The sequence below is a fragment of the Mesorhizobium newzealandense genome (assembly GCF_042682145.1).
GTDB lineage: Bacteria > Pseudomonadota > Alphaproteobacteria > Rhizobiales > Rhizobiaceae > Mesorhizobium > Mesorhizobium newzealandense.
Genome location: NZ_JBHUGZ010000017.1, coordinates 56,556 through 517,928 on the forward strand (window position 1 = coordinate 56,556; position 461,373 = coordinate 517,928).

At 62.6% G+C, this 461,373-nt stretch carries 405 protein-coding genes, 3 tRNA genes and 10 pseudogenes (2 of these 418 running past the window's edge); 216 read left to right on the forward strand and 202 right to left on the reverse strand.

Translation table 11 applies throughout. The annotated features are described in order from the left end of the window. The 6 genes from ACFSOZ_RS24685 to ACFSOZ_RS24710 all read left to right on the forward strand — a co-directional run. Positions 1-381, forward strand: the 3' portion of a protein-coding gene (locus tag ACFSOZ_RS24685; protein WP_379102142.1) for a GNAT family N-acetyltransferase. Its footprint begins 156 nt before the window's first position; 381 of the gene's 537 nt are visible here — the last part of the coding sequence; its start codon lies beyond the left edge, outside the window; the stop codon is at positions 379-381. 61 nt (positions 382-442) lie between these two features. After that, entirely contained in the window at positions 443-1,204 is a 762-nt protein-coding gene (locus ACFSOZ_RS24690; protein WP_379102143.1) for a 3-hydroxyacyl-CoA dehydrogenase, read from the forward strand. A gap of 6 nt (positions 1,205-1,210) precedes the next feature. Further along, a complete protein-coding gene (locus ACFSOZ_RS24695; RefSeq protein ID WP_379102145.1) occupies positions 1,211-2,386 on the forward strand; it encodes a CaiB/BaiF CoA transferase family protein in 1,176 nt (391 codons plus the stop codon). Between the two features lie 35 nt (positions 2,387-2,421). Beyond that, positions 2,422-3,198 (forward strand): HugZ family pyridoxamine 5'-phosphate oxidase, encoded by a 777-nt coding sequence (locus ACFSOZ_RS24700; protein ID WP_379102146.1) that lies wholly within the window; start codon positions 2,422-2,424, stop codon positions 3,196-3,198. 155 nt (positions 3,199-3,353) lie between these two features. Further along, complete coding sequence (locus ACFSOZ_RS24705) at positions 3,354-3,698, forward strand: ArsR/SmtB family transcription factor (RefSeq protein ID WP_379102148.1); 345 nt, start codon at positions 3,354-3,356, stop codon at positions 3,696-3,698. A 167-nt stretch (positions 3,699-3,865) separates the two neighbouring features. Then, positions 3,866-4,669 carry a TrmH family RNA methyltransferase gene (locus ACFSOZ_RS24710; RefSeq protein ID WP_379102150.1) on the forward strand — a complete coding sequence of 268 codons (804 nt, stop codon included), beginning with the start codon at positions 3,866-3,868 and terminating at the stop codon, positions 4,667-4,669. Between the two features lie 2 nt (positions 4,670-4,671). Here ACFSOZ_RS24710 and ACFSOZ_RS24715 read toward each other — a convergent pair whose 3' ends face one another. Further along, a complete protein-coding gene (locus tag ACFSOZ_RS24715; RefSeq protein WP_379102152.1) occupies positions 4,672-5,808 on the reverse strand; it encodes a coiled-coil domain-containing protein in 1,137 nt (378 codons plus the stop codon). Between the two features lie 108 nt (positions 5,809-5,916). Continuing rightward, the gene (locus tag ACFSOZ_RS24720; protein WP_379103241.1) at positions 5,917-6,453 is read right to left on the reverse strand and encodes a DUF1134 domain-containing protein; all 537 of its coding nucleotides are present in this window, start codon (positions 6,451-6,453) and stop codon (positions 5,917-5,919) included. 428 nt (positions 6,454-6,881) lie between these two features. Here ACFSOZ_RS24720 and chpT point away from each other — a divergent pair, with 428 nt between their 5' ends. Together chpT and ACFSOZ_RS24730 are read left to right on the forward strand one after the other, a co-directional pair. Further along, positions 6,882-7,511, forward strand: a complete 630-nt coding sequence (chpT, locus tag ACFSOZ_RS24725; RefSeq protein WP_379102154.1) for a histidine phosphotransferase ChpT — start codon at positions 6,882-6,884, stop codon at positions 7,509-7,511. A 246-nt stretch (positions 7,512-7,757) separates the two neighbouring features. Next, the gene (locus tag ACFSOZ_RS24730) at positions 7,758-8,126 is read left to right on the forward strand and encodes a response regulator (RefSeq protein WP_379102155.1); all 369 of its coding nucleotides are present in this window, start codon (positions 7,758-7,760) and stop codon (positions 8,124-8,126) included. Between the two features lie 175 nt (positions 8,127-8,301). On the opposite strand, the gene ctrA is transcribed toward ACFSOZ_RS24730, so the two are convergent. Beyond that, positions 8,302-8,997, reverse strand: coding sequence for a response regulator transcription factor CtrA (gene ctrA / locus ACFSOZ_RS24735; protein WP_006203583.1), 696 nt, complete (start codon positions 8,995-8,997; stop codon positions 8,302-8,304). A gap of 451 nt (positions 8,998-9,448) precedes the next feature. On the opposite strand from ctrA, the gene ACFSOZ_RS24740 reads away from it, so the two are divergent. After that, the gene (locus ACFSOZ_RS24740) at positions 9,449-9,826 is read left to right on the forward strand and encodes a flagellar export protein FliJ (protein WP_111542795.1); all 378 of its coding nucleotides are present in this window, start codon (positions 9,449-9,451) and stop codon (positions 9,824-9,826) included. Positions 9,827-9,938: 112 nt separating this feature from the next. Here the strand turns inward: ACFSOZ_RS24740 and ACFSOZ_RS24745 are convergent, their stop codons facing one another. Next, positions 9,939-10,337: a winged helix-turn-helix transcriptional regulator gene (locus tag ACFSOZ_RS24745; protein ID WP_379102157.1), complete on the reverse strand. Its 399-nt coding sequence runs from the start codon at positions 10,335-10,337 to the stop codon at positions 9,939-9,941. An 89-nt stretch (positions 10,338-10,426) separates the two neighbouring features. On the opposite strand from ACFSOZ_RS24745, the gene ACFSOZ_RS24750 reads away from it, so the two are divergent. Further along, entirely contained in the window at positions 10,427-11,353 is a 927-nt protein-coding gene (locus ACFSOZ_RS24750) for an NADP-dependent oxidoreductase (protein ID WP_379102159.1), read from the forward strand. Positions 11,354-11,479: 126 nt separating this feature from the next. Here ACFSOZ_RS24750 and sciP read toward each other — a convergent pair whose 3' ends face one another. Next, positions 11,480-11,755 carry a CtrA inhibitor SciP gene (sciP, locus tag ACFSOZ_RS24755; protein WP_013529904.1) on the reverse strand — a complete coding sequence of 92 codons (276 nt, stop codon included), beginning with the start codon at positions 11,753-11,755 and terminating at the stop codon, positions 11,480-11,482. 290 nt (positions 11,756-12,045) lie between these two features. Here sciP and mnmA point away from each other — a divergent pair, with 290 nt between their 5' ends. Beyond that, entirely contained in the window at positions 12,046-13,236 is a 1,191-nt protein-coding gene (mnmA, locus tag ACFSOZ_RS24760; RefSeq protein WP_379102161.1) for a tRNA 2-thiouridine(34) synthase MnmA, read from the forward strand. 157 nt (positions 13,237-13,393) lie between these two features. Here the strand turns inward: mnmA and ACFSOZ_RS24765 are convergent, their stop codons facing one another. Then, entirely contained in the window at positions 13,394-14,359 is a 966-nt protein-coding gene (locus tag ACFSOZ_RS24765; RefSeq protein ID WP_379102162.1) for a Gfo/Idh/MocA family protein, read from the reverse strand. A gap of 240 nt (positions 14,360-14,599) precedes the next feature. Between ACFSOZ_RS24765 and ACFSOZ_RS24770 the strand changes: the two genes are divergently transcribed. Then, a tRNA-Met gene (locus tag ACFSOZ_RS24770) sits at positions 14,600-14,676 on the forward strand. A 326-nt stretch (positions 14,677-15,002) separates the two neighbouring features. Here the strand turns inward: ACFSOZ_RS24770 and ACFSOZ_RS24775 are convergent. The 5 genes from ACFSOZ_RS24775 to ACFSOZ_RS24795 all read right to left on the reverse strand — a co-directional run bounded on the left by ACFSOZ_RS24775 (position 15,003) and on the right by ACFSOZ_RS24795 (position 24,763). Beyond that, positions 15,003-17,171, reverse strand: coding sequence for an adenylate/guanylate cyclase domain-containing protein (locus tag ACFSOZ_RS24775; protein WP_379102164.1), 2,169 nt, complete (start codon positions 17,169-17,171; stop codon positions 15,003-15,005). 817 nt (positions 17,172-17,988) lie between these two features. After that, positions 17,989-18,333, reverse strand: coding sequence for a hypothetical protein (locus ACFSOZ_RS24780; protein ID WP_379102166.1), 345 nt, complete (start codon positions 18,331-18,333; stop codon positions 17,989-17,991). Between the two features lie 344 nt (positions 18,334-18,677). Further along, positions 18,678-20,204, reverse strand: a complete 1,527-nt coding sequence (locus tag ACFSOZ_RS24785) for a winged helix-turn-helix domain-containing tetratricopeptide repeat protein (RefSeq protein WP_379102168.1) — start codon at positions 20,202-20,204, stop codon at positions 18,678-18,680. Positions 20,205-20,787: 583 nt separating this feature from the next. Then, complete coding sequence (locus ACFSOZ_RS24790) at positions 20,788-21,762, reverse strand: ABC transporter substrate-binding protein (protein WP_379102170.1); 975 nt, start codon at positions 21,760-21,762, stop codon at positions 20,788-20,790. Between the two features lie 130 nt (positions 21,763-21,892). Next, complete coding sequence (locus tag ACFSOZ_RS24795; protein WP_379102172.1) at positions 21,893-24,763, reverse strand: MFS transporter; 2,871 nt, start codon at positions 24,761-24,763, stop codon at positions 21,893-21,895. 343 nt (positions 24,764-25,106) lie between these two features. On the opposite strand from ACFSOZ_RS24795, the gene ACFSOZ_RS24800 reads away from it, so the two are divergent. Together ACFSOZ_RS24800 and ACFSOZ_RS24805 are read left to right on the forward strand one after the other, a co-directional pair. After that, on the forward strand, positions 25,107-26,006 hold the full coding sequence (locus ACFSOZ_RS24800) for an adenylate/guanylate cyclase domain-containing protein (RefSeq protein WP_379102174.1): 900 nt from the start codon (positions 25,107-25,109) through the stop codon (positions 26,004-26,006). 29 nt (positions 26,007-26,035) lie between these two features. Further along, positions 26,036-27,283, forward strand: a complete 1,248-nt coding sequence (locus ACFSOZ_RS24805; RefSeq protein ID WP_379102176.1) for a tetratricopeptide repeat protein — start codon at positions 26,036-26,038, stop codon at positions 27,281-27,283. A 151-nt stretch (positions 27,284-27,434) separates the two neighbouring features. Here ACFSOZ_RS24805 and ACFSOZ_RS24810 read toward each other — a convergent pair whose 3' ends face one another. Genes ACFSOZ_RS24810 through ACFSOZ_RS24820 form a run of 3 tightly spaced genes read right to left on the reverse strand, consistent with a single transcriptional unit; the run spans position 27,435 to position 29,634 of the window. Further along, positions 27,435-27,860: a hypothetical protein gene (locus ACFSOZ_RS24810; RefSeq protein WP_379102178.1), complete on the reverse strand. Its 426-nt coding sequence runs from the start codon at positions 27,858-27,860 to the stop codon at positions 27,435-27,437. Further along, complete coding sequence (locus ACFSOZ_RS24815; RefSeq protein WP_379102179.1) at positions 27,860-29,191, reverse strand: recombinase family protein; 1,332 nt, start codon at positions 29,189-29,191, stop codon at positions 27,860-27,862. Before ACFSOZ_RS24815 ends, ACFSOZ_RS24810 begins: the two co-directional genes overlap by 1 nt. Next, complete coding sequence (locus ACFSOZ_RS24820) at positions 29,188-29,634, reverse strand: DUF2924 domain-containing protein (protein WP_379102181.1); 447 nt, start codon at positions 29,632-29,634, stop codon at positions 29,188-29,190. Before ACFSOZ_RS24820 ends, ACFSOZ_RS24815 begins: the two co-directional genes overlap by 4 nt. A gap of 369 nt (positions 29,635-30,003) precedes the next feature. Between ACFSOZ_RS24820 and ACFSOZ_RS24825 the strand changes: the two genes are divergently transcribed. The 5 genes from ACFSOZ_RS24825 (at position 30,004) to ACFSOZ_RS24845 (ending at position 32,842) form a co-directional block, all read left to right on the forward strand. Next, positions 30,004-30,786: a hypothetical protein gene (locus ACFSOZ_RS24825; RefSeq protein WP_379102183.1), complete on the forward strand. Its 783-nt coding sequence runs from the start codon at positions 30,004-30,006 to the stop codon at positions 30,784-30,786. Positions 30,787-30,880: 94 nt separating this feature from the next. Beyond that, on the forward strand, positions 30,881-31,087 hold the full coding sequence (locus ACFSOZ_RS24830) for a helix-turn-helix transcriptional regulator (RefSeq protein ID WP_379102185.1): 207 nt from the start codon (positions 30,881-30,883) through the stop codon (positions 31,085-31,087). Beyond that, positions 31,088-31,285, forward strand: coding sequence for a hypothetical protein (locus tag ACFSOZ_RS24835; RefSeq protein ID WP_379102187.1), 198 nt, complete (start codon positions 31,088-31,090; stop codon positions 31,283-31,285). Positions 31,286-31,316: 31 nt separating this feature from the next. After that, positions 31,317-31,841, forward strand: a complete 525-nt coding sequence (locus ACFSOZ_RS24840; protein ID WP_379102188.1) for a hypothetical protein — start codon at positions 31,317-31,319, stop codon at positions 31,839-31,841. Then, the gene (locus ACFSOZ_RS24845) at positions 31,838-32,842 is read left to right on the forward strand and encodes an AAA family ATPase (protein ID WP_379102190.1); all 1,005 of its coding nucleotides are present in this window, start codon (positions 31,838-31,840) and stop codon (positions 32,840-32,842) included. Before ACFSOZ_RS24840 ends, ACFSOZ_RS24845 begins: the two co-directional genes overlap by 4 nt. Positions 32,843-32,922: 80 nt before the next feature. Here the strand turns inward: ACFSOZ_RS24845 and ACFSOZ_RS24850 are convergent, their stop codons facing one another. From ACFSOZ_RS24850 to ACFSOZ_RS24865, 4 genes are all read right to left on the reverse strand, one after another. Continuing rightward, positions 32,923-33,543, reverse strand: a complete 621-nt coding sequence (locus tag ACFSOZ_RS24850) for a cupin (protein ID WP_379102193.1) — start codon at positions 33,541-33,543, stop codon at positions 32,923-32,925. A 160-nt stretch (positions 33,544-33,703) separates the two neighbouring features. Continuing rightward, complete coding sequence (locus ACFSOZ_RS24855) at positions 33,704-34,276, reverse strand: EF-hand domain-containing protein (protein WP_379102196.1); 573 nt, start codon at positions 34,274-34,276, stop codon at positions 33,704-33,706. 290 nt (positions 34,277-34,566) lie between these two features. Further along, positions 34,567-34,776 carry a hypothetical protein gene (locus ACFSOZ_RS24860; RefSeq protein ID WP_379102198.1) on the reverse strand — a complete coding sequence of 70 codons (210 nt, stop codon included), beginning with the start codon at positions 34,774-34,776 and terminating at the stop codon, positions 34,567-34,569. 175 nt (positions 34,777-34,951) lie between these two features. Continuing rightward, positions 34,952-36,880, reverse strand: coding sequence for an adenylate/guanylate cyclase domain-containing protein (locus tag ACFSOZ_RS24865; RefSeq protein ID WP_379102200.1), 1,929 nt, complete (start codon positions 36,878-36,880; stop codon positions 34,952-34,954). Between the two features lie 962 nt (positions 36,881-37,842). Here ACFSOZ_RS24865 and ACFSOZ_RS24870 point away from each other — a divergent pair. The 10 genes and pseudogenes from ACFSOZ_RS24870 to ACFSOZ_RS24915 all read left to right on the forward strand — a co-directional run. Further along, entirely contained in the window at positions 37,843-39,105 is a 1,263-nt protein-coding gene (locus tag ACFSOZ_RS24870) for a site-specific DNA-methyltransferase (protein ID WP_379102202.1), read from the forward strand. 36 nt (positions 39,106-39,141) lie between these two features. Then, complete coding sequence (locus tag ACFSOZ_RS24875; protein ID WP_379102204.1) at positions 39,142-39,705, forward strand: hypothetical protein; 564 nt, start codon at positions 39,142-39,144, stop codon at positions 39,703-39,705. Then, on the forward strand, positions 39,683-40,882 hold the full coding sequence (locus tag ACFSOZ_RS24880) for a phage terminase large subunit family protein (RefSeq protein WP_379102206.1): 1,200 nt from the start codon (positions 39,683-39,685) through the stop codon (positions 40,880-40,882). The genes ACFSOZ_RS24875 and ACFSOZ_RS24880 overlap by 23 nt, the downstream gene beginning before the upstream one ends. Next, a complete protein-coding gene (locus tag ACFSOZ_RS24885) occupies positions 40,791-41,705 on the forward strand; it encodes a terminase gpA endonuclease subunit (protein ID WP_379102208.1) in 915 nt (304 codons plus the stop codon). The genes ACFSOZ_RS24880 and ACFSOZ_RS24885 overlap by 92 nt, the downstream gene beginning before the upstream one ends. Positions 41,706-41,901: 196 nt before the next feature. Next, on the forward strand, positions 41,902-43,557 hold the full coding sequence (locus ACFSOZ_RS24890; protein WP_379102211.1) for a hypothetical protein: 1,656 nt from the start codon (positions 41,902-41,904) through the stop codon (positions 43,555-43,557). Further along, a complete protein-coding gene (locus ACFSOZ_RS24895) occupies positions 43,541-44,764 on the forward strand; it encodes a PAN domain-containing protein (protein ID WP_379102213.1) in 1,224 nt (407 codons plus the stop codon). The genes ACFSOZ_RS24890 and ACFSOZ_RS24895 overlap by 17 nt, the downstream gene beginning before the upstream one ends. A gap of 48 nt (positions 44,765-44,812) precedes the next feature. Further along, complete coding sequence (locus ACFSOZ_RS24900) at positions 44,813-45,388, forward strand: thermonuclease family protein (protein WP_379102215.1); 576 nt, start codon at positions 44,813-44,815, stop codon at positions 45,386-45,388. 97 nt (positions 45,389-45,485) lie between these two features. Continuing rightward, the gene (locus ACFSOZ_RS24905; RefSeq protein ID WP_379102217.1) at positions 45,486-45,620 is read left to right on the forward strand and encodes a YHYH domain-containing protein; all 135 of its coding nucleotides are present in this window, start codon (positions 45,486-45,488) and stop codon (positions 45,618-45,620) included. Between the two features lie 13 nt (positions 45,621-45,633). Then, positions 45,634-45,948: a DUF6804 family protein gene (locus tag ACFSOZ_RS24910; RefSeq protein ID WP_379103242.1), complete on the forward strand. Its 315-nt coding sequence runs from the start codon at positions 45,634-45,636 to the stop codon at positions 45,946-45,948. Positions 45,949-46,509: 561 nt separating this feature from the next. After that, a pseudogene (locus ACFSOZ_RS24915) lies at positions 46,510-46,950 on the forward strand (Ros/MucR family transcriptional regulator); the annotation flags it as partial. A 452-nt stretch (positions 46,951-47,402) separates the two neighbouring features. Here ACFSOZ_RS24915 and ACFSOZ_RS24920 read toward each other — a convergent pair. Together ACFSOZ_RS24920 and ACFSOZ_RS24925 are read right to left on the reverse strand one after the other, a co-directional pair. Next, positions 47,403-47,696, reverse strand: coding sequence for a hypothetical protein (locus ACFSOZ_RS24920; RefSeq protein WP_379102219.1), 294 nt, complete (start codon positions 47,694-47,696; stop codon positions 47,403-47,405). 165 nt (positions 47,697-47,861) lie between these two features. Continuing rightward, positions 47,862-48,718, reverse strand: a pseudogene (locus ACFSOZ_RS24925) (ATP-dependent DNA ligase). Positions 48,719-48,802: 84 nt separating this feature from the next. Here ACFSOZ_RS24925 and ACFSOZ_RS24930 point away from each other — a divergent pair. Next, positions 48,803-48,988: a hypothetical protein gene (locus ACFSOZ_RS24930; protein ID WP_379102221.1), complete on the forward strand. Its 186-nt coding sequence runs from the start codon at positions 48,803-48,805 to the stop codon at positions 48,986-48,988. Between the two features lie 69 nt (positions 48,989-49,057). After that, on the forward strand, positions 49,058-49,273 hold the full coding sequence (locus ACFSOZ_RS24935) for a hypothetical protein (protein WP_379102223.1): 216 nt from the start codon (positions 49,058-49,060) through the stop codon (positions 49,271-49,273). A gap of 374 nt (positions 49,274-49,647) precedes the next feature. Here ACFSOZ_RS24935 and ACFSOZ_RS24940 read toward each other — a convergent pair whose 3' ends face one another. Beyond that, the gene (locus ACFSOZ_RS24940; RefSeq protein ID WP_379102225.1) at positions 49,648-50,289 is read right to left on the reverse strand and encodes a thermonuclease family protein; all 642 of its coding nucleotides are present in this window, start codon (positions 50,287-50,289) and stop codon (positions 49,648-49,650) included. A 68-nt stretch (positions 50,290-50,357) separates the two neighbouring features. After that, a complete protein-coding gene (locus ACFSOZ_RS24945) occupies positions 50,358-50,948 on the reverse strand; it encodes a GDSL-type esterase/lipase family protein (protein WP_379103244.1) in 591 nt (196 codons plus the stop codon). Positions 50,949-51,420: 472 nt separating this feature from the next. Between ACFSOZ_RS24945 and ACFSOZ_RS24950 the strand changes: the two genes are divergently transcribed. From ACFSOZ_RS24950 to ACFSOZ_RS24990, 9 genes are all read left to right on the forward strand, one after another. After that, a complete protein-coding gene (locus ACFSOZ_RS24950) occupies positions 51,421-53,808 on the forward strand; it encodes a PAS domain-containing sensor histidine kinase (protein ID WP_379102227.1) in 2,388 nt (795 codons plus the stop codon). Further along, positions 53,805-54,200 carry a response regulator gene (locus ACFSOZ_RS24955; RefSeq protein ID WP_379102229.1) on the forward strand — a complete coding sequence of 132 codons (396 nt, stop codon included), beginning with the start codon at positions 53,805-53,807 and terminating at the stop codon, positions 54,198-54,200. Before ACFSOZ_RS24950 ends, ACFSOZ_RS24955 begins: the two co-directional genes overlap by 4 nt. A 229-nt stretch (positions 54,201-54,429) precedes the next feature. Beyond that, positions 54,430-55,056 (forward strand): VOC family protein, encoded by a 627-nt coding sequence (locus tag ACFSOZ_RS24960; protein ID WP_379102231.1) that lies wholly within the window; start codon positions 54,430-54,432, stop codon positions 55,054-55,056. 29 nt (positions 55,057-55,085) lie between these two features. After that, positions 55,086-55,223: a hypothetical protein gene (locus ACFSOZ_RS24965; RefSeq protein ID WP_379102232.1), complete on the forward strand. Its 138-nt coding sequence runs from the start codon at positions 55,086-55,088 to the stop codon at positions 55,221-55,223. A gap of 238 nt (positions 55,224-55,461) precedes the next feature. After that, on the forward strand, positions 55,462-56,787 hold the full coding sequence (locus ACFSOZ_RS24970; protein WP_379102233.1) for an epoxide hydrolase family protein: 1,326 nt from the start codon (positions 55,462-55,464) through the stop codon (positions 56,785-56,787). 78 nt (positions 56,788-56,865) lie between these two features. After that, on the forward strand, positions 56,866-57,276 hold the full coding sequence (locus ACFSOZ_RS24975) for a cupin domain-containing protein (protein ID WP_379102234.1): 411 nt from the start codon (positions 56,866-56,868) through the stop codon (positions 57,274-57,276). Positions 57,277-57,327: 51 nt separating this feature from the next. After that, positions 57,328-58,440 carry a redoxin domain-containing protein gene (locus ACFSOZ_RS24980; protein WP_379102235.1) on the forward strand — a complete coding sequence of 371 codons (1,113 nt, stop codon included), beginning with the start codon at positions 57,328-57,330 and terminating at the stop codon, positions 58,438-58,440. 130 nt (positions 58,441-58,570) lie between these two features. Next, positions 58,571-59,596, forward strand: coding sequence for a nitrilase-related carbon-nitrogen hydrolase (locus ACFSOZ_RS24985; protein ID WP_379102236.1), 1,026 nt, complete (start codon positions 58,571-58,573; stop codon positions 59,594-59,596). 68 nt (positions 59,597-59,664) lie between these two features. Next, positions 59,665-60,168 carry a DUF302 domain-containing protein gene (locus ACFSOZ_RS24990; protein ID WP_379102237.1) on the forward strand — a complete coding sequence of 168 codons (504 nt, stop codon included), beginning with the start codon at positions 59,665-59,667 and terminating at the stop codon, positions 60,166-60,168. A gap of 81 nt (positions 60,169-60,249) precedes the next feature. Here the strand turns inward: ACFSOZ_RS24990 and ACFSOZ_RS24995 are convergent, their stop codons facing one another. Beyond that, positions 60,250-61,308 carry an alpha/beta fold hydrolase gene (locus ACFSOZ_RS24995; protein ID WP_379102238.1) on the reverse strand — a complete coding sequence of 353 codons (1,059 nt, stop codon included), beginning with the start codon at positions 61,306-61,308 and terminating at the stop codon, positions 60,250-60,252. A gap of 904 nt (positions 61,309-62,212) precedes the next feature. Between ACFSOZ_RS24995 and ACFSOZ_RS25000 the strand changes: the two genes are divergently transcribed. The 3 genes from ACFSOZ_RS25000 (at position 62,213) to ACFSOZ_RS25010 (ending at position 64,655) form a co-directional block, all read left to right on the forward strand. Then, the gene (locus tag ACFSOZ_RS25000) at positions 62,213-62,587 is read left to right on the forward strand and encodes a response regulator (RefSeq protein ID WP_379102239.1); all 375 of its coding nucleotides are present in this window, start codon (positions 62,213-62,215) and stop codon (positions 62,585-62,587) included. A gap of 463 nt (positions 62,588-63,050) precedes the next feature. Continuing rightward, positions 63,051-63,728, forward strand: a complete 678-nt coding sequence (locus tag ACFSOZ_RS25005; RefSeq protein ID WP_379102240.1) for a type 1 glutamine amidotransferase domain-containing protein — start codon at positions 63,051-63,053, stop codon at positions 63,726-63,728. A gap of 258 nt (positions 63,729-63,986) precedes the next feature. Continuing rightward, a complete protein-coding gene (locus ACFSOZ_RS25010) occupies positions 63,987-64,655 on the forward strand; it encodes a response regulator transcription factor (RefSeq protein ID WP_379102241.1) in 669 nt (222 codons plus the stop codon). A gap of 724 nt (positions 64,656-65,379) precedes the next feature. Here the strand turns inward: ACFSOZ_RS25010 and ACFSOZ_RS25015 are convergent. Beyond that, complete coding sequence (locus ACFSOZ_RS25015) at positions 65,380-67,137, reverse strand: adenylate/guanylate cyclase domain-containing protein (protein ID WP_379102242.1); 1,758 nt, start codon at positions 67,135-67,137, stop codon at positions 65,380-65,382. A 599-nt stretch (positions 67,138-67,736) separates the two neighbouring features. On the opposite strand from ACFSOZ_RS25015, the gene ACFSOZ_RS25020 reads away from it, so the two are divergent. After that, a complete protein-coding gene (locus ACFSOZ_RS25020; RefSeq protein ID WP_379102243.1) occupies positions 67,737-69,572 on the forward strand; it encodes a patatin-like phospholipase family protein in 1,836 nt (611 codons plus the stop codon). A 160-nt stretch (positions 69,573-69,732) separates the two neighbouring features. On the opposite strand, the gene ACFSOZ_RS25025 is transcribed toward ACFSOZ_RS25020, so the two are convergent. The 3 genes and pseudogenes from ACFSOZ_RS25025 to ACFSOZ_RS25035 all read right to left on the reverse strand — a co-directional run bounded on the left by ACFSOZ_RS25025 (position 69,733) and on the right by ACFSOZ_RS25035 (position 72,275). Further along, positions 69,733-69,972, reverse strand: coding sequence for an AMP-binding enzyme (locus tag ACFSOZ_RS25025; RefSeq protein ID WP_379102244.1), 240 nt, complete (start codon positions 69,970-69,972; stop codon positions 69,733-69,735). A 195-nt stretch (positions 69,973-70,167) separates the two neighbouring features. Then, positions 70,168-71,135, reverse strand: a pseudogene (locus ACFSOZ_RS25030) (glycine reductase). Positions 71,136-71,429: 294 nt separating this feature from the next. Continuing rightward, positions 71,430-72,275: a class I SAM-dependent methyltransferase gene (locus ACFSOZ_RS25035; protein ID WP_379102245.1), complete on the reverse strand. Its 846-nt coding sequence runs from the start codon at positions 72,273-72,275 to the stop codon at positions 71,430-71,432. 481 nt (positions 72,276-72,756) lie between these two features. On the opposite strand from ACFSOZ_RS25035, the gene ACFSOZ_RS25040 reads away from it, so the two are divergent. Continuing rightward, positions 72,757-73,218, forward strand: coding sequence for a phasin (locus tag ACFSOZ_RS25040; protein ID WP_379102248.1), 462 nt, complete (start codon positions 72,757-72,759; stop codon positions 73,216-73,218). Between the two features lie 1,790 nt (positions 73,219-75,008). On the opposite strand, the gene ACFSOZ_RS25045 is transcribed toward ACFSOZ_RS25040, so the two are convergent. Continuing rightward, positions 75,009-75,959, reverse strand: a complete 951-nt coding sequence (locus ACFSOZ_RS25045; RefSeq protein ID WP_379103246.1) for a GNAT family N-acetyltransferase — start codon at positions 75,957-75,959, stop codon at positions 75,009-75,011. Positions 75,960-76,158: 199 nt separating this feature from the next. Here ACFSOZ_RS25045 and argE point away from each other — a divergent pair, with 199 nt between their 5' ends. From argE to ACFSOZ_RS25075, 6 genes are all read left to right on the forward strand, one after another. Then, entirely contained in the window at positions 76,159-77,283 is a 1,125-nt protein-coding gene (gene argE / locus ACFSOZ_RS25050) for an acetylornithine deacetylase (RefSeq protein WP_379102250.1), read from the forward strand. Between the two features lie 119 nt (positions 77,284-77,402). Next, positions 77,403-78,326 (forward strand): 2-hydroxyacid dehydrogenase, encoded by a 924-nt coding sequence (locus ACFSOZ_RS25055; protein ID WP_379102252.1) that lies wholly within the window; start codon positions 77,403-77,405, stop codon positions 78,324-78,326. Between the two features lie 23 nt (positions 78,327-78,349). Then, complete coding sequence (locus tag ACFSOZ_RS25060) at positions 78,350-78,706, forward strand: cupin domain-containing protein (RefSeq protein ID WP_379102255.1); 357 nt, start codon at positions 78,350-78,352, stop codon at positions 78,704-78,706. A gap of 169 nt (positions 78,707-78,875) precedes the next feature. Further along, positions 78,876-80,339 (forward strand): aldehyde dehydrogenase family protein, encoded by a 1,464-nt coding sequence (locus tag ACFSOZ_RS25065; RefSeq protein WP_379102257.1) that lies wholly within the window; start codon positions 78,876-78,878, stop codon positions 80,337-80,339. 16 nt (positions 80,340-80,355) lie between these two features. Then, complete coding sequence (locus ACFSOZ_RS25070) at positions 80,356-81,399, forward strand: tartrate dehydrogenase (RefSeq protein WP_379102258.1); 1,044 nt, start codon at positions 80,356-80,358, stop codon at positions 81,397-81,399. A 16-nt stretch (positions 81,400-81,415) separates the two neighbouring features. Beyond that, complete coding sequence (locus ACFSOZ_RS25075; RefSeq protein ID WP_379102260.1) at positions 81,416-82,873, forward strand: NAD-dependent succinate-semialdehyde dehydrogenase; 1,458 nt, start codon at positions 81,416-81,418, stop codon at positions 82,871-82,873. 25 nt (positions 82,874-82,898) lie between these two features. Here ACFSOZ_RS25075 and ACFSOZ_RS25080 read toward each other — a convergent pair whose 3' ends face one another. Both ACFSOZ_RS25080 and ACFSOZ_RS25085 read right to left on the reverse strand, forming a co-directional pair. After that, entirely contained in the window at positions 82,899-84,176 is a 1,278-nt protein-coding gene (locus ACFSOZ_RS25080) for an NAD(P)/FAD-dependent oxidoreductase (RefSeq protein WP_379102261.1), read from the reverse strand. A 12-nt stretch (positions 84,177-84,188) separates the two neighbouring features. After that, the gene (locus tag ACFSOZ_RS25085) at positions 84,189-84,857 is read right to left on the reverse strand and encodes a haloacid dehalogenase type II (RefSeq protein ID WP_379102263.1); all 669 of its coding nucleotides are present in this window, start codon (positions 84,855-84,857) and stop codon (positions 84,189-84,191) included. 344 nt (positions 84,858-85,201) lie between these two features. Between ACFSOZ_RS25085 and ACFSOZ_RS25090 the strand changes: the two genes are divergently transcribed. Then, entirely contained in the window at positions 85,202-86,041 is an 840-nt protein-coding gene (locus ACFSOZ_RS25090) for a GNAT family N-acetyltransferase (RefSeq protein ID WP_379102264.1), read from the forward strand. A gap of 14 nt (positions 86,042-86,055) precedes the next feature. Continuing rightward, positions 86,056-87,429 (forward strand): aspartate aminotransferase family protein, encoded by a 1,374-nt coding sequence (locus ACFSOZ_RS25095; protein WP_379102266.1) that lies wholly within the window; start codon positions 86,056-86,058, stop codon positions 87,427-87,429. A 16-nt stretch (positions 87,430-87,445) separates the two neighbouring features. On the opposite strand, the gene ACFSOZ_RS25100 is transcribed toward ACFSOZ_RS25095, so the two are convergent. Then, the gene (locus tag ACFSOZ_RS25100) at positions 87,446-87,922 is read right to left on the reverse strand and encodes an Lrp/AsnC family transcriptional regulator (protein WP_111548027.1); all 477 of its coding nucleotides are present in this window, start codon (positions 87,920-87,922) and stop codon (positions 87,446-87,448) included. Between the two features lie 335 nt (positions 87,923-88,257). On the opposite strand from ACFSOZ_RS25100, the gene ACFSOZ_RS25105 reads away from it, so the two are divergent. Continuing rightward, complete coding sequence (locus ACFSOZ_RS25105; RefSeq protein ID WP_379102267.1) at positions 88,258-89,583, forward strand: NAD(P)/FAD-dependent oxidoreductase; 1,326 nt, start codon at positions 88,258-88,260, stop codon at positions 89,581-89,583. Positions 89,584-89,700: 117 nt separating this feature from the next. Here ACFSOZ_RS25105 and ACFSOZ_RS25110 read toward each other — a convergent pair whose 3' ends face one another. The 6 genes and pseudogenes from ACFSOZ_RS25110 to ACFSOZ_RS25135 form a co-directional block, all read right to left on the reverse strand. Beyond that, on the reverse strand, positions 89,701-91,527 hold the full coding sequence (locus ACFSOZ_RS25110) for an ABC transporter ATP-binding protein (RefSeq protein WP_379102269.1): 1,827 nt from the start codon (positions 91,525-91,527) through the stop codon (positions 89,701-89,703). Then, positions 91,524-92,282 (reverse strand): annotated as a pseudogene (locus tag ACFSOZ_RS25115) (ABC transporter permease); the annotation flags it as partial. The gene ACFSOZ_RS25110 and the pseudogene ACFSOZ_RS25115, both read right to left, overlap by 4 nt. Positions 92,283-92,300: 18 nt before the next feature. Then, complete coding sequence (locus ACFSOZ_RS25120) at positions 92,301-93,248, reverse strand: ABC transporter permease (protein ID WP_379102270.1); 948 nt, start codon at positions 93,246-93,248, stop codon at positions 92,301-92,303. Between the two features lie 67 nt (positions 93,249-93,315). Then, complete coding sequence (locus ACFSOZ_RS25125; protein ID WP_379102272.1) at positions 93,316-94,929, reverse strand: ABC transporter substrate-binding protein; 1,614 nt, start codon at positions 94,927-94,929, stop codon at positions 93,316-93,318. A 210-nt stretch (positions 94,930-95,139) separates the two neighbouring features. Then, entirely contained in the window at positions 95,140-95,862 is a 723-nt protein-coding gene (locus tag ACFSOZ_RS25130; protein WP_379102274.1) for an HAD-IA family hydrolase, read from the reverse strand. Between the two features lie 293 nt (positions 95,863-96,155). Continuing rightward, the gene (locus ACFSOZ_RS25135; protein WP_379102277.1) at positions 96,156-98,213 is read right to left on the reverse strand and encodes an oxidoreductase; all 2,058 of its coding nucleotides are present in this window, start codon (positions 98,211-98,213) and stop codon (positions 96,156-96,158) included. Positions 98,214-98,594: 381 nt separating this feature from the next. Between ACFSOZ_RS25135 and ACFSOZ_RS25140 the strand changes: the two genes are divergently transcribed. After that, positions 98,595-99,548, forward strand: coding sequence for a LysR substrate-binding domain-containing protein (locus ACFSOZ_RS25140; protein WP_379102279.1), 954 nt, complete (start codon positions 98,595-98,597; stop codon positions 99,546-99,548). Between the two features lie 53 nt (positions 99,549-99,601). Here the strand turns inward: ACFSOZ_RS25140 and ACFSOZ_RS25145 are convergent, their stop codons facing one another. From ACFSOZ_RS25145 to ACFSOZ_RS25160, 4 genes are read right to left on the reverse strand one after another with little or no spacing between them, the layout of a single operon-like run. Continuing rightward, a complete protein-coding gene (locus ACFSOZ_RS25145; protein WP_379102282.1) occupies positions 99,602-100,642 on the reverse strand; it encodes a membrane dipeptidase in 1,041 nt (346 codons plus the stop codon). Between the two features lie 22 nt (positions 100,643-100,664). Further along, positions 100,665-101,816, reverse strand: coding sequence for an NAD(P)/FAD-dependent oxidoreductase (locus ACFSOZ_RS25150; protein WP_379102285.1), 1,152 nt, complete (start codon positions 101,814-101,816; stop codon positions 100,665-100,667). Beyond that, positions 101,813-103,198 carry an FAD/NAD(P)-dependent oxidoreductase gene (locus ACFSOZ_RS25155; protein WP_379102287.1) on the reverse strand — a complete coding sequence of 462 codons (1,386 nt, stop codon included), beginning with the start codon at positions 103,196-103,198 and terminating at the stop codon, positions 101,813-101,815. Before ACFSOZ_RS25155 ends, ACFSOZ_RS25150 begins: the two co-directional genes overlap by 4 nt. Beyond that, positions 103,180-103,500 (reverse strand): (2Fe-2S)-binding protein, encoded by a 321-nt coding sequence (locus tag ACFSOZ_RS25160; protein ID WP_379102289.1) that lies wholly within the window; start codon positions 103,498-103,500, stop codon positions 103,180-103,182. The genes ACFSOZ_RS25155 and ACFSOZ_RS25160 overlap by 19 nt, the downstream gene beginning before the upstream one ends. Positions 103,501-103,609: 109 nt before the next feature. On the opposite strand from ACFSOZ_RS25160, the gene ACFSOZ_RS25165 reads away from it, so the two are divergent. Together ACFSOZ_RS25165 and ACFSOZ_RS25170 are read left to right on the forward strand one after the other, a co-directional pair. Continuing rightward, positions 103,610-104,515 carry a LysR family transcriptional regulator gene (locus ACFSOZ_RS25165; protein ID WP_379102292.1) on the forward strand — a complete coding sequence of 302 codons (906 nt, stop codon included), beginning with the start codon at positions 103,610-103,612 and terminating at the stop codon, positions 104,513-104,515. A gap of 462 nt (positions 104,516-104,977) precedes the next feature. Beyond that, positions 104,978-106,360, forward strand: coding sequence for an aminomethyl transferase family protein (locus ACFSOZ_RS25170; protein WP_379102294.1), 1,383 nt, complete (start codon positions 104,978-104,980; stop codon positions 106,358-106,360). Positions 106,361-106,616: 256 nt separating this feature from the next. Here ACFSOZ_RS25170 and ACFSOZ_RS25175 read toward each other — a convergent pair whose 3' ends face one another. Beyond that, complete coding sequence (locus tag ACFSOZ_RS25175; RefSeq protein ID WP_379102296.1) at positions 106,617-107,543, reverse strand: ABC transporter substrate-binding protein; 927 nt, start codon at positions 107,541-107,543, stop codon at positions 106,617-106,619. A 274-nt stretch (positions 107,544-107,817) separates the two neighbouring features. Here ACFSOZ_RS25175 and ACFSOZ_RS25180 point away from each other — a divergent pair, with 274 nt between their 5' ends. Beyond that, positions 107,818-108,681, forward strand: coding sequence for a hypothetical protein (locus ACFSOZ_RS25180; RefSeq protein WP_379102297.1), 864 nt, complete (start codon positions 107,818-107,820; stop codon positions 108,679-108,681). A gap of 43 nt (positions 108,682-108,724) precedes the next feature. Further along, positions 108,725-109,312: a YceI family protein gene (locus ACFSOZ_RS25185; RefSeq protein WP_379102299.1), complete on the forward strand. Its 588-nt coding sequence runs from the start codon at positions 108,725-108,727 to the stop codon at positions 109,310-109,312. A gap of 152 nt (positions 109,313-109,464) precedes the next feature. On the opposite strand, the gene ACFSOZ_RS25190 is transcribed toward ACFSOZ_RS25185, so the two are convergent. The 12 genes from ACFSOZ_RS25190 to ACFSOZ_RS25245 all read right to left on the reverse strand — a co-directional run bounded on the left by ACFSOZ_RS25190 (position 109,465) and on the right by ACFSOZ_RS25245 (position 121,239). Next, positions 109,465-110,193, reverse strand: a complete 729-nt coding sequence (locus ACFSOZ_RS25190; protein ID WP_379102301.1) for an FCD domain-containing protein — start codon at positions 110,191-110,193, stop codon at positions 109,465-109,467. A gap of 120 nt (positions 110,194-110,313) precedes the next feature. Next, positions 110,314-111,168: an S-formylglutathione hydrolase gene (gene fghA, locus ACFSOZ_RS25195; protein WP_379102303.1), complete on the reverse strand. Its 855-nt coding sequence runs from the start codon at positions 111,166-111,168 to the stop codon at positions 110,314-110,316. Positions 111,169-111,320: 152 nt separating this feature from the next. Continuing rightward, positions 111,321-112,448 (reverse strand): S-(hydroxymethyl)glutathione dehydrogenase/class III alcohol dehydrogenase, encoded by a 1,128-nt coding sequence (locus ACFSOZ_RS25200; protein ID WP_379102305.1) that lies wholly within the window; start codon positions 112,446-112,448, stop codon positions 111,321-111,323. A 64-nt stretch (positions 112,449-112,512) separates the two neighbouring features. Further along, on the reverse strand, positions 112,513-113,511 hold the full coding sequence (locus tag ACFSOZ_RS25205) for an SRPBCC family protein (protein ID WP_379102307.1): 999 nt from the start codon (positions 113,509-113,511) through the stop codon (positions 112,513-112,515). A 50-nt stretch (positions 113,512-113,561) separates the two neighbouring features. After that, on the reverse strand, positions 113,562-114,290 hold the full coding sequence (locus ACFSOZ_RS25210; protein ID WP_379102309.1) for an ABC transporter ATP-binding protein: 729 nt from the start codon (positions 114,288-114,290) through the stop codon (positions 113,562-113,564). Further along, positions 114,283-115,014, reverse strand: a complete 732-nt coding sequence (locus ACFSOZ_RS25215; protein ID WP_379102311.1) for an ABC transporter ATP-binding protein — start codon at positions 115,012-115,014, stop codon at positions 114,283-114,285. Before ACFSOZ_RS25215 ends, ACFSOZ_RS25210 begins: the two co-directional genes overlap by 8 nt. Beyond that, positions 115,011-115,982, reverse strand: coding sequence for a branched-chain amino acid ABC transporter permease (locus ACFSOZ_RS25220; RefSeq protein WP_379102313.1), 972 nt, complete (start codon positions 115,980-115,982; stop codon positions 115,011-115,013). Before ACFSOZ_RS25220 ends, ACFSOZ_RS25215 begins: the two co-directional genes overlap by 4 nt. Next, entirely contained in the window at positions 115,979-116,845 is an 867-nt protein-coding gene (locus ACFSOZ_RS25225; protein ID WP_379102315.1) for a branched-chain amino acid ABC transporter permease, read from the reverse strand. Before ACFSOZ_RS25225 ends, ACFSOZ_RS25220 begins: the two co-directional genes overlap by 4 nt. Positions 116,846-116,905: 60 nt before the next feature. Then, on the reverse strand, positions 116,906-118,114 hold the full coding sequence (locus ACFSOZ_RS25230) for an amino acid ABC transporter substrate-binding protein (RefSeq protein ID WP_379102317.1): 1,209 nt from the start codon (positions 118,112-118,114) through the stop codon (positions 116,906-116,908). Between the two features lie 336 nt (positions 118,115-118,450). After that, entirely contained in the window at positions 118,451-119,713 is a 1,263-nt protein-coding gene (locus tag ACFSOZ_RS25235; RefSeq protein ID WP_379102319.1) for an NAD(P)/FAD-dependent oxidoreductase, read from the reverse strand. Positions 119,714-119,728: 15 nt separating this feature from the next. Continuing rightward, positions 119,729-120,046 (reverse strand): 2Fe-2S iron-sulfur cluster-binding protein, encoded by a 318-nt coding sequence (locus ACFSOZ_RS25240; protein WP_379102321.1) that lies wholly within the window; start codon positions 120,044-120,046, stop codon positions 119,729-119,731. 11 nt (positions 120,047-120,057) lie between these two features. Then, a complete protein-coding gene (locus tag ACFSOZ_RS25245; protein WP_379102323.1) occupies positions 120,058-121,239 on the reverse strand; it encodes a cytochrome P450 in 1,182 nt (393 codons plus the stop codon). Positions 121,240-121,341: 102 nt separating this feature from the next. Here ACFSOZ_RS25245 and ACFSOZ_RS25250 point away from each other — a divergent pair, with 102 nt between their 5' ends. Then, a complete protein-coding gene (locus tag ACFSOZ_RS25250; protein WP_379102325.1) occupies positions 121,342-122,277 on the forward strand; it encodes a LysR family transcriptional regulator in 936 nt (311 codons plus the stop codon). Positions 122,278-122,402: 125 nt separating this feature from the next. Here ACFSOZ_RS25250 and ACFSOZ_RS25255 read toward each other — a convergent pair whose 3' ends face one another. The 4 genes from ACFSOZ_RS25255 to ACFSOZ_RS25270 form a co-directional block, all read right to left on the reverse strand. Next, positions 122,403-122,945 (reverse strand): cupin domain-containing protein, encoded by a 543-nt coding sequence (locus tag ACFSOZ_RS25255; protein ID WP_379102328.1) that lies wholly within the window; start codon positions 122,943-122,945, stop codon positions 122,403-122,405. Positions 122,946-123,008: 63 nt separating this feature from the next. Beyond that, positions 123,009-124,130 (reverse strand): alcohol dehydrogenase catalytic domain-containing protein, encoded by a 1,122-nt coding sequence (locus ACFSOZ_RS25260; RefSeq protein WP_379102330.1) that lies wholly within the window; start codon positions 124,128-124,130, stop codon positions 123,009-123,011. Between the two features lie 112 nt (positions 124,131-124,242). Then, positions 124,243-124,992 carry an FCD domain-containing protein gene (locus tag ACFSOZ_RS25265; RefSeq protein WP_379102332.1) on the reverse strand — a complete coding sequence of 250 codons (750 nt, stop codon included), beginning with the start codon at positions 124,990-124,992 and terminating at the stop codon, positions 124,243-124,245. A 16-nt stretch (positions 124,993-125,008) separates the two neighbouring features. Next, a complete protein-coding gene (locus tag ACFSOZ_RS25270) occupies positions 125,009-125,206 on the reverse strand; it encodes a hypothetical protein (RefSeq protein WP_379102334.1) in 198 nt (65 codons plus the stop codon). 118 nt (positions 125,207-125,324) lie between these two features. On the opposite strand from ACFSOZ_RS25270, the gene ACFSOZ_RS25275 reads away from it, so the two are divergent. The 5 genes from ACFSOZ_RS25275 to ACFSOZ_RS25295 all read left to right on the forward strand — a co-directional run bounded on the left by ACFSOZ_RS25275 (position 125,325) and on the right by ACFSOZ_RS25295 (position 130,843). Beyond that, the gene (locus ACFSOZ_RS25275) at positions 125,325-126,170 is read left to right on the forward strand and encodes a fumarylacetoacetate hydrolase family protein (protein ID WP_379102336.1); all 846 of its coding nucleotides are present in this window, start codon (positions 125,325-125,327) and stop codon (positions 126,168-126,170) included. A gap of 94 nt (positions 126,171-126,264) precedes the next feature. Further along, positions 126,265-127,164 (forward strand): VOC family protein, encoded by a 900-nt coding sequence (locus ACFSOZ_RS25280; protein WP_379102338.1) that lies wholly within the window; start codon positions 126,265-126,267, stop codon positions 127,162-127,164. A 100-nt stretch (positions 127,165-127,264) separates the two neighbouring features. After that, positions 127,265-128,146, forward strand: coding sequence for an alpha/beta hydrolase (locus ACFSOZ_RS25285; protein ID WP_379102340.1), 882 nt, complete (start codon positions 127,265-127,267; stop codon positions 128,144-128,146). 27 nt (positions 128,147-128,173) lie between these two features. Next, the gene (locus tag ACFSOZ_RS25290) at positions 128,174-129,211 is read left to right on the forward strand and encodes an Ldh family oxidoreductase (protein WP_379102342.1); all 1,038 of its coding nucleotides are present in this window, start codon (positions 128,174-128,176) and stop codon (positions 129,209-129,211) included. 63 nt (positions 129,212-129,274) lie between these two features. Further along, positions 129,275-130,843 carry a bifunctional 3-(3-hydroxy-phenyl)propionate/3-hydroxycinnamic acid hydroxylase gene (locus ACFSOZ_RS25295; RefSeq protein WP_379102344.1) on the forward strand — a complete coding sequence of 523 codons (1,569 nt, stop codon included), beginning with the start codon at positions 129,275-129,277 and terminating at the stop codon, positions 130,841-130,843. A 79-nt stretch (positions 130,844-130,922) separates the two neighbouring features. On the opposite strand, the gene ACFSOZ_RS25300 is transcribed toward ACFSOZ_RS25295, so the two are convergent. Together ACFSOZ_RS25300 and ACFSOZ_RS25305 are read right to left on the reverse strand one after the other, a co-directional pair. Continuing rightward, positions 130,923-131,543 carry a TetR/AcrR family transcriptional regulator gene (locus ACFSOZ_RS25300; RefSeq protein ID WP_379102345.1) on the reverse strand — a complete coding sequence of 207 codons (621 nt, stop codon included), beginning with the start codon at positions 131,541-131,543 and terminating at the stop codon, positions 130,923-130,925. Positions 131,544-131,599: 56 nt separating this feature from the next. Beyond that, complete coding sequence (locus tag ACFSOZ_RS25305) at positions 131,600-132,001, reverse strand: DoxX family protein (RefSeq protein ID WP_379102347.1); 402 nt, start codon at positions 131,999-132,001, stop codon at positions 131,600-131,602. 237 nt (positions 132,002-132,238) lie between these two features. Here ACFSOZ_RS25305 and ACFSOZ_RS25310 point away from each other — a divergent pair, with 237 nt between their 5' ends. The 3 genes from ACFSOZ_RS25310 (at position 132,239) to ACFSOZ_RS25320 (ending at position 135,179) form a co-directional block, all read left to right on the forward strand. Beyond that, on the forward strand, positions 132,239-133,348 hold the full coding sequence (locus ACFSOZ_RS25310) for an alcohol dehydrogenase catalytic domain-containing protein (protein ID WP_379102350.1): 1,110 nt from the start codon (positions 132,239-132,241) through the stop codon (positions 133,346-133,348). 71 nt (positions 133,349-133,419) lie between these two features. Further along, a complete protein-coding gene (locus ACFSOZ_RS25315; RefSeq protein WP_379102352.1) occupies positions 133,420-134,442 on the forward strand; it encodes an amidohydrolase family protein in 1,023 nt (340 codons plus the stop codon). Between the two features lie 65 nt (positions 134,443-134,507). Further along, complete coding sequence (locus ACFSOZ_RS25320) at positions 134,508-135,179, forward strand: 4-carboxy-4-hydroxy-2-oxoadipate aldolase/oxaloacetate decarboxylase (protein ID WP_379102354.1); 672 nt, start codon at positions 134,508-134,510, stop codon at positions 135,177-135,179. A 283-nt stretch (positions 135,180-135,462) separates the two neighbouring features. Here ACFSOZ_RS25320 and ACFSOZ_RS25325 read toward each other — a convergent pair whose 3' ends face one another. Continuing rightward, entirely contained in the window at positions 135,463-136,923 is a 1,461-nt protein-coding gene (locus tag ACFSOZ_RS25325) for an MFS transporter (protein ID WP_379102356.1), read from the reverse strand. Positions 136,924-137,015: 92 nt separating this feature from the next. Between ACFSOZ_RS25325 and ACFSOZ_RS25330 the strand changes: the two genes are divergently transcribed. After that, positions 137,016-137,552: a MarR family winged helix-turn-helix transcriptional regulator gene (locus ACFSOZ_RS25330; RefSeq protein ID WP_379102358.1), complete on the forward strand. Its 537-nt coding sequence runs from the start codon at positions 137,016-137,018 to the stop codon at positions 137,550-137,552. 124 nt (positions 137,553-137,676) lie between these two features. Here ACFSOZ_RS25330 and ACFSOZ_RS25335 read toward each other — a convergent pair whose 3' ends face one another. From ACFSOZ_RS25335 to ACFSOZ_RS25370, 8 genes are all read right to left on the reverse strand, one after another. After that, positions 137,677-139,008 (reverse strand): efflux RND transporter periplasmic adaptor subunit, encoded by a 1,332-nt coding sequence (locus ACFSOZ_RS25335; protein ID WP_379102360.1) that lies wholly within the window; start codon positions 139,006-139,008, stop codon positions 137,677-137,679. 13 nt (positions 139,009-139,021) lie between these two features. Beyond that, positions 139,022-142,183 carry an efflux RND transporter permease subunit gene (locus ACFSOZ_RS25340; RefSeq protein WP_379102362.1) on the reverse strand — a complete coding sequence of 1,054 codons (3,162 nt, stop codon included), beginning with the start codon at positions 142,181-142,183 and terminating at the stop codon, positions 139,022-139,024. Then, positions 142,180-142,719, reverse strand: coding sequence for an MFS transporter (locus tag ACFSOZ_RS25345; RefSeq protein ID WP_379102364.1), 540 nt, complete (start codon positions 142,717-142,719; stop codon positions 142,180-142,182). The genes ACFSOZ_RS25340 and ACFSOZ_RS25345 overlap by 4 nt, the downstream gene beginning before the upstream one ends. Positions 142,720-143,143: 424 nt before the next feature. Next, positions 143,144-143,530: a RidA family protein gene (locus tag ACFSOZ_RS25350; RefSeq protein WP_379102366.1), complete on the reverse strand. Its 387-nt coding sequence runs from the start codon at positions 143,528-143,530 to the stop codon at positions 143,144-143,146. A gap of 102 nt (positions 143,531-143,632) precedes the next feature. Beyond that, positions 143,633-144,949 carry an MFS transporter gene (locus tag ACFSOZ_RS25355; RefSeq protein WP_379102368.1) on the reverse strand — a complete coding sequence of 439 codons (1,317 nt, stop codon included), beginning with the start codon at positions 144,947-144,949 and terminating at the stop codon, positions 143,633-143,635. 37 nt (positions 144,950-144,986) lie between these two features. Then, on the reverse strand, positions 144,987-145,775 hold the full coding sequence (locus ACFSOZ_RS25360) for an SDR family oxidoreductase (RefSeq protein WP_379102370.1): 789 nt from the start codon (positions 145,773-145,775) through the stop codon (positions 144,987-144,989). 1 nt (position 145,776) lies between these two features. Further along, positions 145,777-146,763 (reverse strand): D-2-hydroxyacid dehydrogenase family protein, encoded by a 987-nt coding sequence (locus tag ACFSOZ_RS25365; RefSeq protein WP_379102372.1) that lies wholly within the window; start codon positions 146,761-146,763, stop codon positions 145,777-145,779. A gap of 16 nt (positions 146,764-146,779) precedes the next feature. Next, positions 146,780-147,526, reverse strand: coding sequence for an RraA family protein (locus tag ACFSOZ_RS25370; RefSeq protein WP_379102373.1), 747 nt, complete (start codon positions 147,524-147,526; stop codon positions 146,780-146,782). A gap of 158 nt (positions 147,527-147,684) precedes the next feature. Between ACFSOZ_RS25370 and ACFSOZ_RS25375 the strand changes: the two genes are divergently transcribed. Next, positions 147,685-148,632, forward strand: coding sequence for a LysR family transcriptional regulator (locus tag ACFSOZ_RS25375; protein ID WP_379102375.1), 948 nt, complete (start codon positions 147,685-147,687; stop codon positions 148,630-148,632). Positions 148,633-148,718: 86 nt separating this feature from the next. Here ACFSOZ_RS25375 and ACFSOZ_RS25380 read toward each other — a convergent pair whose 3' ends face one another. Together ACFSOZ_RS25380 and eglC are read right to left on the reverse strand one after the other, a co-directional pair. Next, positions 148,719-149,732, reverse strand: a complete 1,014-nt coding sequence (locus ACFSOZ_RS25380; RefSeq protein WP_379102377.1) for an MBL fold metallo-hydrolase — start codon at positions 149,730-149,732, stop codon at positions 148,719-148,721. A gap of 387 nt (positions 149,733-150,119) precedes the next feature. Then, positions 150,120-151,511: an endo-1,3-1,4-beta-glycanase EglC gene (eglC, locus tag ACFSOZ_RS25385; protein ID WP_379102379.1), complete on the reverse strand. Its 1,392-nt coding sequence runs from the start codon at positions 151,509-151,511 to the stop codon at positions 150,120-150,122. A 398-nt stretch (positions 151,512-151,909) separates the two neighbouring features. Between eglC and ACFSOZ_RS25390 the strand changes: the two genes are divergently transcribed. The 4 genes from ACFSOZ_RS25390 (at position 151,910) to ACFSOZ_RS25405 (ending at position 161,764) form a co-directional block, all read left to right on the forward strand. Continuing rightward, on the forward strand, positions 151,910-152,548 hold the full coding sequence (locus tag ACFSOZ_RS25390; RefSeq protein ID WP_379102381.1) for a response regulator transcription factor: 639 nt from the start codon (positions 151,910-151,912) through the stop codon (positions 152,546-152,548). Between the two features lie 429 nt (positions 152,549-152,977). Further along, a complete protein-coding gene (locus ACFSOZ_RS25395) occupies positions 152,978-158,545 on the forward strand; it encodes a beta strand repeat-containing protein (RefSeq protein ID WP_379102383.1) in 5,568 nt (1,855 codons plus the stop codon). 157 nt (positions 158,546-158,702) lie between these two features. After that, positions 158,703-160,415, forward strand: coding sequence for a type I secretion system permease/ATPase (locus ACFSOZ_RS25400; RefSeq protein ID WP_379102385.1), 1,713 nt, complete (start codon positions 158,703-158,705; stop codon positions 160,413-160,415). Then, complete coding sequence (locus ACFSOZ_RS25405) at positions 160,412-161,764, forward strand: HlyD family type I secretion periplasmic adaptor subunit (RefSeq protein WP_379102387.1); 1,353 nt, start codon at positions 160,412-160,414, stop codon at positions 161,762-161,764. The genes ACFSOZ_RS25400 and ACFSOZ_RS25405 overlap by 4 nt, the downstream gene beginning before the upstream one ends. A 22-nt stretch (positions 161,765-161,786) precedes the next feature. Here ACFSOZ_RS25405 and ACFSOZ_RS25410 read toward each other — a convergent pair whose 3' ends face one another. The 6 genes from ACFSOZ_RS25410 to ACFSOZ_RS25435 all read right to left on the reverse strand — a co-directional run bounded on the left by ACFSOZ_RS25410 (position 161,787) and on the right by ACFSOZ_RS25435 (position 176,999). Further along, positions 161,787-162,539 (reverse strand): GGDEF domain-containing protein, encoded by a 753-nt coding sequence (locus ACFSOZ_RS25410; RefSeq protein ID WP_379102388.1) that lies wholly within the window; start codon positions 162,537-162,539, stop codon positions 161,787-161,789. A gap of 250 nt (positions 162,540-162,789) precedes the next feature. After that, positions 162,790-163,458 (reverse strand): thermonuclease family protein, encoded by a 669-nt coding sequence (locus ACFSOZ_RS25415; RefSeq protein ID WP_379103248.1) that lies wholly within the window; start codon positions 163,456-163,458, stop codon positions 162,790-162,792. Between the two features lie 100 nt (positions 163,459-163,558). Beyond that, the gene (locus ACFSOZ_RS25420; protein WP_379102390.1) at positions 163,559-164,758 is read right to left on the reverse strand and encodes an ABC transporter substrate-binding protein; all 1,200 of its coding nucleotides are present in this window, start codon (positions 164,756-164,758) and stop codon (positions 163,559-163,561) included. Between the two features lie 92 nt (positions 164,759-164,850). Beyond that, positions 164,851-165,603, reverse strand: a complete 753-nt coding sequence (locus tag ACFSOZ_RS25425) for a lytic transglycosylase domain-containing protein (protein WP_379103249.1) — start codon at positions 165,601-165,603, stop codon at positions 164,851-164,853. Positions 165,604-165,635: 32 nt separating this feature from the next. Next, the gene (locus ACFSOZ_RS25430; RefSeq protein WP_379102391.1) at positions 165,636-166,007 is read right to left on the reverse strand and encodes a hypothetical protein; all 372 of its coding nucleotides are present in this window, start codon (positions 166,005-166,007) and stop codon (positions 165,636-165,638) included. A 60-nt stretch (positions 166,008-166,067) separates the two neighbouring features. Then, entirely contained in the window at positions 166,068-176,999 is a 10,932-nt protein-coding gene (locus ACFSOZ_RS25435; RefSeq protein WP_379102393.1) for a beta strand repeat-containing protein, read from the reverse strand. A 323-nt stretch (positions 177,000-177,322) separates the two neighbouring features. Here ACFSOZ_RS25435 and ACFSOZ_RS25440 point away from each other — a divergent pair, with 323 nt between their 5' ends. Next, positions 177,323-178,276: a transglutaminase-like cysteine peptidase gene (locus tag ACFSOZ_RS25440; protein WP_379102395.1), complete on the forward strand. Its 954-nt coding sequence runs from the start codon at positions 177,323-177,325 to the stop codon at positions 178,274-178,276. 112 nt (positions 178,277-178,388) lie between these two features. Here ACFSOZ_RS25440 and ACFSOZ_RS25445 read toward each other — a convergent pair whose 3' ends face one another. From ACFSOZ_RS25445 to ACFSOZ_RS25490, 10 genes and pseudogenes are all read right to left on the reverse strand, one after another. Beyond that, complete coding sequence (locus tag ACFSOZ_RS25445) at positions 178,389-179,024, reverse strand: ribbon-helix-helix domain-containing protein (RefSeq protein ID WP_379102397.1); 636 nt, start codon at positions 179,022-179,024, stop codon at positions 178,389-178,391. Beyond that, positions 179,014-180,303: an HlyD family type I secretion periplasmic adaptor subunit gene (locus tag ACFSOZ_RS25450; RefSeq protein WP_379102399.1), complete on the reverse strand. Its 1,290-nt coding sequence runs from the start codon at positions 180,301-180,303 to the stop codon at positions 179,014-179,016. Before ACFSOZ_RS25450 ends, ACFSOZ_RS25445 begins: the two co-directional genes overlap by 11 nt. Before the next feature lie 41 nt (positions 180,304-180,344). Further along, complete coding sequence (locus ACFSOZ_RS25455; protein WP_379102401.1) at positions 180,345-182,477, reverse strand: type I secretion system permease/ATPase; 2,133 nt, start codon at positions 182,475-182,477, stop codon at positions 180,345-180,347. 39 nt (positions 182,478-182,516) lie between these two features. Continuing rightward, positions 182,517-183,966, reverse strand: a pseudogene (locus ACFSOZ_RS25460) (TolC family protein). Between the two features lie 443 nt (positions 183,967-184,409). Beyond that, positions 184,410-184,889, reverse strand: a complete 480-nt coding sequence (locus tag ACFSOZ_RS25465; protein WP_379102403.1) for a DUF4189 domain-containing protein — start codon at positions 184,887-184,889, stop codon at positions 184,410-184,412. A 45-nt stretch (positions 184,890-184,934) separates the two neighbouring features. Beyond that, positions 184,935-185,603 carry a hypothetical protein gene (locus tag ACFSOZ_RS25470; RefSeq protein WP_379102405.1) on the reverse strand — a complete coding sequence of 223 codons (669 nt, stop codon included), beginning with the start codon at positions 185,601-185,603 and terminating at the stop codon, positions 184,935-184,937. A gap of 13 nt (positions 185,604-185,616) precedes the next feature. Next, positions 185,617-186,192, reverse strand: coding sequence for an invasion associated locus B family protein (locus ACFSOZ_RS25475; RefSeq protein ID WP_379102407.1), 576 nt, complete (start codon positions 186,190-186,192; stop codon positions 185,617-185,619). A gap of 7 nt (positions 186,193-186,199) precedes the next feature. Continuing rightward, positions 186,200-190,579, reverse strand: coding sequence for a YadA-like family protein (locus tag ACFSOZ_RS25480; protein WP_379102409.1), 4,380 nt, complete (start codon positions 190,577-190,579; stop codon positions 186,200-186,202). A gap of 516 nt (positions 190,580-191,095) precedes the next feature. After that, positions 191,096-191,515 carry a helix-turn-helix transcriptional regulator gene (locus tag ACFSOZ_RS25485; RefSeq protein WP_379102411.1) on the reverse strand — a complete coding sequence of 140 codons (420 nt, stop codon included), beginning with the start codon at positions 191,513-191,515 and terminating at the stop codon, positions 191,096-191,098. 785 nt (positions 191,516-192,300) lie between these two features. Then, complete coding sequence (locus ACFSOZ_RS25490) at positions 192,301-192,498, reverse strand: hypothetical protein (RefSeq protein ID WP_379102413.1); 198 nt, start codon at positions 192,496-192,498, stop codon at positions 192,301-192,303. Here ACFSOZ_RS25490 and ACFSOZ_RS25495 point away from each other — a divergent pair. The 9 genes from ACFSOZ_RS25495 to ACFSOZ_RS25535 all read left to right on the forward strand — a co-directional run bounded on the left by ACFSOZ_RS25495 (position 192,485) and on the right by ACFSOZ_RS25535 (position 205,600). Further along, positions 192,485-193,000 carry an alpha/beta fold hydrolase gene (locus ACFSOZ_RS25495; RefSeq protein WP_379102415.1) on the forward strand — a complete coding sequence of 172 codons (516 nt, stop codon included), beginning with the start codon at positions 192,485-192,487 and terminating at the stop codon, positions 192,998-193,000. The genes ACFSOZ_RS25490 and ACFSOZ_RS25495 overlap by 14 nt on opposite strands. A gap of 219 nt (positions 193,001-193,219) precedes the next feature. Then, a complete protein-coding gene (locus tag ACFSOZ_RS25500; RefSeq protein WP_379102417.1) occupies positions 193,220-194,683 on the forward strand; it encodes a phospholipase D-like domain-containing protein in 1,464 nt (487 codons plus the stop codon). Between the two features lie 111 nt (positions 194,684-194,794). Next, positions 194,795-195,595 carry an endonuclease/exonuclease/phosphatase family protein gene (locus tag ACFSOZ_RS25505; RefSeq protein ID WP_379102420.1) on the forward strand — a complete coding sequence of 267 codons (801 nt, stop codon included), beginning with the start codon at positions 194,795-194,797 and terminating at the stop codon, positions 195,593-195,595. A gap of 115 nt (positions 195,596-195,710) precedes the next feature. Continuing rightward, complete coding sequence (locus ACFSOZ_RS25510; protein WP_379102422.1) at positions 195,711-196,127, forward strand: hypothetical protein; 417 nt, start codon at positions 195,711-195,713, stop codon at positions 196,125-196,127. 180 nt (positions 196,128-196,307) lie between these two features. Beyond that, positions 196,308-197,066, forward strand: a complete 759-nt coding sequence (locus tag ACFSOZ_RS25515; RefSeq protein WP_379102424.1) for an SDR family NAD(P)-dependent oxidoreductase — start codon at positions 196,308-196,310, stop codon at positions 197,064-197,066. A gap of 138 nt (positions 197,067-197,204) precedes the next feature. Further along, positions 197,205-198,566 (forward strand): efflux RND transporter periplasmic adaptor subunit, encoded by a 1,362-nt coding sequence (locus tag ACFSOZ_RS25520; protein ID WP_379102425.1) that lies wholly within the window; start codon positions 197,205-197,207, stop codon positions 198,564-198,566. Continuing rightward, positions 198,563-201,679, forward strand: coding sequence for an MdtB/MuxB family multidrug efflux RND transporter permease subunit (locus tag ACFSOZ_RS25525; RefSeq protein ID WP_379102427.1), 3,117 nt, complete (start codon positions 198,563-198,565; stop codon positions 201,677-201,679). The genes ACFSOZ_RS25520 and ACFSOZ_RS25525 overlap by 4 nt, the downstream gene beginning before the upstream one ends. Beyond that, positions 201,676-204,957: an efflux RND transporter permease subunit gene (locus tag ACFSOZ_RS25530; RefSeq protein WP_379102429.1), complete on the forward strand. Its 3,282-nt coding sequence runs from the start codon at positions 201,676-201,678 to the stop codon at positions 204,955-204,957. The genes ACFSOZ_RS25525 and ACFSOZ_RS25530 overlap by 4 nt, the downstream gene beginning before the upstream one ends. Positions 204,958-205,330: 373 nt before the next feature. After that, complete coding sequence (locus ACFSOZ_RS25535; protein ID WP_379102431.1) at positions 205,331-205,600, forward strand: hypothetical protein; 270 nt, start codon at positions 205,331-205,333, stop codon at positions 205,598-205,600. Here ACFSOZ_RS25535 and ACFSOZ_RS25540 read toward each other — a convergent pair. Next, positions 205,585-205,914: a hypothetical protein gene (locus ACFSOZ_RS25540; protein ID WP_379102434.1), complete on the reverse strand. Its 330-nt coding sequence runs from the start codon at positions 205,912-205,914 to the stop codon at positions 205,585-205,587. The genes ACFSOZ_RS25535 and ACFSOZ_RS25540 overlap by 16 nt on opposite strands. On the opposite strand from ACFSOZ_RS25540, the gene ACFSOZ_RS25545 reads away from it, so the two are divergent. Both ACFSOZ_RS25545 and ACFSOZ_RS25550 read left to right on the forward strand, forming a co-directional pair. Then, positions 205,885-206,745: a hypothetical protein gene (locus ACFSOZ_RS25545; protein ID WP_379102437.1), complete on the forward strand. Its 861-nt coding sequence runs from the start codon at positions 205,885-205,887 to the stop codon at positions 206,743-206,745. The two genes, ACFSOZ_RS25540 and ACFSOZ_RS25545, sit on opposite strands and share 30 nt — an antisense overlap. Before the next feature lie 265 nt (positions 206,746-207,010). Beyond that, a pseudogene (locus ACFSOZ_RS25550) lies at positions 207,011-207,878 on the forward strand (hypothetical protein). Between the two features lie 46 nt (positions 207,879-207,924). On the opposite strand, the gene amaB reads toward ACFSOZ_RS25550, so the two are convergent. From amaB to ACFSOZ_RS25590, 8 genes are all read right to left on the reverse strand, one after another. Then, complete coding sequence (amaB, locus tag ACFSOZ_RS25555; protein ID WP_379102439.1) at positions 207,925-209,439, reverse strand: L-piperidine-6-carboxylate dehydrogenase; 1,515 nt, start codon at positions 209,437-209,439, stop codon at positions 207,925-207,927. Positions 209,440-209,615: 176 nt separating this feature from the next. Beyond that, on the reverse strand, positions 209,616-210,890 hold the full coding sequence (locus tag ACFSOZ_RS25560) for an RNA polymerase sigma factor (RefSeq protein ID WP_379102441.1): 1,275 nt from the start codon (positions 210,888-210,890) through the stop codon (positions 209,616-209,618). Further along, positions 210,887-211,261 carry a YciI family protein gene (locus tag ACFSOZ_RS25565; RefSeq protein ID WP_379102443.1) on the reverse strand — a complete coding sequence of 125 codons (375 nt, stop codon included), beginning with the start codon at positions 211,259-211,261 and terminating at the stop codon, positions 210,887-210,889. The genes ACFSOZ_RS25560 and ACFSOZ_RS25565 overlap by 4 nt, the downstream gene beginning before the upstream one ends. A gap of 108 nt (positions 211,262-211,369) precedes the next feature. After that, a complete protein-coding gene (locus tag ACFSOZ_RS25570; protein ID WP_379102445.1) occupies positions 211,370-212,476 on the reverse strand; it encodes a DNA topoisomerase IB in 1,107 nt (368 codons plus the stop codon). Between the two features lie 99 nt (positions 212,477-212,575). Further along, positions 212,576-213,460, reverse strand: coding sequence for a transglutaminase family protein (locus ACFSOZ_RS25575; RefSeq protein ID WP_379102447.1), 885 nt, complete (start codon positions 213,458-213,460; stop codon positions 212,576-212,578). Positions 213,461-213,527: 67 nt separating this feature from the next. Continuing rightward, the gene (locus tag ACFSOZ_RS25580) at positions 213,528-215,939 is read right to left on the reverse strand and encodes a circularly permuted type 2 ATP-grasp protein (RefSeq protein ID WP_379102449.1); all 2,412 of its coding nucleotides are present in this window, start codon (positions 215,937-215,939) and stop codon (positions 213,528-213,530) included. Positions 215,940-215,945: 6 nt separating this feature from the next. Beyond that, a complete protein-coding gene (locus tag ACFSOZ_RS25585) occupies positions 215,946-219,305 on the reverse strand; it encodes a transglutaminase family protein (protein ID WP_379102452.1) in 3,360 nt (1,119 codons plus the stop codon). A 111-nt stretch (positions 219,306-219,416) separates the two neighbouring features. After that, positions 219,417-220,613 carry an acyl-CoA dehydrogenase gene (locus ACFSOZ_RS25590; RefSeq protein WP_379102454.1) on the reverse strand — a complete coding sequence of 399 codons (1,197 nt, stop codon included), beginning with the start codon at positions 220,611-220,613 and terminating at the stop codon, positions 219,417-219,419. Between the two features lie 154 nt (positions 220,614-220,767). On the opposite strand from ACFSOZ_RS25590, the gene ACFSOZ_RS25595 reads away from it, so the two are divergent. Beyond that, positions 220,768-221,655 (forward strand): LysR family transcriptional regulator, encoded by an 888-nt coding sequence (locus ACFSOZ_RS25595; protein ID WP_379102455.1) that lies wholly within the window; start codon positions 220,768-220,770, stop codon positions 221,653-221,655. Here ACFSOZ_RS25595 and ACFSOZ_RS25600 read toward each other — a convergent pair. From ACFSOZ_RS25600 to ACFSOZ_RS25645, 10 genes and pseudogenes are all read right to left on the reverse strand, one after another. Next, positions 221,653-221,805, reverse strand: a pseudogene (locus ACFSOZ_RS25600) (IS5/IS1182 family transposase); the annotation flags it as partial. The gene ACFSOZ_RS25595 and the pseudogene ACFSOZ_RS25600 sit on opposite strands and share 3 nt — an antisense overlap. A 6-nt stretch (positions 221,806-221,811) precedes the next feature. After that, a complete protein-coding gene (locus ACFSOZ_RS25605) occupies positions 221,812-222,291 on the reverse strand; it encodes an SMI1/KNR4 family protein (protein WP_379102457.1) in 480 nt (159 codons plus the stop codon). 150 nt (positions 222,292-222,441) lie between these two features. Continuing rightward, the gene (locus ACFSOZ_RS25610; RefSeq protein WP_379102459.1) at positions 222,442-224,766 is read right to left on the reverse strand and encodes a Tex family protein; all 2,325 of its coding nucleotides are present in this window, start codon (positions 224,764-224,766) and stop codon (positions 222,442-222,444) included. A gap of 128 nt (positions 224,767-224,894) precedes the next feature. Further along, on the reverse strand, positions 224,895-226,076 hold the full coding sequence (locus ACFSOZ_RS25615) for a serine hydrolase domain-containing protein (protein WP_379102461.1): 1,182 nt from the start codon (positions 226,074-226,076) through the stop codon (positions 224,895-224,897). A gap of 33 nt (positions 226,077-226,109) precedes the next feature. Continuing rightward, a complete protein-coding gene (locus ACFSOZ_RS25620; protein WP_379102462.1) occupies positions 226,110-227,306 on the reverse strand; it encodes a serine hydrolase domain-containing protein in 1,197 nt (398 codons plus the stop codon). Between the two features lie 68 nt (positions 227,307-227,374). Further along, entirely contained in the window at positions 227,375-228,409 is a 1,035-nt protein-coding gene (locus ACFSOZ_RS25625) for an extracellular solute-binding protein (protein ID WP_379102464.1), read from the reverse strand. Positions 228,410-228,433: 24 nt separating this feature from the next. Continuing rightward, positions 228,434-229,234, reverse strand: coding sequence for an ABC transporter permease (locus tag ACFSOZ_RS25630; RefSeq protein WP_379102465.1), 801 nt, complete (start codon positions 229,232-229,234; stop codon positions 228,434-228,436). Then, a complete protein-coding gene (locus ACFSOZ_RS25635) occupies positions 229,227-230,147 on the reverse strand; it encodes an ABC transporter permease (RefSeq protein ID WP_379102467.1) in 921 nt (306 codons plus the stop codon). The genes ACFSOZ_RS25630 and ACFSOZ_RS25635 overlap by 8 nt, the downstream gene beginning before the upstream one ends. Positions 230,148-230,149: 2 nt before the next feature. After that, positions 230,150-231,250 carry an ABC transporter ATP-binding protein gene (locus ACFSOZ_RS25640; RefSeq protein ID WP_379102469.1) on the reverse strand — a complete coding sequence of 367 codons (1,101 nt, stop codon included), beginning with the start codon at positions 231,248-231,250 and terminating at the stop codon, positions 230,150-230,152. Between the two features lie 140 nt (positions 231,251-231,390). Beyond that, positions 231,391-233,070 (reverse strand): amidohydrolase, encoded by a 1,680-nt coding sequence (locus ACFSOZ_RS25645; RefSeq protein ID WP_379102471.1) that lies wholly within the window; start codon positions 233,068-233,070, stop codon positions 231,391-231,393. A gap of 258 nt (positions 233,071-233,328) precedes the next feature. Between ACFSOZ_RS25645 and ACFSOZ_RS25650 the strand changes: the two genes are divergently transcribed. Together ACFSOZ_RS25650 and ACFSOZ_RS25655 are read left to right on the forward strand one after the other, a co-directional pair. Beyond that, complete coding sequence (locus ACFSOZ_RS25650) at positions 233,329-233,982, forward strand: TetR/AcrR family transcriptional regulator (protein ID WP_379102473.1); 654 nt, start codon at positions 233,329-233,331, stop codon at positions 233,980-233,982. Positions 233,983-234,005: 23 nt separating this feature from the next. After that, positions 234,006-235,037 (forward strand): histone deacetylase family protein, encoded by a 1,032-nt coding sequence (locus ACFSOZ_RS25655; protein WP_379102475.1) that lies wholly within the window; start codon positions 234,006-234,008, stop codon positions 235,035-235,037. A gap of 96 nt (positions 235,038-235,133) precedes the next feature. On the opposite strand, the gene ACFSOZ_RS25660 is transcribed toward ACFSOZ_RS25655, so the two are convergent. Continuing rightward, positions 235,134-236,321: a TMEM43 family protein gene (locus ACFSOZ_RS25660; RefSeq protein WP_379102477.1), complete on the reverse strand. Its 1,188-nt coding sequence runs from the start codon at positions 236,319-236,321 to the stop codon at positions 235,134-235,136. A gap of 63 nt (positions 236,322-236,384) precedes the next feature. Then, entirely contained in the window at positions 236,385-239,312 is a 2,928-nt protein-coding gene (locus tag ACFSOZ_RS25665) for a M16 family metallopeptidase (RefSeq protein ID WP_379102479.1), read from the reverse strand. Positions 239,313-239,788: 476 nt separating this feature from the next. Between ACFSOZ_RS25665 and ACFSOZ_RS25670 the strand changes: the two genes are divergently transcribed. Next, positions 239,789-240,499, forward strand: a complete 711-nt coding sequence (locus ACFSOZ_RS25670; RefSeq protein ID WP_379102481.1) for a helix-turn-helix transcriptional regulator — start codon at positions 239,789-239,791, stop codon at positions 240,497-240,499. Further along, complete coding sequence (locus ACFSOZ_RS25675; RefSeq protein ID WP_379102483.1) at positions 240,496-241,266, forward strand: helix-turn-helix transcriptional regulator; 771 nt, start codon at positions 240,496-240,498, stop codon at positions 241,264-241,266. The genes ACFSOZ_RS25670 and ACFSOZ_RS25675 overlap by 4 nt, the downstream gene beginning before the upstream one ends. A 97-nt stretch (positions 241,267-241,363) precedes the next feature. On the opposite strand, the gene ACFSOZ_RS25680 is transcribed toward ACFSOZ_RS25675, so the two are convergent. From ACFSOZ_RS25680 to motA, 6 genes are read right to left on the reverse strand one after another with little or no spacing between them, the layout of a single operon-like run. Beyond that, complete coding sequence (locus ACFSOZ_RS25680; RefSeq protein ID WP_379102485.1) at positions 241,364-241,801, reverse strand: hypothetical protein; 438 nt, start codon at positions 241,799-241,801, stop codon at positions 241,364-241,366. Then, a complete protein-coding gene (gene flhB, locus ACFSOZ_RS25685) occupies positions 241,798-242,880 on the reverse strand; it encodes a flagellar biosynthesis protein FlhB (protein ID WP_379102487.1) in 1,083 nt (360 codons plus the stop codon). Before flhB ends, ACFSOZ_RS25680 begins: the two co-directional genes overlap by 4 nt. Before the next feature lie 9 nt (positions 242,881-242,889). Beyond that, the gene (locus tag ACFSOZ_RS25690) at positions 242,890-243,900 is read right to left on the reverse strand and encodes a flagellar motor switch protein FliG (protein ID WP_379102489.1); all 1,011 of its coding nucleotides are present in this window, start codon (positions 243,898-243,900) and stop codon (positions 242,890-242,892) included. 43 nt (positions 243,901-243,943) lie between these two features. After that, on the reverse strand, positions 243,944-244,330 hold the full coding sequence (fliN, locus tag ACFSOZ_RS25695) for a flagellar motor switch protein FliN (protein WP_379102491.1): 387 nt from the start codon (positions 244,328-244,330) through the stop codon (positions 243,944-243,946). Positions 244,331-244,347: 17 nt separating this feature from the next. Continuing rightward, the gene (locus ACFSOZ_RS25700) at positions 244,348-245,295 is read right to left on the reverse strand and encodes a FliM/FliN family flagellar motor switch protein (protein ID WP_379102493.1); all 948 of its coding nucleotides are present in this window, start codon (positions 245,293-245,295) and stop codon (positions 244,348-244,350) included. Positions 245,296-245,327: 32 nt separating this feature from the next. Further along, positions 245,328-246,203 (reverse strand): flagellar motor stator protein MotA, encoded by an 876-nt coding sequence (gene motA, locus ACFSOZ_RS25705; RefSeq protein WP_379102494.1) that lies wholly within the window; start codon positions 246,201-246,203, stop codon positions 245,328-245,330. A gap of 148 nt (positions 246,204-246,351) precedes the next feature. Here motA and ACFSOZ_RS25710 point away from each other — a divergent pair, with 148 nt between their 5' ends. The 32 genes from ACFSOZ_RS25710 (at position 246,352) to ACFSOZ_RS25865 (ending at position 275,849) form a co-directional block, all read left to right on the forward strand. Then, the gene (locus ACFSOZ_RS25710) at positions 246,352-247,473 is read left to right on the forward strand and encodes a DUF1217 domain-containing protein (protein WP_379102496.1); all 1,122 of its coding nucleotides are present in this window, start codon (positions 246,352-246,354) and stop codon (positions 247,471-247,473) included. Between the two features lie 7 nt (positions 247,474-247,480). Next, the gene (gene flgF / locus ACFSOZ_RS25715) at positions 247,481-248,203 is read left to right on the forward strand and encodes a flagellar basal-body rod protein FlgF (protein WP_379102498.1); all 723 of its coding nucleotides are present in this window, start codon (positions 247,481-247,483) and stop codon (positions 248,201-248,203) included. A gap of 3 nt (positions 248,204-248,206) precedes the next feature. Next, positions 248,207-249,625, forward strand: coding sequence for a flagellar protein export ATPase FliI (fliI, locus tag ACFSOZ_RS25720; RefSeq protein WP_379102500.1), 1,419 nt, complete (start codon positions 248,207-248,209; stop codon positions 249,623-249,625). Next, positions 249,606-250,475: a hypothetical protein gene (locus tag ACFSOZ_RS25725; protein WP_379102502.1), complete on the forward strand. Its 870-nt coding sequence runs from the start codon at positions 249,606-249,608 to the stop codon at positions 250,473-250,475. The genes fliI and ACFSOZ_RS25725 overlap by 20 nt, the downstream gene beginning before the upstream one ends. 85 nt (positions 250,476-250,560) lie before the next feature. Next, entirely contained in the window at positions 250,561-250,941 is a 381-nt protein-coding gene (flgB, locus tag ACFSOZ_RS25730; protein WP_379102504.1) for a flagellar basal body rod protein FlgB, read from the forward strand. 2 nt (positions 250,942-250,943) lie between these two features. Then, the gene (gene flgC, locus ACFSOZ_RS25735; RefSeq protein WP_111547815.1) at positions 250,944-251,360 is read left to right on the forward strand and encodes a flagellar basal body rod protein FlgC; all 417 of its coding nucleotides are present in this window, start codon (positions 250,944-250,946) and stop codon (positions 251,358-251,360) included. Continuing rightward, positions 251,360-251,686 (forward strand): flagellar hook-basal body complex protein FliE, encoded by a 327-nt coding sequence (fliE, locus tag ACFSOZ_RS25740; protein ID WP_379102506.1) that lies wholly within the window; start codon positions 251,360-251,362, stop codon positions 251,684-251,686. Before flgC ends, fliE begins: the two co-directional genes overlap by 1 nt. Before the next feature lie 11 nt (positions 251,687-251,697). Beyond that, a complete protein-coding gene (flgG, locus tag ACFSOZ_RS25745; protein ID WP_379102508.1) occupies positions 251,698-252,486 on the forward strand; it encodes a flagellar basal-body rod protein FlgG in 789 nt (262 codons plus the stop codon). 5 nt (positions 252,487-252,491) lie between these two features. After that, positions 252,492-253,040 (forward strand): flagellar basal body P-ring formation chaperone FlgA, encoded by a 549-nt coding sequence (gene flgA / locus ACFSOZ_RS25750; RefSeq protein ID WP_379102510.1) that lies wholly within the window; start codon positions 252,492-252,494, stop codon positions 253,038-253,040. Continuing rightward, positions 253,037-254,278: a flagellar basal body P-ring protein FlgI gene (locus ACFSOZ_RS25755; RefSeq protein ID WP_379102512.1), complete on the forward strand. Its 1,242-nt coding sequence runs from the start codon at positions 253,037-253,039 to the stop codon at positions 254,276-254,278. Before flgA ends, ACFSOZ_RS25755 begins: the two co-directional genes overlap by 4 nt. 3 nt (positions 254,279-254,281) lie before the next feature. After that, complete coding sequence (locus tag ACFSOZ_RS25760) at positions 254,282-254,863, forward strand: MotE family protein (protein WP_379102514.1); 582 nt, start codon at positions 254,282-254,284, stop codon at positions 254,861-254,863. Beyond that, on the forward strand, positions 254,860-255,567 hold the full coding sequence (gene flgH / locus ACFSOZ_RS25765) for a flagellar basal body L-ring protein FlgH (protein ID WP_379102516.1): 708 nt from the start codon (positions 254,860-254,862) through the stop codon (positions 255,565-255,567). Before ACFSOZ_RS25760 ends, flgH begins: the two co-directional genes overlap by 4 nt. Positions 255,568-255,586: 19 nt before the next feature. Beyond that, positions 255,587-256,081 (forward strand): flagellar basal body-associated FliL family protein, encoded by a 495-nt coding sequence (locus ACFSOZ_RS25770; protein WP_379102518.1) that lies wholly within the window; start codon positions 255,587-255,589, stop codon positions 256,079-256,081. Next, the gene (gene fliP / locus ACFSOZ_RS25775; RefSeq protein ID WP_379102520.1) at positions 256,078-256,809 is read left to right on the forward strand and encodes a flagellar type III secretion system pore protein FliP; all 732 of its coding nucleotides are present in this window, start codon (positions 256,078-256,080) and stop codon (positions 256,807-256,809) included. The genes ACFSOZ_RS25770 and fliP overlap by 4 nt, the downstream gene beginning before the upstream one ends. Positions 256,810-257,043: 234 nt before the next feature. After that, positions 257,044-258,030 (forward strand): flagellin N-terminal helical domain-containing protein, encoded by a 987-nt coding sequence (locus ACFSOZ_RS25780; protein WP_379102522.1) that lies wholly within the window; start codon positions 257,044-257,046, stop codon positions 258,028-258,030. Between the two features lie 296 nt (positions 258,031-258,326). Then, complete coding sequence (locus tag ACFSOZ_RS25785) at positions 258,327-259,391, forward strand: flagellin N-terminal helical domain-containing protein (protein ID WP_379102523.1); 1,065 nt, start codon at positions 258,327-258,329, stop codon at positions 259,389-259,391. Positions 259,392-259,526: 135 nt separating this feature from the next. Beyond that, positions 259,527-261,173: a flagellar basal-body MS-ring/collar protein FliF gene (gene fliF, locus ACFSOZ_RS25790; RefSeq protein ID WP_379102525.1), complete on the forward strand. Its 1,647-nt coding sequence runs from the start codon at positions 259,527-259,529 to the stop codon at positions 261,171-261,173. Between the two features lie 3 nt (positions 261,174-261,176). Beyond that, the gene (locus ACFSOZ_RS25795; RefSeq protein ID WP_379102527.1) at positions 261,177-261,803 is read left to right on the forward strand and encodes a hypothetical protein; all 627 of its coding nucleotides are present in this window, start codon (positions 261,177-261,179) and stop codon (positions 261,801-261,803) included. Next, positions 261,800-263,176, forward strand: a complete 1,377-nt coding sequence (locus tag ACFSOZ_RS25800) for a MotB family protein (RefSeq protein WP_379102529.1) — start codon at positions 261,800-261,802, stop codon at positions 263,174-263,176. The genes ACFSOZ_RS25795 and ACFSOZ_RS25800 overlap by 4 nt, the downstream gene beginning before the upstream one ends. After that, positions 263,173-264,555 carry a chemotaxis protein MotC gene (locus tag ACFSOZ_RS25805; protein WP_379102530.1) on the forward strand — a complete coding sequence of 461 codons (1,383 nt, stop codon included), beginning with the start codon at positions 263,173-263,175 and terminating at the stop codon, positions 264,553-264,555. Before ACFSOZ_RS25800 ends, ACFSOZ_RS25805 begins: the two co-directional genes overlap by 4 nt. A 101-nt stretch (positions 264,556-264,656) precedes the next feature. Then, a complete protein-coding gene (fliK, locus tag ACFSOZ_RS25810; RefSeq protein ID WP_379102532.1) occupies positions 264,657-265,958 on the forward strand; it encodes a flagellar hook-length control protein FliK in 1,302 nt (433 codons plus the stop codon). Then, positions 265,885-266,475, forward strand: coding sequence for a transglycosylase SLT domain-containing protein (locus ACFSOZ_RS25815; RefSeq protein WP_379102534.1), 591 nt, complete (start codon positions 265,885-265,887; stop codon positions 266,473-266,475). The genes fliK and ACFSOZ_RS25815 overlap by 74 nt, the downstream gene beginning before the upstream one ends. Positions 266,476-266,696: 221 nt before the next feature. After that, complete coding sequence (locus ACFSOZ_RS25820; protein WP_111547800.1) at positions 266,697-267,365, forward strand: response regulator transcription factor; 669 nt, start codon at positions 266,697-266,699, stop codon at positions 267,363-267,365. 79 nt (positions 267,366-267,444) lie between these two features. Then, positions 267,445-268,701, forward strand: a complete 1,257-nt coding sequence (locus ACFSOZ_RS25825) for a flagellar hook protein FlgE (RefSeq protein ID WP_379102536.1) — start codon at positions 267,445-267,447, stop codon at positions 268,699-268,701. A 27-nt stretch (positions 268,702-268,728) separates the two neighbouring features. Next, positions 268,729-270,183, forward strand: a complete 1,455-nt coding sequence (gene flgK, locus ACFSOZ_RS25830; protein ID WP_379102537.1) for a flagellar hook-associated protein FlgK — start codon at positions 268,729-268,731, stop codon at positions 270,181-270,183. 3 nt (positions 270,184-270,186) lie between these two features. Beyond that, positions 270,187-271,230 carry a flagellar hook-associated family protein gene (locus ACFSOZ_RS25835; RefSeq protein ID WP_379102539.1) on the forward strand — a complete coding sequence of 348 codons (1,044 nt, stop codon included), beginning with the start codon at positions 270,187-270,189 and terminating at the stop codon, positions 271,228-271,230. 31 nt (positions 271,231-271,261) lie between these two features. Further along, positions 271,262-271,609, forward strand: coding sequence for a flagellar biosynthesis regulator FlaF (gene flaF, locus ACFSOZ_RS25840; protein WP_379102541.1), 348 nt, complete (start codon positions 271,262-271,264; stop codon positions 271,607-271,609). Beyond that, on the forward strand, positions 271,606-272,049 hold the full coding sequence (flbT, locus tag ACFSOZ_RS25845; RefSeq protein ID WP_379102543.1) for a flagellar biosynthesis repressor FlbT: 444 nt from the start codon (positions 271,606-271,608) through the stop codon (positions 272,047-272,049). Before flaF ends, flbT begins: the two co-directional genes overlap by 4 nt. Further along, positions 272,049-272,456, forward strand: coding sequence for a flagellar hook assembly protein FlgD (gene flgD / locus ACFSOZ_RS25850; protein WP_379102545.1), 408 nt, complete (start codon positions 272,049-272,051; stop codon positions 272,454-272,456). Before flbT ends, flgD begins: the two co-directional genes overlap by 1 nt. A gap of 22 nt (positions 272,457-272,478) precedes the next feature. After that, positions 272,479-272,745: a flagellar biosynthesis protein FliQ gene (gene fliQ / locus ACFSOZ_RS25855; protein WP_023761707.1), complete on the forward strand. Its 267-nt coding sequence runs from the start codon at positions 272,479-272,481 to the stop codon at positions 272,743-272,745. Positions 272,746-272,970: 225 nt separating this feature from the next. Then, complete coding sequence (locus ACFSOZ_RS25860; RefSeq protein WP_379102547.1) at positions 272,971-274,614, forward strand: MFS transporter; 1,644 nt, start codon at positions 272,971-272,973, stop codon at positions 274,612-274,614. Positions 274,615-274,868: 254 nt separating this feature from the next. After that, positions 274,869-275,849 (forward strand): diguanylate cyclase domain-containing protein, encoded by a 981-nt coding sequence (locus ACFSOZ_RS25865; RefSeq protein ID WP_379102549.1) that lies wholly within the window; start codon positions 274,869-274,871, stop codon positions 275,847-275,849. 131 nt (positions 275,850-275,980) lie between these two features. Here the strand turns inward: ACFSOZ_RS25865 and ACFSOZ_RS25870 are convergent, their stop codons facing one another. Next, positions 275,981-277,762 carry a chloride channel protein gene (locus tag ACFSOZ_RS25870; RefSeq protein WP_379102551.1) on the reverse strand — a complete coding sequence of 594 codons (1,782 nt, stop codon included), beginning with the start codon at positions 277,760-277,762 and terminating at the stop codon, positions 275,981-275,983. A gap of 192 nt (positions 277,763-277,954) precedes the next feature. Then, positions 277,955-278,254 carry a putative quinol monooxygenase gene (locus ACFSOZ_RS25875; RefSeq protein WP_379102553.1) on the reverse strand — a complete coding sequence of 100 codons (300 nt, stop codon included), beginning with the start codon at positions 278,252-278,254 and terminating at the stop codon, positions 277,955-277,957. A 123-nt stretch (positions 278,255-278,377) separates the two neighbouring features. On the opposite strand from ACFSOZ_RS25875, the gene flhA reads away from it, so the two are divergent. The 3 genes from flhA to ACFSOZ_RS25890 are packed head-to-tail and all read left to right on the forward strand — an operon-like array spanning position 278,378 to position 281,600. Further along, positions 278,378-280,465: a flagellar biosynthesis protein FlhA gene (flhA, locus tag ACFSOZ_RS25880; protein WP_111548630.1), complete on the forward strand. Its 2,088-nt coding sequence runs from the start codon at positions 278,378-278,380 to the stop codon at positions 280,463-280,465. Next, complete coding sequence (fliR, locus tag ACFSOZ_RS25885) at positions 280,462-281,214, forward strand: flagellar biosynthetic protein FliR (RefSeq protein WP_379102555.1); 753 nt, start codon at positions 280,462-280,464, stop codon at positions 281,212-281,214. The genes flhA and fliR overlap by 4 nt, the downstream gene beginning before the upstream one ends. A 2-nt stretch (positions 281,215-281,216) precedes the next feature. After that, entirely contained in the window at positions 281,217-281,600 is a 384-nt protein-coding gene (locus ACFSOZ_RS25890) for a hypothetical protein (protein ID WP_379102557.1), read from the forward strand. A 104-nt stretch (positions 281,601-281,704) separates the two neighbouring features. Here the strand turns inward: ACFSOZ_RS25890 and ACFSOZ_RS25895 are convergent, their stop codons facing one another. Both ACFSOZ_RS25895 and ACFSOZ_RS25900 read right to left on the reverse strand, forming a co-directional pair. Further along, positions 281,705-283,330 carry a DUF1963 domain-containing protein gene (locus ACFSOZ_RS25895; protein WP_379102559.1) on the reverse strand — a complete coding sequence of 542 codons (1,626 nt, stop codon included), beginning with the start codon at positions 283,328-283,330 and terminating at the stop codon, positions 281,705-281,707. A 326-nt stretch (positions 283,331-283,656) separates the two neighbouring features. Further along, on the reverse strand, positions 283,657-285,531 hold the full coding sequence (locus tag ACFSOZ_RS25900; protein ID WP_379102561.1) for a TPR end-of-group domain-containing protein: 1,875 nt from the start codon (positions 285,529-285,531) through the stop codon (positions 283,657-283,659). 289 nt (positions 285,532-285,820) lie between these two features. On the opposite strand from ACFSOZ_RS25900, the gene ACFSOZ_RS25905 reads away from it, so the two are divergent. From ACFSOZ_RS25905 to ACFSOZ_RS25940, 8 genes are all read left to right on the forward strand, one after another. Beyond that, positions 285,821-286,486 carry a DUF3450 domain-containing protein gene (locus ACFSOZ_RS25905; RefSeq protein ID WP_379102563.1) on the forward strand — a complete coding sequence of 222 codons (666 nt, stop codon included), beginning with the start codon at positions 285,821-285,823 and terminating at the stop codon, positions 286,484-286,486. 7 nt (positions 286,487-286,493) lie between these two features. Continuing rightward, the gene (locus ACFSOZ_RS25910) at positions 286,494-289,559 is read left to right on the forward strand and encodes an OmpA family protein (protein ID WP_379102565.1); all 3,066 of its coding nucleotides are present in this window, start codon (positions 286,494-286,496) and stop codon (positions 289,557-289,559) included. A 13-nt stretch (positions 289,560-289,572) separates the two neighbouring features. After that, the gene (locus ACFSOZ_RS25915; protein WP_379102567.1) at positions 289,573-290,067 is read left to right on the forward strand and encodes a Rab family GTPase; all 495 of its coding nucleotides are present in this window, start codon (positions 289,573-289,575) and stop codon (positions 290,065-290,067) included. 3 nt (positions 290,068-290,070) lie between these two features. Then, a complete protein-coding gene (locus ACFSOZ_RS25920) occupies positions 290,071-291,141 on the forward strand; it encodes an adenylate/guanylate cyclase domain-containing protein (RefSeq protein WP_379102569.1) in 1,071 nt (356 codons plus the stop codon). A 169-nt stretch (positions 291,142-291,310) separates the two neighbouring features. After that, positions 291,311-291,922 (forward strand): rod-binding protein, encoded by a 612-nt coding sequence (locus tag ACFSOZ_RS25925; RefSeq protein WP_379102571.1) that lies wholly within the window; start codon positions 291,311-291,313, stop codon positions 291,920-291,922. A gap of 96 nt (positions 291,923-292,018) precedes the next feature. Beyond that, complete coding sequence (locus ACFSOZ_RS25930; protein WP_379102573.1) at positions 292,019-292,444, forward strand: hypothetical protein; 426 nt, start codon at positions 292,019-292,021, stop codon at positions 292,442-292,444. A 67-nt stretch (positions 292,445-292,511) separates the two neighbouring features. After that, positions 292,512-293,027, forward strand: a complete 516-nt coding sequence (locus ACFSOZ_RS25935) for a hypothetical protein (protein ID WP_379102575.1) — start codon at positions 292,512-292,514, stop codon at positions 293,025-293,027. 199 nt (positions 293,028-293,226) lie between these two features. Then, positions 293,227-293,511, forward strand: a complete 285-nt coding sequence (locus tag ACFSOZ_RS25940) for an SCP2 sterol-binding domain-containing protein (protein WP_379102577.1) — start codon at positions 293,227-293,229, stop codon at positions 293,509-293,511. Positions 293,512-293,667: 156 nt separating this feature from the next. Here the strand turns inward: ACFSOZ_RS25940 and ACFSOZ_RS25945 are convergent, their stop codons facing one another. Continuing rightward, positions 293,668-293,865, reverse strand: coding sequence for a hypothetical protein (locus ACFSOZ_RS25945; RefSeq protein WP_379102579.1), 198 nt, complete (start codon positions 293,863-293,865; stop codon positions 293,668-293,670). 937 nt (positions 293,866-294,802) lie between these two features. Here ACFSOZ_RS25945 and ACFSOZ_RS25955 point away from each other — a divergent pair. Further along, positions 294,803-295,069: a hypothetical protein gene (locus tag ACFSOZ_RS25955; RefSeq protein ID WP_379102582.1), complete on the forward strand. Its 267-nt coding sequence runs from the start codon at positions 294,803-294,805 to the stop codon at positions 295,067-295,069. Positions 295,070-295,135: 66 nt separating this feature from the next. Here ACFSOZ_RS25955 and ACFSOZ_RS25960 read toward each other — a convergent pair whose 3' ends face one another. From ACFSOZ_RS25960 to ACFSOZ_RS25980, 5 genes are read right to left on the reverse strand one after another with little or no spacing between them, the layout of a single operon-like run. Beyond that, on the reverse strand, positions 295,136-295,771 hold the full coding sequence (locus tag ACFSOZ_RS25960; protein ID WP_379102585.1) for a hypothetical protein: 636 nt from the start codon (positions 295,769-295,771) through the stop codon (positions 295,136-295,138). After that, on the reverse strand, positions 295,768-297,384 hold the full coding sequence (locus tag ACFSOZ_RS25965) for a DUF2793 domain-containing protein (protein ID WP_379102587.1): 1,617 nt from the start codon (positions 297,382-297,384) through the stop codon (positions 295,768-295,770). The genes ACFSOZ_RS25960 and ACFSOZ_RS25965 overlap by 4 nt, the downstream gene beginning before the upstream one ends. After that, on the reverse strand, positions 297,381-297,560 hold the full coding sequence (locus tag ACFSOZ_RS25970) for a hypothetical protein (RefSeq protein ID WP_379102589.1): 180 nt from the start codon (positions 297,558-297,560) through the stop codon (positions 297,381-297,383). The genes ACFSOZ_RS25965 and ACFSOZ_RS25970 overlap by 4 nt, the downstream gene beginning before the upstream one ends. A 60-nt stretch (positions 297,561-297,620) precedes the next feature. Further along, a complete protein-coding gene (locus tag ACFSOZ_RS25975) occupies positions 297,621-300,497 on the reverse strand; it encodes a tape measure protein (RefSeq protein WP_379102591.1) in 2,877 nt (958 codons plus the stop codon). After that, positions 300,497-300,700 carry a hypothetical protein gene (locus ACFSOZ_RS25980; RefSeq protein ID WP_379102592.1) on the reverse strand — a complete coding sequence of 68 codons (204 nt, stop codon included), beginning with the start codon at positions 300,698-300,700 and terminating at the stop codon, positions 300,497-300,499. The genes ACFSOZ_RS25975 and ACFSOZ_RS25980 overlap by 1 nt, the downstream gene beginning before the upstream one ends. Before the next feature lie 133 nt (positions 300,701-300,833). On the opposite strand from ACFSOZ_RS25980, the gene ACFSOZ_RS25985 reads away from it, so the two are divergent. Further along, entirely contained in the window at positions 300,834-301,538 is a 705-nt protein-coding gene (locus ACFSOZ_RS25985; RefSeq protein WP_379102594.1) for a phosphatidylserine/phosphatidylglycerophosphate/cardiolipin synthase family protein, read from the forward strand. A 323-nt stretch (positions 301,539-301,861) separates the two neighbouring features. On the opposite strand, the gene ACFSOZ_RS25990 is transcribed toward ACFSOZ_RS25985, so the two are convergent. From ACFSOZ_RS25990 to odc2, 13 genes are all read right to left on the reverse strand, one after another. Then, positions 301,862-302,638 (reverse strand): HK97 family phage prohead protease, encoded by a 777-nt coding sequence (locus tag ACFSOZ_RS25990; protein WP_379102595.1) that lies wholly within the window; start codon positions 302,636-302,638, stop codon positions 301,862-301,864. After that, positions 302,635-303,243 (reverse strand): hypothetical protein, encoded by a 609-nt coding sequence (locus ACFSOZ_RS25995; RefSeq protein ID WP_379102597.1) that lies wholly within the window; start codon positions 303,241-303,243, stop codon positions 302,635-302,637. The genes ACFSOZ_RS25990 and ACFSOZ_RS25995 overlap by 4 nt, the downstream gene beginning before the upstream one ends. Positions 303,244-303,252: 9 nt before the next feature. Then, positions 303,253-303,636 (reverse strand): hypothetical protein, encoded by a 384-nt coding sequence (locus ACFSOZ_RS26000; RefSeq protein ID WP_379102599.1) that lies wholly within the window; start codon positions 303,634-303,636, stop codon positions 303,253-303,255. A gap of 418 nt (positions 303,637-304,054) precedes the next feature. Next, on the reverse strand, positions 304,055-305,176 hold the full coding sequence (locus ACFSOZ_RS26005) for a hypothetical protein (protein ID WP_379102601.1): 1,122 nt from the start codon (positions 305,174-305,176) through the stop codon (positions 304,055-304,057). An 80-nt stretch (positions 305,177-305,256) separates the two neighbouring features. Continuing rightward, positions 305,257-305,595 (reverse strand): hypothetical protein, encoded by a 339-nt coding sequence (locus ACFSOZ_RS26010; protein WP_379102603.1) that lies wholly within the window; start codon positions 305,593-305,595, stop codon positions 305,257-305,259. Further along, positions 305,596-305,937 (reverse strand): P27 family phage terminase small subunit, encoded by a 342-nt coding sequence (locus ACFSOZ_RS26015; protein ID WP_379102606.1) that lies wholly within the window; start codon positions 305,935-305,937, stop codon positions 305,596-305,598. It abuts the gene before it with no gap. 498 nt (positions 305,938-306,435) lie between these two features. Then, positions 306,436-306,639 (reverse strand): hypothetical protein, encoded by a 204-nt coding sequence (locus ACFSOZ_RS26020; protein WP_379102607.1) that lies wholly within the window; start codon positions 306,637-306,639, stop codon positions 306,436-306,438. Between the two features lie 162 nt (positions 306,640-306,801). Beyond that, positions 306,802-308,052: an AAA family ATPase gene (locus ACFSOZ_RS26025; protein WP_379102609.1), complete on the reverse strand. Its 1,251-nt coding sequence runs from the start codon at positions 308,050-308,052 to the stop codon at positions 306,802-306,804. Then, positions 308,033-308,287, reverse strand: a complete 255-nt coding sequence (locus ACFSOZ_RS26030; protein WP_379102611.1) for a hypothetical protein — start codon at positions 308,285-308,287, stop codon at positions 308,033-308,035. Before ACFSOZ_RS26030 ends, ACFSOZ_RS26025 begins: the two co-directional genes overlap by 20 nt. A 148-nt stretch (positions 308,288-308,435) precedes the next feature. Next, positions 308,436-308,639 (reverse strand): helix-turn-helix transcriptional regulator, encoded by a 204-nt coding sequence (locus ACFSOZ_RS26035; RefSeq protein ID WP_379102613.1) that lies wholly within the window; start codon positions 308,637-308,639, stop codon positions 308,436-308,438. 227 nt (positions 308,640-308,866) lie between these two features. Beyond that, a complete protein-coding gene (locus ACFSOZ_RS26040; RefSeq protein ID WP_379102615.1) occupies positions 308,867-310,033 on the reverse strand; it encodes a tyrosine-type recombinase/integrase in 1,167 nt (388 codons plus the stop codon). A 173-nt stretch (positions 310,034-310,206) separates the two neighbouring features. Further along, positions 310,207-310,842, reverse strand: coding sequence for a GNAT family N-acetyltransferase (locus tag ACFSOZ_RS26045; protein WP_379102617.1), 636 nt, complete (start codon positions 310,840-310,842; stop codon positions 310,207-310,209). Between the two features lie 97 nt (positions 310,843-310,939). Continuing rightward, positions 310,940-312,073, reverse strand: coding sequence for an ornithine/lysine decarboxylase (gene odc2 / locus ACFSOZ_RS26050; RefSeq protein WP_379102618.1), 1,134 nt, complete (start codon positions 312,071-312,073; stop codon positions 310,940-310,942). A 540-nt stretch (positions 312,074-312,613) separates the two neighbouring features. On the opposite strand from odc2, the gene ACFSOZ_RS26055 reads away from it, so the two are divergent. From ACFSOZ_RS26055 to ACFSOZ_RS26070, 4 genes are all read left to right on the forward strand, one after another. After that, positions 312,614-313,810: an amidase gene (locus ACFSOZ_RS26055; protein WP_379102620.1), complete on the forward strand. Its 1,197-nt coding sequence runs from the start codon at positions 312,614-312,616 to the stop codon at positions 313,808-313,810. A 2-nt stretch (positions 313,811-313,812) separates the two neighbouring features. After that, positions 313,813-314,712 carry a LysR family transcriptional regulator gene (locus ACFSOZ_RS26060; protein WP_379102622.1) on the forward strand — a complete coding sequence of 300 codons (900 nt, stop codon included), beginning with the start codon at positions 313,813-313,815 and terminating at the stop codon, positions 314,710-314,712. A 201-nt stretch (positions 314,713-314,913) separates the two neighbouring features. Then, positions 314,914-315,582, forward strand: coding sequence for a DUF1007 family protein (locus tag ACFSOZ_RS26065; protein ID WP_379102624.1), 669 nt, complete (start codon positions 314,914-314,916; stop codon positions 315,580-315,582). Further along, entirely contained in the window at positions 315,579-316,808 is a 1,230-nt protein-coding gene (locus ACFSOZ_RS26070; protein WP_379102626.1) for a nickel/cobalt transporter, read from the forward strand. Before ACFSOZ_RS26065 ends, ACFSOZ_RS26070 begins: the two co-directional genes overlap by 4 nt. A 28-nt stretch (positions 316,809-316,836) precedes the next feature. On the opposite strand, the gene denD is transcribed toward ACFSOZ_RS26070, so the two are convergent. The 4 genes from denD to ACFSOZ_RS26090 form a co-directional block, all read right to left on the reverse strand. After that, a complete protein-coding gene (gene denD, locus ACFSOZ_RS26075) occupies positions 316,837-317,814 on the reverse strand; it encodes a D-erythronate dehydrogenase (protein ID WP_379102628.1) in 978 nt (325 codons plus the stop codon). 11 nt (positions 317,815-317,825) lie between these two features. Beyond that, on the reverse strand, positions 317,826-318,038 hold the full coding sequence (locus tag ACFSOZ_RS26080; RefSeq protein ID WP_379102630.1) for a hypothetical protein: 213 nt from the start codon (positions 318,036-318,038) through the stop codon (positions 317,826-317,828). Positions 318,039-318,121: 83 nt separating this feature from the next. Next, positions 318,122-319,102, reverse strand: coding sequence for a cation diffusion facilitator family transporter (locus ACFSOZ_RS26085; protein ID WP_379102632.1), 981 nt, complete (start codon positions 319,100-319,102; stop codon positions 318,122-318,124). Positions 319,103-319,133: 31 nt separating this feature from the next. Then, complete coding sequence (locus ACFSOZ_RS26090) at positions 319,134-319,820, reverse strand: GNAT family N-acetyltransferase (protein WP_379102634.1); 687 nt, start codon at positions 319,818-319,820, stop codon at positions 319,134-319,136. An 83-nt stretch (positions 319,821-319,903) separates the two neighbouring features. On the opposite strand from ACFSOZ_RS26090, the gene ACFSOZ_RS26095 reads away from it, so the two are divergent. After that, on the forward strand, positions 319,904-321,088 hold the full coding sequence (locus ACFSOZ_RS26095; protein WP_379102636.1) for a pyridoxal phosphate-dependent aminotransferase: 1,185 nt from the start codon (positions 319,904-319,906) through the stop codon (positions 321,086-321,088). A 3-nt stretch (positions 321,089-321,091) separates the two neighbouring features. On the opposite strand, the gene ACFSOZ_RS26100 is transcribed toward ACFSOZ_RS26095, so the two are convergent. From ACFSOZ_RS26100 to ACFSOZ_RS26110, 3 genes are read right to left on the reverse strand one after another with little or no spacing between them, the layout of a single operon-like run. Then, on the reverse strand, positions 321,092-321,835 hold the full coding sequence (locus tag ACFSOZ_RS26100; protein ID WP_379102638.1) for an MBL fold metallo-hydrolase: 744 nt from the start codon (positions 321,833-321,835) through the stop codon (positions 321,092-321,094). Next, positions 321,835-322,512 carry an amino acid ABC transporter permease gene (locus tag ACFSOZ_RS26105; protein ID WP_379102640.1) on the reverse strand — a complete coding sequence of 226 codons (678 nt, stop codon included), beginning with the start codon at positions 322,510-322,512 and terminating at the stop codon, positions 321,835-321,837. Before ACFSOZ_RS26105 ends, ACFSOZ_RS26100 begins: the two co-directional genes overlap by 1 nt. A gap of 13 nt (positions 322,513-322,525) precedes the next feature. Next, positions 322,526-323,365 carry a transporter substrate-binding domain-containing protein gene (locus ACFSOZ_RS26110; protein ID WP_379102642.1) on the reverse strand — a complete coding sequence of 280 codons (840 nt, stop codon included), beginning with the start codon at positions 323,363-323,365 and terminating at the stop codon, positions 322,526-322,528. A 134-nt stretch (positions 323,366-323,499) separates the two neighbouring features. Between ACFSOZ_RS26110 and ACFSOZ_RS26115 the strand changes: the two genes are divergently transcribed. Together ACFSOZ_RS26115 and ACFSOZ_RS26120 are read left to right on the forward strand one after the other, a co-directional pair. Then, the gene (locus ACFSOZ_RS26115) at positions 323,500-324,396 is read left to right on the forward strand and encodes a LysR substrate-binding domain-containing protein (protein WP_379102644.1); all 897 of its coding nucleotides are present in this window, start codon (positions 323,500-323,502) and stop codon (positions 324,394-324,396) included. Between the two features lie 62 nt (positions 324,397-324,458). Continuing rightward, entirely contained in the window at positions 324,459-324,833 is a 375-nt protein-coding gene (locus ACFSOZ_RS26120; RefSeq protein ID WP_379102646.1) for a YciI family protein, read from the forward strand. Here the strand turns inward: ACFSOZ_RS26120 and ACFSOZ_RS26125 are convergent, their stop codons facing one another. From ACFSOZ_RS26125 to trhO, 3 genes and pseudogenes are all read right to left on the reverse strand, one after another. Beyond that, positions 324,834-325,589, reverse strand: a complete 756-nt coding sequence (locus ACFSOZ_RS26125; RefSeq protein ID WP_379102648.1) for an SDR family oxidoreductase — start codon at positions 325,587-325,589, stop codon at positions 324,834-324,836. It abuts the gene before it with no gap. A 302-nt stretch (positions 325,590-325,891) separates the two neighbouring features. After that, a pseudogene (locus tag ACFSOZ_RS26130) lies at positions 325,892-326,630 on the reverse strand (tellurite resistance TerB family protein). 129 nt (positions 326,631-326,759) lie between these two features. Then, complete coding sequence (gene trhO, locus ACFSOZ_RS26135) at positions 326,760-327,689, reverse strand: oxygen-dependent tRNA uridine(34) hydroxylase TrhO (protein ID WP_379102650.1); 930 nt, start codon at positions 327,687-327,689, stop codon at positions 326,760-326,762. Positions 327,690-327,981: 292 nt separating this feature from the next. On the opposite strand from trhO, the gene ACFSOZ_RS26140 reads away from it, so the two are divergent. Further along, positions 327,982-328,620, forward strand: coding sequence for a 2-dehydro-3-deoxy-phosphogluconate aldolase (locus ACFSOZ_RS26140; protein WP_379102652.1), 639 nt, complete (start codon positions 327,982-327,984; stop codon positions 328,618-328,620). 91 nt (positions 328,621-328,711) lie between these two features. Here ACFSOZ_RS26140 and ACFSOZ_RS26145 read toward each other — a convergent pair whose 3' ends face one another. The 3 genes from ACFSOZ_RS26145 to ACFSOZ_RS26155 form a co-directional block, all read right to left on the reverse strand. Continuing rightward, a complete protein-coding gene (locus ACFSOZ_RS26145) occupies positions 328,712-328,888 on the reverse strand; it encodes a hypothetical protein (protein ID WP_379102654.1) in 177 nt (58 codons plus the stop codon). Positions 328,889-329,167: 279 nt separating this feature from the next. After that, a complete protein-coding gene (locus ACFSOZ_RS26150; protein ID WP_379102656.1) occupies positions 329,168-331,015 on the reverse strand; it encodes a peptidoglycan L,D-endopeptidase MepK in 1,848 nt (615 codons plus the stop codon). A 470-nt stretch (positions 331,016-331,485) separates the two neighbouring features. Further along, positions 331,486-333,027, reverse strand: coding sequence for a sigma-54-dependent transcriptional regulator (locus ACFSOZ_RS26155; protein WP_379102658.1), 1,542 nt, complete (start codon positions 333,025-333,027; stop codon positions 331,486-331,488). Between the two features lie 175 nt (positions 333,028-333,202). Here ACFSOZ_RS26155 and ACFSOZ_RS26160 point away from each other — a divergent pair, with 175 nt between their 5' ends. From ACFSOZ_RS26160 to ACFSOZ_RS26220, 13 genes and pseudogenes are all read left to right on the forward strand, one after another. Next, on the forward strand, positions 333,203-335,035 hold the full coding sequence (locus tag ACFSOZ_RS26160; protein ID WP_379102660.1) for a M3 family oligoendopeptidase: 1,833 nt from the start codon (positions 333,203-333,205) through the stop codon (positions 335,033-335,035). Between the two features lie 373 nt (positions 335,036-335,408). Beyond that, positions 335,409-336,149, forward strand: coding sequence for a proton-conducting membrane transporter (locus ACFSOZ_RS26165; RefSeq protein WP_379102662.1), 741 nt, complete (start codon positions 335,409-335,411; stop codon positions 336,147-336,149). Positions 336,150-336,348: 199 nt separating this feature from the next. Then, complete coding sequence (locus ACFSOZ_RS26170; protein WP_379102664.1) at positions 336,349-337,494, forward strand: aminodeoxychorismate synthase component I; 1,146 nt, start codon at positions 336,349-336,351, stop codon at positions 337,492-337,494. Then, on the forward strand, positions 337,443-338,105 hold the full coding sequence (locus tag ACFSOZ_RS26175) for an aminotransferase class IV family protein (protein ID WP_379102666.1): 663 nt from the start codon (positions 337,443-337,445) through the stop codon (positions 338,103-338,105). The genes ACFSOZ_RS26170 and ACFSOZ_RS26175 overlap by 52 nt, the downstream gene beginning before the upstream one ends. Before the next feature lie 12 nt (positions 338,106-338,117). Next, positions 338,118-338,405 (forward strand): YciI family protein, encoded by a 288-nt coding sequence (locus tag ACFSOZ_RS26180; protein WP_379102667.1) that lies wholly within the window; start codon positions 338,118-338,120, stop codon positions 338,403-338,405. Beyond that, a pseudogene (locus ACFSOZ_RS26185) lies at positions 338,402-339,340 on the forward strand (heme-dependent oxidative N-demethylase family protein). Before ACFSOZ_RS26180 ends, ACFSOZ_RS26185 begins: the two are co-directional and overlap by 4 nt. A 129-nt stretch (positions 339,341-339,469) precedes the next feature. Beyond that, positions 339,470-340,915 (forward strand): homospermidine synthase, encoded by a 1,446-nt coding sequence (locus tag ACFSOZ_RS26190; protein WP_379102669.1) that lies wholly within the window; start codon positions 339,470-339,472, stop codon positions 340,913-340,915. An 86-nt stretch (positions 340,916-341,001) separates the two neighbouring features. Beyond that, positions 341,002-341,379: an outer membrane lipoprotein Omp10 gene (gene omp10, locus ACFSOZ_RS26195; RefSeq protein ID WP_379102671.1), complete on the forward strand. Its 378-nt coding sequence runs from the start codon at positions 341,002-341,004 to the stop codon at positions 341,377-341,379. Positions 341,380-341,566: 187 nt separating this feature from the next. Beyond that, complete coding sequence (locus tag ACFSOZ_RS26200; protein ID WP_379102673.1) at positions 341,567-343,624, forward strand: 5'-nucleotidase C-terminal domain-containing protein; 2,058 nt, start codon at positions 341,567-341,569, stop codon at positions 343,622-343,624. Between the two features lie 136 nt (positions 343,625-343,760). Further along, entirely contained in the window at positions 343,761-344,825 is a 1,065-nt protein-coding gene (gene hemH, locus ACFSOZ_RS26205) for a ferrochelatase (RefSeq protein WP_379102675.1), read from the forward strand. Positions 344,826-344,877: 52 nt separating this feature from the next. After that, on the forward strand, positions 344,878-346,110 hold the full coding sequence (locus ACFSOZ_RS26210; protein WP_379102677.1) for an NAD(P)/FAD-dependent oxidoreductase: 1,233 nt from the start codon (positions 344,878-344,880) through the stop codon (positions 346,108-346,110). Positions 346,111-346,231: 121 nt separating this feature from the next. Next, complete coding sequence (locus ACFSOZ_RS26215; RefSeq protein ID WP_379102679.1) at positions 346,232-347,182, forward strand: SPFH domain-containing protein; 951 nt, start codon at positions 346,232-346,234, stop codon at positions 347,180-347,182. 14 nt (positions 347,183-347,196) lie between these two features. After that, positions 347,197-347,661, forward strand: a complete 465-nt coding sequence (locus tag ACFSOZ_RS26220) for an NfeD family protein (RefSeq protein ID WP_379102681.1) — start codon at positions 347,197-347,199, stop codon at positions 347,659-347,661. A gap of 4 nt (positions 347,662-347,665) precedes the next feature. On the opposite strand, the gene ACFSOZ_RS26225 is transcribed toward ACFSOZ_RS26220, so the two are convergent. Next, a complete protein-coding gene (locus ACFSOZ_RS26225; protein ID WP_379102683.1) occupies positions 347,666-348,667 on the reverse strand; it encodes a KpsF/GutQ family sugar-phosphate isomerase in 1,002 nt (333 codons plus the stop codon). A 253-nt stretch (positions 348,668-348,920) separates the two neighbouring features. Here ACFSOZ_RS26225 and ACFSOZ_RS26230 point away from each other — a divergent pair, with 253 nt between their 5' ends. Further along, positions 348,921-350,717, forward strand: a complete 1,797-nt coding sequence (locus ACFSOZ_RS26230) for an outer membrane beta-barrel protein (RefSeq protein ID WP_379102685.1) — start codon at positions 348,921-348,923, stop codon at positions 350,715-350,717. 164 nt (positions 350,718-350,881) lie between these two features. Here ACFSOZ_RS26230 and galU read toward each other — a convergent pair whose 3' ends face one another. Beyond that, on the reverse strand, positions 350,882-351,787 hold the full coding sequence (gene galU / locus ACFSOZ_RS26235; RefSeq protein ID WP_379102687.1) for a UTP--glucose-1-phosphate uridylyltransferase GalU: 906 nt from the start codon (positions 351,785-351,787) through the stop codon (positions 350,882-350,884). Positions 351,788-351,996: 209 nt separating this feature from the next. Between galU and ACFSOZ_RS26240 the strand changes: the two genes are divergently transcribed. Together ACFSOZ_RS26240 and ACFSOZ_RS26245 are read left to right on the forward strand one after the other, a co-directional pair. After that, positions 351,997-353,220 (forward strand): lytic murein transglycosylase, encoded by a 1,224-nt coding sequence (locus tag ACFSOZ_RS26240; RefSeq protein WP_379102689.1) that lies wholly within the window; start codon positions 351,997-351,999, stop codon positions 353,218-353,220. 130 nt (positions 353,221-353,350) lie between these two features. Continuing rightward, positions 353,351-354,577, forward strand: coding sequence for an SGNH/GDSL hydrolase family protein (locus ACFSOZ_RS26245; protein ID WP_379102691.1), 1,227 nt, complete (start codon positions 353,351-353,353; stop codon positions 354,575-354,577). Here ACFSOZ_RS26245 and ACFSOZ_RS26250 read toward each other — a convergent pair. Then, positions 354,574-356,028 carry a glutamate synthase subunit beta gene (locus tag ACFSOZ_RS26250; RefSeq protein ID WP_379102693.1) on the reverse strand — a complete coding sequence of 485 codons (1,455 nt, stop codon included), beginning with the start codon at positions 356,026-356,028 and terminating at the stop codon, positions 354,574-354,576. The genes ACFSOZ_RS26245 and ACFSOZ_RS26250 overlap by 4 nt on opposite strands. A 141-nt stretch (positions 356,029-356,169) precedes the next feature. Next, entirely contained in the window at positions 356,170-360,891 is a 4,722-nt protein-coding gene (gltB, locus tag ACFSOZ_RS26255) for a glutamate synthase large subunit (protein ID WP_379102695.1), read from the reverse strand. 489 nt (positions 360,892-361,380) lie between these two features. On the opposite strand from gltB, the gene ACFSOZ_RS26260 reads away from it, so the two are divergent. Further along, a complete protein-coding gene (locus ACFSOZ_RS26260) occupies positions 361,381-362,433 on the forward strand; it encodes a threonine aldolase family protein (RefSeq protein WP_379102697.1) in 1,053 nt (350 codons plus the stop codon). 66 nt (positions 362,434-362,499) lie between these two features. Here the strand turns inward: ACFSOZ_RS26260 and ACFSOZ_RS26265 are convergent, their stop codons facing one another. Then, positions 362,500-362,967, reverse strand: a complete 468-nt coding sequence (locus ACFSOZ_RS26265) for an Hsp20 family protein (RefSeq protein ID WP_109659260.1) — start codon at positions 362,965-362,967, stop codon at positions 362,500-362,502. A 528-nt stretch (positions 362,968-363,495) separates the two neighbouring features. Between ACFSOZ_RS26265 and ACFSOZ_RS26270 the strand changes: the two genes are divergently transcribed. After that, a complete protein-coding gene (locus ACFSOZ_RS26270; RefSeq protein ID WP_379102699.1) occupies positions 363,496-364,473 on the forward strand; it encodes an alpha/beta fold hydrolase in 978 nt (325 codons plus the stop codon). A gap of 18 nt (positions 364,474-364,491) precedes the next feature. On the opposite strand, the gene ACFSOZ_RS26275 is transcribed toward ACFSOZ_RS26270, so the two are convergent. Then, positions 364,492-365,004: a DUF1579 family protein gene (locus ACFSOZ_RS26275; protein ID WP_379102701.1), complete on the reverse strand. Its 513-nt coding sequence runs from the start codon at positions 365,002-365,004 to the stop codon at positions 364,492-364,494. A gap of 176 nt (positions 365,005-365,180) precedes the next feature. On the opposite strand from ACFSOZ_RS26275, the gene ACFSOZ_RS26280 reads away from it, so the two are divergent. From ACFSOZ_RS26280 to ACFSOZ_RS26290, 3 genes are all read left to right on the forward strand, one after another. Next, complete coding sequence (locus ACFSOZ_RS26280; RefSeq protein ID WP_167392101.1) at positions 365,181-365,336, forward strand: hypothetical protein; 156 nt, start codon at positions 365,181-365,183, stop codon at positions 365,334-365,336. Positions 365,337-365,339: 3 nt separating this feature from the next. After that, positions 365,340-365,603: a DUF1127 domain-containing protein gene (locus ACFSOZ_RS26285; protein ID WP_379102703.1), complete on the forward strand. Its 264-nt coding sequence runs from the start codon at positions 365,340-365,342 to the stop codon at positions 365,601-365,603. A gap of 208 nt (positions 365,604-365,811) precedes the next feature. Beyond that, positions 365,812-366,642 (forward strand): helix-turn-helix transcriptional regulator, encoded by an 831-nt coding sequence (locus tag ACFSOZ_RS26290; protein ID WP_379102705.1) that lies wholly within the window; start codon positions 365,812-365,814, stop codon positions 366,640-366,642. A 12-nt stretch (positions 366,643-366,654) separates the two neighbouring features. Here ACFSOZ_RS26290 and hisN read toward each other — a convergent pair. Further along, positions 366,655-367,429 (reverse strand): annotated as a pseudogene (gene hisN, locus ACFSOZ_RS26295) (histidinol-phosphatase). Between the two features lie 315 nt (positions 367,430-367,744). Continuing rightward, positions 367,745-368,686: an N-formylglutamate amidohydrolase gene (locus ACFSOZ_RS26300; RefSeq protein ID WP_379102706.1), complete on the reverse strand. Its 942-nt coding sequence runs from the start codon at positions 368,684-368,686 to the stop codon at positions 367,745-367,747. A gap of 163 nt (positions 368,687-368,849) precedes the next feature. Between ACFSOZ_RS26300 and cpdR the strand changes: the two genes are divergently transcribed. Both cpdR and ACFSOZ_RS26310 read left to right on the forward strand, forming a co-directional pair. Beyond that, positions 368,850-369,212 (forward strand): cell cycle two-component system response regulator CpdR, encoded by a 363-nt coding sequence (gene cpdR / locus ACFSOZ_RS26305; protein ID WP_010911372.1) that lies wholly within the window; start codon positions 368,850-368,852, stop codon positions 369,210-369,212. Between the two features lie 196 nt (positions 369,213-369,408). Next, a tRNA-Val gene (locus ACFSOZ_RS26310) sits at positions 369,409-369,483 on the forward strand. A gap of 221 nt (positions 369,484-369,704) precedes the next feature. Here ACFSOZ_RS26310 and ACFSOZ_RS26315 read toward each other — a convergent pair. Further along, positions 369,705-369,908 carry a hypothetical protein gene (locus ACFSOZ_RS26315; RefSeq protein ID WP_379102708.1) on the reverse strand — a complete coding sequence of 68 codons (204 nt, stop codon included), beginning with the start codon at positions 369,906-369,908 and terminating at the stop codon, positions 369,705-369,707. A 1,854-nt stretch (positions 369,909-371,762) separates the two neighbouring features. Between ACFSOZ_RS26315 and ACFSOZ_RS26320 the strand changes: the two genes are divergently transcribed. Together ACFSOZ_RS26320 and ACFSOZ_RS26325 are read left to right on the forward strand one after the other, a co-directional pair. Next, complete coding sequence (locus tag ACFSOZ_RS26320) at positions 371,763-371,969, forward strand: hypothetical protein (protein ID WP_379102710.1); 207 nt, start codon at positions 371,763-371,765, stop codon at positions 371,967-371,969. A 69-nt stretch (positions 371,970-372,038) separates the two neighbouring features. Beyond that, positions 372,039-372,239, forward strand: a complete 201-nt coding sequence (locus ACFSOZ_RS26325; protein WP_379102712.1) for a hypothetical protein — start codon at positions 372,039-372,041, stop codon at positions 372,237-372,239. 150 nt (positions 372,240-372,389) lie between these two features. Here ACFSOZ_RS26325 and ACFSOZ_RS26330 read toward each other — a convergent pair whose 3' ends face one another. The 3 genes from ACFSOZ_RS26330 to ACFSOZ_RS26340 form a co-directional block, all read right to left on the reverse strand. Beyond that, positions 372,390-372,578 (reverse strand): hypothetical protein, encoded by a 189-nt coding sequence (locus ACFSOZ_RS26330; RefSeq protein WP_379102715.1) that lies wholly within the window; start codon positions 372,576-372,578, stop codon positions 372,390-372,392. A 69-nt stretch (positions 372,579-372,647) separates the two neighbouring features. After that, complete coding sequence (locus tag ACFSOZ_RS26335; protein ID WP_379102716.1) at positions 372,648-373,418, reverse strand: M15 family metallopeptidase; 771 nt, start codon at positions 373,416-373,418, stop codon at positions 372,648-372,650. A 59-nt stretch (positions 373,419-373,477) separates the two neighbouring features. Next, the gene (locus ACFSOZ_RS26340) at positions 373,478-374,638 is read right to left on the reverse strand and encodes a dihydrodipicolinate synthase family protein (RefSeq protein ID WP_379102719.1); all 1,161 of its coding nucleotides are present in this window, start codon (positions 374,636-374,638) and stop codon (positions 373,478-373,480) included. A gap of 241 nt (positions 374,639-374,879) precedes the next feature. Here ACFSOZ_RS26340 and ACFSOZ_RS26345 point away from each other — a divergent pair, with 241 nt between their 5' ends. The 14 genes from ACFSOZ_RS26345 to ACFSOZ_RS26410 all read left to right on the forward strand — a co-directional run bounded on the left by ACFSOZ_RS26345 (position 374,880) and on the right by ACFSOZ_RS26410 (position 390,827). Continuing rightward, positions 374,880-375,938 (forward strand): LacI family DNA-binding transcriptional regulator, encoded by a 1,059-nt coding sequence (locus ACFSOZ_RS26345; RefSeq protein WP_379102720.1) that lies wholly within the window; start codon positions 374,880-374,882, stop codon positions 375,936-375,938. Further along, complete coding sequence (locus ACFSOZ_RS26350; RefSeq protein ID WP_379102722.1) at positions 375,935-376,951, forward strand: Gfo/Idh/MocA family protein; 1,017 nt, start codon at positions 375,935-375,937, stop codon at positions 376,949-376,951. The genes ACFSOZ_RS26345 and ACFSOZ_RS26350 overlap by 4 nt, the downstream gene beginning before the upstream one ends. Continuing rightward, positions 376,948-378,549 carry an acyl CoA:acetate/3-ketoacid CoA transferase gene (locus ACFSOZ_RS26355; RefSeq protein ID WP_379102725.1) on the forward strand — a complete coding sequence of 534 codons (1,602 nt, stop codon included), beginning with the start codon at positions 376,948-376,950 and terminating at the stop codon, positions 378,547-378,549. The genes ACFSOZ_RS26350 and ACFSOZ_RS26355 overlap by 4 nt, the downstream gene beginning before the upstream one ends. Then, positions 378,542-379,318: an enoyl-CoA hydratase/isomerase family protein gene (locus tag ACFSOZ_RS26360; RefSeq protein WP_379102728.1), complete on the forward strand. Its 777-nt coding sequence runs from the start codon at positions 378,542-378,544 to the stop codon at positions 379,316-379,318. Before ACFSOZ_RS26355 ends, ACFSOZ_RS26360 begins: the two co-directional genes overlap by 8 nt. Positions 379,319-379,333: 15 nt before the next feature. Next, positions 379,334-380,845 carry an aldehyde dehydrogenase family protein gene (locus ACFSOZ_RS26365; RefSeq protein ID WP_379102730.1) on the forward strand — a complete coding sequence of 504 codons (1,512 nt, stop codon included), beginning with the start codon at positions 379,334-379,336 and terminating at the stop codon, positions 380,843-380,845. A 59-nt stretch (positions 380,846-380,904) separates the two neighbouring features. Beyond that, positions 380,905-382,158 (forward strand): ABC transporter substrate-binding protein, encoded by a 1,254-nt coding sequence (locus ACFSOZ_RS26370; RefSeq protein ID WP_379102732.1) that lies wholly within the window; start codon positions 380,905-380,907, stop codon positions 382,156-382,158. Between the two features lie 90 nt (positions 382,159-382,248). Then, on the forward strand, positions 382,249-383,205 hold the full coding sequence (locus ACFSOZ_RS26375) for a carbohydrate ABC transporter permease (protein ID WP_379102734.1): 957 nt from the start codon (positions 382,249-382,251) through the stop codon (positions 383,203-383,205). Continuing rightward, positions 383,202-384,146 carry a carbohydrate ABC transporter permease gene (locus ACFSOZ_RS26380; RefSeq protein WP_379102736.1) on the forward strand — a complete coding sequence of 315 codons (945 nt, stop codon included), beginning with the start codon at positions 383,202-383,204 and terminating at the stop codon, positions 384,144-384,146. The genes ACFSOZ_RS26375 and ACFSOZ_RS26380 overlap by 4 nt, the downstream gene beginning before the upstream one ends. 4 nt (positions 384,147-384,150) lie before the next feature. After that, entirely contained in the window at positions 384,151-385,266 is a 1,116-nt protein-coding gene (locus ACFSOZ_RS26385) for an ABC transporter ATP-binding protein (protein ID WP_379102738.1), read from the forward strand. A gap of 5 nt (positions 385,267-385,271) precedes the next feature. Continuing rightward, the gene (locus ACFSOZ_RS26390) at positions 385,272-386,789 is read left to right on the forward strand and encodes a GMC oxidoreductase (RefSeq protein ID WP_379102741.1); all 1,518 of its coding nucleotides are present in this window, start codon (positions 385,272-385,274) and stop codon (positions 386,787-386,789) included. Beyond that, positions 386,786-387,547, forward strand: a complete 762-nt coding sequence (locus ACFSOZ_RS26395) for a 3-ketoacyl-ACP reductase (protein WP_379102743.1) — start codon at positions 386,786-386,788, stop codon at positions 387,545-387,547. Before ACFSOZ_RS26390 ends, ACFSOZ_RS26395 begins: the two co-directional genes overlap by 4 nt. A 12-nt stretch (positions 387,548-387,559) precedes the next feature. Next, positions 387,560-389,188, forward strand: coding sequence for a GMC family oxidoreductase (locus tag ACFSOZ_RS26400; protein WP_379102745.1), 1,629 nt, complete (start codon positions 387,560-387,562; stop codon positions 389,186-389,188). Positions 389,189-389,201: 13 nt separating this feature from the next. Continuing rightward, positions 389,202-389,519, forward strand: a complete 318-nt coding sequence (locus ACFSOZ_RS26405) for a Dabb family protein (RefSeq protein WP_379102747.1) — start codon at positions 389,202-389,204, stop codon at positions 389,517-389,519. 72 nt (positions 389,520-389,591) lie between these two features. Continuing rightward, positions 389,592-390,827: an MFS transporter gene (locus ACFSOZ_RS26410; protein ID WP_379102749.1), complete on the forward strand. Its 1,236-nt coding sequence runs from the start codon at positions 389,592-389,594 to the stop codon at positions 390,825-390,827. Between the two features lie 64 nt (positions 390,828-390,891). Here ACFSOZ_RS26410 and ACFSOZ_RS26415 read toward each other — a convergent pair whose 3' ends face one another. The 3 genes from ACFSOZ_RS26415 to ACFSOZ_RS26425 form a co-directional block, all read right to left on the reverse strand. After that, positions 390,892-391,737, reverse strand: coding sequence for an EamA family transporter (locus tag ACFSOZ_RS26415; RefSeq protein WP_379102751.1), 846 nt, complete (start codon positions 391,735-391,737; stop codon positions 390,892-390,894). A gap of 7 nt (positions 391,738-391,744) precedes the next feature. Next, positions 391,745-392,656 carry an endonuclease/exonuclease/phosphatase family protein gene (locus tag ACFSOZ_RS26420; RefSeq protein ID WP_379102752.1) on the reverse strand — a complete coding sequence of 304 codons (912 nt, stop codon included), beginning with the start codon at positions 392,654-392,656 and terminating at the stop codon, positions 391,745-391,747. 89 nt (positions 392,657-392,745) lie between these two features. Beyond that, positions 392,746-394,296: a cation:proton antiporter gene (locus tag ACFSOZ_RS26425; RefSeq protein WP_379102754.1), complete on the reverse strand. Its 1,551-nt coding sequence runs from the start codon at positions 394,294-394,296 to the stop codon at positions 392,746-392,748. Positions 394,297-394,420: 124 nt separating this feature from the next. On the opposite strand from ACFSOZ_RS26425, the gene ACFSOZ_RS26430 reads away from it, so the two are divergent. Beyond that, on the forward strand, positions 394,421-395,047 hold the full coding sequence (locus ACFSOZ_RS26430; RefSeq protein ID WP_379102756.1) for a glutathione S-transferase family protein: 627 nt from the start codon (positions 394,421-394,423) through the stop codon (positions 395,045-395,047). A 160-nt stretch (positions 395,048-395,207) separates the two neighbouring features. Here ACFSOZ_RS26430 and ACFSOZ_RS26435 read toward each other — a convergent pair whose 3' ends face one another. The 9 genes from ACFSOZ_RS26435 to ACFSOZ_RS26475 all read right to left on the reverse strand — a co-directional run bounded on the left by ACFSOZ_RS26435 (position 395,208) and on the right by ACFSOZ_RS26475 (position 406,043). Then, on the reverse strand, positions 395,208-396,272 hold the full coding sequence (locus ACFSOZ_RS26435; protein WP_379102759.1) for an ABC transporter ATP-binding protein: 1,065 nt from the start codon (positions 396,270-396,272) through the stop codon (positions 395,208-395,210). Positions 396,273-396,302: 30 nt separating this feature from the next. After that, entirely contained in the window at positions 396,303-397,094 is a 792-nt protein-coding gene (locus ACFSOZ_RS26440; RefSeq protein WP_379102762.1) for an ABC transporter permease, read from the reverse strand. Beyond that, complete coding sequence (locus tag ACFSOZ_RS26445; RefSeq protein WP_379102764.1) at positions 397,091-398,005, reverse strand: ABC transporter permease; 915 nt, start codon at positions 398,003-398,005, stop codon at positions 397,091-397,093. Before ACFSOZ_RS26445 ends, ACFSOZ_RS26440 begins: the two co-directional genes overlap by 4 nt. Positions 398,006-398,069: 64 nt before the next feature. Continuing rightward, positions 398,070-399,176, reverse strand: a complete 1,107-nt coding sequence (locus ACFSOZ_RS26450; protein ID WP_379102766.1) for an ABC transporter substrate-binding protein — start codon at positions 399,174-399,176, stop codon at positions 398,070-398,072. Positions 399,177-399,418: 242 nt separating this feature from the next. Continuing rightward, the gene (locus ACFSOZ_RS26455; protein ID WP_379102767.1) at positions 399,419-400,591 is read right to left on the reverse strand and encodes an iron-containing alcohol dehydrogenase; all 1,173 of its coding nucleotides are present in this window, start codon (positions 400,589-400,591) and stop codon (positions 399,419-399,421) included. Positions 400,592-400,608: 17 nt separating this feature from the next. Beyond that, positions 400,609-401,997 carry an aldehyde dehydrogenase family protein gene (locus tag ACFSOZ_RS26460; RefSeq protein ID WP_379102769.1) on the reverse strand — a complete coding sequence of 463 codons (1,389 nt, stop codon included), beginning with the start codon at positions 401,995-401,997 and terminating at the stop codon, positions 400,609-400,611. 184 nt (positions 401,998-402,181) lie between these two features. Then, positions 402,182-403,552: a glutamine synthetase family protein gene (locus tag ACFSOZ_RS26465; protein WP_128303146.1), complete on the reverse strand. Its 1,371-nt coding sequence runs from the start codon at positions 403,550-403,552 to the stop codon at positions 402,182-402,184. Between the two features lie 95 nt (positions 403,553-403,647). Beyond that, positions 403,648-405,204, reverse strand: coding sequence for an amino acid permease (locus ACFSOZ_RS26470; protein WP_379102771.1), 1,557 nt, complete (start codon positions 405,202-405,204; stop codon positions 403,648-403,650). Between the two features lie 20 nt (positions 405,205-405,224). Further along, complete coding sequence (locus ACFSOZ_RS26475; protein ID WP_379102774.1) at positions 405,225-406,043, reverse strand: N-formylglutamate amidohydrolase; 819 nt, start codon at positions 406,041-406,043, stop codon at positions 405,225-405,227. A gap of 143 nt (positions 406,044-406,186) precedes the next feature. Between ACFSOZ_RS26475 and ACFSOZ_RS26480 the strand changes: the two genes are divergently transcribed. From ACFSOZ_RS26480 to ACFSOZ_RS26490, 3 genes are all read left to right on the forward strand, one after another. Next, on the forward strand, positions 406,187-407,014 hold the full coding sequence (locus ACFSOZ_RS26480; RefSeq protein WP_379102777.1) for a MurR/RpiR family transcriptional regulator: 828 nt from the start codon (positions 406,187-406,189) through the stop codon (positions 407,012-407,014). Positions 407,015-407,171: 157 nt separating this feature from the next. Further along, entirely contained in the window at positions 407,172-408,335 is a 1,164-nt protein-coding gene (locus ACFSOZ_RS26485; protein WP_379102780.1) for an efflux RND transporter periplasmic adaptor subunit, read from the forward strand. Beyond that, complete coding sequence (locus tag ACFSOZ_RS26490) at positions 408,332-411,463, forward strand: efflux RND transporter permease subunit (RefSeq protein WP_379102783.1); 3,132 nt, start codon at positions 408,332-408,334, stop codon at positions 411,461-411,463. The genes ACFSOZ_RS26485 and ACFSOZ_RS26490 overlap by 4 nt, the downstream gene beginning before the upstream one ends. Positions 411,464-411,526: 63 nt before the next feature. Here ACFSOZ_RS26490 and ACFSOZ_RS26495 read toward each other — a convergent pair whose 3' ends face one another. The 6 genes from ACFSOZ_RS26495 to ACFSOZ_RS26520 form a co-directional block, all read right to left on the reverse strand. Next, the gene (locus ACFSOZ_RS26495) at positions 411,527-411,937 is read right to left on the reverse strand and encodes a GtrA family protein (RefSeq protein WP_379102785.1); all 411 of its coding nucleotides are present in this window, start codon (positions 411,935-411,937) and stop codon (positions 411,527-411,529) included. Continuing rightward, a complete protein-coding gene (locus ACFSOZ_RS26500; protein ID WP_379102786.1) occupies positions 411,934-412,755 on the reverse strand; it encodes a ChbG/HpnK family deacetylase in 822 nt (273 codons plus the stop codon). Before ACFSOZ_RS26500 ends, ACFSOZ_RS26495 begins: the two co-directional genes overlap by 4 nt. Continuing rightward, positions 412,752-413,741: a glycosyltransferase family 2 protein gene (locus ACFSOZ_RS26505; RefSeq protein WP_379102789.1), complete on the reverse strand. Its 990-nt coding sequence runs from the start codon at positions 413,739-413,741 to the stop codon at positions 412,752-412,754. Before ACFSOZ_RS26505 ends, ACFSOZ_RS26500 begins: the two co-directional genes overlap by 4 nt. Next, the gene (locus ACFSOZ_RS26510) at positions 413,734-414,897 is read right to left on the reverse strand and encodes a glycosyltransferase family 87 protein (RefSeq protein ID WP_379102791.1); all 1,164 of its coding nucleotides are present in this window, start codon (positions 414,895-414,897) and stop codon (positions 413,734-413,736) included. The genes ACFSOZ_RS26505 and ACFSOZ_RS26510 overlap by 8 nt, the downstream gene beginning before the upstream one ends. A 205-nt stretch (positions 414,898-415,102) precedes the next feature. Then, entirely contained in the window at positions 415,103-416,140 is a 1,038-nt protein-coding gene (locus tag ACFSOZ_RS26515; protein WP_379102793.1) for a zinc-binding dehydrogenase, read from the reverse strand. Positions 416,141-416,194: 54 nt separating this feature from the next. Further along, a complete protein-coding gene (locus ACFSOZ_RS26520) occupies positions 416,195-417,436 on the reverse strand; it encodes an acyl-CoA dehydrogenase family protein (RefSeq protein ID WP_379102795.1) in 1,242 nt (413 codons plus the stop codon). A 121-nt stretch (positions 417,437-417,557) separates the two neighbouring features. Between ACFSOZ_RS26520 and ACFSOZ_RS26525 the strand changes: the two genes are divergently transcribed. The 6 genes from ACFSOZ_RS26525 (at position 417,558) to ACFSOZ_RS26550 (ending at position 421,900) form a co-directional block, all read left to right on the forward strand. Further along, positions 417,558-418,373: an SDR family oxidoreductase gene (locus ACFSOZ_RS26525; protein WP_379102798.1), complete on the forward strand. Its 816-nt coding sequence runs from the start codon at positions 417,558-417,560 to the stop codon at positions 418,371-418,373. A gap of 36 nt (positions 418,374-418,409) precedes the next feature. Then, positions 418,410-418,895: a MaoC family dehydratase gene (locus ACFSOZ_RS26530; RefSeq protein WP_379103251.1), complete on the forward strand. Its 486-nt coding sequence runs from the start codon at positions 418,410-418,412 to the stop codon at positions 418,893-418,895. Beyond that, positions 418,892-419,926 carry a phosphotransferase family protein gene (locus ACFSOZ_RS26535; protein ID WP_379102801.1) on the forward strand — a complete coding sequence of 345 codons (1,035 nt, stop codon included), beginning with the start codon at positions 418,892-418,894 and terminating at the stop codon, positions 419,924-419,926. The genes ACFSOZ_RS26530 and ACFSOZ_RS26535 overlap by 4 nt, the downstream gene beginning before the upstream one ends. Next, entirely contained in the window at positions 419,926-420,702 is a 777-nt protein-coding gene (locus ACFSOZ_RS26540; protein ID WP_379102803.1) for an SDR family NAD(P)-dependent oxidoreductase, read from the forward strand. Before ACFSOZ_RS26535 ends, ACFSOZ_RS26540 begins: the two co-directional genes overlap by 1 nt. 92 nt (positions 420,703-420,794) lie before the next feature. After that, on the forward strand, positions 420,795-421,439 hold the full coding sequence (locus tag ACFSOZ_RS26545) for a TetR/AcrR family transcriptional regulator (RefSeq protein WP_379102805.1): 645 nt from the start codon (positions 420,795-420,797) through the stop codon (positions 421,437-421,439). A gap of 212 nt (positions 421,440-421,651) precedes the next feature. After that, positions 421,652-421,900, forward strand: coding sequence for a DUF680 domain-containing protein (locus tag ACFSOZ_RS26550; RefSeq protein WP_379102807.1), 249 nt, complete (start codon positions 421,652-421,654; stop codon positions 421,898-421,900). Between the two features lie 89 nt (positions 421,901-421,989). On the opposite strand, the gene ACFSOZ_RS26555 is transcribed toward ACFSOZ_RS26550, so the two are convergent. The 8 genes from ACFSOZ_RS26555 to ACFSOZ_RS26590 all read right to left on the reverse strand — a co-directional run bounded on the left by ACFSOZ_RS26555 (position 421,990) and on the right by ACFSOZ_RS26590 (position 429,797). Continuing rightward, on the reverse strand, positions 421,990-423,069 hold the full coding sequence (locus ACFSOZ_RS26555; RefSeq protein WP_379102808.1) for a Gfo/Idh/MocA family protein: 1,080 nt from the start codon (positions 423,067-423,069) through the stop codon (positions 421,990-421,992). A gap of 19 nt (positions 423,070-423,088) precedes the next feature. Next, the gene (locus ACFSOZ_RS26560; RefSeq protein WP_379102810.1) at positions 423,089-423,868 is read right to left on the reverse strand and encodes a ThuA domain-containing protein; all 780 of its coding nucleotides are present in this window, start codon (positions 423,866-423,868) and stop codon (positions 423,089-423,091) included. 76 nt (positions 423,869-423,944) lie between these two features. Continuing rightward, positions 423,945-424,175: a hypothetical protein gene (locus ACFSOZ_RS26565; RefSeq protein WP_379102813.1), complete on the reverse strand. Its 231-nt coding sequence runs from the start codon at positions 424,173-424,175 to the stop codon at positions 423,945-423,947. Positions 424,176-424,234: 59 nt separating this feature from the next. Continuing rightward, positions 424,235-424,816, reverse strand: coding sequence for a sarcosine oxidase subunit gamma (locus tag ACFSOZ_RS26570; protein ID WP_379102816.1), 582 nt, complete (start codon positions 424,814-424,816; stop codon positions 424,235-424,237). Further along, positions 424,809-427,802 (reverse strand): sarcosine oxidase subunit alpha, encoded by a 2,994-nt coding sequence (locus tag ACFSOZ_RS26575; protein ID WP_379102818.1) that lies wholly within the window; start codon positions 427,800-427,802, stop codon positions 424,809-424,811. Before ACFSOZ_RS26575 ends, ACFSOZ_RS26570 begins: the two co-directional genes overlap by 8 nt. Next, positions 427,799-428,110 carry a sarcosine oxidase subunit delta gene (locus ACFSOZ_RS26580; RefSeq protein WP_379102820.1) on the reverse strand — a complete coding sequence of 104 codons (312 nt, stop codon included), beginning with the start codon at positions 428,108-428,110 and terminating at the stop codon, positions 427,799-427,801. Before ACFSOZ_RS26580 ends, ACFSOZ_RS26575 begins: the two co-directional genes overlap by 4 nt. An 11-nt stretch (positions 428,111-428,121) precedes the next feature. Continuing rightward, the gene (locus ACFSOZ_RS26585; RefSeq protein ID WP_379102823.1) at positions 428,122-428,544 is read right to left on the reverse strand and encodes a hypothetical protein; all 423 of its coding nucleotides are present in this window, start codon (positions 428,542-428,544) and stop codon (positions 428,122-428,124) included. Next, a complete protein-coding gene (locus ACFSOZ_RS26590) occupies positions 428,544-429,797 on the reverse strand; it encodes a sarcosine oxidase subunit beta (protein ID WP_379102824.1) in 1,254 nt (417 codons plus the stop codon). The genes ACFSOZ_RS26585 and ACFSOZ_RS26590 overlap by 1 nt, the downstream gene beginning before the upstream one ends. Positions 429,798-429,999: 202 nt before the next feature. Between ACFSOZ_RS26590 and ACFSOZ_RS26595 the strand changes: the two genes are divergently transcribed. From ACFSOZ_RS26595 to ACFSOZ_RS26630, 8 genes are all read left to right on the forward strand, one after another. Then, positions 430,000-430,368, forward strand: coding sequence for a YrdB family protein (locus ACFSOZ_RS26595; RefSeq protein WP_379102826.1), 369 nt, complete (start codon positions 430,000-430,002; stop codon positions 430,366-430,368). A gap of 172 nt (positions 430,369-430,540) precedes the next feature. Continuing rightward, positions 430,541-431,299, forward strand: a complete 759-nt coding sequence (locus tag ACFSOZ_RS26600; protein WP_379102828.1) for an SDR family oxidoreductase — start codon at positions 430,541-430,543, stop codon at positions 431,297-431,299. Positions 431,300-431,427: 128 nt separating this feature from the next. After that, positions 431,428-431,814 carry an SET domain-containing protein gene (locus tag ACFSOZ_RS26605; RefSeq protein WP_379102831.1) on the forward strand — a complete coding sequence of 129 codons (387 nt, stop codon included), beginning with the start codon at positions 431,428-431,430 and terminating at the stop codon, positions 431,812-431,814. 178 nt (positions 431,815-431,992) lie between these two features. Further along, positions 431,993-432,271, forward strand: a complete 279-nt coding sequence (gene rpsU / locus ACFSOZ_RS26610; protein ID WP_023810129.1) for a 30S ribosomal protein S21 — start codon at positions 431,993-431,995, stop codon at positions 432,269-432,271. 192 nt (positions 432,272-432,463) lie between these two features. Next, on the forward strand, positions 432,464-433,315 hold the full coding sequence (locus ACFSOZ_RS26615; protein ID WP_379102834.1) for a tetratricopeptide repeat protein: 852 nt from the start codon (positions 432,464-432,466) through the stop codon (positions 433,313-433,315). Positions 433,316-433,601: 286 nt separating this feature from the next. Next, complete coding sequence (locus ACFSOZ_RS26620) at positions 433,602-434,078, forward strand: DUF992 domain-containing protein (RefSeq protein WP_379102835.1); 477 nt, start codon at positions 433,602-433,604, stop codon at positions 434,076-434,078. A 211-nt stretch (positions 434,079-434,289) separates the two neighbouring features. Continuing rightward, positions 434,290-434,772, forward strand: coding sequence for a DUF992 domain-containing protein (locus ACFSOZ_RS26625; RefSeq protein ID WP_379102837.1), 483 nt, complete (start codon positions 434,290-434,292; stop codon positions 434,770-434,772). A 200-nt stretch (positions 434,773-434,972) separates the two neighbouring features. Then, entirely contained in the window at positions 434,973-436,409 is a 1,437-nt protein-coding gene (locus tag ACFSOZ_RS26630) for an MFS transporter (protein ID WP_379102839.1), read from the forward strand. 4 nt (positions 436,410-436,413) lie between these two features. Here the strand turns inward: ACFSOZ_RS26630 and ACFSOZ_RS26635 are convergent, their stop codons facing one another. The 6 genes from ACFSOZ_RS26635 to kdpF all read right to left on the reverse strand — a co-directional run bounded on the left by ACFSOZ_RS26635 (position 436,414) and on the right by kdpF (position 444,622). Then, positions 436,414-437,124: a response regulator transcription factor gene (locus ACFSOZ_RS26635; RefSeq protein WP_379102841.1), complete on the reverse strand. Its 711-nt coding sequence runs from the start codon at positions 437,122-437,124 to the stop codon at positions 436,414-436,416. Continuing rightward, the gene (locus tag ACFSOZ_RS26640) at positions 437,121-439,853 is read right to left on the reverse strand and encodes a DUF4118 domain-containing protein (protein ID WP_379102843.1); all 2,733 of its coding nucleotides are present in this window, start codon (positions 439,851-439,853) and stop codon (positions 437,121-437,123) included. The genes ACFSOZ_RS26635 and ACFSOZ_RS26640 overlap by 4 nt, the downstream gene beginning before the upstream one ends. A 57-nt stretch (positions 439,854-439,910) precedes the next feature. Beyond that, entirely contained in the window at positions 439,911-440,474 is a 564-nt protein-coding gene (kdpC, locus tag ACFSOZ_RS26645) for a potassium-transporting ATPase subunit KdpC (protein ID WP_379102846.1), read from the reverse strand. A gap of 11 nt (positions 440,475-440,485) precedes the next feature. Continuing rightward, positions 440,486-442,579: a potassium-transporting ATPase subunit KdpB gene (kdpB, locus tag ACFSOZ_RS26650; protein ID WP_379102847.1), complete on the reverse strand. Its 2,094-nt coding sequence runs from the start codon at positions 442,577-442,579 to the stop codon at positions 440,486-440,488. Between the two features lie 229 nt (positions 442,580-442,808). Continuing rightward, positions 442,809-444,512: a potassium-transporting ATPase subunit KdpA gene (gene kdpA / locus ACFSOZ_RS26655; RefSeq protein WP_379102849.1), complete on the reverse strand. Its 1,704-nt coding sequence runs from the start codon at positions 444,510-444,512 to the stop codon at positions 442,809-442,811. 20 nt (positions 444,513-444,532) lie between these two features. Then, on the reverse strand, positions 444,533-444,622 hold the full coding sequence (kdpF, locus tag ACFSOZ_RS26660) for a K(+)-transporting ATPase subunit F (RefSeq protein ID WP_081609884.1): 90 nt from the start codon (positions 444,620-444,622) through the stop codon (positions 444,533-444,535). A gap of 443 nt (positions 444,623-445,065) precedes the next feature. Between kdpF and ACFSOZ_RS26665 the strand changes: the two genes are divergently transcribed. Beyond that, positions 445,066-445,563, forward strand: coding sequence for a YciE/YciF ferroxidase family protein (locus ACFSOZ_RS26665; RefSeq protein ID WP_379102851.1), 498 nt, complete (start codon positions 445,066-445,068; stop codon positions 445,561-445,563). Positions 445,564-445,790: 227 nt separating this feature from the next. On the opposite strand, the gene ACFSOZ_RS26670 is transcribed toward ACFSOZ_RS26665, so the two are convergent. The 3 genes from ACFSOZ_RS26670 to ACFSOZ_RS26680 form a co-directional block, all read right to left on the reverse strand. Then, complete coding sequence (locus ACFSOZ_RS26670; RefSeq protein WP_379102853.1) at positions 445,791-446,093, reverse strand: DUF982 domain-containing protein; 303 nt, start codon at positions 446,091-446,093, stop codon at positions 445,791-445,793. Between the two features lie 389 nt (positions 446,094-446,482). After that, a complete protein-coding gene (locus ACFSOZ_RS26675) occupies positions 446,483-446,665 on the reverse strand; it encodes a hypothetical protein (RefSeq protein ID WP_379103253.1) in 183 nt (60 codons plus the stop codon). Between the two features lie 21 nt (positions 446,666-446,686). After that, positions 446,687-446,953 (reverse strand): hypothetical protein, encoded by a 267-nt coding sequence (locus ACFSOZ_RS26680; RefSeq protein ID WP_379102855.1) that lies wholly within the window; start codon positions 446,951-446,953, stop codon positions 446,687-446,689. 656 nt (positions 446,954-447,609) lie between these two features. Here ACFSOZ_RS26680 and ACFSOZ_RS26685 point away from each other — a divergent pair. From ACFSOZ_RS26685 to ACFSOZ_RS26700, 4 genes are all read left to right on the forward strand, one after another. Further along, positions 447,610-448,008 carry a hypothetical protein gene (locus ACFSOZ_RS26685; RefSeq protein ID WP_379102857.1) on the forward strand — a complete coding sequence of 133 codons (399 nt, stop codon included), beginning with the start codon at positions 447,610-447,612 and terminating at the stop codon, positions 448,006-448,008. Between the two features lie 207 nt (positions 448,009-448,215). Further along, on the forward strand, positions 448,216-448,437 hold the full coding sequence (locus ACFSOZ_RS26690) for a hypothetical protein (protein WP_379102860.1): 222 nt from the start codon (positions 448,216-448,218) through the stop codon (positions 448,435-448,437). Between the two features lie 164 nt (positions 448,438-448,601). Beyond that, entirely contained in the window at positions 448,602-448,958 is a 357-nt protein-coding gene (locus tag ACFSOZ_RS26695) for a hypothetical protein (RefSeq protein WP_379102862.1), read from the forward strand. 365 nt (positions 448,959-449,323) lie between these two features. Beyond that, complete coding sequence (locus tag ACFSOZ_RS26700) at positions 449,324-449,797, forward strand: YidB family protein (protein WP_379102864.1); 474 nt, start codon at positions 449,324-449,326, stop codon at positions 449,795-449,797. A 389-nt stretch (positions 449,798-450,186) separates the two neighbouring features. Here ACFSOZ_RS26700 and ACFSOZ_RS26705 read toward each other — a convergent pair whose 3' ends face one another. Beyond that, entirely contained in the window at positions 450,187-450,897 is a 711-nt protein-coding gene (locus tag ACFSOZ_RS26705; protein WP_111544953.1) for a pentapeptide repeat-containing protein, read from the reverse strand. Positions 450,898-451,238: 341 nt separating this feature from the next. Between ACFSOZ_RS26705 and ACFSOZ_RS26710 the strand changes: the two genes are divergently transcribed. Both ACFSOZ_RS26710 and ACFSOZ_RS26715 read left to right on the forward strand, forming a co-directional pair. After that, positions 451,239-451,493, forward strand: coding sequence for a hypothetical protein (locus tag ACFSOZ_RS26710; protein WP_379102866.1), 255 nt, complete (start codon positions 451,239-451,241; stop codon positions 451,491-451,493). A gap of 237 nt (positions 451,494-451,730) precedes the next feature. Further along, positions 451,731-452,375, forward strand: a complete 645-nt coding sequence (locus ACFSOZ_RS26715; protein WP_379102868.1) for a hypothetical protein — start codon at positions 451,731-451,733, stop codon at positions 452,373-452,375. Between the two features lie 543 nt (positions 452,376-452,918). On the opposite strand, the gene ACFSOZ_RS26720 is transcribed toward ACFSOZ_RS26715, so the two are convergent. Further along, positions 452,919-453,314: a hypothetical protein gene (locus tag ACFSOZ_RS26720; protein WP_379102870.1), complete on the reverse strand. Its 396-nt coding sequence runs from the start codon at positions 453,312-453,314 to the stop codon at positions 452,919-452,921. Positions 453,315-453,789: 475 nt separating this feature from the next. Here ACFSOZ_RS26720 and ACFSOZ_RS26725 point away from each other — a divergent pair, with 475 nt between their 5' ends. After that, complete coding sequence (locus ACFSOZ_RS26725) at positions 453,790-454,614, forward strand: IS5 family transposase (protein ID WP_379092658.1); 825 nt, start codon at positions 453,790-453,792, stop codon at positions 454,612-454,614. A gap of 46 nt (positions 454,615-454,660) precedes the next feature. Continuing rightward, entirely contained in the window at positions 454,661-455,053 is a 393-nt protein-coding gene (locus ACFSOZ_RS26730) for a hypothetical protein (protein ID WP_379102872.1), read from the forward strand. 100 nt (positions 455,054-455,153) lie between these two features. Here the strand turns inward: ACFSOZ_RS26730 and ACFSOZ_RS26735 are convergent. Then, positions 455,154-455,243: transfer RNA gene (locus ACFSOZ_RS26735), tRNA-Ser, on the reverse strand. A 364-nt stretch (positions 455,244-455,607) separates the two neighbouring features. On the opposite strand from ACFSOZ_RS26735, the gene ACFSOZ_RS26740 reads away from it, so the two are divergent. From ACFSOZ_RS26740 to ACFSOZ_RS26760, 5 genes are all read left to right on the forward strand, one after another. Then, positions 455,608-456,312 carry a hypothetical protein gene (locus ACFSOZ_RS26740; RefSeq protein WP_379102874.1) on the forward strand — a complete coding sequence of 235 codons (705 nt, stop codon included), beginning with the start codon at positions 455,608-455,610 and terminating at the stop codon, positions 456,310-456,312. 311 nt (positions 456,313-456,623) lie between these two features. After that, positions 456,624-456,947, forward strand: coding sequence for a hypothetical protein (locus ACFSOZ_RS26745; protein ID WP_379102875.1), 324 nt, complete (start codon positions 456,624-456,626; stop codon positions 456,945-456,947). A gap of 107 nt (positions 456,948-457,054) precedes the next feature. Further along, entirely contained in the window at positions 457,055-457,717 is a 663-nt protein-coding gene (gene msrA, locus ACFSOZ_RS26750; RefSeq protein ID WP_379102877.1) for a peptide-methionine (S)-S-oxide reductase MsrA, read from the forward strand. Positions 457,718-457,928: 211 nt separating this feature from the next. After that, complete coding sequence (locus ACFSOZ_RS26755; RefSeq protein ID WP_352654871.1) at positions 457,929-458,918, forward strand: BMP family lipoprotein; 990 nt, start codon at positions 457,929-457,931, stop codon at positions 458,916-458,918. A 119-nt stretch (positions 458,919-459,037) separates the two neighbouring features. Beyond that, the gene (locus tag ACFSOZ_RS26760) at positions 459,038-459,499 is read left to right on the forward strand and encodes a GNAT family N-acetyltransferase (protein ID WP_379102879.1); all 462 of its coding nucleotides are present in this window, start codon (positions 459,038-459,040) and stop codon (positions 459,497-459,499) included. On the opposite strand, the gene ACFSOZ_RS26765 is transcribed toward ACFSOZ_RS26760, so the two are convergent. Together ACFSOZ_RS26765 and ACFSOZ_RS26770 are read right to left on the reverse strand one after the other, a co-directional pair. After that, positions 459,494-459,892 carry a hypothetical protein gene (locus ACFSOZ_RS26765; protein WP_379102881.1) on the reverse strand — a complete coding sequence of 133 codons (399 nt, stop codon included), beginning with the start codon at positions 459,890-459,892 and terminating at the stop codon, positions 459,494-459,496. The two genes, ACFSOZ_RS26760 and ACFSOZ_RS26765, sit on opposite strands and share 6 nt — an antisense overlap. A 24-nt stretch (positions 459,893-459,916) precedes the next feature. After that, on the reverse strand, positions 459,917-460,123 hold the full coding sequence (locus ACFSOZ_RS26770) for a SlyX family protein (protein WP_123151274.1): 207 nt from the start codon (positions 460,121-460,123) through the stop codon (positions 459,917-459,919). Positions 460,124-460,340: 217 nt separating this feature from the next. Here ACFSOZ_RS26770 and ACFSOZ_RS26775 point away from each other — a divergent pair, with 217 nt between their 5' ends. Continuing rightward, positions 460,341-461,373, forward strand: the 5' portion of a protein-coding gene (locus ACFSOZ_RS26775; RefSeq protein ID WP_379102883.1) for an ABC transporter ATP-binding protein. It continues 500 nt past the right edge of the window; 1,033 of the gene's 1,533 nt are visible here — the first part of the coding sequence; the start codon lies at positions 460,341-460,343; its stop codon lies off the right edge, out of view.

Sequence of the window (461,373 nt, forward strand, 5' to 3'; positions counted from 1 at the left end):
GCCGTCGATGGCGACCTCGTCGTCGCCTCGGTGCGCATGACCCGCGTCGCCGCCGGTGCCGGCCGCGCATTGATGCTCGGGCCGCTTGCTGTGCGGCCTGCCTTCAAGAACCTCGGCATCGGCCGCCGACTGGTGGCGATCGCGCTGGAGGCGGCCGCCAAGGCCGGCGCGCCGGCCGTGATGCTGGTCGGTGACGAGCCCTATTACGGACCGCTCGGCTTCAAGCGGATCCCGCGCGGCCAGATTTCGATGCCGCGCCCTGTCGATCTCGACCGGTTGCTGTCACATGAGATCGCACCGGGCGCGGTCGCCAGGCTCTCGGGCGAGGTCTGCCACGCCGATCAGGCCAGGATTGCCGACCCTATCGCCGCAATGGCTTGACCTTCGCCGCCGATCTGGCGCCTGATCGGTCCCACTGTCCCAGAGATCAAAGGATGCCGGCATGAACCCGAATGGCCAGATCGCGATCGTTACCGGCGGCGGCTCCGGTCTTGGCGAGGCAACGGCGCGCGCGCTGGCCGCCAAGGGCGCCCGCGTCGCCATCTTCGATGTCGGTATTGACCGCGCGGTGAAGGTCGCGGCCGAGATCGGCGGTATTGCCGTCCAATGCGACGTCAGCAGCGCCGACAGTGGAACCGCCGCTCTCGCCGAGGTCGCGGCCAAGCTTGGCGAGCCGCGTATCCTGGTCAATTGCGCCGGCATCGCCATCGGCGTGAAGACGATTGGCAAGGACGGCCCGCATCCGCTCGATCAATACCGCAAGGTGATCGAGGTCAATCTGATCGGCACGTTCAACATGATCCGCCTCGTCGCCGAGCGCGCGTCAAAGCTCGAGCCGCTCCAGGGCGGCGAGCGTGGCGTCATCGTCAACACCGCGTCGGTCGCTGCCTATGACGGCCAGATCGGTCAAGCCGCCTATGCAGCCTCCAAGGGCGGCGTCGTGGGGATGACGCTGCCGGTGGCGCGCGATCTCGCCCGTTCCGGCATCCGCGTCTGCACCATAGCGCCCGGCATCTTCAAGACACCGATGATGGCCGGCATGCCGCAGGAGGTGCAGGATTCGCTGGGCGCCGCCGTGCCCTTCCCGTCGCGCCTCGGCGAGCCATCCGAATATGCGGCACTTGCGCTGCACATCATCGAAAACCAGATGTTGAACGGTGAGACCATCCGCCTCGACGGCGCCATTCGCATGGCGCCGAAATAGCCGGCCATGAGCGCCGGCCTGTCCGCTGCCGGGAAGACCGGTCCGCTTGCCGGACTGAAGGTGATCGAGATGGCCGGGCTTGGCCCGGTGCCGCTGGCCGGCCTGATGCTGTCGGAGATGGGCGCCGAAGTCCTGCTCGTCGAGCGGGCAGGATCGAACCGGGCTCTCCCGTCGCTGCCGGATGAGTACAACATCGACCGCCACGGCCGATCCATCCTGCGCCTCGACCTGAAGCGCCGGGAAAGCATCGATCTGGTGCTGCGCCTTGCCGAAAAGGCGGACATGCTGCTCGAAGGGTTTCGCCCCGGGGCCATGGAGCGGCTGGCGCTCGGCCCGGAAGCTGTGCTGGCCCGCAATCCGGCGCTGATCTACGGCCGCATGACCGGTTTCGGCCAGGATGGACCGCTCGCGGGCCACGCCGGCCACGACATCACCTATCTCGCCTATTCCGGCCTGCTGCATTCGATTGGTCATGCCGACGGCCGCCCCGTCCCGCCGCTCAACCTCGTCGCCGACTATGGTGGCGGCGCCATGATGCTGGTTGCCGGCGTGCTGGCCGCCCTGTTCCAACGCTCGCGCACGGGCAAGGGCGAGGTAATCGACGCCGCGATGGTCGAAGGCGCCGCGATGCTGGCCGCCCCCGTGCATGCCCTCATGGCGGCCGGGTTGTGGAGCGACAGGCGCGGCGCGAACCTGCTCGATTCCGGTGCTCCCTTCTACGACACCTATGAGACATCAGACGGACGCCATGTCGCCATCGGTTGCCTCGAGCCGCAATTCTTCGCCGAATTCGCCAGTCTGCTGCCGCTCGACGAGCGCTTTGCACGCGGCCAGTACGACAAGGCCCTGTGGCCGTCGATGCGTGCAGCCATTGCCGATCGGGTCCGGCAGAAATCGCGCGACGACTGGGACCGGCTGTTTGCCGAAACCGATGCCTGCGTTGCCCCCGTCCTGTCGCTGCACGAGGCAAAGCAGCACCCACACAATCGGGCGCGCAACGCCTTTGTGATGGCGAGCGGACTTGAGCGCCCGGCCCCGGCGCCGCGTTTCTCCGGCTCGCGGCCGACACTGGCGGCCAGGCCCGCCGACAACGATCTTGTCCCGTCGATAGTGCTGGCGCGTTTCGGGTTCTCGAAAAACGAGATTGACGGCCTTGTCAAATCCGGTTTGTTTGACAGATAAGCGGAGAAGGTAAATCAACTTATTGCGGTGGTGCCTTGGACGAACCGAAGAAGGACGTGACCCGCGAGACCGACGCCGAGGCGATCCGACTGGCCAAGACGCTTCTGCGTAACGCCCGCTTTGGCGCGCTGGCCGTGATCGAGCTGCAAACAGGTTCGCCGCTGGCCAGCAGGGTCGGCGTGGCCACCGACATCGATGGCGCGCCGCTGATCCTGGTGTCGATGCTCTCGGCGCATACAGGCGCCTTGCTCGCCGATGCACGCTGTTCCCTGCTGCTTGGCGAACCCGGCAAGGGCGACCCGCTGGCGTACCCGCGCGTGACATTGGTCTGCCAGGCAGCACGGCTTGAGCGCGGATCGAGCGAACACACCCGCGCCGAGCGCCGTTATCTCAACCACAATCCCAAGGCGAAACTCTACGCCGGTCTCGGCGACTTTTCGATCTTCCGCCTCGAGCCAAATCGCGCCAGCCTCAACGGCGGCTTCGGCAGGGCCTATCAGCTCGATCGATCCGATCTGCTCACCAGTGGACCGATCGTCGAGGACCTGGCGGCGAGCGAACAATCCGCCATCGACCATATGAATGCCGACCACCTCGATGCGATCGCCGTTTATGCACAGCATTTCGCGAAAGTGTCCGGCAACGGCTGGATCATTGCCGGATTCGACGCCGATGGCATGGATCTGGTGTCGGGTGACGATGTTTGCCGGGTCTTCTTCCCGCAATCCTTGGCGGCGGCACGCGAATTGCGTCCCATTCTGGTCGAAATGGCCAGGCCGGACGGGCCGCGGCCGACGCCAAAATTGAACTAAATCATGCTGAATAAAAAGCAACACTTGAGATTTGAAGGAAATGTTCTACCTTTTAGCGGTGACGCTGAATCGCAGCGCCCATTCACAACTGAGGTTATGGAATCAGATGCCATTGCCCCCATGGCGTCAGGATGAACAAGAAGCATGGGGGATCGATGGTCTCGACTAAGCTAATCGCCAATGCCGGATCGGCCGCCGAATTTCTCATGCTGATGGGCAATGAGAAACGGCTGTTGATCATGAGCTATCTGATCGACGGTGAAATGTCGGTCGGCGCCATCGCCGAGAAGGTGATGCTCAGCCAATCCGCCCTGTCGCAGCATTTGGCCAAGTTGCGGGCGCTCGACCTAGTCGACACCCGCCGCGACCGGCAGATGATCTACTATTCCTGCAAATCCGATGCCGTGCACGAACTGCTCGGCATGCTGGACGGCATTTTCGGCAGCGGCAAGGAGGACCTCTCCCAGATGGCGCACCGTTTGCGCCGCGCCGGAACCTGACCGCCCTGTAGCCACCTGCCTCGCGACGCTTTCAGGGCGATGTGCATCCAACCGGGCGCACAGAGGTAGCTGATCATCATGAATTGTCGCATCGTGCTTTCCGAACCAAAGTGAGCCTCGGCAATCGGCCCGGATTTTCGGGCCGCTGCGGTGACCGCGAGGAACGCATGGATCCCATTCGCATCGACGACCCGCAAGACCCGCGCGTTGCCGCCTATCTCGATATCCGCGAGCGTGACCTCGCTGGCCGGCAAGGCCGCTTCGTCGCCGAAGGCAAGGTGGTGCTCGACCTGCTTCTCTCGACCGGGCGCTTTGGCGCCGAATCGGTGCTGGTCCTGGAAAACCGGCTGGCCGGCCTTGAGGGCATCCTGCGCAAGGCCCCGGCGGACCTCCCGGTCTATGTCGCCACCGGCGCGGTGATGGATGCAATCGCGGGGTTTCATATGCATCGCGGCATCCTGGCCATAGGCCGCAAGGGGACGCCGCATCCGGCCGAGGCGCTGCTCGATGCCTTGCCGGCCCGGGCGCTGGTCGTGGTGCTCGTCGGCATCGCCAACCATGACAATATGGGTTCGATCTTCCGCAACGCCGCCGCCTTTGGCGCCGATGCGGTGCTCATGGATGCGACCTGCTGCGATCCGCTCTACCGCAAGGCGATCCGCGTTTCAGTCGGCGCCGCGCTCAAGATACCTTTCTCGGCGTTCACCGACGCCGACGGCTTCACGGCAATGCTCGCCCAACGGGGCTTCGAACAATTCGCGCTGTCGCCACGCGGGCAGACCGACATACGCGATGCGCAGCCGAGCGAGCGCCTGGCGCTCTATCTCGGCACCGAGGGCGAAGGCTTGCCGGACAGCCTGCTTGCACGCCTGCACACCGTGCGGATCTCCATGTCGGAAGGCTTCGATAGCTTGAACGTCGCCGCGGCGTCAGCCATCGCGCTGCATCATTTCTCGGCGGACAGGAACTGAGTTCAGCTTGTTGCGTCAGCCTTCTGCAGCGCCCGCACCCGGTCTGCAAGACTGCGGTCACCGTTGCCGGAGCGTGCATCCGACGGTGCCGCCAATGCCTTGGCGATCGGCGAATCAGGCCCCTCGAGCTTGGCCGTCAGATGGACGACCTCCGCTGCCAGTTCGTTCATCTGCTCGCGCAAGGCGGAGCTGCCATCCGCGGGATTGGATCCGGCCAGCGCGGTGAGATCCGCCTTCAGCCGCTTGTTCTCGAGCGCCAGCGCCGTCAGCCTCGCCTCGAGCCGTTCACGGTCGCTGTCGAGCTTGGCGATTGCCTTGTCGACCTCATCGCTCGTTGCGACGTCGCTGCCCTTGCCGACCAGCCGCAAAGCCGGCGTGCCATCCTCGGCTTTCGACTTTTCGCGCAGCCGCGCCAGTTCCTTTTCACGACGGTCGAGCTTGTCCTCGCGATCGGCCAGCGTTGCCAGCAGCCGTTCGACCTTCTTGTCGAGCTCGGCGGTCCTTCTTTTCTCGGCTTTCAGGGCGTCGCGCGCGGCCTTGCTTTCGGCCGCAATTTCCTGGCCGCGCCGGTCCGCTTCCTTGCGCTGGCCGCGCAGCAGCGCAATGTCACTGGCGAGCATCTGCATCTCGGATTCGCGCGCCACGAGTTCGATCTGCCGGCTGCTGGAGGAGAAGCTGGCGTCGTCATACATGCGCCCCAGCTTTTCGAGCTCGAGCGCGCGCTTCTCCAGCTTGCGTTCGGTTTCCTTGAGCCGGTCCGACAGGCGGTGCAACTCCTCCTCGCGCTGCCGCAACATTTCGCTCTTGGCGCCTAGTTCGCTCAGTGCCTGGTTCTTGTCCATGCGCTCTATCGCCAGGCCCTTCATCGCCTCGTGGCCGCGACTGATCTCGACGAGCTGTTCTGCCGCCTTCTCGCGCAACGCCTTGACGGTGATTTCGAGGCGGCGCGTCGACATGGCGTATTCGGCGCGGACGCGATCCTTGTCCGCCAGGATCTCGGTTTGCGTCAGAGGTATCGAGGCTTCGATGCGTTTGCGCGTCAGGGCGACGGCACGGCGCCATATCGCCGGAGCAACCATAAGCGCCAGAAAGCCGGCGCAGAGAAAGCCGAGGACGAAGAACAGGACCGACTGAACCAAGTGACTACCCGTTTGTGGACGGCAACCGCTGATGCTGGATTGTGCCACGTTGGCATGGCGGAAATCCAGCGTTGCGGCAAGCGTTTGCCGCAACGGAACGGGTTTAGCTCAGAACGGATTCCACGTCGCGCGTTCGGTAAGCTTCAGATAGCCGAGATTGACGCCGAGCCGGGCACCGACGCCGGTGCGTATCGGCACCAAAATCACATTGTTGTTCTTCAACACGTTGAAGCCGACGCCCGCCACCACATAGGCCGAACCGGCGACGCCGCCATAGCGGTTGTAGAGGTTGCCCACATCGTCGAGATTGTAGACCAGCATCATCACCCGCGACCCCTCGCCGCCGAAATCCCAGCCGAGTGACGGGCCTTGCCAGAACACTTTGTGATCGCCGGCATTCTTGGTGTAGAGCGTGCCTTCGCCATAGGTCAGGCCGCCGATCAGCGCGCCCGAGCCCTCTTCGCCCAGCAGATAGCCATTGGGCAGGCCGTAGGAAGCAAAAATCTTCTCGACGACCGTGGCGAGCCCGCCGGATGTCGCGCCGAAGAACTTGTGACCGGAATCGACAATCTCTTGAGCGGTGTATTCCTGGGCCCGCAGGGCCGAAGTCGAGAAGACGAGAACGCCCATGAGCGCGATCGCCATTGAGACGACACGGACAAAAGTCCGGTCTGGGATGACACGGAAAAAAGTCCGGTCGTAGAATCGGGAAAACATGCTTCCAATCTCCGTCAGGGAGCACTTTCGCCGACGCCTCGCACCCCGTACGGCTCTTTTAGCCGGCCGTTAAGGGTAACTGTTACGGGCAAACTATGCCGTAATCCTTTTTCAACCATTAAGCTCCCACATGAACATGGCGGTTCAAAGGCTGTCGGGATCGTTCAAACGGGGCAAATGGGTGTCCGCAGGCCTCGTGAACACGCCATTTGTCACAACCACAATTTTGGATTTGTTGCCGCACGCACGGGCGCTGTGTATTCAGAAAGCCCAAGGAGAGAGTGCGTGATTCGTGTGGGCAGGCGACGATCGATCGCGCGGCCATGAGTTAAGAAATTTTGCAGGGATTTTCGCCGATGGCCGATCTGTTCACCCTTTCCGCACCCGATTTGGCAGCGCTGTTGTGCAGCCGGGTCTGCCACGACATCATCTCGCCGGTCGGCGCGATCAACAATGGACTCGAACTGCTCGACGAAGGCGGCGCCGACGAGGACGCCATGAAGCTGATCCGCCAGAGCGCCCGCAACGCTTCGGCCCGCCTGCAGTTCGCCCGCATCGCTTTCGGCGCCGCCGGATCGGCCGGCATGTTGATCGATACCGGCGATGCCGAAGCGGTCGCCATCGCCTTCCTCAAGAACGAAAAGCCGGAACTGAGCTGGAACGGGACCCGTGCGCTGCTGCCCAAGAACAAGGTCAAGCTGCTGCTCAATCTGATTCTCGTCGCCAACGCCGCCATTCCGCGCGGCGGCAAGCTTTCCGTGACGCTGGAAAACCTCGAAACCGAGCCGCGTTTCTCGCTTGCGGCGAGCGGCCCGATGCTGCGCGTGCCGCCGAAATTCCTCGAACTGCATTCCGGCAACAAGCCGGAGGAACCGATCGACGCTCATTCCGTGCAGCCCTATTACACGCTGCTTCTGGCGCGCGAAGCCAACATGACGATCTCGATCCACGCGACGCCGGAAGAAATCGTGCTTTCAGCGGCCTGAAATTGGCGCCAATTCCTCAAGGATGCAAAGTATTTCAATCCGCAATACCTGCGGCGGCGCCTGGATCGAGGCGAGATGAGCTTCACCGGTCTGGTTGAGCCGAAGCATTGCGAAGAACAGTCCGTGCACGGCATCTTTGCAAAAATTTTACCTAAACGCTTTTCGGCTTCTTTACCAGATCGGTCTATGGTGCACTTCGGATGCCCCGACGCTACCGGATTGCCACGAGGCAAAAGGACCCGGAAAATGAAACGCTGCATGTTCGTCGACGATTCAAGCGTCATCAGGAAGGTTGCAAAACGCATCCTGGGCGGTTCCGACATGGTTGTCATCGAGGCAGCCAGCGGACTTGACGCGCTGGAGATGTGCGCTGCCGACATGCCCGACATCATCGTCGTCGACGGCGCCTTGCCGGACGTGGCGGCGGTCGATCTCATCCGTCGCGTGCGTGCCATGGAGAGCCCGGTAAGGCCGCAGATCCTGATTTCGCTGGTCGAGCTCGATATCGCTTCGATCATGCGGGCCAAGCGCGCCGGCGCCCAGGGCTATCTCTTGAAGCCGTTCAACCGGCCGCAACTGCTCGAGCGTTTTCGCGCCTTGAAGATCGCCGCCTGATCCGGCAGGCTTGGAGCCATTCCAGGAAAAGCGTGTAACGGTTTTCCTGGGAAAGGCGCGTAGCGCTTTCCCTCAGGGAACTGCGTAAGGACAAATAGTTATCAGCCCATCACGCAAAAACCCGGCCGGAGCCGGGTTTTTGTCGTCGAAGAAAAGTTCGGACGGTGTTCGCCGCTCAGGCGCTGACGCGGATGTCTTCCGGTTCGCGCAGCACATAGCCGCGACCCCAGACCGTCTCGATGTAATTCTGGCCGCCCGATGCCGCGTCAAGCTTCTTGCGCAGCTTGCAGATGAAGACGTCGATGATCTTCAGCTCGGGCTCGTCCATGCCGCCATAGAGATGGTTGAGGAACATTTCCTTGGTCAGCGTGGTGCCCTTGCGCAGCGAGAGCAGCTCCAGCATCTGATATTCCTTGCCGGTGAGGTGCACGCGCTGGCCGCCGACTTCAACTGTCTTGGCATCGAGGTTGACCACTAGGTCGCCCGTGGTGATGACCGACTGAGCATGGCCCTTGGAGCGCCGCACGATGGCATGGATGCGGGCGACCAGCTCATCCTTGTGGAACGGCTTGGTCATGTAGTCGTCGGCGCCGAAGCCGAGGCCGCGTACCTTGTCCTCGATACCGGCCATGCCGGAGAGGATGAGGATCGGCGTCTTCACCTTGGACAGGCGAAGCGTTCTCAGGACTTCATAACCCGACATGTCGGGCAGGTTGAGGTCGAGAAGGATGATGTCGTAATCGTAGAGCTTGCCTAGATCGACACCCTCTTCACCGAGATCGGTCGTGTAGACATTGAAACTTTCCGATTTCAGCATCAGTTCGATGCTTTGTGCGGTTGCACTGTCATCTTCTATCAGCAGAACACGCATTTCATTCCCCTTTTCTGCTGCCGGACCATTTCACGACCCGTCCAGGCCCGGAGCAGTGGTTGCCTTGTGCAGAGGCTGCCATCAAATGGTTAACAAAACCTAATTTCCCGTCCATCACGGTACCAGATTTTTTAACCTCTTTCTACACCCTCTTGAATCTAATAACGAATCCAGACCCAAATTCCTAATGCAACACATTAACAACCTGGACTAAGTGACTCCAGGGACTCATTGACGCGGCTCCCGCATCGGCGGCTGGAATTTTTACCCGGCCTTAAGTCCTGACCCGTATGATTAACAATGCCCGTAAACGAATGGTTACCGCCGGCAAAAAACTTTAGGGTTTTGTTTCCCATAGTTCGGGGAAAGCCGGTGGACACGGGTGACGCTTGGGCCTTTCCAAGAGGTTTGGACGATATGTGCGGGTGTGCGTTTCCGGGAGTACCGAATCATGAAGTCACGTGAAAACCTCGTTCGGCTGAAACAGTTTCAGGTGAATGAGAAGCGGCGGCAGCTGCTGCAACTCGACATGATGATCGCCGAGTTCGAGCGCATGGCCGTCGAACTGGAGCTTCAGATCACCGCCGAAGAAAAGAAAGCCGGCATCACCGACATCAACCATTTTGCCTACCCGACCTTTGCCAAGGCAGCGCGCTTGCGTCGCGACAACCTCAGAAATTCGCAAAGTGACCTCGCCCAGCAGCGAAGCACTGCCGAATCATTACTCGGCGAAGCTGAAGCGGAGCTTTCCAAGGCTGAAATGCTCGAATCACGCGACACCAAGATTCGCGAATCCGAGGTCGGCGGCCGCAGCGCCATGATCGGCTGAAGTCCGGCCTGTCGGTGAAGTCGGCGCTTGCCCCTGGGGCGGGCGAGGCGTCCCGGTTTCCAGTCGGCCCTGACGGCCGTGAGAATTTTGATCGATTGCAGCTGAGACCCGCTTAAGCGGCCAAACCGCCTTCATTTTCGGCAGCCGCCCGCGCCCTCGCCTCCTTGATGTCCGGCGCGTGCTGTTCCGACCACGACCTGATCTGGTTGAGCAGTCCCGCCAGGTTCTGGCCAAGCTCGGTCAATTCATATTCGACACGCGGCGGAATGACCGGGAAGATTTCGCGCCGCACCAGGCCGTCGCGCTCAAGCACGCGCAATGTCTGCGTCAGCATCTTCGGCGTGATGCCTTCAAGCTTGCGGGCAAGCTCGCCATTGCGCAGCCGGCCTTTGCGCAGCGCACAAACCACCAGATACACCCATTTGCTGGCCAGCATCTCGAGCACCGTGTGCGAAGGACATGTTCGCCGGTACGCGTCATAACCGAAAGGGGAATCGTCTTCACTATCCATGAGGTGCCTATATATCAGAAAGGTACATACTGGACAAGGGAATATTACTATCCAAATGATAGTGGCACCAACCAAGCAGGAGACATCCCATGCGTGCCGTTATCCAGAATTCCGTCGGCGGACCCGACGTCCTTGTCATTGCCAACCAGGCCGATCCGACGCCAAAGGCCGGCGAGGTGCTGGTCCGTGTCAAGGCTGCAGGCATCAATCCGGTCGATGGCGCCGTCCGCGCCGGCTATTTTGCCCTGCTCGGCGAACCGCCCTTCATCCTGGGCTGGGATATCTCGGGAACTGTCGAGGCGCTGGGCGCCGGCGTCTCTGGCTTCAAGGTCGGCGACGAGGTCTTCGGCATGCCGCGCTTCCCCAAGCAGGCGGCTGCTTACGCCGAGCTGGCGACGGTGCCTGCCGATGAAATCGCGCTGAAGCCGAAGGGCGCCGACCACATCCAGGCCGGCGCATTGCCGCTGGCCGGTCTCACCGCCTGGCAAGGTCTGGTCCGCCATGGGGGACTGAAATCAGGTCAGCGCGTGCTGATCCACGCCGCTGGCGGCGGCGTTGGCCATCTGGCGGTGCAGATCGCCAAGGCGCGCGGCGCTTACGTCATCACCACCGCCAGCCCTCAGAAGCTCGATTTCGCCCGCTCGCTCGGCGCCGACGAGGTTCTCGACTACACCAAGGGTGATTTCGCCGACAAGGTTCGCGACATCGATCTCGTGCTGGAGCCTGTCGGCGGCGACCATGCTGAACACTCGCTGAAGGTGCTCAAGCGCGGCGGCGTGCTGGTGTCATTGCTCAATGTCAGCGACGCGGCGAAGGCGCAGGCCAGCGCGCAGGGCATCCGGGTCGAGCGCATGTCCGTCGTGCCAGACCGTGAAGGACTGCTGGAACTCGCCCGGTTGATCGATGCGAAAAAGCTCACCGTCCATGTGGCGAAAAGCTTCCCGCTCGAGCAGGCGGGTGCTGCTCACGCCTTTCTCGCCACCAGGCCGATCGGCAAAGTGGCGCTGACGGCCTGAGCGCCAAGAGGATCGCTTTGAAAACAAAAGGGCGCGGAGTGCCGCGCCCTTTTGGTCTTATTCGGACCGGCTCTATTTCAGCATGATCTTTTCCGAAAACCGGATACCACTTTTCGGGATCATGCTCTAGTGCCGGTATTGCTGGATGCGCGTGGTGCGCAGCCCGGCAAGGCCATACTCGTCGATCGACGCCTGCCAGGACAGGAATTCCTCGGTGGTGAGCTTGTAGCGCTGGCATGCCTCATCAAGGCTCAAGAGCCCGCCGCGCACCGCAGCAACCACTTCCGCCTTGCGCCGGATAACCCAGCGACGTGTATTTGTCGGCGGCAGATCGGCAATCGTAAGAGGGCTGCCGTCAGGCCCGATAACATACTTGACTCTCGGTCTAACCAGATCGGTCATCGTACTCTCTACAAAAAACTCAAAGACCCAATCCCCGCCACGTTACCGCCACAGCTTTAAAAATTGCCTAAGCAGACCCTAATGACTAGGTAAGGATCATGAACGCCGCGTTAGTCTTTTCGCCGGCATTTGAAACATCCCTCCGGAAGCGCCGGCGCCGCGCGGAAAAAATCTCTCCATTTGCCGGACCGGTCGCCGCTCGTCGATCGGCCCTGCAAGCTGGCGTAGCCGGAAAGCTTGACCTATATTCCCGTCATTGGCATTCAGGCGCCGCGCAGAACGAAAGAACCATGAACAGCCTCGATCTTCCCGGACGTCCCGAAAACACCCGCATCGTCGTCGCCATGTCGGGCGGCGTCGACTCGTCAGTCGTCGCCGGCCTGTTGAAGCGCGAGGGCTATAATGTCGTCGGCGTCACCTTGCAGCTCTACGACCATGGCGCGGCGACGCACCGCGCCGGCTCATGCTGCGCCGGGCAGGACATCAACGATGCCCGCCGCGTCTCCGAGACGCTCGGCATTCCCCATTATGTGCTCGACTACGAGGAACGCTTCCGCAAGGCGGTCATCGATCCCTTCGCCGAAAGCTACGTCGCCGGCGAGACGCCGATCCCCTGCGTTTCCTGCAACCAGACAGTCAAGTTCGCCGATCTTCTGGCCACCGCCAAGGAGCTTGGCGCCGACGCTTTGGCCACCGGTCACTATATCCGCTCCGGCGCCAATGGCGCCCACCGCGCGCTCTACCGGCCGGTCGACGCCGACCGCGACCAGAGCTATTTCCTGTTCGCCACCACGCAGGCGCAGATCGACTATCTGCGCTTCCCGCTCGGCGGCCTGTCGAAGCCGCAGGTTCGCGCCATTGCCGAGGAGATGGGGCTGACGGTCGCAGCCAAGCAGGACAGCCAGGACATCTGCTTCGTGCCGCAGGGCAAGTATTCCGACATCATCGCCAAGCTGAAGCCGACGGCGGCCAACCCGGGCGACATCGTCCACATCGACGGCCGCGTGCTCGGCCGCCATGAGGGCATCGTGCGTTACACGATCGGCCAGCGCCGCGGCATCGGGATCGCTTCCGGCGAGCCGCTTTACGTCGTCCATCTCGACGCCGACCGCGCCCGCGTCGTGGTCGGCCCGCGCGAGGCGCTGGAGACGCACAAGATCTATCTGCGCAACATGAACTGGCTGGGCGACGGCCCGCTGGCCGATGTCCCCGCCGGTGGCCTGGAGCTGTTCGCCAAGGTGCGCTCGACGCGCCCGCCGCGCCCGGCCGTGCTGCATCACAGCAATGGCGCCACCTGGGTGGAACTGGTCGACGGCGAATCCGGCATCGCACCCGGCCAGGCCTGCGTGCTCTATTCCGATGATGGCAACGAGGCGCGCGTGTTCGGCGGCGGCTTCATCGAGCGTTCGGAGCGTGGCGCCGAGGCCGAGGCCATGCTGACCCGGCTTGCCGCCAGGCCTGCGCAGATCCCCGCCGAATAAACCGCTACCCTCTCAGAGACTGTTTCGAAATTCGCTCTGGCGAGTCATGTGATGGTGGTTTCGAGAACCGGAGCGCAGCGGACACTTGGTCCGTGAGCAACGGAAGCGCAGAAAACGCCATCAGATGGCCGCCGAAGTAGAGTTTCCAAACGAGCTCTCAGGAATTGGACGTGGTGTGCGTAACCGTACCCGCGGTCAGGATACGCAACACCCTGATCGCTTCCTCACCGCTGGTGCGCGGCTCGGCCCGCGTCTCGATGCACTGGATGAAATGCTCCAGCTCACGCGTCAGCGGCATGCCTTGGGCAACCGCGACATAGGACGGCTCATTGGTGGTGAACGCCCATTGGCCGCTGTCCTGCCACACAGCGTGGCGGTAGACGGCAAGCTTGCGTTCCCATGGTTCGACGTCATCGAACACCGCCATCGCCTTGGTGCCGACCACGGTCAGCCGCCGCTCACGATAGGGATTGAGCCGCGAGGTGAAGAGATGGCTGCGCAGGCCGTTGGGAAAACGCATGTGCAGATGCGCGAAGTCGCTGAGATTGTCGAGCAGGGCAGCGCCCTCGCCGCGCACCTCGATCGGCTCGGTGCCGGTGATCGCCAGGATCATCGACAGATCGTGCGGCGCCAGGTCCCACAGCGCGTCGTTCTCGGTGTGGAACTTGCCGAGGCCGAGCCGGTGCGAATGGATGTAGCGGACTTCGCCGAGCTCGCCCTTGTCGATCAGCCCTTTCAGCGTCTCGAAGGCGGGATGGAACCGCAAGACATGGCCGACCATGAAGACGCGGCCATTGTCCTTGGCTGCCTGCACCGCGCGCTCGGCGTCCTCCACCGTCAGTGCGATCGGCTTTTCCACCAGCACGTCCTTGCCGCCTTCGACGGCGCGCACGGCAAGGTCGGCATGGAATTGCGGCGGCAACGCCATGACGATGGCGTCGATATCGTCACGGACGAACAGCTGGTCGGGCTCGATCGCCAGGCAGTCCTGCTCGCTGGCGAAGCCTTCGGCGCGAGCCGGGTTGACGTCGGAGACCGCGTGCAGCGCGCCGAGCGCCTTGAGGGTGCGGATGTGGTTGCTGCCCCAGTATCCGCAACCGAGGACTGCAATGCGCGGTTTCATCTGTTTCAAACTCTAAAAACTCGTGGCCGAGACATAGCGACGTGCCCCCGCGAACTCAACCCCGGCGGCAGCAACCAAATGTCTGCGTGGCAAAGCTTTTCGACAATGACAATAAGCCGGCGAGCCGGCTGCTTCGAAGCTTGACAGGCTCACCCTCCCAACCTTATATCCGCGCGACCTTGGCGAACGCCCCCGACATGCCTTTCGATTTGAGGCGGATTTCGGGCCTTTCGCCGCCCTGGCGGGGTAGCTCAGTTGGTTAGAGCACGGGAATCATAATCCTGGGGTCGGGGGTTCAAGTCCCTCTCCCGCTACCACCTTCAAAGTCCAAACAATTCTCTGCTTCGCTGGCCGGCGCTCTGAAGCCCAGCGTTTGCAGGGTGTGTGGCCAAAGCTGGGGAGTGCCGCAGCGCCCAGAGCGTGCAAATTGCTCTCTGAATGCTGATCATTCTCCGAAGCTGGGGAGTAGCCCCAAAAATCCCCAGGTTTTGACCACAGCAATATCAATGCCTTAGCGTCAGCCTTGCTCCGGGCAGTTTTGCAGTTCGCTCGCCTGTCAAAAAGGACCACAACTAAGTTGTCGCTCGCTAGGTCCGGCTTGCGCCAACTAACTTTTCCAAGGAGTGCGACTTCTCAAATGGTCTCATTTGATGGTCGAAAACTCAAAACGATCGAAACGAAAGACTGCCGCATACTCGTTGCGTCTCTCCGGCTTCCCGGCAGGATTGCGGAAGATCGCGCCGCAGGTTGTCTGAATTTTCGGAATGGCGTCACACAGGAAGTTCTGCTGCACCCAACTGGTTCCTTTGTCTATCCATGCGCCTCCCCCGTTCAGGTCATGACCGAGGATGAGCGACCTGATCTCCGAACCGGTAAGCCGGTCCTTCGCATCCAAATCGAGATGTTCCGGCAACTCCGGCACACCGGCCTTGTCCAGGCCGTCCAGCAGACGCCCGATGTCAGCCGGGTTCTTGAACACAAAATACCTCTGCGTGACCAGTTGATTTGCGCCTCCATCCTTTCGTTCCAACATGACGTTCCTTAGTCTGTCACTATAGGCCGCGACCTGGTCGCTTCGCCCCAGATGTGCGTAGGCTGAAACCAACACCTGCAGGCCGTAGAATTTCGGCCATGGATCGGGCGATTGGAGATCGATCCTTTCAAGGTGGTCGACAGCTTCCTCGAAACGACCCTGGCCAAATTCAGCCAGCCCAGCCAGGTAGTGCCGATGGTCATTGCCGCCTGGGTCGACACGGTTGGCCGCGACGAGATAGTCGCTGGCCTCGTTCGGCCTGCCATTGAAATTCAGGGCTTCAGCCAGCCCGACATAGTTCAGGGGATCGCTCGGGTCGAGCGCCACTGCCTTGAACATAACCGCGACTGCCTCATCGGAGCGGTGCTCGCGAACCAGCAGACTGGCGACGAGCTGATAGTAGGAGGGCGAAGGATGCTTGGTCGCCTGGTCCAGGTACCTGTAAACGTAGTAAAGCGCGATAGTGTCCGAGACTGCCAAAGCCTTGACCCGCGGCCCGTCCATCTCCCAATAGGCCCATGCGAGCGATGCTGCCGCCGCGCCGAAATTCGGATCGAGTTCCAGCGCCTGCTGGAATAACCTCACCGCCTGCGCAAACTCCTCTGGAGTATTGCGACGATTATAGATTTCCATACCCTGGAGGTAAGCTTCGTAGGCTTCAGGATTGCGCGTGCCGCCCGCGACATCTGCCTTGCCTTGGGCGCTGACGAGACGGAGCTTGAGCGCGCCTGCGATGCTGACGACGACCTTGTCCTGCAGCGCAAACACATCCGTCCACTGGCCGTCGAAACGTTCTGCCCAGAGATGACCGGTGGTCGAGCCGTCGATCAATTGCGCGTTGATACGCATGTCGTCGCCGACCCGACGTATCGAGCCCTCCAGTATGTACCGGACACCAAGCGCTGCGGCGACCTCAGCAGCTTTAGTCTCCTTGCCCTTGTAGGTGGAAGCCGCGTTTCGCGATACGACGAACAGGCCGGGCACGCGTGCAAGTTCTGTGGTCAGGTCCTCGGTGAAACCGTCAGCCAGATAACCTTGCGCCTTGTCGTCGCTGAGATTGTCAAATGGAAGCACGACGAGGGATGGCCGGGCATCGGCTTTCGCGTTGGCCTCCAAAGCGGCGGGCAGAATCGGCGGCTCCCACGGTCGCCACCAGGCTGCTGCAAGGCCGACTGCGACAACAAAGACCCCAACAGAGACGGCCAGATTGCGCCAGAAGCGTGGGTGTCGATTGATATCATCCTTAAGCTTTCCCGCCACCGCAGGATCGAGCAGGACCCGGTACGCCTGCACCGGTTCGGCGATGTTCTTCAGCTTCTGTTGGCCCATCGGCTCAAAGCCGAAAGCCAACTTCTTCTCAACCTCTTTTGCGACCTTTGCCGAGACACAGATGCCACCAGGTTCCGCTAGTTGTTGGAGCCTGGCAGCGACGTTGACGCCCTCGCCATATAGGTCCTCGCCCTCGACAATCACCTCGCCGAGATTGATCCCGATCCTGACGCGAATCCGATGATCCTCGGAAACGGCGGCGTTGCGTTCCGCCAGGGCGTGCTGCAACGACACGGCACATTCGACCGCGTCCACGACGCTGCCGAATTCGGCCAGCAGTCCATCGCCCATCAGCTTGAAGATGTGGCCGTGGTGGCGGGCAATCTCTGGCTCGAACAGGTCCATGCGTCGAGCACGAAGGCGCTCGAACGTGCCGGCCTCGTCGCGTTCCATCTGGGCGGAATAGCCCACAACATCGGCGGCGAGAATGGCGGAAAGCTTGCGGTCCATCGATCTGGCCCATCCCCGATGGATTATAGAACTGGTTGCGCTGAAATGAAACGACTGACGTCACCGGCGTGCGCCGTGGGCCGGATCCAGCAAAGGCCGTCGATGAAACTCGCGGAAGGAGTCTGCAGATACGGCCGCATCAGCGGCACCAATCTTGTCGTCAAGGACAACGGAACTGTCGCTTTGATGCAGCGCGCCAAGCAATGCTCACCTCCCGCACTCCGGGCAGCGATACCGAAAGAACCGCCTAGGACTGCGGGGGGTGGAGCAGTGCGTTGGCCTCACCTTGACAGTCATGCGACCTGGCTACCCGCAATAAGAATGGCGAGTTGGTCCGCCCAGACTGCTCTCCGAATGTCCATCATTCTCCGAAGCTGGGGAGTAGTTCCAAAAATCCCCAGGTTTTGACAACAGCAATATCAATGCTTTAGCACCGGCCTTGCTGCGGAGGGTTTTGCGGTTCGTTCGCCTGTCAAAAAGGACCACAACTAACCTATCGCTCGCTAGGTCCGGCTTGCGCCAACTAAGGACGTCGCCAAGCCACTACTCGGACGTCGCGTTTTGGCCGACTGCGGACCGGCAGCTTCTAGGCTGCAGACGCTAGCAGGCCGACATTCCGGGCTCCGCGAAATGCTCGGCCTGCGACCTCCCAAACTGTAGGTGTAGTCGGCACTTCGGGCCGGCGCGAGACAACCACATCAGCAAAGCGTCCGAGCGTGGCGGGCATGTAGCGAACGCCGAAATCCCCCCTGGCCTAGCCAGCGGACTTCCCGATGCCTTCCGCTGGCGCCATAGGATGCGTCCGATGCCTCGCAAATCAAAATCCGTCGGGAGGAGCAAAGAAGCAGTTTGCGTGATCTTCGGTTGGGTGCAAGCATATGTGAAAATGGCTGTCTCCGGACGGAATGGTGTCGCCATACGGAATTCGGAAAAAGTGTTGCCTTGTGACGAGGTGATGGTCGCCCGGATTGAGCAGCACTCTGAAACCATCAGGGCCGGTGCTCACACTAGTATTCGGAATTTCCTGGCAATCGCCTCTCTCTTGGTCGCTTCGGCAGCAAGCGGGCGGATAGGTCCATCCCGATTCGGTGTCGTGGGCGCCAGCGCCGTTCCAGCAAGACAGCATCGCTAGGGTAGCTGAGAAACACCAAGCGCGATTCATCTGTCGTGTTCCGGCGGACAGCAGGTGGCAAATGCGCCGGCAAGTGTGAGCGAAGTCCTGCCGGATGTAACGAAAGGACTCCGATCAAAGGGCGATATTTCCCCGATCGGCATCTTCGCAGGGCTCGGAACTCAGGTTAACAGAATGGCACTGAAAGGCCCCGCGCGTAGCCCAAGCGAAGGAGAGGCTCCCTCTCGGAAAGCGTTTCCGATGCGCGTCATGCGAGTCGTCGCCTTGCCGCGTTCGACCCCACGTCGCAATAAGAACGCACCGAGGAGGCTGGGAGAGGACCGGCGGCTTGTGACAGCGCTGCACCTGCGCGCGGTTCGGTCCGCGCTGCTGGCTCATTCAGGAAGCCCTGCCGTTCGCAAGGCTGTTGCCAGCGCGTCCATCAAGTACGGCCGAAACAGGTTAGTTCGCACGTAGCCGCCGACCGAGAAATTCGGCGCCACCTCGATCAGTCGTCGTGCCGCAGAGTGCGCTGCTTCGACATTGCCAAGGCCGACGTGGCTGGCCGCCAGATAGGCGTACGGGATGCTGAAGCCGGGATTGGCCCGGACCGCCAGAGCGGCGTATCTGGCCGCGTCGGCAAAGGCTTCGGCAAAGAGGTGGGTCAGGGCTAGTGCGCAGTAGGGATGGTAGCTCAGCGGATCGTCGAGCGGGCTCAGCCGCAGCGCCTTGTGCGCATGTTCCACCGACCGCTGGTGTCGCTCGCTGTGGGCACTGACCAAAGCGCTGAAGCCAAAGGCTAAGGCCGAATTGTGGTTCAATGCGAGGGCCCGGTCGAGCACCTCGAGGGCGGTGTCGTAGTCCTGCGTGAGGTTCGCGCGGACGAACGCGCCGATGCTCATCGCCTGCGGGTCGTCGCTGTTGATGCCTAACGCAATGTCGGCGTGGTTGAGTGCGGCCGCCTTGTCTGCGGGATCCAACCCGTTGCGGAGGTAGCGCTGCTCGTAACACCATGCGGCGTAGCCATGCGCAGCGACATAGTCCGGCTGAAGCTCGATCGAGCGCGCCAGCAGTTGCAGGGCCTTGTCCGTCTCAACGGGCGTGTTCGCATGCGCGTGCGGCAGGGCCCGAAGGTAGAGATCGTACGCGTCCAGACTTTCGGGCCGCTTGCGGCGCGCGCGCTCGATCTCCGCACGACGGACACTCGGTTCGATCGAGCCCACGATCTGCTCGGTCAACCGATCCTGGAGTTCGAACACGTCCGTTACCGCGCCCTCGAACCTGTCGGCCCAGACATGAGTGGCCGATGCACCGTCGACAAGCTGGGCATTCATCCTAAGTCTCCCCCCGGACTGCCGCAAGCTGCCCTGCAGCAGGTAGCGAACGCGTAGTTCAGCGGCGATTGTGCGCGGATCGGCTTTCTCGCCCCTGAAGCCGAAGGAGGAATTACGTGCGATGACGAACAGGCCCGGGATCTTCGAGAGGTTGGTGATGATGTCCTCGACCAGGCCATCGGCGAAGTAGTCATGGGGCTCGTCGCCGCTCATGGTGGCGAACGGCAGCACGGCGATCGAAGGGCCGCCGAGCGCTCTCTCGTCGCCACCCTCCAGCGACAGGCGGTAGCCCCGCCGGGAGACGGTGGCCAAGACCGCATGCCGTTGGTCGCCGAGCGCTCGCCGGATCTCGTGGATGCATTGAACGAGACTGTCGTCGGTAACGGCGGCGCCTCCCCAGACGGCTTCAAGCAACTCGGCCTTGCTGACTAGCCTGTTCGCGTTCTGGACGAGGTGGCGAAGGACCGCAAAGGCCTGCGGCCTGAGGGCGATTGCGTCGCCGTTGCCAAGACGGAGCGTCTCGCCTTCCAGGTCAACGACAACCTTGTCGTTTAGGACAAGGGTGGCAGTTGCTGGCGAACCGACCATGACGATCCCCACGTGTGACGGATTCCGTCGCCTAGCATACACTAGGACTTCGCGGACGGCTCTCCATCCTTTCAGGACTCTGGCCGGCGCAATTTCGGCAAACGATCGGAACTCGCCCGTTACTCGGACGAGGGTCGTCGCATCGAAGCACGACCGCGCAGGAGGGGATAAACGATGTCTGCCACCCGTTCTTGTCCGGTCGCTCCGCGATCGCTGCGTGACGCTGCTGGTAGCCGCCATTTGCGGTTTGGTGCTTCCCGCGTCGACCGCGACGGGTGAGTGTGATTTTTATGGAATGAGGGCCCCGTTTTGGAGTGCGCCCCTGAAACCCTCGATAAGACCGCCTCTCGCCCCAGTCGCTAGCAAGAATCATTTGGCACGGCAGCTTTGGAGAAGTTTCAATGGCGCACTGAATGACCGATATGCGGCGCATTGCTGCCCGGCAGCATTTGGGCCGACAGCAGCCTGGCAGCTTCAAGGTGCGAATCCTCAAAAGCCGACATTCGGGTAAAACGTGGGCAACGTCATCACTGGACCAGATGTGGGCGTTCCACCTCGTCGTGCTATTCGTCTGCCCTTTAGGTCAGTTGTTCACCGCCTCGGCCACTTGGAGGAAAGCGAACGGCGGATAGCGGCCCAGCTTCTTGGCTACCTCCATGTTCACGACATAGGCGAAGTCCGTTGCCCGCGCGATCGGAAGGTCACCGGGGGTCGCGCCGTCGCGCAGGATCTTGAGCGACTGTTCCGCGGCGAGATGGCCGACATCTTCCAGCCGCGCCGCAATGGAGAGCATCGCGTGGTGCTCGCGCACCAGCGGCTCGTACGGGCTCACAACGGCGATGCCGTTCTCGACCGCCGTCGTCGTGAACAACTCGCCATTGGTGTTCAGGAACGAGCTCGAGCCGACGTAAAGCCAGCGAACTCCCTGCTCGCGCAACTCGGCCATGCGCTCGGCAATGCGGGCGACGTCTGGAACGCCGTCGTTGCCGGGGTCGATTTCGAGTGCGACAAGCTCGACGCCAAGCGCAGGCGCTATCTTCTTTAGCTCCGCCGCCTTGATCGCCGAGTTCCGCTCGTTCGAGTTGTAAAGCAGGCCGAGCTTGTGGAACTTGGGATCGTACTGGCGGATGATCTCGATATTGACCTCCTCCGGCACCCGGTTGAAGGTGCCGGCGACATTGGCGCGTCCGCTGCCTTCGAAGCTCTTGGCGATGCGCGTGCCGAAGGGGTCGGCAACGATCGTGAAGACGACGGGAATCTCGGTGAGATATGCAGGATTTCCCACGTCGTCCAGTGTACCGATGACCCCGAGTGTACCGCTCGTACCGTAGGTGAGCACCAGATCGGCCGGCATCTGCCGGGCTTTGGCAACTGCCGCGGGAATGAGGGACTTGTCCTGAGCCAAGTCGACGATTGTGATATCCGCGGCGAAGCCGCTCTCTTTGATCCCCGCCTTGAATCCTTCGCAAATGTTTTCGCACCCTTGGTAGAATATGCCCAATATCTGCTTTCTGTCCGTCGCATGAGCTAGGGTAGTCACCACGGCGAATACGGCCAATGTGAGCAGTCCGCACGCAATCGATCTCACGACGATCCTCCCGTGTGCGCTCAGAGGCGCGAGCCGCCAACCTACGCCGCCAGGTCCCGACCGGCAAACCAATTCACCGAGACAGCCAAATTACTGCTCACTAAATCTCTGCGCCGGCTGCCGGGCCCTGCGCCGCTCGATTGCCCAACACCGACAGCCCAAACAACATGGCTCCGCCAAGGGCCAGCGCCGCCACGGTGGCCGTCGCCATGGCGTAGCCATAGTGGCCCGCGACAGCGGCGACCAACAAGAGGCCGGCGATGCTGGCGAAGCGCTCGATCGTTCGCAATGCTCCCAGAACCGGATCGGCTCCCAGATGCTTCAGCTGTGTTTCCGCGATCGACATCGAGAGCGAGACTTGCGCTCCGCGCACCATGCCGCTGCCGATTCCTGAGCCCAGCACCGCAAGGAAGATGGTGATCTGGCTTGGCCAGACGGCGGCCGCCAGGAGCGAGATGCCGCAGAGAATTCCCCCCGAGAAGGCCACGACCGTTACCGGAATCCCCCGCTCCGCCGCGCGCCCCGCAAGCGGGCCGACCAGGGCGATCGCGAGGAAATTGACCATCAGCGTGCGTCCGATGTCTGCCGGCGAAGCACCAAGGGAATCGAGCGTCAAAGCCACGAGATAGCAAATGAAGGCCTGCAGACAGACGTTGCCAGGGATGGCGATGCCGAACACCAGGGCGGCGAAATGCCTGTTGCGCAAAGAGGCAAGCAGCGGCGGACGAGACGCCTTGGCACGCGGCCCGTCTCTGCGGCTCGCAGTATCGGCGACCAGCGAGAAAATCAGAAGCGCCGAAATCAGGACAAAGGTGGCGCTGAGCAGAAACACGTTGGCCTTGCCGAGCCTGTCTGCCAGTACCCCGCCCAGCGCCGTGCCGCAGAATATTCCCCCGAACAATACCGTCGAGAACATTCCGAGCGATCGGTCTCGCTCGTCGCGCGGCGTGTTGTCGATGACGTAGTCCTGGCAGGCGAGCGTCACGAAAGCATAGCCCACCCCAAGGATGCTACGGGACGCCACGATCTCGGGCACGCTGGTGGCCCAATAGAGCCAAAGATGGGCGGCAATTGTCGGTGCCGCTGCCAGGATCAGCAGTCTGCGCGGTCCGAGCCAGTGGGCAAGCGGCCGTGCAAACGGGGAAACCAGCACGATTGCGAGCAGGTATCCGGCGAGCGGTAGACTGATCAGCACGCTCTCGGACAGCCAAGGAAAGGGATTGTGTGCCGCCCTCGTGTAAAGCGGCATGAAGGAAAGCGGCAGTTCGTCAGCGGCCGCGAACAGAAACAGCGCCAGCCGCAGATCGGTGAAATAGGAAAAGCGCAGGGTCGTTGGCCCATTCAGCGAAAGACCGTAGCGCGCCTGCAATGCTGCGAGCCTGGCTCCCCTCGCTTCAGAACCATCGAGGCCTTGCCATGCCGCAGCGAACTGCGCGCTGAGGCTTTCGGTGCGCCCGACCAGGATCTGGGCGGCGCGATCAATGGCGATGTGGCCGCCCACGACCACCCGCTTGGAGAAGTCACCGGCCGCCTGCATGGCCGCCAGTCGCTGCAACCGAACGAGAGCGGCAGTCAGTGAGCGACTGGTCATCAGCACCATGATCTCGAAGGCCATCAAGACAGCGACCACCACGACGACGCCCATGTCGAGAAAGACGTCGAGGAATTTCTTGGAAATGAAGGCAGGGTCGACATCGATGACCACGTAGGCGATTTCCTTGCCATCGTGCATGATCGGGTGGCTGCGTACGCCTTTGCGCTCACGCGGCGGAGCAAGATAAGGGTCGATCGGTTTGCCAACCTCCAGCACCACCCGACCCGTGGCCACCGCGACATATGCGATCTCGGGCAATTGCTTGAGCATTTCGCCAAAATAGCTCTCGGCGTTGACGAGACCATCCAGCGGCACGCCCGTCGCCAGTGCACGCTGGACGTCTTCGCCAACAACCGTAGCAATCAGGTTTGTGCGGGCCGACAGCTCAGGTTCAATGGAGCGATTGACATTGCCCAGGGTGATGACGCCCAAAATCAGGGCGGAACTCACCATCAGCACCGCCGCCAGCGGAGCCAGGCGCGATGCGATCTGCCGGGCGAGCGAGCGCAAGGGGTTGGACGCAATCTCGGTCTCAGGAGCCGGGTTGGCCGCGACGGCCGTGTCGTCGCCCTCGGGGCGCCCGTCCGCTGCGACCGGTGATGCAAAGGCGCCGAGTTCCCGGGTGGCCTCATCATACTGCCGTCTCGCGTCTGAAAGGTTTGCGCCGAGTTGCCGGATCTGGGGGCCGAAGAGATCGCGCCAGAACCCACCGGGGCCACTCGTCTGCGGATTGCCATCGGTGCCGGTCTCCGCATCGGGTTCGCCGCGGGCAATGCCGTCCAGGTGGGCAAGCCGGCGCTGAGGGGTTCCCAGAAGCAGCCTGAGCAGAAGGTAGGATAGCGCCGAGAAGGCGGCCCAGATCAGCAGGGCGGTGCGGACGACCTTGGCCACCATGGTCTGTGACGCCGCTTCGAGCCGGTCCTTCGGGTAAGCGACAACCACGGCGCCGCTTGTGGCGCCATCACGGCCAACCACGTTGAACCCGCTGTAGATTTGCTCGGCTGTCTCAGTGCTCCATTTGATGCTCTTCGACAACTGCATCGCTTGCAGCACCTCGTGCGGAATCACCTTTGGCCGTAACGCATCGGTGGTGTAGACGATGATCCCCGACGGGTTGAGCGCGTGGACCGCCTTGACCTGGTCGTCGATCTCCAGCGCCCGCGCGACGATGGCGTTACCGTTGCGGATCATGGAGAGCGGCAGGCCAAGGTCGATGATCGGTTTGAACGACGTTGCGGTCGTCTGGGCAATGACGGAAATTCGCTGCCTTAGAAGGTCGGAAAGCACTGCATTGTGCTGGAGAACCGAAAGCAGCCCCACGACGGCTTGCAGCAGGGCGATGACCGCCGAGAAGGTTATCCAGCTTCGAAGAAGCATTGCGGCCCCCTCCCCAAAAGCGGCGCGCGGCAACATTACGTTGAGCGGGCAGGCTTCGCCAGTGGGCCACCCGGGATCGAGGTCGATTTCAGGGACGGGTGCGAGAGATGCGCCGCAATGTCTGCCGAGGCTCTGCAAGCTACTACGGGCGGCACCGACCACCAGGGTCCGCTTCTGGGCCGGAAGCAGTAGGTCCGCTTGTGGTGGAGGGAACAACGATAGCGGACGTTTGAACTTCCAATGTCCGATGTCGTGAGTTGACCCGAAGCCGACCTGAGCAGCCCTAGGCTCAAGCAAAACTCGCCTAACATGACAGCGAGCGTGCCCCACGTCTGGAGCTGGCATGCAGCGCAAGCTTGCAGCGATTCTTGCCACCGACGTCGTTGGCTACAGCCGCCTTATGGAGGCGGATGAAGCCGATACATTGGCGCGCCTGAAGAGCACGCGCGAGAACCTGATCGATCCGAAAATCGCAGCCTACAATGGGCGAATCGTCAAGCTCATGGGTGATGGTGCGCTGGTAGAGTTCCCGAGCGTTGTTGATGCAGTCACCTGCGCCTTCGAAATCCAGCGCACCATGGCAGAGTGCAATGCCGAACTGCCGAAAGAAAAACAGCTCGAATTCCGCATTGGCATCAACCTTGGCGACGTCATCATCGAAGGGGCGGACATCTACGGTGATGGGGTGAATGTGGCGGCGAGGCTCGAAGGGTTGGCGCCGCCGGGAGGCGTGTTGATTTCGGGAACTGCATTTGATCAGGTCGAGAGGAAGCTGGACTATGGGTTCGAGTTTTTGGGCGAACAGCGGGTCAAGAACATCGAGAAGCCCGTTCGCCTCTACCGAGTGGGCCCGCGCACCCCGGTTATCTCAGGAAGTCGCAAACCTGACGGCACGCGGCGCTGGATCGCAGTCGCGGCCACAGTATTGATTCTGATCGTCGCGGGGCTGGCGCTTTGGCAGCGCTTTGGTGACGATCTCGTTCGACCCAGTGACGTGGCCTCGCAATCGAAGATGGCGTTGCCGCTGCCCGATAAGCCGTCAGTCGCCGTGCTCCCGTTCACCAACATGTCCGACGAGGCGGGGCAAGAGACCTTTACTGACGGCATGACCGATGACTTGATCACCGACCTTTCCAAGGTTTCCGGCCTCTTCGTGATCGCGCGAAACTCGACATTCGTTTACCGCGGCAAGCCGGTAAAGATCAGCCAGGTCGCCGAAGAACTTGGCGTCGTTACGTTCTAGAGGGGAGCGTACGGCGAGCCGGCGAGCAGGTGCGAGTCAACGCCCAACTCATCGATGCCCTCACCGGCGGGCATGTGTGGGCAGACAGGTTCGATGGAAATGTCGCCGATATTTTTGCGGTCCAGGACGTTGTTGTCGCAAAGATCGTCGAAGCGTTGAAGGTCAATCTCACCACCACCGAAAAAACGGAAATTGCCCGCGCCAAGCCGGACAACATTGCAGCCAAGGAAGCTTTCGAAGAGGGTTGGAGCCTTTATCTCCGTTACAACGCAAAGGACACAGCTGCCGCCATCACTTCCTTGAAAAAAGCAACTGAACTTGATCCCGAATATGGGCGCGCTTATGCCGCCCTGGCGCTGGCTTATTTCCGCGTCGTTGAGTCACTCTGGGGTAAAGAACTCGGTAGGGACGAACCATATTTCTGGTGGGGAGCTCACGATTACGCAGAGCTGGCCAAGAAATATCCAACGTCACTGTCTTATACGGTCGAGGCATTGCGAGACGCATATGAAGGTCGAACCGAAGACGCACGCAGGAATGCCGGTCGAGCGATTGCATTGGATCCCAACGACCCTGAGGCACACATCGCAACGGCTTGGGCGCTGACGATCTCAGGCGAACCTGCCGAGGCGCTGAATTTCGTCGCGACCGCCATGCGGCTCAACCCGAACTATCCAAGCCACTACGTTCTCGCTCGTGGATTGGCGCTTTTTGCAATGCGCGATCTGAAACAAGCGGCTGAGGTGTTCGGAGAAGGGGTCAGGCGAAACCCCGATGCAACTGCGCTCTTTCTACCTCTCAGTTCCGTGCTGGCGCAGCTCGGTCGCCGGGAAGAAGCGAGGCAAATGCTGGAGAAGTTCCGGCCCGGCATAGGCCAGAAAGGCCTCGAAAACATTCCCGACACCTTACACCTCTCGTTCAAATCGGATTATGAACACGCAAGCGTCCGGGAGCGCCTGAATGACGGTGTCCGTATCGCTGCGCTGCCGCTGGACGTCACCGTTGCGAGCCTGGAAGCAGAGCTTGAGACCGGCAATCTCTTTTCCCAGCTATACGCAACGAGGCGACTGGGCTGGTTTGGACCAGCGGCAGCACAAGCCGTTCCGGCTCTGGTTGAGGCGCTCAAGGTTGAGCATCTCCGCCGGGAGGCCATCGAGGCGCTGGGAAAGATCGGGCCTCCGGCACGAGCTGCGATACCTGCGCTCGTGGCACTCCAGAATGAAGCTCTGGTTGGCATTTACGCAAAGGACGCGCTGTCCAGAATCAGAGGCAATTGATAGGCCCGGGACGCGCGCCAGGGATTTCCGCTTGTGGCCCAACCGCGACCTCCAGTGTGGTCGCCGCTAACGTCCGCTTTCAGGCGGTGGCAAAAGGCATCCTCAACGGCCTATATGCGGCGCATTGCTGCCGCAACGCGGACAGTGAAGATCACCGTTGGGTTAAAACCAGACCTTCGCGGGTATTGCGCCGTTGGCGCTCCCACTCTACGGGAAACCCGCGCACCAGCGGCTGCAATTGCATCGTCGGAGGCTGTCGCCCGTCGAGGATTGCCTCGACCAGGTCCGGCGCCAAGAGCGTCAGTCGAAGCATATGGGAGACGAACGACCGGTCGAGTTTCTCAGCCGCAGCGAGTTCGCTGATCGTCGCGTGTTTTCCCGATTCCAGCTCATGCTGCCAGTGGAATGCCTGGACAAGGGCTCTCAGCAGCGTGTTGTCGATGCGCGGTCGCGACGGTGCCCAAGGCTCTGCTCCAGCCGGCGAGACGATTAGTTTGCGGCCACCGCGCTTGCGGATGGCCATAGCCATGGTCACGGTGAGCGCGGTGCCGTCCCTACTGATTTCGTGGTTAGCCATCAGGCTGCCCTATCCAGGTTTGGCCGTTGCCGAAGCTCAGTGATGACACTGGCTATCCCCTCGGTGCGAAGGCGGATGGTGATGCCGTCTACATCGACGTTTATGCGCTCGACCAGCAGCTGGATGATGCGCGCCTGCTCGGCGGGAAAGAGTTCCTCCCAAAGACTATCGAACTGAACCAGTGCGTCGCGCACCTCGGTCTCGCTGATCTCGTCGCTGTCCTTGCGGGCGGCCGCCCACGTCTTCACAATCATCTCTGGCGAGCGCAGCAGGACGCGAACCTGATCGATGACTGCAGCCTCAATCTCGCCGGCAGGCAAGCGCCGTACCGAGCATGTCTCCGGGCCGAGCTTCTGGACACTGGTGGTGACATAGTAGCGATACAGACGGCCTTTTTTCCTCGTGTGTGCCGGCGTCATGGCATAGCCGCTGGGAGCAAAGATCAGCCCCTTGAGCAAGGCTGGCGTCTGCCTGCGGCTCTGTCCGGCCCGCTTGCTCGGGCTTTCCGCTACGATCGAGCGGACGTTGTCCCAGAGATCTTGTGAGACGATCGGCTGGTGCTCGCCGGGATAGCTTGTGCCCTTGTGGACAGCCTCGCCGATGTACACCCGGTTGCTGAGGAGCTTGTACAGAAGGCCTTTGTCGAAGGCCTTCCCGTTCTTGCGCCTGAGGCCCTCCGCATTCAGGGTTCGCGCCAGGATGGTCGCCGAACCTATCCGCAGGAATCGCTCAAATATCGAGCGGACAATGGCAGCCTCCTCATCTTGAATGAGCAGCTTCCGATTCTCGACCCGGTAGCCGAATGGCACGTTGCCACCCATCCACATGCCCTTCCTGCGGGATGCAGCGAACTTGTCCCTGATGCGCTCTCCGATCACCTCACGTTCGAACTGGGCGAAGGACAGCAGGATGTTCAGCGTCAGTCTGCCCATGGAGGTCGTCGTGTTAAAGCTCTGGGTAATGGATACGAAGGTGACGCTGTTCGCCTCGAACAGCTCGACCAGCCGGGAAAAGTCGGTGAGCGACCGCGAGAGCCGGTCGATTTTGTAGACGACAACAACATCGACCAAACCCGCTTCGACATCGCGTAGCAGCCGCTTCAGGCCGGGCCGTTCCAGCGTGGCACCGGAGATGCCGCCATCGTCGTAGCGGTCAGGCACCAGCACCCATCCCTCTGACCGCTGGCTGGCCACATAGGACTCGCAAGCCTCGCGCTGGGCGTCGAGGGAGTTGAACTCCATGTCGAGCCCTTCCTCCGACGACTTTCGCGTATAGACGGCGCAGCGCAGCTTTCGGACCACCGGCTTGTTCTCGGGTGAATGCGTGTTCACTGGCCCCTCCCCCTCTGGCTCTTCAGACCGAAGAAGATCAGGCCGTTCCAGCGTGTGCCGGTGATCGCCCGGGCGATTGCCGAGAGCGATTTATAGGGCCTGCCATCATATTCGTAGCTGTCGGCCAGGACCGTCGCGCAATGCTCGACGCCCTGCCAATCGCGCATCAGCCTGGTGCCGGCGATAGGTCGGTTATCAGAGCGAATTCCGCGCCCACCCGAGCGGGGTTCCAGATCTTCGGCCAGTGCAGCCAGCCGCTTCAGGGTCTCCGGCTTCAGACCGCCATAGGCAAGTTCCTGAATACGATAGGCGAGCCGGCTCTCCAGGAACTTCCTGTTGTATGGTGGCGGCTCAGCGGCGAAGAGGTCGCGCCACGTGGACTTGAGCGTGACGATATCCATCGTCTTCAACTCAGCCAGGCGGCCCAGCACGTTGTCGGTCATAAGGCATTCTCCGTCGCGAAGGGTTCGACGGCACCACCGCTCTGGTTGGCGGTGAAGTCCACGCAACTATTCTCCGACACCGCAGATAGTCTTCTTGACTGTCGCGCCCGAAGACGCATGAGGCCGACCGCCAGGGTTTCCGCCGCCTCGCCGAGACGTTCCGAAGCATTCATCAGAGCAGGCGAGAGAGGGTTGGGACTGCTCGACATCGTTCGAATCCGGTTGTTCTTGGTGACCAAGATTTAACCGTCAAAACGCACCCCTCCAGCACCCAGCGAAATACGATGGAATGCCGCGAAAAGAATTGTGATCGTGGGTAATTCAGCAAAGAACAGCGTGGCTGTGCCGGCAAGCCGCCTGGAAGCACAGATGACGGATCAGGCAAGTTCCAATGAGTTCCCTGCGACCGCCCTCATGTTAGAGGAGGCTCTCCGGAATTTCGTACCGTCGGAACTATGGCAGGCTTATGAGCAAGCTGCGAAGGCCCGCCGGGACCTACCCAGAAGGAGCGTCTGGCACTCCGCGTACCTCAACGAACCGCGAAGCGTCGCGGGAAACAGGACGGCGGCTCAGATCAAGACTGCCGAGGCGGCGATGAAACGCGCTTGGCAGCAGATAATGGGTGAGTTCAGGGCGCAGTTGCTGGCAGGCAAGTTGACGGCTTATGCGCGAGAGATATTTCCTTTTGGCTCAGTAAAGGCGATTCCGCCCGATGCCTGGAACAGCCTCCGGATCACCAAGATTCGCTCCGGGCGCGTGAGAGGCCCGGGGGTCGAGTTGACCGGCCTTTGCGTTTCGTTGGGCCCGCAAAGCAGCCCCACAGAGGAAAGACCCGAAGCTGAGTCGTCACCGGCTGAAGATGGCGACCAGGCCTGCGAAACCATGTTCACCGCGAACAAGGACTACAGCGTCGTCCGCATTGGCAAGGCCGAATTTCATCTTGGGCCCATGGCGGCTGCAGTTATTCGGGAACTCCATAGCGCAAGTCTCACCGCAGAGCCATGGTGTAGCGGGAAGGAGCTTCTCTATAAGGCCCGCTCGAAGAGCAACAACGTCGGCGATCTCTTCCGACGTCACATTCATCCGAGTTGGCGGCTTCTCATCGAGTATCGTCACCACGGGAAGTACCGGCTGGCCGTAGCGCCCAAATAGTTAGCGTCCGACCTGCGTCCGATCCGCGTCAGGGGACACTGACGGGGTGCACAGGCACGTTCTCCAGCGAACGACATCGCAACCGGAGAATATCATGTCCCCCCATCTCACACAGATTGAACTGGCCGATCGCTGGCGCATGAGCGAGCGCACATTGGAAAGATGGAGGTGGCGCAAGACAGGTCCAAGCTACATCAAAATTGGCGGCAAGGTTGTCTATGCAATTACCGATGTGGAGGCTTATGAACGCCGGCGCCGCGCCGAGACCCATTCGTCGATCATCGGCTCGTGGGAGGGATAGATGGATCTCGACACAAGAAACCTGGGAGCGCTTGCACGCGCTTACCGGGCTAGTGTCACGATGCCGGTGAGCAAAGATGACGGTGAAACCAATAGGACAAACCTGCAAGTTGGCCGGCTTGTGGGCCGCTACATGTTGTCGGTGCAGCTCGCCATCGTCATCGCCGAACTCGCCTTCTCTTCCGGGAGGGCCAGTTGAAAGCTGCTCAGGCTTGTCCGCGGAGGGTAGCATGATGGCCTCCCGCGCAATCATCGTCCCAGAACATCTCGGCGAACAAGAACTGGATTGGCTGCTAAGCGTCGGAGTGTCAGTGCCGACAATCGTGCGGCCGAGCATGATCAAGATGGCAACCGGAACCAAGGCTCCTGACGGGCTGTTCGAGCCGACGCCGGCCGGCGACCGCTGGTTTGTGGTGGAGACCGAGGAGGATCTGGTCTTCTGGAACCCCCGCACGAACATTTTCGCCACCGACGTCGCTCACGCCTTTGCCCTCGGCGAGGAGATAATCAGTGCCGCTGCCACATACAGCTTCGACAGCACCCTGAACATCTTCGCCCATCCCTTGGACTGGCTGCATAGGAAGCGAGATGGGATCGTCGTGTTGCCCGACCAGTGGCATCGGGCGTTCGACCGGCTGCGAGATGCACCGCGAGTAGCTCTCGCCGAGAGCCTGCTGCCGCATTATCGGCGACACATGCGGCCGGCCCGCGTGCCGGAGCTGTTTGTCATGACTGCACAAAGGCGTGCGCAATGAGCGACCCAGTGCCAATCCCGATTGCGGAGTACGAGCGCGGTAGCAAGAAGACTACGCGCTTCATCCGCACCAACACCACCACTATCATGGCGACCGTGTTCCCGCCGATCCGGTGGGTTGTCCCCGGCTATGTCCCCGAGGGTCTCGCCATTCTTGCGGGCAGGCAAAAGCTCGGCAAGACGTGGCTGGCGATCGACTGGGCCCTCGCCGTCGCCTGCGGCGGCATTGCCATGGGTGCGGTGGAATGCGAGCAGGGCGACGTACTCTACATCGACCTGGAGAATGGCCATCGCCGAATCCAGCGGCGGATCGAAACCCTGTTTCCCGACATGCGCCATCGCCCCGACCTGTCCCGACTGGAATGGGTGGGGGAGGCACCGTTACTCAACAACGGCTTCCTCGACGCCCTCGACGACTGGCGGCTGTCGGTCGCCAAGCCCCGGCTGGTGGTGATCGATGTCCTCCAGCGCGTCAAGCCACCCGGGAACGCCAATCAGAATGCCTACGAAAGCGACTATGCGACATTGGCCGGGTTGCAACGCTGGGCCACCGAGCACGGTATCGCCGTCGTGGCGCTGCACCACACCAAGAAGGGTGGCGCCGAGGACCCTCTGGAGGCACTGAGTGGGTCCAACGGCATGTCGGCCTGTGCCGACACGACCCTCGTGCTCGACCGTGACCAGAACGGTGTGACGCTCTATGTCCGCGGTCGCGACGTCGAGGAGAAGGAGACGGCGCTAAAGTTCGTCGGCGGGAACTGGACTTTGACCGGCGAGGCGGCCGACGTGCGCCGCTCGGGCGAACGCGGTAACATCCTGGTAACATTGGAAGAGGCCGGAGAGCCGATGTCGCCAAGTGATCTCTCACATGTTACCGGCATGAAGAACGGTAACATTCGCAGGCTGCTTCATGCGATGACAAAGGCGGGAGAAGTCCAGAAAACCGGGCGCGGCCAGTACATCCACCCCGAAAAAGCTGTCGAAAAACGCTCTTCTGCCTAACCCGGTAACATCGGTAACAAGGTAACTTTGAGCCAAGACCGCACCAAAGCGCATCGGCCGTTGTTACGTTGTTACCGATGTTACCGGGGTGTCGGGAGAGCTGCCTTTTCCCACGCGACTAGCAGCGGACCTTTGCTCCCATAGGCGGGATCCTTGCGCGGACGGCCAACCTTTAGGATCGTCGTGAGCGCGCCGTCATGCTGTTCGGCCTTCGTGCATTCGTCATAGGTCCCAAAGGGAGGATATGCGCCAACGACCAGAAAGTCGCCGGATGCAGAAAGGCACTGGTGCCCGGTGCCGGCCGGGAGAACCGCGACGTCGCCGGCCTTCAGGGAGAGCGTTCGTCCCTTCCTGCCTCCAAACTGAACTTTGGCAGCCCCTTGCGCGACGCCGAGCACTTCGTGTATCTGCGAATGGTAGTGAACGTAGTCGTATATGCCGTTCCGCCAGCTATTCCCCCATCCATTAGCGTTGAAAAGCTCCTCCACAACGGCTGCGGGATCGAATTCTTCGGGCAGTTTCACGGCGCCGCGGTAGACGACAAGCGGCCAAAACGGATGGTTGGGCACCAGGCCATCATCATTGAACCGAAACTCATTCGATTTTCGCCGCCTTACAAGATCGGCGATCTCCCGCCTGCCTGGCCTTGCGATACCGGTGACCTGCTCTGCAGCTTTCTTCATACTCTGCAGAATGCTCATGACTTAGCCTTCCATTGGAGGTAGGCGGAATTCAACTGGGCGCATGTCGGTCGGTTCCGCTTCGCCTGTTCCGGCAATGCATGCCGATCTTTGCGGCCGTATGATCCTGACCGCGGGATTCAACGTGTATTCGGCCCGGCTGGCGTGAGCCCTCCCCAGTCTACTCCGCCTCCTTGTTGCCGGCTGAATGGAAGAAGGATCGGATCTCGTCCATGTCGACGCTGTCATCGCCGTTCTCGTCAACGGCATTGAATATCCGTCCGATGAAATCCTGGACCTCGGTCTGCGAAAGCGCGCCATCGCCGTCGGCGTCCACTATTGCAAACATTATTCGCATCTTAGCGCCATGCATCATCTTGGCTCCCATACCGCCGTGACCTCCCATCATCCGCCGCCCTTCAGGGGGGCCCATTCTGTAGTCTCGATGCCAGCGGTCGCCACCGCGCCGTTCCGATCGGGGGCCGTGATGCTCCTGCATTCTTTCCACCATCATCTCACCCATCATCTCACCCATCATCTGGCGCATCATTTCACGCATAGAGTCTTGGGTTTGTCCGGTCCCTTCGGGCGACTGATCGGTGTCCTGATCCTGGGCCTTCACTGCGGGCACAGGTGTTCCGCTCGACTCGGCCAGCGCGGGCGAGCCCAACATGATCAACACAGCGGCAACTGCCGCGGTTTTGCTCGGAAGGGTCATGGTGTTCTCCTGTGGGTGAATGGCTACGCCGATCATGTCGGCATCCAAGCAAACCCGCAGCTTACCTCCTGGTTCCTGCCGAGTTTCGCTGATGATCCTCGCTGACGGTCTCGATGGAGCGCAAACATGCTAATTTATTCGCGCAAACATGAAGAAGAGCCTCGAAACGATGACTGCGCTCCTGGATCAGGAGCGCATCACGGAAAGCGACGTTGATATCGTCATTTGTACCAATGAAATTTTCTACCACAACCTTTAAGCGGCTCGGGAGCTTGAGGCAAATGAGAGCGGAGAGGCTTTCGAACGCGCAATCCGCAAGGTGCTGCCTACCTCGTCTTCGCCCACTGATTGACGGCGGCATCAAGCGCATCAGTGGTCGTTGCTTCGGCAGTTTCGCGCAAGAACCGCACCCAACGATCCGTGTTGCGCTCGCTGTAGTGGCGGTAAAAGTGCTTGTTCCTGTCGCTAAGCGTCAGCCCAAAATAATCTGGATTTGATTGGCCCTGATCTGTCATTGCCGCCAGTGATCCGCGCATTGGCCTGCTCTGCTTTTGACGATCAACCTGTCGCGCCCATTCCCATGCAACAAAGTCGGCAGAATGGAAGACGCCTTCAATCTGGTTCTTTGGGGCAGTTGTGAGTTTGGATAGAGAATACTTTTCCAGTACGTACTCGTATTGTGGATTCGCCTCCCTTTGCGACCGAGCTGTTCTATGGCTGCCCGAGAGGCTGCGCCTGCCCTGCCTCGCATGCCGGCAGCCTCACTGGTTTGGCGAGCTTTGCCAGCGCCTCGGGCTTGGCGCAAGCCGGAAAGCCGGCGAGCGGCATTGTTTCAATAAACCGGCTGCGCTCTTTAGTGCTCAAGCCGACTTCATTAATCATGCTCTCGACGGTCATGTCCGGGTGCTGCTTGAGAGTTTCCCTAACCGAAGCATTCGCCTCATCCATTCGACCCAGAGCCGCAAGGGAGCTGCTAAGCACCACCCACTTCCACTTGTCGTAGTTGTTAGGCGTCATGCGCTCCAGCATCTTCAACGCGTCCTCATACCGGCCGGCCATAAAATAGGCAGGGGCGAAGAAGTTGGACGTCCACATCGGGTAGTTCGGGTCGAGCCGCATTACCTGGTCGACCATTTGAGCGCCGCGTTCGGGTTCACCGAAGCGTGCCGCATAGCCGGTATAGAATGTCAGGATTTCGGACGAACCGGGAGCAAGACGAAGGGCCGTGTCCAGCTCAGCCTTGGCGCGGGCGTTGTCGCCCTTGTGGCTGAGGCTCATACCAAACACGGCGTGTGCCTCAGCGTCGCTTGGATCGAGCCGCACCGCGCGTTCGGCCACATCGGCAGCCGCCTTGATCTCGCTCTCGGGATTGATACCGAAGCCAGCCAATATAACATGCGCATGATAAAGTTCGACCCAGGCGCGGGCCAGCCCTGGGTCCAGCTCAACGGCGCGGTTGAGAAGCGCGATGGCCTCCTCCTCATCCGCTATGGTGATCTTTTCAATCTTCTCGGTCCCGAGCAGATAATAATCATAAGCATTCAGGTTTTCAGGTCGCTTACGTTTGGCCGCGGCCCGCCCGGCCGTCTGAATCAACCCTACGCCGCCGCCCAGACGGTTGGTGACTTGCTCTGCGATCTCGGTCTGGACGGCGAAAACGTCCTCAGCGGGCCGGTCCCAACGATCCGACCAAAGATGGTTACCGGTTTGTGCATCGATCAACTGCGCGGTGACCCGCACCCGCCCATTTTGCCGCTGGATAGAGCCTTCCAGTACGAAGCCGACATGGAGCGCACTTGCGACCTGGCGGGCATCCACCGGCTTGCCTTTGTAAACTTCCGTCGAATTCCGGGCCACGACCTCAAGTTCGGGAAACCGCGCGAGGTCGGTTATGATATCCTCAGTCAAGCCATCGGCCAAACGCCCGGTGGCCTCGTCGCCGCCATAATTATTGAAGGGCAGCACCGCGACCGACGGCTTGGTCCCCAGCGGCACGGGCTGAAAGAACCACCAGGTCCCTCCACCCGCCAGAGCCAGCGCCACGATCGCCGCCGCAGCCGTCCTGGTCCAGCGCGGCATCATTCCGAGAAGCGGGCGGCGCGCCCGTTTGCCGTCGAGTCTCAGCCGATACATCCGCACTGGGCGGCTGATGTTCTTGACCTGCTGCTCGCCGGCGAAATCGAGCGGCCAGTCGAGTTTGCCCTGGAGATGATCGTAGGCCGTACCCGACACCATCACGCCGGCCGGCTCGGCCAACTGCTCCAGCCGAGCGGCGACATTCACGCCATCACCATAGACATCGCCATCCACCAATGCCACATCGCCTAGATTGATCCCGATGCGGAATACGATGCGCTCAGGCTCCGGTAGGCCGGCGTTGCGCGCCGCCACGGTATTCTGAATCTCCGCAGCGCAGCCAACCGCATCAACCACGCTGTCGAAGGCGACGAGCGCGCCGTCGCCCATCAGCTTGACGATCCGGCCATGGTGCCGGGCGATGGTCGGATCGGTCAGTTCTGCACGGATGGTTCTGAGCCGCGCGATGGTGCCGCCCTCGTCGGCCTCCATCGCCTTCGAATAGCCGACCATGTCTGCCGCCAAGATAGCCAGCAGCTTCCGATTGAGAGGGGGAACCGCCATATGCGCCTCTTTATGGCACAACCCTACACCCATGGAAGCACCGGAGCCAGAACGCGCCGTTGACCGCGCGGTGAATGACCGCTCGTTAGCCGTTCCTGACTTTCGACCGGTGCGGATGAACGTCTTCAACGGGTCACGGCCTGCCATCGAACCGCCGCAGGGGAAGGTCCGCAACGAGTCGAACTCGGTCGTTCGGAGTGATTGGGTTTTGACCGAAAGGACGTGAAGGCGGAATATTGATGAGTTCCGGCGCGCCCTTCCAACGGTCTTCCAGCGGTCTGCCAACTATCCGTTCCAACGGCGTTCCAACGCCCTTCCAGCGGTCTTCCAACGGGGGTGCTTCCTATCCCATTTCTAAAGATATGGCCGCTGGAGGCCGGCCAATCAGATATTGGTCCCGTTCCCGGCAAGGCAGCGAGCGCCCGCACACGGTATGCGTGGCCTTCTTGGGATCGACTGCGCGGTCCAGGGTGTTGGCCGCTGCGAAGCGCTCGGGCCACGCCGTCTTCCTCGGAACCGGCCGAATCGCCGAATGCATCGGACGGCTCGATCAGCACTGTTTTCGCCTTCCTGAATTGCGAGCGAAAACCTGCGCAAACAAAGGAACTAGCGCGAAACAATGTCATGATTCCAGCGGGTTGGCGTCTCTGATAGACTCTCTTGCGTAACTAGAGCGTGAGCACACCTGAGGGACGCAATGGGTCCTTCCGGGGCGGTGAAGCTATGCCGGAGGGCGCAGCGCTGAGGGTCGCCAGCGTCAGGCATATTTTTTTGGGAAGCCACTCGGAGTCCAAATCCAGAGCCAGGACCGCGTAAGCCTTTGATCAAGCGTGCAGAGTTGAAAGTGCCGTTGGACCCCTGTTGGACCCGGAGTCCAGTTCGGATCCAGATGGTCCACCGACAGATCCACCGCCGAGTCCAGCAGCAGAGTCCGGAAGCCACATCCTCTTCGAGGAGAGAGCATGCCTGTCCAGTTCGCACCGGAAGCCATCGAGCACTGGCCGATCGAGCGGCTGAAGCCGTATGCCCGGAACGCCAAGACGCATGCGCCGGACCAGGTGGCGAAGATCGCGGCCAGCATGGCCGAGTTCGGCTGGACGGTACCGGTGCTGGTGTCTGCCGAGGGCGAGGTGATCGCCGGTCATGGCCGTATCCTGGCTGCCGGGGAACTGGGCCTGCCGGAGGTGCCGGTAATCATCCTCGATCATCTCAGCGAAGCGCAGCGGCGTGCCTACCGCATTGCCGACAACAAGCTGACGGAGTTGGGCGGGTGGGATGACGCCCTGCTCGCACGCGAGCTTCATGCGCTGAACGGCGACGGCTTCGACCTGAGCCTCACTGGACTCGACGAGGCGGAACTCGACCGGCTGATGGGCGAGCTTCGCGACGAAACCGAAGGTGCCGCGGGTGAGGATGAGATTCCCGAGCCGCCGGTCGATGCAGTCACCCGCCCCGGCGACCTGTGGGTGCTTGGAAGGCACAGACTGCTGTGCGGCGATGCTACGGTCGCGGAAGATGTCGGACGGCTGCTTTCGGGTGCGGTACCGCATCTCATGATCACCGATCCGCCGTTTGGGGTGAACTACGATCCCTCCTGGAGGAAAGAGGCTGGAGTCTCGACCACTCGCCGAACCGGCAAGGTCGCCAATGACGATCGCGCCGACTGGCGCGAGGCGTGGGCGCTGTTTCCCGGTGATGTGGCCTATGTCTGGCATGCCGGCGTCCATGCCTCGACGGTGGCCGACAGCCTGGTTGCTTCTGGCTTCGGCATCCGCTCCCAGATCATCTGGGCCAAGCCCCGCCTGGTGCTCAGCCGTGGCCACTACCATTGGCAGCATGAGCCCTGCTGGTATGCGGTCAGGGAGGGAGCGACCGGGCACTGGCAGGGAGCGCGCGACCAGACCACCATCTGGATGATCGGCAATGCCGATCAGGGTGAGGACGACGCCACGGTCCACGGGACGCAAAAGCCGGTCGAATGCATGCGGAGGCCACTGCTGAACAACGGCGCCACTGGCTCGTCGGTCTACGAGCCCTTCTCCGGCAGTGGCACCACCATCATTGCCGCCGAGAGCACTGGCCGCACCTGCTTCGCCATGGAGCTCAATCCGCGTTACTGCGATGTCGCGGTGGATCGGTGGCAGAACTTCACAGGGCGCCAAGCAGTTCTGGGGGCCAGTGGTCTCGATGTCGCCAATGTCCATTCCAGCCGATCCGCAGCCTGACCTTCGTTTGATCGGGCACAAGCGAGAGAGGCCACCATGCAGGGGATGAGCGAGCGCCAGTATGCCGCCCATGCCGGGGTCTCCCGCGGCGCCATACAGAAGGCCAGGATTGCCGGACGGCTAGTACTGTTTGAGGATCGCTCAATTGATGGGCCAGGATCCGACGCGCGCCGGGCAGCTCTGACCGATCCTTCAAAGCAGAGGCGCTCCCCACCACGGCCCAAACTGAAGGCCGTACCAGAGGAGGCGCTGTCGGCCGTTGGCGAGTCGTTGCGCGAACAGGGGCTATCGGCGCCCGTCGTCGGAGGCTCGACCACTTTCCTGCAGGCAAAGACGGCCAATGAGGTGCTGAAGGCGCAGGAGCGCCGGTTGAAGCTTCAGAAGATGAAGGGCGAGCTTGTCTCGCTCGATCGCGCCAAGACCCTGCTGTTCCGGCTGGCGCGGGAGGAACGTGACGCCTGGGTGAACTGGCCCGGACGCGTCGCGGCGATCCTGGCGGCCGAACTAGGGGTCGATACCGCCATCATGCACCAGCTTCTCGAGAGCCAGGTGAGAGCCCACCTGGGGGAGTTGGCCGATGTCCGCACTGACTTCCGATGAGGTTCTGGAAGAAGGCCTGTTCCGCTTCGAAGGCGTCGATGAACTAAAGTCGTCCTGGCGCGAGGGCCTGCGCCCCGACCCGTTCATGACGGTATCGGGATGGGCCGACCGGCACCGCATGCTGGCGGCAAGAGCTTCGGCCGAGCCCGGCCGCTACCGAACAAGCCGCACGCCCTACATGCGCGAGATTATGGATGCCTTGTCTCCTGGCTCTCCTGTGCAGCGGGTCGTGTTCATGAAGGCCGCACAGGTCGGCGCAACGGAGGCCGGCAACAACTGGATCGGCTTCATCATCCATCAGGCGCCGGGACCGATGCTGGCCGTGCAGCCGACCGTCGAGCTTGCCAAGCGCAACTCGCGTCATCGCATCGATCCGCTGATCGAGGAGAGCCCTGCACTGCGCGACCGGGTGAAGCCAGCCCGCTCGCGCGATGCCGGCAACACGATGCTGTCGAAGGAGTTCAATGGCGGCATCCTGATCATGACCGGTGCGAACTCGGCTGTCGGTCTGCGCTCGACACCGGCGCGCTATATCTTCCTCGACGAGGTCGACGCCTATCCCGCCTCCGCCGATGACGAGGGCGATCCGGTCACCCTTGCAGAGGCACGCTCGCTGACCTTCTCGCATCGCAGGAAGGTGTTTTTGGCCTCGACGCCCACCATTCGCGGACTGTCGCGGATCGAGCGGGAGTATGAGGCGTCCGACCAGCGCCGCTATCATGTCCCCTGCCCCGAATGCGGCGTCATGCAGTGGCTGAAGTTCGAGCGGCTGCGCTGGGAGAAGGGCAGGCCCGAAACGGCCCGTTATCACTGCGAGGCTTGTGAGGCCCCAATCGGCGAGCACAGCAAGACAGCCATGCTGCAGGAGGGGGAATGGCGTGCGAGTGCAACAGCTTCAGATCCTGCCACGGCAGGCTTCCACCTTTCCGCTCTCTACTCGCCTGCTGGGTGGCTCTCATGGCAGGCAATCGCTCGCGCTTTTGAGACGGCTCAGGGGTCGGACGAGTCGCTCAAAGCCTTTCGCAACACCGTTCTCGCCGAGACTTGGGTCGAGACCGGTGAGGCACCGGACTGGCAGCGCCTGCATGACCGGCGCGAACAATGGCAAGCGGGCAGCGTTCCTGCCGGTGGCCTGTTCCTCACCGCCGGCGCCGACAATCCAGAAGGACCGCATTGAGGTTGACGTCTGGGCATGGGGCCGCGGCCTGGAAAGCTGGCTGGTCGAGCACGTCGTGCTGGACGGCGGCCCGGGAGACGAAGCCTGCTGGAAGGCGCTCGATCAGGTGCTCGGCCGCAGCTGGTCGAGTGTCTGCGGCAAGGCTATGCGGATCTTGCGGCTGGCGATTGACACCGGCTACGAGGCACCCGCCGTCTATACCTGGGCGCGCAGGGCGGGATCGGCCCATGTCGCTCCGGTCAAGGGTGTCGAAAACTTCAACCGGGCAAGCCCGGTCACTGGTCCCACCTTTGTTGATGCGACCTCACACGGCAAGCGCCTCAGGCGCGGTGCGAAACTCTGGACCGTCGCAGGCTCGACCTTCAAGGCGGAGACCTATCGCTTCCTTCGCCTGCCGAGACCAACGGACGAGGAGCTGGAGGCCGGTGCCAGACACCCGGCCGGAACTGTCCATCTTCCATCCTGGATAGACAGCGAGTGGTGCAAGCAGTTCGTCGCTGAGCAGTTGGTCACGGTGCGCACCAGGCGCGGCTTCTCGCGCCTGGAATGGCAGAAACTCCGCGAACGCAATGAAGCCCTCGACTGCCGCGTGTATGCCCGCGCCGCCGCCTGGATCGTCGGTGCCGACCGCTGGCCGGAATCGACCTGGCGCGACCTCGAGGCGCAGTTCGGCACGAAAACCACTGCCCTAGAACTGGCGATGACTGTCGCAGCCAAGGCGCCACCGTTGACCTCAGCTTCGAATATTCAAATGCCGCGCTCCCAAGGCCGGCAAGCCACGCGGAGGACAAGGCGGATTCGTCTGAGCCGCTGGATGGAGTAACGAAGCGCATGCCGCGATAGGGCGCCATCTCAAATAAATCAATCCAGCAGACACAACAAAGTCTTTGTCACCGGCTCGCCGGCTATTCACCTTGTTCCAAGTTACGCTGTATCTACCGGCAAATTTTGCTGCAATCTCCAGCGTTGCATGTCAAGATGGGCTGGGAAAAGGGTGGGGATTACATATGCACACGGCAATGAGCCAGAAGCTGGCGAGCTATGGCCAGTGGACGTATCGCGGTGCGTGGGCACTTGAAATCGTTGCGGCAATCATCGGTCTAACAACCGGTGTCGCTCTGAGTTACCGCGGCTTTGTTGCCAATGAAGCAGCGGACTCAATGGACCTTGTCCTTGCGAGTGCACCGTTCTTCATGATCGCGATTGCTGAGCTGACAAAAATCCCAATCGCCACACTTCTGTTCGGCGCCTCGTGGTTTTGGAAACCTGTTATCCTGGCGTTTCTACTCGTATTGGCCGGCATTACTTTTGAGACAGTCCTTCTCGGATTGGAGCGAGCCAGCACAATGCGCGAGGTGCAGTACGCCAACTTCGCCAACCAAAGTAAGGGACTCCAGCAGGAACTCGAGAATCTCAAGGCGGCAGCCGAAAGCTTGCGAAACTCTGACGACGAGGCAAAGGCTCGAAGTGATCTGGAGCAGCTCGGTGGATTGGCCGACACCGAGCGCGACAAACTGCGTGCACGGATAACAGAGGTTGACGAAGAGCTGCAGGCCGCAACCACCCTGTCGCCAGCGGCAGCGCGAGCCAAAGAGTTTCTTGAGGAGAAGCAAGCAGCGCTAAGCGCGCTGGTGGAACGGCGCGATCGAGAGATCAAGGATGCCGTGGAGCAGTTCGAGGGACAGCGGGACAGCTACGTTGATCGTATAAAGAGCGCGCGAGAAACAGGCGATCTTACGTCAGTGCAGCGCAACGAAGAAGGGCTGAACAAGTTAGCCAATCCGCGGCTGAAAAAAGAGGCCGAATTCGCGCCGAAATTGGCCGAATTGGAGCCCGCAGTCGCCGCGGCCCGCGCGGAATATGAGAGGCTGCGAAAAGATAGTCCTCCGATGACTCTCCAAGACAAACAGCGCCTCGAGGCTAGGCGCAACGATCTGGAGAAGCTCTACGACGGCACCGCGGCCGATTGGGATCGTAAGCTCGACGAGGCACGTACTGCGCTAGCCGCCGCTCAGGTAGCCGCAACTCGCAAGTCCGAGACGCTCGCCAAGAACCAGCAGCGGCAAGAGGCCATTGCGACGGAACTCAGCCGCCTGGAAACAGAGCGCCTCCCAGTCGCTCGCAACGATCAGATCCGTAGGCTGGCAGCTCGCTGGTACGGGCTGAAGCCAGAAGACGTTACAGACGCTCAGGCTGGCACGGTATCGACAATCTGGTTCGCCTCGCTTGCATTCATCGCCGCATTAGCGGGGCCGATCACGGCGATGGTCGCGCTGGCCCTACAACGTATCGGCGCACAACCAGAAGTTCAGCGTGACAGCAAACTCTCGCGTTTGCTACGCCGAATGTTGCTACGCTGGCGTTGGCGCCGTGTCCGGAAGGTACCCGTGCACGTGCCGGTCGACAGAGAAGTCGAAAGGCGCGTCGAAGTTCCTGTCGAAGTCGAGAAGGTCGTCAAAGAGATCCTCTATGTACCCATCCTTACTGACGACCCGGAAGCGTTGCGCCGGGCATTGGATCGGGAACTGCCCCCCGAAGTAGTCGATCTGGTGAGGGTTTCTGCAAAAGGGCAATACGACCGCATAGAGAAAGCCCTGGAAGGTGACCTGCAATTAGATTTTGACGAGCCGGCAACGGTGGCGAAACGGGGTAGTAGACGTGCTCGTACGCCATAACACCAAGCTTCTCGAACAAGCGATCGATCTGCAGATCAAACGGTCGGCAATTCCAACCTTGCAGGCAGAAGCAGCTGCGCACGACAAGATCGCTCGTGCCAACGCATTTCGGCGAATGGCTAGCGGCGCTGCCATCGCCATCGCCGCTGTCGGGATCGGTGTGGGTGTATGGCTGGTCTTTGATCGCGACCCAACGGTGAAGCAACCGGAGCCGCCGGTCGCCCAAAACCAGCCGTCAAACCCGAACGAGAACCAGCCAAAAGAGACGAAGAAATCAGAAGACAGAATTCCGGATGAAGAGACAATCGCCGAGGAGGGAAAGACAGACAAGCCGAAGTCGCCGTCAATCGAGCAGCCGACGCCAACGACCGCAGGCCCAGCCAATCCAGATACGTTCGATTTCGTAAAGTTCGCCAATCGCAAAGTGACTTACGCTGGCAGCACCTGGCAACTCGAGTCCGGTCATCATTTTGAGAGTGAGAAAAATCCAACCTGGGACACAGCTTGGTGCTACACGCGGAGGCTGGCAAACACCGGGGTCGAGGTTCAGGTAAGCCTTGTCAACCGACCCTCACCTACATCGACGCCGCAGGCACCGGTGTCGTCGAGCGAGACACTCGCATCGGTGGGCCTTGACGACAATTCGGCACGAGAACTCGCCAGCCGTTGTCTATGGCTCGACGAGGCCAGTTTCGCGCCAGGCGATTTCGATATGGACCATGAGCGGAAAGAAGCAGCGGCTGCGGCCGAAGAACTCTCCGTGCAGGACGGATGGGACGCGATCGGAAACGATCTGCCGGGTATGCCTGCTTGGAATGTCTCGCTTGAACAGTGTCAGGCCCAATGCGAAGCAGATCGCCGCTGCTTAGCACTCACCTACGATAAGAAGCACGCCGCCTGTTTCATGAAAGATAATGGGTCGATTCTGGTTAGGAGTCCTGATGCAGTGATGGCAGCGAAGGGAGCCATCAAGGCGAGTCTTCAGTACTCGAGCCTCGTTTTCGCCAAGGACACAGTAGTCATTGGGGGCGCTTACGCGAATGTGCGGAGCGGCTACGCCGACTGCGTATTGGCCTGCGCCGCTGATCAGAGATGTTTAGGCTTCAATTTTGACGGTCCGAACAAGATGTGTGCCATGCTCGACACCGTGACATCATCGTCTCCCTTCAAGGGCGTGACGTCGGGCGTAAAAGCCACCCGCAGCTGAATTGGCACCGGCCCGAAAACTGCGCAGAGAACGGAGCCATGACCGACAGTGACTCGAACATCCGTCACCGAAGAGCTTGAAAGCGCCGCCAATCGCATTGCGAACATGCCGCGGGTGGACCTACAGATTATCCTTCGACACGCGGCATTGATGCTCTTGTCCGCCGCCCTACTCGTTGTCGCCCAGCCAGCCACGGCTAAACCGATGGTTGGCGTTCCGTCTGTCGTTGACGGCGACACGATCGAAATCCATGGGCAGCGAATTCGTCTCAATGGTATCGACGCGCCCGAGAGTGCTCAACTCTGCCTGGACGCGGGCAGAAAGAACTACCGTTGCGGGCAAAAGGCGTCCCTCGCCCTTGCGGACTTCCTAAAGGCTCATCGTCCGACTTCGTGCATTGAGGTCGACCGCGATCAGTTTAGGCGCATGGTGGCCGTCTGCACTGCTGGTGGTGTCGATATTGGCGAATGGATGGTTCGGCAGGGCTATGCGCTTGACTGGCCGAAATACAGCGCGGGATTCTATGTCCAGGCCCAAGATAAGGCCAGGGCCGCAAAGCGCGGCATGTGGGCCGGATCGTTCGAAAGGCCGTGGCAATGGCGCAAACAGATGACGGTCAATTAGGCTACCTGCGGCCTTTCCCATCGTTTATTTCCAAGCGAACAGTTGTGCTGGCACGGCGATAGTGCTCTCTTGTTCAAATTACTTGGGGAGGGGCAAAATGAAAATAGCAATTTTGGCTGCATTCGCGGCTTTTACAGTGGCTTTTGCGACCAACGCTTTTGCACATGGCGGCGGCACTGATGCCAATGGGTGCCACACGAACCACAAGACCGGCGAATATCACTGCCACTGATATGCTGAAAACCATGCTGTCGACGCCAGCCGGCACGGTCCGGCTAGTCGCAATAGTAACCGCGATAGCGATGCTGCTAGCCGTTGCGCCATGGCCGTATGGCTATTACCAATTGCTCCGTGTTGTCGGCTTTTTTGCCGGCGCCTACTGTGGCACGATGGTCTGGCGCTCTGGCCCTGCAAATCGGAACCTTGCCTGGGCACTCTTTGCCGCGGCGCTGGTGTTCAACCCATTTCTGCCGGTCTATTTGCCTCGTGAGGTTTGGGCCGTCCTAGACGCCGCAGCAGCTGGATTATTTGGCTTTGTAGCGTATCGCCATCGGGGTTAAGCCTTTAGGGATGTAGCCACTGCAAAAGCCCGCCGCAGGTCGCTCCCGTGGCGGGCTTTTCATCGATCCGCGACTAGTTTTCGGGTCGAGCCCAATCGCTAGAATCCACGGGCTAGTTAGTAGAGCCGAAACACGATCCCGGCCCGCCTGCGGTAGCACCGGACGCGCCGGTAACCATGTCGCCAATAACTACGGCAGACCCTTCTCCAACCCCGCCGGCGGTGGTAGCGGCGATAGTAGTGGCGGTGGTAGCGGCGGTAATGGCGGCGGTGGTAGACCGGCTCCACTTCCGCCTGAGTGCCTTCATCATCGAAGGTTTCTGGGTCTGGCGCCTCGAGTTCATCGAGAATGCCGCTTTTGGCCCCTGGAACACCGGCCACTGCGTCGATAGGCCGAACCGCGCTTGCAAAGGCCGCTGCCCCTGCAATACCAAACATTGCTGTCAAGAAGGATCGCCGATCCATACAAGCCTCCCGCTCTCGCCTGCAGGAATAGCACGCGCACTTAAAGGCGCTCCAATAAGACATTGATCAGAGAAACGAAGGGGCCGGACAATGACCCGACGAAGCCGACCATCGCGCCGCTGAGTTAGCAGAACTAACCGTCGAAATTGTATCGGCATTTGTCAGCAACAACCCAATTCCAGCAGCAAGTCTGCCGGAACTGATTGCCTCGGTTCACCGGTCATTGTCCGGCCTCAGCCAGCCGGTGGCAGGGCTAGCCGAGCCGCAAATACCAGCAGTCAACCCTAAGAGGTCCGTGTTTCCGGACTACATCGTCAGCTTGGAAGACGGCCGTAAATTCAAGTCGATGAAACGCCACCTTGGTTTGCTCGGTATGACACCAGTTGAGTACCGCGCCAAGTGGAGCTTGCCGCGTGATTACCCAATGGTCGCGCCGAATTACGCCGCGAAACGATCCGCTCTGGCAAAGGCCTCCGGGCTTGGCCGCAAGGCTGAATCTGTTAAGAAGGCGCCTGCGAAGCGGAAGGCGAAGGCTTAGTCGGTCGATCGACGTGACGTGGCGTCAAGACTCAGCTACCTATAACGCTGCGGCGGATCTGATTTTCCGCTTGGCCGGCGCCTTTCAGGCAATCTCCCCCCTCTGACGCCGGCTATTTTCCTTCGACGTCAAGCTGAGGGAACCGACCAGAGCCTTGACGCGTTGATCTCACTAGGGAGATCAAACAAATGACTGTCCATACGGACTAACGAACGAACAGAGCCGACTATGCGATTGCTGCGAGGCATGGCCGAGCGAACGCGGATGATGATCGCGATGAGCTACTGGCAAGAAAAAAGCAGTCGCTTTGGCTGAGAGATCGGCGATCAGCCAAATTGTCCGCAAACCCGTCGGAAAGCTTGCCGGGATCGAAATCCAAACCGCGCGGTTAGCGTTTTTGGCCGGCTTTCTCCTCGATCCGCACCGATCTCCTTGAAGCGCGCGGCGATGGTTCAGCAGCGCGCAGCTGTCTTTTCCATCTGGCCAGGGGCGGCGCCCTTCGCGTCGACTGTCGCCTGACCAGTCGCCGAAGACTGTGCACTGCCGGTCTGCTGGCCGGTGTCACAATCTTTTGCCGCATTCGGTTTCGACGTGCCGCCCGTTATGGTGGGGTCAAGCTTCATGCCGCCGGCCGCACCATAATTCGTTCTGATACCGTGTTTATGTTGTACGGGCGTGGCGGCTTGTGACAACGACAGGCCAGCCGACAAAGCGATTACAACTGATGTGAACATAAGCCGTTGCATGATATTTCTCCCGGTTTGAGCGCTGTGCGTAGACCCCGCCGCTCCATTCACGGCAGCGGCGGGTCGTCCCTAGGGATCGCGGGACTTGCCTGGGGTGTTGGTTTGCCCCTGCTGACTAAAGAACTATTAGCGATATCTAATGTTCTATTCCTCGCGTGCGTTTGCTCATTCTTCCCGAAAATCCTGCAGCGAAGCGTGCCGCATGTCCTCTTCGCCGCGCAGATGCTTCACGCGGCCGATGAGGCCTGGCTTAACCCATTGCGTCGCCGGGCGCTCATGCCCTTAGGCGCGGTGCCTGCGTGGTCCTGAACGCGCTTCCATAAGCGTTCGCGCATCTCGCGGTTGAGCGTGATGAAGGCCGAGCCGACATATCGACCAGTGCCGCGTTCCGCCATTAGTGCGAAGGCCGGTTTCCCTGCCTCACGCTCGACGCCGAGCAGTTCATATTCGTCGATCGCGTAGCATTTCGCTTTCAGCCAGTTCGTCGACGGGCCGCCGCGGTATTTGCTGTCCTTCCGCTTTGAAACCATGCCCTCCAGCCCGGCCTGATCGACAAGGTGGAAGATTGCCTTGGCCTCGCCCTGCAAAGCCTGGCTGAACTGAATGCGACCACCGGTCGAGATCATGCTGACAAGAATCTCGCGACGGTCTTCCAGCGCCATGTCACCCAGGTCGGTGCCGTTAAGGTGCAAGAGATCGAAGGCGACGAAGTAGAGGTCGTGCTGGCGCTGGGTGATGGCTTTCCGTAGGGCTGCGAAATCGGACAGCCCCGCCTCATTGGTGACGATGATCTCACCGTCTATGATGGAGTTTTGGACGTTCAGCCGTTTAGCTGCGTCAACCAAGTCTCGATATTTTGCCGACCAATCCAGACCGCGACGGGTGAAGATGCGAACGTCCGCGTCGTCGATGATGAGCTGCGAGCGGTAGCCATCGAACTTGACTTCGTGAATCCAGTCGTCGCCTTCGGGAGGCTTCTCCACTAGGGTAGGCATCAAAGGCGGGACGAACTTCAAACGCATGAACTGACTCGCAAGGCCGCGATTCAATTAGCCCACGCTAAAATGGTTCCGGAACATTTTAGACGAATTGAAAGTTCAATACCGATGCCGAAGCTCTCAGACCTTGGACCGCCTATTCCTGGAAAGCTGCACGGCGGCGACTATGCCGACGAGCAGGACAATTTCTATCCCTGTCCCACCTGCGGCCAGATGGTCGACATGCGTGATCTGCGCCAGGTCATTTGGCACGAACGGCCGAAACACAAGCCGTTCATCGTGATCGTTGATTAGACGCGGCGGTGGGAACGGACGCTCGATTTCGAGCTTTATTGCCTACGCACCTTTCGAAAGGAAACCGTTATGTTCGCAGGGGATATTGCGGAACGGCGACTGAAAATTCTGGTGGAGCAGTACGTCGAAGCAAGGAAAAAGAACCACGATTTCGTGTCTACTGAGCTTGCAAGCAAAGCGATCCGCCAGTTTATTTCCCCACCGATCGGGGATCAGGCCCTTGATAACATGATTGCGAAATGCGCCGTCGAGCATGGGCTTAACGTTCGTTTTGACCGTAAGTAAGGACCATTCTGTCAAACGAAAGCCCGCCAGGCAGCGGGCGTAGATATGACGAAATGGCGCGCTCCTCAGCGCGCCACCTCATTCACACAGCGTCGGCTCAACGCGGCAAAAAGGAAAGCCCGCCACCGAGGAAGCAGTGACGGGCCCTCCGAAAGATGTCGAAACAACTTTCGTGCACCCGCGTCACACAGATGCGTAGCCAAAACGAGCCGAATAACAAACCGTCCCAACTGGCACAAAAAAGCCCGCCACCTTTCGGCAGCGGGCCAGGGTCATGGAGCGCTGAGATCAACCAGCATAGATGAAACGTAACCGTTGTTCTCAGGCCACGGCCTTAAGCTCGGGAAGCCCGGATGTAGGCCCAGGGCAGCAGATCATCGATCCGGCTGTTCGGGTACGCTGCCGGTGTCTTCCTCGATCGCGGCGCTGCCAATGCCAACTGCCTTCGCATCGGCGAAAAGCTTGTGAGCGAGTTCGGCAACCGAGATGCCGTCGGCGCTGCCGGTCTGTGGCACGTTGTTCGATATCCATTGGTGCAGGAAGTTTGTTGCGCGCGTGCTCATGAAAGGGCGTCCACCCCGTCTATATTCGCCGGGATTGATAAAGTTCCCTGCCCATAAGTTGCGTTTGGCAATGCGGGCTTCGCGCTCTTCGGCAAGGTATCGAGGCGCTTGTTTGTCGGTGACCGCGAATCCGTGTTTCACTAGGTCTCGCCCGAGATCGATGCTTCCCGCGAAGCAGACGCCGACATCGTCGTCATAGCGGTCTTTGCCTTCGATGGTGCAGGATACATCCCCTATGGTAAGGAGATGGCGAATGTGGTCACGCGCATACCTGCCGCAGGGCCAGATCTTGTCAGCGGCATCAAAACACGCCTGCGAAAGTTCGGGGGCATCGATACCGAGCAACTGAACTCGTTTCTTGTCATGCCACAGCGTGTCGCCGTCATGAGCAAACCAATGCTCTCCTGCGGACACGGGGCCACAGGTGAGCACGAAGGTAAGAGCAATGGTCAAATCTACACATGGCCGGAGCATTGTGATTATTGCGCCTCGTCGTAGCCGCCGTTCGTTCAGATGGGTCTTTAACGTGGTTGCACCTGCGCCAGTAGCGCCTCAACCATAGGGAGCATGTTTCTAACGATGATCGCATCCCCCGCTGCATTTGGGTGGTCGTTGTCCGCTTGCAGCAACTCCGGATGCCCAGTCACGCCCTCCTTGAAGTCGGCGTAGAGCAAGTCTCCATGCTTGGTCGCTAGCTCGGAGAACATCTTTGAAAACGGCTCGGCATAGTCAGCCCCGTGCCCAGCAGAGAGGATAGACGAGCAATAGCCATAGGCCGCGGTTCCAACCACAAGCACTGGAACGCGCTTCTGGGCGAGGATATTCAGAATCTGGTCGAGGTTCGCTCGCGTGTGATCCAGGTCGATACGAGCGCAATCGTTCTGACCCAATTCAACGATGACAACGTGGTTTGCAGGGTTCGCCTGCAGGTCAAGGCCATCCTTGGATTCCGCCAGCCAAGCGAGACCCCGTTTGCTGGTTGCCATGTACCCCACCTCGACAATTGTCACTGGGTGCCCGGCGGCGTTCAGCTCAGACTTTAGCCTGGTCGCAAAGGTCTCAGTGGCTGCTACTCCATAGCTGTTGATGTAGCTGTCGCCGAGGGTGACGATTGTCGGAGTGCATCCTCGGCATCCACGTTGCCGCCTAACCCCAACATTGCGGAAAGTGCGACAAGGGCCACAAACGAAACTTCACGCACTGTTGTCATGGTCTATCTCCAGCGGGACCATTCGGGGTTGGTTCAGCCCAGGATCATTCCAGCTAATACCACCGTGAGGAGCAGTGATACGGGAACGGCTAGAAGACACCACATCTCAATGGTTCTTGTGTTTTGTCGCTTTTCCATCTTCGCTGCCTCGCGTTGTTGGCTGTCTTTTGGTGCCAACGGGTGGCCGATGGAAGCGGTTCCGCGCGAGGCACTCAGAGATGCCGTCGGTGCTGTATATTAGCAACACCTTGACAGCCGCCAGCAAGGCGTGGCGCCGCAAAACTTAGTGCTATCAGACCGATACCACGGCACAATGGACGGCGAGGCGCAGCAGGCGCATTGTCGCGCGTATGCGGTATCGCGAAAGGAACGAGATGGAGATCGGTCAGCACCGAGTGCTTGATGCACTGCCGGTCATGATTTGGATCGCACTACCTGACGGACAAGCTCATTTTGTCAACCAACGCTGGTCTGAGTACACTGGCCAAAGCTTGGAACAAGTTCGCATTTCCGGGTGGGAAGTTGCTATCGATCCTGAGGACCTGCCGAAATTGCTGGAACGCTGGCGGTCAATACTCGCGTCCGGCGGGCCTGGTGAAATGGAAGCCCGCATGCGGCGCGCCGACGGGGAATACCGATGGTTCGCGATCCACTGCAGCCCGGTTTTCGACGAGGTTGGCCGGATCCGCGAGTGGTACGTGACCAGCACCGACATCAATCAAAGCAAGGACGCCGAGGAAACGCTGCGACAGCGTGAGCTGAAGTTGGCATCGGCCGAGCTGGAACTTCAGCAGAAGGCTCTCAGGCAGAGCGATCGCGATTTTCAACTGATAGTCGATTCAATTCCTGCCTTGGCATGGGCCGCTCGATCTGACGGTGCAGTCGAGTTCTTCAACCAAAACTTTCTCGACTATCTTGGCACCACTGCCACGGAAGCCCAGGGCTGGGGTTGGATAGCGGGAGTTCATCCGGAAGACGTGAGCGGCCTGACATCCGCCTTGCTGACTATACTGGCCTCAGAACAATCCGGAGAGGCTGAAGCGAGACTACGCGGCAGCGATGGAGAATATCGATGGTTCCTGACACAAGCCTACCCGTATCGCGGTGACAGCGGAAATGTCGTCAAATGGTACGGCACCATCATCGACATCGAGGAACGCAAGCGGGCGAACGAAACCCTCCAGGCCAAGGGGCGCAATCTTGGCCTCATCGTCAATACCATACCTGTAATGGCATGGTCGGCACGAGCAGACGGTTCCGCTGAATTTTTCAATCAGCACTATCTCTACTACGTTGGTCTCTCGATGGGTACTGAGGACTGGGAGCCGACAACTGAGCTGTCTGAATATTGGGATCTGACAGCATCGGTCCATCCGGACGACGCCGACAGCCTTGAATCAACGTTGCAAGCTATATTTGCGTCCGGGCAGCCCGGAGAAACCGAAGCGCGTCTACGGCGCTTTGATGGCGAATACCGATGGTTCCTGTTCCGGGTCAACCCGCTCCGTGATGAAACGGGAAACATCATCAAATGGTATGGCACAAACACGGACATCCACGACCGCAAGCGTGCCGAGGACGCTTTAAGGCGTAGCGAAGCGTTCCTTGCGGAAGGCCAATACCTTGCCGGCATGGGCAACATGTCATGGCACGTCGCAACTGGAAAGGTCACCTGGTCGGAGCCTCTTTACCGAATCTTCGAGTTCAAGCCGGGTACAGTGGTGACGCTCGAGCGCATCGCCAGTCGCGTCCATCCAGAAGACATGGATCTGATAAGCGACATGACGGAGAAGGCCACTCGCGGCGAAAGCAACTTCGAATGTCAGCATCGGATCGTTTTGCCGGACAATTCGGTCAAGCACCTCCACTTGACCGCGCACCTGGCCCGCAGTGATTCCGGCCAGATTGAATATATCGGCGCGGTTCTCGACATAACGCAACGCCAGCGGTCCGAGGAAGCGCTCGAGAAAATCCGTTCCGAACTAGCACAAGCCACTCGGATCATGAGCATGGGTGCCCTGACCGCCTCTATTGCGCACGAAGTCAACCAGCCGCTATCGGGCATCGTCACCAACGCCAGCACTTGCTTGCGCATGCTGGCAGCCGACCCGCCGAACGTCGACGGCGCCCGGGAAACCGCGCGGCGCACGATCCGGGACGGCAACCGCGCAGCCGACGTGATCGCGAGACTTCGCTCGTTATTTGGAAAAAGGGATGCCGTTGTCGAGCCGGTCGATTTGAACGAGGCTGCTGTCGAGGTAATCGCACTGTTTGCTGGTGATCTTCAGCGAAACAGAGTGCTGCTTCATACCAAGTTTTCTGACGGACTCCCCCTCGTCGGCGGCGACCGTGTCCAGTTGCAGCAGGTCATCATGAACTTGTTGCGCAACGCAGCTGACGCGATGATCTCGGTCCACGATAGGCCGAGGCTTGTTGTAGTTGGGACCAAGCCTAGTGAGGACGGTGATGTCCACCTTTTCGTGCGAGATGTTGGTGTCGGGTTCGATCTCCATGGGGAGGAGCGGCTTTTCGAAGCCTTCTACACGACCAAAGCCGAAGGCATGGGAATAGGACTCTCCGTCAGTCGCTCCATCATCGAAAGCCACGGCGGTCATCTTTGGGCGAAGGCAAATGACGGCCCGGGAGCGACCTTCTCCTTTTCCATTCACGAATACCTGCTGGAAGAGGGACCTGTTCACCCATCCGGGATGAGATCGGCGCTGCCCGCCAGCAGCGCAGCAATCCAGCGAGGTTTTTCATGAACGCCCCCTTCCCTCTCGTATCGATCGTCGATGATGACGAGTCCGTACGCGAGTCACTGCCCGACCTGCTGAGAGAACTCGGTTTCCGTGCCGAAGCGTTCTCTTCGGCCGAGCAGTTTCTGGGGTCGGGCATGATCGATGAGACAGATTGCCTGGTTCTTGACGTCTACATGCCTGGAATGACGGGGCCCGATCTTGAGCGAGAGTTGGCGTGCCGAGGCCAGTCTATCCCAATCGTTTTCATTACGGCGCCGAGATACGAAATCGTTCGGCCGATTCTACCCAAAGAGCGATCGGCAGGGTGCCTGTTCAAGCCGTTTAGCGACACAGCCCTGCAGAAGGCACTCAACCTAGCCCTCGAAGACGCCTCAACGGCCTGCTTGGTGGTCTAAAAAGCACATTTCCATGCTTGGCGCACTTGGCCCATCGCCATTGCCGGTCGTGGGCGAAGCCTTTGGACGACTGGTCACCGCGGGCGCCGAGTGCATTGCGTTCTGCACTTAGCAACCCAAAGGTATTGCCGACACCTTCGTGCAATTGATCTCCGCCCCCTTGTCGGTCAAATCTGGACCCAGCATTCGAACTGTGACGGGTGCAACCACGCAAATACAGGAGATCAAAATGAACGCCATCCTGGCGAGCGGCGAAGCCGCGACTAAAAATCAGAAAGCTCGAGCAGTCGACATGAAGCTCGAGGTCGCCGTCATCCCAGTTGCCGATGTGGGGCGCGCCAAGAACTTCTACACCAACCTCGGTTGGCGGGTCGACGCGGACTTTGTCAGGGGCGACGGTTCTCGGGCCGTTCAGCTCACACCCCCTGGCTCACCGTCTTCGATACACCTTGGCGAGAAGTCGGTGCTTTTTCTCGTCGTATCCGACATCGAGGCAGCGCGCACCGAACTCGCCGAGCACGGTGTCGAGATCACTGAAGTGTTCCATCGGGGCAACGCAGGCCCGATCGGCGGCCCGGCTCCGAACCGGGCCAGCTACGGTTCGCTTGCCTCGTTCAGCGACCCGGACGGTAACCAGTGGGTGCTCCAGGAGGTTACCACTCGATTGCCAGGACGCGTAGACACGAACGTGACGACGTTCACCTCCGCAACCGAGCTTGCTGCCGCGATGCATCGTGCGGCGGTTGCGCATGGCGAACACGAGAAGCGCAACGGCGGCCAGCGCGACGAGAACTGGCCTGCCTGGTACAGCGAATACATGGTCGCCGAGCAGGCCGGCAAACCGCTTCCTTTATGAGGGAGCCGCGAGGTCGGTGGCGCAAGCCGATGCCGGAGTTCAAGTCGGCCTTCATGGCGATGCCGCAGAATATGCGGGACATGATGAAGAAGGAGTGCAACGACGCGGCGATGAGCAAGCCCTACGCCGAGTTCTGCGCCAACGTGAACGCCCTGGCCGGTTCGTAATTTCCGGTCGTTTGACCGGGAACCTCGGATTTGGTGGCGGGACGAGCCCGCCACCAAATTAAGCTCTAGCTTTCCGCCGGCCATCGCACCAGGCCGGCGCCACCGATGTCGATCAGCGAACCAGCCGGTCCCCGCCGCCGCCGAGCGCGATGAGTCTCTATCGGCATCGGTCTTTCATCCACAGCAACTTTCTCCCCAGCCATGCCAGGAAATGAACCGAGACCAGAGGAATTGGACAATGGACACGATGAAGCCTTCAGAAGGTATCAATCAGGATCGGCGCCGGCTTTTGACAGCAGTCGCGACGGGTATTGTTGCTGCCGGTGCGGCAATCCTGCTCCCGTCGCAGTTGATCGCCGCGGCCTCTAGCGACGCCATCCATCCCTTCCGCGTCCACGTCCCGGAAAAAGAACTCGTCGATCTCCGCCGGCGCCTCGTTGCCACGCGGTGGCCCGACAAGGAAACCGTCAGCGATCAATCGCAAGGGGCTCAGTTGGCAAAGCTGCAGGCGTTGGTTCAGTACTGGGGCACCGGCTACAACTGGCGCAAGGTAGAAGCGAAGCTGAATACGCTGCCGCAATTTACGACGAACATCGACGGGGTCGATATACACTTCATCCATGTGCGTTCCCACCACAAGAACGCCCTTCCACTGATCGTCTCGCACGGTTGGCCGGGATCCATAATCGAGCAGCTCAAGATCATCGGTCCCCTTACGGACCCGACAGCTCACGGAGGAAGCGCCGAGGAGGCGTTCGACGTCGTCATCCCATCATTGCCGGGCTTTGGCTTCTCAGGCAGACCGACCGGCACCGGATGGGATCCCGACCATATCGCGCGGGCCTGGGCGGAGCTGATGACGCGCCTTGGCTATACCAATTACGTCGCACAGGGTGGCGATTGGGGCAGCGCAATCTGCAACTCCATGGCGCGTCAAGCAGCCCCCGGATTGCGTGGCATCCATATCAATCTGCCGGCAACGGTGCCACCGGAAGCGGCCGCAGCACTCGGCGGCGGGCCGTTGCCGGCAGATGTCTCTGACAAGGAGCGCGCGGTCATCGAAGCGCTCATGATGTCCGGAAAGACCGGGAACCTCGCGTACTTCACGATGATGTCGGCGCGGCCGCAGACAGTGGGCTACGGTACGACGGATTCTCCGGTCGGTCTTGCGGCTTGGATCCTCGTGCATCCCGGCTTTTCGCACTGGTCATACGGTGCCGACCCCGCAAGTTCGCCAACGAAGGACGACGTGCTGGACAACATCACGCTTTACTGGCTGACGAACACCGGGGCCTCGTCGGCGCGGCTGTATTGGGAGAACGGCGCCCATGGCAGCATAATTTTCGCGGCTGCGCAGAAGACTTCCGAAATCTCGCTTCCGGTCGCCATCACGGTGTTTCCTGACGACGTCTATCGACCACCAGAAACATGGGCACGCCGCGCCTATCCCAACCTGGCTTACTTCCACGAGGTCGACAGGGGCGGACATTTCGCGGCTTGGGAACAGCCGGAGCTGTTCAGCGCCGAGCTGCGCGCGGCATTCCGAGCCCTCCGGCAGGCCTGATTTCGTTCCGCCATCGATCCGCTCACCCGGCCAAGCATGGCCGGGTGGATCGATCCGTCAAAATTACAGGAGGCTGAGATGAAGGTGACGCAGATGACGGCGGTCTTGTTGATCGCTGCAAGCGCCATCGTGCTCGATGCAAGCTGGGCTCAGCAGATGGAACAAATGCCTGGGATCACGCGAACGGATCTGCAGAGACATGATCTCAGCATCGCCGGGCAAGAGGCCATTCAGACTCGCGTCGAGTTTGCGCCCGGCGCGACGTTCCCCGTGCATTGGCATCACGGTGAAGAGATCATCTACGTCATCGAAGGCTCGATAGAATACCGCGTCGAGGGCCAACCGCCGGTAACTGTCAATGCCGGCGGTGTGCTGTTTGTTCCGGCAGGGGCGCGCCATGCGGCGAAAAATGTCGGCAGCGTCAATGCGGCGGAGGTTGGCACCTATGTCGTCGAAAAAGGCAAGTCGCTGGTCGAATTGGTGAAGTAAACGGCCGAAGACCATGGCGAAATGAAGGTCGAAACCTGGAAGGAGATTCCCATGCAGAAAAACTTCCTGTTGGCCGCGTTGCTCATCAGCACAATCGGGGTACCCGAGATCAGCTACGCCGCGGAAAAGAAGGGACAGCAGATGATATTCGAAGGTCTCCCGGGGTCATCCCTCCATGGCTCTATTCTCGGCTGGATTGCCGGCCAATCAGAGTTGCAGTCTCTTGGGCGTGCCGACGAGTGGCTCAATTCGCCGCCTCTGACGCCGACGGCGCTCCGCGGAAAGGTGGTCCTAGTCAGTTTCTGGACCTACACCTGCATCAATTGGCTGCGTGTTCAGCCCTACCTCCGCGCCTGGGCGGAAAAATACAAGAGACAGGGCCTAGTCGTGATCGGCGTGCATTCGCCGGAATTCCGATTTGAAAAGAACATCGACAACGTCCGCCGGGAGGTGAAAGCCCTGGGCGTCGACTATCCTGTCGCAGTCGACAGCGAAGGAGCGATCTGGAGCGGGTTCAACAACAATTATTGGCCGGCACTTTATTTCATCGATGCACAGGGACGTATCCGCGACCAACACTTCGGCGAGGGCTCCTACGAACAGTCGGAAATGACCATTCAACGCCTGCTGGCAGAGGCTGGCGCCGAAGGCATTGGCGCCGATCTGGTATCGGTCGACGGACGCGGCCTCGAAGCAGCTGCCGACATGGCAAATCTCAAGTCGCGGGAAAACTATATCGGCTACAAACGCACCCAGGGCTTTGCATCACCGGGCGGCGCGGTGCGCAACAAGCCGCACCTCTATCAAGCACCCGCACAGCTGCGCCTGAATGAGTGGGCCCTGTCCGGCGACTGGACCATGGGAAGCGACGGCGCGGCGGTGAAAAAGTCCAATGGCACCGTCACGTACCGATTTCATGCCCGCGATCTTCATCTTGTCATGGGGCCGGCCGCGGCTGGAACGTCCGTGAAATTCCGCGTCCTGATAGATGGTCAGCCACCCGGCGGCTCTCACGGCATCGACGTTGATGAACAGGGCAACGGCACGGTGAGCGAGCAGCGCCTATACCAGTTGATCCGGCAACAGGGGCCCATCGTAGATCGCCAATTCGAGATCGAGTTTCTCGCCCCTGACGTCGAGGTTTTCTGCTTCACGTTCGGCTGATTGCCTACGTCGCCCTGCCCTTTCTCAATGGCGGCATCGCCAAAGTCGTCGGCCGGCACATATTCGGAGGCCATCGCGGCAGTATCGACGTTGTCTTCAACCCCAATGCTAGCCTGAAGGGACACATACAATGAACGCTATCGTCAAAGCCGCTGCCGTGCAGATAAGCCCAGTGCTCTACAGCCGGGACGGTACGATCGAGAAGGTCGCGAAGAAAATCCGCGAGTTGGGCAAACAGGGCGTCCAGTTCGCGACCTTCCCCGAAACGATCATCCCCTACTACCCGTATTTCTCGTTCATCCAGGCGCCGCTGCAAAACCTCGTCGGATCCGAGCAGCAGAAGTTGCTCGAGCAGGCCGTAACGGTGCCGTCTCCAGCTGTCGACGCCATCGCTGAAGCAGCCCGCGACGCCGATATTGTCGTCTCGATCGGCGTCAATGAGCGTGATGGCGGAACCGTCTACAACACCCAGCTTCTTTTCGATGCCGACGGCAAATTGATCCAGAGACGCCGCAAGATCTCGCCCACTTACCATGAGCGCATGATTTGGGGTCAGGGCGACGGCTCGGGTTTGCGTGCCGTCGATAGCGCCGTCGGCCGTATCGGACAGCTGGCCTGCTGGGAGCACTACAACCCTCTGGCACGGTATGCGATGATGGCTGACGGCGAGCAGATTCACTCTGCGATGTATCCGGGCTCCATCTTCGGTGAGCTTTTTTCCGAGCAGACGCAGGTCAACATCCGGCAGCATGCTTTGGAGTCCGCTTGCTTCGTGGTCTGCGCTACCGCCTGGCTCGATGCGGATCAGCAAGCGCAGATCGTGAAGGACACTGGTGGCGGCAGTATCGGCGCTATATCCGGCGGTTGCTTCACCGCGATAGTGACACCGGATGGAAGTTTGCTTGGAGAGCCTATCCGCGCCGGCGAAGGAGTGGTCATCGCCGACCTCGACTTCATTCAGATCGACAAGCGAAAGCGATTGATGGATTCGCGCGGCCACTACAGCAGGCCGGAACTGCTCAGCCTTCTGATCGACCGTACGTCAACCGCCCACGTTCACGATCGCGCCTCCCGCCCTGTTTCAGACGTTGAGCAAAACTTGAAGCATGTCGACGCTGAAGATCGGAGCCGGCTGTTCAAGCCGGCTGCGGAGTGATCGCCCGGCGGCTCAGACGAGCGTGGACCGCAAGCGATAGCGATGAACATCCAATTCTGGAGAACGACATGCCCCAATCGATCGCGCAAACTCTTCTCACCTCACAGACGATCGTGGTCGAGCACATCAAGATCTCGTCGGGAGCATCGTTCGCGGAGGTTCGCGCGAAGCTGGAGCGCACGTTGCCAAATCTCGATTCAACCATCGTTGCATCGCTGCGCACTGGCGATCAGAAATACGTCAAGGACTACGAAGAGAACGGGCCAAAGCTGTCGATCTTTGGCTGCCGCGATCACGGCGCGTTGTTGCAAATCGAAGGCCGAAAACGCAGTGCACTCCAATATGAGATCGGAAATCCCGTTACCGCTTCGAAGATGACCCGTCATCAGCTGTCGGCTGCTCTCTACGCGCCGCTGCGGGTGGTTCTGCTCGAGGACGAACAAGGCAGGGGCGTTTCTGAATACGACAGGCCATCGACCTTCTTTGGCCAGTATGGTGATGAGCGCGTGACCGAGGTCGGCCGCTATCTCGACACCACCTTGGAGGCGGCCTTGCATAAGGCGGCGGAGTAGAAAGCAATTGCGGAGGCAGGTGCGGCCCGCTCAGCCCGCCTTCTTAAAGACTTCCGGATCGACTGTTATCCGACACTGCAATCAACCGCTCGCGACATCGACAACTGCCTGCGCAAAGGCCTCTGGCGCCTCCTGCGGCAAGTTGTGTCCAATCCCGCCCTCGATGACGCGATGTGAATATTTGTTCCAGAACATTTTGGCGTACGCATTGGCCTCCGGATGCGGAGCCCCATTGGCGTCACCTTCAAGGGTGATCGTCGGCACATCGATAAGCGGAGCCTGGGCAAGTCGCTGCTCGAATTCGTCATACCGCGGCTCGCCCTTGGCGAGACCGAGCCGCCAGCGATAATTGTGCATCACGATGTCGACGTGATCCGGATTGTCGAACGCAGTTGCGCTGCGGTCGAAGGTGGCATCGTCGAAGTGCCATTTCGGTGATGCCGTCTGCCAGATCAGCCTGGCGAATTCGCGCGTGTTCTTCTGGTAGCCGGCGCGGCCACGATCGGTGGCGAAGTAATATTGATACCACCATTGCAGCTCAGCCTTCGGCGGCAGCGGCAGCTTGCCGAGTTGCTGGTTGCCGATGAGATAGCCGCTCACCGACACCATCGCCTTGCAGCGTTCCGGCCAAAGTGCGGCGACGATGTTTGCCGTGCGAGCGCCCCAGTCACAACCGCCGATCGCGGCCCTTTCGATCTTCAGCGCATCCATCAGGGCGATGAGGTCGAACGCGAACGCCGACTGTTGACCGTTGCGCTCCGTCTTGTCCGAAAGGAAGCGCGTCGTGCCATAGCCACGCTGATAGGGGACGATCACTCGATACCCCTTCGCTGCCAGCAGAGGCGCGACGTCGACATAGGTGTGGATGTCGTACGGCCAGCCATGAAGCAGAATGACAGGCTCGCCGTCGGCTGGTCCTAGCTCGGCGTACCCAACGTTCAGCAAACCAGCATCAATCTGTCTGAGCGGGCCGAACGATTTCGGCGAAGCGGGGGGCGCCTTTGCTGTGCTTGTCGCGCCAGACGCTGCCATCGCCTGCATGTTTTCGCCGAGATCGAAGGCCGCAAATGTCAGCGCTGCGACGCCTAGGAGACTGCGGCGACGGTGATTGATTGTCTCGGAAGCGTTAGTCCTGGTCATGATCAACTCATCCTATGATTGCAATGGTGCGAGTCACGCGGGTCAGCGCTGCGTCGGTTAGGCCGGCAATTTCTTCCAAAGAGTCAGCGTCAGATTCCAGAACAGGTGCCATGGCGTAGGAGTTGCGCGAGACGATCCGTGAAGCATCCTGGTCGCTGCGGCAGCGGACGAAGCCGCAAGAAAGAGTTCCGTCATGTCCATCCAATCCCCATCCGGGTCCGAAGGGCAGATTGGCGAACGTGGCACATAAAATCCATTACACGAAGGTGTCGGCGATACCTTCGGATTGGCCGCGCCAGGACATTGTACGTTTGCGAAGGCGAGACGGTCTTCGGCGCTCGCTTCTGAGCTGCGAAGGATTAACCCACGGCTCGCAGCAGGAGAAACCGACACCAAGGCACAATAGGAATCTTGCGACGGCCGATGCACAACAAGTGTAAGCGGACGCAGGCTGAAAATGGCAATAAATAACAAAGTCGGTCGCGCCTTTGATGCGCAACCAGGCTTGGTGCGGACAGTGGGCCGCGACAGGCAAGTCGAGTTCTCGAATCCACGATTCTCCGAACGGGCTGGTTTCGAAAAGCCACGGCGATGGATGTGGCAGGACTTGCTCAAATCCCACGACTTGCCCGCATTTCTTGAATGCTGGCTGTTCATTGGGGGATCGGGGCGACCGGCGAAATGGAGGCGCCTATGCCGCACCTCGACCGCGAATTTAAAGCTTGTCACGCGGCGTCGAGGGGCCTCCTCGGCACGCTTTAGACAACTTCGGCGTGACCTCCAAAGGGCTGAAAGGCTGGCCGCCTTCGATCCCGTCCGTTCGGACGACTTCGAATGGACAGCTGCCGCGCAGTCGCCCCGGAAGCCGATCAACGCCATCAAACCTATGAGCAGCAGAGATTTCATGAAACTTAGCAGTCAACTCGTTGCCGTCGTCGATGATGACGAATCCGTGCGTGAGTCCCTCCCCGACCTGCTCAAGGAATTGGGATTTAGCGCGGTGGTGTTCACTTCTGCGGAGGAAATTTTGGCCTCCAATATCGTGCAAAACACCAGATGCTTCATTCTTGACGTCACGATGCCCGGCATGACTGGCCCTGACCTGCAGGTCCAACTGGCGCGTCGAGGTGTGTCAACTCCGATTATCTATATTACGGCGCAAAAGGATGAGGCGTTGCGGTCGCGGCTCATCGCAAAAGGGGCCGTGGCCTGTTTGTTCAAGCCGTTCAGCGATGCCGCCTTACAAGATGCGCTCCGCTTAGCGATCGGCTGGCCATGATCCTTCTCAGGATATAGCGGCTCGCTCGCTGATCTGCCGGTATGGCCGCAAAGCTCGGCATCGCATGGATGCTGAGGTCGCGACCTTCTGATCTCGGCAGATCGACGAAACGCTGATAATCGAACCAATCCAAAGGTATCGACAACACCATCGTACAATCGATTCGCTTCCATCTTTCCTTCATCTGTCCCGCTCCGTCCGGATAGCTGGATGAGTGGCAGGAAGGGCAATTGCTTGGGCAGCGACAAAAAGGTCATCGTCACTACGGGGGGATCGCGCGGTATCGGCGCTGCTCTGGTAACGGCTTGGCGGGCCCGGAGGTACCGTGTCGTGGCGACAGCACGGTCGACCAAGCGATCGGGCGACGAGGACACCCTGACTGTGTCCGGCGCGCCCTGACTAAGAGGATAGCCTTTGCGTTACCGTGTGTGGATGCGCACGCCTCAAACAATGGAGACTGACGATGAAGATCCTGATGGTTTTGACCTCGCACGACAAACTCGGCAACACGGGCGAGGCGACGGGGTTTTGGCTTGAGGAGTTTGCTGCGCCTTACTACGTCTTCAGGGACGCCGGTGTGGAGGTGACCCTGGCGTCGCCGAAAGGAGGCCTGCCTCCGATCGACCCCAAGAGTGATGATCCGAGCAACCAGACCGAGGCGATGACACGTTTCAAGAAGGACGCCGCCACTCAGGCGGTACTGGCGAACACCACGATGCTTCGCGACGTCAAAGCCGAGGGCTTCGACGCGGTCTTTTATCCTGGCGGCCATGGCCCGATGTGGGACCTCGTCGACGACAAGTATTCCATCGCCCTGATCGAGGACCTCTACAACGCGGGCAAGCCGGTCGTTGCCGTCTGCCATGCCCCTGCAGTGCTGCGAAATGTGACCTATAACGGACAACCCATCGTCAGGGGCAAGCGCGTCACGGGGTTCACCAACACGGAGGAAGAAGCTGTCCACTTGACGACCGTCGTGCCATTTCTCGTCGAAGACGAATTAAAGCGTCTGGGCGGCCTCTATGAGAAAAAAGACGATTGGGCCGATTTCACGGTTGTGGACGGTCGCCTTATCACGGGCCAGAACCCGTCCTCGTCGGGCTCGGCTGCCGTGGAATTGCTTAAGATTCTGAGCGCTTAGGCATAGCTTTTGCAGGCCGAAGGATGACGCAGAATGGATTTGGAGATCAATCTCAGACTGTCTGTTTCTAACAATGACACATTGACCTTCACGCCCAAATGCATGATCCTCGGTATCATCATCGTGTGACCGCGCTTTTTCGACGGCAGTCGACAAGAGAGCGCCGTCAACGGTATTCAGCCATAGTGCCCTGCTCAATTTTGCACGCCGCAGGCTTTTGATCGTTTTCCTAACGTCGTCACCTGGAGGGTATTCTCGATGGCTACGGAGTTTTCTGCGCTTCACAGCGGAGCACGAGGGGCGACATCGACGTCGCAAGAAACGCCGATCGTGTTCGTCGTTGACGACGACATTTCCGTTCGCGAATCTTTGGAATTGCTTATTCGATCCGTTGGCTGGGTGCCACAGGTATTCGACTCGGCACAGGGGTTCCTCTCTCACGCGCGAGCGCCGGTTCCGAACTGCATGATCCTGGACGTCAACCTTCCGGACCTCAGTGGGCTCGACTTGCAAGAGTTGGTCTCTGTTGAGCACGCTGATATGCCGATCATCTTCGTCACCGGCTACGGTGATGTGCCCATGACCGTCAAGGCAATGAAGGCCGGGGCGGTCGAATTCCTGACCAAGCCTTTCAGCGATGAGGTACTGTTAGCAGCTATCGATGCAGCGCTTGAACAGAGCAAAGCCATGCTTGTTCTCGAAGCAGAGATGCGCCTGCTCAGGGATCGCCAGGCGTCGCTCAGTCGGCGCGAGCGGGAAGTCATGGCACTGATCGTGGTGGGCCGGCTGAACAAACAGGTCGGCTTCGAGCTCGGCATCAGCGAGATCACTGTGAAGGCTCACCGGGGCCAAGTGATGCGAAAGATGCAAGCTCGCTCGCTCCCCGATCTGTTGAGTATGGCAACGAAACTCGGCATCTCACACTAGGGCACTTACGCAGGCCCGCCCCGATTTGGTCTTCTCGTTTTCCGTGGCGGGGCCGCAACTAGAAGCGGCCGTTGAACCTTGCAAAGGTGCGTGCAACTCGCTGACTCTTAATATTTGACACCGCGTCGGAAACCGCTTGACTGGAGCCAATGCCAACGAAAACCGAAAATCGGAGTGGAGAAGGTTGGATTCCGGTTCCTTTCCCTCTACCACCTTCAAAGTCCAAACAATTCTCCGATGCGTCCATGCGTTCCCGAAGGCCCAGCGTTTGCGGAATGTGTGGCCGAAAGCCGGGGAATGCGGAAACGACGTTCTTCCCCAAAACGCTCTCTGAACGCCCATCTTTCTCCAAAGCTGGGGAGTAGCCCTAAGAATCCTTAGGTTTTGACAGCAGCAATATCAATGCTTTAGCGCCGGCCATGCTGCGGGCAGTTTGCGGTTCGCTCGCCTGTCAAAAAGGACCACAACTAGCCGTCGCACGTTAGGTCCGGGTTGCGCCACCTACGGACATCGCCAAGTCACTACTCAGACGTCGCGTTTGGGCCGAGAGGGGACTGGCAGCTTCAAGACTCGAATCGTCAGAAGCGGACATTCAGCTTCTTGGGGGCATCGACGTGATCTCCCGAAGCCGACATCGCCCCTGGCTCTTCCCGCATTGCTCTCGATCGCGCAATTGCACCTTGCGCGCCTATCCCGATTGTCGGATCAGAATTGAAGCCAGTTGCTAGTCGGGCAATCCTGCCAAGCGCATGCATTCGACGAGGTCGTCAGCCATCTTGGGGTCAACAAACATTGGATTCTTCCGCAGGGCACGCAGCGAGTAGCGCGGAATCAGGCGGAGCAGCTCGTCCACGTAATGCTTGGCTTCCTTGGCGCGACCTTGACGAGCATAGGAACACGCCAATGTCACTAGCGCGCCGAACAGAGCGGGATCTTGTTGAAGCCCCTTCTTCGAAACGTCGATCGCTTTTTCATAATCGCCGAGGAAGAAATAAGCGTGTCCCATCGCGTCATATAGCCAGGTTCCGCGAGAATCGCGTGGGTTGCCGCGTTCCGCTCTTTGGCAAGCAGCCAAGCCACCCTCCAAATCGCCACGAAACACCAGGGCATGCCCCAAGACCGCGTAGGCCTCGGCATAGTTCGAATTGAGCTCTATCGCCCGTTGGGCCACCCTGATGGCCTGCTCTGTCTCTCCGGTCACCGCCAGCATGAACGCCAGAGACTGATTGGCCTGCGGGTTTGTTGGCGCCAGGTGAACCGCCTTCTCCGCCCAGCGCCGGGCCTCTTCGAAGGCCAGGCGCGCCGGACGAATCCATCCGCGCAACCCGATGTGCACGTGGCATTGACCAAGCAGGGCGTGAGCATTGGCGAAATCGGGGTCGATCTCGATCGCTCTTCTGAGATCGGCAATCGCCGCTTCCACATCCTGCTTCGTCATCCTGTGATAGGCGGCGATCGCCCGCAAATAGTGGTCCCATGCACCGAGATCGTCCGGCCGTTTTCCTCGCGCCCGCTCGATCTCAGCCAACGTGATTTCGGGTCCGACTACCGACGCGATGCTGGCCACGATGTCGTCCTGCAACTCGAAGAGATCATCCATCTTGCGGTCGTATCGCTGTGCCCATACATGGCGATCTGACTCCGCATCGATCAACTGGGCGTTGATTCGCACGCGGTCACCGGCCCGGCGCACACTGCCTTCGAGAATATACCGGACCCCGAGCTCCCGCCTAATCTTCTTCACGTCAACGGCCTTGCCCTTATAGGTAAAGGCGGAGTTGCGCGCGATAACAAACAACCATTCGAAACGCGAAAGTGCCGTCGTCAGATCTTCGGATATGCCATCCGAGAAATACTCTTGGGCATGATCATCGGACATGTTGTCGAACGGCAGGACGGCGATCGACGGTTTGGCCGGCAAGGGAATAGGGCCAGCCGGTTGGCTCGACACGCTCGCCGCAACCACTCGATACGTCCGTACGGGATCAGCGATATTTCTTACCTGGTGAGTTCCGAAGTCCTGGAACCCGGCGTCGAGTTTGCCTTTTACCTGGTCGAAGGCCATGCCGGAGATACAGATGCCGCCTGGGTCAGCCAGCTTTTCAAGTCGCGCCGCGACGTTGACGCCATCGCCATAGATGTCTTCGCCATCGATGATGATATCGCCTACGTTCACACCAATCCGAAAGGAGATCGACGCGCTATCGGGCATTGCGAGATTTCGTTCGGCAACGCGGCGCTGAATGCAGACTGCACACTCCACCGCATCGACCGCACTGGCGAACTCAATTAATGCTCCATCGCCCATGAGCTTCACCAGACGCCCTCGATACTCGGTGAGGATCGGGCTTATCAAGTTGCGGCGCAGTTCCTTGAGCGCACTCAGTGTTCCTGTCTCGTCCGCTCCCATGAGGCGGCTGTAGCCCACGACGTCAGCCGACATTATAGCAGCAAGACGCCGCTGAACGCGTTGCTTCGTCATTCCCTTCCGCCTCTGGCTAACGCTGGTCGCAAGTGTATCGCCCACTGCCTTGGTGTGTCTACGAAGGTCTCGTTTGCCCAAATTCGACAGGCCACCGCGCGATGCGGCGACTGGCGCGGATCCGTCAATCGGGCATGGTCCGCCGTGGAAGAAGGAGCGCGAGATGATCGCTGAGGTCGCTCATCGTAACCGGCGCCGTGTCTGGAACTGCTTGCCCAAACAGGTACATGCCGGGTGCCTCGACTACGCCGCCGTCGTGACGTGTCCGGCCTTTGCGACGACTTTAGAGAACGGCAGGTTTGACAAATGCCATGGCGCCTCTCGAATGTCCGAGAACAGGCGCATTGCTGCCATCGCAACGCGGACAAGGTCGCCGCTGGGTAGAACAGACCTTCACAACCAACAGGCATTGCGCCGTTGGCGCTCCCACTCAACGGGAAACCCGCGCACCAGCGGCTGCAATTGCATCGTCGGAGGCTGGCGCCCGTCGAGGATTGCCTCAACGTTGCGGTTCGGCTCGGATCACGCCTTGCGACGCTGCAAACACGAGCGGTACGGGATACAATTACCGGAGCGAATGCGTCCCCGGGATGGCTCAAATGTCCTCTGTCGATTCTCTTGCCGCGAGATTATTGTCGGCGACATTGATGTTCGATCGGGCGTCGTTGCTGGCGCTCGAGGCTTTGGCTGCCGAATCCGACCGTCGGGTCCTGAGGCGCGGTGAGGTCCTGGTTCGCGAAGGCGATCCATCGGACAGGTTCTTCGTCGTGCTGTCAGGTCGCTTTACGGTACACAAAGGAGACCCGATTGGCACGGTCGCCGAGATCGCACAGGGCGAACTAGTCGGCGAAATTGGTTTCTTTGCAGGGCTGCCCCGTACGGCCACTGTCCTTGCAGCGCGCGATTCGATCGTCCTTGAAATCAGTCGTAATCATTTCGAGAAGGCGGCCGAGGCTTTGCCGAACCTGAGAGAGGCGGTCACAATATCCCTGGCGCGCCGGTTCGCCACGCAATCTCCGATTTTGTCACGTCTCCAGAAACCTGCCAAGATCCGAACGCTTGCCGTCATTGCAGCCGGCGGAAGTCGCATCTCACCGGTTTTCATCGGGCACCTACAGCAAGAGTTCGGCGCGGTCACGCGCGCTCAGTTCGTTTCCCGGCTTGACGTCCACGCGAAGTTCGCAGGTCGTCCGATCGACGGCCAGCCGGTCCTTAACTGGTTGAACGAACTGGAGGCGCAAGCTGAATTCGTTGTCTACGTCGCCGATGAAGAACCTAATGAATGGACACGAGTCTGCATTCGCCAGGCCGATACCGTCCTGTTGCTGGCGAACGCGTCCTCCTCGCCTCGCTTGAACGCGTCCGAGGAATTGACGCTATCGGTCCATCCACCATCGACCGGTCGGCTTGTCCTAATTCACGACAATCGCTCGGCTGCGGTCTCCGGCACCTCTGCGTGGCTCGATGAGCGTCCCTATGTCGGCCAGCATCATCATGTTGCGCTGGAGGACGGGGCTGATATCCAGCGCCTGGTTCGATTTATTTCCTGCAAGGCACGCGGCTTCGTGGCGGCGGGGGGTGGGTCCCTGGGCAGCGCCCATCTGGGCGTCTACAAGGCCTTCGTCGAGGCGGGCGGGCGCTTCGACTATCTCGGCGGGACGAGTTCCGGAGCGGCGATGATGGCCGGCTTCGCAAGAGGGTTGGACGCGGAGCAGATCGACCGCGGCACGCACAACATATTTGTCAAGAGTCGGGCGTTTCGGCGCCCCACCTTGCCGCGTTTCGCGCTTCTAGATCACAAAACCTTCGATCGAGCCCTTCGGGAGGAATACGGCGACGTTCTGATCGAAGATCTTTGGCTTCCGTTCTTTGCGCTTTCGACCAATCTGAGCAGCCGTCAGCCCCATGTCCACCGTCGTGGAAAACTCTGGCAAGCCGTTCGGGCATCCGGCTCGATCCCGGGTGTCCTGCCGCCGTTCTTTACGGCTGACGGCGATATGCTGGTGGACGGCGCCATCATGAACAATTTGCCGCTGGAACAGATGAGGAAACTCAAGACCGGCCCCAATGTCATCGTGAGCTTTGGGTCCAGTGGACCGCAAAAATACCACATCGACTATGACCGCATCCCCGGAAGATCGGAACTGGCGGTCGCCCTGCTGAACCCTTTCGGCCGTGCCCGCTTGCCGCAAGTTCCGAGCATGCTTCAGGTTATTGCCGCGAGTATGCTGGCACACGGGCCGCAGGACATTGCCGTCGGCGACGAGGATGTCTTGGTCTGTCCGCAGGTTTCGAGCACGATCGGCTTCATGGATTGGAGTCGGCATTCCGAGTTGTTTTCGGACGCCTACGACCGCACGGCGCAATGGATCGAGGAACGTCTCCGCCAGAACGACTCAGGGCTCCGGGCGGTGCTCGGTAACGCACATACTTAGCGCATCACAGCGCGATACCGGCAGCCCGAACATCAAAAGCGCGGCGATGAGCAAATGCAGGGCACCGCGCCTGATGCCCTTCTGCATCGCAGACATCGCCACCCATGGTGAGGTGCGCAGTGCTCGACGGTCGGAGCTTTGTGGTCGCCAATGACCTTATTTAGAAGTCGACCTCTCTAAGTTCCTGCTTTGAAATCTTTCCAATCGCATTCTTCGGCATCTGGTCTATCACCCCCAGATGCGCCGGAACCTTGAACCGCGCCAGGCGCGTCCGACAGTGCGCGAGCAACGCTTCGACCAAGTCGGCACGGGGTGGCTGCGTCTCGCGAGGGACCACGAAGGCAACCACCTGCTCGCCATATGTCGCATCGCGCTGCCCTACCACGGCAGCCTCCACCACAAGCGGGTGGGCGTAATGCCACCGGGTTTTACCCCTTGCCCGGTGAGTGCGTGCGCGGCCTGGTTTGAAAGTGCTTCGAGGTCAGTGTAGACACGATCGTCGAACAGCAGAGGCCGGGTGCCCTGGGGCAGCGACGCGACTGGCAAGCAGTTCGGCAAGCGTTTCCATCCGTTCTCCTGTGAGTGCCAAAGGCCCTCAGGAAATCGTTGCCTCGGAGTCAGACTTGGCGATGTCGACATCTTCGCGCAGGTCCCTGGCTATACTCTTCTGCTTGTCAAGATCGATGCGGCGACGTGCGATCTCTTCAGCCGACAGGCGCGCGATGTTGCAATAGTCGAGCTTCCAGTCGGGATTGGAACTCCACGCGAGCGGCGACTGCACGGTGGTGCGCGAGGTCGGCGCTGTCTCCAGCACCTTGAGAGCAAGCTCCAACGTGAAAGCCTGCGAGTTGGAACCCTGGGTCGACCAGCCCCATTCCCGAGCGGGAAATCGGAGAACAATAGGCGCGGCACGCCGACGTATTCGACGATGTCCTTAGCGCAGCCCATCACCAGCGTAGCAATCCCGCTCTGCTCCAACATGCGGGCGGCGAGGCTGACACTCTGATGACACACCGGGCAGTTGGCCACCAATATGGCGACGTCCACACGATCTGCCTTGCAGCGAGTTAGAATGTCCGGGCAGTCGACTTCAAGTGTCGCACGATGACTACGGTTGGTCGGCAGCCCGTGGAAGCGTGGTGCTATTGAGCCGATGCGGCCACGCGATGCAGCGTGTCGCAGCTCCGGCAGCGGAAAATACGTACCAGGGTCCTCGGCCGTCGTGTGCTTGCGGTCAATGGCGACGTGGGAGATGCGCAGGTCGTAGTCTTGTGAACTGTCGCCAGAGTATGCGCTGTAGAACTTCGGGGCAGCGTTGTATGGTGCGCCAGGGCCTTGATCCCCCTTGGCGGGTTGAAAGGGCGCCGCAGTCGTGATGATGGTGACCCGACATTGCGCGAGCGGCTTGACAAGAGGCTGGAATGGCACCTGCGCGTAGTGCGCCCACTCGTAGGGCGCACCGTACCCTAGCGCCACGTAGTATTCACGGGTCCTTTGCATGTAGGGGATCGGCGCATCATGAGCGGGTGCGAAGTCGAACCTATCGGCACGCTCGCGGGTCATCGCTGCTGACTCCTTTGGTGCTGCTCCAGCACACAACTGTATAGACACTGGCCGCAACAGCAACACCTTCGAGAGTTAGTGGCCGGCCCGGAAGTCCGCCATGTCCTATAAGCTCTATTCACAATGTCCGGAATTGGGCGCAAGGCTGCCGGCGGCGTTGGCAATTGCGATGTCTGCTTTTGGGATGCGGCTAAGCTGGTCCCTACGACCGAGATGCGGCGCGAAGCAGTCGTTCGAGATGGGTGGCCAGGAAAGGATTGCTACGGACTACCTGTCGCTCCAGTCTTGTCATGACTAGCTCGCGGCGTGCGACCAGGCGCCCACTTCCGAGCGACTCACGATCACACTACCCGCCTCGATTTCGCGCTGCATGCGCTGTCCCAAAGTTTCAATATCGACCTCAGCGGCCGTCGCAACTCCCTGGCTCTGGATTTCCGGCAGCATCGTGACAATGAGTTCGGCGGTCTGGTGTGACCATTCGAATCCGCCCTTGGTTCCCCCAACAACCGCCTCCATGTGCATTGAGGGCGCGAGCAATCCAGCCGCACGGAATGCCGCATCGAGCTTGATACCCATATTGGTCTCGATACCGCTGCGCCGAAACGTGTCGACGATCCATCGACAGCAGTGGTCGTAGGTCGGCGCCGGCGGGCTGGATCGACAGCCGTCCCAATCCGGCTCATGGAAGACGATGGTCCCTCCAGGCCGGAGATGACGAGCGACGCCACGCAGCATGGCGACAGGATCGGCTTGAAACATCAGAACGTAGCGGCCGATCACGGCGTCGAACGGTCGGTCGAACGAGAGTGCCGCGGGATCGCCTTCACGAAAGCTGACATTCTGGATCGGATGCTCCGCCGCGCGCCGCTCCGCCGCCGCAAGGGCCGCTGGGGCCCGATCTGCGCCGATGACCTGACCTTCGCTGCCAACCATCTCGGAAACCAGGAATGTAACGTCGCCCGCGCCACAACCGACGTCAAGCACGCGCATCCCGGGACTCACGCCCGCAGAGAGCAAGATTCTTCGCGTGATCGGGTTAATGATGCCGGCCTGATGGCTGAGACGCCTGATCTCACGATCGGAATGGACGAGAATATACGGGACGTGAACGTCGGCACGAGCGCCACCTGCGACTTCCATGGCCTGCCTCCCCGCATAAGACCGTTCCCCAAATAGGGACATCGCGTTCGTCGACGACTATGCGCCGATGCGGCAGCCAGTCAACGAGACTCGCTGTCGACCTCAATGCGAACGTCGCTTCAGGATCAAATCGCATCTTGCGACGCTCGCAACTAAACGGCGGCAAAAGGGTCGAACTCGGTCGTTTGGAGTGATTTGGTTAGGGGCGAGAGCGGCTGGCCATGAGGAGGTCCCGAACTGTGAACCAGCTGTCGGTCGGGCGCGCCTCATAGGGGCTCCACAGCCACTCCCACCCCCGCTGCCGACAACCCCGGGGGCGGAGTGATCGCGACGATCAGAGGGACGACATCGCCGCCGGGCGCTCAAAGAACATGGTGCAACGCAACAAAGATGTTGCATTGCACACAAACTTCCGTTAGGTAATGCTAATACAAATGCGAAGGCTTCTTAAAAGTCGCCCCCCCAAACGAAGGATGGAACGATGTCCAAGACCACTGAAAAGACCGCCGAATTTATCGAAAACGCGTACCCCGCTTTTGATGCATCCAAGGCCATCGAGCAGGTCAGCGCTTTCACGGAAAAGGGCGTCGAGCAGTCGAAAGAAGTTCTCGCCAAATTCAAGGCGGATTCGGAGATGACCCAGAAGGCTCTCGAGACGAGCTTCGCATCCGCCAAAGCCGCTTCCAGCAACCTGTCGCTGAAGACAATTGCCCTTCTGCGCGCCAACACTGAAGCCGCCTTCTCGCATTTCGAAGCCCTAATTGCCGTAAAGTCGCCTTCCGAATTCGTTGAACTGCAGACCGCCTTCGTCCGTAAGCAGGTTGAAAGTGCCGTCGAGCAGACCAGGGAACTTCAGGCCGTCACGACCAAAGCCGTCGAGGACGTATCCAAGCCGATCAAGTCCGCCTTCGAGAAGGCGGTCAAGGACCTCAAGGTCGCCTAGCTTTTTCTGGGCGGATAGAACGGGGCGGGTTGTCACGGCTCTCCATTAGGAGAGCCGTGACTACCTATTCACTTGTCAGTCCTCTTCCTTCAAATCCTCGACTTCGTCCTACAACTTCGGCCAGTCCGCGCCGTGCTTGCGGAGCAGGCCGCGCGCTTGGCTGGGCGACAAGTCCGTAACTTCAGTGAGGTGTTGAACCTCTAGCTCCTGGCCCTCTACTACCGGGCTCGCGCCGCTTGATTTCTTGACGGCCATTTCTGCGTCCTTCCCCGGTGTACCACCAGATGAACAAGCACCGGTCTGCATGGTTCTGGCATACGGAACTATCTGCCTGCCGCGTGGTTTCTCCGTCGAAGGAGAACTATCATGCTTAGACTGTTGATCCGCCTCGGTGCGATGCGGCGTTTCAAATCGGCAGGGAATACGGCCGCGCCGAGACGGAGGTCATGCTGTTGCCGCCCGTCGACTATGAGAGACACCCATCGGCAAGGAATGAGGCGGAGTTTGGGGAGCCCACCTAAGTGCGGTTCCGACTAGGTCGGTCGTCAGCAACGTATCTGAGGCACGTTTCAAGTTGCCGTCATGGCGCCGCTCCGTGAAGAAGGTTGGATTCCAGTTCCTCTCCCGCTACCAAAATTCTTCAAATTAAATCAGCCGCTTAGGTGCCATAGAGTGCATCTGGATGGCTGTTTTTCTTGTCGCGCCATGTTGCAAACCACTACCGTTGATTTCCAAGGGTTTTCTGCGACTATCGGCAAGTCCTGGATCTTGATGCCGACGGACCTCGCGTCAACGATCAGCTTGTGGGTTATCTCGTCACCGAGATGACAGCCTTCGTCGACTCGATTCATAGAAAGCTGGCGACGGCGCCATTGGCCGCGAGGCATCGTCTCGCGGTGCTGACACCATCATCGCGCCGGACGCGCATCGCGATTGGCTATGCTCTAGCCGACAGTGAAGTCAAAAGCCAATTGTGAACCACGGACTGGCGTCGTTGTATCCGAGACGCGGCTTTGCCGTGCCATTGTCCGGCGATTTGGCAGTTCCGGTGAGACTGCAGTCCAGCTCCGGAACGGGCTTCTTGGCCGAATGTTTGGAAGAGCATAAGGCAGCGGCGTCACTGACCGCCACCTTCTTCTCCTTGGCAACAGCGACACCGGTCGCGGCAAACACGATAGCCGCACAAAATATAGCCACTCTCATCGGAAATCCCCTTCGTCGCGCATTCCAGACGCGAGCACATGACGCTACGTCATTTTTATATTAGCAACAACAAATATAGGACGATCCCATCTCATTCGAAAGTGGTAGCTTGCAACTCGCTGGCGGCCCGCAATCAGCTTTGGCAAGACGCGCAGCGGCGGCGCATGTCGACCGGGAATTTAGATCGGGTGACGGTCAGGTGCGTGGCTGAGTCACGGTCGACAAGGGCACGGCAGAACTGGTGGGCAAACACCGTGCGCCGCGAGGCGCCAAACCACTGTGTGGGGGCCGGGGCAATCGCGCTCTTCAATCGGAGCTAAGCTTCGGTGGTAGCGCCCGTGGACGGGATTTCACAATGAAATCAACGCAGAATCCCACTCAGAAGTAACCTTGATTTCACAAGTTGTGTCTCGATGATGTGAAGGGGCAGCCGTCGCGAGGCGTTGTGGCGAACTGAGCAGCAGTGGGTCCGGAGGATGGGCCAAGGATATTGATTTAATTGGTTTTTTCGTGGACCAAAATCATCAATATTCCCGCGATGTTCCGCACGGTCTCACGGCTATGGCCGACCATGGTGCCGGATTCTTTCACCCGAAGGCCTGGCTGGCCAATGCGTAGGTGACGACCGGCGGCTTTCCGGCATCCTGCCCGCCCGCGACCGCCCACGGCTGGCCAAGCCACATGCTGGTCACCGTGTCATAGACCGGCAGGCCTGACCGCGCCACGAACTCCGGGAACGGGCCCGTCTCCTGCCGCGTGTCGAGACGCAGAAACTGCCCGGCATGCTCCGCGATATGCGGCGCCGTGACGGCAATCGCATCGTCATCCGTCTCAGCCACCACCGGCCCGACAACATGGCCGCGTCCGAAAGGACGACAAAGAGCGAAAGCCCGGATGCGGCCTTCGCGCAGGAGCGCCACGCCCTTCGAAACATCCAACAGCCGCGCCAGCAGCGCGGAACGGTCGGCGCCGTAGGCGCTGCTATCGAGTTCCACGAGCCGGGCCAGATCCGAATGCTCGACGTTGCGCAGGATCGCTCCCTCGGGCAGCAATGCGATCGCGGGCATCAGCGCTTCGCCCTGGCACTGGTAGACGAGCCGCGCAGGAGCAAAACCAAGAGACAGATAGAGCCGGCGCGCGGCTCTTGTGGCGTTCAGCCCGAGGCTGCGAGTACCTATCCGCGCCAATACGTTGTTCATGATCCAACGGCCGGCACCATGAGCCTGCAGGCGGGGCGAGGTGATCATCATGCCGACAGTGGCGAAACCAGCGCCGAAGGGAAACCACATGGCTGTGCCGACGACGCGCCCGATTTCGTCCTGGGCAGCGATCCCCTCGCCCGCTTCCAGCAGCATCTGCCAGTCCTCGGCCCGATGCGGCCAGCCGACGCTGATCGAAAGCGCATGCAGCTTCTCGAGCTCAACGCCGGCGATGTCGCCGACCTTCAACTCGAAAGAACTGAGCCGAATGGATTCCGCTGCCTTCAATGACGCCTCTCGGGGCAAATTTGATGGACCTGACTTCCTCTCGTCAAGCATAGCCATCTAAATCACAGAATCCGCTTCAGATGAGGCTGTATTCGAAACTTTTCACTGTAGATCAACGGCTTTCCGCATCCAGGGTCCGGAGCGCGTCTCTATGGTGAGCGGAAGGCTCCCGGAAAGCGCCGACACCCCGCCAGTTTGCTGCACGAGGATCCGCAATGTCTCCCTTCGTCCGACACCGCGAGAAAGCGACATGACGGCTGAGGAAATCCTTGCCCGGCTTGTTGCCTTTGCCTCGGTCGTCGGCCAGCCCAACGAAGCGATCGTCGAGTGGATCGCCAACTATGCCGAAGGCTGCGGAGCGAAGGTCACGATCCTCCCCGGGCCGGAGGGCGACCGGGCGAACCTGTTCGCCACGATCGGCCCGGCAGAGGTGCCGGGGTTCATCTTGTCCGGCCACATGGACGTGGTCCCGGCCGGCGAGCCGGGCTGGACAACCAACCCTTTCACGCTCCGCGCCGAGGGCGAGCGGCTCTACGGACGCGGCACCAGCGACATGAAAGGCTTCCTGGCCTGCGTGCTGGCCGCCCTGCCGGCGCTGGCCGCCCGTCCTCTTGCCCGACCTATCCACCTCGCTTTTTCCTATGACGAGGAGGCCGGCTGTCGCGGCGTGCGCCATCTGATCGAGGCTCTGCCTCAGCTCTGCACGAAGCCGCAAGGCTGCATCGTCGGCGAGCCGAGTGGCATGCGAGCGATCCGTTCCCACAAGGGCAAGGCTGCGGCGCGGATCGAAATTCGCGGCCGTTCGGGCCACTCCTCGAGGCCCGATCAGGGGCTGAACGCGATCCACGCCATGGCCGCGGTCCTGACCGAAGCCGTGCAGAGCGCCGAGGCGCTCAAGGCCGGACCTTTGGACGCGAGCTTCGCGCCGCCTTATTCCTCGCTCCAGATCGGCGTGATTGGCGGCGGACAGGCGCTGAACATCATTCCGGACTTCTGCGCCGCCGAAATCGAGGCGCGTGCCATTGCCGGCGTCTCGCCCGCCACATTGCTGGCTCCCATTCAAGCAGCCACGGCAGCGCTCACCGCCCAGGGGTTTGAGGTCAGCTGGGACCTACTGAGCGAGTATCCGGCGCTCTCGCTCGCCACCGAAGCGCCGCTCGCCAGCCTGCTGCGGGATCTGACCGGGCAGGAGCCGCTTGCCGCGGTCAGCTACGGCACCGAGGCAGGGCTCTATCAGGCTGCGGGAATCGAGGCGATCATCTGCGGGCCGGGCGACATCGCACGCGCGCACCGCCCGGACGAATATATCGAGATCGGCGAGATGGCTGCCTGCCTGCGGATGGTCGAGGATCTGGGGAAACGGCTCCACTGCTGAAACCTGTTGCCCGGCCGCGGCGAATTTCGGCGTGATCTGCCGTCCAGCCAAGCTGCTTCAACGCATCCTGCGGCGCGCCGCGGGCCAAGCTCCATCATCGCCTTGCCTAGGAGACCTGAATGGCCTTCCTGATCAATTCCGATCCCGAGCGGGTCCGGATCTTCGCCGACGAATTCGCCCGGGAATTGCCGGCGCTGCGTTTTGCCGCCGACCCTGCGGCAATTGACAAGACTGAGGTGCGCTATCTCCTGACTTGGTCGGCGCCCGAGAATCTCGGCAGTTTTCCCAATCTGGAAGTGCTGTTCTCGATGGGTGCCGGCGTGGACCAGTTCCGCGCCGACCTCCTGCCCGCGAAAGTCAGGCTGGTGCGGATGGTCGAGGAAGGCATCATCCGCATGATGCAGGAATACGCCACGCTTGCGGTGCTGGCGCTGCATCGCGACTTGCCGGTCTATCTTGCCCAGCAGGCACGCAGCGAATGGCAGCCTCGCCCGGCCGTGCAGGCGACGGAGCGGCGTGTGGGTGTCCTCGGCCTTGGCATGCTGGGATCGGCGGTGCTCGATCGGCTGCGGCCCTTCGGCTTTGCCCTGTCGGGCTGGAGCCGGTCGGCGCGCGACATTCCAGGCGTCCGCTGCCACAGTGGCGAAGCGGGGCTGAAAACCTTCCTCTCGCAGACCGACATTCTGATCTGCCTGCTGCCGCTGACCTCGGAGACGCGCGGTTTCCTCGATGCCGGCGTGTTCGCCAGCCTGCCTACCGGGGCAAGCCTCGTGCATGTCGGGCGTGGGTCGCAGCTCGACCACGCAGCGCTGCTGGCCGCGCTGGACAGCGATCATCTTGCCGGCGCAGTGATCGACGTGACCGATCCCGAGCCGCTGCCGGCGGGCCATCCGTTCTGGCGCCATCCCAAGATCCTGCTCACCCCGCATGTGGCCAGTGTCACGCAGCCTCAGACGGCGGCGAAAGCGGTGGTCGCCAACATTCGCCGGCATGAAGCCGGACTTGACCCCGTCGGTCTCGTCGACCGCCACCGGGGCTACTGACCCTCGCGCCAGAAAGGCAATCCATGTCCCTGCTCAAGACGATCGATCCGAAGCCGCAAGACGCGCCCCAGGAATCGAAAGCGCTACCCGATCGCCTGATCTCCGGCGATCCCTCCTTCAAGACCTGGGCACAGGACACCGCACGCGACGGCACGATCCACACCGGCATCTGGGAGGCGACACCGGGCGAGACGCGGTCCATCAAGGGAACGAGCTTCGAATTTTGCCACATCCTCGAAGGCGTGATCGAGCTGACCGATGACGGCGGCAAGACCGTCACCTACCGTGCCGGCGACAGCTTCGTCATGAAACCGGGTTTTACCGGGATATGGCGAACGATCGAGACCGTGCGCAAGATCTACATCACCGTGACGGACTGATCTCTCGGATCGCCCCGCGAACCTGCCTGGAGAGTGGTCCGAACCTCCGAAGATTGCGCTGAAAATCGGCGTCAAACGGGATATTCCATTGCCGGCCTCGTCGCAGTCGATGCAAACTGCGGGTCGATGCCGGCTAGAGTTGCCCTGTCCTCACGACAAGGCGCCACCAATGTCCCTCAGCTTCGATCCCGACGCGCTTCTGCTGCCGCAGGGCCATTTCATCGGCGGACGGTTCATCCCCGCCGCCGGCGCGCTGCCGATGCATCGCCCGTCGGACGGAGCGGCCTATGCGGACTGTCCGGTGGCCGGCGCGGACTTGGTCGACCAGGCCGTCGACGCCGCGAAGCACGCACTCAAGGACAGCGGCTGGTCGAGCCTGCGCCCGCGCGAACGCACCCGCGCCCTGCAGCGCTGGGCTGACCTGATCGAGGCAGAGGCCGAGACGCTGGCCCGGCTAGAGGCCGTCGCCTCGACCCGGCCCGTCGGCCAGCTGATCGACGGCGATATCGCGATCACGGCCGAGCAGATCCGCTTTTTCGCCGAGTTCGCCGACAAGGAAGGCGGCGACCTGGTGCCGACCGCCGACGCCAGCCTGGGAATGATCCTCACCGAGCCCTACGGGGTCGTCGGCGCGATCACCCCGTGGAACTTCCCGCTCTCGATGGCCGGCTGGAAGCTGGGACCGGCACTGGCCGCGGGCAATGCCGTGGTGCTGAAGCCCTCGGAGATGACCCCATTCTCGGCGCTCTACATAGCCGAACTCTCTGTCCGGGCCGGCTTGCCCGCCGGGCTCATCAACATCGTTCTGGGCGACGGCCCGACCACCGGCAACGCGATCACCGGCCATCCGGAGATCGGCAAGATCAGTTTTACCGGATCGACAGCCGCCGGCGCCGCGATCATGCAGAACATCGCCCGTACAGGCATCAGGCCGATGACCCTGGAATTGGGCGGCAAGAGCCCGCAGCTGGTCTTTGCCGATGCCGACCTTGATCTTGCGGCGGCGGCCGTCGCGCAAGGCATTCTGTCGAACGCCGGCCAGGCCTGTGTCGCGGGTTCGCGGCTGATCGTGGCCGAGGCAATAGCGGAGCCGCTGGCAAAGGCCATCGCCGCGCACATGGCGGCAATCCGTCCCGGCCCGACCTGGGACGAGGCGACGCGCTATTCGCCGATCATCTCGGAGCGCCAACTTGGCCGGATCGACGCCATCGTCCAGGCCGCCGTTGGTGCCGGTGCCGAATGTTTCGTCGGCGGCAAGCGGCTCGACCGCGAGGGCTATTTCTACGCGCCGACGCTGATCAACGGTGTCAGCCAGTCCTCACCGGCGGTGATCGAAGAGATATTCGGGCCGGTGTTGACCCTGCAAACCTTCGTCGAGGAGGAGGAGGCGTTGGCGCTCGCCGACCACGAGACCTATGGGCTCGCAGCCGGTGTCTTCACCCGCAACCTGTCCCGCGCCATCCGGGTGACGAAGCGTCTCCAGGCCGGCACCATCTGGGTCAACCGCTACAACCGCTCGCGCGACCACATCCTGCCGACCGGCGGCTACAAGCGGTCCGGCATCGGTAAGGATCTTGGCCGCGAGGCCTATCTGGCGAACCGCAAGAGCAAAAGCGTGCTGATCGACCTTTGAGATCGAGGGACGGGATATGAAGAGCTATTCCATTGCGCTGATCCCCGGTGACGGCATCGGCAAGAGCGTCACCGAAGCTGCGTGGCAGGTGCTGGAGGCCGCGGCCAGCAGCTCCGGCTTCGCGCTGCAGGGCCAGCACTTCCCCTGGTCCTGCGCCTACTACAAGGAAACCGGCCGGATGATGCCGGAAGACGCGATCGAGACCTTGCGCGGCTTCGACGCAATCCTGCTCGGCGCGGTCGGCTGGCCGGCGGAAGTGCCGGACGCGGTGTCCCTGCACGGATTGCTTCTGCCGATCCGCAAGGCGTTCGTGCAATACGCCAACATCCGGCCGCACCGGTTGCTGCCCGGGGTCGAGGGGCCGCTGAAGGCCGCCAGTTTCGACATACTTTGCATCCGTGAAAACACCGAGGGCGAATATTCCGGCGCCGGCGGCCGCGTGCACCAGGGCACCAGCGATGAAGTCGCGGTCGAGACCTCGATCTTCACCCGCAACGGCGTCGAGCGGATCCTGCGCTTTGGCTTCGAACAGGCGCGGTTGAGGAAACGAAAACTCGCTTCGGTCACCAAGTCGAACGCACAGAAATACTCGATGGTGTTCTGGGACGAAGTAACGGCGCGCCTCGCCCCTGAATATCCCGACGTCCAGGTCACCAGCTACCATATCGATGCCATGGCCGCGCGGATGGTGATGGCGCCCGACAGTCTCGATGTCGTTGTCGCGTCCAACCTGTTCGGCGACATCCTCACCGATCTGGGTGCGGCGATCCAGGGCGGCCTCGGCTTCGCCGCCTCCGCCAACATCAACCCGGATCGCAGCGCGCCTTCGATGTTCGAACCGGTTCATGGCTCGGCCCCCGACATCGCCCATCTCGGCATCGCCAACCCGATCGCAGCGATCTGGTCTGGGGCGATGATGCTCGGCCATCTGGGCGAGCATGGCGCGGCGGCAAAGGTTATGGCGGCGATCGAAGCCGCGACCGCGCGCGGCATCGGCACGCGGCCGGGCCAGGACCGGACGGAGACGATCACCACGGCCGTGCTGGCCGCGCTTGCCTGAGCCGGGAGGGAACGACATGAAGGAATTGAAGGACAAGGGGCTCTTCCGGCAGCAATGCCTGATCGCCGGCGCGTGGCAAGACGCGGCCTCGGGCGCCAGCGTCGACGTGAGCGATCCCGCCACCCAGGCAGTGATCGGCTCGGTCCCCGATGTCAGTGGGGCTGAAACCCGTTCGGCGATCAAGGCAGCGCAGGCGGCCTTCGGTCCCTGGCGTGCGAAGACCCATGCCGAACGCGCCGCGCTGTTGGAAGCATGGCACGGTCTTATGATCGAGCATGTGCAGGATCTCGCCCGCATCCTGACGCTGGAGCAAGGCAAGCCGCTGGCCGAGGCGGCAGGCGAAATCCGTTATGGCGCTTCCTTCGTCAAATGGTTCGCGGAGGAAGCTCGACGGATCGGCGGCACCACCATTCCCTCGCCGACGCCGGATCGGCGCATCGTGGTGCTGAAGGAGCCGGTCGGCGTCTGCGCCATCATCACGCCATGGAACTTCCCCAATGCCATGATCACCCGCAAGGTTGCCCCTGCCCTGGCCGCGGGCTGCACCGTGGTGGTCAAGCCATCGGAGTTCACTCCGTTCTCGGCGCTGGCGCTCGGCGTCCTGGCGGAGCGCGCCGGGATTCCCGCTGGCGTCATCAACATCGTCACCGGCATGCCGGCGGACATCGGCACCGAACTGATGGCCAACGAAACAGTACGCAAGATCTCCTTCACCGGCTCGACCCGCGTCGGATCGCTGCTGATGCGCGGCGCAGCCGACAGCATCAAGCGCCTCAGCCTCGAACTCGGCGGCAACGCGCCCTTCATCGTCTTCGATGATGCCGATCTCGACCTCGCCATCGAGGGCGCCATCGTGTCGAAGTTCCGCAATGGCGGGCAGACCTGCGTCTGCTCAAACCGCATTCTCGTGCAGGCTGGCGTCTACGACGCCTTCGCAGACAAGCTCGCCGCGCGGGTTTCGGCGATGAAGGTGGGGCCAGGCACCGAACCCGGCGTCGAGATCGGACCGATGATCAACGCCGCGGCAATCGACAAGATCGACCGGCATGTCAGCGACGCACTGGCCAAAGGCGCCCGCGTGTTGTCGACGAGCCCCGCCATGCCTGAGGGCAAGCAATATGCGACACCGATGGTGCTTGGCGACGCGACGCCGGACATGCTTCTGGCCGGCGAGGAAACCTTTGGCCCGGTCGCGCCACTGTTTCGCTTCCAAACCGAGGCCGAGGCCATCACGCTTGCCAACGGCACTCCCTACGGTCTCGCCGCCTATTTCTACACCGAGAGCCTGAAGCGGTCATGGCGGGTGGCGGAAGCGCTGGAATTCGGAATGGTGGGGCTGAACACCGGCGCGATTTCCACCGAGGTCGCACCCTTTGGCGGCGTCAAGCAGTCGGGCCTCGGGCGCGAAGGCGCGCAATGCGGCATCGAGGAATATCTGGAAATGAAGACCTTCCACATCGGCGGGCTGGCCTAGTAGGTCGGCTGCCTGCCCGCGGCCGCTACTGAAAGCGGTCGAGAGCCTTGTAGTAGAGCCCGACGATCGGCAGGAACCAGGGCTTGCCGAAGTGGCCGGGGACCGCAGGCCAGGCAAGACCCGCCACCGGGTTGCGATCGGCCTTTCCCAGGATGGCGTCGGCCATGATGATCCCCATATGGGTGGACATCTGCGCGCCATGGCCGGAATAGCCCATGGCAAACCAGAGACCATCGGCGAAGCCGGCGCGCGGGAACCGGTCCTTTGTCAGGTCGACCAGCCCACCCCAGCAATAATCGATCTCGACCTTGGCCAGATGCGGGAAGATCTGCGCCAGGCTGGCGCGCAGGATCGCGCCGCTCTTCTCGTCCGACCTATGATCGGAAGTGGCTGAAAATCGCGCCCGCCCACCGAAGATCAGCCGGTTGTCCGGCGACAGGCGAAAGTAGTTGCCGATATTCATCGAAGTGACGAAGGTCCGGTTGCCCGGCACCGTTGCCGCGATCTCGGCCTGGGAAAGCGGCCTTGTGGCGATGATGAAACTGCCGACCGGCACGATGCGGCGACGGAAATAGCCAAAGGCACTGGTGGTATAGGCGCCCGTCGCCAACAGCACATTGTCGGCGCTGATGATGCCGGCGGGCGTCGTCAGTTCATGCCGGCCCGCAGCCGTGCGGTGCCCGGTGACCGGCGTGTTCTCGAAGATCGTTGCGCCATGCCGCACCGCGGCTCCAGCGATGCCCGAGACGAACCGCCCCATATGCATCATTGCACTCTTCTTCGACAGCATCGCGCCATGGAAGGCCGTGGAGCCTATCTCGCTTTTCAGGTCCGCCGCCGTCAGCAGTTCGGTGTCGGGATCGACCTCGCGGTTGATGGCCTCGAAATTGCGGGCGATCGCGTCGAAATGCGCCGGCTTGGAGGCAAGCTTCAGCTTGCCCGCGCGGCGGAAGTCGCAATCGATCCCCTCCTCCGCGACGATGCGCTCGATCGTATCGACGGAATCGTCGAAGGCGCGGTAGAGCGCCACGGCGCGCTCGGTTCCGAGTTCGGATTTGGCGGCGAGAAAACTATGGGCGAGGCCGTTGTTGAGATGACCGCCATTGCGGCCCGAGGCACCGCAGCCAACACGGCCCGCCTCCAGCACGACCACCTTGGCGCCTGCCTTGGCCAGATGCCGCGCCGCCGCCAGGCCGGTGAAGCCGCCGCCGATGACGGCCACGTCATAGCGGCCCTCGGCCGGCCCCTCGGCCGCTCCACCGAAGACCGGGGCGGTGTCGTGCCAGTAGGACTCGAACTTCATCCTGGAACCCCGTCAGAGCCCGACAACGCCGGGCAGGCCCGAAATGTCCTTGATCTCGGTGTACTCATAGTAGGGATTGGCTGGCTCATGGCCGCGATTGACCCAGACCTTGTGCTTGATGCCCAGGTCATAGGCCGACATCAGGTCGTAGCGGAACGACGAGGAGCAGTGCAGCACGTCCTGCGGACCGCAGCCCAGCATGTCGAACATGTATTCGAAGGCCTGGAAGCGTGGCTTGTAGGCATTGGCCTGCTGGGCGGTGTAGACGGCGTGGAAGGGCGCACCGAGTTTTTCCACATTCGACATGATCTGCTCGTTCATCGCGTTGGACAGGATGACCAGCGGAATTTCCTTGGCGACCTTTGCCAGACCGGCCGGCACGTCCGGATGCGGGCCCCAGCCGGGTACCGTGTCGTAGATGGCGCGCGCGTCCTCGGCACGGAAGGTGACGCCATTCCGGCGGCAGGTGCGCTCGACGGCGTTGTGAAGGACTTCGTTGTAGGGCTTCCAGTCGCCGAGGATTTCGTCGAGCCGGAAGGCAGCGAAATTCTTGATGAACCGTGCCATCCCCGGCTCGTCGAGCTGAGCTCCGTAGATCTTCTGTGCTGCCTCGGCCATCTGGAAATGGGTGAGCGTGCCGTAGCAGTCGAAGGTGATGTATTTGGGCCGGAACTGTGACATGTCGCGATAAGTCCTTCCAGATTGCCGTGCGGGCCAGATTGCCGTGCGGGCCAGATTGCTGTGCGGGCCTGTGCGTCATCATAGGCAGAGACATCCCCGTTCGATCACCGCAATTGCAGCCATTGAAAGCAGAAAGTTCCGTATCGTTGCCGCCATGGCGGAAAGTTGTGCCGTCTTCACCACCCCCTGGGGATCGGACGTGCGTTGCGGTCGTCAACCTGCGGCAGAAGATGCGGCGAACACCGTAACGGACGGCGGAAGATACCGCGCCCTGCACGTCGTCGGGACGATCTTCTTTGCCGCCGGGTCTATCACAGGGGCAGCGAACCATCGGGAATGAGGCCATGCAGACAGACGAAATCACACTGGTGGGTTTTGCCCCGGAGCATCTCGACAGCGCGGTGGCCTTGTCGTCCCAGGCGGGCTGGCCGCACCGGCGGGAGGATTGGGCGATGATGCTGGCGCTCAGCACCGGCATCGTCGCGCTGGAAGGTGAGCGGGTCGTGGGAACGACGCTGGTCACGCGCTATGGCGATGCGGCCGCCACCATCAACATGGTGATTGTCGACGCGGCGATGCGCGGCCGGGGCATCGGGCGCAAGCTGATGGATTTCGCCCTGCAGCAGAGTGAAGGCCGCGAATGTCGGCTGATGGCGACACGGGAAGGCCTGCCGCTTTACGAAAAGCTCGGCTTCCGGGCGACGGGCCAGATCGTGCAGCATCAGGGCATGCCCGGCGAAGCCCTTGCCGGCAAGGATGTCGAGTGGGCGACGGCGGACGATGTCGCCGCACTCGTGGAGTTGGACCGCTCTGCCTGCGGTATGGATCGCGGCGGTCTGATCAGGTTGCTGTTCGAACAGGCGCGCCTCGCCGTTCTGCGCCAGGGTGGAAAGCCAGTCGGGTTTGCGGCGCTGCGCACCTTCGGCCGCGGCAAGGTCGCGGGGCCGGTGGTAGCCGAGACGACCGACGACGCCCGAAGCCTGCTCTCGTTCCTGTTTGAGGCCAGTCCCGGCGCCCTGGTGCGCGTCGATACATTAGAGAGTTCGGGCCTGTCGCCGTGGCTCGCCGCCCAGGGCCTGGCCAGTGTCGGCGGCGGCGTCGCGATGCGCAGGGGCGGCAGCAGCGCAGCCCGCCCGGTGCCGCGCGTCCAGACCTTTGCCCTGGCCAGTCAGGCCCTTGGCTGAACCCGGAGGAAGACATGCTGAGCAATTCCCTGATCGAACTCGACCGCGCCCATCTGGTGCATCCGGTCGCCTCCTATCGCGGCCATGAAAGGGCCGGGGTGCGTGTCCTGAAATCCGCCACCGGCGCCACCGTCACCGATGCGACCGGTCATCAGATGATCGACGGTTTTGCCGGCCTGTGGTGCGTCAACGCCGGCTATGGCCAGGAAAGCATCGTCGAAGCGGCGACCCGGCAGCTGCGCGAACTGCCTTACGCTACCGGTTATTTCGGGCTCGGCTCCGAACCCGCCATCCGGCTGGCGGCGGAACTTGCCGAACGGGCGCCGGGCGACCTCAACCACGTCTACTTCACGCTTGGCGGCTCCGATGCCGTCGATAGCACGATCCGTTTCATCCACTATTACCAGAATGCCCGGGGCATGCCGGGGAAGAACCAGTTCATATCGATCGAACAGGGCTACCATGGCTCGTCGACGGTGGGGGCCGGTCTCACCGCCCTGCCGGCCTTCCATGCCGGCTTCGGCGTGCCGCTGAACTGGCAGCACAAGATTCCGTCGCACTATGCCTATCGCAATCCGGCGGGAAACGATCCGCAGGCGATCATCGCCGCCTCGGTCGCTGCACTCCGCAACAAGGTGGAAGAGCTCGGCCAGGATCGCGTGGCCGCCTTCTATGCCGAGCCTATCCAGGGATCGGGCGGCGTGCTGGTGCCGCCGCCGGGCTGGATGAAGGCGATGCGCGACCTGTGCCGCGAACTGGACATCCTGTTCGTCGCCGACGAGGTCATCACCGGCTTCGGCCGCACCGGTCCGTTGTTTGCCTGTTCCGAGGACGACATCGTCCCGGACCTGATGACCACCGCCAAGGGCCTGACCTCGGGCTATGCGCCGATGGGCGCGGTTTTCATGTCCGACCATGTCTATGACACGATCGCGGATGGTGCGGGCGAAACCGCCGTCGGCCACGGCTATACCTATTCCGCGCACCCGGTCAGTGCAGCTGTCGGCCTCGAGGTTCTGCGGCTCTACGAAGGCGGCCTGCTGGACAACGGCCGCAAGGCGGGAGCCCGGCTGATGTCTGGCCTCGAAAGCCTCGCCGATCATCCACTGGTCGGCGACGTGCGCGGCCGCGGCATGCTGGCGGCGGTCGAGCTGGTCGTCGACAAACAATGCAAGACCCCGCTGCCGCCGGCGGCCCATCCGTCGCGCCGGATATTCGACCGCGCCTGGGACAACGGGCTTATCATCCGGGCTTTCGGCAATGGCGTGCTGGGCTTTGCCCCTCCGCTCTGCTGCACGGAGGCCGAGATCGACGCCATCGTCGAGCGCACGCGGATGACTCTCGACCAGACGTTGGAAGACCCGGACGTCCGCGCCGCCATAGCGTAATCCCGAGAGGTACAAGCTACAGCGGGAAGAGGCTCTTGAGCGGCATGTAATTCTTGACGATCGGCGACTTCAGCACGACGAAGCTGAAGTATTTGTCGATGCCGATATCCATGTCGGTAAGCCGTTCCATGATCGCCTGATATTCAGCGATTCCCGCAGTGACGAATTTCAAGAGATAGTCGTAGCCGCCCGAAACGAGGTGGCATTCGACCACCGAATCCACCTTTTCAACGGCTGCGAGGAACCGCGCGAAGTCGATCTGGCGATGGTTCCTCAGCGTGACCTCGGTGAAGACGGTGAGCGTCTGTCCGAGTTTGGCAATGTCTATCTGGGCGGAATAGCGGACGATATAGCCTTCGGCCTGCAGCTTCTTCACCCGCATCAGGCAGGGGCTGGGCGAGAGATTGACCAGCTCCGCCAGTTCCACATTGGTGATGCGGCCGTTCTTCTGCAGTTCGTAGAGGATCTTGATGTCGATCCGGTCGAGTTTCATGCACGGTCCAAGGCAAAGGCTCGGCACAGCGCCGGCGATCTGATCGAAGCATATTATGCCGAAGCCAAGCAGGAGCAAGGACAAACGCCTGCCACCGCTTTTGGCAATTCCAGGAAACCTGCACCCAAGCGCGCGTTTGAACGGGTTTGCACCGCGCCCTCAGGTCTTCGTTCTATGCATTTCGTCGGCCTGCTGCGTGCTATTGCTCGATATGCGCTAGCAGAATCCCCCGTCGGCAGAGCCCTTGGCCGAAGGAAATGCTGCGGCCTGCCGATCTGTGGCAATCGTACTCCGGCACGGAGCGGTAGAGTGGTCGCAGCTGCCGGAGATTTCACATGCCTGCCCCGCTTCTGCATATCGAAACGACGCCCATCTTGCCGGCAACGGCCGATGCCGTGGTGATCGGCGGCGGTATCGTCGGCACCTTCGCTGCATATTATCTCGCCCGGCGCGGCATGCGGGTGGCCTTGCTGGAAAAGGGCCGGATCGGCGCCGAACAGTCCAGCCGTAACTGGGGCTGGTGCCGGCAGCAGAACCGCGACGCCCGGGAACTGCCGGTGGCCACGGCAAGCCTGGCGCTCTGGGATCGGCTCGCCGCCGAAATTGGCGAGGATGCGGGCTTCCGCCGCTGCGGGCTGCTCTATCTCAGCAACAACGAGGCCGAGATCGAAGGCTGGGCCCGCTGGCGCGACTTCGCACATGGCGCCGGCGTGACCACTTGTATGCTCAGCCCCGACGAGGCGAACGAGCACGGAAAAGCCACCGGCCAACGCTGGAAGGGCGGTGTCTTTTCGCCCTCGGACGGAACAGCCGACCCGTCCCGCGCAGCGCCCGTGGTGGCGCGCGGCATCCTGAAGGCCGGTGGCAGCGTCCACCAGATGTGCGCCGCGCGCGGCATCGAGACCGAAGCGGGCCGCGTCAGCGCCGTGGTCACCGAAGCGGGCACGATCCGTACCGGAACCGTGGTGCTGTCGGCGGGCGCGTGGGCTTCTTCATTCTGCCGCCAGCTCGGCATACGCTTTCCGCAGGCGTCCGTCCGTTCCTCCATACTCTCACTTGCGCCTGGACCGTCGGGACTGCCGGATGCACTGCACACCGCCGAGATCTCGGTGACCCGCCGCGGTGACGGCGGCCACACCCTGGCTATCAGCGGCCGCGGCAGCCTCGATCCGACGCCGCAGCAGCTGCGTTTTGCCCGTGAATTCGTACCGATGTTCGCCCGCCGCTGGCGCAGCCTTGCACCTGGCACCTTGCAGGCATGGCGGGCCGGGCACGAGACGCTGGCGCGCTGGCGGCTCGACGCGCCGACGCCGATGGAGCGCAACCGCATTCTCGACCCGAGCCCGAACCAGCGGCTGATCCAGGAAACTTACCGGCGCGCCTGCCAGTTGCTGCCGGCGCTGCAAGATGTGCCAGTCGCGGCCAGTTGGGCCGGCTATATCGACAGCACGCCGGACGGCGTTCCCGCCATCGGCGAGGTCGAGGGACTTCCTGGCTTCATCCTGGCGGCAGGCTTCAGCGGCCACGGCTTCGGCATAGGCCCTGGCGCGGGCCACCTGATCGCCGATCTCGTTACCGGCGCGCCCCCTTTGGTGGATCCCATACCCTATCGTCCGGAGCGGCTCGATGCATCCGCCTGGGGCAAGGTGGCGGAGTTCTAGGAGGCAGGCAGCAGGCTAAAGCGCGTCGCGTCGAAACGGATTAATGCGACGCGCTTTAAGCTTTTGTTTCTATGCATGTCGTTGTCTCAAAACCGGGGCCATTTCGAGCGACATGCATTATGCGCCGACGCCCATGGCGAGCAATTCCCGCTCCTCCAGATGGCAAAGGATATCGCTTCCCTTCGACAGATGGCGGATGGGCGGCGCCAGCACATCGCAAACACCGAGCTTTCTCACCGGGCAGCGCGGCACGAAGGGACAGCAGTCGGATCGCGCCAACAAGGCCGCCACACCCCCATCCGCCTCGGCAGCTTTTTTGGCGAGCCCGTCCAGCCAGCCTGTCCGCAGTTCGGGGATCGAGGACACGAGCAGGTCCGAATAGGGATGAAGCGGCATTGCGCGCATTGCCGATCGGCTGCCGGATTCCACCTTGCGCCCGGCATAAAGCACCATCACATCGTCGCAGATCGCCCGCACCGTCGACAGGTCATGGCTGATGAACAGATAGGACAGTTTCAATTCCTTGCGCAGCTCGGCCAGCAGATCGAGGATGGCGGCGGCCACGACCGTGTCGAGGGCCGATGTCACCTCGTCGCAGAGGATCAGCGCCGGCTCCGCCGCCAGGGCGCGGGCAAGGTTGACGCGCTGTTTCTGGCCGCCGGAAAGTTCGCCGGGATATCGGTCGGCGATATTGGCCGGCAGTTGCACCAGATCGAGCAGCCGGCGGACCCTGCGGGTCCGTTCCGCGCCTTTCACGTCATGATAGAAGGTCAGCGGCCGTCCCAGGATCTGTGCGACCGAGCGGGTTGGGTTGAGGGCCGTGTCGGCCATCTGGAAGACGATCTGGATATTGCGCAACTGATCCTTGGAGCGTTGCGCCACGGATCCGGCCAAGGTTTCGCCGCGGAACTTCACCGTTCCGCCGGCGGCGGGGAGCAGTCCGGCGATGACGCGAGCCAGCGTGCTCTTTCCGCAGCCGGACTCGCCGATGACACCGAGATTCGTGCCCGGCTGCAGGCTGAGCGCGACATCGTTGAGCACCGTCACATTGGGCAGGCCGTTCGGACCGGACCTGCCATAGCCCGCGACGAGCCCTTCGACCTCGAGCAGGGGCAGTTCCTGTTGCTTCTCGGCGGGCGGAGCGGCCTGGGCATGCACGGCGGGATTGGCCGCGGCGAGCAGGCTGCGGGTGTAGGGGCTTTGAGCGTCCGTCAGAATCTGCCCGGTCGGGGCGCTTTCCTGAATGGAGCCCTCGCGCAGCACGATGATGTGGTCGGCGATTTGCGCCACCACCGCCAGGTCATGGGAGACATAGACGCCGGTGGTGTTGCGCTCGCGGATCACCGACTTGAACGAACGCAGCACCTCGATCTGGGTGGTGACGTCGAGTGCCGTCGTCGGTTCGTCGAAGATCACCAGCTCCGGCTCCGAGATCAGCGCCATCGCCGCCGCCAGGCGCTGAAGCTGGCCGCCGGACACCTGATGCGGGTAACGCGATCCGACGCCTTCGGGATCCGGTAGCGCCAGCGCGCGGAACAGTTCCATCGCCTTCGCTTCCGCTTCGGCCCGCGGTGCCAGCCTGTGGATCATCGCGCTTTCCACGACCTGCGACATGATGGTCCTGGCCGGGTTGAAGGCGGCAGCCGCACTTTGCGCGATGTAGCTGACATTGCGGCCGCGGATCTTGGCTTTTTCTGCTTCCGACAGGGACAGGATCTCGCGGTCACCGATCCGGATCGAGCCGCCGGTGATGCGGCAGCCGCTGCGGGCGTAGCCCATCAGGGAAAGCGCAATCGTCGTCTTGCCGGAACCGGACTCACCGATCAGCGCGACGACCGTTCCGCGCGGGACCGTGAAGCTGATATCATGGACGATCGACGTCTCTCGGCCGCTGTCGCTACGGGCGATGACGCGCAGGTTCTTGACTTCGACGAGCTCGCTCATGGCAAACGATCCCGCAGCCGGCGCGGCAGATTGTCGATCGCCAGATTGACGCTGATCGTCAGCGAGGCAATGGCGAGCGACGGCATGATGACGGCAGGCGCGCCATAGGCCAGTCCGGAGACGTTCTCGCGCACCAGCGCGCCCCAGTCGGCGTTGGGCGGCTGCACCCCCAGACCGAGGAAGCTGAGGCCGCTGAGCAACAGCACGATGAAGACGAAGCGCAGGCCGAAATCGGCCAAAACAGGTCCGATCATGTTGGGCAGGATCTCCTCGCGAACGGTATAGAAGAAGCCTTCGCCGCGCGCCTTGGCGACCTGCACGAAGTCGAGTTCATTGATGTTGACGGCGAGCGCGCGCGCTATGCGGAAAGAGCCGGGAAAATAGAGAAAGGCGAGCGTCCCAACCAGCACCGGGAGCGAACTGCCGATCGCCGCGATGATGACGAGACCGAACATCAAATGCGGGATCGCAATCAGCGCATCTATGCCGCGGCTGACGATGGTGTCGAACCAGCCACCCAGCACCGCGCTGATCATGCCGAGCGCGACGCCGATGGTACAGGCGATGAGGGCGGCCGCGATCGAGACGCCGACCGTGTATCGCGCGCCGAGAATGATGCGGCTCATCATGTCGCGACCAAGGTAGTCGGTGCCGAGGAGATAGTCGCGGCTCGGCGAGGTGAACACGTCCATGCTGACGATCTTGCCGATCGGGTACGGCGCAAGCCAGGGGCCGACGAGTGCAATCACGACCCAGGGTATCGGTGTGCTTGGTCATTTGTATCGCAGACGCGGGTTGGCGAGGATCGCGCATATGTCGGCTACGGTGACGAGGGCGAGATAGCCGAAGCAGAAGATCATCGCGCAGGTTTGAATGAGAGGCATGTCGCGGGTGGCAACCCCGTCCACCATCAGCTTGGCGATGCCCGGGTAGTTGAAGATGGTCTCGACGATGATGACGCCGCCAAGCAGGTACGACAGGCTGAGCGCGACGGCATTGGCGATCGGGCCGATCGCATTGGGCAGCGCGTGCGTCAGCACCGCACGAACCCGGCCGGCGCCCTTGAGCGTCGCCATCTCGACGAACGGCTGGCCGAGCGTGTCGATCAAGGCGGCGCGGGTCATGCGGATCATCTGCGCCGAGACGACGAAGCTCAGGCTGATGACCGGCATTGCGAAGACACGCAGCAATTCGCCCAGCGAGTGGACGTCGTTGGCGAAGGAAAGTGCCGGAAACCAGTGCAAGCGCACGGCAAAGATCAGCACGGCAATGGTTGCAACCATGAATTCCGGCACCGAGACGACCGCGATCGTGGCAAAGCTGACGAGCCGATCATAGAGCGTGTTTCGCCACATCGCCGCGGTGATCCCCAAGGCAAGGGCGATCGGAACGGAGAAGGCAGCGGTGACGCCGGCAAGCAGCAGCGTATTGTGAAGGCGGCCGCCGATCAGCGTGACGATCGGAATGTCGTTGACCAGCGACGTGCCGGGATTACCCGTCATCATCCCGCCCAGCCAGATAATGTAGCGAAGCACGGCAGGCTGATCGAGATGCATGGCTTTGCGCAGGCCGGCGACCGCTTCAGGCGTAGCGGCCTGACCCAGGACGATCTGCGCCACGTCGCCCGGCAGCATATTGGTCGCCACGAAGACGACCACCGAAACGATCAGCAGCGTCAGCAGGGCCACGCCGAGGCGGGTCAGGATCATGCGCGTTATCATGCCGTGCAACTCCAGCGGAATGCGGGCGGAGCGCGGGTGGCGAGCCACCCGCGCCAGGTCGGCGGCGTCAGCCTTCGAGCCAGACGTTTTCCGAAAACGCAAAGCCCATCATACCACCGGTGGCCATCGGCTTCAGCCCCTTCAGCTTGGAGCTGTGAGCGTCGATGTTGCTGATGAAGACCGGGATCGCGACGCCGCTCTCCTCGTGCGCCATCTTCTGCAGTTCGCCGTACATCTCCTTGCGCTTGGCGTCGTCGCGTTCCTTGCGGGCCTCGACGAGGATCTTGTCGAAACGCTCGCTCTTCCAATGCGATTCATTCCAGGGGGCGTTCGATGTGTAGAGCAGCGAGAACAGGATATCGGCGGTCGGACGGGGATTGATGTTGCCGAAACAGATGGGCGCCTTCAGCCAGTAGTTCGACCAGTAGCCGTCCGCAGGGACCTTCTGGATATCGAGATCGAGGCCGATCTGGGCCGCGGACTGCTGCAGCAGCACCGCCATGTCGATGGACTGGTCGGCGGCCGTCGAAGCAACGACCGGGATCCTGGTGCCTGCCAGCGACGACTTGGCAAGCAGCGACTTGGCCTTGTCGGGGTCGTAGGCACGCTGCGGCAGGTCGGCATTGTAGAAGCGGTTCGTCGGCGGCACCGGCTGGTCGTTGGCGACCTCGGCGTAGCCGCGGTAGATCGCCGTCTTGATCTGCTCGCGGTCGAGCAGCAGCTTGATCGCCTCGACGAAATTCGGATCGCTGCCCGGCGCGGTGTCGAGCCGCATGTTCAAGTCGGTATAGTTGCCCGCCGTTGTCGTCAGGAGGTCGAAACTGCCGGCCTGCTTGATCAGCTGCGTCGAGCGCGGATTGATCGACCCGATCAGCGCGACGTCGCCGGACAGCAAGGCATTGACGCGGGCGTTCTCGTCGGGAATGGCGAAGAACTCGACCTGGTCCAGATAGGGTCCGGTGCCTTTCCAGTAGTTCTCGTTGCGCACGGCGACGGAATGCACGCCGGGCTGGAACTCCTTGCACTTGAAAGCGCCGGTGCCGTTGGCGGTGGTGAAGTCGGTCGTGCCCGCCTTGACGATCAGGAAGTGGAACGTGCCGAGGATGACGGGAAGATCAGCGTTCGGCCCGGTCAGGACGATGGTGACCTCGTTGTCTCCGCTCTTCTTGACCTCGCCGATCTGGTCGGCGAGCGACTTGGCCTTCGACCCTACGGCCGGATCCTTGTGCCGGCTGAGCGAATAGACGACGTCGTCCGGGCCGAAGGTCGAACCGTCATGGAAAGTCACGCCTTTGCGCAGCTTGACGGTCCAGGTGACGGAATCCTTGGTGTCGAAGCTCTCAGCCAGGTCCATTTGCGGCGACAACTTGTCATCGAGGCTGGTAAGCCCGTTGTAGAAGCTGGTGCAGCGCACATAATCGGTGGACAGTGATTGTTTGGCCGGATCGAGCGTGTCGGTCGTGCCGCTCGAGTAGCCGGCAGCACGGATGCTGCCGCCCTTCTTCGGCGTGTCGGCATAGGCCTTTGTGGCAGAGCCCAGCACCGAGCCGGCCAGTGCGGCTCCCATGCCGCCAGCCAGAAGCATGCCGAGGAGCTCGCGTCGCGTGGCGCCGTGGCGGATGGCGCTTTCGATCCGGGCGGTGTCGGCCGGGCGCAAAATCTTGTCAAAATCGGGTTTCATCGTGTCAGCCTTTCGTTGAGCCGGCCGGCCAGGCTTGGCACGCACCGGAGACCATTCTGGTTCATTTCAAGCGCCCGAAGGCACCTCAGGCGATGACATTCAGTGTGGCTGTCTTCCCATCATTCCCATTCCTTTTCCCCTGTTGGTTTCTTTGGTCTTGTTATGATCTTGGCGCCGCCGTTTGAGCGGACGCGGGTACCGCAGGCGTATTCAGGCGACGCGATCCAGGCGGTCCTCGTCGACCGCATCGGCCAGTTCGGCAAGTGTCGAGAAATGGTGGTCGGGCACCGTCAGCCTGGCAGGTTCGAGCGTGCCGCCAAACCCCTTCATGCCCTTGCGCCGCTCGATCCAGCAGACGGTATAGCCAAGCTCGCGAGCCACGCCGATATCGTGATACTGGCTCTGCGCCACATGCAGGATGTCCTTCAGGCCGAAACCCCAGGCGCTGATGCGGCCGCGGGCAAAGGCGAAGAATTGCGGATTGGGCTTTTCCAGGCCGACATCGTCTACCGTGACGGTGAGATCGAACGGATTGCCAAGTGTTTGCGAAAAATGCGCCAATGCCCAGTTCTGAGCGTTGGTCATGGTGACCAGCTTGAACCGCTTGTGCAAGCGGGCAAGCGCCTCGACCGAATCTGCGAAGGCCGGCCAGTCCTTCACGGATTGGCGCAGGCCTTGCGCCGCCTCATCCGTAGCCGGCAGGCCGAGCGCCCGAGCGATTTCGAGGTAGCAGCGGGCGAGATCGTCCGGAAACAGGCCGGCACCAGGCATGGCACGCGCCTTGCGGTAGGCGGTCAGAACCGTTTCGCCATCGACGGACAGTCCCGCCTTTTCGGCGACGCCCCGTACATAGCTGGCGATACCCGTTTCGAAATCGATCAAGGTTCCGACGACATCGAAGGTCAGCACTTTGAAGTCTTTTTTCACGTGCATGCGCCTTTTTCCGAGGGGCTGCTATTTTTCCGAGCTTATGGCATCCGGACGGTTGGAATGGCTGAACAGACGGGCTTTCACGGCAGAGAATTCTGAACTGGCCGCGAAGTCGCAATATTGCGCGGCGCTGGCTTGCTCCGTTGCCGTCCAGCGATCACCGCCGAAACGGCAACGATGTTCTCAGCCAATCTGTCGCCGTCGATCGAGCCAGGAGCGTTGTGGAAATCCGATGATCTTGACATTTTGTCTCCATTCTTGCTGAACGATCGAGCAATCGTCAGTACGATTTAAGCTTAAATTTCCGCGCACAATCGATAAGCGTCGTAAATCGATGAATATATATCCCGACTGGAGACCGCGTCACCAATACGATATAGATTGAACTTTCCACGCATCTGATGTTCTTCTACGAAATCATCCTGATTGCCATTGACAAGGAACGCAGCCGATACCCCATCGTTTGCAGACCTGGACCTCAGATCCTGGAAAATTTCTTCCGCCGGAATGGTCCCGTTTTCGATGACCACCTGCGAGGCGGCAAAGGTCGTTTCCGTGTCCGTCAACTCGTTGCGGAAGATTGCCGTCAAGCCGTTGCCCTGGCGGGCCACCTTGGTGAGCCTGACGTCCACCATCGTCCGAATGCCGAGTTCCGAGATGCGTTTGCGGAAGCTGGCCTTTTCGGGATAAGGCATCTCCACCGCCACGGCGTCATCGGGGGTCGCGAGACTGACCGACTTGCCCTGTCTGGCAAGATGAAGGGCACAGGACGGTGCCGCCTGGCGCCCGGTCCCGTCATAGATGAGGATATCGTCCTTGCTGGATACCGTACCGGTCAGCAGGTCCCAGACACTGTCGCAGAGCTCGGCCCCTTCCAGCCATTCCAGGTCGGGAACACCGCCGGTTGCCACCACAATGACATCCGGACCTTCAGCAAGCACAGTATCGGCGTCGGCATATGTATTCAGGCGAACATCGACACCGAGGCGTTCAAGCTCGTTTGCCCGCCAGTCGACGATACCGAGCAGATCCCTTCGCTCGGTCGCCGACGCCGCGACCAGGATCTGCCCGCCAAGTTTCGCGCCCGCCTCGAACAGGATGACAAGATGTCCCCGCTCGGCGGATACTCTGGCTGCCTCCAGGCCTGCTGGCCCACCACCCACGACAACGACCCTCTTGAGGCTGGCGGCGCGATCGATCGTGGAACTCAGCGTGGTCTCTCGACCGCTCACCGGATTGTGGATGCAGTTCACCTTCTTGTAGAGGCAGTAGGTGGCGCCAACGCATGGACGGATCCGCTCTTCTTCACCGCGCAGGATCTTGTTGACGATATCCGGGTCGGCGATGTGCGCCCGCGTCATGCCGATCAGGTCGACGATATTCTCCTGGATCGCATGGCGAGCGGTCGCCACGTCCCTGATGCCCGCCGCATGAAGCAGGGGAAGTCTCGTCTCTCTCCGGAAGTTTGCGACTTGCGACAGGAACGGGGCACTGCGCTGGAACATGCCCGGCATGTTGTGCTCGGCCAACACCAGATCCGTATCCATGCGCCCGTAGATGCAGTTGAAGAAATCTACGTGCCCTTCCGTCTCGAACAGGCGGGCAAGCTCGAGACAATCGTCGAAGTCCGAGCCTTCGTCGGTGCCCTCATCGATCGCGAAACGAATGCCGACAATCATGCCGTCGCCGACAGCCTTGCGGATCGCCTCGTGAACCATCAGGCCAAATCGCGCCCTGTTCCCGACAGAACCGCCATAAGCGTCGGTGCGCTTGTTCGTCCTCGGCGAGAGAAACTGACCGATCAGATGGCCACCCGTTACGGTCTCGACACCATCGAGGCCGCCTTCACGGCACCGGACAGCGGCAGAGGCGTAATCCCTGATGATGCGCCGGATATCCGCCTCGTCCATTTCCTTTGGAAAGTTCCGGTTGCGCGTCTCGCGGATCCGCGACGGGGCAACCGCGGGCAGCCAGTTCCCCGCATAGGCCGTTGCCCGCCTGCCCAGATGCGAGACCTGCGACATCACGGCCGCACCATGTTGATGGATGCGTCGCGCCAGGGACTGCAGATGCGGAATGATCTCGTCGCTGGACAGATTGAGCTGCCCGCCGCCCCAGCTCGAGTCCGCAGAGGTCATGGCCGAGCCGCCGATCATCGTCATGGCGAGACCGCCGCGCGCCTTCTCTTCGTGGTAGCGTTGATATCGCTCCAGCGGCATCCCGCCTTCATCCAGCATCGAGGCGTGGCTGGTGCTGATCACGCGGTTGCGGAACTCCAGCTTCTTGATCCGGAACGGGCTGAGAAGCGGGTCGGCGCTTGTCCCCGGGGTCTGGCCTTCCGTGAGGTGGTTCATTCGCGTCGCCCTGCATTCACGGCTTGCTCCGCCCGGGCCGGCAGTTACCGGGCCGTTCGAGCGCGGGCTGCGAGCCGCTCGAACACCGCCGCTTCAACCATAGTTGTACATTTCAGAACGGTTCAGAAGCTTGAAAAAGCACATGGCCATATACGCTGTGGTTATGCCCATGGTTCTCCAGTCACCTGTTGCGCGTCGCGGCGTTTCGCAAACAGCGCCAGATTCCCATACGCAGATCACCGGATCTGCGCTGTTGCGTTTCAATTTTCGGTTATATGATTTGCGTCAGGGCATATGAAAAACGTATGCCCCTCACCTCTAAAGACGCTCGCGCTGGTGTGCCAGCCCGAAGACGTTTGCAACGTGGGACAACAGGGATCCATGGTGGCATTTTCCAAGCTCATCCCCTCGGCGAGAGGCCTGTTTGTTTTCGAGGCCGCGGCACGAACCGGCAGCTTCACCATCACTGCCCGTGAGTTCAATGTTACCCAGCCTTCCATCAGCCGAACCATCGCCCAGTTCGAAGCCGAATTGGGGATGCGGCTGTTCGATCGCGGCCCGACAGGGCTTGCTCTCACCGATGACGGCCGGGTCCTCTACGCGGCCGTCCGTGAGGGGCTCAGCCAGGTTCGCGACACCATTTTGATGATCCAGGACCAGAAGAAAGCCAGCAAACCACTGGTGACCCTGTCACTCTCAAGCTCATTCGTCACCCATTGGCTGGTGTCGAGGTTGGGAGCTTTCAACGCCACGTTTCCGAACGTTGATCTGCGCTTTGATTTGATTGCGGGCGTCATGCGCGGCATGCCGGACAATGTCGACCTGGGGACACGGATCGTTGGCGATGACGATACTCAGTATCACCGGTGGGACTTTTCACCGGAAATCATCCTTCCGGTATGCAGTCCTTCCTACCTTCGCACCCATGGCAAGCTTGATCATGATGGCGACGGCGAAGGCCACGTCTTCTTGCATCTTACCGATCACCATTTGCAGCAATGGGCCGACATCTGGGGAAACGTGGCGAACCGCAAGACCGCCAGGGGGACATGGCTGGAGTTCTCCGACTACGCGGTCATCCTTCAGGCCGCTCTCAACGGCGAAGGCGTTGCGTTTGGCTGGCTCAGTGTCACCTCGACCGCACTGCTGAAGGGGATGTTGGTTCCGGCATCGGATCGCCTCATCAACACGGGGCGCCATCACCGCCTGATCGCTCCCCGTTCGAGGCCCCTTCGGCCTGTTGTGGCGGAAATCGCCGACTGGTTGAGATCGCAAATGATGGCAGACGTCCACGCGCTCCAACCCCTGCTTCAATCGGCAGCCACGCACAACTGACATCGCCCGCCGCCATGTCGCGGCGTCCCGCGCCGGCAGCGCTTGTCCCGGGATCATCCGCAGAAGTGGCGAAAGGTCTTCAGCCAGTTGCCGCCCATGATCGCTGCCGTCTGTTCGCGATCGTAGCCGCGGTCGAGAAGGCCCTGCGTCAGGTTCGGCAGTTTGGTGACCGTCTCGATGCCGACCGGATAGGATTGCCGGCCAAAGCTCGAAAGCGGGCCGAAGATGTCGGGGCGGCGGGTGCGCCAGGTGACGACGCTCGGAGGCGCGACGACCGACGCCTGCTCCTGGTATTTCTCGACATAGTCGACGCCGATGCCGACATGCTCGGGGCCGACCAGCCGGACCAGGTGATCGACGTGGTCGAGGAAATCTTCCAGCGTCGGGGTGCCGTCAGCCAGCGATTGCGGCAGACCGCAGACGCCGATCATGCCGCCCTTCTCGGCCATCGCCTTGACGGTGGCGTCTTCGGTGTTGCGCCCGTTCGACCGCAGCCCGTCGGCATTGGAATGCGTGCAGACCGGCGCCCGGGCCAACGCGGTGGTCTCGGCGCGCGTACGATGGCCACAATGCGACAGGTCGATCATCAACGGCAAGGAGTTGGCCAGCGCCACCAGTTCCTCGCCAAGATAGCTGAGACCGGCATCGCGCCGTTCACCGCATCCATCGCCAAAGATGTTGGCTGTCGTGTAGGCAAGGCCGAGCACGCGCAGCCCCATTCTGGTCAGCAATTCCAGCCGCCAAAGCTGGTCGTCCAGCATGGTCGCGCCCTGGGTGCCGAAAACCACGCCAAGCTTGCCGGCCTGCTTCGCCGCCAGCATGTCGTCGGCCGTCAGGCACAGTTTCAGGTAGGCGCTCTTCTCGATCATCGACAGATAGCGCTCCGCATTGCGCATCACGACATCCCAATTCTCCTCCAGGGCGAAGGTGACATTGGTTGCATTGACGCCGCCGGCCAGCGTTCGTTCGGCATATTTGTCCTCGAGCACATAGGCGATGGACAGCGCGTCGAAGACGAATATTTCATCGTGGAAGCGCCGCGTCTCTTCGCTGGCTTGCCCGGTGGCCGGGCGGACGGCCGATACAACTGACATCTCTATTTTCTCCTTGATCAATTCAGGCTGAAACCGAGCGGGCGGCCTCGACCGCAAACCGCTTGATGTGGAATGGCTCGATCGGCGTCGTGGTGGAGCCCCGGTCGATCAGCTCGGCCATCACGTCGCCGACCCCGGGGCCGAGCTGGAAACCATGGCCGCAAAAGCCGAAGGCGTAATAGAGCCCGGATACCCGAGCGCTGGGCCCCATGATGGGAATATCGTCAGGCAGGTAGCTCTCGATGCCGCTCCAGGTGCGTATGACCCGCATGTTGGCGAGCGCCGGCACCAGGCGACGGACCTGCCGAAGCTGGTTGCCGAGATGACCCGGCACCGCATAGGCGCGTCTTATGTCGGCAAAAGCCGGACCGCGCGTGCCGCCACCGAAGACGATATTGCCGCGCTCGACCTGGCGCAGATAGACGACCTCTTGCGGAATTGCAGTCGATACGCCGATCACCGGTTTGAGGCGATACGGCAGCGGCTCCGTCACCGCCATTTGCGGTCCGTGCACGGCGATGGGAACCGGCTCTTCGAACTGCCGGGACAGGGCCCCACCCCAGGCTCCGGCGGTAACCAGTGCAATTGGTGCGCTGAACACCCTGCCGTCCGCCGCAGTCGCCTGGAAATCGTCCCCCGACTTGGCGATCGAGACGATCTCGGTGTTCTCGAACACGGCAACGCCGGCCCGAGCGGCAGCGCGCCCGAAGGCGGGTGCCGCAAGTCGTGGATTCGCATGGCCGTCGTTCGGCGAATAGGAGCCTGCGATCGCCTCCGGTCCGAAAAAGCCGAAGCGCGCCTTGAGGGAATTGGCGTTCAACAGCTCCAGGTCGAGGCCGTAGTCGCGGGCCTTTTGCGCATAGGCTTCGATCACGCCGATCTGCCCGGGATCGTAACAGACGCGGATATGGCCGGTCGCCAGGAACTCGGCATCTTCGCCAAGCAAATCCTTCAGCCTGCCCCAGATTTCGCGTGAACGATTGGCGAGCGGGAGTTGCGGCAGGAAGCGTCCCTGCCGCCGCACATTGCCAAAATTGACGCCGCTTGCCTGCTGGCCGACCAGCCCCTGTTCGAGCAGGATGACCGAACGCCCGCGCCGGCGCAGGAAGAACGCCGCGGCCGTTCCCATCAGGCCGCCGCCAATGACAATCACATCGGCCTGCAACGGCTTCATGCTGCTTGCTCCGTGTCGCTCTCGGCACCGATGACAAGGGGCTTGACCGGCGCCTGGGCGCGGATGCGGCCCACCGCTTCAACCGGAATACCGGCACAAGCGGCGATCACTTCGGCCGCGGCATGCCCGCAATAGCGGCCCTGGCATCGGCCCATGCCGACACGGCTGAAGGCCTTCGCGCGATTGACCTCGACGGCGCCATTGCCGGAGACGGCGGCACGCAGTTCACCCGCGCTGATGTTCTCGCAGCGGCACACCACCGTATCGTCGCTGAGCATTGCGGCAGCGCTTGCCGGCCATGGAAAAGCGGCGGCGATGCCGCGCCGAAATCGCTCAAACAGGCGCATGCGGTGGCGAAGACGAGTGACCTGGCTGGTCTCCACCTGACGTCCGTGATCGGACAGAACGGCCAGTGCGGCCAGGTGCCCTGCAGCCTCGGCAGCGTCGGCGCCGAGCGTCAAGGCGCCATCGCCGGCCAGATAGACACCGGCAACGCTGCTGCGGCCGTCGGCGTCCTTTACCGGAAAGAACTGGCGTGTCTGCGCATCGAAACGGAACTCGCAGCGGGCGAGGTCCGCCAGTTGCGTCTCAGGGCGCAAATGATAGCCGAGCGCGACGGCGTCGCAGGCGATCGTCCGGGCTTGCCCTTTGCTGGTGCGGAAGCGGATCGTCTCGACGCCTATCTCAGGCCGGCCTTCGATCTCGACAGGTGTGATCCCGGTTTGGATCTCGATGCCGGCGCGGCGAAGCTTCAAGGTGAGGGCCAGCCCCTTCAGCAGGACATCCGGGCGGGCGATCAGCCTGGACAGTGCCTTGACCCGCAGGTGGAAAGGCGAGGTATCGAGCACCGCGGCCACCACGGCGCCCGCTTTCGAATATTGCGCCGCCACGAGATTGAGCAGCGGTCCGCTTCCCATGAACACGACGCGCTTGCCGATCGCGGTGGCCTGCGATTTCAACGCAATTTGCGCAGCACCCAGGCTGTAGACACCGGCCCGGTTCCAGCCCCGCACCGGCATCAGGCGGTCGGTTGCTCCCGAGGCGACGATCAGCGCATCGAAATCGACCTCGCTGGTTCGGGACCCCTGAAGGAGATGCAGCTGCTTTTCCCATATTCCCCAGGCTAGGGTCTCAGGCCGATAATCGATGCGATCATGCAAGGCATCGAAACTGCGATGCAGATCCTCGGCACGGCCGGCTTCCGACCCATAAAGTGCGGCGTAGGGGCGGCGAAAACCTTCCGGCTGGCGGCGGTAGATCTGGCCACCGTCACGGCTGCCCTCGTCGATCACGATCGGGCGAAGCCCGGCCGCAACCAGCGTCTCGGCGGCACGCACACCCGCCGGACCGGCGCCGACAATCACTATGCGAGGGTCGGCCATGCCTGCTCCGGAGCTTTGGTGGCAATGCGCATGCCCGCGGCAAGCGGCGTGGTGCAGGCGCGCAAGCGCTCGCCTGTGTCGGTCCATACCCAGCAATCCTGGCAGGCACCCATCAGACAGAAGCCGGCACGATCGCCGTCGCCGAATTCGGAGCTCCTGAGGTGACGGATCTGCATGAGCATCGCCACCAGCAGCGTATCGCCCTTGCAGCCTTCTGCCGGCTGGCCGTCGATCGAGAAGACGAGCCTCGGCCTGCCTTCCTCGCCAAGGCGTTGGAAACGGCCGCTTTCGTTTGAGGTCACGGGCGATCCTCCTTTGGATCTGTCTGCCACCCCACGATCTTTTCAGTCCGCCGCGCCCGCCGCCAATACTATGTGTTTTGTCATCCAGAACTTTTGGTTATGATGAGTCATGAACGCCAGGCATCTCGAAGTCTTCCGAGCCATCATGCGCCACAACTCGCTCACCGCGGCGGCCGCGGCCTTGAATGTTTCCCAACCCGCCGTAAGCAAGGTGTTGCGCCATTTCGAAACTCTGATCGGCTACAAGCTGTTCGAACGCATAGGCGGCCGCCTGGTGGCCACGCCGGAGGCGCATCTGCTGTTTCGCGACGCCGACCGGATTTTCCGCGAGATCGAAACGCTGAAGATCTATTCGGATCGAATCCGCGACAAGCAGTTGAGCCTGCTTCGCGTCGCCGCCAGCGCCCCGCCCACCTTCGCGCTGCTGCCGGCCGCCACCCGACGCTTCCGGCGGCGCAATCCCGGGGCTCGCCTGGTCCTTCAGACGCTTCCCGCGGAAGAGATTGCCGAGCGCATCCTGATCGGCGACATCGATCTTGGCCTGACCATGACCACCCTGCGCGAGCCGCAGATCCGCAGCGAGGTTGTTGGCGCGGCCGATATCGTCGCCCTGGTGCTGCCGGAATCGCCGCTCGCGACCCTTAAAGCCGTGACACCGGCCGATCTGTCGGACCAGACCTTGATCAGCTACGGCATGAACACACCTGCCGGCCAGATGCTTGCACGCGTGTTTCAGGAGCAGGGATGCGTCTGCGACCCGCAGATTGAAATAAGCCTGTCGATCGCAGCTGCACCTCTGGTATCGGCTGGGCTCGGGGTCGCGCTGGTGGACGGGCTGGTTCCCTGGGCAAAACTCGGCAATCTGAAGGTGCTGCCGTTCCAGCCCCGCTCGGCGCTCGACATCGTACTGGTGACAAGCACCACACTGCCGCAATCGCGCTTTGGGCGCGAATTTGCCCGCGACATCCAAGCCGCGATCCACGATCTGGGCCGCGGCAATCCGACACACGCCTAGTCGGCGAACCGCGCCGCTGCAGCGTCCTGACTTGAACAACCTGCCACGCGTCGATGGCAATGCATGTCCTGTTCGGTGACTGACGGCAATAACGCTTGGAAGGGTGTCATTGTCCGCACCGGCGACATTACCCTCGAGCGTAGGGAAATCGCGGGTTGACATTCCTTTTAGTTTTTGGATACTTTTTGGCATCTGAGTTAGTTTCCAAGCCCTGAATTCTGCCCCTGAAAGCCGCACAGGCCCGGACTGGATCCAGCCAGCTTAGATGACGCTCATCGGGAGGATTTTTGGCTTTTTCGCACGGACCGCGCAAAGCGAGCGTCGTCCTGGCGCCGTGACGGATGGTTGCGTCGGACGCCGCCGCAGGAGGGCGGACGAGGCATTGTTCTCCACTGAACTTGCCGAGGCCCAGGGCGGTTTGCCGGAAGCCAAGTGACACGAAAGACAAATGGAGGAACCGACATGGCAACGACGAATGACGTACCGAAGAGCCTTGAGAGCATCCTGACAGCGGCGGGAGGACCCGTAAACCTGCTCCGCGGCTCCAACCTCGGGCCCTACCGCTTCCCGGTCATTCCGCCCGAGTTCACGAACTGGCGCGACGAAGTGCGTGCGTGGAAGGATAGCTGCGCGCTGCTCGAGCAGTCCTACCACATGACTGAACTGCACCTGCGCGGGTCGCAGGTCATCCCCTTTCTTTCGGAGATCGCGGTCAACAAGTTCGACCCGTTCCCTGTCCTGCGCGCCAAACAGCTCGTGCTGGCAGGCCATGACGGATTCTACATTGCCGACGCCATCATCTTCCGGGAGGCCGACGATTTCTTCCGCATCGTCGGCGCTCCCTTCGCCAGCGATTGGGTGCTCTACAACGCGGAGAAGAGCAATTACGACGTAGAGGCGAAAAAGGATGACAACTTCTCGATCCGCTCCGGCACGCGCGAGGTGTTCCGCGTCCAGATCCAGGGGCCGAACGCCCTTGCGCTGATGCGCGAGGTGAGCGGCGGCGGCCTGCCAGAGATCAAGTTCTTCAACATCGGCGAGTTCAAGATCGCCGGCAAAGCTGTCCGCGCCCTGAGGCATGGCATGGCCGGCGAACCGGGCTTCGAGATATACGGAGCCTGGGACGACCAGCAGGCGGTGCGCGAAGCGCTGGAGAAGACCGGCGAGAAATATGGGCTGCGCAAGATCGGCGCCCTTGCCTACTCGACCACCCCGCAGGAATCCGGCTGGGTGCCGATGCCGCTGCCGGCCATCTACCACAGCGACGACATGAAGCCGTACCGCGAGTGGCTGAACGGCTACTTCCTGGAGGCGGTCGCCTCACTCGGCGGCAGTTTCGTGTCGGACGACATCACGGACTACTACGTCGATCCGATCGAACTCGGCTACAGGAACGTGATCGATTTTGGTCGCGATTTCATCGGCCGTGATGCCTTGCTCGAGAGGGCGAACCATCAGCGCCGCACGAAGGTGACGCTTGAGTGGGACGACCAGGATGCGGCCGCTGTGATGCAGGACTCCATCTTCCCGGCCAACGGCACCCCCGCCAAATTTCTCAACATGCCGATGCCCATGTACGCGACGTTCCAGGTCGATGCCGTCATGAAGAAGGACAGGGTTGCGGGCATCTCGACCTGGCCGTCTTTCACGGCGAACGCCAACCGCTTCATCTCGCTGGGGCTTGTCGACCTCGAGCATGCACAACCGGGAACCGAGGTGACGCTTGTGTGGGGCGAGCCGGAGTCGCGCCGCAACACGGTGGAGAAGCACCAGCTTCGCGAGATCCGGGCGAAGGTCGCGCCGGCACCCTACTTCGAAAAGGTCATCAAGACCGGCATGCACTGACCGGCTGACCGAAGTCGGCACGGGCGCGGATCGAGCCGCCGGCTGCTGGCCTGCCAGCCATGTCCAGGTTCCCTTGGTCCGCGGCCTCGATATCGAGGCTGCGGAAGCGATGTTGTGTCCAGAGCTCCCGCGAGCCCTGGACGGATGAGTGAGAGTATCTTCTGGCGCTTCGCTGAAAGAACAGCCCGGGCGTTGTCGCCCCCAGCCCCTGCCCCGCCGTCGCCATGAACAGTCGATCACATATGACCGCCGGTGATCAGGTGGCGCCCTCCAGATAGCGCCTGTCGAAGACGCCTTCAGCCGCGTCGCGCTTCGACTTGTCAAGCAGGTTCGCCCTGACCATCAAGTCGATCGTCGTCTTCAGCGCCTTGTCTGGCACGGCAAGGCCTTGCGGCCACATGCCCATGCCACGCATGTATTCCAACCCCCGTCGCGCCAGGGATTCACTATCGGGCGTGGTGATGCGCTGGAAGATCGGCAGGGTGGTGCCATGGTTGGCCGCATCATTGGTGACCGTATGCGCCTCGATCAGCGCCTTGAGGAAGCTGGTCACCACATCGCGGTTCGCGCCGAGCCAGGAAGCCTTTCCGATGATGGCGGTGAAAACGATCTCGGGGATAGCGGCGCAGACCTCGCCCAGCAGGTTGTAGCCCATGTCCTGCGCGAGGAAATTCCACGGCGCAGGCTGCGGAGCGCAGTCGATTTCGCCTGCCTGCAGCGCCTCCCACCTCTTGGTGTGAATGCCGGCCAAGGCAAACTCGTAGTCGCCGGGATAGTGCAGCCCTTCCGCGGCCAGCATGATCTGCGTGTAGATCGCGGTGCCCTCCGTCAGCGAGGACGTGCCGACCTTCTTGCCCCTCAATTCGGAAAGCGACCCAATGTCTGGGCGCGCGACAATGGACATCGGCAGGCGCACCGCGTTCGCCGCCACGATACGCAGCTCTCCTCCCCTGACGAAGTCGGCGACGGCGCCTTCCGGCGGTGTGATCGCCAGGTCCGCTTCGCCCTCGAGAACGGCTGCGGTAGCCTTTTCGACGCTGCCCATCCGCTTGTAGACGATCCGGACGCCGTGCTTGTCGAACAGGCCCTGTTCGTCGGCAACGAAGACAGGAAGCCAGTTGAACCCCTGCGCGCCGCCCGCGAGCCGAAGATCCGTGAGGCCGACAGGCTCCAAATCGGTCATAAGGATATCCTCCCTTGAAACGTCCGGTGCAGGCACCGGCTTGCTCATCTGCTTGGCGAGATGTGGTTTGGTGCTGCGACCTTGGCCCCATCCACATTGACAGGCATATCAGCTTGAGATACGCATTGGTATCTAAAGAACAGCCGGTATGTCAACACATCGATCGGTGAATCGGCTGATGCAACATCAAGCCGGGAGGGAGGACGTATGCCCATTGCCAGGAGTATCGCCGGCATCCGCGGCCGGCAGTTCGAAGCACTGACGGACTGCTGATATGATCGGCATGGCGCGATCGCCACAAGAAGCGCTGATCCTAGGCATGGTTGCGGCGGGTTTGCTAGCGCTTGTCGCTGCTGGACTGCTGCGCTGGTTCCGCGCCGGGCGGGTCTGGACGGACCTCCTGGTGCCGGCCGCTTTCCTGGTCGTCTATTGGCTCGCCTACAACAAGGTGCCGGCCTTTCCGCCAGCAGGCGCGGTCAACAAGATCTTCTACGTGGCTTTGATCGGAACGGCGCTTGGTGTCCTGGCCGAGGCCGCCGGCCGAGGCGGGCTCGGTCGCGCATTCGTCCTTGCCCAGCCGGTCGCGTCCGCAGCGTATATCGGAACGGCTCGGCTGCCCGATGCGCTCCTGGACGTGGCGGTGGCCGCGCTATGGGGCCTGCTGGTGATGTATGGCCTTTCCCGTGGGGCGGGCAACGCCGAGGACGAATCCGGCACAAGACGCTCCGCCCTGCTCGGCACGGCATGCGTCGGATTCGCACCGATCGCGTTGCTGGGAGCATCGTCCACCAGCTTCCAGCTCAGCCTATTTTTTGCAGCCGCCATCGCGGCCATTGTCGCCGCCAACATCTCAAATCCGAATTTCGGATTTCGCTCCGTATCCCTCCTTGGAGGAGCAGGAGGAATGATTGCGGTCGCGCAAACCGTCACGCTCATCACACGCAAGACCGACATGCTGGCGCTGGCCGTGCTCACTTTGGTCTTTGTCACGCCTTTCGTCGTCGATCCGGTTCTGCGCCGGGTCCGCGCCACGAACAAAGTCGTCCGAATCGCCGCATTTGTCGGGATGTGCCTGCTGCCTGTCGGCGCATCCCTGGCGACTGTGATCGCACGGTATGGCTCAAGCTTCCCGGTATGACCCGGGAGGGACTGTCGGAACCATCAAAAGGGAGGAAATAACCATGTCGAAGTTACTGCGCACCACCTTGCTTGCCGCCAGCATCGCCTGGCTGCCGCTGACCGCCGAAAGGGCAGCGGCCGGGACATTCGATATCGATCCCGTGCATTCAGGCATCGCTTTCTTCATCGACCATCTCGGCTTCTCGCAGGTGATCGGAATCGCGACGGAATTCTCGGGCTCGTTCCAGTTCGACGCGACGAAGGCGACGGAAAGCAGCCTGGAGGTTGCGGTGAAAGTTGCCGGCATCTCGACCAACAACAGCCAGCGGGACAGCGACATCCAGGGCGCGGACTGGTTCAATGCAACGGAGTTCCCGCAGATCACCTTTGTCGGACACGAATTCAAGGCGGCCGACACCAAGTCCGGCACGATCACCGGCGATCTGACGATCGCCGGCGTCACGAAACCCGTCACGCTGGACGTCACCTTCAACAAGGAAGGCCAAAACCCGTGGGACAAGAGCCATGTCGTCGGCTTCAGCGCCCGCACTTCGATCAAACGCAGCGACTTCGGCATGAAGGCCGCGCTTGGAATGATCGGCGACGAGGTGAGCCTCGTTGTTCAAGTTGAAGGGCGTGCCCGTTCGTAAACCAGCGATACTTTCCCCGCAGGCAGCAGGCCTGCGGGGAACCTCGATTCCGCGCAATGGCGGAAAGCGCAGCGCAGCGGTGCGGTCCGCCTCCTTCCAGCCAATTGAGAAATTCTCGGGCGTATCGCGCGCCCCGTGAAACTTTCCGTGGCCTATTCCGCCGCCACGGGATCCGCCCGCCTGAAAGCATCGCCACCTTGCGCAAAAAGGTGGCTTGCATGAGCGATGACATTCTCGGTCGTCTCGCGGATATGCCGCTCGATCAGATCCTGGGCCGTGGCCGTGTCACGGGCGATGACCCGATCCATGATCATCTTGTGCTCGACGTCCTTGGCGCGCCATTGCGGGCGAAACTGCGAGGACATCCTGCGGTAGCGGTGGGCGCGCTCGAAGAGCTTCTGCCGGATTTCGAGCAGGTTCGGCGAGCCGCATGCAACGACCAGGGAAAGGTGGAAGGCACTGTGCAACGCAGCCCAGTCGTCGGAGAGATAGTAGCTCGCGCCGAGCCGACTTTGCAGGCGATCCATCCGATGAAAGTTGGCCATGATGTCCGCCTCCCAGCGATCGTCACCACGACCGATCGCCAGCCCGATGCACTGCCTTTCGATGAGCACGCGGACATCCGTCAGATCGTTGAGATCAAACAGCGAGACCGGCGCGACCAGGAAACCGCGCTGCCCCTCCGCGACAACCAGGCCTTCGGCCACCAGCCGCGAGAGGGCCTCGCGCAAGGTGGAGAAGCTTACTTCATACAGCTCCTTCAGCGTTTCGAAGCGCAGCTTGGTTCCCGGCTTCAAGGCGCAGCTGATGATGTCGCTCCGCATGCGCGCCAACACATCCCCGGCGCGTGTCTCTCCGGCAGGCCTGAGGGTGTTGCCCATGCATACGACTCCGCATTGAATTAGCGCGGAGATTACTGTGGATTTTCGAAATAATCAAACCGCTCGCCCTGAGTGGGCGGGCACTCGCCATCCGACGGGTGAAAAACAGGGCGTATGGTCTTAGCCGTCGGGCAGCAGCCTCTCGGCATGCCAGCGCAGATGGTCGTCCATGAAGGTCGAAATGAAGAAGTAGGAATGATCGTAGCCCTCCTGCATGCGCAGGGCGAGCTTGGTGCCCGCCCGGTCGCACGCCTCCTGGAACAGCCATGGCCGCAGACCGTCCTGCAGAAATCCATCGGCCGTGCCCTGGTCGACCAGGAATTCCGGGAAGCGCGCACCGTCCTCTACGAGCGCGCAGGCGTCATGCCCGCGCCATGCCACTTCGTCGGCGCCGAGATACTTTTCGAACGCCGGCCGCGACCAGCCGGCAGTGGTCGGCTGCACGATCGGCGCGAACGCCGAGCAGCTTCGGAAGCGGGCGGGATTCCTGAGCGCAATCGTCAGCGCGCCATGCCCGCCCATCGAATGGCCGAAGATCGCCTGGCGCGTCATGTCGGCGGGAAATTCCCGTGCGATCAGCGCCGGCAATTCCTCGGTGACATAAGAATACATGCGATAGTTCCCGGCGTAGGGCTTCTGCGTCGCATCGACATAGAAGCCTGCGCCGCAGCCGAACTGCCAGTTGTCTTTTTCATCCGGAACGTCGGCCCCGCGCGGGCTGGTATCGGGGCAAACGACGATCAGGCCAAGTTCAGCGGCCATACGCCTGTAATCGCCCTTGTCCATCACGTTGGCATGGGTGCAGGTCAATCCTGACAGGTACCAGACGACCGGCAGCGGACCTTGCGCCGCCTGTGGCGGCACGAAAACAGCAAACGTCATTTCGCAGGCGCAGGCATCCGAAGCGTGGGAATAGACACCTTGGACACCGCCGTGTGATTTGGCGGCGGAAATCAGTTTCATCTGTTCTGGCATGTGTTCCTTCTTCGCCAAACGCCAATCATGCCGATGTATCTACCGCAGCGGTTGTGATCGCAGCAAGCATGCCCGCGCGGCTTCCGCCGATCCTGGAGAAGCACCGCATTTTGGAGCACAGAGCTTTCAGCGCGGCGTGTGGCTCATACCGATCAGTAGACGACGACGCTGCGAATGCTCTCACCGGCATGCATGAGGTCAAACCCCTTGTTGATGTCCTCGAGCTTCAGCGTGTGGGTGATCATCGGGTCGATCTGGATCTTGCCGTCCATGTACCAGTCGACGATCTTCGGCACGTCTGTGCGGCCGCGTGCGCCGCCAAAGGCGGTGCCCATCCAGGTGCGCCCGGTGACCAGCTGGAACGGCCGCGTCGAGATCTCCTGGCCGGCGCCGGCGACGCCGATGACGACCGACTTGCCCCAGCCGCGATGCGAGGCTTCCAGCGCCTGCCGCATCACCTTGGTGCTACCGGTGCAGTCGAAGGTGTAGTCGGCGCCGCCGATCTGGTCGGCGCCGCGCTTGGTCATGTTGACGAGGTGGGGCACGACATCGCCGTCGATCTCCTTCGGATTGACGAAATGCGTCATGCCGAACTTCTCGCCCCAGGCCTTCTTGTCGTTGTTCAAGTCGACGCCGATGATCATGTCGGCGCCGGCAAGCTTCAGGCCCTGGATGACATTGAGGCCGATGCCGCCGAGGCCGAACACGACGGCGGTCGCGCCTTGCTCGACCTTGGCCGTGTTGATGACCGCACCGATGCCGGTGGTGACGCCGCAGCCGATGTAGCAGATCTTGTCGAAGGGGGCGTCGGGATTGACCTTGGCCAGCGCGATCTCGGGCAGCACGGTGAAGTTGGAGAAGGTCGAACAGCCCATATAGTGAAAGATCTTGTCCTTGCCGATCGAGAAGCGCGACGAACCATCGGGCATCAGGCCCTGGCCCTGCGTGGCGCGGATCGCCGTGCACAGATTGGTCTTCCTCGACAGGCAGGACGGGCACTGCCGGCATTCCGGCGTATAGAGCGGGATGACGTGGTCGCCCTTCTTGACGCTAGTGACGCCCTTGCCGACATCGACGACAACGCCGGCGCCCTCATGGCCGAGGATGGCCGGAAACAGGCCCTCTGGATCGGCGCCCGACAGCGTGAACTCGTCGGTGTGGCAGATGCCGGTCGCCTTGATCTCGACCAGCACCTCGCCGTCGCGCGGACCGTCGAGGTCGACCTCCATGATCTCCAGCGGCTTTCCGGCGGCGACAGCGACTGCGGCGCGGGTTTTCATGCGTGTTCTCCAATTTCAATCGACACCGGCCTGCGACGTCAGGCCGGTTCTACGGTGGTGGCCGCTAGACGGTCGGCTTCGCGAGCTTCACCTTGTGCCAGGCGATGATGTCCATCAGCTCCGGCGAGAATGCGTCATAGGCGGGAATCCCGTCCTGGGCCAGCGCGCCGCGCACGCTGGCCATGCTGGTCGCCGGCATCCCTGTCTCGACGAGCGAAGACACAAAGGCCGCGAACTCGATCTTCGGCTGGTGCCCATCCGTTGCCAGTTCGGGATGCACGAATTCGAGGCCGTAGAAATGGTGATCCGGATCGGAGACCTTGCCGACCATATGCGTCCCGCAGGATCTGCAACGGTGGCGTTCGATCTTCTGCGTGGCGTCCACGGCCTCGAGTTTGTCACCCTGCGCCGTGACGGAGATGCTGCCGGCCGGGACAACGGCAATCTGCGCGAAGGCGGCACCGGCAGGCTTCCAGCATTTCGAACAGCCGCACAGATGATTGTGCGCCACGGCCTGATCCACCGCGATCTCCACCGGCTCGCTGGCACATTTGCAGCGCGCGGTGAATGCGCCGACCGGCGCAGCCGATATATCCCGCCCGACCGCCGGGTGCAGCGCGGTCGTCTGGTCGCGCCGCGCCTCCGCCTGCGCCTTCAGCGCGCGGTTCAAATCGTGATAGGCCGTTCGCAAATTGGTATCGATGCTGGGCCAGCGCTCATCGGCCATCGGGCCATCGAAGATCTCGTTGTGGCGCACCCGCGTGCCGCCATTCCCGGTCGGCTCCAGGACGAAAATGTGTTCCGCGCTGAACACGCCGCCGGGCGCCTGGCTCAGCCAGCGAAGTTCCCGCGCGCCCACGATGCGGGTGATGGTCGGTGTGACCTCGCGCTCGGGAACATTGGGCTGGCGCAGCGTTCCGACGACGCGCTGACCGACGGTCGTGCGTCCGCGTAGCGCCGGCAAAGCCGGATTCCATTCGGGGTAACGCTCGAGGTCGTCCAGCACGGCCCACACGGTCTGCGGCGGTGCGTCGATGACGATCTCGGTTTCAAGCAAGCGCATGGTGCATCCTCTTTCCTGGGCCGGATTTGTGCTTGGCGTGCGGCGGCGAGCTAGTGCGCGGCCATCGTGGTGGAGGCGCCGAGATAGGCGCTCATGACCTTTGCGTCGTTGAGCAGGTTCGACGCCGTGTCCTCCCCGACGATCCTTCCGGTCTCGATCAGGTAGCCGCGATCGGCGGTCTTGAGGCTCAGCCGCGCGTTCTGTTCGACAAGCAGGACGCCGAAGCCTTCGCCGGCAATGGTGGCCAGTGACTTGAACAGCTCCTTGGACAGCAGCGGCGACAGCCCGAGGGAGGGCTCGTCCAGCATCAGGATGTCCGGCTTGGACATCAATGCCCTGCCGATCGCGACCATCTGCTGTTCGCCGCCGGACATGGTTTGCGTCAGTTGGCGAGGGCGTTCGGCAAGCCGGGGAAACAGGCCGTAAACGAAGTCGAGCGTCCTGCGCGCATCGGCCTTCGCACGCCTGGCATGGCTTCCAAGCCGCAAATTCTCCGCCACGGTGAGTTCGCCAAAGATGCCGCGGCCCTCCGGAACGAGCGCGATCCCCTCCTCCACCATCAGATGGGCATCGAGTTTCGTGACATCCTTGCCGTTCATGACAATCCTGGTGCCGGGCTCCGTCCCGACAAGCCCTGCGACGGCGCCGAGGAAGCTGGACTTTCCAGCGCCGTTGGCGCCGAGGATGACGCAGATCTCGCCCTTGGAAACACGTGCGGAAACACCGTCGAGCGCGACGTGCCGTCCGTAGCGGACGCCGAGATTGGAAACCTCAAGCATCGTCGTCTCCCAGATAGGCGCGGACGACCTCCGGGTCGGCCAGGACATCGGCCGATCTGCCATCGGCGATCTTGATGCCGGAATTCATCACCACGCAGCGTGAACAAAGCGAACGGATGGCATCCATCACGTGCTCGACCATGATGATCGTCCGGCCCTGCGCGCTGATCTCGCGGATAAGCTCGATGCCGACCCCCAACTCGCTCGGGTTGAGGCCCGCGAGCCATTCGTCGAGCAGCAGGACATGAGGGTTTCCCGCAAGGGCACGAGCGAGCTCGATCCGCTTTTGGTCGATGTAGGTCATCGCCGCGACGGGAACCTCCTCGCGACCTTTCAACCCAACCCGCTCCAGCAGATCGCGGGCGAGCGCCAGCGCCTCGTCGCCCCAGAGCCTGTTGTGCCCGAAGACGGCGCCGGCGACGACATTCTCCAGCGCGCTCATCGATGGCAGGACACGCACCAGCTGGAAAGTCCGGGCGACTCCGATGCGGGCGATCTTGTGAGCCGCCAGCCCGGCGATCGGCTTGCCGGACAGCAGTATGGCGCCCGACGTCAGCGACAGCGCCCCCGATATCAGGTTGAGCATCGTGGTCTTGCCCGAGCCGTTCGGGCCGATCAGCCCGAGCAACTCGCCCTTGCCGACCTCGAAGCTCACGTCGTTGACGGCGACAAGCCCGCCGAAGGCCTTGCGCGCCCGATCTATTGTCAACAGCGGAACGCTCATCTGCCCTCCTCGGCCGTCGTTGCCAGCGAGCTTTTGTCGATCGAGCGGCGACGGCGGAACAGGGTTTCCAACTGGCCCGTGACGCCGTCGGGAAGCACATAGACGATCGCCAGAAATGCAAGTCCCATGATCACCGCCGTCTGGTTTGGGAAGTGGCCAGAGATAAAGTCCATCACCACGGTGAAAGGAACGACGCCGACCAGGGGGCCCCAAAGGCGGCGGGTGCCGCCGAGCAGCGCCATGATGACCACGAGGAAGGACGTCATTGGGTTGAACGCTGCGTCCGGCGTTATGTAGCCGTAGCGAGGCGCCATGATCGCGCCGGCTACGGCAATGAAGGCCCCCGAGACCGCGAACAGGATGACCCTGGTGCGAGCGGTGTCGACGCCGACATGGCGCGCCACGGCTTCGTCATTGCCGATGATGCGCAAGGCGAGACCCAGCCTCGACCTGTTGATGAACCATCCGGTGACGAACACGACCACCGTCAGCGCGAGCAGCATCCAGTAGAGATGCGTCTCGGTGAAATCGGTAAAGACGTAGAGCCCGATCGTGCCGCCGAAATTGGTCTGCACCCAAGTGACGATCTGGCCGAGGAGTTCGGCAAGGCCGAGGGTGAAGATCACGAAATAGACCCCCGAGAGCCTGAGAGTCGCCAATCCGACCAATGTGGCCAGCAAGGCGCCGGCGACGACCGCGATGAGGATAAGCGCAGGGAAAGGCAGGACGTCGATGAAGATCGCGACCGAGTAGGTTCCGACTCCGAAGAAGGCGGCGCTCGCCAGAGAGACAAGATGTGTCGGCCCGGAAAAGAGCGCCCAGGCCGTGCATATGGCGGCATAGAGCATGATGTTGACGCTGAGCGACAGCCAGAAGCCCTCGGTGACCAAGGGGAGGAAGGCCAGCACGGCCGCACCGGCAAGGCCGGCACCAAGAGTCAGGAGTTCGTTGCGCGGGATGTTCATCATGCCGGCCGCTTTCCGAAGATGCCCTGCGGCCGGAACAGCAGAACGACGATGAACAGGGCGTAGTTGGACGCCAGCGTCAGACCGGGATCCAGCAGGCTGGCGACCAGCGTCTCGGTCACGCCCAGGACGAGAGCGGCGAGAACCGCGCCGCGCACGTCGCCGACGCCGCCCATGATGACGATGATCAGCGCCTTCATGGTGAAGATCACGCCCATCGAGGTGTTGAACGTGTAGAAGGTCGACAGCAGCGTGCCGGCGCAGGCCGTGATCGATCCTCCGAGCGCAAAGCCGAACGCCGCGGTCTTGCGCACGTCGATCGCCACCAGCCTCGCCGCGCGCGGATCGACGGCGACGGCGCGAACCGCCGTGCCGCGGTCGGTGTGGTAGAGGAAAATGTAGAGACCCGTGGCGATCGCGGCGGCGGCGACAAAGGCCACGACGCGGTTCAGGCCGAACGAATTGCCCATGATCGTGAATGGCTGGGCGAGGAACTCGTAATTGAAGTAGGACCCGCCGAAGGCCAGCAGCATCAGCCCCTGGAACAGAAACAGCAGTCCGAAGGTCGCCAGGATGGAATCGACCTCGAGCATGCCGCGATTCTTGGCCCGCTTCACCAGAGGCTGCATCAGCCAGGCATAAATCAGCCAGTTGACGACGAAGGCGCCGGGGCCGATCACCAACAGGCCCAGCAGCGGATTGATCCCGAAGCCTGTATACAGCCAGAAGGTGACGAAGCACGCGGCAACGAGCGTCTCGCCATTGGCGAGGTTCATGATCCGCGCCACGCCATACTGGAGCGTGAGCCCGAGCGCGATGAGCGTATAGGTGCCCCCAAGGAGCAGGCCTGTCAGCAGGATGAGCATTGTACTCTCGCAGTCACGGGCCTGGCGTCACGAGGACGCCAGGCCGCCGGGAGGATCGGATCAGTTGCTGGGCCAGGCGGGCTTGAGCACCGGCTGCTGCGCGCCCTGGAGGTTCCCGGTCGCCCTGACGCCATGGACGACGCCATCGCTCCACTGGCCCACCGTCCAGTTGTTGTTGTTGATGTTGTTCTCGAAGTGGATATCGCCGATGACGGTCTTGAAGGTGCCCGACTGGATTTCCTTGTTGAGCGATTGCTTGTCCAGGCTTCCAACCCGCTCGACGGCCTGCTGCAGGATCTCCAGGCTGGCATAGGCCACCGGGCTCGCCCACCAGTCTGCCTCCTGGCCGGTCACCGCGAGATGCTCCTTGCGGTAGGCCTGGAAGACGGGGTCGCTCGCATTGACGCCGCCCATGATCAGGATGCCGTTGGCAGCGGCGCCAAAGCGCTTTCCGTATCCGTCGAGATTGCCGCCGACGCTGACGAAGAACGCCTTGACGTCGAATTTCTGCAGCTGCGCCTGCTCGGTGAGAGCAAAGCTGTCCGGCGGATAGGAATAGGCGATGAAGGCGTCGGGATTGGCCGCCTTGGCGCTGGCGATCACCGGAGCGACGTCCTGATTGCCGAGCGGATAGGAGGTCTCGTAGACGATATCGAAGCCGGCCTGCTTGAGCGCGGGCTTGCCGGTCTTGATCATTTCGAGGCCGAAAGCATCGGAAACGTTGACCACAGCGACCCGGTTGCCGATCTTGCCAGCGTCGCGCAGATCCTTGAGCGTGCCGACGATGCCGTCGGCGATGCCCTGCGCCGGGCCGAGCAGCCAGAAGGTGTTCGGCCAGCGCTTTACGAATTGATCGAGATCGTTGGCATTGCCGGTGGAGACGATCTGCGGGTAGCCATATTTCGCGATCAGCGGGGCGGTCGCGAGATTGAGGCCTGTCGAATATGGCGGGATGATCAGGTCGACCTGGTCCTGGGTGGCAAGACGCTGGATGTTCTTGACCGCCTCTTCCGGCGACGACTTGTCGTCATACTCGACGATCTCGATCGGCCGCATCTGATCGCCGACCTTGAGGCCACCGGCCTTGTTCACCTTCTCGGCCCACAGCTTGACGTTCGGCCAAAGCACACCTGACGCGCCGCCCGCAAGCGGCCCGGTCTTGGATGCGCTCACGCCGATTCTGACCGGGTCCTGCGCGAACGCGGCGCCGAACGTGCCGGCCGCCAGGGCCGCCGAAAGCATGAGTAAATTGAAACTGCGTCGCAACATCGAAATTCCTCCCAGTTCTGGTTGCGGTGGGCGCTGCACTCGCCTCGCAGATGCGAAGAACGAGTTGATCGACCTCCCCTAGCGGAAATTGCTTAGGTCATTTTCCTCCGATGATCCAGCAAATTTCGTAAACTTACATATTTTCGTTATTTTCTCCGAGTGACGATATTCCCCACCGGCCTGTGTGCGGCCGGTCCCGCACCGATCATTTAAGATACTTTATAGTATGCAGATACGCTTTAGAATGTCAACGCTAAGAACTCTGCCAGTGAGCCCTACTTCTTGCTTGTCCGCCCAAGGCGACACGGAGCGCCGCCGCCTCGTCTGGGCGCAGTCTCATTTCATGGCATTCGCCAAGGCCTCGAGTGCCAGCACCGGATCCGCCACCTGAGCGGGATCGGGGCTGGCCGACGCGGCAAGGAGGCGCTTGCCGATCAGATAGTCGCGTGGCGCATTCAGCCCATCGACGGCGACAAGCTGCCCTTCGCGGTAGTACCAGTGCGACCGTCCCGGTCCCGCCCCTTGCCTGACAACCACCGTATCGCCCGGCCTGGAGAGGCCGGCGATCTGCAGCTTGAGATCGAACTGATCCGACCAGAACCACGGCTTCGGTCTGTAGGGTTGGCGCGCGCCCATGATGTTGCGGGCGACCACGTCGGCGCTGTCGATCGCATTGCCGACGCTCTCCATCCGCAGCCCGCCTTCGGGCAAGGAGAAATTGGCGCAATCGCCGGCGGCCCAGATGAACGGGTCGTCGGTGCGCCCGTATGCGTCGGCGGTGATGCCGTTGTCGATGGCGAGGCCCGCCTCTGCCGCCAGCGCCGTTTCCGGCATGCCACCGATCCCCGCCACGACGACGTCGGCCGTGACGATCGTGCCGTCGCCGAGCCTGGCGCCAGCAACCCGGTCCGCGCCAAGCAACTCACTCACCGCCTTGCCGAGATGAAACGTCACGCCCCTTGAGCGGTGGAGCGCCTCGACCGCTGTCGCGGTTTGCGACGACGCTACCCGCGCGAGCGGGCGATCGGCGGCTTCCACCACATCCACGGCCATGCCAAGTCCACGTGCGACGGCGGCGATCTCAAGCCCGATATATCCGCCGCCGATGACAAGGAGCCTGCCTTGCTTTTCAAGTGCCGGCCGCAACCCATCGATGTCGGCGAGCGTGCGGATCGTGAAGATGCCGGCAAGGCCTCGCGAGATCGCCTGCGGCAACTTTCGGGCGGTCGCCCCGGTTGCGAGCACCAGACGATCGTAATCAAGCATGGCGCCATCAGCCAGACACACGCGCCGCCGGGCACGGTCGATGGATGCGACGCGCACTCCCAGTCGCAACGCGATCCGGTTCTTTGCGTACCAGTCCTCCGCTTTCAGCTTCAGCCTGTCCCGCTCGAGTTCGCCGAGAAGATAGGCCTTCGACAGCGGGGGGCGCTGGTAAGGAGCATCCGGCTCCTCCCCGATCAGGGTGAGTGGTCCCGCGAAGCCGTTTGCCCGCAGCTTTTCGGCCGTGGACAGGCCGGCCTGTCCCGCTCCGACGATCACGATGCTGCTTTCGTTGCCAGGCTCGGCCACGGCGGGATGATCGGCGTCAAGGGACATGGTCGGCCTCAACCGCTAGGCGGCCGGAACGCGGACGGAAACATTGTCCAGTGCGTCGCTGACCTTGATCTGGCAGCTCAGCCGGCTTCCGGATTCGCGTGGCGCTTCGGCGAAGTCCAGCATGTCGTTTTCATGCTCGCTGATCGGTCCGAGCGCCAACAGGATTTCTGCGGGAAGCACAACATGGCATGTGGCACAGGCCGCCGAGCCGTTGCATTCGGCGATGATGCCCGGAACGCTGTTTTCAAGCGCGGTTTCCATCAAGGTGCGGCCGTTCTGGGCCTCAACGGCGAGTTCCGCGCCATCCGCGAGCAGGAATCTGATCGTTGGCATGTCTCTCTCCCTCAAGCGTCCCAGATGACGGGCATGTGCGTGGGGCCACGAAACACCCAGCCCCGGACGCGGACGAGTTCCGTATCCTTGAGCCGAAGATTGCGCAGCCGTTCGAACACCATCGGCACGGCGATCTGGCTCACCAGCGCGCGCGACACCCACGTGCCGGCGCAGAAATGCGACCCGGCGCCGAACGCCAGATGCGACTTCTTCTCTCGGAAGACGTCGAATTTTTCCGGATCGCTGAAACGACGGTCGTCGTGGTTGGCGGCGCCGACGCACAGACCCACCTGCTCGCCCTTGCGGACCAGCGTGCCCGAAATCTCGACGTCGCGGGTCAAGCGGCGAGGATACATGCCGATCGGCGAAACCCAGCGCACCGCTTCTTCGAAAGCCTGCCCCCACAGCGAAGGCTCGGCGCGAACGCGCGCGAGTTGGTCCGGGTTCTGCAGCAGCCCCAGGATCAGCGTCAGGATCGAGTCGCGGGTCTCGTTCAGCCCGCCGCCGATCGCGACCTTGATGTTGGCGTAGATCTGTTCGACCGTCTGTGCAGGATCGGCCTGAAGCATCGATGACAGCATCGAAGGATTTGGATTGTCCCGATGATGGGGAAGCATCCTGTCGACGGCGCTCTCGACGCCGCTGGCAGCCTCCCTCGCCTTTCGCGCGATCTCGGGGTCGTGCGAGTAGTTGCCGGAACCGTCGATGAGCGACTGCGACCACAGTGCCATCGTTCGCCAGTCGACACCGTCGAAGCCCAAGATGTCGGCCAGCGCGCGTGCCGCGATCGGCGCGGCGAGTTCCTCGAAAAGTTCGGCCTCGCCCTTGTGCTCGATCTGTGAGATGACGTCGTCGCAGATGGCCCGCATGGGGTCGGCCCAGCACCGCTTGACGACGCCAGGCCGCAGGCTCGGATCCATCGCCGCCCTTTCGCGGGCATGGTCATCGCCGTCCTTGCGCATCAAATTCGGCCCTATCACTGTGTTCAGCAGCGACTGCGGATTGATGGAGGAAAACGTCTCGGGGTCGCGTTCGATGGCCATGATGTCGTCGAAGCGCGTGACCATCATGATGTTCGCCGCCTCGACCTTGACGACCGGCCCGAGGTCACGGACGCGTTTGAAGATTGGATACGGATTGGCAAGCAGGTCTGCGAACGAGACGTCGTCAATCACTTTCACGGCTTCGGACATGGTTTCCTCCCTGCCGGGAAACGAGGTACGAGATCCGCGTGCATGCAGCAATGCGATGGGTTAGATAGAGGTCATCGAAAATTTGCATGGAGGAGAAATGTCGTGCTGTCCGACGACCTTGCCAGTGTAGACCTCGCGGCCCTGCAGACGCTTGTCGCCGTGCAGGACCGCGCCTCGTTTTCCGACGCCTCCCAGCTTCTCGGCGTCAACCAGTCCACCATAAGCTACGCCATCAAGCGGTTGCGAAAGGCCTTCAACGATCCGCTGTTCGTCCGCCAGGGCAATTCGATCGTCGCAACCGACAAAGGCGAACAGCTTGCCCAGCAGGCGCGCGGCATCCTCGAGCAGATGGCCGCGCTTTCTTCACCGTCGGGTTTTCACCCGGCCACGGCCGAAGGAAGCGTGACGGTGTCCTGCAACCACCATGAGCGCATGTTCGTCATTCCCGACTTCGTGCGCAGGGCGCAGAAGGAGGCGCCGAAAGCGACGATCCACATTTTCGAATCCGCTGTCGACGGCAGGCAGCAGTTGAAGCAGAACACGTGCGACATCGTGCTTGGACCGGTTGCGATCCTCGGTGACATCTACTACCGCAGGAAACTGTTCACCGATCACTACGCTTGCGTCATGGACCCGGCGCACCCGCTGGCGCGGGGAACGCTGACGCTCGACCGCTACTGCGCCTCGCGGCATGTCGCTGTCACGCATAACGGACGCTGGGAGGCCCTCTATTTCGCCGCGCTGCGCGCAACGGGCGTCGAGATGCAGCCGGAGGTCACCGTGTCGAGCCACGACATCTTGGAGCGGCTGATTCCAGGCTCGGATCTGGTGGCGACGATTCCGTATCGGCTGGCGCGTCGCCTCTCGGACAGGCTCGCCCTGCGCCGTTTCCCGATGGACGTCTTCATCCAGGTCGACATCTACTGGACGGAGCGTACTCACCACTCTGGCCTGCACCGCTGGGCCCGCCAGATACTGGCCGAGGTCGCCGAGAAGAATCTCGGCGGCGATGACTCGGACAAAGATGTGACCGCCTGACAGGTGGACGACAAGCACCAGGCGGGAGGACCGTGCCGCGCAAAGGGGGAGCACGGGCGGGTGGAACTCGCCTGCCCGTCAGGCAGACCGCGCCGCATGGCTGGCCTGCCCGAAAATGACGCCGCCTACGCCGTCTTCGCACCGAGCATGACGACCGAGACCGTCACGGGCTCGTTGAAGGGATTGCGCCAGGCATGACGCGCGCCCTGCTGCACGACCGTATCGCCCTGCTTCAGCTCAACGGTCTTGCCGTCGTCGAGTTCGAGGACCAGCCGGCCCCTGACGACAGTCACGTAGTCGACCGTCGGCGTCTGGTGCATGCCGGGATTGTCCATCTCGAAGCGCTCGGCGATGCCGGGCGCGGCCTTCAGATGTTCCGGACCCGCCAGTTCGGGCTTCCAGTCGGCCGACATCATCACGCTGTCCGGCGGAAAGGTGATCATCCAGAACACCGAGCCCCCGACCGCAGCGAGCATCGTGCCCTCGCTCGCCATAGGATCGGCACCGTCCCGTTTGGCCAGATCCGGCGTCCCGTCGATCCTCCACTGCGGGGAAGAAATGAAACCGGGCGTGTGCTGGAACGCCATCTCGCGTGGCGAGGCGCCATCGCTGATGAATACCGATTTTCCTGCGGCGTTCTTTCCGGTGACGACGCGGCGAGTGCTCATGTCTTATCCTCTCAAGGAATAATTCAGATACCAACTGGTATCAGCGTACCATTCCGTATACAACTATGGATGGATCACAAAATTCGAGAAGCCGCCATGACGCACGGCGATGCCCGAAATGGCCTCGTTGACCTTCTCCATCGGCGTCGCATGGGTTTCCAGGAGACCCAGGTCGACCTTGCCGATCCCGACGAGGTCAGCCATTTCCTGGCCCTCCGAGGTCGTCAGCCATGCCGAACCGATGAGCCGCTGATTGCGGTCCATCATCATGTGCACGTCGATGGAAACCGCGCCCATGACGGCGCCAATGTCGACGGCGACACCGCCGCGGCGCAGCGCCTTGAGCCCTGCCAGGAAGGGCTCGTGCGACGTGCCGGGACCGTTGCAATCGATGAAGGCGTCGACCCCCTCGCCATGCGCCGTCCTGGAGCGGGCCCATTCGTCGGGCATTCCATCCTCCAGCGAATGCGTCTCGATGATGCCGGGGGCGAGCGCCTCGATCTCCTTCAGCAGCTTCTTGTCGCGACCGGTGCCGAGAATCTTCTTGACCCCGAAGGACGGCCCGAAGACCGCGATCGCGATGCCGAGCGTGCCGGAAATGCCGTTGACAAGAACCGTGTCGCCGGGGCCGACCTGCGCCTTCTTCAGAGCGGAATAGCCGGTGCCCATATAGCCGAGCCGTGCCGCCTGGTCGAAGGTCATGTTGTCGGGAAGCGCCACGATCGCCGATGCCGGCGCGGCCATGTATTCGGAAATGCCGCCGACTGGGTAGTCTTCGAATGTCTGCAGGGCGTCGTGACTGAAGCCGAAATAGCCCTGGAAGGCGTAGTGGCGGCAGGAGATCGTGTCGCCGCGCCGGCAATGGCGGCAGCTGCCACAGGAGCGCCCCGGATTGACATAGACGCGATCGCCGGGCTTCAGATTGTGGACCTGGCTGCCCACCGCCGCGATCTCGCCGGCCGGGTCGAGGCCGAAGATCGCCGGCAGCGGCGGCTGCGGCATGTGGGGAAACCAGGTCGGCCACATCGCCAAAATGTTGGCCAGGTTCGGAACGATGCCGCACGAGCGGACCCGCACCAGCACGTCCATCGAGCCAAGTCTGGGGAGCGGCACCTCTTCGATCTTGAGCTGGCCGCCCACCTCATGCATGCGCGCAGCCTTCATCGTCGCCGGAATTGCGGTCACGTGGATACCTCCCTTTCGTTCCAACCCGGTGCACGCCGAGCTTTTCAGCGTGCAAATGAGCCTCCTCCCGAGTTCAGATCGGTGGTCGCACAGTTTTTTCGAAATATCAAGCTTATTTCGTAACTACATCCGAAACGCGGCCGTTGTCGTCGCGCGCCAGCTGCCATCCGACGCTGGATGGCGCAAACAAATGGCCGGCATGTTCGATCACGTTTTCGGTCGTTTCCCGGATGTGCCGGTCGATGAGAGCGAGTGCCTCGCCTTTGTTCCTGGCGACCACCGTCTCCATGATCGACTTGTGCTCGACGTCCTTCTCGCGCCAACTCGTCCGGAATTGCGAGGACATGCGCCGGTAGCGATGGGCACGCGCGAACAGTTTTTCGCGGATCTGCAGAAGATTGGGCGACTGGCATGCGCTCACAAGCGACAAGTGGAAGGCACCGTGGATCGTCGACCATTCCTCGTCGAGATAATACTGGTTGCCGGCGCGCCGCTGGAATCGTTCCATGCGATGAAAGGTCGCGATGATGGCCGCCTCCCAGGCATCGTCACCGCGTAGCATGGCGCGCCTGAGCGCTTCCCGTTCGACGAGGACCCGGACATTGGTGAGGTCATTGAGATCATCGATGGAGATGGGAGCGACGATGAAGCCACGCTGGCCCTGCGCCAGCACCAGTTCTTCCGCCACGAGGCAGGACAAGGCTTCGCGCAAGGTCGAGAAGCTGACCGCGTAGCGCTCCCGCAACGCCTCGAACCGCAGTCTCTCTCCCGGCCCGAGCACGCACCCGACTATGTCCTGCCGCATGCGGTGAAGGACATCGCCAGCGCGGGTTTCGCCTTTCGGCCTGCTCGTCTCTGTCACGTGGTTGTTCCGCGTCTCATTGCATCCGTCTCGGCAGCCCGGGCGGCGACGCGATCGAGCGCACCGTAGCAACTATTTCGAAATTATCAATTCTTTCGATGAAAATCCCGGACGCCGCATCAGCTGAGGGCCAGAGCGCCCTCTTCTGGTGATGATCGCTGCGAAAAGCCCGGAATCCTGCAAGAATTGCCATCGCGGTTCCGATATTGGCCACCTCTCCGTGATTCCCCGACCGCTTGCGTCCTCCTGTCGACTTGCATATTTTCGAAAATATTGTTTACTTCGAGTCGCAATCGCCCGCGCGCCGGGCAGCCAGGGGATCGGGTGAACCATTGAAATTCGCTTCTTTCGTTGATCACTCCGGTGCCGGCTATGGACTCGTCGAAGGTGAAACGGTCCTGCGCCTGGATTCCGTTCCTGGCGCGCCGCCGGATCTCAAAGCCTATCTCGGCTGCCGGTTTCCCGACCTCGCGCCCAGTCAGCGCGATCTCGAAGCCCTGCAGCTCGCCGAAGTCAGCCTGCTCCCTCCGATACCCAACCCGGGCAAGATCTTCTGTGTCGCCACCAACTTCCACGAGGATGGCAAGCCAGCACCGCAGTTCCCGCTGCTGTTCATGCGCCACGCGGAAGCACAGATCGGCCACGGAGGCGCGATTTTGAAGCCGGCGGCTTCCGAAAAGCTGGATTTCGAGGGCGAGCTGGCGGTGATCATTGGCCGCCGCGCGCACAAGATCGCGCCCGCAGAAGCGATGGCGTACGTCGCCGGCTATGCATGCTTCAACGAAGGGAGCGTGCGCGACTGGCAGAAACACTCGAGCCAGTTCACGCCTGGGAAGAACTTCTACCACAGCGGCGCGTTCGGGCCATGGATGGTCTGTACGCGCGAAATCCCGGACCCGACGCGGCTGCTTCTGGAGAGCAGGATCAACGGCGTGACCAAGCAGTCGATCGCGATCGACCGCATGATCTTCGACATCCCCTGGCTGATCTCCTACATCTCGACTTTCGCTCCGCTCGACCCTGGCGACGTCATCGTTTCGGGCACGCCATCCGGCTTCGGCGCTAGCCGCAACCCACCGGAATTCCTTTTCCCTGGCGACGAGGTCGAGATCGAGATCCAGGGAATTGGAACGCTGCGAAACACGGTGGTCTCCGACAATTACTCCAAGATTTCGTAATAATTTCTTTTTTTCGAAAATTTCTTGCCGTCAGGCTGAGTTTGATCTAAGGAGGTCGCCAGGGCCATGCTGCGACCGCGAGAGGAGAATAGTGATGCATCTGGTGTTTGGGGTCGGTCACATAAAGCTGAATGTCCGCGACGTCGGGGCTGTGATCCATGACTCGACCGAGATTCTCGGGCTGCGCGTCACCAGGCAGGCGGCGGGCGAGACATGGCTGAGTTCGAACGGCCGCAAGGCCGAACTCGTGCTTCTCGAATCCGAAGAGAATTCCTGCCACACGATCGGGCTCGAAGCCCTGACCGCCGAGGCTGTCGCGGAAGCCGCCTCGCGCGTGGACGGTGCCGGCTGCCGGATCCTCTCGCGCGAACCCAGCCTGGCCTGCTGCGATGCCGGCGTGACCTTCGCAACGCCCGATGGACTACGCTTCGAGGTTCACACCCCGGCACGCGACGACATGTACAATCCACGTTATCCGACCAACGGCATCAAGCCGCGTCGGCTCGACCACATCAATCTCATCACGCCCGACCCGGTCGTCACCAGGCGGCAGCTCTCCGAAATCTGCGGCATGCAGCTCACCGAGCGCATGGTCAACGAAGCGCTGAGCTGGATGCATGGCGGCAACCGCCAGCATCACATTCTGGGTCTGGCGAAGGGCCCGGTCGGGCTTCACCACTACTCCTTCGAATTCAGCCACTTCAGCGACTACTGCCGGCTCGGCGACATTCTCGACGGGTTCGACCGCCAGCTCCTGTGGGGGCCGGGCCGCCATCGTCCGGGCGACAACACCTACGCATACTACCTGGATGCCAGCGGAGCGATGGTCGAGTGCTCCGGCGCCATGCACACGGTGGCCGACGATGCCCATTTCGTGCCGAACGTCATCACCAACCTGGAGCGGCCAGGAAACGTCCGCCAGATGAATGTTTGGGGCTCTCCCGCCCCCCTGGAATGGCGCGAGCATCATTTTCCATTCGCCAGGATCGACTGATCAGGAAGGCGCGGCGGCCGGCCGCGCTTCGGCAGACCGTACAAGGAATCAGGCGAAGCGGCTCGACCGGGTGCGGCGCTGCTTCCGATAGGAGATTGCCATGCAGGAAAAACTGACGTTCGAATCCGACGGCCTGAAACTGTCGGCGATTCTGCACATTCCAGACAGCCACCGTCCGGGACAGAAGCTGCCGGCGTTCATCGTCTGTCACGGCTTCGTCGGTTCCAAGGACGAGTCGCACGCCCAGATCCAGGCGGAGATGATGGAAGCGTTCGGCTATGCCGCGCTGCGCTTCGACTTCCGCTGCTGCGGCGAGAGCGAGGGCGAGCGCGCCCAGGTGCGCTGCTTCGATCAGGTCGCTGACGCGAAGAACGCGTTGACCTTCCTCGCCAGGCGACCCGAGATCGACCCGAAGCGAATTGGCATCACCGGCCACAGCTTCGGCGCCGCGGTTTCGGTCTATACAGCCGGGGTCGACGAGCGGTTTGCCTGCGTCATCTCCTCATGCGGCTGGGGTCACGGCGAGCGGAAGTTCCGCGGCCAGCACCCCACGCCGGAGGCGTGGGAGCGTTTCATGGGTCTCCTCGAGAAAGGACGCGAGCACAAGCGCGCGACCGGCGAGAGCATGTGGATCTCGCGCTTCGACGCCGTGCCGATCCCGGAGAAATTGCGCAAGAACCTGTCGCCCAAGGCGATCATGGAAATCCCGACCGAGACGGCATGGAGCATGATGAACTTCAGGGCGGATGACGTGGTGGCCAACATCGCGCCGCGACCAGCCCTGTTCTTCCACACCGCCGACGACATCATCACGCCGACCGAGCAATCCATCCGCCTGTTCGAGAAGGCCGGGCAGCCGGCCGAGCTGATGTTGATCACCGGCACCGCCCATTTCCCGCTCGCCCCGGAGGACGCGCCCCGCACCAGGATGATGATCAAGGGCTGGCTCGACAAATTCTTCCCGGCAACGCCGGTCCCTTGAGGTCAGCACAGCCAGGAGACATTCGGCATGCCCGTCGCCCAAGAAACCGAACTGACCGTTTTTGCCACTGCGCTCCTGCATGCTGCCGGCTATACGCCGGACGAGGCGGCACAGACCGCGCGGCTGCTGGTGTGGGCCAATCTGCGCGGCGCGGATTCGCACGGCGTTCTCAGGATCCCGCGCTACATCGAGATGATCAGGACCGCGGTCGTCCGCGCCGGTCAACAGCCGACGCTGATCCGGGAATTCGGAGCGACATGCGTCTTCGACTACGGAAAGGCGCCGGGCGCGGTCGCCATGATGCACGCGGCCGGCAAGGCCGGCGACCTGGCAGAAAAGTTCGGCATCGGCTGGTGCGGCGCCCGCGCCATTTCGCATGCTGGCGCAATCGGTTACTTCACGACCCAACTGGCCGGCCGCGGCCTCATCGGCATCGCCATGACCGCGTCGAGGCCGCTCATGAGCTACTTCGGCGCAAAGGGCGAGGCCCTGTCGACGAACCCCCTGTCGATCGCCGTTCCGCGGCCTGGTGACGCCGATCCGATCGTGCTCGACATGTCCACGGCCGCCGTCGCGCTCGGCAAGATCATGGCGGCAAAGGATTCCGGCAACCCGATCCCCAAGGGCTGGGCCATCGACGCCAACGGCGTCGAAACGCAGGACCCGCATGCTGTGGCAGCCATACTGCCCATGGCCGGCCCGAAGGGATCCGGCCTGTCGTTGATGATCGAAGTTCTGTCGAGCGTGCTGGTGGGCAACGCCATCATCGCGCCGTTCTTGCGCGGCGAGAAGAAGGGCGGTTTCAATGGCCTCATGCTTGCCATCAATCCGGCGGCCTTCGGCGACACATCGTCCTTTCTCGCCTCGATGGAAAGCCTCGCCGGCGCGATCCATGCGCTCGATCCGGCAGCCGGCTCCGATGGCGTGAAACTACCCGGCGAACGCGGCTTTCAGACCGGGCGGGAGCGCATGGCCAACGGCATCCCGCTGGCGAGCGGCACCGCCAGGAACCTCGCCGATGCAGCCGTTCAGCTGGGGCTCGCGGTGCCGGCTTTCCTGCATTGATGCCGCGCGACAGCGCCCACTGGGTCGCCTGAGCCGGCCGAGATCAAACGGGAGTTCCACGAGATGACGCAAGATGAGGCGGACGTCGTGGTGGTCGGGCTCGGCCCGGTCGGCATCGCCTTGTGCAATCTTCTTGCCGCAGCCGGAGTCGGGGTGGAAGGCATCGATGCCGCTGACGACGTTTACGCACTGCCTCGCGCGATCGGCATGGACCACGAGGTGATGCGGATCTTCCAGAACATCGGCGCGGCCGACCAAGTCGCCGCGGCGACGGGCCAGTATCGTGCGTCGGAATACAGGTCCGCCGACGGGGTCTTGTTGCGTCGGTTCGAGTCCCCTGCCCAGCCCTACCCGCTTGCATGGCCGCCCTATCTGACCTTCCTTCAGCCGGAGCTTGAAAAGGCTCTGCGCGCCAATGGCAAGAGGTTCCCCAACCTGACATTGCGCACGGCAACGGAGCTTGTCGGCCTTGAGAACCCCGATAGACCTGTCCTGACTTTGCACGACAAGGTGAGCGGCAAACGCACCAAACGCACCCCGCACTATGTCGTCGGGTGCGACGGCGCAGCCAGCTTCATCCGGCGCAGGCTCGACGTCGCGCTGGAGGACCTCGACTTCGACGAACCCTGGCTCGTGGTGGACATGATACTGGAGGACGGGCACGTGCCGTTGCCGGAGACCAACGTCCAGTTCTGCGATCCCGCGCGCCCGCACACATATGTTTACGGGCCCGATCGGCTGCGACGTTGGGAGTTCATGATCCTGCCCGGGGAAAATCCGGTGGAGATCAACCGCCCGGAACGGATCTGGCAGTTGCTTTCACCTTGGCTTCGGCCGGACCAGGCCAGGATTTGGCGCTCGGCGACCTACAACTTCCACGCTCTTGTTGCGGAGCAGTGGCGGGTGGGCAGCGTGTTTCTTGCTGGCGATGCCTGCCACATGACGCCACCGTTTCTCGCGCAGGGAATGGTGCAGGGCATCAAGGATGCAGCCAATCTTGCATGGAAGCTGGCCTATGTGATGGGCGGCGGATCAGAGCACCTCCTCAACACCTACGAGACCGAGCGCCGGCCGTTCATACGCGAAGTCATCGAGATCACGAAGCGGCTGGGAAAAGTCATCTGCGAGTTGGATCCCGGCAAGGCCCGCGCCCGCGATGCCGAGATGGTAGCGGCCATGCAAGCGGGCCAGGGTATCCAGGTCCGGCAGAACCTCTTTCCGCCCATCCGTCATGGACTTGTCTCCGGTGGCGTTGACGGGTCGTCGACAGCCGGAGCCGGCGAGCCCTGTCCACAGCCGTGGGTCGTCGGCCCTTTCGGCCGGGTGCGGCTCGACGAAGCTTTGCCGCCCGGGTTCCAGCTTCTCATTACCGGCGACATGGACGTCTCACTCAACCTTTTGGAGAAGTCGCGTGAGGCTGGCGTTGCCGTGCATCGCGTGGCGCAGGATAGGTCCTATCCTGCGCTGTTGGTGGAAGAAGACCGCGTGCTGGCCGACTGGTTGACGTCGAAGGGTGCACGCGCCGTCCTGGTGCGGCCCGACCATGTGGTTTTCGGTACGGCCTCGGACGCAGGGGAGGCCGAGCAGATCGTCCGTCAATTGCAGACGATGCTGGCAGCAACCGGCCAATGACGGTTCAGGCGTCGTGTGCGCCGGGACGACCTCGGGTGCGAATAAGGATCGGCCAGTGCGCCGCGGAAGCTGCGCGCGCTTACACGCGGGCGGCCGGCTGCTTCATGTGCCTGTAGAGATGGGCCTCGTGCATCGAGGTGAGCGTGGCCCTCACCATTTCGCCCGGCGAATCGTCCTTCATGAAGCTGGAGAGGCCGCCGTAAATGAGTTCGAGAACGACGCCGCCCACATAGAGCGGTTCGATATCGGAACCGCCGTGGGGGAAGAGCTTGCCGGACAGCAATTTGCCCAGACCCACCCACTGGTCCTTGAACAGGCGCAGATGCCGCTCTTCCAGTGTGTTGTCCCGGCGGGCGATCCGCAGCAGGTCGATGGCAAGCGTTCCCCACCGCTTGTCCTTCGCCCGCTGGTTGGCCCAGTCGCACATCGCGTCGATGATCTCTTTTGGGTCATCGTAACCGTCGAGCAGGCCGGTGAGCTCGACCACGTCGCCGCCGGCATGACGCTCGAGCAGTTGAAGGAATATCTCTTCCTTTGTGGCGAAGTTCGAATAGAAGGCGCCCTTCGAATATCCGGCCTCTTCCGCGATGCGTTCGATGGTCGCGCCGGAGTAGCCGTCGCGCGCCACGACCTCGCTCGCCGACAGCAAAAGCTTCTCGCGGGTCAGAGCCTGGCTCTGTTCGCGTGTCAGTCGTGCCATCTTCTGTCCTTCCAACCCACTATCTGGATACCTTTGGTATCCGAATCGGCCGAAGGTTAGAGGGCCGAAACAATACAGGCAAGCGCCCAGAAAATCGGGTATTCGGGACCCATCAGCTGCCAGCGCCAACGCGGGCCATTGATACGCACCACCGCATAGGCCGCCCCCAGCAAGACAACCACGGCGCATGCTGCGGCCCAGCGTGGATGGATGTTGAACACCATTCCGACGGCGGCAAGAAACTCCAGCGCAATCGTCAGCACGATGACGGGCTTTCCAGGCTTCAGTCCAGCGGCCTCGAACGTCTTGGTGGCCTTTTCAAAGTTCCTGATCTTTCCGATGAGATGCGGAAGGAACCAGACCCCGCACAGAATGCGCAGCAGGTCGATTGGCGTTAGCATGAACTCCGGCACTGATCCCTCCGTGTAGGACGCTGAAAGGCTTTCGGTGCCCTTCATCCGTCCTTGTTCCCTGGATGGCGCGACGTTCTCTCTTTCAGCTCGAGACAGTTCCGCGCGGCGAAAGCGTTCGTCGTCGGGGCAACCGGCACGGCGTACGACCAGATCTCCCGCAGATACGTCGTCAGTGGAAATCGGCTCTTGCGTCAACCAATCCAGATACTGTACGGTATCCGCAGTCCAATGGGAATGTCAATGAGGCATCTCCCCAAACCGACATATTGGGAGGAACAGACGATGACGATCATGATGCGGGCGGCACGGCTGCATGCCGTGAACGAGCCGATGCGTGTCGAGGACGTGGCAAAGCCGGTGGCATCCGGCACCGATGTGGTCGTCGAGGTCAAGGCCTGCGGGATGGTCCCCAACCTCGCGAACGTATTGAACAACTGGGAAACCTGGTACCCACACCAGCCACTGCCGACGAAGCCGGCCATCTTCGGCCTCGATCCCGCGGGTATCGTGCATCAGGTCGGCGACCAGGTCGTGGCGATCAAGCCAGGCGACCGCGTGTACGTCAATCCGCTACGTTCCTGTGGTGCATGCCATGCCTGCGTCAGCGGCCATCAGGCGAAGTGCGAGTACTTCACCTTCAACGGCTATTTCGGCTTCAACAGGAACAGCCTCGAGATCTACAAGCGCTATCCGGAAGGCGGCTTCGCCCAGTTCATTCGCGCGCCCCAGAATGCGATCGTCAAGATCCCCGACAACATGACCTTTCCACAGGCTGCCCGCATGGGTTACCTCGGTACCTCCTATTCCGCGATCAGGAAGTTTGGCACACCGACCGGCAAGTCGCTGATCATCAATGGCGCGACAGGCACGCTGGGCGTCGGCGCGACTCTCTTCGCGCTCGCCATGGGCGTCTCGACGATCTACGCGGTGGCCCGCGGCAAGCCCCTGCTCGAGCGGCTGAAGCAGCTTGCCCCAAACCGGATCCAGACCTTCTCCAACCAGGACGGCAAGGTCGCCGACTGGGTCCGCTCACAGACCGGCGGTCTTGGCGCCGACTTCATGCTCGACTGCCTCGGCGCCGTCGCCGACGTCAATGCCATGAAGGACGCCATGATGGGCGTCAGGCGCGGCGGCCGCATCGTCAACATTGGCGGCACCGGCAGCGACATGCTGTTCAACACCAAGTGGTGGATGGACAATTCGATGGAGCTGATCGGCTCGGCCTGGCTGACCACGGCCGAGGGCATGGAGATCGCCGAGATGGTCCGCTCCGGCACGATCGACCTCTCGGTGCTGGAGGCCAGGACGTATCCGCTCGAGCGGATCAACGAAGCCATCAACGGCGTCGCTTCCGGCGACGGCGGCTTCACCAACTACGTGCTCGAACCGTAGGCGCGTGGCATTCGGCATCGGCGGACTCCGGCGTCCGCCGCTTGCCGGATCACGTCGCGAAGAGAATCGAAATGATCATTGACTGCCACGGCCACTACACGAGCGAACCGCAGGACCATCATGCCTTTCGCAAGGCGCAGGTCGAGTTCATCGAAGGGACGCGCCAAGCAAGGCCTGCATACCCCGACATTGCCGACGACGTGCTGAGGGCAACGATCGAGCAGAACCAACTGCGCCTGCAGCGCGAGCGAGGCTCGGACCTGACCATCCTGTCACCGCGGGCTTCGGGCATGGGCCACCATATCGGCAGCGCCGAGAACAATGCCGAATGGTCGCGCATCTCCAACGATTTGATCGCACGCATCGTCGACATGTTCCCAGCCAACTTCGCCGGCGTATGCCAACTGCCGCAATCGATGAGCGGCGAACTGAAGCCGGTCCTTGCCGAGCTTGAGCGCTGCGTCGTCGAACTCGGCTTCGTCGGCTGCAACCTCAACCCCGATCCGTCTGGCGGCTTCTGGTCGGCGCCGCCGATCCACGACCGCTACTGGTATCCGCTCTTCGAAAAGCTGGTCGAGTTGCAGGTGCCGGCCATGATCCATGTCTCCGGCTCCTGCAGCGCATGCCTGCATACGACCGGCGCGCACTACATCAACGCGGACACCGCCGTGTTCATGCAGCTGATCCAGGGCGACCTGTTCAGTGCGTTTCCCGACCTCAAACTGATCATTCCGCACGGCGGCGGCGCCGCGCCCTATCACTGGGGACGCTATCGAGGCCTGGCGATGATGCTGGACAGGCCTGCACTGAGCGAGCACCTGATGCGCAACGTCTTCTTCGACAGCTGCGTCTATCATCAGGCAGGCATCGACACGCTGTTCCGCGTCGTTGGTCCGGCCAACATCCTGTTCGGATCCGAATTGCTCGGAGCGGTCAAGGCCATCGACCCCGAGACCGGCTTCGACTTCGACGACACGCGGCGCTACATCGACGCGCTTTTGCTTGGCGACGCCGAGCGGCGGGCCGTGTTCGAAGGCAATGCCCGAAAAGTGTATCCGAGGCTTGATACGCGGCTGAAGGCGCAAGGGCGCTAGGCCACCCAATGAGCACCGTTCGGGCGCGGGCCAGACGCCACGCCTCGTCTTTCCAGGAGAACACTATGGCCAGAGTCGTCACGAAGACCGAGCGCACGCCGATCGAGACCTGCGAGGCTCTTGGCCAGCTTGGCGTGGCAACGGTTCACGAAGCGCAGGGACGGACCGGCCTGCTCGCCACGCGCCTGCGGCCGATCTATGATGGCGCCAGGGTTGGCGGCAACGCGCTGACTTGCGAAGTCGCGCCGGGCGACAACTGGATGATCCATGTCGCGCTGGAACAGGCGCGGCCAGGAGACATCCTGGTGGTCACCCCGACCTCGCCCTGCGAGGACGGCTATTTCGGCGATCTGCTGGCCGAGTCGGCCAAGGCGCAAGGCATCAGGGGCCTGATCATCGACGCAGGCGTGCGCGACGTCTCGACGCTGCGCTCCATGGCATTTCCGGTCTGGTCGAAGGCAATCAGTGCGCAGGGGACCGTCAAGGAGACGCTCGGCAACGTCCAGGTGCCGATCGTCTGCGCCGGGGCTCACATCCGGCCCGGCGACGTAATCGTGGCCGATGACGACGGCGTGTGCGTGGTGCCGCGCGAAACCGCTGCAAAGGTCCTCGAAATCGCCCGCAAGCGCGAGGCGATGGAAGAAGAAAAGCGAGGTCTTTACGCTGCGGGCAAACTAAGTCTCGATGTCAACGACATGCGCGAGCGCCTGCGGCGCAAAGGCCTCGTCTACGAATAGGCAACCGCATTGCCGGTTCAGCGGCCCCGGGAATAACTTGATCCCAGCGGGCGCGCTCGACCCCGCCACCACAAGGCTGTTTCAGGACGCCGGAGGCCCCGCGCATTGCTGTGCAAGGCCACGGCTCGCGGCTGCCCGAGAATGACCAATCGAACGGCGCAAGCGCAGTTGGAATGGCATCGCAAACCCATGCAAACTGCCCAACATGCGCCCGGCGAATTGCCAAACTCAGCTTAGGCGTGCGGCTTGGCGATGAACCCGCTGAGTTCGGCGCATCGGGAGGTCACATTTCCACCGGATGGGCGCTGGGCTGGTGCTTGGTGAAGCGCGGCAGCAGCCCGGTGCACAGCACCAGCACCAGGATGATCGCAAGCTGGATACCAATGACGGTGCCGAAGGCCTGCGCAATGCCCCTCGGCTCCACCGCCAGATAGAGCGTGCCAAGCGTTGCGACCCCGAGTGCCAGACCGGACTGCTGCAGCGTGATGAGAACGCCGCTGCCAACGCCCGCCAGGTGAGCCGGAACATCGGCGAGCACGGCGCGGAACAATCCTGAAAACAGCATCGATTGTCCGGCGCCGATCAAGACCAGCGGCGGGGCCAGTTCGATCAGGCTCACATCCGGCCAGCCGGACACGGTGATGGCGACCAGCAAGGCCAGCCCCAGCGCCTGCGTGATGCCGCCCGCGGCAAGTGCGCCGCGGCCAAACCGGTTGATCATGTGCGGACTGACCACCGAGCCGATGAAGAACATGACCGCCATCGGCAGGATGGCGAGGCCGCTTTCGAGCGGGTTGGCGCCGAGCCCGTTCTGGACGGTGAGCGCGAAGACGAACATGAAGGCGCCGAAGCCGACGCTGAACAGCGTGATCATGGCCAGCCCCCGCGACATCGAGGGCAGCTTGAGCAGCGATGGCGGCAGCAAAGGCACCTCGCCGCGCGCCTCGGCAGCCCGTTCGACGATCACGGTGGCGATGGCCAGCACCAAAGCGGCGGCCAGCATCGCCCGGGTCCATGCCGGCCAGCCGAGCGAATGGCCTTCGGTCAGCGGCAACAGGAGGGTGGTCAGCGTCGCGGCAAACAGCACGGTGCCGGGCAGGTCGATGCCGGTGGGGTGCGGCGAGCGGTTGGCCGGCACGACAGCCCGGGAGGCGAAGAAGACGATGATGCCGAGCGGGATGTTGACGAGAAAGATCGGCCGCCACGACGTGCCGAACAGATTGGCGCTGACCAACAATCCGCCGGCGAGCTGACCGACAACTGCGGCGATGCCCGAAGTCGCGCCGTAGAGCGCGATGGCCCGGGTCTTGCGCTCGCCTTCCAGGGTCGCCTGGAAGGTCGCCAGCACCTGCGGCACCAGCATCGCCGCCGTTGCGCCCTGGACCAGGCGGGCTGCGATCAGCGCATCGATGGTCGGCGCCAGACCGCACGCAAGCGACGCCAGGATGAAGCCTGCCAGCCCGACCAGAAACAGCGTGTGGCGGCCGAACCGATCGCCAAGCCTGCCGCCCAGGACGAGCATGGCGGCATAGGCCACACCATAGACGGAAACCACCAGCTCAAGTGCGGCCGGTGTGGCATTGAGCGAGGCGGCGATCGTCGGCAGCGCCACGTTGACGATGAAGAAGTCGGCGACCGGCAGGAAGGCGCCGGCGAGCAATACATAGACGCCGACCCCGTGCAGCCCGCCGGCGCGCGCCATGGAACGGGGAGAGTGCCAGGCGGGGTTTGGCGAATGGGTCATTCGAATCTCCAGGTTATTATTTACGCATAGCTATATAGTAATAATCATTCTGGACATATACACATCTGACTGGACGCTGTAAACTCCGCAATATGAAAACCGACCGTGATTCATCCGCACGCAAATCTCCACCCACGGCTATTCGATGGGCGGATCTGGCCGACCTGATCCTCATCATTGCCCGCGAGATCCAGTTCCGTGGCTACCGGGATGAGCGGGTATTCCTGCTCACGCAGTCGGAGGGCATGGTCATGCGCCACCTTGTTGCGCACGCCTCGGCCACGCCCAGCCACATCGCGGCGGCGACCGGCCTGCAGCGCACCAACGTCTCCACGGTCTTGCGCGACCTCGAGGGCAAAGGGCTGATCGAGCGGCATGTCGATCCGGAGGATCGCCGGGGCGTCAGCGTCCACCGCACGCGGCGCGGCGCCGACAACTACGCCCTGGTGCGCAAGGAATGGGGCGATGCCGTCTCTGCCGCTGCAAGCGGCGACACCAGCAAGCTCGACGATGCGCTTGCACTTCTCAGGTCCATTGAAGCCGGCCTCACCTCGACGCGGCCGAAAGGCGGCGACGATCCGGTGCGTCCCGCCCGCCGCCAGAACATCTCCCCCACACTCCGGGACTGAACACCTAGTCAAAAGGGCCGTCGCACTTCGACCGGGATCCACAAAGGCGCGTTCACAGCCTGTTCGGCTAGTCGCCGCCAATCAACATTGGCCCCGCCCAGCCGGATTCGGAACCAGTTCTTCGTCACTGCGCCAGGGCGGCCTTGGGTGTGGCCTGCTTGGGCTGTTGCAGCTCGACGATATGGATTGCGTCGCCTTCCGCCAGACCGTCAGGCGGAGTGGCGATGACATGGTCGTCGGCAGCGACGCCCGAACCCAGTTCGATCTCATTGCCCAGGTCGCGCGCGATCGTCACTGTCTTGAAGACAACGCGATTGTCCTGCGCGACGGTGGCGACGCGCAGGCCCCTCTCGTCAAAGATGAGCGCGCTGACGGGAATGCGGAACGTGCCGGCCACCCCGGCAAGATCGACCTTCACATTGGCATAGGCGCCGGGCATCAGCTCTCCCTTGGCGTTGTCGACGGAAAGCTGCATCTGCGTCGTACCGGACGTGATGTCGACCGACCGAGCCGAGGCGACGACGGTGGCCGGGAAGCTGCGGCCCGGATATTCCGGCACCGAGACAGTGGCCTGCGAACCCAACTTCACGTCCGGCGCGTAGTTCTGCGGCACGTTGATATAGACGCGCAGCGTATGAACGTCCGAGACCACGAACATCGCCAGCCCGGCGCTCGAACCGGCCGATATAAGCGAACCGATATCGGTGTTGCGCTGAGTGATGAGGCCGTCGAACGGCGCGGCGACGGTCTTGTAGGCGGACAGCGCCTCAAGGCGCTCGACATTGGCCTCGCCGGAATTCACCGAGGCCTGCTTGCTGGCCAGGTCCGCCACGCGCTGGTCGATCTCCTGCTGCGCGACGGTCTGGGATTGGAGCAGCGGACGCTCGCGCTTGAGGGTGACGTCGGCCAGGACCTCGGCCGATTTGGCGTTGGCGAGGTCGGCCTTGGCCTGCAGCAATTGCTGGTCCTGGTCGGGGGCCTCGATCTCGGCCAGGGTCTGCCCCGCCTTGACGCTGGCGCCGATATCGACCTTCCAATCCTTCACATAACCGCTGACGCGGGCATAGATCGGTGCGCTGTCGTTGGCCTGAAGCCGTCCGGGCAGATTGAGGCTGACGACGCCAGGCTTGGCGTTGAGCGTCACCAGTGTAACGCTGGGTATCGCCTGCGCCTCCGTCCATTGCTGCAGCTCGACCGCGCTCTTTTGGCGAGCGCTGATGCCGGTGGAGACCAGGGCTGCGGCACCGGCGATGGCGACGACGCCGAAAATGCCGAGCCCCACCCGTGAGCCGCCGGGCTTGCGTACAGGGGACGTCACCTCGGCTACCCTGGCCGTGTCGGGTGACTTGACCGTGTCAGGTATCCTAGAGGTCTCATGCCCGTTGTTGGCGTCGTGCACCGGCGTGGGAACGTTTTCGGCGGTGGTGTCGAGATTCTGCGTGGTGTGCTCAAGCATGATGCAAGGTCTCCTAAGGCGCGGCAGCCGGCTTGGCTTCACGCTTGTGGACGAGGCTGAAGACAACGGGCACGAAGAGCAGAGTTGCCATGGTTGCGAAGATGAGCCCGCCGACCACGGCGCGCCCGAGCGGCGCGTTCTGCTCGCCGCCCTCGCCGAGGCCGAGAGCCATCGGCGCCATGCCGATGATCATGGCGAGGGCCGTCATGCAGACTGGCCGGAAGCGGACGAAGCCGGCTTCGAGGGCGGCGGCGATGGGGTCGCCCAGTTCCGCAAGGCGTTCGCGGGCAAAGCTGATCACGAGCACGGAGTTGGCGGTCGCCACGCCCATGCACATGATCGCGCCTGTGAGGGCAGGCACCGACATCGGCGTCTGCGTGACGAACAGCATCCAGACGATACCGGCAAGGCCGGCCGGCAGCGCCGAGACGATGACGAAAGGGTCCGACCAGGACTGGAAGTTCACGACGATGAGCAGATAGATCAGCACGATGGCGCCGAGCAGGCCGAACAGCAGGCCGGCGAAAGCGCTGTTCATGGTCTGAACCTGACCGAGCAGGGAGACGGAACTGCCCTTCGGCAAGTCGGTGGCGGTGTCAGCAAGGATTTTGTTGATATCGGTGGCGACGGCGCCGAGGTCGCGACCCTGCGTGGTGGCGTAGATCTGCACCATCGGCACGATGTTGTATTGCGAGACGACTGCATTGCTGACCGTGCGCTTCACATTGGCGACGCCGCCGAGGATGGGCAGCGTCCCGATGCCGGCTGCAGTGATCGGCGTCGTTTGCAGGGCGCCCAGCGTATCGACCTGATATTGCGGCGTCTGCATCACGATCGGATAGGACACGCCGTTCTTGGGGTCGAGCCAGTAGGTCGGCGACACCTGGCTCGAACCGGCGAGGTCGACGACGAGGCTGTTGGTGATGTCCTTCTCGGTAAGGCCGATATATTCGGCCTGGGTGCGGTCAACATCGACGTTCAGTGTGGGATTGGCCTGCGATTCCTGGATGCGGGCATCGGCAACGCCGGGAATGTGGCGCAGGCGACCCAGCACGAGACTGGCATATTTGAAGTTCGCCGACAGATTATTGCCGCGCACCTGGATATCGACAGGTGCCGGTGCACCGAAATTCAGGATCTGGCTGATAATGTCGGCCGGCAGGAAGGCGAAGGTCACGCCCGGGAACCGGCGCGGCAGCTCCTCGCGCATCTTGCGGACGTATTCATCGGTCGGTCGGTGGTCTTCCGATAGCTTGACCTGGATGTCGCCATCCTGGGAACCGATCACGCCTGTGTTGTTGTAGGCCAGATTGATGCCCGAGACCGGGACGCCGATATTGTCGACCAAAGTGTCGAGCTGGTCGGGCGGAATCAGCTGGCGGATTGCCTTTTGGATGTCGGCGAACTGGTTGGCGCTCTCCTCGACGCGGGTGCCGATCCTAAGGCGCACATGCATCAGGATCTGCCCGGTGTCGACAGCGGGAAAGAAATTCCGTCCCAGATAAGGCGTTAGCAGGAAGGACCCCATGACGCAGGCCATGAAGCCGGCAACGAACACAAAGCGATAGCCGAGCACCAGCTCCAGCAGGCCGTGATAGCCGACACGGATGCGTTCGAACGTCGCCTCGAAGCCGCGCTGGAATAGCACCAGCGGGTTGTAGCTGCGCGGCTTGCCATGCACCCCGTGATCAATATGCGGCCTGAGCAGGTAGTTGCACAGCGTCGGGACTAAGGTGCGCGAGAGGATGAAGGAGGAGATCATCGCGAACATCACGGCCTCGGCCATCGGCACGAAGAGGAAACGTGCAATGCCGTCGAGGAAGAACATCGGCACGAAGACAATGCAGATGCACAGCATCGAAACGAAGGCCGGCATCACGATCTGCTGGGCACCGTCAAGGATCGCCGTCCGAACGTCCTTGCCGTGTTCGAGATGCCAGTTGATATTCTCGATGGTCACCGTCGCATCGTCGACGAGGATTCCGACGGCGAGCGCCAGGCCGCCAAGCGTCATGACGTTCAGCGTCTCGCCGGTTATCGACAACGCGATCACCGAACCGAGGATCGCCAGCGGGATCGACGCGGCGATAATGATGGTGGAGCGCCAGCTGCCGAGAAACAGCAGGATCATCATGCTGGTGAGTGCGGCCGCAATCACGCCTTCGCGCGCTACGCCGGTGATGGCGCCGCGGACGAAGAGCGACTGGTCGCCGAGCAGCGACACCTGAAGATTGTCGGGCAAGCTCGCTCGCAGCAAGCCGAGTTGATCCTTGATGCCCTGGATGATCGCGAGCGTCGAGACCGACCCATTCTTGAGAACCTGAAGCAGTACCGAGCGGGTGCCGTTGACATGCACGATGTTGGTTTGCGGTGGATTGCCGTCGCGCACCGTCGCCACGTCCTTCACATAGACAAGCGCCCCATTCGCCGACTTGATCGGCAGATCAGCGAGGTCGGTCAGCGAAGATGGAGCATCGTTGAGCTGCACCGCATATTCGTAGCGACCGATCTTTTCGGTGCCGACCGGTGTGATCAGGTTCTGGGCGGCCAGCGCATTGGCGACGTCCTGCCCCGACAGGCCCCGCGCCTGCAGTGCGTATGGGTTAAGGTCGATCTGAACCTGACGGGTCTTGCCGCCGAACGGATAGGGGATGGCGGCGCCCGGCACCGTCGTAAGCGGCGTGCGTATGGTCTGGAGGCCAAGGTCAGCCAGGGCCTGCTCGGTCATGCCCTGCCCCGAGAGGGCAATCTGCAGGATCGGTACGGTGGAGGCGTTGTAGTTGAGGATCAGGGGCGGTGTTGCACCGGCCGGCATCTGCTTGAGCACGGTCTGCGCCACCGCGGTGACCTGCGCATTGGCTGTGCGGATGTCGACATTCGGCTGGAAGAACACCTTGATGATGCCGAAGCCGTTATAGGAGGTGGATTCGATATGCTGGATGTCGTTGACGGTGGTGGTCAGCGAACGCTGGAACGGCGTTGTCATACGGCCCGACATCTGATCGGGCGGTAGGCCTGTATATTGCCAGATCACGCTGATCACGGGGATACGGATATCGGGGAAGATGTCCGTGGGGGTGCGCAGGGCCACAAGCGGGCCAATGATCAGGATCAGCAGCGCCAACACGATGAAGGTGTAGGGCCGGCTGAGGGCAATGCGGACGAGTGCAATCATGAAACAACGCCTGAGGCGGAGTGGCCTTCGGTCAGCGGCACCAAGAGGGTGGTCAGCGTGGCGGCAAACAGTACGGTGCCGGGCAGGTCGATGCCGGTGGGGTGCGGCGAGCGGTTGGCCGGCACGACAAACCGTGAGGCGAAGAAGACGATGATGCCGAGCGGGATGTTGACGAGAAGGATCGGCCGCCACGACGTGCCGAACAGATTGGCGCTGACCAACAATCCGCCGGCGAGCTGACCGACGACCGCGGCGATGCCCGAAGTCGCGCCGTAAAGCGCGATGGCCCGGGTCTTGCGCTCGCCTTCCAGGGTCGCCTGGAAGGTCGCCAGCGCTTGAGGCACCAGCATCGCCGCCGTTGCGCCCTGGACCAGGCGGGCTGCGACCAGCGCGTCGATGGTCGGCGCCACGTTGACGATGAAGAAGTCGGCGACCGGCATGAAGGCGCCGGCGAGCAATACATAGACGCCGACCCCGTACAGCCCGCCGGTGCGCGCCATGGAACGGGGCCAGGCGGGGTTTGGCGAATGGGTCATTCGAATCTCCATGTGATTATTTTATCATAGCTATATGACAATAATCATTATGGATACATACACATCTGACTGGACGCTGTAAACTCCGCAGTATGAAAACCGACCGTGATTCATCCGCACGCAAAGCCCCACCCACGGTGGGCGGATCTGGCCGACTTGATCCTCATCATTGCCCGCGAGATCCAGTTCCGTGGTAACCGGCGCACGCGGCGCGGAGCCGACAAACTAAGCGCTTGTGCGCAGGGAACGGGGCTCTGCCGTCTCCGGCGCCGCCGGCGGCGACACCAGCAAGCTCGACGATGCGCTCGCGCTTCTCAGGTCCATTGAAGCCGGCCTCACCGCGACGCGGCCGAATGGCCGCGATGGTCCGGTGCGAGGTTCGGCTCGCCAGCAAAACATCTAGCCCCAGGGCTTTGCGCCGAGATCAAAGAACGTCCTCGATAACTGCAATGAATTCGCATTGCACCAGAGATGGGCTATCCGCCGGCAATGGCCGAACGTGCCGGGCCGGGCGCGACTCCGGATCGGGAAACATCCGCAGCCATTCTTCATTCACGGCATTCCTGTTGCTGCTGTCGCGGAGATAGATCTCCACCTTGACGATGTCCTCCACACTACCGCCTGCGGCCTCGATGATGGCAAGCATATTGGCAAACACATTGGCCGACTGATCCGCCATCTCGGTCGGCAACTCGTGATTGGTCGGGCTCACGCCGTGAACCGCACCCGAGAACACCATGTTGCCAATCCGACAGGCATTGGGAACTGGATGCCTGTGGCTCAGTCCCTTGACCGAAATGCTCTTGCGCATGGTTCTGTTGATCCTCCGTGAGATCTGATCCGTGGGATAATTCGCAAACTGCCGGGTGCCGGGCGGTGGGAGTCAGGTTGCACCCGAATGCACCCGGGCCGGCTATCGTCTTGCGCGCAAAACCGAGGCCTCGGCGGGCGGCGAGGAAACGACCGTATCAGGACGCGGCGCAGGCGGCTCATAGCCGGAAGTCAGTTGAATTCCACGCGTCTCGGGCAGCAAAAGGGTCGCGGCGAAAGCGATGCCGTAGCCCAACAGCGCGACCAGACCAATCGCCTCCGCCAAGCCGATATATTGCGCCAGTATCCCGATACTGGATACGGCTGCGGCGCCCGCCGCCTTGCCGGAGTTGTAGGCGAAACTCTGGCCGCTCGCGCGAATGGCAGAGGGGAAAAGCTCGGTGAAGAACGGTCCCAACGCCGCATAGTTTCCGATGGTGAAGAAGCCGAACGGCGCACCCAGGACAACCAGCAGCCAGCCGGATAGCGGCAAGAACATGTAAGCGACGGTAACCAGCCAGGAACACACCATAAAGAGCTGGAATGTCCGCCGCCGCCCGAGATAGTCGGCCAGGTATGCGCTTGCCAGAAATCCGAAAAACGAGCCGCCAGTCACCACGAAAACGTAGTACCCCGCAGTGCTCGGCGACAGCTCGCGCACGGTCTTCAGAAATGTCGGCAGCCAGTTGACGATAGCGCCGCCAACGCCGATCACACCGAATGCAAGCAACGAGGACAGCAGGGTTATCCGCAGCGTTTCCGGCTGAAATATCGCCCCCAATCCCGGACGGGTTCCGCTCCTCTCGACAAGCTCGCGCGTTTTGACAAAAACCTCGGGCTCCTCGATCTTGCGGCGCAAATAGAGAACCAGAAGGCCGGGAAGAACGCCGATCATCAACAGCACGCGCCAGCCGTACTCCTGGGGCAAGTGCGCCAGAACCACGCCTGCCAGAATGGCGGCCGCGCTCCATCCGATGCCGAATCCGCTTTGGACGGTGCCCACGGCCTTGCCGCGATGTTCGGCGCGAATGATCTCGCCCATGAGGACCGCGCCGGCGGCCCATTCGCCGCCAAAGCCCAACCCTTGCAGGATGCGCAAGAACATCAGTTGCTGGAAGTCCTGCGCAAAACCGGCAAGGAAGGTGAAGACGCAGAACCACAGGATTGTAAACTGCATGATGCGGGCACGGCCGAAACGGTCAGCGAGATACCCGCAGGCCCATCCTCCGATCGCCGCGGAGAGCAGCGTCGCCGTGGCCAGGTAGCCGGCCTGCGCCGTCGTCATTCCCCAGGCCACAATGAGAATTGGCAATACGAAGCTGAAGAGCTGCGCGTCCATCGCATCCACTGCCCAGCCCGCGAAGCAACCCCAGAAGGTGTTCCGCTCCCGCTCCGTCAACTGCTTGTACCAACTGAACATTTTTTCCTCCCATCGCTTCTTCTGGTTATCGGGCCGGCTAGACGACCAGTGGAGTGAGACCTCCGTCCATGGTCAGCGAAGCCCCCGTCACGTAGGAGGATCTTGCGCTGGCGAGGAAAAGTGCGGCGTCGGCCACTTCTTCCGGCTTGGCGTAGCGCCGCAGCGGAATGCGCTGCTCGTTCAGTCGCAGCAGTTCCTCCGGCGCCTTGCCGGTCATCCTGGATTCAACCTCGAGCGACATCTGCAGGCGCTCGGTCATGGTGGCGGCGGGATTGATGACGTTGACCCTTATGCCGGCAGGCCCCCAGGCGGCCGCCAGTCCTGCCGAGGCAAGCATCAGCGCCGCGTTGGCGGCCCCTCCCGGCAAATGCATGGGCGATGCGATTTTGCCGCCGGTGCCGACTATGTTGACGATCGTGCCGGCGCGCCGTGCCACCATCAGGGGCAGGACGTAGTCCATGACGTTCATGTAGGTGAAGAATTTCGCGTCCATCGCGACACGCCATTTGTCCGGCGTCAGTTCGTCGGGTGGAACTCTCCTTGCGCCGCCGGCCGAATTGACCAGGGACGCGATCGGACCCACCTGGTCCTCCAGCGCGGCGACCATTTCCTTTGCCGCAAGCCCATCCGAGAGGTCGGCGGCGAAGGTTGCTACCGACAGGCCCTCGGCAGCCAGGGCTGCCTTCGCGTTGTCAAGGTTCTCCTGACTGCGCGATACAATCGCCACGCAGGCCCCTTCCCTGCCGAAGGCGCGCGCGCAGGCCAGCCCTATTCCCTTGCTGCCCCCGGTAATCAGGACAACTTTGCCGTCGAGTTCGAGATCCATCTCAATGATCCTGTTTTAAGCCGTGGGTGTCGTGCACGTTGATCGGGCTTCCCGCCGCGAACGCCACGATCTGATCGAATGCGTTGCCGTAGGCGAACTCGTAATTGTCACGTTCGACGTAGCCGAGATGCGGTGTGCACAGTGCGTTGGGAAGCCTGAGCAAGGCGTCGTCCGGATTGGTGAGCGGCTCGCGTTCGAACACGTCGATGGCCGCTTTTCCGGGGCGGCCATCGGCCAGCGCTGCCACCAAGGCCCCTGCTTCAATCAACTCGGCACGGCTGGTGTTCACAAGCAGAGCGGTTGGCTTCATCGAGGCGAGGTCGCCAAGCGTGACCAAACCGGTGGTCTCGGCATTCAGCCGCAGGTGCAAACTGAGGACATCCGACAGCCGGAACAGCGCGTCCTTGTCCGGCGCGGTGTTGAACCCCTCGGCTCTGGCACGGGCCAACGAGCCCTCGCGGCCCCACACCAGCACCTCCATGCCGAACGCCATGCCGATCCGCGCGACCATCGAGCCCAACCGGCCAAAACCATAGATGCCCAGAACACGACCCCTCAAGCCCAAGCCGATGGTCGTCTGCCAATGGCCTTGCCGCAGCGATGCGCTCTCGAACGGAATGTTGCGCATCGCCGCAAGGATCAACCCCCAGGTAAATTCCACCGTCGAATAGGACGGACGCGATGTGAGAGCAGACGAAACGACGACGCAATGCCTGTCGCAAGCCGCCAGATCGATGTGCGGGATGTGACCGTTCTGGCTGATGAGCTTCAAGTTGGGCAGGCGGCTGAGCAGGCTTTCATCGATCCTGGTGCGCTCACGCATCAGCACAAGAACATCTGCCTCCAACAGACGATTTGCCAGGACGTCGATGTCCTCGACGATATCGGTCCAGATGGTGACGTCATGGCCTTCCAGTTTGGAAAAGCAGTCCAGCGTGCGGACGACGTCCTGGTAGTCGTTGATGATGGCGACGCGGAGCTTCTTCACGGGATGACCTATCGCTCTATGCATTGCCCGGCAGATCCGCAACGGAGGTACCGGCTTCGATCGCTTCGCACTTCGCCTCTTCAAAAGCCGACTTCTTCAGCGCCTTTGCGAGAATTTCGGCGGCTCGGGCGATCGGGATGAAGCAGACACCGGTTTCGTCAGCGACAACAATGTCGCCGGGGGCAACCCGCACCCCGGCGATCTGGATATCGCCATTGATCTCCACGGTCTCGATCCGCCATTTGCCAGTGACAGGCGTGATCTCGGTGGCCCAAAGGGGATATCCGACCCGCCGCGAATGCCCGAGGTCGCGAATACCCCCGGAGACGATCGCACCGGCCTCCCCCTGTCTTCTTCCGGTCTGGGCCGAAATTCCGCCCATGTTCGAAACGCCGGCGACGCCGTCGATGACCACCACGTCGCCCGGCAATGCCAGGTTATGGGCTTCGAACTCTGCCATCCGGTTGACGTGCTCGCGCGCCGTCTCGTAGACATGCTCGCGCTGCAGGATGTTGCGCACCGTAAGCGCGGGACCGACAATCGACGTCGAAGGCAGGGTCGGCTTCAGGGTTGATGCGCCAATCGCGCCGGTAATACCGAGCTCATCCATAATATCCGAAATAACGCTTGTTGCATCGCCGATCCGTTTGAATCCGTCGATCAGCCCCTGCGGCGGACGCGGCGCTCGCATCAATCGAATGCGGTCGGGGCTGATCTTGCCGGTAAGTTTCGGCAGCACGTCCGCGAAAGCGAGATCATTCATGGCGTATCCTCTATTTTTGTACGGAGCTTTATCACCGGTTGCGAGGTGCGCGTATTCACTCGCATGTGTTTGGCTGCTCGTTCGAAACAGGATTGCTTGCCAGGTTCAGTGCGTCCAATTTAGAATCAGACACAAGCGTCATTTCCTGGGTGAATAACGTGCGCCTCGATCTGAACCTGATCGCAGTCCTTGAGGCCATCATGCTGGAAAGGAACGTAACGCGTGCGGCCGTGAGCCTGTCGATGAGTCAGCCGGCGGTCAGCAACGCCTTGCGCCGCGCCCGCAAGCTGACGAAAGATCAGCTCTTTCTCAAGACAGCGACGGGCGTCCAGCCAACGTCACGCATGGTCGCGATGTGGCCCGACCTTCATCACTCGCTTACGGTAATCCGGGCGTCTTTCGCCCCCGACGACTTCGATCCGGGGTCAGATGCGACCAGTTTCAGGGTTGCGGTCACAGACAGTCTCGCGATGGAAGGTGTCAGCGCAATCACGCTGAAGTTACAGGCCACATCCCCGCGTGCCCGTGTTTCTTTTGCCATTCATACCCATGAGGGCTCGCTGGAAGGGATCGACCGCGGCACGCTTGACTGCGCCGTAGGCATGTTTGCCTCGCTGCCAAGAGACGTGCATGTGCAAAGTCTACGCACGGATCGCTATGTCTGCGTCATGCGCAGCGGGCACGAACTGGCGCAATCGCTGACCCTCGATCAGTTCACCGCTGCGGCGCACGTGCTGGCAACCCCATCCGGTTTGGAACTGGGGCTCGTGGACGGCTGGCTTGGCCTGAAGGGGCGGGCAAGGACGATCGTTGCCGTCGTCAATCATTTTGCCGATGCGCTGAGGATTGTCTCGCGGAGCGACCTTCTCACCTGTGTGCCGCTTGGCTTCTTCAACGGACCATGGCGTAGCATTGCTGCCGAGCATCGGTTGGTGGTGCGCGACCTGCCGTTCGAGACGGAGAAACTGCTGTACAAGCTGATCTGGCACGAACGACTGCAGACGCACCCTGCCCACCAATGGTTTCGATCGCTGGTCGGCGACGTTTGCGGATCGCAGTTCGACGGCTCATCGATCGAAGACGCGGCCCCGGCCGCGCAAACATAGCCTGGCTTGTGGAGCCTTATGGAGCTGGAGCGACCTTGAGTACGCCCTCTTGCGCCGACGGATGCGCTCCGCCCCGGGGCAAGGGCCTATCCCTGTCGGTAATCCAGCGGCACATAGGTGTAGGCGTTCCCGGCGTCGCGCCGCACGTGGCCCAAGCCGGGAAACGATATGTGCGCACCGCCCACGATATAGCCATTCTCTGCAGCATCTGCGAATGCGAGCTCGTGCACATGTTCGGCTTCCGATGCGTTCTCATCGTACTGGATTGTGACCGAAGGGGCCTTGAACTGCACTGCGGCGACATGCACGACATCGCCCCACAGCACGATCTTCTCGCCCCTGCTCTCGACCACATACATGGTATGTCCCGGTGTATGCCCATAGGCTGTCTGCGCGCGCATGCCAGGCACGAGATCGGTGTTGCCTTCGAAAAGCGCGAACTTGCCGGCTCGCATGTATGGCGTGATCGATGCCATAGCGGCCTGAAAAAATCGCTGCGCTTCAGCGGGAGCAGCGCGCATGTTTGCCTCGCTGAGCCAATAATCGGTGTCCCGCTTGTCGGCACGTACAATCGCGTTGGGAAAAGCCCTCTGGCCCTCGGCCATGAGACCGCCAACGTGATCCGCATGCAGATGTGTGAGGTAAAGCTCATCGATCTGCTCCGGCCGATACCCCGACGCGCGCAGATTGCTCAACAGATGGCCTGTGGTAGGCCCCAACAGTGAACCTGCACCAGCGTCGATCAAGACCAGCTTGGCTCCAGTATTCACGAGAAAGGAATTGTGCGAGGTCTCGACGACGTCGCCGAGGTAGTTGCGTTTCAGCGCTTCTTTGATCCGAGCCGGGTCGCCCTGCAGTAGCTTCGTAGCAGGCAGCATATTGCTGCCGTCGGATAATGCCGTTACCTCAAAATCGCCGACCGCCAGGCGGTAAAACCCGGGTGCCTGGCTTTTCACCATGGGCGCATCTGCGAACACCGGCATCGCAAAACAGCTGGCCAGGCAAAGGCAGCCAGCGGCCAGGAAAGCCCGACGGGTAGGATTGACGGCGTCGCTGCTGGCCGGCCGGGGCTGGACAGAGCCTTCGGTGTCGTCGAACAAGCGATCAAGCGTTTTCCGGGGGGCGACCATTTTCGGACCTCTGTTTGCGTTCTGTCGGGAGGCCGCAGGTGGACGTAAGCCCTACTGCCTCGCTACCTCGTGCGCGTACCGTTCCCGAGTTGGCCAACTCCGTCCAATTCAGAGTCTGGGGCAGCATCATAACTCCGTTGAATAACGGCAGTTTGCCGCTGCCAATTGAGGCCAACACCGGCACGTGCGAAGCAGCGAAGCCTGAACTGTCAATTCGATGAATGCGGGAAAGGCGATAGCGCGCTCCCGCCAGGTGTTGCGCCTAAAGCGCGTGAGGTTGAAACGGACTCAGGCGACGCGCTTTAAGCTTATGCATGTCGTTGCCCCAAAACCGGGGCCACTTTTGGGCGACCTGCATTAGATAACCCAATCTTTCAGGGCGTAGGCATGAATGTAGTCGATCTGCATTTCCGCGGGCGTCGCAAGCCCATCGGCGGGCGCTCCCGCAATGCCGCCTACTGCAAGGTCGACCAGCATATACATCGGCTCGTGCATGTCGGCAGGTGTTGCGGCATGGGCAACTTCGACGTTGTCGAAATACCAGACGAGTTCGTCTTCCGTCCACAGCACCCCGTACGTGTGGAACCCTCCGGTATCCGAGACAAAGGGCGTCGAGGACACCGTTGTATGAGTTCCCGTCTCGTTCGTGTGGCTTGTCAAAAGGAGCTTGTTTGGATCCTGACCGGTCATCTCTATTGCGTCCAGTTCCGGTGGCCAGGAGCCGTCCTCCGGCAGAAGCCAGAAGGCCGGCCATGCGCCTTGTTTTTCGGGCATGTCGGCCCGAATTTCGAAATAGCCGTAGGTCTGTGCAAAGGATTCGTGGGTGGTCAGCAAACCTGACGTGTATTGGTAGTTGTTGATGTAGGGCTTGATAGCCTCAGGGGTTCGGGCGGCGGTAATTGTAAGAACACCGTCGTCGACGCTGAACGGGTTGACGGACTTCGTCGGGGCGTAGCTGGTATCGATATACCATTGAAGCTCGCCATTGCCCGTAAGCGAGCTACCGTTCGCGCCTCCCCACCAGAAGTTGGTGTCCCAGGTGCCGCTCGAGCCATTCCACAGGTTCAGTGTGTTGAACTCGTCCGAGAAGGTGAGTGCCAGATGCGACCTGTCCAGGGCCAGGTCGAACTGGCTTGCGGTGAACTGGCCGATCGTCTTGTTGGCGAAGACGAGAAACTCGGTGCCGGACAGATCAAGTCGGACGTTCGCTCCCGACTGGACCATGTGGGCGTGCACCTGCTCGAAGGAGGTGAAACCATAGCTCCCGACGCGCACTGTATCCTCGGCGCTAAAGTCCAGGATCAGGTCACTGCCGTTGCCGGGGGCCACGACGAAAATGTCCGCCCCGGATCCGCCCTTGAGAACGTCGTCGCCCTTCAAGCCGTCGAGCGTCTGTTGGCCAGAGCCGCCGGTAATGATGTTGTTTAGCTCGTTGCCGAAAGCATACTGTTTGTCGTTCGTGACTGTCAGGTTCTCGAAATGCGCCGGGAGCCTGTAGCTCATCCAGGTCGAGATGGTGTCGACGCCCTCGTTGGCCAGCTCGACCGCCTTGTTCTTCGCGGAATACAGATAGTAGATGTCATCGCCCTTGCCGCCATACATCGTGACGCTGACGCTGCCGTCGCCGTAGAGCGAGTCGTTGTAGATGCTGCCGTAAAGTGCCGGGCCGGAATTCGTCGCCGAGTACCACCTAGTCGAGGACCCGCTATAGGGGAGTGGAACGCCCTTGGCGTTCAGGACGGTGGCCATGCTGGTCTCTGCTCCTCGGACTCGCCTCAAGCCCTAGCATCTATGGAGGGCACGAGAAGCCAATGCCTTTTTTGGCCTTCGCCTTGTGTTCGGCTTGTGAGAGTTACCAGGAACTTAACACGCAGGCGGTCCGGGCCGCCCTCATTGCCTCGAATGCACTAGGGTTGGGCTACCAGCACTTTTTTTGGTCACAAGTCGCCGCATCTTTGGGGGCGACGTGACTTCGCCGTCAGCGAACCTGCTGCCCTGCGGGTGTCCGCGCCGGGCGGCCCGGAAGCCTCGGATTGCTATTATAGCCGAATGTATATTAGCACTTTCTTGACAAACTGCCTAAGTTCTGGTTTCCTGATTTGCCGGGTATTGAAATAAGTTTGTTGCGTTTTCCGGACGGTGTTCGCATGTCGACCTTGGTTGTCGCGGACCCGCGGGGGGTGTATCTCGCCGGTCTGGAGTGGGTTCTGCGGAAGGCTGGACACGATGTTGTCGCCCAGTGCCGCCGCGCTGTCGACATTGTCCCTCATGTGGAACGCCATCGGCCTGACATTGTCATCGTCGGCCTGGATATCGCGGACCCGCAGATGGCCGGTCTTTCCTCCCGGCTGAAGGCTTGCAACAGCGCTCTCGGCATCATCTTCATCGTGCGGCCAAACGGCAGGCTCGACATCAGGGAAATACAGGCGCTCGACGGCGACGGCCTGCTTCTGGACGGCATCAGCCATCGCTATCTTCTCGAATGCGTGAATGCGGTGGCGGCAGGCAAGAAGTGGATCGACAACAAGATCGTCCGGCAACTGCTGATGCCCGAAACGCAGCCTCAGCCGACGTCCAGGCTGACCGGGCGGGAGACCGAGATCGCCGATCTCGTCTCGCGCGGGTTCCGCAACAAGACCATCGCGCAACGGCTGCATGTATCCGAAGGCACGGTGAAGATGCACCTGCATCACGTCTACGAGAAACTGCACCTCGGCAGCCGGGCGGAACTGGCCTGGGTGGCGCATGGCAAAAGCGCCGAGCGTCCAGGAGCCGGTCTGCTCTGATCATCGCTTTCCGCTGGCATCGACATGATGCCGCAACAGAACGGAAAGGCGCCTGACGGCGTCGGCCTTGATGCCGGCGCGACCGCCAGCGGCGCCCGCGCCGGCCTGATCTATCGAAGGATATATATCGTTCGATCAGGGATGGGCATTCACCCCAATACTATCGAACCGCGAATGGACGCGTCCTCTGCGTCGGCGGCACATTGAAGGGATTAAGAGGCCGCAATTCAGTGGGCCAGCGGATGCACTTGGGTAGGGGCATCCGGCATCGGGGGGTGAATCCCTTTCTTGATGCGTTTTGGGCAGGGGAGAATCTCCATGGCACTCGACATCACAGCTCAAGACATCGTCATCGACGGTTCGGGCGTGCTGACCTCACCAGAAGGTGGGGTATTTCAGCGGCGCATCACGCGATAGGGGAGCACAGCAATGACCATCAGCTTTATTCTCAACGCACAGGCCGTCAACGACCAGACCACCGGGCTGCAAACCGGCGACAACATCGACGATGCCTTTACGGACACCGATGTTGCGTACTCCACTTTGCCGGCTTCGTTCCGGACCTATCTCGAGTCGACTCTCGGGCTGAACTCCGCGTTCCCGACCAGCGTCGGCGTCGCGACCAAGACGAACTCGGTCACCGTCAACGCCACCGCCGGCTCCCAGCTCGTCGGCACTACGTTTACCGACGGCAGCGGCGGCACCCTCAACGGCGATGATAGCGGGCTCAACACCCTCGGCGGCAAGGATATCCTGCTCTTCGCCGGCGCAAACGACACCGTGATCGGGAAATATGACAGCGATGGCAACGGCAGTGCAGACGCGATCGCCTTCGTCATCTTCAAGCAGGACGTGATCAACGCCGGCGCGACCAGCGACCAGGTGACCTTCAACATCGTCACCTATGTTCCGATCTTCCATGGCGGCAACCCCAACCCGGATGACGCGGTCGATCTCGGCAACACCCTCAAGCTCGCGGCGAGCGAGACGCTCAACTTCGGCTTCGCCGGCGCGCCCTCCGGTAGCAACCTGTTCATGACCTTCGGCGATCCAAACTCCACCCAGATCGTGGTGATCGGGAAGGACCCCTTGAATCAGTCCGAGGGTGGGAACTTCAATACAAAGGACGTGCTCAATATCAGCCAGGCCGGCGGCACCACCTCGTTCGGCGTCAACGGCAACGCGATCAACCCCACTGAGGGCGCGTTCATCACCTATGTCTCGGGCGCGAACACGAACTTCCTCGTGCCAAATCTGGACCAGAACGAGGCCGATGTCGAAGCCAACATCGACTTCCAGAACGTCGTCAGTGCGACGGGAGCGTCCTTCACCGTCAACCAGACCAATCCCGGCAAAGGACCCGTTACCGTCAAGATCACGGCCTTCAGCACCGCCGCGGAACCGGGGGCGGGTTTCGTCGATGGACTTACCAACGATACCAAGGTCAACATCACGTCGGGCTCGGTCGTCAACTTCGTCGTCAGTGGCGAATCAACTCCGGTCGCCACCGTCAACGCCGACGGCACCTTGACGATCACCGGGCTTACCAGCGGCGACAAGGTGCAGTGGACCACGGGTGGAACCCACGACCGCGTCCTGATCGAAAACATCAGCAACGCGGATGGCGTTGCCGGCAACGACAACAACACTTTCGACATCGGCGGCTTCGGCATCGTGACATCCAACTCCGCCTCGGCGTTCGTCGGCCAGCAGATCGTGATCGAAGACGACGGCCCGACGGCGGGCATCGTTCAGGGCGCCCCCACGGTGGCGCATGACGAGACCGCGGGCACCCAGGCAGATGCCGATGATACCACGGCACCAGCGGTTGTCGCCCTGTTCGCGGGCGTCAGCAATGTCAGCTCCGACCTCAGCCCGGCCGGCTTCGCGCAGGATGCAAGCGCGGTGGTGAGTTCGACGGGAAGTGCTACGGGTACAGATGGCGGCACGACGGCGTTCTCGCTGGCGGTGTCCGCCGCAGGGGTGGATTCCGGCCTCGACACGACCGCCGGCACCAGCATCTTCCTGTTCAAGGAAGGCGACCTGGTGGTCGGCCGCATCGGCGGGGCCGCTGGGGCGGCGGCGTTCGCCGTCGCGATCAACAGCACGACCGGCATCGTCAGCGTGGCGCAGTACGCTTCGTTGAAGCACCCGGGCACCGCCAATCCAGATGATTCGGTATCGATCACCGACAGCGCCTTGCTGGCGGTGGTGACGGTCACCGACGGTGACGGCGACACAGCGACCAGCTCGACCGGTATCGGCGATGCCGTGCAGTTCCAGGACGACGGCCCGACGGCGGGCATCGTCCAGGGCGCTCCCACGGTGGCGCATGACGAGACCGCGGGCAACCAGGCCGATGCCGATGACACCACTGCCGCAGGGGTCATCGCCCTGTTCGCGGGCGTCGGCAATGTCAGCACCGACCTCAGCCCAACCGGCTTCGCGCAGGATGCAAGCGCGGTGGTGAGCTCCACCGGAAGCTCGTTCGGCGCCGACCAGGAAGGCGGGACGACGGCGTTCTCGCTGGCGGTGTCCGCCGCAGGGGTGGATTCCGGCCTCGACACGACCGCCGGCACCAGCATCTTCCTGTTCAAGGAAGGCGACCTGGTGGTCGGCCGCATCGGCGGGGCCGCTGGGGCGGCGGCGTTCGCCGTCGCGATCAACGGCACGACCGGCATCGTCAGCGTGGCGCAGTACGCTTCGTTGAAGCACCCGGGCACCGCCAATCCAGATGATTCGGTGTCGATCACCGACAGCGCCTTGCTGGCGGTGGTGACGGTCACCGACGGTGACGGCGACACAGCGACCAGCTCGACCGGTATCGGCGATGCCGTGCAGTTCCAGGACGACGGCCCGACGGCGGGCATCGTCCAGGGCGCTCCCACGGTGGCGCATGACGAGACCGCGGGCAACCAGGCCGATGCCGATGACACCACTGCCGCAGGGGTCATCGCCCTGTTCGCGGGCGTCAGCAATGTCAGCTCCGACCTCAGCCCGGCCGGCTTCGCGCAGGATGCAAGCGCGGTGGTGAGTTCGACGGGAAGTGCTACGGGTACAGATGGCGGCACGACGGCGTTCTCGCTGGCGGTGTCCGCCGCAGGGGTGGATTCCGGCCTCGACACGACCGCCGGCACCAGCATCTTCCTGTTCAAGGAAGGCGACCTGGTGGTCGGCCGCATCGGCGGGGCCGCTGGGGCGGCGGCGTTCGCCGTCGCGATCAACGGCACGACCGGCATCGTCAGCGTGGCGCAGTACGCTTCGTTGAAGCACCCGGGCACCGCCAATCCAGATGATTCGGTGTCGATCACCGACAGCGCCTTGCTGGCAGTGGTGACGGTCACCGACGGTGACGGCGACACAGCGACCAGCTCGACCGGTATCGGCGATGCCGTGCAGTTCCAGGACGACGGCCCGACGGCGGGCATCGCCCAGGGCGCTCCCACGGTGGCGCATGACGAGACCGCGGGCAACCAGGCCGATGCAGACGACACCACTGCCGCAGGGGTCATCGCCCTGTTCGCGGGCGTCAGCAATGTCAGCTCCGATCTGAGCCCGACCGGCTTCGCGCAGGATGCAAGCGCGGTGGTGAGCTCCACCGGAAGCTCGTTCGGCGCCGATCAGGAAGGCGGCACGACGGCGTTCTCGCTGGCGGTGTCCGCCGCGGGCGTGGATTCCGGCCTCGACACGACCGCCGGCACCAGCATCTTCCTGTTCAAGGAAGGCGACCTGGTGGTCGGCCGCATCGGCGGGGCCGCTGGGGCGGCGGCATTTGCCGTCGCGATCAACGGCACGAGCGGCGTCGTCAGCGTGGCGCAGTACGCTTCGTTGAAGCACCCGGGCACCGCCAATCCAGATGATTCGGTGTCGATCACCGACAGCGCCTTGCTGGCGGTGGTGACGGTCACCGACGGTGACGGCGACACAGCGACCAGCTCGACCGGTATCGGCGATGCCGTGCAGTTCCAGGACGACGGCCCGACGGCGGGCATCGCCCAGGGCGCTCCCACGGTGGCGCATGACGAGACCGCGGGCAACCAGGCCGATGCAGACGACACCACTGCCGCAGGGGTCATCGCCCTGTTCGCGGGCGTCGCCAATGTCAGCACCGACCTCAGCCCAACCGGCTTCGCGCAGGATGCAAGCGCGGTGGTGAGCTCGACGGGAAGCTCGTTCGGCGCCGATCAGGAAGGCGGCACGACGGCGTTCTCGCTGGCGGTGTCCGCCGCGGGCGTGGATTCCGGCCTCGACACGACCGCCGGCACCAGCATCTTCCTGTTCAAGGAAGGCGACCTGGTGGTTGGCCGCATCGGCGGGGCCGCTGGGGCGGCGGCGTTCGCCGTCGCGATCAACAGCACGAGCGGCATCGTCAGCGTGGCGCAGTATACCTCGATCCTTCATCCGACCCCGGGGGCCAACCACGACGAGCCGGTGAACATCACCGACAGCGCCTTGCTGGCAGTGGTGACTGTCACCGACGGTGACGGCGACACAGCGACCAGTTCGACCGGTATCGGCGATGCCGTGCATTTCCAGGACGACGGCCCGACGATCGTCGACCAAGACGCGGCGGCCGGCATCCAAGGGTTCGACGGCGATCCCGGCACGGCTGGTGCCCAGCACGAACAACTGCACAACGTGGTCGGTGTCGCGGCAACCGGTGTCTTCTCTTTCGACATCGGCAACGACGGTCGTGTCTACGACGCCACGCATTCTGACTTCGGTGATGCCGATCCCGTCACGAATGGTGTCCAGCAGCTGGTGCTGACGGGTACGGTCGACAACGCCCAGAACCCGAACATCACCAACATCTCGACGTCACTCACTTCGGAGAGTGCCACCAGCGCAGTGTTCGCCTTCTCGTTCCATTACGACAAGGATCCGATCACGGCCGGTGTGCAGGACGGGACGGCGGGTGGCACGTTGACCTTCAACAAGGAGCTGGGCACGTACTCGATCGTCTTGAACGACGTGGTCGACGGGTTCAGCTTTAGCGTCTTCCACTCTTCGGAGCTATTGTCGAAAGCACCTCCCGGCAACACCGGCCACCCCGAACTCGTGGTGACGGAGCTGGATAAATTCGGTGCAACCCCCGGCGATACTGACGGCTTCTACGTGCAGTTCACGGCGAACTCGAACCCCAGCGGTAGCCCCTTTGGCTTCAACGGCACGGGTGACGACACACCAACGCCAGGAGACCCGCCGGCGCCTCTCGACACCACCTTCAACAACGGGCAGTTCGTCACCAGTGCCTTCGAGGACTGGGTCTCCGCCACGCAGTCGACCAACGGTGTCGCCGGCGACACGATCCAGAAGGGCGAACTGCTCACCCTGCGGTTCTTCAACGAGAACATTATGGGCGACGTGAACCCCGGTGCCCCCGGTGGTGGTGACGAGAAGGTCGCGCCGACGGACGCCGTGGACGCTGTCGCCATCAAGTTCGACGGCATTGGCAACAGCGAGGACCTTATCGTGGTCCTCGACCTGATTGACTACGGTGCCAATGGTGTCCTGGGTGGCGGCGACGACCTCAAGACGACGAAGTCGATCTACGTGCAGAACGCCGACTTCTTCAAGGGCAACACGGTACCTGCGCCGTATAGCTCGGAGTTCACGCTCGACCAGAACGATGCCCTCGTGATCATCGAGAGCAATGACTACAACGCCGGCAGCGAGCACTACCAAATTCAGGGGATGCAGATCATGCAGTCCGGGAACGGGCTGTCTGGTTCGGCCATTAACCTGAACCGAGTGACCGACGACCCGAGCACCGGCACGGTTGAAGGTTCAAGCACCGGTGCTGCGAGCGGCACAGGTGGCGGCGCGTTGCAAGATTGGGAAGGTACGGACAACGACGTTCTCAAGATCACGGATATCGGCTTCATCGAGTCGACGTCCGGACAGATCGGCGCCCACCTCAATTTCGCGGTCAACATTCAGGACGGCGACGGCGACACAACCGGTGTCCAGACCTTGGTGGTCGACACCATCGCCTAAACACTTGACCAAAGGGAGGCGGTTCACCCCGCCTCCCATCTCCATGTGGAGACAATCTCGCGCCCTGCATAAGGCCGGCTGAACCCAAGGAGTCAACCCCGCACACCGGGGACATATTATGATGAAACCCCCTCGTCCCTCTGCCCTACAGGCGGTGATGAAAGAGGCCAAGCGCGCCGTTAAGCCGCTTATCTGGTTCAGCGCCGGCATCAACATACTGATGCTGACCGGCGCGTTCTACATGCTCCAGGTCTATCACCGTGTGTTGGGCAGCCACAGCTTGGAAACACTGGTAATGCTGTCGCTGATGGCGGCGGCGGCGCTCGCCACAATGGCCGGGCTGGAGGTAGTGCGCGGGCGCCTGTTGGCCACCGTTGGGACGTGGTTGAACGGTCGGTTAGCCCCGGTTCTCCTGACCGCATCGGTTGAATACGCCGCCTCGGCACCCGGTCAGATCAACGCCCGCGCGTTGCGTGACCTCGACCAGGTGCGGAATTTTTTTACCAGCCCGAGTATCTACCCGATCCTCGACGCGCCTTGGGCACCGATCTTCTTAGGCGCTATCTTCCTCATGCACCCCTGGTTGGGCTGGCTGGCACTCTGCGGCGGTATCGTGCTGTTCGCGCTGGCGTTGCTCACCGAGTACCTGACCCGCAAGCCATTGGCGGAAGCTGCAATCGCCCAGGCGCGGGCTTACATGCAGGCCGAGCAAACGATCCGCAACGCCGAGGTCGTCCAGGCCATGGGCATGTTGAATCCACTGCTCAACAGCTGGAAGGCCCAGCAGGACGAGGCAAACAGAGGACAATCTCGCGCCAGTAACCGATCCAGCGTCATCTCGGCCCTCGCGCGCTCTTTCCGGCTGGCCCTGCAGATGGCCGTACTCGGCCTCGGCGCTTATCTGGTGCTGAAAAACGAGGCTTCGCCCGGCATCATGATCGCTGCCTCAATCCTGATGGGTCGCGCGTTGGCCCCGGTTGAACAGGCGATCGGCACGTGGAAGGCGACGATCGGGGCACGGGCTGCTTACAAGCGTCTCGTTGCATTGGCCGGTCAGCGACCGGAGGCCACACCGACCCTGCCATTGCCGCGTCCGAAGGGTAAGTTTGAGGCCGAGAACATTATGCTCGCCAGACAGGGCGGCGAACCGATCCTGCGAGGGATCAGCTTCCAACTCAAGCCCGGTGAAGCGATGGCGTTGGTTGGCCCGAGCGCGGCCGGCAAGACGAGCCTAGCGCGAGTGTTGACCGGTACTTGGCGTCCGACCGGCGGTCGCGCCTTGCTTGACGGCATGAGCGTCGTTGAATGGGCGGCTGAGGACCGGGGTCGGCACGTCGGCTACCTGCCACAGGATATCGAGCTCTTCGCCGGCACCGTCGCCGAGAACATCGCTCGTTTTGCGTCACTCAGCCCCGCGGTTTTCAACAACGTGATCAAGGCAGCGGAGTTGGCCGGCGTCCACGAACTGATCAAGGGGTTGCCGAAGGGCTACGCCACCGAGATCGGTGAAGGTGGCGCGGCACTGTCCGGTGGGCAACGCCAGCGCATCGGGCTGGCGCGAGCGCTCTACGGCGACCCAGCGTTCCTTGTCCTTGACGAGCCTAACTCCAATCTCGACCACGAGGGCGAGCAAGCACTGGCTACAGTCATCGGTGGGCTCAAGGCGGCAGGTACGACTCTAATCTTGATCTCGCACCGGCCAAGCATTTTGGAAAAGGTCGACAAGGTGTTGGTCCTCAACCGCGGCCAGCAAGACCTCTTCGGCCCGCGCGACTATGTCTTCAACGAACTCGCCAACCGCGCCCGCAAGGTGACCCAACTGCCAACCCTCGAAGTGGTCAAGGAAGTCAAAGAGGTCAAAGAAGCATGAGCCGTTCCCCAGAATTGAACGTCGTGCCGTTACCCGTCCCGCCGCCACCCTCCCTGCTGGAACCGATACCCCTGCGCCTCACAGGCGTGACGTGCACGGGATTCGCGATCATGTTCCTGTTCTTCGGCGTCGCCGGGGGCTGGGCGGCGCTGGCGCCTTTGGACAGCGCCGCAGTGGCGCCGGGCGTTGTCAAGGTCGCCGGCGACCGCAAGCTCATCCAGCACCTCGAGGGCGGCATTATCGCGGAGTTGAACGCCGCCAATGGTGATATCGTCGAGGCGGGCAAGGTTCTCATCCGGCTCGACAACACGCAGGCAAAGGCGCAGCTCGACCTGATCCAGAACCGGATAGCGACGCGTGACGCGTTGGCCGCGCGTCTCAGGGCCGAGCGTGACGGCAAGGCCGAGATCGAGTTCGATCCGGCGTTGCTCGCAAATCCTGCAACCGCCGCAAAGGACACGGTGGCCGCACAGCGTGACGTGTTCGCGGCGAAGCACCACAACTTGAAGGACGAGCGGGAAATTCTCAGCCAGCGCCTTCACCAGATCCAGGAAGAGATAACGGGACTGGAACAGCTTATCGGCACCGAGGACAACCAGATCGAGGCGATCGAGGGGGAGAGCAAGGACCTCGAGGGGTTGCTGAAAAAGGGGCTGACCACCCGCGAGCGGAACCTGTTGCTCAGACGACAACGGCGGGAGATCGAGGGGGAGCGCGCCACCAACGCCGCGGCAATCGCCCGTGCCAGAAGCGCTATGGCCGAGATTGACATGCAAATCCTGAACCTCAGCACAGTGCGGCTGAACGAGGCCGTCGAGGAGCTGAGCAAGGTCGAGGCGGAGTTGTTTGACCTCAGACAGCAGGAGCGTTCCGCCAAGGACGTGCTTGCCCGTACCAATGTCGTCGCACCAGTTGACGGCATCATCATGGACCTGAAGGTCCACACGGCGGGCGGTGTCGTGAAACCCGGCGAGACATTGATGACAGTCGTGCCGCTCGGTCAACAACTCGTGGTCGAGGCTATGGTCAAACCAGAGGATGTCGAGACCATCGCCCCCGGACAGCCCGCGCGCGTCAGCTTCCCGGCCTTCGCCCGCTACAACCTGCCGCCACTCGACGGCGTGGTGGAGATCGTGTCGGCTGACCGCATGGTGGAGGAGCGCAGCGGGACACCGTATTTCACCGCGACCGTGTTGATCGACAAGAGCGAACTCGCCAAGCTGGAGGGCCGCAAGCTGCTGCCCGGCATGTCGAGCGAGGCGATGATCCGGACGGGTGCTCGCACCGTGCTTTCCTACCTCGCCGAGCCGATCACGCAGAACTTCCGCCGGGCGCTGCGGGAAAAATAGCCGTAGTCCGCCCGGAGGGGTGTCAGCTGTGGAGATGCTTCAATTCAAACCCGGAGTCATCTTGGGCGCCAGAGATGCGCTGTTCGGCGGACTGGAACAAGTCCGCGAACTCCACCTCGTTTTCAAACACCACGCCACCGACTTTGATAGCCAGGGCATCCTCGGTCCCTTTTGGTGCGAAATAGACTTGCGCGACACGCGCCCGGATACGCTCGCCGATTTCCTTGGCTTCCGCTTCGGTCGCGCCCGAGAGGAAAATCCCGAACATCGAAGTCCCTATGCGCCCAACCAGATCCTCCGCGCGCACCGATGATTGTATGGTTGTGGCTATGAGCCGCAAGGCCTCGTCGCCCCATTCAAGACCAAAGCGCAGGTTGATGGAGCGCAGATGCTCCGAATGAATGACCAGGAAGGCGCCCGAGCGTGGTCCCGGCGCCGATGGCCTTGTTGTTCTTCTGTCGACCATCGACGTGAAGACCGGCCCATTCAGACAGCCTGTCAGCCTGTCAAAAGTTCCAGACCTGTTGAGTTCCTGCCGGCAGGCGCGGATCTGGACCTGCTGCCAGCCGATCAGCGCAAAAACCGGCAGGGCAATGATCACCGGTAGCAGTACGGCGGTCATCATGCTGCGCCCGAACGGCGTGAACGCGTCGCTGAACAAAAGCAGGTAGTTGAGGCCGAGAGAAAGACCAAGGCTCCCGGCTGTCCCCAGAAAGGTCAGCCATGCGACGCTTCTCCATGCCCGCGCAGAGGCGGTCGCTACTGTTTGTGCCATTGGCTAATCTCCTGTCAGATCAGCCAGCATAGAGCCGGCGTACAGCATTTTCAGTTTCCGAGAACGATACAATTTGATCGATGAGACCCAATGACTGTTCGCGCGACCGGCTTGTTCAGGAAATCTGCGCCGCAATGGTTAATGAATGGAAAGCCGGCGACCGTTGAACAATCAACGGTCGTTCACCACCTATCAATCATCCCACCATGGCTTCCGCAACCGGGACTTTCCGATTCCTGAGCCTCGCAGCCTATCGCGGCGGGCCGAAAATGCCCATCTCCGCGCCCCAGGCCGTCGCCTCCGCCTTGCCATAGATGCCATTCGGCAGCGCCGTCGCCCAGCCGTTGGACACGAGCCAGGCGCCGACATCCTGCTTGCCCAGCCTGCACGGCGCGGCAATGGCAAAGCGCTCGGGGTCCGGCGGCACGAAACACTTCAGCGCACGCCCCCGCAGCCAGGAATTGAAAGCGGCACGTGCGCGCTGGCCACAAGGCCAGGTGACGTCGTGAAACAAACAGGATCCGTCGAGGTCGATGCCTTGCACCCCGCTGATGATCACCTCCCGGCCCATGGATTCGAAGATCGCGGACGATGTGGCAACCGAGCGGTAAAGCAGGACCTCCCGCCAATCTTCCGGCATCGGTGCCCTCGGGGGCACAGCCAGACCAAGATCGGTGAGCGGCGGACGAGGCTCCACCCGTTCGAGCTCCACAGGTTCAAGCTGTGGCGGAGCGATGAGGTTCTGAGCAATCTTGCGTGCCGATTCTCGTCGGTGTGCTTCGACGATGGGAGCAGCCCGTCGGGCTGGTTGTGTGCCGCTGTTTTGCGAAGGGGCAGGGACAGGCCGATCGACCGAAAGCAAAGCCTCGGCCTGAATGATCAGCAGAACCCCGGCCAGAAGCAGCACGCTTCCGAGCACGATCGCCAAGCGGCTGCGGCCCAGCCTACCCATCAGCCAGCCTACCCAGCAGCCAGCCTGTCCAGCAGATTGAGCAGGTTCCCAAGCCCCCCTCCCCCGATCAGAAACCCGACGTCGATTTCGCAACCAGTTTGAGAGCACCCTTTTGAATCTGGTAAAACGGCATCGACCGTTCACTGGATCCGTCAGCCCGAAACCGGAACAGACCTGTCGATCCACGAAACCCGCTTGGATTTTCGAGCACCTTTTTGCTAAAGCCATCGGGCCCGACCGCACTGGCAATCCCTGCTGTCAGGGCAACCATATCGTAAGCATAGGCCACATTGACGTCGGCCGGGTAGTTGTATGTCGTCCTGAAACGGTCGGCGATCGGTCCGGTTTCGCGCGAATCGAGCGTGGCGATATATGCCCCCTCGAACAGCGGATCCATGGGGTGCTCCAGCCAACGGCTGGTTCCGACGACGGAAATTGCCTTTCCCGGAATGCCCTTTGATTTGAGGGCGGCAAGGATAGGCGATGGGCTGCCGTCGCCGCTGGCAACGATCACGGCGTCGGGCGTGTCGACCAGCGAGCCCATTTCGTCGACCGCCTTCGCACCACCGTCGCCGGCCGAATACGGGACAGTGACCGCCAGCGTCGCGCCATAGATGCTGAGGCTGTTCGCGACCCGCTTCTCCACGGCGCTGGCGTTCGAGCCTTCCGCGACAAGCAGGACGAACTTCTTTTTACCTTTGGCAGCGAGTCCCGCGGCGCCCGCCGCGGCACTGTCCGCTTCGCTGAGCAGCACGGCATAAACCCCGGCGCCGCCTGCGAAATTGTCGGCAAGCGCCAGAACCGGCGGACGCGTCGATCCCGACAGCGTGGCAATATGCTGGGCTGCCGGCAGTTCGGTCGGGCCGATGACGACTTTCGACCCCGTCGTTATCGCACTTACCGCCAATTTGCTGGCCTGTACGCTGTCGCCTTTCGTGTCCTCTACCGTCAGCGTGAGCAATCCATTGCCGATATCCGTCATCGCCAGCTTGGCGGCGTCGAACATCTTCCTGCCGTTTTCCCCCGCCGTTCCGGGAGCGGACAGCGGCAGCAGCATCGTGATTTTTGTCGAACCGGTGCCCAGCGACTGGGTCGCCTGGGCCGGACCGGCACCAGCGCCGCCATTCTGACCGGCAGGCGCGGCAATAGCCGCCGGATCGAGCACTTCGGAAACGCCGCCCTTCGACTGGCAGCCTGACAATGTAACGGCGAGCGCAAGGGCGATTGCCCACGTCCGCGGACAGTGGACCTGTCGGCCAGCTTCCATGATTGCTCCAACCCAATGTGCCGCCGGGTATTGTTCCCGGTCTGGTCTTCAACCCATGTTACGGCGGACTTGCCGTGCCGTCTGTAGTTTCTTTAGCCATCGAACAGCCTGGCTCTGAGCGCCTTGATCTGTCTTGCTTGCCCGGCGGTCCGATAGTCGGCGCATTTCATGTATCGTGGCCCGGGCACGAAAACGCGGCGCACGCAAACGCCGTTTCCCTGGGCTGGAGCCCCATTCTCTCCGCCTGGCGAAAATGCGGCAAAGCCGAATGTCGCCACCGGCAACGGCCCGGTCACGTCAATCCCCTGCTTTGCCAGGATTGCCCGCGCGCGCTGACAGTAGCGGACCGAAAGCGCCGAGAACCGGCTTTCATTGTGCCCGGCGCGATACTTCATGACGGTTGTGCACAGATCGCCCGCGGCGAGCTTGTTGGCCTGGGCAAGATATTTGACCCCAAGCGCGATGTTGGTCGCCGGCGCGCTCAAATCGTCGAGGGAGCCTCGAAAGCCAAGCATTCGCGCCGTCGCCGGCATCACCTGCATCAGGCCGACTTCGCCGTCGGCGCCCTGCACGTCAGGATCGAAGCCGCTTTCGATCTCCATCACCGCATGCGCCAGCACCGGCTCCAGGCCATAGATCGATGCCTGACAGCTCGCAAATGCCTTGAAGGTCTGCCGGGTCCACTCGGCAGCCGCGTCGCACTGCGTCGGCCGCGTCAACGGCTGCCGTCGTTCCACGGCAGGTCGTTCCAGCCAGTTGGCGAGGGCCGGCGTGACAGTCTGGCCAAAGCCGGCCAACGCGATCGCTCCGGCGATCGCCCTCAGAAAAGATCCGTCGGCTATCATGATGGCCAACAGGCGTGGATTCGCTTATCCCCTCAGTGCATATACTCGACCATGCGATCGTGAAAACACTCGCATTTGTTGAGGGTATCTTCGTCGCGATAGTTCGTCTTCAGGTAGCCATAGGCCATGCCGCAGGCCACCTTGGCTTCCGATGCCCAGACGAAAACCGGCCGGGACGAGTTGATCCACTCCGAGCTGTTGGCGGCGGCGACCGATTCGTCCATCAGCTTGACCACCTGCTCCTTGAGGTCGACGATGTTGTCGGTCAGCACCAGGTTGGACGTCCCCACGACGCGACAATAGTCGGCCGAAGGACCTTCGATGATGTCGGCGGCGTAGCCCGTCGACCCGACTGCCAGCAACAGCGTCGCAGCGGAAACCAGCAGTCTTGCAGAACGATTCATAGTGAGCTCCCCTCGATATTAGCGATGTATAACATAGTCGTGTGACAGAGCGCCATGCCGTTAGATCGTGGTCGTGTGCTGTACATGCGCCGTGTCGTCGTAAAGCAGAGTGATGGTGCCGGCGGCGGGTGCGTTCTGCAAGACGGCCACGTCGACGAAATTGGCGCCGCCGGTTGTGCCATTGGCATCGACGCTGAGCGTGTGCGTGCCCGCATCGTATTTCGCGAAGTCGGCAATATTCCCCGCCGGGGCCGTCTCGAACAGGGCTGTCAGATCGATCTTGTCGCCCTGACCACCATTGTAGTCGGTGATAAGATCCTTGATGTCGAGATGGTCGAGCCTGAACGTGTCGGCGCCGAGGCCACCGGTCATCGTATCCGCTCCTGCGCCACCGACGAGGAAGTCATTGCCGGCCCCACCATCGAGAGTATCGGTGCCGGCGCCGCCGACGAGCGTATCGTTACCACCGCCCCCGTTCAGCGTGTCGGCTCCGGCTCCCCCATACAGCACATTCGCAAAACCGTCGCCCGTTAGCGTGTCGCCGTAAGCAGACCCGATAATGTCAGGCAAGGCCACCGTCGACGCGTAGACATGGGACGCGCCCGCGGCATCTGCCGAGTGATCCTGAAATGTCCCACTCAACGTCACGCCGATCTCGCTTGTCGCCTTGTCGCCGTCTGCATCCACGATCTCGATCGGCAGGTGGAAGTTGACGGGATCGGTGGTCTGAACGGCCGCGCCGAATCCGGTGACGGCGAAGTCGTTGCCGCTGTCGACGGACGGAGATGCGTTCAGCAACTCCAGGCTGTTGTAGCCGTCGGCCGTGAACGTCGCGATGGATACATTCGTATCGAGCACGCCCGTTATCTGGGCGGCATAGTGACCGCCGCCCAAATCGATGAAGTGAACCGTATAGCTTCTGTCCGCCAGCCCTCCCGGGTTGCCCAGCGTATATGGTGTTGCCGTGGTGCCAATATCGGCATACGCGACCACCTGCGTTTCCCCGTCATAGGTAATTGCGATTGACGAGACCGAATCGAGGTGGCCATCGCCGACTGTCGTATTGCCGTCGGTGCCGGTGGTGGCGTTGTCGTCGCGAGCGGTAATTTGAAGGACGGTGTTGGTGGTTCCATCGCCAAAGGTGAAGCTGGCGCCATTGGCCAGATAGTGATTGTCAAAGATGTGGTTGCCGGGGGGCGACCCAGTCAAATCTTGGACAAAGTCGACCCGTATACCTTCGCCCGCGCCGACATTTTGTCCGCCAGCACCACCGCCGGCGCCAAAGGAGTTCGCGTTCCCATTGATCGACGTAGCGGTGCCGAAGGGCGTGAAAAGCACGTCACGCGAGTTATCGTTGACAGGATTGCTGTCCTGATTCGTCGGCACCAAGCCGGCCCAAACCTTGTTGCTGCCGTAGAAGGCATACGATCCGTCAGTGAACGTCACGTTGGTCGGGCTGTCGACCGTTCCGTTCATGTCCACGGAATAGGTCGGATTGACGTTCTGGGGATCGAGAGTGACCGAGAACACCGTCGCGCCGTTGGCAATACCATACAAGGTATGGCCGTCCATCGACACGTCGTAAATGATGTGCGCGCCGCCCGACGTCAGGCCGCTGTCCGCGTTATCGAGAGACGCCGCGAACTTCACCGTGCCGGCGCCGTCCGCCCCGTAGTTGCTTGACAGCGTGTGGTCTTCGTCCAGGGCGAATGTGACCGGGTTCCCTGCTCCATTCGACAGCACCGCGTAATCCGGCGTAACTGCCGACGGGCCGTCATCCAGGAAGGTCACCGCGCCGCCGACGTTGATCACGCCCGTGCTCGCCGTGTCGCCATCCGCGTCCGTCACCGTTGCCGTCACGCCGATCTTGCCGGCAAGGGTCAGCGCATCGTTGTAGGCCGCCGGACCGCCATCGACCAGGTGCTCAAGCGCGACATTCTGCACAACCGTCAGCTTGCCGTCCGAGCCGATCGACACCGTGAACGCCGTGTGCGTCGCGCCGTCATTGTACTGGCCTTCGATCGTGCTTCCGACCTGCACCAGCGTGATCGCATGATCGCCCTGTGCCGTCGCAAGTCCGGAGTTCGCCTGTGTCACCGACAGGGCGTAGGTCGTCGTTCCGGCGCCGTCAGCGCCGTAGCTCGACGAAACCGTCACGATCGCCGCAGCGCTCGTTGCCGTCATCAGCGCCGGGGTCAGCACGCCGTCCGTCGTCGGACCGTTGTTCGTCTCGTCAAGCGTCACCGAGCTGCCGACCACCGCGTTGGTGATCGACGGGCCGTCATCCAGGAAGGTCACCGCGCCGCCGACGTTGATCACGCCCGTGCTCGCCGTGTCGCCATCCGCGTCCGTCACCGTCGCCGTCACGCCGATCTTGCCGGCAAGGGTCAGCGCATCGTTGTAGGCCGCCGCCGTCGAACCATCGACCAGGTGCTCAAGCGCGACATTCTGCACAACCGTCAGCTTGCCGTCCGAGCCGATCGACACCGTGAACGCCGTGTGCGTCGCGCCGTCATTGTACTGGCCTTCGATCGTGCTTCCGACCTGCACCAGCGTGATCGCATGATCGCCCTGTGCCGTCGCAAGTCCGGAGTTCGCCTGTGTCACCGACAGGGCGTAGGTCGTCGTTCCGGCGCCATCAGCGCCGTAGCTCGACGAAACCGTCACGATCGCCGCAGCGCTCGTTGCCGTCATCAGCGCCGGGTTCAGCACGCCGTCCGTCGTCGGACCGTTGTTCGTCTCGTCAAGCGTCACCGAGCTGCCGACCACCGCGTTGGTGATCGACGGGCCGTCATCCAGGAAGGTCACCGCGCCGCCGACGTTGATCACGCCCGTGCTCGCCGTGTCGCCATCCGCGTCCGTCACCGTCGCCGTCACGCCGATCTTGCCGGCAAGGGTCAGCGCATCGTTGTAGGCCGCCGCCGTCGAACCATCGACCAGGTGCTCAAGCGCGACATTCTGCACAACCGTCAGCTTGCCGTCCGAGCCGATCGACACCGTGAACGCCGTGTGCGTCGCGCCGTCATTGTACTGGCCTTCGATCGTGCTTCCGACCTGCACCAGCGTGATCGCATGATCGCCCTGTGCCGTCGCAAGTCCGGAGTTCGCCTGTGTCACCGACAGGGCGTAGGTCGTCGTTCCGGCGCCGTCAGCGCCGTAGCTCGACGAAACCGTCACGATCGCCGCAGCGCTCGTTGCCGTCATCAGCGCCGGGGTCAGCACGCCGTCCGTCGTCGGACCGTTGTTCGTCTCGTCAAGCGTCACCGAGCTGCCGACCACCGCGTTGGTGATCGACGGGCCGTCATCCAGGAAGGTCACCGCGCCGCCGACGTTGATCACGCCCGTGCTCGCCGTGTCGCCATCCGCGTCCGTCACCGTCGCCGTCACGCCGATCTTGCCGGCAAGGGTCAGCGCATCGTTGTAGGCCGCCGCCGTCGAACCATCGACCAGGTGTTCAAGCGCGACATTCTGCACAACCGTCAGCTTGCCGTCCGAGCCGATCGACACCGTGAACGCCGTGTGCGTCGCGCCGTCATTGTACTGGCCTTCGATCGTGCTTCCGACCTGCACCAGCGTGATCGCATGATCGCCCTGTGCCGTCGCAAGTCCGGAGTTCGCCTGTGTCACCGACAGGGCGTAGGTCGTCGTTCCGGCGCCGTCAGCGCCGTAGCTCGACGAAACCGTCACGATCGCCGCAGCGCTCGTTGCCGTCATCAGCGCCGGGGTCAGCACGCCGTCCGTCGTCGGACCGTTGTTCGTCTCGTCAAGCGTCACCGAGCTGCCGACCACCGCGTTGGTGATCGACGGACCGTCATCCAGGAAGATCACCGCGCCGCCGACGTTGATCACGCCCGTGCTCGCCGTGTCGCCATCCGCGTCCGTCACCGTCGCCGTCACGCCGATCTTGCCGGCAAGGGTCAGCGCATCGTTGTAGGCCGCCGCCGTCGAACCATCGACCAGGTGCTCAAGCGCGACATTCTGCACAACCGTCAGCTTGCCGTCCGAGCCGATCGACACCGTGAACGCCGTGTGCGTCGCACCGTCATTGTACTGGCCTTCGATCGTGCTTCCGACCTGCACCAGCGTGATCGCATGATCGCCCTGTGCCGTCGCAAGCCCGGAGTTCGCCTGTGTCACCGACAAGGCATAGGTCGTCGTTCCGGCGCCATCAGCGCCGTAGCTCGACGAAACCGTCACGATCGCCGCAGCGCTCGTTGCCGTCATCAGCGCCGGGTTCAGCACGCCGTCCGTCGTCGGACCGTTGTTCGTCTCGTCAAGCGTCACCGAGCTGCCGACCACCGCGTTGGTGATCGACGGACCGTCGTCCAGGAAGGTCACCGCGCCGCCGACGTTGATCACGCCCGTGCTCGCCGTGTCGCCATCCGCGTCCGTCACCGTTGCCGTCACGCCGATCTTGCCGGCAAGGGTCAGCGCATCGTTGTAGGCCGCCGCCGTCGAACCATCGACCAGGTGCTCAAGCGCGACATTCTGCACAACCGTCAGCTTGCCGTCCGAGCCGATCGACACCGTGAACGCCGTGTGCGTCGCGCCGTCATTGTACTGGCCTTCGATCGTGCTTCCGACCTGCACCAGCGTGATCGCATGATCGCCCTGTGCCGTCGCAAGTCCGGAGTTCGCCTGTGTCACCGACAGGGCGTAGGTCGTCGTTCCGGCGCCGTCAGCGCCGTAGCTCGACGAAACCGTCACGATCGCCGCAGCGCTCGTTGCCGTCATCAGCGCCGGGTTCAGCACGCCGTCCGTCGTCGGACCGTTGTTCGTCTCGTCAAGCGTCACCGAGCTGCCGACCACCGCGTTGGTGATCGACGGACCGTCATCCAGGAAGGTCACCGCGCCGCCGACGTTGATCACGCCCGTGCTCGCCGTGTCGCCATCCGCGTCCGTCACCGTCGCCGTCACGCCGATCTTGCCGGCAAGGGTCAGCGCATCGTTGTAGGCCGCCGCCGTCGAACCATCGACCAGGTGCTCAAGCGCGACATTCTGCACAACCGTCAGCTTGCCGTCCGAGCCGATCGACACCGTGAACGCCGTGTGCGTCGCACCGTCATTGTACTGGCCTTCGATCGTGCTTCCGACCTGCACCAGCGTGATCGCATGATCGCCCTGTGCCGTCGCAAGCCCGGAGTTCGCCTGTGTCACCGACAAGGCATAGGTCGTCGTTCCGGCGCCATCAGCGCCGTAGCTCGACGAAACCGTCACGATCGCCGCAGCGCTCGTTGCCGTCATCAGCGCCGGGTTCAGCACGCCGTCCGTCGTCGGACCGTTGTTCGTCTCGTCAAGCGTCACCGAGCTGCCGACCACCGCGTTGGTGATCGACGGACCGTCGTCCAGGAAGGTCACCGCGCCGCCGACGTTGATCACGCCCGTGCTCGCCGTGTCGCCATCCGCGTCCGTCACCGTCGCCGTCACGCCGATCTTGCCGGCAAGGGTCAGCGCATCGTTGTAGGCCGCCGCCGTCGAACCATCGACCAGGTGCTCAAGCGCGACATTCTGCACAACCGTCAGCTTGCCGTCCGAGCCGATCGACACCGTGAACGCCGTGTGCGTCGCGCCGTCATTGTACTGGCCTTCGATCGTGCTTCCGACCTGCACCAGCGTGATCGCATGATCGCCCTGTGCCGTCGCAAGTCCGGAGTTCGCCTGTGTCACCGACAGGGCGTAGGTCGTCGTTCCGGCGCCGTCAGCGCCGTAGCTCGACGAAACCGTCACGATCGCCGCAGCGCTCGTTGCCGTCATCAGCGCCGGGTTCAGCACGCCGTCCGTCGTCGGACCGTTGTTCGTCTCGTCAAGCGTCACCGAGCTGCCGACCACCGCGTTGGTGATCGACGGACCGTCATCCAGGAAGGTCACCGCGCCGCCGACGTTGATCACGCCCGTGCTCGCCGTGTCGCCATCCGCGTCCGTCACCGTCGCCGTCACGCCGATCTTGCCGGCAAGGGTCAGCGCATCGTTGTAGGCCGCCGCCGTCGAACCATCGACCAGGTGTTCAAGCGCGACATTCTGCACAACCGTCAGCTTGCCGTCCGAGCCGATCGACACCGTGAACGCCGTGTGCGTCGCGCCGTCATTGTACTGGCCTTCGATCGTGCTTCCGACCTGCACCAGCGTGATCGCATGATCGCCCTGTGCCGTCGCAAGTCCGGAGTTCGCCTGTGTCACCGACAGGGCGTAGGTCGTCGTTCCGGCGCCGTCAGCGCCGTAGCTCGACGAAACCGTCACGATCGCCGCAGCGCTCGTTGCCGTCATCAGCGCCGGGTTCAGCACGCCGTCCGTCGTCGGACCGTTGTTCGTCTCGTCAAGCGTCACCGAGCTGCCGACCACCGCGTTGGTGATCGACGGACCGTCATCCAGGAAGGTCACCGCGCCGCCGACGTTGATCACGCCCGTGCTCGCCGTGTCGCCATCCGCGTCCGTCACCGTCGCCGTCACGCCGATCTTGCCGGCAAGGGTCAGCGCATCGTTGTAGGCCGCCGCCGTCGAACCATCGACCAGGTGCTCAAGCGCGACATTCTGCACAACCGTCAGCTTGCCGTCCGAGCCGATCGACACCGTGAACGCCGTGTGCGTCGCGCCGTCATTGTACTGGCCTTCGATCGTGCTTCCGACCTGCACCAGCGTGATCGCATGATCGCCCTGTGCCGTCGCAAGTCCGGAGTTCGCCTGTGTCACCGACAGGGCGTAGGTCGTCGTTCCGGCGCCGTCAGCGCCGTAGCTCGACGAAACCGTCACGATCGCCGCAGCGCTCGTTGCCGTCATCAGCGCCGGGTTCAGCACGCCGTCCGTCGTCGGACCGTTGTTCGTCTCGTCAAGCGTCACCGAGCTGCCGACCACCGCGTTGGTGATCGACGGACCGTCATCCAGGAAGATCACCGCGCCGCCGACGTTGATCACGCCCGTGCTCGCCGTGTCGCCATCCGCGTCCGTCACCGTCGCCGTCACGCCGATCTTGCCGGCAAGGGTCAGCGCATCGTTGTAGGCCGCCGCCGTCGAACCATCGACCAGGTGCTCAAGCGCGACATTCTGCACAACCGTCAGCTTGCCGTCCGAGCCGATCGACACCGTGAACGCCGTGTGCGTCGCACCGTCATTGTACTGGCCTTCGATCGTGCTTCCGACCTGCACCAGCGTGATCGCATGATCGCCCTGTGCCGTCGCAAGCCCGGAGTTCGCCTGTGTCACCGACAAGGCATAGGTCGTCGTTCCGGCGCCATCAGCGCCGTAGCTCGACGAAACCGTCACGATCGCCGCAGCGCTCGTTGCCGTCATCAGCGCCGGGGTCAGCACGCCGTCCGTCGTCGGACCGTTGTTCGTCTCGTCAAGCGTCACCGAGCTGCCGACCACCGCGTTGGTGATCGACGGGCCGTCATCCAGGAAGGTCACCGCGCCGCCGACGTTGATCACGCCCGTGCTCGCCGTGTCGCCATCCGCGTCCGTCACCGTCGCCGTCACGCCGATCTTGCCGGCAAGGGTCAGCGCATCGTTGTAGGCCGCCGCCGTCGAACCATCGACCAGGTGTTCAAGCGCGACATTCTGCACAACCGTCAGCTTGCCGTCCGAGCCGATCGACACCGTGAACGCCGTGTGCGTCGCGCCGTCATTGTACTGGCCTTCGATCGTGCTTCCGACCTGCACCAGCGTGATCGCATGATCGCCCTGTGCCGTCGCAAGTCCGGAGTTCGCCTGTGTCACCGACAGGGCGTAGGTCGTCGTTCCGGCGCCGTCAGCGCCGTAGCTCGACGAAACCGTCACGATCGCCGCAGCGCTCGTTGCCGTCATCAGCGCCGGGTTCAGCACGCCGTCCGTCGTCGGACCGTTGTTCGTCTCGTCAAGCGTCACCGAGCTGCCGACCACCGCGTTGGTGATCGACGGACCGTCGTCCAGGAAGGTCAGGTTGCTGCCGATGTTCAGCGTCGCCGACTGATGATCGCCATCATTGTCTGTGATCGTTGCCGTCAGCGTCACCAGATTGCCGGCGTTCAGGCTGATCGGCTCGTTCGGATCCGTCGTCGGATGGACGACCGCCCGCTGCTGGTCGAGCGTCACATTGCCCGACGCATCGGTGGTGACCGTGAACACGACCAGACCGCCCACACCCGCACGGCCGACCACCTGGCCAGCCTCGAGGCTCAGCACCACCGCCTGGCCGCTCGCCGTATCGACCAGTCCGGTCGCACCGGCATTGAAGCCCAGCGCATAGGTGGTCGTGCCGGCGCCATCGGCGCCATAGCTGGAGGTGAAGGCACTGGCGAAGTTCGCCGTCGCATCCGTCGTCAGATCGGTCTCGTCGACGCTCAGCGACGGCAGCTTCACATCGGCCAGCGCAACCGTCGGAGCATCATCGTTGAAGGTTATGGTCAGCGTGCCTGGTGCCGTCGAGCCATCAGCATCGGTGATCACATAGCCGAGGTTGACCGTCGCATTGTTCTCGTCGTTTGGACCCTGGGCCTGAAGCACGTTTTCGAGCAGCGTCACCGTGTAGGCGCCAGTGGCCGGATCGGTCACATGCACCGTGAACAGATCGCCGCGTGGACCCGTCGCCGTCAGCGTGTCGTTGCCGGCGTTCCAGCTGTAGGTGACGTTCTCCTGGCCGACCGTCCCGTTGGTGCCGTCCAGCGCCGCGAACGAGAAGCCGTTGGAACCGGCGCCGTCGCCGCCGACGCTGCCGCCCAGCGTGCCGTTGTAGGTCGCTTCGCTGGCGCTGAGCGGAACTTCGCCCGCATTGGCGTCGATGTCGCCCGCCGTGCTTGCCGCATTGCCCCCGGCAAGCCCGTCGTCATCGACCGTGGCCGCCGCCGTGCCGGCCGTCGGATGGTTGGCGTCCGTTACCGCAAAGCTGATGCCGGCCGTCGCCTTGTCGCCATCGCCGTCCGTCACAGTATAGGTCGCCGAGGCCGCACCGGCCCCAATGACCGGACTGTTGGCCGTGAATGAATAGCTGCCGTCAGCCTTGACCTTGATAAAGCCGTCGCCGATGTCGATCGCCTGCGAGTAGCCGTCGCCGCCGAAGTTCAGCTGCGTGCCGTCGATATGCGACACTGTCGCGCCGTCGGCGCCGGCGGCGAAGTCCAGCGTGCCGGTGATCGTCGCACCCTCAAGAACATTCTGCGAAGCCTCGGCCGTAGCCGTCGGCACATCGTCGACGATGTTGACAGACAATGTGCCGTTGACGCTCTGCGCGTCCTGGTCGGTGAGCGTGACGGTGAAGTTCTCGAACAGGCTGTTGGTGCCTTGGACGGCCGCATGCGCCTCGTTGTCGACGAGTGTGTAGGTATAGCTCACCACACCGGTGCCGGCATTGTAGCCGGTCACCGTCAGTGTGTTGCCGAGCGCGGTGGTGAAGGAGCCGGCGGTGAACACACCGTTGGTGATGAAGGCATGGTTCTCGATCGCCAGCGAGGCGATGCCGTCGGGCGACGAGATGGTGAAGGTGCCGCCCTGTGTCGTGCTCTCCTTTGAACTGTCCGATCCAGCCGATTCGCCCTGCCCGCGGCTGGCCAGGAGGTCGTCCTCGTTGACGGTCACGTCGCCGCCACCGGCTGCCGGCGACAGGTCGCCGATCGTCGGTGTCGAATTGCCGATCGAGATCGTCAAGGTCGTGTGCGACAGATCTCCGTCGCCGTCCTTGATCGTGTAGGTGAACACGTCCTTGACGCCGCCGGGCGTCCCGGCATCGCGCACATAGCTGTAGGAGCCATCCGCCTGCAGTGTCAGCGTGCCGTAGGTGCCGTGGATCGGCGCGTTCAGTGTGACGCCGCTGTCCAGATCCGCATTCGTCGTGCCGGCGGCAACGCCCGCAACCGTCGCGTCATCGGCACCCTTGGTGTCGGCGCCCGCCGCATTGCCGTCGCTGCCGGCGCCGCTGATCACATTGCCGTCGACCGGCGCGTGCGAACCCGCCGCCACCGCATCGGTGTCGGCAACTGCCGTCGGTGCGTCGTCGATGATATTGATGACCAGATTGCCGTTCGGTGCCGGATCGCCATTTGCATCCGTAACCGCAACCGGGAAGCTCACATTGGTGGCGTTGCCAGCGGTGTTGTCGAGAAGCGTGTAGGTGTAGTGGATGGTGCCGATGCCGGTCGCCGCATCGTAGACATAACTCGCCGTCAGCGAGCCGGTCGCATCGGTGAAGGTCTGATCCACACCACTCAACGCATGGCCGCCGAGCGAGACCACCTGCACGCCGTCCGGCGAGGTGAAGCCGATGTTGCCCGAGGTCGTCTCCGAAGACGCAGCCTCGTTCGAGCCGGCAGGCTCGCCGCCACGCGCCGGCAAGCCGGCCTCGCTGACTGTTGCCGAGCCTATGAGGTCGATCGAGGGGGTGGAGTTTTCTTCTTTTTCCTCAACGCCGATTGTCAGTTCGCGCCGTTCCAACAACCCGAACTGCAAGTCTGTCGGAGGCAACAAGGCTGAAAGGCCAAACCCGTCGCCGATACCGCCGGCGGGGATTTCGAAATTCCCGCCTGCGCTGGGGGGCGAACCGCCTGGGCCGGCCGACATGGAACCGTCGGCGCCGAAAGCAACGTCGACATGGCTTGCCTCGAGCGCTGCCAGCAAGGCAACGCGCGGCACCTCGACGTCGCCAATGACGAAGGTCGGCACGTTCAAGGCGCCATCCTTGATCACGATTACCGAGCCGTCGGCCTGTTCGAGCACAAGGTTGTGGCCATCGACCTTGATGTTGTCGATGGAAACGTTGGACGGAAGTTTTACGATGTTGCTGGCGTCAGCCACATATTCATGCGGCGCCGTCGCCGCGGGTGCGTTTGCTGTCGCCGGCGCTTCCGGCTTGACAGGCGCTCCGCTCCCAACATCGACCGGCACCGGTTCGGCCGCTGCCGGCGCGGGCTGCTGCGCCGAAGTTGCTTGCGCGACCTGGATCTCTGCTGGCGATGCCTGACCGTTATGTTCGCTGGACGCGGAATGCTCGTCCAAGGAACCCGAAAAACTGTCCAACTCGTTATTGGTGATCATTGCTGAAACCCCTCCGGCATTTCCCGGAAAGAGACATGGGCCGCTTCTGCTTTGCAACAGCCCCGCAACCTATTTCATATACTATGATATGCTTAGTTCGGCATTTTTTACATGTGGTAAACTACGACAATATAACCTGATATATGTTGACGTCGGTGCGACTTGCTTGGCGGAGGCAAGTCGAGGTTTCTTGGTAAATAGAAGTATAAAATCGAATAAAATTTTAGAGAAAATAGACAAAGCCATTTGCGAGAAAGTTATCTACCTTCCTTTCCAATAATTTGAGACAAGATTGGTAGCGTCCACAGTCAAAGGTGGGCGTTATGAAAAAAGAAAAATCAGCCCCGGGAAAAACCGGGCTCAAGGTGCTCTTGCTGGCAATCGGTCTCGTCGGCCTGGCAGGACCCTCATTCGCGAATACCGTTTCCGGGGAGGTCGCCGCTACCGGCACGCCTCTGGAAAAGCTCCAGACGCCGCCCTGTCTCGGCGGTGTTTCGCTGGCGAGGCCTCAGCCCTGGCAGCCTGCGGCCCCGTACCGGGTCGGCATGGTTTTCGGCAGTTATGGCCCGGCCGTTACCCCGGTTGCTGATCGCGGGGATGGCTCGTCAGTGGCGCGAAGCGATGCCGGGATAGATCCGCTGCAGACGGCGTCGATTATTCCCGGCGTATTCGGGTCGGTAGCCTTGTCGATGCGCAATTTTCCCGTCTCGGCTCGCTGGGCACCTGTCTACCGGGCAATCATCAGCTGCTCGGCAGACAGCGCCTGCGAGCACAAGAGTGCGGCTTTTGCCAGCATGGTCTCCGTCGCTCAGGGCAAGGGGTTCAGCGAAAAGCTGTCCTTCGTCAACAGCAGCGTAAACCGCCTGATCGCCTACCGGAAAGACAGTGTTGTCTACGGCAAACTCGACTATTGGGCAAAGCCGTCGGAAATTCTCGAACGGCGAGCCGGCGACTGCGAGGATTTTGCGATCCTCAAGATGACGGCTTTGCTGAGGGCTGGCATTCCAGCGCAAAGCATGGCGCTCGTTGTTCTCCAGGACCGCAAGAGAGGCTTCTTTCACGCAGTGCTGTCGGTGAGCACAGGCAGCGGCACCTTCATTCTCGACAGCCTCAGCAACACCGTTGTGCGCGATAGCGATCTTCCGGACTACGTTCCGCTCTATTCGTTCAGCACGGACCGCGCCTGGATCCACGGCTCAAGACCGGGCGCAGCCCAGATGGCAGACATCAAAGGCGGCTTCGCGACCGTCGCGCCGGGCGAAGGTTTTCAGCCATAGGCCTTCGGCAAGAATGCATGTCGCCAAAAGTGCGCAGCGGTTTTGGGACTACAACCTGCATGAAACAAAGGCGTGAAGCGCGTCGATTGAATCCGTTTCAGCCCGACACGCTTTAGCCGCCGAAGACGAACGCCATCAGCAGCTCCGGCTCGAGCACCGGGGCCCTCACCGCATTCAACTGACCTCGGTATCGACGTTCACCGGCGCCGATTACAAAGCCGGTAGCCACCGGCGCTTCGCCATTGGCGTCAAGCCGCGCGAATATGTCGGCTACATTGAGGTCGAGCGCCAGCTTGAGGTCATGCCGCGCTTCGTCGGTTGGCACGATCGGCAGTTGACGCTTGACCAGTTGCTGGAACGGCGCGTTGAAAGTCAGGATCTTCTTCGACGATGCTAGGGCAAAGGCTGGTGACGGACAGGCGACCAGTATGGCGTTGATGGTGTTGATCGACGCAAGCCTTCGCAGGGTCAGGTTTTCGTTCCCCAATCCACGCATGCAGGCTACCCTGATCGCAGATGTCAGGTTACCTGTCTGTGCCTGACTTTCGGCGATCTCATCGATGAGCATGCCGATCGTGCACTTCCTGCTTTCGGCCATCTGCTTCAGCGACGCCCAGAAAGCCCGTTCCAAACGGATGCCGCGTCGTATGCCGCCACGCGCCACAACCCGGAATTCCAGCCCAAAATCTTCGGGCGCGACCGGAGGCAGCAGCCGCCCGTGACCGGGAGAGCCAGCGCTACCGCTCACTCATTGCCTCCTGACGCGCCTTGTTGATCGGCTTCAAGAGATAGTTCAGGATCGTCTTGCGTCCAGTCTTGATGTCGACTGAACAAATCATGCCCGGGATGATCGAATAGGCCTTGCCGTCTCTCTCAAGTGTCGATTTGTCCGTCGACACGCGCACCTGGTAATAGGGTTCCCCTGTCTTCTGATCGACCAGGCTGTCGGCTGTAATATTGGAGACCTTGCCTTCGATGCCGCCGAAGATCGAGAAATCATAGGCAGTGACTTTGATAAGCGCGTCCTGGTCGGGGCGGATGAACGCGACATCCCGGGGCGACACCCGCGCCTCGACGAGCAACGTCTCCGAGGTTGGCACGATGCCGGCCACGACGGCGCCGGGTTGGACGAAGGCACCGACCGTGTTCAGCTCCAGCGTGTTGACTATCCCGTCGACCGGCGACCGGATATCAGTGCGTGCGACCTTGTCGGTCGCCCCCCTTATGGTTTCATCCACCACCGAGAGATCGGCCAGCGCCTCCGTCAAGTCGCTCAGAGCTTCTTGCTGCAACTGCAGGCCGAGCTCGTTGACCTGAAGCTGGGCTTCCGTGATAGCCCCCTTGGTTTTCTTGATGGTTTCACCGGCGAGGTTCAGCTGCCCCTGCAGTTCGGTCTGCTCGCGCTCGACGCGGATCTGCTCGGTCCTCGCCATCAGCCCCTTCTTGACCATGGAATCGACCAGCGCCTTTTCCTGGTCGCTGACGGCCAGATTCTTGGTCAGGCGATCGAGATTGGCGGTGGCTTCGTCCAATTCATTCTCGCGCTGATCGAGGCGCGACTTGAGAACCGACAGCTTGACTTCGAAGTTTTCGCGGCGCGCGACGAGCAGCTTCTGCTCGTTTTCGCAGATTTCCGGCGCTGTCTTCAGGATCTCGGGCGGACAGGGAAATGAGCCTTCGAGATTGCCGCTCTGCTCGAATTGGAGCCGCGCAATGCGCGCCCGCAAGGCCCGCGCCTTGGCCTGCTGCTCGCCAAGGCTGGACGTGTTGAGCGTGTTGTCGAGGCGAATGATGAGATCATTCTTCTTGACGACCTGGCCGATCGTCACTGCGATTTCCTGGACGACACCGGCTTCACTGGCCTGAATGATCTGGGTCTTGGAAGCGGGTATCACCTTGCCGTCGCCCCGCGCGATCTCATCGACTTCGGCAAACGACGCCCAGGCGACAAAAACGACGAAGAGCGCTCCTATTATGAATATGGACGCCGACGCAAAGAGCGGCGGTCGATCTTCCCTGGCAAGCATTTCCCACGCCCCAACGCATTGGATGCATCAACATTGTTTTATCAGGCGCTTGTTTTCTGCAACGCCTGTATGACTTGGTCCTTCGGTCCGTCAGCAACGATCTTGCCCTGTTCGATAACGATCAGGCGGTCGGCCAGTTCAAGCATGCTGAAGCGATGTGTGGAGACGATCAGCGTGGTGTCGCGGTCGAAGGCGACCTTGAGCTGCTTTATCAACTGGCGTTCCGATGCGAGATCCATCGAGCCCGACGGTTCATCCAGAAAGACGATTTTCGGTTTGGTCAGCAGCAGGCGTGCGATTGCCACCGTCTGCCTCTGGCCGCCCGAAAGATTGGTGCCACGCTCGCCGACATTCATGTCGTAGCCGCGCGGGTGGCGTGAAACGAAATCGTCGACGCCAGCCGCCTTTGCCGCTTCGATGATCTGCTCGTCGGTAGCCTCCGGACAGGCCATCAGGAGATTTTCCTTGATCGTGCCCGAGAACAGATCGCCAGCCTGCGCAACGATGCCGACGGCAGCGCGAACCTCTGACGGGTGATACTGGCGAACATCGATCCCATCCAGCAGCAGCTCACCGGAGGTCGGCAGGAAAAGCCTGCCGACCAGCCGGCCCATCGTCGTCTTTCCCGATCCGATGCGACCGATGATGCCGATCCGCTCTCCCGGCTTCACCGAGAAATTCAGACCGGTCAAAACCTCGTTTTCCGAGCCGGGATAGACAAACCCGACATTCCTGAACACCATCGCCCCGTTGCGAATTGGACGGTTGACGAAACCCACCGTGTCCGGTCGGTCCTCCGGTTGAGCCATGATCGAGTTCACCATCCTCAACGAGAGCATGGCCTGGCGAAACCGGGACAGCGTGATGGCGATCTGGCCGAGTGGAGCCACGGCCCGGCTCGCCAGCATGACCGTTCCTATGATTGCGCCTGTCGAAACATGCCCTTCCGAGAAGGCGTAAGCGCCGGCCACGACGAGAGCGACGGTCACCAGCTGTTGTATGGACTGGGTTATGTTGCCCGCGGCCGCCGAAAGTTGCTTGATCTTCTCGGACGTGTTGGCGGCGTTCTTGGAGTGCTCCCCCCATTTTCGCAGCAGATACGCCTCGGCACGCAGTGACTTGATCGTCTCCAGCGTGGAGATGGATTCGACCAGCAGGGCCTGGCGTTGCGAAGCTTCGTTCATTGAGGCGGCGACGCGCTTGCCGATGCGGCGCTGGGTAATCAAGCCGACGATGACGGACATCACGAAGGCCACCGCCGGGATGATCACCAGCCAGCCGCCTATCGCATAGATGACAAGAAGAAAGACGAAGACGAATGCCGTGTCGATGAACACGCTGATGGTGTTCGAGGTGAAGAACTCCCTGACGAACTCATATTGCGTGATCCTGTTTGCGTATTCACCGGTCGAGCCGGGACGCGCCGACAGTGACGAGTTCAGCACTTTTTCGAACAGAAGATACGATATCCGAATATCCGCCTTGCGCCCGGCATAGTCGATCAGGGAGGCCCTGGCCGTCTTCAAAAGCAGATCGAACAGGATGACGGCACCAATGCCGATTGCCAAAACCCACAGCGTGGATATTGCCTTGTTCGGCAGAATCCTGTCGTAGACGTTCATCGTGAAGATGGGCGAGGCAATGGCCAACACATTGATGAATGTCGCCGCAAGGACGACTTTCGAATAGGTGCGCCAGAAGGCGCCCATCGTCCCCGTCAGCCAATGGCGCCTTTCGATCTTCTGCGCCGAGCCGACCTTCATCCCCTCGGTGGCATTGGCATAGGTGATCGAGAAGGAAGCGCCGCCGCTGATATAGCTGGCAGCCAGCTCGGATCTGCTGATCGCGGTGCGGCCGTTCTCCTGGGGGGCAGTCAGGTACTCGCCCGGCTCAATCTCCGCGAGCAGGGCAACAGGCAGCTGGCTGACGCGAAACAGAATGGCGGGAAGATCGACGCGTCCGCGCAGGAAATCGCGATGACTGACTTCCTTGACCTCGAGGCCGATGCGCTCGGCAAGGTGCCGAATATCCTCTACCTCAATTCGCGTCTCTGAAATCGGCACCCCGGCAAACAGCACTGTCTCGGCGCTCGGCCGGCCGAGATAGCCGGCAACCGCTGAAAAGCAGGCCTTGAATGCCTCCTTGGGGGAGAGGATGTTGGGTTGCTGGTTCACGATATGCCCGTAAGGACCCTCGCTGGACCCTATGCCGCCTTACTTTTTCCGCACTGGCGCGAGGATATCGAAAGGCAGGTCGTTTTTCTGCTCCGATGGCGTCCGCGCATAGGTTTCAGTGTCTGCGGTTTCTGGTGCGTTGAACTCGGTGCGGGCATATGCCGTGGCCTGCTTTGCCGGCTGAAGGTTCATCGTCTTCAGCAACTCGCCTGTCGCCGCGAGCAACCGGTACTGGGCGAAAAGCGATGCGTAAGATGCTGTGTCCGCCAGGGTTGCCGTGTTGAACCGCGTATTCTGTGCGTCAAGCACATCGAGCAGCGAGCGCTGTCCGACTTTGAACTGCTCGCGATAAGACGAAACCAGCTTTTCACTGGAAGCAGCCTGCTGCCTCAACGTCTTTGCAAGGTCGGCCTGTCTGAAACGGCGATCCCAAGACGTGCGAACGGCTTCCTCGATTTCGCGCAGCACCTGATGATAGGCAAGCCGCTGCTCGCTGGCACGGCGGATCTGTTCCTGCTCATTGGCCTTGTCTATGCCGCCTCGATACAGGTTCCAACGCAGCACCAGACGCGCCTGCAGGTCACTGGCGTCCCCGTTGTCGCCGTCAATGTCATATCCCCCCCCTGGCGCGGCCTTCAGCCAGGACTTCAGGGCCATATTTAGCCCGGGCCGCATCCACCATGGAAGCAGCAGCGGCGATATCGCTTGTGGCCATGTGAACGCGCGGATTGTTCTGCCGCGCCAAGCCTAGCGCATCATCGAGTGATCTCGGAAGTGCTGAGGCGACGTCGGCAGGCCGCGAAGCGTTGACCAGCGGTTTTCCGACGGTCTTGAAGAACCGGATCTTGGAGGCTTCCAGTTCTTCGGTCGCCTCCTGCATGCGTGCCTTGGCTGCGAACAGGCGCTCCTCGGCCTGCTGCCGGTCGGCCTCGTTCAGCGCCCCTCCTGAGATGCCCTGCCGGATGTCGCCGAGTATCGCCTGATGGAAACCCAGATTCTTCTTGGCTTCGGCGACGATCGAAGCCTGCAGCATGTATTCAAGGTAGTCCTGGACGACCGACAGGCCGATGAATTCCGAGCGCTCCAGCACCCGGAAGGACGCTCCGTCGACTCGCGATGCCTGGCGGTTCAATTCCGCCCGCCGCGCTCCGCTGTCAAATAGCTTCTGAGTAACCACCAGATCGGCTTCCGCCGGATAGAGCGAATCGTCCTCTATCGACAGAGCGCGCCTAGACGAATTGTCGAGGCGACGAACTCCAGCCGATGCCTCGACATCGACACTGGGAAGATAAAGGCCCTTGGCCTGCCGCAGTTCGAACTCGATTGCTTCGCGGTTTTCGATTGCCTGTCCAATCTCGGGATTGGATTCCACCGCAACGGCCATCGCCTCCTTGAGCGTGAGCGCATGAGCACTTCCGCAGGTCAGCATGGTAGCCGTCATCAAAAGACCAAGGCGCTTGCCTATGGTCAAGATGCTTGTCGTATTCATATAACCCACCCTACGTTTCCCCAGCACCCTTATTCGCGAGCGCTACAACCAAGCCAAGGCCTGCCCATCGAGAATTATCCACAGTTTCACGAAATGTGTGAGAAATTATTGAATTAGCCTCTGCTAAAGGGGGGATTCACGCCACAAGGTTGTGAAATGTAGCAAAAATGGCACATAAGCATCGACCCCGCTGCGATTGAATCCGGACGCTGCCAAGCGGGGAAAAGGACAAAAACAGAAGGCGGTGACCAATGCGGGCAGAATCGTCCCGAGTGCGGATAGCCGCTGTTTACGACTGAATCCTGAGTTGGACCGCTATCACGGCAGGCTTTTCGGAACCCGTAAGACCTGCCTTGGCTTCCTGAAGCTCGCGTTTCCCACGCAGTCCGTCATTTCCAACCCCTTTGCCCACCCGCATGCCGAGACGGCCTTGGGGCCAGGCTTCATGTGCAGACCCACTCACGGATCTTGCATTTGCCGCCTGTCGCCTCGCAGGCCTGCAAGGCGAGGTCTTCCGCTTCCCGCCGGGTCTGAGCAGACTTTGCGCCCCAGGGCGTGAGCCGGTCGGTTGCCTTCTCGGCCACGGCCAGGGCACCGCAGTGATTGTAGGGAAAGCCGGTCTGGTCGTCGTCATTCCAATGACGATGGTTGCGGAACACGGCTACGACGGCGCAGTTCTGTCCGCCCGCGTTCTCGCAATGCTTGAGCGCGGTATCCGACGCCTCTTGCCGCTTGTCGGCACCCCAGAAGAAGCCGTATCTGACATCGGCGGTGGAATAGGCGATCGCTGCCCAGATGCCTTTTCCCTCCTGAGGTGGCGGAGCCGGTGGTGCCGGCGGTCCTTCCACCAGATCGGCCGAGATGACTTGCCCGGCCCAGAGCAAGGCGATGCCAAGAACAGCAGCCAAAGATCCATATCTCATAGTCAGCAATCCTCTGCAGGAGCCGGCGCCATCAGCTTCGCGTGCTCACTTCGCCGCCGATGCGACGGAGATCACCACACAGCTGTTGCCCGTCGGCAGGAGAAGGGCTTCCCCGGCGTTTTCGCCAAGCTCGTAGACCTCGACCTGCCCGAGATGGTCGGTGATCTTGCTGCCCCGCGGAAGAACGGACGGGATGTCGGCACACGGGCTGGCGAACGGCGCCACCCGCACCATCGCCCCCTCGCAACCTGAAGCGGTGGGCGATGCAAAAACGACGCCGGCGGCGGGCCCGCTATAACGTTCCGTCGCATAGTCCATGCCGACAAAGGCCTGAACGGCATGTTTGTCGGCAGCCTGGTCGTTCCACAACGATTTGACGCTGTATTTCGTGCCAGTCGTCAAAATCTGTCCGAGCACCGGAAAGATAGTCGAACAGGCCTGCACACCGGCTTGCTTGACATGCTGGAGGAAAGGCGTGTCCGGAAGCGCTGGCGACGCCGTCGAAGCCTGTGCGGCCGTCGCGCCGCCGACGAGATTGGCGATCGCGGCATAGTTCCCGGCGGCGAAGCCAAGGCCTGCCACCACTAGCCCCAACAGCGAAAATCCGGCGACGCGCGGCCAGCGCCGGCGCGCGGGCTCGACGAGCCTCTGCCGATCCGCTTCGACGGTTGGACTGCTGCGTTTTGCGGACATGAACTGGTCCTGTTGGCTCATGATGCTGCCCCGGTTATTTGAGTGGCGAAAGGGCGTCTGTCAGCCCCTTGAGCGTTGCGGTCACGGTTATCGTCCCACCGTCGACGGTCGAGTAGGAGATCGCCGGCGTCGCATTCTGCGAGATCTGTTGGCGCATGACGGGACCCACCGGCAACATGCCGACGCAGACCATTTCGTTGCAGCCGTTCAGGTGAACATCGATCGCCTGGCTTCGCCCCTCGAACTTCAGCGACACCAGACCGTCGCTCCTGGCGTTCGGCGCGGTGCGCAGGATCATGTACGGGTTGCCGTCCTGCGTGGCGGCGAGCGACCAGCTGAAGGCCATCTTGCCGGATGTGTTCTCGATCACCTGCGAGACATTGCAGACCTTCTTGCGGGCCTTGAGGTTCTCGTCGCAGATCAGTGTCCAGTTCTCGAAGGGTCGGATGGTGCGCTGGTAGTCCCCCAGTTTTACCTCGGGAGGGACCACCACGTCCGAGGGCTTGATCCTGTATTGCGAGGCAACCTGCCCGACAGCCGGCACGAGCCCGCCGCAGAGCGCCAGGCAAGTCAGTGCGGCAAGGCGGGCATGGCTGGTTTGCCTGTTCATTCCAGCCTCAGTTCAAGGTGAAGCTGAGGCCGGCGCCGACACCGACATGTCCACCCGCGGCCGTGCCGGACAGATTGCCGCGGATGCGGCCGTCTTCGCTGGTGTAGCCAGCGCCGAAGGCGAAAGCGCCGGCATCCCGCCAGAAGCCGCCACCCGCCGCGACGCTCAACTTTCCGGGACGGTCGTCGTAACGCAGTGAGGCGGCGGCGAGCCCGATTGCGGCTGCCTGTCGTGCTTCGTCGCGTACGCCGTCGATGTCAGAATTGAGCTGGCTGAGCTTCTGGTCGGTGTAATCGTTGGCCTGCTGCAAGGTCGTGACGGCCACTTTGTCGGTGTAGTCATTGGCCGTATCGATAGCGTAGGCGACACGGTTGTCGGTATAGCTCTTGGTCTCGGTTATGCCCTGGTTCAACTGGTTGACGTTGACCGCATCGGTGCCGGCGACACCGGGGCCGACATTCGAGATGACCACCGGCGCGTTGACGTCCCCGCCCTGCAGCGTGATGCTGTTCTTCTTGCTGCCATCCGGATTGGTGTCATACACCACCGCATTCTGGGTGAGACTTCCGACGCCGGTTTTCAGATCCTCGATTGCCGTGTTCGTGGCGAAGAGCTGGGAGCCGTTTATCGCGTCGGTGCTGTCGGCGGAAACACGTCCGGCGGCGACATTCGTGATCGTCCTCTCGGAGCCGGCATCGCCGACGCTGACGGTCCCAACCGGAGCCGTCCCGGCATAGGCGTAAGTCTTGCCGTTGATGGTGGTGCTGGAGGTGCCGACGGCGGCCTGCGTCACCGAGCCGGACCCGAGAGCCACATCGTTGGCATTGTTGGCCTGGGCCCCCTGGCCAAGCGCCACGGCGCCTTGCGCACTGGCCGCCGCACCATGCCCGGCGGCCAGGCTGTCGGTGCCACTGGCCACGCTCTCCGGCCCGATCGCGACGCTGTTGGTGCCGCTGGCTGCGGAGTCGGCGAGCGTCGAATTGGCGTGGAAATACTTGATGCCGCCGCCATTGCTGATGTTGGTCAGGGCATTGTCGACGGCCGTGAAACCGTCAGAGACGGTCGAGTAGTTGTTGCCCTGGATGGTGTAGGTCGGCCCGGTGACCGAGCCGTCCGGATTGATCGTGGTGCTGCCTCCGAACAGATTGGCAACGTTTTGCGACACGCCGCGAAGCTGGGAGACGTTGACGGCGTCGGTATCGGCCGAGCCGGCGGCGACATTGGTCAGCTTGCGTTCGGCGCCGGCGGCGCCGACCGACACCTCGCCGGCCGAGGTTTGCGGGCTTGCCAGCGCATAGGCCGTGTAATTCGCCTGCGCGCCGACGGTTGTGACCGATTGGGCGCCCAGTGCGACGCTGTTGGCGAAGGTGCTTTGGGCGCCGGCGCCGAGCGCCACCGACTGGATACCGGAGGCGGTCGAATTGGTGCCGAGCGCCAGGCCGTCGGCCAGCATCACATGGGCGTTCTGGCCGATGGCCGTGCCGCCGGGTGCGGTCTGGTCGACGATCGCGCCATTGCCGATGCCGACGCCGTTGTCACCGTTGACGACAGTCGTCGGACCGACAGCGACCGACTCGGCCCCGACCGCGAGCGAGTCGCCAGCCGCCGAATTGGCATGGAAGTATTTCGTCGAGGTGACCGAGACCGCCGCGATCGCGCCCTGCAACTGACGGATCGTCACGGCATCCTGAGCCTGGGTGCCGTCGGCCACATTGGTGATCTGCCGATAGGCGGTGGACGTGCCGACCGACACGGCGCCAAGCAGTGTCTTGTCGGTCGTGTTGTATTGGATGAAGTTGGAGGGACCGGCGGCAATCTGGCCCGTGGCCGGAGCCAGGGCGCGATCGGAGACCGAACTGGACCCAAGCGCCACGCCGCCGTCGATGCTGGCCTGGCTGTCGCGGCCGAGCGCGAGCCCGCTGACGCCTGTCGCGGTCGCCTGGTAACCGACGGCCGTGGAGCCGATGCCTTGAGCGAAGGAATCGGTCTGCGCCAGTCCGGCCTCGTTGGTGCGGGCATAGCGGATGCCGACGCCATTGGCGTCGGTATAGGCGGTCGAGGTGTCGCCGGCGATGTTGTTGATCGTGGTGCCGAGATCGGTCACGGAGCCGCCGATGTTGGCAATGGCGGTGGTGTTGGCCGTGACCTGCTGGTTGGTGGCGAACAGCTGTGAGCCGTTGACCGCATCGGTCGAGCTTCCGTTCAACTGTCCGGCCGCGACATTCTGGATCTGGCGTTCCGCGCCCAGCGAGCCGACCGAGAACGCGCCGGCCGGCGTGCCGCCGGCGAAGGTGTAGGCAGTGCCGCCGATCGTGGCTCCGCCGACATTGGTCGTTGCTCCTGACGTGGAATTCAGGCCGATCGCCACATCGCCGGCATTGTTGGCCACGGCGTTGGGTCCGACCGCGATGGAATTCGTTCCAAGGGCCTGGGAATCCGGCAGGGCTGAATTGGCGTGGAAATACTTGATGCCGCCGCCGACATTAATGTTGTTGAGCGTGGTGCCGATAGCATCGACCGCCTGGTTGGTGGCGAAGAGCTGCGAGCCGTTGACTGCGTCGGTCGACGTCAAGCTGATCCGCCCCGCCGCCAGATTGGTGAGCGTGCGCTCCGCACCCGGCGCGCCGATGCTGACCGTCGAGGTCGGATTGATGCCCTGGAAGGCATAGGTCGTGCCGTTGATCACGGCATTGGGCGTGCCCACTGCTGCGACGGTCACCGAGCCGGAGCCCAGCGCCACGTCGCCGGAGCTCGCCGCCGCCGTCGCGCCATTGCCCAGCGCGACATTGCCTGCGAGGCCGGTGGCACCAGCAGTGGAGCCGTTGCCCAGGGCAACAGAGCCCTGCCCGATCGCCTTGTTGTTGTTGCCGATGGCGACGGCGCCCGCGGCCTGGTTGGCGGCGGTGGCGGTTGCCGTGCCGTCGCTGTTGGCGATGTTGTTGGCGCCGCCCGTGAAAGCGCCGGTGCCGCTGGCGTAGCTCGGATCGCCGATGGACACCGCGCCGTCGCCATAGGCCGTGTTGCCAGCGCCGATGGAGACGGCCTGGCCGCCATCGGCAATCGCGCCCGTGCCGATGGCGACGGAGTCGGCGGAGAGCGCAGCGGACTGTAGACCGACCGCGATGGCGTTGGTTGCCGTCGCCTGGCTGTCGCGCCCCATTGCAATGGCGTCGTCCTCAGATGCCGTCACGTCCGTGCCGATGCCGATGGCGTTGTCTCCACTGGCGCTCGTTGCAAAAGTGCTTGAGCCGACATAGACGGCGCCTATCCCGGACGCCCTCGTCCCAGCGCCGAGAGAGATGGAGTTCAGGGCGCTGCTTTGGGCGCCGCGGCCGAGCGCGGTACTGTTGAGTCCGGTGGCGCGAGATTCACGTCCGACGGCAGTGGAATTGTCGGCGCTGGCTACGGTCCCGATGCCGAGAGCGGTGCTGGCGCTTCCGCCGGCGTTGGCGCTGACGCCGGCGGCGAGAGAATTGTCTCCTGTCGCATTCGCGCCGGACCCGAACGAGGAGGCGTTTGCGCCGCTGGCAATGGCCGTGTTGCCAACCGCCGTGCTGGCGGTGCCACTCGCAATTGACGTAGTGCCCATGGCGATGGCGTCCTGCGCGCTCGCATTGGCTTGCTTGCCGATCGCCGTGCCGTCTACACCGCTCGCAGTGGCACCCAGGCCCAGCGCACTTGCGTTTGCGGCCGTCGCCGCGGCATTGTTGCCAAGCGCCGTGGCGGATACGCCGGTGGCTTGGGATCCCGAGCCAGCCGCGACCGAGCCGATACCGCTCGACACAGCCTGGTTGCCCAGCGCCAATGCGAAATCGGCCGAAGCATTGGTGCTGGACCCGAGCGCAGTCGAGTTTAGCCCTGCCGCGCTGGCCGATTTGCCTACGGCGACGGCACTGTCCGCGCTGGCAACAGATGCCCAGCCTCCGGCGAACGAAAAGTTGCCGCTGGCCAAGGAGCTGGTGCCGACGGCTGTGGAATTCCCTCCCGAAGCGACGGAGAAGGTACCCAAGGCGTTGGCGCCGGCCGAGATGGCTTGGGCCTGAACACCGAGCGCTACAGAATTGACGTTGCTTGCGATCGTGCCGGAGCCCAGCGCCATCGCGCCGCCTGTGCCCGTGGCTTTGGCGTTCAGGCCGAGAGCCACTGAGTATTGCGCCGACGCAACGGATGAACGTCCTACCGCGATGGCGTCGGCCTGGGATGCCGTGACATCCGTACCGATGCCGATTGCGCTCGTCGCAGTACTACCTGTTCCCGCAGCGGTTCGCGAGCCAAGATAGATGGAGTTGATCTGGGAGGCGATCGACTGGAAGCCGATCGCGACGGCATTCTGGGCGCCCGCGCTTGCATTGGTGCCCTCGGCTATCGAGTCGGCGCCGTTTTGCACGGCTCCGGATCCAAACGCGATACCGCGCACTCCGTTTGCCGTGCCGCCGCCGCCGAAAAACCTGTGCTAATGCCGGCGTGGCGATGCCGCCCAATGCGATCGCACCCAGCGTCGCTGCCAAAATCCTGCCGGTGCCGAGCATGCCGAGCCCATGTCCCTTGCGGCGCATGCCCAGCACACGATGAGCCATGCGCAGCACAGCCAACAGACGGCGGCGCAGTGAGCGGCGGCCAACATCGGCGCCGGCGATCCAGTGGGCGGCGAACTGCGCCGCGCGACGCTGAACAAGCGAGCCACTCGAAATCTGATTGTCGGTCATGGTTCCCTCTCCGCTGGCCGGCATGAAATCGTCAGACAATTCCAGTCCGCAGCAGGAAGACATGATTCCTGCACGTAGTATTTCACGAAATTGCTGCCTCGTGAGAAAAAAGAGAAGCAAACTGATGGGGGTTAACGGCTCGTTACCTTAGCCAGCGCTTTAACACCAAGTAATCAAATAATGCCGCAACCGGCATCTCATCTAATCTTCGAGTTAAGCTTTCCCGCCTTCGCCTGCAGTGGCGTCACCTGGCGATATTTTTTCATCACCGTCGTAAAATGGCTCTGGCTTGAAAAGCCGGCCAAATGGGCGATATCCGCGATCGTCATGCGGCTGTCGGCAAGCAGTCTTTCGGCGAAGTCGAGCCGCAGATCAAGAACGTATTGATGTGGCGGCGCCCCGAACGTCTTGGAGAAGGCCCGCACAAAGTGATAGGGCGAAAGCCCGCAAACCGCAGCCATATCGGCAAGTGCCAGCTTGCGCGAAAAGTTCTCGTTCAGGAATTCCTGAACCCTGCGTGCACTTTGGACGGAAAGCCCACCTTTTACGTTCAGCTGCGGCTGTCGCGCTGTCTCTGTCCCGGAAATCCATCTTGGGGGATCATCATCGCGCCGCATGTCTCGGCCTCCCGATACAGCCCCGATGGACATCAGCCTGAGGGCGCATTCTCTGTTCCCTCAAGCAAACAATTCGTGATTGACCGAACCGAATTATGGTGTTGACGCAGAGCATGGGCACTGTCGTGACGGACGTATTTTTGAAAATTCCGGATTCTTTGTAGGAAATTCCTGTCTTGGATCACTGAGCAACGAGGCTTCAACTTGCGTGCCAGTCTCAGCACAATTCCCACGGAATGTTCCCTGGCCAGGAACTTCTGCGATCCAGGACTGCGGACGGAATAAATGACGCTCCCACGGGCGGTAGCTCTTCTGGGACCAGCACTTTCGGGAATGATGTCCAAGACGTATCGAGCTGTACGCTCTCGATCGACCCGGAAAACGCCGCTTTCCCGAGCCTCGTCCGCTTTTTTCATTTGGGTCGCCTCAGCCGCCTTGCCGCCGCTTGAAATCCCCCTTGGCCCAACCCAAAATCAGCGTAACGCACAGGCCTTGGTTAGGGAAGAACACCCACGCGCAAAGAAAAATCTTTGTTCGAGATAAAAAAGAAAAAAATGGCCGACGAAGGACGATTCAAGAACATCTTTTCCACCGACGGCGAGGTCTCCCATCAATGCGTTTTTGTTCAACGGCCTTAGTATGAATCGGCCACGCATTTCGGCTCTGTACCAACGCTAATATGAAGGGCGCATCTGGCCCGGGCGGGCCTGAAATTTGGTTTTTGCCACCGAGCTCGGCAGCCATGCAATGACGCGGCATAGAGCCAGCCGGTTCACCGCAGATTGCTAGGAATCACCGCGACGCCTCTCGTACAGATCCCACGCAAGTTCCACAAAGCCCAGCAGAACATCCTCCTCGCTCCACCCGGCCGCGACCGCCGCCTGGACGATTTCGCGGAGGAGAGGCAGCAATTGGCGCTGACATTCGGCCGACATGTCGACGGCGTCACCCACAGGAGGCCCATCGAAGTTGAATTTCACCATCCGGCGCTCCCCTCGCCATCAGTCAAAGTGGTATATCGTTAAATTCATTTCGCCTGATATACAATCGTTCCGCAACCAAGCACAGGAAGCCTTGCTGGACCAAACCGGCGCAGGACGACGCCAGATCACGCCGTCTCTATGCTTCGCCAAGGCTCACGAAGCAACGCGCGAACACTACACCAAGTTCTACGCCCTGCCCGGCGCGATGCGCTCAGCGTTCGCGCAGTTCCGCTCTATCCGGCAGGACGCCGAAGGCAACAAGGCGTCGATGGTGATGAAACTCGGTATGCCGGTGCTGGCGATCGGCGGCGAAAAATCCTTTGGTACAAATGAGGCGATCGTCATGCGGAATGCCGCGACCGACGTGACCGAAGTCGTGATACCCAACGCGGGACATTGGCTCATGGATGAGCAGCCGGAGGCCACGATCGCAGCCGTTAGGACTATCTCGACCGGAAGTGAGGCGCACAAGTCTTCCGCCCGCGAGGGTTGCTTAGCTTAATACTCAATCGTATCACCCTGCCGGACAAAAGGATTCCGAAGCCGTGAAAAGCAGATGGAGATGCCAGCCTGCTGCTCCGTGCTGAGATGATTCAGCTGATGCCTCGGCTGCGACACCCGCATAACGGTTGCAGACCTTGCCCGGTAGCGCCCGTGGGTGGATTCGCCCCATGCCGGGGCCGCATTGCGTTCTGCAAGCGCTCGCTGGATAGTCCCGGCAATGTTCGAGACTCTGGCGACTCACTGGCCCCAAATCCTTGCGATCATCTCGGTGGTGATGGCGACCGTCGGCATCATCCACGTCGTCATGACCAAGGAGGATGTCCGCGCCGCGATCGGCTGGGTCGGCGTGATGGTGCTGTCGCCCATCATCGGCGTGCTGATCTATGCCGTTGCCGGCATCAACCGCATCCGCCGCGCCTCGATCAGCGCCCAGCGCCCGCTTGCCGACGGCGCGGTGTCCGCCAAACATGAACGCGACGTCGCCGCCGAAGAGGCCTTGATCGTCGAGCGATACGGGCAGCGGTTCACGGGCCTGCGGACACTGGGCGACAGGGTGGCGCGGCGCGCGCTCAACCCTGGAAACGCAATCGATGTGCTTGAGACAGGCGACGAGGCCTATGCCGCCATGTGCGCGGCGATCGATGGCGCCGAGCGCAGCGTCCTGCTCGAGACCTACATCTTCGACAATGATGCCGTCGGCCTGCTCTTCGTCGACTCGTTGGCCAACGCCGTCCGGCGCGGCGTGACCGTCCGTGTGCTGATCGATGCCGTCGGCGCCCGCTACTCCGTGCCCAGCATCCTGGGGCATCTGCGCAGCGCCAACATCACCGCCGATGTCTTCAACGGCAACATCGTGATGGGCCTTCGCCTGCCCTATGCCAATCTGAGGACCCATAGGAAAATCCTGGTGGTTGACGGTACGGTTGCCTTTACCGGCGGCATGAACATCCGCAAGGGCTTCTCCGCCGAGTTCGCCGGTTCCAACAGCGCCAGGGACACGCATTTTCGGGTCACCGGTCCGGTCGTCGCCGACCTCTTCTCGGTTGCCGCCGAGGACTGGCGCTTCGCCACCAACGAGCCGCTGAAGGGCGACGCCTGGCGAATTGCGCCGCTGTCGCCGGCGCCCGGCCTGCCGATGCTGGTGCGAGCGGTCGCGTCCGGTCCGGACGCCAGCATCGAGACCAATCACAAGCTGCTGATCGGCGCATTTTCCGTCGCCCGCAAATCGATCCGCCTGATGTCGCCCTATTTCCTGCCGGACCGCGAACTGATCAGCGCCCTGACCACCGCCGCAAGGCGCGGCGTCGCAATCGACATCGTGGTGCCGGCGGTGAACAATCTTTTCCTTGTCGACCGTGCGATGACGGCGCAGTTCGATCAGGTGCTGAAACATTATTGCCGCGTCTGGCGCACGGAGGGACCTTTCGATCATTCGAAGCTGCTTTCGATCGACGGCGTGTGGGCCTATGTCGGCTCTTCCAACCTTGACGCCCGGTCGCTGCGGCTGAATTTCGAGATCGACCTCGAGATCCTCGACGCCGGCTTCGCCAGCGAGATCGAGGCGCGGATCGGGTCGGCGCTCGCCTCCGCCGTGCCGGTGACGCTCGACGCCTTGCGGGCCCGCCCGTTCCTTATCCGGCTGTTCGACCGGGTCCTTTGGCTCGGTTCGCCCTATCTTTAGGCAAGGTTGGCATGTTGGGGAACTCGCTTGTCATGGAACATATGCCGAAGGTGCCTATTTTGACTGTAGCCCGGTTCTGAATTGAAGCCAGCGAGGACGAGCAGCACGGATATGCACAGAACTGGACGCAGCCTCCCGGCAAGCATGCTTCTATCCATTCGCGACCGCAGGATGCAGAAGGCAAACGCCGGTGCGCCCAAGCGGACAGGCACGACCGGAACGCTGGTTGCCTCCTACAACGTCCACAAATGTATCGGCATCGACAGGAGGTTCGATCCTGAACGGACAAGCCGCGTCATCCGCGAAATCGATCCGGATGTCATTGCGCTGCAGGAAGCCGACAACCGCTTCGGCGACCGTGACGGACTCCTCGACCTGTCTCGTCTGGAACATGAAACCGGCCTGGTGCCGGTGCCGATTGCCGCCAACGGCAAGGGACATGGCTGGCACGGCAATGTCCTGCTGTTCAAGAAGGGCGTGGTCCGCGACGTGCATCAGATCAGGCTGCCGGGGCTCGAACCGCGCGGCGCAGTGGTGGCGGAAATCGATCTCGACGGAAACCGGACCCTGCGCGTCATCGCAGCCCATCTCGGTCTGCTGCGCCGGTCCCGCTCGCAACAGGCTCGCGTCGTGCTGGATATCATGAACAGCCCCGACGAGAAGCCGACGCTCCTGCTCGGTGATCTCAACGAATGGCGGCTCGGCAACCGCTCCGCGCTGAACACGCTGCATGTCACCTTTGGCCCGCTACCGCCGGCGGTTCCGACTTTCCCGTCGAACCTGCCGCTGCTGGCGCTCGATCGCATCATGGCCAATCGGCACGGAATGATCTCGGCCGTGGAGGCGCATGACACGCCGCTCTCGCGCGTGGCCTCCGATCACCTGCCGCTGACGGCGTTCGTTCGCTTGTAGAGCATGCTGCAACCGATAACGCCTTGATATCCTCGGCGTCGCAAAGCGTGTAGATCTACAGTGGAACACCCGGTTCTCCCGCGTGTTGTATGTCTTGAACTCGCAGGAGGACGAAATGAAAAAGTTGATTTTAGCTTCCATGATGGCATTGGCCGCAACGGCCGCAGCAATTGCGCCAACGCAAGCTGCAAGCTTGATTATCCAGTCCGACGACAACAACCAGTATTCACCGGACGATCAGTCGGATAACGGCCAGGTCATCATCCGCCGCCATCGTGACCGGCATAACGATGACAACCAATACGGTGACGATCAGAACGGCGTGCAGTTTGGTGATTACCAAGGTGGCGAGTATCGCCGCCACCACCGGCGCGATTACGACGATCAAAACGGCGGCGTGCAATTGCAATTCGGTGACTACGACGGAGGCGAGTATCGCCGCCACCATCGGCATCATCGCTGCCATATCGAACTGGTCAAGCATTGGCGTCACCACCACAGAGTGATCGAGGAAGTCCGCGTCTGCGGCTGATCTTGCTCGGAACAAACCGGTCGGCAGAAGCCGGCCGGTTTCATTTTGCCTCATCAACCGAAGGTCAGCTGACGAAATACCACTGCCATTCGAAGCCGGTGGTGTGCGACGCCTGCCAGGCATCGAACGCTGCCTGCTTCCGGCGATCGCGCATTGGCGGAAGCACATCAGGGGGTTCAGATGATCGCTTACGATTTCACCGGCAGGCATGCGGTCGTCGCCGGCGCCGGCGGCGGCATGGGCGAGGCGATCGCGCTGGCGCTGCTCGATGCCGGCGCCTCCGTCACCGCCATCGACGTCAAGCCTCGCCCGGCGTCCCTCGCCGCCTATGACGACAGGCTCACCTTCGCCCAGGGCGATCTCACCGACGCCGCGTTCGTCGAACAGGCGGTGGGCACGGCGGGCCGCGAACGCGGCGGCATCGACTATCTGGCCAATGTCGCCGGCGTGCTCTGGTTCGGCCGCGACAAGTCCGCTCTCGAGATGGATCTCGACGTCTGGGACGAGGTGCTCAGGATCAATTTGAAATCCTTCGTGCACACCGCGCGCTCGGTCGTGCCGCATATGCGCTCGGGCGGCCGTGGCGGCGCGATGGTGCATTTCTCGACCATCCAGTGGTATCGCGGCGACGCCAACCCGCAAGACGCCTATCAGGCATCGAAGGCCGGCGTCTGCGCGCTCTCCAAGTCGCTGGCCATGCAGCTTGCCGGCGAGCGCATCCGCTCCAACGCCATCTGTCCCGGTATGGCGCTGACCCCGCTGCAGGCGCGCTGGGACACCGAGGAAAAGCGCTCGGCCGTGGCGAGCTACGCACCGCTCGGCCGCATCGGCACGCCGCAGGACATGGCCAACGCCGCACTGTTCCTGCTCTCCGACGCGGCGAGCTACATCACCGGCATCGAACTCGCCATCGACGGCGGCCTGTTGATGCGCATGTAGCCGGCGTCCGCTGCCGGGTTGCGATAGCGGCAACCGCGGCAAATGACCGGCCGGCAAGGCCGGTCAAACCTGTCCAACTGTTAATTCGACTTGGGCCGGTTTCGGCCATATGGGTTGATGGGGGTGAAAGATGCCACCATGGACCAGCAACTGGAAATGCCTCTGCAGACGATTGTCGCACGACGCCGTTCGCGCGGCTGGATTCCGTGGCTGATCTTTCTTGCCGTCGTCGCCGCCACCGGCGCGTATCTGTACCAGCGCCCTGAGGTCACCGCCAGGCAGCCGGGCAACAGGAGAGGCGCGCAGCCGATGTCGATCGGCGCCGCGACCATCGAGAAGGGTACGATAGACGTCACCCTCAACGCGCTTGGCACGGTGACCTCGCTCTCCACCGTCACGGTCAAGCCGCAGGTCACCGGCCCGCTCGTCCAGGTGAACTTCAAGGAGGGCCAGGACGTCAGCAAGGGCGACCTGCTGGCCGAGATCGATCCCCGCCCCTACCAGGCGGCGCTGGCCCAGGCCCAGGGGCAGCTGGCACGCGACCAGGCCTTGCTGAAGGACGCCCAGCTCGATCTTGCCCGCGACCAGACACTGGTGAACCAGGGTGCTGCGACGCATCAGACGCTCGACGCCCAGGTCGCCCTTGTCGCGCAGGACGCCGGCTCCATCCAGGTCGACCAGGCCATGGTTCAGACCGCCACGCTCAATCTCGACAATTGCCGCATCCTGGCTCCGGTCGACGGACGGGCCGGCCTGCGCCAGGTGGATGAGGGCAACTACGTGACGCCGGGCGATGCCAATGGCATCGTCGTCATCACCCGGGTGCAGCCGATCAGTGTCCTCTTCACCGTGCCCGAGGACGAATTGCCGGAGATCGCGCAGCGCATGCAGCAGGGCGCCACGCTGCCCACCACCGCCTTCGACCGCGCCGGCGAGAAGAAGCTCGCCGACGGCCAGCTTGAAACCTTTGACAGCCAGATCGATCCAAGCACTGGCACCATCAAGCTGAGGGCGGGCTTCGTCAACGAAACGCGCATTCTCTATCCGAACCAGTTCGTCAACGTCGAGCTTCTGGTGGACGAGCACAAGAACGTGGCGATCGCCCCGGTCGCCTCGATACAGCGCGGCCAGCCCGGCACCTTCGTTTATCTGGTCAATCGCGACAGCACCGTCTCCGTGCGCAAAGTCACGCCTGGCGTCACCAATGGCGAGCACGTCGAGATCCTGTCGGGCCTCAACCCCGGCGACCGTGTCGTCGTCGATGGCGCCGACAAACTTCGCGACGGAGCGCATATCAACCTGCAACAGGACGGCCAAACACAGGCTCCGGCACAGACACCCCCTCAGGCATCAACGCCTGCATCGGCAGGGGCAGCGCCTCAACCACAGGTGCAGTCACCCGATCAGCCTGCATCCGAGACACCGAAGCCCGACGACACCGGCAGGCACAAGGGCCAGGGCCGCAAGCATCGCCACGCGGAGTCCGGGCAACAGCAATGAGCCCGTCGCGAGCCTTCATTCTCCGGCCGGTGGCGACATCGCTGTTCATGGTAGCGATCATGTTGTCCGGCCTGCTGGCGTACCGCTATTTGCCGGTCTCGGCGCTGCCCGAGGTCGACTATCCGACCATCCAGGTGCAGACCTTCTATCCGGGAGCGAGCCCGGACGTCATGACGTCCTCGGTCACAGCACCTCTGGAAGTCCAGCTCGGGCAGATCGCCAACCTGAACCAGATGAATTCCGTGAGTTCGGCCGGCTCCTCCGTCATCACGCTGCAGTTCAGCCTGGCGATCTCGCTCGATGTCGCCGAGCAGGAGGTACAGGCGGCCATCAACGCCGCCGGCAATCTGCTGCCGGCCGATCTGCCGGCGCCGCCGATCTACGCCAAGGTCAATCCGGCCGACGCGCCGGTGCTGACGCTCGGCCTGACGTCGGACACGATGCCGCTGCGCGACGTGCAGCAGCTGGCCGACACGAGGCTGGCGCAGAAGATCTCGCAACTGGCGGGCGTCGGTCTCGTCAGCCTCAGCGGCGGTCAGCGCCCGGCCGTGCGCGTTCAGGCCGATCCGCGCAAGCTCGCCGCCTATGGCCTCAATCTCGACGATCTGCGCACCACGCTGGGCAGCGCCAACGTCAACACGCCGAAGGGCAATTTCGACGGGCCGTCGCGGTCCTACACCATCAACGCCAACGACCAGTTGAAGAGCGCCGACGAATACCGTTCGCTGATCGTCGCCTACAAGGACGGCGCCCCGGTGCGGCTGAGCGATGTGGCCACGGTGGTCGACGCCACCGAGAACAACAGGCTGGCGGCCTGGATGAACAGCACGCCGGCGATCATCGTCAACATCCAGCGCCAGCCCGGCGCCAACGTCATCGAGGTGGTCGACCGCATCAAGGCGCTGCTGCCGCAATTGCAGGCGTCGCTGCCGAGCGCCGTCAACGTCAAGGTGTTGACCGACCGCACCACGACCATTCGCGCGTCCGTGCGCGATGTCGAGTACGAACTCACACTGGCGATCATCCTCGTCGTGCTGGTCATTTTCGTCTTCTTGCGCAGCGCGCGCGCGACGCTCATCCCGAGCCTCTCGGTGCCCCTGTCGCTGGTCGGCACGCTGGGGGTGATGTATCTGTTCGGCTTCAGCCTCGACAATCTTTCGCTGATGGCGCTCACCATCGCCACCGGCTTCGTCGTCGATGACGCCATCGTCGTCATCGAGAACATCGCGCGCTATGTCGAGGAGGGTGCCACACCGCTACAGGCGGCGCTGAAGGGATCGCAGCAGATCGGCTTCACCATCATATCGCTGACCGTTTCACTGATCGCGGTGCTGATCCCGCTGCTGTTCATGAGCGATGTCGTCGGCAGGCTGTTCCGCGAATTTTCCATCACGCTCGCCACCACCATCCTGATTTCCGCCGTGGTGTCGCTGACGCTGGTGCCGATGGCTTGCGCCAAGCTGCTCAAGCCGTTGTCGGCGGTGCGCGAGAACGCCCTGCAGCGCGCCAGCCGCGACTTCTTCGACTGGGTGATCCGAGGCTACGGCCACGCACTGAGCTGGGTGCTCGACCGGCAGATGCTGATGCTGCTGGTGGCGGCCGCCACGCTGGTGCTGACGGCGGCACTCTACGTGGTCATCCCCAAGGGGTTCTTCCCGGTGCAGGATACCGGCGTCATCCAGGCGATCACCGAGGCGCCGCAATCGGTGTCCTACGCTTCGATGGCCGAGCGGCAGCAGGCGCTGGCGGCGATCATCCTGAAAGACCCCGATGTCGACAGCCTGTCGTCCTTCATCGGCGTCGACGGCACCAACACCACGCTCAATGTCGGCCGCATCCTGATCAACCTCAAGCCGCATGAGGAGCGCACCGCCGACATCACCGAGGTCGTCGCGCGGCTGAAACAGGAGGCCGCTTCGGTAGCGGGCGTCACGCTCTACATGCAGCCGGTGCAGGACCTGACCATCGACGGCACGGTCAGCCGCACGCAGTATCAATTCGTGCTGCAGGACGCCAATGCCGACGAACTGGCGCAATGGACGCCGAAGCTGCTTGCCAGGCTGAACACGCTGCCGCAGCTCGCCGATGTCGCCAGCGACCTGTCAAACAGCGGCCTTGCCGTCTTTGTCGACATCGACCGCGACCAGGCTGCCCGCTTCGGCATCACGCCGGCAACCGTCGACAACGCGCTCTACGATGCTTTCGGCCAGCGCATGGTCTCGACCATCTACACCACATCCAGCCAGTACCGCGTCATCCTCGAGGCCGCCCCCTCCGAACAGGATTCGCTCAAGGCGCTCTCGTCCGTCTATCTGCCGTCGTCGACAGGTGGCGCACCGGTGCCGCTGTCGGTGGTGGCAAGCACCCATGTCGCCACCACGCCGCTGCAGATCACCCATATGGGGCAATTCCCCGCCACCACCGTCTCGTTCAACCTGGCGCCCGGAATGTCGCTGGGCGAAGCGGTCGGCGCGATCCAGCAGGCGCAAAGCGAGATCGGCATGCCGCTCAGCGTCATCACCAGTTTCCAGGGCGCGGCGCGCGCCTTCCAGGCTTCGCTCGACAACACGCTGTTCCTGATCCTTGCGGCGGTGATCACCGTCTACATCGTGCTCGGCGTGCTCTATGAAAGCTTCATCCACCCGATCACCATCCTGTCGACACTGCCTTCGGCTGGCATCGGCGCGCTGCTGGCGCTGATGATCGCCGGCGAGGACCTGACCATCATCTCGATCATCGGCATCATCCTCCTGATCGGTGTCGTCAAGAAGAACGCCATCATGATGATCGACTTCGCGCTCGATGCGCAGCGCAACGAAGGCAAGGCGCCGCGCGAGGCCATCTACCAGGCCTGCCTGCTGCGTTTCCGCCCGATCCTGATGACGACACTGGCGGCGATGCTGGGCGCACTGCCGCTGATGCTCGGCACCGGCGTCGGCTCCGAACTGCGCCATCCCCTCGGCGTCACCATCGTCGGCGGCCTGCTCGTCAGCCAGTTGCTGACTTTGTTCACCACGCCGGTCATCTACCTCTGGTTCGATCGCATTGCCGCCCGGCTGCAAGGCACGCAGCCCGACCTTCCCCGTGCCTATGGTGCGGACACCACCTCATGAACCTGTCGGTTCCCTTCATCCGGCGCCCGGTCGCAACGACCTTGCTGACCTTCGGGCTGCTGGCGGCCGCGCTGGTGGCGTTTCCGCAATTGCCGGTGGCGCCACTGCCGGCGGTCGACTACCCCGTTATATCGGTGCAGGCCTCGCTGCCGGGCGCCAGCCCGCAGGTGGTGGCCAACACCGTCGCCAGCCCGCTCGAGCGGCATCTCGGCGAGATCGCCGACGTCAATGAGATGACCTCGTCGAGCAGCGTCGGCAGCGCGCGCATCACCTTGCAGTTCGGGCTGGACCGCGACATCGACGGCGCCGCGCGCGACGTCCAGGCGGCGATCAACGCCGCGCGCGCCGACCTGCCGTCCAGCCTGCGCTCCAACCCCACCTATCGCAAGGTCAATCCCGCCGACGCCCCGATCCTCACCCTGTCGATGACATCGGACACCCTGTCAAAGGGCCAGCTCTTCGATGCCGCCAGCACCGTGCTGGCGCAGAAACTCTCGCAGGTCGACGGCATTGGCGAGGTGTCGGTGGGCGGCAGTTCGCTGCCGGCGGTGCGCGTCGAGCTCAATCCGCAGGCGCTCTACAATTACGGCATCGGGCTGGAGGATGTGCGCGCCGCCCTCACCTCGACCAACGCCCACAGCCCCAAGGGCGCCATCGATGTCGGCCCGCAGCGTTATCAGATCTACGCCAATGATCAGGCCAACCGGGCGGATGCCTACCGTTCGCTGATCCTCGCCTACCGCAACGGCGCGCCGGTCAGGCTTTCGGACGTCGGCCAGGTCAATGATTCCGTCGAGAACATCCGCAATGCCGGTCTCGCCAACGGGAAGCCGGGGGTGCTGATCGTCCTCAACCGGTCGCCCAACGCCAACATCATCGCGACGGTGGACCGGGTGAAGGCGCTGCTGCCGACGCTGCGGGCCTCGATCTCGCCGGCCATCGACCTGTCGCTGGCGGTCGACCGTTCGACCACCATCCGCGCTTCGCTGAGCGAGGTCGCGCAGACACTGATGATCGCCATAGGCCTGGTGATCCTCGTCGTCTTCGCCTTCCTGCGCGACGTGCGCTCGGCACTGGTGCCGATCGTGGCCGTACCCGTATCCCTGGTCGGCACGCTGGGCGCCATGTACCTGCTCGGCTTCAGCATCGACAATCTGTCGCTGATGGCGATGACGGTGGCCACCGGCTTCGTCGTCGACGACGCTATCGTGGTGCTGGAGAACATCGCCCGCCACACCGCTTCCGGCATGGGCCGCGTGGAGGCCGCGATCAAGGGCTCCCAGGAGGTCGGCTTCACCGTGCTGTCGATGAGCCTGTCGCTGATCGCCGTCTTCATCCCGATCCTGCTCATGGGCGGCATCGTCGGACGGCTGTTTCGTGAATTCGCCATCACGCTGTCGGCCGCGATCCTGGTCTCGCTCGCCATTTCGCTGACCACCACCCCGATGATGTGCTCGATCCTGCTGGACGAACGGAACCGCACCCATGGCCGGCTCTACCGCTTCAGCGAGCGCGTCTTCGACGGCATGCTGGCCGGCTACCGCCGGTCGCTGTCCTGGGCGCTCGACCATTCGCTGCTGGTCATGGCCGTGCTGGCGGCAACTCTGTGTCTCAATGGCTACCTCTATGTCACCATCCCCAAGGGTTTCTTTCCGCAGCAGGACACCGGACGACTGACCGGCTCGATCCAGGCCGACCAGGCGACCTCCTTCCAGTCGATGTCGCAGAAGCTCAGCCAGTTCGCCGGCATCGTCAGCAAGGATCCGGCCGTCGACACCGCGGTCGGCGCCACCGGCGGCGGCCAGACCAATTCTGGCTACATGTTCGTGTCGCTGAAGCCGCTGGCAGAGCGCAAGATCTCCGCCGACCAGGTCATCGCCAGGCTGCGGCCCAAACTGGCGGTAGTGCCGGGCGCCACGCTCTTCCTGCAGGCGGTGCAGGATATCCGCGTCGGTGGGCGCCAGTCGAACGCCCAGTACCAATACACCTTGCAGGGCGACAGTTTCGACGAACTCGCCGAATGGGCGCCGAAGCTCGCCGCCGCGCTGCAAACGGAACCCAAGCTCACCGACGTCAACAGCGACCAGCAGAACAAGGGCCTGGAAGCCGACATAACCATCGACCGCGATACGGCGACACGTCTCGGCATCACCGCCAGCCAGATCGACAACACGCTCTATGACGCCTTCGGCCAGCGGCAGGTGTCCACCATCTATGTGGCGCGCAACCAGTACCACGTCATCATGGAAGTGGCACCGCAATACTGGCAGAACCCGGACGCGCTGCAGAAGGTCTATGTCAGCACGTCGGGCGGCTCGGTGCATGGTTCGCAGGCAAGCAATGCGGTGGCCGGCACATTCGTCGCGCCCGGCCAATCCACCAGCGCCCAGTCGGTCGCCGCCAACGCCGCGCGCAACCAGGCCAACAATTCCATCACCAGCACCGGCAGGACGGCGGCCTCGACCGGCTCGGCGGTCAGCACCGGAGCCGAGACCATGGTGCCGCTGTCGGCCGTCGCGCATTACGGCCCCGGCAGCACGCCGCTGTCGGTCAACCACCAGGGTCTGTTCGTCGCCACTACGCTTTCGTTCAACCTGGCGCCCGGCGTCGCCCTCAGCGACGGGGTCGCGGCCATCAACGCGGCGGCGGACCGCATCGGCATGCCGGCTACCATCCACGGCAGTTTCCAGGGCACGGCCCGGGTGTTCCAGGATTCGCTTTCCGACCAGCCGCTGCTGATCCTTGCCGCGCTTATCGCCGTCTATGTCGTGCTCGGCATTCTCTACGAGAGCTACGCCCACCCGCTGACCATTCTCTCCACTCTGCCCTCGGCCGGCGTCGGCGCGCTGCTGGCACTGTCGGCCTTCGGCATCGAGTTCAGCATCATGGCGCTGATCGGCATCATCCTCCTGATCGGCATCGTCAAGAAGAATGCGATCATGATGATCGACTTCGCGCTGGCCGCCGAACGCAACGAGAACAAGTCGGCGCACGACGCCATCTACCAGGCGTGCCTGCTGCGCTTTCGCCCGATCATGATGACGACCATGGCAGCGCTGTTTGGCGCCGTGCCGCTTGCCATCGGCCTTGGTGAAGGCAGCGAGCTGCGCCAGCCGCTCGGCATCGCCATCGTCGGCGGCTTGATCCTGAGCCAGATCCTGACCCTCTACACGACGCCGGTCATCTACATCTATGTCGACCGCTTCGGCCGTTGGTGCCAGAGGCTGCGGTCGCGGGCATGGCACCCTTGGCAGCCAAGTGCACAGCCGGGAGAATGAGGTGGCATCGGACGCTGGCAAATGCGCATTGGCGCTCAGCTGATTGGGGCGACCGGCCGAAGCAGAGAGTCCGAATCTTCTCTTTCTGCGATCACAACCTGTCAACTTTCCGTTCCTTGCCATGCCTGGGCTTGGGACGCCTCTATATCAACATCGCGGGCTACGAACCGCCGGCGATGACAGGATCATCGCGACGCGACGGGAGCAGATTGTCCGCGTTCGGAAAGCGATATCCAAACCGCTTTTCCCGTTGAAGGGAGGCGCGACCATGCGCAATTTTACACCAAGGATCATAGCAATCGCATCGCTTCTGGCGGCGGTGCCGTTGTCGAGTGCATACGCGGTACACCGCCACAGGGCCGAACCACAGGCCATGTCCGTTGAGGCGAGAGCGGTCCTGGATCAGTTGCAGGGCGTCAAGCAAGGGATCGTCGAGGCAAGGGAGGCAAAGGCGATTACCCCCGAGCAGGAGCACGATCTGATGATGAGGGCCAACGCCATCCATCGCTCGGCCACGGGCGACGGCGCATACCAGGGTTTGCTCAGCCAGATTGAGGACCTGGACCAGCGGCTGCAAGACGATTCAGGCGGCGGCTTCTACATCGGCGACGGCGCCGATGGCGGCTATTATCCCAACGGCTGACGCAGGCTGACAATGATCGCACGGCGCCTTCCGGCGATTTCGGAGGCGCCGGCTTTTCCGATACGAGCCTCGCTTGCGCGCTCGGCGTGATCATCGAAATCTTCAGCGGTATGTCCGGCACCGTCGTCCAGGTCATTGCAAATAGTTGGCGGCATGCTGCCCGACTCTTGCTTGGTCTCTTCGGGCGGTGGACCGGGTTGGAACGTCTGGACACAAGCGGCGAAGGCTGAAAATGTGGTTACGTCGTCTGGGTTGCAGAGGCTCGCTCGGAACACAAGGAGGATGTGCTGAATCTGGAAGACATTGCCGGCCATCCCGCCCTGCATCGCTATGTTCAGGCACAGTCGCTGGCGCTGATCCGCATCTATGAAGAGAGCCCGCGGCTGGCTTCCATTTTCGCCACGCAGCAGCGTTGGCTGATGGGCCATGTCGGCCTTGCCATGCATTTCAGGCGTGACCCGCACGACCGCAGCAAGGAACTGACGGTGTCGCGTTTCATCGAGGTCGTGCATCAGCACGCGGTGGCCAGCCGCAACACGGCCGACGCTTTCATCAAGGAGATGCTGCACTACCACGTCGCCGAGTATGTGTCGGGCGGCGACGGCCGCACGCACCCCCTGCAGCCGACGGCGGTCACGGTGCAGACGTTCACCGGTTGGGTCCTTGCCCATCTGCAGACGCTGGATCAGCTCGACGGTGCCGATCGGCTGGCCAGGTTCCTGGAGCGGCCCGAGATGGTTGCCAGGCTGCAGCCTCTGGTGGCGGACGGGCTGCTTTCCTCCAAGCCGGTGCGCGAACCCAACCAGACCTTTTCCCTGTTCATCTGGCTCAACAATGGCGGCATCGTCATGGACTGGCTGATGTCGGGCATCGACCCCGATCATGCCGGTCTGGACCGGATTCCAACCAGCGTGGTTTCAATCGGAGACTTCGCCAGATGGCTCAAGCTGTCGCGGACCCATCTTGCCCGCAAGCTGCGCGCGGCCGAAAATCTCGGCAGCATCGGCTGGCTCGGCCAGCGTGGCCATTCGGTGATGTGGGTGTCGAAGACGTTCTACCAGGAGTACATGACCGTCCAGGCCGCCAAGCTCGCCATTGTGGACGCCGCTTTCGACGCCTGTTTTCCGCAATCAGCGGCCCGCTGATCCCGTGCCGTGATATAATGCATGTTGCCCAAAAGTGGCCCCGGTTTGGGGCAACGACATGCATAAAATCAAAGACCTAAAGCGCGTCGCTTGAATCCGTTCACACGCGACGCGCTTTAGACCTGCCTCGGCTAATCGTCGACATGGAGCAAACGCACAATGCTGTGAACCGGCATCGGCGGACTGCGTCTGGACACCAAAGCGGAAGGCTGAAAATGTGGCTTGGGTCTTCGCAGCCGCAAGGCTGAATCGGAGCTGGGGGAGAATGTCACTGACCTTGGAGCTTATTGCCGGCCCCCCCGGCATTGTATCGCTGTGTCCGTGCCCAGGCGCAGGCGCTGATCCAGGCCTACGCGATGAGCCCCCGGCTTGCCTCGGTGTTTGCCACCCAGCAGCGTTGGCTGATGGCGCATATCGGTCTTGCCCTGCATTTCAGGCGGGAGCCCGACGATTACCGCAAGCAACTCACGGCGGCGCGTTTCATCGACGTGATCCGCCAGAATTCCGTCGCCAGCCGCAACACCGCCGACGCCTTCATCAAGGAAATGCTGCATTACAATTTCACCGAATACCTGCCGGCGACACAGGACGGCCGCATCCGCCCCATACAACCCACGGTGAACACGCTGGATGTGCTTGCCGGCTGGATGACGGCGCATCTGCAGACGCTGGACAGCCTCGACGGCGCGAACCGTCTGGCGACGTTCCTGGAGAAGCCCGATGCGCTCGCCAGGGTGCAGCCGCTGGTGGCCGACGGCCTGGTTTCGTCCAGTCCCGTCCGCGAGCCCAAGCAGACCTTTTCCCTGTTCACTTGGCTCAACAATGGCGGCGTCGTCATGGACTGGCTGATATCGGGCGTCGATCCCGACCATGCCGGCCTGGCTCAAATCCCGACCGGCATCGTCTCGATCGGCGATTTCGCCAAATGGCTCAAGCTGTCGCGAACCCATCTGGGGCGCAAGCTGCGCGATGCCGAGGACCTCGGCAGCATTGGCTGGGTCGGCCAACGCGGCAATTCGGCGATGTGGGTGTCGGCCGATTTCTATCGCGAATACATGACCGCCCAGGCCGTGAAGCTGGCCATCATCGATGCCGCCTTCGTCGAGACCTTTGGCTCGCCGGCAGGCGGATAATTGGAGCGGCATCCCCCGTGCGGGCGATGCCGCAAAGCGGATTCCCTCAGTCGATGTCGAACGAGACGCCCTGCGCCAGCGGCAGCGCCTTGGAATAGTTCACTGTGTTGGTGGCGCGCCGCATATAGGCCTTCCACGCATCGGAGCCGCTCTCGCGGCCGCCGCCGGTTTCCTTTTCGCCGCCGAAGGCACCGCCGATCTCGGCACCCGACGTGCCGATGTTGACATTGGCAATGCCGCAGTCCGAACCGTCGACACCGAGGAAGCGCTCGGATTCCTGCAGATCGCGGGTGAAGATCGACGACGACAAGCCGGCGCCGACCGCATTGTGCTCTTCGAGCACGGCGTCGAAATCCGAATATTTCATCACGTAGAGGATCGGCGCGAAGGTCTCTTCCGTGACAGGGGCCACCTGCTTGGGCATTTCGACCAGCGCCGGATGTACGTAGTAGGCATCGGGATGGCCGTTCTCGACTCGCGTACCGCCGGTCACCTTGCCGCCATGTGAACCCGCCTCCTTCAGCGCCTTCTGCATGGCGTCGAAGGCAGTCTTGTCGATCAGCGGCCCAACCAGCGAAGAGGTCTCCAGCGGATTGCCGACCGAGACACTCTCATAGGCCTTCTTCAGCCGCGGCAGCAAAGCTTCATAGACGCTGTCATGCACGAACAGGCGCCGCAGCGTCGTGCAGCGCTGGCCGGCCGTGCCCATGGCGCCGAAGGCGATGGCACGCAGCGCCATGTCGAGATCGGCGGTCGGGCAGACGATGCCGGCATTGTTGCCGCCGAGTTCGAGCACCGCGCGGGCAAAGCGCTTGGCCAGGCGCGGGCCAACGTCGCGGCCCATGCGGGTCGAGCCGGTGGCCGATACCAGCGGCACCTTGGGGTGATCGACCAGGATCTCGCCAACGGCGCGGTCACCGATCAGCACCGGCGCCAGGCCCTGCGGCGCGTCCGTACCGAAACGCTTTACCGCGCGGGCAAAGATCGCTTCGCAGGCGAGCGCCGTCAGCGGCGTCTTCTCAGACGGCTTCCACACCACCGCGTCGCCGCAGACCAGCGCCAAGGCGGCATTCCACGACCACACCGCGACCGGGAAGTTGAAGGCGGAAATGACGCCGACGACGCCAAGCGGATGCCAGGTTTCCATCATGCGATGGCCCGGGCGTTCGGTGGCGATGGTCAGGCCGTACAATTGCCGGGAGAGGCCGACGGCGAAATCGCAGATGTCGATCATCTCCTGCACTTCGCCGAGCCCTTCGGACGGGATCTTGCCGACCTCGATCGAGACCAGCCGGCCAAGCTCGGCCTTGTGTATACGCAGCTCCTCGCCGAGCAGCCGCACCAACTCGCCACGCCTCGGGCCCGGCACCATGCGCCAAGCCTGGAACGCCTGGTGCGCGGCATCGATGGTCTTGGCCGCGTCTGCCGGCGAGATCGTCTTCAGCGCCGCGATCTGCTCGCCCGTCACCGGGCTGCGCACGATGAGGTCGCCGCCGACAAGCGCGTCCTTGGCCACACCCAGTTTCGCCAGGAGTTCGGCCGTTTCCTTCGCTATCGTCATTTTTGTCCCTTTCAGATCCCGTCGCCATCATTGGGCTCGGGGTAGCGCCATGTCGCCCGCGTGCCGAAAGGCACTTCAGGCACTGTCATGGCGTGGCCTTACTCGTTTCAGGGGAAAATCGCCACCCCGGCATGGTCCAAGCCGAGCGCAGACCGTTGAACCAGACCGCAATTCAATCATTTCGCCGTGCGGGCAGGTCCCCGTACGGCACCGTCTTTCATCAGCCGGTCGATATGCATGCGGATATGGGCGGCTTCCGCCGCCGTATTGGCCAGTGCGATGGCACGGTCGAAGGCGACACGCGCCTCCTCGCCCCGGTCAAGCTGCATCAAAAGGCCACCCTTGAGACCGAAGAAGTGGAAATAGCCGGAAAGCCTCTGTTCGAGCGGCTCGATCATGGCAAGCGCCTCTGCCGGTCCGCGCACCTTCGAGACCGCGACGGCGCGGTTGAGCGTGACCACCGGCGACGGCTGCATCTGTTCGAGCAGGCCATAGAGCAGGTCGATCTCCACCCAGTCGGTGTCCTCGGCCTTCTCGGCCCGTGCATGCAGCGCGGCAATCGCCGCTTGCACCTGATAGGGGCCGGGCTTGCGATGGCGCAGCGCCTTGTCGACCAGCGCCAGCCCCTCGTCGATCATCTTGCGGCTCCACAGACCGCGATCCTGATCCTCGAGCAGCACGATCTCGCCGTCTGCGTCGAAGCGGGCCGGCGCGCGCGCATGCTGCAGCAGCAACAGCGCCGCCAGCCCCATGATCTCCGGCTCGGTCTGGAACAGCCGCAGCAACAGCCGCGCCAGCCGGATCGCCTCCTCGCACAGCGGCGCGCGGGCTGGCGCCTCGCCGCTGTTGGTCGAATAGCCCTCGTTGAAGATCAGGTAGACCATGGCGGCGACAGCGGCGAGCCGTTCCGACCGCTCGACCGCGCCCGGCGTCTCGAACGGCACACCGGCTTCGGCAATGCGCGCCTTGGCGCGGGTGATGCGCTGTTCCATGGCGCTTTCGCCGACCAGGAAGGCGCGCGCGATCTGCTTGACGGTGAGGCCCGAGACGATGCGCAGCGCCACCGCGATCTGCTGCGTCGGCGGCAGATCGGGATGGCAACAGATGAACAGCAGCCGCAAAATGTCGTCGCGGTAATGTGCCCCGTCCAGCCGCTCGGCGATATCGCTCTCGGCATCTTCCAGGTCGGAGATCTGGTCTTCCTCCGGCATCGGCGCCTGCTTGGCGCGCTTGCGCACCGCATCGATGCCGCTGTTGCGGCCGACAAAGATCAGCCAGGCCGCCGGGTCGCGCGGCGGCCCGTTCTGCGGCCAGTTCTTCAGGGCCCTGAGACACGCATCCTGGAAAGCTTCCTCCGCCGTATCGAGATCGCGGAAATAGCGCAGCAGCGCGCCCATCGCCTGCGGGCGGGCGACGCTGATGGCCGAGCTGATCCAAGCGAGGTCGGTCATACGGCAACCTTGGTGGGATTGAAGACCGAGACCGGCCGGATTTCATAGGAGCCGCCGCTCGGATTGACCTCGGAGAGCTCGCGCGCGAACTCGACGGCCTCATCGAGATCGGCGCATTCGAGCGTGTAGAAGCCGAGGAACTGCTCCTTGGTCTCGGCGAACGGTCCGTCGATGACGACCGCTTCGCCCTTGACCTTTCTCAGCGTCGTTGCCGCCGTGGTCGGCAACAGCCGCGCCACCGGGCCAAGCCGGCCGGCCTTGGCATACTTGTCCTGGACGTCGAGGAGATTGGCCATGACTTCGTCGTCCTGCGCCTTGCTCCACGAGCTGACGACGTCTTCGGAAGCATAGCAGAGGATCGCGTAGAGCATGGTTGGTCCTTTTCTCTGTCAAAGGACGAAACAGTAAGACCGATCCCGACACGACGTCGATAAAAAAATCCCGATGCCCCGCATTTGGCAATCGCCCCTTACCGCCAGTCAGCTTTCGCGCGTCTTCAGCCATCTCAGCACGAGGGCTTCCTCGCCATCGAGACCGTCTACCCGGCGCTTGCGCTTGTTGGCTTGCGCCATTTCATCGAGCAATCGTCCTTGCGACCAGGCTTCGAAGACCTGCGGATGGATATAGCATTTGCGGCAGACGGCACGTGTGTTGCCCAGCCGCTCGGCGACCTTGTCGATGACGCCGTTCATCACCCGCCTTTGCTGCGCCTGGCTTTCCGGCAATTCCGTCTGTGCAAACAGCGACGCCGCACGGATGGTGCCGCCCCAGGTGCGGAAATGCTTGGAGCTGAACGCATCGCCAACGGCCTCGCGGATATAGCAGTTGACGTCCTCGGAACGGACCGGCCGCCTGTTGCCATCGTCGTCGAGATACTGGAACAGCTTCTGGCCCGGCAAGTCCTGCGCACCCCGGACAATGCCGGCGATGCGGCGGTCGACCAGCTTCAGTTTCCATTCCTTGCCGGACTTGCCCTTGAAGGCAAAACGCAGGCTCGAGCCCGAAATATCGACATGGCGGTCGCGCAGCGTGGTCAGTCCGAAGCTCTTGTTGTCGCGGGCGTAGGCGGCATTGCCGACGCGGATCATCGTGTTGTCGAGCAGCCAGACGACGGCGGCGACGACGCGCTCGAGCGGCAGGCCGTGGCGGCGCAGATCACCGTCTATCCTGCGCCGCAGGTCCGGCAGGCTTTCGGCAAAGGCGACAAGGCTCGAATATTTGGCACCGTCGCGTTCTTCGGCCCATTGCGGATGGTAGCGGTATTGCTTGCGGCCGCGCTGGTCCCTGCCGGTTGCCTGGATGTGACCGTCGGCGTCGGCCGAAATCCACACATCCGTCCAGGCCGGCGGAATGACGATCGCCTCGATGCGCGCCCTCACGGCATCCGGAACTGCCCGCCCGTCCTGCCCCTTGTAGGAAAACCCCTTGCCGGCCTTCAGCCGGCGGATACCGGGCTCGGCATCGCTGACATAGCTAAGCGAGGCATGATCGGCAGAGCTTTGCGCCTGGTTCTTCGGCACCGCGTTCTTCGGCACAGCGTCTTCGTCAGCCGATCGGCTGTGCGACAATCCGGATTTTTGCAGCATGTCTGCTCCACGCAAATATCCGTAGATAAGCTGCGGGCCGATTGCTGGTTCCACACCCCGTCCGAAAAGCCTGCGGCGACGATGACGCCCGGCCTGCCTTCACGCCTTTTCGAGCACGACAGGAATGACGTCGACAGCCTGCTCGCCGACCTGTCCGCCGGTGGTCTTGAGCACGCCGACGATCGGCGCCACGTCCGAATAGTCGCGGCCGTGGCCGACGGTGATGTGGTCGTTGCTTGCCCGCATGCCGTTGGTCGGATCGAATTCCTGCCAGCCGGCGTCGCGCCCGCACCAGACCTTGACCCAGGCATGCATGGCATCGGCGCCTTCCAGCCGAGGCTTGCCCTTCGGCGGGATGGTGCGCAGGAAGCCGCTGACATAGCCGGCCGGGATGCCGAGTCCGCGCAGGCCGGCGATCATGATGTGCGAAAAATCCTGGCAGACGCCGCGCCTCAGCTTGAAGGCATCGCTGGCCCGGGTTCGCACCGTGGTCGCCTCGCCGTCATAGGTGAAATCGCGATGGATGCGATTGCACAGGTCCAGTGCCGTGTCGGCGGCCGAGCCGCCGACACTGTCGTGCGCATAGAGGGTGATCACATCATCGAGGCCGGCATGAGTGCTGCCCGTCAGGAAATGGTGCGGTGTATCGGGCGCCAGCGACCGCACCGCAGCGAGTTCCTGCCTGAGCCGGCCAATATCCGGTGACACGTCGAGCCCGGGCTCGGGCCGCGACACCGATACGCGCGCGCTCATCCTTATGTCGAGCGCGTCATGCGCGTCGCGAAAAGCGATCGAGGTGACGTTGTTGCCGAAGAAGTCCGAAAAGTCCGAACGTTCGTTGGGCGCCGGCGCAAAGGACAATGACGCGGCGATGACGCGCTGCACGCCGGAAATCGTCGATGGCAGCACGCGGATCTGATGGCGGCCGCCGCCGGCCGCCGCGGCGTAGTCGTAATGGAGATGGAGCCGGATGTCGTAAAGCATGCTCTACTTTTCTTGTCTTGGCGCAGGTCCTTGTCGCAAAACCGTGCGACACTTTTGCGGAACCTGCTTAGCCGAAATAGGCTTTGGCGAGGCTGTTGTAGAGGCCGCCGATTTCATAGGCGAGATCGTCCAGTGCCTTTGCCGTCATGTCCGAAGGCTCCTTGATGGCGATCTGGGTGTTGAGCTGCAGGATCTCCTTCGCCGCCGGCGACATATGCCCCTCGCCGCCAAGCGAAGGCAACAGGCCGATCTCGGCCTTCAGTCGTTCGAGCTGGAACAGGATCGAGCGCGGATTGAGCGGGTCGAGCGCCAGAAGATCGATCACCGTGCGCCGGCCGGCCTGCACCGGATATTGCCGGCGGTGGGTCATGACGCTGTCGCCGATCTCCAGCATCATGTCGAGTGCGCCGTCCGGCGCCTTGGCACTGGTCAGCCGGGACAGCGTGCGGGCGATCTGGATACCGCGCTCCAACCGCCGGCCGATCTCGAGGAAACGCCAGCCGGCGAAGCGGTACATATTCTCGTGCAGCAGGCCGGAGAAGCCGGCGAGCTTGCGCAGGATGACCGTCATGGCCCGCGTCGCGTCGTCGCCCGGCGCCACCGTCGTTGCGAACTGGTGGATGGTCTTCGACAGGTCCTTCAGCGCCAGCCAGCCATCGGGTGAGAAGCGGTCGCGGATCTGCCCGGCGCTGTAGACGGCGCTGTCCAGCGTGCCGATCAGCCCGGACGGGATCGCCGTCTCGACATCGATGCCGAACGGTTCGAGATAATCCCTGATGTCGGCGAGCAGCGGCATGTCCGGATCGGAGGTCTCGGCCAGCCGCACATGATAGGCACGCAGGATGCGCACCGTGTCTTCCGAACGTTCGATGTAGCGGCCGAGCCAGGTCAGGTTCTCCGCTGCACGGCTGGGCAGGCTGCCCGGCCTGGTGCGGGTAAAACTGTCGCCTTCCTGCGGCAGCAGCGTCTCGCGCTCCACCGGCCGGTCGCTGACCACCCAAACGTCAGCCGCCTGGCCGCCGCGCTGCATGGCGATAGCCGTCGGATCGAGCGACAGGCCGACGCGGGCAAATCCGCCCGGCATCACCGTCCAGCCCTCGGGCGTTCGCGCCAGATAGACGCGCAGGCTCGCCGGCCGCGGCTCCAGCCAGCTGCCGACATAGACCGGTGTCGTCGAAAGCGTCACCGCTTCCTGGCCGACGAAGGCGCCGCCGTCGCCTTCGATGCGCGCCACCAACTCCGCCCGCTCCCCGGCGGACAGCGCCGAGCCGAGCTTCGTCGAATCGTCATCCTCGAAGGCAAGTCTCGTCGACAGCGCCGGGCCGATCACCATGCGGTCGATGTTGGCCAACACATGCGCACGCTCCGTCGCCTGGCCGCACCACCATGTCGCGACACTCGGCAGCAGCAATTCCTCGCCCCGCAAGGCACGTGAAATCTTGGGCAGGAAGGCGAGCAGCGCGCGTGTTTCCATCAGGCCGGAGCCCAGCGCATTGACGGTCGCAACCGCGCCCTGGCGGATCGCCTCGACCAGGCCGGGCGTGCCGATCTGCGAATCCGAGCGCAGTTCGAGCGGATCGGCGAAGGCCGCGTCGAGCCGCCGCCACAACACGCTGATTGGCATCAGGCCGGAAACCGTGCGCACCATCAGCCTGCCGCCGGAAACGGTCAGGTCCTCGCCTTCGAGCAGCATGATGCCGAGATAGCGGGCGATATAGGCGTGTTCGTAATAGGTTTCGTTGAGCGGCCCCGGCGTCAGGATGGCGACGCGGCCGTCGGTTTCCTTGGCCATGCCGATCAGCGCATCGCGAAAACGGCGGAAGAAGCCGGCAAGGCGGTGCACATGCATCTCGCCATAGATGTCGGACAGCGCGCGCGTGGTCGCGACGCGGTTCTCCAGCGCAAAGCCGGCCCCCGACGGCGCCTGGGTGCGGTCGCCCAGCACCCACCACTGGCCGTCAGGCCCGCGGCCGAGCTCGAAAGCGCAGAAATGCAGGAAATGGCCGCCGGCCGGCCGGGTGCCGACCACGGGCCGCAAATATTCCGGGCTGGCCGCGATCAATCCCGCCGGCAGGATGCCCTTTTCGACCAGCCGGTTAGGGCCGTAGATATCGGCGATGGTTTCCTCGAACAGTTCGGCACGCTGGACGAGGCCGGCGCTGATCGCGGCCCACTCGCTCTCTTCGATCAGAACCGGAACATGCGCCAGCGGCCATTCGCGCTCATTGGCGCCGGCCTTGTCATAGACGCGGTAGTAGACGCCGGCGTCGCGCAGATACTGGTCGGCGCGGGCGAAGCGCTGGCCGAGCTTTTCAGGCCCCAGTTCGTCGAGTGCCTCGATGAAGTGCTTCCAGACCGGACGGGGATTGCCTGACGCGTCGACCATCTCGTCGACGACACCGTCGATCGGCTGGTAGTGCTCCAGCAGGCTGTGGATCTGCGGCTTGCCGCGTACCCTCTTGTGATTCCCCTTGGCCATGTCCGATCACAGTCTTGGTGGACGCCGAAGGTCAAGGGTCATCGGAAAATCTTCCGCCGGTTGTTCCTCGCGCAGCACATAGCCGGACGGCGTATGGCCGCGCGGTTCAAAGCGGGCGAGCCGCCGTGCCTCCGCCTCGTTGCCGTTGACCGGGAAGGTATCGTAGTTGCGCCCGCCGGGATGCGCGACGTGGTAGACGCAGCCGCCGACCGCGCGGCCCGACCAACGGTCGTAGATGTCGAACACCAGCGGGGTGTTGACCGGCAGCGCCGGATGCAGGCCCGATGCCGGCTGCCAGGCCTTGAAGCGGACGCCCGCCACCGCCACTTCGCGGTTGTCCGTCACCTTCATCGGCACGATGCGGCCGTTGCAGACGATCGCATGGCGCTCCGGATTGAGGCCCTCGGTCTTGACCTGCAACCGTTCGACCGAGGAATCGACGAAACGCACGGTGCCGCCGATCGCGCCTTGCTCGCCCATGACGTGCCAAGGCTCCAGCGCCTGGCGCAGTTCCAGCTTGATGCCGGCGTGCTGAACCTCGCCGCAGAACGGGAAGCGGAATTCGAGCTGGGCGTCGAACCATTCGGGACGGAACTCGAAGCCGTTGAGCTTGAGGTCGTCGAGCACATCGAGAAAATCCGCCCAGACATGATGCGGCAGCATGAAACGGTCATGCAGCGAGGTGCCCCAGCGCACGAATCGGCCGTCGAGCGGGGTCTTCCAGGCACGCGCGATGATGGCGCGCACCAGCAATTGCTGCGCCAGCGACATGCGCGCATTGGGCGGCATCTCGAAACCGCGGAACTCGACCAGGCCAAGCCGGCCGGTCGGGCCATCCGGCGAGAAAAGCTTGTCAATGCAGATTTCCGAACGGTGCGTATTCCCGGTGACGTCGGTCAACAGGTTGCGGAACAGCCGGTCGACCAGCCACGGCAAGGGTGCCGCGCCCTGGTCTGGATGCGGCACCTGCGCCATCGCGATTTCGAGCTCGTAGAGCGAGTCGTGACGCGCCTCGTCGAAGCGCGGTGCCTGGCTGGTCGGGCCGATGAACAGGCCGGAGAACAGGTAGGACAGCGACGGATGCCGCTGCCACTGCAGCACAAGGCTCTTCAACAGATCGGGCCGGCGCAGGAACGGGCTGTCATTGGGCGTCGCGCCGCCGACGACGACATGGTTGCCGCCGCCGGTGCCGGTGTGACGGCCATCGATCATGAATTTGTCGGCGCCAAGCCGTGTCTGCCGCGCCTCCTCGTAAATCGCCGTCGTCGTCGCCACGCAGTCCTGCCAGTTGGAAGCGGGATGGATGTTGACCTCGATGACGCCGGGATCGGGCGCGACGCGGATGACGTTGAGACGCGGATCGTGCGGCGGGCCGTAACCTTCGATATGAACGGGCAGGCCGATCGCCTTTGCCGCATTCTCGGCAGCAGCGACCAGTTCGAGATAGTCTTCCAGCGCCTCGACCGGCGGCATGAACACGCAGAGCCGCCCGTCGCGCGGCTCGACCGAAAGTGCTGTGCGCACCGCGCCGCCGATCTCGGTGATCTCCTGCTCGACCCGGTCCTGCTGGCCGGCCGCCGCGGTGAACGATGCCGCCTGCTGGCGGCGTGCCATTTCATCGGCGCCTTCAAGCTCGGCTGGAGCCGCTGTGGGCAGGATCGCCTCGCGCGCCGGCAGCGGCCCGCGCGGCAGCGAGGGATCGACCGGCACGATATAAGGGAACTGCGCTGGCGGTACGTAAGGAAGCGTGCCGAGCGGCAAGCGATAGCCGACGGGTGAATCGCCCGGCACCAGGAACAGCCGGCCGCGTCGCGTCTTCCACTTTTCCGAGCGCCAGCGCGGACCCGACGCCTGGCTGTTCCAGCGCTGGACGGGAAGTACGTAGCCGGACGGCTTGGTCAGCCCACGCTCGAACACTTTCGCCATGCGGCTGCGCTCTTCCGGATCCTCCAGCTTGGAGTTGGACGGATCGACATTGTCGGGCAGCTTGCCTTCCTTGAGCAGCCACTCGGCCGGATCCTCATAGGCCTCGCTGACCATGGTTTTTTCGATGCCGAGTTCGCCGGCAATCGCGGTCAGCAGGCTTTCGGCCTGTTTCGGGCCGACATCGGCCTCGCTCTTTTCGCGCGCGATCAGCGACGGGTCGCTCCACACCGGCTCACCATCGGCACGCCAGTAGAGCGAGAAGGTCCAGCGCGGCAGGCTTTCGCCTGGATACCATTTGCCCTGGCCGTAATGCAGGAAGCCACCGGGCGCAAAACGCTCGCGCAGCTTCCGGATCAGCGCATCGGCCTTTTCGCGTTTGGTCGGGCCAACGGCGGCGGTGTTCCACTCGGCGGACTCGAAATCGTCGATCGACACGAAGGTCGGCTCGCCGCCCATGGTCAGCCGCACGTCCCCTTCCGCGAGCACGGCATCGACCTTGTTGCCGAGCGCATCGAGCGCCTGCCAGCTTTCATCCGAGAACGGCTTGGTGATGCGCGGGTGCTCGGCGATGCGGTCGACCCGCATCTCGAAGCCGAATTCGACATTGGCAAAGCTCGCCATGCCGGAAATCGGTGCGGCATTGCGGAAATGCGGCGTCGCGGCCAGCGGCACATGGCTCTCGCCGGTGAGCAGGCCGGAGGTCGGATCGAAGCCGATCCAGCCGGCGCCCGGAAGATAGACCTCGCACCAGGCATGCAAATCGGTGAAGTCGACTGCGGTTCCCGGCGGTCCATCCAACGCGACGAGATCCGGCTTGAGCTGGATCAGGTAGCCGGAGACGAAGCGAGCGGCGATGCCGAGGTTGCGCAGGATCTGCACCAGCAGCCAGCTTGAATCCCGGCACGAGCCTTTTTTCGCGGCCAGCGTCTCTTCCGGCGAGAACACGCCAGTCTCCATGCGCACGATATAGGCGATTTCGCGCTGCAGCCGGGCATTGAGATCGACGAGGAAATTGACGGTATTCATTGCGCTGCGGTCGATGGTCTCGAGCAAGGCCGAAAGCAGCGGACCGGCCGGCTCCGGTGTCCGGTAGATGGCGAGATCGTCGCGAATCTCTTCCGGGTATTCGAACGGAAACGCCTCGGCTGACGGCTCGACGAAGAAATCGAATGGATTGTAGACCGTCATGTCGGCAACGAGATCGACTTCGATCTTCAGTTCGGTCACCGGCTCGGGAAAGACGAAACGAGCCAGAAAGTTGCCGTACGGGTCCTGCTGCAGATTGACGAAATGGTTCGCCGGCTCGACCTTCAGCGAATGGCTCAGCACCTTGGTGCGGGAATGCGGCGCCGGCTGCAGCCTGATGATCTGCGGACCGAGAACCACCGGCCGGTCGTATTTGTAGTGGGTCAGGTGGTAGACAGCTGCCAGAATTGCCATGGGGCCCCGGGATTCAGCGTTTCAAACGATTTCGCTGAACCCTGACACAAATGGCGGCCATTCTCCAAGCAGAGATGTTGCGGTGCACCTAATTTAAGCGGGTGTGCCGGCTTAGAAAAACGCCTGTAGGCCGGTCTGCGCCCGCCCCAGGATCAGCGCATGCACGTCATGCGTGCCCTCATAGGTGTTGACGGTCTCCAGGTTCTGCGCGTGGCGCATGACGTGGTAGCCGATCTGGATGCCGTTGCCGCCATGCATGTCGCGAGCCTGGCGGGCGATGTCGAGCGCCTTGCCGCAATTGTTGCGCTTGACGATCGAGATCATTTCCGGCGCCATCTTGCCCTCATCCAGCAACCGCCCGACGCGCAAGGACGCCTGCAGCCCCAGCGCGATCTCGGTCTGCATGTCGGCGAGCTTCTTCTGGTAAAGCTGCGTGCCGGCCAACGGCTTGCCGAACTGCTTGCGGTCGAGGCCATACTGGCGCGCGCGATGCCAGCAATCTTCCGCGGCACCCATCGAGCCCCAGGAAATGCCGAAGCGGGCCCGGTTGAGGCAGCCGAACGGGCCTTTCAGCCCGGAGACATTGGGCAGCAGCGCGTCTTCACCAACTTCGACGCCTTCCATCACCACTTCGCCGGTGATCGAAGCCCGCAGCGACAGCTTGCCGCCGATCTTCGGCGCCGACAGCCCCTTCATGCCCTTTTCCAGTACGAAGCCGCGGATCTCGTCCTTGCCATTCTCGCCCTTCAACTTCGCCCAGACGACGAACACATCGGCGACCGGCGAGTTGGAAATCCACATCTTCGAGCCGGAGAGCCTGTAGCCGTTGGCGGTCTTCTCGGCGCGCGTCTTCATGCCGCCCGGGTCGGAGCCGGCATCCGGCTCGGTCAGGCCGAAACAGCCGATCCACTCGCCGCTGGCAAGCTTGGGCAGATATTTCTTGCGCTGCTCATCCGAGCCATAGGCGTAGATCGGGTACATCACCAGCGACGACTGCACGCTCATCATCGAGCGATAGCCGGAATCGACGCGCTCCACTTCGCGCGCCACCAGCCCGTAGGTCACGTAGTTGGCGCCGAGGCCGCCGAACTCTTCCGGAATGTTGATGCCGAGCAGGCCGGCCTCGCCCATTTCGCGGAAGATCGCCGTGTCGAACGTCTCGTTGAGATAGGCGTCCTCGATCCGCGGCGCCAGCTTGTCGGCGGCAAAGGCCGCGGCACCATCGCGCACCATGCGCTCGTCTTCCGAAAGCTGGTTCTCGATCAGGAACGGGTCTTCCCAGACGAAGGTATTCTTGTCGGCGGCCATGGCTCTCTCCCAACTGATGCAGGTCGCCCAAAAGTGTCAGCGGTTTTGGGATGACGACATGCATGAAGCAAAATCTTGGTCCGGCTTATCGACCTGCGGCCCAAAAAAATCAAACGAAATTGCTTCGCTGATCAATGAGCGTTAGTAATGGATCATGAGTGTCCAACGCCGCCTCCTACCGAACATCAGCGCTCTTGCCGCCTTCGAGGCGGTGGCTCGCCTGGGTAGCTTCACCGCCGCCGCCCAGGAACTCGATCTGACCCAGGGCGCGGTCAGCCGGCAGATCAGATTGCTGGAGGATCAGTTCGGCCGCCGGCTGTTCGAACGCGACAGCCGCAATGTCAGGCTGTCGACGGCGGGCGAAATCTATGCCGAGGCGGTGCGTTCAGCGCTTGGCCAGTTGCGTGACGCGGCCCTTGGATTGATGAGCAATCGGCATAGTGGCATCCTGAACCTCGCCATCCTGCCAACCTTCGGCACGCGCTGGCTGATGCCGATGATCCCCGATTTCGTCGAAAACAATCCCGATGTCACCATCAACTTCGTCACCCGCGTCGGCCGCTTCGACTTCGCCCGCGAGCGGCTGGATGCCGCCATCCACTACGGCCTGCCGGACTGGCCGGAGGCCGACTCGACGCTCTTGGTGCGCGAAACGGTGGCACCGGTCGTGTCGCCCGAATTCCTCGCCGGCCGCGCCATCGCCGCACCGGCCGACATCGGCCGCTTGCCGCTGCTGCACATGGCGACACGCCCCGGCGCCTGGACCGAATGGTTCGAGCACCAGGGCCTGAGCGCGCCGACCGGACCGGGCATGCAGTTCGAACAGTTCGGCACCGCCGCCCAGGCCTGCATGGCGGGGCTCGGCGTGGCGCTATTGCCGCTGATCCTCATCGCTGGCGAATTGCAGCGCGGCCAGTTGGTGCCGGCGCCCGGCCAGCCGATGCAAAGCCGCAGCGCCTATTATCTCGTCGTCCCGCACGACAAGCGCGGCCACCCACCGGTCGCCAGCTTTCGCGACTGGCTGCTGGGGCAGCCGCATTGAGGCGAGTTGAACCATGGCGAGGTAGTTGTCGGCGAGCTTGTCGTGACGGGTTGCGACGCGGCGGAAGTGCTTCAGCTTGGAGAAGAACCTCTCGATCAGATTGCGTTTGCTATAAAGCCACTTGCTGAAGCAGGGCTTCCAGCGGCGGTTGCGGACTTAGCTCTGGTCCCCATGCCACGGCTCGACGTCGCAAAGGGCGTCAATCCAGGCATGAAAACTTGGCGCAACCTCGTCGACGGTTCCAAAGTCGTGATCGAAGAACCAAATTGCCTGCATGTCGGCGTTGTCACCGCCAAGCTGGTCTGCATTGAAGCAGAACTTGTTTCCGGACCCATCGCTCGCGATAGCGACAAGCCGATCAGGCATCCCGATCTCATGCCAGCCAAGCGTTTCCTCAACTATCTCCTTCGGAGAATAGAAGTTACCAAGATCATGCAGATCCAGTTCACGCTCGACGATCGCATGTAAAAGCGCGATTGTGGGCCGAGGCAACCCCACGTCAAGTACTGCTTGTCGATAGTCTTCGGGAAAGCAGACGCCTAGCTGCTGCTCAGCAGCATCTAAATCCTCCCCTGAGACTGAATCAGGGGGATATTTAGGGATGGTCCACTTCTCAACGAATCGCGAAAGTGACATGCGCGCTACCTTCCAACGCGAAGTAGACTTAGCAGCTTGGGAACCGCTTCCCAAGCCATCTCGGTGAGCCCCAGTCTATGGGTTCACGGCCTAGCTCTTTGTACTGAATGTCATTGGACAGGGACGTGCTTAGGGTCTGTCGCAGAGCAACTACTTCCGCTTCAGCGCATCGGCCAGTGCCGCGCCGAACGCGCCTTGCTGCGCCGGCCGTTCCGGCTGGCGCTGCGGCGCTGGCGAACGCGGCGTTGGCTTGCCACCCGTGGTGTCACGTGGCCCGCCTCTCGATGCACTTCCCTCGCCGCCATCCCTGCGCATCGACAGCGCGATGCGCTTGCGCTTGATGTCGACATCGACGACGCGCACCTTGACGACATCGCCCGCCTTGACCACCTCATGCGCGTCCTTGATGAAACGGTCGGCCAGTTGCGAGACATGCACCAGCCCGTCCTGGTGCACGCCGATATCGACGAAGGCGCCGAAGGCGGCGACATTGGTAACGGTGCCTTCCAGCAGCATGCCGGGCTTCAAATCCTTGATGTCGTCGATGCCGTCGGCGAAGGTCGCGGTCTTGAAACCGGGGCGCGGATCGCGGCCGGGCTTTTCCAACTCCGCCAGAATGTCGCGCACCGTCGGCAAGCCGAAACGCTCATCGACGAAGACACGCGGATCGAGTGCCTTGAGCACGGCACTGTCGCCCATCAGCGCGCGCACGTCGCGGCCGCAGGCGGCGACGATCTTCTTGGCCACGCCATAGGCTTCCGGATGCACCGACGAGGCGTCGAGCGGCTCGCTGCCATTGGCAATGCGCAGGAAGCCGGCGGATTGTTCGAAGGCGCGAGGTCCAAGGCGGGAGACTTTGAGCAGGTCCTTTCGGCTGGCGAAAGGCCCGGTCGCATCGCGATGCGCGACGATGGCGTCGGCCAGCGATGCGCCAAGGCCCGAAACGCGGGCCAGCAACGGCGCCGAGGCGGTGTTGAGATCGACACCAACGGCGTTGACCGCATCCTCGACCACCGCTTCCAGCGAGCGGCCAAGCCGGTACTGGTCGACATCGTGCTGGTACTGGCCGACGCCGATCGACTTCGGCTCGATCTTGACCAGTTCGGCCAGCGGATCCTGCAGCCGTCGGGCGATCGACACAGCACCTCGCAGCGACACGTCAAGGCCGGGGAATTCCGCCGCCGCCGTCGCTGAAGCCGAATAGACCGAGGCGCCGGCCTCGCTGACGATCACCTTCAGCGGCTTCGGCCCACCTTCCGCCGGCATGTCGGACAGCATGTCCGCGACCAGCTTTTCGGTTTCACGGCTGCCGGTGCCGTTGCCGATCGAGATCAGCTCGACCTTGTGCAGGCGAATGAGTTTGGCCAGCTCCGCCTGCGTGCCGCGCACGTCGTTCCTGGGCGGAAACGGATAGACCGTCGTCGTCGTCAGCACCTTGCCGGTGCCGTCTACCACTGCCACCTTGACGCCGGTGCGGATGCCGGGGTCGAGCCCCATGGTGGCGCGCGAGCCGGCCGGCGCGGCCAGCAGCAAATCCTTCAAATTGCGGGCGAAGACGTGGATCGCTTCCTCTTCCGCCCGTTCGCGCAGATCTCGCATCAGGTCGAGCGTCAGGTGCAGCGACAGTTTGATGCGCCAGGTCCAGCCCGCCACCTCCATCAGCCAGCGGTCACCCGGCAGGCTGCCGCCGATGGCATAGGCATTGGCGATCATCCGCTCGACCGGCTTCACCGGCGACGTGTCGTCGGCATCGACCTCGATGTCGAGCGACAGCACTTCCTCGTTGCGGCCGCGCAGCATGGCCAGCGCGCGATGGCTCGGCACATTTGCCCAGCGCTCGACATGATCGAAATAATCGGAGAATTTCGCGCCGGCCTCCTGCTTGCCGTCGACCACCTTGGCGCGCATGAAGGCGCGTTCCTTCATGTAGGTGCGCAATTTGCCGACCAGGTCGGCATTCTCGGCGAACTGTTCCGACAGGATGTCGCGTGCGCCTTCGAGTGCTGCCTTGGCGTCGGCCACCTCTTCGCTGACATAGGCCAGAGCCAATTCGGCCGGGACCAGCGACCGGTTGGCAAGGATGGCCTCGGCCAGCGGCCCCAGCCCGCGCTCCCTGGCGATCTCGGCCTTGGTGCGCCGCTTCGGCTTGTAGGGCAGATAGATATCTTCCAGTTCGGCCTTGGTGGTGGCTGCGGCGATCTTGCCTTCAAGCTCCTCGGTCAGCTTGCCCTGCTCACGGATGGAGCCAAGAATGGTGTCGCGACGCGCATCGAGCTCGCGCAGATAGACAAGACGCTCCGAAAGCAGCCGCAGCTGCGTATCGTCCAGCCCGCCGGTCACCTCCTTGCGGTAGCGCGCCACGAACGGCACCGTCGCGCCCTCGTCGAGCAGTTCGATCGCCGCCGCGGCCTGTTCGGGCCGGGCGGTGATCTCGGCCGCGATGATGGCGGCAATGCGCTTGATGTCGGATGCCATGTCGTTCCTGCTCTCGTCGAAAAGAGCGGCGACCATAGGCGCAGACGCTCAGTCCGCCAACCGCCGCGTTTTCATCGGCCCGGCGGGTCCACAGGAAAGCGTGCGCTAATTTGGCGACTCAGCGATGATCACACCATCCGGCTCAGTGCCTCGAAGAAGGCGACGATCTCGATATCGAGCGGGTCGTGGACCGGCTCCGGCTGCGACGACATCTTGGCGATCACCACTTCGGTCCTGGGATCGACATAGAGCCATTGGCCGTGGATGCCGATGCCGCAATAGGCGCCGTTTTCGGCACCGGTCTGGTACCATTTGTTGCGATAGCGGCCCTTGGGGAACAGCGGCAGCATCGCGCCGCGTTTCCAGGCATCCGTGCTGCCGCCGGTGCTGGTGGTGTCGCGCACCCAAGCCTCCGGCACGATGCGCCGGCCATTGGCCGTGCCGCCTTGCCGCATCATCTCGCCGACGCGCGCCAGGTCGCGCGGCGTCACCGAAATGCCGCCTGCGGTGCGCGCCGTGCCCTCCATGTCGACGCCAATCGAGGCCTCGCTGACGGCGCCAAGCGGCAGCCACAGTTTCTCGCGCATCAGGTCGGAAAACCGCTGACCGGAAGCGCGCTCGAGCAGGATGCCGAGCAGGTCGGAATTGGGTGAGCGGTAGCGAAAGGTCTGGCCATGCGGCTCGGCAAGCCGCTGCAAGGTCAGGATGAAGTCGCGCAGGCTTTCGGTGCCACCGCCCGGGTTCCACAGCGTGGCGCGGCGATAGCGGGCAAAGGCGCTTTCCGGATCGAGATAGGCCTCCTCGAAATCGAGGCTGACGCTCATGTCGAGCACGTGCCGCACGCTGGCATCGCCATAGGCCGAACCGGCCGCTTCCGGGATGTAGGCCGTCACAGGCGCTTCCGGGTCGAACATCCCCTCGCCTTCCAGTATGCCGGCGACAATCGCGGTGACCGACTTGCTGATCGAAAAGATGATGTGGCGGGCACCGAAATCCATATGTGGTGCGAACCAGTCGCCGATGATCTTGCCGCCTTTCATCACGGTCAGCGCATCGGTGCTCGAACGTGCGAGAAATTCAGCCACTGTCTCCGGCGCGCTGGCGATCGAAACTTTGTCGCCGAGCAGGCCGCTGATATCCCGCGCCGACGCCTCGACACCACCCGGCGAGGCTGCCACGGGCGCCGTCGGCACGAGTTCGCCGAGATTCTGGAACGACCACCGGTTGAACGGGTTTTCGCGCCAGTTGGCGAGCAGCACCTCATTGCGGCGGAAGCCGTATTGGGCCTCGAACGCGGTCTTTCCGGTCATGGCATGTCCTCCCGGATCTTTTCTTTTTGAGGTTCAGGTAAGCGCGGCGGCGATGGCGTGCACGGCCTTCACCGTCGCCACCGAATAGGCGACATTGCTGAAATCCGGATAGGTCGAAAGCTTCACCACGACCATGCGGCTGTTCCAGTCGATGTGGATCATCTGTCCGAACACGCCCCGGCACATCAGCGCGCGCGAGCGCGGATCCTCGATCCAGAACTGGTTGCGATAGCTGCCCTCGGGCAGGCTGGGGTTGAAGTGCGGCCCGTGCCTGCCGTTGCGCGTCGCCTCGATCCAGTCGGCCGGCACGATGCCGCCGCCATTGTCGAGGATCAACTGACCGAAGCGGCCATAGTCGCGCAGCGTCGCGTTGAAGCCGCCATCGGCCACTGCATAGCCGGCACTGTCGACGGTGAAACAGGCGCTTTCATCGGTGCCGAGCTTTTGCCAGAGCTCTTCCGAAACCAGCTGCGGCAGACGTTTTCCGGTCACCCGCTCCATGATGAAGGCGAGCACATCGGTCTCGATCGAGCGGTATTCGAAGGCCGCGCCATGCGGACGGATCGTTTCCGTGAGGCCGAGGATCAGCTCGAACATGTGCGAGGGCCAGCGAAAGGCCGGATCGCTGCCCGGCGGTACCGGCTTCCAGCCGGTCGCGACATCGACCTGACCGATGTCGGAATAGCGGTCGGTATATTCCTCGGAAAAACGCACTCCGCTCGTCATGTCGAGCACGTGCTGGACGGTGGCGCCCGCCCAGCCGGTGACGCTCAGCTCCGGCAGATAGTCCGTCACTGGCCAGGCCGGATCGATCAGGCCGCGACCGACCAATATGCCGAACACCGAGCCGGTGACCGATTTCGCCATCGATTGCGACAAATGCAGCGACCGCTCGCCCATGCCGTTGAAATAGCGCTCATAGGCTATGTTGCCGTCCTTGAGCACCAGGAAGCCGTCCGTATAGGTCTCGTCGAGAAGGCCGGCGAGCGTCGTCTGCACCCCCGTGCTGTCCTCGACCGGCAGCCCATCGAGATCGACCTCGGCGCGGTCGAAACGGTGGCGATGGCCATTGCCGCGCCAGACCTCGGCGGTCGGCAGGAATTCTCTGATATGCTGGAACGCCCAGCGGTTCCACGGCGGCCGGTCCCAGTCGAGCTTGGGCAGCACCATGGCGGGCGGCGAGCCCTGCATGATCGGCGGCATCGGATCGGAATTGCGATAGGAATCCATGAAGCCAGGCCCCGGTGAACATGAAAACGGACCCGGCGGCGTATGCCGCCGGGTCCGTCGAAACGCAGTTATTTCTGCAGCTCGGTCCAGATCTTGGTGTAGATGTCCTGGATTTCCGGCGCACACATCTGCTGCAACTCGGCATGCGGCTTGTCGGCCTCCGGAATGACAACTTCCGGCGCGTCCTTCATGTCGGCAGGCATGTACTTGTCCGAGCCGGTGATGGCGTTGGCGTAGCGGTGGAAAGCCGAGAGACCTGCCGCGTTTTCCGGATCCATGATGAAGTTCTGGAACAGCTTGGCGTTCTCGACATTCTTGGCTTCCTTCAGAACGACCACGTTGTCGCTCCACAGGCCAAAGCCTTCTTTCGGATAGTTGTAGTGGATGGCCGGGTTGGCCAGCCGCTGGCGCAGCGCCGATCCGTTCCAGTCGCTGGTCGCCTTGAAATCGCCGGCGCCCATCTTCTCGATGGTGTTGTATTCCATCGCGATCCAGTTCGGCTTGGCCGCGACAAGCGTGTCGCGCACCTTCTTCAGCACTTCCTTGTCGGTGGTGCACTGCTGGCCGCCGACATACTTGATCGCGGCGAAGATGACGTCGTTCATTTCAGGAACGACATTGACCTTGCCCTTCAGCTCGTCGGGGGTGTTGAAGATGATGCCCCAGCTGTCGGCCGGCCCCTTGTAGGCGTCGGTGTTGACGACCACGCCGACAGTGCCCAGAGCCCACGGCACCGAATATTTGCGGCCCGGGTCGAAATCGGGATTGGCCCATTCGGGCGCGACATTCTTGAAGTTCTCCATCTTGCCCGGATCGGTCTCCAGGACGAGGCCTTCCTTGATCCAGATCGGCACGTAGGTCTGTGAAGGAACCGCGATGTCGAAACCGGTGCCGCCCTGGCGAACCTTGGCGAGTGCGGTGTCGTTGGAATCGTAGTCGGTGATGGTCACCTTGATGTTGTATTTCGCTTCGAACTTCTTGATCACGTCAGGGCTGGTGTAGTTGCCCCAATTGTAGATGTTCAGTTCGCCATCGGCGCGAGCCAGGCTCGTCGATGCGAGCAGCGCCAACCCCATGGCGGTCGCTGTTGTCTTCCAGTTCATGGTGTTAACTCCCATTTTTCAGATTCAGTCACGTTTCCTGCTGATGAAGAAGAACAACGTCACGATAGCGACCGACAAGAGCAGGAACACGGTCGATATCGCGTTTATCTCGGGTGTTATGCCGCGGCGTATCTGGCCGAGCATGTAGGTGGGCAGCGTATCCTGACCGCCCGATTTGACGAATTCCGTGATGACAACATCGTCCAGAGAGATGACGAAGGCCAGCATCAGGCCGGCCAGAATGCCGGGCCACAGCAGCGGCAGCGTGATACGCCTGAAGGTTCGCCACGGCGTCGCATAAAGGTCAGCGGCGGCACGCTCCAGCGTCAGGTCCATGTTTTCAAGCCGCGCCCGGATCGGCAGGTAGGCAAACGGAATACAGAACGCCGTGTGCGCCGCGATGAGGTAACCTAGGCCGGAATAACCGGTGAAGATCTTGATGCGCGAGAAGAAGATCAGCAGCGCCACGCCGGTGACGATCTCGGGCACCATCAGCGGCTGGTTGATCGCCGCGTATTTGAACGTCAGACCCGGATAGGGGGCCGTGCGTGTCGTGGCGAGCGCGGCCATGGTGGCAAAGATCGTGGACAGGAGTGCCGCGATGGCGCCGATCTGGAACGAGCGCAGTGTCGCATCGATGACCTGCGTGTTTTGCCATGCCGACTGGAACCATTTGAACGAGAAGCCGCCCCATTCGGAGGTCGATGTCGCGGCGTTGAAGGCGTAGAGGACCAGCACGACGATCGGCAGGTAGAGCACGATAAAGCAGGTCGCGGCGATCGCCGTGAATCCCGGCTGATGCTTGATGGAAAAGCGATTAGCCATGACGCACCCCCGACTTGCCGGCATTGCGCACATAGACCAGCAGCGCCACCATGACGATGATCATGACCGCGATCGACAACGCCGAGCCAAGTGGCCAGTTGCGGCCTTGTCCGAACTGCAATTCGATCAGGTTGGACAGCATCATGTTCTTGCCGCCGCCAAGCACGCTTGGCGTCACATAGGCGCCGAGAGCTGGAATGAAGACCAGAATGGAGCCGGCGATGACGCCGGGTTTGACCAGCGGGAAAATGATCTTCCGCAGCACCTTGAAGCGTGTCGCGTAGAGGTCATAGCCCGCCTCGACGAGGCGAAAATCGAGCTTTTCCATACTGGCGTAGATCGGCAGCACCATCAGCGGCAGGTAGACATAGGCCATGCCGATCAGGATCGCGGTATCGGTGTAGAGAATCTGGATCGGCGACGAGATGATGCCGAGCTTCAGCAGGATCGTGTTGATGATGCCTTCGTTGCGGATGATCTGCAGCACCGCGAAGGTGCGGATCAGAAGGTTGGTCCAGAACGGAATGGTGATCAGGAACAGCCAGAGATCGCGGGTCTTTTCGCTGCGCGTCGCCATGAAATAGGCGGTCGGGAAGCCAAGCGCCAAGGTGGCGATTGTCGTCACCACCGCAAGCTTGATCGAGCGCAGGAAGATGGTGACATGGGCGGCGGCAACGGAAAGCGTATCGTCGAAAATATCGCGCTCCAGAAACACCGCTATCCAGGCTTCCGGCGAGAATTGCCACTTCACGTCGCCATAGGAACCCGGCGTCAGGAACGAATAGACGAGCACGATCAGCAACGGGCCGGTCGCGGCGAGAAAAATGATCAGCAGCGCTGGCGCTGACAAAAGCCAGCGATCGCGGATATCGCGCCGCTCCGCTGCCCTGGCGACTTCCTCTGCGGTCGCCATCGTCAGTCCTTCAAGACCTGAGCGGCATCGCCGCCAATCAGGATGCCGACCTTGCCGCCCTGGACGATACCGTCGCCGGTGCCACGGCTGTTCTGACGCCGCACGATGAACGGCTCACCATCGGCAAGGCGCAGATGGAAATGCGTATCGGTACCGAGATAGACGATGTTCTCGACCATGCCCGACAGCGAAGCGCCTGAGTTGGCAGCACTCAACTGCGCATGTTCGGGGCGCACGACGATGGTAACCTTGCCCTGGGGAACCAGGCCCTCCGGCAGCGAGGCCGGGATTTCCGTGCCCGACGACAGCTTCACCGTCGCCCGGCCGGCGGACACGCTGACCACATCGGCCTTGAGGAAGTTCGACTCGCCGATGAAATCCGCGACGAAGCGTTCCGACGGCCGGTCGTAGATGTCGCGCGGCGAACCAACCTGCAGGATCTTGCCCGACGACATCACCGCGATGCGGTCCGACATCGTCAGCGCTTCTTCCTGGTCATGGGTGACGAAGATGAAGGTGATGCCGGTCTCGTGCTGCAGCCGCTTCAGTTCGATCTGCATTTCCTTGCGCAGCTTGTAGTCGAGCGCCGACAAGGGCTCATCGAGCAACAGAACTTTAGGCTGCGGCGCCAAGGCGCGAGCCAGCGCCACGCGCTGCTGCTGGCCACCGGAGATCTGGCTGGTGCGGCGCGCGCTGAGCGCCTCCATCTTCACCAGCTTCAACATCGCGTCGACGCGCGCCTTGATCTCGGCCTTCGGCTTGCCCAGCATCTCCAGGCCAAAGCCGATATTCTCGGCGACCGTCATGTGCGGGAACAGAGCATAGGACTGGAAGACGGTGTTGACCGGCCGCTTGAACGGCGGCAGCGGCGCGATGTCCTGGCCATAGAGCAGGATTTCACCGGCGGTTGGAAAGTCGAAGCCGGCAATCAGCCGCAGCAACGTCGTCTTGCCGCAACCGGACGGACCGAGCAGCGTGAAGAACTCGTTCTCGCGGATGGATACCGAGACCGTGTCGAGGGCAGCGACTTGCCCCTCTCCTGATCCGAAAATTTTGCTTACTTTGACAACTTCAATCGCATTCCGATCCGGTTTGTCCGGCACGATTACGCCTCACTGTTGACCCCGCTCTTGCTGGCGGAGTTTTCCCCTGTTTGATGTGAACACAAGGCCGGTATGTTGGCAAGCCCGGCACTGAATCACAGTTCAATTCGTAGTTTTGGCTAGCAAGCCTCATGCCATCGTCAGGCCTGATAGGTGATCTTGCCGCCACAGATCGTCGTCACCGGATGCACCTTGTGCAACGCCTCCGGCGCGGTCGCCTCGATATCGTCCGAAAGCACCACCAGATCGGCCATGTAGCCGGATTTCAACATACCCTTGCGGTGCTCGGTGAACTCGGCGTAGGCCCCCTCGACAGTATAGCCAGCGAGCGCCTCATGCAGCGAGAAGCTTTGGTCCGGGTCGCTTTTTGCCCACGGTTTGCGCAACACTGCCGCCTGAATGCCCAGGATCGGATCGATCGGCGACACCGGCCAGTCCGACGCGAAGACGACATGCGCCCCGGCATCCTTCAAGGTCCGCCAGGCATAGCTCAGAGGCCAACGGGCCGGCCCGATGCGCGACACGGTCGGCTCCAGCGGAAAATCCATGGCGCCAGGCGGATGAGGCGGCTGCATGGAAGCGACGACGCCGAGTTCGGCGAAACGCGGCACGTCGGCAGTGGTGGTGACCTCGATGTGCTCGACACGGTGGCGGCTGTCGCGCTTGCCGTTGGCTTTCTGCGCCGCTTCGTAACCGTCGAGAACCGCGCGCACGGCGCCGTCACCGATCGAATGCACGGCGATCTGCAGCCCGCGTTTGTCGACGGCGACGGCCAGATCGTTGAATTGTTGCGGCGTGAACAGCGGCTCACCGACCCAGTCCGGACGGTCGGCATAGGGCTCGACCATGACAGCCGTCCAGGAATCCAGCACGCCGTCATAGAACACCTTGACCATGCCCGACGACAGCCACTCGCTGTTGTAGCGCACGGCCATGTCGGACGCCTTGTCGAGCATGTCGAGGGTCATGAAATTCTTGTAGTGGAACGGTACCTGCACGCGGCAGGATAGCCCTTCCTCGGCTTCGATCTCGGCCAGCAGCTCAAGCTGATAGAGATTGCCGTCCATGTTCTGAATCGAGGTGATGCCGTGGCGCGCGCACCAGGCCAGCCCGCGCCGCATGATATCGCGGTCGGCGGCCCGCTCGGCCGCGGTTGGCATCGGGTCCGGCTCGCCGCCGGTCGCCAGGCCAAGCCGCACCCGGCTTTCGCCGGCAAGGTCGAGCACTGGACCGAACGCCTCGCCCTCGCGCAATTCGCCGCCAGCCAGGCCATCATCGCCCATGACGATCTCGTTGCCCGGACCAAGCGTGCGCCCATGCAGGATGCCAGCCATTTCCAGCGCCCGGGTGTTGGCCCACATTGTGTGATGGTCGGGCGCCGCCATGCAAAAGGGGCGATCGGGCAAGATGGCGTCGAGATGGTGACGTGTCACCCGCTCGCTGCCGAGCACGGTGTAGTCGACGCCCTGCCCGACCAGCATTTTCGCATCCGGTCGCGTTTGCGCGTAATCGCGTATCGCCTTTTGCAGCGCCTCGAACCCGTGAATACCCGTGAGCTGGAGGTGGGCAAGTTCAGCGCCGCCCGAAAACAGATGCATGTGGGCTTCGATGAAGCCCGGGATCACTGAACCACCCTTGGCGTCGATAACCTTCGTAGCCGGTCCCTTGAGCTCTTCGATGGAGGCGCGGCTGCCAATGGCGATGATGGCGCCGTCCTTGACGGCAACAGCCTCGGTGGCGGGATTGCCATCATCCATGGTCAGCACGCGACCGTTGATGACGATCAGATCAGCACTATGACCCGCACCCGTGACAGACATCGCGACTCCGCGCTTTTGACGACTGACTGAGACCGACAACCCTGTGCCCACGACCGGCCACTCCATTGGAGCGGCGCTATGGGACAAAAAATGATGCCAGTGCGCCGTCTTCGAAATTCCCCTTGTTATCCCAAGAGACAGCGTGGATAAAGAATGCGACTAATTATTCGCGTTTGTCAACATGCGGAATTTGGAATGTATTGTGGACAGCACCCTCCGCGTGCGTTGGGACCGGGCGGGGAACGAGGGCATCAGGCAGTGAAGCGCAGTCTCGACCGCAAGACCCGGATAGCGCTCGAACCGCGCAAGCAGCCGCGGCAACAACGATCGAGCAAGGTGGTCGACAGGATTCTCGACGCGGCGCTGATCTTGACGCGGGAGCAAGGAACCAAGACGCCGACGACGCTCGCCATTGCGCAGCGCGCGGGCCTGTCGGTCGGTTCGGTCTACCAATACTTTCCCAACAAGGAGGCCATTCTTCTGGACCTCGCCCGGCGCTGGCTGTCATCCTTTCCCGAGGTGATCGCGAAGCGCATCAAGGTCGCCCCACCCACCAACCGCGAAGAGTTTCGGCAGGAAGTGCGCAAGCTCTTCATCGACACGTCCAGGCTCTATCTCGAAAACGCCAGCCTGATGCCGGTGATCGAGGCTATTTCAGGCAACGCCGACCTCAGGCCGATCCAGAACGAATATGACGACCAGATCATCGCCCTCTACGCGACCTGGCTGCAGCATGTGAACCCGGCTCTTGAAGACAAGATTGCCGGCCGGCTCGGCGTGGTGATGATGGAGGTCGGGCACGTCTGCCGGCTTGTCGGGCTGAAAAGAGATCGCAAGACGTTCGACCTCATCGAGGACGATGTGGAAACCATGTGGCTCGCTCTGGTGAGCCCCTATCTCGATCTTGACTGATTTCGTACTTCGAGAGGAATTCTATGAAGACTGTCTATTCGCCGCTTCATGCTGGCCATGCTGGCCAAATGGAACTTGTCACCGCTGCCATCGTGCCGGGTTTCGAAATGCCTTCGCGGGCCGAATTCATCAGGGCGCGGGTCGAAAGCGAGAAGCTGGGTCCGATCGTCCTGCCGCTTGAACACGATCTTGCCGCCGCCAAGCGCATCCACAAGGCCGACTACATCGACTTCCTGCCGACGGTCTGGCCGCAATGGACGGAGGCCGGCTTCAAGGGCTCGGCGATGCCCTTCACCTGGCCGACGCGCGGCCTGCGCGGCGACGTGCCGCCAAAGCGTATCGACGCCCTGCTCGGCTACTATTCCTTCGATGCCGGCGCCACCTTCGTCGAAGGCACATGGGCCGCGATCAAGTCGTCCTATGACGTGGCGCTGACCGCCGCCGGCCTGGTCAAGGGCGGCGAGGCATCCGCCTTCGCGCTTTGCCGTCCGCCTGGCCATCACGCAGGTGCCGGATTCATGGGCGGCTATTGCTTCATCAACAACGCCGCCGTCGCCGCGCAATGGTTCCGCGACCAGGGCGCCAGCCGCGTCTCCATCCTCGATGTCGACTACCACCACGGCAACGGCACGCAGGAAATCTTCTATGACCGCGCCGACGTGCAGGTCCTCAATCTGCACGGCGATCCGATGGTCGAGTATCCGTTCTTCCTCGGCCATGCCGACGAGCGCGGCGCCGGCGCCGGCGAAGGCTTCAACATCAACTATCCGATGCCCTTCGGCACCGACTGGGACGCCTGGAACGCCTCGCTCGAGGATGCCTGCGCCAAGCTTACTGCTTACGCGCCGGATGTCGTCGTCGTCTCGCTCGGCGTCGACACGTTCGAGAAGGACCCGATCAGCCAGTTCAAGCTGAAGACATCAGACTATCCCAAGATCGGCCGCCGCATCGCCAGGCTCGGCCTGCCGACGCTGTTCGTCATGGAAGGCGGCTATGCCGTCGAGGAGATCGGCGTCAACGCCGTTGGCGTGCTGACCGGATTTGAAGACAGGTAGATTGCCTGTCGCCCAAAAGTGTACAGCGGTTTTGGGCCAACGACAGGCATAGGCAAAAACCAAGGACCGGGCGGCATCGCCGCACGGCTCTCGCGATCAGGTGCCGGTGCCCGGCACGACCGCTGGTGCGGCTGCCTTGCGCGAGCGGCCGAGATAGTAGACCGCCGCCGCCGCGATGATGCCGGCTGCCAGGATACCCGCCGCAAGCAGCGGCCGATACCAGAACCAGGCGATGGCGATCGTCGTCGTGCCGACCAGGATCGCCAGGAAGAAAGCGATGATGCCGGTTCCCATCCGCGCCATGCTGCCGAGGAACGGTATGACGTCGAGGATGACGCCGATCGGGCTGAGGAAGAACGCAAAGCCGATCGTCAGCAGCAAAAGACCGGCGGCGCGCAGCAGCCAGGTAATCAGCGTGTTTGCGCTGATCGCTTCGGCAAACATCTTGTCGGCCGGGACAGTGCCGGTGTCGACCATCAGCAATTGGTCGCCGGCCACCGTCTGGTAAGGCTCGAACCGGCTGCCGGCCTGGCGCGCCACGATGCTGACCACGCCGAGCGGCGCCAGTTCGTAGCCGATGCGGTAGTCGCCCAGCGCGGGCACTGAGGTGTCAGCACCGAGGTAGATCTTGCCGTCGACGATGCCGAGCGGCTTGGTGCCGGAATAGGCAGCCTTGATCGCGGCTGACTGGTTGGCCGACAGCGAATAGTCCTTGTCGCCCTCGATACGATCGAGCACCGGCGTGTCGAGCGTGAAAGCACTGAGCTTGCCTTCCGGAATCTGGAAGGTCCGGCTGTGGATCGCCATCGGCGGATTCTGGTGGCCGTCCGGCTTCTTGAAGTCCGACGAGTCGATCTGGCTGTCGTCCCACACCTTCGAATAGCTGTAGGTGGTCACCGTCTCTTCGCCGCCGCCAAGCTTCTTGGTGGTCTCGGATTTGGACTCTTCCTTCCACTGGTACATCTCGACGTCGCGCGACAGACGCAGCCCTTGCGCCGCAATGCCGAAGTCCGGATCGGACAAGCCACTATCCGCCGTCACCGGTCCGCTGACATGCACCAGCCTGCCGTCATTGGCGGCATCGACGCTGTCGGCGCTGGCCGAGACCACGGCGCCGGCGCCTTCGGCCAGCGAGCGTGCCGTCTGCACCGCGCGGCCCTCGTTCCAGAACAGCCCGATCACCATCAGCACGATCAAGAGCAGGCCGAAGATGACCCCACCGACCGCGCGCTTGATCCGCCCGAACCACGAGACGGATGTTACTTCCCGAAATGAATCGCTCATCGTTTCCCCCGAAACCAACAGTGCCAAGATTTGCGCGCGGCCGGCGGCCGCGCATGTAACCGATCAATCGGCGTGGATCTGCGCGCCGCAATCCTTTGCCAAAGCGCAGGAATGCACCGCCCGCGTCGTGCCGCCGTCACCGACCCGCCATAGCGAGGCGGACAGCGGTGCCTGCTGCTTGCCGCCGAGAAGGTCAAGCGCCCGCATCGCCGTCTGCTCTCCGTCATCGTCGCGCTTGACGATCTCGACATCGCCAAGGCCGATCGCGGCAAGCTGCGGCATCACCACATCAGGGTCGCCCGCGACCACGATCAGTGACGGATCGAGCGACGACAGTGCCAGCGCCTGTTTCTGCACCGCGTCGAGCGTCAGCTGGGTGCGCGCCGTCATCCGGCTCTGCTGGTCCTCCAGCGTCGAACCGGAGCCGACGGCGCCGATCAGCGAACCGAACAGGCCGGCCGAGGTCTCCGCCGATCCGGCCAGCGCCCGGCGATAGACCGTCACCGTGCGATCGACCTCGTCCTGCGCCACCGGCAAGGTGGTCAAGCCGGCAAAGCCTTTCAGGATCTCGGTGATCGCCGGACCGGTGTTGGCCCGCTCGACAGTGGTTGCCACCACCAGTCCCGAGCCGGCCTTCATCGGGCTCAGGAGATAGCTCGACACGCCATAGGAATAGCCCTTTTCCTCTCGGATCACCGAGTTCAGCCGGCTGGAAAAATCATCACCGAGCAGGTTGGCGACCGCGGTCGATTCGGCGCGCTCGCCTTCGTCGGTGCCGGGCGCCGGCCGCGCCACGAACAGCGCCGACTGGCTGGCGCCGGGTTCGGGCACCAGCAGCACTTTCTGGCCGCCGTTGAAATGCGCCGCCGGCGATGGCACCACTGCATAGCCGGCAGCATCATCCACCCATGTGCCGAACGCCTTTTCGAGGCTTGCCGCCACCGTCGCGACTGGCATCGGACCGACGCTGTAGAACGTCACCGCCTTCGGCGTGAACTCCATCTTGAATGCGGCCCTGGCATCGTCGAGCGAGATCGACGCCAGCGCTTTTGCCGACCAGTCGATCGCCGCCTTGTCAGGCGCTTGCGCAATGAGTGCGGCCTTTGCCGCGCGGCCGGCAACGCCCGGCAGGTCGGCCTCGCGGCCATTGAGCCAGTCGACGGTCTGCGCCATCAGCACGGTCCAGTCGGCCTTGTCGAAACGCGGCTTCAGCACCGCGTCGGCCAGCAGGCCGAGGCCCTGATCCAGTTTTTCCGGCGGCACGCCAAGCGTCATCGCGGTGGTCAGATAGCCGGCCTGGTAGCCGACGCCGGCGCCGATATCGCTGGCAGCCTTGGCGAAGTCGGCCGAACTGCGCTCACCGGCGCCGCGCGTCGCCATGCTTGCGGCAAGCTCCAGCAGCCCTTCCTTGCCTTCCGGCACACTGTTCCAGCCACCTTCGGCACTCGCCGCCACATACACCATCGGCGCTGCCGGCATGGTGTAGTGGACGAGCTTGATGCCGTTCGAAAGCGTGGCTGTTTCCAGGGCAGGCAACGCCGCCGAAGGTGCTTCGCCGGCCGCGTGCTTGGGAATGTCGATCGCTGCCCGCTCCGGCGCCGTGAATGGCTGTGGCGTGCCGGATGATCCGATCAGCGCGTCGGGATAGCCACCGCGCGGGCCTGGCTTCAGCACCAGCACGCTGGCGTCTTCCGGTTGCAGAAGCCGCTTCATCGTCGCTTCGACATCAGCATCGCTGGCATTCTTGACGCGCGGATCGTCGACCAGCGCGCTCTGCGCGTCGCCGAGAATGTCGGCATTGTAGGAAACCGTGCCGGCGCGGTCCTTCAGCGCCTCGCTGCCGAGCCGCGTGGCCAGCAATATGCCGTTGCGCGCGCGTTCGACGTCGGCCGGGTCGAGCGGCGTCTTCTGGAAATCCGCGAACGCCGCCCTCATCGCGCTTTCGAGTGCTTCGGGCGTCACGCCTGCCGCAGCGCCCGCCTCGAAGGTGAAGCGGCCGCCGAGCAAACCACCCGTCCAGCTCGCATTGGCATAGGTGGCGACGCCCTGTTCCGAGACGAGGCGATTGCGCAGAAAACCATATTCGCCATTGCCGAGCAGTTCGGCGGCGATGCTGAGCGCGCCATTGTCGGGCGATTGCGCCGCCGGTCCTCTGAAGCCGACCACGACCACCGGGCTCGGCACGCGGTCCTCGAGCACCAGCTTGAGCCGCGCCTGCGTCGGCTCGGGCACCGCGGGCCGCGCCACATCGGCGCCGCGCGGCACCCGGCCAAACGTGTCGGCGATCAGCGCCTTGGTGTCGTCGACCTTGAGATCGCCGACCAGCACCAGCGCCGCATTGTTGGGCAGATAGTAGGTGTTGAAGAAACCGCGCACGTCGTCGAGCGTCGCCGCATCGAGATCGGCGAGCGAGCCGATGACCATGCGGCTATACGGATGCGGCTTCGGGAACAACCCTGACCAGAAGGCCTCCCAGCCGGATGCGCCGGCCTTGTCCAGCACGTTCTGGCGCATCTCGTTCTTGACCACCGAGCGCTGTAGGTCGAGCTTGGCCTGCGTCACCGAGCGGCCGAGATTGGCCATGCGGTCGGCCTCCAGCGACAGGATCATCGGCAGCGACGACGACAGCCCGTCGACATAGAACACGGTGCCGTCCTCGGTGGTCCAGGCATTGATCTCGTTGCCGAGTGCTGCATGCGCGCCGAACACGTTCGGCCAGGCCGGCGTGCCGGAAAACATCAGGTGCTCGAACAGATGCGCGAAACCCGAGCGGCCGGCGGGTTCGTTCATCGAACCGACGCGGTAGCGCAGGTTCATCACCACCTTCGGCGCACGATGGTCTGACACCAGCACCACCTGCAGCCCGTTGTCGAGCGCATAGGTGACAACAGGCTCGGCCTGCGCCCACGCACCGTTCAAGATCGCAAGCACCACCGTGAACGCCAGGAAAACCCGCTTCATGATCACCCCCATGCCGATGGCTGCGAACATGCGCTGCCCGTCTCGCCCAGTCCGACCGAAGGGACGCCCATCCCTGCCGGTCGGCGAAAACCTATCGGAATCGATCGGCCCTCGATACCGCAGCTTCGCAATATCGTCTGGCTTTTTCGTGTCGGCGTATCAGTGACCCCAGGGTGGCGAAGAGGCTCGCGAGTCCGCCTCTGAGTCGCACGCGAGTCCACCAGATTCGTTTTTGTCAAATCGCGTTTGATGTCGGATTCATCTGCGGGTAGATTAGACCCGAATCAGCCGGTCCTTGGGGGGCGCGGCGACCACCCAAAGTCTCACGTTCCGGAAATTTTCCGGCGCCAGACGCGGACGGCTTCGCGTTCCCTGAATGGATTCGGATCTGGTTGGCGCAGCTCTGCGCCATGAGTGTGTCTTCGTCAAAGTAATGCGTATTCGGGTTCGGCGGCTGGCACCCAGCATCCGGACGGCAGAAACGATTCCGGCCAAAAGCAACAAGAATGAGCAGTCCCGCCGCGCTTCTTCAATCCGACACATTGGGCTCGCGCCTGACGTCGCGCGGTGATCTCACCAGCTTTTTCATGCAACTGACCGCCGAGATCGGCGCCGACAGCTACATGCTGGTTGCCATTGTCCACGACCAGGACCGCAACGATGCGCGCATCGTTGCGTCCAACTGGATTTTCGACGCCATTGAGCTGACCGGCAAGCGGCTGATCGCCGGGCTTGCGCAAGGTGCGCTCACCGTCGCGCCCGGCATCCGCCCGAGACCGCTTGTAGCCTCCCAGGCACCCGAGGCAGATGGATTGGTCACCGGCGAGGAAGCGCGGCTTCTCGACGTGCTCGGCCATGCCGAGATCTATTCGCTCCGGCTGAATGTCGGTCGCCAGCGCCTGTTCGCCCTGTTTTCCGCCGCAACCGCCGGCAAGATCGACCAGCCGGCGCTGATGCGGGCGCAGTTGAAGTGCTGCTACGCGCTCTCGCACATCCCGCAATTGATTGCCGCCGCCGCCATGCAGGACCCGCTGTCGGATCGTGAGCGCGAATGCCTGTTCTGGGTCTCCGAGGGCAAGACCACCGACGAGGTCGCCGTCATCCTTGGCGTCTCCTCCAACACCGTCAACAGCTACATCACCCACGCCATCCAGAAATTCGCGGCCAGCAACCGCGCGATGGCCATCGCCACGGCGATCAGGAGCGGCATCATTTGAAACACGCCGATATCAAGGAGGCTGCCGAAGCCCTTTTCAACGACCAGCGCAATCCGTTCGGCGCCTTCTCGCTCGGTTCCGAAACCCATCACGCCGTCACCATTCCCGACGCCGTGCGCCGATGCCGTTGGATCGCCGTCGACATCAACGCCTCGGCCTTCGGCCTGTTCTTCGTCAGCCCCTCGCCCGAACGGGCACGCCTCGTCCCTTGCCTTGATTCCGACTATCCCGGCATTGCGGTGGCGACCAAGTTCATTTCAGGCGCCAATGGCGAGGAGATCGTGCGCCACACCCGCAACTCGACGGAGCCGCGCTGGTGGACGGACGACGGCGTCGCCGCCATGGCGGAGGCATTCGGCAATCTCGCCTGGACCGAACAGATGGCGCCGCTGGCGCCCGGCACCAGCGGCATCGCCTTCCCCGTCCATGCCGATCGTGGACAATGCGGCCTTGTCGTGTTCCTGGGGTCCGAGATCGCCCTGCCGCAGGACGCACTCTACGAAATCCACGCCCGCTGCTTTTCATTGTTCGCCGCCGTCGCCCGCATCCGCCCGAGCGAAGCCGGCCGCATGCGCGCGATCTCCAAGCGCGAGCTCGAATGCCTGAAGCTGACCGCCAATGGCAACACCAGCGAGGAGATCGCACGGCTTCTGAAGCTTTCGGTGCACACCGCCAACCAGTACCTGACCCAGTCGACCCAGAAGCTCAACGCCGTCAACCGCAACCAGGCCGTTGCCAAGGCGTTGCGGCTGGGCCTGATCGAATAGGGCAATTCCAATGCATGTCGCCCAAAAATGGGCCCGGTTTTGGGAAAACGACATGCATGAAAACAACGGCGGGTAGCGGCTCGGAAGCGAGCGATGGTCAGCGAAAGGCCAGCGGCTCGACCCTGCGGATACGCGCCTGTTCGATCACCGCCTCGAGCAGGGCCGTGTTGTGCTCCGGATCCTCGCCCGGTTTCTCGAACGACACGTAGTTGACCATCACCGAAGCGCTAAGTTCGCTCAGCGTCAGCTGGAAATAGACGGTGACGCCAGGCGGCCTCAGCTCGAGATCGAGCACGATGCGCGGGCTGCCGCTCCAGTCGACATGCGCCTCGCCGCCATGACCGAGCCGCAGCGTGCCCGGCATGAAGAACAGCTCCACCGCCGAATCGACCAGATCCGACAGGCACGCGAAATGCTCCAGCCGGATGAAGGCGATATAGTCGGCGACATCGATCAGTCGGAGTTCCCCCACCACCTGCTCGATGGCGCTGGCGACGATGATCTCGCGGGATTTTGCGTGCGGTTGCCGGTTCATGAAATCTGTCTGCGCTCAGCCTTTTTCGAATAGACGATCCGCACCAGTTCGGCGACGGCCTGATAGAATTGCGACGGGATCACATTATCGACCGAAACTTGCTTGTACATGGAGCGGGCGAGCGCCACGTCCTCGAAGATCGGGATGTTGTGTTCCCGCGCGATCTCGCGGATCTTCAGCGCCACCAGATCCTGCCCCTTGGCCAGCACGATGGGTGCTGAATCCTCGTCGCGCACATATTTCAGCGCGATCGAGAAGTGCGTCGGGTTGGCGATGATCAGTGTCGCGCGCGGCACCGCCGTCATCATCCGTTTGCGCGCCCGGTCGCGCGCCAGCGAGCGCAGCCGCGACTTGACGATCGGATCGCCCTCGGACTGCTTGAACTCGTCCTTGACCTCCTGCTTGCTCATGCGCAGGTCCTGCTTCCAGTGGAATCGCGACCAGACGAGGTCGACCGCCGCGATCAGCCCCATGACGAAGACGATCGCCACCAGGATGTCGACGGCGATGCCACGGATCACGAGGCCGAAGGCAACCGGGTTGGTGATCATGCCGGCGAGCAGCTTGCGGTGGTCTTCCGACAGCGTGAAGCTCAGCACGATGATGGCAAAGCCGACCTTGCCCAGTGCCTTCAAGAACTCGACCCAACCCTGAATGCCGAACAGCCTGCTCCAGCCCTTGGCAATCGAGATGCGCGAGAGTTGCGGCCGTACCCGCTCGCCGACGAATTGCGGCATGTTCTGGAACACCGAGGCGCCGACACCGGCGACCGTTAGAAGCACCAGCAGGCTGACGACGGCGCGGCCTACCTCGAGGAGGACGATCTTGTAGAGCGCGATGACATCGGTTTCGGTGTCCATCGGCCAGGCTTCCGGCTTCTCCAAGAACATCGACAGGAACATGCCGAGATCGATGACGGCGTCCTTGGCGTAGAAGACAGTGAACACCAGTATGGCGACGAAGGATGCCAGCAGCGCCGTTTCCCGCGAATGGGGCAGCTTGCCCTGTTCGATGGTGTCGCGGATCTTCTTTTCCGTCGCCTCTTCGGTTTTCGAATCCTTGTCGACCGCGTCAGCCATGTCGCGGTCTTAGGCGGCGTTCTGGGTCGCGGGGAGCTCGAAGGCGCCTTCGCGCGACAACCGGATCGTCGTCGTCACGATCGTCTTGCGCGCCGCGGTGATGTCGGCAAGGGCAATACCCTCCGACCCCTGTCCGAGTTCGGCTTCGATCATGCGCCGCGACCGTGCGCCGATTGCCGACAGCACGGATTCGGCAAGTCCCGCCTGCGCGCCGCGCAAGGCCAGCGTGACCAGTTCGGTCGACAGCCCGTCGAACAGCAGCACCCGCGCTTTCTGGGTCAGCAGCGGCAGATCGTCGAAGGCGAACAGGCGGGCCCGGACGCCGTCGAGATCGGGCGTACCGGCGGCCTCCAGATCCTGCATGACCTCCTCGAGCAGCGGCTTGTCCAGCTCGTTGAGCACGCTGGCGACACGCGCCTGGCCGGCCGAAGTGTCCTTGGTCGAGGTTTCCGTCAGCACGCTGCTGCGCAACCGGTTTTCGACGATCCTGCTGGCGGCGTCGGGAACATTGGCCATCGTCACCATGCGCTTGATGATCTCGCCGCGCGTCGCCTTGGTCAGCGTCAGGAGCACGCCCGCCGCCGATTGCGGCGCCAGCTTCGACAGCACCATGGCCGCGGTCTGCGGATGTTCGCCGGCGAGGAAGGTGCCAAGCCGCGACGGTTCGAGCTTCTCGAGCTCGGGCCAGATCGGCGGCGGGCCTTCCGGCGCGACCTCGAATTTCTTGTCGCCCATGATCGCGCTCATCTCTTCGGGCGAGAGCGATTCATTGAGGATGGTGTCCATCCTGTCAGCGGAATCGAGCAATCCCGCCCCTTCGGTGAACTCGGCCTCGAACTCGGCGACGATGCGCTCGAGATCGTTTTGCGGAATGGTCCGCAGCAGCCGGGCGCCCTCGATCAGCGCCTTCAATTCTTCCTGCTTGAAGAATTTCAAAAGACGGCTGGCCGATGGCTTGCCCATCGCCACCAAAATGGCGGCCGCCTTCTGCGCGCGGGTCAAGGTCACCGGCGTCGTCATGCCTCTCGCCTCCGCTGCCACCGGCAAGCCCCGCAATCCATGTCTAGGCGCCCTTCGTGCCGGCGATGATTTCGGTCAGCCTGATGCCGAAGCGCGACGGATCGCTTTCCAGCACGGTGATCTCGCCGCGCGCGATCTTGCGGCCGTTGACCACGACGTCGACAGGTTCGCCGATGCGGCGGTTGAGTGCCACCGTCGACCCCTTCTGCAGCGCCATCAGGTCGGAGACCGGCATCTCGGTGCTGCCGAGGATGATCTGGACATCGACCGGGATGTTCATGATGACGCTCGAATTGGCACCGGAAGCGGCTCTGAACGCCGCATCGGGGCGCCTTTCCTCTTCATGCAGGACCCCGCGCAATTCTTCGATGGCACGGTCGAGCTGCTCGTCCGGCTGGTCGAGGTCGGCTTCCGCCTTGGTGTTGGCCATGCGTCGTCTCCAAATGCTCAGGCGCGTCCGGCGGCAGCCGGCATCAGCCCGTCGATAAAGTCCTGCCCGGCATCGTAGGGATGCCTGATTCGGACGGTGTAGTTCTGCCCCAGTTTGCCGAACTCGCACACGAACAGCGTCTGGCCGCGCGCGCTGAGACGCGCCTGCGACTGCGCCGTTTCCTCGAATTCGATGATCTGCCCGATTTCAAAACCGGCGAGGTCGCCAAGCGTCAGCCGTGCCAGTGGCATGGTGGCCTCAAGCGCCACCGTGGAGCGCATCACCTCTTCCGAGAAGCGCGCGCGCCAGCTGGAGCTGTGATCGTCGTCGCTGACAGCGGCGGCACCGTCGCGGCTGGCCAGCACGACACGCTGCGGCATCGTCACCGTGACGGTGCCGCTGTCGGCCGGCGTCGAGATGCCAAGGACGATGCGGACTGCCGCGCCATCGCGCAGCACGTGCCGTTTCGCCTCGGTGCCCGACATCGCCCGCGGCGCCGGCAGGCGCAGGTCGAGCGAGCGCCGTCCCGATCCGTTCAGGGCCTGTGCGACCTGCTGGAACACCATGGTCGAGACATCGACTTCGATCTGCGACAGATCGCGCTCTATCGGAGATGCCGGCATATCGGGGTCGCCGCCGAACAGCGTGCAGATCATGATCGCGATCGCCGGCGCATCGATCACCAGGGTCATCGCATCGGAGGACGTGGATGATGCGACGATGGTCATGGCAAACGTATCGCCGGCACGCGAGCGCGCCTCCGCGACGCGGCTGACTTCGACCGCCCTGAGATCGACGGTGACCGGAACGCCAAGTTCGCTGGTCAGGCTCTTCTGCAGCAGCGGCGCGGCGCGCTCGGCCATGGCCCGGCCGGTGCCGATGACCTGGGCGGCCTCGCCGCTGTCGCCGACGAGACGCTCGATGATCAGCGAGCGCGCTTCCGCTGGGCTGCCCGGACTGGTCATGACAGTGCAGGGACCGATCTGTCGCGCATCGTTCAGGCGGCCTTCTTGTCGACGGTGCCGGTGTTCATCGTGCTCTGCTCGACAGCGTCGATCGTCGGCCGTTCATAGGACGAGATGGTCTTGCGGCCGAACTCGATCGCCACCTGCGGCAGTGCGCCGTTCATGTAGGCCAGCAGCGTCTGCTTGACGATGATGTAGAGGCGGTTCTTCTTCTCGCGCACCGTCTTGATCTTGGTGGCGACCGGTCCGACCACCGAATAGGACAGGAAGATGCCGAGGAACGTTCCGACAAGTGCTGCACCAATCAGGCCGCCGAGGATTTCCGGCGACTGGTCGAGCGCGCCCATCGCCTTGACCACGCCAAGCACGGCGGCGACGATGCCGAGCGCTGGCAGGCCGTCACCGACCGCCACCATTGCGTGATAGGCCTTCATCTTGTCCGACTTGATGGTCTGGATTTCCTCGTCCATCAGCGCCTCGATCTCGTGCGAGCGGGCATTGCCGATGATGATGATGCGGCAGTAGTCGCAGATGAAATGCGTCAGGTCATGGTTATGCAGCACGGTTGGGAACGCTTGGAAAATCGCCGACTCTTCCGGATTGTCGATATGCGCCTCGACCTCGCTGCGGGATTTCGACCGCAGCTCTCGCATCAGTGAGTGCAGAACGCCGAGCGTTTCGAGATAGTCCTGTTCCTTCGGCACCGCCTGCTTGAAGGCTTCGAGAATGCCTTTGCCGGTGTCCTTGACCGTCTTCATTGGATTGGCGACGAGGAAGGTGCCAAAAGCTGCGCCACAGATGATCACGGCCTCCCATGGCTGTATCAGCACGTGAAGATGACCGCCCATGGCCATGAAGCCGCCGAGGACGCAGCCGAGCGTTACCACCAGTCCAATCAGAATGCCCACGAAAGGTCCTTCCGCATTTCACAACAGGAGCAAGGGATAGCCGCCTTGCCTTGTGTGAGGCTTGAATCGAAGCCCGTGGATCCGATTCAGTTTCGCGCAAGGAAGTGAGGGTATTGTGCTGACATAGCTTCGGCCGGAGGCACGTCTTTTGCTTAATACCTTTACCAGCTACCAGCTCATCACCAAGGACATCTCGCAGTCGCTCGACAGGATCGAGCAGCAGCCCGTGGTTGACCGCGATACCAAATATTATCTCGCCAACATCACCAAGGTGAAATCGATCGACGATTTCGTCAACAATGACCGGTTGTTCAAATATGCCATGAAGGCCTACGGGCTCGAGGACATGGACTACGCCAAGGCCTTCATGGTCAAGGCATTGAAGGAAGGTGTCTCCGACCCCGACAGTTTCGCCAACAAGCTGACCGACAAGCGCTACGCCGATTTTGTCAGCGCCTTCAACTTCGCCGCCAACGGCGCCGATGCGACCATCTACAACAAGACGCAGCAGATGGTGACCAAGAACTACGCCACGCAGGCGGAGATCGCTGGCCTCGATCCGGACTCCGACTACGTGACGGGCGAGACGACTTACTATCTCGCCAACATCACCAAGGTGAAGTCGATCGACGATCTGATGTCGAACAACCGGCTCTACACATACGCCCTCGCTTCATTCGGTCTCGATTCGGCGACCGAGGACAAGGATCTCATCAAGCAGGTTCTGCAGGGCGGCGTCCGCGACCCCGACAGCGTCGCCAACAAGATGACGGACAAGACCTACGCCGCACTCGCCTTCGCCTTCAACTTCGAAGCCTATGGCGAAAACGCCACCACCATCAATCCGGCGCAGCAGCCGACCGTCGACAAGTACATGCGCCAGACCCTCGAAGAGAATGCCGGCCAGACCAACCAGGGTGTGCGGCTGGCGCTTTACTTCGACCGCAAGGCGCCAACCATCACCAGCTGGTACGACGTGCTGGCCGACACCGCCCTTGCCAGCGTGGTGCGCACCGCGCTCGGGCTCCCCGATTCCTTCGCCTCCGCCAACATCGACAAGCAGGCGCAGCTGTTCGAGCAGAAACTCGACATCTCGGATTTCTCCGACCCCGAGAAGCTTGGCAAGTTCCTCACACGCTTCACCAGCATGTACGAGATCAACAACCCGACCTCATCGGCCGTCACCTCGGTCAGCGTGCTGTTTGCCCAGCCGATCACGGTCGGTATTTCCACCGACCTGATGATGGCCATGCAGAAACTGAGGTCCTGAGAGCATCATGCGGGACAGCCTCTACGTCGCCCTTTCCTCGCAGATCGCGCTCGAGCGCCGCCTCGACACGATCGCCGACAATGTCGCCAACGCCTCGACGATCGGCTTTCGCGCCACCGGCGTGAAATTCGAGGACGTCGTGTCAGGCACCGGATCGAAATCGGTGTCCTTCGCATCCTCGGGCAAGACCTATCTTTCCGGCGCGCACGGTGCCTTGACCGAGACCGGAAACCCGTTCGACTTCGCCGTCCAGGGCGATGCCTGGTTCGCCATCGATACGCCGGTCGGCACCGTCATGACCCGCGACGGGCGCTTTTCGATGAACGAGAATGGCGAGCTGATGTCGATCGAGGGCCACCCGGTGCTCGATGCCGGCGGTGCGCCGATCCAACTCGACCCCCGCAACGGTCCGCCCAAGGCCGGGGCCGACGGTTCGCTGCGCCAGAACGATCAGCTTGTCGGCTCCATCGGCCTCTACAATTTCGATCCGGGCGAGAATTTTGTCCGCTACGGCAATTCAGGCATCGTTCCGGCGCGCACGCCAGAGCCGGTCACGGATCGCTCCGATACCGGGATCGCCCAGGGTTTTCTCGAGGAATCCAACGTCAATCCGGTGCTGGAGATCACCCGGCTGATCATGGTGCAGCGCGCCTTCGAGAACACCGCCGCGCTGATGCGGCAGACCGACTCCTCCACCGACGAGGCGATCAAGACGCTCGGCTCGAAATAGTCCATGTCGCTCGACCAGCCATCCCTGCGCGCACCCGAAAGACAGCTCCAGCCGGCGCCGGAAGACCGGCTTGCCGCGCTGGAACGGGTATGGCGGCGTTTCGCCGACACCGAGGCACTGCTCAAGCGCGGCGGCCGCGTCACCGAGGTCACGTCCACGCACTACAAGGTGCACGGCCTTTCCGACTTCGCCAGGCTGGGCGACATCGTCGAGCAGCGCGGCCATGCCGGCACGCGTCGCGGCGAGATCGTCAAGATCGGCCGCGACGAGATTGTCGTAGCACCCTTCGAACGCAGCGCCGATGCCGGCATCGGTGATGCCGTGTTCCGCCGCGGTCCGCTCGCGGTGGCGCCGCATGCCTCGTGGCGCGGCCGCACCATCGACGCGCTCACCAGGGCGATCGACGGCGGCCCGACCCTGGTCAGGGGTGACGACACCTCGAGCGGCGCCCAGACGACGCCCGGCGCCATGGCACGGCAGCGCGTCGGAACCGCCTTCATGACCGGCGTCAAGGTCATCGACATCTTCACGCCGCTTTGCCTCGGCCAGCGTCTCGGCATCTTTGCCGGCTCCGGCGTCGGCAAGTCGACGCTGCTCGCCATGCTCGCCGGCGCCGATGCATTCGACACCGTCGTCGTGGCGCTGATCGGCGAACGCGGCCGCGAAGTGCGCGAATTCCTCGAGGACACGATCGGCGACAGCATGGCCAAGACCGTCGCAGTCGTCGCCACCAGCGACGAGAGCGCCATGATGCGCCGGCGTGCGCCGGACACCGCCATGTGCGTCGCCGAGCATTTTCGCGACCAGGGCCACCGCGTGCTTTTGGTGCTGGATTCGATCACCCGCTTCGCCCATGCCTTGCGCGAGGTGGCGACGGGAACCGGCGAGCCGCCGGTCGCCCGCGGCTATCCCGCCTCGGTGTTCACCGAACTGCCCAAGCTGCTCGAGCGCGCCGGGCCCGGCGCGGAGGGCCCCGGGGTTGAAGGTCGAGGGTCGATCACCGCCGTCATTTCCGTGCTGGTCGACGGCGACGACCACAACGACCCGGTCGCCGATTCCGTGCGCGGCATTCTCGACGGTCATGTCGTGCTCGACCGCGCGATCGCCGAACAGGGCCGCTATCCGCCGGTCAACCCGCTGTCGTCCATTTCGCGGCTGGCCGGCAAGGCCTGGAGCGCCGAACAGCGCGCGCTGGTGACAAGGCTGAAGTCGATGATCGCCCGCTTCGAGGACACGCGCGATATCCGTCTGCTGGGTGCCTATCAGGGCGGCGTCGACGCCGAACTCGATATCGCCGTGCGTCAGGTGCCGCTGATCTACGAGGCGCTGACGCAATCGCCCAAGGACCGCCCGTCCGCCGAACCGTTCTCGGATCTCGCCCGCCACCTCAAGGGTAAGCTGAATGCCGATGCAGGAGACTGAACGCCAGTACACCGAGCGTATCCTGCGCGAGATGATCGCCGAGGCCAACGCTGCGGAGGAAGCCAGAGCTGCCGAAGCCAGAGTCGCAAGGGCAAATGCTGCCCGCGCCATAGCTGCGAAAGCCGAGGCTGTTCTAGCCAGAGCTGCCAAGCCAAACCTGCCCAGGGTTGCCAAGCCAATCCCGCCCCGGGTTGCCAAAGCCGAGCCTGTTCGGTCCAGGGCTGCCGAGCCCGCTTTGCCCAGGGTTCCCCAGGCGGCGGTTGCCGAGATGACGCAGGCCAGCCGCGACTCGCTCATCGACGGCCTATTCCCGGCCACCGAATGGCCACAGCCGCCAAAGGCACAGTTTCCCAGGCTGAAAAAGAAGTCCGACCGGCGGAGCGATTTCGTCGTTGCCGCGCTCGGCCTCACGCTCGGGCTGATCTGCGCCCTGTTTCCCTGGTACATCTTCTTCAACCAGGAACAGTTCGGCGTCCAGGCGATCAAGTTCGGCGGCACCGGCACCAACTCGGGACGGGCGGGCGGTGGTGTGGTCGCCCAACGCAGCGCGCCGTTGACGGCAAAAGACGTTCCGGCGGCCAATCTCGATCTGCTTGCCACGGGAACCGTACAGGATGATGCCAGTCCCGCGCCGGCGCCCAATGAGCAACCCTTTCCAGCGGACGCCGCGAAATTCCGCATGGTTCATGTCGCCAATGGCCGCGCCATGATCGAGGACGACGCCGGACTGTGGATCGTCCAGCGTGGCTCGATACTGCCCGACTCCAGCCTGGTGTCCTCCATCGAGCAGCGCAACGGCAAATGGGTCATGGTCACCAGCACCGACCAGGTGATCGAACTCTCCAGGTAAAACGCCCCGTCTCGGGCGTCCGGCCATCCGCAAGGTCCGCGCAAGACTGGCGGCCTAGTCTTCGGGAACCCGCCCGGAGATTCCCATGGAGCCCGTTTCCCTTTTCGACCTCGCCGCCAAGCAAGCGCAATGGCTGGCCGTGCGCCAGTCCGCCATCGCCGGCAACATCGCCAACGCCAACACGCCGGGCTACACGGCAAACGATGTCGAGCCGTTCGAAAAGGTGCTCGACCGCACCGCGGTATCGCTGCAGGCCACGCAGGCCGGCCATCTCGGCAACGCCGCGACCAATGCCGGCTTCACCGTCAAGCCGCAGGAAGATGACGGCGTTGTCATGCCGTCCAAGAACTCGGTCGTGCTGGAAGACCAGCTGATGAAAGCCGGCGAAGTGCGCCGCTCCTTCGAGCTCAACACGGCGATCGTCAAGGCGTTCCATTCGATGATGATGATGGCGGTGAAAACCTGACCATGGACGCGCTCACAGCAGCCCTTAAAGTCGCAGCATCCGGCCTCGGCGCCCAATCGGAGCGCCTGCGCGTGGTTTCGGAAAACCTGGCCAACGCCCAGTCGACCGGCACCGCACCCGGCTCCGATCCCTATCGCCGCAAGACCATCAGCTTCGTCTCCGAGCTCGACCGCACCTCCGGCAGCTCGACGGTCGCAGTCAACTCGATCGATCGCGACCCGAGCGACTTTCCGGTCGAGTTCCAGCCCGGCAACGAGGCCGCCGACGACAAGGGCTACGTCAAGATGCCCAACGTCAACGTGCTGATCGAAATGGCCGACATGACCGAGGCCAACCGCTCCTACGAAGCCAATCTTCAGGTCGTCAAACAGGCGCGTGACCTGATTTCCATGACCATCGACCTGATGAGGAACCAGTAATGATCAGCGGTATCGGAGCCCTTCAGTTCAAGTCTTCGATCGGCGGAGACGATGCGCTGACGAGCCTGCTCCAGGGCGGCGCGACACCCTCGGCCGGCGGCAATATCGGCACCTCCTTCGCCGAGGCGCTGAGCCAGGCTGCCTCCAAGACCGTCAACACCATGCAGAATGCCGAGCAGGTGTCGATGCAGGCGCTCAAGGGCGACGCCGACACCCGTCAGGTGGTCGACGCTGTGATGAGCGCGCAGCAGGCGCTTCAGACCGCCGTCGCCATCCGCGACAAGGTGGTTTCCGCCTATCTCGAAGTCAGTCGAATGGGCATCTGAGGAATTCCGCCATGAAAGCACTCGCCATCGCCGCCACCGGCATGAATGCCCAGCAGACAAATCTGGAAGTCATCGCCAACAACATCGCCAACATCAACACCACCGGCTACAAGCGCGCCCGCGCCGAATTTTCCGACCTGCTCTACCAGGTCGACCGCACGCAGGGCGTGCCCAACCGCTCCAACGCCTCGCTGGTGCCGGAGGGCGTCTCGATCGGCCTCGGCGTCAAGACGACAGCCGTGCGCAACGTCCACACCCAGGGCGAACTGACCAGCACCGGCAACAGTTTCGACATGGCGCTCACCGGCAGGGGCTGGTTCCAAATCGAGGGTGCCGACGGCGGCACGCTGTACAGCCGCGCCGGCGCCTTCAACACCAACGCCACCGGCCAGCTGGTGACGGTCGACGGCGCCACCGTCATTCCGGCCATCACCGTTCCCACCGACGCCGTCGAGGTCATCGTCAACAAGACCGGACAGGTCTTCGCCCGTATCGACGGCCAGACCGACCTGCAGACCCTCGGCCAGCTCCAGATCGCCAATTTCGCCAACGAGGCGGGCCTGGCGCCGCTCGGCGACAACCTGTTCCAGGAAACCACGGCTTCCGGTCCGGCGAATGTCGGCGTGCCCGGCGATCCCGGCTTTGCCACCATCGAGCAGGGCTATCTCGAGGCCTCCAACGTCGACCCGGTCAAGGAAATCACCGAGCTGATCTCGGCGCAGCGCGCCTATGAGATGAATTCCAAAGTCATCCAGGCCGCCGACGACATGGCCTCCGTCGTCTCCAAGAACATCAGGTAGGGATGATGGCCATGCCGATCTCCTGCTCCGCACTCCGCCGCACCGCGCTCGTCCTTGCGCTGGTGGCCGGCGGCATGCCGGCTTTCGCCCAGGAATCGGCAGACCAATCGGCAAACCAGTCGACAGACCAATCGGCCACTCAGATCGCCAGCAATCAACCCGTCGGCGAGGTTGTCTTGATCCCCAACCGGGTCATCTATCCCGGCGAGACCATCGAGTTGGCCGCCCTGAAACGGGTCACCCTCATTGCCGGCAAGCACAAGCCGGACGCGGTCGCCACGCGAGCCGAAGACCTCGACGGCAAGGTCGCCAAGCGCACGCTGCTGCCCGGCCGCTACATCCCCTCCGCCGCCATCCGCGAGGCCTGGCTGGTCGAACAGGGCGCGTCCGTGCAGGTCTTTTTCATCGCCGGCGGACTGACGATCTCGGCCACCGCGGTGACGTTGCAGCCGGGTGCCGCCGGCGATCTCGTCAAGGTCCGCAACATCGACAGCGGCAAGATCCTGTCCGGCACGGTGATGGCGGATGGGACCATCCAGGTCAGCGCTTCATGATGCGCGGACTTGCCCTGATGTTGGCAGCCGTGCTCGGCTTGCAGCCGGCGCTGGCCGACGGCCTGACGCTCAAGGCCAAGCGCGAGCTCGCCGCCAAGAATGGCGGCGTCTACGACGATCCCGAATACAATCCGGCCACCACCAGCCGCATGTTCCGGGTCTCGTCCGGACCGAGTTCGCTGCCGCCGGGCCAGGTCGCCTCGCGCATCAAGGACATCGCCCAGCTGCAGAGTTCGCGCGACAACCAGCTGGTTGGCTACGGCCTGGTCATCGGGCTTGCCGGATCGGGCGACAGTCTGCGCAACTCGCCGTTCACCGAACAGTCGATCCGCGCCATGCTCGAAAATCTCGGCATCGCCACCGAAGGCGGCAGCGCCCGCGCCAAGAATGTCGCCGCCGTCATCGTCACCGCCAACATGCCGCCCTACGTGCAGTCGGGCGCCCGCATCGACATCGACGTCTCCTCGATGGGCGACGCGACCTCGCTCGCCGGCGGAACTCTGATCATGACGCCTTTGAAGGCGGCGGACGGCGAGATCTATGCCGTCGGCCAGGGCTCGGTCATCGTTTCCGGCTTTACCGCCAAGGGTCAGGCCGAGCAGCTGACGCAAGGCGTGCCGACCTCCGGCCGTGTGCCGAACGGCGCCATCGTCGAGCGTGCGGTGCAGGCCGAGTTCGACGATCAGGCGACGCTGACGCTGCAATTGCGCAATCCCGACTTCTCGACCGCCATTCGCATCGCCGACGCCATCAACGACTATACCAGCCAGCGCTTCGGCATGCGGGTGGCGGCCGAGCGCGATTCCCGCACGGTGCAGATCAGAAGGCCGAAGGGTGTTTCGGCGGCCCGCTTCTATGCCGAGATCGAAAACCTGGTGGTCGAATCCGATACGCCGGCCCGCGTCGTCATCGACGAGCGCACCGGCACCATCGTCATCGGCAACGACGTCAAGATCTCACGGGTCGCCATCAGCCACGGCACGCTCACCGTGCGCATCACCGAAGCGCCACGCGTCGTTCAGCCCGAGCCTTTCTCCAAGGGCGAGACCGCCGTCGAGCCGTTCACCGCGATCGAAGCCAACCGGCCCGATGCCCGCGTCGCCGTGCTTGATGGACCCGATCTCGAAACGCTCGTTTCCGGCCTCAACCGTCTCGGCGTCAAGCCGGACGGCATCATTGCCATTCTGCAGGGCATCAAGTCGGCCGGCGCCCTGCAGGCCGACCTGGTTCTGCAATAGGCGATGCCGATGACGCGCTCCCTCTCACACCATGCAAGACGCCGCCCCACCGCAATCCTGCTCGCGGTTGTCGCCGCCATGTCCTTTGCCGGCAGCGCCGCACGCGGCGAGGAGACGGTTCGCCAGGTCCTGCCGGGCGCACCGGTCGCCGAGGCCCCGCAGCAATTGACGCGGGAAAAGGCGCCGGACCAAAGCGAGATCGAGCGCTTCTGCTCCAACATCGCCGACGCGGCCCGCGACCGCCGCTATGCCTTGCAGGCGCAAGAGATGAAGCAGCTCCAGGCCGGCATCGACCAGCGCATGAAGGCACTGGAGGAGAAGCGGGCCGAATACGAGACCTGGCTGAAGCGGCGCGAGGTTTTCCTGGCCCGGGCCGAGGACGGCGTCGTCCAGATCTATGCCGGCATGAAACCCGATGCCGCCGCCGAACGGCTGGCCATCGTCAACGCCGATCTGGCGGCGGCCATATTGATGAAGCTCGATTCACGCAAGGCGAGCGTCATCCTCAACGAAATGGACCAGAAGGCGGCGGCAACGCTCACCGGCATCATGGCCAGCGCAGCCCGAAGGGTAGATCCGTCATGATCCGCAAAATGCTCCTCCTGTGCGCGGTCGCCGGGCTGTCCGGGTGCGGAACCAATCTGAAGGAGGTCGGCAAGGAGCCGGCCCTGTCCCCGGTCGGCTCCGGCATCGATGGCGGCAACACCTCGTCCCTCTATCGCTATCCCGAAACGCCGCCGCCGCCGGTCCGGAAATTCTCGTTGTGGGATGACCGCCAGAGCCGGCTGTTCACCGACCCGCGGGCGCTGTCGCAGGGTGACATCCTGACCGTCAAGATCAAGATCAACGACAGGGCCAACTTCAAGAACCAGAACGACCGGAGCCGCACCGCCAACCGCAAGCTCGGTTACGACCTCAGCGCACAGTGGGACAACTGGAGCACCGCCGGCAAGGGCGCTGGCGCCCTCACCTCCACCACGGACACGACGGCCGACGGCGAGATCAAGCGATCGGAGACCCTGGAGCTCAATGTCGCTGCCATCGTCATCGATGTTCTGCCGAACGGCAATTTGATGATCAAGGGATCGCAGGAAGTGCGCGTCAACGCCGAGCTCAGGGTGCTGACCATCGCCGGCATCGTGCGGCCGGCCGACATCGGCGCCGAGAACACCATCCCCTACGAACGCATCGCCGAAGCGCGCATCTCCTACGGCGGACGCGGCCGCATCACCGAGGTCCAGCAACCTGCCTACGGCCAGCAGGTTCTCGACCAGGTTCTTCCGTTCTAGGATTGGGGAACACGGCACCGTGGCAAATGTCGAACAGGTTCCGCCGCGCAAGGGCCCCTCCCTTGCCATCCAGGCCGGCATGCTGCTGATTGTGACGGCGGCGGCCATCGGCATGGGCTGGATGTCCGGCGGCTATCTCAAGGGCGTCGGGGCACCAGCGTCGGTGCCGGTGGCGCCCGAGAACGAAGGCAAGAGCGCGCAGCCCGCCACGGCCGAGCAGCCAGGCGTGGGGCCGACGCTCGTCATGCTGGCGCCGATCACCACCAACATCGCCTCGCCTGCCGATACCTGGATCCGAATGGAGGTGTCCGTCGTCTATGACGGGCCGCAGCCACAGGCAATGTCGGATGACATCCATCAGGATCTGCTGGCCCTGGTGCGCACCTTGAAGATGCATCAGATCGAGGGCGCCAGCGGCTACCAGCACCTGAAGGCCGATCTCGAGGAACGCGCCTCGATCCGCAGCCAGGGTCACGCCAAGCAGATTCTTATCAGGACATTGCTGCTCGAATGAGAAAGTTCCTTCTCGCCACGGCGATGGTCGCCGCCGCCACGTCCGTCGCGGCGGCGCAGCAACTCGATCTCGGCGGCATCGGCAAGGCCGACGGCACCACCGTCGGCTACATCATCCAGATGTTCGGCCTGCTGACCGTGCTGTCGGTGGCGCCGGGCCTGCTGATCATGGTGACGAGCTTCACCCGCTTCGTCATCGCCTTCTCGATCCTGCGCGCCGGCATCGGCCTGCAATCGACGCCGGCAAACCTCATTCTCATTTCGCTGTCGCTGTTCATGACCTTCTATGTCATGGCGCCGACCTTCGATCAGGCCTGGAACACCGGCGTCAAGCCGCTGATGGACAACCAGATCACCCAGACCGAAGCCTTCGACAAGATTTCGGATCCGTTCCGCACCTTCATGCTGCGCAATGTGCGCGACAAGGACTTCGACCTCTTCGCCGATCTCGCCCGCGAGCGCGGCCAGACCGTTTCGCGCGACACCGTCGACCTGCGCATCCTGGTGCCCGCCTTCATGATTTCGGAGATCCGGCGCGGCTTCGAGATAGGCTTCCTGATCGTGCTGCCATTCCTGGTCATCGACCTGATCGTCGCGACCATCACCATGGCGATGGGCATGATGATGCTGCCGCCGACGGTGGTGTCATTGCCGTTCAAGATCCTGTTCTTCGTCCTGATCGACGGCTGGAACCTGCTTGTCGGCAGCCTGGTGCGCTCCTTCAATTGATCCCCGGCAACGGACCCTGGCAACGGGTCGCTGCCGCGCCGCTATGGCGCAGAATTTCAAGCAATATATTTTCGATTAACCGTCCGGTTTAGTCCTTTGGTAGGGACTAGTCCGCATATTCGCTCGCAGATGGCGGGTGATCGATTTCGAAGATCATTGGCATGATGCCGCACCGTCATACCGGAAGAGCCGGTATGTCAAAAAAACACGTGTAAGAACAAGGTACGAGTACCCATGTCCAGCATCATGACGAACAGCGCAGCTTTGACCGCGCTGCAGAGCCTCAACGCCACCAACAAATCCCTCCAGGACACCCAGGCCCGCATTTCGACCGGCTACCGGGTCTCGCAGGCGTCGGACAACGCCGCCTACTGGTCGATCGCCACCACGATGCGCTCCGACAACCAGGCAATGTCCACCGTTTCGGACGCGCTCGGCCTCGGCGCCTCGAAGGTCGACACCGCCTACACCGGCATGAACGCCGCGATCACCACCATCAACTCGATCAAGCAGAAGCTGGTCGCGTCCTACGGCCAGACGGATGCCTCCAAGGAAAAGACCCAGACCGAAATCACCGCTCTTCAGGCGCAGTTGAAGTCCTACGCCGATGGCGCCACCTTCTCCGGCACCAACATGCTTTCGGTGTCCACCGCCTCGGGCACGGCCGCCGACGTGAAGATCGTTTCGGCCTTCAACCGTGACTCCGCCGGTGCGGCTTCGATCTCGACGATCGACGTCAACGTGGAAAGCATCAAGCTCTATGACTCCGGTGCCGCACCGACCGCGAAGGGCATTCTCGACACGGCCCGCCTCGGCCTCACCGGCGCTGCGGTCGCCACGGCCTCGAACCCGACCCTGGGCGCTGCTGCAGCGGCCACCGACACCTATTCCGTCGCTTCGCTGACCATCTTCTCGGGCGGCACGGCTGCCAGCGATACTCAGATCCAGCAGCAGATGAACGTTGTCGACGCCGCGCTCAAGGACATGACCAACGCCGCCACCACGCTCGGCGCCGCCAAGAGCAGTATCGACCTGCAGAAGACCTTCACCTCGGACCTGATGGACTCCATCGATCGCGGTGTCGGCCAGCTCGTCGATGCTGACATGAACAAGGAATCGACCCGTCTGCAGGCCCTGCAGGTCCAGCAGCAGCTCGGCATCCAGGCGCTGTCGATCGCCAACGGCTCCTCGCAGTCGATCCTGTCGCTCTTCCGCGGTTAATCGCCTTCACCGAACCTTAGTTCGCACTAGAATATCGGGCCGCGCCAAAAGCGCGGCCCGATTTGCGTTTGCCTGTTTTTGCGTTTGCTTGATGCGCGTTTGCAAGGCTCGCGCAACCCTCGTTCCTTAACTCTCAAAGGCCAGCTTTAACAGGCTGTTAACCATGCCGCGCTAGTTATGGTTAACCAATAGCTTACGACAGTTGGCGAATCGGTCCGACCGGCACGACGCCACCCGTTGAACAGGCCTGTCCGGCATGTCTGACCATGTCGGGTTTTTGAGAAGGAGCGACTTTCTTGGCGAGCATCATGACAAACGCCGCGGCGTTAACCGCACTTCAGAGCCTCAGCGCCACCAACAAGTCACTCGAACAGACGCAGGCTCGCATATCGACGGGCTACCGGGTCTCGCAGGCCTCGGACAACGCCGCCTACTGGTCGATTGCCACCACGATGCGGTCGGACAACTCGGCCCTGTCGACGGTGCAGGATGCGCTCGGTCTCGGCGCCTCGAAAGTCGATACCGCCTACACCGGCATGAACAATGTGCTGACAACCATCGGCCAGATCAAGACCAAGGTGCTTTCGACCGTCGGCCAGACGGATGCCGCCAAGGCAAAGACCCAGACCGAGATCAAGGCGCTTCAGGCGCAGATGAAGTCCTTTGCCGATGCGGCAACCTTCTCCGGCTCGAATTTCCTTGCGGTGACTTCGAAGCAAACTGCCGTCGCCAATGACGGTGTCCAGCCCGACTCCCAGATCGTGTCCTCCTTCAATCGCTCATCGTCCGGCGCGGTCTCGATCGGAACGATCGACATCGATGTCGAGGGCACCAAGCTTTTCGACTACGGCCTTGCCACCGAGGTCAAGAATTACGGCACCCTCGATCGCCAAACTTCCATCTATTCCACGGGAGCCGCCCAGACTCTGTATGATAATGCCTACCAGGCCGCGATCGCCGGCGGAGCTACGGACATCGCCGCAAACACCGCTGGCCAGACGGCGGCGGGAGCGGTCGCCAAGGTCGACAACATTTCGGCCTACAACCTCGACATCACCGCGGCCGGCGTAACCGACGACATCATCACGCAGATGGTCACCAGGATGGACAAGGTCATGGCGCAGTTGACCGATTCCGCCACCATCCTCGGTTCGGCCAAGAGCAGCATCGACCTGCAGAAGACCTTCACCCAGAGCCTGATGGACTCCATCGACCGTGGTGTCGGCCAGCTCGTCGATGCCGACATGAACAAGGAATCGACCCGCCTCCAGGCGCTGCAGGTTCAGCAGCAGCTCGGCATCCAGGCGTTGTCGATCGCCAACAGCTCTTCGCAGAGCATCCTGGCGCTGTTCAAGAGCTAATCGCGGGCGCCACCGGCGCGATCCCTACCGCATCCCGATTGACGGGCCGCGCCGCAAGCGCGGCCCGATTTCATTTTCGCACAAGCTTCGAGGACTACTGTTCCGGCGGACAGTCATGCTGGGAGTCGTTGAACCGTGCCGGAACAGATCCAGAGCATCATCTCGAATCTCCGCGGGTTTGGCGTGAAGCGCCTCGCCATGCTGGCCGGCATCGCCGTTCTGGTGATGGGCGTCATCGGCATCGCCTCGGTCTATCTCAACCGCCCCGCCTACGACACGCTCTATGTCGGGCTCGACCGCTCCGACGTGAACCAGATCGGCCTAGTGCTGGGCGAAGCCGGCATCGGCTTCGATGTCGGCGCCGACGGAACCTCGGTGCTGGTGCCGGCAGGCACCACCGCGCAGGCCCGCATGCTGCTTGCCGAAAAGGGCCTGCCGACCAGCGCCAATGCCGGCTACGAACTGTTCGACAATGTCGGCTCGCTCGGCCTCACCTCCTTCATGCAGCAGATCACCCGCGTGCGTGCGCTGGAAGGCGAGATCGCCCGCACCATCCAGTCGATAGCCGGCATCAAGGCAGCGCGCGTCCACATCGTCATGTCCGAACGCGCCAATTTCCGCCGCGACGAACAGCAGCCTTCGGCATCGGTCGTCATCCGCTATGCCGGCATCGACGCCGAGAAGAGCGCCATGTCGATCCGCCATCTCGTCGCCGCCGCCGTGCCGGGCCTGTCGGCCGACAAGGTGACGGTGCTCGATTCCAACGGCAATCTGCTGGCCGCGGGCGATGATCCTTCCAACACCAGCGCCGCCCGCACGCTCGGCGTCGAGCAGACCGTCGAGGCGCAGATCGGCGACAACATCCGCCGTGCGCTGACGGCCTATCTCGGCCCCGACAACTTCCGCGCCAGCGTCAAGGCCGAGGTCAACACCGACACCCGCCAGACGGAAGAAACCATTTTCGATCCGAATTCCCGCGTCGAGCGCTCGGTGCAGTCGGTGCGCGCCAACGAAAACAACAACCAGAAGCAGGCCTCCACCCCGGCCAGCGTCGAGCAGAACCTGCCCGAAGCCCAGGCAACCACCACCGACGGTCCGCAATCGTCTTCGCAGAACGACCGCAAGGAAGAGATCACCAACTACGAGATCAATTCCAAGAAGATCGCCACCGTCTCCAACGGCTACACCGTCACCAAGATGTCGATTGCCGTCGTCGTCAACCAGCAACGCCTGATGACCATCCTCGGCAAGGACGCCACGCCGGAGCAGATTGCCAAGCGCGTCGCCGAAATCCAGAAGATGGTGACCTCGGCCACCGGCTTCGACGACAAGCGCGGCGACGTCATCGATGTCTCGGCGGTCGAGTTCATCGACGGGCTCGATGGCGAGGCGATCCCGCAGGCCGGAATGCTCGATTCCATCGGCCAGCATGCCGGCACCTTGATCAATGCCGGCGCCTTCATCGTCGTGGTGTTCCTGGTCGCCTTCTTCGGCCTGCGGCCGATGGCGGCAGCACTGACGGCAAAGGCGACGCCGGCCCTGTCAGCCCCCAGCTACGATGAAGTCCAGCGCTCGCTGCCGACGCCGGAAGCAACCGCAAATGCCGAAAGCGCTGCCGTCGGCGCCCTGCCCGGTTCGCGCCCAAGTCCCACACCGCTCGACGATCTTCGCCAGAAGATCAGGCCGGCGCCGCAGGATCGGCTTGCCCGGATGGTCGACCTCAACGAGGAGCGCACCGCGCAGATCCTGCGCAAATGGGCCGCCCAGGAAGTCGCGGTGTAAACCATGGCCTCAGCAGCCCTTTTCGACCTTTTGCCAGATTTCGGCACGCGCGCGCAGCGTGCCGGCCAGCCCCGCGCCACGTCCGATCCCGAACACAAGCCCGAGGCGCCGGCGCCGCAAGCCGATATCGGCACACTGATCGCGGAAGCGGTTGCCCAGGCTGAAGCGGCGCTCGAGGCGCGCCTGTCGATCGCCCATGAAGCAGCGCTCGAAGCCGAACGCCAGGCCAATGCCGAGGAAGCAAGGGTATTTCTCGAGAGCCTTGGCGACGATGTCGGCAAGGCGGTCCTGTTGCGCGTCGATGCCATGGAGGAGCGCGTGACCGGGCTGGTCGCGGCCACCGTCGCCCGCATGATCGGCGGCATCGTCAGCGACGATTTGCAGAAACGCTCAATCGAGGCGCTCGCCAGCATAATACGCGAAGCGGTCGGCGATGCCGAGGCGGTGCGCATCGCCGTGCGCGGGCCGCTCTCACTGTTCGAAACACTGAAGGCATCGCTCGGGCCTCGCGCCGCCAATCTCGACTTCATCGAGACGCCAGGCTTCGACCTGACGGTCGCCATCGACGAGGCAGTATTCGAGACGCGCATGGCCGAATGGTCGACGACACTTTCCGAGGTCCTGGCATGAGCGTCGCCGACGCCGGACAGGTTCATCAGGAGATCATTATCGTTCGCCGTGGTCACGACGACCACGACGAGGGTCACCATGGCGGCGTCTGGAAGATCGCCTTCGCCGACTTCATGACGGCCATGATGTGCTTCTTCCTGGTCATGTGGCTGATCAATGCCGCCAACGAGCAGACCAAGGCTGCCGTCGCCAGCTATTTCAACCCGGTCAAGCTGGTCGACCGCAATTCGAGCCGCAAGGGTCTGGAGGATCTCGGCGACGGTCCGCGCGCGATCGGGACGACGGCCGACAACCCACAGAAGGCGACCAACAAGGCCGGCCAGGACGGCGATGGCTCGGCGGAGCGCAAACAGGAAAAGCAGGAATTGCCGCAGGCGGAACACTCCGACGAGCACCTGTTCGCCGACCCTTACGCCGTGCTTTCGGAAATCGCCACCGACACCGGCGTCATGCAGAACGTCAGCCAGAAGGGCGACGGCGGCGCGCAGGCTGCCGGCCCGGCGACGGGCGCCTCGGGCGGCGCCTCCTATCGCGATCCCTTCGAGCCGGACTTCTGGTCGCAGCAGGTGGCGGCGCCGGGCGCCGAAGCCAGTGCCCAGCGTGCCAAAATCGAGGGCGATCCGGTCAAGCCCGGCGACAAGGCCGCCGAAACGCAGGTGCTCAAGGTCAAGGCCGTGCCACCCGTCACCCCCGCACCGCTCGAGCCGCTGGCAAAGGATGCGACCGGTAAGCCAGCCGCGAACCCCGCCGAGGCAACGGCAAAGGCCGGCGACACCAAGCCAAGCCAGATCAAACCGGACGAGACCAAGCCGGGCGACACCAAAGCCGCGGAAGCAGCCAAGGCCGAGGCCGAGGCCGGTGCGCAAGAGGCCGCCAAGCCCGACACCGGGGAAAAGGCGCCAACCGCGGCCGCCGTCAAGGCTGCGGCCGACGTCAAGCAGCAGTTGGCCGATGCATTCAAGCCCGGCGACAAGCTGCATGACGGCGTCTCGGTGGAAGCCACCGACAAGGGTGTCGTCATCTCGATCACCGACCAGCTCGACTTCGGCATGTTCGAGGTCGGCTCGGCGCTGCCGCGCCGCGAACTGGTGCTGGCGATGGAGAAGATCGGCCGCATCGTCAACAGCCAGAAGGGCACCATCAGCATCAACGGCCACACCGACGCACGGCCATTCCGCAGCGACAGCTACGACAATTGGCGGCTGTCGACGGCGCGCGCGCATTCCGCCTACTACATGCTCGTGCGCGGTGGCGTCGACGAACGCCGCATCACCGAGGTCGCCGGCTTCGCCGACCGCCAGCCGAAGGACCCGGCCGATCCATTGGCGGCCGTGAACCGCCGCATCGAAATCCTGATGGCGACCGGCGGATGAGACGGGCGGCCGTCACCAGCCGGTTGATTGGCCTTGTGCTGCTGGCCGGCGGACATCCGTCGGCCGGCTTCGCCCAGGACGCGCTGCAGCCGTATCAGCTGGTGCGCTCCCTGCAGCTCATCCAGGACCGCATCGCCGCCGGCGATCATGCCGCCCTGCCGATGCAGGCCAAGCTGCTCGAGATGGCGGATGCGCGCCTGCGCATTGCGGATGCCGAGGATTTCAAGGATCCCAAGAACTTTCGCGCCCTGCTTGTCTATGGCATGAGTGGCGGCAACCCGGTGACTGTCGAGGCCGCCACGTCGCGGGCCACGACGGACCCGCAAAGCCTTGCCATAGCCAAGGGCGTGATCGACTATCTCAGCGGCCGGCCCGGCGAGGCGATCGAAGCGCTGAAGCCGATCGATCCGATGACGTTGCCCCCCGATCTCGGCGCTTTCCTTGCCCTGGTCAAAGGCTCGCTGCTTGCCGGCGACCAGCCGGCGGCGGCGCTCGGTTTGCTCGACGAGGCACGATTGCTCAGCCCCGGCACGCTGGTCGAGGAAGCAGCACTTCGCCGTTCGGTCGGCATTGCCGTCGCGCAAGGCGATGCGGCGCGCTTCGCGCGTGCCTCCACCCAGTATGTCGAGCGCTACCTCTATTCGCCCTATGCCAGTCAGTTCGCCGACTCCTTCGTCTCCGGCGTCATCGCGCTGCATATGTCGATCAGCCAGGACAAGCTGGCCGATATCACCTCGATGATGGATCCCGAGCGCGAGAAGGTGATCTACCTGCGCATCGCCCGCCGCGCCGCGATCGACGGCCTGAACGAACTGTCGGCCTTCGCTTCGGCTCGGGCCGAGCAGGGCCGTGACGGCAACACCAACCAGGACGATCCACGCGCCCAGCTCTACGCCAGCCTTTCCACCGTTACCTCGGGCACCATCGAGGACGTGCGTGCCAAGCTTGGCAAGATCGACCGCAGCAAGCTCTCGGAAGGCGACCGCGACTTGCTCGACGCCGCTCAGGCCATTGCCGGCGAGGTCGTCGCGCCGCCCGCTGCCCTTCCTGAGCAAAAGCCTGCCCCGGTTGCGGCCGAGCAACCGCCGCTGCCCCAGACCGCCACGGTGCAAGGCGTCGACGCGAGCGGGCTGCCACCGGTCGAAGGCGCCATCGCCGAGCAACCCGCCGTCACCGCAGCATCCGGCGGACCAGCCACGAACGCGCCGGACACGCCGGCAGTTGCGGCCGCGTCTGCCGATGCGGCGACTGTCGTGCCGGCGTCGGCACCATCGCCCGCGGCCAGTCCCGAGCCCGCCGACCCGACCGATGCCGCCATGACCAGAACACGTCGACAGCTCGACCTGATCGACCAGATGCTTGGAGCCGCCCCTAAATGACCACTAGCCTAGGCTCGGCATTGCCAGGATTTGCCACCGCGCGCGGAACGCCGGAGCAACCGGCTGCGAACGGCAAGAACGATCACGCCGGCTTCGGCAAGGTGCTGCGCGGCCAGGCCAGTCCTGCCCACCCGGAACGGCAAACGACAACGGAAACAGGATCGCGCGAGCAGCGCTGGGGCAAACTCGCAGCTAGCCTTGCAGGGCATGATGGCAAGGCCGAGCCGGCATCGACTGCTCCCGGAAAGGTCGCCTCGGCCAAAATGCCGACTGTGAAAATCAGCAAGGACGACCTGGAAGCAAAGTCGCACGAGGACGAGGCCGACGCCGAAGAGACGGGGCCAGATGCGGATGCCGTGCCGCTTCAGGACCATCTGCCGCTGCTGATCGCGTTTCATGACCTGCGCCATTTCTCGACATCGGCCAAGGCAACCGGGCGCGACGCGGCTAGTGGCGAGAGCCCGCCGGATCCGACGCTCGACGCGCAGGCGCCGCTGCCAAGGACCTACCGGTCAAAGTCCACCGCCGGAAACGAAGTCCTCGAAACCATGTCGAAGCCGGAGCAGGCGTCGATCGTCGACGGGCCTTTCACGGAGCTTGACGTCCTGCCGCCGAGCGCTGCCGGCGTTGCCTCGAGCGCGACCAAACGCGACAACATCGTGGCGGCCCAGAAGCTGCCGGACGCCACAACCACCGATGTGCCCGGGGTGCAGTCGAAGCACGCCGCACCGGCGCTGAAAAGCATCGATGATGTGCAGTCCTCGCTACGGCCGGAAGCGGGAAAACAGTCCTTGTCCGCCGCCCGCATCGACGTCGTGGCCGAACAGAGCTTCCCCGCGCCGCCGCAGAGTCCCATCAGCCAGGCAGCCCTCAATGTGATCAACGCCATAGCCGCTGATGGCAGCCCGCAAAAGGCGCTTTCAGCCCCATCCGCGGCCGCCCAGCTGGCCAGCCCTGTTGCCGTTCCGACACATGTGCTGAAGATCGAACTTCACCCCGCCGAACTCGGCATGGTGACGGCCCACCTTCGCCTCTCCGGAGAACAACTTTCGATTGAACTGAAGCCCGAAACACACGACGCTTATCGCCGGTTGTCCGCCGACAGCGAGGCCATCGTCAAGTCGCTGCGCGGGCTCGGTTTCGAGGTTGATAAGGTCACGATCCTGCAACCTTCGGTAGCGGTTCCTGCTGCGGTTCGCACCGATGCGGCGGCCCCCTTGCCAACGGCGTCAGGTCGCGACCCGTCATCCTTCCAACCTGGAAACCCGGGCGGCGGTAGTGGTGGAGCGGGTGGTCAGCAGCCGGGTCAGCAATCCGCAGGAAACCGCAATGACGACGCGCAGGACTACGGCCGCGGCACTTCGCCTTCTCGCGAACGTGCTGGCGGCGATATGTTTATCTAGCGTCGCGGCTGCCGCCGCTGCCGCCACCAACCCTTGCGAGCCGGAGATCCTGCGCGCCGCCGACCGCTATGGCGTGCCCGCCGGCATCCTCTATGCCGTGGGTTTGACGGAGACCGGCAACAAGGGCAGCCTGCAACCCAACGCCTTGAATATAGAGGGAAAAGCGGTCTTTCCGAGAAGCCGGACCGAGGCCCTGACCGCCTTCGCCAATGCCCGACGCGAGGGCAAGACGCTCATCGATCTGGGCTGCATGCAGATCAACCATCACTACCACGCGTCACATTTTCGCAGCGTCGAGGACATGCTCGATCCGCGTCAGAACGTCGACTATGCGGCGCGCTTCCTGGCCAGCCTCCATGCCCGTCACGAGACATGGTCGATGGCCGTAGCCCGCTATCATGCTGGTCCCGATAACGATCCGGCGCAAAAGATCTACGTCTGCCGTGTCATTGCCAACATGGTCGCCACCGGCTTCGGAAAATGGACCGCGAACGCCCGCGGTTTCTGCAACCCTTAGACGCATTCCGGTCCTTCGAGCATCCGGGGCGTGCCACCCTGGAGTTGCGGCTTCAGGTGGCCGATAGCTGCCACGCCAACATATCTGGACGCGCGCTAATGCAACCGGCGCGATTCCAGACTCCCAAGAAACTAGCTACAAGAAATGACGGTTGTTCAGGATTCTCGCCACCGGATACCCCTTTTCTCACGGGGCAAATGATTTGATTCGGAGGCGGGCCGATGATTGTAATCGTTGACGAGCGAGAGCTCGTAACAGAGGGATACAATTCACTTTTCGATCGTGAGGGTGTCGCCTGTGCAGGCTTCGCGCCAGGCGAGTTCGGCGAGTGGGTAAGCTCGGCGGCCGACACCGACCTGAGGTCGGTCCGAGCCTTCCTGATCGGCGACTGCCGCGAAGGCTCGATCTCTCCGCGTCAGATCCGCGACCGCACCGGCGCACCGGTCATCGCCTTGAGCGAACAGCACTCGCTGGAGAACACGCTGCGGTTGTTCGAGAGCGGCGTCGACGACGTCATTCGCAAGCCCGTCCACATCCGCGAGATCCTGGCCCGCATCACCGCCATCCGCCGCCGCGCCCAGGAAGACGTCGCCTACACCGAGATCGGCGCCATGCGCATCTTCATGGATGGCCGCGACCCCGAGATCGACGGCCAGCCCTTGCCCTTGCCGCGCCGTGAGCGCCGCATCCTCGAATATCTGGCGAGCAATCGCGGGCGCCGCGTCACCAAGACCCAGGTTTTCAACGCCATCTACGGCATCTTCGACGAAGAGGTTGAGGAGAACGTGGTCGAAAGCCACATCAGCAAATTGCGCAAGAAGCTGCGCGAGAAACTGGGCACCGACCCGATCGATTCCAAGCGCTTCCTTGGCTACCGGCTCGTCTTCTGATGCCGCGCCGCGCCAGCTTCGCGCAAGACAAGACACGTAGCCTTGTAGCCAGTGGCATGCACATTGGGGAGACGTTTCGATGAGCCTCTACGGAATGATGCGGACCGGCGTTTCCGGCATGAATGCACAGGCAAACCGGCTGTCCGCCGTGGCCGACAACATCGCCAATTCCGACACCACCGGCTACAAGCGGTCCTCCGCCGAATTCTCGACGCTGGTCATGCCAAGCACGGGCGGCGCCTACAATTCCGGCGGCATCACCACGACGATCCGGCAGGCGGTCAGCGATCCAGGCGTGCTTCAATACACGACCTCGGTCTCCGACCTTGCCGTCAACGGCGACGGTTTCTTCGTCGTTCAGGATCCGAGCGGAACACCTTTCCTGACACGAGCCGGCGCCTTCGTTCCGGATGCCGAGGGCAGGCTGGTCAACGCGGCCGGCTTCCAGTTGATGGCCTACAGCTATGCCAACGGCGTGCCGGCGGCGACAGTGAACGGCTTCGAGGGACTGACCCCGGTCGTCATCTCCGACCAGGGAATGACGGCAACGCCGAGCACCGAGGGTTCCTACAGCGGCAACCTGCCGGCAGGCGCGACGCCGGTCGCCGCCGGCAATCTGCCCACCACCAACGCCGCGGGCGCTCAGTACACGTCGAAATCCTCGATGGTCGCCTACGACAATCTCGGCAACAAGAAGCTGCTTGACGTCTATTACACCAACACCGGCACCGGTACCTGGCAGGTGTCGGTCTTCGATCAGTCGCAGGCCACCGCCGGGACGTCGTTCCCCTACACCGGCGGCGCATTGGGCTCGGCCAACCTGACCTTCGACACCACCACCGGCAAGCTCACCGGCGCCGTCACCAGTGTCGGCCTGACGGTGCCCAATGGCGCTGCCTTTTCGCTGGATCTGTCGGCATTGACCCAGCTCGGCACCGGCTTCACCGTTTCCGATGCGCAGGTCAACGGCAACGCGCCGAGCACCATCGACAAGATCCAGATCAGCAAGGACGGGACCATCTCGGCGCAGTACAAGGACGGCTCCACCAAGCCGCTCTACAAAATTCCGCTGGCCGATGTGCAGAGCCCGGACCAGCTCACCGCGCTGCCCGGCAACGTCTACGCACAGGGCACCGAATCCGGCGCGGTCCGGATCGGCTTTGCCAATGAAGGCAAGGCCGGCTCCATCATCTCCGGCGCACTCGAGAATTCCAACGTCGATATCGCCGAAGAACTGACCAACATGATCGCGGCGCAGCGCAGCTACACCGCCAATTCGAAAGTCTTCCAGACCGGTTCCGATCTGATGGACGTCCTTGTCAACCTGAAGAGATAAAACGGGCACCGCCCGTGAAAGACCCGCATGTCGCTGTCCACTGCATTGAGCATCGCCCAGTCGGCGCTTATGAACACCGCGCGGCAGACCAGCGTTGTCTCGCGCAACGTCGCCGACGCCTCCAATCCAGACTATTCACGCCGCCAGGCCGTCGTCACCAGCACGGCGCCGGGCGCGCGTTCGGTTGATATCCAGCGCACCACCAACGACCTGCTGTTCCGCCAGAACCTCAGCGCGCTGTCGGCCTGGAGCGGCCAGAGCGCGCTGTACAGCGGCATGGATCAGCTGGGCGTCGCGGTCAATGGCGTCGACAATCCGTCCTCGCCCTCGGCCGCGATCGGCAATCTGCAGCAGGCGCTGCAGCTCTACGCCACCTCGCCGTCCAACCAGAACCTCGGCGCCAGCGTCATCGACGCCGCCAAGCAGGTTGTGCGCTCGCTGAATGAGGGCTCCAAGGCGGTCCAGGATTTCCGCACCCAGACCGACGGCCAGATCGCCACGGCCGTCGACGACCTGAACTCGCTCTTGAGCCAGTTCCAGGATGCCAACACCGCGGTCATTTCCGGAACCCGTTCCGGCACCGATGTTTCCGATGCGCTCGACCAGCGCGACGCGCTCTTGAAGAAGATCTCGGACTATGTTCCGGTCTCGACCTTCACGCGCGGCGACAACGACATGGTCATCACCACCGGCGACGGCACGACGCTGTTCGAAACCATTCCTCGCACGGTCACCTTCGCGGCGTCGGCCGGCTACACCGCCGGTGCCGCCGGCAATGCGGTCTATATCGACAATGTGCCGATCTCGGCGGGAGCCGGTGGCAACACCAGTGCCAGCGGCAAGCTTGCCGGCCTGCTGCAATTGCGCGACGGCGTCGCCTCGACCATGCAGAGCCAGCTCGACGAGACCGCGCGCGGCCTGATCACCGCCTTTGCCGAAACCGCGCCTGCGATGCCCAATGCCGCCGGCCTGTTCACCTGGTCGGGCGCGCCGGCCGTGCCGGCAGCGGGCACGCTGGTCAACGGCCTTGCGGCTTCCATCAGCGTCAATGCGGCGATGGACCCAAGCACCGGCGGCAATCCGACGCTGCTGCGCGATGGCGGCGCCAATGGTGCTGCCTATGTCGCCAACACCGGCGGCGGCGCGTCCTATTCCAGCCTTCTGGTTGCCTATGGCGACCAGCTCGACCAGCCGATGACCTTCGACCCTGCCGCCGGGATCTCGGCAACGTCCAGCGTTTCCGACTACGCAGCCAATTCGATCGGCTGGTTCGAGGGCGTGCGCCAGCAGGCTTCGACCGCCTCCGACGCCAAGGAAGCATTGGCATCGCGCAGCGCCGAGGCGCTGTCCAACGCGACCGGCGTCAACGTCGACCAGGAAATGTCGCTGCTGCTCGACCTCGAACACACCTATCAGGCATCGGCTCGGATGATGAAAACCGTCGACGACATGATGACGGCCTTGCTCAGCGCGGTGGGATAATCCATGACTTCAGTCTCCTCAGCCGCCATGTCGAACGCCATGCGCTACCAGCAGATGCGCATGCAGGCAGACCTCGTCAAAGCCCAGAAGGAAGCCTCGACCGGCAAGGTCGCCGACACCGGCCTGGCCCTCGGCGGGCGCACCGCTCAGTCCGTCACCTTCTCGCGCGATCTCGACCGGCTCAACGTCATCATCGATTCCAACGGTCTGGTCGGCGCCCGGCTGTCCTCGACGCAGACCTCGCTTGGCCAGCTCTCCACCGCCGCGCAGACCTTTCTGTCCGCCCTGACCACCGCGACCTCGAGCGATTCTTCCAACAATCTCACCCAATCCTCGGGCAAGGCGACCATCCAGCAGCTGACCTCGATCCTCAACACCAGCGTCAATGGCGAATATCTGTTCGCCGGCACCAACACCGACGTCAAGCCGATCAACGACTTCACCGCCGCCGGCTCCACCGCCAAGGCGGCGTTCGACGCCGCCTTCGTCGCCAATTTCGGTTTCACCCAGGACGACCCGGCCGCGGCCAACATCACCGCTGCCCAAATGGACGACTTCATCACCAACGATGTCACGCCGCAGTTCATGGGCCCGGGCTGGCAAGGCACCTGGTCGAACGCTACCGACCAACAGATCGTCAGCCGCATCGCCCTCAACGAAACCACGCCGACCTCGACCAGTGCCAACAGCGTTGGCATCCAGAAGCTCGCCATGGCGGCAGCCATGGTCACCAGCCTGATGTCCAGCAACATCAGTCAGGCCGCGAAGAATACGGTCGTCAGCCGCTCCACGTCGCTGGTCGGCGAAGCACTGAGCGGCATTGGCCAGATTCAATCCGAGACCGGCATCGTCCAGAAGCGGGTTTCCGATGCAAACGACCGCATGAAAACGCAGGTCGATCTTTTCGAACGGCACATTCTCGATCTGGAAGGCGTCGATCCGGCCGAAGCCGCGACCCGCGTCGCCGACCTGACACAGCACATCGAAACGTCCTTCGCGCTGACCGCACGCCTGCAGCAGCTCAGCCTGTTGAATTACCTGACCTGACAACGCTTAACGGAACGGTAGAGCCCCAAAGATGTACCAATTCTCCTACGCCGACATCCAGAGCACCTCCGTTGCCGACGCCAAGGATCGCGAGCGGGAGCTCCTGACCCGCTCGATCGACATGCTGTCGGCGGCGGCTTCCGCCGGCCACAACTCGATGGAGGCGGTCGAGGCGCTGCATTTCACCAATCGCGTCTGGACCACCTTCGTCGAGGATCTCGGCTCCAGCGACAACGCCCTGCCCAAGGAATTGCGCGCCAACCTCATTTCCATCGGCCTGTGGCTGCTGCGCGAGGCGGAGGACATTCGCCAGGGCCGCACCAACAATTTCGAAGGGTTGATCGAGGTGTCTCAGATCATCAGGGACGGCATTCAATGACCAACACGCTGAAGATATCGCTGAAGCCGAACGAGAAGATCTACATCAACGGCGCCGTCATCCGCGTCGACCGCAAGGTCACCGTCGAATTGATGAATGACGTGCAGTTCCTGCTCGAAAGCCATGTGATCCAGGCCGACGATGCCTCGACGCCGCTCAAGCAGCTGTATTTCATCCTGCAGGTCATGCTGGTCAACCCGGCCGGCGCGGCCGAGGCGCGCGACATGTTCCGGCGTTCGCTGCCGCTGCTGCTGGCAAGCTTCGAGGACACCCAGATCTGCGCTGCGCTGAAACAGATCGACCGCATGGTCGGCGAGGATCACATCTACGAGGCGCTGAAGGCGATCCGCGCGCTCTATCCGCTCGAACGCCGCGCGCTTGGCGGCAATGACGATGTTCCGGGTGACACGCGCCCGCTGGCTGTGGGAGCACGATACTGATGAACGTGGACATGACGACGACGATACCGACTGGCGCCAACCAGGCCACCACGTCGACTTCGAAGACAGCGGTCGACTACCAGTCGTTCCTGAAGCTTCTGATCGCCGAGATGAAGAACCAGGACCCGACCAAGCCGATGGACTCGACACAGTACGTCGCCCAGCTCGCCACCTTCTCGCAGGTCGAGCAGTCGGTGCAGACCAACACCAAGCTCGACCAGATCATGCAGTCCTCGGCGCTGTCGCAGGCCGACGCGCTGATCGGACGTTCGATAACCTCCGCCGACGGCAACACGACCGGCACGGTGGCGTCGGTGCGCCTCGCCAGCAGCGGCCTCATCGCCGTGCTGCAGAACGGCACCGAAGTCGCGGTCGGCCCGGGAGTCTCGGTCAAGGCGGCGAGCTGACGCTTCCGGCAGGGCCAGTCCCATGAACGAGGCCGACGCTCTCGACATCGTCCAGTACGCGGTGTGGACGGTGCTCACCGCATCCGCCCCGGTGGTGTTGGTCGCCATGGTGGTCGGCATCGGCATCGCCCTCATCCAGGCGCTGACGCAGGTTCAGGAGATCACCTTGACCTTCGTGCCGAAGATCGTCGCCATCATGCTGGTGGTGGCGCTGACCGGCCCCTTCATCGGCAGCCAGATATCGGCCTTCACCAACGTCATCTTCGAGCGCATCCAGAACGGATTCTGAGCAGCGTCTATCCATATTGCGGTTGGATTGCCGTTGTACCCTCCTGCAGGGCCGCCGTCGGCCGGACCTGGCGCGAGACAAGGCGTGGACCGCAGCTATCCCATTGTTGGACCATGAGCTTTTTCGAAAGACATTCGCCCTTTGCGGCGCCATGCCCTACTTTCGGCAAATGATCTGAGCAAACGGATCATCTGACGAATCGGCACGACATGGCAGGGACCCCCGATGATTGACGAAAAGCCGGAAAGCGAGAGCGTTTCGGCGCTGGCGCCCTTCCGGCACGGCATTTTCCGCGCCGTATGGGCGGCAAGTCTGGTCTCGAATTTCGGTGGCCTGATCCAGGGCGTCGGCGCGGCCTGGATGATGACCACGATCGCCACCTCGCCCTATCAGGTGGCCCTGGTCCAGGCTTCGACCACCTTGCCGATCATGCTGTTTGCGCTCGTCGCCGGCGCCATCGCCGACAGTTTCGACCGGCGCAAGGTGATGCTGGTCGCCCAGACCTTCATGCTGGTCGTCTCGGTGCTTCTGACCCTGTTCACCTATTCCGGCCTGATGACGCCGTGGACGCTGCTGGCCTTTACCTTCCTGATCGACAGTGGCACGGCGCTCAACAGCCCGTCATGGCAGGCCTCCGTCGGCGACATCGTTCCCCGCAACAAGGTGCCGGCCGCCGTCGCGCTCAACTCGATGGGCTTCAACCTGACCCGCAGCGTCGGCCCGGCGATCGGCGGCATCATCGTCGCCGCGGCCGGTGCGGCCGCCGCCTTCGCGGCGAACGCGGTGAGCTATATCGGCCTCATCGTCGTGCTGGCGCGCTGGAAGCCGGACCTGCCGGTTTCGACCCTGCCGCGCGAGTCGCTGGGTGCGGCCATGGGCGCCGGCCTGCGCTATGTCGCCATGTCGCCCAACATCGGCAAGGTGCTGGTCAGGGGCGCGGCTTTCGGTTTCAGCGCCGGTGCCGTGCTGGCGCTGCTGCCGCTGGTGGCGCGCGATGTCGTCAAGGGCGATGCCCTGACCTACGGTATCATGCTCGGCGCCTTCGGCATCGGCGCGGTCGGTGGCGCGCTGATCAGCGTGCGGCTACGGCAGCTGCTGTCCAGCGAGACGATGGTGCGCTGCGCCTTTGCCGGCTTTGCCGTCTGCGCCTTCAATGCCGCCGTCAGCCATCATGCCTGGCAGACGTCGCTCGGCCTGCTTGTCGGCGGTGCCTGCTGGGTGATCGCCCTTTCGCATTTCAACGTCACGGTGCAGATGGCGACACCGCGCTGGGTGGTCGGCCGGGTGCTGTCGGTCTACCAGACCGCGACCTTCGGCGGCATCGCGCTCGGCAGCTGGATCTGGGGCGTCGTCGCCGATGCGCATGGCGCCGAAACCGCGCTGATCGCGGCCAGCATCGCCATGCTGGTCGGCGGCGCCATCGGCCTGCTGCTGCCGCTGCCGCAACAGCAGGTGCTCAATCTCGACCCGCTCAATCGCTTCAGGGAACCGCACCTTGCGCTTGACCTGAAGCCGCGCAGCGGCCCCATCGCCATCATGATCGAGTACATCATCCGCGACGAGGACGTGCCGGAGTTCCTCGCCACCATGGCCGAACGCGGCCGCATCCGTCGCCGTGACGGTGCCCGCAACTGGACATTGGCGCGCGACCTCGAAAATCCGGCGATCTGGATCGAGCACTATCATACGCCGACCTGGATCGAATATGTGCGTCACAATGGACGCATCACTCATGCCGACGCCGTCGTCGGCGAGCGCTTGCGGGCGCTACACAGCGGCGACGAGCCGCCGCGCGTGCGGCGCATGATCGAGCGCCCGACGACCGCCGGGACGGCCCTCGTCATGGCCAAGGGTCCGATCGAGCACTAGGGCAATTCCAGGAAAAGTGTGAAACGGTTTTCCCGGGAAAAGCGCGTAGCGCTTTCCCTGGGGAATTGCGTCAAACCAAAGAGATAGAGCGGTTCTATGTTTCCGTGAAACGATGGACCGCTCAAGTGCCTTCGTGGCTGGATGAGTCGCTCCCCAGCATCTCCACCAATTTTAGAGGAACCTGATATAAAGATTCTTGGCGTATTCGTGAGCTTGACGGGAAGCCGCCCTGCAAGAACCAACGAGAAAGCCTTATGTCAGCATTGCGTAAATCGGATGCACCGACGGATCGCGAATCGAACGAGCCGGCAAAGATCGGCTCGGCAGAGCAGTCTCTGCGGGAAAGGGTTCGGCTCCTGGAGGCGGTCGTCGACAACTTCCCCGGTGGCATATCGCTGTTTGACGATGACCTGCGGATGGTCCTCTGCAACGACCAGCAGAAATCCATGCTGGATTATCCTCCGGAACTTTTCCGCAATGGCTATCCAAACATGGAGGATTTGTTCCGGTTCAATGCCGAACGGGGCGAGTATGGTCCTGGGTCGGCCGACGAACACGTGAGAAGGCGCCTTGAGCTGGTCAGACAGCGAACACCACACAGCTACCACCGCACCCGGCCCAATGGCACGGTGCTTGAAATACGAGGCGTTCCCCTCAGCGGAGGAGGATTTGTGACAACGTACCTGGATGTGACGGAACAACGCCGCAACCAGGAACTCGTTGCCCATATGGCGCACCACGATCACTTGACCGATCTTCCCAACCGCGCGTTGTTCAATGACCGTTTGCAGCAGGCAATCGCAAAGACCAAGCGCAACGGAACCATAGCCGTCCTGTGCCTGGATCTCGATCGGTTCAAGCCGGTCAACGACCAGCTTGGCCATCAGGCAGGTGATGAGCTTTTGAAGCAGGTTGCCGGACGATTAAGTGCCTCGGTTCGCGATCACGATACGGTCGCACGTCTTGGGGGCGACGAGTTCGCGATCGTGCAGACCGATATCCATCAGCGATCCGATGCCGGCGTGCTTGCACGCCGTCTGGTTGCCGCGATGCATGAACCGTTCGCTGTTTGTGGGCATTCAATCTCCATCGGCACCAGCATCGGAATCTCCGTTGCCCCCGACGACGGATCGTCATTGGACGACCTGTTGCGGAAAGCCGACCTTGCGCTCTACCGGAGCAAGCGCAGCGGTCGGGGCACATTCAGTTTCTATGAGGGACGTGACGAACAATGACAGGTCGCCTCCGAACCGCGCTCGGCCTGACGCGGCCGACTGCTCGCACTCTCTTTGTTTTGGCGCAATTCCCAAGGGAAAGCCATGCGCTTTTCCCGGGAAAACCGTTTCACACTTTTCCTGGAATTGCTCTAACCTTCGCCCGACAGGTCCCTGCGCGCCTTGTCGAGTTCCTCGGCATAGCGCCGCATCAAATGGCCTTCGGTCAAAAGCCCCAGCACGATGCGGTCGGTGAAATCCTCGACCACGGCGAGCTCTTCGGCGCCGGCGCGCTGGAAGGTTTCGGCGGCGGCCTGCACGTTCATGCTCGGCACCAGCACCGCGTCCTGGTACTTGGCAAGATCGCGCACCGCCATCTCGCCATCAGAACGATCGCTGTGCAGTTCAGCCACGATGAGCACGCCGACATAGTGATCGCCCGGGTCGACGGCGATGACGCGCTGGGCTGAACCGAGCGGCACTTGCATGCGGAAGGTCGCCAGCGTCGTCGAGGCATCGATGGTCTTGATGTCCTTGCGCATCATCGAGCCGACGGTGAGACTGCGCATCCAGCCGACGTCGTGGGCGCTGCGGATGGTCTCGCCGCGCAGATGGAAACGCCATGTCGAGAAGGAGTAGCCGAAGGTCTCGCGCACCAGGATCGCCGACATGATCGAGGCCGCCAGCACGACACCGGTCAGTGTCAGGTCGCGGGTCGATTCCAGCGCCAGGAAGGTCATCGTCAGCGGGCCGCCGACGACGCCGACGGCGAGCGACGTCATGCCGACGACGGCGGCAACGGCGGGATCGATGCCGGTGGCCGGCGAGACGAGGGTCATCACACCGGCAAACGCCTTGCCGAGCAACGCGCCGAGGAACAGCGAGGCGAAGAACAGTCCGCCGCGAAAGCCCGAGCCCAGCGAGATCGCCGATGCCGCCAGCTTGAGCACGAAGACGCTCGCCACCACGGCCAGGCCGTAGTTCATAGCGAATTCGCGATGCAGCGCGCCATGGCCGCTGGACAAGACCTGCGGTGTGATCAGGCCCAGCAAACCGACGATGACGCCGCCAATGACGGGGCGCAGCGACGCATCGATCGACAGCCTGGCAAAACCGCGTTCGATCAGCGTCACCAGCTGCATGATGGCGATCGAGGCCGCCCCGCCGAGCAGGCCGAGCAACAGGAACGGCACGTACTGGCTGGCGGTCAGCGCCGGCAGGCCCGAAAGCTCGAGCGGAAACGGCACGCCGCCAAACATTTCGGCGGTCAGCGAGGCGGAGATCGCGGCGGTCATGACAGGCGCGACATTGGCGACCGAGTAGATGCCGATGACCAGTTCGAAACCATAGAAAGCGCCGGTCAGTGGTGCGTCGAAGGCGGCGGCGATGGCGCCGGCGGCACCACAGCCGACCAGGATACGAACATCGTTGCGGCGCAGTTGGAAGATGCGCGCCAGCCGCGATGCCAGGCCGGACCCGACCTGCGTGTAGCCCGCTTCCAGCCCGACCGAGGCGCCAAAACCGCTGGAGATCATCGTCTGGCCGGCAATGATGAAGGTGTCGGTCAGCGACATTCGACCCCCATAGAGCGCGTTGGCTTCGATCGGGTCGATCGGCGTGCGGAATTTCCGCAGTCTGAGCCAGATCACCGTCAGCCCGAGCAGGATGCCGCCGATCGCCGGTATCAGCGCCTGCATCGGATTGGCGAGCGAGAACATGCCGGAAAGCCGGCCGCCGGGCTGTACGCCGAACAACAGCCCGTGCAGGTCCTGCACGATCTGGCTCATCGCCGTGACCAATATGCCCGCCATCACCCCGACGACGCCGGCCAGAATGACCACCGCGATGCCGCGCGCCTCGAGCAGCGGCACAGACCTGATCAGGACCGCGCGCAGCCGGCGGGCGTAGACTTCGCTGTGGTTTCTGGAAAGCACCGGGGCGGCTCGCCGACATCAGAAAAGGCAGTGGAAAGCCCGCCTGATACGCCCGGCGACACGGCATGGCAACCACAATGGCGATAGACAAGGCGCCATTGTGGCATGGGCGGCCGGTTGCGGCCGTTGCTGCCTCTGCTGGAACCGCAAACAGCGCCGCCGGCGGTTGACGAGCAGGGGGTGGAAGATCGATCAGGTCGGCTTGGGGCCGCCGGCTTCATAGAGCACGAGATTGCGCTCGCCGATGCCGAGTGCCGGCCAGCTTGCACGCCAGTCCGCAAGGTGCGGCGAGCGGAAATGCGCGTCGAGCGCTGTCCTGTCGCTCCACACTTCCATGACCCGGATGACCCCGGCGTCGAACACGTCCTGCGCGTAGGAGTATTCGACGCAACCGGGCTCGGCGCGGCTGGCGGAAACCATGCGCTCCATGGCGGGCTTTGCCTCCTCAAGCTTTTCCGGCGGCAAGCGGATGGTGCCGATGATCAGAAGCATGGGATTTCCTTTTTGGAAGCCGTGAACCAGAGCCCAGTAGCCAGTCTCCCACCCTCGCGCAAGCTTGGCCGGTTACGGTTTGACACCTGTCGCGCGCTCGGCGGGCTTGGCATTGGGGACGACATGGCGATCAGCGAAAGCATCCAGCCCGGCGCGGTGGCCAAGAACGGCCGCGACGTCTTCTTCGCCATCGGCATCGTCATCATCCTGGCCGTGCTGTTCCTGCCGATCCCGGCCTTTCTGATCGACATCGGCCTCGCCTTCTCGATCGCGCTTTCGGTGCTGATCCTGATGGTGGCGCTGTGGATCCAGCGGCCGCTCGATTTCTCGTCATTCCCGACCGTGCTGCTCATCGCCACCATGCTGCGGCTGTCGCTCAACATCGCCACCACGCGCATGATCCTGTCACATGGCAATGAAGGCACGCACGCCGCCGGCTATGTCATTGCCGGCTTCTCCAAGCTGGTGATGGCCAGCGATTTCGTCATCGGCCTCATCGTCTTCATGATCCTGATCGTGGTCAACTTCATCGTCATCACCAAGGGCGCCACCCGTATCGCCGAGGTCGGCGCCCGCTTCACCCTCGACGCCATCCCCGGCAAGCAGATGTCGATCGACGCCGACCTTTCCGCCGGCATGATCGACGACAAGACGGCGCAGCTCCGCCGCCGCGAGCTGGAAGAGGAATCCTCCTTCTTCGGCTCGATGGACGGCGCCTCGAAATTCGTCCGCGGCGACGCCATCGCCGGCCTCATCATCACCGCCATCAACATCGTCGGCGGCATCGCCATCGGCTATATCAGGCACGGCATGGGCATGGGCGAAGCCGCCGACGTGTTCATCAAGCTGTCGGTCGGCGACGGCCTCGTCACCCAGATCCCGGCGCTCATCGTTTCGCTTGCCGCAGGCCTGCTCGTCTCCAAGGGCGGCACCCGCGGTTCGACCAACCAGGCGGTGTTCGGCCAGCTCGGCGCCCATCCGCGCGCCCTCTACGTCGCGGCATCGCTGCTGGTGCTGCTCGGCCTGATGCCCGGCTTGCCGCTGTTTCCGTTCTTTGCGCTGGCCGGTGGCATGGCCGGCCTCGGTTACGTCATCCCGATGCGCCACAACCGCGCCGTCGCCGCCGCCGAGGCGATCAAGGACCAGGAGAAGGCGACCAAGGTCGAAGAGGAAAAGAACTCGGTCAAGGCGTCGCTCGCCACCGCCGAGATCGAGCTCCTCATCGGCAAGCAGCTTTCGACCCGGCTGCTGGTGTCGCATCAGGAGCTGGTTTTCCGCATGGCCAAGATGCGCAAGAAATTCGCCACCCAGTACGGCTTCGTCGTGCCTGAAGTGCGTGTCGCCGACGATTTCGCCATTCCGCCGAAGAGCTACCAGATCAAAGTGCACGGCACCGTGGTGGCCGAATACCAGATGCGCGTCGGCGAGATCATGGTGCTGCTCGGCAACCGCGACATACCCGAAATACCGGGCGAGGAGATCCGCGAGCCCGCCTTCGGCATGCGCGCCTATTCCGTAGTCGAAACCTTCGCCGAAGACCTGAAGCGTGAGAACTACACCTTCGCCGACAACATGTCGGTGCTGCTCACCCATCTCTCCGAGGTCATCCGCAACAACCTGCCGCAGCTTCTGTCCTACAAGGACATGAAGGCGCTGCTCGAGCGGCAGGACCAGGAGTATCGCAAGCTCGCCGACGAGATCTGCACCACGCACATCTCCTATCCCGGCCTGCAGGCGGTGCTGAAGCTGCTGCTCGCCGAGCGGGTCTCGATCCGCAATCTGCATCTGATCATCGAGGCGATCGCCGAGATCGCACCGCATGTGCGCCGCACCGAGCAGATCGTCGAACATGTCCGCATCCGCATGGCCCAGCAGATCTGCGGCGACCTCTCCGAGGGCGGCGTGCTGAAAGTGCTGCGCCTCGGCAACCGCTGGGACCTGGCTTTCCACCAGAGCCTCAAGCGCGACGCCAAGGGCGAGGTGCGCGAGTTCGACATCGATCCGCGCCAGCTGGAAGAGTTCGGCCAGGACGCGACCAAGGCGATCAAGAAATATCTGGAAGCCGGCGAGCGTTTCGTGCTGGTCACCGCACCCGATGCCCGCCCCTATGTGCGCATGATCATCGAGCGGCTGTTCACCACGCTGCCGGTGCTCAGCCATGTCGAAATCGCCAAGGGCGTCGAGATCAGGGTGCTCGGGACCATATCGTGAGCGTTCTCTCGCAAGGCGCCGTCATCGCTGCGTTCCTCGCCTTCTGCCGCATCGGCGCCTGTTTCATGCTGATGCCCGGCCTGTCCAGCGCCCGCGTCCCGGTCCAGGTCAGGCTGTTCGTCGCGGTCGCCGCCACCGGCGGCCTGCTCGCCTTCCTGTGGGACCGCATCTTTCCCTTCGTCGACCCGCGCCCGCAGATCCTGGTGCCGATGATCATCTCGGAACTTCTGGTCGGCGGCCTGATCGGCGCCATGACCAGGCTTTACATGGAAGCCCTGCGCTTCATGGGCTCGGCCATCGCCATGCTGATCGGCTATGGCGGCACCGGCGGACCGGCGATCGAGGAGCCGGAGCCGCAGGCAGCCCTTGCCGCCATCATCTCGTTCTCGGCGCTGCTAATGCTGTTCGTCTTCGATTTCGACCATGAGATCATACGCGCGCTGGTGGCTTCCTACACGGTCGCGCCGGTCAACATCTTCTTCAACCCACAGGCCGCACTCGTCGATGTCACCGACACGGTGTCGGACACGTTCTTCCTGGTCATCCGCCTCGGCAGCCCGTTTGTCGCCTATGCCATTCTGGTCAATCTGACGATCGGCTTCGTCAACAAGCTGACCCCGCAGATCCCGATCTATTTCATCTCCCAGCCCTTCATCATCGCCGGCGGCATGATCATCTTCTATTTCGCCGTCGGCACCATGCTGTCGCTGTTCGTCGCCGGCTTTGTCGACCTGACATTGGCAAGATAGCCATGAGCACCCGCAGGGACCGCCTGAAGAAACTGGTCAAGGTGCAGGAGCAGCTGAAGGCGCTGCACGAAACCCGTCATGCCACCTTTCTTGCCGCGGCCAGCGCCGCCGAGGCCGAAGCCCGGGATCTGGTCGGCCATTTCGACCAGGCCAATTCCCTCTCCGGCCTGTTTCCCGATCTCTACCATCGCCGCATTGCCAGCGCGGTCGGGCGCCAGGAGGCGAACCTCGAAAGCGCCAGGCAGGAGGCCAGCCTCATCGCCGCGGCAACCGCGCGCACCAACATGGTCGAGCGCGCCTACAAGGACGTGCGCAACCGCGACGAACGCGAACGCTCCGACCGCGAGCGCCTCGACCTGATCGCGCAGAAACGGAATGGCGAATAGCCAAGGGAATTCTGCCATTGAGCCGATCCCGCCATTGCGGATAGCCGGCGAGAGCGTCGCGAGAGGGCGGTAGAGCGGCCAGAGGGTCACTGACCCAACATCAGTCAGTAGGCTTCGATTGTCAGAATTGCGTTCTGGAATCGCTTGGCCGCAAGGTCCTCGGGCGCAATCCAATATTGAAGCGGCCCCATCTCCCCGACGGTCCAATTGAGCGCCATATCCGGCCCAAGTTGGAGCAACAGCAGGTAGCGGTCCTTCATCTCGTCGGCTGCGACCTGGACGACGTCACCCTTGCCAAGCATCTGATGGCTACGGGACAGGTGACGGTGAGACAGGGCGGCTACGACATCGGGGCCTATGAGCGCCGCGCCGCCCGCATCTGTCAGTCCCCCCTCGGCGCCTTGGATCGCCGCGATTGAAAGCCAATCATTCATCACCAGCGGAAGTTGACGGCGATGCGGCCGCCGCGCCGAAGGTGACGGCATGCCGTTGACGCGCAAGTCTTCCAGAAAGGCAAGGATTTGCTGCTTCACCTCGGGAGGCGGTGCGTCATAGTCCTTCAGTCCGGCATTGACCGTCGGAAAGAATGCGTTGAACATCTTCGAACCGAATGCCGACAGTTCACGCTGCACCACCCGCAGCCGCTTGGCCTCCGGATCACCTTCGGAGACATCGCCAAGCGCCTTCAGTTGTGCCGTGACATCGGCCGTCTCTTCACGGTGATATGCCTCAACAAGCTTCCGAACGATCCGCGCGGAATGCCAATTGGCCGGAAATCCCGGGTACGGCGTCCAAAGCGTGTCTTTCGGCGCATGATGAGCGGAAAGCAGCGGATTAGGGGCGATCGGCGGACCGTAGAAGGCCTCGACCCTTTCGGTGCGAATTTTGTCCGCGACCTCGAAAGCGTGACCTTCGTCCGCACGCGCCGCGACTTCGGCATCGGTCGGCTCCTCGATCCAGGCAAACTCGACCTCGACCCGATCATAATGAGTTCGCTTGCCCCGCAAGATTTCGTCCATCGGATCCGATCCCAGGATCTTGGCGGTGAACGGCATGTCGAGCGGCGCCCACTTCTGTGTCACCTGACGCGGTTCATACCGCGTCACGAAGTGCATGGCGTCCGCCCCAAACGTGTCGGACATCGGTGCGAAGAAATAGAGATAGCCCTTTTCGGGCAGCAGATTTCGTCCAGGTCCCGGTGGCAGGTCCGAACAGTCGATCTGCGCCATGAAATTGAGGCGCTCGAGCAATCCCTTCCGATTGTGAACCGTCGGCCAGTCGAATTCATCGGGGACAATCGGCAGCCCGCCAAGATAGCTCATGCTCCGTTGCGGAAGACGCGGCGGAAAGACCTGTTTGATCGCAATGCGCGCGGCTTGCCCACGTTCGATCGCTTCGCGGCCATCGACGGAAATCGGCGGGATCTTGCGCTCGACATGCGCCTTGAACGTCGCCTTGCGCTGGTCGTCGCTGTCCTTGGCTTGCTGCTGCATTTCGGCGATCAGTTTTTCTGCTGCGGAGTTAGGCTTGGGCGATGCAGCATGGGCCGCTTCAGACGATGCCAGCGTGCGCTGACGAGCCTTGCCGACCGGCAAGGCGGAACTGTCCCGAGCGTCGTTTGACTTGCCTTTTGAAGACGAACCGGAAAACAGCCCGGCAATGCCTTTTGCTCCGCGATAGATCAGGCTGCCAACGATCAAGAGCATCGCCCCGACCACAAGCAGCGGCATCAGCATTTCCATGACGCTTACCCCCAACCCGATCGTCAGCCACGTCGCTCTATCCCGCAACCGAATTATTGCCGTCATATGCGTCGTTGCGCAAGCAAGGGGCCAGACCCGGACCAAGCTCCCAAGTGGGATACCTTGCGGAACCGGCAGTAATGACCCAATGCGGGAATCAAGCAGCGGCCGATGAGTGGCGGATACGCGGTGAATACCGGGCGTAGATCACGGCGATTGAGGCCATCGAGTCGTGGCGACAACGATCGAGAACCCATAGCAAGCGCGTATCACAGCACCAGCACTGCTGCGTTTGCGCTCAACCGGACGCCGGGTCATCCGGCGAGTTCGAGCAGCTTTTGATACAGCGGATGATTGCGGATCGGATCGAGATCTGAATCATTTTTGACCCAGAGTTTCATATCACTTCCAAACTGCTGCAGGCAGATTTCCAGCAGCTCGATGGCCCGATTGATCTCACCAAGCTGCGAATAGGTGCAGGCGGCATTATAGCGGCAGAGGTTGTCGTCCGGATCGATAGCCAAAGCACGCGCCAGCCATTCTTCTGCCCGATCACGTTCTCCGAGGAATGCCAGTGCCACAGCTCCTTGCTGCGCAGGCTTCGAGTTTTCCGGATGCTGCCTGAGCGCCTCTTCGGCTCGTCGCACTCCGAGGCGCGCATATTTTGCCGCTTCCTCCAGACGTCCGAGGGACCGAAGGACACCAATTAGAAAAAGCGGCGCCTGATAGTCATCAGGCTGAATCTCCATTGCACGAAGGTAGTGCTGCGCCGCCTGCTCGAAATCGCCCTTTGTAAGGAAGAATTCGGCGTACAACTGATTGGCTTCGTAGCAATTGGGGTCTAGCGCCAGGGCCTTTTCGAAAGCGACAGCCGCCGCTTCGGCGTGGCTGTCGATCATCAAGGCGTAAGCCCTTGCCGCATATGCTTCCGCCAGATTGGGCTCGAGCGCCAAGGCCTTGCCGGTGGTTGCCAGAAGATCGGCGGCCGAAACCTTCACCCCATGCCTGGAATTGAGGCGCGAATCGCAGTTCGCCATACCCGCGTAAGCGCGCGCGAATCGCGGATCAAGGTCCGCGGCCCTCGCAAACATCCGCCGAGCCAATATCAGTGAGGATCTCGTCGTCGCATGAAGTAGCTGACGACCCCTTAGATAGTGCGTGTACGCTTCGACATTGTCGGTCGGCGCTTGCTCGATTGCCTTCCTCTCGTCCGGCAAGAGCTTGACCTTGAGCTGGTCCACAATCGTTTTGGTGATCTCATCCTGGATAGCGAAAATATCGGTGAGTTCACGGTCGTAACGAGCGGCCCACACATGGCCGCTGGTGGCACCTTCGATCAATTGGGCATTTATCCTGACGCGACCCCCGGCTCGGCGAACGCTACCCTCGACCACATAGGCGACGCCAAGCTCCTTCGCTGTTTGCTCCAGGTTCACCGCCTTACCCTTGTAGGTGAAGACCGTATTGCGCCCGAGTACAAATAACCCCGAAACGTTCGACAGGTCGGTGATGATGTCCTCGGTGATGCCGTCGCTGAAAAACTCCTGTTCGGGGTCGTTGCTCATGTTGGCGAAGGGCAGAACGGCCACCGACGGCTTGTCGGAGCGCTCACGTACTTGACTGCCCTCGACTGCTGCCGGAGCGACGCTGCTGTCGGGTGATCTCAGACTGATGAAGTAGACACGCACCGACTGGGCAATATTCTTGACGGTCTTCTCGCCTTGATCGACGAACTCAAGTTCCAGCTTGTTGCCGACGTGATTGCGCACCGCTTCTGAACACGCAATGCCGCCTGGCCCAGCAAGGCCCTCGAGACGCGCGGCCATGTTCACGCCGTCACCGTAGAAGTCCTCACCATCGACGATGATGTCGCCGACATTGATGCCGATGCGGAACTTTATGTGCCGGTCTTCGGGAATGCCCGCGTTTCGCCCCGGCATACCGCGCTGGATTTGAACGGCGCAACGCGCCGCGTTGAGAACGCTACCGAACTCAACCAAACAGCCATCCCCCATCACCTTGAAGATGCGGCCACCGTGCTGGGCTATGGTGGGATCGAAGAACTCGCGACGATGCTGGCGCAGCGCACTCAGCGTGCGCTCTTCATTGGCCTCCATGAGACGGCTATAGCCCACCACGTCCGCGGCCAAGATGGCGGCCAGACGTCGCTCGACCTGCTGCTCGGACAAAGCCTCGTTCCTCTCAATCGGGAACTATCCTATTCGATCCGGACACTATTGGGCAGCGCTATCGCCGATAGCAGCGCGGAAGGTCCCGAATGGTCGATAGCGGACATTCTTGACTGTCCGCCTTGCCCCTCATGTCAGCCGTTGGACACAGACGTGACTCGCGCTCGGCTGCCTCACGAATAGGCATAAGTCAAGACGATTCCGGCTTGCGGGCCGGGTATTTTGCTGACATGTTTGCCTGTTTATGAATTCTGCACTGTGGCAGGCGTTCAAATAGAGGGGCATAAGGATGGCAAAGGAATCTTCGAGTACCGCGTCTTCAGCAGGTAAGGCGGAGGGAAATCCGATAGGTAATGCAGAGGGAAACGGGCTGAACTTCATGGCGGCCCAGGCTCGCGAGGCCGGGATTTCCGGTGACGCTGTAGGTGTCGACAAGATACGCGATCTGCTGTTCGGCAACCAGATGCAGGACTATGACCGCCGTTTTTCCAAGCTTGAAGAACGGTTCTTGCAGCGCTTCAAGGATGTTGAATCCGAGGCCAAGCGCAATCTTGAAATGTACGAGTCAAATGCAAAGAAGCAGGTCGAATCGCTCGCGGCGCAATTGCGGAGCGAAAAAGATGCACGAGCCGAGGCCGACAAGGAGATTGACCGGAATCTTCGCGAGCAAAATCAGGCACTTGAAAAGCAGGTGCGCGCGTTGTCGGATCAATTGAGCGAGCTTGAGCGCGACGTTGCGGATCGGATAAATCGATGCGATCATTTGCTGCGTGAGGAAATCAAGCAAAAGAATGAAAGCATTCAGATGCTAATGGAGAAAATGTTCTCCGATCTCAACAACGTCAAGACCGACAGAAATCTTTTGGCTGGCCTGTTTATCGAGGTTGCAAAATGTATAAATCAGGATTCCGGCGGCAACAAGAGTAACTCGGAACGTAGCTGGAAAGTGAGTTGATCGGAACTTGACGTCGACCGTCGACCCAATCAACCTTCCTCAAAGAGCCCCGTCGAGCGATGCCAAGATTGATCGCGAGGCTCTGGCTATTCTTTTGGTCGAAATTGCCCGGAACGTTGATCCGGACCATCATGCGCGTGTCGACGGAGTTCCAACCGCCGATCCTCGCATGGAAACGCTGCGCCAGTTGCTGGTCGGCCGCGAAATTTCCGAGCTTTCTCGAGTTACGCATCTGCTGGGCGAACCGGAGCAGCTTGCGGCAGCAGTGGGTGACGTTCTTCCCGGTGCAGCCGCACGGGCGCCTCATGCGCAACTCGGCGAGGCCCTTGCGCCAGCTGTCGAGAGGGCTGTGCAACGGTCGATCCAGAAGAGCCCGCGCACGCTGACGGATATATTATACCCGGTGTTTCTGCCGGCAATTCGCAAGTCGATCGGGGAAAAGATCGACCAGACCTTTCAGTCGCTGAATGAAACTTTAAGACATATATTTACTTGGCATGGGCTCAAGTGGAGATTTGAATCTTGGAGAACCGGCGCCAGCTTCTCAGAAGTTGTTCTGAAGCATTCGCTTGTCTATCGTGTAGAGCACGCCTTTCTCATCAGCCGCAATTCAGGGCTTTTGATAGCTCATGTAACTGCATATAATGTAACTAGCGAGGATCCGCAATTAATTTCTTCGATGCTTAGTGCAATTCAAGATTTTGTTAAAGATTCATTTAACGAGAAAGAACAGAGTAGCCTTGACACTATCCGTTTTGGCGATCTTCGTCTCTGGTCGGAAGTTGGACAGTTTGCGACCCTGGTTTCGGTGATCCGAGGAAATCCGCCAGAGGAATTACATGAAATAGTTCGCGATGTATTGCTTCGTATCCATCAGGAATACTCCCAGGCTTTAGAGGAGTTTGACGGCGACAGTTCGCAGTTGGCCGGCGTAGAGGCGCAGTTACAGACGTGCGTTGAGCTGAAGCAGGAGGAATCAAACCAGGGATTTCCGTGGCTGGTAGTGGCTGCAGTCCTGCTGCTTTTGATTCCGGCAGGCGGCTGGTTCTTTCTTTCCTGGCAATCCGGGCAGCGCTGGCAGGCCTATGTGTCGCGACTGGAGACCCAGCCGGGCATCATCGTGTCCGAACAAAAGATACGCTACGGTCAATTCTATATTGCCGGCCTGAGAGACCCGCTTGCCGCCGACCCGCAGTCGCTGTTGGCCGGAACGCAGGTCGATCCGGCCCGCGTTCATTCGCAGTGGCAATTCTATCAGAGCCTTGAGCCGGAGTTCGTGTTGAAGCGGCTGACGGCTTCGCTGGCTCCGCCGGATTCGGTACGACTTTCGATCGTCAATGGTCGCATCGTTGCCGAGGGTGAGGCTCCCGACACCTGGATCAATCGGGCGCAGGCCGCCGCCCAGCAGCTTTCGGCAGGCGGACCGGAATTCGACATCTCCAAGGTTCGTGATGTGAGCCCCGAAGCACGCGCGGCGGAGCGCTGGCAGGCCTACGTGTCACGACTGGAGACCCAGCCGGGTATCATCGTTGCCGAACAAAAGATACGCGATGGCCAATTCTATATTGCCGGCCTGAGAGACCCGCTTGGCGCCGACCCGCAGTCGCTGTTGTCCGGAACGCAGATCGATCCCGCCCGCGTTCATTCGCAGTGGCAATCCTATCAGAGCCTTGAGCCGGCGTTCGTGCTGAAGCGACTGACGGCGTCGCTGGCTCCGCCGGATTCGGTACGACTTTCGATCGTCAATGATCGCATCGTTGCCGAGGGTGAGGCTCCCGACACCTGGATCAATCGGGCGCAGGCCGCCGCCCAGCAGCTTTCGGCAGGCGGCCCGGAATTCGACATCTCCAAGGTTCGTGATGTGAGCCCCGAAGCACGCGCGGCGGAGCGCTGGCAGGCCTATGTGTCGCGACTGGAGACCCAGCCGGGCATCATCGTTGCCGAACAAAAGATACGCGATGGCCAATTCTATATTGCCGGCCTGAGAGACCCGCTTGGCGCCGACCCGCAGTCGCTGTTGTCCGGAACGCAGATCGATCCCGCCCGCGTTCATTCGCAGTGGCAATCCTATCAGAGCCTGGAGCCGGCGTTCGTGCTGAAGCGACTGACGGCGTCGCTGTATCCGCCGGATACAGTGCGACTTTCGGTCGTCAATGATCGCATCGTTGCCGAGGGTGAGGCTCCCGACACCTGGATAGATCGGGCGCGCGCAGCGGCCCGACAGCTTTCGGCAGGCGGACCGGAATTCGACATCTCCAAGGTTCGTGATGTGAGCCCCGAAGCACGCGCGGCGGAGCACTGGCAATATTATGTGTCGCGACTTGAGGCCCAATCGGGAATCATCGTCGCCCAACAAACGGCGAGGGGCGGACATTTCTACATTACCGGTCTGAGAGACCCGCTTGCCGCCGACCCGCAAGCTCTGCTGTCCGGAACGCAGGTTGATCCTGCCCGTGTTCATTCACAGTGGCAATTCTATCAGAGCCTTGATCCGAAGTTCGTGGTGAAGCGGCTGACGGCGTCGCTGACCCCACCGAAATCGGTTCTGCTTTCGATCGTCCAGGGTCGCATCGTTGTCGTGGGTGAAGCTCCTGCCGGCTGGATCAACCGGGCGCGGGAAGCCGCCGAACAACTTTCGGCGGACGGAGTGGTTCTGGATGTCTCACAGCTGCGTGAGCTGAACCTTGCAGAACTCAATCAGTTGAGAGCGGCCATCCAGGCGACCGATATTTTCTTCTATTCCGGCAAAGCTGTGCCGGGACCAGAGCAGACGCCGGTTCTCGACAGATTGGCGGATCAATTGAAGGAATTCGCCCAAAGTGCCCGCAAGTCAGGCGTAACAGCGCGGTTCATGTTGACCGGCCATTCGGACGGCACGGGCCGTGAGACGGCCAACGTGTCGATCAGCGCCGCCCGCGCCGAGGCAGTTCGTGCGCTTCTCAACAGACGCGGCGTCGCTCCGGAGCTGCTGCTGGTTCGGGGCGCGGGCACCTTTGAGCCGGCGGTGCCTGAAAATAGTCAAACGGGTAGCTCCACCAATCGCCGGGTTTCGGTTACGGTAAACCTGGACTAGGGCGGAGCCCAAGATGTTGCAAAAAAAGATCTGCATGTTGGGCGGGTTCTCTGTCGGAAAGACGAGTCTGGTTCGCAGGTTTGTGCAGAGCATCTTTTCAGAAACCTATTTGACCACGGTGGGAGTGAAAATCGACAAGAAGAGTGTCGCACTCCCGGACAAAACCGTGGATCTGATTTTGTGGGACTTGGCCGGCGAAGACGATATCGGCTCATTCCGCGTCAGCCATGTGCGAGGTGCGACCGGGCTTGTGCTTGTCGTCGATGGAACCCGCGCCGCTACTCTTGCCGCGGCACTCACGCTGCGCGAGCGGGTCGAGGCCGAATTCGGCGCTATGCCGTTTGTATTGCTGTTCAACAAATCCGATTTGGCCGATCGGTGGGAAATATCGGATAGTGAGATTGACGGACTGCGGCAACTTGGATGGCAAATCTATCTAACAAGTGCGCTTTCCGGTGAATCTGTTGATGATGCGTTTCGTCAGCTTGCTTCGATGGTTACCAAATAGACCATGCATAGATTGCCGAAAGAAGTCGGAAGCTGGATTTATAATTTCTTCTACAATGAGCACTCTATCGCATATCTGAAAATTGACGCCCAGCTTTGCATAGCTGCAAAGGGCGGTAACGTTGAACATTACGGGCTCTCATCGCTTCGCATTGGTCAGCCTGTTGCCGATCAGCTTGAATTCATGGAAGGTTTGCTGCCTTCCCCGGAGCTTCCATATCATATGGCCATGGTCGAACTGCCCAACGGGCGTGTCGCGGACCTTCATCTTTTTGCTGACAATGCCTGCGTGTGGCTGCTCTTTCTTGACACCACTGCCGAACGCGACAATAGGCAGCGGCTTCAACAGAAGGCCTATGAAATGACGCTTCTGCAAGAGAGGGAGCGTCAACTCAACGAGAAACTACAATCGATGAACGAGGCGTTGAGGGAGAGCCAAGAGGGATTGTCGCGTGAATACCAGCGCGCCGAAACCCTACTCCTCAACATTCTTCCGGCGTCGATCGCGGAGCGGTTGAAAGCACACGAACAAATTGCAGACAACCACGCAGAGGTGAGTGTGCTTTTTGCCGACATCGTCGGTTTTACGGAAAGAGCGCGGAGCGTCGGAGCCGTGACCACGCTCGCTATTTTAAACTACTTCTTCAAGGCGGCGGATCAGCTCTCGGAACGATACGGCTGCGAAAAGATCAAGACCATCGGCGATTGTGTGATGGTGGTCGCTGGCCTGCCCACCGCGCGATCCGATCATGCAGAAGCCCTTGCCCATTACGCACTTGAACTGCGGGAGGCGGTTAAGCGCGAACGCTTCGCAGGAGAACGGCTAAGACTCAGAATTGGAATTCACTCAGGACCAATCGTCGCGGGCGTCATAGGCAACAGGCGGTTTGCCTATGACCTGTGGGGCGAGACCGTTAATCTCGCCGCACGTATTCAAACGTCAGCGGAGCCCGACGAAATCCGTATTTCGGATGCAACTCACAAACTGCTTGGACCAAAATTTGCTTGCGACCCACTCGCGGAAACGGAATTGCGCGGTACAGGTCGTGTGCGAATGTGGCGGCTCTCGGCCTGATTTGCGATCGTTCTTCCCTGCACCACCAGCGGACCTGCTGTTTCCGGCCCAAAGCGCGACGTCCGTGTAGCAGCATGGCGATGTCCATAGTCAGCGCTTGGCAGACCAACGACACATGCCTGCATTCTGCCTCTCCCGCCGCGCAAGCCTGCCACAAGCTTGTTGAGGCATGGTCTGGCTAAGGAAAACCGATAAAAGGCGGACTTTCTTGGCGATTTCTCCACCCAGCGACATCGTTATGGATGTGGCCCGAGCCGTCGACCCGACGGATATCGAGGCCGCCCGCGCCGCGCTGACTAAGCGGGCCGGTGGTGCTGCCGGGACGTTTTCGGTCGACACCGGCGCTTCGGTCGATGCTGGCTCGATCCTGTCGCGCGCCACCGCCGACAAGGCTGCGGCGACAACCGACCCGGCCAAGAAGTTCAAGAAGTTCGAGGCCATGGTGCTGCAGACCTTCATCCAGAACATGCTGCCCAAGGACACCGAAGGCGTCTACGGCAAGGGCCTGGCCGGCGACATGTGGAAATCGCAGCTAGCCGAGCGGGTGGCCGACGTCATGGCCGAACGCGGCGGCATCGGCATCGCCAAGTCGATGCTCGCCGACCACTATCTCGAGGGGAAGCGCGTCGTGCCGGTCGGTCCGGTTTCGGGCGGGCCGGAAAAGACCGAGATCGATCAACAGAACAGTCTGTCGACCTCGCTGGTCCACGAATTGCAGCGCAAGGCGGCGCGGTCGATCACCGGTGACGAGACCGCCATCAAGACAGACATCAAGATCTAGGGCAGGCCCCAAACCGGGAGCCGGCTTTGGGAAAGATCATGCTTAAACACTGAGATAATGCGTAACCGAGTTCAATCTAACCAGACCGGGATTCTCATGGCCGACTTTTCGGAATTCACCGCCAACCTGCCAGCACGCACGACCGCGTCGGAAGCCCCGATCCCGTTCGCGCGGCCTGGCAACCTCGCCGCCATCATCGGCCGCATCGAGGAAGTGGTCGAGGAAGAGACGGCCGGCATCCGCAACGCCACCAACTATGATCTCAAGGCGTCGAACGCCCGCAAGAGCCGCTATCTCTACGAGTTGACCCGCGCCATGAAGGGCGGAAGCGAAGCCGAATTCCTCGAACAGCACCGCGAGGGCCTGACCCGGCTGCGCCAGAAGCTGGCGAAGAACGAGGCCGCGATCCTGGCGCACCTCAGCGCGGTCAACGAAGTCGCCACCCTGCTGCGCCACGCCATCCAGCGATCGCAAACCGACGGCACATACTCCGCCGGCGAGTTCGGTTGGGCGAAGACATGATGCCGAGAACAATGTTCGGACAAGAGGGCAGTACCGCGTCCGCATCGCAAGGGAATGACAAGGCCCGATGATCAAGGTCATCGCCATCGCCGTCTGGATCTGCGCCGCCACGCTCGGCGCCGTGTTCTATTCGTTCCAGGCGGCCGGCGAGGCTGGTGTCGGCGAGACGCCGAAACCGATGCTGGGCGGCCTCGACTACGTCAAGACCGACATCATTTCGGTGCCGCTGATCCGCGATTCCCAGATCGGCGGCTATTTCCTGACCAAGCTTGTCTACACGGTCGAACCCGAGCAGATAAAGAAGCTGTCCATTCCGGCGGAAGCGCTCATCACAGACCAGGTCTATAGCTACCTCTACTCCAATCCGCAGATCGACTTCACCAAGAAGGCGACGATCGATCTCGATGCCTTCCGCGCCGCGATCCGCGATACCGTCAACACCCGTGTCGGCGCCACCTTGGTGCATGAGGTTCTGATCGATCAGGTCAATTTCCTGAGCAAGGACGAAATCCGCGACAACTGGCTGCGCCGCAAGAAAAGCGAGACGGCGGCGGAAATGACCAAGGCATTCAAGGAACATTGATCGCGCCGCTGCTTGCAGCTTCCGATCACACCGGGACGTCATCCGATGCGGCGATAGGAACCAGCCACCGGAATTCGCGTTGACGTAAACGTCAACCCAAAGCTATATGCGGCATCGGCCGTGATCGCGAAAAACGCGGCATGGCGACTTAAGCCGTATTTAGGCGCCGTTGCGCGACCAACCAGACAAGGAGAACAGCGTGAGCGTTCAGGAGATTGCCGAGAAGATCAAGTCGCGCGTGGCGAGCAGCGGGTTCGATCGTTCCGTGAAATTCGACACCGGCGGCGATGGCGTCATCGTCATCGACGGCGCAACCATCTCGACGACAGACGCGCCCGCCGATTGCACCATCAAGCTCTCGCTCGACGATCTGGATTCGCTGATATCAGGCGACCTGAACCCGACCATGGCCTTCATGACCGGCAAGATAAAAGTCGAAGGCGACATGACTGTCGCCATGGCGCTCAGCCAGTTGATCGGCTGACCGCTTTCAGACGCACAAAACGCCGCCCGGTGGGCGGCGTTTCTATCCTATAAACCATTGATTTTATTGTATTCTGGTTATCATACCATACCGCCAAACATAGCACAAAAAAGCCCGCCCGAGGCGGGCTCTGTCTACGTTCGATGTCGGAGCGGTTTAGGCGGCCACCAGAGCCTCGCCCAAAATCATCAATTCAGGAAATACACAATCATCGAGGCGGCGTCGGATCCCGTAAAGCTCGTCGCCGCGGCTCGTCCTTGTTCTGCAGACAACAACGGCCGGCATCGGCTGATCGCGATGCGTGACTGCCTGGCCAATGGCAAAACGATAGGCGGTATCGACATGCATGTTCATGGCGGGTCTCTCTCTTCGGCTGCTTAAGGCCGTATTGAGCCAGGTTCGCCTGGCGCCGGGGGAAAGCACCCGTGAGAAGAGAACGGGCCGTCCGCTTTTAGCTTTCGCTTGGACATAGCAAGACGCCCCCGGCAAGCCGAGAAATGCCACCCCAAAACCCTGCAAGCCCGACCTATATTTGGTTGGTACTCACCCCACATGTAAGGTGGCCTAGATTCGCCGTGTTGTCAAAGGGCAAATCACAGATTATTTTTAGGCGTTATTTGGCTCGAAAGGCGTTTTCGCCTATGTGCGTCAAGCGAGATAGGCGAAAACGCCTAAAAGGTATGCCCATTTACCTTTTTATACTTTGATAGACATGCAAACGGGCATATCGGCCTCCAGACATTTCATAAAATGCAGCGGCGTCAAATCAAGCTGCGGACTTCAGCCATTTGATACATATTGCGCAAGAGCCCCGCCTGCGCAATGCTAAGGCGTGGAGGGATAGACAATATGGAATTCTTCATTGTCTGGCTGGGTTGCGCCGCGGTAACTGCAGCGATCGGCTCGTCCAAAGGCCGGAGCGGAGTCGGCTGGTTTTTCATAGGTGCCATTCTCGGCATCTTTGGGATTATTCTTGTTGCCTGCTTGCCATCCCTTGAAACCAGGCCGTCCGGAAGGTCTCGAACCTATTACGATCATGCTGCCGGAGTAAGAACCTTACCCCCATCGCCTGCGAAAAAATGTCCTGACTGCGCGGAGGATGTGAAGGTCGACGCAAGGATTTGTCGCTTCTGCCGGCACGATTTCACTGCTGTTCGATCCGTGAAAGCCAGTTGAGGCGTGCGGCGGCGCCGAGGTGAATTGCCGCCTGTGGCCTGCGCTGCGTAGGGATCGCATCTTTCGCGCCAGCGATCTATTCTGCTTGGCTCATAGAAGGGGGAGAATATTCAAAATGGTGGGATTTCCAGACGGCCACGAGCGACTTTGCGCCATCGAATGGCTGGTGCAGCGCCTTGCGGTCGAACACTGCTTGCGCACGCCTAATCCGGCGGCCGCTGCCGACAGGCTAAAGGCCGAAGGCGAGGAATATGGAATGCTGGTGATGACTAGCGCCATCAACACCGGCGTTGCCGAACAAGGGGTAACGGGAGTGGAAATCAGCGCCGCACTGGCGACGCTGCTGGAACATATCCCCGATGACGTCAGAGCGGCTTTGTAACGACCGTCAGAACATCACGGCTGGCGTTCTGATCGGCTATTATCTGAAATCGCCTTGGGGCGTGCTTTAATACGCAGCCAGCTTGAATTCGATCTCATAGAGGAACGGCGACTGGTTGGTGGTGCCAGATGTCTGAAGCATACGATGATACCGATAGCCCACAGCTTGGGCTGACATAGTGGTAATCACCTGCGTTGTGCCGCTCCCCAGGCTGAATGTTGAGCCGATGCTGTTCCAAGACGATCCGTCATCGCTGCCTTGCCATTGCCAGGTGCCGTGCGATGCATTGACGCCTTGATACCAAGTTATCTCGGTGATCAACTTCGGAGTGATGAAATCGAACTTGACCTCTCGGCCCGACTGGCCGCCGGTCCACCAGAAAGATCCCGACGCGTTGGCGCCGTCGATTAGCCCAGTGACGGCACCACCGCCGACCGTGGCAGTGGTCGTAATGGTAATGATCGATGTACGGTTGCCAGTACCTCCGGAGTTGGTATAGGCGGGCGTTGGTATCTCGCTCCCCGACACCGATCGCGGAACGACCATCGGAAACGGGAACGTCGCCTCGAACTGGTGAGATGCCGAAGCACGGCGCTCCAGCCTAGGTCTTGCCAAGCGCTCGATCTGTGTCGCCATGCTCTGGCGGACATCATCCCCTAACGGGCGAACAATGGCCGGGATGTCCGGCGGTAGGTCGATCATTGCAGCGCCACCACGTTCAAGTGCGAGAACCCGTTGAGCACGGTGATATGGAAGAGGAAGTCATCCCCGTTCACGGTGGTCAGGGCATCGCCCGTCTTCTTGGTGAAGCCGGACGTGGTGAGCGCGCCGGCCGACCCATTGTTGGTGTATTGGATGACCATAGAAAGCGCATTTCCACCGCCGGTCGAAGGCGGTGCCAGCGTGTGAGCGCCCCCATTGACGGCATACTGCAGGTTGCCGTTGGCGGGGTCGGGCGTGAAGGTGCCAGAGGATTTGGTTCCGGCACTGTAGCCGCTAGCCGTATAGCCCGCCGTAAAATTGGCTGTCGCGTTCGAACGAAGAACCGCCGAGTTGAGCGGCGATCCATCCGCCCGAAGGTAAAGGAGGCAGATAACGTTGTCGCTGGCATCTTGAACGAAGCAAGCGCGATCGCCGGCCGCCGTGGTGATGTTGGCGCCGCCGGGCAATTTCAGCGTGGTGGCATTATGGGTAAGCGTCAGGATGCCATCGAAGATGATCCATGCGACGCGGCCATCCTTCGCCGTAGCCCAATCGATGTCGGTGATCGTGGTCGTGCCCGTGACGTGGAAATATCCGCCTTCGCCAAGCGCCGTGGTGGTGGCGCTGGCGACGTCGGCACCCTTTTCCCAAAGGGCAGCCAGCGCATCCGCGGTGACGCCTTTGGCGGTGTCCGTTCCGGTCAGGACTTCCGTCGGCGATGCCGCGGTGAAGCCGCCGATACCAGCTTGCGCAAAAGCAAGGGAGGTCGATCCCGGCGTGATCGGTGCATTTGTCGTGCAGGTCCATTGCGTGTCGGCCTGCGTGGTGCCTTCACTGACATAGCAGGAGGCATCGACCAACTCAGCGCCGCTATCGGCATCGGCGGCACGCGTCGGCGCCCCACTGGCGTTAACCGTATAGATGCCGTTTTCAGCGCCACTCGACTGGTTCTTGATCAGGATCCGATCGCCGGTGGCAAGCGTGACACCATCGAGCGTATCTCCGTTCTCGAAGGAGCTCGCTAGCGTTCCGGCGCCGGTCGTCGCGGCGCGAACTGCCTGCTTCCACGAGAGGCCGGTGACCTTGCCGTCGACATAGGTTTTCACGCCCTTTTCGGTGGTGACCTTGGCATCCGAGTTGCTGGCGAACGTGCCATCGGTCGAGATGGCGACGCCGCTGTCCTTGATCAGCTTGCCGGTCGTCGTATCGAACAGGGCGATATTGTTATTGACGGCGCTCCCCGGCCCAACGACGTCACCGGCACCACCGCCACCGGCCAGCAATGACCATGTCGAGCTATCGAAGAAGTAATAGGCGTTGGCGTCCTGGGCGTAGGCAAGAGCGCCTTCGATCGCCGGCAGGAAGAACCATGCCGCGTTGTAATACACGGCTACCTTTGTTGCCTGTCCTGACCACGCGCCTGTTGGTGATGCACCAAGGCAATACGCGTCACCTTCTGCCGGCGATCCGGGCGGGGCGGTATCGCCAATAGAGACAGCCGGGAAGCAGAAAGCACCAGCCTCCAGCTTGGCGATCGCCTCATTGACCGTCACCGACCGGTTGTTCTGCGTTTCCGCCAATTCGGTGATGCCAAGGCGATTGGAAGTCGTCATGCCGGCACCTCGCTGTCAATCGCCGCCAGAAGCAGAGCCGGCCCCAATTTGGTGACCGATGCGATTGCAACGTCCGAGTAACCGAGACTCCGGCATCTAGACCGAAAATCGAGGAACTGAACAATTAGTTTCCCGTCAATCATGCACGGCTCCGCCGCGCCGTAGAGCGCTGTCATTCTAGTTTTCTCCTGAGATGTTTGTTTGGTTTGTGGCTACTGGCCTGCAGTGCCTGCCGCCTAGCGCGTGCGCATGGTCCGCTCCAGATGCGCGGCGGTTCTTGCCGCGATCTGGTTTTGTGACTCGACAAAGGATTGAGCGTCTGGCGTAACTACCGTGATCGCTACGCTTATAGGTCGACCGTTGTCGTTGGCGCCCCGTTGCATGCGCGTGGCGCCTATTCGGCCAAGCGAGCCGGCGGCATGGTTCAACCGCCCAACGTAACCGCCCTGCGCATAGCCTGGCACGCCCGCATTCATCGCCTCGAGCAGACCGCGGTTCTTTGCGGTTGCGCGCGCGTTAACGACAAACTCCTTGCCGTGAACAACGCCCGCAGGCTCGCCAACGCCGCCATTTCCGGTATATCCGCCATCGGCAAAGCCGAACAACTTGCCGACCAGGCCAAGACCGCCGCTTCCCCCGCCGCCAAACAAGTTGTCCAGAGCGATGTCGAGCAGGCGGTCAGCCAACTTGCCAACCGCGTCCTTTAGCGAGTCCGTCAACGACTTGCCGTGCGCCAGATCGGATATGAATCCCTTCAAGGCGCCGGAAAATGCGTCGTTGATTTCCTCCTGCTGCGCAGCAAGGTCTTCTTGCGCTTGCTTAAGTCGGTCTGCCGCCGCGGCTGCAGCATCGTATGCAGAGACCTGCTTAAACCTTGCATCGGCTTCCGCTTCGACTTGGGCACGAACGGCATCCGTTATTGTGATGCCTTCTTTTTCCAACTCAAGTAGCGACTCGCGAATGACCTTGGCGCGTTCGCGCTCCGCATTGGAGGCGGACATCATTGAGGTCTCGAAGCCGATGGATGCCGTTTCAGCAGCTTGCGCCGCTACGACATCCCGTATCTTCTTCTCCTGCTCAGTGCGAAGGTCTATTTCCTGCGTCAAGGCAGTGGTGATGCCTGCGCGCTTCTGCGCGTAGCCAATCACGTCATCAACGGTCGCTCCGCCACCAAGGATGGTCGGGTTGGCCTTCACCTGTGCCGCACCCAACACATCGGCAACCGGCGTTCCCGGCGCGGCTTTTAGGACCGCGATAGCACCTTGCGGCCCAAGGAAGTGCGCCAATTGCAGCGCGGCCTCATCAACGGATACGCCCGCCTTTTGCAGCGTGGTCGCATTCTCACGGGCGTACGCTTCAATAAGTTCGCGCGATTTCTGCGAGTCGTTTCGCAATGCCAATATGGCATCGGTCGACATATTCGCCGCTTCAGCCGGGTAGTATTTGCGGAACAGCGCAAGCCAGGTAGACTCGATGAACTGACCGAGGCCGGTGGCGGAGGAATTGGGGTTCTTGGCATTTGCCTTGCCGCCCGATTCCGCAGTTACTACGTGCTCGACAAAACCGCCAATTGCAGTGTCTGTGTTCTTGGATGTCTTCTCTGACGCAATTTCCTTAGCTGCCTGAATACGCGCAGCGGCTTCGGTCATTGACTGACCGATAGCCTTGGCGGCGTCCATAACCTCTTTCGTGCGGTCTTGGATTTGCTTCTCAACGTCACTGCGGCTGGCGTCGGAGTTGCGCGTGTCAAGGAAGTCGCTGCGCGCCTTGCCGTAAGCCGTGGCCGACCGTTGGCCGGCTAGGGACTCACCCTTGTCGTCGGTGATGCTGAAAATCGCGGTGGCAGCCCTTTGCGCCTCCGCTGTGATCTCCGCGAGCTTTTCAAGCAGTGGATCAAAGGCTTTAGCCATCGCCTTGAGGCGAGCATCGTTGCCAACGATGTTGGCGATTGCCTCCTTGGCCTCCTTGGCGCCAATGGTGCCGTCAGCGATCTTCTGACGTAGTAGGTCGAAAGCCTTTAGCTTGTCAGGGCTGATAGCGGCTAGGCCCGCCCTATAGGCGTCGAAGAGCGCAAGCGCTTGCTTCGTAGCGCCGGATAGTTCCGACCCAAGATCGCGCTTTGACAAGCCGTCCAGCGCATCGCCAAGCTTTGGATCCGACAGCGCGTTGAACGCGGCGTGCAGCGGTTCAAAGCGGCTGATGGTGTCGTTAAGCCAACGGATAAACTTGCCACCGGGAACGCTCGCAACTAGGTCCAACGATGATCCGAGATTATCGAGGATTTGAGACAGATCTTTTAGCAGTTCTCCAACCGATTTGCCGGCCTGCGTCGTATCGTTGAGCTTGCCGATGAACTTTGCCGCGGCGTTCGATACTAGAGTGAAGCCGTCGCCGATCGTCGCGGTCGTGACGTCGAACTGTTTTTGGATCTGCGGGCCGGCCTTGAGGATTGCTTGAAAGACTCGGTCACTCGAAAGCGCACCTTCGGCGCCGAGTTTTTTCAATCCGGCAATATTGGTGCCAAATTCGTCAGCAATAGCCTTCGCGAGCAGTGGCGCGTTCTCACGAATGGAACGCAGCTCGTCGCCCTGCAGCACGCCCGAGCCGAGTGCTTGACTGAGCTGAAGGATGCCGGCCGCTTGCTCGCTTGTTGCAGCGCCGCCAGCCTTGAAAGCCTTGTTGACGATGTCGGTAGCGTCCGCAACTTCTTGCTCGTTCTTGGCAACGCCCTGCGTTGCGCGCGCTAGCTTTGTGTAGAGGTCGACGGTCTCGGTGATGCCGGAACGGCTCTGGTTTGCCAGCTTCGTTAGGTCGGCGAGCGAACGTGTTTGAATGCCGGTCGCTGCCGATGTGGCCTTGAGCTTATTTCCCGCTTCAGTCCAGGCGTCGGCGTATTGCTTGATCTGGTCCGCGCCGAAAGCCGCACCCAAAGCGCCAGCACCTGCCCCTAGTCCGCCAAGATTGAGTGAAAGCTTCTTATTGGTCTGCGCAAACTGAGTTTCGATCTTGCGAAGCTGGGTCTGTGCTGTGCGGTTGGCCTTGTTAAGGGCGTTCTCAAATTTGGTCGTTTTGGCTTCAAGCGAAACGATAAGCTTTTCGATATCCGAGGCCATCAGCGCGCCTCGTTGCGGTCAGCGATCCGCGCCCATGCGCGCGTCAACAGAGCAGCCCCAATGTGGTTGCCAGTCTTGGCGGCCCACAGGGCGAGGGCGTTCGTAATGAAAGCGTCGGAGATGGTGCGCGACGAGTGGCCATCCCGCAGGAGGCGCCGCGCAAGCGCATTCGCGCGGCGCTCGGTCGCGTTAAAATCGGTCATTAGTGGGTCCTTGAAATTGGAAAGGCCGCCGCGTGGGCTGGCTTGGCGCTATATTGTGGTGGCGGTGCTGCTCGGCAAGAAGTTGCCGAGCAGCATCAGGTCATGCATGCTGTGAGATGCTTTGGGGGGACAGATGAACGCGGCTGAACGCTATGGTGCGATTGCGCGCCTGTTAGAAGCACAACCCAACACTGGCGATATCCATGACGTCCTGCGGTGGATGGGACGGGCTCAGGCGCTCGTTGAGGGGGTCTCGCAGCGTAATGCGTCTGGCATTGCCAACGCCGGAACGTTCATGGGGAGTAACGGCACTCAAAAAACAGTCCAAAACGTCAACATGCATTTATACGCAGCACTGGCGATAGCTGAAATGGAGGCACCGCACTCGTCGCAAGGTTCATTCGTAGTCGCGGGCAAGCCATTCGACGCGATGATGGCGGTTGGAAAGGTGCTGTCTGCAGCCAAGAGCAAAGTCCGGATCGTGGACCCATACATGGACGAAAAAGCACTTACCGAATTTGCCCTCTTGGCTAACGAAGGCGTCAATATCGAACTGCTTGGCAGTCCTATGTACAAGACTGCATTGCTCCCTGCCGCTCAGAAGTTCATCCAGCAGTACGGAAGCAACAGGCCGCTAGAGGTCAGGTTGGCCGGCAAGCACGAACTGCACGATCGCTTGATCTTGGTTGACGGAAGTCAGGTATACACACTCAGCCAATCCCTCAGGAATTTCGCCGAGCGTTCTCCCGCACTCATCAGCAGGGTAGATGACCCAGATATCATCGTCTTGAAGATTGCCGCATACGATGCCTTCTGGAATGGCGCAAGCGCGATTTAACCGAACACCGGATACCCTCCCGAATACCGCGCGGTCCTAGGCGGAAACGCCCCAGAGAACCCGATAGGGGGGGGGCTACCGTTCCAGCCGCAATAGCACGGCCGCTACCACATCCTTGAACAACGAACCGCTATCGCGAAACAGCAACCTACCGGCGCCTTTGCGAACAGTCGGCGCCCATATCTGCCACTTCCCATCCGGCCGCTGCGCAAGCTGCGCACCTGCAACGACGATGTCGTCTGTATAAAAATCAAACTCGGCGCGGACGACAGAGCCGCCTGGCCGGAGCGTGTGCGCTGGCCTGGCGTCGGTTACTACTGCGATCATCGTTCCCACGAGGCCAGCGGCAGACCCGTGCTTGCGTTCCGCGCAACTCGCTTCGGCTCGACTTTGGCATTGAGTGCTTCGGCAGTTTTTAGGAGTCGCTTGGATGCGGTGGCCAATTCGTTTCCAACCGCGACGGTGCGTAGAGTCCCGTTCCGGATCTCGGTCTCAATCGGTTGCGCTTCAACAAGGTCTACGATGCGAACGTGGCTATTCCTAACGGCGCCGTCTGCGCAGAGGGATATCTCCTCCATGCCGGCCGCCACGATCAATTTGATATCGCGGCCGCGCAGGGTTTTTGCGACGATCGTTGGCTTTCTGGCCCCGACGCTGACATCAGTCCTGCCGCCTGAGGCGACCATGGATGTCACCACGGCGCCGCTCTGCGTCTCGGGCAGTTCATATTCGAACGCCAGGAAGTCATCGCCGTCGATAAAGCGAAGGCCTGCTGCGGTCGAGCCGAAGTCTGTGTGCTCCGTATGGTCGATTCTAATTTTGATTTCCGACCGCAACGCCTCGGTGAAGCAGCCCTTCACGAATGCGAATTCCTCGCCGTCGCGGTCGAACACCTCGCCATATTGACAGGCGATGCCGCGCAGCGCCGGCCGCTGCATCGTTGACTGAGGATGATTTGCATACATATGGCCTGATATGCCGGCACGCTTGCCGTTGGCCATTCCTGCCATTCCTGCCATTCCTGCCATTTTTGCAGCAATTTCCGCTCGAGCCGCGTGGCGGCTGAGGTCGGGGATTTCGATGATTGAATGGGCGGTCATGCAAGTTCCTTCGGAATGTCGTTTGGCTTGAGGTGGCCGGCTGTTTTGATCTCGTTGAGAAGGATGCCGATGGGGCCGTTACGCCCGCCCTCCAGAATGCGCGAAAAGTGCACGCTCATCCAACCCGACGAATAGCCCGCATCGGCCACCTGAGTGCTCATCTCGCGGCAAGACCGCGCTGCCGCATCGAGCGCGATCAGGGCATCGGTCAGCGCGCCGATACGCTTCCGGTACTCCGGTTTCAGCCGCTGCTGCAGGAGCGCACTGGCGCGCGCGGTTTCGGTCTGGATATCGCGCGTAACGATCTCGCGCGCGTAGGCTAGATCGCGGAGACGTTGGGAGATTTCGCGACGACGAGTTGAGCGCATGGGCCGGCGCGGTACGGGCGTCGTGCCGAGAATTTCAGCCAGCCGCGCTTCTCTATTCTCGTCCGGATCGTCCGGTCCCTCCGCCTGCGCAAGCGCAAACTCTTCGGCGCGCAACAGAGCGGCTTCCTCGCCGATCGCCGCCTTTTTGTCATTCAAGGTGGCTATGGCCGGATTTAGATCGAGAATCGGCGGCACATCGTCGTCGTTCTCAGTCGGTGTCTTGGTTCGATTGAACATGTGGTTGTCCTATTTGTTGAGCAGTTCGCCGCCGATGACGACGATGGCCGCAATGGGGATGATGAAAACCGACACGAAGCCGCCACATGGCGAGCCGAACGTCCGTACGCCGTCAAGCGTACGGATCTCGACAAACCGTCCATCTTGGCTGACGGCGATCTGGCCTTCGGTGGCGTCGGCGGAGAGCAAAGCCATTATTGCGCTTTCGACAGTTAAGCCGTCCGGTGACACAAGCCGACCAGTCGCCTTCTCGTGTTCGACCGCCCGACTCGGCGAAGGTGCCGACAGTGCGAGCAACATCCGCGCGATGTCGCGCTCCGCGATGGGCGGCGCGAATGGGCGACCAGAGCCGATGCGCGCCGCTTCTTTCGCGCGACGCAGCGTCTGAACCACCCGCGGTCTAGGTATTCTTGTGTTCCTGACGATGCAGTCGGGAAGCATCGCGCCGTGTATTTGAACCATGTGACCTCCGGCGCAATGCGCGGTTTGCATTTTTGAAGGAACTAAAACTGCACCGCGACCAGCCGAAAAAGGAGCAAACGGCGGTCGCGGGAGATCAGCGCTAGCAAGACGCAACAGCGCGATCAGGTCGCCACACATGCGGCAAATGGAAAGAAGCCCGAGCGCCGAAGCGCCCGAGCGAACCCGCCTGCGCTCTTGCGCAATGACGGGGGTGCCGCACGCTGAGGGAAGCGGCGGCAGCGATCAGGAATCGAGCAAAACCTGGCCGCAAAAAGAAAAGCCCACCAAAAAAAGCGGGCTTTTCACGTCTTCAGAGATATACAGCCCAACGTCACATTTGACTGGACGTTTAGGCTGCAATTTTTTCCGCCTGTTTGTGATTGTCGTTTGCAGCAACGCGCGATTGTGGCAGATCCGCAACTTTCATAAGCATATCCAGCGCAAGATCGATTACCGACGCACCGTATTTTTCTGCACTGGCTTCGGTGTAACCTCTGGCGATTCCAATATCTCTGGCGGTAGCGTCTGTTATTGCCAGGTCAAGGATAGTAGCCGTGTCGGCTAGGGCAGCACGCAGGCGCGTTTCTTCGGCAAGACGGGACATTTCCTGTTCCGCTTTCGACTTCGCTTCCCATGGCCCTGTTACCGAGCCGGGCGCGTCATTGCGGCAATGTGGAACGCCGCCGACCCATTGCTTGCCGGGAACAAGGCCGTCTGGGCACCTAGTGACTGGTGGCATCATCGAGGTGTTCTTTAGTGCTTCGGCCAGCATATCCGCCGCCCTTGCCGCGGCAGGCGTTTTCTTCGCGGCAATCGTTGCCTTCCACGCTGCGGTCAGTGGGTCGACTGCGCCGGGATCGGATGGCGGAATGATAGGTTGCCGCATCAGGGGTGCTGCGGTCATTGGACTCTGCGTCGTCGGCTTGTCTTTCAGGTAGGCCCATATTTGCCCCTCACTGCGGCTTGGCGATGCACCCATCCCGCGGGCAGACCGTTCAATCGGGGAGAGCGGCATGCCTTGGGCGGTGCGGCGCCACTCCGTCAACTCATTACCTTTGAAGCGGAGGGCGCCTAAACGAATGTGCTTGGCCGTAGGCGGCTTCGCTTCCTTGTCTTCCGGCACGATTTTCGGCTCTGCATCGCTACGCTCATAAGTCCGCACCAATTTGCCGGTGTGGTGCCAGCGCTCTCGGCCTACAACCCGCCAGCCGATAGCATCGAGCAAGGCCGGTTCGGTAGGCCGAATCTCTAACCCGAATTCCGGGTTTGTGTCGTCGTCGCCGACCGTGCCGACGAGTGCACCGGCAGGCAGTGTCAAGTCACGCCAGAATCGAAGAGCATCAACCCTGCTCTTCCCGTGTTTGTGGGCTAGCCGTTCAAGCGTCGGCCAGGCGAGTACCTGGCACACGCGACCGTTATCATTGGCCGCAATACGGCCCTCCGCCGAAGCGGCGTTCATTGTGTGGGTCAATGGAAGCTCGATTTTTGAGGTCTGTGTAGGAGCCCCTCGGCTCCGGCCTTGCCGCCTTGGCGACGGTCTTAGTCTTTCACCTAAATATAGGCTTCAGGACGCGTTTTGCCAAATAAAGGAGGCGTTGGTGCGGGAAGATTGTTGTTCCGTAAAACTGTGTAGATCCAGGGCTCGGACTGCTCCGGCCACATATAAAACGGCGATCGCGGATCGCCCCACGCGGCTTCGAGTTCGTCGGCGAAATCGCCCCAAATCGTCACCATCGTTTCGTCTTCGATAAGACCTGGCCGCGGCGCCGGATCGAAACCAAAGCTTGGCAAGACCTCGAAATAGTCGGCTCCAGCCCGCATTAGGAGGTCGGCGTCTTCAATCGGTATTTCGACACGCTTCGCTCGACGTTGTTTGAGTCGTCTCACCATTTACCTGTACTCCCGCGTGCGCGGCGGCCGGCTATCGGCTGGCGCATCGACGTCCAGTGCTAGCTCTCGGACCAATCGCGCGAAGGCGATTCTGGCCGCATTTAGGATCGCAACCTCCGGTCTTTCTTTGGGCTGACCGAAGCGATCGAGGAAGGTCTGGCCGTCCCGATCAAGAACCTCGCGGGCAACTTGGCTCTGATCCCACGCCTCTGCCGCCAAGGTGAGCAACCGAACATGGTGGCCCTCGAGGGCATAGTTTTCGGTGACGGATTTGAACCATTTCTTTGTTGCCGCCTGTAGATGATTAGGCGGTTTTGCCCGCTGAATCGTATCTGTTTTCATGCTGATTTACCTGTGTTTTTGGCCGCAATGCCTTGGTCCTCAAGGCAATGGCGAATATTTTTTCAACCGGTCCCCTGCCAATGCGCACAATGGGGGCACGCACGGTACGGGCGGTCGACCCTTCTAGAGATTCGAGATGCCCGGTGCACTGCACCATCGGTCTTCGTGCGGTGCACCATCGCCTCTCGCCGTTCGAACCTGCAGCCACTGCACAAGGCGATGAACGGACCTACCCAGAAGGCGGCCACGTCGCCGTTGTGGAGGCCTGTGGCGAGGCATACGGCCACGGCTGGTGTGACTGTTTCGCTCTCAAGGCAGCGCTCGCAAAGAGGCTGTGTTTCGATGTAGGTGCGCCTCATACGGCGCCACCTCATCGTCTGGTAGTTGCCGTTCGTTGTCATTGTCGGCCGTCAATTTCCTGAACTCTGCCCATGACATGCGACGGCCACGATACGGGCGGTCGGCCTCGGTTGGTGCTAGCGATGTCATTGGTATGCCTCATGAGTGGGGCGCGGGCTGCCTAAGCGCGCCCTCCGTCTCCAGCCAGACGTCGCCAAGTTTTCTGCATTCGATGACGTAGACCGGCTCTCCGTCGACCATGGTGATGCCGATCGCGCGGCACGGTTGCCACTCAGGTTTCATGCCGCCGTCTGTGGTCTTGTAAACCTGGCGCTCGGCCATGAAGGGTGTAATCGAAAACATGCGTGTTCCATTCCTTGGTGTTCTCCTCTGGTTTCATTTGTGGGTGGGTAGCGCCTGCCGGATTCCACCGGCAGCGGTGCTTCCACCGCACGGGGGGTTATAGGGGGGTGGTAGGACAGGTCGGTGGAAGCCGGTGGAACGGCGGTGGAAGCGCGGTGGAAGCTAGTCTGGGCCGTAGTCTTCAGCAGTCACAATGAGCCTTTTCCTCCTGTGTGAGGCAGGGCCTTCTTCGACTATCTTGATTGTGCCAGCCTCGAGCAAGCGCTGCATCGCTGCTGCTAGTTGCTTCTTCGACGTGCCCTTCGCGCCTGGATGCTCTACCATCCTGGCGGGCGCATACGATGTACCCGTCGATGTGCTGACATTCCGCCCCACCCGATTGAAGGTAGACAGGAGCGACACGAACACGTCGTCGTGGCGCCCATGCAGTAGCCCAGCCACAACTGGCATCTTGCCGTCATCCAACACGAACACGCCGTCCTCCCATCGCAATTTGATTTCAGCTCCGGCCTTTCCGTAGTTAGATTTCTTGTTGGTCAGCACGCGGCCGTCGGGGTCGATGTCTTCCTTGCCTTCCTGCCGGGTGATGTAGAGGCGGGACCGCACGCTATTGTTCCATGCTGTCGAACCCGACGAACCTGTGCCGCTTTGCATACCAGCGACAGAGGGATGGCTTAGCAACATCACGGCCATGTCCAATTCGATGGCCTGCTTTCTCAGCGTCGATATGAACTGTCGGACCTGATTGCGCTTAATTTCGTCCCCACCGAACAAGTCGGCTGAGGTGTCAAGCACCAGCAGGCCAGGCCGAAATTCTGTCAGTTGTCTTATCAGCGGTGCCCAGTTGGCGGTCGGCTGCATCACGCCGGACTTGTCGGGAACGGCTAGCAATGCGTCGCGGTCGGCCATCGGGATCAACCGAAAATCGGCAAGGTCAGAAAGCTGCCGGCTGTGGGCGTAAACTATATCCGCAAGCCTTCGGTGAAACTCGTCGGCTTCATCTTCGGCTCCCAGATATGTGACACGGCCAGCCAATGGTCGAAGGCCGATCGTCTCGCAACCCAACGCGCTTGCGGCGGCAATCTGCAGGGCAAGCAGTGACTTTCCGACGCCGCCATCGCCATTCAGGATGGTGACCTGGCGCCGCGGTACTAGGCCCTCCAGAAACCACTCGCGTGTCGGCACCGGCATGCCGTGCCATTCGGCAGGGTTGACGATCGGAAGGTTGTCGTTGGCTGCGCTCGGCTTTGTCGCCTGCAGCGTTAGGAGTCCATTCGAGACAACGCGCACCATGCCGTCAGCGCACCGGACAGTCGACATAAAGTTCCCGCACGTCTCCACGGCAGTCTCGCCGTGTTCCGGGTGAACGACGATCTCGCCGCGGGAAAAAAGTTCAGGCTGCGCGTCGGTCATGCGGATTCTCTCCCAATGCAGCGCTCGCGGCGTGCACGATCTGGTCGGCAATATCGGTGGTGAATGTTGCGGCGGCTGTGCCGAATGCGGATGGCGCGAAGACGCGCCGCCTGCCGTCTGGCTTCTCAGATAGCTTGAGATTATAGAGCCGCACGCCTTCGACCAACTGCAGGTCGAAGCGCGCAAGCGTGCTGCCCGAGCCTGGCGGCTGCGGCCTAATATCTAGAACATGCAAGGTAGTGGTTCCCCGTTGTGGGTCTGGGTTAGCGCCGGTTCGGCCGGCGCTTATGGTTGTTTTGCTTGTTCGGCCTTCCAAGCCAGCACCGCCCGCACGGCGGCGAGTTCGGCCTTCAGTTCGGCGCGGGTCATTGTTGCGTAGGTGCTCATGCAGCGGCCCTCATGGCGATGCGGCCTCGAATAAAGTCCATCACCTCGGATTTCAGGAAGGCGATACGTCGATCGCCCATAGGCACGGCTCGAGGAAACTTTCCATCATCGCGTAGCCGATTGAGAAATGTTCGGGATAGACTGGTCAGGCGAGCGGCTTCGTTTAACGAAACCAGTTCCAAATTATCATTGGCGTGCATATGAATCCTCTCTCTGCGGCCGGAACGGAATCCGGACGCGCGCAATTCTTGTGCGATTTTGGGAAAGGGTTAACCGACGCTAAGCGCCACCTTCTTTTGTGAAGGCAAACAACGGCCAAGCCGCATTGAAAAGGCTACCTTTGGCAACCATAACAACAACAATATGCCCGTTTTCATATTCTGTCAAGAAAAATGACCCACCAAAAACTCGGTTTGTCAAAACAATTTCATTGCTGCGTCAACTTGCCGCAGTACGTCGCCCAATCAGCCATCAATTGCCGCCGCTTTTCCAGGGCATCGCCGCGACGGTATGCGCGCTCTACAGCGGAACCGACCTTGTGTCCGAGCGACCATTCTGCGATCTCTCGGGGAAAGTCGGTCTCCTCACCGCACCAGTCCCTAAAGGCGGAACGGAACCCGTGGACTGTTGTCCCTGGCCGTTTCGCTGCCATCACGCCACGCATTGCAGCATTGCCTATCGGTCGATCCTTTACGGCGCCCTCAAACACAAACTTATCTGACATCCGACTGGATACGACAGCTAGGGCAGATTCGGAAAGCGGAACAACTAGCGGCTTGCCGGTCTTAGTGCGCTCGCCAGGAATCGACCATGTCTTCGCGGTAACATCAAACTCGCCGGGTTTCGCTTCGATTGCCTCTGACGTCCTAACCGCCGTCAATATTGTGAAGAGCAGGCACTGCTCCGCGACTTCGGCGCCAAGCTCGCTTAGGAATGTCGAAACCTCTGAGTACGGCATGGCATCGTGGTTCGCTCCAGTCGTGCGGCTGGCGGCCGAGAGGATGTGCTCAAGGTGCCCCGTCCAGCGCCCGGGATTGTCACCTGCCCGCAAATTCTTGGCCAAGGCGAAATCGATAACTGCCTCGATCTTCCCGCGCACGCGCTGGCCGGTCGCTGGTGTCTTCTTCCAGATAGGCAGCAAGGTGGATTGGATGACCTCAGTTCCGACTGCGTCGATAGCCAACGGGCCTAGGTTCGCGGCGTGCTCAAGCAGGTGTACGCGCCACTCCTTCTCAGTCTTCGGCGTCCATTCCGAGCGCTTAGCCTCGATGAGCCGGGTGGCGACTTCGGCGAACGTGGGAGCGGTCTTGGCTGCTCGGCGGGCTGCATACGGATCCTGATCATTTGCGAGCGCGTCGCGCATCTCATCCGCCTTGCGCCTGGCGATGGCCAATGTGATGGGTGCTGTGCCAGCAAAGCCGCCAAGCCCGATCTCGCGTCGGATCCCCTTGCGGCGATAGATGAAAAACCACGACTTGCTTCCGCCGGGGTGGACGCGGATATACAATCCAGCACCGTCAGCATAGACACCCGGCTTGCGGAGACCCTTGATTTTGGCGTCTGTAAGTTTGTTCCTTACCATACTTTCCACCATACCCTAACTGGTGGATACTATGGTCGCGATGGACAACTATGTCAACGCAATCCCTTGTAGCGCAAGGGATTCACAAGAACTACCGTTGAGAACTAAAGGGAATTTTCCGCCCGGTGGGCGGCGTTTTTGTTTTGGGCGACGACTATGTGTCCGCTTCAGGCGCTCTTGCAGCCTCAGGCCGCCGACGCCTGCTCCTGCGCCTTCAGCTTGCGTCCCGCGGCCTTCAGCGTACCCCTGGCGCCGTCGAGCGCACCCTCCACCAGTTCCAGCGCCAGCAGGCGGTGCCGCTCATAGGGGCCGGGCATGGCGAGGGAACCGGTCCTGGCGGCCGAGAATCCGAAACGTCCGTAATAGGGCGCGTCGCCGACCAGCAGGATCGCCGCATGGCCAAGCCGCGCCGCCTCGGTAATTGCATGGCGCATCAGCGCCGAGCCGATACCGGCACTCTTGAGTGACGGATCGACGGCAAGCGGGCCAAGCAGCAGCGCGGCCGGGCCGCCCTCGCCCAGCGTGACATCCCACAGCCGCACCGTGCCGGCCACGCTACCCGACGCGTCGCGGGCGATGAAGGCCATGCCTTCCGAAGGCCGGCGGCCGCGCCGCAGCTTCTCCGACGACTTGGTCCTGCGCTTCGGTCCCATGGCATCGTCGAGCAGCGCTTCACGCGCTGCAACGTCGGCCGCGGTTTCGGCAACGATGGCAACAGCACCGGCAATCTCCTCCCTTGAGGGGGAGGTGTCGCCGAAGGCGACAGAGGAGGTCGCCGCGCGTGAAGCGCCGCCCTCAACAATGAAATTTGCAATGTCCATTTCCGCAATCCCTGGCGAGCGGAGATCTGTTCCACAGGCGAGCCCGGGTGGACGACAGGCGCCCACCTGGGATGATCTGAGCGGCTCTTGCGAGCCGTCAGATCACGTAGGATCGGAGAGGCTCGAAGCCGTTGAAGGCGACCGCCGAGTAGGTGGTCGTGTAGGCGCCGGTGCCCTCGATCAGCACCTCGTCGCCGATGGTCAGCGACAAAGGCAGCGGATACGGCGTCTTCTCGTACATCACGTCGGCCGAATCGCAGGTCGGGCCGGCGAGCACGCAAGGCGCAGTCTCCGTGCCGTCATGCGCGGTGACGATCGGGTAGCGGATCGCCTCGTCCATCGTCTCGGCCAGGCCGCCGAACTTGCCGATATCGAGGAACACCCAGCGCACATTGTCGTTGGCGGCCTTCTTCGAGATCAGTACGACCTCCGACTTGATGACGCCGGCATTGCCGACCATGCCGCGGCCCGGCTCGATGATGGTTTCCGGGATGGCATTGCCGAAATGCTTGCGCAGCGCCGAGAAGATCGCCTGGCCATAGGCTTGCGCCGCCGGCACGTCACGCAGATAGCGCGTCGGGAAACCGCCGCCCATGTTGACCATCTTGAGCACGATGCCTTCCTCGGCGAGCGTCGCGAACACCGTCTTGGCATCGGCCAGCGCGCGGTCCCAGGCGGTCAGGTCGGTCTGCTGCGAGCCGACGTGGAACGACACGCCATAGGCGTCGAGGCCGAGCCCCTTGGCATGGCGCAGCACGTCGATGGCCATCGCCGGCACACAGCCGAACTTGCGCGACAGCGGCCATTCGGCGCCTTCGCCATCGGTCAGCACGCGGCAGAACACGCGCGCGCCGGGAGCGACGCGGGCGATCTTCTCGACCTCTTCGACGCAGTCCACCGCGAACAGGCGGATGCCGAGTTGGTAGGCGCTTGCGATGTCACGCTCCTTCTTGATGGTGTTGCCGAAGGAGATGCGGTCCGCCGGCGCACCGGCGTCCATCGCCATCTCGACTTCGGCAACGGAAGCGGTGTCGAAGGACGAGCCCATCGCAGCAAGCAGGCGCAGGATTTCCGGCGCCGGATTTGCTTTCACCGCATAGTAGATCTTCGAATCGGGCAGCGCCTTCTCGAAGGCGCGGAAATTGTCGCGCACGACATCGAGGTCGACGACCAGGCAGGGGCCGGTCGGGCGTCGGGTGGCGAGGAAGTCAAGGATGCGTTGGGTAGCCATCGGGGTCTCTCCATCAGCGCCTTTCGGCGCGCAATAAGGCTGCGGAACGCGGGCTGTGCGCCTCGCGAACACGCGGTGGACAAAGGCGGGACGGAAATCCATGGAACCAGCCGGTGGAGACCCCGGAACCATGAAGCGCCGTCTCGCGGCGGTGAACCTTGGCCTTGCCCGGCCTCGGTTCGCTTTGTCTGCCTTGGCTTGGATGGGAAACCCGTCCGCACTGCCGGCAATGAAGGTGTGCCTCTTCAGTAACCCCGGTCTTTGGACAACCGGCAGAACACCAGAAAGGCCCGCACCGTCGTTGCTTCAAGGTGTCCTCGGTCTGGCGGTTGGCCGCTAAACCGACTGGAGGGGTTGGCTCCAGTTACCTTACCGATTTCCCTCACCATTCGAGGATCGGCGGACACCCACAGGCACGTGCGACTTTGGGCAAGCGCGATATAAGGGCGAAGGCTTTCACAATCAATAAAAATCGCATCCCAGGTTGTAAAATTTCTGGCACCGAACAATGTTGGTGCACTCGTATGCGGATATCGAACGATGACAGGCACGCACGGCCCCCTCAACGCCTTTCTCGATGTTCGCCAGACGCCGGTGGCACATGCCGAGCTCGGACCGCTGGCCGGCCTGCGGCTGGCCGTCAAGGACATCTACGACGTCGCCGGCTACCGCACCGGTTGCGGCAATTTGCAGAAGTTCGCCGAAAGCAATGCCGCCACGCGCACGGCGCCGGCCGTGCAGATGATTCTCGATGCCGGCGCACGCTTCGTCGGCAAGACCCAGACCGACGAGCTTGCCTTCGCGCTATTCGGTCAGAATGCGCATTTCTCGTTTCCGGTTAACCCGGCAGCGCCCGACCGCGTCACCGGCGGCTCTTCATCGGGGTCGGCGGCGGCGGTGGCGGGCAGGCTGGCCGACATCGCCACCGGCTCCGACACCGGCGGCTCGATCCGCGCGCCGGCGAGCTTTTGCGGATTGATCGGGCTGCGCACCACGCATGGCCGCATTTCGCTCGACGGCGCAATGAAGCTGGCGCCGAGCTTCGACACGTTCGGCTGGTTCGCCGACGACATCGAGACCTACGAGACCGTGGGCAGGCTGCTGCTTGGCCGCGACCCGCACCAGCACGCGTTGGAACGCCCGCTGGCGCTGGACTGGCTGGACGAACTGGTCGCCCGCCCGGCGCTTGCCGAATATGCCGGAATGAAGGCGCTGGCGAGCGCGGTTTTCGGCACGCCGGCGACGCCAGCCACACACTTCTCCTCGTCTGCGGACGAACTCTACTGGTGCTTTCGCCGGCTGCAGGCCAAGGAGGCCTGGACTGTGCATGGCGACTGGATCACCAGCGGCGAGCGCGACCTCGGCCCTGGCGTCGACGAGCGTTTCGGCTTCGGCCGTGCCGTCGACGACCGCACAGCGCAGGCCGAGACGGTGCGCCGGCTGACCTTTCGCGGCGAACTGAGCGAACTGCTCGGCAGGGACGGTTTCCTTGTCCTGCCGACGGTGCCGGGCCCGGCGCCCTACGTGGACAGCACGCCGGAGCAATTCCAGGCCTATCGCGAGCAGGCCCTGCAGCTTCTGTGCCTCGCCGGCCTGTCCGGCTTTCCGCAAATCACCTTGCCCATCGGCTCGGTCGCCGGCGCCCCGTTCGGCCTGTCGCTGCTTGGCCCTTCCGGCAGCGACATTGCCCTGATACGGCTCGGCCGGAAACCTCTCGACGCGGCACGAAAGGCTTGACCATGGACACACTGACCCGCATGCGTGCCTTCATCGATGTGGTCGAGGCCGAGGGCTTTTCGGCGGCGGCACGCAAGATCGGCCGCTCCAAGGCATTGCTGTCGAAATATGTGCGCGAGCTGGAGGACGAGCTCGGCGCGTTGCTCTTGAACCGCACCACACGGCAGTTCTCGATGACCGAGGCCGGCCACACCTATTACCGGCGCGCCTCGGAGATCGTGCGCGAGGTCGACAGCCTGGCCGACGCGGTGCGTGAATCGTCCGGCGACGTGCGCGGCCGGATCAAGCTGTCGGCGCCGCGCACCTTCGCCGATGCGCCGATCGGCCAGTCGCTGATCGACTTCGCCAAGCAATATCCCGACATCGTGCTCGACATCCAGCTCGACGACCGCTTCGTCGACCTTGTCGAGGAAGGCTTCGATCTCGCCGTGCGCATCTCGCGGCTGGAGAACTCGTCGCTGATCGCCAGGCGGCTGGCGCCATTTTCGATAAAGCTCTGCGCCTCTCCCGAACTGATCGCCAAGCATGGCATGCCGACGCGGCCGCAGGACCTTGGCCGCATGCCCTGCATCGTCGACACCAATGGCCGCGGACTGAACAACTGGCCGTTCAAGGGCGACAATGGCGATCCGGTGAGCGTTGCGGTCTCGGGTCCGATCGAGGTCAACAGCCCGATGACGGCGAGAGCCGCGGCCGTGGCGGGGCTCGGATTTTCCGTGCTGCCGGATTTCATCGCCGCGCCCGACCTCGCGAGCGGCCGGCTGGTGACGGTGATGGATGACCGCATCCTGTCGGGCGGCGGTATTTTTGCCGTCTACCCGCATCGCCGCTATCTGCCGGCGAAAGTCCGCGTCTTCGTCGATTTTTTGGTGCAGTGGTTCAAGACACGTGAGGCCACCTGAGCGGCCTAGCCATGAGTGGAATCCGATTTTCTCGGACAAACGGAAGCCGTTTGTCCAGAGATCATGCGCAAACAAACAGGCAGAGCCCACCCCGATCTAATCGGGATGGAACAGGCCATGGCCGCCTCGCGGTCCCAATTTCGCCCCCTTTCTGGTAACTCTCGACATCTCTCTCCGAGGCCGATGGAATCGCGACCGAGAATGCACCTGAAACGGCACGCAATCATGCTGGCTTCGGCCTTGGCGGCAACCTTTGCCGCCACTGGACCAGCTTATGTGCATCCACATGTCTTCGCCGAGGCTCGCCTCGACGTGATTCTTTCTCCGGATCACCAAAGTGTGAAAGCGCTGCGTCATCTCTGGCGCTTCGACGATCTGTTTTCCAGCACGGTGATGATGGAGTTCGACAAGAACTCCGACCTGAAGCTCGACGACAAGGAGCTGAAGGATGTCGCCGATACCGTCCACGCCTCGCTGGCAGAGTTCAACTACTTCCAGCTCGTCACTGTCGACGGCAAGGACGTGGCGATGACGCCGCCGCCGCATCTGATGGCCAATTTCGACAATGACCAGTTGGTCATCCTGTTCGAGTCCGAGCCGAAGGTGCCGATCAAGCTGGCCGGCAAGATCGACATCGGCGTCTACGATCCGACCTTCTACACGGCGATCGATTTCACCGAAGACTCCAACATCACGGTTGAAGGCCTGCCGTCGAATTGCACCAGCAAGGTGATCCGTCCGGACCCGGACGAGGCGATCAAAGAAAACCAGAAGACCCTGACGGATGCGTTCTTCAACGATCCGACAGGCACCGACATGAGCAAGATCTTCGCCACCAAGCTCGAACTGACCTGTCAGCCAGAAGGATGAACCCGGTGACGAAACCATCCCTGCGTTTGGCATTCGGCCTGTTGGCCATCACCTTTGTCATGATGCATTTCGCCAGCTCCGCCCATGCCCAGAGTTCGCTCGGCATCGGCGTCAATGACGGCATGGCGCCCACCACCGGCCCATTCGCCCACATCCTGATGTGGATCAATCTCAGGCAGCAGGAATTCTATCGCGCGCTGGCGACGGCGATGAAGGCGATGCGCCAGGACGGCAGCAAGCTGTGGGTGCTCATCGGCCTGTCTTTCGCCTACGGCATTTTCCACGCCGCCGGCCCCGGCCACGGCAAGGCAGTGATCTCGTCCTACATGGTGGCCAATGAAGTGGCGCTGCGGCGCGGCATCCTGTTGTCCTTTGTCTCGGCACTGCTGCAGGGCCTGACCGCGGTCGCGGTGATGCTGCTCGCCTATTTCGTCCTGCGCGGCACCACCATCTCGATGACCGACGCTGCCTGGTTCATGGAAATCATGAGCTATGTCTTCGTCACCCTGTTCGGCGCCTGGCTGCTGTGGCGCAAGCTCGGCCCGTCCGTCCTGCGCCTGTTCGGACGAGGCCCCGCCTACAGCCTGTCGGCGGCTCACGCCGGTCACTCCCATGCGGGCCATGGTCATTCCCATGCCGGCCATTCGCACACCGGTCATTCCCATGCCGCTCACAGCCATTCGGCGCATGCCCATTCGCACGCCCTGCACGTGCATGACGATCACGACCATGCGCATGACCATTCGCACGATCATCACGGCCACGGCGCGCACGATCACGACCATGGCGCACACGACCATACTCATCACGATCATGCGCATCACGATCATGCGGCGGGCGAGGTCTGCGACACCTGCGGCCACTCACATGCGCCCGATCCGGCGCTGTTGTCGGGCGACCGCTTCGACTGGCGCACGGCCTGGTCGGCGGTGGCGGCCGTCGGCATCCGTCCGTGTTCAGGCGCGTTGATCGTGCTCAGCTTCGCACTTCTCAACGGGCTCTGGCTCGGCGGCCTGTTGTCGGTGCTGGCGATGTCGCTGGGAACCGCCATCACCGTCTCGGCTCTGGCCACACTGGCGGTGACCGCAAAGAACTGGGCGGTGTATTTCGCCGGCGATGGCCGCATGGGCAACCGCATCCACTCGATCGTCGAGATCGGCGGCGCCGCCTTCGTGTTCCTGTTCGGGCTGTTGCTGCTGTCGGCGAGCCTGGCGACCGGCGGTTGATGCTTTTGCGCGCCGGAACGCTGCGGGTTTAATCCGCGATCTTGCCGCCGAGCTCGTCGTCGATATGCGCGCGGATGATTTCATCAAAACTCGTTTCGGCGCTGAAGCCGAGTTCCCTTGACCGCCGCGCCTCGAACCGTGTCGGCCAGCCCTTGACGATCGCCCAGATCGTTTCGTCGGGCTCCTCGCGGATCAGCTTCACTGCCTTCGACCCGACGATGCGTTCCAGCGCCTCGATCTGCTCGCCGACGGTGACCGCGACGCCGGGCATCGTCAAATTGCGGCGCGGCCCGACGGCGTCGCCGTCGATCCCGGCCGCATGGATCAGGAAGTTGACCGCCGAACGCGGGCTGGCATGGGTGTGCACGACGGAGCGCGGCACCGGCAGGATCGCCTCGTGGCCGCTCAACGGCTCGCGGATGATGCCGGAGAAGAAACCGGACGCCGCCTTGTTCGGCTTGCCCGGCCGCACGCAGATGGTCGGCAGCCGGATGCCGATGCCGTCGAAGAAGCCGCGCCTGGAATAGTCGGCGAGCAGCGCTTCGCTCATCTGCTTCTGGGTGCCGTAGGAGGTCAGCGGCGTCGGATGGAATTCATCCGGTATGACATCCGGAAACGGCGCGCCGAACACCGCGATCGACGAGGTGAAGATGACGCGCGGTGCAAAGCCCGCCAGCCGGATGGCATCGAACAGCGCTCGTGTGCCGTCGAGATTGACGCGGTAGCCGAGATCGAAATTCGCCTCCGCCTCGCCGGACACGATGCCGGCGAGATGGAAGACGACATCGGGGCGCGACGCGACCAGGCGTTCGGCCGCGCCCGCCTCGGCGAGATCGCCGGTGTGGATGGTGACGCTGACGCCGTCCATGCTAGGTGCCTGCGGCGGCACGATGTCGTGCAGGTCGAGTGCTGTGATCTGGCGGCCGCGCAATGTGCCGTCCTTGGCCAGCCGGGCGATGAGCTTGCGGCCGACCATGCCTGCCGCGCCAGTGATCAGAATGCGCATGTCAAAGACCTCTAATTACCCTGGTTTTTGCGCTGGTTGCGGGCCCGCAGCCAGAACACCGAGAAAAACGCCAGCACGAAGACGATGCCAAAGGCACCGGCCAGCACGGTCGAGAAACTGCCAAGTGCCAGCATCACGGTCGGCAGGTAGAAGGCGGCGATGCCGAACAGAAGCATGATCCACGCTGCCGCGATGGCCGCATTCCTGGTATCGCGGTCCATCATGCTGCGCCCGGGCAGTGAGCGTTCGTCAAGCTTGTTTTCAAGGCTTTGGCACTCCTGAGACAGGACCAATCGATATCAATCGATCAGGCCTGATGATGGTGGTCGTGATGCGAAGCCGCATCGTGCTCGTGCTCGTGATCATGGTCGTGTTCGTCGCCATCGTCGGCGCACTGTCCGAATTCCGGTTCCACGGTGGCATGGCTGATGCCATGCTCGCTGGCAAGCCGCTTCTTGATGGCGCTGACCGCCTGATAGGCATCGACACCCTCGTCGAGGCAGGCGTGCAGCGTCGCCATGTTGCTTGTCCCGTCAAGCGACCAGACATGCATGTGGTGCACTTCGCGCACCCCCTGGACCGTCGCCTCGATATCCCTGGCGATCAGATCGCGGTCGAGGCTGGGCGGCACGCCCTCGAGCAGGACTTGAGCGGCGGCGCGCATCAGCGACCATGCCGTAGACAGGATCAGCAGCGAGACCAGGACCGACAGGATCGGGTCGATCGGCGTCCAGCCGGTCGCCAGGATGACCAGTGCGGCAACGATTGCGGCGGCCGAGCCGAGCAGGTCGCCTAGCACATGCAGGATGGCGCCGCGCATGTTCAGGCTCTCACGGTCGCCGCCATGCAGCACGAAGAAGGAACCGATATTGACGAGCAGGCCGAGGACCGCCACCACCAGCATCGGTCCGCCAAGCACCGGCGCCGGCGCCAGCAGGCGCCCCCATGCCTCGTAGACGATCCACAGCGCGATGACGAAGATGGCGATGCCGTTGGTATAAGCCACCAGCGTCTTGACCCGGCCGAAGCCATAGGTGAGACGGCCGGTCGCCGGACGCCCCGCAAGATGAAACGCATACCAGGCAAGGCCGAGTGCGATCGAATCGGCCAGCATGTGTCCGGCATCGGCCAGCAACGCCAGCGATCCGGTCAGGAGGCCGCCGAGAGCTTCGGCGACCATGAAGCCGGCGGTCAGGCAGGCAGCGATCAGCACGCGTTTCTTGTCGGTCGAACCATGCACATGGCCGGCGCCGTGGTCATGCCCGCTGTGATCGTGGGTATGCGCCAATGGCAAACTCCCGTTGCGCGCCGAATTCAGCTTACGCGCCGAACTTGGCGCGGAAATCCTCAAGCCGTCGCTTCTGCTGGCCGTCGCCATCGAAATTGGCCGGGTCGAGCCACGCTTCATAGGCTTGGCGCAGAGCCGGCCACTCCTTGTCGATGACCGAATACCATGCCGTATCGCGGTTTTCACCCTTGACGATGAGATGCTGGCGGAAAATGCCCTCGAACTTGAAGCCGAAGCGTTCGGCCGCCCGCTTCGATGGCTCGTTGCGGTTGTTGCATTTCCATTCGTAGCGGCGATAGCCGAGTTCGTCGAAGATGTATTTCATGAACAGGAACTGCGCTTCGGTCGCGCCCGGCTTGCGCGAGATGAGCGGTCCCCAATAGATGTTGCCGATCTCGATGACGCCATAGGCAGGATCGATGCGCATCAGCGTCTGGCGCCCGGCGACCTTGCCGCTCGCCTTGTCGATGACGGTGAAGAACAGCGGATCCTCGCTGGCCTCGACCTTGTCCAGCCATGGCTGGAAAGCGGCACGGGTCTCCGGCGGATAATCGGGCAGCCAGGCGAAGCGGCCGTCGACGTCGGATACGGAGGACGCTTCGTAGAGGCCGTCGCCGTGTTTTGCGGCGCTCAGCGGTTCGAGCCGGACATAGCTGCCGTCGATGGCCTTGCGCTCGGGCCGCGGACGCGATTGCCAATCTTTGAGATTTTCCGACACCGTAAGCTCCAATCCGTTTGACTTTTGCGGGCCGAAGCTCACAAAAACGCACGCCAACAGTAAGAACCACACGGACGGGAAAAATGCTCCACACGATTTCGGCCTTCGACCGTCTCGGCGAGGAAAACGCCTTTGCCGTGCTGGCGCGGGCGACGGCACTGGCAAGCCAAGGCCGCGACATTGTCAATCTCGGCATCGGCCAGCCCGACTTCAAGACGCCGCAGCACATCGTCGAGGCGGCGATCAAGGCGCTGCGCGACGGCCACCATGGCTACACGCCGGCCAATGGCCTGCTGGCAACGCGCGAGGCGGTGGTGCGCCGCACGCTGACCACCACCGGCGTCGAGGTATCGCCCGAAGCGGTGATGATCCTGCCCGGCGGCAAGCCGACCATGTTCGCCGCCATCCTGATGTTCGGCGAGCCGGGCGCCGAGATCCTCTATCCCGACCCAGGCTTCCCCATCTACCGCTCGATGATCGAATTCACTGGCGCTGCTCCGATCCCGGTGCCGATGCGGGAGGAAAACGGCTTTGCCTTCTCCGCCGAGGAGACGCTGGCGCTGATCACCTCGAAGACCAGGCTCCTGATCCTCAACTCGCCGGCCAACCCGACCGGCGGCGTCACGCCGCGAACCGAGATCGAGAAGCTGGTCAAGGGGCTGGAGAAGCACCCCGACGTCGCCATCCTCTCCGACGAGATCTACGACGTCATGACCTATGACGGCGAGACGCATTGCTCGCTGCTCGGCTTTCCCGAGATCCGCGACCGGCTGATCGTGCTCAACGGCTGGTCGAAGACCTGGGCGATGACCGGCTGGCGCATGGGCTGGTCGATCTGGCCGAATGGCGACAAGGGCGCCCACCTCTACGACAAGGTGCGCAAGCTGGCGGTCAATTGCTGGTCCTGCGTCAACGCGCCGAGCCAGTTCGCCGGCATCGCGGCAATAGACGGCCCGCAGGACGACGTCGACAAGATGATGCGCGCCTTCGACCGCCGCCGGAAGATCGTGGTCGAGGGGCTGAATGGCTTGCCCAACATTTCCTGCATCACGCCCAAGGGCGCGTTCTACGCCTTTCCCAACGTGTCGAAGACCGGCTGGAAGGCAAAGAAGCTCGCCTCGGCCCTGCTTGACGAGGCCGGCGTGGCGCTGATCGGCGGTCCCGATTTCGGCATTCTCGGCGAAGGCTACATCAGGCTCTCTTACGCCAATTCCGAGGAGAACATCTTGCGGGCGCTGGAGCGGATCGGAACGTTCCTGGCGAAATGAGGCTCAACTCGCGCTGGGCTTGTCCAGATAAGCTCTCGCAATCGATCTCAGCTCGCTCAGGTCGATTGTTTCGCCATGCCCGCAATAGGCCTGGTTGAAATCTATCTGCAAAAGCCGCTCCATTGTCTTTCGGTAGAGCCGCATGTCCGACCCTGGAAGGTCGTCAACCAGTCGCCCGCGATAGATCGCGTCGCCGGCCAGGAAATCGCCGTTGCGTTCATCGAACAGCCCGATCGACCCCGGTGAATGACCTGGGAGATGGATAACGCGAAACGACCTGTCGCCGGTCTCGATCAGATCACCATCATCCAGAATCCGGGCCAGCGGCGCCGGGCTGATCCGGAAACGCTGTGGCGACCACGCCTCGTTCGGCGCCCTGCCGACTGCTTCCGGCTGCGCACGAAAGAGATGAGCCAATGTGTGCTCATCCGCCATGTCTTCGAAGAACGCTGCCTCCGCGCGATGGCCGGCCCTCGTCTCGAACTCCCTCAATGCACCGACATGATCGACATGGATATGCGTTGCAACGGCCACCACTGGCTTGCCGTGCTGCAGGCCCAGCACCGGCCTGAGCGGCACAAGTCCCATGCCGGCATCGATGACGAGATCGACATCGCGCCCGCGAACGTGAAAGATATTGCTTCTGAAATAGGGATGGACGTGCGGCTCCCATAGCCGCGTGATGCCTTGCCCCAGAGTCTCGCGTGAAAACCAGTCGAAAGCCTCACCGGGCACAGTGGACGACATCAACGATGTCCCCGCGACAGCATGCGCTCGACCTTCATCTGGAAGATGGTCAGAACCGAAACCATCGACATGTAGTAGATCAGTGCGGCGCCATACCATTCCAGGAACCGAAAGCTGGTGGCGATGGCGAACTGGGTGACGGTCATGAGTTCCTTCAGGGAGATGACGGTCGCCAGCGAGGTTGCCTTCAGCAACGAAATTAACTCGTTGACCAGGGCCGGCAGCGCGACGCGAAGCGCCTGAGGCAAGACGATCAGGAAGAATATCTGGCCCCGGTGCAAGCCAAGGGCCGCCGCCCCTTCCGATTGCCCCTTGCCGATGGATGCGTAGGAACTGCGAAGGATCTCGGTCAGGTAGGCGATCTGGATCAGCGTCAGGGCGAGAAACGCCGCGATGAACGGCGTGAACCAGCTCGATCGGAAGACCGCCGAGATCTGCGGCAGCCCGTTCCAGATGAATAGCAGCACAAGCAGCGCCGGCGCACCGCGAAAAAGCCAGACAAACGCGGCGATCGACAGGCGAATCCAGCGCCGCTTCGACGTGGCCAGTGCCGCCGTTGCCAGGGATACCGCCAGGGCGACGGCCATGACGAGAACCGAAAGGACCAAGGTCAGCAAAGCGCCCTTGGCGAGGGGCCAGCCGAACAGCGCCGACAGGAAGAGCCTGTAGTCGAACACGGCAGCCCTTCCCTCAATTGGTCGTATGCTTGACGTCGGTGGCGGTCGCGGGAAGGTTCCATTTTTTCAGCAGCGTCGCCATCTCGCTGCTCGCCTGCACCGCCTCGATCGCCTTGACCAGCCGCTGGCGCTCGTCGCCGCTTTTTCTCAGGTAGAGTCCGTAGGTTTCACCGTCGCCATAGCTGTATGGAATTTGCAGCTGGCCCGGCATCTGCTGGATACGAAACGCGGCAGTCGTATCCTGCGTGATCGTCGCTGCCGCGCGGCCGATCAGGATCTGCTGGATGACGGCGGAGGCGGACGGATAGGTCTGTATTTCGGCTGGCGCCTTGCCGGCCTTGGTCAGTTCGGCATTCAGATCGGCAGCCATCTTCTCGTAGTTGGTGCCGGCCTCGATCGCCAGCACCTTGCCGCTCAGATCCTCCGGGGCCTTGGTTGCGTCGTCGGCGACAGCCGTCACCATCACGACGTTGGAAATGAAGTAGGGAACCGCATCGTAAGCCTTGAGCCGCTCTGCCGTGACCAGAATGCCGGACGCCACGAGATCGCAGCGCTCGGCGCCGAGCGACGGCAGCAATCCCTTGAAGTCACCAACGACGTATTTCGTGGTGGCATTCCACTGCCTGGCGATCGCATCGACGACATCGACCTCGAAACCGACGAGCTTCTCGTCCCCGGGATTGGCGTAGTACTGCATCGGTGGAAAGTCGCCACCCGTGCAGACACTCAGCACACCATCGCGCACGAGACTTGTATCGGCAGCCTGCGCCGTCAGCGTCGTGGCGGAAAGCACGGTGAGGATCATCCCACCCAGGGCCAGTCTGGCTGCGGCAGAAATCGGCGTGTGAAACATATCGCGGTCCCCATTTGTTTTTGTCATGGCTGGCCCGGATGGGCAGCGCGGGGACGGTATGTTGCAAGTTTTCTGCAAACAAGCTAAATTTTTAAAGGAAATTATGAGCAGTTTTTCTAAACTATTGGTATCAAATGGCGCTCCCCTCCCTTCATTCGCTTCGTGCCTTCGAAAGCGTATCGCGGCTGGGCAACATCGCGGCGGCTGCCGCCGAGTTGCATGTGACGTCGGGCGCCATCAGCCAGCAATTGCGCGCGTTGCAACTGTCGCTCGGCCTCGACCTGTTCGAGAAGCGCGGTCGCCGCCTGGTGCTGACGGAGCGTGGGGCCGCGCTGCACAAGAGCGTGGGCATTGCCATGCAGCAGATATCGGAATCGATCCGCGAAATATCGGCGGATGCCTACAGCACAGCCGCCAAGGCGACCCTCACCGTGTCGGTGCCTTCGGTTTTCGGCACGACGTGGCTGGCAGCGCGGATTTTTCGGTTTCTCGATGCGAACCCCGACGTCCGCATGCGCATGCGCACGGCGGTGGATTTCGAGGAGGTGGACTGGCGGGACGTCGATGTCGCCATCGTCTATGGCAAGCCACCCTGGGCCGGGTTCTGGTGGCGGATGCTGCATAGCATATACGCGTCACCAGTATGCAGCCCGCAATTGCTGCGCGGGCCGAACGGTATTCGCGAGCCGCGCGACGTCCTGCATCACCGCCTGCTCCATGAAGACGATGGCGACCAGTGGAGACGTTGGCTAACGGAGGCGCGTGTGCCACATTCCGTGGAGTCCGATATCTATTTCGATAACTTCGCCATGGTGCTTCAGGCTGCGCGTGACGGCCATGGTGTGGCGCTCACAAACGATATCATTTCCTTCAGGGACCTCGACGAGGGTCGGCTCGTTCAGCCCTTGATGCTCGGTGTCGCGTCCAGCCGAAGCTATTACTGCATATGCCATGAGGAAGGTCTGGCAAATCTGGCTATCGGCCGGTTTGTCGACTGGTTGGTCGATCAGGCGTCGAAGCCCTCTGGCTGACGACGAATAGCTGCGCTCGGACCAGGGGTTCTGTTCAATTCCGGAGAAAAGGAGAACGCTCGATGTTCTATGCAATCCTCGCCTATCACGTGGAAGATGCGATCAAGGCGCTGACGCCGGAGCAGGACGCGGCCCTGATGGCCGACCTGCTCCGGATCAACGACAGGCTCTACGCCGAAGGCCGCCTCGGGCCGTCGGCGCGGCTCGGTGAGACACAATCGGCCTGCACCTTGCGCGGGCCAGGCGACGGGACCGTCATTGACGGTCCGTTCGCCGAGACCAAGGAACAGCTTCTTGGTCTCTACGTCGTCGACTGCGCGACGCGGGACGGTGCCATCGCCATCGCGCGCGATCTGCGCCGCGTCAATCCGACCGCCGTCTACGAGATCCGTCCGATCGCGCTCTACCGTCCCGGCGTATCGTTGGCGGGGAAATAACTACCCACGCCCGACAAACGGCATCTTGGTGGCCATCACCGTCATGAACAGCACATTGGCGTCGAGCGGCAGGCTGGCCATGTGGACGACGGCGTCGGCAACGCGCTGGACGTCCATCACCGCTTCGGCGGCGATCGAACCGTTGGCCTGCGGCACACCGACCGTCATCGCCTGCGCCATGTCGGTCAGCGCGTTGCCGATGTCGATCTGGCCGCAGGCGATGTCATAGGGCCGGCCGTCGAGCGCCAGCGTCTTGGTCAGTCCGGTGATGGCATGCTTGGTCGCCGTGTAAGGCACCGAGCCCGGACGCGGCGCGTAGGCCGACACCGAACCGTTGTTGATGATGCGGCCACCCATCGGCCGCTGCTTGCGCATGGCGCCGAAGGCGGCGCGGGCGCACAGGAACGAACCGGTGAGATTGACGCCGACGATATCGTTCCACACCTCGACCGGGATCTCGTCGATCGGCGTCGATTTGTAGCCCATGCCCGCATTGTTGAAGAGCAGGTCGACCCGGCCGAAAGCCTCCGCCACCGTCTCGAACAGATCATCGACCTCGCCGGCCTTGCTGATGTCGCAGGCAACCGCCAGTGCCTTGGCATCCGTGGGACCGGCCTCGGCGATCGCGGCATCCAGCACGGGTTTGCGGCGTCCGCAGAACACCGTGTTCCAGCCGGCCTTGAGCAGCGCCGTGGCGACGCTCTTGCCGATGCCCGTGCCGGCGCCGGTGACGATGGCGGTTCTTTGCTCGGTCATAACTGTTGTCCTCCGGCAGCGCTGCGCGTGCTCGACTGATTTTCGGGGTTTGGCTCAAGAAGGGAAGGCATCGCAAATGACGGCTGCGATGGCAAGCGAGACCACCAGAGCTTGGTCCGAAAGTGGAACCCGATTTTCGGAAAAACGAACAGATAGGTCCCGACAAAAAGGGCGGTCATTGGCGACCGCCCTGATCTGAACCGGGCTTGGGAGGAGGAAAAACCGGTCCGACTGTGTAGAATCATGCGCTTCCTGAGTTAACGGACGGTTAACCCGGCAAAGGCCGCCTGTGCCGATTTGGGCTACCAGCGCGGATTGGGCGAGGTCCCCGCCTTGGCCGGCACTTTCGCGGCCAAAACCGTCGCCTCGACATGATCGACCAGCGCATCCGGCAGACCCAGCCGGCCGGCAAGCAGGTCGAGATAGCCGCGCTCGGCGCGGGTGTCGGGATCGATGGTGAGGCGCGACGCGGTGTAGAGTTCGAGCTTCTGCGCGTCGGTCTTGGCGCCGGCCACCAGCGTGTCGAAGTTAAGCGGGCTCTCCAGCTCCGCCATCAGGAATTTTTCGGCGTCGGGACCAATCCCGGCCAGGCTCAGCTTGCCAGCGATCTTCTGGCGTTCGTCATCATCGATGTGGCCGTCGGCCTTCGCCGCCGAGATCATCGCCCGAACCAAGGTCAGCGTGAATTCGTCCTCGCCTTGCGGCGCCTGCGACGGGTGGAAGGCGGTATCCTTGGGCGGCGGCAGCAATTCCGGCTCGCCGGCCGCGGGCGCTTCCGCGGGTGCGTTGCCGGCCTTGTAGTTCTGGTAGGCCTTGTAGGCGAGGCCCCCGATCGCGGCCAGTCCGCCAAGCTTCACCGCGGCGCCCGTCACCTCGCGGCCGGCACCGGTTCCAAGCAGCACGGCAGCCAGCGCGCCGGCGGCCAGCGGATTGTCCCTTGGCCATCTGCACGGCCTGACCCGCCTTGTCGCGGACGGTGCCGCTGGTGCCGGGGATTTGCGAGCCGAGCAGATCGTCGAGAAGCTTCTTGGGATCGAACATACAGTGCCTCCAGGATTTGCCCGGCCGAACGGGCGGGTTTCGAACGCCGAAGAGGTAGGTCCCACAGCTTGACATTACAATGACGGGTCCTCGGGACAGATCCTCGGCGGCGAGCGGCCGATGCCGGGATCAGGAGCCGATATGCCGGCCCCTGCCCCGCACTTGCGCGAGTTCGACCTGACGCTGACGCTCGGCGTATCGCTGACGGTCCTCATCGGAACGGGCATCGAAACAATGCGGGCAAGATACGCCGGCGGCGAACTTCGGTGACGTCAGTTCGCTCGGCGTCAGCGGATGCCGGCAGGCGCGGCAGAGTTCGGCTTCGCCCTCGGCGAGGCCATGCGACACCGAAACCCGCTCGTCGAAGACGAAGCACTCGCCTTGCCACAGGGTCTGTTCGGCCGGAACTTCCTCCAGGTATTTGAGGATGCCGCCCTTGAGGTGGAAGACATCCTCGAAACCGAGTGACTTGACGTAGGCCGTCGCCTTTTCGCAGCGTATGCCGCCGGTGCAGAACATCGCCACCTTGCGGCCCTCGAGCACTTCCCGGTGCGCGTCCACCCAGGCCGGAAACTCGCGAAAACTTGCGGTGGCCGGGTCGACCGCGCCCTTGAAGGTGCCGATCGACACCTCATAGGCGTTGCGCGTGTCGATGACGATCGTGTCGGGCTCCGAAATCAGCGCGTTCCAGTCGGCCGGCGCGACATAGGTGCCGGCGCTCGTCGCCGGGTCGAGATCCCCGACGCCCATGGTGACGATCTCGCGCTTCAACCGCACCTTCATGCGGTGGAACGGCATGTCTGATGCACTGCTGTATTTGATCTCGAGGCCGGCGAGCCCTTCGATGGCTTCGAGATAATCGATCAGTTCGGCGATCGCCGTCTCGCTGCCGGCGACGGTGCCGTTGATCCCCTCATGCGCCAGAAGCAAGGTGCCCTTGATGCCGCGCCCGCAACAGAAAGCGGCGAGCGGCGCGCGCAGTTCATCGAAGGCGTCGAGTCGGGCAAACCGGTAGAGCGCGGCGACGCGGATGGGGTCTGTTGGCGTGGACAAAGTCATTGCCGAGGCACCTAGAGTAGTTCCAAGAAAAGCGTGAAGCGGTTTTCCGTCCGGAATTGCGTCAAGACAAGAAGTTAGAGCGGTTCGCCGTTTCCGTGAAACGATGAGCTGCTCTAGACGCTCGTCGCAGCCGATTCAAGGCGCAGCCGGTTCACCAGCCCGTCATCGTGTTTTGATGGCAATGGCTGGTATGACCGCCCACGGCGCGTGACATCGCGACACGCTTCGTTTCATGGACAGAAAAACACCCGTCTGCTAATCGGTTGAATTGTCCCACGATACGGAGAGACAGATGCCCAGCAAGACCGAAAAACTCCTGTCGCTCCTCAATGGCCAGCCGGTCATCCCGGTGCTGAAGATCGCCAATGTCGCCGACGCCGTGCCGCTGGCCCGCGCTCTGGCGCGTGGCGGCCTGCCGGCGATCGAGATCACGCTCAGAACCGCCGATGCGCTGGAAGCGATCCGGCGGGTGGCGGCTGAGGTCGAGGAAGCCATCGTCGGCGCCGGCACCATTCTCGATACGCATCAGTTCGAAGAGGCCGCGGGCGCGGGCTCGCGGTTCATCGTCAGCCCCGGCGTCACGCGCGAGCTTCTGGCGGCAGCCGCCGGCAGCGATGTTCCGCTGCTGCCCGGCGCCATCACGCCTGGCGAGATCATGGCCGCACGGGAAGCCGGCTTGCGCTTTCTCAAATTCTTCCCGGCCGAGCAGTCGGGCGGCATCGCTTCGCTGAAGGCCTTCGCCTCGCCGCTCGCCGATGTGAAATTCTGCCCGACCGGCGGCATCACCGGCAAGAACGCGGTGGATTATCTCAGCCTGTCCAACGTCGTCTGCGTCGGCGGCTCCTGGGTGGCGCCCGACGACATGGTCAAGGCCGGCAAATGGGACGAGATCGAAGCTCTCGCACGCGCGGCGAGCAAGCTCGGTCGATAACGCATCCACTCATTCGGGTTTGCGGCGATTCCGTTGGAAAAACCCGGTCGGCTTTGGCCGACCGGGTCAAGATTTTCCTGCATGAACAGGATCAGTTGCAGACCCGGACCTTTTCCACGACCTTGCGGTGGTGAGCCCAATGCGTGACCACCTTGGTCCTGCAGTGATGCTTGCCGGTCTTGATGATCACGGTTTCGGCTTGTGATGGAGCGATAGTGGCCGATGCCGCCGCCAGCGCCAGAACTGATGCCAGTAGAATTGTCTTCATGAATATCCCCAGGGGTTGGAACGCACTCATACTAACCTGGAAACGGGCAGGCTGTTCCGGCTTCACGAGAAGTTCAGCTGCCCGTGATCCCGCAGGTGGAGACCCGATCTCAGGTGATGATTGTCGGCTCGTTGCCGATCGTCGGTTCGAACCGCGTTTCACATCTTCAAGCCCGACCCGATGGCCATCCGACAATCGCTTCAATGCACCGCATGGGACGATTGAACAGCAAAAAGCCGCGCAGGTTGCCCGGCGCGGCTTTTTCGTCTGGCTGGTCCGTTACTTGGTCTGGAAGCGGGCGACCGACAGGAACTTGACGGCGTTGCCAGTGAAGCGGTTGGCATCGGCCATCTGGTTGCCCGACTGGAAGCCGGCCGTATAGACCTCGCTCGGCGGCGTATGCACGATGCTGTAGGCGTAGCCCGGCGCTGTCGTGGCGCTTGAAACGGTGGCGACATTCTCGCCGCTGGTCAGCGCCCAGCGGGCGGCCTGCGGTGCGGCGGCAACCACCATGGCCTTGGGACCGGGCTTCAGGTCGCGGGCGGTGGCCCTCGATTCCTTGCGGGTCGTCTTCACGCCGGCGCCGATCGCGGCGGCCGGGTCGGAGCCGGCCGGGCGGGCAACGACAGCCAGGCGAGGCGAGGCGGCATCGGCGCCCGACAGATCGTTGAAGGCCGAACGCGGCTCGGACGCGGACAAGGAAGCGACCTGGTACGCATCGGCCGCGCCAACCTGGGCGTTGGCCTCGTCGAGCACGGCCTTGACCGCATCCGGCCTGGCCATCTCGGGCCGCTCCGTCGGCAGCACCGAGAACGCATCGGTCGCGGTACTGCCGCGCTCAGCCGTATCCGCCAGCGCCATCAGCACATCCTTGCTGGGCGGCGGAGCCAGAGCGGCCGGCAGCGAATCGTCGGGACGCCATGTCGGCAGCGGTACGTTATTGACCGCGACCTGGGCCGCATCCGGGACCTGGGCCGGATCCGGGGCGGCCGACGGATCGGCCATGCCGAACGGCACGTTCGCCGGTGCATGCGCGGTCGCCACGGCCTGTTCGGTGGTGGCTGTCGCATCAGCCATTGCAAAAGGAACGTTCTCGGGCTGTTGGGCGCCGACATCGGCCTTCGGCCGCGGTGCGAAATCAGGCAGTGGAATGCTGCGGGCAGGCAGCGCCGCGATGATCGTCTCCGGCGTGTCCTTTTCCGGCTCCGGAGCCTGCTCCTCGGCAACCTGCGGAATCTCGGCGCGCTGCGCATTCTCCGGCGCCACGATGGCGATGCCCGGGAGGTTGCTGGTCTTGGCTGCCGCGGCAGGCTTCAGGTTTCTAGCCTTGGGCGGAGGTGCAGCCGAAGCGGTCTCGACATCGGCGCTGTCGTCGGCCTCGTCGTCGCCGCCGCCAAAGAAAGCCGACAGGAACCCACCTGATTTCTTGCTGCTGCCGCCGGCACTGGCCAGCTCGATGGCCGGCGCGCCTGAACCCTTGCGCGCCTTGTAGGAGGCGAGCGCCTGCTCATAGCCGGGCAGCGGCCTGCCGTCGCTCGGCACATGCAGCGTCTTGCCGTTGGGGAACAGGCTGACCAGTTCCTGGCGGCTGATGCCAGGCCAATGGCGCACATTGCCGACATCCATATGGACGAACGGCGAACCGGATGACGGATAGTAGCCAACGCCGCCGCCCTGCATCTTGAGACCGATGTTGCGCAGCTTCTTCAGCGGCACGCCGGGAATGTAGAAGTCCATCGCCTTGCCGAGCATGTGCTGGCTCTTCTCGGCGACGCCCCTGCTGCGGCTGCGCAGCATCGAGTTCGTTGACGGCGAGCGATAGCCGCAGACGACCTGGATGTAATCCGTGGCACCGGCTTCCCGATACGCTTCCCAGACCAGATCCAGCAGGCGCGGATCCATCTTGGTCGGCTCGTTGCGGCGCCAGTCGCGCAGAATGATGTTGATCTTCCTCAGACCCTCTGGAACGTAACGGCCATTGCGCTTGTAGACGATCTCGGCCTTCTCGTGGGTGTGGAGGTGATAAAGCTTCAGCGAACGTGTTTCGGCGCTGGCGCCAGTTGCGGCCGCGGCAACAAAACCAAAAGCGACAATCAACGCTGCCAGCCATTTCGGCCAGACGCTCACGTGATGGTGCCGCCCGTTTGTGTGTCGTTCGATTCTGTTCAAATCAAAAGGCCCTGCAGGCTGCCGTTTGTCCCCGGATTTGCCCAAACGGATGTGTCGTTATCACATCCGAATATCGATCCTAATGGTTAATCATCGCTTATTGAAGCCGAAATGCGGTAACACCGTGGCGATATCCCGTCAAAAATCGTTCACAGGCTTTCTTGGTAAACCGCTGGTTTAGATCATGTTTCCGCCTTTGGCCGAAACACGATCTGTTACCGTTAGCCTTAATGCGTGAACAGGCCTGTCCATAGCCCCGCCACATTCCCGCCGAAACCCGATACCGGGCGTAGTGTGACATTGCAAGCTGGCTCCGGCCTTGCGTCCGAAGCATGGATCCCGAACCGAAGGCCGGCAAAGCATGGTGGAAACTGGTTTCCGGAAGGGATTATGCGCTCCAAGCGGTGTTGAGAATCAGGTCCACACACCTACGAGGCGAGCCGGTCGACACGGCCGGTCTCCGGGTCGATGCCGTACTCCTTGAGCTTGCGGTACAGCGTCGAGCGGCCGATGCCGAGGCGGCGGGCGACTTCACTCATCTGGCCGTTGTAGTGATCGATGGCGAGCTTGATCATCTCGAGTTCGACATCGGCCAGCGCACGCACATTGCCGCGTTCGTCGAGCGCTCGCAACGTGCCGAAGCGAGGCTGCAGCCTAGCCGGCGGATCAGGCTCGGTCGCCAGGACTCCCTCGCCGGGCAAGGCTTCCTCGTCGCCCGGCTGGACGTCCAGGGGAAAAGGCTCAAGCCGCGAAGCGCCATCGACGTCGAGATTGACTGTCCCTTCCACCTGCGCCCGGATCTGCGGGAAGTCCTCCGTGGTCAGCACATCGCCTTCACAAAGCACCGAGGCCCGGAAGACGGCATTTTCGAGCTGCCGGATGTTTCCCGGCCAGTCATAGGCCTGCAGCACAGCGAGCGCTGCGGCCGAAATGCCCTGCAGGCGACGACGCGGGTCGGCCGGCGCCACCTTGTCCATGAAATGCGTGACCAGATAGGGGATGTCGTCGCGGCGGTCGCGCAGCGGCGGCACGAAGATCGGGTAGACGTTCAGCCGATAGAACAGATCCTCGCGGAACTTGCCGTCCTTGACCTGCTGCAGGAGGTTGCGGTGCGTCGCCGAAATCAGCCTGATATCGACCCTGACTGTCGAGCGGCCGCCGACCGGGTCGACCTCGCCGTCCTGCACGGCGCGCAGCAGCTTGACCTGCACGTCGAGCGGCAGGTCGCCGATCTCGTCGAGAAACAGCGTTCCCGAATGCGCCTCGACGAACTTGCCGGTGTGCTTGTCGGTGGCGCCGGTGAACGACCCCTTCTCGTGGCCAAACAGGATCGATTCGACCAGATTGTCGGGAATGGCGCCGCAATTGACCGTGACGAAGGGTTTCGAGCGGCGGTCCCCACTGCCCTGGATGGCGCGCGCCACCAGTTCCTTGCCGACGCCGGACTCGCCCTCGATCAGGATCGGGATGTTGGACGCCGCCGCCTTCTGGCCGAGGCGGATCACCTTGTCCATGGCCGGGCTGTGCGTGATCATGTCCTTGAAGGTCAGAAGCCCGCCGCGCCGGCGCGACGTCCGCTTGACCTCGCCCTCGACGGCCTCGACCTTGAGCGCATTGCCTATCGACGCCTGCAGCCTGTCGGGCGAGGCCGGCTTGACGACGAAATCGAAGGCGCCGTGGCGCATCGCCGAGACCACGGTCTCGATGCCGCCCTGGGCGGTCTGCACGATTGTCGGGACATTTATGTCGCGCTCGCGCATCGCCTTCAGCACGCCGATGCCGTCGAGACCGGGCATGACCAGATCGAGGATGACCACCGAAACCTCGCGGGCGCTTGGCCCTTCGAGGACATCGAGAGCGGCCGCGCCGCCGTCGACGACGACAGCGTTGTAGCCGAACCGCGTCACCGCCGCCTCGAGCAGCCGGCGCTGCACGGGATCGTCATCGACTATGAGTATGGAACCTGTCATGACTGATACGACTGCCCGCCCGAGGAAATCTGCCCTGTGGACCATCTTGGCACAGGGTTCTAAATAAGGTTTCAAAAAACCCGGTGAATGAATTCCTTAGCATTTGACCGGCTTCTCGTTTCCTCTTGAACCTTGGCCACGGAAGGTATCGGCGATGCACATGGTTTCTGGGCACATGGTTTCTGCTCGGCCGCTGACGGCGCCAGCCTCCGGTCAGGGCGCGGCCGAGCTTGGCGACCTGCCGGAGTGGAACCTTGCCGATCTCTATGCCGGCATGGATGCGCCGGAACTGAAGCGCGACATCGCCAAGGCCGCCACCGACGCGGTCAGCTTCGAGAGCCGCTGGAAGGGCACGCTGGCTGCCGAGGCCGAGCGCGGCAGCGCCGGCAGGCTGGGCGAGTCGCTTGTCGCCTACGAGGCACTGGAGGAGCTGATCGGCCGCATCGTCTCCTATGCGGGGCTGGTCTATGCCGGAAACACCGCCGATCCGCAGCGCGCCAAGCTTTATGGCGACATCCAGGAGAAGATGACCGACGCCAGCGCACACCTTCTGTTCTTCGCGCTCGAACTCAACCTGATCGACGACGGCGCGATCGAAGGCGCGCTTGCCACCGATCCCGCGTTCGGCCACTACCGGCCCTGGGTGCTCGATCTGCGCAAGGACAAGCCCTACCAGCTCGAAGACCGCGTCGAGCAGCTTTTCCATGAAAAATCGATCACCGGACGCGGCGCGTGGAACCGGTTGTTCGACGAGACGATGACCGATCTTCGCTTCGACATCGACGGCGAAGAGCTGACGCTGGAACCGGCATTGAACCGCTTGCAGGATGCCGACGGCGAGGTGCGCCGGCGGGCCTCCGAGGCGCTGGCCGCGACCTTCCGCAAGAATTTGCGTACCTTCACGCTGATCACCAACACGCTGACCAAGGACAAGGAGATTTCCGACCGCTGGCGCGGCTTCGAGGACATCGCCGATTCACGCCATCTGGCCAACCGCGTCGAGCGCGGTGTGGTCGATGCCCTGGCGTCCGCCGTTCGCGACGCCTATCCGCGCCTGTCGCACCGCTATTATGCGATGAAAGCGCGCTGGCTGGGCATGGAGGTGATGAACCACTGGGACCGCAACGCGCCCTTGCCGGATACGCCGCAGGCGATCATCGGCTGGGACGAGGCCAGGAACACCGTACTGTCAGCCTATCAGCGCTTTTCGCCCGACATGGCCGAGATCGCGCGAACCTTCTTCGACCGCAACTGGATCGACGCGCCGGTGCGTCCGGGCAAATCGCCCGGCGCCTTCGCGCATCCGACGGTGCCGTCGGCACATCCCTATGTCCTGCTCAACTACATGGGCAAGCCGCGCGATGTGATGACGCTGGCGCATGAGCTTGGCCACGGCGTGCATCAGGTGCTGGCCAGTGGCCAGGGCGCGCTGATGGCCTCGACGCCGCTGACGCTGGCAGAGACGGCATCCGTCTTCGGCGAGATGCTGACGTTCCGCTCGCTGCTCGACCAGACCACCGACAGGCGCGAGCGCAAGGCCATGCTCGCCCAGAAGGTCGAGGACATGATCAACACGGTCGTGCGCCAGATCGCCTTCTATGAATTCGAGCGCAAGGTGCATGCGGAGCGCAAGAATGGCGAACTGACCTCCGACAGGCTCGGCCAGTTCTGGCTGGAAGTGCAGGCCGAAAGCCTCGGGCCGGCGATCAAGTTGCGCGAAGGCTACGAGGTGTTCTGGACCTACATTCCGCACTTCATCCATTCGCCGTTCTACGTCTACGCCTATGCTTTCGGCGACTGCCTGGTGAACTCGCTTTACGCGGTCTACCAGAACGCCGAGCGCGGTTTCCAGGACAAGTATTTCGAAATGCTGCGTGCCGGCGGCACCAAACATCATTCCGAACTCCTGGCGCCCTTCGGCCTTGATGCCACCGATCCCGCCTTCTGGCAGATCGGGCTTGGCGTCATCAGCGGCCTGATCGACGAGCTGGAAACACTCGACGCTTGAAACGCGCCTCCAGGTCTCATCTGCCCGCAGAACAGTTTAGCCGGAATGCATGTCGGAGACGGCTATTCTTGGCCTAAATATCTGTTCTTGAAGTACTCTGCGCGGAAGTTTTCCGATAGCTTTCCACAAGCTCTATGATAGCCTTCCCTCCAAGCTCAGCCGGAGTGGAAGCGGATCGGCGAGGGAAAGTCTCAGCCAACCGTGGCGCCTTGGCGAACGCGAAAACGGCCGTTGGCCATGGGCAAGCAAAGCCGATCGCCGACAGCTCCATCGAAGCCGGCTGTTCTGCGAACCGCGGAACCACCATCGAGTAGTCCTTCGCCGAAAGTCATGGACCCATGCCTCGGCAGACGGATCTGACTGGAGAGAGACAATGGGCACTTTTTTCTACATGCTCCTGGCGTTCCTGGTAGGCGTGTTGGTGGGCTGGTTCCTCTGGGGACGCCTGCGCGGCGAGCTCGACAGCTTGCGCGGCGACCTCGACCGCACACGCAGCGAGCGCGACAAGCTGCGCGCAGACAGCGACCGCCTGACCGGTGAACTCGATGCATGCGGCAAGACCCGTGCCGACCTCGAGCGCCGGCTGCGCGAAGCACAGGCGACGCCCGCTGCCGGAACCAGTGCGGCAAAGCCGGCAGGCCAGGCGCCCGCAGCCCTGATGTCGACACCACCGACAGCCAAATCTGCCCCGGCAAAGCCTGCACCGGCCAAACCGGCCGCCGCGAAGACCGCCCCTGCCAAATCGGCGGCGCCAAAGCCGGCAGCGTCGAAACCTGCAGCCAAAGCCACGGCTCCAGCCAAACCCGCAGTTGCAACCTCGGCAGCCAAGAGTTCGGCAACTGCCAAACCAGCAGCGGCCAAGCCCGACAATCTGCGCCGGCTGATCGGCATTGGCCCGGTCAACGAGAAGCTGCTCAAGGCACAAGGCGTCACCAGCTTCGCCCAGATCGCCGCGTGGACAGCCGCCGATATCAAGCGGATCGAGGATGTCATGAACTTCGACGGCCGCATCGCCCGCGAACGCTGGATCGAGCAGGCCAAGCTGCTCGCCGCCGGCGACGAGACGGAGTTCGCCAAGCAGTTTCCGACAGCGGGAACCGCCAGCAACACCTGACCGGCGGAAGCAAGATCGTTACAAACGGCGGTGCCAAGGCGCCGCCGTTTGCTGTTGGCCCGCAACGTCGGCCCAGCTTGGCCCCAAGGTTGGCCAAGAGGTCGGCTTTGAGTGGCAGCGTGCCGTTCCCTCGATTGCGCGCGAGCGGCCCCCCATATAGAGCGGTCGACGGCTTCATTGACCGCAACATCAGAGTCCCATGTCCTTGCCCGCCGCAATTTTCCGCAACGACGAAAGCGCGCGCCAGCTCGTTTTCGACCGGCCGGCCGACACCATCGTGGCGCATGAGGCAAAGGATTTCCTGCCGGCGCTGGCGGCGGCGCAAGCCGCGCACGACGCCGGCAAATGGCTGGCCGGCTATTTCTCCTATGAGGCGGGCTATCTGCTCGAGCCGAAGCTTGTTCCCTTGCTGCCGAAGGGGCGCCGCGCTCCGCTCCTGTGCCTTGGGGTTTTCGATGCGCCGGTCGAAGAGGCGGTGCCGCCCCGCAATGCAGCGGCGACCAATGGCCCGATCTTCGACGCCCGCGCGACGTGGTCGCTCGAAGACTACGAGAAGCGGTTCTCGCGGCTGCATCAGCACATCAGGCAAGGCGATTGCTACCAGGGCAACCTGACCTTTCCGGTGCATGCGCAATGGTCAGGCGACCCGCTTGCCGCCTTCGATGCGCTGACCGAACGCCAGCCGGTGAAATATGGCGCGCTGGTCGCACTCGGTGATCCCATCGTGCTGTCGCGCTCGCCCGAACTGTTCTTCGAGATCGACACTGCCGGCATGATCGAGACGCATCCGATGAAGGGCACGGCGCCGCGCGGCGCCACCAAGGCCGAGGATGAGCGGCAGAAGATCTTCCTGCGCAACGACGAGAAGAACCAGGCCGAAAACCGGATGATCGTCGACCTGCTGCGCAACGATATCTCGCTGATCAGCGAGGTCGGCACGCTGGATGTGCCGGCGCTGTTCCGCATCGAGACCTATCCGACCGTCCACCAGATGGTGAGCGACGTCAGGGCGAAACTGCTGCCGGGTCTCTCGATCCGCCAGATCTTCGCGGCGCTGTTTCCGTGCGGCTCGATCACCGGCGCGCCAAAAATCCGAGCCATGGAAATCCTGCACGATCTGGAAGGCACGCCGCGCGACGCCTATTGTGGCGCCATCGGCTGGATCGCGCCCGGTGGCACGATGCGCTTTTCCGTAGCGATCCGCACCATCTCGCTCTTTTCCGGCGGCGAGGCCGTCTACAATGTCGGTGGCGGCGTCGTCTTCGATTCGACGGCGCAGGAGGAGTACCAGGAGTGTCTGCTGAAAGCGCGCTTCGCGACGGGAACACCGCCGATTTCCAGCTGATCGAGACCATGCGCTGGGAACCCGGCGCAGGCTTCCTGCGCTTCGATCGCCACCTTGCCCGCCTCTATGGTTCGGCGGCGGAGCTTGGCTTTGCCTGCGATCCGCAAAAGATCGGCGAGGTGCTGGGCGATGCGGTCAACGGATCCGGCATCGCGCTGCGCACGCGCCTCGTCCTGTCGCGCGACGGCGCGGTGACCGCCTCGGTACAGCCCTATGAACCGCTCGCCGCCGACAAGGTCTGGGTGCTGCGGCTGGCGCGGACGAGGCTCGATTCGCACGACATTCTGTTGCGCCACAAGACCAGCCGGCGGCAGCTCTACACGCATGCCCGCGCCGAGTATCTCATCACCCAGGCCGACGAGGTGTTGCTGGCCAATGAGCGTGGCGAGATCTGCGAAGCCACCATCACCAATGTCTTCGCCGATCTTGGCGACGGCGTGCTGTCGACGCCGCGGCTCGACTGCGGCCTGCTGCCTGGCGTATTGCGCGCCGAGCTTCTGGATGAAGGCCGCGCCCGCGAAGCGTTCTACAGCTACGGCGATCTGCTGTCGGCCAAGGCGCTCTTTGTCGGCAATTCGCTGCGCGGCTTGATTCCCGCAAGGCTGGTGTGATCGGAGAATGCCATGTTCGTCATTTCGCTGAACTACAAGGTGCCGCTGACCGAGATCGACCGCTTGCAGGCGGCGCATGTCGAGTGGCTGAAGGCCTGCTATGCGGACGGCATCTTCGTTGCCTCCGGGCCGAAGAAACCGAGAACCGGTGGCGTCATCATCGCGCAATGTCCGCGCGAGGTGCTCGACGCCAGGCTGGCGCAGGATCCATTCGCCAGGGCAGGCGCCGCCGACTATGAAGTCACCGAATTCCTGGCGAGGATGACCGGCGCCGGCCTGGACACGTTCAGGGAAGCATGAGCTTGCTCGAGGCCCAGCCCACCCATACGCCCTATGACGGCTCGTCAAAACTCTTCAGCATCGGGCTGAAGCCGCTCGATCCGGCAGACTGGATCGAGGTCGACGATCATTTGCTGCCTTACCTCGCCGAGAAACGCCAGCTCTATGCCGAAATCCCCGAGCGGGTTTTCGTTGAGGAGGACGGCACGCGGGAGGCCCAGCAGGAAGTCCTCGAATTGCTCGGCACGCATCTGCTGGAGAGATTTCCTGGCACCTATCGGCGCACCGGTTCGGGCCTCGAGGTCATGGGCGCCGCGAACCATCCCGCACTCCCGTCCGATCTTGAGGACGCCCCGCTCGTCGCCGCCTCGCTGCTCATCTAGGAAGACCTGATCCTGATGCGCCGCAATGACAGCGGTTGGCGGCTCGTTGCCGGCTCGCTGTGCTTTCCCTCATCCTGGCTGCTGGTCGAGAAATTCGGCCGGCCGCTGCAAGAGATCCACGCGCCGGTGCCGGGTTTCGGGCCGGGCACCCGCCCGGCGGAGTTGATCAACCGCATGTTCGACGGTCTCCAGGGCCAGGCGGTCGAGCGCTACAACTGGTCGATCCAGTCTGACAACGCGCTCTACCATCCGCTCTCGGACCTGCAGCGCATCGACCGCGCCACCAACCGCCCGTCACGGTTTCCGGACGGTGACATCGACGCCCATGCCTTCATCCGTGTCGAGCGGCAGACGCTGCGCAAACTGCCGGTCTCAGGAGATATCCTGTTCACCATCCGCATCCATCTCGATCCACTCGCCTTGCTGGCGCGGCACCCGGATCGGGCGAAGCTCGCAGCGTCTTTCGCCGCCCAGCTCGAAGCGCTCGATCTCGCCCAACTCGACTACAAGGGCCTGACATCAGACCGCGACCGGCTGATCGCCGTCCTTAACCACATGGCCAATGACGCGTAGCCCCTGGTTGGCGCTTTTCGCTGGTTTGTGACAATGATCTGTGATGTAGCGCATGGCCGCCGGGCAAAATATGCCCGGTTTTGCGCGTGTTTTCCCAGTTTCCTGGGTTTTGAAGGAGTGTCCGATAAAATGGCGAATGAAACCTGGCCCGTTTACGGTGAGATCACCGGCCCTGTCGTGATGATCGGCTTCGGCTCGATCGGCAGGGGAACGCTGCCGCTGATCGAACGCCATTTCAAATTCGACAAGTCGCGCATGACGGTCCTCGACCCGCGCGACACCGATCGCAAGCTGCTCGACGAGCGCGGCATCGCCTTCGTCCAGGAAGCCGTGACCGAGAATAACTACAAGAAGCTGCTGTCGCCGCTTCTGACCAATGGCGGGGGCCAGGGCTTTTGCATCAACCTGTCGGTCGATACCGGTTCGGTGGACCTGATGCGGCTCTGCCGCAAGCTCGGCGTGCTCTACATCGACACCGTCGTCGAGCCATGGCTCGGCTTCTATTTCGATACCAAGGCCGACAATGCCAGCCGCACCAACTATGCGCTACGCGAAGCGATGATCAAAGAAAAGCACGACAAGCCTGGCGGCGCGACGGCAGTCTCTACCTGCGGCGCCAATCCCGGCATGGTCTCGTGGTTCGTCAAGCAGGCGTTGGTCAACCTCGCCACCGATCTCGGCCTTGAGTTTTCAGAGCCCGCACAGGAAGACCGCGAGGGCTGGGCCAAGCTGATGAAGAAGGCCGGCGTCAAGGGCATCCACATCGCCGAGCGCGACACCCAGCGGACCAAGAAACCCAAGCCGATGGATGTGTTCTGGAACACCTGGTCGGTCGAGGGCTTCATTTCCGAGGGCCTGCAGCCTGCCGAGCTCGGCTGGGGCACGCATGAGACGTGGATGCCGAAGAACGCCAAGAAGCACAAGCATGGCTCCAAGGCCGCCATCTATCTGGAGCAGCCCGGCGCCAACACGCGCGTGCGCTCATGGTGCCCGACGCCCGGCCCGCAATATGGCTTCCTGGTCACCCACAACGAGGCGATATCGATCGCCGATTTCTTCACCGTGCGCTCCAGGAAGGGCAAGGTTCATTACCGCCCGACCTGCCACTATGCCTACCATCCCTGCAATGACGCGGTGCTGTCGCTGGACGAGATGTTCGGCGCCGCCGGCAAGCCTCAGCCGGTGCACCACGTGCTTGACGAGAACGAACTGGTCGACGGCGTCGACGAACTCGGCGTGCTGCTCTACGGCCACGACAAGAATGCCTATTGGTACGGCTCGCAGCTGTCGCTCGCCGAGGCGCGCAAGCTGGCGCCCTACCAGAACGCCACCGGCATGCAGGTCACCTCGGCGGTTCTCGCCGGCATGGTCTGGGCGCTGGAAAACCCGGAGGCCGGCATCGTCGAGGCCGACGAGATGGACTACAAGCGCTGCCTGGACGTGCAGTCGCAATATCTCGGACCGGTCAAGGGCTACTACACCGACTGGACGCCACTCGACAACCGGCCCGGCCTGTTCCCGGAAGACCTCGGCCGGAGCGACCCGTGGCAGTTCCGCAACATCCTCGTCCGATAGCGGCCTGCTCGGGATACTCCATTGCCTTGCAATCACCCGGAAATCGGGCGATTGAAGGGATGCGGACTGAGGAGAGGATTTTCAAAATGAACATTGCGCGCAAGATTCTTTCGATGAGCGTTGCAGCAGCTGCTGTAGTGGGGCTTGCTGCCTGTGCGACCAGCGGCCCCGATGAACCGCCGATGGCGGCTTCGCCGAAAGGCGTCGAAGGCTCCTGGATCGACGCCAAGGGCACCGGCCTTTCGACCTTCGCCAGCGGCACCTTCACGACCGTCGCGACCGACACCGGCCAGAAGCTTGCCGATGGCAGCTACACCATGACCGGCGCCACGTCGGTGCAGATCAACGGCACGTCGCTGATCCGCCAGACCGCGGTCAGCTTCAACTGCCTGATGGTGTCGACCAGCCAGCTCAACTGCACCAGCTCCAGCGGCCAGAACTTCGTGCTGACACGGCGCACCTGAACCAGCGAGCATTCACGTTCCTGAGGACGGCGGCCAATTGGCCGCCGTCTTTTTTATGCCGGCAAAAGTCCCCGGATTTCCGCTTGCGTCATCCGGAACGCGATGGGAACATAGCCAAAACGCCGACTGTTATGTTCCAGTCAAGCAAGAGCGTTAACGCCTCTGATCAGCTTTCCGGGAGACGAAGATGAAGAAACTTGCCGCCATTGCCGCCCTGTCCGCCTCAGCACTTGGCCTGTCGGCCGGCGCATCCTTTGCCGACTACACGTTGAACATCCTGCACATCAACGACTGGCACAGCCGCATCGAAGGCAACAACAAATATGAATCGACCTGCTCGGCCGAGGAGGAGACCAAGGGCGAGTGCATAGGCGGCGCAGCCAGGCTGATCACCGCGATCGCTCAGGAACGCAAGAAGCTGGAAAGCCAGAACGTGCTGCTGCTCAGCGCCGGCGACAATTTCCAGGGATCGCTGTTCTACACGACCTACAAGGGCAAGGTCGAAGGCGAATTCCTCAACGAGATGAAGTTCGACGCCATGGCACTCGGCAACCATGAATTCGACGATGGCGAGACGGCGTTGGCGCCGTTCCTCGACATGATCAAGTTCCCGGTGCTTGGCGCCAATGTGAAGGCCAACGCGCAATCCAAGCTCGGCGACCGCGTCAAGCCATCGATCGTCGTCGAGGTCGGCGGCCAGAAGATCGGCATCATCGGCGCGGTGACCAACGACACGCCCGAACTTGCCTCACCCGGCCCCAACATCACCATCGAGGACGACGTCAAGTCGATCACCGCGGAGGTCGAGAAGCTGAAGGGCGAAGGCGTCAACAAGATCATCGCCGTGACCCATATCGGCTACAGGCGCGAGCGCGACGTCATTGCGAAAATCCCGGGCATCGACGTCGTCGTCGGCGGCCATAGCCATTCGCTGCTGTCGAACACCGACCCGAAGGCGGAAGGCCCCTATCCGACGATGGTCGACAATCCCGACGGCTATAAGGTGCCGGTCGTGCAGGCCGCGTCCTATTCGAAATATCTCGGCGAGTTCAAGGTGGTGTTCGACGACAATGGCGTCGTAAAATCGGCCAGCGGCGACCCGATCTATCTCGACAAGTCGATCACCCCCGACCCGGCAGTGCTCGCCCGCATCAAGGAGCTTGGCGCGCCGATCGAGGCTCTGAAGAACAAGGAAGTGGCCGAGACCACCGACGTCATCGACGGCAGCCGCGAGAGCTGCCGTACCCGCGAATGCGCGATGGGCAACCTCGTCTCCGACGCCATCCTCGACCGCGTCAAGGGTCAGGGCGTCGAGATCGTCATCTCCAATGGCGGCGGCCTGCGTGCCTCGATCGACAAGGGCACCGTCACCATGGGCGAGGTGCTGACCGTGCTGCCGTTCCAGAACACGCTGGCGACCTTCCAGATTTCCGGCAAGGACCTGGTGGCCGGCCTCGAGAGCGGCCTCAGCCAGATCGAGGACGGCGCAGGTCGCTTCCCGCAGGTCGCCGGCCTGAAATATTCCTTCGACAAATCCGTCGCCCCCAACGCCGGTCGCGTCAAGGCGGTGGAAGTGATGGAAGGCGGCGTCTGGGCGCCGATCAACCCCGACAAGGACTACCTGGTCGCCACCAACAACTACGTCCGCCAGGGCGGCGACGGTTACAAGATCTTCGCCGACAAGGCCAAGAATGCGTATGACTACGGTCCGGGCCTCGAACAGGTGGTTGCCGACTATCTCGGCGCGCACCGGCCCTACACGCCGAAGCTCGACGGCCGCATCACCGAGATCGCCGCGACCGTTGCGGCGGCGCCAGCGGCGCCGGCCGCTGAACCAGCCAAGCCTGCAGAAGCAACCCCGGCGCCCGCACCCGCGGAACCGGCAAAGCCTGCGGAGGCGGCGCCTGCAATGCCCGAACTGCCCGCCAACTCGGGCGATATCGCCAACACGCCACCGGCCATATCGACAGAGACGGCGCCCACGCCGCCCGCTGCACCTGCCGCGCCAGCGAAACCGGCTGAAGCAGCACCGGCTCCCGCACCAGCTCCTGCCGAACCGGCAAAGCCAGCCGAGGCCGCACCGGCCGAAAGCAGCCATGTCATCGTTGCCGGCGATACCTATTGGGATCTGGCAAAGAAGGCCTATGGCGACGCGACCAAGTGGAAACTGATCTATGAGGCAAACAAGGGTCAAAGGCCTCACCGCCTTGCGCTTGGCGCGACGCTCACCATCCCGGCGAAATAGCCTCGCTTCACCCTTTCGACGACAGCGCCCGCCCGGGAAACCGGGCGGGTTTTCTGCTTTCAGGCTAAGGTGCGGCCAGACGCTGCATTGAAAGCGCGCGCAAGATGGTTAGGTTCGCGTCTCCTGGAGAACCCTTATGACGCTTTCGACCCCTGTCGATCCCAAAGCCGCGAAGGCCATCGGCCCGTTGCCGGCCGGACATCCGCCGGTCAAGGCTGGCAAGATCGGCGTCATGCTGGTCAACCTCGGCACGCCGGACGGCACCGATTTCAAGCCAATGTGGCGCTATCTCCGGGAATTCCTGTCCGATCCACGCGTCATCGAGCTCAACAAGGCAATCTGGTATCCGATCCTCTACGGCGTGGTGCTCACCACCCGGCCGAAGAAGTCGGGCGCCAACTATGCCAGGATTTGGAACCGGGAAAGGAACGAGTCGCCGCTGCGCACCTACACCCGCGCCCAGGGCGAAAAGCTGGCCGAGGCGCTGCGCGACCTGCCCGATGTCGTCGTCGACTGGGCGATGCGCTACGGCGATCCTTCGACCGCGAGTGTGGCCCAGGCGCTGGTCGACAAAGGCTGCGACCGCATTCTTTGCTTCCCGCTCTATCCGCAGTATTCGGCGACGACCACGGCAACCGCCAACGACCAGCTGTTTCGTGCCCTGATGAAGATGCGCCGCGCACCGGCCATCCGCAGCGTGCCCCCTTACTACGACGAACCGGTCTATATCGAAGCGTTGGCGCGTTCGATCGAGCGGCATCTGACCACGCTGGATTTCGAACCGGAGGTTGTCGTTGCCTCCTTTCACGGCATCCCAAAACCCTATTTCGAGAAGGGCGACCCCTATCATTGCCACTGCCAGAAAACGACGCGGCTGTTGCGGGAACGGCTCGGCTGGGATGACAAGAAACTGATCATCACCTTCCAGTCGCGCTTCGGCGCGCAGGAATGGCTGCAGCCCTACACCGACAAGACCGTCGAGAAGCTGGCCAGGGACGGCGTCAAGTCGATCGCCATCGTCAATCCCGGTTTTTCGGTCGACTGCATCGAGACGCTGGACGAGATCGGCCGCGAGGCGGCCGAGACCTTCCATCATGCCGGTGGCAAAAACTTCGCCCATATCCCTTGCCTCAACGACAGCGCCGAGGGCATGGGGGTGATCGAGGCGATGGTGCGGCGGGAACTGTCCGGCTGGGCCTGAGGCCGGAACAACACAAGCTCCGGGGCGTTGAGCAGCACCTCCGGAGAACTTGATGCCTCGCAAACTCGACCTCAGAACTGGCCGGCCCGTCTGGTCCGCCTATCGCGCACCTGCGGTGCACACCATCACGCTCACCCGTGACGCAAAGGCCGACGTGCTGATCACAAAGGCCGACGTGCTGATCATCGGCATGGGCATCAGCGGCGCCATGATGGCCGAGGCGCTGACGGCCGATGGCCATGCGGTGATCTGCATCGACCGCCGCGGCCCGTTGAAAGGCTCGACCTCGGCAACCACCGCACTGGTGCAGTTCGAAATCGACCAGCCGCTTTCGATGCTCTCGAAGATGATCGGCAGAGCCTCGGCGGAGCAGGCCTGGCGACGCTCGCGCCTCGCCGTTTCCAACCTCGCTGCTCGCATTGCCGAACTCGGCATCAACTGCGCCCTGAGCCGCACCCCATCGCTCTATTTGGCCGGCACGGCGCTCGGCCCATCGGAACTCCGCGACGAGGTCGACGCCCGTCGGAAAGCAGGCATCGCCGCGACCTATCTCACATCAGCACCGCTGGCAGAGACATTCGGCATCGCCCGCGACGGCGCCATCCTCAGCCATGGCAACATCGCGCTCGACCCGCGCAAGCTGACGGCTGGCTTGCTGCTGAAGGCCCTGGAGCGCAAGGCCCGTTTTTACGCCCCGGCCGAAGCGACGGCGATCGAGGACAGTGCCGACGAGGTGGTCGTGGCGACTAGGGATGGCCCGACCATCACCGCACGGCACGTTGTTCTGGCCACCGGCTACGAGCTGGTCGACATCGTGCCGGCGGCGGCCCACCGGATCATCTCGACATGGGCGATCGCGACACGCCCACAATCGCGAAAGATCTGGCCCGATGCTGCCTTCATCTGGGAAGCCTCCGATCCCTACCTCTATATGCGCGCGACGGCCGACGGCAGGGTGGTTTGCGGCGGCGAGGACGAGGATTTCGTCGACGAGACGCGGCGCGACGGGCTGATCGCTGACAAGAGTACGCGCATTGCCGAAAAACTTGGCCGGCTGTTTCCGCATCTCGACGTCAGGCCCGAATTCGCCTGGACCGGTTCGTTCGGCACCACGACAACCGGCCTGCCCTATATCGGCGCGCTTCCCAGACACCCGCGCATCCATGCCGTCATGGGTTACGGCGGCAATGGCATCACGTTCTCCCAAATCGCTTCCGAGATCATTTCGGCCTCGATCAACGGACTTGACGATACGGATGCAGAGTTGTTTGCCTTCAACCGCTGAGTGCAAACCCACAAACAATCCATCATCACCTGATTGTAACGTTGCTGAAACACACTTAAGTCTTTGGTGAAGCCGGCTGCGCGAGAGTGGCTTTCGCGGCCTGCCTCTGAGGGAGAGCCAAATGGATTTCAGTGGTTTCGATATTGCGGTCATTGTTCTGGTCGCGCTTGTCGTGCTGGTGCTGTTCAAAGGCATCAAGACAATTCCGCAAGGCTATAACTATACGGTCGAACGTTTTGGCCGTTACACCAAGACACTGAGCCCCGGCCTCAATCTCATCACGCCTTTCGTCGACCGCATCGGCGCCAAGATGAACATGATGGAACAGGTGCTCGACGTTCCGAGCCAGGAGATCATCACCCGCGACAACGCCATCGTCGGTGTCGACGGCATCGCCTTTTTCCAGATCCTCAACGCGGCGCAGGCCGCCTACCAGGTTTCCGGCTTGCAGAACGCCATCCTAAACCTGACGATGACCAACATCCGTACCGTCATGGGCTCGATGGACCTCGACGAACTGTTATCCAACCGCGACGCTATCAACGAGCGCCTGCTGCGCGTCGTCGACGAAGCGGCCCATCCGTGGGGTATCAAGATCACCCGCGTCGAGATCAAGGACATCAACCCGCCAGCCAATCTCATCGAATCGATGGGCCGGCAAATGACGGCCGAGCGCAACAAGCGCGCCCAGATCCTCGCCGCCGAGGGCCTCAAGCAGTCGCAGATCCTCGAAGCCGAAGGCCGCAAGGAAGCCGCTTTCCGCGACGCCGAGGCGCGCGAGCGTTCGGCTGAAGCCGAAGCGCGCGCCACGCAAGTGGTGTCGGAAGCAATCTCCAAGGGCGACGTGCAGGCGTTGAACTACTTCGTGGCGCTGAAGTACACCGAAGCGCTCGGCAAAATCGGCACGGCCACCAACAGCAAGATCGTGCTGATGCCGATGGAAGCCTCGTCGCTGATCGGCACGCTTGGCGGTATCGGCGAGATCGCCAAGGAAGTCTTCCGCAGCGAAGGCACGACAGGCGCGCAAAGGCAGGCCGCGCGTCCGCCTGTGGTTCGCCCGAGCGAGAACTGAGGGTTTACACTCCCATGATCGACCGCATCATTTCCGAACTCGGCCCTTGGAGCTGGATGGTTCTGGGCTTCGTGCTGCTGGTGATGGAAGTCATCGCCCCCGGCATCTTCATGCTGTGGATAGGCATCGCCGCATTGATCATCGGCGCGGTATCGCTGCTGATCTGGGACGCCGGTTTCTGGACCTGGCAGATCCAGGTCCTTGCCTTCCTGGCATTGTCTGTTGTGTCGGCCTATGCCGGTAAGAAACTGGTCGGCGGGCGCAATGATCCGACCGATCAGCCGCTGCTCAACCGGCGCGGCGCGCAGATGGTCGGCAGGATGGCGACGCTCGCCGAACCGATCCGGGACGGGCGCGGCCGCATCAAGCTGGGCGATACGCTGTGGCGTGTCTCCGGCCCGGACCTGCCGGCCGGCACGCAAGTGCGGGTGACGGCCGCGGCCGACACGGATCTGGAATTGACCGTGGAGGCTGTCTGAACGCTCAGGCCGCGCCGATACGCAAGAGATCGTGCAGGTGGATCAGTCCGACCGGCCGTTTGCCTTCCACCACCATCAGACTGGTGATGGCTGAATTGTTGATCGTCTGCAGCGCCGTTGCCACCAGCGTGTCCGGCGCCGCCGTCTTCGGTCCTTTTGTCATCACCTGATCCACCGTCATCGCAAGCAGATTGCTGCCTATATGGCGTCGGATGTCTCCATCGGTGATGATGCCGACCAGAGCGCCGTCGGCGTCGGTGATCGCCACGCAGCCAAATCCCTTGCGCGACAATTCCAGGATCGCCTCCTGCATGCCGGTGCCCGCGACCACCATCGGCAGCCTGTCGCCGACATGCATGATCTCGCGGATCTGCGTCAGATTGGCGCCGAGCTGGCCACCCGGGTGAAAGGTGCGGAAATGGTCCGGCGTGAAGCCACGCGCTTCGAGCAGGGCGATCGCCAGCGCATCGCCGATGACCAGTTGCAGCAGCGTCGACGTCGTCGGCGCCAGGCCGTGCGGGCAGGCCTCCGCTGCACGCGGCAGCAGCAGCATGACGTCCGCGGCCCGCGCCAGCGCCGATGTCTCTCCGGCGGTTATGGCGATAAGCGGAATGGAGAAGCGCCTGGAATAGGCGACAATGCCCATCAGTTCCCTGCTCTCGCCCGACCACGACATGGCGATGATGGCGTCATCCCTGGCAATCATGCCGAGATCACCGTGATTGGCTTCGGCGGGATGGACGAAAAAGGCCGGCGTGCCGGTCGAGGCCAGCGTCGCCGCGATCTTCGAACCGATATGGCCACTTTTGCCGACGCCAGTGACGATCAGTCGGCCTTCGATCTTCGAGATCACGTCGACGGCATGGGCAAAAGGCCCGGCCAGTCCGTTCTCGAGTGCCTCGGCAAGAGCCGTGACACCGGCCTGTTCGGTTGCCAACGTTCTCAGCGCCGAAGCTATCGACGCTTGCCTGTCCAAAGGCTTCTTATCCAGGGATCCCGCATGCATGGCTGATGCGATTAACGTGTTGCCGCCCGCCTGTCCAACAGAAATGGCCCCACGCACGTCGCCCAACTGTCCGAGGTGGTTTGGGACGGCGACAAGCAAGAGGACAAAAACCTTGACGCACGCGGCATGAATCCTCTTGGAAATTGGCGCTTGAGGCCCCCTGACGTGGCCGCCCCCCTCAACCCTCCGTTAACCATCCCCGTTTACGGTTCGGTAAGTATGGCGCGCGTGCGCCGCGCGAGCAGTGGTGGCGATGTCCGGGGTTCATCCAGAAAAATCAAGAGGACGAAGGAGCAAGGCCGCCTGCGCCTTGCTGCTGGCGACCAGCATGCTTGCCTTGCTGCGCCCGACGGCGCTCCATGCCCAGGAAGCGGAACTGCGTGGCGAGGTGTCCGAATCGGCGATCCTCTCCGATCAGCAGCGCAAGGCGCGACAACTCGCCCTGGCAGCCCAAGGCCAGCAGGCGCCGGCCGATGCCGCGCAGGACAATGCGCCGGCACGAACCTACCTGCCGGCCAGCGCCGGCGCCGTGCCCGACGACACGGACACCAACGACGCAACGGCGACCGGCAGCGTGTTTGATCCGCCGGCTGCCACCGACGATACCTCCACCGACACCCCGGCACCGCCAAAGCCTCGCCGCCGGCCATCAACTGCCAGCCGAAATGCGGCGGCTCAGGCCAAGGACAAGGCCGCCGACAAGTCGAAGAAGAAAAAGTCGACGACCGCAACCACCGGCGCTGCTGCGTCCACCGACACCACTGCATCCACGACGGATGATGCCGATACCAATGACGCGGATCAGGACGCAGCCAACCGCCGTGCCGTCACCATCGACACCGTCGACCGGCAGAAGCTCGACCCGGGCGCCGAACGCACCGCCTCCATCCAGGGCCAGAAGAACAAGGCCGAGGACGATCCGTTCGCCGCCACCGGTGTCAAATGGGGTTCGTTCGTCATCCGGCCGACCATCGAACAGGGCCTGACCGCCACGTCGAACGGCGATTCGAGCAATGCCGGCAAGTCGGCGCTGTTGTCCGAGACGGCACTACGCTTTTCCGCCGCCTCCGACTGGAGCGAGAACTCGGCGACGATCGATGGCTATGGCCTTTTCCGCGAGACCGTGTCGGGCTATCCGGTTCACAATGAGCAAGGCCGCATCGAAGGCCAGCTCAACGTCGACCTCGACAACGAGTTGCGCGCCATCGCCAAGCTCGGCTACGAGGCCGTACCGGAATCGGCCTCCTCGCCGGACGCCATTGCCGGCGTCGACACGCAGCCGCTGCGGCAGACTATCGACGGCAGCCTCGGCATCGAAAAGGACGCCGGCAAGATGCGCTATGCGTTGACCGGCGCGGTCACGCACGACTTCTATGGCGACGCCAAGCTTTCGGACGGTACCTCGCTGTCGCAAAAGGATCGCGACTCCACGCTCTACACGGCGACCTTGCGCACCGGCTACGAAATCTCGCCGGCCATCACCCCCTTCACCGAAATCGAGGTCGGTCGCCGGGACTATGATCAACGCGTCGACAACGAGGGTTTCGAGCGCTCCTCGACGCGGCTCGGCGCCCGCGCCGGCCTTGAACTCGACATGGGCGAGAAGCTCTCCGGCGAGTTCTCCGCCGGCTGGCTACGGGAAGCGATCGACGACAGCAGTCTGGAGGCAATTTCAGGCGCCACTGTCAACGCCGACCTCAAATGGTCGCCCGAACGCGGTACCACGATCGGCCTGACCGGCCAGACCACCGTCGAGCCCACGACCACCGCCGATGAAAGCGGCGATATCCTCTACTCCGGCCGCTTGACGGGCGAACGGCAGATTCGTGCCAACCTTACCGGAAATGCGGCTCTGGGCCTGGACTGGCGCGACTATATCGGCGTCGACGGCCACGACATGACCCTGAGCGCCGAGGCCGGCCTGACCTGGTGGCTGAACCGCTATGCCGGCCTCACCACCCGGGTCAGGACCGAAAAGCTGACCAGCAATCTGCCGGGCCGCGACTACACTGCCAACAGCATCTTCCTGGGCGTGAAGGTGCAGCGCTGAGCACTTGCACGCACAGAGGCCTACGCCAAGGGTATGTTGAGATTCAGGTCAGGCCGAGTCGAGAGCGATGGATTCCGAGAACCGCAACGGAGCTACATTTGAGCACCGGAAGCGCAGGAACCCACCATTCGCAGGCCGGCATCACCTGAATGTCGACATAGCCTCTAGAAGGCGGCGCCGCGACGCTCCGACGGCTTCAGTTCGTCGAGAAGCGTGCGGATGACGCCGGCCATGTTCTCGTTCATGTCGCTGCGCCATAGCGCGAAGGCGACATTGGCCTCGACAAAGCCTTCCGGCGATCCGCAATCGAAAGTGCGGCCCTGATAATGGTAGCCAAAGAAGGGCTGCAGCTTTTCAAGCTTCAGCATCGCGTCGGTGAGCTGGATCTCGTTGCCGGCGCCCTTTTCCTGGCCTTCGAGGATCTTGAAGATCTCGGGCTGCAGGATGTAGCGGCCGTTGATGTAGAGATTGGACGGCGCGGTTCCAGTCTTGGGCTTTTCCACCATCTCGGTGATGCGGAAACCATGATGCGTGTCCTCGCCGCGGCCGACGATGCCGTATTTGTGGGCTTCGGCGGGATCACATTCCTGCACGGCGATGATGTTGTTGCCGGTTTCCTGGTAAAGCTCGACCATCTCCCTCATGCAGCTCTTTTCCGACTGCATGATCATGTCGGGCAACAAAAGGGCGAAGGGTTCATCGCCGACCAGTTCGCGCGCGCACCAGACGGCATGGCCGAGCCCCATCGGCACCTGCTGGCGGGTGAAGCTGGTCTGCCCCGGCGCCGGCTGCAACCGTTGCAGGCGAGCAAGCTGGTCGTCCTTGCCGCGCTGGGCCAGCGTATCATAGAGCTCGAACTGGACGTCGAAATGGTCCTCGATGACGGCCTTGTTGCGGCCGGTGACGAAGATGAAATGCTCGATGCCGGCCTCGCGCGCTTCATCCACCACATACTGGATGACTGGCCGGTCGACGACGGTCAGCATTTCCTTGGGGATGGCCTTGGTGGCCGGGAGAAACCGCGTGCCGAGACCGGCGACCGGGAAGACTGCCTTGCGAACTCTCTTCATGCTGTCAATTATCCGTTTGATGGCCTGCTCCGCAATCCCCGTTTCAAGACATTTTCACGCCGAAATTGAGGATTACTGGACGATTGAGGGGGAACGTTCACCGATAAAGCTTTGAGGCGTCTTTTCGTTCCCGGCGGCACCTATGGTAAACTAATTCCTAACCTGGTTCGGCGATGAATGGTCTTCCTGACACAGAGAAGGAGGAAAAGATGTCCGTTCGCAATGCCGCAAAACGTTTTACCAGCGTCATCGCGGCAGCCAGCCTCTCGCTCGCTCTGCTGATGCCTTCCGGCCCGGCGTTCGCAGATGGCGGTTTCCGGCAATGGGTCGCCGGCTTCCGCGCCACCGCCGTGCAGAGCGGCGTTTCCGGAGCGCTCTACGATCAGGCCTTCAGGGATATCAAGGATATTGACCCGGTGGTGCTGGAAAAGGCACGCACGCAGCCTGAGTTCACCGCGCCTGCCTGGGACTATTTCGACAACCGCGTCCACGACCAGTCTGTCGCCGTCGGCCAGCAAATGGCCAAGAAATGGAGGCCATGGCTGGACAGGATCGAGGCCAGGTTCGGCGTCGACCGCTACATCCTGCTCGCCATCTGGTCGATGGAATCGAACTATGGCGAAATCCTCAAGCGCGACGACATCATGCGCAATGTCGTGCGCTCGCTGGCGACCTTGGCCTATGCCGATCCGAAGCGGGCGAAATTCGCCCGCACCCAGCTGATCGCCGCGCTGAAGATCCTGCAGACGGGTGATATCGACGAAAGCCATCTGAGCGGATCCTGGGCTGGCGCCATGGGCCACACCCAGTTCATCCCGACCAGCTATCTGCACTATGCCGTCGACATGGACGGCAACGGCAAGCGCGACATCTGGAATTCGATCCCCGATGCGCTGGGAACGGCCGCCAATTTGTTGAAGAAGAATGGCTGGCAGGCCGGCAAGACCTGGGGCTATGAGGTCGCCTTGCCTGCCGGCAAACTTCCCGGCGGCTCCAAGACGCTGTCGCAATGGCAGGCGCTCGGCGTCGTCAGGGCCAACGGCAAGCCATTCAAGAATGGCGGCGACAAGGCGACGCTGAAGGTGCCGGACGGCCGCAGCGGGCCCGCCTTCCTGATGATCAAGAATTTCTCGGTCATCAAAGCCTACAACAATGCCGACAAATATGCCCTTGCCGTCGGCCTTCTTGCCGACGAAATCGCCGGCTCCAGTGGTCTCGTGCAGGACTGGAAGCGGCCTTTCACCAAGCTCACTTTCGAGGAAAGGCAGGAGCTGCAGAAGCGGCTTTCCCAGCACGGCCTCTACGACGGCAAGTTCGATGGCAAGATCGGCGACGGCTCGAAAACCGCCATCATGGCCTTCCAGGCCCAGGCCGGCTTGACCCAGGACGGCTATCCGAGCATGGAAGTGCTGAAGTGGCTCCGGCAGAAATAGAGCCACCTGCAGTGCCACGCGGCCTTTCGGACGCGCAAAGGACACTGTAGCAATCTGGTTGGCGCTGGATTCCTCCTGAAAAGTCGATGCGATTTTTCGAGGAAAGTGCGCCAAGGGACGGAGGAAAAGATTGGCTTCGGCTGCGCGCATCGCAGGGCTTGTTCGTCGCATGCCGGTGCTCATTCTGGCCATCGTCGTGCTCGCCGTCGGTGTGGCCGGCGCCTTTCATGCCCCCGCCATGGCGCAGGAGCAGCAAAACCGCGGCTGGTCGTTGCGCGACCTTTTGTTCCCGCGTCGCAGCGAGCGGATCGAGCCGCCGCTGAACATCCAGAAGGCGAAGCCAAAGCCGCGCAAACCCCGCGTCCCGCGTGCACCGGCCGAACCGCAGACGCCGATCGTCGAGAAAGTCCCGGATGCCCGCACCGTCCTGGTGGTCGGCGACTTCATGGCGTCCGGGCTTGCCGAAGGCCTCGACACCGCCTTTGCCGAAAACCCCGGCATCAGGATCGTGGTTCGCAGCAATGGTTCATCCGGCTTCGTGCGCGACGACTTCTACAACTGGCCCGAGCAGATCAAGACGCTGATCGAGACCGAGAAACCCGCTGCCGTGGTCGTCATGCTGGGGTCCAACGACCGTCAGCAGATGAGGGTGGGGGATGTGCGCGAGCAGCCTCGGTCCGAGAACTGGACCAAGGAATATGAGCGCCGCACCGATGCACTCGGCAAGGCCATCGCTGACGCCAAGGTGCCCTTCGTGTGGGTTGGCATGCCGGCGTTCCGAGTACCGAAGATGACCTCCGACATGCTGGCCTTCAACGACATCTACCATCAGGCGGCGGAAAGCCATGGCGGCGAATTCGTCGACGTCTGGGATGGCTTCGTCGACGAGAACGGCGCCTTCGTCACCAGCGGCCCCGACATGAACGGCCAGCCGGTGCGGCTGCGTGCCGACGACGGCATCAACGTCTCGAAGGCCGGCAAGCGCAAGCTCGCCTTCTATACCGAAAAGCCGCTGATGAAGATCCTCGGCCTCGCCGCGCCCGGAGGCGTGGTCCCGGCGACCGCACCGGCCGGCGCGCCCGTCGAAGCGCCGGCGCCGGCCGCAGCTCCGATTGTGATCGACCGCACCGCGCCGATGCTGCTCAGCGATCCGGCACTCGATGGCGGCTCCGAACTTCTGGGCGCGGCACCGCCGCCGGCAAAGACCAACCCCAACCTGCCCGGCGAAAAGCTGGTGGTCGAGGGCAAGGCACCCCAGGCTTCGCCCGGCCGCGCCGACGATTTCTCCTGGCCACCCCGGACGCAGCCTGCTGCGGCGGCAGCCGCGACCGACACGACGACGGCGATCGATCCTTAACGCGGCAGGACGGTCGACCCCATCAGAGCCTCATCGATCGAACGGGCTGCCTGGCGGCCCTCGCGGATCGCCCAGACGACCAGCGACTGGCCGCGACGCACGTCGCCTGCCGCATAGAGCCTGTCGACGCTGGTCCTGTAGTCGCGGTCATTGGCCTCGACATTCCTGGAACGGCGGCTGTCGGTGACGATCTTCATCTGGCCGTCCAGTTCAGACACCAAGCCGGCGGTGGTCGGACCGGCAAAGCCGATGGCGATGAAGGCAAGATCGGCACGGATGACGAATTCGGTGCCGGCGATCGGCTTGCGCTTGTCGTCGACCTCGCAGCACTTGACGCCGGTCAGCTGGCCTTCCTCGCCGATGAATTCGAGCGTCGCCACCTGGAATTCGCGCTCCGCCCCTTCGGCCTGCGAGGACGAGGTGCGCATCTTGGTCGCCCAGTAGGGCCAGACCGAAAGCTTGTCTTCCTTCTCCGGCGGCTGTGGGCGGATGTCGAGCTGGGTGACGCGCACCGCGCCCTGGCGGAAGGCAGTGCCGACGCAGTCGGAGGCGGTGTCGCCACCGCCGACGACGACGACATGCTGGCCACCGGCGATGATCGGATGCGACGGCCATGCCACCGACTGGATCGGCTCGCCGCCGACCCGCCGGTTCTGCTGTACCAGATAGGGCATCGCGTCATGCACGCCGCCGAGGTCGTCGCCCGGAATGCCGGCCGCGCGCGGTGTTTCCGACCCGCCGCAATAGAGCACCGCATCGTATTCGGCCAGCAGCTCGTTTACCGTCTTATCGACGCCGACATTGACGCCGCAATAAAAAGTCACGCCCTCGCCCTGCATCTGCTCGATGCGCCGGTCGATATAGTGCTTCTCGATCTTGAAGTCGGGAATGCCGTAGCGCATCAGCCCGCCCGGCCGGCTTTCGCGCTCATAGACATGGACGTCGTGGCCGGCGCGGCCAAGCTGCTGGGCAGCCGCCATGCCGGCCGGGCCGGAACCGATGACGGCGACGCGCTTGCCGGTCTTCTTCTCCGGCGGATAGGGCCTGATATGGCCGGTCTCATAGGCCTTGTCGGCAATCGCCTGCTCGACCGTCTTGATGGCGACGGGAATGTCCTCGAGGTTCAGTGTGCAGGCTTCCTCGCAGGGCGCCGGGCAGATGCGGCCGGTGAACTCCGGGAAGTTGTTGGTCGAATGCAGGTTGCGGATCGCGTTGTCCCAATCGCCATTGTAGACGAGGTCGTTCCAGTCCGGAATCTGGTTGTGGATCGGGCAGCCCGTCGGTCCATGGCAGAACGGAATGCCGCAATCCATGCAGCGCGCGGCCTGTTTCTCGACCTCCTTGTCCGACATCGGCAGCGTGAACTCGCGGAAATGCCGGATGCGGTCGGAGGCCGGCTGGTACTTGTGCACCTGCCGGTCGATTTCGAGAAAGCCTGTTACCTTGCCCATAGTCCAGTTCCTGCTGTCCAGATGGTGCGGTTTTCGCCGCACCCGTTAACCTCTTGAGGCAGCCATGGCAACCTTGCCCTCGAGGTCAAACTGTCGATGAAAGTGGGCCGGGAAACCTGCGCCTCCCAGCAATCGCAAAATCTATTCCGCCGCAACGCCCATGCGCATGCGTTCCATCTCGATCAGGGCGCGGCGGTATTCGACCGGCATGATCTTGCGGAATTTCGGCCGGAAGATCGTCCAGTCATCGAGGATCTCGCGGCCGCGCACCGAACCGGTGTAGTGCACATGGTTCGAGATCAGCTGGTAGAGCCGCTCCTCGTCATGGCTGGTCATGTCGCCGGACACGTCGACGCGGCCCTTGTGGTCGAGGTCGCCGCCGTGATGCAGCAGCCTTTCCATCAGGTCGTCTTCCTCTGGAACCGGTTCCAGCTCGACCATCGCCATGTTGCAGCGCTCGGCAAAATCGCCCGCCTCGTCCAGCACATAGGCGACGCCGCCCGACATGCCGGCGGCGAAGTTGCGGCCCGTCTTGCCGATGACGACGACGATGCCGCCGGTCATGTACTCGCAACCATGGTCGCCGACGCCTTCGACGACGGCGGCAACACCCGAATTGCGCACGGCGAAACGCTCGCCGGCAACGCCGGCGAAGTAGGCCTCGCCCTCGGTCGCGCCATAAAGCACGGTGTTGCCGACAATGATCGACTCAGCCGCGACGATCTTGGCCTCTTCCGGCGGCCGGATGACGATGCGGCCGCCCGATAGGCCCTTGCCGACATAGTCGTTGCCGGCGCCGACGAGCTCAAACGAGATGCCGCGCGCCAGGAAGGCGCCGAAGGACTGGCCGGCGGTGCCGGTCAGCTTCACCGAGATCGTGTCCTCGCGCAGGCCCTTGTGCTTGAAGCGCTTGGCCACTTCGCCCGACAGCATGGCGCCCGCCGAGCGGTCGACGTTGCGGATGTCGACCTCGATCTTGACCGGCTGCTTGCTCTCGAGCGCCGGCTTGGCCAGTTCGATCAGCTTGCGGTCGAGCACATCGTCGATCGGATGCTTCTGGCGTTCCGTCCAGTGCACCGCTTCATGCGGCGCGTCCGGCTTGAAGAACATCTTCGAGAAATCGAGCCCGCGCGCCTTCCAGTGTACGATCAGGTCGCGCTTTTCCAGGAGGTCGGTGTCGCCGATGATCTGGTCGATATGGGTGTAGCCCATTTCGGCGAGCAGCTCGCGCACTTCCTCCGCCACGTAGAAGAAGAAGTTGATGACATGCTCGGGCGTGCCCTTGAAGCGCTTGCGCAGCACCGGGTCCTGCGTCGCCACGCCGACCGGACAGGTGTTCAGATGGCACTTGCGCATCATGATGCAGCCGGCTGCGATCAGCGGCGCGGTCGAGAAGCCGAACTCGTCGGCGCCGAGCAGCGCGCCGACGATGACGTCGCGGCCGGTGCGCAAGCCGCCATCGACCTGCAGCGCCACGCGCGAGCGCAAGCCGTTCAGCACCAGCGTCTGGTGCGTCTCGGCAAGGCCCATTTCCCACGGGCTGCCAGCATGCTTGAGCGAGGTCAGCGGCGAGGCACCGGTGCCGCCATCATAGCCCGAGATGGTGATGTGGTCGGCGCGCGCCTTGGCGACGCCGGCCGCAACCGTGCCAACGCCGACTTCCGACACCAGCTTGACCGACACGTCAGCCCCCGGATTGACGTTCTTCAGATCGTAGATCAGCTGCGCCAGATCCTCGATCGAATAGATGTCGTGATGCGGCGGCGGCGAGATCAGGCCGACGCCCGGCGTCGAATGCCGGACCTTGGCGATGGTCGCGTCGACCTTGTGGCCGGGCAACTGGCCGCCCTCGCCGGGCTTGGCGCCCTGCGCCACCTTGATCTGCATCATGTCGGAGTTGACGAGATATTCGGCCGTCACGCCGAAACGGCCCGAGGCGATCTGCTTGATCGCCGAGCGTTCGGGGTTCTTGCCGCCGCCTGGCAGCGGCAGGTAGCGGTCGGCCTCTTCGCCGCCCTCGCCGGTGTTCGACTTGCCGCCGATGGCGTTCATCGCACGCGCCAGCGTCGTGTGCGCTTCGCGAGAGATCGAGCCGAAGGACATCGCCCCGGTCGAGAACCGTTTGACGATATCGGCCGCCGACATGACGTCGTCGAGCGCGACCTTCTTGCGGCCGCTCTCCTCAGCCAGCTTGATCCTGAACAGGCCGCGAATGGTCTGGGCGCGAGCCGTCTCGCTGTCGATCTGCGCGGAATAGTCCTTGAACGTCTCCCACGAGCCCTGGCGCACGGCGTGCTGCAAGGTGGCGACCGCGTCGGGCGACCACATATGCGCCTCGCCGCGCATGCGGAACATGTATTCGCCGCCGACTTCGAGGCTGTTGCGCAGCACCGGATCGTTGCCGAAACCGTCATTGTGGCGGCTCAGCGTCTCGGTTGCGATCTCGTCCAGCCCGACGCCTTCGATCAGCGTCGCGGTGCCGGTGAAATACTGCTGCACGAAATCGGTCTTCAATCCGATGGCGTCGAAGATCTGCGCGCCGCAATAGGACTGGTAGGTCGAGATGCCCATCTTGGACATCACCTTGAGGATGCCCTTGCCGATCGACTTGATGTAGCGCGTGACGACTTCGTAGGCGTCGACCTCTTTCGGCAGTTCGCCGCGCTTGTGCATGTCGAGCAGCGTATCGAAGGCAAGGTACGGGTTGATCGCCTCGGCGCCATAGCCGGCAAGGCAGCAGAAATGATGCACTTCGCGCGGCTCGCCGGATTCGACGACGAGGCCGACCGAGGTGCGCAGTCCCTTGCGGATCAGGTGGTGATGCACCGCGGCCGTCGCCAGAAGCGCCGGGATGGCGATGCGGTCCGGCCCGACCTGGCGGTCGGACAGGATGATGATGTTGTAGCCGCCGGCGACCGCCGCCTCCGCCCGCTCGCACAAGCGGTCGATGGCGCCCTGCATGCCCGCGGCGCCTTCATTGGAGCCATAGGTGATGTCGATCGTCTTGGTGTCGAAGCGGTCCTCGGTATGGCCGATGGAGCGTATCTTTTCGAGATCGCCATTGGTCAGGATCGGCTGGCGCACTTCGAGCCGCTTGCGGCGCGAATTGCCGACCAGGTCGAAGATGTTCGGCCGCGGCCCGATGAAGGACACCAGGCTCATCACCAGCTCCTCGCGGATCGGATCGATCGGCGGGTTGGTGACCTGGGCGAAGTTCTGCTTGAAATAGGTGTAGAGCAGCTTCGACTTGTCCGACATTGCCGAGATCGGCGTGTCGGTACCCATCGATCCCACCGCTTCCTGGCCAGTCGTCGCCATCGGCGACATCAACAGCTTGGTGTCTTCCTGGGTGTAGCCGAACGCCTGCTGGCGATCGAGCAGGCTGACATCCTTGCGCAGCGCGCGCGGCTCGACCGGCTTCAGGTCTTCGAGGATGAGCTGCGTGTTGGCGAGCCAGGTCTTGTAAGGATGCTTGGTCGCGATCTCCGACTTGAGCTCCTCGTCGGAGACGATGCGGCCTTTCTCCAGGTCGATGAGCAGCATGCGGCCAGGCTGCAGACGCCACTTCTTGACGATCTTCTCCTCCGGCACCGGCAGCACGCCGGCTTCCGAGGCCATGATGACGCGGTCGTCGTCGGTGACGATGTAGCGCGCCGGGCGCAGTCCGTTGCGGTCGAGCGTGGCGCCGATCTGGCGGCCATCGGTGAAGACGACTGCCGCCGGTCCGTCCCACGGCTCCATCAGCGCCGCATGATATTCGTAGAAAGCCTTGCGGTCGGCATCCATGAGCTTGTTGCCGGCCCAGGCTTCCGGGATCAGCATCATCATCGCATGGCTGAGGCTGTACCCGCCCTGGAACAGGAACTCGAGTGCATTGTCGAAGCAGGCGGTGTCGGACTGGCCTTCGTAGGAAATCGGCCAAAGCTTCGAGATGTTGTTGCCGAACAGTTCGGAATCGACGGACGCCTGTCGCGCCGCCATCCAGTTGTTGTTGCCGCGCACGGTGTTGATCTCACCATTGTGGGCGACCATGCGGTAGGGATGCGCCAGCTTCCACGACGGGAAAGTGTTGGTCGAGAAACGCTGGTGGACAAGGATCAGCGCGGTTTCGAAGCGCGGATCGGTCAGGTCCTTGTAATAGGCACCGACCTGATAGGCCAGGAACATGCCCTTGTAGACAATGGTGCGTGCCGACAGCGACACGCAGTAGGAGCCGATGTCCTTGTTGTCGTTCTCGGCGTAGATGCGGCCCGATATGACCTTGCGCAGCAGATAGAGCCTGGCCTCGTACTCCTCGTCGTCGGGAATGTCGGATGTGCGGCCGATAAAGACCTGCCGATGGAACGGCTCGGACGCCACGATGTCAGGCGCCTTCGACAGGGACGAATTGTCGACGGGCACGTCACGGAACCCGATGAGCGGAAGCCCCTCGGACTGCGCCGATTCGGCGATGATGTCCTCGATATGGGCGCGCAAGGCGGCGTCCTGCGGCATGAACCAGTGTCCGACGCCGTACTGACCCGCCGGCGGCAGGTCGATGCCCTGGGCTGCCATCTCCTCACGGAAGAAGCGATCCGGGAGCTGCACCAGCACGCCGGCGCCATCGCCGACCAGCGGATCGGCGCCGACGGCGCCGCGATGCGTCAGGTTTTCGAGTACGGCAAGCCCGTCCTTGACGATCTGATGCGACTTCACGCCCTTCATGTTGACGATGAAGCCGACGCCGCAGGCATCGTGCTCGTTGCGCGGATCGTAGAGGCCGTGGGCGGAAAAGCCCGTGCTGGTTCGGAACGTATTTTTGACGGTTGCCGCTTTCGTCTGCGCGGCCTGGCCGTTCGTCGCAGAGTGCGTCATGTCCGTCATCTCCTGTCCTCCATTCCCAGCCCTTCGGGCGCCGGTTTGCCTCGGCAAGCGCCTGGCTCACCCTGATCCTTGCGGCACGTCTTGCGAAATCCTTGCCGAACCAGGCGGCGTTCCGCATGGTTCGTATTCGTACAGGCCAAAGTCTGGCCGTCCAACCTGTCGCTCGCAGCAACAGCCGGAGAGGCCCAAATGATACGCCAATCCAGCTCATTTTGTGCGACAAAATAAGACAGCACTACTGTCCTAAATTTTTATGACAGAAATCCTGAACGCACACAAGACCGATTCACAAAAAACTTGGGCCGCCGGCGACAGAAAATTACGTGAAGTTGAAGGGAAACGTAAGCTTCGGTCGCCAGCCGCTGCCCTGCCCGGTTGGCTGGCTTTAATGGTTTTCCGGCGTCTGGCCCTTGCAGTCAGCACGCGAAACCGGTCAACGTCCGGCCGATTTCCCCAAAACACTGATTTCCACAACACACGGGCAGATGCATGTTCTTCGCTTCCGACAATTGGGCAGGCGCCCATCCCAATATCGTGGCCGGCCTGTCGGCCAATGCCGATGGTTTTTCCACCGCCTATGGCGACGGTGCGCTTGATCAGGCCGTCTACAGGCGCTTCAGCGAGATTTTCGAGCGCGAAGTCGCGGTGTTCTTCGTGGCGACCGGCACGGCCGCCAACTCGCTGTCGCTGACCGCCTACAACAAGCCTGGCGGCATTTCCTTCGCCCACCGCGAATCGCATGTGATCGAAGATGAATGCGGTGCGCCGGAATATTTTTCCGGCGGCTCGCGGCTGCATGCGATTGATGGCGCGCTCGGCAAGATAGATCCGCACAATCTGGAGAGGAGCATCGGCCGCTTCGCGCCCGAAATCGTCCATTGGGGACGGCCGATGGCTGTTTCGATCACCCAGTCGACCGAGGTTGGCACCATCTACGGTCTGAACGACATCGCCGCGATCTCGGCCATCGCCAAGAAACATTCCGTGCCGTTGCACATGGACGGCGCCCGCTTTGCCAACGCGCTGGTCGCGCTGGACACGACGCCGGCCGAAATGACTTGGAAACGCGGCGTCGATATCCTCTCTTTCGGCGGCACCAAGAACGGCTGCTGGTGCGCCGAGGCGATTGTCCTGTTCGATCTGGACCGTGCCAAGGAATTGGCCTTCCTGCGCAAGCGTGCCGCCCAGCTGTTTTCGAAATCGCGATTCGTCGCGGCGCAGTTCGAGGCCTATTTCAAGGATGGATTGTGGCTGGACACCGCCCGCCACGCCAACGCTATGGCCGCGCGCCTCGCGGCGGCGATCGAGGATTCGGCCACGGCGAAGCTGGCCTGGCTGCCGCAGGCCAACGAGGTGTTCGCGGTGATCAAGAAAGGCGAGGCGGAAAAGCTGCAGGCAGCGGGTGCTGCCTTCTACGACTGGCATAGGCCGCATGGCTTTGACGGCCACATAGGCGAGGACGAGTTGCTTTATCGCTTCGTCACCAGCTTTGCGACGACGGCCGATGAAGTCGACCGCTTTGGCCAGCTGATCGCTGGTTAAGCGGTATCACAGACAACAAAAAAGGCGGCACCTTTCGGCGCCGCCTTGCCTTGGGAGGCTATTGGTTTAGTTGGCGGTCTTGGCCTCGATCTGCTTGGCCTTGGCCGAAGACGCCGTAATGGCGATCTTGCGCGGCTTCAATTCCTCGGGAATGTTGCGCTTGAGGTCGACGAACAGCAGGCCGTTCTTCAGCGAGGCACCGACAACTTCGACGTGATCGGCAAGCTGGAAGCGGCGTTCGAAAGCCCTTGAGGCAATGCCGCGATAGAGCAGTTCGGAACCTTCGCCAGTGCCCTCGTCCTTGCGCTCGCCCTTCACGGTCAGCACATTGCGATGGGCTTCGATCGAGATCTCCTCGTCCGAGAAGCCGGCAACCGCCATCGAGATCCGGTAGGAGTCCTCGCCGGTGCGCTCGATGTTGTAGGGCGGATAGGTCTGCGCGCCATCCGGCTGCGCAAGCGAATCGAGCATGGTGAAGAGACGGTCGAAGCCGACGGTCGAGCGATAAAGCGGGGAAAAATCAACGTGACGCATGAGGTGTTCTCCTGTTGAGCAACATGGTTTGCGTATGGCCGTTGCGAAACCCTTGAGCGGCGTTTCGGCTGGACCAGCGGCCCCAGTATTGGCGACCGCATCCGACATTTGGGGAGCGCTCGAATGCATTTCAAGATTTCGCCTGCTGGCAAAAAGCCCGTGCGGCTGGTCCTTGATGAACGGCAGATGAACCGGCGCTTCGGCGCGCGTTCAGACAGCCGGCGCTAGAGTGAGCCCAAGATCAAGGATCGGCGGCGCTGGATTGAGCAATTCCAGGAAAGGTGTGAAGCGGTTTTCGCGGGAAAAGCGCGTAGCTCTTCAAGGCGCCGCAACGAGGCCGAACCGGGTGTAACGTCCCTTCCTCCCGGATCGACAGAGGCCGGAAGCACGCATTCAAGCGGCTTCCGGCCTTCCCATTGCAGCTTCCCATCACCGGGAATTCCTTGCTTTTGGCGCATGGGCGTCTATCACCTTAGCGGAGCCAGCCAGCATGGACGGGCACGCCAGACGCCGAGCACGAAGCGCCGAATGACGGATCTCTTCCCCGACACACCCCTTTTTCACGAAATCGAGGGCAATCCGCGACCGGAAAACGCCTCCGGCGGTTTCTTCACCACCCGCGACCGCAAGAAGATCCGCTACGGCCTGTTCGGTGCGGCCGCCCGCCCGCTGAAGGGCACCGTGGTCGTGCTCACCGGCCGCAACGAGTGCATCGAGAAGTATTTCGAAACCATCCGCAACCTCGCCGACCGCGGTTTTGGCGTCGCCACCCTCGACTGGCGCGGCCAGGGCGATTCCTCCCGCCTGATCCGCGATCGCCAGCGCGGCTATGTCCGCAGCTTCCGCGACTATACCGCCGACCTGGAGCAGTTCTTCGAGGAGATCGTGCTGCCCGACTGCCGCGGTCCGTATTACATCCTCGCCCATTCGGCGGGTGCGGTGATCACGCTGCTTGCCACGCCGTCGATGGTCAACCGCGTGCGGCGCATGGTGTTGATCGCGCCGTTCCTCACCGTGCCCGATCTGCCGGTCTCGATAAGGACGGTTCGCCGCGTCTGTACGCTGTTCTGCGCTCTCGGCCTTGGCCGGCTCTATGCCGCCTGGGGTCCGCGGCCGAAGGTGACGGCCCCTTTCGAGACCAACAAGCTGACGTCGGATCCGGAGCGCTATCGGCGCAACACGCGGATCTACGAAGAGTATCCGCAACTGGCGCTTGGCGGCCCGACGATCCGATGGCTGCAGGCGGCCGCGAAGGCATCCGAAGCCGTGAGCGACCCCGACTTCATGGCCCGGATTCAGGTGCCGATGCTGATAATCGCCGCCGGCGCCGACCAGGTCGTCTCGACCAAGGCCGTGGAAGCCTATGCCAGACGGCTGCGGCTCGGTTCGCTGCTGATGATCGACGGCTCCCGTCACGAAATCCTGCAGGAAGCCGACATCTACCGCGAGCAGTTCCTCGCCGCCTTCGACGCCTTCATTCCTGGCAGCGACGACCCCACGGCCTGACGGACGCCGATTGCCGGCTCATGCCTGGCGGGCGAACTCCATGACCCAGTTGGTCTCCCAGTTCGTGCCGCCATCCTGCGAAAAGGCCTGCTCCCAGCGCGCCGAATTCTCCATGATCGCTGACCAGAGGAAACGAACCTGGATCGGCCGGCCGTCGAAGACATCGTCGCACAGGAATGTGCCGACACCGTCGATGAACGCGCCGCGCACCGGCACATCGATGGTCCGCGGGTTGCGGCCATCGATCCACCAGATCGACCATTGCCGTGTCGCCGGATCGAAGGTCCGCACCGTTGCGGCACGATAGGCGCCACCCGGCAGTTCGATCACATTGTCATCGACATTGCCGAGCCCGCCGAGCAGCGGGCGCACCTCGCATGTGCCCGTGAATTCGTCCCAGTTGGTGTCGCCCGCCAGGCGCGTTTGCAGCCTTCGATGACTGACATCCCAGCTGCCGAAGAAGAAATCGAAATCGCTGTGGCCGTCCGCCGGAATGTCATTGGCTTGGCTGGTTGTTGATTGTGTCGGCATCTCTGGTCCTCCCTCTGGAAAGGCCCTTCCATAGTCCGTGCCAACTGACACCCTGTTGTCAGTAGGGATGGGCCGGTAGGGCCTGCGGCACGCAAAGTGCTAAAGATTCTGACAGCCCGCATCGCTCCGGAGTGCTCATCTGCCCGCGTCGAACTGAACGCCATGGAGATGAGATCATGACCGAGAAAACCTGCGCCGCCTGCGACTGCCAGCTGGACGCCAACCCGATCCGTGTCAAGGTCGGCGGCAAGACCGTCGAAGTCTGCTGCGAGGAATGCGCGCAAGCGCTGAACGAAGCCGGCGCCTCGGCAGCCGGCACCAGGGAGGACTGAGCGATGCGCCCCGATCATACAGCGGCGACGCAATGCCTGACCGGCACGATCCCCGCATTCAAGCCAACGGCTCGCGCATCGGACACCGCGACAATCCGGCAGTCCCTGCGCGCACAATTCATGGCGGCGGCCAGCTGGATCAGCTGTCAGATGGAGAGGCGTCGTAGCCGCCGCGCTCTGGTCGAAATGACCGACGACCAGCTCAAGGATATCGGCCTGTCGCGTGGCGAGGCCCATTCGGAATATATGCGCCATTTGTGGGATTAATGCATGTCGCCCAAAAGTGGTCCCGGTTTTGGGGCAACGACATGCATGAAACAAAGACTTAAAGCGCGTCGCCTGAATCCGTTTCAACGCGACGCGCTCTAAGCAGCGGTGTGTCGGGTAGTCTCCTGACAGGAATGGGCGGGCCGATTGCGTAGAGTGCCGATTGCAATGCCGGACCCACGGTCCGGTGCAAGGGAAAGCAACGGCCATGTCGCAATTCACGGTCCAGCCGCTTCTGGACACCGGCTCCGTCAGGGTACGGGACGTCGTCTGCAGCGGCGAATGCCGTCACAGGAGCGAAGAAGAGTGCACGTCGGCCACGCATCTTGTGTTTCCCTACCGTGGCGTCTTCGTGCGCCATGTCGGCCGCAACGACGCCGTCGCCGAAGCCAATCAGCTGCTGTTCTTCAACGAGGCGGAAGCCTATCGGATCAGCCACCCCGTCGAGGGCGGTGACGCCTGCCTCGACCTCGTCGTCGAGGAGGCTCATTTGCTGGAGCTGGCGCCGAAGCAACAATTGCGCACCGGCGCCACACCGGCGTTTCGCCGCCAGCGCCGGCGCATTGACCCGCGAGCGCAGGCTTTGGTGGCCTTGCTGCGCCACAGCCTGAGCCGCAATGTCGCCGAGACGCTTGAGGCCGAAACCCTGGCGCTGACGCTGGTTCGGCGCTCTCTCGGCGAGCGCACCTCGCACGTCGCCGGCGCCAGCTTAGGCCGGCAGAAACTCGTCGACCGCGCCAAGATCGTTTTGTCCTCGGATCTGTCGCGGCGCTGGACGCTGGCCGAAATCGCCGCCGAGGTTGGCGTCTCGCCGGTCTACCTGACGCAAATGTTCCAGCAGGTCGAGGCCATGCCGCTCTATCGCTATCACCTGCGCCTGCGGCTGGCGCGGGCGCTCGACCTGCTTGGCCGCTACGACAATCTGACCACGCTGGGCATGGACCTCGGCTTCTCCAGCCACAGCCATTTCAGCGCCGCGTTCAGGCAGGTTTACGGCCGCACGCCGGCGGAATTCCAGCGCTCGATCAAGCCGCGCTAAGGTATAGAAATTTCAGCCGCGCAGCGCTGCCATCGCAGCCGCATGCAACTCCGGCGTCGCCGCCGCCAGCACGTCGCCGCCCTTTTCCGCCGGCCCGCCGTCGAATGTGGTGACGATGCCACCGGCCTTTTCGATGATCGGGATCAGCGCCACGATGTCGTAAGGCTTCAGCCCGGGATCGGTAACAATGTCGACGCTTCCCGACGCGATCATGGCGAAGGCATAGCAATCGGCGCCATAACGGGCGAGCTGGACCTGCGTCTCTAGCTGGTCGTAGCGCGCGCGCGCCGCGCCCTTGAACAGCGCCGGCGTGGTGGTGAACAGAGTCGCCTCTGCGAGGCTGGTCGTCCTGCGGGTGGTCAGCTTGCGCGGCCCGCCCGGACCCTCATAGTGCGAGCCCGAGGCATTGGCGTAGTAAAGCTCGCCGGTGAAGGGCTGCGACATCATGCCGGCGACAGCATCGCCGTCGACCGTCAGCCCGACCAGCGTCCCCCCACACCGGCAGGCCGGAGATGAAGGCGCGCGTGCCGTCGATCGGGTCGATCACCCAGACATGCCGGCTCGAGATGTTCTCGCTGCCATGCTCCTCGCCCAGAATGCCATGGTCGGGGTACTCAGCCGATATCAGCGCCCGGATGGCGCGTTCGGCCTCGCGATCGGCTTCTGTGACCGGGTCGAAACTGCCCTTTTCCTTGTTGGCGACCGCGCCCTGGCTGCGAAAGCGCGGCAAGGTTTCCGCCGCTGCCGCCTGCGCGATGCGGCGCATGAAATCGATGCTGATATCCAACTGATTCTCCCGCACTGCAGCATGCCCGAGCCGGGCTCTGCCGCCAATTTCCCACCAAAACAAGAGTGTCCGACGATTTTTCCGCAACGACACCTGTTGCCCGGATGTCACACAAGCATCATCGAAACGCAATTTCCACATCAGAGTGAATTAAAAAAGCCTGAAGGTCGCTTGACATTTGTGCAGCGCACAATACCCTCAACCTCGGACAGGTTTTCCTGTCCATGCCCTCCTTGGGCGTTTCCTCCCTAGACTTCGACCGTATCGTGCAAACGATGCGGTCTTTTTTTACGCCGATTATCCCGGACTAGAGTTTCACTCCGCGGCCAGCGGCAGGTCGATAAAGTGATGGTCGGGCATCGCCATCAGATCCGCCGAAAATCGCGTCAGATCGTCGGCCAGCGCGTCGAAGCCGGCGACTTTCTCGAATGTCCGCTCGTTCATGTAGAGCCCGCGATTGACCTCGATCTGCAGCGCATGCAGATGGCGCGCCGGGCGGCCGTAGTGCTCGGTGATGAAGCCGCCGGCATAGGGCTTGTTGTGGGCGACGGTATAGCCCATCGCGGTGAGCAGGCCGATCGCCATCTCGGTCAAGGCAGCGGTGGCCGAGATGCCGAACCGGTCACCGATGATGAAATCGGGTCGCAGGCCGCTGTCGCCGACACGGATGCTCGCCGGCATCGAATGACAGTCGATCAGCACGGCAAAGCCGAACCGCGCATGGGTTCTGGTCAAAAGCCGTTTCAGCGTTTCGTGATAGGGCTTGTAGACGGCCTCGATGCGGGCGACCGCTTCGGCCAGTGGCAGGCGGCCGGAATAGATGTCGAGCCCCTCGCCGACCAGCTTCGGCACCGTGCCAAGCCCGCCAGCCACCCGCGCCGAGCGAATGTTGCAGAAGGACGGCACCGGCTCGGCGAACATGCGCGGATCGAGTTCCCACGGCTCACGGTTGACGTCGAGATAGGCGCGCGGGAAATTCGCCGCCAGCATCGGCGCACCGAGCGCCACGGCACCGCCGAACAGCTCGTCAACGTAACAGTCTTCCGACCGGCGGATGGCGTTGCGGTCCAGCCTTGCCATGGCAAGGAAGCGCTCCGGATAATAGCGGCCGCTATGCGGTGAGTTGAAGAGGAAGGGAACGCGCTGCTCGGCGCCCGACCGGATTTCGAAGGGTGGAAAGACCGAAAAATCCTCGGCTGCCGTCTTCAATTTGAACGAACCCGAAAACACCAGTGCATCATGATGTGAAAGTGCCACCTTGCTGGCCGCGTGTCCAGCATTTCAGCGGCAGCACACGCCGGGCAAATATGGATCATCCCCGTTCTCATTCACTTGATGTTTACCCTCACCTCCTCATATACAGGATGGTTAACGGGCTTGCCCAACGGCAATCTCGGGCGGGTGATTCGGACGGGACAAGATGGCACGCATTCTTCTGGCAGAAGACGACGACGATATGCGTCGGTTCCTCGTCAAGGCGCTGGAGCGCGCCGGCTACCAGGTCAGCGATTTCGACAATGGCGCCAGTGCCTACGAGCGGCTGCGCGAGGAACCGTTCTCGCTGCTGTTGACCGACATCGTAATGCCGGAGATGGACGGCATCGAGCTTGCGCGCCGTGCCACCGAGATCGATCCCGACCTCAAGGTCATGTTCATCACCGGTTTTGCCGCCGTTGCGCTGAACCCGGATTCCAAGGCTCCGAAAGACGCCAAGGTGCTGTCGAAGCCATTCCACCTGCGCGACCTCGTCAACGAGGTCGAGAAGATGCTTCACGCGGCCTGAGCCGCTTTCTGAGCCAATGCATGTCGCCCAAAAGTGGTCCCGGTTTTGGGAAAACGACATGCATGAAACAAAGACCTAAAGCGCGGCGCGCTTTGGGCGTCAGTGCCTGTTCGCCGCTGCGGCGAGACGCCGCCTTCTTTCCTTTTTCCTGCTATTGACGCGCTGGATCAAAAATGGTGTATGCGCGGCTTCGGATGGGCGTGTAGCTCAGCGGGAGAGCACTGCATTGACATTGCAGGGGTCACAGGTTCAATCCCTGTCACGCCCACCATCCTTTCAAACACTTAGCTAATACCCTCTCCCGCCTGGCACAGAACCCGGCTCTAAACCTCGGCCGCGTTCCTCTGGAAATCGACGTAGTGGTGACCATGTGCGCACATCGGCCGGCCCGCGTCATCGGTCCCTCCGTGGCACGGGCTTTCAAGGCCAGCTCGTGGTCAACGGCGTTGTGCTTCAGTCGCCGGAACTGTGAGGCGGCGCGCTGGACGACGCTCAAAACGGTGGAAGATACCACCAGAAGGCCTTGGCTTCCTCTTCGGGCGTCATCGGACGGACCTCCCATGAGTCAGTTCTCGCGATGTAACGTTTCCAAATGGGCGTGCCTTCTTCGCTGACGCTTTCGTGCCAGTCGGTAAACCCGATCAGCGGCAATAACGCTTCTCGGATCGATCGAAGCCGCAGTGCTGCCGTGTGCATGGGAATGACCTCCCTTCGCTGGTTACGGCGAGGAACCCGACCTATCCGTCAGCGCTCCGCCACCGATTCTTGCGCAGCCTCACCCCAGCACCACCGTGTAGCGTTGCCGACCGTTTTCCAGCGGTCCGGCGGCCATGGCGGGGGCTCGGGGTTTGACCGCCGGGCCTGACCGGCAAACGGGGTGGTTTTGCCGGCTGGCAAATTATAGGCCGTTTATTCGAATATTCAATTTCTCTAAAATGATCCGTATGAGCCGCAACCGACCGTGCCGCCGCTCGCGGATCCGCTACTGCCGGGGCTGTCGGCATGACCGCCTGGCTGGCCTTCACGCTCGCCGCTGGTGTCGTCCTGGCGCTGGCGTGGTGGCCGGCCTAGGGCGATTGACGTAAGGAAACCGGTCGGCCGAAACGCACGCTGGTGAGCCTGTTCAAAGCCCCCGCTTGTTCTTTCTGGCGAGCTCCGGATCGCACATTAGTCGAGCCTGCACAACTTTGTTGATCTCCCGCCAAACCATACGGTGGAGGACAAAAATGATGAAAGGCAGACTGATAATGAAGGCACCGACAAGACGAGATGCAACGTACTCATCGCATTTTCTTCCACACGAGATGCCGCCCGACAAGTTAGCGTTGGCGCCGGGGGCGCCGTCAATGAGCTACGGATAACGTTTTGTTGTCTGCGTCGCTTGCCGGCGCCAACGAGATCAGGAACATAATCCCTTCGTTGCGGCAACCTCTTCAACGGGAGATCGCCATGTCTCAAAAGACCCTCGTCGACACTCGGCCGCCCGCGAAACCATGTACGTCAATTGCGGGCATCCGATGTGCTGCAAATCGACAAAGCTCGATATCCAGGCGTAAGTCGAACGGCTCGGCCCAGATCACGGCTCGATGCACTGGGATCTGGTCGGGGTTTTCGGCTGCTCGAATTGCAAGGCCGCCCGCCGTGATCGCCGGCCGGTGTTCTTCACCGTTATTCCCGACTACGAAGGCCAACAGAGGGAGCGCAAATCGCGACTGGAAGCCGACTTTCGAACGAAGATGAATAGCATCGGCTTGCGGAACATTAGCGACCTCTAAATGTTTCTGCCTGGCGGTAGGTGATGCCCTCCATCACCTGCCGAAGATCGGGCCTCCATCGCCTGATCGGCCCGCGCCCTCCCGCAGAGGCGCGGGCTTTCAATTAACCATGCAAACACCAGCAAAGCGTGATCGGGAACTACACCTGACTAGATGCGTTGCATTGAATGCCTGCTCTTCCTGCAGGCGATAGCGGGAGGTTTGTATGGATCGGCGATCCTTCTTGACAGCAATGTTTGGCATTGCAGGGTTAGCGGCCTTTGCAAGCGCAGTTCGGCCTATCGACGCAGTGGCCGGTGTCCCAGGCGCCAGAAGCGGTATTCTCGATGAACTTGAGGCGCCAGACACAGAGACCTTCGACGACGAAGGTACTCAGGCGGAAGTGGAGCCGGTTTACCATCGGCGCTATTACCGCCGCCATTACCGCCGCTACCACCGCCGACGGGGTTGGAGAACGGTCTGCCGTCGTTATTGGCGACATGGTCGCCGGCACGTCCGATGCTACCGCAGGCGTGCTTGGGACATGTATCGGTATTAGCAGCTAGCCCGTGGATTCTAACGATCGGGCAGCGGCCCGAAAACCAGTCCCCGATCGATGAAAAGCCCGCCACGGGAGCGACCAGCGACTTCGTTAAGCGTTAGCTAATATAGATGAGCCCGCGTCATCCAATCGAGGGATGGCGCGCCTTATCCCCCTGCTCCACCTAATGGCAAGGCAAAGGGCGGCAACCCGGTTTTGCTGCCCAAGGGGCTTGCTGGCTCTAGGGGGCTAAATATGAGCAAAACGACTCTCATACTCGCAATCCTTGCGATCAGCATCGGCTGTGCCGATGCCAAGGACCGAAAAGTGAACCTGCCGGTTTGCACCGCGTCAAGCTCACTCGCCGAAATCCTGGGTGGCAAGTGCTACCTCGTCAAAGGTTCGATGATCTATGGCGACATCGCCGAACTTTCCCAGATAGTCATTTGGGCTGGTGGCTGAGCTGGCGGTCTGTGAAGGGTGCCCTTTGGCTATATTTTAGCTGTCTGAAAAGCCGGTAACGACTACGTGGTGAGCGTGTTCGAGAAGCCGCATTGGCGCGCCGCGCTGACCACCAGGGACAAGGAAAAGGCGCTCGCGCTCGCCAAGGAGATCGGCGACAAGGTGCGGGTCGAGGAAATCACGCCAAAGCCGAGGAAGCGCCAGAGGCCCGGCAGGCATTTCATAGGGCCGCTTCAACACGTCAAAGTTGAATGCGGCGTAGTTGCATAACTGCTAATATATCGATGGCGGGGCTGCCTTCGCGGAATGGCCGGCGCCTGTTGTATGGGCTTTGTGGTAAAAGGCACCGCCTGACAGCGGGGGTGAAAGCTCGTCGCTTCGCAAATGAGGCAACGGGCCGTCGACGAGTGAGGCGCCAGGCTATGCGCTCCCGTCCGTCTCGCTTTCCTCATCGATCATCCGCGCCGGCAGGTAGGCGTTCGTTTCCGAAAAGATCATGGACTGCGTCAAGCTGTTGAATTTATTCTGTCCTTCGACAGGAGCGAAGGCGACTTCTGCGGAAGAGCACTGCATTGACATTGCAGGGGTCACAGGTTCAATCCCTGTCACGCCCTCCATCCAATCCAGACAATCAATACATGGCGCCGAGTTTCCGCTGATCAGGCATCCAAGGGTCGGCTATCGCTGCTTTTCCTTGTAGATCAGCAATTCAGGCCGATATTCGAAATGCATGGTGTCGTAGTGATACCAGCGCCCTCCCCAGATAAAACCCTGCCCTTCAAACAGCGTGACGATTGATAAGGGAATGCGGTTCTTGAACGGGATACGGCCCTTGTCATCGGGCTTGTTCCAGAACCAATAGTCGGAATAACCGACATTGATGTCGAATGCGGCCCCGAAGGAATGGACGCTGAGTTGATCCGTGCCGGCGATGACCCGCCAATTGAAACCGCCGCCCGGCTTGAGGCCAAAGCGGCTTGTGTCGACGGGCATGTCTTGCAAGGCATTCGAGATCTGGGAGAGGCGCGCGTCGATACCGAAGAGTGACGTTATCCGAACCGGATACTTGCCCAGTTTGGGCAGCCATTTGACGCTCGTTAGATGATGGCCGACCGCTGCGGCACTGGCCCCATAAAGTTTTTTGAAAAAAGCCTCGTTGCGAATACGCCCGGGATCGAAATCCACGTCAGGGACAAGGTCTCCGGCACTGGCCGTCGGATAAACATAGTGGAACATGTCCTCGATATCTGGGGACTTGATCAGTTCCTCAGGGGTGGGCGTCTTGCCATCGTCCCACACCATTGTGGCACCATCCGACCACGTCACTGTGTTGCCCGAGATGGTAAAAAGGCCGGGGTAGGCTTCGAGCAGCGCAGCCTTGGCGTCAGCCTGATCGACGCCATCACCGCCTTGCGCAGCCGATAAGGGAATCGCCGCCAGCAAAACCACGAAAACGATAGAAATCCTTAGCTTCATTGACCGCATGGCATTTAGCGCACGAGCCCCCACTATTCCGAAATGCCCGCTACGGCGCAAAGACCTCTCATCCTGGCGACCGCCAGATCCGGATCGGCCAGCAATCCTGCCTGGTCGGCAAGGCGGAAGACATCGGCGTAGTGACGGATGCCGCGCGCCGACTGCATGCCGCCGACCATCGCGAAATGGTCCTGGTGGCCGTTCAGCCAGGCCATGAAGACGATGCCGGCCTTGTAATATTCGGTCGGCGCTTCGAAGATTTTTCGCGATAGCGGCACGGTCGGCGCCATCAGCGCGTCGTAGCCGGCGCGGTCGCCGTTCGCCAGCTTGGCCAGCGCCGCGTTGGCGACCGGCGCAATCGCGTCGAAAATGCCGAGCAGCGCATGCGAGTGTTTCCTGCTATCGCCGGCGATCAGTTCGGGATAGTTGAAATCGTCGCCGGTGAACATGACGACGTCGTCCGGCAGCCGGTTCCTGAGTGCGACCTCCTTGCCGGCATCGAGCAGCGAGATTTTTATCCCTTCCACCTTGCCGGCGTGGCGTTCGATGATGGCGACGATGGTGTCGAGCGCGGCCTCGAAATCGTTGCTGCCCCAATAGCCCTTCAGGGCCGGGTCGAACATATCACCCAGCCAGTGCAGGGTGACCTTGCCGGACGCCTGGCTCAGAATGCGGTCGTACACACGCGCATAGTCGTCCGGGCCCTTGGCGACAGCCGCCAGCGCGCGGCTGGCCATCATGATCGCCTTGCCACCCTGCCTCTCGATGAAAGCGAATTGCTGCTCATAGGCGGCGATGACATCGTCAAGCGTCCTGGCGGCGGCCGGCGCCAGATGGTCGGTGCCGGCACCCGAAGCGAGATCGGCGCCTTCGACGGTGCGCGCTTCCGCGATCGAGCGGCGGATCAATTCCTGTGCATTTGTCCAGTCGAAACCCATGCCGCGCTGCGACGTGTCCATCGCCTCGGCGATGCGGAACCCCAGTCGCCACAGGTGATGCCGGAACGCCATCGTCCTGTCCCAGTCGACCACGGGCCGCGACCACGGATCGGTCATATCAAGCGGATCGGCAACGACGTGCGCTGCGGCATAAGCGATGCGCGAAAACCGCGCGCCGATCACCGGCTGTACCGGATGGCCGACCAGCGCGTAGCGGCTGTTGCGGCCACCCTCACCAGGCAAGACAATGTCCATCGTTCTCTCCCCTTTTGCAGGCCTATAAATGGAACGTTCCAATAAATCAAGAACCTTTAGGATTCAGGGTCCATTCACTGGCAAATGCTGCGACGCAGCACAAAAGCCCTATAAAATGCGCCGTCAGGCCCCTCCTGATCAATTTTTCAAATTCAGAACGAACCCCGATTGACTCCGAGCAGGAGCAGTGATTAGAACGTTCCAATAGATTTGAACCCAAAAACCGGGAGGATGCATCTGGATGGCCAGCCGGGCCAAGGCGACGATATTCGACATCGCCCGCGAAGCAGGCGTGTCCAAATCGACGGTATCGCTCGTGCTCCAGGGCAGCGGGCTGATCCGGCCTGAGACCGCGGTCAAGGTTCGCAAGGCGATCGAGGATGTCGGTTACGTCTACAACCGCGGCGCCGCCAATCTACGCAAGGCTCACTCCAACGTCATCGGCATGGTCATCAACGATCTCACCAATCCTTTCTTCGCCGAACTGGCGGTCGGCATGGAGCGCGTCTTCCAGTCGGCCGGCATCGTGCCTTTCATCGCCAACACGGCGGAGAATCCGGTGCGCCAGGAAGAGGTGCTGAAATCGCTGATGGAACAAGGCGTCGCCGGCCTCATCGTGTCGCCGGCGCGCGGCACCACGCCGGGCGCCTTCCGGCGGCTGGAGACGGCGGGCGTTCCGGTCGTTTTCGCCATGCGCCGCCTGCCGGAAAGCCGCATCCCGGTGATCGCGCCCGACAATCATCGCGGCGCCTACCTTGCATCAGCCCATCTCATCGGCAAGGGCCACCGCCGGCTGGCCTTCTTTGGCGGCTCGTCCGACCTCGTGGTCTATCACGAACGGCTGGGCGGCTTTCGCGAAGCCTGCGAGACGCTTGGCATCGCCGCCCGCGACATGACTGTCGTCGAAGGAGAGACCAGCCGCAGGGGTGGCATTGCTTGCCTGGAAAACGCTCTGTCGATGCCGGAACCGCCGACCGCGGCCTTGTGCTTCAATGACGCGGTCGCTTTTGGCGTCATGCTGGCACTGCGCAAGCGCGGGCTTGAGCCGGGCGCGGATTTTGCCGTCGTCGGCTTCGACGATGTGGTCGAGGCCGAACACTACACGCCGGCTTTGACCAGCGTTTCGGTGGACACTGCCGGCCTTGGCGAACGTGCCGCCCATGTCATGCTGAAAATGATCCAGTCGCGCACCACGCGGGCTGAAGATCATATCGGTGCGGTCAATCTGGTGGTCAGGGAAAGCTGTGGTCCAGACCGCCGCACCCGAAACAGGCCCACAGGAATGGGAGACGCGGCATGAGCGTCAGATGGGGCTTGATCGGCGCCAGCACGATCGCCAGACAGTTCATGATCAACGCCATCCGCGCGCAAGGCGATGGCGAGATCGCGGCGGTGATGAGTTCCAACCCCGAGCGCGCCACCGCCTATGCCGGGGAAAACAACATTCCGCTGGCTGTCTCGACGCTTGATGCTCTGCTCGGTGCCGATATCGACGCCGTCTACATCTCGACCACCAACGAACTGCATCTCGAACAGGCACTCGCTGCCATCAAGGCGGGAAAGCATGTGCTGTGCGAAAAGCCGCTGGCGCTGACCAGCGCCCACGCGCGAACAATGGTTGCCGCGGCAAAAGCCGCGGGCATCGTCCTCGGCACCAATCACCATCTGCGCAACGCCGGCGCGCACCGCGCCATGCGTGACGCGATCGCCTCCGGCCATATCGGCAAGCCGATCGCCGCGCGCGTCTTTCATTCCGTCTATCTGCCGGAAAATCTGCAGGGCTGGCGCATCACAAAACCTGAGGCCGGCGGCGGCGTGGTGCTCGACATCACCGTGCACGATGCCGACACGCTGCGCTTCGTGCTCGGCGACGATCCGGTCGAGGTCTCGGCCTTCACGCAGTCGGCCGGCATGGCAGGCAGCGGGCTGGAAGACGGCGCCATGTGCATCTGGCGTTTCAGGTCGGGCGTCATCGCCCAGTCGCATGAAGGCTTCACCACCAAATTCGCCGGCACCGGTTTTGAGGTGCATGGCTCGGAAGGCTCGCTGATCGCCAGCAACGTGATGACGCAGAAGCCGGTCGGCTCGGTGTTGCTGCGCACAGCCAACGGCGAGGAGGAGCTGAGCTTCGACCGCGAGGACCTCTATTCACGCTCGTTGCGTCAGTTCCATGCCGCGATCCGCGGCGAAGGCCAGCCTTCCGCCACCGGCGAGGACGGCATCTGGTCGCTCACCGCTGCCGCGGCCGCACTGCAATCGGCCAGCTCCGGCAAGGCCGTCAAAATCGACCCGAAACTCGGGGGCAAGAATTGAGCAAGGTCGTTTCCGCAGCCCAGGCAGCAGGCCTGATCAGGGATGGCATGATCGTTTCGGTGTCGTCGTCGAGCGGTCTCGGCTGCCCGGACGCGGTGCTGGCCGCCATCGGCGAGCGCTTCGACAGCGAAGGCCATCCGAAGGACATCACCACGCTGCACCCGATCGCCGCCGGCGACATGTATGGTATCAAGGGCATCGACCATCTGGCCAAGCCCGGCCTGTTGAAGCGCACACTGTGCGGCTCCTATCCGTCAGGCCCCTCCTCGTCCGAACCGCCGCAGATCTGGAAGATGATCGGCGACAATTCGGTCGCCGCCTACAACGTGCCGTCCGGCATCCTGTTCGACATGCACCGCGAGGCCGCGGCCAAGCGGCCGGGCGTGCTGACCAAGGTCGGTCTCGACACCTTCGCCGACCCACGCCACCAGGGCTGCGCCATGAACGCGGCCGCCAGCGAGCCGATCGTTTCGGTGCAGCAGTTCGACGGCGAGGAATGGCTCTATTTCCGCTCGATCGTCCCGCATGTCGCGATCATCCGCGCCACCACGGCCGACGAGCGCGGCAACCTCACTTACGAGCATGAGGGCGCCTATCTCGGCGGGCTGGAGCAGGCGCTGGCCGCCCGCAACAATGGCGGCGTCGTCATTGCCCAGGTCAAGCGTGTCGTCGAGAACGGCACGCTGAAGCCGCATGACGTGCGCGTGCCCGGCGTGCTGATCGACCACATCGTCGTCGCGCCCGACCAGTTGCAGACGACGCTGACGCCCTATGATCCGGCGATCTCGGGCGAGATCTTCCGGCCGCTGTCGAGCTTCCGCAACGCCGAAATGAACGTCCAGAAGGTGATCGCGCGCCGCGTCGCCATGGAGCTTCGCGATGGCATGGCCGTCAACATCGGCTTCGGCATCTCGGCCAATGTGCCGCGCATCCTTCTCGAGGAAGGCCAGCACGGCAAGGTCACCTGGGTGATCGAACAGGGTGCGGTCGGCGGCGTGCCGCTGCTCGATTTCAAGTTCGGCTGCGCCTCGAACGCCGAGGCGATCATGCCCTCGCCGCACCAGTTCATCTATTTCCAGGCCGGCGGCTTCGACGCCTCGCTGTTGTCCTTCCTGCAGATCGACCGCCACGGCTCGGTCAACGTGTCGAAGCTGTCGGCACGGCCGCATGTCACCGCCGGGGCCGGCGGCTTCGTCGACATCACCGCGCGGGCGAAGAAGATCGTCTTCTCCGGCTTCTTCAATGCTGGGGCAAAACTCTCATTGGCCGATGGCGGCATCCGCATCGACCAGGAGGGCAAGGTCAAGAAAATCGTCAGCGAGGTCGAGCACATCTCCTTCTCGGGCAAGCGCGCGGTCGCGCAGGGGCAGGACATCACCTACGTCACAGAGCGCTGCGTGATGAAGCTGACGCCGGACGGTTTGGTCGTCACCGAACTCGCACCCGGCATCGACCTGCAGCGCGATGTGCTGGCCCAGGCCGAGATTCCGCTCGGTATCGCCAAGGACCTCAAGACGACACCGGAAGCTCTCTACCAGGATCGGTTGATCGGCCTGACGCTGAATGGCGGCGCCTCGCTTGGAGGCGCGCATGACTGATCGGCTCGTCACCTTTGAAACTGAAGGCGGCATCGGCATCGTCACCTTGCGGCGGCCGGAAAAGTTCAACGCGCTTGATATTCCGATGCTGCGGGCGCTGGAGACAGTGCTCGACGAGGCGGAGGCGGCCAACGACGTGCGCGTCGTGTTGCTGCGCGGCGAGGGCAAGGGCTTTTGCGCCGGCGGCGATGTCGAGGCGTGGGCGCAGATGAGCGCTGCCGATTTCCAGGTGCAATGGGTACGCTACGGCCACCGCGTCTTCGACCGGCTGGCGCGGCTGCGGCAGCCGACCATCGCCGTGCTGTCCGGCCATGCACTGGGCGGCGGGCTGGAATTGGCGGTCGCCTGCGACTTCCGCGTGGCGGAAACACAGGTGAAATTGGGCTTCCCCGAAACCTCGATCGGCGTCGTCCCGGGCTGGTCCGGCACGCAGCGTGCCGTACGTCGCTTCGGTGCGCAAACGGTGCGGCGCATGGCACTGGGCGGCGAGATTCTGCTCGCGCCCGAAGCGCTGGCGCTTGGCGTGGTCGACCGGGTGGTCGGAACCGGCAGCGGCCTGACCGAAGCCAAGGCCTGGGCCGGAAAAATCGCCGAGCGCGGCCCGCTGGCGACGGAGGCCGCCAAATTGATGATCGCGGTGGCCGAAGGCGAGGAAAGTGCTGCCGCGACCGAAGCGCTGGCCAGCGGCTTTATCGCCCTGACCGGCGATCTCAAGGCCGGCGTCGACGCTTTCAAGGCCAAACAGAAACCAGCATTTTCACGATCCTGAGGATTCTGAAGTCAGATGAACGCCCCTCTCAACATCATCATGCCCGCCGAGGCATCCGCAGCGCCAGGAACCTATCGGCTGCTGATCGACGGCAAGCATGTCGATGCCCGCGACGGCCGCACGCTGGAGCGCAAGAGCCCAGGCCACGGCTTCACCGTCTCGCATTATGCACAGGCCGGCGAAGCCGAAGTCGAAGCCGCGGTGCAGGCAGCGCACAAGGCGTTCGAGACCGGTCCGTGGCCGCGCATGAAGGCGGCCGAGCGCGCCGCGATCCTGCTCAAAACGGCCGATTTGATCGAGGCACGGCTGGAAGACATCGCCCGGCTCGATGCGCTGGAATCGGGCAAGCCGATCGCCCAGGCGCGCGGCGAGATCGGCGGCGCCGTCGACATCTGGCGCTACGCCGCATCGCTCGCCCGCACACTGCACGGCGAATCCTACGCCAATCTCGGCGACGCCATGCTGGGCGTCGTGCTGCGCGAGCCGGTCGGCGTCGTTTCGATCATCACGCCGTGGAACTTCCCCTTCCTCATCGTCAGCCAGAAACTGCCCTTCGCGCTCGCCGCCGGCTGCACGGCGGTGGTCAAGCCGAGCGAAATGACCTCGGCCTCGACCTTCGTGCTCGGCGACATCCTGATGCAGGCCGGCGTGCCCGCCGGCGTCGTCAACATCCTCGCCGGTCTGGGCGCCGATGTCGGCGCGCCGATGGTCAGCCATCCGCTGGTCGAGATGGTCTCGTTCACCGGCTCCACCCGCGTCGGCAAGATGACCATGGCCTCGGCCGCTCAGTCACTGAAGAAAGTCTCGATGGAGCTCGGCGGCAAGAACGGCCAGATCGTTTTCCCAGACGCGGACCTCGAAGCGGCCGCCGACGCGGCGGTGTTCGGCGGCTTCTTCAATGCCGGCGAATGCTGCAATGCCGGCAGCCGGCTGATCGTGCACGAGGCGATCGCCGACGATTTTCTCAGCACGGTCAAGGCGCTCACCGCCAGGGTGACCGTCGGCGATCCGCTTGACGACCGCACCAAGGTCGGCGCGATGATCTCTTCGGACCATCTGGCCAAGGTGACAGACTACGTCGCGGCAGCGGCAAGCAACGGCAGCAGCGTCTACAGCGGCGGCAAGCAGTTGGCCTCGAATGCAGGCCAGTATCTCGATCCCACCATCATCCGCGGCGTCACAGAGGACATGGCCATCGCGCGCGAGGAAGTGTTCGGGCCAGTGCTCTCGGTGCTGACTTTTGAATCGATTGAAAAGGCGTTGCACATCGCCAACAACACGCCTTATGGTTTATCTGCGGGCGTATGGAGCGCCAGCATCGACACCTGTATGTTGGTGGCGCGGAATGTGCGTTCGGGAACCGTCTGGGTAAACACGTTCATGGAAGGTTATCCCGAGCTGCCATTCGGAGGCTACAAGCAGTCCGGTCTCGGACGCGAACTCGGCAAACGCGCTGTCGAGGATTATACCGAAGAAAAGACAATCCAGTTTCATCGCGGCCAGCGCACCGGATGGTGGGTCGGCTGAGTTGAGAAGAACCCGGCGGGCATCCGCCGGTCGTGTAGATGCAACAAGGGAGGAAGTACATGTTGCGCAAACTTCTTATCGGAACGGCTCTCGCATCGGGCCTTGCTTTCGCGGCCCATGCCGAGGACGTCAAGGAAGTCCAGATGCTGCATTGGTGGACGTCGGGCGGCGAAGCGGCTGCTCTCAACGTCCTCAAGGGCGATCTGGCCAAGGAAGGCTATGCCTGGAAGGACGTGCCGGTGTCCGGCGGTGGCGGCGACCCCGCAATGGTCGCGCTGAAGGCAATGGTGGCTGCCGGCAATCCGCCGACCGCCTCGCAAATGCTCGGCTACACCGTGCTCGACTACGCCGCAGCCGGCAAGATGGGAGACCTCACGGCCATCGCCGTCAAGGAAGGCTGGGACAAGGCTGTTCCCGCGGCGCTGCAGAAGTTTACCATCTATGAAGGCAAATGGGTCGCGGTGCCCGTCAACGTCCATTCGGTCAACTGGCTGTGGATCAACAAGGCCGTCATGGACAAGATCGGCGGCACTGAGCCGAAGACCTTCGACGACCTGATTGCCCTGCTCGACAAGGCCAAGGCGGCGGGCGTCATCCCGCTCGCTCTCGGCGGCCAGAACTGGCAGGAAGCCACCATGTTCGACTCGGTCGTGCTGTCGACCGGCGGACCTGAGTTCTACAAGAAGGCCTTCAACGACCTCGACGACGCTTCGCTCAAGTCCGACACGATGAAGAAGTCGTTCGACAACCTGGCCAAGCTCGTCACCTATGTCGACCCGAACTTCTCGGGCCGCGACTGGAACCTTGCCACCGCCATGGTCATCAAGGGCGACGCACTGGTTCAGGTCATGGGCGACTGGGCCAAGGGTGAGTTCCACGCCGCCAACAAGACCCCGGGCACCGACTTCCTGTGCTATCGCTTCCCGGGCACCGACGGCAGTGTCGTTTACAACTCCGACATGTTCGGCATGTTCGATGTTGCGGACGATCGCAAGGCCGCCCAGGCCGCCTTGGCCACCGCCACCTTGTCGAAGAGCTTCCAGTCGGCCTTCAATGTCGTCAAGGGTTCGGTTCCGGCCCGTACCGACGTGCCTGACACCGACTTCGACGCTTGCGGCAAGAAGGGCATCGCCGACCTGAAAGCCGCTAACGAGAAGGGCACTTTGTTCGGCTCGCTTGCGCAGGGTTACGGCGCGCCTCCGGCGATCGCCAATGCCTACAAGGATGTCGTGACCAAGTTCGTCCACGGCCAGATCAAGACCTCGGACGAAGCCGTGACCGAACTGGTCAAGGCGATCGACGACGCCAGGTAAGCGTCACACACCCAAAACGCCTTCCCCGCTCCGGCGGGGAAGGCTCCGATCCGCGAACCTGGTTGGCCTCGCGTCGACGGGAGGAGCCCTATGAGCACGGTAGCCACAAGCCAGATCAAGCTGACGCCAGAGCACGTCCGTCCGCGCGCCTCGGTGCGCTCGCGCCTGCAGGACGCGCTGCCGAAGATCGTGCTGGCGCCGAGCTTCGCCATCACCATCGTCTTCGTCTACGGCTTCATCCTGTGGACGATCTACCTGTCCTTCACCAATTCAAAGACCTTCCCGTCCTATGTCATCACCGGTCCGCGTGCCTATCGGCGGCTGTGGGGTTGGACCTTCGACACCGACCCGCCATCGAGCTGGTACACGTCGATCACCAACATGGGCATTTTCGGCTTCCTCTACATCTTTATCTGCCTGGCGCTCGGCCTGTTCCTGGCGATCCTGCTCGACCAGAAGATCCGCGGCGAAGGCGTGCTGAGGCCGATCTATCTCTACCCGATGGCGCTGTCCTTCATCGTCACCGGCGTTGCCTGGAAATGGTTCCTCGATCCCGGCCTCGGCCTCGAGCAGACCTTGCATCAATGGGGCTGGACGAGTTTCCATTTCGACTGGATCAAGAACAAGGATTTCGTCATCTACACGGTGGTCATCGCCGGCGTCTGGCAAGCCTCGGGCTTTATCATGGCGATGTTCCTGGCCGGTCTGCGCGGCATTGACGGCGAGATCATGAAGGCGGCGCAGATCGACGGCGCCACCACCTTCCAGCTCTATCGCCGCATCGTCATTCCGCTGTTGCGGCCGATCTTCCTGTCGGCCTTCATCGTGCTCGCCCACCTCGCCATCAAGTCCTACGATCTGGTCGTGGCGTTGACCAGCGGCGGCCCCGGCGGCTCGGCCTGGCTGCCGTCGAACTTCATGTATGAGTACACTTTCAAGCGCAACGAGATGGCCGTCGGCTCGGCCAGCGCCGTGATCATGCTGATGACCATCGTCGCCATCATCGTGCCCTATCTCTATTCCGAACTGCGGGAGAAGCCGCGATGAGCGCTGTCACAACTCGCGCCCGTCAGGCCTCTGGCGGCGTCAACGTCAAGTTCGTCAACCGCATCGTCATCTACGGGCTGCTGGCGCTGTTCGCGCTGTTCTACCTGATGCCGCTGTTCGTCATGCTGGTCACCTCGTTCAAGACCATGGACGAGATCCAGAACGGCAACATGCTGGCGCTGCCGCAGGCGCCGACCTTCGACCCGTGGCTGAAGGCCTGGGGCGAGACCTGCGTCGGCCTCACCTGCGCCGGCATCAAGGGCTATTTCTGGAACTCCATCAAGATGGTGGTTCCGGCGGTGCTGATCTCGACCATGCTCGGCGCGCTCAACGGCTACGTGCTGACCAAATGGCGTTTTCGTGGCGCGACACTGGTCTTCGGGCTGATGCTGTTTGCTTGCTTCATCCCGTTCCAGTCGGTGCTGTTGCCGATGGCGACGATCCTCGGCAGCATCGGCCGTTTCGGCGTGACGCTGCAGAATGCGACCGGAACCAGCTTCGGCCTCGGCAACCCGACCGTCAATCTCGTCTTCGTCCACGTCGTCTACGGCATCGGCTTCACCACGCTGTTCTTCCGCAACTATTACGAGGCGTTCCCGACCGAACTGGTCAAGGCGGCGCAAGTCGACGGCGCTTCCTTCTTCCAGATCTTCCGCCGCATCATGCTGCCGAACTCGATGCCGATCTTCGTCGTCACCGTGATCTACCAGTTCACCAACATCTGGAACGACTTCCTGTTCGCCTCGGCTTACGCCGGCACCGGCGATGCGATGCCGATGACGGTGGCGCTCAACAACGTCGTCAACACCTCGACAGGCGTCGTCGAATACAACGTCAACATGGCGGCCGCGATGATCGCGGCGTTGCCCACCCTTCTCGTCTATGTGCTCGCCGGCCGCTATTTCGTGCGCGGTCTGATGGCGGGCGCCGTCAAAGGATAATCTGATGGCTTTTCTGGAAATTGATGGCCTGAGAAAGCGCTTCGGCCAGGTCGAAATTCTCAAGGGGATCGATGTCGAACTCGAGAAGGGCGGCTTCCTGGTGCTGGTCGGCCCGTCCGGCTGCGGCAAGTCCACGCTTCTGAACACCATCGCCGGCCTCGAAACGATCACTTCGGGCGAAATCCGCGTCGAAGGACGCGCCATCAACGATCTGCATCCGTCGAAGCGCGACATCGCCATGGTGTTCCAGAGCTATGCGCTCTACCCGAACATGACGGTGGCCGGGAACATCTCCTTCGGCATGGAGATGCGCGGCGTGCCGGCCGCAGAGCGTCAGAAGGCGATCGACAAGGTGGCCAAGGTGCTGCAGATCGGCCACCTGCTGCAGCGCAAGCCGAGCCAGCTTTCCGGCGGCCAGCGCCAGCGCGTCGCCATGGGCCGGGCGCTGGTGCGCGACCCCAAACTGTTCCTGTTCGACGAACCGCTGTCCAACCTCGACGCCAAGCTGCGCGTCGACATGCGTATCGAGATCAAGCGCCTGCATGCGACCACCGGCACCACCATCGTCTATGTCACCCACGACCAGATCGAGGCGATGACGCTGGCGACCAAGATCGCCGTCATGCGCGACGGCGAGGTGCAGCAGTTCGGCACCCCGGCCGAGATCTACAACAACCCAACCAATCTCTTCGTCGCCGACTTCATGGGCTCGCCGGCGATGAACCTGATCCCCGCGACGATCGGCACAAAAGGCAACGCGCTGTCCGTCGTGTTGCAGCGTGAAGCGCGCGAGCCGATCTCGCTGCCGATGGCCAATGCGCCGGCTGGCCTGTCGGCATTCCAGGGTAAGCCGATCATCTTCGGCGTCCGCCCCGAAGCCCTGACCGATCCGGAAGGCGCCGAGCGCAACGCCTCCAACATCGCCACCGCCGACTGCCATATCGAGGTGGTGGAACCGGCAGGCTCGGACACCTTCGCCGTCACCAATCTTGGCGGCAAGGGTGTGGTGGCGCGGCTCCGCGCCGACGCCAACATCCAGCCCGGCACCAGCACGCCGCTCGCCTTTAACCTGACCAAGGCGGTGTTCTTCGATCCGGCGACCGAGAACCGCATTCGCTGACGGCCATGACAAATCCGGACATCGTCATCATCGGCTCCGGCATCGGCGGCGCCACGATCGCCTCCGGCCTGGCCGGTTGCGGCGCATCGATACTGATGCTGGAGCGTGGCGAGCCGTTGCCGGCAACGCCGCATGCGCGCGACACGCGGTCCATCTTCGTAGACGGCCATTACCGGCCGAAGGAGATGTGGCGCGAAGCCGGCGGTGCGGCCTTCAACCCTGGCAACTACTACTATGTCGGCGGCAATTCGAAATTCTACGGCGCGGTGCTGATCCGCTACCGTAAAGAGGATTTCTCCGCCATGGAGCACTTTGGCGGGGTCTCGCCGGCATGGCCGTTTTCCTATGAGCAATTCGAGCCCTGGTACTCGAAGGCCGAGCAGCTGTTTCGTGTGCGCGGCACACTGGGCGAAGATCCGACCGAGCCGTTCCACTCAACCCCCTATGCCTTCAAGCCGGTGCCCGACGAGGCGCCGATCGCACGCGCCCGCGCCGAACTCAAGGGCCTCGGCCTGCATCCAGCCTCGCTGCCGCTCGGCGTCGACATCGACACCTGGCTGAAAGACGGCAAGACCGGCTGGGATGCGTTCCCCAACACCGGACAAGGCAAGGTCGACGCGCAAACAGGACCGCTGACGGCGGCACTGACCGACCCGAACATCAAGCTCGAGACCGGCGCTTATGTCGAATATCTCGAAGCCTCGGCCGACGGCAAAACCATCGTCGCCATTCACTACCGGCAGAACGGCGAATTGAAAAAGCTGACGCCGAAGCTGGTCATCCTCTCCGCCGGCGCGATCAATTCCGCCGTCATCCTGCTGGGCTCGCCATCGCCCAACAATGGCAAGGGAGGTGGCAAGGGCCTCGCCAACCGCTCCGACCAGGTCGGCCGCAATTTCATGAACCACAATTCCAGCGCCATGCTGGCGATCGATCCGCGCCGCAGGAACGATGCCATCTACCAGAAGACGCTGATGCTGAACGACTACTACCTGTCCGACGGCAAGGGCGGCAAGCCGCTCGGCAACGTCCAGCTTCTCGGCAAGATCGACGGCAACATTCTCAGCGCCAATGTGAAGTTCGCGCCGAAATTCGCACTCGATTTCATGGCCGGCCACGCCGTCGACTGGTACCTGATGTGCGAGGACCTTCCCGACCCGGAAAGCCGCATCATGGTCGACGGCAAGGACATCGTCATGCAATGGCGGCGCTCCAACATGCAGTCGCTCGACGGGCTGACCAAGGTGATGCGTGAAAACTTCCGCGCCTGTGGCTATCCGATCGTGCTGTCGCGCCCCTTCGACAAGCGCACGCCCTCGCACCAGTGCGGCACGGTGAAGATGGGCGACGATCCGGCGACCTCGCCGCTCGATGCATTCTGCCGGTCCTTCGATCACCGGAATCTGTTCGTCGTCGATGGCGGCTTCCTGCCGAACTCGGCCGCCGTAAACCCGGCACTGTCGATCGCCGCGCAAGCGCTGCGCGTCGCCGATCACATCCGCAGGACGGAACTCGCGGCATGACCCGTCCCGCAGCCATCGTTACCGGCGGCGCGCGCGGCATCGGTCTTGCCTGCGCCCAGGCGCTGGCGGAGTCCGGCTTCGATATTCTGGTCGCCGACCTTGCCGAAACAGCCGCCGACGGACTTGCTACCGACATCACCACGCGCGGCGCAAAATTCGCCTATTTCAGCTGCGACATTGCAGATCTCGCCGGTCACACAGCACTGGTCGACGCGGCGATGCGCGCCTTCGGCCGCATCGACTGTCTGGTCAACAATGCCGGCGTCGGTGCGGTCGTGCGCGGCGACCTCCTGGCCCTCAAGCCGGAGAACTTCGACCGGGCGCTCGGCGTCAATCTGCGCGGCACCGTGTTTCTCAGCCAGGCCGTCGCCAGAGCGATGCTGGCTACACCGGGCGATCACCCGAAATCGATCATCACCATCACCTCGGTCAGCGCCGAAATGGCGTCGCCGGAACGACCGGACTACTGCATCTCGAAAGCGGGGCTGTCGATGTGGGTCAAGAACCTGGCGCTCAGGCTCGCCGCCGAAAACATCGCTGTGTTCGAGGTGCGACCAGGCATCATCCGCACCGACATGACATCAGGCGTAACCGCCAAATACGGCGCCTTGATCGACGGTGGGCTGGTGCCGGCAAAGCGCTGGGGCGAGGCGTCGGACATCGGTGCGGTGGTGGCGGCATTGGCCGGCGGCAAGCTCGGCTTTTCGACTGGCTCGATCATCAATGTCGACGGCGCGCTCTCCGTGCCGCGACTGTAAGTGGACAGTGTCATGACCGACTACATCATCGTGGGTGCCGGTCCCGCCGGTTGCGTTCTGGCCAACCGGCTGAGCGAGAATCCGGCGAATTCGGTGCTGCTGCTGGAGGCCGGCGGCAAGGACTGGCACCCCTATATCCATATGCCGGCGGGCTTTGCCAAGATGACCAAGGGCATCGCCTCCTGGGGCTGGTCGACCGTGCCGCAGAAGCATATGAAGGACCGCGTCTTCTGGTATACACAGGCCAAGGTGGTTGGCGGCGGCTCCTCCATCAATGCCCAGATCTACACGCGCGGCAATGCCCGCGACTACGATGCCTGGGAGAAGGAAGAGGGTCTCGTCGGCTGGGGCTACCGCGATGTGCTGCCCTATTTCAAACGCGCCGAGAACAACCAGCGCTACGCCAATGACTTTCATGGCGACCAGGGTCCGCTCGGTGTGTCGAACCCGATTTCGCCGCTGCCGATCTGCGAGGCCTATTTCCGCGCCGGCCAGGAGATGGGCATTCCCTTTAATCCGGATTTCAACGGCGCCAGCCAGGAGGGCGTCGGTTATTACCAGCTGACCCAGAAGGATGCCCGGCGTTCATCCGCTTCGGTCGCCTACCTCAGACCGATCCGCGCCCGCAAGAACCTCAGCGTCAGGACCGACGTGCTGGTGACGCGCATCGTCGTCGAGAAAGGCCGCGCCATCGGCGTTGAGGTCGTCGACAGGCCGGGCGGCGAGAAGAAAATCCTGCGCGCCGGGCGCGAGGTGATCGTCTCCTCCGGCGCCATCGGCTCGCCGAAGCTGTTGATGCAGTCGGGCATCGGTCCTGCCGACCATCTGAAGGCGGTTGGCGTCACGCCGGTGCATGACCTGCCAGGCGTCGGCTCCAACATGCAGGACCATCTCGACTTGTTCGTCATCGCCGAATGCACCGGCGACCACACTTACGACAACTACGCCAAGCTGCACCGCACGGCTTGGGCCGGCCTGCAATATCTGCTGCTGAAAAAGGGACCGGTGGCCTCCAGCCTGTTCGAGACCGGCGGCTTCTGGTACGCCGACCCGACCGCCGCCTCGCCCGACATCCAGTTCCATCTCGGCCTCGGCTCCGGCATCGAGGCCGGCGTCGAGAAGCTGAACAACCCGGGCGTCACCCTGAACTCGGCCTTCCTGCGGCCGCGCTCGCGCGGCACGGTGCGGCTGAAGAGCGCCGACCCGGCCGACCACCCGCTGATCGATCCGAACTACTGGTCCGATCCCTACGATCGCGCCATGTCGATCAAGGGGCTGAGGCTGGCGCGCGAGATCATGCGGCAGAAGGCACTTCAGCCCTACGTGCTGCGCGAAGTGCTGCCCGGCCCGTCGCTCGCCAGCGACGACGAGCTGTTCGACTATGCCTGCCGCAGCTCCAAGACCGACCATCATCCCGTCGGCACCTGCCGCATGGGCCATGACGACATGGCGGTGGTGACACCCGATCTGCGCCTGCGCGGCATCGAAGGCCTGCGGGTCTGCGACGCCTCGGTGATGCCGCGTGTGCCCTCCTCCAACACCAATGCGCCGACCATCATGGTCGGCGAGAAGGGTGCCGACCTGATCCTTGGCCGAGAGCCGCTGCCGCCGGCGGTGTTTTCCGGAAACCGTGCAGCTTGAAGGGACCCTGAAGATGATCAGGCACTGTGTTTTCGCCAGGTTTCGCAATGATGTTCCCGCCGCCGAGCGTGCGGCGATCCATGCTGACCTCGAGGCGCTGCGACAGGTGATCGACGGCATGGACACCGTCGAATTCAGCGCCAATGTCAGCCCTGAGCAGTTCGCGCGCGGCTTCACCCACGGCTTCACCATCGATTTCCGCGATCCCGCCGCCCGCGACGCCTATCTGGTGCATGAAGCCCATCAGCGCGCCGGCGCCCGGCTGGTTGCAGCCCTCGAAGGCGGCACTGACGGGTTGATGGTCTTCGATCTCGACCTTACGAAAAAGTGACCGCCGGTTTTTCGAAAGCCGGCTGATGGCTGTTCTCTTTTGCGAACCGGGCGACATATCGTTGCCCGGGGGATGGCAAAGGAGCACGTCTTGAACCTCAACGCCCAACAGAAGAAAACCGTCCTGGCCGCATTCCTGGGGTGGACGCTCGACGCCTTTGATTTCTTCCTTCTGACATTCCTGCTCACGGATATCGCGACCGAATTCCAGACCGATGTCCCGGCAGTCTCGAAGGCGCTGTTCCTGACCTTGGCGACGCGCTTCATCGGCGCATTCTTCTTCGGCATGCTTGCCGACAAATACGGGCGCAAGCCCATCCTCATGCTCAACATCGTCAGCTATTCGGTGATCGGCGCATTGGCCGCCTTCTCACCCAATCTTGGCATCTTCCTGGCGCTTCGCGCCCTGTTCGGCATCGCCATGGGCGGCGAATGGGGGCTTGGCAGTTCACTGGCCATGGAATCCATCCCGCCCAGCGCCCGCGGCATGGTTTCGGGCATCCTGCAATGCGGTTACCCGACCGGCTACCTCCTGGCGGCGGTGGTCTATGGCCTGCTCTATCAACAAACGATCGGCGGCTACACGATCGGCTGGCGCGCCATGTTCCTGCTCAGCTTCGTGCCGGCACTGATCGTGCTCTTCATCCGCTCGCACGTGCCGGAATCGCCGGCTTTCGTCGAAGCGCAGAAGACCGCCAGACCGGGTCTGTTGGAGACGCTGCAGAAGCATTGGGGTGTTGCGCTTTATGCCGTCGTGCTGATGATGTTCTTCAATTTCTTCAGCCATGGCACGCAGGACCTCTACCCGACCTTCCTCAAGAAACAGCATGGTTTCGATCCGCATACGGTGAGCTGGATCACCATCGTTGCCAACATCGGCGCCATCGTCGGTGGCCTGGCGTTCGGTGCGCTGTCGGAGAAGATCGGCCGCGTCAACGCCATCACCCTGGCGTGCCTGATCGCCTTGCCATCGATTCCGCTGTGGGCCTACAGCACCACGCCTTTCATGCTCGCCATCGGCGCCTTCGTCATGCAGGTCGCGGTTCAGGGCGCCTGGGGTGTCATCCCGGTGCACCTCAACGAGCTTTCACCCGGGTCCGTGCGCGCAACCTTGCCCGGCTTCATCTATCAGGCCGGCAATCTCGCCGCCTCCTACGGCGGCCCTTACCAGGCAGGCATCGCGGAAAGGGTCGGGGGCAGCTATGGCTACGCGCTGGCGCTTTTTGCCGGCGTGGTCGCCGTCTGCATCATCGTCGTCATCCGCTTCAGCCCGGAAAGACGTGGCCAGGTGATGACGGTGCTGGGCTGAAAGATCTGGCTGGTCTTTCACGCATGATCTTTTCCGAAAAGTCTGCAACTTTTCGGGATCATGCTCAGCCCAGCCTGAGCGCGACGACACCGGCAACAATGCTGAGCGCGGCGGCACCGCGCCAGCCCGTCATCTTCTCGCCGAGCGCGAACACCGAGATCATCATGGCGAACAGGATCGAGGTTTCGCGCAGCGACGCCACCGAGGCGATGGGCGCCTTGGTCATCGCCCACATCACGATCCAGTAGGCCGCGCCGCTGAGCACGCCGGTGAACAAGCCCACTTTCCAGTCGCGCGCCAGCACCGGCAGCGCCCTGGGCCCGCGTAGGATAAGGCACAGCACCAGCGCGCCAAAGGCATCGCAGATGAACAGCCAGGCGGCATAGCTCTGCGCGGTGGCGGCCAGCCGCGCGCCACTGCCGTCGGACAGCGTATAGCTGGCGATGAAAATCGAGGTGCCCAGCGCAAAGCCGACCGCGCGCAGGTTCAGCTTCTCCAGATGCGCGCCGCCGCGAAACGACATCACCAGCGTGCCGGTCGACAGCAGAAAAATGCCGAGAATGGCTAGCGGCGCCGGCACCTCGGCGACCACGAACATGCCGCCAAGGGCCGCCAGCAGGGGTGCTGTGCCGCGCGCCAGCGGATAGGTCTGGGCAAAATCGCCCGCCTGGTAGGCGCCGATCAGGAAGGTCCGGTAGCCCATGTGGAAGAGCACCGAGGCCATGATATAGGGCCACACTTCGGCTTTCGGCACCTCGACGAAGGGCAGCACCACGAGGGCAGCAGCGCCCATGCCGAGCGTCATCAGCGTGATCGACAGGAAACGGTCGAGATGGACCTTGACCAGCGCGTTCCAGATCGCGTGCATGGCGGCGGCGGCAAGCACCGCAAAGAAGACGAAGAGCGTCATATCAGGCTCATCCGCCGCGCTCCATGGCGAGCGGCGTCTCGAGATCGATGTCGATCCGCAGCGGAAAATGATCCGACGCGACCTCACCCATGTCGGCGCTGACCGAGCGCACGCGCCCCGCAAACATGCCGCCGACGACGCAATGGTCGAGCCGGCGCTTTGCCACCTTGCCGTCGATGGTCTTCACATGGGTGTGGAAATCCGCGGGCGGCTCGCTGGCAACGGCAGTGGCATCGACGAAGCCATCGAGGTAGGCAGCTCCACGATGATAGGGCGTGCTGCCGACGATCCGGCTGTATTCGGCGCTGCCCGGCTCCATGTTGAAATCGCCCAGCCAGATCGCCGCCACTGGGTTCTCCGGCTCCGGCTCACCATTACTCCAGTTGCGGGTAGGCTCGTCATCGGCACCGCTCCATGGCCCGCCATCGGAGGGCGCACGGCGATGCTCGGCTAGCAGATAGTCGATCTGCTCCAGCCGCTCTTCGACCGCGATATGGGCGAGATGCAAAGACAGCACCCGAACCGGGCCGGCCGGCGTGCGGATCATGCATTCAAGCGCCGCATTGCGGGTGTTGAGCGGCCGCAGCGTGCGGCGCATCGGCAGCGCATGCAGCCGCGACCAGACGATCGGCAGTTTCGACAGCAGCATGGTGCCGAACTGACGGCGTCGGTTGACCAGGCGGCCGTCACGCCGCTCGCTGGCATCCATGTCGAAGGCCGGACCATAGACCCAGTGATAGTCCGGCAGCAGGCCGGAAAGCAGCTCCGGCTGGTCGTCGTGATTGCTGCGCTGCCAGTGCCGCTCCACCTCTTGCAGCGCAATGATATCCGCACCGGCCACGATGCGGGCGGCACGCGAAAGGTCGTAGCGGCCGTCGCTGCCGAACCCGTACTGGATGTTGTAGCTGACCAGCTTCATTGCTTATCCGGCTCAATTTCGCTGATGGCAGTAACGGTTCGGTGCCACGGTTGCAATGTACCGGGCGGATGGCGGAACTGGGCCAGCAGCTAGGTCGTCAGCGGCTGGAACCGGCCAGCCGGCGAAGCTGCCAGCTCCGTCCAGTCGATCTCCTCCTCCAGGCGATGATAGGCCTCATCGCCGATCGTGCCATTGCGGCGCAGTTCCTCCAGCGCGTCGCGCTGGCTGTTGATGGCATAGAGGCGCAGCCGGTCATACTCCGTCGCCGCCTGCGCGTTTTCCGGGTTTTCGGCGATCGTGCGCTGGGCCGTATATTGTTCGCGCACGGCGGCAGCCGCATTCGAAGTCTTGCCGCTCAACACGTTGAGCGCCGCCTGCATGACAGCGACACGTGCCTGCGCCACTTCGCGGTCGACTGTCGTGTCGGGGGCGAAGTTGAGCAGGCGCAGCAGCGGCTTCAGCGTCATCCCTTGCAGCACCAGCGTGCCGAGCACGACCGCGAAGGCGGCAAGCACGATCGGATCGCGACCTGGGAAGGTCGCCGGCAAGGCGATGGCGGCCACCAGCGTCACCAGCCCGCGCATCCCGCACCATCCGACAAGCACGCCGCCGCGAAACGACGGAGCTTCTCGCCTTTGGTTCTCGCTGCCGAAGCGGGCGAGCGATCGTATGATGACGCCGTAACCCAGCACCCAGACGAGGCGCGACACGATGACGACGGCCAGCACCGTTGCGGCGAAGACGAATGCCTCGCCCTGCCCTTCCCCGGCAAGCCGGCTGACGATCGACCGTGCCTGCAGGCCCATCAGAACAAAGGCCAGCACGTTGAGCACGAAGACCGCCGACTCCCACACCGAATAGGTGCTGACGCGCCGCCTTGCCGACATACGGCGCGGCGCCCTGCGTGCGATGGTCATGGCATAGACGACGATGGTGATGATGGCCGAGAGGCCCAGCCTGTCGGCCAGGATCCAGACCCCGAAAGTTCCCGCGAATTGCACCACCGTGCTGCTCGCCGCATCCTCGATCCTGGAGAGCGTCAGCAGCGAAAAGCGGCCAAGCAGATAACCCGCGACCAGGCTGCCGATCGTCGACAACAGGATCGTCGGTATGGCGTTGCTCAGCATGATCGCGCCGAGCGTTGCCGAAACCGCCAACCGGTAGATCAGGAGCGCGGTGGCATCGTTGAGCAGGCTCTCGCCCTGCAGGATGGCGGTGATGCGGTGCGGTACCTTGAACTGCCCGAGCACGGCCGACGCCGCGACCGCGTCGGGCGGAGCGACGATGGCGCCGAGCGCTATCGCCGCGGCAATCGGCAGCCCGGCCATTTTCCAGCCGACGAAAGCAACGATCGCCGTGGTGAAGATGACGGCGCCGAGCGCCAAAGCCACGAGCGGCAGCCGATAGCGGTTGAGGTCCCGCAACGATGTGTCGTAGGCGGCATCCAGAAGCACGGGCGCTATGAACAGCGCCAGCGCCAGTTCCGGGTCGATCTCGATCGTCGGCACGCCAGGTACGAAAGCGAGACCGGCGCCAGCCAGAGCCAGCAGCGAAGGATAGGGTATCTCCAGCCGCCGCGACAGCGCCGTCAGCGCGACTGCGGTCAAAAGCAGGACAAGGGTCAGTTCGAAAAGAGCCATGACATCATCTTAGCGGCTGGCAGGTTTATCAGCAGGGACAAGGTGACAGGATGGTGTTGATTGTCCAGCAGGTCCAGCCCGGGTGGCCGTATGCAGGCTGCCGATCAGCCTGTAAGCATCGGTCATGATCCTGATCGGCCAATATGACTCGCCTTTCGTTCGCCGCGTCGGCATTGCTTTGACGCTCTACAGCCTGCCATTCGAGCACCGTCCGTGGTCGGCCTTCGGCGATGCCGACAAGATCCGCCCCTACAATCCGCTGACGCGGGTGCCGACCCTGGTGCTGGACAATGGCGAGGTGCTGATCGAAAGCCACCTCATGCTCGACTATCTGGACAGCCTTGTTCCATCAGACCGAAGGATGTTTCCGACAGATGAACCCGCGCGCCATCAGGCGCTGAAGATATCGGCTCTGGCGACAGGCCTCGGCGACAAGGCGGTCAGCCTGTTCTACGAGACGCGACTGCACGACAAAGTCTCCGACCTGTGGGCCGGGCGTTGCCGCACGCAGATCGGGGCCGTCCTTGCCGTGCTGGAGGCTGATCGTCAGGGAAGAACGACACCCTATTGGTTCGGCGACCGCATCGGTCACGCCGATATCGCCGTTGCTGCCGTGCTCCGTTTCATCGGAGAGGCGCATCCGGGGCTCGTGTCGCTGGCGACCTTCCCTTCATTGAAAGCCCACTCCGCACGGATGGAAGCGCTGCCAGTCTTTCAAGCAGTCTCGCAGCCGTTCATCGCGCCGGCTTGAGAACGCCCGGTTTTGAGAGGGCGGGTTGAGATTCAGGCCAGGCCGAGTCGAAAATGCCGGGTTCCGAGAACCGGAGCGGAGCGTACTTTTGAGTACATGGGCACCGGAAGCGCAGGACCCCTGCATTTGCAGGCCGGCATCACCTGAATATCGACGCAGCCTAGTGCAGCACCAGCATGTCACTCGACGAGAACGAGATCTCGGCCTTTTCGCCGACCGCGGGTGGCGGCGTTGCCGGGCTGTTGAACGTGTCGAGCGAGACCGTGTTGCCGCCGATGCCGACGCGAACCCGGATGACCGAGCCGAGGAAATGCACCTCTGATATTTCGCCCGAAAGGCTGGAGTCGCGGCCGGGCTGGCGGCCAAGCGAAATGGCCTCGGGCCTCAGCGCCAGCGACAGCGTGTCGCCGGATTTGGAACCGTTGAGCTTGCCCTTGAGCGAGACCTGTTCGGAATTGACCCGTACCGTGCCTGCCGCGGCGTCGGTGACGGTGCCTTCCAGCACGTTCAGCGTGCCGACGAAATTGGCGACGAACTTCGTTGCCGGCCGGTTGTAGATCTCGAACGGCGTGCCGACCTGCTCGGCCTTGCCGCCATACATCACGGCGATGCGGTCCGAGATCGACAGCGCCTCTTCCTGGTCATGCGTGACGAAAATGGTGGTGATGCCGAGCTTCTTCTGGATGGAACGGATTTCCTCGCGCAGCGACACGCGCACCTTGGCGTCGAGCGCCGAAAGCGGTTCGTCGAGCAGCAGCAGCTTCGGCTTCGGCGCGATGGCGCGGGCTAGCGCTATGCGCTGCTGCTGGCCGCCCGAGAGCTGGTAGGGATAGCGATCGGCCATCTGCGGCAGCTTGATGATGCCGAGCATTTCGGCGACACGGGCATCGATGTCCGCCCTGGGCATGCCGGCGACCTTGAGCCCGAAGCCTATGTTCTGCGCCACGGTCAGGTTCGGGAACAGCGCGTAGGCCTGGAACACCATGCCGACATTGCGCTGGTTGGGCTTCAGCCTCGTGATGTCCTTGCCACCGACGACGATCTTGCCGGCGGTCGGTTCTTCGAAGCCCGCCACCATGCGCAGCACGGTGGTCTTGCCGCAGCCGGACGGACCGAGGAACGAGACGAATTCGCCACGTTCGACATCGAGATTGAAATCCTCCACCACCGTGGTGGCACCGAAGGATTTTCGCACGTGCTGGATGGAGAGAAACGGGTCGGCCATGGTGTTGTTCTTTCGATCAGTACTTTTCGATCAATTGGGGCGGTTCGCCGATCGCGGCGCGAAGCGGGACAGGATCTGGATCAGCGACATGCAGCCCCAGGTGATGGCAAAGGCGATGATGGCAAGGGCTGCCGGCTCATAGGCGCGGTTGGCGCCGATGTTCTGTAGATACGGTCCGAAAGCGGGCCGGTTGAGCAGGCTGGCCATGGTGAACTCGCCAATGACGATGGCGAAGGTCAGGAACGCACCCGACAACACCGCGATCAGCACATTGGGCATGATAACGCGCGTGATGATCGTCGACCAGCCGGCGCCAAGGATCTGCGCCGCCTCGGTCAGCGTGCGCACATCGATGGTTCTAAGCCCAGTGTCGACCGCACGGTACATATACGGCAGCGACAGCGTGGCATAGCCGATGACCAGCAGGGCGTTCGTACCGGTGTCGCTGGCCAGGAACGGCAGCGGCGAATTCGAACCGTACATTCTGATATAGCCGAAGACGATGACGATGGCCGGGATGACCAGCGGCAACAGTGTGATGAACTCGACGATGGGACGCAGCTGCGGCAGGCGCAGCCGGATCCAGTAGGCGGCGGGCACCACGATCAGCACGCCGAGAATGATGGTGAAAACGGCGGCAAGCACCGAATAGCCGAAGGTCGCCTGGAAGCGGGCGTCGCCCAGCACGACCTTGTAGGCGTCGAAAGAATAGACGCCACGCCGCATGCGCATGGAGAACTCCACGGTCGCGATCAGCGGGATGAAGAAATAGGCCGCGCCCAGCGCGAAGACGACCCAGGCCCAGAACTTTCCCGACTTCATTTCAACCACCTCTCGGAGCGGGTCCGGAACCAGATGTAGAAGACATTGGCAAGGCCGGTGATGAAGATCATGCCGAAGGCGATCGCGTAGCCGAGATGGGCATTGTGCAGCACGTCGCCGCGGATCTGCGCGTAGAGCAGGATCGGCACGATGTTGAGCGACGAGCCGGTCAGCGCATAGGCGGTGGCGATGGCGCCGAAGGCGTTGGCGAACAAAAGGATGACCGTGCCGAGAAAACTTGGCCAGATCACCGGGATGACCACCATGCGCCAGTATTGCGCCATGGTTGCACCGAGCGTCGCGGCGGCCTCGCCCCATTCCTTCTTCAAGCCGTCGATTGCCGGCACGATGATCACCACCATCAGCGGGATCTGGAAGTAGACATAGGTCAGCGTCAGCCCCCAGAACGACAGGATGTTGAAGCCGTGAGCGTAAATATTGAGGCCGAACACGGTGTTGAGGATCACCGTGGCAAGGCCAAGCCGGCCGAGCGTGGCGATAAAGGCGAAGGCCAGCGGCACGCCGGCGAAATTGGAAGCGACACCGGAGAAGGTCAGCGTCGCCGAGCGTATCCACTCCGGCAGGCCGCCGCGCACGATGGCGATGGCGATGGCGAGACCGGCGAAGGCACCAATCAACGATGAGGCAAGGCTGACCTTGATCGAGATCCAGTAGGCGGCAACGATCGACGGCTGCGCCAGTGCTGCGATATTTTCGAAGGTGAACTCACCCGCATCATTCTGGAATGCGCCCAGCATCAGATAGAGCGTGGGCAGGATCAGGAACATGATGGCGAAGATGAAGAAGGGGGCGACGCCGAGCCACTGCGTCGGCAGCCTCATGCTGCGTACCTCGGCGGGAGGCGCGGTCTTCCCGGTAACAGCGTGGTCGGACATTGAGATATCGGTCATGCGCCGGCTACCGTCTTCGAGAAAAGGACCGGGCGGCCCCGAGGCCGCCCGGTATGGTGCAAGTTTACTTCACGTTGGCGCCGACGACAGCATCCCAGTTCTTGGTGATGGCTTCCTTGGACTTGGCCTGTTCGTCGAGAGTCGGGAACACTGCCGCGGCATAGGATTCGGCCGGCGGCAGCTTGGCCAGCACGTCCGCCGGGATCTTGCCGTTCTTGGCAAGATCGTTGAAGCGGATCGGGTGGCAATACCCCTTCAGCCAGCCGATCTGGCCTTCGTCGGAGTAGAGGTATTCCAGCCAGAGCTTGGCAGCGTTCGGATGCGGCGCGTAGGCGCTGATCGCCTGCACGTACACACCGGCGACGACACCGGTCTTCGGCACGACGACGTCGACGGGCGGGTTGCCCTTCAGCGTGTCACGGCCGGCGAGCGCGTTGTAGTCCCAGGTGATCAGGATCGGAGTCTGGCCCTGGGCAAGCGTCGCCGCCTTGCCGATGACCGGAACGAAATTGCCAGCGGCGTTGAGCTTCTTGAAGAAGTCGAGGCCGGCGGTGCCGGCGGCTTCACCAGCAGCAGCGCCCGACGACAGGCCAGCGGCATAGACGCCCTGGATGGCCTGGTTCGAAGCGCGCGGATCACCTGCAAGTGCGACAGCGTTGGCGAATTCCGGCTTCAGCAGGTCGGCCCAGTCGGCCGGAGCTTCCTTGACGATGTCCTTGTTCACCTGGAAGGACAGCACGCCGTAATAGTCGCCGGTCCAGAAGCCGTCAGCATCCTTGGCGCTGTCGGGGATCGAGTCCCAGGTCGACACCTTGTAAGGCTGGATCAGGCCATCCTTCTTGGCGGACGGACCGAAGGACAGGCCGACGTCGATGACGTCAGGCGCCTGCGGACCCTTGTTGTCCTTGTTCGCCTTGATTGCCTCCACCTCGTCGCCGGAGCCGGCATCGGGGTTGAGTTCGTTGACGGTGATTTCCGGATACTTCGCCTTGAAGCCGGCGATGACGTCACCGTAGCCGCACCAGTCATGCGGCAAGGCGATGGTGGTGAGCTGGCCTTCGGCCTTGGCGGCCTTGACGAGATCGTCCAGCGAAGCTGCGGACGAAATCACCGACGACACCATAAGGGTCGCGGCCGAGAGGGAAAGCAGTTTCCCCGTGAATTTGAACATGTGTTCTCTCCGTTGAACTGACGCCGTTGGACGCCTGCGATCCGGTATCGTTTTCATGTGACAGCCAGATGAAAGCTTTGTGAAACCGGCGGCTCGCAGTGTGAAAAAGTAAACTCTTTTTAACCGGTTGTAGCAATCGCCTCGCGATTCTTTTTCCGGCTAACTAGTTTCTGCCTTGCCCGTTATCCTCCCCCTTGTTTTTGTAGCCCCTTTTCAGATCAATTTCCTGCGCGGAAAACGCCTCAGACCGTGCCGGCGATGGCGTTTTCGAGCAAGGTCAGCGCCGCCTTCTTGGTCAGCTTGACCGGGTTGCCGCCGGCGGTCGGATCGACCACCGCCATGTCGGCGATCAGGGCCTTGCGCTTCTTGTCCATGTCGAGCCCCTTGATCAGGCCCGGCAGCGCATGCGGCACCTTCAACTCCTTGCGCAGCTTGATGATCGCCTTGGCGAAGCCGTCGAAGCCGCCCTTGATGCCGCAATAGGCGGCGAGGCGGCCGATGCGCTCCTCGATGGAGTCCCGGTTGAAGGCCAGCACATAAGGCATGAAGACCGCATTGGTCATGCCGTGATGGGTATCGTAGAGCGCGCCGACCGGATGCGACAGCGAGTGGATGGCGCCAAGCCCCTTCTGGAAGGCGGTGGCGCCCATGGCGGCAGCGCTCATCATATGGGCGCGCGCGACGAGATCCTTGCCGTTGGCATAGGCCTTCGGCAGGTTCTCGAAGACCAGCCTGACTCCTTCGACGGCGATGCCGTCGGCCATCGGGTGATAGCCCGGCGCGCAATAGGCCTCGAGGCAGTGGGCCAGCGCGTCCATGCCGGTACCGGCGGTGATGAAGCCGGGCATGCCGACCGACAGTTCCGGATCGGCAATGACGATGGCCGGCAACAATTTGGGATGGAAGATGACCTTCTTGGTGTGCGTCGCCTCGTTGGTGATGACGCCGGCGCGGCCGACCTCCGATCCGGTGCCGGCGGTGGTCGGCACGGCGATGATCGGCGCGATCGCATCGGAATTGGCGCGCGTCCACCAGTCGTCGACATCCTCGAAGTCCCACACCGGCCGCGTCTGGCCGGCCTGGAAGGCGATCAGCTTGCCGAGATCGAGCGCCGAACCGCCGCCGAAGGCGATGACACCGTCATGCTTGCCCTTCTTGAACACTGCGATGCCGGCGGTCAGGTTGGACTCGACCGGGTTCGGCCTCACTTCGGAAAAGACGCCATAGGGGACCTTGGCATCGTCGAGGATCTGCAGGGTCGAGGCGACGACCGGCAATTTCGCCAGGCCCGGATCGGTGACGAACAGCGGCCGCTTGATGCCGGTGGCCGCCAGAACCTCAGGCAATTCCTTGATGCGCCCGGCGCCGAAGCGGACGGTGGTGGGGTAGTTCCATTTGGAGATCAGCTTGGACATTTTTATCTTTCGAAAAATCAGATGGCTTCGCGCAGGTGGAATGACTTCGGCCTGGTCAGATTGTCATAGCCGATGGCGGACAGACCGGCGCCCTTGCCGGTGTCCTTGACGCCGGTCCAGACCAGGGCCGGATCGAGGTAATCGCAGCGGTTCATGAACACCGTGCCGGTCTCGATGCGGTTGCCGATCGCCACCGCATGCTCTGTATCACGCGTCCAGATCGAAGCCGTCAGCCCATAAGGGCTGTCGTTCATCAGCGCGATCGCCTCCTCGTCGTTGCGCACCTTCATGATGCCGACGATCGGGCCAAAGCTCTCCTCGCGCATGACACTCATCTGGTGATCGACCTGCGTCAGCACTTCCGGCGCCAGATAGGGCGAGCCGGCCCTGTCGTTGGCCACCTTCATGTTGATGTGCGCCACTGCGCCCTTGCGCAACGCTTCGGCCTTCTGCTCGCGGATCAGGTCGGCGAAACGCGCCTGCGCCATCGGCCCCAATGTCGTCGCCTGGTCGAGCGGGTTGCCGACGACATAGTTCTTGGTCTCGGCGATGAAGCCCTCGACGAATTCGTCATAGACCTTTTCGTGCACGTAGACGCGCTCGATGCCGCAACAGCACTGGCCCGAATTGTAGAACGCGCCGTCGACCAGATTGGCGACCGCGTGATCCATCTTGGCGTCGGGCAGCACATAGGCTGGATCCTTGCCGCCAAGCTCGAGACCGAGCGACATGAAGGTGCCCGCCGCTGACTTTTCGATGGCGCGGCCGCCGCCGACGGAACCGGTGAAGTTGACATGGTTGATCTTGCCCGAACCGAGCAGCTTTTCGGTCTGCGCATGGTTGAGCACGACATTCTGGAACACACCCTTGGGCAGGCCCACTCTGTCGAAAGCCTGTTGGAAACGCTCGCCGACCAGCAGCGTCTGCGCCGCATGCTTGAGGATGACGGCGTTGCCGGCCATCAACGCCGGTACGATGGTGTTGACCGCCGTGAGATAGGGATAGTTCCACGGCGCGATCACCATGACCACGCCGAGCGGGTCCTTCTTCACATAGCGGCGGAAGCCATCCTTCGGGTTGGAAGCCGGCACGGCCTTGAGCGCCGCCTCGGCGATCTCGACCATGTAGTTGGTGCGCTCCTTGACGCCGCCGAACTCGCCGCCATAGCGCACGGGACGCCCCATCTGCCAGGCGATCTCCGGCACGATCTCGTCGGTCATCGCGACCAGCGCTTCCAGCATCGCCAGCATGTACTTGCCGCGCTCGACGATCGGCGTCTCGGCCCATTTCTCTTGCGCCGCCTTGGCGCGCTCGACCGCGGCGTTGATCGCCTGGTCCGTTGCCACGGGCCGCTCGGCATAGATCGAGCCATCGACGGGGGATATGAGTTTGACCGTTTCGGTCATTTTGTAAGTCCTCGCATTCTACAAAAAAATCTTTTGGCTTGGCGCTGCCCTCATCCGCCTGCCGACACCTCTCCCCGCACAGCGACGGGGAGAAGGGAAGCACTCTGGCGCTGGCATCCCCCTCTCCCGTTCTTCACGGGGAGAGGGTAAGGGTGAGGGGCGGCGCCAAGGTTCGCAGGTTGGTCTAGTACCGCTCGAACCCCCGGTGCAGTTCCCAATCCGTAATGCGGCGGTCGTATTCGAACTGCTCCCACTTTGCGGTGTGGACATAGTGTTCGAGTACATCCTCGCCGAGTGCCTGCTTGAGCATCTTCGACTTCGCCAGCGTCTCGGTCGCGTCGCGCAGCGTCTTTGGAATCTCCGGCAGGCGCGACGCCTGGTAGGCATCGCCGACGAAGGGTTTCTGCAGTTCGAGCTTTTCATCGATGCCGGCAAGGCCGGCGGCGATCAGCGCGGCAAAGGCGAGATAGGGGTTGAGGTCGGCGCCGCCGATGCGGCATTCCATGCGGATGCCCTTGGTGCCCTCGCCGCACAGGCGGAAGCCGGCGGTGCGGTTGTCCTCGCTCCACATGATCTTGGTCGGCGCGAAGGTGCCGGCCTGGAAGCGCTTGTAGGAATTGATGTAGGGCGCCAGGAACCAGGTGAATTCCTTGGCGTACTTCAGCTGTCCCGCCGCCCATTGCTGGCCAAGCGTCGACAGCGTCCAGTCGGCCTTTTTGTCGAAGAACAGCGGCGTCTTGCCGTCGGCGCTCCACAGCGAATTGTGGATGTGGCTGGAATTTCCGGCGAGCCCGTAATTGTACTTGGACATGAAGGAGATCGCCTTGCCTTCGGATTCGGCAATCTCCTTGGCGCCATTCTTCAGGATGACGTGGCGATCGGCCATGTCGAGCGCTTCGGCATAGCGCACATTGATCTCTTCCTGGCCAGGACCCCACTCGCCCTTGGAATTCTCGATCGGGATGCCGGCCGCTTCCATCTCGTTGCGAAGCCGGCGCATGACGCCTTCTTCCTTGGTGGTGATGCCGATCTGGTAGTCGCCGATATAGGGCGAAGCGGTGTCGAGACCCTGCCAGTGTTTCTTGCGGGCGGAATCGTAGGTCTCGTTGAACAGATAGAATTCGAGCTCGGAAGCGAAATAGCCGATATAGCCGCGCTCCGTCAGCCGCTTGACCTGCTTCTTCAGGATGGCGCGCGGCGAATGCGGCAGGTCGTCATGGGTGTGGTGGTCGAGCACGTCGCAGATCACCAGCGCCGTCTTCTCCAGCCACGGAATGCGCCGCAGCGTCGCCAGGTCCGGCTTCATGACGAAATCGCCATAGCCCTTCGACCAGCTCGCCGCCTTGTAGCCGGGCACCGGCTCCATATCGATGTCGGCGGCCAAGAGATAGTTGCAGCCATGCGTCTCGTCATGCGCGGAATCGACGAAATACTGCGCCAGGAACCGTTTTCCCGCGAGCCGCCCCTGCATGTCGACGATGCAGGCCAGCACGGTGTCGATCTCGCCGCTGGAGACCGCCTTCTTCAACTGATCGAACGAGAAATTTCCGGCCATTCCTTTGGCACTCCAGCGCTTGGCGTTTCGGGCTTGTCACATCGAAAAGAAGACCATGGCCGGCACGTCGCCGGCCATGGCTTGTGAATGACGGCTCAGTGGCCGGTTTCGCCGACGGCCTGTTCAGCCGCCTTGATGGCTGCCTGGCGCGCGGCGATGATGTCACCGAGCGGCGGACCCTGGAAGCGGTTCCGCTCGAAGGCAAACCAGACGATCGCCGTCAGGATGAAGAAGCCGACGGTGATGTAGAGCGCCCAATCGTTCGGCGGCTGGATGCCGATGATGAAGATCAGGATCATCGACACGATCGACAGGAAGGCGAACAGCATGAACACGCCGCGCCCCATGTTCCACGGACCCATCTTGTCCCACTTCGGCGTGCCCCAGGCCAGCATGCCGAGCACGATCGGCACGGTGAAGGACAGGAACAGGAAGATGACGGTGCAGGACACGACGATCGTGTAGGCCGAGGTGCCGGCGACCGAAACCAGCGTCGAACCCCAGACGAACAGCACCGACAGGATCGACGCCGTCCAGATCGCCGCCACCGGCGTGCGGTAGGTCGGGCTGACCTTGGCGAGTGCCGAGGAACCCGGCAGGCCGCCGTCACGCGAAAAGGCGAAGATCATGCGCGAGGCCGACGTCACCGTGGCGAGGCCGCACAGAAGCTGCGCGACGAACACGACGAGGTAGACGAACTCCTTGATGCCGGGGCTGACGCGCTGGTCGAAGGCCCAGAAGAACACGTTCCAGCCCTGCTTGGCGGCGTCGTCCATGTTCGGGATCATCAGCACGAAAGCCGCCAGGAACAGGTAGCCGAAGACGGCCGACCAGATCACCGACATGACCATGGCGCGCGGCACCGAGGAGGCTGCCTTGATGGTTTCCTCGGACGTATGTGCCGAAGCGTCGTAGCCGGTGATCGTATATATCGGCAGCAAGAGGCCAAGTGCGAACACCCAGGCATTCGAAACCGACGGCCAGACGCTGGCGCCGGCATCGCCGGAGTAGTTGTGGAAAGTGAACAGCCGGCTGAAATCCCAGGTCTCGGCGGAGAACAGGCAGACGACCGCGATCAGGATCGAACCGAAGAAGATGAGATAACCCGAGAAGTCGGTCAGCTTCGCCGTCAGCTTGATGCCGAGATGGTTGATCAGCGCCTGGGCGCCGGTGATGATGACCAGGAAGATCATCTGGTTGGTCAGCGTGCCCTCGATGCCGAGCGCCGGCCCGAAGGCGCCGACGAAGAACGTCCAGGTGCCGACATTGATGGCGCCGAGCACGGTGATCAGGCCGAGCAGGTTGAGCCACGCCGTGACCCAGCCGGTGCCGCGGTTGCCGAGGATCGAACCCCAGTGATAGAGGCCGCCGGCAGTGGGATAGGCCGAGCTGATCTGCGACATGGCGACCGCGAAGGTCAGCGACACGAAGCAGCCGACCAGCCAGCCGATGCCAATGCCGATGCCGCCGGCGCCGGAGGTTGCCTGGGCCAGCGAATTGATGCCGCCCGACAGGATGCAGATGATCGAGAAGGAAACGGCGAAATTCGAAAAGCGGCTGAGGCGTCGCTCCAGTTCCTGGGCATAACCCATGCTGTGGAGGGCCTTTACGTCCTCCGCCTTGTCTACTTCAGTATAACCCGGTGCTGCCATTGGAAGTCCCCTGTTGGTTCTTAGCTAGCCGATTGAACTGACTTTCCGACTGAATGCGATCTGGTTTGTCCGGCCTCCTCCGGCTCCAGATCCGAAAAAATGCCCGTGAGCAGATCCGCCCATTTCCGCTGCCCGGTCTCGCCGGCGATTTCGTCGTTGCGGATTTCGATCATCGCGCAGGGCAGGCCGCGCGAACGTGCGTGGCGTTCCAGCGTGAAATAGACGCGGTCGGCCGGCGAATAGGGCTCGTTGACGCCGACGGTGACGCCGGCAAGCCGCTTCAACGCGCCAATCAGCGGTGACGCCAGCCGGCGGTCTTCGTCATGGATGATGCCGATATGCCAGGGCCGGTTGCGGCCCTTGTAGACCGGCGTGAAGGAATGCACGGAAACCAGGCGGGTCGCCTGCCCGCGCGCCAGCCTGTCGTCGACAATGTGCTCGATGGCGGCATGGAACGGCTGCCACGACAGGGCGATGCGTGCCGCCCGCTGCTTGTCCGACAGGCCGGTATTGCCCGGTATCGCCGTGGTCTCGCTGACCGGCGGCATCAGATCGGGCGCGTCGAGGGGACGGTTGCAGTCGATGACGAGGCGGGAAATGCGGGTTTCGACCAGCGTCGCGTCGAGTGCCTCGGCCATGCGGCGGGCAACCGGCAGCGCGCCGGGATCCCAGGCGATGTGGCGGGAAAGGTCCTCGGCGGCAAGGCCGAGCGTGCCGAATTCGGCCGGCAGGAAATTCGAGGCGTGATCGCAGGTCAGCACGAAAGGGCTCGATCCGCCGGGGTTCGTCACCCCCACGGTATCAGACGATGCAAGGCTGGCGGGCCGTGCTTTCTCCATAGTCTGCCGTCCCCGGGGAGCGCTGTATCGTATGTTACGTATTTTGCCTCATTGCGTCCCTATGGATGATTTCATACAGTTTACCCGGCTTTGTCAAATGCGATTTCGGAAAAGACCGTGGGACAGGCCAGGGTGGGGAAAAGATGATTTCCAGCATTGCCGAACTGATCGCCGATCGCATCGGCACGATGCCGGCCAGCGAACGCCGCGCGGCCCAGACGCTAATCGCCAGCTATCCGATGATAGGCCTGAAGACGGTCGCCGAATTCTCGGCCGCGGCCGGTGTCTCTTCGCCGACGATCCTGCGCTTCGTTGCCCGGCTCGGCTTCCAGAATTATCCGGAATTCCAGTCGAGCCTGCAGGACGAACTGGCGGCGCAATTGCAATCGCCGGCGACAAGGACGCTCAACCCGCCTTCGCCCGGCGGCGGCACCGTGTCACCGATGCTGGAAGCCACGCTCGACAACATGCGCGAGACGTTCAGGCACCTGTCCGATAAGCAGCTTGTCGACATCGCCGCCCGCCTCGCCGACCGGCGCGGCAAGACCTTCCTGATCGGCGGCCGCTTCACCGATCCGCTGGCGCGCTACATGGCCGCCCACCTCGCCGTCATCCAGCCTGATGTCTTTCACCTCGCCGGCCAGGAAAGCATGTGGCGCGACCGGCTTATCGACATGGGAAAACGCGACGTGCTGGTGATCTTCGACATCAGGCGCTACCAGGACAGCCTCCTCCGCTTCGCCGAGAAGGCACATCAGCGCGGCGTGCAGATCGTGCTGTTCACCGACCAGTGGCTATCGCCGATCGCCCGCTTCGCCCGCCATGTCATTGCCGGACGAACCGCGGTGCCGTCGGCATGGGACTCTTCGGCTGCCCTTTTCGTCGTTGCCGAAACGCTGATCGGTGCCGTCACAAGGCAGCTTGAGGCGGACGGCGCCCGGCGTATCCGCGAGATGGAAGGTCTGCGTTAGCCGTCAACGTTACGTATATTTAATGTGCGCAGTCACTGGAGAGTTGTCATAAAGACGCGATATCGGGGCGAGCTCTTGCCTTACAATAGCCTCGCTGCGTCTGCTTCATTTCGGGGAACCGGTAGACGGAAGGATCGTTTTGCCAACCGGAGTGCCGATGGCCGCCTGGAAACAGATACTTTTCGCGCTCGTGGTGCTGGTCGTGGCGGCAGCCGCCTGGCTGCGCTTTTTTCCGGGCGCACCGGACGTGCTGGCACGCTGGGGGATAGACTGGGTTTATGCGGCAGCGCCCCCGGCTGAAACCGGTGCCGCCAACGCGAAGCAGGCAAACGGCGGCAATGGCGGCAACCGGCGGGTGAACGTGGTCGCCCTGCCCGCCACTTCGGCCACCATCAACGACCGCTTGCAGGCGATCGGCACCGGTCGCGCCAATGCCTCGGTGACCGTCAATCCCTACAGCTCCGGCCGCCTTGCCGAACTGCTGGTCGAATCCGGCACCCGCGTCGAAAAGGGACAGATCATTGCTACCCTCGATTCCGAGACCGAGGTGATCGCGCAGGATCGTGCCAAGCTCGTTTTACAGGACTCGCAAAACAAGCTCGACCGGGTGAAATCGCTGCGAGCTTCCAACGCCGCGACACCGGTCGCCGTCGCCGATGCCGAAGTGGTGCTGGCGGTCGCCAAACTGGTACTTCGCGATGCCGAACTTGCCCTGCAGCGCCGCTCCATCATGGCGCCGATCGCCGGCACCGTCGGCATCCTGCCGATCGCTGCCGGCAACTATGTGACCAACCAGTCGGCGATCGCCACGCTCGACGACCGTTCCAGCATCCTGGTCGATTTCCTCGTGCCCGAGCGCTTCGCCGCCGCCGTCAAGGTCGGTGCGCAATTGACAGCGACGCCGATCGCCAATCCCAGCAATGCCTACACCGGCACAGTTTCGGCCATCGACAACCACATCGATGAAAAGAGCCGCACCTTGCTGGTCAAGGCCAAGATCGCCAACCCGGCCGATTCGCTGCGTGCCGGCATGTCGTTCGGCATCACCATGAAATTTCCGGGGCAAACCTACCCGGCCGTCAGCCCGCTGGCGATCCTCTGGGGCTCGGACGGCGCCTATGTCTGGCAGGTCGAGGACGGCAAGGCCAGGCGGGTCCCGGTGCGCATCATTCAGCGCAACACCGAAACCGTGCTGATCGACGCGGAGATCGACAGCGGCGACATGGTGGTGACCGAAGGCACTCAGAGCGTCAGCGAGGGCGGGGCGGTGCGCATCGCCGGCGAAGAGCAGCGCGCCGCGGACGCCGCCGAAGGCTCATGACCAGCCCCGTCAACGATGCCAGCGACACCGGCTTTACCGCCCTGTTCATCCGCAGGCCGGTGATGGCCTTCGTGCTGAACACACTGATCGCAGTCGCCGGCCTCGCCGCCTTCTATGGCGTCGAAATCCGCGAACTGCCTGACGTCGACCGCGCGGTCGTCACGGTCTCGACCGCCTTCGAAGGCGCTGCGGCCGAAACCGTCGACCGTGAACTGACCGACACCATCGAGGGCGCTGTCGCCCGCGTCTCCGGCGTCAAGTCGATCTCGTCGTCCTCCTCCTTCGGCTCGAGCCGCGTCACCATCGAGTTCAACGACGGCGTCGACCTCAACGTCGCCGCCTCGGACGTGCGCGATGCCGTCGGCCGCGTCGCCAACCTGATGCCGGACACCGCCGATCCGCCCCGCATCGTCAAGGCCGATGCCAATTCCGACCCGGTGATGCGGCTGGCGGTGACTTCCGACAACATGTCGATCCAGGACATGACGGTGGTGGTCCAGGACCAGATCGAGGACGAGCTGGCCGCCGTGCCCGGCGTTGCCGACGTCCAGGTCTATGGCGATCGCGACAAGATCTTCCGCATCGACGTCGACCAGAACAAGCTCGCCAGCCTCGGCTTCACGGTTGCCGACCTCAGGGCCGCCCTTGCCTCCGTCGCCTTCGATTCACCCGCCGGTTCGATCACTACGACAAACCAGGACCTGATCGTCCGCACGACGGCGGACGTGACCACGCCCGAGGAATTCGAAAACATCATCGTCGGCGGCACGACACGCATCCGCGATGTCGCCACCGTCACGCTCGGCCCCGATGTCGGCCAAACGACGCTGCGTTCGGATGGCAAGACCGGCATCGGCATCGGCATCATCCGCCAGGCGGAATCGAACACGCTGGACATCTCGACCGGTGTCCAGGCCGCCGTCGCCAAGTTGCAGGAGAACCTGCCCAAAGGCATGTCGATCAAGATCACCAGCGACGACGCGGTCTTCGTCAACGGCGCGGTGCACGAGGTCGAAATCGCGCTTGGCCTGTCCGTGACCATGGTGCTGATCGTCATCTATGTCTTTCTGCTCGACTGGCGCGCAACGCTGATCCCGGGACTGTCGATGCCGGTCGCCATGATCGGCACCATCGCCGCCATCTATCTGGCAGGCTTCTCGGTCAACATCCTGACCTTGCTCGCCCTGGTGCTGGCGACGGGACTGGTCGTCGACGACGCCATCGTCGTGCTCGAAAACATTGTGCGACGACGCAACGAAGGCATGGGACCGCGCGCCGCCGCCGTCCTCGGCGCCCAGGAGGTGTTCTTCGCCGTCATTGCCACCACGCTGACCCTGGTCGCCGTCTTCGTGCCGATCTCGTTCCTGCCTGGCCAGACCGGTGGCCTGTTTCGCGAATTCGGCTTCGTGCTCGCCATGTCGGTGCTTTTGTCCTGCGTGGTGGCGCTGACGCTATGCCCGATGCTCGCCTCGCGCATGCTGTCGAGCGCGCCACTGCACCATGAAGGCGGCCACGGCATCGGCGCTCGCATCGGCGGCGCGCTGAATGCAGCCTACAGGCGCGCCCTGCACGCCTGCCTCGACGCGCCGTGGATTGTGCTTCTGGTCGCGGTGCTGTTTGCCGGCACCGCCTTCACGCTGTTCGGCACCATCCGCCAGGAACTGACGCCGTCCGAGGATCGCGCCGCCGTGCTGTTGCGCATCAGTGCCCCGCAGGGCGTCAGCCTCGACTACACGACCCAGCAGATGCAGAAGATCGAAAAACTGATCCAGCCGATGCGCGATTCCGGCGAAATCCGGGCCACGTTCGAGAACGCCGGCCAGAACGGCTCCTACAACTCAGGCTTCATGGTGATGACGCTGGCGCCGTGGAACGAGCGCAGCCGCAGCCAGCAAGAGATCATGGCCGAGATCAGCCAGCTGACCAGGCAGGTGCCGAGCGTGCGCATCTTCCCGGTGCAGCCCAACAGCCTCGGCATTCGCGGTGCCGGCAACGGCCTGCAGTTCGCGCTGGTCGGCAATGACCGCAAGGCACTCGGCGACGCGGCCGTAAAGATCATCGCCGAGATGCAGAAGGACCCGCGCTTCCAGACACCGCGCCTGTCCATCGACCCGACGCAGCCGCAGCTTGCCGTGGCCATCGACCGCGAGCGCGCCTCCGACCTCGGCATCGACATCACCGGGCTGGCCAACACCTTGCAGGCCATGCTCGACGGCAACGACGTCGTCGACGTCTACATCGCCGACCGCAGCTATGGCGTGAAGCTGGTCTCGACCACCAACCCGATCAACGATCCGACCGACCTGGAAAACATCTTCCTGAAGACCGCGGATGGTCGCTTCGTGCCGATGTCGACCATCGCCACACTGACCGAGCGCGCCGTGCCGCCGTCGCTGTCGCGCGAACAGCAGCAACCGTCGGTGGCCATCACCTCCAACCTCAATGGCGACTTCGCGCTTGGCGATGCGCTCACCCGCGCCGAGGAGATCGCCACGCCGCTGCTGCCCGCGGGCAGCCGCATCCTGCCATTGGCCGAGGCGGCGACACTGGGCGAGACCAACAGCGCCATGGTGACCATCTTCGGTTTCGCGCTGGTCATCATCCTCTTGGTGCTTGCCGCCCAATTCGAAAGTTTCGTCAGCGCCGTCATCATCATGGCAACGGTGCCGCTCGGTCTCGCCTGCGCCATCTTTGCCTTGCTGCTCTCGGGGACCAGCCTCAACGCCTACAGCCAGATCGGCCTGGTGCTGCTGGTCGGCGTGATGGCCAAGAACGGCATCCTGATCGTCGAATTCGCCAACCAGCTGCGCGATCGCGGGCTTGGCGTGCGCGAGGCGATCGAGCAGGCCTCGATCATCCGCGTGCGGCCGGTGATGATGACGATGATCTGCACCGTGCTCGGCGGCGTGCCGCTGGTGCTGGCGAGCGGCGCCGGCGCCGAGGCGCGCGTGGCGCTTGGCTGGGTCATTGTCGGCGGGCTGGGCCTTGCCACCGTCTCGACGCTGTTCCTGACGCCGGTCGCCTATCTCCTGCTTGGCCGCTTCGTCACGCCGAAGACCCATGAGGAGGCCCGGCTGAAACGCGAACTCGAGGAAGCCGCCTACACCAATGTGGAGCCGGCGGAGTAGAGAGAAATTCCAGGAAAAGTGTGAGCGGTTTTCCGTCCGGAATTTCGTAAGAACATCCACGGCCTATTTCAGCAAGCGGCCTTCGATCGACCAGCGTGCGGCGAGGAAATTCAGGACCGCGGCCACCACGACACCGCCGATCTTTGCCGGCCACACCCCGGCGATACCGGCGAACAGCGCGATTGAAAGGCTGGAGACGCCAAGCGAAATCAGCCCGCCGAGCGAGGCGAAACGAAGGAACGCATCACGCAGTCGGATGGCTTGATTGCGTTCGAACGACCAGAAGCCGTTCGCCACGAAAGAGAAGGTGACGGCGATGAACCAGGCGGCGATGTTGGCGGGCAGCGGCGGCATCTGCAGCTTGAGCAGCAGGAAGAAGCTGGCAAGGTCGATGGCTGTGTTGGCAAGTCCGACTATGGCAAAGCGGACGATCTTGTTGCCCGTCGAACGCCGGGGCTGGTCCGCGCCGCTCATCCCTTGCCATCCATGATTGCGACACCGGCGCGGACCAGGCTGACGCCGAAATCATCCGATGCCAGGACCGCGAATTCGACCTCGCGCACGCTTTGCATCGGGTCACGCGCGCGCAGCGTCTCGTCGACATGGCCGGGGTGGCACATGAACAGCCCTCGTTCCGGCAACGCTTCGACGGCGGCCTGCAGAACCTGAGCGAACTTTTCGGGTTGCCGCCAGTCATAAATGCCGGTCAGCGGTTCGAAAATGGTGAAGCCCGTGCTCCGCATCGATCGGTTGAAGCCGGCGGCTAGCGCAGCGATCGCGGCGACTTTTGGCGCCGACGCGAATGTGCCGGCCAGCGCCGGAGCGCCGCGCAGCGCCGGCCTGTCGGCTCCCTCATGCAGACGTGCGCGCAGCCATCTGCGCACGACGGGAAGGAAATGCACATGCTGATGCCCGTCGACGAAATCGGGGCGGCGCCCGAGTGCTTCGACAAAGCGGCTGTACTGCGCATCGAGTTCTGCATGAACGTCGCGATCGTCGACGCGGCCGCGCAGAACAGGCAATGCCAGCGAGCGGAGCGGCGGCAGCCGGCCTTCCGGCGCCAGGCTCGACCGGCCGGTGATTGCTGGCTGATCGGTCAAGGTGAGATGCAGCCCGACAGCGACACGGCCGCACAGAGGTTTTATGCGCGCCGCCTCCCGCGCCCATTCCGGAAAACCGGTCATGCAGCCGGTGCCGGTCAGGCGCCCGCGATCGAGCAGGTCGAGGATCGCGGCGGAGACGCCCGGTGCCAGGCCGTAGTCGTCGGCGATCAGGCGGATGCGCCGCGTCATGTGTCGGAAGCGCCTCGTGTCGGCCTGTCTGAAGCGACGTCGCTGCGCACGACATCGCGTACGATATAGACCGGCCGATCCTTGCTTTCGCTGAGCGTGACCCAGACATATTCGCCGATCAGGCCGAGAAGGGTCAGGTTGAGGCCGCCGAGCAGGACGACGGCGACCAGGAGGCTGGGATAGCCGGGGACGGCAATGCCGTAGAAGATCACCTCGAAGAACACCTTGGCGCCGTAGACCGCGCCGGCAAACGCGGCAAGCAGCCCGCTGAGGCTGATCAGACGCAGGGGAATGACCGAAAACGAGGTGAAACCCTCCAGCGAGAAGGCGATCAGGTTGAGCCGGCTCCATTTCGATGTGCCGCTGGCGCGACCCTCGGGCGAATAGGGCAACGCCTTCTGGCGGAAGCCCGCCCAGGCAAACAGGCCCTTGTTGAAACGACGCTTGTCACGCAGGCTGGTCAGCGCGCGCGCCACGGCACCGCGCATGACACGAAAGTCGCCGGCATTTTCGGGAATGTCGAAACGCTGGCTGCTGTTGATCAGGCTGTAGAAAAGCCGGGCCAGTTGGCTGCGCCGCCAGCTGGCCTCGCGCCGGTCGTTCTGTGCGTAGACGACGTCGATGTCCGGATGTTCCACCAGCTCGGCGATCAGCTTCAGGCTGATATCCATCGAATGCTGGAGGTCGGCGTCCATGATCAGCACCATGTCGCCGCGCGACTGATCGAGGCCGGCGAGCACGGCGACCTCCTTGCCGAAGTTTCGGCTGAGGCGGACGATCTGCCACGACCCCGTCAGCACCTGCGAAAACCGTTTGGCGCCATCGTCGCGGCTGCCGTCATCGACCAGGATCTTGTGCACGGTCATGCCGAAGCGCTGTGCCACCGCCGCCTCGAGCGCGGCAAGCAATTCGGCGAAGGCCGATGCCGATGGCGCCTCGTTGAAGAACGGCGCGACGATATCGAGTGTCGGCCGCGACTCAGCCATTTGCGACCCCAGCATTCACCACCTTTTCCCGTCCCTTGACCCAGAACCACCAGATCAGCGAACAGGCGATGAAAGCAACCGCTGTCGGCCGGAACCAGGGGTAGAGGAGATCGTGAACATGCTTTTCGACGCCGCTCAGCCCGGTCAGAAACAGCGCCGTCGACAGCACCGAGGCCAGCACGCCGCCTCGTTCCTCGCGCCACAGCAGGGCGATGGCGAGACCGGCAGGCACGGCGATCATCGCATAGGTGTTGGGCTCGACGCGCGGGTTGAAGACGCACATGTAGAAAGCGGCCGTCAGGAAGATCGCCAGCCCAGCCGTCCCCCGCTCGAGCTTGCGGTCGAACCAGAGCACGATCGAGAGCGTCAACAGGCCGACCACGAAGCGCACCACCGTGGCGCCGGATTCCGCGATAGGCATCCCTGCCGTCGCAAAAGGCGCTGTGAAATCGGCGGCAACAAAGTGGGTTGTCTTGTCGACCGCCATAGAGGTCAGCATGCCGGCGAAATCACGATACTGGTCGTTCAGATAAGCGGCTGGCGCGAAAGCGTAGGGTAAAGCGAGCACGAAAAGCACCGCCAGCACCAGCATCGGGATCAGCCGCGGTCGCAGCGCTCCTGCCAGGAGCAACATGATGATCGCGGTCGGCTTGGCGATGACGGCAAGCGAGGCCCAGAAGAAGGTTTCGGCACGCCGCCCTTCCAGCGCCGACAAAGTGAGAAGCCAGCAGGCGCCGGTCAGCAAGATGGTCGACTGGCCGTTGCGGATCGCGCCGAGCGCAATCGGCAGAGCGAGGAAGAGTCCGAACGAAAGCAGCCAGGTCAGTTCCTGACCCCCAAGTTTGCGCACCTGCCGCATTGCAGCGAAGGTCAGCACCGCGAAGCCGAGGACATGCCACACCAGGCCGCCGAGATGCGGGCCAAGCTTCAGCAACGGAACATAGAGCGCGGCAAAGGCGGGTGCGTAGAGATAACCCATCTCGGACTGAAGGTCGTAGAGCGGCCGTCCAGCCAGAAGGTTCTCGCTGCCATATCTGTAGGCCAGCAACACCGTACGCGTGTCGGGCGACCACAGGACCAAGGCAAGAACGACCAGGAACGCTCCGATCCACAGGCCAAACCCCAAACGGTCGAAAACCGGCTTGGAAATCGTCATCTAGTCATCCTACACCCACTCGGAACGGCCCTTGCCTGGACCGCCCGGCATTCGATGGCGGCGGCATATCACGGACAAAGCGGCGTGGCATAGGGGGCTGAAAGACGCGGATGTCCGCCCGACGGCTGGCGGCAGCCGGACACCGGGATGTTTTGGTATCGAGAGCCTGTCAATGCTGCGCATTCGAACGTCTGGCACCTTCATGCTACGGCCGAATGAACACCTTGCCGTTGGGCCTCGCCAGTTCCGTCGGCACCCGCGCCATTGCCTCGGCGAGCGGCACCACCGCCGTCACATCGGTTGACCAGCGCCGATCGGAAAAACGCTTCTGCGCTTCCAGGATCGCCGGGCCGCGGCGGTCGCGAAACTGGCGCATCCACTCGCTCAGCCAAAAACCTTCGATATGCTTGTGCTGGAAGATCAGTTGGCCGGGTTCACGGATGATCGTGGCTTCGGGATCGAGCCGCCCGTAGATGATCCAGCGCGAGCGCTTCGGCATGGCGTCGAAGATGGCGGAAGCCAGCGGCCCGGTGACCGCGTCGAGGAAGATGCGCGGCTGTTCGGCCTTCATCACCTCGCGCAGCGTCGCCTTGAAATCCGGCGCCTTTTCATTGAGGACATGCGCCGCGCCAAGCGCTTTGAGCAGCGCAATCTGATCGTCGCGCCGCACGGTGACGATGGGTCGGAAACCCTCTTCCTTGGCCAGGCCGATGATCAGTTTGCACAGCTGGCTGGCGCCGGCGGTCATGACGAACGCCTTTTCGCCTTCCTGTTTGACGATGTCGAACATGGCGAGCGCGGTGAGCGGGTTGACGATCATCGCCGCACCATCCTCGTCGCGGACGGTGTCAAGCAACGGGATGCAGACCACCGCCTCGGCAACGGCATATTCGGCCCATGAGCCCCAGTTGGTGACGCCGGTGGCGAAAGCGACGCGCTTGCCGAGCAGGCTTTTGGGATAGGGTTCGTCACCGCTGGCGACGACGGTGCCTACCCCCTCGAAACCGGCCGGCTGGCCCTTGGCGCGCGGCTGGCCGTACTGGCCTTTGACGAACATGACATCGGACGGATTGATCGAGGCCAGGCTGACCTTGATCAGCACCTGCGTCGGCCCGGGTGTCGGCACCGCGATGCTGCCCTCCTCGAGATAGGGCTCCATCGCCTCCAGCACGCTGCCGATCGGCGTCCTAGTGTAGCCGTCGCCGACAAGCAGCAGCGCCTTCATTTCGGAGGGGACGGTCATCGGAACACTCCCTGCTTGGACCTGTCGGCGTCGCCGGATGACGAATGCCGGCGCTCAGACCTTTTCCTGCGTGTATTTCTTCAGCTCCGTCCGCGCCACCTGGCGGCGATGCACGGCGTCCGGTCCGTCGGCAAGGCGCAATGTCCGCAGATGCGTCCACGAACGCGCCAGCGGCGTGTCCTGGCTGATGCCTTGCGCGCCGAACATCTGCACCGCCTCGTCGGTGACCTTGAGCGCGACGCGCGGCGCGATCACCTTGATCTGGCTGATCCAGGGGGCTGCGGCGCGCGCGTCGCCCTGGTCGATCATCCACGCCGCCTTGAGGCAGAGCAGCCGGGCCATCTCGATCTCCATGCGGCATTCGGCGATGATGTCGAAATTGGCGCCGAGCTTGGCCAGGGGCTGACCGAAGGCCTCGCGGCGCACGGAACGCTGGCACAGCATCTCCAGCGCCATTTCGGCCTGGCCGATGGCGCGCATGCAGTGATGGATGCGGCCGGGGCCGAGTCGCCCTTGCGCGATCTCGAACCCCCTGCCCTCGCCGAGGATCAGGTTCGCTGCGGGCACACGCACATTGTCGAAGCGAAGATGCATGTGGCCATGCGGCGCGTCGTCGTCGCCATAGACCTGCATGGCCCGGACCTTGGTCACGCCTTTCGTGTCGGAGGGCACCAGGATCATCGAATGCCGCCGATGTGTCGGCTCTGCATCGCCACCGGTCCTGACCATGACGATGTAGATGGCGCAGCGCGGATCGCCGGCGCCGGACGCCCACCATTTCTCGCCGTTGAGCACATAGTCGCCGCCCTGGCGCTCACAGCGCATCGCAATGTTGGTGGCGTCGGACGAAGCGACATCCGGCTCGGTCATCAGGTAGGCCGAGCGAATCTTGCCGTCGAGCAGCGGCTCGAGCCAAGCCTGCTTGTGGTCGGCCGAGCCATACCGCTCCAGCACTTCCATATTGCCGGTGTCGGGCGCCGAGCAGTTGAAGGTTTCGGCGCCGAGATGCGCCTTGCCCATCTCCTCCGCGAGATAGGCGTATTCGACGGTGGAAAGGCCGTAGCCGCGTTCCGAGCCGGTCAGCCAGAAATTCCACAGGCCGCGCTCCCGTGCGGTGTTCTTCAGCCCTTCGAGGATCTCGCTCTGGCGCGCGCTATAGACCCAGCGGTCGCCTTGCTTGCCCACTTCGCCGAGGAATTCCCTGTCGAGCGGCATGATCTCGTCGCGCACCATGGCCGCGACGCGCGCATGGATCGGCTTCAGCCGCTCGGTCATGCCGAGATTCATCTCCGTCATCGGTCGCTAACCCTTCATGCACGCCAGGCATTTTACCCGTGGCAAGGATGACCGTACTTCGGATAGCCTTGTCAACGCGAACTGTTTTGCCGGATGCCGAGGCAAGGCACGGAGGATTGTGATGAGCTATCTGGACGAGCTGTTTTCGGTGGCCGGCAAGACCGCGCTGGTGACGGGAGCGGCGACCGGCATCGGCCGCATGGCGGCAACCGCGCTGGTGAAGGCGGGCGCCAGCGTGATGATCGCCTCGCGCAAGGGCGAGGATTGCATCAAGGTCGCAGCTGAACTGAACGGGCTTGGTGTACCGGGCCGAGCCGAAGGCTTTACTGGCGATGTCTCCAGTGAGGCCGGTATTGCGGCACTCGTCGCCGAGGTCAAGGCGCGCACCAACCACCTGAACGTCCTGGTCAACAATGCCGGCGTGTCCTGGGGCGCGCCGCTGGAGAGCTTCCCCTATTCGGCATGGGCCAAGGTCCTGGGCGTCAATGTCACCGCGGTCTTCCATCTGACGCGCGAATTGCTGCCGTTGCTCGATGCCGCCGCCAGCGATGCCGATCCGGCCCGGGTGATCAACCTGGGTTCGGTGATGGGCACGCAGCCGCTGGCCGACGACGCCTATTCCTACACGGCGTCGAAGGCCGCGGTCCATCATCTGACGCGCACCCTGGCGCTCGAGTTCGCCGCCCGCCGCATCACCGTCAACGCCTTCGCGCCCGGCCCCTTCCAGAGCCGCATGACGGCATTTGCCACCGGCACGCAGGAACAGGCCAGACATGTCGGCAGCCATGTTCCGATCGGCCGTATCGGCGCACCGGATGACATTGCCGGCGCAACGCTCTATTTGTGCAGCCGTGCAGGCAGCTATGTCACCGGCGCCATCCTGCCGATCGACGGCGGACAGTCGGTGCAGCATGGGCTGACCTTGTTCAAGGAATGACATTTTCCGGCCGGAGCCGGGGGTGAACTGGAGGACATCCGCGTGGAACCGATCAGTCTCGATTTGCTTCTGGCCAGTGTCGGCAAGGAGGTTGGCGTGTCGCCGTGGCGTGTGGTCACGCAGCGCATGATCGACCAGTTCGCCGACGCCACCGACGACCACCAGTTCATCCACTGCGACCCGGAGCGCGCCATGCGCGAGACGCCGTTCGGCGGCACCATCGCACACGGCTTCCTGTCCCTGTCGCTGTTGTCGGCGATGACCTTCGAGACCATGCCGCCGTTGGAAAACGGCAAGATGGGCGTCAACCACGGCTTCGATTCGCTGCGCTTCCTGGCGCCGGTGAAGACCGGCGCGCGCATCCGCACCCGTTTCGTGCTGGCCGACGTCAAGGTCAGGCCATCGGGCTGGGTGCAGACCGCGCATGACGTGACGATCGAGATCGAGGGCTCGAAGAAACCGGCACTGACCGCGCGCTGGCTGACGCTGACCTTGATCGAACGCCAGCCCGAGACGGCATGAGCGATCCGAACGTTCTCGACCAGGCAGCGCTTGCGCCATACCTCGAGGCGAACATATCAGGCTTTTCCGGGCTCCTCTCCATCGAAAAGTTCAAATCCGGCCAATCGAACCCGACCTATCTGCTGACGGCGGCAAGCGGCCGCTATGTGCTACGCGCCAAGCCGCCCGGGCAGTTGCTGAAATCGGCGCATCAGGTCGACCGCGAATTCACCGTGATGAAGGCACTTGCCGGCAGCGCCGTGCCGGTGCCGCGGATGCTGCATCTGTCGGCGGAGGTTTCGCCGATCGGCCGCATGTTCTACGTCATGGATTTCCTCGACGGCCGCATCTTCTGGGATCCGGCGCTGCCGGAAGCTCGCGACAATGAAGAACGCGCCGCCATCTACGATGCCATGAATGCAACGCTGGCGGCCCTGCACGATATCGATGTCGCGGCCGCGGGTCTGGGCGATTTCGGCCGGCCGGGCAATTATTTCGAGCGCCAGCTGGCGCGCTGGACCAGCCAGTACCGCGCCTCGGAGACCGGCACCGTTGCCGACATGGACCGGCTGATTGCCTGGCTGGAGACGCACAGGCCCGCCGATGACGGCCGCGTCTCGCTGGTGCATGGCGACTACCGGCTGGACAATCTGATCTTCGCTCCCGATCGGCCTCAAGTGCTGGCGGTGCTCGACTGGGAACTCTCGACGCTCGGCCACCCCTTTGCCGACATCGCCTATCAGTGCATGCAGTGGCGCCTGCCGCACGCCTCGGGCTTTCGCGGCCTGGGCGGCATCGATCGGCGCTCGCTCGGCCTGCCCTCGGAAGCGGATTATGTCGCCGCCTACTGCCGGCGGCGCGGGCTCACCGGCATCGGCAACTGGACCTTCTTCCTGGCCTTCTCTTTCTTCCGGCTGGCGGCGATCTGCCAGGGCGTCTTCAGGCGGGCGCTGGACGGCAACGCCTCCAATCCCGAAAAGGCCAAAACCTATGGCGAGGCGGTGAAACTGCTGTCGCATCTTGCCGTGAAACTGCTCGACAAGGAGACATGATGCGCCGCTTCGAGGGAGCAACCGTGCTGATCACCGGTGCTGCCGGCGGGCTTGGCCGGGGTGCGGCGAAAGGCTTTGCCACCGAAGGCGCTCGGCTGGTTCTGTCGGACATCGATGAAAAGGCGCTGGACGATCTCGCAGGCACGCTGCAGGCCGAGACGGCGATCCTCGCCGGCAACATCACTGACGAAAAACTGTCCGAGGACCTGGTCAGGCTGGCGGCCGAAAAATTCGGCCTGCTGGATGTCGCCATCAACAATGCCGGCATCGTCCAGAGCTTCGTGCGCTTGCCGCAAGTCCCCTCGGACGAGGCGCGCCGCGTGCTGGAGGTCGATCTGCTCGGTGTGTTCTATGCCATGAAGCATCAGATCCCGCAGATGGAGCGGCAGTTCAAGGCGACCGGCAAGGGCGGCGCCATCGTCAACATCGCCTCGGCCGCCGGCCTGTCCGGCGCGCCGAAACTTTCGGTCTATGCCGCCGCCAAGCACGGCGTCGTCGGCCTGACCCGCTCGGCGGCGGTCGAATACGCTACCAAGGGCCTGCGCATCAACGCCATCTGCCCAGCCCACACGAGGACGGCCATGGTCGACGGCGTCGTGCGCGTCTCCGGCGCGCCGGAAACAGAGGCGTTGGCCGAACTGACGCGTGGCGTGCCGATGAAGCGGGTGGCCGAAGTCGACGAAATCACCACCGCCATCCTGTTCGCCGCCGACCCGGCCAATTCCTTCATGACCGGCCATGCGCTGGCCATCGACGGCGGCGTCGGCGCGATCTGATGCATGCCGTTTGGGAACCTGTCGCGCCCTTGTTCGTTTTCGTACAGCGTATATAATTTAGCCAGGCACCAACCCAACGAAGGCACGAGATCTTGCCGCCGAGCGTCCAGAAACGCCGCGAGAAACAGAAAGCCGAACTGCGCTCCGAGCTGGTCGAGGCCGCGCACAAGCTCGTCCAGGAAGAAGGCTATGAAGGCCTGACTATCCGCAAATTGGCCAAGCGGGTCGGCTACGCGCCGATGTCGGTCTACTCCTACTTCGCCGACAAGCAGGACATCCTGTTCGCGCTGGCCGAGGATGCGTTCGAGACGCTTGCCCGCCGCATCGAGGAGCATACCTCCGACGATCCGATCGAGGCATTGCAGGCGGTCATGACCGAATATGCCGCTTTCGGGCTCGGCAATCCCAACGAATACCGCACCGTGTTCATGACCGAGAAGACCAAGCTGCCGGAAGGCAGGAGGTACGAGGACATGGAAGAGAGCAACCCGGCGATGAACGCGCTGATCAGCAGGGTCGAGGCCTGCGTCGCCGCCGGCAAGTTGCAGGGCGACCCGCGCGCCATCGCCACCATGCTGTGGGCGGTCGGCCATGGCACGATCTCGCTGCTGATCACCTTTCCGTTCTATCCCTTCGGCGACCCGCAGGCCTTCGTGAAGCGGATGTGCGATTTCACGCTTGCCACGCTCAGCACGCAGAATGTGCCGCCGCTGACCGAGACGCCAGTCAACTGCTGAGCGACACCCTTCACAGGCTCTGATCACTACCAACGACCGATTGGAGCGCTCGGCTATGCCAGAACGCCGCGATTTTCGGCGTTCAATAAAAGTTCAATAAAATTCATCGTACATGTACGTTTTCTGACTTGAACGCCGGCATCTCCGCTCGTATATGTACACCGTATCGTACATGTACGAAGAAATTCAACCGTCGAAAACGGAGACTGACGATGAAAAAGACACTCCTCACCCTCGCCGCCGTGCTGGCGCTTTCGGGCTCGGCCTTCGCCGCCAGCGCCACCCAGCCGGTCAAGCAGGCACCGTCCGCGACCTGCGTCGACACCAGGACCCATGTGAAGCTCGATTGCACTTCGACCGGCTCGGTCGAGAAGAAGGGCGCCACGGAAAACACAGCTGAAGGCAAGGGCCCGCGGCTCGGCATCAGCATCAATCCGTGGATCGTGCCGAGCACATTCTGACATCCGCTGACCAGATCAAAAGCCGAGGCCGGCGCAAATCAAAAGCCGGCCTGGCGGAACGTTCGGTTCCAGAAATGACGTTCCGGTCATCAGCGGATTGAGATTGGCCCTCGAACCGCAGAACTTTCGAAAGCCGCGTCGATCAGCTTCTGCATGTCAGCGGCGCGCCGGAAGGACGGCTCGCCGTTCTGGCCGGCATCCAGCGCATCGGCAAAACGCCGGGCGTTGCGTTTGACATCCGGCATGGCAAGCGCTCGCCAGCGCTGCTGATCGACATCCTTGCCCAGGCAAGCGGACAGGTTCGAGGCCTTGCCGTCGGTCTCGACCTTGATGGCGCCCTTGGTGCCGTGCATGGCCAACGAGAGGTCGTTGGCGTGGCCGGTCGTGTAGCGGCTGGCCACGATCGTGGCCAGCGCGCCGGTGGTGAGCCGCGCCATCATTGCCACGCTGTCGTTGGCGTCCAGCACATAGTCGCCGATGCGCTCGCCCTCGGCCTTCGGAAACGTCACCAGATCAGCGTGCAGGCTGACGATATCCTGCGCCGCACCATAGGTGGCGAAGTCAAGGATATGAATGCCGACATCGCCGAGCACGCCTGTCGAGCCGTGCCGGCTCGACAGGCGCCACAGCCATTTATCCTCGACCCGCCAGTCGCCCCACGATTTGCTGACCAGCCAGCTTTGCCGGTAGCTCGCCTCGACATGGCGCAATTCGCCGATCTCGCCGGCCTGCACCATGCGCCGTGCTTCCTGGATCGCCGGTGAGTTGCGATAGGTCAGGTTGACCATGTTGACGACCCCGGCCGCTTCGGCGGCTTCTGTCATTGCCAGCGCATCGGCATGGTTCGGCGCCAGCGGCTTTTCGCAGAACACGTGCTTGCCGGCGGCAAGCAGCGCCAGCGTCGTTGCCATGTGCGCACCATCCGGCGTCGCGTTGATGGCGGCATCGAACTGACCCCAGGCGATCGCCGCTTCCAGGCTCTCGAAAAAATCGCCGATTGTGTTGGCGGCGGCGAACGCCGCCGCGCGGCCCGGCACCTGATCGACGCAAGCGACGATGCGGCAGCCCGGGATTTTTGCGAATTCCTCGACATGATGCCCGGCAATGCCGCCGGTGCCGAGCAGAAGCAGCCGGTGCGTCGGCTTGGCCCCCATCAGTTCAGGCCCCATTCATCAAACCCCATTTAGCTCAAACCCTTTCACCATCGGCATGCAGGCGCAGCCCTTTCTGGACGATCTTCTCCTTGGCCGCATCCGTAGGCACGTTCGGCGCATTGGTGATGCCGGACCAGGCCGGCGCCGGGTTGTGCGCCCAGTGCACAGCGTTGCGCAGCACCTGCTGCACGCCCTCATTGTGGTAGATCGGATAGGTCTCGTGGCCCGGCGAAAAGTAGAAGATCCTGCCGGCGCCGCGCTGGTAGGTCAGCCCGGACCGGAACACCTCGCCGCCTTCGTACCAGGAGACGAACACCGTCTCGAGCGGCTCCGGCACCGCGAAGGGCTCACCATACATTTCCGTCTCGCCGATCTCCAGGCACTCGCCGATGCCTTGAGCGATCGGGTGGCTGCGGTTGATCGCCCAGACACGCTCGCGCTCGCCCGCCTCACGCCATTTCAACGAACAGGGCGTCCCCATCAGCCGCTTGAAAATCTTCGAGTAGTGGCCGGAATGGAGCACGATCAGCCCCATGCCTTCCCACACCCGCTTCTGCACCCGCTCGACGATCTCGTCCTTGACCTCGCCATGGGCGGCATGGCCCCACCACAGCAGCACGTCGGTGGCGGCCAGGCGTTTCTCGCTCAAGCCATGCTCGGGCTCCTGCAAGGTGGCGGTGGTCGCCTCGATGCCCTTGTCCTGGTTGAGCGCCGCGGCAATGGTGCCATGCATGCCCTTGGGATAAAGGTCGCGCACGGCGGCATTGGTCTGCTCGTGGACGTTCTCGCCCCAAACAATGGCTTTTGTCGGCATTTTTCTCTCCCAAAGCGCTTTAAATAGCATGTCCAATGGGATTGAGAAGGTCCGATCCGGCCTGGTCCGATGGAAACTACGTCGTGCGCTTCTTGCGCCCTTGCACAGTTTTGGCCTTGCCCGGCTTCGCCGGAGCGCCGGAGATGGACGTACTGGTTATCGACACCGGATCGCTGGCCGGAAAGGTGTCCTCGAGGCCTTCCTCGAGTTCCTCTTCGGCGCTGGACTCTTCGTGTTGCTCATGTTCGAGCGAGCGAACGGCAGCGCTCTTTTTGACCGGCGACTTCGGCGCGGAATTCGACGGCATCGGCATTCTCCCTCGGCGTACGGATGCAGAACGAGCGTGCCCTGCAAAACGTTCCAAGTTCAGACCGCTGCGTCCCGCGATCCCTCGGACAGGAAAGTAAAGACATAGTCCGAGAGGGAACGCCAGCACTCGACCCGGAAGGCGTCAGGGCCGTTGCGCAACAGCACGATCTCGGCCTTGCCCAGGATGGTGCGCGACGCCGCCCCCACCGGGAAGGCTTCGAGCGACAGATCCTGCGGGCAGCCCGCGTTGATCGTCGCCGTAGCCCCGGCACCGGTAACGGCAATCGCGATGTTGCGATGCGAAATGCCGACCGCCGAATGCAGCAAAGTAACCTTGGCGCAATCGGCGAGCGGATCACTGCCGGCTTCATCGATGACCAGCCATTCGTCGGGGCCGAGCCACAAAGCGGTGCGGCCTGCCTTCGTGGCCGAGGTCTTCGGCTTTGTCGGCAAGGTCACGCCGAGCGCCTTCGACAGTGCTGCCACCGAAGCCTCCGGCGCGCGCAGCGAGATGCGATCGGCAGGCGGCAGAACCTCGACCTTGACGCCGGTCGCGATGGTGGTGCGCCCGGCCAACGCCGGGCGGCGCTCGACCGATGGCGCGGCAACAGCAGCTTTTTTCGCAGCAGCCTTAGCCATTGAGGCGCCCTCCCGTCTCGTCGAAGAACACCATGCCGGCAACCTCCACTTCGATCACCCCGTTTGGCATCGGCACATAGAGCGTGTCGCCCATGCGGTCGCGGCCGCCGGCAACCAGCGCCAGCGCGATCGAGCGGCCGCAATTTTCCGACCAGTAGCTGGAGGTGACGTGGCCGATCATCTTCATCGGGATCGCCTGCTTGGGATCCTCGACGATCTGAGCACCCTCTTCCAGGACCACCTTCGGATCTTTGGTCTTGAGACCGACCAGCTGCTTGCGGCCCTTGGCGACCAGATCCGGCCGCGCCATGCCGCGAATGCCGACGAAGTCGGCCTTCTTCTTGCCGACCGCCCAGTCGAGACCGGCGTCGTTCGGCGTCACCGTGCCGTCGGTGTCCTGGCCGACGATGATGTAGCCCTTTTCGGCGCGCAGCACATGCATCGCCTCGGTGCCGTAGGCGGCGGCACCATGCTTCCGGCCCTCGGCCCAAAGCGCCTCCCAGACGGCCTGGCCATAGTCGGCCGGCACGTTGACCTCGAAGCCACGCTCGCCGGTGAACGACATGCGGAACAGCCGGGTCGGCACGCCGCAGATCTTGCCTTCGCGCACCGACATATGCGGCAGCGCCTCGTCGGACATGTCGATGCCTTCGACCAGCGGCGCGATGATGTCGCGCGACTTCGGCCCTTGCACGGCGATGACCGCCCACTGCTCGGTGATCGAGGTCAGCCAGACATTGAGCTGCGGGAACTCGGTCTGGAGATAATCCTCCATGTGGTTCATGACGCGCTGCGCGCCGCCTGTCGTCGTCGTCACATGGAAACGGTCGGGCGCCAGCCGGCCGACGACGCCGTCATCATAGATGAAGCCGTCCTCGCGCAGCATGATGCCATAGCGGCATCGGCCCGGCTCCAGCTTCTCCCACGGGTTGGTGTAGAGCAGTTCCATGAACTTGGCCGCGTCCGGCCCGACCACTTCGATCTTGCCCAGCGTCGAGGCATCGAACAGGCCGGCCGTATTGCGCACCGCGACGCATTCACGGTCGACCGCGGCGTGCATGTCTTCGTCGGCCTTGGGGAAATACCAGGCGCGCTTCCACTGCCCGACATCCTCGAACACGGCGCCCTGGGCTTCGGCCCACGGATGGATCGCCGTCTTGCGCGTCGGGTCGAACAGCGGACCGCGCGCATGGCTGACGATCGCGCCGAAGGTCACCGGCGTATACGGCGCCCGGAACGTGGTCAGGCCGACTTCCGGGATCGGCTTGCCGATCGTCTCGGCGGCAATCGCCAGGCCGTGCATGTTGGAGGTCTTGCCCTGGTCGGTCGCCATGCCGTTGGTGGTGAAGCGCTTGACGTGCTCGATCGAGCGCATGCCTTCATGCACCGCCTGGCGGATATCCTTGGCGGTGACGTCGTTCTGGAAATCGACGAAGGCCTTGACCGTCGTGTCCGGCCCGGCGCCGGGGGCAGCACCCAGCATGCCACGCGACCAGCTCTCCGAGGCGTCGACCTTCGGCTTGTTTCCCTTGGCGGTTTTCGAGCCGGCATCCTTGGCCGCCTTGGCGCCCGCCGCATAGGCTTCGTCGACCGTCGCGGACAGTCCGTCGGTGCCGTTGCAGGCGCCGACCGAGACGCAATCCTGCGCATAGGTGCCCGGCACGAAGCGCTTGGTCTCGTCGTTGAAGGCGACCTTGCCGCGCGACTGCGAGAACAGATGCACGGACGGCGTCCAGCCGGCCGACATCAGGATCGCATCGACCGGGATGGTGCGTTCGCCGCCGCCATTCTTTGGCTGCACGGTCATCGACGACACCCTGAGCTTGCCGCCGGCGCGGATCACCGCGCGGCCGAAATTGACCTCGATGCCGAGCGCCCTCGCCTCATCGATCACCGGCCCTGTCGGATGGTCGCGCAGGTCGACGATCGCCGCCACGTCGACGCCGGCCTTCTTCAGGTCGATCGCCGCCGCATAGGCGGAATCATTGGCGGTGTAGACGCCGACATTCTTGCCGACCGCGACGCCATAGTGGTTGAGATAGGTGCGCGCCGCACCGGCCAACATGATGCCCGGCCGGTCATTGTCGGCGAACACCATGTGCCGTTCGATGGCCCCGGAGGCGAGCACCACGCGCTTGGCGCGAACCTGCCACAGCCGCTCACGCGTCAGATCGTGACCAGGGGTTGCTAGATGATCGCTGACACGTTCGACCAGGCCGACGAAATTCTGCGCGTAATAGCCGAAGGCCGTCGTGCGCGAGAGCACGCGGACATTGTCCATGCCTTGGAGCCTGGCCACCGCCGCCTGTGCCCAGGCAAAACCGTCCTGGCCGTCGATCCTGGCGCCGGTCTCGAAACGCAGGCTGCCGCAGAACTCGGCCTGCTCATCGGCGAGGATGACGCGCACCCCGGTCTCGGCCGCGGCAAGTGCGGCCGCGATGCCCGCCGCACCGCCGCCCAGCACCAGCACGTCGCAATGCGCATAGCGCGACGAGTAATGGTCGGGATCCGGCTGATCGGGGGAAACGCCAAGCCCGGCCGCGGCGCGGATCTTCGGCTCGTAGAGGCTCTTCCACGCCGCCTTCGGCCACATGAAGGTCTTGTAGTAGAAGCCGGCCGAAAACAGCGGCGAAGCGATGTCGTTGACCGCACCAACGTCGAACGACAGTGACGGCCAGCGGTTCTGCGACTGCGCGGCAAGCCCGTCATAGAGCTCCTGCACGGTGGCCCGCACATTCGGCGTCTTGCGCGCCGCGTCGCGCTTGATCTCAACCAGCGCGTTCGGCTCTTCCGCGCCCGCCGACAGGATGCCGCGCGGACGGTGATACTTGAACGAGCGGCCGACGAGGTGGACGCCATTGGCGAGCAGCGCCGAGGCCAACGTATCACCCTCGACGCCGGCGTAGGACTGGCCATCGAAGCTGAACCGCGCGGTCTTGGCCTGCTTGAGGCGACCGGCGCCGGGAATGCGGAACGCGCCGCTCATTTGGCAACCACTTCGTTGGAGATTTTGGGCAGCTTCGACGGCTTCGGTTCGCCGGCCTTGTAGGTCATGACGAACTTGTCGGTGACGGTGTCGCGCACCGCATTGAAGAAGCGGGCGCAGCCATGCATGTGCCGCCAGCGCTCATGGATGATGCCCTTGGGATTCGAGCGGATGAAGAAGAACTTTTCGAAATCGTCGTCGGTCTCGCCAGCGATGTTGGCCGAGCGCGCGATATGCGCCTCGCCGGCGTTGCGGAACTCGAGCTCCGGGCGCTCTTCCTCGCAATAGGGGCAGCGGATGAGAAGCATCTGGTTCGTTCCTACAATTCGCCGTGGCCGACGTGAGCGCCGGCGGGTTGGTCGCAAAGCTTTTGGCCCATGGTTGCAAAAGGCGCGACGAGGCGGATGCGCTCTTCCACGCTTGCAGCCGGACGAAACAGGTCGCGATACGCCATGTTGCCGATCGTGAGTTGCATCGGATCGGTCGTGACGATGACGCGGCGCGGCTCGAATGTTTCGACCTCGCCGAGATCGGAAGGCCCGTTCTCCAGGAACATGACCACCTTCTGGCCGCCGCTCCACACGCAGGCCAGCATGCCGTCGTCGACGGAAAACGGCCATCCGGCCTCGTTCCCGGCGCGGCTGATCGGCTGCGTACGCACTTCGTCCGCCGAGGGAAAATGGAACATGCCCTGTTCCCCCGCCAGCATCAGCGGCATGGCGACAGCCATCTGCGCCATCATCAGTGCGCCACCGCCGCCGCTGCCGCCTCGTCGATGAGCCGGCCGGTGCGGAAGCGCTCGATGGTGAAGGGCGCGTTGATCGGATGCGGATCGTCCCTGGCGATGGTATGAGCAAAGACATGCCCCGAGCCCGGCGTCGCCTTGAAGCCGCCCGTGCCCCAGCCGCAATTGACATAGAGGCCGGGCACCGGCGTCTTGGCCAGGATCGGCGAGCGATCCGGCGTGACGTCGACGATGCCGCCCCACGAACGCAGCATCTTCATGCGCGTGAAGATCGGGAACATCTCGCAGATGGCGTCGAGCGTGTGCTGCAGGATGTGCAGACCGCCGGTCTGCGAATAGGAGACATACTGATCGGTGCCGGCGCCGATCACAAGCTCGCCCTTGTCGGACTGCGAGATATAGGCGTGCACCGTGTTCGACATCACCACGCACGGCACCACCGGCTTGACCGGCTCCGACACCAGCGCCTGCAGCGGATAGCTTTCCAGCGGCATGCGCACGCCGGCCATGTTCATGATGACCGAGGAATGGCCGGCGGCGACGACACCGACCTTCTTGGCGCCGATGAAGCCGCGCGTCGTATCGACGCCCATGACCGCGCCGTTCGGCGCCCGCTTGACGCCGGTGACCTCGCAATTCTGGATGATGTGGACGCCGCGCGCCGAAGCGCCGCGCGCATAGCCCCAGGCGACGGCATCGTGGCGCGCCGTGCCGCCGCGGCGCTGCAGCGCGGCACCGACGACCGGATAGCGCGCATCCCTGGAGAGGTTGAGCGGCGGGCAGAATTCCTTCGCCTGTTCCGGCGACAGCCATTCATTGTCGATGCCGTTCAGCCGGTTGGCATGGACATGGCGCTTCAGCACCTGGATGTCGTGCACATTGTGGGCGAGCATCATGACGCCGCGCGCCGAATACATGACGTTGTAGTTGAGCTCCTGGCTGAGCCCGTCCCACAGCTTCAGCGCATGGTCGTAGATGCCGGCGCTCTCGTCATAGAGATAGTTGGAGCGGATGATGGTGGTGTTGCGGCCGGTGTTGCCACCGCCCAGCCAGCCCTTTTCCAGCACCGCGACATTGGTGATGCCGTGCACCGTGGCGAGATAATAGGCGGTGGCCAGGCCATGGCCGCCGGCGCCGACGATGATGACGTCGTATTCCTTCTTCGGCTCAGGCGAGGACCATTGCTCCTCCCAGCCCTTATGGCCGCGCATGGCCTCGCGGGCGATGGCGAATACCGAATATTTCTTCAACGTTCCAGCCTCGCAAATGGCGGCAGGGCGTTCACTCGGCCCCGGCGCGCGAGGTGTATCACTAGCGAAACGCAGCTTCCACCCTTGCGCTGTTTGCGACGGCGCTTGCCGTTTTGCGCCGCGCCGAAAAAGACGCATGCGATCTGGCCGCCATGGCCGCCTTCGGTCACATTGCCTGGCGCGGGACTCAAGGAGGACGATCATGGGCAACGCCTGGTGGAATTTGACGTTACGCTTCCTGCTGGAGCTTGCCGCCTTGCTCGGCCTCGGTCTGGCGGGCCGGGGTGTCTCCGACGGATGGTGGCGCTGGATCCTGGCTCTGGCCCTGCCGCTCATTGCGGCCGTCTTGTGGGGAACCTTTGCCGTGCTCAACGATCCAACCCGGTCGGGCCGTGCCCCCGTGCCAGTTCCGGGCGCGGTGCGGCTGGTGCTCGAACTGGTCATCCTGTTCGGCGGTGCCGCCGGAATCTATGTGGCCGGTTACACGACCGCGGGCATCATCGTCGCCCTGCTCATCGCCATCAGCTACGCATTTTCGCTCGACCGCCTGGGATGGCTGTTGCGGCAATAATTCGCCCAACCGCCTCGCCTTTTCGCGAGTGGCGAGCTGGTTCGCTTCTCCAACGACCGGCGGCAAGATCCAACTGCGCAGGTATCGGGTGTCGCCGGAGGGCATGGCCTGCGATCAAGGCCCTCGTTGCCGGCACCAGTCGGCCAGACAGGACCGACAGAAGGACGACTCCATGCTCGCACTCGCCAACAAGATCGCCATCGCCACCGGCGCCAGTTCCGGCATCGGCCGCGCCACCGCGAAACTCTTTGCAGAGGAAGGCGCCAAGGTCGTCGTCGCCGCCCGCCGCCAGGCCGAGCTTGATGCGCTTGTCGCCGAGATCGAGGATGCCGACGGCACGGCCGTCGCCCTTGCCGGCGATGTCCGCGACGAAGCCTATGCAAAAGCCCTTGTCGATCTGGCGGTCGAAAAATTCGGCGGGCTCGACATCGCCTTCAACAATGCCGGCGCCGTCGGCCAGATGGGACCGATTTCGGACCTGTCGCTGGAGGGATGGCGAGAGACGCTGGACACCAACCTGACCAGCGCGTTTCTCGGCGCGAAATACCAGGTGCCGGCCATGGTCGAGCGGGGCGGCGGATCGCTGATCTTCACCTCCACCTTCGTCGGTCACACCGTCGGCATGCCCGGCATGACCAGCTATGCCGCGAGCAAGGCCGGGCTGATCGGGCTGACGCAGGTGCTTGCGGCCGAATATGGCCCGAAAGGCGTGCGGGTCAACGCACTGCTCCCCGGCGGCACCGACACGCCGGCGGCGACCTTCAAGACCCCTGATTCGCGGGCTTTCGTGGAAAACCTGCATGCGCTGAAGCGTGTCGCGGGACCGGAGGAGATCGCCCGCTCGGCGCTCTACCTCGCCTCCGACGCCTCGAGCTTCACCACCGGAGCGGCATTGCTTGCCGATGGCGGCGTGTCGATCAACCGGACGTGATCGGTTTTCGCGGCCAGGACGCGTGTTCATGGCCGCAACGTGGGCGTCCGGACTTGCTTTTTCGCCGCGATTTGGCGATGCCGTTTCGTGTCGAAACGGGTCTTCTTGCCAAAACGGGTCCTGGAACCATGATGCTGATCAGAACCTACGTGGCTGCGAGCGCAATCGAGGGCGTTGGCGTGTTCGCCGCCGAGTCGATCAGGAAAGGCGCCTCGATCTGGCGGCTCGATCCGGATTTCGACCGGCTGATCCCGATGGAGAAGTACAAGGCAGCATCGTCGCATCTCAGGGAGTTGCTCGACCGCTACGCCTACCCAAGCCCGGATAGGCCAGGCTTCATGGTCTATGAAGTCGACAATGGGCGCTTCATGAACCATGCCGGAAATCCGAACACGGATTTCTCCCGATATGGCGAGGCAACCGCGACGCGCGACATAGCGGCTGGCGAGGAGATCACCTGCGACTATGGTGAGTTCTTCGAAGATTTCGAGCGGCTGCACCTCGCCACGGCGTAGTCGGCTCCCTATCCAGCAGCAAACCGGCTGCGGTTTGGCCGCTGATGTTCATTTCGGCTGTGGACAGCGCGGCCTGATTCTGCTATCAGCCGCCACAATTCGTGGTGTAAATCGCCGCGGAGGCTTGTGGCTATGGCCGCTTGCCTGTTGATATCAAACCCGAAAGACAGGATTGCCCGTGCAGGTACTCGTCCGCGACAATAACGTTGATCAGGCGCTTCGCGCGCTCAAGAAGAAGATGCAGCGCGAAGGCATTTTCCGCGAAATGAAGATGCGCGGCCACTACGAGAAGCCGTCCGAGAAGCGCGCCCGTGAAAAGGCCGAAGCCGTGCGCCGCGCGCGCAAGCTGGCCCGCAAGCGTGCACAGCGCGAAGGTCTGCTGCCGATGACGCCGCGTCCGGTTGCTGCTGGCGCCGCCGGCGGTGCAGGTGGTGCTCCGCGTCCGCCGCGGTTCTAACGCCAATTTTTCGTCCTTTTCGAAGGATACTAGAGGTGGCGCGATGCGGAATCGCCGCCACCTTTTTGTTTAGAGCAGCGTCCGCCAACCTGGACGCACAAAGGACGCTCTAACAATTTGCGACAATTTTGACCCGGCCCGGAGGGGGGACCCGGACCTGAACGACGCGGCTGAAGTGAGGACAGGGCAGACATGATCGCAATCAGCGTGGAGCGCAGAACCCCATTGCGCGGTTTCGCCCTGACGGCCGCCCTGCTTTCCGGGCTGGCGCTTGCCGGCTGCCAGACGGCCGGCCCCACCGGCGAATTCAACAACATCGACAAGGCGCAGGGGTCGAGCGAGAACATTTCCTCGCTGTCGGCGGTAATCCAGCGCAATCCCCAGGATCCCGAAGGCTACAATGTGCGCGGCTCCGCCTATGGCCGTGGCGGCCAGTACCAGGCGGCGCTCAAAGATTTCAACACCGCCATCGAGCTCAACCCGAATTTCTTCCAGGCCTATTCGAACCGCGCGCTCATCCAGCGCTTCCTCGGCAATCAGAAGGCCGCGCTCGACGACTACAACCATTCGATCCAGATCAACGGCAATTATGACGCCGCCTATATCGGCCGTGGCAATCTGTACCGAAAGGCGGGTCGCACCCAGGACGCCTTCAACGACTTCCAGAAGGCAATCCAGCTCGACACGACCGATGCGCGCGCTTACCACAATCGCGGCCTGATCTATCAGAGCCAGGGCCAGCACAAGTTCGCCATCGAGGATTTCTCGACCGCCATCTCGCTGGCGCCGGACGCCGCCGAGCCCTACAACGGCCGCGGCCTTTCCTACCTGGCCACCAACGATGAAGACAACGCCTTCGCCGACTTCAACATGGCGATCAAGCTCGACGGCAAGAACGCCGAGGCCTGGGCCAATCAGGCGCTGATCTACGAGCGGCGCGGCGACAAGGTCAAGGCCGGGAAATCCTACCGCGAAGCCGTGCATCTTGATCCGACATACCAGCCAGCCAAGGATGGCCTCGCCCGCGTCAGCGGAGCGACTTAAGGCGCGTCGCGTAAAAGCGGGTCGACGCGCTTTAAGTCCCCGTTTCTATGCATGTCGTTGCCTCAAAACCGGGGCCACTTTTGAGCGACATGCATCAGGCACGAATCAAAGCGCTGCCCGTTGTGCGCCCGAAAGAGCGCGCGGCGCCGCAAACCCGTCAATCCAGCAACCGCGCGTTAACCCCGGCCGCAAGGAGGTGACCCTTGCCTTGTTCGTGCCAAGTTTTCGGTGGAACGGTCCGGCCACCCCAGCCGTTACTCCAAGCAATTTGCGAAAGGACCCTTCCATGATCAAGAAACTCGCCTGCGCCGCTGCCCTCGCCACGACGGTGTTCGCCGTCGCCCCTGCCAGCGCCGGCAAGCTGCAACTCGGCACGCTCGACTGCACCATCGACGGCGGCACCGCTTACATCGTCGCCTCCAACAAGGGCGTCGACTGCACCTTCCGTCCCTATCATCACGGGCCTTCTGAGCACTATACCGGCGTCATCTCCAAGATCGGCGTCGATCTCGGCCAGACGCATCAGGGCCAGTTGGTCTGGGCCGTGCTGGCGGCGACGCGCGACCGTGAGGCTGGCGATCTCGCCGGCGGCTACTACGGCGTCAACGCCGAGGCGAGCGTGGTGACCGGGGGCGGCGCCAATCTGCTGGTCGGTGGCTTCGGCAGCGCCTTCATGCTGGAGCCGCTCAGCGTGCAGGCACAGACCGGCGTCAATCTCGCGGTCGCCGTGACCTCGCTCGAGCTGATCCACTCGTTCAAGTGAATGCAGGGAGCCTTTCAGCTCCGGGCTGAAGGCTCCGTTTCAAAGTGACAGCGTAGTTTGTACGTTCGAATGACGCACGTCGCTCCAAGGTCTCTCTACCTGCGGCGCGGAACCGGATAGGGTGTTCCGCGCCGTAAGATTTTGCATCAAACAAAAGAGACAGAGCGGTTCTGCGTTTCCGTGAAATGATGAGCCGTTCGGGGGGACCGCCATGCTGAAGACAGCCATCGCTGCTGCCATACTCGCCACCGCGCTTGCCGGGACGGCGCATGCGCAGGACAGGGGCGTCGAACTCGGCGTGCTGGATTGTGCCATCGGCGGCGGCACCGGTTTCATCTTCGGCTCGAGCAAGGATTTGAGCTGCACCTTCAATCCCGCCGACAAGAGCTTCGCGCCGGAAGCCTATTTCGGCGCCGTCAACAAATACGGCCTCGACATCGGCACGAGCAAGCAGACGGTGATGCAGTGGATCGTGCTGTCGCCACTGAAGAACATCTACGCGCCGGGTGCACTGGCCGGAGACTATCTCGGCGCCAGCGCGGAGGTGACGGCCACTGTCGGCGCCGGCGCCAATCTGCTGGTCGGTGGCTCCTCGCAGGCCTTCACCTTGCAGCCTCTCAGCCTGCAGACGCAGACTGGCATCAACCTCGCGATCGGCGTCAGCCAGTTCCAGTTGCGCAGCACCGAGAATTGATCGCTCGGTCACCTTCGTAATATCCCGAAAAAATTCGCTTGAGCTCAACCCCGGTTGAGGTTTTACAAGCCTGCCCCGATGCAGCAGCGCCATCGATGCGGCGCGCGATGCACGCTCCTGCTGCGCATGGTCCTGCCGGAAACCCGTGCTGGCTTCTGGCGCCATGCGCAGGCATCGAGATATGGAAGGCAGGGGGGGAAATGACCGAAATCAGCACAAACAGGGTCGACTGGCGCGCTTTGTGGGCGAGCGGCGACCTGGCGCGTTTCTGCTTCATCAGCCTCGGCATCCTGCTGCACGCCACCAACGAGACGATGGTGGCGACGGTGATGCCGGCCATGGTCGGCGAACTGGCCGGCGTGCAGCTCGTCGGCTGGTCGCTGGCGATCTATGAGCTCGGCGCCATCGTTGCCGGCGCGGCGGCCGGACGGCTGGTGAGCTATGTCCCGCTGCGCACCAACATGGTGGTTGCGGCGCTCCTCTATGCCGCTGGGGCGCTGATCTGCGCCACCTCGCCTTCCATGCAATTGTTCCTTGCCGGCCGCCTGATCGAGGGGCTTGGCGGCGGCGCGCTGGTGTCGCTGGCCTTCGTCTCGGTCGAGCGGCTGTTCTCGCGCGCCATCTGGCCGCAGCTTTTCGGCATCATGTCGGCGATCTGGGGCGTCGCCGCCTTCAGCGGCCCGATGCTCGGCGCGATCATGACCGAGCTTTTGTCGTGGCGCTGGGCCTTCGGCATCTTCACCTTCGGCGGCACCGCCATGGCGCTGGCAAGCTTCATCGTGCTCAACACACCGGAGGCGACGCGACCCGTCGCCAGTGCGGGCAAGCCACCGCCCTTCCCGTTCACGGCACTGGGCTGCCTGGCCGTCGCCGTGGTGCTGATCGCCTCGGCCGGCGTCGACATCGCCTTGCTGCGCTCCTCGCTGCTGATGGTCCTCGGCCTTATCGGCCTGGTGCTGTTCTTCTACATCGACGCGCTGAAGCCGCGCTCCCGGCTTTTTCCGGCACGGCTGTTCTCGTGGCGCACGCCAGTCGGCGCCGGCATGACTATGGTTGCCGCCTTTTCGGTGGCGACCTGTTCCTTCGGCGTCTATGGACCCCTGCTGCTGACCAGCCTGCACGACATCCCGCTGCTCACCACCGGCTACATCATCGCCGCCGAATCGATCGCCTGGTCGATCCTGTCGATCCTAGTCGCCAATGCACCGCCTGCGCGCGAACGGCTGATCATTGTCTGCGGCGCACTGATGATCGCGGCAGGCATCGCCGGCTTTGCCTACACGATACCGCTGGGCTCCATTCCGCTGATCCTGCTTTGCGCCCTGCTGCAAGGCGGCGGCTTCGGCATCGCCTGGCCGTTCCTGACGCGCGTCATCGTCGCCTCCGCCCCGGAGGGCGAGCAGACCATCGCCTCGGCGGCGGTGCCGACCATGCAGCGCATCGGCTATGCGGTGGGTGCCGCACTTGCCGGCATCGTCGCAAATGCCAGCGGTTTTTCGGAAGGGCTGAACCATGACGCGGCGGCAAATGTCGCCTCCTGGCTGTTCCTCGCCTTCGTGCCGCTCGGCGTTGTCGGCTGTCTGGCTGCCCTGTGGGCATCGTCGACGGCAAACCGTCTGCAGGAGGCTGTTGGTTAGAGCGTCAAGTCGAACGGCCCTCGCTCTCGACCTCGCGCAGGCGGTAGCCGACACCGGTCTCGGTGGTGATGTAGCGCGGCTGGTCGGGGGTCTTCTCGATCTTCTGCCTGAGCTGCCGGACATAGACCCTGAGATACTGCACGTCGGTCGAATCGCCCCAGACCTGCTTCAAGAGGAAATGGTGGGTCAGCACCTTGCCGGCATGCTGCACCAGGATGCGGAGGATGTCGTATTCCTTCGGCGAGAGTTTTACGTCCTTGCCTTCGACCTTGACGATGCGTTTGACCAGATCGACGGACAGGTCGCCGGTGTGGAACACCGGCTTCTCGCCCTGCTGCTGGAACTTGTGACGCAGCGCCACGCGGATGCGTGCCACCAGCTCGTTCATGCCGAACGGCTTGGTGACATAGTCGTCGGCACCAAGTTCCAGAGCCTGGACGATGCCAGCCTCGTCGGTGCGGCTGGAAAGGATGACCACAGGAATGTCGAGACCGTCGTCGCGCCATTTGCGCAACAGCTCATGGCCGCTCATGCCGGGCAGGCCGAGGTCGAGCAGGACGAGGTCAGGCTTCTCCCCCTCCATCAGCTCGATCGCCACCCTGGCGTTCGGCGCCTCGCTGATCGCGTAGCCCTGGCTGCCGAGCCCGACGCGCAGCAGCTTGCGGATCGGCGGCTCGTCATCGACAACCAGTATCCTGACGTTCGAGTTTGTCATGCCAAGTCACTCACATCGTCGTCGTCCGTCGAGGCTCCGAGGTCGGGCGGGTTCGCCGGCTTCGGCATCTTGATGGTGAAAACCGCGCCCGAATGGTCGGTTCGGTTTGCCGCCGAGATCGTGCCACCCATCGCCTCGATGAAGCCGCGGCAGATCGACAGCCCAAGCCCGGTGCCGGCGCGGACCTGATCGCGCTTGCGCACCCGATAGAAGGTGTCGAAAATCCGTTCCAGATCGCCGGGGGGAATGCCAGGACCCTCATCCATGATCTGCAGGATGACGGACCCATTGTCGGTCCAGCCCTGTACGCGGATCGTCGAGCCGGGCGGCGCGTATTTCGCCGCATTGTCGAGGAGATTGAACAGCGCCTGCTCGAACAGGACAGGGTCGACCTTCAACATCGGCAAATCCGACGGGATGTCGATATCCGTCTTGTGCTCGCTGATGATTTTCCTGGCTCTCTGCAGGGCGGAACCGACGATGTCGCCGACATAATGGAAAGCGTAGTTCGGCTCCATCGCGCCGGACTCGATCTTGGTCATGTCGAGCAGATTGGCGATGAAGCGGTTCAGGCGTTCGGATTCGTCGAGCACGGTCGTCAGCAGTTCCGCCCGATCCTGTTCGGGAAGAGCCGGCGCGAATTCCCGCAGCGTGCCGGCCGCACCCATGATGGCGGCGAGCGGCGTCTTCAGATCATGCGAGATGGAGGTGAGAAGGGCCGAGCGCAGCCTGTCCGCCTCGGCCGCGAGCTTGGCGCGGTCGACGTCGGCGACAAGCTGGATGCGCTCGATGGCGACCGCCGCCTGGTCGGCCAGCGCATCGAGCAGGCGCTGCTGCTCGGGCGTCAGCAGCGGGCCCTGCTTGTCGTTGTCGAGGCCAACGACGCCGATGGCCGTGCGCCCGGTCCGCAAGGGAAGATAAAGGCGCTTGGCGCCCGGAAGCGTGTCGGCGCCGCGTCCCGCGGCGCGGTTGTGCTCCCAGGCCCAACGGGCGGCTGCGATGTCGGCCTCGGCCAGCGTGTCGTCGGGCGGATAGCCGGCCTTGACGGTGATCGTTCCGTCTTCCGGCAGCAGCAGCACCACCCGCAGCTTCAGCATCGAGGCGATCTGGAAGGCGGTAGCCCAGAGAACGTCGTCGAGCGTACCGGCACCGGCGAGCTTCTTGGAAAAGAGGTAGATATCCTCGGTCGCCCGCGCCCGCGAGCGGGCGGCGATGGCCTGACGCTGCACGCGCACCGTCAGATTGCTGGCAATGACGGCGACAACCAGGAAGACGCCGAGCGCAACAATGCTCTCCGGATCCCGGATCGTCAGCGTGTAGCGCGGCTCCAGGAAAAAATAGTTGAACGCAAGGGCGCTGAGGAGACAGGCGTACAGGGCCGGCCACAGACCGCCGGTCACCGCCGATGCCAGCACCCCGACGAGAAAGATGATGGCGAGGTTGCGAACGTCGAGAAACTGGTCGAGCAGGACGGCAAAGGCGAGCGAGCCCATGACATAGGCCGTGGCCTTGAGATAGGGCCAGATCTGGAACTGCCACTGCTCGTCGGCCGCCTTGACGTTCCTCGACGTTGCATCGGTGTTGCGTTCGTTTCCCGAAATGACATGGACGCTGATGTCGCCGGCATTGCGGATGAGATCATAGGTGAGCGAGCCTTCGATCAATTCGCGCCAGCGCGACCGGGTCGGCCTGCCGACCACGATATGGGTGAAATTGTTCGCCGTCGCATAACGCACGATATCCTGCGCCACGTTCTGACCCGGAATGGTCGTCACCTCGGCACCAAGTTGTTGGGCGAGGCGCAGGTTCGTCGCGAGCCGGTCCTTGTCCTCCTCGGGCATGCTGGCCGAGCGGGTGCTGTCGACATGCAGTGCCGTCCACGGGGCGCGGAGCCGGTCGGCGAGCCTGCGTGCATAGCGCACGCGGGCCGATCCTCCCGGGCGCGCGTCGAGGCACACGAGGACCCTTTCCCCGGCAGCCCACGGTCCGGGAATTGCATGGGCCTGCATATGGATCAGCAACTGGTCGTCGACGCGCTGGGCGGTACGGCGCAATGCCAGCTCCCTCAGCGCCGTCAGATTGCCCGGCGAGAAATAGTTCTCGATCGCGCGCTGTGCGGTGTTGGGGAAATAGACCTTGCCTTCCTCGAGCCGCTTGATCAGGTCGTCGGGGGTGAGATCGATGATCTCGACATCGTCGGCCTGGTCGATGATGGAATCGGGAACCGTCTCGCGGACCCTGACCTTGGTGATCTGGGCGACGACATCGTTCAGGCTTTCAACATGCTGGATGTTGAGCGTCGTGTAGACGTCGATGCCTTGCGTCAGGATTTCCTGGACGTCGAGATAGCGCTTGGGATGGCGGCTGCCGGGCGCGTTGGTGTGGGCGAGCTCGTCGACGAGAACCAGCGCCGGGCGACGGGCGAGGATAGCGTCGATATCCATCTCATCGAGGATGCGGCCCTTGTAGTCGACCTTGCGGCGGGGAATGACCTCATAGCCCTCGACCAGGGCCAGTGTTTCCTTGCGGCCATGCGTCTCGACGACGCCGATCACCACGTCCACGCCGTCGGCCAGCCTGGCGCGGCCCGACATCAGCATCTCGTAGGTCTTGCCGACGCCGGGCGCCGCACCCAGGAATATCCTCAGGCGGCCGCGCGCCTCCCGCTCGGCATGATCCAGCAGCGCGTCGGGAGAAGGTCTGGTTTCGTTGCGGCTGTCGTCCGGCATCAGCATCGATCATGGATGGCGCCGGGGAACCTGTCGATCCCCGGACCCCACCATTCACTATTTCGTGGCGTCGAGAGCAAGGTTGAGACCGAGCACGTTGACCACCGGTTCTCCCATGAAGCCGAGCTCCCTGTCCTCGACCTGGCTGACGACAAGCGCCTTGACCTTGGCTTCATCGATTCCCCTGGCCTTGGCCACACGGGCGACCTGGAAATAAGCCGCTTCGGGGCTGATATCAGGATCGAGGCCGCTGCCGGACGTCGTCACCAGGTCGATCGGCACGGGCTGGTTCGGATTCTCCGCCTTCAGTTTTTCGGCGTCGCCCTTGATGCGATCGATCAACTTGGGGTTGGTCGGGCCGAGATTGCTGCCGCCGGAGGCGGCGGCGTTATAGCCGTCGCCGGCAGCCGAGGGTCGGCCGTGGAAATATCGGTCGCTGGCAAAGCCCTGGCCGATCAGTTCGGAGCCGATGACCTTGCCGTCCTTCTCGATCAGGCTGCCATTGGCCTGACGCGGGAACAGCGCCTGGGCGATGCCGGTCATGCCGATCGGATAGATCAGGCCGGTCAACACCGTGAAGAAGACGATCATGATGATCGCGGGTCTTATCTGGGTGAGCATGGACGTGTTCCTTAAGCGAGGCCGAGGGCGGTGACGATCATGTCGATCGCCTTGATGCCTACGAAGGGGACGATGATACCGCCAAGGCCGTAGACGAGCAGGTTGCGGCTGAGCAGCGCGCCGGCGCCGATGGCACGATATTTGACGCCTTTCAGCGACAGCGGGATCAGCGCGATGATGATCAACGCGTTGAAGATGATGGCCGACAGGATGGCGCTCTGCGGCGTTGCCAGATGCATGACGTTAAGCGCCTGCAACGGGCCGGTGGTTTGCCCTGGCGCGATGTAGAAGGCAGCGAACATCGCCGGGATGATGGCGAAATACTTGGCCACGTCGTTGGCGATGGAGAAGGTGGTCAGCGAGCCGCGCGTCATCAGCAGCGCCTTGCCGATCTCGACGATCTCGATCAGCTTGGTTGGATCGCTATCGAGGTCGACCATGTTGCCGGCCTCGCGCGCGGCGACCGTGCCGGTGTTCATGGCGACGCCGACATCGGCCTGGGCAAGGGCCGGCGCATCGTTGGTGCCGTCGCCGCACATGGCGACCAGCTTGCCCTTGGCCTGTTCGTCGCGGATCAGCTTGAGCTTGTCCTCGGGCGTCGCCTGGGCGAGGAAGTCGTCGACGCCGGCTTCCGCGGCGATGGCCGCCGCCGTCATCGGGTTGTCGCCGGTGATCATCACCGTGCGGATGCCCATCTTGCGCAGCTCGGCGAAGCGCTCCCTGATGCCGCCCTTGACGATGTCCTTGAGGTGGACGACGCCAAGCAGGCGCCCGTCGCGCTCGACCGCCAGCGGCGTGCCGCCCGACTTGGCGATCTCGTCGGCGATCGCCTGGAGGTCCCTGACGGTATCGCTGCCGGGCCGCGTGGCGTGGGCTGCGACCGTCGACTGGCTGACATGGGCGAGCACGGAATCGACCGCGCCCTTGCGCACCGAGGAGCCGTCGATATCGACGCCACTCATGCGGGTCTGCGCGGTGAACGGCACGAAGGCGGCGTGCAACGTTGCCATGTCGCGGGCGCGGATGGAGTATTTCTCCTTTGCCAGCACCACGATCGAACGGCCTTCCGGGGTTTCGTCGGCGAGCGAGGCCAGTTGCGCCGCGTCGGCCAGTTCCTGCTCGGTGACGCCCTTGACCGGGCGGAACTCGGTCGCCTGGCGGTTGCCGAGCGTGATCGTGCCGGTCTTGTCGAGCAGCAGCGTGTCGACGTCGCCCGCGGCCTCGACGGCGCGGCCCGACATCGCCAGCACGTTGAAGCGCACCAGGCGATCCATGCCGGCGATGCCGATGGCCGACAGCAGCGCACCGATCGTCGTCGGGATCAGGGTCACGAACAGGGCGACCAGAACGGTCACCGAGATGTAGCCGCCCGAATAGGAGGCGAAGCTCGGGATCGTCGCCGTGGCCAAAACGAAGATCAGCGTCATGCCGACGAGCAGAATGTTGAGCGCGATCTCGTTTGGCGTCTTCTGGCGTTCCGCGCCTTCGACCAGCGAGATCATGCGGTCGAGGAAGGTGTGGCCGGAGGCGGCGGTGATGCGCACGCGGATCCAGTCGGACAGCACCTGCGTGCCGCCGGTGACCGCCGACCGGTCGCCGCCGGATTCGCGAATGACTGGCGCGGACTCACCCGTTATCGCCGCTTCGTTGACGGAAGCGACGCCTTCGATCACCTCGCCGTCGGACGGGATGATGTCGCCGGCCTCGACCAGCACGGCATCGCCGACCTTGAGGCTGGTGCCGGGCACGAGTTTGTATTTCGTACGGTCTTCACCGGTCAAAAGCTTGGCCTGGGTTTCGGTGCGCGCCTTGCGCAGCGAATCGGCCTGCGCCTTGCCGCGGCCTTCGGCAACGGCTTCGGCGAAATTGGCGAACAGCACGGTGAACCACAGCCAGATGATGATCTGCAGCGTGAAACCGAGATTGCCGCCGCCGGTGACCAGGTCCTTGACGAACAGCACCGTGGTGAGCGCCGAGACGACGGCGACGACGAACATCACCGGGTTCCTAGCCAGGGTACGCGGGTCAAGCTTGCGGAACGCACCGCCGATGGCGGGCAACAGGATGCGGGCATCCATGATGCTCGCTGATTTTGAGTGGCTCATTTTGAAGCTCCGGCTTCGGTGTTGTTGGATCGCTCCGAGCGATCGGATGCCGAAAAGGGTGGCCCGTAGACCAGCAGCCAGATCACGATCATGACTGCCGCGATGCCCAGGAATGTGGATACGCTCGGGAAGGGAGGGGAGATGCCTCCCCCTCATTGTCGGCTTTGGGCCGAGCCTTGCGACGCGTGGTGTTGAACCAGGACATGGCTTTGATCCAGGACGGGGCGTATCAGAATGTCTGCCCATGGATCATCGCCAGGTGCTCGATGATCGGCCCGACGGCGAGCGCCGGGAAGAAGGTGAGACCGCCGACGATCAGGATGACGCCGACCAGCAGCCCGACGAACAGCGGGCCATCGGTCGGGAAGGTGCCGGCGGAGGCCGGGACCGTTTTCTTCGCCACCAGCGAGCCGGCGATGGCCAGCGCCGGGATGATGACCAGGAAGCGGCCCATCAGCATGCCGATACCGATGGTGATGTTGTACCAGGGTGTGTTGCCGCTGAGGCCGCCGAAGGCCGAACCGTTGTTCGCCGCAGCCGAAGTATAGGCATAGAGAACCTCCGAGAACCCGTGCGGACCGGCATTGCCCATCGACGCCACGCCGGTCGGCAGCACGACCGCGATGGCCGTGAAGATCAGCATTGCCAGCGGCAGGCACAGGATGGCCAGCATCGCCATCTTGACCTCCTTGGCCTCGATCTTCTTGCCGAGATATTCGGGCGTGCGGCCGACCATCAGGCCGGCGACGAAGACGGCGACGACGATGTACATCAGGATGCCGTAGAGACCGGCGCCGACACCGCCGACGATGACTTCGCCAAGCTGCATGTTGATGATCGGGATCATGCCGCCGAGCGCTGTGAAGGAACCGTGCATGGCGTTGACGGCGCCGCAGGAAGCGGCCGTCGTGATGACCGCGAACAATGCCGACAAGGCGATGCCGAAGCGCGATTCCTTGCCTTCCATATTGCCGCCGTCGATGCCCAGCGCATGCACAAGCGGATTGCCGGCAGCTTCCGCCCAATAGCAGACGATGACGCCGGCGATGAACATGACGCCCATGGCGGACAGGATCGCCCAGCCCTGGCGCTGGTTGCCGATCATGCGGCCGAAGACATTGGTCAACGCGGCGCCGATGGCGAAGATCGTCACCATCTGGATAAGGTTGGAGATGGCGTCGGGGTTCTCGAAGGGATGCGCGGCATTGGCGTTGAAGAAGCCGCCGCCATTGGTGCCGAGCATCTTGATGGCAACCTGCGAAGCGACCGGGCCGACGGCGATGGTCTGCTGCGCCCCTTCCAGCGTCGTGGCGTTGACATAGGCGCCTAGCGTCTGCGGCATGCCGAGCCAGACATAGACCAGTGTCAGCACGATGCAGAGCGGCAACAGCACATAGAGCGTCGAGCGGGTCATATCGACCCAGAAATTGCCGATCGACTTGCCCGATGCCCGGGCAAAGCCGCGGATCAAGGCAATGGCGATGGCGATGCCGGTGGCCGCCGAAACAAAATTCTGCACCGTCAGGCCGGCCATCTGCACGAGATAGGACATCGTGCTCTCGCCGCCGTAGTTTTGCCAGTTGGTGTTGCTCATGAAGCTGGCAGCGGTGTTGAAGGCCAGCCCCGGCTCGACCGCGGTCATGCCGGCCGGATTGTAGGGCAAGCTGCCTTGCAGGCGCTGCAGGACGTAAAGCACCAGGAAGCCGGCAAGGTTGAACAGCAGCAGAGCCACCACATAGGTGGTCCAGTGCTGTTCCTCGCGTTCGCTGGTTCCGGAAATGCGATAGAGCCCACGCTCGATCGGGCCGAAGATTGGCGAAAGCAGCGTGCGGTCGCCGTTGAAGACGCGGTGCATATAGCCGCCGAGCGGCTTCACCAGCAAAATGACGATCCCGCAAAAGACCAGGATCTGTATCCAACCGTTAAGTGTCATGGCTTTGGCTTTCCGTGCCTTCAGAAGCGTTCTGGACGAACGAGCGCGTAGGTCAGGTAGGCGAGCAGGAACAAGGTCACGCCACCACCGAGGATGTAATCGACAAGCATGATCCGATCCTTCAGCTCAAATTCTGTCGCAGGCTTTGACGTAGACGAAGAACAGGGCGAAAAACAAAACCCCTGTCCCGAGAACAATGATGTCCATTGTGCTTGTTCCTTGCTTCCGGTCTTCCACTTTCGCCCGCTACAGGCAGGTCGGCAATTACGTCAAAACGGCCGGCCGCACTTCAACTGGCGGCGGCATCCGACTTTTGCTCAAGGTGGGATATGGACCCGATCGCCATAAAGGTTCGAGACGGGGCGGGAAGGAAAGAAATAGGAATTTTATAAAGATTTTGCGCCCGGCTCGTCGCGACCCCTGGGCCAATCCTCTGGATGAGAATTTGGTCCCTGCCATTCCGGAAATGCGCAGGAACGCTCCTTGCAGAACGGGCGGAACAAATCCTTCAATGCGAGATTGTCGACCTGAGGGCTCACCAGAGGATACGACAATGGCAAAGCAGAAAATGCTCGACGATCTGTTTCACGACACGCTGAAAGACATCTATTTCGCCGAAAAGAAGATATTGGCGACGCTGCCGAAAATGGCCAAGGCCGCGCAAAGCGCCGACCTGAAAGCCGCCTTCGAAAAGCACCGCACCGAAACCGAAGGCCATGTCGCGAGGCTGGAGAAGGTCTTTGGCGTGATCGGCAAGAAGCCGGCCGGCAAGACCTGTGCGGCCATCATGGGCATCACCGAGGAAGGTGCCGAGATCATGCAGGAGTACAAGGGATCGCCCGCGCTCGACGCCGGGCTGCTCGCTGCCGCGCAAGCGGTCGAACACTATGAGATCTCGCGCTACGGCACGCTCAGGACCTGGGCCGGCGAACTCGGCCTGAACGAAGCCGTGACACTTCTCGAAGCGACGCTGAAGGAAGAGAGGGCCACCGACGAGACGCTGACGCAGATTGCGGAATCGACGGTGAACGTCACAGCGGAAGCAGCGTAGATCCAAGGAAACGAGCGAAGGCCGCGCCGAACCAACCTGGCGGTTCCCGCATCATGCAGTTTGGCGCGGCGCCCCATCGCGACAATCCGCTCGCGATGGGGCGCATTGCTCTCTTCTGTGATTTCCTAGGTTGCAGAAAAGCGAAAACCCGGCTGGGGAGGACCAAGCCGGGCTTTCCGTGGTGGCTGGTGCAGTTTAGCCACCACAATGGAAGGTGGCATTGGACGTCAGGCGGCGTAGCCGCCATAACCACGGGCAACGGCGTGTACGCCCGCGGCCGGCTCAAGGTCCGGCCAAAGGATACTGGCAGCCTGCGCGAATTCGACCAGCGCACGGCGCGCCTGCTCGATGGTCACATAGCCCGGAACGGCGAGATCACATGCCTTCACCGCGTTACGATAAAGCGGGCCCCGGCGGGAAGTCGTCCAGTCGGTCAGGAAATCGTGCATTTCGGCCAGCGAGACAATTTCGCGCTTGAAGCCTAGGCCGACGGTCAGTGCGACCGGTGAATGAAACAGCTTGTCGTGCATAAACGGGCTCCTGATTTATCGCAGCGCCGGGAGAGATATCCGGGCTGGTCCACGGACGGGACGCCGTGAAACGCGCCGCGAGGCAGGAGGTTCCGAGCCGAGAGCTTTTATATGGAATGCGGCGGTCGTCCTTTGATGGCGATGCCCGCCATCGTTCGCGTCAGCCCAGGCCAAATCAGGAGCGCGTTCTAGTCGAAGCCGTCGAGCGCATGCACGACGACCGGTCCCTTGTCGAGCACGAGGCCCGCGCACGATGCGCCGCGCTCGCCGCCCGGGGACAGTGCTGCAGAGGGGAATTGGGGGGTTGGTCGGAAGGCCGCGACGAATGACCGGGACGGAGAGGGCCACAATCTCAGCCACCGCGCCGTCGCCGACCGTGGCGCCCTGCCCTACGACTGATGCCGCATGAGCGCGTTTGCTTCAGCCAACGTGGCCAGCACTTGCTCGACTTTCCGCGCCGAGGCGTCCGTGCGCTCGATGTGCCGCAGCATTTGCTGCGTCAGCATCGAAAGCCTTGCGGCGCGATAGACGTTGCCGTTTCTCGCAGCTTCAAGGTCGAAGGTCGCGATCATCTTGCGCAACAATCACAAAAATCATGATGCATTGGAATTGGAATTCGCGCGTGCTGACGGATCGATCGTCGCCAGGCGCTCCCTGGCCTCGATCACACGCCGCTGAGCGGCCCTTATCCTCCCGCAGAGCGCGATATTGATCCCGACTCCGCAGTCCTCGTCGAGCATTTCCTTGGCGCGCCTGAGGGCGAGTTCCGCCCGCTTGACGCGCTGTCTGGCCTTGGCCAGTTCCAAAATCATGAGATCGGCCATCGCGCCGCGTCCATTTTGCTCCAGGGTGTACATCATGAAGTGCTAACTCATGACGGAGCGGATCGTTCCCCCTGAGGCCGGGCACCGAGATCACGAATATGATCCTTCGTTGCGACGAACCCCTCAACGGAGATCGCCTTTCCCCATGACCATGAGATCACGCTGGCGGGCTTTCTATTGCGCTGCAGTCAGGGCGAGCGTGCGCTCTCTCGCCTCAGTTCTTTTCAGGCAATGTTCTGGAATATCTGGCCACGTCGCCTTGGCGCATTCTTTCTCTGTGACCGAAACAGTTTCGCCGGGCTGCACGCTCGCGGCTTGGGTAGTGGTGGATGACGTGAAGAGCACTGTCTGAGTTATGAGAGCCGCAACGGCGGCGACTTCGATTAGGACGGCAGCGAGGGCGATCTTCTACTCGGCCTCGCGGCAGAACCACCGCTCGCGTTTCAACATGTCGATCAGGGTCTGACCTGGGACACGGTAGAATCGTGGAGTGGAGTTGTGGCTAACACTGCAGAACGCCACGACTTGGAGGGATAAGAGACCACCGATCACTGCAATGGCGGCAAAAATCTTCACCCAGTGAAGCAAATTACCGGCCCGATGGCGCCGGCCGTATTTTCGGCGGTTTTAGCCCTTGCCCACGCCCTCTCTCCCCATGCGAGAATGCGGCTATTCAGGGAGCGAGTCCATACATGCGAGACAGCGATCTCACCGAACGTCCTGGCCGAGGCTGGACGCGATGGGCCGAGGGCATCGGCGAATACGACATCGATCGCACAGGGTGGCAGGCCAAGGTGCCGCACTTCCCCAAACTCAATGTGTCGGTCCGGTTCGACTGGTCCGACATCGTCGGGATCGAACATTGGGGTTATCGCGAGCCGAAGTGGTGCATGCGGTTTCCGCCGGCCGATTGGCAGCCCATGCCGGCCGGATATAGGCAGGAAGCCGAGCAGGCTTGGTTGCGCTGGCATGCGGCCACAGGCGGGCGCCAAGACGCGCAAGGCGCTCCTCTGCTTGTAGGACACGGCGAACGACGCGAACGCTCCCTGGCGAGGCCACTAGCGACCAAGGGCGGGGGGCTCGGGGTTTGACCACCGGACCTAACCAGCAAACAGGGTTCGCCGGCTGGCGAAGTATAGGCCGATAATGCATCGCTGCTAAGTTGGCAAAACGGCGGTGTTCGGTTCTCTCGCCATCAAATTGATGAACCCAGAGACCGAATGACCGTGCAAGACTCTTGGTTGATTTAGCGCGATAATTCCGGCGCAGAGTTTGCGTGCCAATGGCGGGAGGGTGCCATGCGAGAATTGCCATTCGACATCGATGCAGATGCCGCGATTGAAGTCGGCCGGTACCTTGATGATCACGCGAAGACCACAGCAGTCTCGATATCTGATGCGCTTCGTGTAATCAGGCGTCGCATCACCACAGCTCGGGTCGGCGACATGTGGCTGGAGGAACTGATTGTAGAAAGCGCCGCAGCCAGAAAGCTTGCCCTCTTGTTGGACAACCACAATTAAGAGGCGTCGGCAAGCTTCGTATTCCTAGCAAGAACACAGGCTGGCGCCAGGGCGCGCGGGACGCTTCCCCGGTGATAGGACAGCGGCCGGCGGAAACGCGCGCTGGCGAGGCTCTTGGGGTCGCGCTAATATAAGCTCCATCGGGAGGACTAGGGACCTATGTAATGGTCTGGACATTGAAGGGGCGAAGCGCTCTCGGGTTGGGCGCTGTTATCGCCGCGGCTTGCGATTTCGGACTGCCCTCGGCATCGGCACATGATGACTGGTACGAAGAACAGTGCTGCCATAACGAGCATTGCGAGCCGATCGAAAATGGCACCGTTCAGGAAACAAGCAAGGGCTTCAAGGTGCCATCCGGCGAGTTGCTGCCTTACGCCGACGGCAGGGTGCGTCAGTCACACGACATGCGTTTCCATTGGTGCCATGCCCCAAAAGCAACGGCTGCAAACCGGTATCATGACCGCTCACCACACGGCCCTGACATTACGATCTGCCTGTATGTGCCGCCTAAGTCATTCTGACATTAACCTCGATGCCGCTCTCGGCTGCCGTAAACCCGACCCTCACGCCAGCGCCCCATGCAGCCAGCTTATGAATTCCGGGACATTCGCCTCTGTTAGGCGAAAAATCTGGCGGAGAGAGCGTCCGACAGATGCTTGGTTTTGCTGACTTTGTTGTCAAGCAACCCCTTGCTTTTCCTAAGCCGGGGATCATCGGCCACGTTAAGCACTTGCGCGGCGAGGAAGACCTACGCCATGCTTCGCTGCAGGATTTTCGGGAAGAGACGGGCTAGCGGGAGCACCGGGGAAAAGTCTACCGGGAATCGAACAGGGCGGAACCTTTGCGAGCACGGGACCTTCTCTCTGTGACCCAAGGGAGGAAACCAATGGCAAATCTGGGAAGACTGGCTATCGCAATGCTTGGCGTTCTGGCCTACCAAAATCGCGACAAAATCGGCGACTTGATCCGTGGTGCAGGAAATCGCGATCCCAACAACCCGCAAGGCGGGCTCATGGATCAGCTGTCCAAGGGTGTGTCCGGAACGGCGCTTGGTGACATCCTCGACCGCTTCAGAAATGCAGGAGTGGGTTCGAAGGTAGATTCGTGGGTTGGTACCGGACCCAACGAGCCGATCGAACCGAAAGACGTGGAGACAGCAATAGACGAGGACACCCTCACTTCTCTTTCGATGCAGACCGGTCTCTCTCGCGATGAGCTGATTGCCAGGATCACGAAAGATTTGCCCGAAGCAGTCGACAAGCTGACGCCAGAAGGTGAACTGCCGGCAGCAGATTCAACCCAACAGAGCGATGAGACTACACTCCTCGATCAGGTGCCAACACGCACCCCAAAGCGGTAGGCTGGAATTCGACTAGCGCGCGTAGCCAGCCTTGCGGGCGCCGGCGCCCGATTTTTTCCTCACCGCTGGTCTGGACCTTTTGCGCGCCTTCTTCCTCCCCGGCAGCGCCTTCCCCAAGAACCCCATGACCGCCCCTCCACGCGCTTAAACATCGCGCCAGTCGATCGCGAACGCAAGCCGGCTCCCCGCAGGAGCGCTTTTCGTGTAGCGCGGTTGCCTGGCGCCTTCCGATAGTGCGATTGTCACGCGACTGGAGAGAGTGCATGGAAACGAAGAAGGCGATGGGCTCCGATTCCGCTTGGCTGAGCGGCTTTGTCACTTGGAATAGCGGCGTTCCCGAGAGGGGCGCGCTTGACGATTTCAGCCCCGGCAGCGACACGGCACCGAGCCTATGGCTCGCTACAGGGCCAATCTTCAGGCCTCGTCAAGCCAGAAGGCAACTCGGTCCGGGCGTCTCCGCAAGCCATGTTGAGCTGCCACTGGGATAGACCCGCCGAATTGGAAAGATCGAGGCCCTCGATACGGGTCAGAAAGAAAAAAGCGCGGTCAAAGTCTATCGGCGCGGTGAACGTCGCTCCTCGGAAGTCCGCCCGCGCGAGATTGGCAAACGAAAAGCGGCTGCCGCTGATATCGGCGTCATGGAACTGCGCTCGCCCCAATTCCGCCTTTGTGAAATCAACATTGGTCAGATTGGCGTCCTGGAAATTCGAGCGCTGCACTTCCGCGCTCGTAAACACAGCGCCCTGCGCGTCCATATGGCTGAAGTCGGTCCTGTAGGCCTCGATTTTGTCGAACCGGGCGCCTTTGGCGGTCGAGTCGGCCAGGGAAGCACGCACAAGCGTTGCCTTCTCAAAATTTGCCGCAAGGAGATTGCTGTTCCTGAGGTCGGTCGAAGTGAAATCAACACCGATCAGGTTCGCCCCGCTCAGGTCCTGTCCTTCTAGGATGAGAAGCTTTTTGTCACAGTCCTGCCAATTGACGCCAGGCGTCGCGGCTGCGTCGCAATTTTGAGCGGCAGCGGCGTTCTGCCAAGCAAATACAATGCAAACCGCTAGAACCAAGCCGGATGTGCCGTAAGCTCTGGTTCGTCTCAAAGTCATTGTTGCTGGACCTCTGCTGCTCGCCGACAATCAACCTTACCACATCTGCTAACACTCGAAAGCGACGGCATTTTGCCGCTAATCCCGCTAGTCCCCACCGCCAATGAAAAGCCCGCCACCGTGAGGCAGCGGGCTTGTGCAGCGGAAAACTTTTCCGCCGTTCAGTGACGCTCCTCGGGAGCCTCAAGGAACTGCACGAAAGTCTCCGTCAGCTTGGCCCTAGGCGTCGATCCCGCATTGCAGCCCCTGACGATTGCCGCAGCGATTTTCAGCATGTCGGATCTGCTCCCGACCAGCTTCGAGACGATAGCGTTCTCAGCGCTGCCGTCCAATGTCGAGACTTGCGAAACGATGCGTGGGACTATGGAAAATCCCTTGGCGTCAAAAATGTCCGTGAATTGATGGACGCCAGTAAGGCTCCAATTCAAGTGGAACTGATGATGGTGCCCGCCGGCTCAGTAACTCTCGATCCCGATGTGGCCGCAGCTGCGGGCATCATCTTTGATGGCTTTAAGGCGACAAAAGAAAAAGGTGGGTGCACTAGTTTCGCGTTTCAAACATTAGCACATTCCTCGGTGCTCGTCCGTGACCGTTGACCCAACCCATCCGCCGGTCGCTGCTGGTTGATCCCAGCACTCTGCCTGACTTGGCCCGCTGCCGAAAGGTGGCGGGTTTTTCAGCACTTTGATTTAGATATTAGAGATGTCTGATATAAACCAGAAGGCCTCTTTCGAGGAATGCTCTGCCGTTAAGGACCCAAGAAGCTCGGCCTGTCGTTATTGTAGTCGCACAGCCAATTCGTGGCTGTCGAGGCAACGCAACAGGAGTGTATCATGAAGAATTTCGTGAAGACCTTCGCCAGGACGCTGGCTAGCGGCGCATTCGTTATTGCATTGTCGCTTCCAGTGACAGCGGATGGCATTGGCGTCGGCGCCGGTGCCTCTGTGGGTGGAAGCGGCGGTGTGAACGCTGGTGTTGGTGCATCGATCGGTGGATCAGGTGGTATCGGGGTCGGCGCAGGAGCTTCCGTCGGTGGTAGCGGCGGCATTAACGCCGGAGCCGGCGCCAACGTCGGCGGATCAAGCGGCGTCAGCGCAGGGCTCGGCGCTTCGGTCGGAGGCAGCGAGGGCATCAATGCCGGGGCCGGCGCAAATGTTGGTGGGGCCGGTGGCGTCACTGCTGGGCTTGGCGCCAATGTTGGCGGGACGGGCGGCGTCACCGCCGGTGTCGGTGCGACTATCGGAGGCGCCGGTGGCGTCGGCGCGGGGGTAGGCACCGGCGTTGGCACCGATCCAACCAATCCGACGAACCAAAGCAACGCGCCCAACGCCAGCACCGCAAGGCTGACAAGTGTCGTCGCCGACATGTCGGACAGCCAGGTGGCGCGGATGAAGAAGCGCTGTGTGGACGTGCTGAACAGCTCCGGTTCTTATGACCGCGACCTCCGGCAGCTTTGCCTGATGATCGCGCGCCGTTAGCTGGTCGATCATATGTCAGAAAAGCCCGCCCCGGCTTCATCCGTGGCGGGCTTTTCTATTGGATCAGGGAACCAACCTCCAGCCGCGCCGTTTGTGTCGGGCGCTGCCGGAAACTTGCACACAGGCCCTTCCGGCCCTGCATTTGCCCGCTGCTTCCCCCCGAGGCAGCGGGCTTTGCTTTTGGCCGCGACCGTGGCATGGCTGCATTTCGCGAGCTACTAGCGGCCCAGCTGTCAGGGCGGGGGTTGGCCTAACCGGCAAAGGAGAGGGTGCCGGCTGGCGAATTTGTACGCCGTTCTCGCCCCATTGGTAATTTGGCCAAAAGGGCACCTCCATCCGGCCATCAGTAGGCAGATATCCCCGAAGTTATGCACAGGTAGTCCCCATTAGTGAAGCGGAAGGAGTCCGCTCAACGACAAGCGCACCTTTTGCGTCTAATATTATCGCGGGCTTAATTGCCCCTCCAACGTTAGCCCGTTGCCATGATCCTTCAGGCAGCGGGCTTTTTGCGGATTGGAGGCGCTTCTCGTTTGCGCGATATCTTTACGGGAGAAGGCGATGCGAGCTCTGCCCCGCAATATTGATGCTGATGCGGTGCTGGCTATTGGGCGAATGCTCGATGATCACGCGACGATGGCTTCCGTCTCTCTCGCGGATGCTCTGAAAGATATCCGAAAAGACCATCACACACAGCTCAGCGATTGCGACCTGGAAGAGTTGGTGATCGAAATGGCCAAGTCTCGCGGCCTCGCAGTCCTGCTCGATCGGCGGGCGGTATAATCGCCGCTTCGCTATCGAGGAGATCACGCCGAAGGTGAAGAAGCCGCGCTGACCGTCAACAATCCCGTCCGCCCCGCCTAGCGCGGTTTTGATTTCGGTCCTGGCAAGCTTTCTGATGGGTTTGCGGACAATTTGGCGGTTCGCCGATCTCTCAGCCACAGCGACTGCTTTTTTCTTGCCAGTAGCTCATCGCGATCATCATCCGCGATCGCTCGGCCATGCCTCGCAGCAATCGCGTAGTCGGCTCTGTTCGTTCGATAGTCCGTATGGACAGTCATTTGTTTGATCTCCCTAACGTGATCAACGCGTCAGGGCTCTGGGCAGTTCCGTATCTCATCTAGATATGAAGGAAAGGCTGAACCGCTAGCTGAAAAGCCGGAAGCGGAACCGGCGGTAGCTGCAGACCCGAAGCCCGTACGGGTAGAAGCAGAAAGCCAGAAGGCAGCACCGAAGGCCCCCGAAATCTCAAAGGCTGTTGAGATCCAAGTCTCTCACGGACTGGTGACCCAAACGGCGGCCAGCGCCATTGCCGCTATTCGATCCAGAAATTCTCTAAGTGTCTGCTCCAAAAAGAAGTGAGTGATTTCAGCGGGTTGTGATTCTGTCGGATTGCTGAGATTCGACGGAGATCATGATGCCCTGGACCGAAACCACTCGCCCTCACTATGAACGGCGCTGCCCGCGCTACGCAAGCGACCTGACGAACGCGGAGTGGGCGCTGATCGAGCCGCTGATGCCGGCGCCGAACCGGATCGGCCGGCCCCGCAAGACGGACCTGCGCGAGGTTGTGAACGCGCTGCTTTACATGGCGTCGTCGGGCGGAGCATGGCGGCTTCTGCCGAAGGACTTCCCACCGTTCTCGACGGTGCAGAAGTACTTCTGGCGCTGGCGGGACGAAGGATTGCTGCGCGCCATCAACAATGAACTCGTCATGGCGGCGCGCGAACGCGAAGGCCGGGAGGCAAGCCCGTCCGCCGGCGTCATCGACAGTCAGAGCGTGAAAACCACCGAAAGCGGCGGCGTTCGTGGCTTCGACGCCGGCAAGAAGATCATGGGCCGCAAGCGGCACATCGTCGTCGACACGCTGGGCCTGCTGGTCGGCGTCGTCGTTCACGCCGCCGACATTCAGGACCGCGACGGCGCCCCGGCCGTCCTGAAATCCATCCTCAAGCGCTGGCCGTGGCTGCGCCATGTCTTCGCCGATGGTGGCTATGCAGGGCCGAAACTGCGGGGCGCCCTGCAAAAGATCGGCAAGTTCACGATGGAGATCATCAAGCGATCGGACAGCGCCAAGGGCTTCGAGATTCTGCCACGCCGATGGGTCGTTGAGCGGACCTTCGCATGGCTGGGTAGGTGCCGTAGGCTGGCAAAGGACTTCGAGCGGTCCATCGAATCCGCACAGGCCTGGGTCCTCATCGCAAACATCCGCATGCTTACCCGACGGCTCGCAAGGGCCTGAAAACACGGCGGTCATTCCGATTCAGACACTAAGGTCGTTGCGTCCGATGGAGACTGGTCGCAACATCGTTGACAGCCCGGCAGGCACTTTCTTCTACGTTGCGGCGGTTTATCTTCGGTTCAGATCGGGGGATCCTTTTCCCTCAGATCGAGGGGAAATCGGGCAGGCGTTGCCGTCACAGAAATTGTATTACGAGTTGCAACATCGCGCTGATGGCAGGCTGTATCTGATCGCCTTCGCATCGGAAACAGACGCGGACCGTCTAAGAAGCCTTGTCAGTGGGCAAGAGTTCAAAGCCATCCTCTCCCCCCAAATTTGGGGAGCGCAGACATCTTTGGTTGAGTTGCCGATTGAGCGGCTTACATCATTGGCTGCGAGGGAGCTTCAGCTTGATGCCGATGGTAACTCGTCGTTCGTTCTCGATGTGGCTGTCGACTAGCAGTCGCTCACGATGGAGCTGGTAAGACACTATTGGGGCACCGGGATGGGGCACCGGGCGGAACTAAGATCATCAAAATATTATAGGATATTTTTGGGTCTGGCGGAGAGAGCGGGATTCGAACCCGCGTTACGGTCTCCCGTAAACACACTTTCCAGGCGTGCGCCTTCAACCACTCGGCCACCTCTCCGTCCATGCATGTCGCGCCGGCCGGTTTCGCCGCGCGGGTTGGGGAGATGCACCTCCCTTGGGGCGGTGGCGTGGAATTCCGCGCCGGCGCCGCCAACCAGCGAACGCCCTTCCCCTGCACCTGAGCCGTCGAAGCAACAGGCGCGGGGCTCATCTAGTCGATCCGGCGTCGAATGCCAAGCCATAACCGCAGTCTATTCGTTTTGCCGGCCACACAGCGTTTCGCGAGGCTGCTGGCGCCCCCGTTTTGAGGCGCCGCCATCCGAATGATGTGCACAGGCAAGGCCGCAAGGCCGGCGGCGCTTGACTTCGCCCGGGGTCGCCTGTCGAGTGGCGGAAAGGCTTTGCGGGGGCATCGTCCGGACATGACATCGAACAATGGACAGACGCCAGCCAGGCGGCCGGACAGCGGCCTGTCCTTCGTGCCACCGGGTTGGCTGGTCTTCGTCATGGCATGGTCGCTCTACGGCCTGATATCCGCCTGGCGGCTGGTCGGCGAATACGGCCTGCCGGACAGGGTCTTCTATCTCATCTATGGCGGGCTCGCCGTCGACATCATCACCATCCTGTGGGGGCTTTATCTGCTCGGCCTCGCCTTCGGTCGTTCGGCACGATTTCCGCGCCATTTCACCATCTGGCAGATCGCCACCATCATCTGGCTGCTGGCGAGGCAGGCCTATGTGCTCACGGTTCCCGATTTCGTCTTCTCGGGGCAAGCGCTTGTCGTCACCGGCGCGGAAATCGCCATTGGCCTGCTCTGCATCTATCTGCTGCGCCGCGGTTCCGAAGCCGAGACGATCTATGCCAATCCGGCAACCGAAAGCCCACCTGTCTTGGTTTCGGTCATCGCCGCCGTGCTCGGCATCATCCTCGGCGCGGTCATCGGCGCCGTGGGCGGGTTCTTCGCCGGCTCGGTGATTGCGGATGCCACCGATATGAGCTGCTTCGAGGGCGCCTGCGGCTATTTTGCCCTGTTCATCGGGCTGGCCGGGCTGGTCGTCGGCGCCATCGCCGGCGGCCTTTTCGCCGTCTGGCGCGTCCATCGGCGCAAACGCAAGCCGGTGGCGTAGGCCAGGCTTCAAATTCGCAGCGGCAACGAACCTGGGTTAACGGGTTTCTTCGGCGCCGACGCGTTGGTTGACGAAGCATCAAACGAAAAACCCGCCTGTGCGGCGGGTCATTGGCGCAAATCAGCACCATGTCCATATTGTTAGCATAACTGCCTTCACTCTGTCAAGAATAAATTCCTATTTAACCTGAGTTCGGAGCCCTGCAATTCGCGTATGGCGATTGCGAACCAGGCCTGCGCATTCTATCTCTCGTTTGGAAACCGGAAGGCCCTCGGGAGGAGCTTGAGGACTGGCCGGAGGAAGGTCCCCTGATGTTTCGCTTCGTCTTTCGTCTTGCCGCGATGGTCTCGCTGTCGATTTCCGTCATCATGGCGGTGCTCGACGCGACGCGCACCGTGGCGGCTTCGGCGCTGGTGCTGACCCCGCTCAACACCAGTTGGCTGGCCGTCTCGCCGGACACGCGGGCCGCCTTCGAAAGCTTCGTGCGAATCAAGGCAAGCCCGCTGCTGTGGGACATCGCCATCGCCTGGGTGCTGAACCAGCCGGGCTTCGCCGTGTTCGCGGTGCTGGCCTTCCTGCTTTATGCGATCGGCTACAGGCGGCAGCGACGCACGGGCCAGTTCGCCGCCACCTAGCGCAATTCCGGGAAAAGTGTGAAGCGGTTTTCCCGGGAAAAGCGCGTAACGCTTTCCCTTAGGGAATTGCGTCAAAACAGAGAGATCGAGCAGAGGGAAGACCGCGCATGTTCTTTCTCAGCGACATGCTGAACAAGAAGCTCAATCTGCCGAAGCCATCCGAGGCGTTGCCGGGCCGGGCCCGGGCGATCCCGACGACATCCAGGCACCATGTCTTGAAAAAGCCGCTCAAGGGTCCCAACCCCGAAGGCTTTGAGACGGCGATGTTCGGGCTCGGCTGCTTCTGGGGCGCGGAGCGGCTGTTCTGGCAGCTCGATGGCGTCTGGGTCACCGCGGTCGGCTATGCCGGCGGCTTCACGCCCAACCCGACCTATCAGGAAACCTGCACCGGCCTCACCGGCCATACCGAAGTGGTGCTGGTCGTCCACGACCCCAAAATCGTCTCCTATGCAGCACTTCTGAAGCTGTTCTGGGAGAGCCACGATCCGACGCAAGGCATGCGCCAGGGTAATGATGTCGGCACCACCTACCGCTCCGCGATCTACACGCTCAGCGATGCGCAATTGCAGGCGGCGCGCGCCTCGCGCGATGTCTATCAGGCCGCCCTGCGCGGTGCCGGCCATGGCAAGATCACGACCGAGATCGCGCCGGCATCCGAATTCTACTTCGCCGAAGGCGACCACCAGCAATATCTGGCGAAGAACCCGTACGGCTATTGTAACCTCAAAGGCACCGGCATCGCTTGCGTCGTCCCGGCTGCCGCCGCCTGAAGCCTTTGGCGCAACGATCAAGCCGCGGCGCGGCTTGCCGCGTGATGCTTTTCCAAAAGGTCAAAATTCCGCGTGAATTTTGTTTCGGGTCGTGCCAGATTGCCGCCGAGCGGGAGGGAAGTACACTCCTGGCTGACGTCGCATGCCTGCCGGAGAACCGGGCCGGCAGGCGGTGCGTAACGGAAAAAATAACCGACAGGGTGTGGATCACATGAAACGTATCGTTCTCGGCCTCCTGGCCGCAACCGCAATGGTTCTTCCGGCTTTCGCCGCGGATGTCCAGCCGGCCATCCTCTATGATCTCGGCGGCAAGTTCGACAAATCCTTCAACGAGGCTGCCTATCATGGCGCCGAGAAATTCAAGACAGAGACCGGCACGGCCTACGTCGAGTTCGAGGTCTCCAACGCCTCGCAGCGCGAGCAGGCGCTGCGCCGTTTCGCCGAGGACGGCCGCAACCCGATCGTCATGGCCGGTTTCGCCTGGGAGGATGCGCTGAAGAAGGTCGCGGCCGAATATCCTGACCTCAACTTCGCCATCATCGACGACGCCGTCGATTTGCCCAATGTCCGCTCGCTGGTATTCAAGGAGAATGAAGGCTCCTACCTGGTCGGCATCCTGGCGGCGATGGCGTCGAAGTCGAAGAAGGTCTCCTTCATCGGCGGCATGGACATCCCGCTGATCCGCAAGTTCGAATGCGGCTATGTCGGCGGCGCCAAGTCGGCCGGTGCGACCGACGTCATTCAGAACATGACCGGCGACACGCCGGCTGCCTGGAACGATCCGGCCAAGGGCGGCGAGATCGCCAAGACACAGATCGACCAGGGCTCCGACGTGGTCTATGCCGCGGCCGGCGGCACCGGCGTCGGTGTGTTGCAGGCGGCGGCGGATGCCGGCAAGCTTGGCATCGGCGTCGATTCCAACCAGAACGGCCTGCAGCCCGGCAAGGTGCTGACCTCGATGATGAAGCGCGTCGACGTTGCCGTCTACAACGCCTTCATGGACGGCAAGAACGGCACCTTCAAGGGCGGCCTGCAAAATCTCGGCCTCAAGGAAGGCGGTGTCGACTACGCCATGGACGACAACAACAAGGCGCTGATCACCGACGAGATGAAAGCCGCCGTCGAAAAGGCCAAGGCAGACATCATCTCCGGCAAGATCGAGGTGCACGACTACACCGCCGACAACGCCTGCCCCTATTGAGCGGCACGGACCTACAGCCATGATCTGCAAACCGCCGGGCGCAAGCCCGGCGGTTTTGCGTTTTCCGGATCGAGCGGAACATTCGCCTGATGCGGTGGCACCAACATTCCGGGACAGCGATGCAGCCGACAATCGAACCCATGCAGGAGCGCGATGTAGTAGCGATCGCACAGCTGCGCCTGGCCACCTTTTTCGAGGAGACGGGAAGGACCCTCGAAGATGATGCGGCAGGGCTTCGCGAACTGATCGCCGGTGACGGCTTCGAGGCGGCATTCGTGGCCCGGATCGGCGACGTGCCGGTCGCGACATGCCTGCTGGTTCGCCACGAACTCGAGCCCGCGCATGATCTGACGCCATGGCTGGCCGGGTTGGTCGTCGACAGCAGCCATCGAGGCCGAGGCATCGCCACCGCGCTGGTCAGGGCAACCGAAGCCCATGCAGCGGCGCTGGGCGTCGAGACGCGCTATCTCTACACATGGGATGCGCGTGATTTCTACGCAGCACTTGGCTGGAATACCGTTGAGATCTTTGGCCAGGACAACGAAACGATGGCACTGATGGCGCGCCGCCCTCGCCTATAATTTGCCTGCCAGATAGCCCAGAACGAAGGCCATGATCAGCCCGACGGCAACGGCAAATCCGCGCCGGCCGCCAAGCGTATGCAGGCCGATGCCGTGCGGGCGCCGAGACAGGTTTCGGATCACTGTCGGTGATTTGGCACCGTTGCCGGCCAGGCCAGAGCTGCGCATTTGCGGCAGCTCGGCAATGCGCTGCGTGATCTGTGTCCAGCGCTCTTCGCCATCAGCCGGTTCGGCACGGTCGAACATGTGCATGCGGTCGGCAAGCTGCACGACCGCGTCGCGGAAGGCAGGGTCGATCTCCAGGTCGCGCTCGGCCCGTTCGCGCTCCAAATCGTTCATCAGGCCGAGCACATAGTCGCCGGCACGCGCGATGCGATCGCTTTCACTGGCCATGGCCTGCGCCCTCCCCCTTTTTCCTCACCAGTGCGGCGGCTTGGTGACAGGCACGTCAGGTGCCGCCTGCTCCTCCAGCGCCAGGAAGCGGTCGGTCAGCGCGTCGAGCTTGCGCTGCATGCGCTCGATCACCTTCCACTGCTCGGCGATCTGGCCGGACAGTTCCTCGATGGTCTTCTCCTGTTCGGCGGCGCGGATCTCCAGCGTCGTCAGCCGGTCGGCGGGCATGATCATGTAAAAATCCCCAGTCTTGCACCGCAATGCCTTGCGCCGCGATACGAATTTCGGCTTCGCCATATTAGCGAATGTGAAGGCCCCGGCCACGTTGGAAATTGACAAGCGCACCGGGATTTGTCGAGAGTGACCAATGCTCCGCCAATTGGCACGGGCGGAGTGTCATGCTAGGCATTTTGACCAAGCGATAAAAAATAAGAGTGGGACAGGCTGCATGGCGCAAGCCGCAATTGAGCTGATCGGCATCAACAAGAGTTTTGGCGCCGTGCGCGCCAACCGCGACATCAATCTGGAGATAGCACGCGGCACCATCCATGGCATTGTTGGCGAGAACGGCGCCGGCAAGTCGACGCTGATGTCGATCCTCTACGGCTTCTACCAGGCCGACAGCGGCGAAATCCGCGTTGGCGGCCAGCCGGCATCGATCAAGACGCCCAATGACGCCATCGCGCTCGGCATCGGCATGGTGCATCAGCATTTCATGCTGGTCGACAATTTCACGGTGCTGGAAAACATCATTCTCGGCGCCGAAAGCGATGCGCTGCTGAAGCGCAGCATCGCCAAGGCGCGCTCCGAACTCGATCGTCTCGAACGCGAATATGGGCTGGAGGTCGACCCGGATGCGATCATCGAGGAACTGCCGGTCGGCCTGCAGCAGCGTGTCGAGATCCTCAAGGCTCTCTATCGCGGCGCCGAGATCCTGATCCTCGACGAGCCGACTGGCGTGCTCACCCCGGCCGAGGCCGACCATCTGTTCCGCATCCTCAAGCAGTTGAAGGAACAGGGCAAGACGGTGGTTCTGATCACCCATAAATTGCGCGAGATCATGGCCATCACCGACACGGTGTCGGTGATGCGCCAGGGCACGATGGTGGCAACGCGCGAGACAGCCAAGACCACCGTCGAGGAACTGGCCGAGCTGATGGTCGGGCGACGTGTGCTGCTCAGGGTCGAAAAGGGCGAGGCGGAAGCCAGCGCCGTCAAGCTCGCGGTCAAGAACCTGACGGTGAGGGACACCCGCGGCGTCACCATGGTCGACGACATCTCCTTCGACATTCGCGCCGGCGAGATCGTCGGCATCGCCGGCGTCGCCGGCAACGGACAATCGGAACTGCTCGAGGCGATTTCCGGCATCAGGCGCGCCGTGTCCGGCTCGGTCATGCTCGACGGCAAGCCGATCGACCTGACGGGTGCCGCCGACCCGGGCGAGTTGCGCGACCGCGGCCTCGCCCACGTGCCGGAGGATC

Bases quoted from the DNA above. Each gene is read 5' to 3' on its own strand.
- cpdR (WP_010911372.1), top strand. From the start codon at position 368,850: ATGGCACGCATTCTTCTGGCAGAAGACGACGACGATATGCGTCGGTTC.
- ACFSOZ_RS24870 (WP_379102202.1), top strand. From the start codon at position 37,843: ATGCCTGTCCAGTTCGCACCGGAAGCCATCGAGCACTGGCCGATCGAG.
- ACFSOZ_RS25060 (WP_379102255.1), top strand. From the start codon at position 78,350: ATGTCCCTGCTCAAGACGATCGATCCGAAGCCGCAAGACGCGCCCCAG.
- ACFSOZ_RS26290 (WP_379102705.1), top strand. From the start codon at position 365,812: ATGTCGCAATTCACGGTCCAGCCGCTTCTGGACACCGGCTCCGTCAGG.
- ACFSOZ_RS25155 (WP_379102287.1), bottom strand. From the start codon at position 103,198: ATGGCCGACCCTCGCATAGTGATTGTCGGCGCCGGTCCGGCGGGTGTG.
- ACFSOZ_RS25395 (WP_379102383.1), top strand. From the start codon at position 152,978: ATGACCATCAGCTTTATTCTCAACGCACAGGCCGTCAACGACCAGACC.
- ACFSOZ_RS26425 (WP_379102754.1), bottom strand. From the start codon at position 394,296: ATGGCTCTTTTCGAACTGACCCTTGTCCTGCTTTTGACCGCAGTCGCG.
- ACFSOZ_RS26320 (WP_379102710.1), top strand. From the start codon at position 371,763: ATGAGCAAAACGACTCTCATACTCGCAATCCTTGCGATCAGCATCGGC.
- ACFSOZ_RS25580 (WP_379102449.1), bottom strand. From the start codon at position 215,939: ATGGCCAAGGGGAATCACAAGAGGGTACGCGGCAAGCCGCAGATCCAC.
- ACFSOZ_RS24710 (WP_379102150.1), top strand. From the start codon at position 3,866: ATGGATCCCATTCGCATCGACGACCCGCAAGACCCGCGCGTTGCCGCC.
- ACFSOZ_RS24695 (WP_379102145.1), top strand. From the start codon at position 1,211: ATGAGCGCCGGCCTGTCCGCTGCCGGGAAGACCGGTCCGCTTGCCGGA.
- ACFSOZ_RS26370 (WP_379102732.1), top strand. From the start codon at position 380,905: ATGTTGCGCAAACTTCTTATCGGAACGGCTCTCGCATCGGGCCTTGCT.
- ACFSOZ_RS26405 (WP_379102747.1), top strand. From the start codon at position 389,202: ATGATCAGGCACTGTGTTTTCGCCAGGTTTCGCAATGATGTTCCCGCC.
- ACFSOZ_RS26385 (WP_379102738.1), top strand. From the start codon at position 384,151: ATGGCTTTTCTGGAAATTGATGGCCTGAGAAAGCGCTTCGGCCAGGTC.
- ACFSOZ_RS26015 (WP_379102606.1), bottom strand. From the start codon at position 305,937: ATGAAAACAGATACGATTCAGCGGGCAAAACCGCCTAATCATCTACAG.
- ACFSOZ_RS25645 (WP_379102471.1), bottom strand. From the start codon at position 233,070: ATGTCTGTCACGGGTGCGGGTCATAGTGCTGATCTGATCGTCATCAAC.
- ACFSOZ_RS26145 (WP_379102654.1), bottom strand. From the start codon at position 328,888: ATGAAGACAATTCTACTGGCATCAGTTCTGGCGCTGGCGGCGGCATCG.
- ACFSOZ_RS26340 (WP_379102719.1), bottom strand. From the start codon at position 374,638: ATGGACATTGTCTTGCCTGGTGAGGGTGGCCGCAACAGCCGCTACGCG.
- flgB (WP_379102504.1), top strand. From the start codon at position 250,561: ATGGAGCCCGTTTCCCTTTTCGACCTCGCCGCCAAGCAAGCGCAATGG.
- ACFSOZ_RS25680 (WP_379102485.1), bottom strand. From the start codon at position 241,801: ATGAACCGGCAACCGCACGCAAAATCCCGCGAGATCATCGTCGCCAGC.
- fghA (WP_379102303.1), bottom strand. From the start codon at position 111,168: ATGCCAGAACAGATGAAACTGATTTCCGCCGCCAAATCACACGGCGGT.
- ACFSOZ_RS26220 (WP_379102681.1), top strand. From the start codon at position 347,197: ATGATCGACCGCATCATTTCCGAACTCGGCCCTTGGAGCTGGATGGTT.
- ACFSOZ_RS26700 (WP_379102864.1), top strand. From the start codon at position 449,324: ATGGCAAATCTGGGAAGACTGGCTATCGCAATGCTTGGCGTTCTGGCC.
- flgH (WP_379102516.1), top strand. From the start codon at position 254,860: ATGATCCGCAAAATGCTCCTCCTGTGCGCGGTCGCCGGGCTGTCCGGG.
- ACFSOZ_RS25310 (WP_379102350.1), top strand. From the start codon at position 132,239: ATGACGATCATGATGCGGGCGGCACGGCTGCATGCCGTGAACGAGCCG.
- ACFSOZ_RS25070 (WP_379102258.1), top strand. From the start codon at position 80,356: ATGAAGAGCTATTCCATTGCGCTGATCCCCGGTGACGGCATCGGCAAG.
- ACFSOZ_RS25690 (WP_379102489.1), bottom strand. From the start codon at position 243,900: ATGACGACGCCGGTGACCTTGACCCGCGCGCAGAAGGCGGCCGCCATT.
- ACFSOZ_RS26630 (WP_379102839.1), top strand. From the start codon at position 434,973: ATGACCGAAATCAGCACAAACAGGGTCGACTGGCGCGCTTTGTGGGCG.
- ACFSOZ_RS25525 (WP_379102427.1), top strand. From the start codon at position 198,563: ATGAGCCCGTCGCGAGCCTTCATTCTCCGGCCGGTGGCGACATCGCTG.
- ACFSOZ_RS26120 (WP_379102646.1), top strand. From the start codon at position 324,459: ATGTTCTATGCAATCCTCGCCTATCACGTGGAAGATGCGATCAAGGCG.
- ACFSOZ_RS25095 (WP_379102266.1), top strand. From the start codon at position 86,056: ATGCTGAGCAATTCCCTGATCGAACTCGACCGCGCCCATCTGGTGCAT.
- ACFSOZ_RS25300 (WP_379102345.1), bottom strand. From the start codon at position 131,543: ATGGCACGACTGACACGCGAACAGAGCCAGGCTCTGACCCGCGAGAAG.
- ACFSOZ_RS25485 (WP_379102411.1), bottom strand. From the start codon at position 191,515: ATGCGGCGCGATGATGATCCCCCAAGATGGATTTCCGGGACAGAGACA.
- ACFSOZ_RS26280 (WP_167392101.1), top strand. From the start codon at position 365,181: ATGACCGAGAAAACCTGCGCCGCCTGCGACTGCCAGCTGGACGCCAAC.
- ACFSOZ_RS26065 (WP_379102624.1), top strand. From the start codon at position 314,914: ATGCACCTGAAACGGCACGCAATCATGCTGGCTTCGGCCTTGGCGGCA.
- ACFSOZ_RS26390 (WP_379102741.1), top strand. From the start codon at position 385,272: ATGACAAATCCGGACATCGTCATCATCGGCTCCGGCATCGGCGGCGCC.
- ACFSOZ_RS25945 (WP_379102579.1), bottom strand. From the start codon at position 293,865: ATGAACATGCATGTCGATACCGCCTATCGTTTTGCCATTGGCCAGGCA.
- ACFSOZ_RS26480 (WP_379102777.1), top strand. From the start codon at position 406,187: ATGATTTCCAGCATTGCCGAACTGATCGCCGATCGCATCGGCACGATG.
- ACFSOZ_RS25795 (WP_379102527.1), top strand. From the start codon at position 261,177: ATGGCCTCAGCAGCCCTTTTCGACCTTTTGCCAGATTTCGGCACGCGC.
- ACFSOZ_RS24960 (WP_379102231.1), top strand. From the start codon at position 54,430: ATGAACGCCATCCTGGCGAGCGGCGAAGCCGCGACTAAAAATCAGAAA.
- ACFSOZ_RS26475 (WP_379102774.1), bottom strand. From the start codon at position 406,043: ATGGAGAAAGCACGGCCCGCCAGCCTTGCATCGTCTGATACCGTGGGG.
- ACFSOZ_RS25020 (WP_379102243.1), top strand. From the start codon at position 67,737: ATGTCCTCTGTCGATTCTCTTGCCGCGAGATTATTGTCGGCGACATTG.
- ACFSOZ_RS26180 (WP_379102667.1), top strand. From the start codon at position 338,118: ATGTTCGTCATTTCGCTGAACTACAAGGTGCCGCTGACCGAGATCGAC.
- fliN (WP_379102491.1), bottom strand. From the start codon at position 244,330: ATGGCCAACACCAAGGCGGAAGCCGACCTCGACCAGCCGGACGAGCAG.
- ACFSOZ_RS26165 (WP_379102662.1), top strand. From the start codon at position 335,409: ATGGGCACTTTTTTCTACATGCTCCTGGCGTTCCTGGTAGGCGTGTTG.
- ACFSOZ_RS25965 (WP_379102587.1), bottom strand. From the start codon at position 297,384: ATGACGACTTCCAATCGCCTTGGCATCACCGAATTGGCGGAAACGCAG.
- ACFSOZ_RS25110 (WP_379102269.1), bottom strand. From the start codon at position 91,527: ATGAGCGAGCTCGTCGAAGTCAAGAACCTGCGCGTCATCGCCCGTAGC.
- ACFSOZ_RS24890 (WP_379102211.1), top strand. From the start codon at position 41,902: ATGAGCCAGAAGCTGGCGAGCTATGGCCAGTGGACGTATCGCGGTGCG.
- ACFSOZ_RS24745 (WP_379102157.1), bottom strand. From the start codon at position 10,337: ATGGATAGTGAAGACGATTCCCCTTTCGGTTATGACGCGTACCGGCGA.
- ACFSOZ_RS26055 (WP_379102620.1), top strand. From the start codon at position 312,614: ATGACAGGCACGCACGGCCCCCTCAACGCCTTTCTCGATGTTCGCCAG.
- ACFSOZ_RS24985 (WP_379102236.1), top strand. From the start codon at position 58,571: ATGAACGCTATCGTCAAAGCCGCTGCCGTGCAGATAAGCCCAGTGCTC.
- ACFSOZ_RS25315 (WP_379102352.1), top strand. From the start codon at position 133,420: ATGATCATTGACTGCCACGGCCACTACACGAGCGAACCGCAGGACCAT.
- ACFSOZ_RS26570 (WP_379102816.1), bottom strand. From the start codon at position 424,816: ATGGCTAAGGCTGCTGCGAAAAAAGCTGCTGTTGCCGCGCCATCGGTC.
- ACFSOZ_RS25330 (WP_379102358.1), top strand. From the start codon at position 137,016: ATGAAAACCGACCGTGATTCATCCGCACGCAAATCTCCACCCACGGCT.
- ACFSOZ_RS26600 (WP_379102828.1), top strand. From the start codon at position 430,541: ATGCTCGCACTCGCCAACAAGATCGCCATCGCCACCGGCGCCAGTTCC.
- fliI (WP_379102500.1), top strand. From the start codon at position 248,207: ATGTCGCTCGACCAGCCATCCCTGCGCGCACCCGAAAGACAGCTCCAG.
- ACFSOZ_RS26525 (WP_379102798.1), top strand. From the start codon at position 417,558: ATGAGCTATCTGGACGAGCTGTTTTCGGTGGCCGGCAAGACCGCGCTG.
- ACFSOZ_RS26200 (WP_379102673.1), top strand. From the start codon at position 341,567: ATGAAGAAACTTGCCGCCATTGCCGCCCTGTCCGCCTCAGCACTTGGC.
- ACFSOZ_RS25200 (WP_379102305.1), bottom strand. From the start codon at position 112,448: ATGAAAACCCGCGCCGCAGTCGCTGTCGCCGCCGGAAAGCCGCTGGAG.
- ACFSOZ_RS25305 (WP_379102347.1), bottom strand. From the start codon at position 132,001: ATGAAGGGCACCGAAAGCCTTTCAGCGTCCTACACGGAGGGATCAGTG.
- ACFSOZ_RS25325 (WP_379102356.1), bottom strand. From the start codon at position 136,923: ATGACCCATTCGCCAAACCCCGCCTGGCACTCTCCCCGTTCCATGGCG.
- ACFSOZ_RS25255 (WP_379102328.1), bottom strand. From the start codon at position 122,945: ATGAGCACTCGCCGCGTCGTCACCGGAAAGAACGCCGCAGGAAAATCG.
- ACFSOZ_RS26215 (WP_379102679.1), top strand. From the start codon at position 346,232: ATGGATTTCAGTGGTTTCGATATTGCGGTCATTGTTCTGGTCGCGCTT.
- ACFSOZ_RS25085 (WP_379102263.1), bottom strand. From the start codon at position 84,857: ATGTCACAGTTCCGGCCCAAATACATCACCTTCGACTGCTACGGCACG.
- ACFSOZ_RS25995 (WP_379102597.1), bottom strand. From the start codon at position 303,243: ATGTTCAATCGAACCAAGACACCGACTGAGAACGACGACGATGTGCCG.
- ACFSOZ_RS26020 (WP_379102607.1), bottom strand. From the start codon at position 306,639: ATGTTTTCGATTACACCCTTCATGGCCGAGCGCCAGGTTTACAAGACC.
- chpT (WP_379102154.1), top strand. From the start codon at position 6,882: ATGGCCGATCTGTTCACCCTTTCCGCACCCGATTTGGCAGCGCTGTTG.
- ACFSOZ_RS25620 (WP_379102462.1), bottom strand. From the start codon at position 227,306: ATGGATTCCTATCGCAATTCCGATCCGATGCCGCCGATCATGCAGGGC.
- ACFSOZ_RS25605 (WP_379102457.1), bottom strand. From the start codon at position 222,291: ATGTCACTTTCGCGATTCGTTGAGAAGTGGACCATCCCTAAATATCCC.
- ACFSOZ_RS26365 (WP_379102730.1), top strand. From the start codon at position 379,334: ATGAACGCCCCTCTCAACATCATCATGCCCGCCGAGGCATCCGCAGCG.
- ACFSOZ_RS25510 (WP_379102422.1), top strand. From the start codon at position 195,711: ATGAAAAAGTTGATTTTAGCTTCCATGATGGCATTGGCCGCAACGGCC.
- kdpA (WP_379102849.1), bottom strand. From the start codon at position 444,512: ATGACACTTAACGGTTGGATACAGATCCTGGTCTTTTGCGGGATCGTC.
- mnmA (WP_379102161.1), top strand. From the start codon at position 12,046: ATGAACAGCCTCGATCTTCCCGGACGTCCCGAAAACACCCGCATCGTC.
- ACFSOZ_RS26540 (WP_379102803.1), top strand. From the start codon at position 419,926: ATGCGCCGCTTCGAGGGAGCAACCGTGCTGATCACCGGTGCTGCCGGC.
- argE (WP_379102250.1), top strand. From the start codon at position 76,159: ATGACGGCTGAGGAAATCCTTGCCCGGCTTGTTGCCTTTGCCTCGGTC.
- ACFSOZ_RS26500 (WP_379102786.1), bottom strand. From the start codon at position 412,755: ATGACGCGGCGCATCCGCCTGATCGCCGACGACTACGGCCTGGCACCG.
- ACFSOZ_RS26640 (WP_379102843.1), bottom strand. From the start codon at position 439,853: ATGCCGGACGACAGCCGCAACGAAACCAGACCTTCTCCCGACGCGCTG.
- ACFSOZ_RS25575 (WP_379102447.1), bottom strand. From the start codon at position 213,460: ATGCTTTACGACATCCGGCTCCATCTCCATTACGACTACGCCGCGGCG.
- ACFSOZ_RS25835 (WP_379102539.1), top strand. From the start codon at position 270,187: ATGACTTCAGTCTCCTCAGCCGCCATGTCGAACGCCATGCGCTACCAG.
- ACFSOZ_RS26350 (WP_379102722.1), top strand. From the start codon at position 375,935: ATGAGCGTCAGATGGGGCTTGATCGGCGCCAGCACGATCGCCAGACAG.
- flgD (WP_379102545.1), top strand. From the start codon at position 272,049: ATGAACGTGGACATGACGACGACGATACCGACTGGCGCCAACCAGGCC.
- ACFSOZ_RS26665 (WP_379102851.1), top strand. From the start codon at position 445,066: ATGGCAAAGCAGAAAATGCTCGACGATCTGTTTCACGACACGCTGAAA.
- ACFSOZ_RS25570 (WP_379102445.1), bottom strand. From the start codon at position 212,476: ATGCTGCAAAAATCCGGATTGTCGCACAGCCGATCGGCTGACGAAGAC.
- ACFSOZ_RS25760 (WP_379102514.1), top strand. From the start codon at position 254,282: ATGCCGATGACGCGCTCCCTCTCACACCATGCAAGACGCCGCCCCACC.
- ACFSOZ_RS24860 (WP_379102198.1), bottom strand. From the start codon at position 34,776: ATGCGCGGATCACTGGCGGCAATGACAGATCAGGGCCAATCAAATCCA.
- ACFSOZ_RS25055 (WP_379102252.1), top strand. From the start codon at position 77,403: ATGGCCTTCCTGATCAATTCCGATCCCGAGCGGGTCCGGATCTTCGCC.
- ACFSOZ_RS26670 (WP_379102853.1), bottom strand. From the start codon at position 446,093: ATGCACGACAAGCTGTTTCATTCACCGGTCGCACTGACCGTCGGCCTA.
- ACFSOZ_RS26060 (WP_379102622.1), top strand. From the start codon at position 313,813: ATGGACACACTGACCCGCATGCGTGCCTTCATCGATGTGGTCGAGGCC.
- ACFSOZ_RS25105 (WP_379102267.1), top strand. From the start codon at position 88,258: ATGCCTGCCCCGCTTCTGCATATCGAAACGACGCCCATCTTGCCGGCA.
- ACFSOZ_RS25935 (WP_379102575.1), top strand. From the start codon at position 292,512: ATGATCAAGGTCATCGCCATCGCCGTCTGGATCTGCGCCGCCACGCTC.
- ACFSOZ_RS25290 (WP_379102342.1), top strand. From the start codon at position 128,174: ATGCCCGTCGCCCAAGAAACCGAACTGACCGTTTTTGCCACTGCGCTC.
- ACFSOZ_RS26415 (WP_379102751.1), bottom strand. From the start codon at position 391,737: ATGACGCTCTTCGTCTTCTTTGCGGTGCTTGCCGCCGCCGCCATGCAC.
- ACFSOZ_RS25670 (WP_379102481.1), top strand. From the start codon at position 239,789: ATGAGCAGTCCCGCCGCGCTTCTTCAATCCGACACATTGGGCTCGCGC.
- ACFSOZ_RS25755 (WP_379102512.1), top strand. From the start codon at position 253,037: ATGATGCGCGGACTTGCCCTGATGTTGGCAGCCGTGCTCGGCTTGCAG.
- ACFSOZ_RS25340 (WP_379102362.1), bottom strand. From the start codon at position 142,183: ATGATTGCACTCGTCCGCATTGCCCTCAGCCGGCCCTACACCTTCATC.
- hemH (WP_379102675.1), top strand. From the start codon at position 343,761: ATGACGCTTTCGACCCCTGTCGATCCCAAAGCCGCGAAGGCCATCGGC.
- ACFSOZ_RS24880 (WP_379102206.1), top strand. From the start codon at position 39,683: ATGTCCGCACTGACTTCCGATGAGGTTCTGGAAGAAGGCCTGTTCCGC.
- ACFSOZ_RS24750 (WP_379102159.1), top strand. From the start codon at position 10,427: ATGCGTGCCGTTATCCAGAATTCCGTCGGCGGACCCGACGTCCTTGTC.
- ACFSOZ_RS24825 (WP_379102183.1), top strand. From the start codon at position 30,004: ATGACGGATCAGGCAAGTTCCAATGAGTTCCCTGCGACCGCCCTCATG.
- ACFSOZ_RS24950 (WP_379102227.1), top strand. From the start codon at position 51,421: ATGGAGATCGGTCAGCACCGAGTGCTTGATGCACTGCCGGTCATGATT.
- ACFSOZ_RS25565 (WP_379102443.1), bottom strand. From the start codon at position 211,261: ATGCTCTACGCGATCCTCTGCTATGCTTCCGAAGACGTCGTCAGCTCG.
- ACFSOZ_RS25990 (WP_379102595.1), bottom strand. From the start codon at position 302,638: ATGACCGCCCATTCAATCATCGAAATCCCCGACCTCAGCCGCCACGCG.
- ACFSOZ_RS26240 (WP_379102689.1), top strand. From the start codon at position 351,997: ATGTCCGTTCGCAATGCCGCAAAACGTTTTACCAGCGTCATCGCGGCA.
- ACFSOZ_RS26465 (WP_128303146.1), bottom strand. From the start codon at position 403,552: ATGGCCGGAAATTTCTCGTTCGATCAGTTGAAGAAGGCGGTCTCCAGC.
- ACFSOZ_RS26725 (WP_379092658.1), top strand. From the start codon at position 453,790: ATGCCCTGGACCGAAACCACTCGCCCTCACTATGAACGGCGCTGCCCG.
- ACFSOZ_RS26265 (WP_109659260.1), bottom strand. From the start codon at position 362,967: ATGCGTCACGTTGATTTTTCCCCGCTTTATCGCTCGACCGTCGGCTTC.
- ACFSOZ_RS26190 (WP_379102669.1), top strand. From the start codon at position 339,470: ATGGCGAATGAAACCTGGCCCGTTTACGGTGAGATCACCGGCCCTGTC.
- ACFSOZ_RS25500 (WP_379102417.1), top strand. From the start codon at position 193,220: ATGTTCGAGACTCTGGCGACTCACTGGCCCCAAATCCTTGCGATCATC.
- ACFSOZ_RS25875 (WP_379102553.1), bottom strand. From the start codon at position 278,254: ATGCTTCTGATCATCGGCACCATCCGCTTGCCGCCGGAAAAGCTTGAG.
- ACFSOZ_RS25210 (WP_379102309.1), bottom strand. From the start codon at position 114,290: ATGCTTGAGGTTTCCAATCTCGGCGTCCGCTACGGACGGCACGTCGCG.
- ACFSOZ_RS26595 (WP_379102826.1), top strand. From the start codon at position 430,000: ATGGGCAACGCCTGGTGGAATTTGACGTTACGCTTCCTGCTGGAGCTT.
- ACFSOZ_RS25345 (WP_379102364.1), bottom strand. From the start codon at position 142,719: ATGACCCATTCGCCAAACCCCGCCTGGCCCCGTTCCATGGCGCGCACC.
- ACFSOZ_RS25610 (WP_379102459.1), bottom strand. From the start codon at position 224,766: ATGGCATCCGACATCAAGCGCATTGCCGCCATCATCGCGGCCGAGATC.
- ACFSOZ_RS25890 (WP_379102557.1), top strand. From the start codon at position 281,217: ATGAGCACCCGCAGGGACCGCCTGAAGAAACTGGTCAAGGTGCAGGAG.
- ACFSOZ_RS25970 (WP_379102589.1), bottom strand. From the start codon at position 297,560: ATGACAGCGCTCTACGGCGCGGCGGAGCCGTGCATGATTGACGGGAAA.
- ACFSOZ_RS25320 (WP_379102354.1), top strand. From the start codon at position 134,508: ATGGCCAGAGTCGTCACGAAGACCGAGCGCACGCCGATCGAGACCTGC.
- ACFSOZ_RS25915 (WP_379102567.1), top strand. From the start codon at position 289,573: ATGTTGCAAAAAAAGATCTGCATGTTGGGCGGGTTCTCTGTCGGAAAG.
- ACFSOZ_RS25225 (WP_379102315.1), bottom strand. From the start codon at position 116,845: ATGCTCATCCTGCTGACAGGCCTGCTCCTTGGGGGCACCTATACGCTC.
- flgF (WP_379102498.1), top strand. From the start codon at position 247,481: ATGCGGGACAGCCTCTACGTCGCCCTTTCCTCGCAGATCGCGCTCGAG.
- ACFSOZ_RS24875 (WP_379102204.1), top strand. From the start codon at position 39,142: ATGCAGGGGATGAGCGAGCGCCAGTATGCCGCCCATGCCGGGGTCTCC.
- ACFSOZ_RS25535 (WP_379102431.1), top strand. From the start codon at position 205,331: ATGTCCGTTGAGGCGAGAGCGGTCCTGGATCAGTTGCAGGGCGTCAAG.
- ACFSOZ_RS25635 (WP_379102467.1), bottom strand. From the start codon at position 230,147: ATGGCGACCGCAGAGGAAGTCGCCAGGGCAGCGGAGCGGCGCGATATC.
- ACFSOZ_RS24850 (WP_379102193.1), bottom strand. From the start codon at position 33,543: ATGAGCATTCTGCAGAGTATGAAGAAAGCTGCAGAGCAGGTCACCGGT.
- ACFSOZ_RS25625 (WP_379102464.1), bottom strand. From the start codon at position 228,409: ATGAACTGGAAGACAACAGCGACCGCCATGGGGTTGGCGCTGCTCGCA.
- ACFSOZ_RS26285 (WP_379102703.1), top strand. From the start codon at position 365,340: ATGCGCCCCGATCATACAGCGGCGACGCAATGCCTGACCGGCACGATC.
- ACFSOZ_RS26270 (WP_379102699.1), top strand. From the start codon at position 363,496: ATGACGGATCTCTTCCCCGACACACCCCTTTTTCACGAAATCGAGGGC.
- ACFSOZ_RS26450 (WP_379102766.1), bottom strand. From the start codon at position 399,176: ATGTTCAAATTCACGGGGAAACTGCTTTCCCTCTCGGCCGCGACCCTT.
- sciP (WP_013529904.1), bottom strand. From the start codon at position 11,755: ATGACCGATCTGGTTAGACCGAGAGTCAAGTATGTTATCGGGCCTGAC.
- amaB (WP_379102439.1), bottom strand. From the start codon at position 209,439: ATGACGATAGCGAAGGAAACGGCCGAACTCCTGGCGAAACTGGGTGTG.
- ACFSOZ_RS26485 (WP_379102780.1), top strand. From the start codon at position 407,172: ATGGCCGCCTGGAAACAGATACTTTTCGCGCTCGTGGTGCTGGTCGTG.
- ACFSOZ_RS25370 (WP_379102373.1), bottom strand. From the start codon at position 147,526: ATGAATGATCTCGCTTTCGCGGACGTGCTGCCGAAACTTACCGGCAAG.
- ACFSOZ_RS25425 (WP_379103249.1), bottom strand. From the start codon at position 165,603: ATGATAGCCGACGGATCTTTTCTGAGGGCGATCGCCGGAGCGATCGCG.
- ACFSOZ_RS26550 (WP_379102807.1), top strand. From the start codon at position 421,652: ATGAAAAAGACACTCCTCACCCTCGCCGCCGTGCTGGCGCTTTCGGGC.
- ACFSOZ_RS26520 (WP_379102795.1), bottom strand. From the start codon at position 417,436: ATGACGGAGATGAATCTCGGCATGACCGAGCGGCTGAAGCCGATCCAT.
- ACFSOZ_RS25100 (WP_111548027.1), bottom strand. From the start codon at position 87,922: ATGAAACTCGACCGGATCGACATCAAGATCCTCTACGAACTGCAGAAG.
- ACFSOZ_RS26410 (WP_379102749.1), top strand. From the start codon at position 389,592: ATGGCAAAGGAGCACGTCTTGAACCTCAACGCCCAACAGAAGAAAACC.
- ACFSOZ_RS25615 (WP_379102461.1), bottom strand. From the start codon at position 226,076: ATGACCGGAAAGACCGCGTTCGAGGCCCAATACGGCTTCCGCCGCAAT.
- ACFSOZ_RS26400 (WP_379102745.1), top strand. From the start codon at position 387,560: ATGACCGACTACATCATCGTGGGTGCCGGTCCCGCCGGTTGCGTTCTG.
- ACFSOZ_RS25475 (WP_379102407.1), bottom strand. From the start codon at position 186,192: ATGAACAGGCAAACCAGCCATGCCCGCCTTGCCGCACTGACTTGCCTG.
- ACFSOZ_RS25400 (WP_379102385.1), top strand. From the start codon at position 158,703: ATGAAAGAGGCCAAGCGCGCCGTTAAGCCGCTTATCTGGTTCAGCGCC.
- ACFSOZ_RS24730 (WP_379102155.1), top strand. From the start codon at position 7,758: ATGAAACGCTGCATGTTCGTCGACGATTCAAGCGTCATCAGGAAGGTT.
- ACFSOZ_RS24705 (WP_379102148.1), top strand. From the start codon at position 3,354: ATGGTCTCGACTAAGCTAATCGCCAATGCCGGATCGGCCGCCGAATTT.
- ACFSOZ_RS26260 (WP_379102697.1), top strand. From the start codon at position 361,381: ATGTTCTTCGCTTCCGACAATTGGGCAGGCGCCCATCCCAATATCGTG.
- ACFSOZ_RS24955 (WP_379102229.1), top strand. From the start codon at position 53,805: ATGAACGCCCCCTTCCCTCTCGTATCGATCGTCGATGATGACGAGTCC.
- ACFSOZ_RS25145 (WP_379102282.1), bottom strand. From the start codon at position 100,642: ATGTCAGTTGTATCGGCCGTCCGCCCGGCCACCGGGCAAGCCAGCGAA.
- ACFSOZ_RS25585 (WP_379102452.1), bottom strand. From the start codon at position 219,305: ATGGCAATTCTGGCAGCTGTCTACCACCTGACCCACTACAAATACGAC.
- ACFSOZ_RS25285 (WP_379102340.1), top strand. From the start codon at position 127,265: ATGCAGGAAAAACTGACGTTCGAATCCGACGGCCTGAAACTGTCGGCG.
- ACFSOZ_RS24980 (WP_379102235.1), top strand. From the start codon at position 57,328: ATGCAGAAAAACTTCCTGTTGGCCGCGTTGCTCATCAGCACAATCGGG.
- kdpB (WP_379102847.1), bottom strand. From the start codon at position 442,579: ATGAGCCACTCAAAATCAGCGAGCATCATGGATGCCCGCATCCTGTTG.
- ACFSOZ_RS26275 (WP_379102701.1), bottom strand. From the start codon at position 365,004: ATGCCGACACAATCAACAACCAGCCAAGCCAATGACATTCCGGCGGAC.
- ACFSOZ_RS26620 (WP_379102835.1), top strand. From the start codon at position 433,602: ATGATCAAGAAACTCGCCTGCGCCGCTGCCCTCGCCACGACGGTGTTC.
- ACFSOZ_RS25245 (WP_379102323.1), bottom strand. From the start codon at position 121,239: ATGTCCGAAGCCGTGAAAGTGATTGACGACGTCTCGTTCGCAGACCTG.
- ACFSOZ_RS26345 (WP_379102720.1), top strand. From the start codon at position 374,880: ATGGCCAGCCGGGCCAAGGCGACGATATTCGACATCGCCCGCGAAGCA.
- ACFSOZ_RS26100 (WP_379102638.1), bottom strand. From the start codon at position 321,835: ATGTCGTCCACTGTGCCCGGTGAGGCTTTCGACTGGTTTTCACGCGAG.
- ACFSOZ_RS26760 (WP_379102879.1), top strand. From the start codon at position 459,038: ATGCAGCCGACAATCGAACCCATGCAGGAGCGCGATGTAGTAGCGATC.
- ACFSOZ_RS25860 (WP_379102547.1), top strand. From the start codon at position 272,971: ATGATTGACGAAAAGCCGGAAAGCGAGAGCGTTTCGGCGCTGGCGCCC.
- ACFSOZ_RS24935 (WP_379102223.1), top strand. From the start codon at position 49,058: ATGTTCGCAGGGGATATTGCGGAACGGCGACTGAAAATTCTGGTGGAG.
- ACFSOZ_RS26110 (WP_379102642.1), bottom strand. From the start codon at position 323,365: ATGTTTCACACGCCGATTTCTGCCGCAGCCAGACTGGCCCTGGGTGGG.
- ACFSOZ_RS26580 (WP_379102820.1), bottom strand. From the start codon at position 428,110: ATGCTTCTCATCCGCTGCCCCTATTGCGAGGAAGAGCGCCCGGAGCTC.
- ACFSOZ_RS24720 (WP_379103241.1), bottom strand. From the start codon at position 6,453: ATGGCGATCGCGCTCATGGGCGTTCTCGTCTTCTCGACTTCGGCCCTG.
- ACFSOZ_RS24965 (WP_379102232.1), top strand. From the start codon at position 55,086: ATGCCGGAGTTCAAGTCGGCCTTCATGGCGATGCCGCAGAATATGCGG.
- ACFSOZ_RS24765 (WP_379102162.1), bottom strand. From the start codon at position 14,359: ATGAAACCGCGCATTGCAGTCCTCGGTTGCGGATACTGGGGCAGCAAC.
- ACFSOZ_RS25430 (WP_379102391.1), bottom strand. From the start codon at position 166,007: ATGAATCGTTCTGCAAGACTGCTGGTTTCCGCTGCGACGCTGTTGCTG.
- ACFSOZ_RS25010 (WP_379102241.1), top strand. From the start codon at position 63,987: ATGGCTACGGAGTTTTCTGCGCTTCACAGCGGAGCACGAGGGGCGACA.
- ACFSOZ_RS24835 (WP_379102187.1), top strand. From the start codon at position 31,088: ATGGATCTCGACACAAGAAACCTGGGAGCGCTTGCACGCGCTTACCGG.
- ACFSOZ_RS25180 (WP_379102297.1), top strand. From the start codon at position 107,818: ATGATCGGCATGGCGCGATCGCCACAAGAAGCGCTGATCCTAGGCATG.
- ACFSOZ_RS25420 (WP_379102390.1), bottom strand. From the start codon at position 164,758: ATGGAAGCTGGCCGACAGGTCCACTGTCCGCGGACGTGGGCAATCGCC.
- ACFSOZ_RS25655 (WP_379102475.1), top strand. From the start codon at position 234,006: ATGAAGACTGTCTATTCGCCGCTTCATGCTGGCCATGCTGGCCAAATG.
- ACFSOZ_RS25045 (WP_379103246.1), bottom strand. From the start codon at position 75,959: ATGCTTGACGAGAGGAAGTCAGGTCCATCAAATTTGCCCCGAGAGGCG.
- ACFSOZ_RS26470 (WP_379102771.1), bottom strand. From the start codon at position 405,204: ATGGCAGCACCGGGTTATACTGAAGTAGACAAGGCGGAGGACGTAAAG.
- ACFSOZ_RS25925 (WP_379102571.1), top strand. From the start codon at position 291,311: ATGGTCTGGCTAAGGAAAACCGATAAAAGGCGGACTTTCTTGGCGATT.
- fliP (WP_379102520.1), top strand. From the start codon at position 256,078: ATGAGAAAGTTCCTTCTCGCCACGGCGATGGTCGCCGCCGCCACGTCC.
- flhA (WP_111548630.1), top strand. From the start codon at position 278,378: ATGGCGATCAGCGAAAGCATCCAGCCCGGCGCGGTGGCCAAGAACGGC.
- ACFSOZ_RS26515 (WP_379102793.1), bottom strand. From the start codon at position 416,140: ATGACCGTCCCCTCCGAAATGAAGGCGCTGCTGCTTGTCGGCGACGGC.
- ACFSOZ_RS25075 (WP_379102260.1), top strand. From the start codon at position 81,416: ATGAAGGAATTGAAGGACAAGGGGCTCTTCCGGCAGCAATGCCTGATC.
- ACFSOZ_RS26575 (WP_379102818.1), bottom strand. From the start codon at position 427,802: ATGAGCGGCGCGTTCCGCATTCCCGGCGCCGGTCGCCTCAAGCAGGCC.
- ACFSOZ_RS25135 (WP_379102277.1), bottom strand. From the start codon at position 98,213: ATGAACCACCTCACGGAAGGCCAGACCCCGGGGACAAGCGCCGACCCG.
- ACFSOZ_RS25080 (WP_379102261.1), bottom strand. From the start codon at position 84,176: ATGAAGTTCGAGTCCTACTGGCACGACACCGCCCCGGTCTTCGGTGGA.
- denD (WP_379102628.1), bottom strand. From the start codon at position 317,814: ATGCGCATTCTGATCACTGGCGCGGCAGGCATGGTCGGCCGCAAGCTC.
- ACFSOZ_RS25865 (WP_379102549.1), top strand. From the start codon at position 274,869: ATGTCAGCATTGCGTAAATCGGATGCACCGACGGATCGCGAATCGAAC.
- eglC (WP_379102379.1), bottom strand. From the start codon at position 151,511: ATGGCCACCGTCCTGAACGCCAAGGGCGTTCCACTCCCCTATAGCGGG.
- ACFSOZ_RS26680 (WP_379102855.1), bottom strand. From the start codon at position 446,953: ATGATGTACACCCTGGAGCAAAATGGACGCGGCGCGATGGCCGATCTC.
- ACFSOZ_RS25140 (WP_379102279.1), top strand. From the start codon at position 98,595: ATGGTGGCATTTTCCAAGCTCATCCCCTCGGCGAGAGGCCTGTTTGTT.
- ACFSOZ_RS26230 (WP_379102685.1), top strand. From the start codon at position 348,921: ATGTCCGGGGTTCATCCAGAAAAATCAAGAGGACGAAGGAGCAAGGCC.
- ACFSOZ_RS26125 (WP_379102648.1), bottom strand. From the start codon at position 325,589: ATGACCGAGCAAAGAACCGCCATCGTCACCGGCGCCGGCACGGGCATC.
- ACFSOZ_RS25440 (WP_379102395.1), top strand. From the start codon at position 177,323: ATGAAAAAAGAAAAATCAGCCCCGGGAAAAACCGGGCTCAAGGTGCTC.
- ACFSOZ_RS24845 (WP_379102190.1), top strand. From the start codon at position 31,838: ATGAGCGACCCAGTGCCAATCCCGATTGCGGAGTACGAGCGCGGTAGC.
- ACFSOZ_RS24795 (WP_379102172.1), bottom strand. From the start codon at position 24,763: ATGCTTCTTCGAAGCTGGATAACCTTCTCGGCGGTCATCGCCCTGCTG.
- ACFSOZ_RS26445 (WP_379102764.1), bottom strand. From the start codon at position 398,005: ATGACCGATATCTCAATGTCCGACCACGCTGTTACCGGGAAGACCGCG.
- ACFSOZ_RS26160 (WP_379102660.1), top strand. From the start codon at position 333,203: ATGGTTTCTGCTCGGCCGCTGACGGCGCCAGCCTCCGGTCAGGGCGCG.
- ACFSOZ_RS26625 (WP_379102837.1), top strand. From the start codon at position 434,290: ATGCTGAAGACAGCCATCGCTGCTGCCATACTCGCCACCGCGCTTGCC.
- ACFSOZ_RS26435 (WP_379102759.1), bottom strand. From the start codon at position 396,272: ATGGCCGACCCGTTTCTCTCCATCCAGCACGTGCGAAAATCCTTCGGT.
- ACFSOZ_RS25295 (WP_379102344.1), top strand. From the start codon at position 129,275: ATGACGCAAGATGAGGCGGACGTCGTGGTGGTCGGGCTCGGCCCGGTC.
- kdpC (WP_379102846.1), bottom strand. From the start codon at position 440,474: ATGCTCACCCAGATAAGACCCGCGATCATCATGATCGTCTTCTTCACG.
- ACFSOZ_RS26675 (WP_379103253.1), bottom strand. From the start codon at position 446,665: ATGATCGCGACCTTCGACCTTGAAGCTGCGAGAAACGGCAACGTCTAT.
- ACFSOZ_RS25660 (WP_379102477.1), bottom strand. From the start codon at position 236,321: ATGAGCGATTCATTTCGGGAAGTAACATCCGTCTCGTGGTTCGGGCGG.
- galU (WP_379102687.1), bottom strand. From the start codon at position 351,787: ATGAAGAGAGTTCGCAAGGCAGTCTTCCCGGTCGCCGGTCTCGGCACG.
- ACFSOZ_RS26690 (WP_379102860.1), top strand. From the start codon at position 448,216: ATGCGAGAATTGCCATTCGACATCGATGCAGATGCCGCGATTGAAGTC.
- ACFSOZ_RS26740 (WP_379102874.1), top strand. From the start codon at position 455,608: ATGACATCGAACAATGGACAGACGCCAGCCAGGCGGCCGGACAGCGGC.
- ACFSOZ_RS25360 (WP_379102370.1), bottom strand. From the start codon at position 145,775: ATGGATCTCGAACTCGACGGCAAAGTTGTCCTGATTACCGGGGGCAGC.
- ACFSOZ_RS26585 (WP_379102823.1), bottom strand. From the start codon at position 428,544: ATGATGGCGCAGATGGCTGTCGCCATGCCGCTGATGCTGGCGGGGGAA.
- ACFSOZ_RS26210 (WP_379102677.1), top strand. From the start codon at position 344,878: ATGCCTCGCAAACTCGACCTCAGAACTGGCCGGCCCGTCTGGTCCGCC.
- ACFSOZ_RS26420 (WP_379102752.1), bottom strand. From the start codon at position 392,656: ATGAAGCTGGTCAGCTACAACATCCAGTACGGGTTCGGCAGCGACGGC.
- ACFSOZ_RS24810 (WP_379102178.1), bottom strand. From the start codon at position 27,860: ATGGCTAACCACGAAATCAGTAGGGACGGCACCGCGCTCACCGTGACC.
- ACFSOZ_RS25700 (WP_379102493.1), bottom strand. From the start codon at position 245,295: ATGACCAGTCCGGGCAGCCCAGCGGAAGCGCGCTCGCTGATCATCGAG.
- ACFSOZ_RS26495 (WP_379102785.1), bottom strand. From the start codon at position 411,937: ATGAGCGGCGCGGACCAGCCCCGGCGTTCGACGGGCAACAAGATCGTC.
- ACFSOZ_RS25005 (WP_379102240.1), top strand. From the start codon at position 63,051: ATGAAGATCCTGATGGTTTTGACCTCGCACGACAAACTCGGCAACACG.
- ACFSOZ_RS26535 (WP_379102801.1), top strand. From the start codon at position 418,892: ATGAGCGATCCGAACGTTCTCGACCAGGCAGCGCTTGCGCCATACCTC.
- ACFSOZ_RS24740 (WP_111542795.1), top strand. From the start codon at position 9,449: ATGAAGTCACGTGAAAACCTCGTTCGGCTGAAACAGTTTCAGGTGAAT.
- ACFSOZ_RS26045 (WP_379102617.1), bottom strand. From the start codon at position 310,842: ATGGACATTGCAAATTTCATTGTTGAGGGCGGCGCTTCACGCGCGGCG.
- ACFSOZ_RS25405 (WP_379102387.1), top strand. From the start codon at position 160,412: ATGAGCCGTTCCCCAGAATTGAACGTCGTGCCGTTACCCGTCCCGCCG.
- ACFSOZ_RS25820 (WP_111547800.1), top strand. From the start codon at position 266,697: ATGATTGTAATCGTTGACGAGCGAGAGCTCGTAACAGAGGGATACAAT.
- ACFSOZ_RS24885 (WP_379102208.1), top strand. From the start codon at position 40,791: ATGACCGGCGCGAACAATGGCAAGCGGGCAGCGTTCCTGCCGGTGGCC.
- ACFSOZ_RS26040 (WP_379102615.1), bottom strand. From the start codon at position 310,033: ATGGTGGAAAGTATGGTAAGGAACAAACTTACAGACGCCAAAATCAAG.
- flbT (WP_379102543.1), top strand. From the start codon at position 271,606: ATGACCAACACGCTGAAGATATCGCTGAAGCCGAACGAGAAGATCTAC.
- ACFSOZ_RS24690 (WP_379102143.1), top strand. From the start codon at position 443: ATGAACCCGAATGGCCAGATCGCGATCGTTACCGGCGGCGGCTCCGGT.
- ACFSOZ_RS25090 (WP_379102264.1), top strand. From the start codon at position 85,202: ATGCAGACAGACGAAATCACACTGGTGGGTTTTGCCCCGGAGCATCTC.
- ACFSOZ_RS26765 (WP_379102881.1), bottom strand. From the start codon at position 459,892: ATGGCCAGTGAAAGCGATCGCATCGCGCGTGCCGGCGACTATGTGCTC.
- ACFSOZ_RS25980 (WP_379102592.1), bottom strand. From the start codon at position 300,700: ATGACCGATTTTAACGCGACCGAGCGCCGCGCGAATGCGCTTGCGCGG.
- ACFSOZ_RS24820 (WP_379102181.1), bottom strand. From the start codon at position 29,634: ATGACCGACAACGTGCTGGGCCGCCTGGCTGAGTTGAAGACGATGGAT.
- ACFSOZ_RS25170 (WP_379102294.1), top strand. From the start codon at position 104,978: ATGGCAACGACGAATGACGTACCGAAGAGCCTTGAGAGCATCCTGACA.
- omp10 (WP_379102671.1), top strand. From the start codon at position 341,002: ATGAACATTGCGCGCAAGATTCTTTCGATGAGCGTTGCAGCAGCTGCT.
- ACFSOZ_RS25165 (WP_379102292.1), top strand. From the start codon at position 103,610: ATGAACGCCAGGCATCTCGAAGTCTTCCGAGCCATCATGCGCCACAAC.
- ACFSOZ_RS26250 (WP_379102693.1), bottom strand. From the start codon at position 356,028: ATGGGCAAGGTAACAGGCTTTCTCGAAATCGACCGGCAGGTGCACAAG.
- ACFSOZ_RS25590 (WP_379102454.1), bottom strand. From the start codon at position 220,613: ATGGCCGCCGACAAGAATACCTTCGTCTGGGAAGACCCGTTCCTGATC.
- gltB (WP_379102695.1), bottom strand. From the start codon at position 360,891: ATGACGGACATGACGCACTCTGCGACGAACGGCCAGGCCGCGCAGACG.
- ACFSOZ_RS25335 (WP_379102360.1), bottom strand. From the start codon at position 139,008: ATGCTTGAGCACACCACGCAGAATCTCGACACCACCGCCGAAAACGTT.
- ACFSOZ_RS26685 (WP_379102857.1), top strand. From the start codon at position 447,610: ATGCGAGACAGCGATCTCACCGAACGTCCTGGCCGAGGCTGGACGCGA.
- ACFSOZ_RS25805 (WP_379102530.1), top strand. From the start codon at position 263,173: ATGAGACGGGCGGCCGTCACCAGCCGGTTGATTGGCCTTGTGCTGCTG.
- ACFSOZ_RS24905 (WP_379102217.1), top strand. From the start codon at position 45,486: ATGAAAATAGCAATTTTGGCTGCATTCGCGGCTTTTACAGTGGCTTTT.
- fliQ (WP_023761707.1), top strand. From the start codon at position 272,479: ATGAACGAGGCCGACGCTCTCGACATCGTCCAGTACGCGGTGTGGACG.
- ACFSOZ_RS25540 (WP_379102434.1), bottom strand. From the start codon at position 205,914: ATGGCCGGCAATGTCTTCCAGATTCAGCACATCCTCCTTGTGTTCCGA.
- ACFSOZ_RS26010 (WP_379102603.1), bottom strand. From the start codon at position 305,595: ATGGTGAGACGACTCAAACAACGTCGAGCGAAGCGTGTCGAAATACCG.
- ACFSOZ_RS26745 (WP_379102875.1), top strand. From the start codon at position 456,624: ATGTTTCGCTTCGTCTTTCGTCTTGCCGCGATGGTCTCGCTGTCGATT.
- ACFSOZ_RS26455 (WP_379102767.1), bottom strand. From the start codon at position 400,591: ATGTCCAAGCTGATCTCCAAATGGAACTACCCCACCACCGTCCGCTTC.
- ACFSOZ_RS25975 (WP_379102591.1), bottom strand. From the start codon at position 300,497: ATGGCCTCGGATATCGAAAAGCTTATCGTTTCGCTTGAAGCCAAAACG.
- ACFSOZ_RS24920 (WP_379102219.1), bottom strand. From the start codon at position 47,696: ATGCAACGGCTTATGTTCACATCAGTTGTAATCGCTTTGTCGGCTGGC.
- ACFSOZ_RS25825 (WP_379102536.1), top strand. From the start codon at position 267,445: ATGAGCCTCTACGGAATGATGCGGACCGGCGTTTCCGGCATGAATGCA.
- ACFSOZ_RS25530 (WP_379102429.1), top strand. From the start codon at position 201,676: ATGAACCTGTCGGTTCCCTTCATCCGGCGCCCGGTCGCAACGACCTTG.
- ACFSOZ_RS25985 (WP_379102594.1), top strand. From the start codon at position 300,834: ATGAACGCGGCTGAACGCTATGGTGCGATTGCGCGCCTGTTAGAAGCA.
- ACFSOZ_RS24855 (WP_379102196.1), bottom strand. From the start codon at position 34,276: ATGATCGGCGTAGCCATTCACCCACAGGAGAACACCATGACCCTTCCG.
- ACFSOZ_RS26080 (WP_379102630.1), bottom strand. From the start codon at position 318,038: ATGATGGACCGCGATACCAGGAATGCGGCCATCGCGGCAGCGTGGATC.
- flaF (WP_379102541.1), top strand. From the start codon at position 271,262: ATGTACCAATTCTCCTACGCCGACATCCAGAGCACCTCCGTTGCCGAC.
- ACFSOZ_RS24930 (WP_379102221.1), top strand. From the start codon at position 48,803: ATGCCGAAGCTCTCAGACCTTGGACCGCCTATTCCTGGAAAGCTGCAC.
- ACFSOZ_RS25515 (WP_379102424.1), top strand. From the start codon at position 196,308: ATGATCGCTTACGATTTCACCGGCAGGCATGCGGTCGTCGCCGGCGCC.
- ACFSOZ_RS24910 (WP_379103242.1), top strand. From the start codon at position 45,634: ATGCTGTCGACGCCAGCCGGCACGGTCCGGCTAGTCGCAATAGTAACC.
- ACFSOZ_RS26460 (WP_379102769.1), bottom strand. From the start codon at position 401,997: ATGACCGAAACGGTCAAACTCATATCCCCCGTCGATGGCTCGATCTAT.
- ACFSOZ_RS26155 (WP_379102658.1), bottom strand. From the start codon at position 333,027: ATGACAGGTTCCATACTCATAGTCGATGACGATCCCGTGCAGCGCCGG.
- ACFSOZ_RS24780 (WP_379102166.1), bottom strand. From the start codon at position 18,333: ATGAATCGCGCTTGGTGTTTCTCAGCTACCCTAGCGATGCTGTCTTGC.
- ACFSOZ_RS25280 (WP_379102338.1), top strand. From the start codon at position 126,265: ATGCATCTGGTGTTTGGGGTCGGTCACATAAAGCTGAATGTCCGCGAC.
- ACFSOZ_RS25470 (WP_379102405.1), bottom strand. From the start codon at position 185,603: ATGAGCCAACAGGACCAGTTCATGTCCGCAAAACGCAGCAGTCCAACC.
- ACFSOZ_RS25185 (WP_379102299.1), top strand. From the start codon at position 108,725: ATGTCGAAGTTACTGCGCACCACCTTGCTTGCCGCCAGCATCGCCTGG.
- ACFSOZ_RS25205 (WP_379102307.1), bottom strand. From the start codon at position 113,511: ATGCGCTTGCTTGAAACCGAGATCGTCATCGACGCACCGCCGCAGACC.
- msrA (WP_379102877.1), top strand. From the start codon at position 457,055: ATGTTCTTTCTCAGCGACATGCTGAACAAGAAGCTCAATCTGCCGAAG.
- ACFSOZ_RS25815 (WP_379102534.1), top strand. From the start codon at position 265,885: ATGACGACGCGCAGGACTACGGCCGCGGCACTTCGCCTTCTCGCGAAC.
- ACFSOZ_RS25040 (WP_379102248.1), top strand. From the start codon at position 72,757: ATGTCCAAGACCACTGAAAAGACCGCCGAATTTATCGAAAACGCGTAC.
- ACFSOZ_RS25410 (WP_379102388.1), bottom strand. From the start codon at position 162,539: ATGGCACAAACAGTAGCGACCGCCTCTGCGCGGGCATGGAGAAGCGTC.
- ACFSOZ_RS26605 (WP_379102831.1), top strand. From the start codon at position 431,428: ATGATGCTGATCAGAACCTACGTGGCTGCGAGCGCAATCGAGGGCGTT.
- ACFSOZ_RS24995 (WP_379102238.1), bottom strand. From the start codon at position 61,308: ATGACCAGGACTAACGCTTCCGAGACAATCAATCACCGTCGCCGCAGT.
- ACFSOZ_RS24865 (WP_379102200.1), bottom strand. From the start codon at position 36,880: ATGGCGGTTCCCCCTCTCAATCGGAAGCTGCTGGCTATCTTGGCGGCA.
- ACFSOZ_RS25465 (WP_379102403.1), bottom strand. From the start codon at position 184,889: ATGAGATATGGATCTTTGGCTGCTGTTCTTGGCATCGCCTTGCTCTGG.
- ACFSOZ_RS24840 (WP_379102188.1), top strand. From the start codon at position 31,317: ATGATGGCCTCCCGCGCAATCATCGTCCCAGAACATCTCGGCGAACAA.
- ACFSOZ_RS25560 (WP_379102441.1), bottom strand. From the start codon at position 210,890: ATGACCGACCTCGCTTGGATCAGCTCGGCCATCAGCGTCGCCCGCCCG.
- ACFSOZ_RS25355 (WP_379102368.1), bottom strand. From the start codon at position 144,949: ATGTTCAGTTGGTACAAGCAGTTGACGGAGCGGGAGCGGAACACCTTC.
- ACFSOZ_RS26505 (WP_379102789.1), bottom strand. From the start codon at position 413,741: ATGGCTGAGTCGCGGCCGACACTCGATATCGTCGCGCCGTTCTTCAAC.
- flgK (WP_379102537.1), top strand. From the start codon at position 268,729: ATGTCGCTGTCCACTGCATTGAGCATCGCCCAGTCGGCGCTTATGAAC.
- ACFSOZ_RS25390 (WP_379102381.1), top strand. From the start codon at position 151,910: ATGTCGACCTTGGTTGTCGCGGACCCGCGGGGGGTGTATCTCGCCGGT.
- ACFSOZ_RS24970 (WP_379102233.1), top strand. From the start codon at position 55,462: ATGGACACGATGAAGCCTTCAGAAGGTATCAATCAGGATCGGCGCCGG.
- ACFSOZ_RS25490 (WP_379102413.1), bottom strand. From the start codon at position 192,498: ATGGTGAAATTCAACTTCGATGGGCCTCCTGTGGGTGACGCCGTCGAC.
- ACFSOZ_RS26170 (WP_379102664.1), top strand. From the start codon at position 336,349: ATGTCCTTGCCCGCCGCAATTTTCCGCAACGACGAAAGCGCGCGCCAG.
- ACFSOZ_RS24775 (WP_379102164.1), bottom strand. From the start codon at position 17,171: ATGGACCGCAAGCTTTCCGCCATTCTCGCCGCCGATGTTGTGGGCTAT.
- flgC (WP_111547815.1), top strand. From the start codon at position 250,944: ATGGACGCGCTCACAGCAGCCCTTAAAGTCGCAGCATCCGGCCTCGGC.
- ACFSOZ_RS26715 (WP_379102868.1), top strand. From the start codon at position 451,731: ATGAAGAATTTCGTGAAGACCTTCGCCAGGACGCTGGCTAGCGGCGCA.
- ACFSOZ_RS25130 (WP_379102274.1), bottom strand. From the start codon at position 95,862: ATGCACGTGAAAAAAGACTTCAAAGTGCTGACCTTCGATGTCGTCGGA.
- ACFSOZ_RS25905 (WP_379102563.1), top strand. From the start codon at position 285,821: ATGGCAAAGGAATCTTCGAGTACCGCGTCTTCAGCAGGTAAGGCGGAG.
- ACFSOZ_RS25220 (WP_379102313.1), bottom strand. From the start codon at position 115,982: ATGATGAACATCCCGCGCAACGAACTCCTGACTCTTGGTGCCGGCCTT.
- ACFSOZ_RS25350 (WP_379102366.1), bottom strand. From the start codon at position 143,530: ATGCGCAAGAGCATTTCGGTCAAGGGACTGAGCCACAGGCATCCAGTT.
- ACFSOZ_RS25725 (WP_379102502.1), top strand. From the start codon at position 249,606: ATGCCGATGCAGGAGACTGAACGCCAGTACACCGAGCGTATCCTGCGC.
- ACFSOZ_RS25665 (WP_379102479.1), bottom strand. From the start codon at position 239,312: ATGTTCGCAGCCATCGGCATGGGGGTGATCATGAAGCGGGTTTTCCTG.
- ACFSOZ_RS26430 (WP_379102756.1), top strand. From the start codon at position 394,421: ATGATCCTGATCGGCCAATATGACTCGCCTTTCGTTCGCCGCGTCGGC.
- ACFSOZ_RS26565 (WP_379102813.1), bottom strand. From the start codon at position 424,175: ATGCCGTCGAATTCCGCGCCGAAGTCGCCGGTCAAAAAGAGCGCTGCC.
- fliE (WP_379102506.1), top strand. From the start codon at position 251,360: ATGATCAGCGGTATCGGAGCCCTTCAGTTCAAGTCTTCGATCGGCGGA.
- ACFSOZ_RS25955 (WP_379102582.1), top strand. From the start codon at position 294,803: ATGGTGGGATTTCCAGACGGCCACGAGCGACTTTGCGCCATCGAATGG.
- ACFSOZ_RS25235 (WP_379102319.1), bottom strand. From the start codon at position 119,713: ATGTCCCTTGACGCCGATCATCCCGCCGTGGCCGAGCCTGGCAACGAA.
- ACFSOZ_RS25800 (WP_379102529.1), top strand. From the start codon at position 261,800: ATGAGCGTCGCCGACGCCGGACAGGTTCATCAGGAGATCATTATCGTT.
- ACFSOZ_RS25505 (WP_379102420.1), top strand. From the start codon at position 194,795: ATGCACAGAACTGGACGCAGCCTCCCGGCAAGCATGCTTCTATCCATT.
- ACFSOZ_RS26070 (WP_379102626.1), top strand. From the start codon at position 315,579: ATGAACCCGGTGACGAAACCATCCCTGCGTTTGGCATTCGGCCTGTTG.
- ACFSOZ_RS25150 (WP_379102285.1), bottom strand. From the start codon at position 101,816: ATGAAGCCGTTGCAGGCCGATGTGATTGTCATTGGCGGCGGCCTGATG.
- flgA (WP_379102510.1), top strand. From the start codon at position 252,492: ATGGCCATGCCGATCTCCTGCTCCGCACTCCGCCGCACCGCGCTCGTC.
- ACFSOZ_RS26440 (WP_379102762.1), bottom strand. From the start codon at position 397,094: ATGAAGTCGGGAAAGTTCTGGGCCTGGGTCGTCTTCGCGCTGGGCGCG.
- ACFSOZ_RS24830 (WP_379102185.1), top strand. From the start codon at position 30,881: ATGTCCCCCCATCTCACACAGATTGAACTGGCCGATCGCTGGCGCATG.
- ACFSOZ_RS26095 (WP_379102636.1), top strand. From the start codon at position 319,904: ATGCTCCACACGATTTCGGCCTTCGACCGTCTCGGCGAGGAAAACGCC.
- ACFSOZ_RS26360 (WP_379102728.1), top strand. From the start codon at position 378,542: ATGACTGATCGGCTCGTCACCTTTGAAACTGAAGGCGGCATCGGCATC.
- ACFSOZ_RS26395 (WP_379102743.1), top strand. From the start codon at position 386,786: ATGACCCGTCCCGCAGCCATCGTTACCGGCGGCGCGCGCGGCATCGGT.
- ACFSOZ_RS24800 (WP_379102174.1), top strand. From the start codon at position 25,107: ATGCAGCGCAAGCTTGCAGCGATTCTTGCCACCGACGTCGTTGGCTAC.
- ACFSOZ_RS25065 (WP_379102257.1), top strand. From the start codon at position 78,876: ATGTCCCTCAGCTTCGATCCCGACGCGCTTCTGCTGCCGCAGGGCCAT.
- trhO (WP_379102650.1), bottom strand. From the start codon at position 327,689: ATGACTTTGTCCACGCCAACAGACCCCATCCGCGTCGCCGCGCTCTAC.
- ACFSOZ_RS24785 (WP_379102168.1), bottom strand. From the start codon at position 20,204: ATGGTCGGTTCGCCAGCAACTGCCACCCTTGTCCTAAACGACAAGGTT.
- ACFSOZ_RS25435 (WP_379102393.1), bottom strand. From the start codon at position 176,999: ATGATCACCAATAACGAGTTGGACAGTTTTTCGGGTTCCTTGGACGAG.
- ACFSOZ_RS26035 (WP_379102613.1), bottom strand. From the start codon at position 308,639: ATGCACGCCAATGATAATTTGGAACTGGTTTCGTTAAACGAAGCCGCT.
- ACFSOZ_RS26380 (WP_379102736.1), top strand. From the start codon at position 383,202: ATGAGCGCTGTCACAACTCGCGCCCGTCAGGCCTCTGGCGGCGTCAAC.
- ACFSOZ_RS26755 (WP_352654871.1), top strand. From the start codon at position 457,929: ATGAAACGTATCGTTCTCGGCCTCCTGGCCGCAACCGCAATGGTTCTT.
- ACFSOZ_RS25960 (WP_379102585.1), bottom strand. From the start codon at position 295,771: ATGATCGACCTACCGCCGGACATCCCGGCCATTGTTCGCCCGTTAGGG.
- ACFSOZ_RS26615 (WP_379102834.1), top strand. From the start codon at position 432,464: ATGATCGCAATCAGCGTGGAGCGCAGAACCCCATTGCGCGGTTTCGCC.
- ACFSOZ_RS26635 (WP_379102841.1), bottom strand. From the start codon at position 437,124: ATGACAAACTCGAACGTCAGGATACTGGTTGTCGATGACGAGCCGCCG.
- ACFSOZ_RS25920 (WP_379102569.1), top strand. From the start codon at position 290,071: ATGCATAGATTGCCGAAAGAAGTCGGAAGCTGGATTTATAATTTCTTC.
- flgG (WP_379102508.1), top strand. From the start codon at position 251,698: ATGAAAGCACTCGCCATCGCCGCCACCGGCATGAATGCCCAGCAGACA.
- ACFSOZ_RS26375 (WP_379102734.1), top strand. From the start codon at position 382,249: ATGAGCACGGTAGCCACAAGCCAGATCAAGCTGACGCCAGAGCACGTC.
- ACFSOZ_RS25015 (WP_379102242.1), bottom strand. From the start codon at position 67,137: ATGACGAAGCAACGCGTTCAGCGGCGTCTTGCTGCTATAATGTCGGCT.
- ACFSOZ_RS26560 (WP_379102810.1), bottom strand. From the start codon at position 423,868: ATGCCGACAAAAGCCATTGTTTGGGGCGAGAACGTCCACGAGCAGACC.
- ACFSOZ_RS26140 (WP_379102652.1), top strand. From the start codon at position 327,982: ATGCCCAGCAAGACCGAAAAACTCCTGTCGCTCCTCAATGGCCAGCCG.
- ACFSOZ_RS25000 (WP_379102239.1), top strand. From the start codon at position 62,213: ATGAAACTTAGCAGTCAACTCGTTGCCGTCGTCGATGATGACGAATCC.
- ACFSOZ_RS25595 (WP_379102455.1), top strand. From the start codon at position 220,768: ATGAGTGTCCAACGCCGCCTCCTACCGAACATCAGCGCTCTTGCCGCC.
- ACFSOZ_RS25930 (WP_379102573.1), top strand. From the start codon at position 292,019: ATGGCCGACTTTTCGGAATTCACCGCCAACCTGCCAGCACGCACGACC.
- ACFSOZ_RS24975 (WP_379102234.1), top strand. From the start codon at position 56,866: ATGAAGGTGACGCAGATGACGGCGGTCTTGTTGATCGCTGCAAGCGCC.
- ACFSOZ_RS25240 (WP_379102321.1), bottom strand. From the start codon at position 120,046: ATGCCAACGATCAGATTCCTGCTCGCGGATGGCGCGGAACTCGCCGTT.
- ACFSOZ_RS26730 (WP_379102872.1), top strand. From the start codon at position 454,661: ATGGAGACTGGTCGCAACATCGTTGACAGCCCGGCAGGCACTTTCTTC.
- ACFSOZ_RS26225 (WP_379102683.1), bottom strand. From the start codon at position 348,667: ATGCATGCGGGATCCCTGGATAAGAAGCCTTTGGACAGGCAAGCGTCG.
- ACFSOZ_RS26490 (WP_379102783.1), top strand. From the start codon at position 408,332: ATGACCAGCCCCGTCAACGATGCCAGCGACACCGGCTTTACCGCCCTG.
- ACFSOZ_RS25230 (WP_379102317.1), bottom strand. From the start codon at position 118,114: ATGTTGCGACGCAGTTTCAATTTACTCATGCTTTCGGCGGCCCTGGCG.
- ACFSOZ_RS26315 (WP_379102708.1), bottom strand. From the start codon at position 369,908: ATGCACACGGCAGCACTGCGGCTTCGATCGATCCGAGAAGCGTTATTG.
- ACFSOZ_RS25780 (WP_379102522.1), top strand. From the start codon at position 257,044: ATGTCCAGCATCATGACGAACAGCGCAGCTTTGACCGCGCTGCAGAGC.
- ACFSOZ_RS25120 (WP_379102270.1), bottom strand. From the start codon at position 93,248: ATGATAACGCGCATGATCCTGACCCGCCTCGGCGTGGCCCTGCTGACG.
- ctrA (WP_006203583.1), bottom strand. From the start codon at position 8,997: ATGCGTGTTCTGCTGATAGAAGATGACAGTGCAACCGCACAAAGCATC.
- ACFSOZ_RS25175 (WP_379102296.1), bottom strand. From the start codon at position 107,543: ATGACCGATTTGGAGCCTGTCGGCCTCACGGATCTTCGGCTCGCGGGC.
- flhB (WP_379102487.1), bottom strand. From the start codon at position 242,880: ATGGCTGACGCGGTCGACAAGGATTCGAAAACCGAAGAGGCGACGGAA.
- ACFSOZ_RS25520 (WP_379102425.1), top strand. From the start codon at position 197,205: ATGGACCAGCAACTGGAAATGCCTCTGCAGACGATTGTCGCACGACGC.
- ACFSOZ_RS26025 (WP_379102609.1), bottom strand. From the start codon at position 308,052: ATGACCGACGCGCAGCCTGAACTTTTTTCCCGCGGCGAGATCGTCGTT.
- ACFSOZ_RS26695 (WP_379102862.1), top strand. From the start codon at position 448,602: ATGGTCTGGACATTGAAGGGGCGAAGCGCTCTCGGGTTGGGCGCTGTT.
- ACFSOZ_RS25190 (WP_379102301.1), bottom strand. From the start codon at position 110,193: ATGGGCAACACCCTCAGGCCTGCCGGAGAGACACGCGCCGGGGATGTG.
- ACFSOZ_RS25450 (WP_379102399.1), bottom strand. From the start codon at position 180,303: ATGCTTGCCAGGGAAGATCGACCGCCGCTCTTTGCGTCGGCGTCCATA.
- ACFSOZ_RS25630 (WP_379102465.1), bottom strand. From the start codon at position 229,234: ATGGCTAATCGCTTTTCCATCAAGCATCAGCCGGGATTCACGGCGATC.
- ACFSOZ_RS25895 (WP_379102559.1), bottom strand. From the start codon at position 283,330: ATGCCGCTGCTTGTGGTCGGGGCGATGCTCTTGATCGTTGGCAGCCTG.
- ACFSOZ_RS25215 (WP_379102311.1), bottom strand. From the start codon at position 115,014: ATGAGCGTTCCGCTGTTGACAATAGATCGGGCGCGCAAGGCCTTCGGC.
- ACFSOZ_RS26510 (WP_379102791.1), bottom strand. From the start codon at position 414,897: ATGACGATTTCCAAGCCGGTTTTCGACCGTTTGGGGTTTGGCCTGTGG.
- ACFSOZ_RS26705 (WP_111544953.1), bottom strand. From the start codon at position 450,897: ATGACTTTGAGACGAACCAGAGCTTACGGCACATCCGGCTTGGTTCTA.
- odc2 (WP_379102618.1), bottom strand. From the start codon at position 312,073: ATGGCTACCCAACGCATCCTTGACTTCCTCGCCACCCGACGCCCGACC.
- kdpF (WP_081609884.1), bottom strand. From the start codon at position 444,622: ATGCTTGTCGATTACATCCTCGGTGGTGGCGTGACCTTGTTCCTGCTC.
- ACFSOZ_RS24990 (WP_379102237.1), top strand. From the start codon at position 59,665: ATGCCCCAATCGATCGCGCAAACTCTTCTCACCTCACAGACGATCGTG.
- ACFSOZ_RS25125 (WP_379102272.1), bottom strand. From the start codon at position 94,929: ATGAAACCCGATTTTGACAAGATTTTGCGCCCGGCCGACACCGCCCGG.
- ACFSOZ_RS26555 (WP_379102808.1), bottom strand. From the start codon at position 423,069: ATGGGGCCTGAACTGATGGGGGCCAAGCCGACGCACCGGCTGCTTCTG.
- ACFSOZ_RS25035 (WP_379102245.1), bottom strand. From the start codon at position 72,275: ATGGAAGTCGCAGGTGGCGCTCGTGCCGACGTTCACGTCCCGTATATT.
- ACFSOZ_RS26115 (WP_379102644.1), top strand. From the start codon at position 323,500: ATGGCGCTCCCCTCCCTTCATTCGCTTCGTGCCTTCGAAAGCGTATCG.